Genomic DNA, 461,373 nt, shown 5'->3' with positions numbered 1-461,373 from the left:
CGATAAACAGATCCACCGCGTATTGCCCGGCCAGTTGGCAGAACATCCGGTTGGAACGCAGCGAGCCGTCGCGGCCGGTGAAGAACACGTCCGGGCGCGCAGCGATGTAGTTTTCCATGCCCAGTTCGGTGCCGAAGCAATGCACGCTTTCGACCCAGCCACTTTCGATCGCCGGGATCAATGTCGGGTGCGGATTGAGCGTCCAGTTGCGGCAAATCTTGCCTTTGAGGCCGAGGGATTCGCCGTAGGTCGGCAGGATCAATTCGATGGCGGCGGTGTTGAAACCGATGCCGTGGTTGAGCGACTGCACGTTGTGTTTTTCGTAGATGCCGCGAATCGCCATCATCGCCATCAACACGTGCACAGGCTTGATGTGGCGTGGGTCGCGGGTGAACAGCGGTTCGATGTAGAACGGTTTGTCAGCCACCACGACAAAGTCGACCCATGAGGCGGGAATATCAACGCGTGGCAATTCGCTGACGTCGTCGACCAATTGGTTGACCTGGACGATGACGATGCCGTCGCTGAACGCGGCCGGTTCGATCAGCGCCGGGGTGTCTTCGGTGCTTGGGCCGGTGTAGATGTTACCGGCGCGGTCGGCCATGAAACCGGCTGAGAGCACGACATTGGGGATCAGATCCACCACCAGTCGCGCATAGAGTTCTATGTAGGTGTGGATTGCGCCGATTTCCAGCAGGCCGTCTTCGAGCAATTGGCTGATGCGCAGGCTTTGGGTGCCGGCGAAGGAGAAATCGAGCTTGCGGGCGATACCGCGTTCGAACAGATCGAGGTGCTCGGAGCGGCCGACGCTGGGCATGATCATGTGCAGGTCGTGAAGCTTTTCCGGGTCGACCTTGGCCAGCGAGCGCGAGAGGAAATCCGCCTGCTTCTGATTGTTGCCCTCCAGCACCACACGGTCGCCGGGATGGATCAGCGCTTCGAGCGCGGCGACGATCTTGTCGGTGGGCAACACCACACCGTCGGCCAGCCCGCGCACCTTGTCGAGGCGGCGCTGCTTCTCATCGCGCCGCCGCGTCCAGCGCGAGTCGGGGGAAATTGTTGTTGTCATGCTCACTCCACGGGGTTCGCTGTCGTGGAGCTAAGGTAGGCGCGTGGGGTGGGGGCATCAATCAAGCACGGTGGTGAATCATTACGCTCAGAGTAATGGTTGAGAAACGCCCTGTAGGAGCTGTCGAGTGAAACGAGGCTGCGATCTTTTGATCTTCAACATCAAAAGATCGCAGCGTGCCGCAGCTCCTACAGGGGCAGGGATTCATAATCCAAGATTGAGCTTGCTCGCGATGAGGCCATTCGAACAACGCTTCGACACCTGTTCACACTTCAAAAGCCCCTCACCCTAGCCCTCTCCCGGAGGGAGAGGGGACTGATTGGGGGATATTTCAGAGGTGCGCCGACCTGATTCTGTTGTGTTGAATCCATAATCGATTTGGTTTTTCAGGTCGATGCATGACGCCAGACACCTCGGTCGGCCCCCTCTCCCTCCGGGAGAGGGCTGGGGTGAGGGTCAGGCCGTCAAACCAGATCAGCCTCCACCAACAACTTCTCCAACCCCAACAAATCCGGCACCTTCGCCACTTGCTCCCCGACCTGCACCGCCGCCTGCTCCAGCGCACACAACGGCACGTCGACATAGCTCAACTGGCTATCAAGCTTGTACGACCGCGGAATCCCCTGCACCAGCAGCGCAATGAACTTCAACTCCGGCAACCCGCCCAGCGCATTCAAAATCACGATCCGAGCGCGCTCGCCAATCACAATTTTCTGTCCGCACGCCGATTCAAAACTGAGCAACGGAATCCGCCGTTCACGCCACGTCACCCGCCCCAGATACCACGGCGGCGTATCCAGATCGAAGGCACTGGCCTGATAGTCGATCAGCTCAGCTACGGCGACGTTGGGCAGGATCAAATTGCGATCCGCCAACGGCAGCAGCAGCCCGGTCAGTTGGCTGCTGCGCTGATTGTGCCGGCGCTCATGCATGTTTCTTGCTCCATTGGGCAATGCTTTCGAGCAGCACCGATTCCTGGTACGGCTTGCCGAGGTAGTCGTTGACGCCGATGGCCATCGCACGATCACGGTGTTTTTGCCCGGTGCGCGAGGTAATCATGATGATCGGCAAGTGTTGCAGGCGTTCGTCGTTGCGCACCTGGGTGGCGACTTCGAAGCCGTCCATGCGCGGCATTTCGATGTCGAGCAGCATCAGGTCGGGCATGTGTTCTTCGAGCAGCAGCATCGCATCGACTCCGTCCTTGGCGGTCAGCACGTTCATGCCGTGGCGTTCGAGCAAGCGGCTGGTGACCTTGCGCACGGTGACCGAGTCGTCGACCACCATCACCAGCAGCGGCTTTTGCGGTTCGCTGTCGATCTCCGGCAGCGTCGGCGTTTGCGCAATGCGCGCCTGCATCGCCCGAATCGGTGCGAGCAGATCGAGAATCAGCACCACCCGGCCATCGCCAAGAATCGTCGCCCCGGACACGCCCTGCAGCGCCGCGAATTGCGCGCCGAGGCTCTTCACCACGATCTCGCGCGTGCCCGCCATCACGTCGACTTGCACGGCAATATGCCGGTCGTTGTAGTGCACCAGCAGCACCGGCAATGGCAGGTTCTGCCCGAGCAGTTTTGGCCGTGGCGCAGTTTTCAGCAGTTCGCCGAGGTAGCACAGTTCATAGGTCTGGCCGCCGTATTGATAGCGCGGCGGATCCTGACGGAAGTGCCCTTCGAGATCATTCGGCAACACGCGAACAATGCCTTCGATGGTGTTCAGCGGAATCGCGTATTGATCCTCACCGCATTGCACCATCAACGCGCGGTTGACCGACACGGTGAACGGCAGACGAATGCGGAAATGCACGCCCTGCCCCGGCACCGAATCGATGCTCATGGTGCCGCCGAGTTGCCGCACCTCTTCGTGCACCACGTCCATGCCGACACCACGCCCGGAAATCTGGGTGATTTTTTCCGCTGTGGAAAACCCCGGCTGAAGGATGAACTGCAACACATCGCGGTCGCTGATCTCGGCATTCGGCGCGAGCAAACCACGCTTGATCGCCTTGTTGCGCACCGCTTCCAGCGGTACACCGGCGCCGTCATCGCGGATGTCGAAAACGATGTCGCCGCCCTCGCGAGACAGGTCGAGGCTGATCTGCCCTTGCGCCGGTTTACCCGCCGCCAGCCGCACTTCGGCGGACTCCAGACCATGATCGACGGCGTTGCGCAGCATGTGTTCCAGCGGCGCGGCCATGCGTTCGAGCACGCTGCGATCCATCTCGCCTTCAGCGTTGCCGACGACAAACGCGACGTCTTTGTTCAGCTCTTCGGCGACCTGACGGACGATGCGTTTCAGGCGCGGCAACATGCGCTCGAACGGCACCATGCGCGTGCGCATCAGGCCTTCCTGCAACTCGGTGTTGATGCGGCCCTGTTGCTGCAACAGGTTCTCCGCGTCGTGGTTGCGGCGGTCGAGGGTTTCTTTCAGATCGAGCAAGTCAGAGGCGGATTCGAACAGCGCTCGCGACAGTTGCTGCAACTGCGAATGGCGATCCATTTCCAGCGGATCGAATTCTTCGTAACCGAGGCGTTCGGCATCCGCTTGCTGGCGACTGAGAATCCGCCCCTGGGTTTCGGTGTCGAGACGGCGCAACTGATCGCGCATCCGTTCGATGGTGGTTTCCATCTCGTTCAGAGCAATCTGTGCGTCGTTGACCTGCTGCTCGATACGGCCCCGGAAGATCGAGGTTTCCCCGGCCAGATTCACCAGTTCATCCAGCAGTTCGGCGGAGACCTTGACCATGTCCGCGCCAACGTCGGCCGCCGGCGGTGCGGCCTCGGTTTTAGCTGCAACCGGCAGCAGCACCGGCGGCGTTTCAATGGTCGCCGGATGACTGAAATTCTGAATCGCATTGATCAGCCGATCGGCCGGCGGGCACGGTTGCCCGGCACGCACCGCGTCGAGCATCTGCGCCAGTCGGTCATGCCCGCGCTGCACCAGCGCAAACAGTTCGGTCGAGGCTTGCAGCGAACCGGCCGACAGACTTTCGTAAAGGTATTCCAGCTCATGGGCGAGGTCGCCGATCGGGCCGATCTCGACCATCCGCGCGCCACCCTTGAGGGTGTGCAGATCGCGCAGCAGGGTTTCGATTTCCTGTCGATTACCCGGCTCGGCCTGCCAGCGCAGCAGCGCGGCGCCGGAGTTTTCGATGATGTCGAAACCTTCTTCGAGGAAGATCTCCAGCAGCTCCGGATCGTGACTGGCGCTGTCATGATCGGCGGTGGCTGGCGGCGTTTCGGCGATGCCTGGCCCCTGCCGCACTTGGCGGATCGCTTCAATCAGATCGTGCGCCGGCGTCAGTGGCTGATGGTTTTGCAACTGATCAAGCAACAGCGCCAAGCGGTCATGACTCTTGAGCAGCAAGCGCCCCAAAGTTTCGCTGTAGTTGTAGCGACGATCGACCAGGCCTTCGTAAAGGCTTTCCAGCTCCTGAGCGAGATCGCCGATGGCCTCGACTTCAGCCATGCGCGCGCCGCCCTTGAGCGTGTGCAAATCGCGCTGCAAGGATGACAACGGCGCGCTGTTGTCCGGGTCACTCAGCCAGCGCTGCAAGGCTTGGCCGGCGCTGTCGAGAATATCCACGGCCTCTTCGAGGAAGATCTCGACGATCTCGTCGTCCGCTTCAAAAGCGCTGGCCGTTTGTTGCAGTTCGGCGGTGGCGCTGCCCAGTTCGCGGATGCTCAGGGTGCGGCTGCCGTCGCTGCGAATCAGGCCCATCGACGACGGGTCGAGGCTTTCATCGAGCAGATCATGCAACGCGCGGATTCGCTCGGGCTGCGGGGTGACTTCCTGGCCGGCAGCCAGTTCGTCGAGCATGTTGATCAGCGCTTCGTGGGCATTTTGCGCTTCGTGAAAAAACCGCTCGCTGACCGCCAGACTGCTTTCTTCGACGGCGCCGTAAAGATCGAGCAAGGCCTCGCACAACACATCGACCGGCAGCAGATCGGCGAGGTGCGCGCCCTCGCCCAGCGTGGTCAATTCATCGAGCAGCGCGCTGAGTTCCTGACGCTCGCCGGGGTGCTGCTGCCAGCGCTGCAACAGGCTTTCGGCGTCGAGGAGGATGTCCATGCCTTGGGCGAGAAAGTTGTTGATCAGTTGCGGGTCGCGCTTGATCCGCAGGCCGGTGTTCGGCGCATCGAGGATCGACGCCAGCCGCTCGGCCAGCAGTTCATCGGTGCGCTTGATCAGCGACTGCGCGCCGACAATCGGCGCCAGCGGATCGTGTTTGAGCTGACGCAAACCGACGCGAAACAAGCCCTCGGCTTCAAGGAGCAATTCCACTTCATCGAGATCCAGCGGCAACTGGTGCGCCTTGAATTCGCGAGCGAGTTGATCGAGCGGCGCGGCCAGTTCGGCAATCGGCAACACGCCGGCCATCGACGCGCTGCCCTTGAGCGTGTGCAGGGCGCGCTGCAATTCGTCGCTGGCTTGCAACGGCACATGCTCGGCCGCTTGATCTAGAAAACGGTTGAAGCTGGCGAGGTGGGTTTCCGCCTCGTTGCGGAAGATCTCCAGCAACAGTGGGTCGAGCGCTGCGACATCGTCGACGTCTTCAGCGGCCATCGGCTCGTCACCCTTGGCCAAGGCGTGCGCGCGGGCGGCGAGTTGATCGACATCGCTGCGCTGACGCTGGCGGTTGATGGCGAATTCGCTGATCAGTTCCGGCAGCAACAGCACCGTGTCGGTCAGCAGTTGCTGGACGACCGAGCCGGGTTCGACACTTTGTTCGAGCACACGATTGAGCAGGTTTTCCACCGACCAGGCCAGCTCACCGAGGATCAGCGCGCGCACCATACGTCCGCTGCCCTTCAAGGTGTGGAAGGCGCGGCGCAGCTCAGTCAGCGCATCGCGATCCTGCGGATTGGCAGCCCAGCGCGGCAGGTATTCGTGGAGGACTTCGAGGACTTCATCGGTCTCTTCTAGGAACACTTCGCGCAGCTCATCGTCGACCGGTTCTTCATCGGCCGGCGGCGGCATCAGGCTGCCGGGAGTGATCAGTGCCGGCGGGTTGAGCGCTGACACCGGGCTGGCCAACACGTCGGCCAGCGACTGCACGATGTCCGGATCGTCGAGCGCCTGCATGTCCTGCATCACCAACGCTTCGCTAGGGCTGAGCACGTCGTCGAGCACGGGAACATGCGGCTCATTTGGAAAGAACCCCAGACTGGCGAGGGATTTCTGCGCGACATCCAGCAGTTGTTCGCCCGGTGCCTGCGGGTCGTCGCTCAAGCGTTCAAGGTAATACTCAAGGCTGCTGATGACATCGGCCAGATGATCCAGTTGTTCCCAACCCGGTTCGTGCGGATCGAGCAACAAATGTTCGCGGATAAAACCGTTGCACGCCTCGACCAAGCTCGCCGCGCGGTTCAGTGGAATCATCGCCAATGCACCACGCACTTGAGTCAGCAGCGCCGGCAACGGTTGCAGGTGTTGGCGATCCCAATCGGCGTCGATGTAGTCGACGATCATGTCCTTGGCCTGTTGCAGACAGATGCGCGCTTCCTTGATGACGATCTGATGGATCTGCGTCAGGTCGGTGGTCGGCAGGCGCGCGTCTTCCGGGCTTTCCGGCTCGACGGTGCCGACCATCCCGGCCAGCGTCGCCTCGACGTAGAGCAAGGCGCCGGCGACGTCCATCAGGATCGCGTCGTTCGGTTCGCGCTGGCCCTGGGCAAGGCTCAGCACCACCGCCAATTGATCGATGATGACTTTGCGCGGCTGACCGAATCCGAGCACGGCGAGGGTGTCGGCGATTTGCCTCAGCGGCGCCAGCAAACTCTCCAGATCCGAGGTGTGCTGACGGTCGCTGCGCACGAACAGGTCGAGGCGCTCCTTGACCCGCACCAGTTCTTCACACAGTGCCGCCAACACCGAGCGCATGGCATCGCGGTCGGGGCCAGCGAGGCGCGCGCGTTCTTCATCGACCATCGCGCTGTCGGGCAGCGCGTCGTCCAGGGAGTAGCGATCTTTCATGGTCAGCATCTGCCCGGTGGGATGTTCGGCTTTGGCAATATAGAACAACAGGCTTTTCAGCAGCTCCGGCGGTGGCGGCTGGTTGAGGCCGGCCATTCCTTGATCGAGCAGACGCTTGAACTCTTTGTCGGCGTCCTTGAACAGGCTGCGCAGCGCCGGGCTGTTGGCGATCACGCCTTCGCGCATGCCTTCGACCAGCGCCGAGGCGACTTGCCACAACGGACTCAGCGGTGTGTCGCCGCTTAACGCTTCGAGGCGGGTGAAGACTTTCGCCAGATAACCGAGGTGGGTCTGGTCGTCCTGTTCACGCAGCAAACCGACCAGGGCCATTTGCAGTGTCTGCCGGAGTTTGCGCAGCACGTTCGGCAACTCTGGCGGTTCCAGCAGCGCCAAGGCCTCTGCGCTCAGCGGCGGCAGCTCGGGCAGTTGCGGGCTGAACAGGCTGGTTTCTGATAACAGGCTTTCGCCACGGGCGCTGCGCAGATCGTTGATCAGCGGCAGCACCACCAGCGGTAAATCACGCCGGGCGCTTTGCACGCGGTCGAGGTAGATCGGCAATTGCCCGAGCGCTTGCAGCAACAGATGCAGCGCTTCGTCGCGATGGCTGACGCGCTCTTGCTGCAGGGCTTCGACCAGATGTTCCATCTCTTCGGCGAGCAAAGCTGCGCCGTAGAATTCGACCATCTGCAGGCTGCCGTGCACCTGATGGATGTAATCCAGGCACTCGTCCAGCCCCGGAAAAGCCTGCGGGTCATCGAGCACGGCTTCAATCGCCTGATGCGCCTGTTTCAGCGTTTCGGCAATTTCGCCTTTGACCCACTCGAGGGCCACATAGTCGTGCCGATCACCCATAACCACTCCACTCACGCTTTGTCTTTCGCCGCCGGCAAGGTGAATCCGGACACCGAGCGCCGCAGCTGGCTGGCCATTTTCGTCAGGTTGCCGATGCTCTCAGCGGTGGCGGTGGAGCCGGACGAGGTCTGCGAGGTGATCTGCTGGATCACATTCATCGTCAGGGAAATCTGCCCGGCCGACGTCGTCTGCTGCTGCGCCGCGTTGGAGATGCTTTGAATCAGCGCCGCGAGGGTTTTCGACACGCCTTCGATTTCTTCCAGGGCCACACCGGCATCCTGCGCCAGTCGCGCGCCGCGCACCACTTCGGTGGTGGTTTGTTCCATGGAAATAACGGCTTCGTTGGTATCGGTCTGAATCGCCCGCACCAGGGTTTCGATCTGCCGAGTGGCGGCGGACGAGCGCTCGGCCAACCGTTGCACTTCGTCGGCAACCACAGCAAAACCGCGCCCGGCATCACCGGCCATCGACGCCTGAATCGCGGCGTTGAGGGCGAGGATGTTGGTCTGGTCCGCGATGTCATCGATCAGGCTGACGATATCGCCGATTTCCTGCGACGACTCACCGAGACGCTTGATGCGCTTGGCGGTGTCCTGAATCTGTTCGCGAATGTTGTCCATGCCGTGGATGGTGTTGTGCACCACCTCGTTGCCTTTGTTGGCGATCTCCACGGAACGCTCGGCTACCGCCGAAGACTCGGCAGCGTTGGCCGAGACCTGATCAATGGATTCAGCCATATCGCTGATCGCCGTCGAGGCTTCGGAGATCTGCTGGGCCTGATGCTCCGAGGCTTGCGCCAGGTGCATGGCGGTGGCCTGGGTTTCCTGCACGGCGGCGGCGACCTGGCCGGCGGTGAGGTTGATGGTGGCGACCAGGTCGCGCAGTTGGTCGACGGAATAGTTGATCGAGTCGGCGATGGTGCCGGTAAAGTCTTCGGTCACCGAGGCGGTCACGGTGAGGTCGCCGTCGGCCAGGTCTTCAATCTCGTCGAGCAAACGCATGATCGCGTTCTGGTTGCGCTCGTTCTTCTCGGCGGTTTCGCGCAGTTGCCGGTTGGTTTCGCGCACCATGACCATGCCGATCAGGATGATCGAGGCCAGTGCCAGCAAACCGAGGACGTAGCCGCCGATGGTGTCGGTGTTGCGCCCGCCCGCGAGGTTTTCAAAACCGGTGGCCAGGTGCGAGGCTTCGTCGAGCAGGGTTTGCGAGAGGCTGAAGATATTGCTCGCCGATTCGCGAACCTTGAACAGTTCCGGCGAGGTTTCGAGGATTTCATCGACGGAACCGGAGACGAACTGGAACAGCTCGGAGATTTCGCTCAAACGCGCGCGGGCGTCACGGTCTTCGACCTGAGTGATTTTCAGCGTCGTATTGCCTTGCAGCATGCCGTTGAGCACTTGGCCAAAACGGGTGGCGTCGCGACCAAAGGCATCGGCGGCTTGCTGCGAGTTTTCGTCACCAGCGAGCACGGTGTTGACCGCGCCAAGGATGCGCTCGGCCAGCAGCGATTGACGCTGGGCCATCGCTACTTGTGCAGCCGGGGCACCACGCTGAAGGAGGATTTCGACGACTTTTTCGTATTCGATCTGCAACTGCGGCACGGTTTCGGCCAGGGTCGCGGCGACCTGATGCAGCGACAATACAGTCTGTTCGCTGGAGAGGATGGCGTCGGTGTTTTTCAGCAGACGTTCCCAGTCCAGCTGCACGGCGCGCATTTCCGGGCGCACGGTGGCAGGGGCTGGCGGCAGGCCGGTGACCGGGTCGCCTTTCTTCAGGTAACCCCAGCGCAGGGCGAAATCGTTGCGCGCATCGCTCAGCAACTTGAACGCCGCAGCCTTGCCGGCGGCGGCTTCGGTGGCGTTTTTGGCGATGCGCTGCGAGAGCACGCGCAGCTCACCGGCGTGGCCGATGTACTGTTTGTCGTAATTCGCCTGGGTGTTGAGGTAAGCGAAGTTGGCGAACAGCAGCATGATGAACACGATCAGTGCGATGAACAGCACGATGATCTGCGAGCGACTGCGCGATCCTTCCGCCGGCTTGCCTGTTTTTGCTTTTATCATCGGTCCTCGCCTATGAGACCTGCCACGATCCAATGTGGGAGCGGGCTTGCTCGCGAATGCGGTGGGTCAGCCAGCATCAATGTTGAATGTCTGACCGTATTCGCGAGCAAGCCCGCTCCCACATGGGTTCTCTGTTGTTTCGACTAGATTGCGACACTCATGAACACCGGGGATTTCGCCAGGGCAAACAGGCTGAACACCCGCCAGTTCTGCTCGCGCCGAAAATAGCCTTTGACGAACTCGGCCTTGGAGCCCTGGCGCTTGCTGATCGAGATCGGTTCGAAGCTGTCCTGCTCGAAATGCTGCAGACCAATAACCTCATCGACCATCAGCCCGGCAAACACGTCCCCATGCTCCACCACCAACACCCGCCGCTGTTTGCGCAACGGCGACAGTTCATGCCCGAAGAAACCACACAAATCCATGATCGGCAGCAACCGTCCGCGCAGATTAGCCACACCCTTGACCCACGGCTTGACCCCGGGCAACTGGGTGAAACGCGGTTCGTGCAGCACTTCGCTGACTTCGCCCATCGGCGCCACATACCAGTGTTCGCCGAGGCGAAAGCCGATGCCGCTCCAGCGATCCTGGCGCGCCGGTTGCGACGGCAAGTCCGCCGCCAGCAAGCGGCAGCGCTGATCGATCTGCCAGAGCAGTTCGAACGCGGTCAGCGATTCGCTCATGGTTGCGCGATCAGCCTTTGAGTACGTTGTTCAGGGTCTTGATCAGGGTGTCTTCGTCGACCGGTTTGGTCAGGTAGTCCTTGGCGCCCTGACGAGTGCCCCAGACCTTGTCGGTTTCCTGATCCTTGGTGGTGATAATGATCACCGGGATGTGCGTGGTGTCGGCATCCTTGGTCAACTGGCGGGTTGCCTGAAAACCGTTGAGGCCGGGCATGACGATGTCCATCAGTACCGCATCAGGTTTTTCCTGACGGGCCAGGGCCACGCCGTCCGCGCCGTTTTCGGCCTTCAACACTTCATGGCCGTGCTTTTCCAGCATGCCGGTGAGTTTGTACATTTCAGTCGGCGAATCATCGACGATCAGGATACGTGCCATGGTTTTCCCCATTTTTCTTGTCGACGCCCGGCCCGCTGACCGCGCGTCTCTGTACGTGTCTTACTGCGGCAAAACGGCGGCAAAGCCCGGAACATGGGCCTGAATCGCGTTGAGCAGTTCTTCCTTGCTGAAAGGCTTGGTCAAAAATTGATCAGAACCGACAATCCGCCCCTTGGCCTTGTCGAACAGCCCGTCGCGCGATGACAACATGATCACCGGTGTCGCCTTGAACGCGCTGTTGTTCTTGATTAAAGCGCAGGTCTGATAACCATCCAGACGCGGCATCATGATGTCGACAAAAATGATCCCGGGGTGGTTATCGGCGATCTTGGCCAGGGCGTCGAAACCGTCGATCGCCGTGATCACTTCGCAACCGACATTCTTCAACAATGTTTCGGCGGTGCGACGAATCGTTTTCGAGTCGTCGATCACCATGACCTTCAAGGCGCTGGACTGCTGTTCCATAAGAGGGCTCTACCGTCGCCTTTGCGAATCAAATTGTCCGTTTTGCTATGAGTAATGGCCGGAAACCCTTGATGCTTAAGGGCCAGCACGATATGCCAGCCTTTTTAGCACAGTCTCCAGATCCAATCTATCGACGGGTTTTCCCTTGACCGAAAACCCACCCGGCGCCACTCTGGCGGCACTTTTTCAATACCGATCCGGTAGCCAATTTTCGAGGAAAACCCAATGAGCGTTCGCGTCGGGATTGTCATGGACCCTATCGCCAGCATCTCCTATAAAAAGGATAGCTCGCTGGCCATGCTGCTGGCCGCGCAAAAGCGCGGCTGGGAACTGTTCTATATGGAACAGCGCGACCTGTATCAGGGCGAAGGTCAGGCACGTGCGCGCATGAAGCCGCTGAAAGTCTTCGCCAACCCGGAAAAATGGTTCGAACTGGACGCCGAGCAGGACAACCTGCTGAGCGATCTGGACGTGATCCTGATGCGCAAGGATCCGCCGTTCGACATGGAGTTCGTCTACTCCACCTACCTGCTTGAACAGGCTGAAACCGCCGGCGTACTGGTGGTGAACAAGCCGCAGAGCCTGCGCGACTGCAATGAAAAGCTGTTCGCCACGCTATTCCCGCAGTGCACGCCGCCAACCATCGTCAGCCGCCGTGCCGATGTGCTGCGCGAATTTGCCGCCAAACATGGCGACGTGATCCTCAAGCCGCTGGACGGCATGGGCGGCACTTCGATCTTCCGTCACCGCGCGGGCGACCCGAACCTGTCGGTGATTCTGGAAACCCTGACCGCCCTCGGTGGGCAGCAGATCATGGGCCAGGCCTACCTGCCAGCGATCAAGGACGGCGACAAACGCATCCTGATGATCGACGGCGAGCCGGTGGATTACTGCCTGGCGCGGATTCCGGCGCAGGGCGAAACCCGTGGCAACCTCGCCGCCGGTGGTCGTGGCGAAGCGCGTCCGCTGACCGAGAAAGATCGCTGGATCGCCGCCCAAGTCGGCCCGACCCTGCGTGAGAAAGGCTTGCTGTTCGTCGGTCTCGACGTGATCGGCGAGAGCCTGACCGAAATCAACGTGACCAGCCCGACCTGCATCCGTGAAATCGACAACGCGTTTGGCACTGATATCGGCGGCATGCTCATGGATGCCATCGATCAGAAGCTTAAAGCTCGTTGAGATAGAACAACCAAGATGCGACCAACATTGCGTTATCATGCCCGGCCTTTGAAAAACGCGATGTTGGTTTTCTTGAAATGACCCTCCCGTCCGATCTGCCCGCTGAACTCGCCCATCGTGGCGTGCGCCCGGCCGATCGCCTCGGTTTTACCCTATTCCTTGCGGCGCTGATTCATTTGGCGTTGCTGCTCGGCGTCGGCTTCACGATGGTCGAGCCCAAGCAAATCAGCAAAACCCTGGAAATTACCCTCGCCACTTTCAAGAGCGAAAAGAAGCCGGAGAAGGCGGATTTTCTCGCTCAGGAAAATCAGGAAGGCAGCGGCACGCTGGACAAAAAGGCGATTCCGAAGACCACTGAGGTCGCGCCGTTCCAGGACAATCAGGTCAAAAAAGTCACGCCGCCACCGGCCGCCAAGCCGGAAGTGCAGGAAGCCGCGCCCAAAGCAGCGGTGACCACCGTGGCACCGAAGCCGAAAAAGGCGCCGACCAAGAAAGAAGAGACCAAGACTGAAGTGAAACCGTCGGTCGACGCGCCGACGTTCGACAGCTCGCAGCTGTCCAGCGACATCGCCAGCCTTGAAGCCGAACTGGCCAAAGAACAACAGCTGTACGCCAAACGCCCGCGCATTCATCGCTTGAGCGCTGCGTCGACCATGCGCGACAAGGGCGCCTGGTATAAAGACGAATGGCGCAAGAAGGTCGAGCGCATCGGCAACCTGAATTATCCCGACGAAGCGCGGCGCAAGCAGATCTACGGCAATTTGCGCCTGATGGTCTCGATCAATCGCGACGGCTCGCTGTATGAAGTGCTGGTGCTGGAATCGTCTGGCCAGCCGCTGCTGAACCAAGCGGCGCAGCGCATCGTCCGGTTAGCGGCGCCGTTTGCACCGTTTACCGGCGACCTGTCGGACATCGACCGCCTGGAAATCATCCGCACCTGGAAATTCGCCCGCGGCGACCGCTTGTCCAGCAATTAGGGGCAAGATCAAAAGATCGCAGCCTTCGGCAGCTCCTACAGTTTGGCCTGTGCTCCCCTGTAGGAGCTGCCGAAGGCTGCGATCTTTTGGCGGCTTCAGCTTGTCAGTTTGCCCCCCGAACGCCACACTAGCGCACATGAAAAACGTCAGCCCCAGCTACCTCAAGCATCACTTCCTGATCGCCATGCCTCACATGGCCGACCCGAACTTTGCCCATACCTTGACCTACATCGTCGAGCACACGGCCAATGGCGCGATGGGGATTGTGGTCAATCGACCGCAAGAGCTGAATCTGGCCGACATTCTCGAGCAACTGCGCCCGGACATCGACCCGCCAGCACTCTGCCAGCACGTGCCGATCTTCATCGGCGGGCCGGTACAGACTGATCGCGGTTTTGTCCTGCATCCGGCGGGCAAAACCTTCCAGGCCACCGCACAGCTGGACGGCGACCTGTCGCTGTCGACCTCGCAAGACGTGTTGTTCGCCATCGCGGACGGCGTCGGCCCGGCGAAAAGCCTGATCGCTCTCGGCTATGCGGGTTGGGAAGCCGGGCAACTGGAAGCGGAAATGGCCGACAACGCCTGGCTGACCTGCCCGTACGACGCCGACATCCTCTTCAACACCAGCAGCGAACTGCGCCTCGAAGCGGCGGCCAAGCACCTGGGGATCAACCTCAGCCTGCTGACCAGCCAGGCAGGTCACGCCTGATGGCGCTGCGTCTGATTCTCGGCTTCGACTACGGCACCAAACAGATCGGCGTTGCCGTCGGTCAGGTAATCACTGGCCAGGCCCGCGAGCTGTGCACCTTGAAGGCACAGAACGGCGTTCCCGACTGGAACCAGGTCGAAGCGCTTATAAAAGAATGGAAACCCGACGCCGTGGTCGTCGGCCTGCCGCTGAACATGGACGGCACGCCGAGCGAAATGTGCCTGCGCGCGGAGAAATTCGCCCGCCGCCTCAACGGCCGCTTCAATGTGCCCTTCTATACCCACGACGAGCGCCTGACCACGTTCGAGGCCAAAGGCGAGCGACTGGCCCGTGGCGGCCAAAAAGGCAGTTACCGCGATAACCCGGTGGACGCCATCGCTGCCGCGCTGCTGTTGCAGGGCTGGCTTGATGAAAACACTGCATTGTTTGAATCCTGACAAGCGCTTCGGCGCTTTTCTTTTGAGTGAAAAACCGAGTCGTGTCCAAGGATCCGACTCGCCCCCAACAAGGAGCAACCATGAGCCTGCCAAATCCCGCCGATCTGATCAGTCAGATGGCGACCCGCCTCAAGGCGCACCTTGCCCAGCGTGACATCACTGAACCGCGCTACATCGGCATCCGCACCGGCGGCATCTGGGTCGCGCAGGCCTTGCTCAAGGAATTGGGCAGCGACGCGCCACTGGGCACGCTGGATGTTTCTTTCTACCGCGACGACTTCAGCCAGAACGGCCTGCACCCGCAAGTGCGGCCGTCCGCCCTGCCCTTCGAGATCGAAGGCCAGCATCTGGTGCTGATCGACGACGTACTGATGAGCGGCCGCACCATCCGCGCCGCTCTCAATGAATTGTTCGACTACGGCCGCCCGGCCAGCGTGACCCTGGTCTGCCTGCTGGATCTGGACGCTGGTGAGCTGCCGATCCGCCCGAACGTGGTCGGCGCGACCTTGGCGCTGGCCGCTCACGAACGGGTAAAGCTGTCCGGCCCCGAGCCGTTGACGCTCGAACTGCAAGACATGTCCCTTTAATCCGCCCTATTGAGAGTCCCCTTCGCGATGACGCCTCTAGATACCAAGCGCCCGCTGCAGCTCAATGATCAGGGCCAGCTGCGCCACTTCCTCTCGCTCGACGGCCTGCGCCGCGAGTTGCTGACGGAAATCCTCGACACTGCTGACTCGTTCCTCGAAGTCGGTGCCCGGGCGGTGAAGAAAGTCCCGTTGCTGCGCGGCAAGACCGTGTGCAACGTGTTCTTCGAAAACTCCACGCGCACCCGCACCACCTTCGAACTGGCGGCCCAGCGGCTGTCGGCGGACGTGATCACCCTGAACGTATCGACATCGTCGGCGAGCAAGGGTGAAACGCTGCTCGACACCCTGCGCAACCTCGAAGCCATGGCCGCCGACATGTTCGTCGTGCGCCACGGTGATTCCGGTGCCGCGCACTTCATCGCCGAACACGTTTGCCCGCAAGTGGCGATCATCAACGGCGGCGACGGCCGTCACGCGCACCCGACGCAGGGCATGCTCGACATGCTCACTATTCGTCGGCACAAGGGCGGTTTTGAAAACCTCTCGGTGGCCATCGTCGGCGACATCCTGCACTCGCGGGTCGCACGCTCGAACATGCTCGCCCTGAAAACCCTCGGTTGCCCGGACATCCGCGTGATCGCGCCGAAAACCCTGCTGCCGATCGGCATCGAGCAATACGGCGTGAAGGTCTACACCGACATGACCGAAGGCCTGAAAGACGTCGACGTGGTGATCATGTTGCGCCTGCAGCGTGAACGCATGACCGGCGGCCTGCTGCCGAGCGAAGGCGAGTTCTACCGTTTGTTCGGCCTGACCACAGCACGTCTGGCCGGGGCCAAACCCGATTGCATCGTCATGCACCCGGGGCCGATCAACCGCGGCGTGGAGATCGAGTCGGCAGTGGCCGACGGCCCGCACTCGGTGATCCTCAATCAGGTCACCTACGGCATCGCAATTCGTATGGCTGTGCTGTCCATGGCCATGAGCGGACAAACCGCGCAGCGTCAATTCGAGCAGGAGAACGCCCAGTGAAGCTCAGCATTCTCGGCGCACGCGTCATCGATCCAAGCAGCGGCCTGGATCAAATCACCGACATTCACGTTGAAGCCTGCAAGATCGTCGCCCTCGGCGCCGCTCCAGCGGGTTTCACGGCAGTAGAAACCATCGACGCCCAAGGTCTTGTCGCCGCTCCGGGCCTCGTCGACCTCAACGTTGCCCTGCGCGAGCCGGGTTACAGCCGCAAAGGCTCGATCATCAGCGAAACCCGCGCCGCCGCTGCCGGTGGCGTGACCAGCCTGTGCTGCCCGCCGAAAACCAAACCGGTGCTCGACACCTCCGCCGTGGCCGAACTGATCCTCGACCGCGCCCGCGAGGCCGGCAACACCAAGGTGTTCCCGATTGGCGCGCTGAGCAAAGGTCTGGACGGCGAGCAACTGGCTGAACTGGTGGCACTGCGCGACGCCGGTTGTGTGGCGTTCGGCAACGGTCTGGAGAGCTTCCGCAATACGCGCACGCTGTGCCGGGCGCTGGAATATGCGGCGACGTTTGATCTGACGGTGATCTTCAACTCGCAGGATCATGATCTGGCCGAAGGTGGTTTGGCTCACGAAGGCGCGGTGGCCAGCTTCCTCGGTCTGCCGGGGATTCCGGAAACCGCTGAAACGGTGGCATTGGCTCGAGATCTGCTGCTGGTCGAGCAATCCGGCGTGCGTGCGCACTTCAGCCAGTTGACCAGCGCGCGCGGCGTCGCCCTGATCGCTCAGGCCCAGGCCCGTGGTTTGAAGGTGACGGCGGATGTCGCGTTGTATCAGCTGATTCTGACCGACGAAGCGCTGATCGACTTCAGCAGTCTCTATCACGTGCAACCGCCGCTGCGTACCCGCGCTGACCGCGATGGTCTGCGTGAAGCGGTGAAATCCGGGGTGATCTCGGCGATTTCCAGCCATCACCAACCACACGAACGTGACGCCAAACTGGCACCGTTCGGCGCGACTGAGCCGGGCATCAGCAGTGTTGAGTTGTTGCTGCCATTGGCGATGACGTTGGTGGAGGATGGTTTGCTCGATCTGCCGACCTTGCTCGCGCGTCTGAGTGCTGGCCCGGCTGAGGCGTTGCGTTTGCCGGCGGGCAAGCTGGCGGTGGGTGGGGCGGCGGATATCGTGCTGTTCGACCCGCAGGCTTCGACGGTGGCCGGTGAGAACTGGCTGTCGAAGGGCGAGAACTGCCCGTTCCTGGGGCACAGCCTGCCGGGTGTGGTTCGCTATACGCTGGTGGATGGGCGGATTAGCCACCAGGCTTGATGCTGAGGGATATTGTGGCGAGGGGATTTATCCCCGTTCGGCTGCGAAGCAGTCGCGAAGCCATTGCACGCGGTGGATCATATCCACCGCGTTCTCGTATTCAGGGCCGCTTCGCAGCCCAACGGGGATAAATCCCCTCGCCACAGGTTACTGGAAAGCGCCGCGATTCTGCGCGTTACGCACCGAGACCTGATCATTCAGCGTCCAGAAGTCATACAGCACGCCAATAAAGAACAACCCGCCCGTGAGCAGATACACCAGCCCGCTGATCCATTTCCCCTGATACATACGGTGTACGCCGAATACCCCGAGGAACGTCAGCAGAATCCACGCGACGTTGTATTCGATCGGCCCTGCGGTAAAACGCAGATCGGCCTCACGATCCATCGCCGGGATCAGGAACAGGTCGATCAGCCAGCCGATGCCGAGCAAACCGAAGGTAAAAAACCAGATCGTCCCGGTCACAGGTTTGCCGTAATAGAAGCGGTGAGCGCCGGTGAAGCCAAGAATCCACAGCAGATAACCGATCACCTTGCTGTGCGTGTCCTGCGGTTGAGCAACCTGCTGATAGCGGTTCATGAATGACCTCATTTGCCTCGATAGATAAATATTTTCTGCATCTTTGTGACTTTTTTGTGTCGAGCCGACAAGTGGCTCTTCACTGTTACACATTGCGCAAAGCCTTGTGGGGCTTGGGTTCTGTCCGACAATTGAGTCAAATTGCCGCTTGTTGAGCGAAATTGACCACCGGATTGAATCGACCAACGGCCTCGGAAGGGACAAAAAAGCTGTTATAAAGTTGCGCGCTACCACTTAAGAGCCACGCCTAATGCGACCATTTTTCAAGACATGGCTAACCATCTGCCTATTAATGCCACTGGCCGCCCACGCCACCAATCGTGAGCAACGTCTTCCTAACGTTAACGGCTTTACCCCTAAATCCCATGCTTCGGCTCCTTCGAGCAAAAGCAGCAAAAGCAAAACCACCACGCTGAGCAGCAAGAACCACAGCAAGCTGGTGCCACCGATGGCGAGCAAGGAGAGCAGCAACGTGCTCAGCCGCGCTGTAAACGTCCTCGGTACACCTTATCGTTGGGGCGGCAGCAGCCCAAGTAAAGGCTTCGATTGCAGCGGTCTGGTGAAATACGCGTTTAACGACGCCACATTCGACCTGCCACGCACTTCCAACGCCATGGCCAGCGGTCATGGGGTGAAGGTCGAGCGCAACGATCTCAAGCCCGGCGACCTGATCTTTTTCAACATCAAGAGCCGTCGAGTCAACCACGTTGCCATCTACCTGGGCAATGATCGCTTCATCCACGCGCCGCGTCGCGGCAAGTCGGTGAGCATCGATACGCTGAACAAGCCGTATTGGGAAAAGCATTACGTCGTCGCCAAGCGCGTATTGCCTAATGAACCGGCCAGCAAGCAATTGCGCGTTGTTCAGCGCTGATCTGATTCAGCTTTAAACGCGACATACAAAAACGCCCCGATCATTGCTGATCGGGGCGTTTTTTATTGCCTGTTCGCCGGTTACGCAGCGATCGACAACTTGAGCTTGTTCATCGCGCTCTTCTCGAGCTGACGGATACGCTCAGCCGACACGTTGTACTTCTGCGCCAGGTCGTGCAGCGTGGCTTTCTCTTCTGCCAGCCAGCGCTGATAGAGGATGTCACGGCTGCGTTCGTCCAGCACTTCGAGTGCTTCGTGCAGGTTGTTGTTGGAGTTGTCGCTCCAGTCGGCATCTTCCAGTTGACGCGCCGGGTCGTACCGGTGGTCTTCCAGGTAGTTGGCCGGCGACTGGAAAGCGCTGTCGTCGTCGGCTTCAGCAGCCGGGTCGAAGGCCATGTCATGGCCGGTCAGGCGACTTTCCATCTCGCGCACTTCACGCGGTTCCACACCGAGGCTTTCCGCCACACGGTGGACTTCCTCGTTGTTCAGCCACGCCAGACGTTTCTTCTGGCTGCGCAGGTTGAAGAACAGCTTGCGCTGGGCCTTGGTGGTCGCGACTTTCACAATGCGCCAGTTGCGCAGGATGAACTCGTGAATTTCCGCCTTGATCCAGTGCACGGCGAACGACACCAGACGCACACCCATTTCCGGGTTGAAGCGCTTGACCGCCTTCATCAGGCCGACGTTACCTTCCTGGATCAGGTCAGCCTGAGCCAGACCGTAGCCGGAATAGCTACGGGCAATGTGTACGACAAAACGCAGGTGGGCGAGCACCATCTGCCGAGCCGCCCCCAAATCCTGCTCATAGTAGAGACTCTCGGCCAGTTCACGCTCCTGCTCCGGCGTCAGCAATGGAATGCTGTTGACGGTGTGCACGTAAGCTTCCAGGTTCGCACCCGGAACCAACGCATACGCAGGTTGCAAAGAATTGGTCATACGAAAAAACCTCCGACTTACATACTCGTGCTTCTCAGCACTGCGAAAAATTGACCGGGAATTCAAACGAGAGTTCCCATAAAAACCGCGAGGTCAATCACGCGCAAAAAAGATTCTACTTCGGCGCCAGCTCCCTGAGATGACGTGCGACTGCAATCCATGCACCGATATAACCCAACAGCACCGCGCCAAGCAAGAGCGACAGACCGTCGGCAACTGGCACGCCGGCCAGTGCGAAATCACTGCCGTACAACCCGGCCAGCCCAACCACCGCATCGTTCAGCCAGTTCAGGCCGAACGCCAATACACCCCAGGACAACAGCCCCGCACCGAAGCCATACAACGCGCCCATATAGAGGAAGGGACGTCGCACATAACTGTCAGTGCCGCCGACGAGTTTAATCACTTCTATCTCGGTGCGGCGGTTTTCAATATGAAGACGAATGGTATTGCCTATCACCAAAAGTAATGCAGAAACCAACAGCACCGTCAGACCGAAGACAAAACGATCGCCGAGCTTGAGGATGGCGGCCAGACGTTCGACCCAGACTAGATCAAGTTGCGCCTGTTGTACCTTGGGCAGCTCGGAAAGTTTTTGTCTTAATGCTTCCAGCGTCGGCTTGTCGACTTCGTTCGGCGTCACCAGTACCACGCCCGGCAATGGGTTCTCAGGCAGCTCGCGCAGGGCTTCGCCCAGTCCGGACTGCTGCTGGAACTCTTCCAGAGCCTGATCACGGCCGACATATTCAGCATCAGCAACGCCGGGCATGCCTTTGATCTGCTCGCGCAACGACTCGCCCTGCTCCGGGCTCGCGTCGAGTTGCAGATACAACGAGATCTGCGCCGCACGCTGCCACGAACCACCGAGACGCTCGACGTTGTTCAGCAGCAACGACAAGCCCATTGGCAGGCTCAGCGCGACCGCCATCACCATGCAGGTGAAGAAGCTGCCGATCGGCTGCTTGCCGAGGCGACGCAGGCTGTCGAGCAGGCTGGCGCGATGGCTTTCGATCCACGCGCGGAACAGCGTGGCGAAGTCCGGGCCATCGTCATCGTCGTGCTTTTTCTTTTTCTGCGGCTGCGGATCGGCGGCTTTCGGCGCCACGCGCTCGGAAACCTTGGGGCTGCGTGTCGCACTCATACCCCAGCCTCCCCGTCGCCGATCAATCGGCCACGTTGCAGGGTCAGCATGCGGTGCCGCATGCGCGCGATCAGTGCCAGGTCGTGACTGGCGATCAGCACGCTGGTGCCCAGCCGGTTGATGTCTTCGAACACGCCCATGATTTCCGCCGCCAGACGCGGGTCGAGGTTACCGGTCGGTTCGTCCGCCAGCAGCAAGGCCGGGCGGTGCACGATGGCGCGGGCAATGCCGACGCGCTGTTGCTGACCGGTCGACAGATCGCCTGGGTACAGATCGGTTTTATCCGACAGCGCCACACGCTCCAGCGCCGAATCGACACGCTTGGCGATTTCGGCCTTGGACAGCCCGAGAATCTGCAGCGGCAAGGCGACGTTGTTGAACACCGTGCGATCGAACAGCAACTGGTGATTCTGGAACACCACGCCGATCTGCCGGCGCAGAAACGGAATCTGCGCGTTGCTGATGGTGCTCAAGTCTTGCCCGGCCAGCAGCAGTTTGCCGCTGGTCGGACGTTCCATCGCCAGCAACAGGCGCAATAACGTGGATTTACCGGCACCGGAGTGGCCGGTGACAAACAAGAACTCGCCACGACGGACTCGAAAGCTCAGCTCATGCAAGCCGACGTGACCGTTCGGGTAGCGTTTACCGACCTGTTCGAAACGAATCATGAACGCTCCCGCTCGGCAAAGAGTGCCTGGACAAAGGGTTCTGCTTCAAAAGTACGCAAGTCGTCGATGCCTTCACCGACGCCGATGTAGCGGATCGGCAGGCCGAACTGCTTGGCCAGGGCGAAAATCACCCCGCCCTTGGCGGTGCCGTCGAGCTTGGTCAGCGCCAGGCCGGTCAGTTCGACGGTCTGGTTGAATTGCTTGGCCTGATTGATGGCGTTCTGGCCAGTACCGGCATCGAGCACCAGCAGCACTTCGTGCGGCGCGTCGGCGTCGAGCTTGCCGATCACCCGGCGAACCTTTTTCAGCTCTTCCATCAGGTTGTCTTTGGTGTGCAGACGACCGGCGGTGTCAGCGATCAACACGTCGATGCCACGGGCCTTGGCGGCTTGCACGGCGTCGAAGATCACCGAGGCGGAGTCGGCGCCGGTGTGCTGAGCGATGACCGGAATCTTGTTGCGCTCGCCCCAGACCTGCAATTGCTCAACGGCAGCGGCGCGGAAGGTGTCACCGGCGGCAAGCATGACTTTCTTGCCTTCCAGTTGCAGCTTCTTCGCCAGTTTGCCGATGGTGGTGGTCTTGCCGGCGCCGTTGACGCCGACCACCAAAATCACGAAAGGCTTGTTCTGCGAGGCGATTTTCAGCGGTTGTTCAACCGGTTTGAGCATCGCGGCCAGTTCGGCCTGCAGGGATTTGTACAGCGCGTCGGCGTCGGCCAGTTCTTTACGAGCGACCTTCTGGGTCAGGCGCTGGATGATCTGCGTGGTGGCTTCGACACCGACGTCAGCGGTGAGCAGACGGGTTTCGAGGTCATCGAGCAGATCGTCGTCAATGGTTTTGCGGCCGAGGAACAGGCTGGCCATGCCCTCGCCGATGCTGGCGCTGGTTTTCGACAGGCCTTGCTTGAGGCGGGCGAAGAAACCGGCTTTGGTTTCTTCGGTACGCGGGGCTTCGACGGGTGCTTCAGCGATCACTTCAACTGGCGCAACTGGCTCAGCGATAACCGGTGCAGGTGCAGGTGCAGGTGCAGGTGCAGCCTCGGGCTCTTGAATAACCGGAGCAACCGGCTCAATGAATACCGGGGCAACCGGCTCAGCAACCACCGGCACAGGCTCGACAATCGGCTCAACCACCGGTGCAGGAATCACCGGCGTAATGTGCGGCGCAGCCTCTTCAACCAACGCCACCGGCTCTTCTGCCACCGGCAAGGTCAGCCACGGCTCGGCCGCCGGGGTCAGCGGCAATTCCGCCGCTACTGGCACCTCCGGCTCGGGTTCCGGCTCAACCGGTTGCAATACCGGTTCGGCAATCGGCAGAACGATCGGTGCCGGCTCTTCTTCTATTACCGGCGCCGGCGCGGGAGCGGGTTCAGGAATCGCGGGCGGCTGTTCGACGACGGGTTCCTGCGGTTTCTTACGCAGCCATCCGAACAGGCTTTTCTTCTCGCCAGCCGCAGCTGGGGTCTTCTTGTCGTCGTTGGAACCAAACATGGAGGACGGCTATCTCACGGTAGCGACGCGCCATAAGGGCGCCCCGGCAAATAAATATTCGATGCAGAACAGACTGTGTTTCATCCAGCTTGTTCACGCGCAACATTTTGTCGAGGCGCCAGAGGCACCTCAAAGGTCGATTAATACGAAGGACTGGAACGGCATCTTCGGCGAAAACGCAGAGTTTAGCTGACAAACTCAAAGCTTCTGCCGGGAACCCATACAACCTATCTACCGATCAGTGGCTTGATAGGCGTGGCCGCCAGTAAAACGGATCAGTATCCTAGCACCCTCTCGCCCGCCGACGCTAAGACCAAGCGGGCAGCCCAACAGGTTAAAAAACGAATGAATGCTCTAGCCCGCCGCGCCGCAGGCCTGCTGCTCAGCACAGTCTGCCTGCCCCTTTCGGCCCTGGCGGCCGACCCGCAACCGACCCACGAATTCACCCTCGACAACGGCCTCAAGGTCGTCGTGCGCGAAGATCATCGCGCGCCAGTGGTGGTCTCGCAGGTCTGGTACAAGGTCGGCTCCAGCTACGAAACCCCGGGCCAGACCGGTCTGTCTCACGCGCTCGAACACATGATGTTCAAGGGCAGCGAGAAAGTCGGCCCCGGCGAAGCGTCGCTGATCCTGCGCGATCTGGGCGCCGAAGAGAACGCTTTCACCAGCGACGACTTCACCGCTTATTACCAGGTGCTCGCCCGCGACCGTCTGGGCGTAGCCTTTGAGCTGGAAGCCGACCGCATGGCCAATCTGCGCCTGCCGGCTGACGAGTTCGCCAAGGAAATCGAAGTCATCAAGGAAGAGCGCCGCTTGCGCACTGATGACAAGCCGATGTCCAAAGCCTACGAGCGCTACAAGGCCATGGCCTACCCGGCCAGCGGCTACCACACGCCGACCATCGGCTGGATGGCTGACCTCGACCGCATGAAGGTCGAAGAGCTGCGTCACTGGTACCAATCCTGGTACGTGCCGAACAACGCCACGCTGGTGGTGGTCGGCGACGTCACTCCGGACGAGGTGAAAACCCTCGCCCAACGCTACTTCGGCCCGATCGCCAAGCGCGACGTGCCTCCGGCGAAAAAACCACTGGAATTGGCCGAGCCAGGTGAACGCCAGATCACCCTGCACGTACAGACACAACTGCCTAGCCTGATGCTCGGTTTCAACGTGCCAAGCATCGCCACCGCTGAAGACAAACGCTCGGTCAACGCCTTGCGGCTGATCTCGGCTTTGCTCGACGGCGGCTACAGCGGTCGCATCCCGACACAACTGGAACGCGGCGAAGAGCTGGTCTCCGGCGGTTCATCGAACTACGACGCCTACACCCGTGGCGACAGCCTGTTCACCCTGTCGGCAACGCCGAACACGCAGAAGAAAAAGACCATGGCGCAAGCCGAGGCCGGTCTGTGGAAACTGCTGGAACAGCTGAAAACCACCGCACCGTCCGCCGAAGAGCTGGAGCGCGTGCGTGCCCAAGTGATCGCCGGTCTGGTCTTCGAACGTGATTCGATCACCAGCCAGGCCACTGCGATTGGTCAACTGGAAACCGTCGGCCTGTCGTGGAAACTGATGGACACCGAACTTGCCGATCTGGAAAGCGTGACCCCACAAGACATCCAGAACGCCGCCAAGCTGTATTTCACCCGCGAACGTCTCAGCGTCGCCCACGTCCTGCCACTGGAGACGACTCATGAGTGAGCGCAAAACCCCACGTTTGATGCTGCTGGGCCTGATCGCCGTGGCGGTGATCGGCTCTGCTGCTTTCTATCTGTCGCCAAGCGCTGACAGCAAGGCCAGCGAAGCCCTCGACAACGCCAAGACCAGCCAGAAGCTGCAATCGCTGGCCGAACTCGATGGCAAAGCCCCGGCCAGCCGCAAACTCGATGTACAGACCTGGAACACCGCCGACGGCGCCAAAGTGCTGTTCGTCGAAGCCCACGAGCTGCCGATGTTCGACATGCGCCTGATCTTCGCCGCCGGCAGCAGCCAGGACGGCAGCGCGTCGGGTCTGGCAGTGCTGACCAACGCGATGCTCAACGAAGGTGTGGCTGGCAAAGACGTCGGCGCCATCGCTCAAGGCTTTGAAGGTCTTGGTGCAGATTTCGGCAACGGTGCTTTCAAGGACATGGCGCTGGCCTCGCTGCGCAGCTTGAGTGCCGTCGACAAGCGCGAACCGGCCTTGAAGCTGTTCTCGGAAGTGGTCGGCAAACCGACCTTCCCGGCTGACTCCTTCGCGCGCATCAAAAACCAGATGCTCGCCGGTTTCGAATACCAGAAACAGAACCCCGGCAAACTCGCCAGCCTCGAGCTGATGAAGCGTCTGTACGGCGATCACCCGTACGCGCATTCGAGCGACGGCAATCCGCGAAGCGTGCCGAAGATCACCCTCGCGCAATTGCGTGAGTTCCACGCCAAGGCCTACGCGGCCGGCAACGTGGTGATTGCATTGGTCGGCGATTTGTCTCGCACTGAGGCCGAGGCAATTGCCAATCAGGTTTCCGGTGCACTGCCCAAAGGCCCGGCGCTGGCGAAGATCGCGCAGCCGCAGGAACCGAAAGCCAGCGTTAATCACATCGAGTTCCCGTCGAAGCAGACCAACCTGTTGCTCGCGCAACTGGGCATCGACCGTGACGATCCGGATTACGCGGCGCTGTCGATGGGCAACCAGATCCTCGGCGGCGGCGGTTTCGGTACACGTCTGATGAGCGAAGTGCGCGAGAAGCGTGGCCTGACTTACGGCGTGTATTCGGGTTTCAGCCCGATGCAGGTTCGCGGCCCGTTCATGATCAATTTGCAGACCCGCGCGGAAATGAGTGAAGGCACCCTGAAACTGGTGCAAGACGTGCTCGCCGACTACCTGAAAACCGGGCCGACGCAGAAAGAACTCGACGACGCCAAACGCGAACTGGCCGGCAGCTTCCCGCTGTCCACCGCGAGCAATGCCGATATCGTCGGCCAACTCGGCGCGATGGGCTTCTATAATCTGCCGTTGAGCTATCTGGACGATTTCATGCGTCAGTCGCAAAGCCTGACCGTGGAACAAGTCCGCGACGCCCTGAACAAACACCTGAGCACGGACAAAATGGTCATCGTCACCGCTGGCCCGACCGTGCCGCAAAAGCCGTTACCGGCCCCATCTGATAAACCTGCCGAGCAACCGCTCGGGGTTCCGGAGCATTAATGGCAACTCGTTCCCCTAAAAAGCCTGCGCACAACGTTCACAACGGTGTGAACCAGTTGCGCATCATTGGCGGTCAATGGCGCCGCCGCAAGCTGAGCTTCCCCGACGCGCCGGGCCTGCGTCCGACCCCGGATCGCGTGCGTGAAACCCTGTTCAACTGGCTCGCGCCGTACGTTGAAGGGGCCAAGGTACTCGACCCGTTCGCCGGCAGCGGCGCGCTGTTTCTCGAAGCGCTGTCCCGTGGCGCGGCCATGGGTCAGGCGCTGGACGCCAGCAACATCGCGGTCTCGAGCCTGAAAGAACACCTCGGCACCCTGCGCTGCACCAACGGCCAGGTGCAGACGGCGGACGCGCTGCGTTATCTGGAAACCCAGACCGCCAGTGCATACGACCTGGTGTTCCTCGACCCGCCGTTCAACCAGAACCTGCTGCCTGCCGTGTGCACCTTGCTCGAAGAACGTCAGTGGCTGGCCGCCGACTCGTGGATCTACACTGAAAGTGAAACGGCGCCATCGACGCTGGGCCTGCCGGGCAACTGGCGCCTGCACCGCGAACAGAAATCCGGCCGGGTTTACTACGCGCTGTGGCAACGTACGGCAGAGATCGCCGGTTAATCGACCGGTCTGAATAAGCGGCGGCCCTTCCCACAGGGTCGCCGCGCTGCATCGAGAACCATCGTGTCCGCCTCTTCAGAACGCTTCATCCCCGCCCTCGGCCTCGGCAATCCGCACCTGCAAACCTTGTGGGGGCCGCTGTGGCGTAAAACCGTGCATATCCAGCGTGAGCGCGAGCGCTTTTGGCTTGAGGATGGTGACTTTCTTGACCTCGACTGGCATGGCCCGCACACGGCCGATGCGCCACTGGTGCTGGTGCTGCATGGCCTGACCGGTTCTTCCAATTCGCCTTACGTCGCCGGCGTGCAAAAAGCCTTGGCCGATCAGGGCTGGGCCAGCGTTGCGCTGAACTGGCGCGGTTGTTCGGGCGAACCGAATCTGCTGCCACGCAGCTACCACTCCGGCGCCAGCGAAGACCTCGCCGAAACCATCAAACACCTGCGCGCGAAACGACCGTTGGCGCCGTTGTACGCCGTCGGCTATTCGCTGGGCGGCAACGTGCTGCTCAAACATCTGGGTGAAACCGGTAGCGCCAGCGGCGTAGTCGCTGCGGTGGCGGTATCGGTGCCATTCCGCCTCGATCAATGCGCCGACCGCATTGGTCAGGGATTTTCCAAGGTGTATCAGGCGCACTTCATGCGCGAGATGGTCGCCTACATAAAGAACAAGCAACGGCAATTTCAGCACGACGGGCGCGAGGATGGACTGGCGGCTCTGGCAGCGCTCGGTTCGCTGGAGAACATGCGCACGTTCTGGGATTTCGATGGCCGGGTGACCGCGCCGTTGCACGGTTTTACCGATGCCGAGGATTATTACCGTCGAGCGTCGAGCCGTTATTTCCTGGGCGAGATCCGCACGCCGACGTTGATCATTCAGGCAGCGGACGATCCATTTGTGTTCCCGCACAGCCTGCCTTCGGAAAGCGAGCTGTCGGCCTCGACCACTTTTGAATTGCAGGCGCGCGGCGGGCACGTTGGATTCGTCGACGGCTCAGTGCGCCAGCCCGGTTATTACCTCGAACGCCGTATCCCGCAATGGCTGGCCAGCGTGCCCGCATGAGCGATCAGGGCGAGTCGATCCGATTCTGGCAAACCGCGCCACTGGCCGGGGTCGAGTTGTTGTCGGCGCGCTATATCGAGCAACGCTTCGCCCCGCATGTACACGACGGTTTTGTGATCGGCATGATCATGGCCGGCGCTCAGCGCTACCGCTATCGCGGTGCTGAACACTTGGCGGGCAGCGGCACGTTGGTGCTGATCAACCCGGACGAACTGCACACCGGGCACAAAGGCACCGAGGACGGCTGGCTGTACCGGGCGTTTTATCCGGATACCGGCAAGATTGTTTCGCTGCTGGATGAGCTGGAGTTGCCGACCACCAGTCTGCCGGCCTTCGGCGCCACGCTGTATCGCGACCCGGATCTGGTCAACGGTTTCTGCCAGTTACACCGTTTGCTGGAAAGCCCCGCGACCGCGCTGCAACAGCAAACGGTGTGGCGCGAGATGATGTTGCTGCTGTTGCAGCGTCACGCGGCGGTGCGCGAGGTTGCCAATCCCGGCAAAGAACACCGCGCGGTGCTGTTGGCCAAGGACGTCATGCACGCTCAACTGGCGGCGCCGCCATCGCTGGAAGAACTGGCGGCGGCGGTCAATCTGTCGCCCTTCCATTTCGCCCGGGTGTTCCGCCGCGCGACCGGCATGCCGCCGCACACCTGGCTGATGCAACAACGCATCGCCCAGGCGCGGGCACTGTTGCAGAGTGGTTGCTTGCCGCTGGAAGTCGCGACGCAGTTGGGGTTTGCCGATCAGAGCCACTTGAGCCGACAGTTCAAGCAGGCTTACGGCGTCGGGCCCGCGGCGTATCGCAATGCCCGACAAATCCCCCCAGACACCGCAGTTCTCTTGTAGGAGTGAGCCTGCTCGCGATAGCGGTGTGTCAGTGAAGTTAATGGTGACTGACACTCCGCTATCGCGAGCAGGCTCAGCTCCTACAGGGGGTTTGTGGGGATTATTCGCCGGTGGCGATGCCGTGCGCTGGCTCGTTGATCCACTCACTCCACGACCCGGCATACAACGAACCCAACGGATAACCTGCCAGACACAACGCAAACAAGTTATGACACGCCGTCACCCCGGAGCCGCAATACGCGACCAGATCCGACGGCGAGCGCTCACCCAGCTTCGCGGCAAAACGCTGCTGCAACTGATCCGCCGGCAAAAAACGCCCATCGCTGCCCAGGTTATCGGTGAACGCCGCACACTGCGCCCCCGGAATATGCCCAGCCACCGGATCAATCGGCTCCACCTCACCCTTGAATCGCGGCAATGCCCGAGCATCGATCAAGGTCAACGCTGGTTGGCCGAGACGCTTTTGCAGTTTTTCAGCACTGATCAACAAGCCCATGTCCGGCTGACCACTGAAATCCCCACGAGTGACCTCCGGCGCATCCAGACTCAAAGGCAAACCCGCCGCATGCCAAGCCTTCAGCCCGCCATCAAGAATAAACACGCCATCACGCTTGCCCAGCCACGCCAGCAACCACCATGCCCGCGCCGCATAAGCACCCGGGCCGTCGTCATACAAAACCACGTCACTGTCGTTGTTGATGCCCCACGCTTGCAGCCGCTCGATCAACGCCGCCGGCTCGGGCAGCGGATGACGTCCGGTCACACCTTTCACCACTTTACCGCTGAGATCGCGCTCAAGATCGGCGAAGCGCGCGCCGGCAATGTGCCCCTCGGCGTAGCTGCGCTGCCCGTAATCCGGGTCTTCGAGGGCAAAACGACAATCGAGAATCACCAGCCCCGGCTGTTCCTTGCGGGCATCCAAGGCTTGCGGGCTGAGCAACTGCGCAATCGGCATAACGAGCTCCTGTGGAGTTTCAACGGAATGTTTACTTTACGTCTTCGAGGGCCTGGGCCAGCGGTACATAAAACTCGTCGAACAGTGCATTGACCGCATCCCGCGACTCATCAGTGACGAACCCGGCTTCCAGCACCAACACCTGATACACGCCGCGTTTAACGGCTTGCTCGCTGAGGTGGTTGGAATTCTCGCGGGTGGTGCACAGAAAGCGCACCCACGAGGTCAGGATGATCCACGCGTTGAGGGTCAGCGACTCGATCTGCACGCGATCCATCTTGAGGATCCCGGCGGCGACAAAGCCTTCGTAAATCGCCGCGCCCTGAATCACGCAGCGCTGGGAAAAGCGCCGGTAACGCGCGGCCAGTTCCGGGTCGCTGTCGAGCAAATGTTCAAGGTCGCGGTGCAGAAAGCGGTAACCCCACATCGCCGAGAGCAGCTCCTTGAGATAGAAACGCTTGTCTTCGACGGTCGCGGCACGCCCCTGCGGCGGGCGCAGAAAGCTGTCCACCAAGGCTTCGTACTCACTGAACAGCACCGAGATGATCGCCTGCTTGTTGGGGAAGTGGTAGTACAGGTTGCCCGGAGAAATCTCCATATGGGCGGCAATGTGGTTGGTGCTGATGCTGCGCTCGCCCTGCTGATTGAACAGCTCGAGGCTGTTCTGCACGATGCGCTCGCTGGTTTTTATTCGTGGGGCCATGGCTTGAGCTTTAATTCAGAGTGCGGTGAGGGGCATCTTACGACCTATCCGGAAATGGATAAAACAAAGCTGCACACGGAAGTCATTTGACTTTATAGAGCATAGACTCTAAAAAGTTCATCACTACAATAAATCCGGAGCCTACGATGACTGCCGATATTGCCTACCTGCAAACGCTGCAACAGCCCCTGGAAGAGCTCGATCGGTTATTCGAGGCGCAACGGGCCGCATACGCCGCCAACCCGATGCCGCCCGCCGCGCAGCGCCAGCAATGGCTGAAGTCGTTGCGCGACCTGCTGAGCAATGAACGTCAGGCTTTGATCGAGGCGATCAGCGCGGATTTCAGTCATCGCAGCGCCGACGAAACCCTGCTCGCCGAACTGATGCCGAGCCTGCACGGCATTCATTACGCAAGCAGCCATCTCAAGGGCTGGATGAAGGATTCGCGGCGCAAGGTCGGCGTGGCATTCCAGCCGGCTTCGGCGAAAGTCGTGTACCAGCCGTTGGGCGTAGTCGGCGTGATCGTGCCGTGGAATTACCCGTTGTATCTGGCCATCGGCCCGCTGGTCGGCGCGCTGGCAGCGGGCAACCGGGTGATGCTCAAACTCAGTGAATCGACCCCGGCCACCGGGCAGTTGATGAAGGAATTGTTCGCGCGCATTTTCCCCGAAGATCTGGTCTGCGTGGTGCTCGGCGAGGCCGACATCGGCGTGGCATTTTCCCGTCTGCGCTTCGATCATTTGCTGTTCACCGGCGCCACCAGCATCGGCAAACATGTCATGCGCGCAGCCGCGGAAAACCTGACGCCGGTCACGCTGGAACTGGGCGGCAAGTCGCCGGCCATCGTCTCCCGCGACGTGCCGCTGAAGGACGCCGCCGAGCGCATCGCCTTCGGCAAAACCCTCAATGCCGGGCAAACCTGCGTCGCTCCAGACTACGTTTTGGTGCCGGAAGACCGCGTCGGCGGCTTCGTCGAAGCCTATCGCCAGGCGGTGCAAAGCTTCTATCCAACCCTCGCCGATAACCCGGATTACACGGCGATCATCAACGAACGCCAATTGGCCCGGCTCAACAGTTACGTCAGCGATGCGACCAGCAAAGGCGCGCTGTTGATTCCTTTGTTCGAACAAGGTCAGGGCCGACGCATGCCGCACAGCGTGCTGCTGAATGTCAGCGACGACATGACCGTGATGCAGGACGAAATCTTCGGCCCGTTGCTGCCGATCGTGCCGTACCGCGATCTGGAGCAGGCATTCGCTTACATCAATCAGCACCCACGACCTCTGGCTCTTTACTACTTTGGCTACGACAAACGCGAACAAACCCGCGTGCTGCACGAAACCCATTCGGGCGGCGTATGCCTGAACGACACGCTGCTGCATGTCGCCCAGGACGATATGCCGTTTGGCGGCATCGGCCCTTCCGGCATGGGCCATTACCACGGCCATGAAGGCTTTCTGACCTTCAGCAAGGCCAAAGGCGTGTTGATTAAACAGCGCTTCAACGCCGCCAAACTGATCTACCCGCCGTACGGCAAATCGATGCAGAAACTGATCCAGAAGCTGTTCATTCGCTAATCATTCGTCACCGCCGGGTAATAAAAACAATGCACCCAAGCCTGACCGAAACACCTGCCCTGTCGCGCCGTGGCCTGCTGAAATTCAGCCTCGGTGCCACGGCCTTCCTCGCCACCGCTGGCCTTGGTGCCAGCCTCAGTGGTTGTTCCTCCAGCATCGCGGCCAACGGCTTCATCAGCTTGCGCGACGGCGATCTGCTGTTTCTGCGCGCGCTGATTCCAGTGATGCTCGATGGCGCCGTGGCTACTGAAAAGATGCCGAGCGCGGTGGATGGCACGCTGAAGACGCTGGATTACAGCCTCGATCACCTGTCGCCGGAAATGCTCAAACTCACTCGCCAGCTGTTCGACGTGCTTGGCATGGCGGTGACGCGCGGGCCGCTCACCGGGATCTGGGGCAGTTGGGAAAATGCCAGTGCCGAGGCGATGCGCAACTTCCTCGATCGCTGGGAAAACAGTTCGTTGAGTTTGTTGAAAATGGGGCATAGCTCGTTGCAGCAAATGGTCACGATGGCCTGGTACACCCGCGCGGAATCGTGGGGGCATTGCGGCTATCCCGGGCCGCCTACTGTCTGAAATTGTGTCGCGCCCATCGCGAGCAGGCTCACTCCTACAGGGGATTGCATTCCAAATGTAGGAGTGAGCCTGCTCGCGATGAGGCCAGCAAAAACAACAAAAACAAGAGAACCTGACCGATGCCTGTACCCGACCCCTTCCGCGAAGGCCTCGCCCGAGGCTGGAAAACCTACAACGGCGCGCAACTCACCGATAACCTGACCCTCGAAGCCGACGTCGCGATCATCGGCAGCGGCGCCGGCGGTGGCACCACGGCGGAAATCCTCAGCGCCGCCGGCTACAAAGTCCTGCTGATCGAAGAAGGCCCGCTGAAAACCAGTTCCGACTTCAAAATGCTCGAAGACCAGGCCTACAGCAGCCTCTATCAGGAAGGCATCGGCCGGATGAGCAAGGACGGTGCGATCACCATCCTGCAGGGCCGCGCGGTCGGCGGCACGACGTTGATCAACTGGACATCAAGCTTCCGCACCCCGGAACCCACCCTCGAACACTGGGCCACCGAGCACAACGTCAAAGGCCACAGCGTTGCCGAGATGGCGCCGTGGTTCGAGAAAATGGAACAGCGCCTCGGCGTCGCCCCCTGGCTGGTGCCACCCAACGCCAACAACGACGTGATCCGCAAAGGCTGCGAGCAACTCGGTTACAGCTGGCACGTGATTCCGCGCAACGTGCGCGGTTGCTGGAACCTCGGTTACTGCGGCATGGGCTGCCCGACCAACGCCAAACAATCGATGATGGTCACCACCATTCCGGCAACATTGGAAAAGGGCGGCGAGCTGCTCTATCTGGCCCGCGCGGAAAAGCTGTTGATCAGCGGCGACAAGGTCACCGGCCTGCAATGCGTGGCGATGGATGAGCGCTGCGTCGCGCCGACCGGGCGCACCATCACGGTCAAGGCGCGGCATTACGTGCTGGCCGGTGGCGGCATCAACAGCCCGGCGTTGCTGCTGCGCTCCGATGCGCCGGATCCGCACAAGAATGTCGGTAAGCGTACATTTCTGCATCCGGTGAACATGTCGGCCGCGCGTTTCGACGAGGTGGTCAATCCGTTTTACGGGGCGCCGCAATCGATCTACTCCGACCATTTCCAGTGGAAGGACGGCACCACCGGGCCGATGGCGTTCAAACTTGAAGTGCCGCCGCTGCACCCGGCGCTGGCGGCGACGCTGCTCGGTGGTTTCGGCCAGGAGAACGCGCAGCACATGGCCGACCTGCCGCACACCCACGCCATGCTCGCCCTGCTGCGCGATGGTTTTCACCCGGACAGCAGCGGCGGCGCTGTGGAATTACGCGGTGACGGCACGCCGGTGCTCGACTATCAGGTTTCGCCCTACGCCTGGGAAGGTTTGCGCAAAGCGTTCCACGTCATGGCCGAGATCCAGTTTGCCGGTGGCGCAAAATCGGTGATGCCGATGCATGCCGACGCGCGTTACGTGAAGACGCTGGCCGAAGCGCGTTCGATGATCGATGGCCTGAGCCTTGAGCTATACCGCACGCGACTGGGCAGCGCCCACGTCATGGGCGGTTGCGCGATGGGCGAAGAGGCGAAATCGGCGGTCACTGACAGCCTTGGCCGCCATCATCAACTGAGCAATCTGTCGATCCACGACGGCTCGTTGTTCCCCACCAGCATTGGCGCCAACCCGCAGTTGTCGGTGTATGGCCTGACTGCGCAACTGGCGACCGCCCTCGCCGATCGATTGAAAAACCCATGAAAAAACCGGTTATTCCCGTCGTCTATAGTGCTTTCTTACCCAACAGGCGACTTTCCCGACCGGGACGGCTGCGATACCATCCGACTCCCCAACGGACTCCCGCCAGGACGACGCGATGAACCGAGTGTTGTACCCAGGTACCTTCGACCCTATTACCAAGGGCCATGGCGATCTGGTCGAACGCGCCTCGCGCCTGTTCGATCACGTGATCATTGCGGTCGCCGCCAGCCCGAAGAAAAACCCGCTGTTCCCGCTGGAACAACGGGTTGAACTGGCTCGCGAGGTCACCAAACACCTGCCGAACGTGGAAGTGGTCGGTTTCTCGACGCTGCTCGCGCATTTCGCCAAAGAGCAGAACGCCAACGTGTTCCTGCGTGGTTTGCGCGCGGTGTCGGACTTCGAATACGAATTCCAGCTGGCCAACATGAACCGCCAGTTGGCGCCGGACGTGGAGAGCCTGTTTCTCACGCCGTCCGAGCGTTACTCGTTCATTTCTTCGACGCTGGTGCGGGAAATTGCTGCGCTGGGCGGCGACATCACCAAGTTCGTCCACCCTGCCGTGGCCGACGCCCTGACCCTACGCTTTAAAAAGTAGGAGCTGCCGAAGGCTGCGATCTTTTGATCTTGATCGCAGCCACGCACAGCAGTTGATCGCAGCAACGTGCACTGCGCTCGCCAATGCGGCACAATTGCGCGCATTGATTTATAGCGCCCGGGCCTGCCGCCCCGGCTGGAGTTAGCATGTCCCTGATCATCACCGACGATTGCATCAACTGCGACGTCTGCGAACCCGAGTGCCCGAACGCCGCCATCTCCCAAGGCGAAGAGATCTACGTGATCGACCCGAACCTGTGCACCCAGTGCGTCGGCCACTACGACGAACCGCAGTGCCAACAGGTCTGCCCGGTGGATTGCATCCCGCTGGACGAAGCGCACCCTGAGACTGAAGAACAGTTGATGAAGAAATATCGCATCATCACCGGCAAGGCCTAAGGCTTCAGCGCTCTTTCGGGCCTCTTCGCGAGCAAGCCCGCTCCCACAGTGTTTTGTGGTGGAACACAAATTGTGTGAACACCAAAATACCTGTGGGAGCGGGCTTGCTCGCGAAAGGGCCATCAGCCACACCGCAAATTCCTGATCAGCTCACTCGCGCTGCTCAAACCCCTCCCCCGTACACCCCAGACACCTTACAAACGCCGCCCGCGCCGGATCCACCACCAGCGCCTGCCCCGCATCGCCAATCCCGCCACCCAGCGCGGTAAACGGCAACGACACCACAAACGCACCCGCACCAATCACCGTGGCCACCACCAATAACGGTCGGGCAATCAGCAAGTCGCCGATCATGGCGTAGGCAGGCGGGTTTTGAATGGTGTAGCGCGGGTCGCCGCTGCCGCTTTCCGTGGCCTGAACCGCCAGGCTGGAACATAGCAGCAACGCGACAAAGAGGACTTGCAGGGATTTCATGGCACGATCCTTCGGGCTGAACAGTGAGTCACCTCACTATAGACCCCAGGACTTTTTCAGCTCTGGCAGCGTGGGCAAAACACACTGGCGCGCTGGCCGAGCTTCACTTCGCGCAGGCCGGTGCCGCAGACTTTGCAGTGCTCACCACCCCGGCCATAGACAAACAGTTCCTGCTGGAAATACCCCGGCTGACCGTCACCGCCAATAAAATCGCGCAGCGTCGTGCCGCCACGTTCGATGGCGGCGGCGAGGATGCGTTTGATCTCGATCGCCAGTTTCAGATAGCGCCCACGGGAAATGCCACCGGCCTCGCGGCGCGGATCGATACCGGCGGCGAACAGCGCCTCCGTCGCATAAATATTGCCGACCCCGACCACGATTGCGTTGTCCATGATGAACGGCTTGACCGCCATCGACCGCCCGCGTGACAGCTGAAACAAGCGCTCGCCATCGAACAGATCGGTCAACGGCTCCGGGCCGAGGCGAATCAGCAATTCATGGTTGAGCGGATCGGTGCTCCACAGCATCGCTCCGAACCGGCGCGGATCGGTGTAGCGCAGCGCCAGCCCCGACTCCAGTTCGATATCAACGTGCTCATGCTTGAGCGCCGGCAGCCCTGCTTCGACCAGACGCAAATTGCCCGACATGCCCAAATGGCTGATCAACGTGCCGACTTCAGCGTTGATCAACAAATATTTGGCACGCCGCTCGACCAACACGATGCGCTGCCCGGACAAGCGCACATCGAGGTCTTCGGGGATCGGCCAGCGCAACCGCCGGTCACGCACGATCACCCGGCTGACACGCTGGCCTTCCAGATGCGGGGCGATCCCGCGACGGGTGGTTTCGACTTCCGGCAGTTCAGGCATGGTGTCCTCGAATCAATGCGCGCCGAGGTCGCGAATCGTTTGTTTGAGGGTTTCGAAATCGTAGTCCGACAGACCGACGTAATCGAGAATCAGCGGGCCGATGCTGTTCCACTCGTGGTCTTCGGTCTGGTTGCCCAGCACGCGATATGACGCACAAATGTGTTCGGCCATCTTCAGCAGCGCCAACAGATTCTTCAACTGGCTGTTGCGCGACGACTCGTCGCTGAAGATCGCCAAGGCGTTGTGGTGATTGGCGATCGCGGCACTGACATGCTCCGGCAAACGCCACGACTTCGCTGTGTAATAGCCGACCACCGCATGGTTGGTGTTGAACGTACGGTTTTCGGTATCGACCACGCGACAGGTCGGGCTGGCGTTGGCGTACGCCTCTTCCAGCACCGACATGTAATTGGGGAAACGCTGCAGCATCAAAGGCACGCCGCAATCGTGGAACAGGCCCAGCGCGTAGGCTTCATCGCCGGCCTGAGTGCCGATGCGTTTGGCCAGCGTCAGGCAGGTCATCGCCACGTCTTGGGCGGTGTCCCAGAAACGGTTGAGCGTGACGATGGTGTCATCGTTCATCTCGCCCTTGATCGACTGCGCGTTGATCAGATTGATGATCGAACGACTGCCCAGCAGATTCACCGCGCGCTGAATCGAAGTGATCTTGTTGCTCAAGCCGTAATACGGCGAGTTGACGATTTTCAGCAACGAACCGGAGAGGCCAGGATCCTGGGCGATCAGCTTGGCGATCACCTCCAGATCCGGGTCGGGCATGTACTGCTCCATTTGCAGATCCACCATGATCTGCGGTTGCGCCGGCACACTGATGCCTTGCAGCGATTGTTGAATCTGTTCGGTGGTCAGCTCTTGGGACATATGTACACACTCAGGGACAGGCGGCGATTCTAACCGCTGAGACCGCAGGGCGACACACCGACGGGCATATCGGAGGAACTTTCATTCAAGCTCAGGCTTCGGATTTGGTAAGGCGCGGCGAAAATTTTCTGGCCGCTGCGCCAACAAATTCCCACTGACTCAGGAGCTTATCGATGGCCACTTCCCTCAACGGCAAGCGCGTCGCTTTTTTGGTAACCGACGGTTTCGAACAGGTCGAACTGACCGGCCCCAAGCAAGCGCTGGAACAGGCTGGCGCACAGGTCGACATCCTCTCGGCCGAGGCCGGCACGGTCAAAGGCTGGAACCACGACAAACCGGCGGATGATTTCATGGTCGACCAGACCTTCCAGGCTGCCAGCATTGAGCAATACGACGCGGTGGTGTTGCCAGGTGGCGTGCAGAACTCCGACACCATTCGCATCGATCAGGACGCCCAGCATCTGGTCAAGACCGGCGCCTCGGCCGGCAAACCGATTGCGGTGATCTGCCATGGCAGCTGGCTGCTGATTTCGGCGGGGCTGGTGAATGGCAAAACCATGACCAGCTATAAAACCGTCAAGGATGATCTGGTCAACGCCGGCGCACATTGGGTGGATAAAGAAGTGGTCAAGGACGGCAACCTGATCAGCAGCCGCCAGCCGGATGATATTCCGGCGTTCAGCAAAGAGCTGATCAGCGCCCTTTCTGCCTGATCCGGATTTCTCCTTTCCTCACCGATCCATTGTGGTGAAGGGGATTTCTCCTCCCACACCGATCCATTGTGGTGAAGGGGGTTTCTCCTCCCACACCGATCTATTGTGGTGAAGGGGGTTTCTCCTCCCACACCGATCCATTGTGGCGAGGGGATTTATCCCCGTTCGGCTGCGCAGCAGTCGCAAAACCTGACAGCGCGGTGTATCAGACATGCCGTGTCATATGGATTTGGGACGGCTGCGCCGTCCAACGGGGATAAATCCCCTCGCCACAAGTAAATCCCATCGCCGCTGGAACGCACCACATGTCCATTTGCCGGCCAATCAGCCGGCCTGACGCGCTATACTCCCGCTCTTTTTTCCGGAGCGACGTCATGTCCCTGCCTAGCCTGCGCCTCAAAGCCAACGCCGACCGTCGCCTGCGCAACGGCCACTTGTGGGTCTACAGCAACGAAATCGATGTGGCCGCCACCCCGTTGCACGGCTTCAAGGCCGGCGATCAGGCGATCCTCGAAGCCGCCGGCGGCAAGACTTTGGGCATCGTTGCGATGAGCCCGAACAACCTGATCTGCGCCCGTCTGGTGTCCCGCGACATCAAGGTGCAACTGGACAAGTCGCTGCTGGTGCACCGTCTGAACGTGGCCCTGTCGCTGCGCGATCGCCTGTTCGACAAACCATTCTACCGTCTGGTCTACGGTGACTCCGACCTGCTGCCGGGTCTGGTGGTTGACCGTTTCGGCGACATCCTCGTAGTCCAGATCGCCTCGGCGACCATGGAAGCGCACAAAGATGACGTGATCGCAGCACTGACCCAAGTGCTCAAGCCAAGCGGCATCCTCTTCAAGAACGACTCCGCCGCGCGTGACGCTGAAGGCCTCAATCGTTACGTCGAAACCGTGTTCGGCCTGGTGCCGGAGTGGGTGGCGCTGGAAGAGAACGGCGTGAAATTCGAAGCCCCGGTCATTCAGGGTCAGAAAACCGGCTGGTTCTACGACCACCGCATGAACCGCGCGCGCATGGCGCCTTACGCCAAGGGCAAACGCGTTCTCGACCTTTATAGCTACATCGGTGGCTGGGGCGTGCAGGCTGCCGCTTTCGGCGCCAGCGAAGTGTTCTGCGTCGATGCCTCGGCCTTCGCCCTCGACGGCGTTGAGCGCAACGCCGCACTGAACGGCTTTGCCGACAAGATGACCTGCATCGAAGGCGACGTCTTCGAAGCGCTGAAAGAGCTGAAAGCCAGCGAAGAGCGTTTCGACGTGATCGTTGCCGATCCGCCGGCGTTCATCAAACGCAAGAAAGACATGAAGAACGGCGAAGGCGCCTACCGTCGTCTGAACGAGCAAGCCATGCGCCTGCTCAACAAGGACGGCATCCTGATCAGCGCTTCGTGCTCGATGCACCTGCCGGAAGACGATCTGCAGAACATTCTGCTGACCAGCGCCCGTCACCTGGATCGCAACATCCAGATGCTCGAGCGCGGCGGTCAGGGCCCGGATCACCCGGTGCACCCAGCCATCGCCGAAACCCGCTACATCAAAAGCATCACCTGCCGTCTGCTGCCAAACAGCTGATTGGTCAGTAAAAACGGGGGGCCCAAGGGCTCCCCGTTTGTTTTTGGGCGGTGCAAGGCCGTCTATTTCACTTCAAATTTAGCCGACTCCTACAATTAACTTCCTACAGTCTTGCAGGAATTTTCCGCGCACCTGTTAATTAGCGAAAAACAACTGACAAGTTTGTACAAGGGGCGAGATCGCTCCGACAAAATTACTGGATTTTTCCTACTTAATCTCCACTTGCCATTAATCGATTACAAACTATTATTGAGTTGTCACCACGAGGTGGCATTCAATCTTAATGAACAAGGAGTTCATACTATGAAAGCAATTACTCTGGAAACCAACAAAATCGCAAACCTCGCTTTTCTGGTTGCACCTAAAGCCCGCTAAGTAAGTCAGGACGCTGGGGAGTGCCGGCACCCCAGCGTCCATCAGCCCTTTCCAGAGTGAAGCATTGAACATGCACATCAATCCGTACTTATTTATATTGCCGCGCACGCCCGGACAAATCGTCTGGAACTATAAAGAACACACTCAACATGAACTTGATCTTGATTACGCTTCAAGACTGGCGAAACTTATCGACAACCCGGACGCATTCGACAGTCGCAACATAATAGACATACAACTATTAAGCGTGGGAATTTTAACCATTGCAAAAATAGACAGCCCGCCCTGGGGCTGGGATGAGTTATCCAAGATATTTCATATAGGCACGCAGAACATTCCCTGCGAAGAGACACCCAAGAATATTAACGAATGGTCCAGACAATATCTGGATCATTGCAATGACGTACTGAGCAAACCACCGCCCGATAAAGAGCGCCCCACACTGGAAGGCGCGCGACTCATCGCGCTGCCGGCGCCTGCCGTGCTAAGCAACGACCGCTTGGGAAACGTCCTGCGCCAGCGCAAAACCAGTCGTTCCTTTAGCGGTGAAGCGGTCACGCTGAATGACGTTTCCACCCTGCTCTATCTTTCCCTCGGTTATCTGCACGAACGCCAGCAGGATAGTGACAGCAGTATCGCCCTCGGGCTTGATGCCCGTCGCAGCAGTCCTTCCGGCGGCGGTTTGAATGCGTGCGAAGGTTTTGCGCTGGTGCAGAACGTCAGCGGCCTGAAACCCGGCATCTACGCCTATCACCCGGTAGAGCACGCCTTGAGCCTTATAAACCCGCTGCCCGACTCGGCGCTGGGTCAACTGCTCGGCGGACAACACTTCATCAACAACCTGCCGCTGGGCCTGTTCATTACCGCGCGTTTCGACAAGCTCTGGTGGAAATATGAACACTCACGCGCCTATCGCATGGCGTTCGTGGAGGCTGGGCACTTGTCGCAATCCTTTCAGTTGGTTGCCACGGCCCTCGGTCTCGGCACCTGGCTGACCGGCGCGTTCTCTGATGATCAGGTTGAAGCCCTGCTGAAAATTACCGGCAGCGCGGAACAACCGTTGTTCTTCGTCGGTTGCGGCGCCAGCGACGGTCAAGCGATGTGTCAGGAAATGCAGGCGCTGTTGCTGGAGGTGCAAGCATGAACGCAATCACCTCCGACCAATTGGAAGCGTCAGTGTCATGGGCGCACAAGTTCACCCTCGATGACTGGAACAGCCGCGCATCGGTGCGCACGTCTCAACACACCTATCAATTGCCGGATGACCTGCAAGAACAGCTGAAAACCCGCCACTGGTTTCCCCCGGCCTTTTTGCCGTACCTCTCACACCCGGCCATTCGCGCTGCTGGCAGCGACGTCATGCAACGACTGACGGCCAATCATCTGGTGCATTTCCTCGACTACACCACGCTGCTCGAACACCGCATTGTCAACCGCGCCGTGGAAACCATCGTCCACGGCGAGCTGCCCGCTTTCGTGCCCTTGCGCATGAAAAATGCGGCGCTGCAGCTGTACACCGACGAGGGCTATCACGCGCTGTTCTCCAGTCAACTGGCCGAGCAGATCGCCAGCCAGTACGGCATTACCGAGCGCCCGGTGATGCCCATGCGCATTACCCAGTTGAACACCGCAATTACCCGAGTGCCCGAGACGGATCGCCCACTCGCGTGGTTTCTGCTCGGCTTCGTCTCGGAGACGATCATTGCCCGGGAGTTGCTCGAGGTTTGCCGTGACACGCTGGTCTCCAGCGTCAGCGACATGCTGCGCGATCACCTCGCCGACGAGGCCCGTCACAGCCGCTATTTTTCAGAAGTGTTCCATTACCTGTGGCTGACCCTGAACAGCCGTCAGCGCACCTTCAGCGCCAGAATGCTCCTGGAGTTCCTGCGAATCTTTTTCGAAGTCGATGAACGCTGGCTGAAACAGAGCCTGCGCAGTGTCGGGATTGCCGACGACGTCATTCGCAAAATCCTCGACGGATTGATCAGCCCCAGAGCCAGTCGTCAGCGCACCAGGGCCGGGGCGAAGGCAACGCTGGAGGCGATGACAAAAGCAGGATTCTTTGCCCTCATCAATAACCGCAAATTGTTCGCCAAGGCAGGCCTGGTCGATGAATAGAGGAAAAGCCGCAGTGACCGCCGGGCAACGCCGCGGCGCGGTCAGTCTGCTGATGGCGATGGTGCTGCTGGGAGTGTTTCCGCTGGATGTGCTGCTGCCATCGTTTCCGGCACTGGCCGAGCACTTTCGCACCACTCCGGCCAACATTGCGCTGTCGATCAGCCTGTTTGCGGTGGGCATCGCTTTTGCGCAACTGCTGATCGGGCCGCTGTCGGATGCCATCGGGCGCAAGGGTTTGCTGCTCGTCGGCATGAGCGTTTCGATGCTCGGCGCCCTCGGCTGCGTAAGCACCAGCGATTACACGCTGTTCCTGATATTCCGCGTGATGCAGGCCCTGGGCTGCGGCTGTTTCGTGTTGTCCCAGCCCTTGGTTCAAGATCTCTTCGAAGGCGAGCAACGGGATCGGCTGCGAATACTGATGGTGACTGCATCGGGGATTTTCATCTCGATATCACCGCTGGCCGGCACCTTTCTACAGGCCACGCTAGGCTGGCGGGGCAGCTTCTGGGTGTTTATCGGGTTGGCCGCCGTAGTGCTGATCAAGGCGTGGCTGTTTCTGGACAACGGCCGGCCGACTCACAGCGGCGCTCGTCCCGGCTTCATTCGGTCTTATCGGCGAGTGCTGGGCGACTTCGAATTCGTCAGCTACTGGCTGATATCCGCGTTCGCCTTCGCCTGCCACTTTTCCTTCATCGTGATTTCGCCGCTGATCTTCATGGATCAACTGCAAATGGCGCCTTATGACTTTTCACTGATTCTGTTGATCTACGGCGCGGCCTACATCGTCGGCGGGCTCGTCGCCACGATCCTCAGCCGCCGAATCAAACCCGGCCAACAAATGCTCGTCGGGCTTGGCCTGATCCTGCTGTCGGGGCTGGCGATGCTGTACCTGTCGTCGAACTTCGCGTTGACGCCAGCGACCGTGCTGATTCCGATGCTGATCTGCACCGCCGGCACCACCATCGCGCGCCCGGCCGCCACGTCGAAAGCCATGGGCCTGTTCCCCGAACTTGCCGGTACCTCGGCGGCGGCCGGCAGTACCCTCACTTTTATCTGCGGCGGCCTTATCAGCGCATTGATCAGCCTGAGCCCGGCCAACCTGCAAGCCACGCTGGGTTACAGCTTTGTCCTGCTCAGTGGCGTGGCGCTGGCGTTGAACAGTCGGATCAGCCGTCGCGCCAGAATCCATGAAAGCCATGCCATGACGCAGCCGGGCGGTGATTAAAGCTGCCGGTCGTCATGCCGCACACACCGTCGGCGCTGGAACAACACTTTGCGCCATTCCCTCCAGACGCCAGCGGTGTAGAATCGGCAGATTCATCGCCATTCATCCCCGGCGGGTTTATGAGCTCAGGCTGAGACCAGCGGCGATCCCGCAACGTCATCGGCAACTTCCGGACACACGGCCATTTCTGAGTGTTCCAGAGGTCAATAGAAGCTCACTCCCATTTAGTACCTGATTAGCCGCCCGGAGTGCTCCATGCCAGATTATCGCTCGAAAACATCCACCCACGGCCGCAACATGGCCGGCGCCCGCGCACTGTGGCGCGCCACGGGGATGAAAGATGACGACTTCAAAAAGCCGATCATCGCCATTGCCAACTCGTTCACCCAGTTCGTACCGGGCCACGTGCATCTGAAGGATCTGGGCCAACTGGTCGCCCGCGAAATCGAACGCGCTGGCGGTGTAGCGAAAGAATTCAACACCATCGCCGTGGATGACGGCATCGCCATGGGTCACGACGGCATGCTGTACTCGCTGCCGAGCCGCGAGATCATCGCGGACTCCGTCGAATACATGGTCAACGCCCACTGCGCCGACGCCATCGTGTGCATTTCCAACTGCGACAAGATCACCCCGGGCATGTTGATGGCTGCCTTGCGCCTGAACATTCCGGTGATCTTCGTTTCCGGCGGCCCGATGGAAGCCGGCAAGACCAAACTCGCGTCCCACGGCCTCGACCTCGTCGATGCCATGGTGATCGCCGCCGACGAAAGCGCTTCTGACGAGAAAGTCGCTGAGTACGAGCGCAGCGCCTGCCCGACGTGCGGTTCGTGCTCCGGCATGTTCACTGCCAACTCGATGAACTGCCTGACCGAAGCACTGGGTCTGGCATTGCCGGGCAACGGTTCGACCCTCGCCACCCACAGCGACCGCGAACAGTTGTTCCTGCAGGCTGGCCGCACCATCGTCGAGCTGTGCAAGCGTTACTACGGCGAGAACGACGAATCGGTACTGCCGCGCAACATTGCCAACTTCAAAGCGTTCGAGAACGCGATGACGCTCGACATCGCCATGGGCGGTTCGACCAACACCATCCTGCACTTGCTCGCTGCAGCCCAGGAAGCCGAGATCGATTTCGACCTGCGCGACATCGACCGTCTTTCGCGCAGCGTTCCGCAGCTGTGCAAAGTGGCGCCGAACATCCAGAAGTACCACATGGAAGACGTGCACCGCGCCGGCGGCATCTTCAGCATCCTCGGTTCGCTGGCCCGTGGCGGTCTGCTGCACACCGACCTGCCGACCGTGCACAGCCGCAGCATGGAAGAAGGCATCGCCAAGTGGGACATCACCCAGACTGACGATGAAGCCGTGCACCACTTCTTCAAGGCCGGCCCTGCCGGTATCCCGACACAGACGGCGTTCAGCCAGTCGACCCGTTGGGAAACCCTCGATGACGACCGTGAAAACGGCTGCATCCGCAGCGTCGAACACGCCTATTCGCAAGAAGGTGGTTTGGCCGTGCTGTACGGCAACATTGCTCTCGATGGCTGCGTGGTGAAAACCGCCGGTGTCGACGAGTCGATCCACGTCTTCGAAGGCAACGCGAAGATCTTCGAAAGCCAGGACAGCGCCGTACGCGGCATCCTCGCTGACGAAGTGAAGGCTGGCGACATCGTCATCATTCGCTACGAAGGCCCGAAAGGCGGCCCGGGCATGCAGGAAATGCTCTACCCGACTTCGTACCTGAAATCCAAAGGTCTGGGCAAAGCCTGCGCCTTGCTCACCGACGGTCGTTTCTCCGGCGGTACGTCCGGCCTGTCCATCGGTCACGCTTCGCCAGAAGCAGCGGCCGGCGGCGCGATCGGTCTGGTGCAGGACGGCGACAAAGTGCTGATCGACATCCCGAACCGCTCGATCAATCTGTTGGTCAGCGACGAAGAACTGGCGGCACGCCGCGCCGAACAGGACAAGAAAGGCTGGAAACCGGTCGAGATTCGTCCACGCAAAGTGACCACCGCCCTCAAGGCTTACGCCCTGCTGGCGACCAGCGCCGACAAAGGTGCGGTGCGTAACAAAGCGATGCTTGACGGGCTGTAAGCCTTAAACGTCGAAAAGAAAATGCCCCGCCTGAGTGCGGGGCAGATCGTTCCCACGCTCTGCGTGGGAACGATCAACCCGATCCCTGTAGGAGCTGCCGAAGGCTGCGATCTTTTGATCTTGCCCTTAAAACAAGATCAAAAGATCGCAGCCTTCGGCAGCTCCTACAGGGGGTTACTGGATTTCTTCAGGCTTGACGATCACCCAGTTCTTGTCCGCCGTCACCGGCAACCCTTCCTTCGCCTGCGCCGCCGCGTGTTTGGCCATCATGCCGTTCAACTGCGTCATGTACTTGTCCTTGCGGTTGATCCACAGGTGAATCCCGCCCTTGGCCACATCAACATCGTGGAACAGCATGTAACCGTCGCTCGTCGGCGTATCGCCACCGACCAATACCGGTTTTTTCCACTCGTCGATGTAAGTGAGGATCGCCGCATGTTTGCCGGCCATCCACGTCGCCGGGTCCACAGATATGGCGTCAGTTCGAGCCCTAGGTTGGCCTTCTCGTCATATTTGCCGGCGGTGATCTGCTTGCGCGCGGTGGTCAGTTCGTTAGTCTCGCGGTTTTTCAGCAGCGTGGTCACACCGATAACGTTTTGCGGTTTAACGTTGTAGCCGTACTTCGGATCCGCCGCGACCATGCGCACCAATTCCTCGGAAGCGGCGGTCATCACGTAAACCTCGATGCCGTTCTCCATCAGCTTGTTGTACAGCTCTTGCTGGCCGGTAAAAATTTTCGGCGGATTGACGTCGAGCTTCTTGACCACATCACCTTCGTAATAGGTCGCCGGCACCGGTTTGCCCGAGGCCATCAGCTCATCGACGTAGCCTTTGAGTTCCTGGAGCGTAAAACCGGAGAACACCTGCGCCACCCACGGGTAGCAGACCATGTCGTCGACTTCACAGAGGCGGTAGTAGTAACTGAACAGGCTTTCCTTGTGGTCGGCGGTGTCCTTGAACGGCATCAATTTCAGGGAGGGGTCGAGTTTGTCGCGGGTGATCAGGCCCTTGTTTTCCATGAAGGGCAGCAAGGATTCTTCGAGGTCGTAGCGGTAACTGGTGTTGTCCATGTCGAACACCGCGTAGTTACCTTTGTTGGCGTTGGCCGCGATCATCGCGTCCAGCGCTTTCGCCTGATCCGCCGGCCAGTGTTTCAGGTCGGTGGCGAAAGCCTGAGAAGCCAGGCCCACCCCCACAGCCAGTGCGACAGCCAGAAATTTCGGTGCGAATTTCATCGACGCTTTCTCCCTGATGTAAAAGCATCGACGCTAACAAATGTGTGTGACAGTCCTCGTCTGTCAGCGACCGCCCTCGCCGCTATTTGCGCCAGATGCATTGCCGAGAGCGACAAGCGCTTATTCCAAAAACGACGGACGCCCTAAGATTTCGGTATTAAATCATTGCAAATCAAGCTGTTAGGCTTGCCGGTTCGCAGCAGCCCCGGAAGGCTGTTGGCAAAGTCTTTCTGGAGTTCTCATGAACCTACCGTTGATTCTCAACCTGCTGGTGTTCCTCGCCCTGCTGTTCGGTCTGGCGCAAACCCGCCACACCACGTGGAGCTTGGCGAAAAAAGTCCTGCTCGCACTCGCTCTGGGCGTGGCCTTCGGCGTGGCGCTGCACACCGTTTACGGTGCCGGCAACCCGATTCTGAAAACCTCGATCGGCTGGTTCGATCTGGTCGGCAACGGCTACGTGCAGTTGCTGCAAATGATCGTTATCCCGCTGGTGTTCGCCTCGATCCTCAGCGCCGTGGCGCGTCTGCACAATGCGTCGTCGCTGGGCAAAATCAGCTTCCTGACCATCGGCACGTTGCTGTTCACCACCGCGATTGCGGCGCTGATTGGCATCGGCCTGACCAACCTGTTCGGCCTCACCGCCGAGGGTCTGGTCGCCGGCACCCAGGAAATGGCCCGTCTGCAAACCATTCAGACCGACTACGCCGGCAAGGTCGCCGACCTGAATGTGCCACAACTGCTGCTGTCGTTCATCCCGCAAAACCCGTTCGCCGATCTGGCGCGGGCCAAGCCGACCTCGATCATCAGCGTGGTGATTTTCGCCGCATTCCTCGGGGTCGCCGCGCTGCAACTGCTCAAGGATGACGTCGAGAAAGGTCAGAAAGTGATCAACGCCATCGACACCCTGCAAGCCTGGGTGATGCGTCTGGTGCGTCTGGTGATGAAGCTGACCCCGTACGGCGTGCTGGCGCTGATGACCAAAGTGGTCGCCGGTTCCAACCTGCAGGACATCATTAAGCTCGGCAGTTTTGTCGTGGTGTCGTACCTGGGTCTGGGCCTGATGTTTGTCGTGCACGGCTTGCTGGTGTCGGCGGCCGGGATCAATCCGCTGCGTTTCTTCCGCAAGATCTGGCCAGTGCTGACGTTCGCGTTCACCAGCCGTTCGAGCGCGGCGAGCATTCCGCTGAGCATTGAAGCGCAGACGCGTCGTCTGGGGATTCCGCAGTCGGTGGCGAGTTTTGCCGCATCGTTCGGTGCGACGATTGGCCAGAACGGTTGCGCGGGGCTGTACCCGGCGATGTTGGCGGTGATGGTTGCGCCGACCGTGGGCATCAACCCGCTGGATCCGCTGTGGATCGCGACGCTGGTGGCGATTGTGACGCTGAGCTCGGCCGGTGTGGCCGGTGTCGGTGGCGGCGCGACGTTCGCGGCGCTGATCGTGCTGCCGGCGATGGGTTTGCCGGTGTCACTGGTGGCGTTGCTGATTTCGGTTGAACCGCTGATTGATATGGGGCGTACGGCGTTGAACGTGAGTGGTTCGATCACGGCGGGTGCGATTACCAGTCAGGTGATGCAGCAGACTGATAAAGAGTTGCTGGATGCTGATGAGCATGCGGAGCTTGCTCAGGCTTAAGCTCTTCTTTGCCTGATCTGGCCTCTTCGCGAGCAAGCCCGCTTGTGTCTTGCATAGGAGTTAGAATCGGGATGAGAGGGATGGTTGGCAAGCTGAATGCCCGGGGTGCTTAAAGCACGTGTGGGAGCCCAAGCTGCCAATCATCTCTCGCTCTGGTTATTGAGCCCGAACAGTTGAACGAGCCGACCTCGAACAGTACAAGCGTGGTGCCCAACCAGAGTGCTCTCACCTTTGAGTGTAAGAGGATTCCGCCATGTTTTCCTGCGCCGGTATCGATGTCGCCAAAGATACTCTTGAGATTCGGATTAACCCGCAAGACGTAGGTGCGAGTTTTTCCAATAGCATCAGTGACTTCCCCAAGCTTATTGATTGGTTTAATTGCTATAAGGTCAATCGCGTGTTGCTTGAAGCCACAGGTGGTTATGAGCGAGAGGTCATGAAAGCGCTTCAGGCCGGGGGGTTCGACGTTATACGAATCAATCCTCGCCGCGCCAAGAGCTTTGCCAGTGCAATGGGCCAACGCGCTAAAACCGACCCGATTGATGCACGACTTCTTGCGCAGTTTGCAGAAGTCATAAAGTCGCCAAACAGTCGAGTCTCTAGCCCTGAGCAGGATAATTTGCGTGCGCTCGTACAGCAGCGTGAAAACTTTGTTCAGCAACAAAGTGACGATTTGCGACGCATCAAAACGGCTTCAGCAGATTTGGTGAAACCCTTGTTGCAGAGCCATATCGATTATCTAACCCAGGCAATAAAGTCGATAGAAAAGCTGATCCGTCAAAGTGCGAAAAAACTGGACAGTGATAAAGCTGCACGCTTGTGCTCGGTCAAGGGTATCGGGCTCGTGACGGCTGCCAGTTTAATGGCCTATTTACCTGAGCTGGGTGAGATTGGACGCCACGAAATAGCAGCTTTGGCAGGTATAGCCCCTTACAACGACGACAGCGGGAAACACAAAGGACTTCGACACATTGAGGGGGGAAGATTTTCCGCTCGCCGCGCGCTGTACATGGCAAGTTGGGTCGTGATTATGCGCCAGCCCGAGTTTCAGGCTCGATATCAAACCCTACGCGACAAAGGAAAATGCGCAAAAGTAGCGCTGATCGCCTGCATGCGTGTGCTGTTGATAAGACTGAACGCAATGATCCGGGATCGAACGCCATGGAAGGAACAGTTGGCTTGAAATAGAGCGGTGTTTCTGGGAAAAAATGCACGGCTATGGGCTGTGGGAGATCAGCTGCCTATCACCCTGCATTCAAAATAAAGGGTATCAAGACAGTTGCTCCCACATTTGGAATGCATTCCAATGTGGGAGCGGGCTTGCTCGCGAAGCTCTTAGGCTTTTTCCCAGACTTCGAAGTTGTACGCCGGCTTATCTTCAACCGCCGGGTTTTCAACGTTGGAAACCAGTTTCCAGTCGTTCAAATCAAACTCCGGAAACCACGCATCCCCCTCCGGGCTCAACGCCACGCGCGTCAGATACAGACGATCCGCCTGCGCCAGCCCTTGCGCGTACAACTGCGCGCCACCAATCAGCATCAGCTCATCAACGCCCTGCTCTTTCGCCCATTCTTCGGCGCGAACCACCGCTGCTTCCAGCGACGGATACACCTCGGCACCCTCCAACACCAGATCGGCCTGACGGCTGACTACGATGTTCAAGCGCCCCGGCAGCGGTCGGCCGAGCGAATCCCAGGTCTTGCGACCCATGATGATCGGCTTGCCCAAGGTGGTGGCCTTGAAGTATTTGAAGTCCTCCGGCAGGTGCCAGGGCATGCTGTTGTCGACGCCGATCACGCGGTTTTCACCGAGGGCTGCGATCAGGCTGAGGGGGAGTGATTTAGTCATGCCGGCGAGGATACCAGAGCCGCGCTTACCCCGATAAGCGCCACAGCGGTTATGCTCAGCGCTGGATTAAGCGACGGGATGCCGCGTGACTGAACTGACTCCACTGCAAAACCTCTGGCTCACCGAAACCGTGCGCCTGCGCGAAGAACACGCAGGCCCGCTGGAAGATCTGGAAGCCAATCGACTGGCGCGCGCGGCCGGCGGCGATCTGCCGAGCCGCATTCAACGCCGCGCGTTATGGCTGGCAGAACGTGACGGGCTGACGGCCGCACTCAAACACTGGCTGCAAGGCGCGCGTCTGGCGCTGGTGTTGCTGATGATCTTCGCGGCGCTGAGCGGCGCCGGTCTGGCCTTCGCCGCACTCGGCCAGACGCCGGTCAACGTGTTCTGGGCCTTGGGCAGTCTGCTCGGGCTGAACCTGATTCTGCTGCTGAGCTGGTTGCTGGGCTTGATCTTTGCCGGCGAACACGGCGCCACGCTCGGGCGATTGTGGTTATGGCTCAGCGAAAAAATGGCCCGCGACGCCAAAGCCGCGCAACTGGCGCCCGCCCTGCTGCTGATGCTGCAACGCAAGAAACTCAATCGCTGGGCGCTCGGTACGCTGGTCAACGGTTTGTGGTTGCTGGCGATGCTCAGCGCGCTGATTCTGCTGCTGACGCTGATGGCGACCCGGCGCTACGGCTTCGTCTGGGAAACCACGATTCTCAGTGCCGACACCTTTATCCATGTCACCCACGCACTGGGTCATCTACCGTCGCTGCTCGGCTTCAACGTGCCGACGGTGGAGATGATCCGCGCCAGCGGCGACGGTGCGCTCGACATCGAAAGCGCCCGTCAGGCCTGGGCGACCTGGCTGGTTGGCGTTTTGGTGGTGTACGGCGTGCTGCCGCGTCTGCTGCTGACGCTGTTGTGTTTCTGGCGCTGGAACAGCGGCAAAGCCGCGCTGCGTCTGGACTTGAACCTGCCCGGCTACGCGCAATTGCGCGAACGTCTGATGCCGACAAGCGAACGCCTCGGCGTCAATGATCCGGAGCCTGCACAACTGCATCGAGTCGAAAGCAGCGTCGGCGAACTCGCCAGCGAAGGTGCGTTGCTGGTCGCCATCGAACTCGACGAACAACGCCCATGGCCGCCCGCGCTGCCGAAAAATGTCAGCAATGCTGGCATCCTCGACAGCCGCGAATCACGCCATAAACTTCTCGAACAACTCAGTCGCTTCCCGCCGGCACGTCTGGCGATTGCCTGCGACCCACGGCGTTCACCGGATCGTGGCAGCCTCGCCTTGATCGCCGAACTGGCGCGCAACGCTGGAGAAACCCGCGTCTGGCTGCTGCAAGCGCCGCCCGGTGAAGCGCTGGATGCCGAACGCCTCGGCGACTGGCACATCGCGCTGCAACAGCTTGATCTGCAGTTTGCCGATTGCGCGCCGTTGAACTGGCTGGAGACTGGCCATGACTGATGCCTGGAAAGCGCCGCTGAAACTCGCCGTGGTCGGCCACACCAACGTCGGCAAGACCTCACTGTTGCGCACGCTGACCCGCGATGTCGGTTTCGGCGAAGTCTCCCATCGCCCGAGCACCACGCGGCATGTCGAAGGCGCGCGGTTGTCGGTGGACGGCGAACCGTTGCTCGATCTTTACGACACGCCGGGGCTGGAAGACGCCATCGCCCTGCTGGATTTTCTCGAGCGCCTGGAACGCCCCGGCGAACGCCTCGATGGCCCGGCGCGACTGGCGCGGTTTCTCGACGGCAGCGAGGCACGTCAGCGTTTCGAGCAGGAGGCGAAAGTGCTGCGACAACTGCTCGCCTCCGACGCCGGTTTGTATGTGATCGACGCCCGCGAACCGGTGCTGGCCAAGTATCGCGATGAACTGGAAGTGCTCGCCAGTTGCGGCAAACCGCTGCTGCCGGTGCTGAATTTTGTCAGCAGCGCCAACCATCGCGAGCCGGATTGGCGTGAGGCGCTGGCGCGGCTCGGGCTTCATGCGTTGGTGCGTTTCGACAGTGTGGCGCCGCCTGAAGATGGCGAGCGTCGGCTGTATGAAAGTCTTGCGCTGCTGCTGGAAAATGCTCGTCCGCAACTGGAACGCTTGATTGCTGATCAACAGGCTCAGCGCCTGGCGCGTCAGCAAAGTGCGGCGCGATTGATTGCTGAGTTATTGATCGACTGTGCGGCTTGTCGGCGCAGTGTGGTCAGTGAAGCTGCGCAGGAACAGCAGGCTATCAGCGAACTGCGCAAGGCTGTCCGTCAGCGCGAGCAGAAGTGTGTTGAGGCGCTGCTCAAGCTGTATGCGTTTCGTCCGCAGGATGCGGCGGCGAGTGATTTGCCGTTGCTCGATGGGCGTTGGGGTGATGACCTGTTCAACCCGGAAACCTTGAAGCAACTCGGGGTGCGCGTGGGTGGCGGGATTGCTGCGGGTGCGGCGGCGGGGGCTGGTGTGGATTTGCTGGTTGGCGGGATTACCCTTGGCGCAGCGGCGTTGGCGGGGGCGATTGCCGGGGGTGCGCTGCAGACGGCGCGCAGTTATGGCAGTCGGTTGCTCGGCAAGATCAAAGGGCAGCGTGAGTTGACGGTGGATGACGGGGTGTTGCGGCTATTGGCGCTGCGCCAGCGGCAGTTGGTGTTGGCGCTGGATCAGCGTGGGCATGCGGCGATGGATGCGGTTCAGGTGGCGACGCCGCAGGATAAGACCTGGCGCGAGGGCAAGTTGCCGGAGGCGCTGAACAAGGCGCGGGCGCATCCGCAGTGGTCGTCGCTCAATTCGCAGGCGAAGTTGAATCAGGCCGAGCGGCAGGAGCAGATCGAGTCTCTGGCCAAAGAGTTGTAGCGGCTGATCTGGCGCTATCGCGAGCAGGCTCACTCCTACAGTGGATCGCGTTCACCTTGTAGGAGTGAGCCTGCTCGCGAATGCAGCACCTCGGTTCAAGCGATTACGCAGCCAGCAGCCGCGCCGCTTTCTCTTTCAGCACACCCAGATCAATCACCGGCACCGCCCTCTCCTTGGCCAGCTCATCCCACTGCCGCATCCGCAAACTGACCGCACACAACGGATCCCGCTCAAACACCTCCGCCTCCGCCTCCGTCATCACCCCGCCCTGATACTCCAGCGTCCGCCGGCTCGCCTCACTCAACCGCTCGAAATACCCCGGCTCACGCAACGTCAGATACCGCTTGGCCTGCACGTGATATTCCACCAGCCGCGCCAGCCGCTCACTGAAACCGGCCTCGCGCAAATAATCCGCACCCAGCCTTTCATGGCTGACCACACCGTAACCGCCCATGTTCTCCGCGCCTTCGGCACACAAATGGCCGATGTCATGAAAGAACGCCGCGAGCACCACTTCATCATCAAAACCCTCGGCGATCGCCAGTTCGGCGGCCTGGGACATGTGCTCGATCTGCGACACCGGCTCGCCGATGTAATCGCTGGTGCCAAAACGCTCATACAGCGCGAATACCTTGGCGACGGTTTGTTCGTGACCTGTCATCAAATTTCCTCCAACAACTGTGCAACGTTGCGTTCGGCCATCGCCGGGCCGACGCTCATGCCGACGCCGGTGTGCATCAGCGCCACACTCAACCCCGGTGCCGGGCGCAGCAACGAAAATGGCCCCGGCCCCCGAGAACCATAGACGCCCTGCCAGCGCTCGACCACTTGCACCTTGCAGCCCAGTGTTTGCTCGGCCAGCTCGATCATCCAGTTGTCCACTTGCTCGGCGTTGAACGGTGAAGCGTCGCTGCCGTAATGGTGCGAGTCGCCGATGATCAGTTCGCCGTACGGCGTCGGGCTGATCAGCAGGTGGATGCCATTGTCGTGCAGATGCGGTTGTTCACGCAGGATCTGCGCCTGCACCGCCGCCGCTTCCGGCAGATCGGCGAAGGCGCCGTAATGCACGCAGCTGAGGCCGGTGAGCAAGGCGTGTTGCAGATTCAGCTCGGTCGCAGGTTTGGCGCGGAGCATTTGCAGGCGGCAGATTTGCGGGTCGAGCGCGGCGATTGGTTCGGCCAGCAGGGTTTGATAATCGTGGCCGGAGCAGACGATGATCTGCTTCGCGGTAAACGTGCCGGCAGTGCTGTGCAGGCGACCGGGTTCGACGTCGCGCACCAGCGTCGAGAAGTGGAACTCTACGCCGAGGTCGCGGCACAGGTATTCGATCAGTGCAGGAATCGCTTCGCGAGAGTAAAGCTGTTGATCGTCGATGCCATGAAGCGCGGCGCGGTGATGGCTGAACTGGCCGTTGTAGAGATCGCGCAGGGCGGCGCCGCGCAGCAGGTCGACGTTGTAGCCGTGTTCAATCGCGCGAGTGGCGCAGAAGGTTTCGAGCAGGTGTTCTTCGGCTTCGGTTCTGGCGAATAGATACGAGCCGTTGCGCTTGATTTGCAGCCCGGCGAGTTGCGCCCAATCGCCCCAGATCTCGCGGCTGGCCTTGGCCAGTTCAAGCATCGGGCCGGGGGGCTGGCCGGTGACCAGAGCCTGGCCGAAGTTGCGCACCGAGGCGCCGAGGGGCGTGGCGGTGCGTTCGAAAACAGCGACCTTGAGGCCGCGCTTGGCGGCGGCGTAGGCGTGGGACAGGCCCAGAATGCCGGCGCCGACGATGAGCAGGTCTTTGTGGTGTGTCATTTAGAAGTGTCCTGCATGAGAGACCGCTTTCGCGAGCAAGCCCGCTCCCACAGGGGATTTTTTGTGCCCACAGCATTTGTGTTCACATTAAATCCCTGTGCCAGCTCCCACAGAGAATTGTGTGCTGAACACAATCCAATGTGGGAGCGGGCTTGCTCGCGAAGGGGCCCTGTCAGTCGATAAAGATCTTACTTGGCAGCCACTTTCTCGGACTTACCGTCATAACGCTTGCGCCACTCGGTGAGGATCTCGTCGCGATTCTTCGAGGCCCAGGCAAAGTCGTTCTTGATCAAACGCTGCTCATAATCCGCCGGCAATTCGGTCTGCGGCTTGGCGATGCCCGGTTGCGCGAGGACAGCGAAGTTCTCCTTGTACAGATCCATCGCCTCGGCACTCGCCGAGAAGTCAGCCAGTTTCTTCGCGGCCTCTTCATGCGGTGTTCCTTTGATCACGGCAGTCGCTTCGATCTCCCAGCCCAGACCTTCCTTCGGCAGAATAATGTCCAGCGGCGCGCCCTGACGCTTCAGCTGTACCGCCGGGTATTCAAAGGAAATCCCGATCGGAAACTCGCCCGCCGCTGCCAGTTTGCAAGGCTTGGAACCGGAGTGAACGTACTGACCAATGTTCTGGTGCAGGCCATCCATGTACGCCCAGCCCTGCTTCTCGCCGAAGGTTTGCAGCCAGGCGCTGACGTCGAGGAAACCGGTGCCGGACGACGCCGGGTTCGGCATAACAATCTTGCCCTTGTACTCAGGCTTGGTCAGATCCTGCCAGCTCACTGGCTTGGTCAAACCCTGCTTCTCGGCTTCGACGGTGTTGAAGCAAATGGTCGCGGCCCAGACGTCCATGCCGACCCACGCTGGCGGGTTGGCAGCGTCACGGTAGTTCGCGCCGATCTTGCCGAGATCCTTCGGCGCGTAGCTTTGCAGCATGCCTTGCTGATCGAGGATCGCCAGGCTCGAAGCGGCCAGGCCCCACACCGCGTCAGCCTGCGGACGGGCCTTTTCGGCGAGCAGTTTGGCGGTGATGATCCCGGTGGAATCGCGTACCCATTTGATCTCGACGTCCGGGTTGGCTTTTTCGAACGCTTCTTTGTAGGACTTCAGTTGCTCGGCTTCGAGGGCGGTGTACACCGTCAACTCGGTTTTTGCCGCGAAAGCATTCAGGCTGAAAGTAGCGAGCACAGCAGCGGCCAGGGCCAAAGGCTTGAACATGATCGGTATCCTGTCTTTTGAGTTGAGGGTGTGAATCAGTGACCGGGCGCGGTTTGCCGCCAGGCTTGAGAACGGCGCAGCAAGCCGCGCGACGCCCACGCCAGCAGCAAGGACACGCCCGCCGAGGTGAACAGAATCAGGGTCGACATCGCCGCCGCGCCGCCGACGTTGCCGGCGTCATCCATGTTCAGCACCGCGACTGCCGCGAGGATGGTGTCGGGGCTGTAGAGGAAGATCGCCGCCGACACCGTGGTCATCGCCGAGACGAACAGGTAGCGCACGATGTCGAGCAGCGCCGGCAGGCAGATCGGCACGGTGACGCGCAGGTAGTGGCGGTACAGCGGCGCCTTCAGCGACAGCGCAGCGGCTTCGAACTCGGCGTCGAGTTGGCGCAGCGCGGTGGTCGCGGTCATTTGTGCGGTGGTCAGGTAGTGCGCAATGGTGCAGACGATCAGCAGCGTCATCGTCCCGTACAGCACGTGCAGCGGGTTACCCGTGAGGTTGAAGAAGAAGACGTAACCGAGCCCGAGCACCAACCCCGGCACCGCCATCGGCACAAAACTGAGCATACGCAACGCCAGGTTGAGGCCGCGTTGATCGCGGGTTTTCTCCATCAGATAAGCACCGGTGAAAATCAGCACGCTGCCGATCAACGCCGTGCCCAACGCCATTTTCAAACTGTTGCTGTAAGCCAACCAACCACCGCCAGCGGTTTCGTTGAACTGGTAATGGTTGAGCGACAGCGACAGGTTGTACGGCCAGAACTTAACCAGCGACGAAAACACCGCCATGCCGAACACCAGGATCAACGCCGCGCTGATCAGCAGAACAATCGCCAGATAGCAGCCATCGCGCAGTTTCGACGGTGCCGGTTTGAACACCTGTGCCCGACCGCTCATGGAGTCGCCGTGACGCCGACGCAGCCAGGCATCGACACCGAAGCTGAACAGCGCCGGCAGCAACAGCACCATGCCGATCAACGCACCGCGACCGAATTGTTGTTGGCCGACCACGGCTTTGTAGGCTTCCAGCGCCAGCACTTGATAGTCACCGCCGACCACCACTGGCACACCGAAATCGGTGATGGTCAGGGTGAACACCAGACAGAACGCGGCGAACACAGCCTGGCGAGTTGCCGGCCAGGTGATGCTGCGAAACGCTTTGGTCGGACTGGCGCCCATGCTCGATGCGGCATCGAACAGCCGCGCATCGGCCAGCGACAATGCCGAGAGCAAAATCATCAGTGCATGGGGGAAGGTGTAAATCACCTCGCCCAGCACAATCCCCCAGAACCCGTAGATGTTGTCCGAGAGCAGCCCGCGCAACATGCCTTGGTTGCCGAACAGATAGACCAGCGCAATCCCCGGCAGCATCGACGGCGCCATCAGCGGCAGCAAGGAAATCCCGCGCCAGATGCCCTTCGCCGGAATCATTGTGCGTTGCAACGCGTAGGCAAACAGGTAAGCCAGCGGTACGACGATGGCCGCAACGCTGAGGGAAACTTTCAGACTGTTGCCGAGCAGCCAGTGGAAATTCTCGCTGGTGACCATCTCCTTCGCCGCGATCCAGCCACCGCCCTGCCCGGCCTCATTGCTGAAGCCGCGCCAGAAAATCGCCAGCAGCGGCAGCAACACCGCGACGCCGAGCAACAGCAGCAAAAGGACTTTGCCGCCAACGACAAAAATGCGGTCGCCGATCTCGGCTTTCGAGGACTGTCGCACCTGCTTGTGCGGTAGCGGCAGCGCGAGGTTGCTGTTCATCAGGCAAACACCTGCAGGCTGCGCGGCGGCAAGGCGACCATGATTTGCTGGGCGCCGAGGCGTGGCATGGCTTCCGGGGCGAGTTCGGCGAGCAAGGCGTGGCCCGGCAGTTGATCGAGTTCGAAGCTCATGCGGCAGCGGTTGCCGAGAAAGGTGATCTCGCGGACTTTGGCCGGGAACAGGTTTTCTTCGTGCACCGGCGGGTTGACGTTGATCGCTTCCGGGCGGCAGAACAAACGGCCCGAAGCGCGCTGGACGCTGCCGTCGCTGAGGCGCAGGTTCATCCCGCCGACCTGCGCATGAGTGTCGCTGCTGCGCTGGAACGGCAGCCAGTTGCCCTGACCAACGAACTCGGCCACGAACGGCGTGGCCGGGCGGTTGTAGATTTCCTGCGGGGTGGCGTACTGCTCGACGCGGCCGTTGTTCATCACCGCGATGCGGTCGGCCATGAGCATGGCTTCGTCCTGATTGTGCGTGACCATCAGGGTGGTGATGCCGAGGTTGCGTTGCAGTTGGCGCAACTCGGTGCACAAATGCTCGCGGACGCGGGCGTCGAGGGCGGACATCGGTTCATCGAGCAACAGCAGCGACGGTGCCGGCGCCAAGGCCCGAGCTAGAGCAACCCGCTGTTGCTGGCCGCCAGACAATTGGCCGGGGTATTTTTTCTCGCTGCCGATGAGGCCGACCAGTTCCAGCATCTGCCCGACGCGACGGCGTACTTCGTCACGACCGCTGCCGGCGAGGCCGTAGGCAATGTTCGCTTCGACGGTCAGGTTGGGGAACAGCGCGTAGGACTGGAACAGAATCCCGTAGTCGCGGGCTTGCGGGGCGAGGTGCGAGACGTCGCGGTCGCCGAGGTACAGCTCGCCGCTGTCCTGCCTCTCCAGACCGGCGATGCAGCGCAGCAACGTGGTCTTGCCGCAGCCCGAGGGGCCGAGCAGGCACACCAGTTCACCGGCGGCGACGTCGAGGGAGACATTATCCAGTGCGGTGAACGCGCCGAAGCGTTTCTGCACGCCGCGCACTTTCATGGGTGCGCCGGGGTTGGTCAGGGCAGTTGCGATGGCAGGATTCATGGACAGACCTCATCAAGCAGATGGGGCCAATCCTAGAGTTGTAATGCGTCCGTCATGTGGCAGTGAGGCAAAAACTGCTGATAGTGGTATTCGGGGATTTTGGTTCAGATCTCGAGTTCTGTGTTGCCTGGCCCGACGCCTTCGCGAGCAAGCCCGCTCCCACAGGGGAAATGCATTCCAAATGTGGGAGCGGGCTTGCTCGCGAAGAGGCCCGCCTATTCACCACAAAAATCAGGCCGGGGACATTTCCTGCGCCAACCCAAGAAACGCCGCAGGCAACCGCGCGCCCTTGCGCTCCTTCAGGCAATAAAGGTACTCAGGAATCTGCGGCGCATTTTCGATCGTCAGCACGCGCAACTGCGGATCATGCGGCACTTCCTGCCGGGCAATGATGCTGATGCCGATATTGCGCAACACCGCCTCCCGAATCGACTCACGGCTGCCAATCTCCAGCAACGGCCCGAAGCTCACGCCGGCACTCGCCAGCAATTCTTCCGTCAACCGCCGCGTGGTCGAACCCGACTCGCGCATCAACAACGTATGCCCGGCCAACGCGCTCAACGCCACATGCTCCTGCACAGCCAACGGATGATTGCGATGTACTGCCAGCACCAGAGGATCAGTCCCGAGCACCCGACGAATCAACCGCGCGTCATCCAGCAACTGCGATGACGCAGCGATATCCACCCGATAGTCCTCCAGCGCTTCCAGTACCTGCTGCGAGTTGCCGATTTCCACCGACACCTCCACCTGCGGCAGGCGCTCGCGAAAGGTCTTTACCAGATCGAGGATGTAATACGGCGCCGTGGCGGCGATGCGCAACGTGCCCTGCACCTGACCGCTGTTACGCAGGAAAAACTCGATATCGGCTTCCTGCTGCAACAGCGTCTTGACCATCGGCAGCAACCGCGCGCCTTCATCACTGACGCTCAACCGTCGACCACCGCGATAAAACAGCTCCACCGAATACTGACTTTCCAGATTACGGATCTGCGTGGTCACGGTCGGTTGGCTGAGGCCGAGTTTTTTCGCCGCCAGCGTGATGCTGCCCAGGCGGGCGACCATGTAAAACGCTTTCAGCTCGGCACTCAGCACAACCTTTCCTCACACTATTTGCGCAGCAGGCGCAAACCGTTGAACACCACCAACAGGCTCACGCCCATGTCGGCGAACACCGCCATCCACATGGTGGCGAGTCCGGCGAAGGTTACCGCAAGAAAGATCGCTTTGATCACCAGCGCCAGCGCGATGTTCTGTTTCAGGATGCTTGCGGTGTTGCGCGACAAGCTGATGAACGCCGGGATCTTGCGCAGATCGTCATCCATCAGGGCGACATCGGCGGTTTCGATGGCGGTGTCGGTGCCAGCAGCGGCCATGGCGAAACCGATCTCGGCGCGGGCCAGTGCCGGGGCGTCGTTGATGCCGTCGCCAACCATGCCCACACGATGGCCCTGCTTGTACAGATCTTCGATGGCTTGCAGTTTGTCGGTTGGCAGCAAATCACCGCGCGCTTCATCGATGCCGACCTGCGCGGCAATCGCCTGAGCGGTGTGGACGTTGTCGCCAGTGAGCATCAGGGTTTTCACCCCGAGTTCGTGCAACTGACGGATTGCTTCGCGGCTGGTTTCCTTGACGGTATCGGCCACGGCGAACAGCGCCAGTGGGCCGGAGCTGTCGAGCAGCAGCACCACGGATTTGCCCTGCTTCTCCAGCGCGAAAAGTTTTTCTTCCAGCGCTGGCGAGCACAGGCCGAGTTCTTCGACCAAGCGATGGTTGCCCAAGTGGTAGGTCTGGCCGTTGATGTCGCCTTTGACGCCACGCCCGCCCAGCGCTTCGAAGTTATCCACAATCAGCGCGGCGAAGTTTTTATCCACAGCAGCGTTGGCGATGGCCAGCGACACCGGGTGGTCGGAACGACCGGCCAATGCAGCGGCGATTGCCGGTGCGGTGGCATCGGCGGTTGGATCGAGGGAAAGGTAATCGGTCTGCACCGGTTTGCCGTGGGTGATCGTGCCGGTTTTATCCAGCGCCAGATAATCGAGTTTGAAACCGCCCTCCAGGTACACGCCGCCCTTGACCAGAATGCCTTTGCGCGCCGCTGCGGCGAGGCCACTGACGATGGTCACCGGGGTGGAAATCACCAGTGCACACGGGCACGCGACCACCAGCAACACCAGCGCGCGGTAGATCCAGTCGAACCACACAGCGCCCATGAACAACGGCGGAATGATCGCCACGGCCAAGGCAAACACGAACACCACAGGCGTGTAGATTTTCGAGAATTGATCGACGAATCGTTGGGTCGGTGCGCGCGCCCCTTGGGCCTGTTCGACGGCGTGGATGATTCGCGCCAGCGTCGAGTTGTTCGCCGCAGCGGTGACCGCGTATTCCAGCGAACCGGCCTGGTTGATGGTGCCGGCGAAGACTTTGTCGCCGACGGTTTTCTCGACCGGCAGGCTTTCACCGGTGATCGGCGCCTGGTCGATGGTCGAGTTGCCGCTGAGCACTTCGCCGTCTAGCGCAATGCGCTCGCCGGGCTTCACTCGCACACGGGCGCCGAGTTCGACGCTTTTCACGTCCTGTTCGATCCAAGAACCGTCAGCCTGCAGCACCGTGGCTTGCTCTGGCGTCATCTGCATCAGGCCGCTGATCGCATTGCGCGCACGGTCAAGCGAACGCGCTTCGATCAGCTCGGCGACAGTGAACAGGAACATCACCATCGCCGCTTCCGGCCACTGGCCGATGAGGATGGCACCGGTCACGGCGATGCTCATCAGCGCGTTGATGTTGAGGTTGCGGTTCTTCAGGGCGATCCAGCCCTTTTTGTAGGTGGTCAGGCCACCGCTGAGGATCGACACCAGCGCGATGATCGCCACCACCCAGGTGGGCGCGGCGTTGGTGAAGTGAATGACTTCGGCGGCAAGTGCGCCGATGCCGGACAGCGCCAGCGGCCACCAGTGTTTTTTCACCGGTGCCGGGGCAGGCGCATCGACGCCCGCCTCCAGCGGCTCGGCGTGCATGCCGAGGGATTTGATCGCTTCGGTGATCGGCTCGGTGCCCGGCAGATTGTGGGTCACGCCGAGTACGCGGTTGATCAGATTGAATTCCAATTGCTGCACGCCGGCGAGTTTGCCGAGCTTGTTCTGGATCAGCGTCTGCTCGGTCGGGCAGTCCATCGCCTCGATGCGGAAACTGCTCAGCCGCGCATCGGCGGTGGTCTTTTCGCTCAGTTGCACCAACGCAGGCGCGGCGGCTGTCGACGAGCAGCAGGAGTCTTCGTGCGCATGAACCGGTGCCGGCGCTGCAACTTTCGACCCGCAGCAAGAATCGCCGCCCTGTGAATGCTTATGCACAGGCTGCAATTTATGACTGTGATCGTGGCCGTCGCCGGGCTTGTGGGTGTGCTGGGAATCGCTCATTGGTCGCGTCCATGAAGGTGCCTGTTGCCAAGTAAAGACCCTGTAGCCACTATAGGGTCAAGCACCCTTTTGGAGATTGCCGTCATGAAGATCGGAGAACTGGCCAAACTCACCGACTGCGCCGTGGAAACCATCCGCTACTACGAGCGCGAAAACCTCCTGCCGGAGCCGGCCCGCAGCGACGGCAACTACCGCGTCTACACCCAGGCCCACGCCGAACGCCTGACCTTCATCCGCAACTGCCGCACCCTCGACATGACCCTCGAAGAAATCCGCAGCCTGCTGGCCATGCGTGACAGCCCGCAGGATCAGTGTGAAAGCGTGAACACACTGATCGACGAGCACATTCAGCATGTGAAGGCGCGGATTGATGGGTTGCTGGCGTTGCAGACACAACTGCTCGACCTGCGCCAACGCTGTGGCGAAGGGCCGGGGGCGGATCAATGCGGGATTTTGCAGCGCTTGGAGGTCAGCGGCGGAGTGGTCGCCACCGAAGTCGAACACTCCCACGTAGGCCGCAGCCACGGCCACTAAAGAACACCACAAAACCCCTGTAGGAGCTGCCGAAGGCTGCGATCTTTTGATCTTATAAACAGCAAAATCAAAAGATCGCAGCCTTCGGCAGCTCCTACAGGGGTTCAGATCACCTCAAAACTCACTTCCGTGACGACGCCCGGATTCCAGTAAAAATTCGGACTCAGCCGCGCCCCCAGATAAATCACGTATCGCACGGTCACCCTGCGGCCGGCATGCGCCTGATAAACCTCAGGCGCGATGTGAAACGCCATCGTCTGCTTTGGATTAACCGCCAATCGACGCTGACGCTCGACCCAATGATCCGGCGATTGCATCCAGAGAATTTCGATGCCGTAACAGGCACGCAGGTTTTCAATCGGCTGCAGGCTTACGGTAACGCCATCCGGGAACGCGGCGGCTTCCAGCACGTCATTGGCCACGCCTTCCACCTCAAGCGCAGGCTTGCGGCCCAGCTCTGGGGCGACAAAGACTTTCTGCGCAGGTGAAGGTTTTGCACCTCCGGCTTGCGGAAGGTGAAAGAAAACCACCTCGACTTCGAGGCCTTCCAGGCGCTTGAGCTCGTTGTCCGGGATGGCAATCGGAATCCAATAATCCTTGCTGTTCACCACAACGTCTGCCGATTGAAACGACGGGGTACCGTCCAATGCCAGCCACTCCGCACGAAGCGTGTCGCCAATGCGGATCTGCGGCGAGGAAGGATCCACCAGCGCATACGTCGAAGCGATGAACGGCGATCCCGGGCCAATGATTTCCAACGGAATGACAGCGCCTTCGGGCTCGGTTTTGCCGAACTCGAAATAGCGGTTTTCCTTTGAATAGAAGTAGGCGATCAGCGGCGCCTGTAATGCCGTCGCTTGCGCTGTCAGCGGCGTCTCGGTCGAGAAACCAGAACCCGCATTGCCGCCATCGAAAAACCCGCCTGTGTCTGCCATGACTGTTACCTCGCTTTGGAGGCCGTCAGCTAATCACGGCGCGCGGGAGTCGGCTACTGTCAGAAATGACAGTGGAAATACATAAATCCTGAGACTTCCACAAAACCAAATGTGGGAGCGAGCCTGCTCGCGAAAGCGGTGTATCAGTCGACATCTCTATGACTGACACGCCCTCTTCGCGAGCAGGCTCGCTCCCACAGGGTACTGCGTATTGCTTGTCAGACCGCCATTGGCGCGGTCATTGGCGCGTGGTGTTCGTAGCCTTCCAGCGAGAAATCACTCGGTTCGACCAGTTCCAGCCATTCCGGCTGGTACACGCCAGTCTTGGCAAACTCCGGCACGCGATCGGAGATTTTCAGCTTAGGCATGGCGAACGGCTCGCGCTTGAGCTGTTCGTTGAGCATGTCCAGGTGGTTCTCGTAGACGTGCGCGTCGCCGATGAAATAGGTGAACCAGCGCGGCGTGTAGCCGGTCAGGCGGCCGATCAGGCTCAGCAGCGCGGCGCCTTCGGTAAGGTTGAACGGCGTGCCCAGGCCCAGATCGTTGGAACGGATGTAGAGGGTCAGGGAGATTTCCTTGGTCTCGACATTCGGGTGGAACTGGTACAGCAGGTGGCACGGCGGCAGGGCCATTTCATCCAGCTGAGCGACGTTCCAGCCGTGGAACAGGATGCGGCGGCTGCCCGGATCCTTGATGATCGTGTCGACGCACTGACGCACCTGGTCGATGGCTTTGTACAGCACCACGTAGGCCTGGCCGTCTTCTTCGCCTTGAGCGATCTGCTTGTAGCCGTTGCTCAGAGTTTGTTCGATGGCGGCGCTGTTGCTCAGCGGGATCTGCTTGTACGCCGGCCATTTGCGCCATTGCACGCCGTAGATTTCGCCGAGGTCGTCGTCGCCCTGACGGAACGGGTTGGCCAGCCACTGCGCGTTTTCGTTGGCGTTCTGATCCCAGACCTTGCAGCCCAGCGCGCGGAATTCAGCGGCGTTGTTCACGCCACGAAGAAATCCGCACATCTCGCCGATGGCCGATTTGAAGGCCATTTTGCGCGTGGTGATCGCCGGAAAACCTTCCTGCAGATCGAAACGCAGCATCGCACCCGGGAAACTGATGGTGTTGATGCCGGTGCGGTTGGCCTGTTTGCTGCCGTTCTTAATGACGTGCGAGACCAGTTCGAGATATTGCTTCATGAGTTACCTGTGTCCTTTGAGCCCCGACGTCGCGCGCCGGGGTTCGTAGTTTAAGCCGTCGGCGCGAGCGGTGCTGCCGGTGCGCGACGATAGGCCAGCCAGATCAGGAACAGCCCGCCGACGATCATCGGCACGCAGAGCACCTGGCCCATGGTCAGCCAGTTCCAGGCCAAGTAGCCGAGTTGCGCATCCGGCACGCGGACGAATTCGACGATGAACCGGAAGATGCCGTAGAACAGCGCGAACATGCCGGAAACGGCCATGGTCGGACGCGGCTTGCGCGAGAAAATCCACAGGATCAGGAACAGCGCTACGCCTTCGAGCGCGAACTGATACAGCTGCGACGGGTGACGCGGCAGTTGCGCCGGATCGCTGAATGGCGGGAAGACCATGGCCCACGGCACGTCGGTGGCTTTGCCCCACAACTCGGCGTTGATGAAGTTACCGATGCGCCCGGCGCCCAGACCGATCGGCACCATTGGCGCGACGAAGTCCATCAACTGGAAGAACGACTTGCCATTGCGCTTGCCGAACCACAACGCGGCCAGCATCACCCCGATGAAGCCGCCGTGGAACGACATGCCGCCCTTCCACACTTCGAAAATCAGCGTCGGGTTGGCCAGATAAGCGCTCAGATCGTAGAACAGCACATAGCCCAGACGTCCGCCGACGATCACGCCCATCGACATCCAGAAGACCATGTCGGAGAGTTTCTCCTTGGTTCAGGTCGGGTCGAAACGGTTGAGCCGGCGCGACGCCAGCAGCCACGCACCGCCGATGCCGATCAGGTACATCAGACCGTACCAGTGGATTTTCAGCGGAGCGATGGCCAGGGCCACCGGGTCGATCTGCGGGTAAGGCAGCATTGCGACTCCTCGTTAGAGTTGAAACCAAAATTCCCGGGCGACGCTGCCACCTCAGGATTAAGCCAGGATTGCGACGCGGTTAAAGCAGGAAGCTCAAACCCACGCTGAACAGCAAAGCGGCGAACAGCCGTTTCAGCAAGCGCGGCGACAATCGGTGCGCCAATCGCGCGCCGATGCGGGCGAAAACCATGCTGGTCAGGGCGATGCCCAACAACGCCGGCAAATACACAAAACCGAGACTATGCGGCGGCAACAACGGATCGTGCCAGCCCAGAATCATGAAACTTAAAGCACTGACCAAAGCGATCGGCAGACCGCATGCCGATGACGTCGCCACCGCTTGCTGCATCGGCACACTGCGCCAGGTCAGGAACGGCACGGTCAGCGATCCGCCGCCAACGCCAAAAATCGCCGAGGCCCAACCGATCACACTGCCGGCCACGGTCAGACCGAATTTGCCCGGCACGGTTCGACTGGCCTTGGGTTTGACGTCCAGCGCCAACTGCACCGAGATCACCAACGCGAACACGCCGATGATCTTTTGCAGGTGCGGCCCGGAAATCGCCTCGGCCGTCACTGCACCAAAACCGGCGCCAAGCAGGATACCCACGGCCATCCACATGAAGATCGGCCAGCGCACTGCGCCTCGACGATGATGCTCACGCACGGCGTTGACCGAGGTGAAAATAATCGTCGCCAGCGAAGTGCCGACGGCCAGATGCGTGAGGATCGACTGGTCGAAGCCCTGCAAGGTAAAACTGAACACCAGCACCGGGACAATAATGATCCCGCCGCCTACCCCGAACAGCCCGGCCAACACGCCAGCACAGGCGCCCAGCGCCAGATAGAGCAGAAATTCCATGTCCCTCTCCCAGACGCATCCCGAAAACCGGAGCGGCATGGTAACGGATGCATGGCCTTCGGCTCCACTTACGATGGATGCACGGGCGCTGGATGCGTAGAGTGAGCAAAAAACACACAAGGATCACCTTATGTGCCTGATTGTTTTCGCCTGGCGCCCGGGCCATGCCCAGCCGCTGATCGTCGCGGCCAACCGTGACGAATTCTACGCCCGACCGAGCCTGCCGCTGGCGCCATGGCCCGAAGCGCCGCACGTGCACGCGGGGCGCGATCTTGAGGCTGGGGGCACCTGGCTGGGGATTGGCGCTAATGGGCGCTTTGCGGCGCTGACCAATATTCGTGATCCGCAACAGCCGCCGGCGCGTAAATCGCGGGGGGAACTGGTGGCGCGGTTTCTGACCGGTGATCTGTCGATTGATGATTATTTGATCGATGTGGTTGGGCGTTCGACGGAATATGCCGGGTTTAACCTGCTGCTCGGCAACAGCCATGAGTTGTGGCACTTCAATGCGCGGCTGTCGGAGCCGGTGATGCTGGCGGCTGGCGTCTATGGGTTATCCAATGCCGGGCTGGATACGCCGTGGCCGAAGTTGCTCAGGACCAAGGCTGCGTTGAGTGCAGTGCTGGATGATCCGCAACCAGAGCTTTTGCTGGGGTTGTTGAGTGATCCGCAGGTTGCGCCGTCGGCTGAGCTGCCGGATACCGGTGTGGGGATGGCGACGGAGACTCTGTTGTCGAGTGTGTTTATTGCCAGCCAGAGTTATGGGACGCGGGCGAGTACGGCGTTGGTGGTGCAGGCGAATGGGACGCGGCGGATGGTCGAGCGGAGTTTTGGGCCGTATGGCGGGCATTTGGGCGAGGTGGGAATTGTTGTTTAGCGGTGTTTGAACTGACGCCTTCGCGAGCAAGCCCGCTCCCACATTTGACCGCATTCCAAGAGTAGAACGCGGTCAAATGTGGGAGCGGGCTTGCTCGCGAAGAGGCCCTCAAGGTTTTAGAGGGCCTTGACGACCGCCGGCGGATTCATCTTCGACAACCCAAGGTTCTTCAGCGCCAATTGCAGCGAGCTGTGGATAACTTGCGGGTTGTCGATGGTCATCAGCTCAGCCAAGAGATCCTTGGCCTTGCTCAGATTCACCTGACGCAACATCCACTTCACCTTCGGCAAGTTGGTGGCGTTCATCGACAAACTATCGAACCCCATCGCCATCAACAGCACCGCCGCCGCCGGATCACCGGCCATCTCGCCACAGATACTCACCGGTTTGCCTTCCGCATGCGCATCACGCACCACCGTTTGCAGGGCTTGCAACACCGCCGGATGCAGGTAGTCGTAAAGATCGGCCACACGCGGGTTGTTGCGGTCGACCGCCAGCAAATACTGGGTCAGGTCGTTGGAGCCGACGGACAGAAAATCGACCATCCGCGCCAGTTCCTTGGTCTGGTACACCGCCGCCGGAATTTCGATCATCACGCCAATCGGCGGCATCGGCACGTCGGTGCCTTCGTCGCGCACTTCGCCCCAGGCCCGATGGATCAGGTGCAGGGCTTCTTCGAGTTCATGGGTGCCGGAGATCATCGGCAGCAGAATCCGCAGGTTGTTCAGGCCTTCGCTGGCCTTGAGCATCGCGCGGGTCTGCACCAGGAAGATTTCCGGGTGGTCGAGGGTGACGCGAATGCCGCGCCAGCCGAGGAACGGGTTGTCTTCCTTGATCGGGAAGTACGACAGCGACTTGTCACCGCCGATGTCGAGGCTGCGCATGGTCACCGGTTGCGGGTGGAACGCGGCGAGTTGCTCGCGGTAGATCGCCAGTTGTTCCTTCTCGCTCGGGAAACGCTGGTTGATCATGAACGGCACTTCGGTGCGGTACAGGCCGACACCTTCGGCGCCGCGCTTCTGCGCCCGCGCCACATCGGCGAGCAAACCGGTGTTGACCCACAGCGGCATGCGGTGGCCATCGAGGGTCACGCACGGCAGGTCGCGCAGGGTGTCGAGGCCCAGCGCCAGTTGTTTCTCTTCTTCGACGACTTCGGCGAACTGCTTGCGCAGCACTTCGCTCGGGTTGGTGTAGACCTCGCCGCGTGTGCCGTCGACGATCATTTCGATGCCGTCGACCTTGGCGTACGGCAGGTCGACCAGACCCATTACCGTCGGAATGCCCATGGCGCGGGCAAGGATCGCCACGTGCGAGTTACCCGAACCGAGTACCGAAACCAGACCGACCAACGTGCCTTCAGGCACCTCGCCGAGCATTGCCGGCGTCAGTTCTTCGCTGACCAGAATGGTTTTTTCCGGGTAGACCAGGTTCTGCTGACGCTCTTCCTGCAAATACGCGAGCAGACGGCGACCGAGGTCTTTGACGTCCGAGGCGCGCTCACGCAGGTAGGCGTCGTCCATCAGTTCGAAACGGTTGACGTGTTCCGTGACCACCTGCCGCAGCGCGCCCTGGGCCCACTGACCGGTCTTGATCACGGTGGTGATTTCGCTGCCCAGCGAGGCATCGTCGAGCATCATCAGGTAGACGTCGAACAGCGCGCGCTCTTCCGGGCGTAGCTGCGTCGCGAGCTTGGCGGACAACGCGCGCATGTCGGCGCGCACGCCTTCGATGGCGGTCTTGAACAGCGCCAGCTCAGCGTCGATGTCAGTAATGTTTTTATCGGGCACCACGTCGAGATCGGCCGGCGGCAGCATGACCACCGCCGTACCGACCGCCGCACCCGGTGAACCCGGCACGCCGACGAACTTGGCTTCCTGAATGCCCTTGCCCTGACGGCCCAAACCACGGATCGAACCGGTGGCCTCGGCGTGGGCGATAACGCCGGCAAGCTGCGCGCTCATGGTCACGAGGAAGGCTTCTTCACCCTCGTCGAACTGGCGGCGCTCTTTTTGCTGAATGACCAATACGCCGACGACGCGGCGGTGGTGAATGATCGGTGCACCGAGGAACGAGGCGTACCGCTCTTCACCGGTTTCGGCGAAGTAGCGGTAGCGCGGGTGAACAGACGCGTTTTCGAGGTTCAGGGGTTCTTCACGCGTGCCGACCAGACCGACCAGACCTTCGTTGGGTGCCATGCTGACCTTGCCGATCGAGCGTTTGTTCAAGCCCTCGGTGGCCATCAGGACGAAGCGGTTGGTCTCGGGATCAAGCAGGTAGACCGAGCAGACCTGGCTGCCCATGGCCTCTTTGACGCGCAACACAATAATCCCCAACGCCGCCTTGAGATCCTTGGCGGAGTTAACTTCCTGGACGATCTTGCGCAGCGTATTGAGCATGGCTCGGGGTCGAACTCCGTCGTCAGTCGCGCGCTAAAAGGCGCGGGGCAAGCTCTTTGAGGGCGCGGCGATACACCTCGCGCTTGAATGTCACCACCTGGCCCAACGGATACCAATAGCTGACCCAGCGCCAGCCATCGAACTCCGGTTTACCGGTCAAATCCATCCGCACCCGCTGCTCGTTGGAGATCAGGCGCAGGAGAAACCATTTCTGTTTCTGGCCGATGCACAGCGGTTGGCTGTGGGTACGCACCAGACGTTGCGGCAAACGATAGCGCAACCAGCCCCGAGTACAGGCCAGTATTTCAACATCTTCACGTTCCAGGCCAACTTCTTCGTTCAGCTCGCGGTACAAGGCGTCTTCCGGCGTCTCTTCAGGGTTGATTCCCCCTTGCGGAAACTGCCAGGCATCTTGATTGATACGGCGAGCCCATAGCACCTGGCCGGCGTCATTCGTCAGAATGATCCCGACATTGGGGCGGAAACCATCGGGGTCGATCACGGGCACAACCTCGCAAACGCATGTCGCCGCATTGTTCCACAAAGGTTGATGAGGCGGCAACGAAGCTTCCTACCTTATGTGCACTCTTGTGAAAAGACCGTATTCTTGTCGCCTTTTTACAGACTTATCAGCGGGTAACTGCAATGCGCCTGGCTCTATTCGATTTGGACAACACCCTTCTGGGCGGCGACAGCGATCACGCCTGGGGCGACTATCTGTGTGAACGCGGCTTCCTCGACCCGATTGCGTACAAAGCGCGCAACGACGAGTTCTATCAGGATTACCTGGCCGGCAAACTGGATAACGCCGCGTACCTGAACTTCTGCCTGGAGATCCTCGGCCGCACCGACATGGCCGTGCTCGAGCAATGGCACAGCGATTACATGCGCGACTGCATCGAACCGATCGTGCTGCCGCAGGCGCTGGAACTGCTGAAAAAACACCGTGATGCCGGCGACAAATTGGTGATCATCACCGCGACCAACCGTTTCGTCACCGCGCCGATTGCTGTGCGTCTGGGCGTTGAAACCCTGATCGCTACCGAATGTGAAATGGTTGATGGCCGTTATAGCGGGCGTAGTACGGATATTCCGTGCTTCCGTGAAGGCAAGGTGACGCGTCTGAATCGTTGGCTGGAAGAGACCGGGTATTCGTTGGACGATAGCTATTTTTATAGCGATTCGATGAATGATTTGCCGCTGTTGGAGCAGGTGGCGAATCCGGTGGCTGTCGATCCGGATCCGAATCTGCGGGCTGAGGCCGAGAAGCGTGGTTGGCCGGTGATTTCTCTGCGCGGCTGATATCGCCATCGCGAGCAGGCTCACTCCTACAGTTGACCGAGTTTCAACGTTGGAACGCGGTCAACTGTAGGAGTGAGCCTGCTCGCGATCGGGTCAACACGGTGTGAAGCCTTAAACAGGTTTGGCACCCATCAACCCGGCAATCGCGACAAAGCACACGAAGCTGAACAACGCCAAAGCAAAGCTGAACCGCCCCACCCCACCCGGCGCCTTGCGCAACCGGTTCAACCGCACCAGCAACCACAACCACGCCAGCGCCGCCACGGTGTAGAGCACACTCGACGCCAAAATCCACGTCTGCCCCAGCGGCCAGCCCACCAGATGCACCATCCACCAGCCAGTAAACGGCATGCTCAGCAGCGCCAGGCCCATCAGCAGCCAGACAAACACCCGTGGCCGTTGCAACGTGCGGCTGCCTGCCGTCGCATCACCTTTGCGCTTGGCCAGAAACACCCAGATCGCCAGACCCAGCGCGCTCGCCAGCAAAACCACGGTGGCGACCACGTGGGCCATTTTCAGGGCCGTTAACGTTTCCATTGTCAAAATTCCTTATTGCTTGCCCATCAGCGTAGCCGCTCAGCCGAGAAACAGCTGATAGGCCGGGTTCTCGCTTTCGTCCCAGTACGGGTAACCAATCTCTTCCAGCGCCGCTGGCACCAGATGACGCTCATCGTGCGGCACCTGCAGGCCGGCGACCACACGGCCATCAGCGGCACCGTGGTTGCGGTAGTGGAACATCGAGATGTTCCAGCGCCCGCCAAGTTTATTAAGGAAGTTGAACAGTGCCCCCGGGCGCTCCGGGAATTCGAAGCGGAACACCACTTCATCAATCACGTGCGCCGCATGCCCGCCAACCATGTGGCGGATGTGCAGTTTGGCCAATTCGTTGTCGGTCAGGTCAGTGACCGGGAAACCCTGCTCGGTCAGGCTCGCCAGCAGTGCGCTGCGCGGGTCGTTTTCCGGGTGGGTCTGCACGCCAACGAAAATGTGCGCTTCGCTGCCGGTGTTGTAGCGGTAGTTGAATTCGGTGATCTGGCGCTTGCCGATGGCTTCGCAGAAGTTTTTGAAGCTGCCGGCCTTCTCGGGGATGGTTACGGCGATGATTGCTTCTCGGCCTTCACCCAGTTCAGCGCGCTCGGCGACGTGGCGCAAGCGGTCGAAGTTGACGTTGGCGCCGGAGTCGATGGCGACGAAGGTCTGGCCGCTGACACCGCGCTGCTCGACGTACTTCTTGATCCCGGCCACGCCCAACGCACCGGCAGGTTCGGTGATCGAGCGGGTATCATCGTAGATATCCTTGATTGCCGCACAGATCTCGTCAGTGCTGACGGTGATCACTTCATCGACATAGTCTTTGCAGATGTCGAAGGTGTGCTGGCCGATCTGCGCTACTGCCACGCCGTCGGCGAAGATGCCCACGGTTGGCAGAACGACGCGCTCACCGGCAGCCATCGCGGCCTGCAGGCAGTTGGAGTCGTCCGGCTCGACGCCGATGACTTTGATGTCCGGACGAAGGTATTTCACGTACGCGGCGATACCGGCGATCAGACCGCCGCCGCCAACCGGGACAAAAATCGCGTCCAGCGGCTGCGGGTGCTGGCGCAGAATTTCCATCGCCACGGTGCCCTGCCCGGCGATGGTGTGCGGATCGTCGTACGGGTGAATGTAAACGTAGCCTTTTTCGTCGACCAGTTTCAGCGAGTAGGCCAGGGCTTCCGGGAACGAATCGCCGTGCAGCACAACTTTGCCGCCGCGCGAACGCACGCCTTCGACCTTGATCTCGGGGGTGGTCTTGGGCATGACGATAGTGGCTTTTACGCCCAGCACTTTCGCCGCCAGGGCCAGACCTTGCGCATGGTTGCCCGCCGACGCGGTGACCACGCCACGGGCGCGCTCTTCCTCGGTCAGCTGGGTCAACTTGTTGTAGGCGCCGCGAATCTTGAACGAGAACACCGGCTGCAAGTCTTCGCGCTTGAGCCAAATGTCATTGCCCAGCCGCTCGGAGAGCTGGCGAGCGTTCTGCAGCGGGGTTTCTACGGCAACGTCATAAACGCGCGAGGTGAGGATCTTTTTGACGTACTGTTCGAGCATCGGAAAGCATCACTGAGCGGGTTGGGCAGGGCCAAGGAGTCTAACCCGGCTTTTGCCCGGGCGACCACACGAATCCAGAGGTTTTAGCCGCGCCTTAAAAGATCGCAGCCTTCGGCAGCTCCTACAGAATGCATGCGATTCCCGTAGGAGCTGCCGCAGGCTGCGATCTTTTGATCTGCCAATAGGACAATGACCTTCCCAGACATGGGGCCTATAATGCCGGCCTTTCCGTTCTCACCTTGCCCGCTTCCGGAGCCCGCATGACCCAGGATCAACTCAAACAGGCAGTGGCTCAGGCCGCCGTCGACTTCATCCTTCCGAAACTCGACGACAAGAGCATCGTTGGGGTCGGCACCGGCTCCACCGCCAACTGCTTCATCGACGCCCTGGCCCAGCACAAGGGTGCGTTCGACGGCGCGGTTGCCAGTTCCGAAGCCACCGCCGCGCGCCTCAAGGGCCACGGGATTCCGGTGTATGAGCTGAACACCGTCAGCGATCTGGAGTTCTACGTCGACGGCGCCGACGAAAGCGACGCGCACCTGAACCTGATCAAGGGCGGCGGCGCGGCCCTGACCCGCGAGAAGATCGTCGCGGCCGTGGCCAAGACCTTCATCTGCATCGCCGACGCCAGCAAACTGGTGCCAGTGCTGGGTGAATTCCCGCTGCCAGTCGAAGTGATCCCGATGGCCCGCAGCCACGTTGCCCGCCAACTGGTGAATCTGGGCGGCGACCCGGTGTACCGCGAAGGCGTGCTGACCGATAACGGCAACATCATTCTGGATGTGTTCAACCTGCAGATCACCAACCCGGTGGAGCTGGAAGCGCAGATCAATGCGATTGTTGGCGTGGTGACTAACGGCTTGTTCGCGGCACGTCCGGCGGATCTGTTGTTGCTGGGCACCTCTGAAGGCGTGAAAACCCTCAAGGCTGAGTAATCAGCCCGCCCACGATTTTGTGGACGGACGAATAAACCTGTAGGAGTGAGCCTGCTCGCGATAGCGATATGTCAGTTGATATAGATGTCGACTGACACGCCGCTATCGCGAGCAGGCTCACTCCTACATTGGGTTTTGTGGTGATGGTTAGGGCTGTGCAGGTTTTTTGAAGACGTAAAACAGGTTCGGCTCGCTCACCATGTACAGCGTGCCATCGTCGTCCATCGCAATGCCTTCCGCCTGCGGCACGGTTTTCTTCAAACCCTGACGCCCGCCACTGATGGACATCGTGCTCAACGGCCGCCCATCAACATCCAGCTCAAGAATCAACCGCGATTCATCCGACAGTGCCAGCAAATGGCCGCTGCGTTCGTCGTACTGCAGACTGGAAAGATCACGCACAAACATCCCGGCATCGCGCTTGGGGTTGTTGATCACGTGCACCGCGTAGGATTTTTCCGGGTTGAAGTGCGGAAAACCATGCACTTCGTAGATCAGCATCGGATCGCGCTCTTTCGCCACGAACAGGCGCTTGCCCACCGAGTCGTAAGCCAGACCTTCAAAACCCTTGTTGCCGCTCATGTGCACGCCGAGGGTCATCTGCTCGGCATCCGCCGCATCGAGGAACGTGCTGCCTTCTTCCAGATGAATCTTGATCAGCCGCTGCTCACGCTCGTCGGTGATCACGTAGGTGTCGGCGCTGATGAACTCGACAGCCTCCGCATCGCCAAAGCCGATCAGCGAGATGCGCCGCAGGATCTTGCCTTCCAGCGACAGCTCAACCAGCTCGGCATTTTTGTTGGTCACGGTGAACAGGCTTTTGCGCACCGGATCGAAGGTCAGCGCTGACACATCGTCGTCCAGACCATCGATGACCCGCGCTTCGATTTCCACACGGTATTGATCCAGACCAATGGATTCGGTGCTTTGCGGTTGCCATAAGGTGTGCAGGTTGAACCAGGCACGCTCGAACAGGCGCAGGTATTGGCCGATCGCAATCAACGCGATCAGGGCAATCACCGAGACGATGATGACCAGAGGTTTGGGACGGGCAAGTCGACGCATTCGGGCGGGCTCGGAATCAAAACAGGCGGATGAAATATCACGCCCGTCTGAACTGAAGCTTAATGGCCACTTGCCTCAAACCACAAGACAACCCTGTATTTGATCGTTCCCACGCTCTTGATCGTTCCCACGCTCCGCGTGGGAATGCAGCCGGGGATGCTCTGCGTCCGACAATCAAAAGATCGTCCGAACGCGGCCCGAACCTTCGGCAGCTCCTACAGGGATCAATGAGGCCGTTATTTCTGTTTTTCGAAGCGGTAGAACAGGTTCGGCTCGCTGACCATGTACAGCGTGCCCGCCTCGTCCATGGTCACGCCTTCGGCGCGCGGGATGGTTTTTTTGATGCCGTTGAAGCCGCCGAGCAAAGTCATGAAGCTGACTTGATCGCCCTTCTCATCCAGCTCCAGCAATAGATGCGAATCAGCGGACAGCACCAATGTGTGGCCGGTGCGCGGATCCACCGCCAGCGCCGAGAGGTTGCGGATGTCCAGCTCATCGCTGGCGAGTTTTTGCTTGTCGCCCGTCAGCGTCTGGGTGCCGTCGCTTTTCCAGGTGAACAACGCCGGTGGCCGCTCTTCGCCCAGCAGCAGTTGCTGATTGCGCGGATCCCAGGCAATCGCTTCGAAGGCTTTGTTCTGGTCTTTCGAGGGGCCGAGGTCGTATTTGGGGAAGTCGGCGATGTTCAGTTCGCGGGTGTCGGCGTCGACTTTGACGATAGAGAGTATGTGCTCGCGCTCATCGACGATGGCCATCAGGCCGTTTTCCATCACGGTCAGGCCTTCCGGATTGCTCCAGCCCTTAAGCGGCATTTTGCGCAGGACGTCACCCTGCAGGCTCAGTTCGGCGAGGAACGGATTTTTGCCCATTACCGAAAACAGGGTTTTGGTCTGCGGGTTATAGGACAGATCGGAGGCTTCGTCTTTCTCCATGCCCGGCAGCAACTTCGCGTCTATCACTGCGTGGTAGTCCGGCAACCAGACGCTTTCCTTTTGCTCGGTCGGGCTCTCGAAACGCTCCAGCACCCACAGCACGCCACGGTCATCCCAATGCATGGCGAACGCCAGGCCATAGGCGGCGGCAAGGGCCAGCGCCAGCCAGGTATACCAACGCAGGGCAAAACGTGAACGGCGGGCGGATTTGAGCTGAGTTTGAGATGACATCGAGGGACGCGTTCCGAAAATTCAGGCTATGGGTAATAGCACAAAGAGGCCGGCTCAGACGCCAGATTTTCCGGAATTATCCAGACGGGATGTGAAAAAAACGGCAAATGGCGGGATTGTCGTGTGTTGCCACGCATCATGAGAGCGCCGCAAACCAATGTGGGAGCGGGCTTGCTCGCGAAGGCGGTGTGTCAAACACAACTGAATGGCCTGACACTCCGCCTTCGCGAGCAAGCCCGCTCCCACAGGGGATTTGCGGTGCGGCGGTTAGCGCACGCTGCTGTTAAAGCTGCTCGCGCCCACCAGTTCCAGGACGATGTCGTCGCCCACATTCAGCGGGCCGACGCCCACTGGCGTACCAGTGAGGATCACGTCACCGGCCTGCAGCGAGAAGCAGCCGGCCATGTGCTGGATCATCGGCACGATCGGGTTGAGCATCGCGCTGCTGTTGCCGTCCTGACGGACTTCACCGTTGATGGTCAGGCGAATGCCGATATCAGTCAGGTCAGCAAACGTGCTGCCGACCACGAACGGAGCAATCACTGCCGCGCCGTCGAACGACTTGGCGATTTCCCACGGCAGACCCTTGGCTTTCAGCTCGGCCTGCTTGTCGCGCAGGGTCAGATCCAGCGCCGGGGCGAAACCGGAAATCGCATCCAGCACTTCTTCACGGCTCGGCTTGGTCGACAACGGCTTGCCGATCAACACGGCGATTTCCGCTTCGTAGTGCACCGAACCGCGCTCGGTCGGAATGGCGAAACCGCCTTCCAGCTCAACCACGCAACTGCCCGGTTTGATGAACAGCAACGGCTCGGTAGGCACCGGGTTGTCCAGTTCCTTGGCGTGTTCGGCGTAATTACGGCCAATGCACACGACTTTCCCGATCGGGAAGTGGATGCGCGTGCCGTCGACGTACTGGTGCTGATAGCTCATTTACCGACTCCTGCCTTCATTGATTCATCAAAGATTACAGATCAAACCGCGAAGATCTTGCCCGGGTTCATGATGCCGTTCGGGTCGAACACCGCTTTGACCGCTTTCATGTACTCGATCTCAACCGGCGAGCGGCTGTAGGTCAAGTAATCACGTTTGGTCATGCCGACGCCGTGTTCGGCGGAGATCGAACCGTTGTACTTCTCGACGGTTTCAAATACCCACTTGTTGACGGTGGCGCACTTGGCGAAGAACTCGTCCTTGCTGAGGTTATCCGGCTTGAGGATGTTCAAGTGCAGGTTGCCGTCGCCGATGTGGCCGAACCAGACGATTTCGAAATCCGGATAGTGTTCGCCGACGATCGCGTCGATTTCCTTTAGAAATGCCGGCACTTTCGACACGGTGACCGAGATGTCGTTTTTGTACGGCGTCCAGTGCGAGATGGTCTCGGAGATGTACTCGCGCAGCTTCCACAGGTTCTGCAGCTGGGTTTCGCTCTGGCTCATCACGCCGTCCAGCACCCAGCCCTGCTCGACGCAATGCTCAAAGGTTTCCAATGCGCTGTTGGCCACTTCTTCGGTGGTCGCTTCAAATTCCAGCAACGCGTAGAACGGGCAATCGGTTTCAAACGGCGCCGGTACGTCGCCACGACCCATGACTTTGGCCAGGGCTTTGTCGGAGAAGAATTCGAACGCGGTCAGGTCGAGTTTGCCCTGGAAGGCGTGCAGCACCGGCATGATCGAGTCGAAATCGGCGGTGCCGAGCACCATCGCGGTGAGGTTTTTCGGTGCGCGATCGAGGCGCATGGTCGCTTCGACGACGAAACCCAGCGTGCCTTCAGCGCCGATGAACAGCTGGCGCAGGTCGTAACCGGTGGCGTTCTTGATCAGGTCTTTGTTCAGTTCCAGCACATCGCCCTTGCCGGTGACGACTTTCATGCCGGCGACCCAGTTGCGGGTCATGCCGTAGCGAATCACTTTGATCCCGCCGGCATTGGTGCCGATGTTGCCGCCAATCTGACTGGAGCCTGCCGAGGCGAAGTCGACCGGGTAGTACAGGCCTTTTTCTTCGGCGACGTTCTGCAAATGCTCGGTGACCACGCCCGGCTGACAAACGGCGGTGCGGTCAGTGAGGTTCACGTCGAGAATCTGATTCATGTAATCGAACGAGACGACCACTTCGCCATTCGCCGCCACGGCAGCGGCGGAAAGTCCGGTACGCCCGCCCGATGGCACCAGCGCGACCTTGTGTTGATTGGCCCAACGGACAACAGCCTGCACCTGTTCAATGGTCTTGGGAAACACGATGGCGCTCGGCGCCGGGGCGAAGTGCTTGGTCCAATCCTTGCCGTACGCATTCAGGGAGTCGGCGTCGGTGAGGACTTTGCCAGGCTCAACCAGGGTCTTCAGTTCATCAATCAGGGCAGGATTGGTCATCGACAGAACTCTCGAACAATTCATGGTCATCCTGAGAACGCTTCACGTCGCAGGAATGAGTGTTTAGCGGGGAGGCTATGCTAGCATATCGACCCCGCAGGACAGTGCCTAAGGCCAGATCCGCGGAGACGACATTCTTGTCGTCCGGGTCAGCGTCTGTTGACCATTTCCTGCCATTTTTCTCCGGGATACAGGTTTACGCAGATGAGCAAGACTTCTCTCGATAAGAGCAAGATCAAGTTCCTTCTTCTCGAAGGCGTCCACCAATCGGCTGTCGACGTCCTCAAGGCGGCGGGCTACACCAGCATTGAGTACCTCACCGGTTCTCTGCCGGAAGCCCAGCTCAAGGAAAAGATTGCTGACGCGCACTTCATCGGCATTCGTTCGCGCACGCAACTGACCGAAGAGATCTTCGATCACGCGAAGAAGCTGGTAGCGGTCGGCTGTTTCTGCATCGGCACCAACCAGGTTGACCTGAGTGCTGCCCGCGAGCGCGGTATTGCCGTGTTCAACGCGCCGTACTCCAACACCCGCTCCGTTGCCGAGCTGGTGCTGGCCGAAGCGATCCTGCTGCTGCGCGGCATCCCGGAGAAAAACGCTTCCTGCCACCGTGGCGGCTGGATCAAATCCGCAGCCAACTCCTTCGAGATCCGTGGCAAGAAACTCGGCATCGTCGGCTACGGCTCGATCGGTACTCAGCTGTCGGTTCTGGCTGAAGGCCTGGGCATGCAGGTGTATTTCTACGACACCGTGACCAAGCTGCCGCTGGGCAACGCCACTCAGGTCGGTAACCTGACCGAGCTGCTGGGCATGTCCGACATCGTCACCCTGCACGTTCCGGAAACCGCTGCGACCCAGTGGATGATCGGCGAGAAGGAAATCCGCGCCATCAAGAAGGGCGGCATCCTGATCAACGCGGCGCGCGGTACCGTGGTCGAGCTGGACGCCCTGGCGGACGCGATCAAGGACAAGCACCTGATCGGCGCGGCCATCGACGTGTTCCCGGTGGAGCCACGCTCCAACGACGAAGAGTTCGAAAGCCCGCTGCGTGGCCTCGACAACGTGATCCTGACCCCGCACATCGGTGGTTCGACCGCCGAAGCGCAAGCCAACATCGGTCTGGAAGTGGCAGAGAAACTGGTCAAGTACAGCGACAACGGTACGTCGGTTTCGTCGGTCAACTTCCCGGAAGTGGCCCTGCCGGCTCACCCTGGCAAGCACCGCCTGCTGCACATCCACGAGAACATTCCGGGTGTGATGAGCGAGATCAACAAGGTCTTCGCCGAAAACGGCATCAACATCTCCGGTCAGTTCCTGCAGACCAACGAGAAGGTTGGCTACGTGGTGATCGACGTCGACGCCGAGTATTCGGATCTGGCGCAAGAGAAGCTGCAGCACATCAACGGCACTATCCGTAGCCGCGTTCTTTTCTAAGAACAGCTACAAGCCGCGAGCGACAAGCAGCAAGTGATGTTCGCTTAGCTTTTGCTTGAAGCTCGTAGCTCGCAACTCGCCGCTGATAAAAAAAGGGAGCCCCGAAAGGGCTCCCTTTTTTTATTCGACGTTGATGGTGATTTTCTTCGAGACGATTGGCGGGTCGAACGCCATGTGGTTCTTGTCACCCAACTCCAGTTGCAAGGTGTGCTTGCCCGGGGCCAGTTTGATTTCAGCGAAGGTCTGCGCCTTGCCGAAGTGCATGTGGTTGGCATCGGTCGGCACCACAGCGCCGGCCGGAACGATTTCCTTGGCGTCGATCAGCAGATGGTGGTGACCGGTGTTGGCGGTGACGTCACCGGCCGGTGCCAGTGCGACGTCCTTGGTACCGAACTTGACCTTGAACTGCTGGGAAACCGTGGCCCCGTCCTCGGGAGAAACGATGAACACTTCGGCACCTTTTGGCGCAGGGGTGGCAGCACTGGCCAGCACCGAAACACCCATCAGCACACCGGCCAATGCTGCACGTGACATAAAGCTTTTCATTTTCTTCTCCAGTTTTTCCGTAAAATCCGCACGGTCATGACAACTTCATGACCATTCGTTGTCGAAGGCACTCGACAACCATAGCAAAGCGAGCCTGAATCAGAGCATCGCGATAATGATTTCAAAGGAGTGACCATGCGTTTTCTGCTTGGCCTGATCTGCCTGCTACCCCTTCTGAGCCCATTGGCTCACGCCGAACTTATAGATGACGTCAATGATCGCGGTGAGCTGCGCATAGCCCTTGAGGCTAATACACCGCCCTTCAATTACAAGGACGATGGCGACAAACTCACGGGGTTCGAGGTCGAGCTGGGGCAAATGCTCGCCAACGAGCTGGATGTGCGCGCCGACTTCATCGTCACCGACGAAGCCGACCTGTACCAGGGCGTTGAAAGCGGCAAATACGACGTTGCGCTCAACCACATAGCACTGACCGCCGAACTCAAGGATCGTTTCGACGTCGAGTCTTATGGCAAGGTCGAGGCGCAGATGCTGGCGAAGAAGGATGAGCCGGCGCAGCCACAACCGATGGTGCTGGTGCAGGCGTTGACGGATGCCAAACCGAAGGCGAGCGCGCCGGTGGAATTGGCGATTCCGTTTCAGAAGGGTAACCCGGCGTTTCACGCCAGCCTTGAAAGCGCGATGCAGCGGATCAGGGCGGATGGGCGCTTGGCGGCGCTGACCGAGAAGTGGTTGAAGCCTTAAAAGCCCCTCACCCTAGCCCTCTCCCAGAGGGAGAGGGGACTAATCTGGGGATGCTTTAGAGGTACGCCGACCTGAAACTGCCTCGTCGAATCCAAAATCGTCTGGTCATTGCTTTGTCGACTCAATAATCGATCGGCCATGGCTGTGTCGAATCCATAGTCGATAAGGTCTTTCAGGTCGATGTAAGACGCCGAACAACTCGGTCGGCCCCCTCTCCCTCCGGGAGAGGGCTGGGGTGAGGGCAACGATTTCGGATCAGTTCAAAGCAGCCAAAGCCACCGCCGTCTCAGCCAATTCAAGTTCGCTGAAAACCTGCACGCCATGGCGCTTGAGCAGCGCGGCCGTTACGCCTTCACCGGAGACTTTCACGCCGCTAAACGTCCCGTCATAAGTCAGCAGGTTGCCACAGGATGGACTATTGGCCTTCAGCACCGCCACCCGAATGCCATGCTTTTGCACGAGAGCCAGCGCCTGCCGCGCACCGTCGAGAAACTGCGCACTGACATCCTCGCCCTCGGTGGTGATCACCGCAGCAGTTCCATCCAGCACCTCAGCGCCCTGCCCTCCGGGAATCTCCGCTGCCGCCCGTGGCGTCGGCAAACCGCCCGCCACTTCCGGACACAACGGCACCACGCGCCCTTCGGCAATCCACTGCTCGAGCAAATCAAACGGCCCGCTCGCGCCACCGTCGTAACGCACGCGATGACCCAAAAGGCAGCGGCTGACCAGAATCTTTTCCATCAGAACGGCTCGTTGCCACGACGGCGGAACCAACCGGTCAGCGACAAACGCTCGCGGTTCGCCGGCAGCACTTCGTGCGGCACTTCGCCGGAGAGAAACACCACCAGACAACCGCCGGTAGGTTGCACGTCGTGCACGCGTTCATCGTTCAGGTACATGCGCAACTGCCCACCGTCCTCCGGCAGCCAGGCGTCATTGAGGTAGACCACCACCGAAACCATGCGCTTGTCATCGTCGCGAAAACGGTCGACATGCCGACGATAGAACGCCCCCGGCGGGTACAGGGCGAAATGGCATTCAAAATCTTCGAGGCCAAGGAACAAGCCACGATTGAGCGCCTCGCGCAGGCTCTCCATCAGATTCAAGTAACGGTCACTGGACTCGGCCTGGCCGGGGTCGATCCACTGGATATGATCGCCACGAATCCCCTCGCGAATCTCTGAAAACGGCCCACGCCCCACCGCTGCCGGCGCCAGTTCACCTTCGGCCTCGCGTTTACGGCACTCGGCCGCCAACTCGCGGGTCAAACCGGCGGGCAGGAAAATGTTCTGCTGCGACCAGCCGTGATCGGCCAGGTCGTCGACAATGCGTAACAGCAGCGGGTGTTCAGAGGATATTTGCATGGCGCGCATAGTATGCCGCCGGCGAAAAATCCGACAGAGCCACGCAGCGGCTTGATACGAATTCTCGACAAGTACCGGCACCGCACGGAGAATAGTCCGCTGCTGACAGGAGTCCCTATGCGCCGTTTGCTTTTTTCACTGTTGATGTTCTGTGTTTTGCCCGCCTGGGCGGACGGCCACGATCAGCTGTACAAGGTCGCCGGCTGGCCAGAACAACGCGCGCATTTCAACGACGCCCTGACGGCCGCTCAGCAGCGCTATCAAAACAGCCTGCCGCCCGCGGTGTTTCAAGCGCTGCTGAACAACAGCAATCAGCGCTTTGCCCCGCAGGCCGTGGATCAACGCGCCGAAGCGCAACTGCGGCAGAACCTCGCCGACCCGAAACCGGCGCTGACCTTCTTTCAATCGCCACTGGGCAAAAAAATCGTCGCCGCTGAATTGCTCGCGACCCGCCGCGATCAACTGGCGAAAAACGCCAAGGGTCTGCCGAAGATGCAGGTCAGCGACAGCCGTCTGCTGATCATCGGCCACCTCGCTCAAGCCTTGCCCGCGCGTGAAGCGGGCGCCGAAGTGAGCCTGGCGATTGCCGGCGTCGCGGCAGACAGTTTGAGTTCGATGATTCCGGGATTGCTTGGCGGTGGTCAGGCGCAGAGCATGTTGAACGGTCAGCGTCAGCGCCTGATGGATCAGATTGGCGCGGACATGAACAACACGCTGCTTTACGTTTATCGCGATCTGTCGGATGAAGAGTTGGAAGAGTTTGCGACGTTTGCCGAATCGGCTGAGGGCAAGGCTTATTATCAGGCGGCGCTGGCGGCGATTCGGGCGGGGTTGGCGGTTGGGCAGTGATCTTTAGCGACTGATCTGCCGCCTTCGCGAGCAAGCCCGCTCCCACAGGGGATTCGGGGATGTTCACAAATTTTGCGTCTACTGAAAATCCAATGTGGGAGCGGGCTTGCTCGCGAAGAGGCCCTAAAATCCACTACAGATTGCGCCCCCTGATCCGCTTGCTCAGAAACTCGAAATACTCCTCTCGCATCTCCACCGTCTCATTCGCCAGATGATGCCGCGCCTCCGCCAGCAGCAGAATCTGCGGCCGATCAAACTTCCATTTCAACACCTGCAAATTGTGCTGCCAGTCCACTGTCATGTCCGCCTGCCCCTGAATGATCAGCGGCCGTCGCGGACTTTTTTTCGCGTGTTCAACGCGCACGATCCAGCGTGACAACGCCCCGACCCACGCCGTCGGCAAGCGTTTTGGCTGTAACGGATCTTTCAGCAGAAACGGCAGGAAATCCGGGTCATTCGAGTTCTCGCTGAAACGCCGCGCGATGCCTCGAACAAAAGGCCTCAACACGTAATAACTCAGCTGCGACCAACCCCACGCCCGTGGTCGCACCAGCGGCGACAACAAAATCACCTGACCCTGCGCCGGACTGCTCTCGCCATGGTTGAGCAAATGATCGACCACAATCGCGCCGCCGGTACTCTGCCCGCACAAATGCCACGGCTCTGGCAGCGCAATCGAACGCGCTTCGGCGAACAACGCTTGCAGGGTGTCCTGATATTCGGAGAAGTCGCGGATGCTCGCGCGCGGCCCGCTCGACAGGCCATGGCCCGGCAAGTCGCAGGCGATCACGGCAAAATCCTGATCCAGCGCCCACTCGATCACATGTCGATAGAGCCCGACGTGATCGTAAAAACCGTGCAGCAGAAACAGCGTCGCCTTGACCTTCTCCGGCCACCAGCAATGGCTGACCAGTTCGTAGCCATCGACTTCGAAACGGCCCATGCCGCACCACAAATCGCGCTCGGGAAAGTCAGTCTGATAGAAGCGCTGATACGCCTTGGCCTCATCCGACAACGGCTGCCACTCAGCCAACGGCTTGAGGCTGGCGCGTATTTGATCGGGGTCGAAAGTGGCAGGCATGCAGAGATTCCAAAACGGTAAACAGACTTTATCGGCCTGCGATATTCATCTGTCGGGGCAAGCATGGCAAGCTAGCCCACCTCTTTGGGATCGAAAACCATGCGTTCGCCCTACCGCACCGCACTGTTTGCCAGCCTGCTCGCGCTTATTTGTGCCGGGGTGCTGTGGGCGGCGTACGACTGGTTTCAGGGTCGTTACCTGCGCGCGTTCAGCGAACACACCGCGGTGTTTTCCGGTGATCCTCTGCGCCTGCCCGATGATCTCGCCGGGCCCGGGCCGATTCGGCTGGTGCATTTCTGGGATCCGGCCTGCCCGTGCAACGTCGGCAATCAACAGCACCTGACCGAGATGGTCGAGCAATTCAGCGCCAAGGGCGTCGAGTTCTTTGCCGTGCAAAGAGCCGGCAGCCACGGCCAGTTGCCCGCCACGCTCAGCAGCTTGAAAACCCTCACGATCTTGCCCGGCTCCGAGCAAGTGCCCGCCAGCCCGGCCGTGGCGATCTGGGATCGCAGCGGCAAACTGGCGTACTTCGGCCCGTACAGCGAAGGCCTGACCTGCAACTCCAGCAACAGTTTTATCGAACCAATCCTCAACGCGCTGACCGACGATCGCCCGGTGAATGCCACGCACACTTTGGCGGTCGGCTGTTATTGCCCGTGGCCGGTGGAAGCGCAGTAAGGCATTCCGGACTTTTCGAGGACAGCACTGCACGGCACAGATGGACTGTGCTAATTGTTTGCAGCCCGACGGGCGGCAATCCCGCAAGCACAAGGAGTCATCATGAAGCGCGTGTTCACCGTACTGGCCCTGCTCATCGTTGTTCTGCTCGCCGGCGCCGGCTGGTATGTCTACAGCAAACAACCGACGCGACAGGGTCAGGTCGAACTGCGCAACCTGCAGGGTTCGGTGACCGTGCGCTACGACGAGCGCGGCGTGCCGCACATCCGCGCCGAAAATGAAACCGACCTCTACCGCGCCCTCGGTTATGTGCATGCGCAAGATCGTCTGTTCCAGATGGAAGCCATGCGCCGCCTCGCCCGTGGCGAACTGGCCGAGGTGCTCGGGCCAAAACTGCTCGACACCGACAAACTGTTCCGCAGCCTGCGCATCCGTGAGCGCGCTGCCAGTTATGTCGCCAGCCTCGATAAACAGTCGCCGTCGTGGAAGGCCCTGCAAGCGTACCTGGATGGCATCAACCAGTATCAGGACACCCACGCCGCGCCGATCGAGTTCGACGTGCTGGGCATCCCGAAACGGCCGTTCACCGCTGAAGACAGCATCAGTGTCGCCGGTTACATGGCTTACAGCTTTGCCGCCGCGTTTCGTACCGAGCCGCTGCTGACCTATGTGCGCGATCAACTCGGCGCCGATTACCTCAACGTCTTCGATCTCGACTGGCAGCCCAAAGGCGTGCTCGCCAAAGGCCACAGCACATCGACGCCGACCCTTGCGGCTGGCGACTGGAAAGACCTCAACGCCCTCGCCCGTCTCAGCGAACAAGCGCTGATCGACAACGGCTTGCCGCAGTTCGAAGGCAGCAACGCCTGGGTGATTGCCGGCAGCCGCAGCCAGAGCGGCAAACCGCTGCTGGCCGGAGACCCGCACATTCGTTTCTCGGTGCCGTCGGTGTGGTACGAGGCGCAATTGTCGGCGCCGGGTTTTGAGCTGTACGGCCATCATCAGGCGCTGGTGCCGTTTGCGTTTCTGGGGCACAACCTCGATTTCGGCTGGAGCCTGACCATGTTCCAGAACGACGATCTGGATCTGATCGCCGAGAAGGTCAATCCGGACAATGCCAATCAGGTCTGGTATCGCGGCCAGTGGACGGACATGGTCGTCAGCGAACAGCAGATCAATGTGAAGGGCCAATCGCCGGTGACCCTCATCCTGCGCCAATCGCCCCACGGCCCGATCGTCAACGACGCACTCGGCACCGCAGCGGGCAAAACGCCGATCGCGATGTGGTGGGCGTTCCTCGAAACGCCGAACCCGATCCTCGAAGGTTTCTATCAGCTCAACCGTGCCGACACGTTGGCCAAGGCCCGCGCGGCTGCCGCAAAAGTGCAGGCGCCGGGGCTGAACCTGGTTTACGCCAACGCCAAGGGTGACATCGCCTGGTGGGCTTCGGCATTGCTGCCCAAACGCCCGGCCGGGGTAAGGCCGGAATTCATTCTCGACGGCAGCAGCAATCAGGCGGACAAGGACGGTTACTACCCGTTCAGCGCCAACCCGCAGGAAGAGAACCCGGCGCGCGGCTACATCGTCTCGGCCAACTTCCAGCCGTTGTCGCCGACCGGTATGGAGATTCCTGGTTACTACAACCTCGCCGATCGTGGTCAGCAACTCAATCGTCAGCTCAGCGACAAGAACATCAAGTGGACTAACGAGGCCAACCAGAAGCTGCAACTCGGCACCGCGACCGGTTACGGCCCGCGCGTGTTGGCGCCTTTGCTGCCGGTGCTGCGTGAAGTGGTGAGCGATCCGGCACAGTTGAAACTGGTCGAGCAACTGGCGCAGTGGCCGGGTGACTATCCGCTGGATTCGGTGAGTGCGACGGTGTTTAGCCAGTTCCTCTACGACCTCGCCGATGCGGCGATGCGTGATGAATTGGGCAATGATTTTTTCGACACGCTGTTGTCGACGCGGGTGATCGATTCGGCGCTGCCACGACTGGCGGCGAACGCTGATTCACCGTGGTGGGATAACCGCAACACGCCGGCCAAAGAGACTCGCGCCGATGTTGTGCGCACGGCGTGGGCGGCGAGCATGGCGCACCTGAAGCTGACGCTTGGCGACGATGTGGCGGCTTGGAAATGGGGCGCGGCGCATACGCTCACGCATGGCCATCCATTGGGGCAGCAGAAGCCGCTGGATCGGATTTTCAACGTCGGGCCGTTTGCGGCGCCGGGCAGTCATGAGGTGCCAAACAATCTTTCGGCGAAGATCGGGCCTGCACCGTGGCCGGTGACGTATGGGCCGTCTACGCGGCGTTTGGTGGATTTTGCGGATCCGGCGCATGGGCTGACGATTAACCCGGTTGGGCAGAGTGGTGTGCCGTTTGATAGCCACTATGACGATCAGGCTGAGGCGTATGTTGATGGGATTTATGTGCAGGCGCACTTCAGTGAGGAAGAGGTGACGGCGAATACGCACAATACGTTGAAGCTGTTGCCGATGCGGGCAGCGCAGTAGTTCTTTGTTGTCTTGAAGGGCCTCTTCGCGAGCAAGCCCGCTCCCACATTTGGAATGCGAATTCTTGTGGGAGCGGGCTTGCTCGCGAAAGGGCCATCAGCAGCACCGTAAGGCTTCAAACCATCAGCGCAAAATTCAGCCGAAACTGCTGCGGCGTCACGCCCAACCGTCGATTGAACACCCCGCGCATATGCTGCGCATCGCGAAACCCGCACTGATAAGCCACCGTCTTCAGCGGCGCCGCCGTGCTCTCCAACATCACCCGCGCCGCATCCACTCGCGCCCGCTCGACAAACTCCGCCGGCGTCACCTTCGCTTCCCGGGCAAACACCCGCGAGAAATTACGCGCGCTCATGTTCGCCGCATTGGCCAGATCGGCAATGGTCAGATCGCCGGTCAGATTGGCCAGCACGTACAACTGCACCATCGCCACCGCCGACGTCGGCTCCGCATGCGGCGTGAGGAACGGGCTGAACTGCGACTGCCCGCCCGAGCGCTGAGTGAACACCACCAGCCGCTTCGCCACACTGAGCGCCACTTCAGCACCGTGATCACGCGCCAGTAAATACAGCGACAGATCAATCCCCGCCGTCACCCCGGCCGAGGTGTAGAGCGTGCCGGTCCTCGACGTACAAACGATCGGCGTCAACCTGCGTCGATGGACACAACTGCGCCAAGGCTTCGGCATTGCTCCAGTGCGTGGTCACGGTGCGCCCTTCCAGCAACCCGGCGCGGGCGAGCATGAAAGCGCCGTTGCAGATCGAGCCGAAACGCTGTGCACGGGCGCAGGCGTCGCGCAGCCAGGTGTCGAACGTCGCACCGAAATCCATGAACGGCAACTGCGGCCCGCCGGCGACCAGCAGCAGGTCATAGGCGTCCAGCGCTTCGCTGAAATGGCGATGGGCGTTGAGGATCAAGCCGTTGGAACAGGCCATCGGTGTTTTTTCCAGGCCGATCACTTCCAGCCGATAGTGATCTTCCGGCGCGAGGAAGCGGTTGGCCTCGGCGAACACATCCATGGGGCCGGTGACGTCGAGCGACTGCACGCCTGCGAACACCACGATGGCGACGGTTTTGTTCATGTTTTTGAAGTCCCCTGTAACCCTGTGGCGAGGGGATTTATCCCCGTTGGGTTGCGAAGCAGCCCCAAGACCATACACCTCGTTGTGTCAGGCAGTCCTCATGGCTGGATTTGCGACTGCTGCGCAGCCGAACGGGGATAAATCCCCTCACCACAATGGATGGCATTCCAACCTGTGAAGGGCAGTTGGCACGATTTGCAGGTGGATTGGCAAGGATCGCAGCCATGCGCCGATTGTTCGCTTGCAGCGTCGGGAACAGACTTTCCCCATCAGCGCCACGACGGCGCTTTCAGAAAGGAAAGCACCATGAGCACGACCATCGCCGGCATCAAAATCCCCGACAGCGCCCTCGCCCGCGCCACCACCGAGTACATCCGCGACATCGAATCCGATCTGCTTTACCACCACTCGCGCCGGGTATTTCTGTTCGGCGCGCTGAGCGGTGAACGCCAGCAACTGGCCTACGATCCGGAGCTGCTCTATGTCGGTGCGATGTTCCACGACCTCGGCCTGGTCGAAGGTCATCGCAGCGCTGACGAGCGTTTTGAAGTGGACGGCGCCAACGCGGCGGCGGCGTTTCTCAAGCCGTACGGTTTGAGCGATGACGACATCGAGCAAGTCTGGTTATCGATCGCCCTGCACACCACGCCGGGCGTGCCGAAACACTTGCGCCCGACCGTGGCGCTGGTGACGGCGGGTGTCGAGATGGACGTGCTGGGGATGGATTACGCGGCGTTCAGCACCGTGCAGCGCGAAGCGGTGGTGCATGCGCATCCACGTGGGGAAGGTTTCAAGGAATGCATCATCTGCGCGTTCGCCGACGGCTTGCGCCATCGTCCGCAGACCACGTTTGGCAACGTGAAGACTGATGTGCTGAAGGATCAGGTGCCGGGGTTCAAACCGATGAACTTCGTAGAAGTCATCCGCAATTCCCCTTGGGTGAACTGAGGGCAAAATCAAAAGATCGCAGCCTGCGGCAGCTCCTACATTGGAATGTGTTCCCTGTAGGAGCTGCCGCAGGCTGCGATCTTTTGCTGTTAGGCCGCTTCCGGCGCAGGCGCGCGGCGGACGTCCGGTTGCTTCCACGAATCGGCAGCGCTTTCTTCGATGGCTTGCTGGATGGCTTTCTTGCGCGCTTCTTCGGCACGGCGGCTGAAGAACCAGACAAGGAACGTCACGATCGATACCGCCAGCAGAATCAGACTCGCCACGGCGTTGATCTCAGGCTTCACGCCCAGGCGCACCGCCGAGAACACTTCCATCGGCAGGGTCGTCGAACCCGGGCCGGAAACGAAGCTCGCCAGCACCAGATCGTCCAGCGACAGGGCGAAGGACATCATGCCGCCCGCCGCCAGCGATGGCGCGATCATCGGGATGGTGATCAGGAAGAACACCTTCCACGGACGCGCGCCAAGGTTCATCGCCGCTTCTTCGATCGACAGGTCGAGCTCACGCAGACGCGCCGACACCACCACCGCCACGTACGCCGCACAGAACGTCGTATGCGCGATCCAGATGGTGACTATGCCGCGTTCCTGCGGCCAGCCGATCATCTGCGCCATGGCCACGAACAGCAGCAACAGCGACAGACCGGTGATCACTTCGGGCATGACCAACGGCGCGGTCACCAGGCCGCCGAACAGCGTGCGGCCCTTGAAGTGGGTGATACGGGTCAGCACGAATGCCGCCAGCGTACCCAGTGCCACCGCAGCAACCGCGGTGTAGCAGGCGATTTCCAGCGAGCGCACCACGGAGCCCATCAGTTGCGTGTTGTCGAGCAGGCCGACGTACCACTTGATCGACCAGCCGCCCCACACCGTCACCAGTTTCGAGGCGTTGAACGAGTAGATCACGAGGATCAGCATCGGCAAGTAGATGAACAACAAACCCACGACCAGCATCAGGCTGGAGAAACGGATGCGCTTCATTCTTTACCCTCCATTTCCTTGGCCTGACTGCGGTTGAACAGAATGATCGGCACAATCAGGATCGCCAGCATCACCACCGCCAGCGCGGACGCCACCGGCCAGTCACGGTTGTTGAAGAACTCTTGCCAGAGCACTTTACCGATCATCAGGGTTTCCGGACCACCGAGCAGTTCCGGGATCACGAACTCGCCCACCACCGGGATGAACACCAGCATGCAGCCGGCAATAATCCCGTTCTTGGACAGCGGAATGGTGATTTTCCAGAAACTGTTGAAGGTGCTCGAACCGAGGTCGGAAGCGGCTTCCAGCAGGCTGTGATCGTGCTTCACCAGGTTGGCGTACAGCGGCAGGATCATGAACGGCAGGTACGAATAGACAACACCGATGTACACCGCAAGGTTGGTGTTGAGGATCTGCAGCGGCTCGTCGATAAAGCCCATGCTCAGCAGGAAACCATTGAGCAGGCCGTTGTTGCTGAGGATGCCCATCCACGCGTAAACGCGGATCAGGATCGCCGTCCAGGTCGGCATCATGATCAGCAGCACCAGCACCGTTTGCATCTCTTTACGGGCGGTGGCGATGGCATAGGCCATCGGGTAGCCGATCAACAGGCAGAGGACGGTGCTGATCAGCGCCATCTTCAACGAGCCGAGGTAGGCGGCGATGTACAACTCGTCGCCCGCCAGCATCGCGTAGTTGCCCAGGTTCAGCAGCAGTTGCAGCTTCTGCTCAACGAAGGTGTAGATCTCGGTGTACGGCGGAATCGCCACATCGGCTTCGGCGAAGCTGATCTTCAAAACGATGAAGAACGGCAACATGAAGAACAGGAACAGCCAGATGAACGGGACCCCGATGACCAGTTGCCGGCCACTGGGGATTATTCGGTTGATGCGGCGTTTGAATTTGCGCATGTTCATGAGCGAAGTACCACGCCGCTGTCGTCTTCCCAGTACACGTAAACCTGATCGCCCCAGGTCGGACGTGCGCCACGGCGTTCGGCGTTGGCCACGAACGATTGCACCAGTTTGCCGCTCGGCAATTCGACGTAGAACACCGAGTGCCCACCCAGATAGGCGATGTCGTGCACCTTGCCGCTCGACCAGTTGTACTCGCAGGTCGGTTGATCGGCGGTGACCAGCAGCTTCTCCGGACGAATCGCGTAAGTCACCGATTTGTCCTGCACCGAGGTGCTGATGCCGTGGCCGACGTAGATCTGCCGATCGAGGTCTTTGCAGGTGATGGTCGCGTGGCCTTCGGCGTCGTCGATCACTTCGCCTTCGAAGATGTTGACGTTACCGATGAATTCGCAGACCAGACGGCTGGTCGGGGTTTCGTAGATATCGATCGGGCTGCCGATCTGAGCGATCCAGCCCAGGTGCATGATCGCGATGCGCTCGGCCATGGTCATGGCCTCTTCCTGGTCGTGCGTCACCATCACGCAAGTCACACCGACGCGCTCGATGATCTCGACCAGTTCCAGCTGCATTTGCGAACGCAGTTTCTTGTCGAGTGCGCCCATCGGTTCGTCGAGCAACAGCAGCTTCGGCCGTTTGGCCAGCGAACGCGCCAGTGCCACACGCTGACGCTGACCGCCGGACAGTTGATGCGGCTTGCGCTTGGCGTACTGGCTCATCTGCACGAGCTTGAGCATTTCGGCCACGCGGGCGTCGACTTCAGCCGCCGGAATCTTGTCCTGCTTGAGGCCGAAGGCAATGTTCTGCGCCACGGTCATGTGCGGGAACAAGGCGTACGACTGGAACATCATGTTGATCGGACGTTCGTACGGCGGCATGTCGGTAATGTCGACGCCGTCGAGGAAAATGCGCCCCTCCGTGGGCCGTTCGAACCCTGCCAGCATCCGCAGCAGAGTGGATTTGCCCGATCCCGATCCGCCGAGCAGAGCGAAGATTTCGCCCTTTTTGATTTCCAGGGACACATCGTCCACGGCAATCGTCTCGTCGAACTTCTTCGTGACCCGGTCGATTTTGACCAACACCTGTTTCGGTGTCTGGTCGCCCTCGAGGGCTTTCTTATAGGCGCCGGAGGCAACTGCCATTTACGAAACTCCCAGATAAAAACAATGCAGTCCGCCCCGCAAGGCGAACCCAGGATAGTGTGTGCCTTACATCCCCGACTTGACCTTGGTCCAGCTGCGGGTCATCAGGCGCTGAATGTTCGGTGGCAACTCGGTCGACACGTAGGCCTTGTCGATAACGGCCTGCGGTGGGTACACCGACTCATCGGTACGGATGGACTGTTCCATCAGTTTGTCCGAACCCGGATTAGGGTTGGCGTAACCGACGTAATCACTGACCTGGGCAATCACCTCAGGTTTCAGCAAATAGTTGATGAAGGCGTGAGCCTCCTTCACGTTCGACGAATCCTTCGGAATCGCCAGCATGTCGAACCACAGCGCGCCGCCCTCTTTCGGCACCGAGTAGGCGATGTTCACACCTTTCTTGGCTTCGGCTGCGCGGTTCTTCGCCTGGAAAATATCGCCGGAGAAACCGATGGCCACGCAGATGTCGCCGTTGGCCAGGTCACCGATGTATTTCGAGGAGTGGAAGTAGGTCACGTAAGGACGCACCGCGAGCAGCTTGGCAGTGGCTTTTTCGTAGTCCTTGGGATTGGTGCTGTTGGCGTTCAGGCCCATGTAGTTGAGCACGGTCGGCATCATTTCATCCGCCGAATCGAGGAACGCTACGCCGCAACTTTGCAGCTTCTTGATGTTCTCTGGTTCGAACAAAACGCCCCAGGAATCGATCTTGTCGACACCCAGCACAGCCTTCACTTTATCGACGTTGTAACCAATGCCGTTGGTGCCCCACAGGTACGGCACGGCGTACAAGTTGCCCGGATCGTTCTGCTCCAGACGCTTGAGCAGCGCCGGGTCGAGATTCGAATAATTCGGCAGCTGCGAGCGGTCGAGCTTCTGGAACGCGCCCGCCTTGATCTGCTTGCCGAGGAAGTGGTTCGACGGCACGACCACGTCGTAACCGGTGCGCCCGGCCAGCAGTTTGCCTTCCAGGGTTTCGTTGGAATCGAACACGTCGTAAACCGGTTTGATCCCGGTGGCTTTCTGGAAGTCAGCCAGGGTCGTCTCGCCGATGTAGTCCGACCAGTTATAAATATGCACCGTACCGGCGGCCTGGGCACCGACAGCAATCGTCAGGCCGGCAGTGGCCAGCAGGGCATTGCGCAAAGAAGAAAAAATAGGCAAGTGGAGGTCACTCTAAATTAGTTGGGCCCAAGTTGCCCCGCGCTGCATGACAGCCATGGCTGCCCGGCAACAAAACCGGCGCGCAACTTACCCTCGAAAAACCGTTCCAGCAAAACTTTTGTCATTTAATTGATCCGCTGGCCGCCATCGCGAGGGCGACGGCCAGCGGTTATTGCTTCAAACCGGCTTATTTACCGGATTTGATCTTGGTCCAGCTGCGGGTCATGATCCGCTGAGTTGCGGCCGGCAAGTCGGCGATCGCGTACAACTTGGCCAGTACGTCAGCCGGTGGGTAAACGCCCGGATCGCTGGTGATGTCTTTATCAACCAGTGGCGTTGCAGCGGCGTTACCGTTCGGGAAGCGTACGGCGTTGGTGATTTCAGCCATGATTTCCGGCTTCTGCAGGAAGGTCATGAACTTGTAGGCGCCTTCGACGTTTTCAGCATCTTTAGGGATGGCGACCATGTCGTAGAAGCTGCCCGCACCTTCTTTCGGAATGTTGTAGCTGACTTTCACCTTGTCACCGGCTTCAGCCGCGCGGGACTTGGCCTGGTAGATGTCACCCGAGTAACCGACGGCGACGCAGATGTTGCCGTTGGCCAGGTCGGAGATGTACTTGGACGAGTGGAAGTAGGCGATCGAAGGACGCACCTTCATGATCAGCGCTTCAGCCTTGTCGATGTCTTCTTTCTTCTGGCTGTCGGTTGGCAGGCCCAGGTAGTGCAACGCCACCGGAATCATCTCGGTTGGCGAGTCGAGCAGGCTGATGCCGCAGGATTTCAGCTTGGCCGCGTTTTCCGGCTTGAAGATCAGATCCCACGAATCGACAGGTGCGTCGGCACCCAGTGCAGCCTTGACCTTCTCGGCGTTGAAGCCAATACCGATCGAGCCCCACATGTACGGGAAAGCGTGCTCGTTGCCCGGGTCGCTGACCGACACGGCTTTGAGCAAATCGGTGTTGAGGTTTTTCCAGTTAGGCAGCTTGGACTTGTCCAGCGTCTGGTAAACACCGGCCTTGATCTGCTTGGCGAGGAAGTTGTTCGACGGTACGACGATGTCGTAGCCGGACTTGCCTGCGAGCAGTTTGGCTTCGAGGGTTTCGTTGCTGTCGAAGACGTCGTAAACGACTTTGATGCCCGACTCGTCTTCAAACTTCTTGATGGTGTCCGGAGCGATGTAGTCCGACCAGTTGTAGACGTGCAACACCTTGTCGTCCGCCTGAGCCGCAGCCGCCATGATTCCCATCAGGGACATGGCGAGCAGAGTCTTGCCAGCGAGCTTTTTGCCTAATGCCTTCATGCGTAATGCTCCAAATTTTCTTTTTTTGAACCACTTTGTTCAGCGGCCGAACCCGGACAACTGGAACCGCGACTAGTCTGGCAAGATCCGAGGCGGTCTTTCAAGAAAAGACCAGCCTTTCTGACAGCTTTGAGCGCGAGCGCCACGGCTCCCCCGCTCAAAGCCTAGCACTTAGCCCTGCAACGCACTGAGGGTCAGATCCAGGCACTTGCGTGCCTTTGTAACCAGTTCATCGATCTCCGCTTTGCTGATCACCAGCGGCGGCGCGATGATCATGGTGTCGCCGACAGCGCGCATGATCAGGCCGTTATCAAAGCAGAACTGACGGCATATCATGCCGACGCCCTTGCCTTCGTAACGCTTGCGAGTGGCCTTGTCCTGCACCAGCTCGATGGCCCCCAACAGACCGACGCCGCGAACTTCACCCACCAACGGGTGATCGTTCAGTTCCCGCAGACGTTTCTGCAAATACGGTGCCGTTTCGTTGTGCGCGTTCTCGATAATTTTTTCGTCACGCAGAATTCGGATGTTTTCCAGGCCCACCGCTGCCGCCACCGGGTGACCGGAGTAGGTGAAGCCGTGGTTGAAATCGCCACCTTCGTTGAGCACTGCGACCACGGTGTCGCGCACGATCAGGCCACCCATCGGGATGTAACCGGAGGTCAGGCCTTTGGCGATGGTCATCATGTCAGGCTTGAGGTCGTAGAAATCGCTACCGAACCACTCACCGGTACGGCCGAAACCGCAGATCACTTCGTCCGCGACGAAGAGGATGTCGTACTTGGCGAGAATTTCCTTGATGCGCGGCCAGTAGGTGTCTGGCGGAATGATCACGCCGCCGGCGCCCTGAATCGGCTCGGCAATAAAGGCACCGACGTTGTCGACGCCGACTTCGAGAATCTTTTCTTCCAGCTGATTGGCCGCCCAGATACCGAACTCTTCCGGGGACATGTCGCCACCTTCAGCGAACCAGTACGGCTGCGCGATGTGGACGATGCCCGGGATCGGCAGGTCGCCCTGTTCGTGCATATAAGTCATGCCACCGAGGCTCGCGCCGGCCACGGTCGAACCGTGATAACCGTTCTTGCGGCTGATGATGACTTTCTTGTTTGGCTGGCCTTTGATTGCCCAGTAGTGACGAACCATACGCAGCATGGTGTCGTTGCCTTCGGAGCCGGAGCCGGTAAAGAACACATGGTTCATGCCTTCTGGCGCCACGTCGGCGATCGACTTGGCCAGTTCCAGTGCCGGCGGGTGCGCAGTCTGGAAGAACAGGTTGTAGTACGGCAGTTCACGCATCTGTTTGGCGGCGGCGTCGGCCAGTTCATCACGACCGTAACCGATGGCCACGCACCACAGACCGGCCATGCCGTCGAGGATCTTATTGCCCTCGCTGTCCCACAGGTACACGCCCTTGGCGCTGGTAATGATCCGCGAACCTTTCTCTTTCAGCTGCTTGAAGTCGCTGAACGGCGCCAGGTGGTGATCATTGCTGAGTGCTTGCCACTCGCGGGTTTGCGGGTTGTTGCTGGTCATGCCAATTCTCCTTGTTATCGGTGAAGGCGCGGCGTCTGCACGCCGCGCCCGGCGTATCAGACGGCGAAGAGCAGGTACTCGCGCTCCCACGAACTGATCACACGCTTGAAGTTTTCATGCTCGGCCCGCTTGACCGCGACGTAGCCAGTGATGAAAGTTTTGCCCAGGTACTTCTCGATGGTTGCACTGTTTTCCATACGCTCCAGTGCATCCTCGATGGTCAGCGGCAGGCGTAAGTTACGGCGTTCATAACCGCGTCCGACCACTGGCGCACTCGGGTTGAGGCCTTCGACCATGCCGATGTAACCGCAGAGCAGGCTCGCGGCAATCGCCAGGTACGGGTTGGCGTCGGCGCCCGGCAGGCGGTTTTCGACACGACGGTTCTGCGGGCCGGCATCCGGTACGCGCAGACCCACGGTGCGGTTTTCTTCGCCCCATTCCACGTTCACCGGTGCCGAGGTGTCCGGCAGGAAGCGGCGGAACGAGTTGACGTTCGGCGCGAACAACGGCAACAGCTCAGGAATCAGTTTCTGCAAACCACCGATGTGGTGCAGGAACAGCTGGCTCATGGTGCCGTCTTCATTAGAGAAGACGTTTTTGCCGGTCTCGATGTCGATGATGCTCTGGTGCAAGTGCATCGCACTGCCCGGCTCGCCCGTCATCGGTTTGGCCATAAAGGTCGCAGCCACATCGTGCTTGAGCGCGGCTTCGCGCATGGTGCGTTTGAACACCAGAATCTGGTCGGCCAGCGACAGTGCGTCGCCGTGACGGAAGTTGATTTCCATCTGCGCCGTGCCGTCTTCGTGGATCAGCGTGTCGAGATCCAGCTCTTGCAGTTCGCACCAGTCGTAGACGTCTTCGAACAGCGGGTCGAATTCGTTCGCCGCTTCAATCGAGAACGACTGACGACCGATTTCCGGACGGCCCGAGCGACCGATTGGCGGCTGCAACGGATAGTCAGGGTCGTCGCTGCGCTTGGTCAGGTAGAACTCCATCTCCGGCGCGACGATTGGCTGCCAGCCTTTGTCGGCATAGAGTTTGAGAACTTTCTTGAGGACGTTGCGCGGCGACAGCTCGATCGGGTTGCCTTGCTTGTCGTAGGTGTCGTGGATCACCTGTGCGGTCGGCTCGATGGCCCACGGCACCATGTACACGGCGTTCTGGTCGGGACGGCAGATCATGTCGATGTCGGCCGGGTCGAGCAGTTCGTAATAGATGTCGTCTTCGACGTAATCGCCGGTCACCGTCTGCAACAGAACGCTTTCTGGCAGGCGCATGCCTTTTTCGGCGATGAACTTGTTGGTCGGCGAAATCTTGCCACGGGTGATCCCGGTCAAGTCGGCGATCATGCATTCGACTTCTGTGATCTTGTGGTCTTTCAACCAATCGGTGAGCTGGTCGAGGTTGTTACTCATAAATGCCTCTGGGCTGAGTCTCCTGACGCTATGTCAGGCAAAGTTTGACGCCGGGGCGTCGCGATAAAGGGCTTGCTTGTGCGCAGTGCGGGCTTACGCCAGGCACCGCGCATAGACAATGAAAGAGGAGCTTACCTGCCCTTTACGCTGGCGTTGCATTTCCTGTGCACAGTTCAGGCGTGCAGAATCGTGAGCACGGCTTGGCAGCCGGCACAGGCTTTGAGAGTAAAAGAGATCTATATTGGAAGGGGACGCCATAAACAGAGTGCCTTGTCGTACGTCCAGAATATCGGACGCTGCCGTTTTGCCTGCTGCTGACGAGAACCTCGTCGACAGGCTGCGCGCCTTATTGGCGGAGCGTTGGACGGATTTGTCGCCACTGATGTGATAAGCATGCAGACCGGACTGTTGCGAGCAGTCGGTGATGCCGATTAACGGCAGGCGAGACATGAAGCACCCCGGTATTATTGCTGTTATGGGTTTGATCCGAGCTTAGCCTTGTTCATTTTTTTACACAACACCCCCGTAAAAAATACAACACGGCCTGCTCAAGCCCGCGGGTGGCAAGCGTCCCGGCGTCTCAAAAGTGCCCCAAAGTGCCCCATAAAAGCCCTTGCAGCGCTTTTTTAGGGCAAAAAAGGCCTCGCTTGACTTCGGCAGGCCGTTCGGGTTGACTGAAACCAGAAAAGATCAATGATTGATATTTTTAACAACAAAGGTGTTGCATCATGTCGGTACCCCCGCGTGCCGTTCAGCTTAACGAAGCGAACGCGTTCCTTAAGGAACATCCTGAGGTTCTGTACGTTGACCTTCTGATTGCGGATATGAATGGTGTGGTGCGCGGCAAGCGCATTGAACGCACCAGTCTCCACAAGGTTTACGAGAAAGGCATCAACCTGCCGGCCTCTCTATTTGCTCTGGACATCAACGGCTCCACGGTGGAAAGCACCGGCCTGGGTCTGGACATCGGCGACGCCGATCGAATCTGCTATCCAATCCCCGATACTCTGTGCAACGAGCCATGGCAGAAGCGCCCAACCGCGCAACTGTTGATGACCATGCACGAACTCGAAGGCGACCCTTTCTTCGCCGATCCGCGCGAAGTGCTCCGTCAAGTTGTTGCAAAGTTTGACGAGCTGGGCCTGACCATCTGCGCGGCCTTTGAACTCGAGTTCTACCTGATCGACCAGGAGAACGTGAACGGCCGTCCACAGCCGCCACGCTCGCCGATCTCCGGTAAACGTCCGCACTCGACTCAGGTCTACCTGATCGACGACCTCGACGAATACGTCGACTGCCTCCAGGACATTCTGGAAGGCGCGAAAGAGCAAGGCATCCCGGCCGACGCCATCGTTAAGGAAAGTGCCCCGGCGCAGTTCGAAGTGAACCTGCACCACGTCGCCGACCCGATCAAGGCCTGCGACTACGCGGTACTGCTCAAGCGTCTGATCAAGAACATCGCTTACGACCATGAAATGGACACCACCTTCATGGCCAAGCCGTACCCGGGCCAGGCCGGTAATGGTCTGCACGTCCACATTTCGATTCTGGATAAAGAAGGCAAAAACATTTTTGCCAGCGAGGATCCCGAGCAGAACGCCGCGCTGCGTCACGCGATCGGCGGTGTGCTCGAGACCCTGCCCGCGCAGATGGCTTTCCTCTGCCCGAACGTCAACTCCTACCGTCGTTTCGGCGCACAGTTCTACGTGCCGAACTCGCCGTGCTGGGGTCTGGACAACCGCACCGTGGCGATTCGCGTACCGACCGGCTCGTCCGATGCCGTGCGTATCGAACACCGCGTGGCCGGCGCCGACGCCAACCCGTACCTGCTGATGGCTTCGGTACTGGCCGGCGTGCACCACGGTCTGACCAACAAGATCGAGCCGGGCGCGCCTGTCGAAGGCAACAGCTACGAGCAGAACGAACAAAGCCTGCCGAACAACTTGCGCGATGCCCTGCGCGAGCTGGACGACAGCGAGGTGATGGCCAAGTACATCGATCCGAAGTACATCGATATCTTCGTCGCCTGCAAGGAAAGCGAGCTGGAGGAGTTCGAACACTCCATCTCCGACCTTGAGTACAACTGGTATCTGCATACCGTTTAGGCGGTTGTAGCGCCAAAAAGAACGCCGTCGGCTCTCGCAGCTCACGGCGTTTTTTATGGCGCGCAGAATTGCGAATAATGGCCGCCTTCGGCGGTTCGGGAGCAAGCCCCCTCCCACAGGGATCCGCCTGTGTACACAATATTTCATCTCACTGGAAATCCATTGTGGGAGGGGGCTTGCTCCCGAAGGCGTACTGGCAGACAACACGGAACCCGGCTCGTACAATGCCCGCTGCCCCGCAGGAGACTTTCATGACGCGTCCCGCCCCCGTTCGCAAACCCCGTGCCCGCAGTCAGGCGCGCATCGATTCGATACTCGACGCCGCGCGCACGTTGCTGGCCGCCGAGGGCGTGGCGAGTCTGTCGATCTACAGCGTCGCCGAGCGCGCGCAGATTCCGCCCTCCTCCGTGTACCACTTTTTCGCCAGCGTACCGGCCCTGCTCGAAGCGTTGACGGCGGATGTTCATGCGGCGTTTCGCGCCTGCCTGCAAGCGCCGATCGATCACGAAGCGCTGCGCGACTGGCGCGATCTGTCGCGGTTGGTCGAGCAACGGATGCTGGAGATCTACGACGAAGACGCCGCCGCACGCCAGTTGATTCTCGCTCAGCACGGCTTGACCGAAGTGACCCAGGCTGACCGGCAGCACGACATCGAACTGGGCGACCTGATGCACAAGCTGTTCAATCATCACTTCGAGTTGCCGAGGCTGCCGGAGGATGTTGACGTGTTTGCCTTGGCGATGGAGTTGGGTGACCGGGTGTATGCGCGCTCGGTGCAGCAGCATGGGCAGATCACCCCGCGCATGGCCGAGGAAGGGATGCGCGTGTTTGATGCTTATATCGGGCTGTATCTGCCACCTTATCTGCCCAAAAGATCTCTAGTGCTCTGACTGGCCTCTTCGCGAGCAGGCTCGCTCCCACATTTGGAATGCGATCCCCTGTGGGAGCGAGCCTGCTCGCGAAGGCCGCACCGCAGTTTTCAGATCAGGCACAAAAAACCCCGAAGGGCTCACGCCCTCCGGGGTTGTTTTTTACTCACTGGCTTACAACTTGGCGATCGACACCTCGGTGGATTTCACAAAGGCGATCACTTCGCTGCCCACCACCAGTTCCAGCTCCTTGACCGAACGCGTGGTGATCACCGAAGTGACGATGCCCGAAGCGGTTTGCACGTCGATTTCCGACAGCACGTCGCCGAGGACGATTTCCTTGATCGAGCCTTTGAACTGGTTGCGCACGTTGATGGCTTTAATAGTCATGGCATTGATTCCTGTCGTTGATAAAACTTGAGTTATTGCGCCCAACGCAATTGCGTAGGCAGTGGTGAAACAGGTTCCGGCGCCGGCGGTTCGCCGGGCAGGGACAAAACTCGGTTGAGCACTTCGGTTTCCAGCGCGGCCAGTCGGTGCGAACCGCGTACCCGTGGGCGCGGCAGTTCGACGTGCAGGTCAAGGCCGACTTCGCCGTCCTCGATCAGAATCACCCGGTCGGCAATCGCCACCGCTTCGCTGACGTCGTGGGTCACCAGCAGCACCGTGAAGCCGTGTTGCTGCCAGAGACGTTCGATCAGTTGCTGCATTTCAATGCGGGTCAGCGCGTCCAGTGCGCCGAGCGGTTCGTCGAGCAACAGCAGGCGCGGCTGATGGATCAGCGCCCGGGCCAGTGCGACGCGCTGCTTCTGCCCACCGGACAAAGCCGCCGGCCACTCATTGGCACGATCCGCCAGACCGACTGCTTCCAGTGCATCCAATGCCTGCGGACGCCAGTTGCCTTTAAGCCCGAGACCAACGTTGTCGATGATCTTTTTCCACGGCAGCAGACGCGCTTCCTGGAACATCAATCGGGTGTCTTCCCGCGCATCGCTGAGCGGCGCAGAACCGGCGAGCAAGTCGCCGCCAGTCGGTTGATCGAGGCCGGCGAGCAAGCGCAGCAAAGTACTTTTGCCGCAGCCACTGCGCCCGACCACAGCGACGAATTGCCCCGCCGGAATGTGCAGATCGATGTCACGCAACACCTGCCGCGAACCGAAGGTTTTCTGCAGGTTGCGCACTGCCAGCGGAATCCCGCGCAGCAGGCGTGGAGGTTGTTGAGCGGTCATGCTGCACCTCCTTTGGCAACCTGATAGGCCGGGTGCCAGCGCAACCACACACGCTCAAGTCCACGGGCGGCGAGGTCGGCGAGTTTGCCGAGCACCGCGTAAAGCAGGATCGCCAGCACCACCACGTCGGTCTGCAAAAACTCCCGGGCATTCATTGCCAGGTAGCCGATGCCGGAGCTGGCGGAAATGGTTTCGGCGACGATCAGCGTCAGCCACATAAAGCCCAGCGCGAAGCGCACACCGACCAGAATCGAAGGCAGCGCACCCGGCAGAATCACCTGCCAGAACAGGCTGAAACCGCTCAAGCCATAACTGCGCGCCATCTCCACCAGCGCCGGATCGACGTTACGGATGCCGTGATAGGTGTTGAGGTAGATCGGGAACAACGTGCCCAGCGCCACCAGAAAAATCTTCGCCGACTCGTCGATGCCGAACCACAAGATCACCAGCGGAATCAGCGCCAGGTGCGGCACGTTACGGATCATCTGTACCGAGCTGTCGAGCAGGCGTTCGCCCCATTTCGACAGGCCGGTAATGAAGCCCAAGACCAGACCGATGCTGCCGCCGATGGTGAAACCGAGGGCCGCGCGCCAGCCGCTGATCGCCAGGTGCGTCCAGATTTCGCCGCTGCGCACCAGGCTCACGCCGGCTTCGATTACGGCCACTGGTGCCGGCAGAATCCGTGTCGACAACCAACCGGCCGACACCGACAACTGCCACACCGCCAGCAACAACACCGGCAACGCCCAGGGCGCGAGGCTGTGGATGATTTTCTTCATGGCGCGCCTCAGCTCTGCGACGCGGCTTTGGGAAGAATGTCGTTGGCGACCATCTCGCCGAACGGACTGACGTAACCGGCGCTTTTCGGCAGTTCCGGACGCTCGATATCGAGGTGCGGGAACAACAGTTCAGCAACGCGATACGACTCTTCGAGGTGTGGATAACCGGAGAAGATAAAGGTGTCGATGCCCAAATCCGCGTACTCCTTCACGCGAGCGGCCACAGTCGGGCCATCGCCGACCAGCGCCGTACCGGCACCGCCGCGCACCAGACCGACGCCGGCCCACAGGTTCGGGCTGACTTCGAGGTTGTCGCGGCTGCCACCGTGCAGTGCGGCCATGCGCTGCTGGCCGACCGAATCGAACCGCGCCAGCGACGCTTGAGCGCGAGCGATGGTGTCGTCGTCCAGGTGCGAAATCAAACGATCCGCCGCTTGCCACGCTTCTGCGTTGGTTTCACGGACGATCACGTGCAGACGAATGCCGAAGCGTACGGTGCGGCCGAGTTTGGCGGCTTTGGCGCGGACTTGGGCAATCTTTTCGGCCACCGCTGCTGGCGGCTCGCCCCAGGTCAGCACCATTTCCACTTGTTCGGCGGCCAGATCCTGCGCCGCTTCCGACGAGCCACCGAAGTACAGCGGCGGACGTGGTTGCTGGATCGGCGGATAAAGCAGTTTCGCGCCTTTCACGCTGATGTGCTCGCCGTCGTAATCAACGGTTTCGCCTTCCAGCACACGGCGCCAGATGCGGGTGAATTCCACCGAGGCTTGATAGCGTTCTTCGTGGCTGAGGAACAGACCGTCGCCAGCCAATTCTTCTGGGTCACCGCCGGTTACCAGGTTGAACAGCGCACGGCCGCCGGACAGACGATCCAGCGTGGCTGCCTGCCGCGCCGCGACCGTCGGGGAAATGATCCCGGGGCGCAGCGCAACAAGAAACTTCAGGCGCTGGGTCACCGGGATCAGCGATGCCGCCACCAGCCACGAGTCTTCGCAGGAGCGGCCGGTCGGAATCAGCACGCCGCCGAAACCCAGACGATCCGCCGCTTGCGCGACCTGTTGCAGATAACCGTGGTCGACGGCGCGAGCGCCTTCGGCGGTGCCAAGGTAATGGCCGTCACCGTGGGTAGGCAGGAACCAGAAGATATTGAGGCTCATGGAGTGGTCTCCTTGGGGATTCGAATTACAGCGCTTTGGCCACAGCGGCCGGTGGTGTCCAGATCACATCCTTGATGCTCAGCGGCTTCGGAATCAGCTTGAGCTGGTAGAACGTGTCAGCGATTTTTTGCTGCGCGGCGACCACTTCCGGGGTCAGGAACAGCGCGCCGTAGCCCTGGCGTTTCACCGAGGTCAGGGTGATGTCCGCCGGCAGGCCGAGCAGTGGCGCGACTTGCTGGGTCACGTCTTCAGGGTTGGCTTTCGACCACTCGCCGACGGCGCGCACTTCCTCAACGAGGGCTTTGATCACCTCAGGATTTTTCTGTGCGTAAGGCTTGGTGGCGAGATAAAACTGGTGGTTGTCGACGATGCCTTTGCCGTCGCGCAGGGTGTGCGCTTGCAGTTGTTTTTCGGCGGCAGCCTGGTACGGATCCCAGATGACCCAGGCATCGACGCTGCCACGTTCGAACGCGGCGCGCGCATCGGCTGGCGGCAGGAATACGGTTTGAATGTCGGTGTATTTGAGGCCGGCGTCTTCCAGCGCACGCACCAGCAGGTAGTGGACGTTGGAGCCTTTGTTCAGGGCGACTTTCTTGCCTTTGAGATCGGCCACCGATTTGATCGGCGAGTCTTTCGGCACGAGGATCGCTTCGCTGTTTGGCGCTGGCGGTTCGTAGGCGACGTAGAGCAAATCGGCGCCGGCAGCCTGAGCAAAAACTGGCGGGGTTTCGCCGGTCACGCCGAAGTCGATCGAGCCGACGTTCAGGCCTTCCAGCAATTGTGGGCCACCGGGGAATTCAGTCCATTGCACGTCGACGCCTTGGGCGGCCAGACGTTTTTCCAAAGTGCCTTTGGCTTTGAGCAGCACCAGCGTGCCGTACTTCTGGTAACCGATCCGCAATGTCTCGGCTTGAGCTTGAGTGATGGCGCCGAAGGTGACAGCCGCAGCAAACAGAGCGACCAGACCACGACGCAAAAATACAGTGCGCATAGCGCTCTCCTTTTTTGCTGTTGGGTTTTGGCTGCACCTGCTTGGCCGTTAGCGGCTGAGTAAGGTGAAGTACATCAAATGCGGGTGTGGCTTAAATGCTCCAGCGAGCACTCAACAAACGTTCGTTCAACAGGCCCGGTTCCAGCGGCTTCGGCCGGCGGGCCATGGCGCCGACAAACTGATCGAGCGCTTCATGCAGACGCTGCTCCAGCGCCGGGGCCAGTTGCGCGGCGGCACTGCCTTCGCCGTAAGCGATCTGGCTGTCCTCGGCGAAAATCCCCTGAAGCATTTCCTGGGCTTTCAGCGCCGACAGCACAGGCTTGAGCGCGTAATCGACCACCAACATGTGGGCGATGCTGCCGCCGGTGGCCATCGGCAAAACAATCTTGTGATTCAGGGCACGCTCTGGGAGCAGATCCAGCAGCGTCTTCAACGCGCCAGAGAAAGACGCTTTGTAAACCGGTGTGGCGATCAACAGGCCGTCGGCGTTTTCAATCTGTTGCAGCAGGTCGAGCACCTTCGGGCTGTCGAAGCGGGCATGGAGCAAATCTTCGGCCGGGAAATCCCGAATCTGATAACTCACCACTTCCACGCCTTGCTGCTGCAACCAACGTTGCGAGCGCTCCAGCAGCACCCCGGAACGGGAGCGCAGGCTGGGACTGCCACCGAGTGAGACAACCAGCATTGAGACGATTCCTTAAGCGTTACAGGCGATTCGCGGGTTGCGATCTCGCTTCGATGGGAGTGACCTTACCAGCTGATTTATATATCCATAAATCATATTTATTCATTTGGTTATGCGTTTTGGAGATATGCGGATTGCTTTGTTTCGGGCGAAAAAAAAGGCCGTCGAAACGGCCTGAAATCCCCTGCATCTTGGTTCTGAAAGCTGAATTCCGGGTTGCCTGCGCTGACGCCTTCGCGAGCAAGCCCGCTCCCACATTTTGGAATACGTTCCCCCTGTGGGAGCGGGCTTGCTCGCGAAAGCGTCGGCGGCTACAACAAATATCTCACTGGTTCACTTGTTCGGCTGTGGCGTCAGGCGCAGATACGGCTTAACAGCCCGATAGCCCTTCGGAAAGCGCTGCTTGATCTCTTCCTCGTCCTTCAACGAAGGCACGATCACCACCTCATCACCGTCCTGCCAGTTGGCCGGCGTGGCCACTTTGTAGTTGTCGGTGAGTTGCAGCGAATCGATCACCCGCAGAATCTCGTGGAAGTTGCGCCCGGTGCTCGCCGGGTAGGTGATGGTCAGGCGAATCTTTTTGTTCGGATCGATCACGAACAGCGAACGCACGGTCAACGTGTCGTTGGCGTTCGGGTGGATCAGGTCATACAAATCCGAGACCTTGCGATCGGCATCGGCCAGGATCGGAAAGTTGACGACGGTGTTCTGGGTTTCGTTGATGTCTTCGATCCACTTGTGGTGCGAGTCCACCGGGTCGACCGACAGCGCGATGGCTTTGACGCCACGCTTGCTGAATTCATCTTTGAGTTTGGCGGTGAAACCCAGCTCGGTGGTGCACACCGGGGTGAAGTCCGCCGGGTGGGAGAACAGCACGCCCCAGCTATTGCCCAGCCACTCGTGAAAACGAATCTTGCCGGCGCTGGAATCCTGTTCGAAGTCGGGGGCGATGTCGCCGAGTCTGAGGCTCATGGTACTGCTCCTGATGAGTTGTTGGAGACCTCAACTGTAGCTCGGGATTTGCCATGATGAAAAAGAATAAATAATCAGATATCTAGATCATAAGTGAATATTAAACATCTGTTCACTGGACGCTGAACGGCATCCCGACGAACATCGGTCGCAAGGTTCGAGAAGGCCTTGAGTTGCAGTAAAGAGGGAAATTCGGGGAGGGCTTACGGGGGTGGGCCTGACTCGAAAACGCAAAAGCCCCGTCCGGCGCGATGCCGGACGGGGCTTTTTTTACATCAACGAATCGAGACGCGCTATTACAGCAGCGGGATCGAGTAGCTGACGATCAGGCGGTTTTCATCCTGGTCACGCTGACCTGGGATGTCGTTGCGCCAGGTAGCGTTTTTCCACATCAGGCCCAGATTCTTCAATGGGCCTTCCGGCACGACGTAACCGACGGTCAAGTCGCGCTCCCACTCGGAACGGCCAGTGGCGTTGACGCTGACTTGGTTGTAGCCAACTTTGCCAGTGGTGTCGATGTCATCGCCACGAAGGTAAACCAGACCAGCCGTCAGGCCTGGTACGCCAACTTTGGCAAAGTCATACGAGTAGCGAGCCTGCCACGTGCGCTCGCCAGCGCGGCCGAACTTCTGGATTTGCATGTCGGTGATGGTGTAGTTCGACGAACCGTCACCTTGGTTCAGCCACGGGAAGTCGCTGTTGCCGTTGGAAACCTGATAACCACCACCGAAGGTATGACCTGCAACGGTGTACAGGAAAAGGCCGCTGTACAGGTTGTTGTCGACCTTACCTTTGGTGATGCCAGTACCGAAGTCACCGGTGGTGTAGTAGGCAGAGTCATTGCCATTTGCGCCATCGTCACGGCTGTTGAAGTAACGGAAGTCAGACTTCAACACACCCGGACCGATTGCCCAGTTGTGCACCAGACCCAGGAAGTGCTGCTTGTAGTAATCCTGCAGGTTGCCGTAGTAGTACTGAGCAGTCAGGTCTTTGGTGATCTTGTAGTCACCACCACCGTAGATGAACTTGTTGCTGTCACGACCGGCAGCGGTGTGAGCGTTAGAGCCAGCAATCGACAACTCTTCATTGTTGCTGGAGTTACGGCCCTTGGCGTGTTCGATCTGACCACCAACCAACGTGAGGTCTTTGATGTCGTTCGAAGTGATCTGGCCACCTTGGAAAGTTTGCGGCAGCAGACGACCATCGTTGGTTACGATGACCGGCAGTTTTGGCTGCAGGGTGCCCAATTTCAACTCGGTCTGGGAGATCTTGGCTTTGGCAGTCAAACCCAGGCTGGAGAAGTTATCAACAGCTTCACCGTTGGACTTGCTTGGGAACACGGTGCCGCCGTAAGAGGTCGCCGTAGCGCCGTTGGTACCGCCGCCCGAATCCAGACGCACGCCCAACAGGCCGATGGCATCGATACCGAAACCTACAGTGCCTTGGGTATAGCCGGAGATGAAGCGCAGATCGAAGCCTTGGCCCCACTCTTCGTTCTTGCTCTGCACGCCTGCGCGCTTGTTGGCAGGAGCATTGGCGTCGCTGTCACGGTTATCAGTGTTGATGTAGAAGTTACGCAGCCCCAGTGTGGCCTTGCTGTCTTCGATGAAACCGGCGGCGCCTGCCTGCTGCGCCATAACCCCTACGGCCACAGCCAGGGCCAAGGTGGACTTGTTCATGTATAGCTCCTCTCGTTTCTAATTTTTGTGTTCCTGGCCCGGGGTCTGATGCCCTGGATCCTAAGATGCGCGATTAGCGCCAGACCGTGACTGACAAGTCAATCGTAACCTTGTGTGTCTTCGACCAAGGTCTAATCGCAGTTATTTGAGTCCGTGCACAGTACTGACTTCCTGTTAACCCCAAAAAGAATTATTTCATTCTTTTTAATACCATTCGGGAATATGGCCCAGTAATGGCCACCTGCAACGGGATACAGGATATCGGCTACTAAGCTCATTCCTAAATGGTATTTGTTAGCCTTTTTTTAGATCGATTAGCTTTGGCGTATTCAAATCACGTCAAACCCTATCCAAAAGGCGACGCCATCATGGCCAAACGGGCACTATCGAGTCAATTTGTTACAGTTTGTGTATCGGCGATATTTTCTTTTTCCGCACAGGCGGCCGACCTCACCGTCGGTTACCAAACCGGTATCGATCCGAGCAAAGTCCCGCAGGCTGACGGTGTCTACGAGAAAACCATCGGCGAGAAGATCGACTGGCGTCGTTTCAACAGCGGCCCGGAAGTTGTGACAGCCATTGCTTCGGGCGACGTGCAGATCGGCAACCTCGGTTCCAGCCCGTTGGCGGCGGCGGCCTCGCGTAATCTGCCGATCGTGGCGTTCATTGTTTCGGCGCAGATCAACGCCGCCGAAGCACTGGTGGTGCGCAATGGCAGCGGCATCAATTCCCCGCAGGATCTGGTCGGCAAGACCATCGCCACACCGTTCGTTTCCACCTCGCATTACAGCCTGCTCGGTGCCCTGAAGCATTGGGGTCTGGACGCTTCGAAAGTCAAAGTGGTGAACCTGCAACCGGCAGAAATCGCCGCGGCGTGGAAGCGTGGCGATATTGATGGCGCGTTTGTCTGGTCGCCGGCGCTGGGTGAAATCCGCAAGACCGGCAAGACCTTGACCGATGCTGCGCAAGTTGGCCAGTGGGGCGCGCCGACCTTTGAAGTGTGGGTCGCACGCAAGGACTTTGCCGAGAAGCACCCGGACGTCGTGGCCAAATTCGCCAAGGTCACGCTGGACTCGTTTGCTGATTACGCGGCGCACAAAGACAGCTGGACGGCTGACTCGGTGCCTGTGCAAAAAATCGCCAAACTGACCGGTGCCAATGCCGCCGACGTGCCTGAATTGCTCGCCGGTTCCGCATTCCCGGATGCCAAGGCACAACAAACCACGGCGCTGCTGGACGGCGGCACGGCGAAGGCGATTGGCGAGACGGCGAAGTTTTTGAAGGAACAGGGCAAAGTTGAGACGGTGCTGCCGGATTATTCGCCGTACGTGAGCGCGAAGTTCATCACCGAGTAATTGATCGTTCCCACGCCGATCGCTGATCGTTCCCACGCTCCGCGTGGGAATTCAGCCCGGGACGCTCCGCGTCCCATCGAAAGCCGAACGCGGAGCGTCCGTTGAGGCATTCCCACGCAGAGCGTGGGAACGATCGATGAACCGGGTCAGAGGGTTTTTTCAAAGATCTTCGAGTTGCGCTGGTAGTTGTACAGCGACGCCCGTGCCGCTGGCAGGCGCTCGACGCTGCTTGGCTCGAAGCCGCGTTCGCGGAACCAGTGCGCGGTGCGCGTGGTAAGTACGAACAAAGTTTTCAAGCCCTGCGCCCGCGCACGTGTCTCGATGCGCTCCAGCAACTCATCGCCGCGACGACCGTGGCGATATTCCGGGTTCACTGCCAGGCACGCCAGTTCACCGGCGTCCGATTCGGCAATCTGATACAGCGCCGCACAGGCGATGATCATGCCTTCGCGTTCGACCACGCTGAACTGCTCGATCTCGCGTTCCAGCACTTCGCGCGAACGGCGCACCAGAATCCCCTGCTCTTCCAGCGGACTGATCAAGTCGAGCAAACCGCCGACGTCTTCAATCGCCGCTTCGCGTACCAACTCGAATTGCTCTTGCGCGACCAGCGTACCGCCACCGTCACGGGTAAACAGCTCGGTCAGCAGCGCACCGTCTTCGACGTAACTGACGATATGGCTACGCGCGACACCGCCACGGCACGCTTCGGCAGCGGCATCAAGCAGTTCCGCCTGATAGTTGCTGCCCAGACGCTGCAAATGTGCCGGCACTTGTTGTGGGCGCAGTTCGCGCACCAGTTTGCCGTTTTCGTCGATCAGGCCGAGGTCAGCGCCGAACAGCAGCAGCTTATCTGCACCCAGATCAATGGCGGCGCGGGTAGCGACGTCTTCGCAGGCGAGGTTGAAGATTTCACCGGTCGGCGAGTAGCCCAGCGGCGACAGCAGCACGATCGAACGCTCATCGAGCAGGCGATTGATGCCCTTGCGGTCGACCCGGCGCACTTCGCCGGTGTGGTGATAGTCGACGCCCTCAAGCACGCCAATCGGCCGCGCGGTCACAAGGTTGCCGCTGGCCACGCGCAGACGCGAGCCCTGCATCGGCGACGAGGCCATGTCCATCGACAACCGCGCTTCAATGGCAATGCGCAACTGACCGACCGCGTCGATCACACACTCCAGCGTCGCGGCATCGGTGATGCGCATGCCGTGATGGTAATGCGGGGTCAGGCCGCGCGCGGCGAGGCGGGTTTCAATCTGCGGGCGCGAACCGTGCACCAGCACCAGTCGCACGCCAAGGCTGTGCAGCAAGACCAGGTCGTGGACGATGTTGCCGAAGTTCGGATGCTCCACGCCGTCGCCGGGCAGCATGACGACGAAAGTGCAATCGCGGTGGGCATTGATGTAAGGGGACGCGTGACGAAGCCAATTAACGTATTCGGGCATGAACCTGGGCCTGTAATAAATAGCAGCCGGAAAAAGGGCGAAACGGAAAACGCACAGCGGGCTGATGGTTATCGTCGGAACAGGCTTGGCGACACGCGCGCTCTCCTCATGAATACGGGTTCAATTCCCACAAATTTAACGACCTCCCCCTGTAGGAGCTGCCGCAGGCTGCGATCTTTTGCTCTTGAAACCAACATCAAAAGATCGCAGCCTTCGGCAGCTCCTACAAGGGAGGCGTTCAATTCTTCAGGCAGTAATGTTCAATCAGTTGCCGTAATAGATGCACGGTAGGCTGCAAACGTGACATTTCAAGGTACTCGCCGGGCTGATGCGCGCAGGCGATGTCGCCGGGGCCGAGCACGATGGTTTCGCAGCCGAGGCGCTGAAGATAAGGCGCTTCGGTGCCGAACGCTACTGCTTCGGCGCTATGACCGGTGAGCTTTTCGGCGATGCGCACCAGTTCGGCGTCTGCATCCTGCTCGAACGGCGGCACTTCCGGGAACAACGGTTTGTAATCGATCTTCACCTGATGCCGCTCGGCCACCGGGTTGAGCTTGCGCAGAATCTCCGCGCGCAGCACCTTCGGATCCATGCCCGGCAGCGGCCGCAGGTCGAACTCCAGCGAACACTGGCCGCAAATCCGGTTGGGATTATCGCCGCCATGGATGCAGCCGAAGTTCATCGTCGGCTGCGGCACGCTGAACTGCGGGTTGTTGAATTCACGCTGCCACAACAGGCGCAGACCGCGCAGTTCGCCGATCGCATCGTGCATCGCCTCAAGAGCGCTGTGGCCCAGGCGCGGATCCGACGAATGGCCGCTCTGCCCGAGAATGTCGATGCGCTCCATCATGATGCCTTTGTGCATGCGGATCGGCTTGAGCCCGGTCGGCTCGCCGATCACCGCTGCACGCCCCAGCGGACGCCCGGCCTCGGCCAGCGCGCGGGCGCCGGACATCGAGCTTTCTTCATCGCAGGTGGCGAGGATCAGCAGCGGTTGTTTGAACGGCTGATCGAGCAGCGGCAACACCGCTTCGATGATCAGCGCGAAAAAGCCCTTCATGTCGCAACTACCGAGGCCGACCCAACGGCCATCGACTTCGGTGAGTTTCAGCGGATCGGTCTGCCACAACGCATCGTCGTACGGCACCGTGTCGCTGTGCCCGGCCAGCACCAGCCCGCCGGGGCCGCTGCCGAAACTGGCGAGCAGGTTGAATTTGCCGGGGCTGACTTGCTGGATATCGCAGCTGAAACCCAGATCACCCAGCCAGCCGGCGAGCAAATCGATCACCGCGCGGTTGGACTGATCAAGGTTCGGTTGGGTACAGCTGACCGACGGCGCGGCAATCAGCGCAGCGAACTGGTCTTGCATGGACGGCAAAGGCATCGCTGACTCCAACTCCCGATTTGAAGTCCATCATAGAACCATCCGGCGTCAGGAATAAACCGCCGCAGGGCGTAGGACGAATCAGTCCTGTACACTGCACGGCCTTGGCAGCCACATATTCCCCGGCTGCGCTCCCGATCCTGGATTTTCCGGCCATGCAGAAAGAAACCGAAATCAAACTCCGCGTCAGCCGCGAAACCCTCGCCGCCCTGCGCGAGCACCCGTTACTGAAAAAACGCAACAAAAGTGGCTGGGAACGCCGTGAGTTGATGAACCAGTACTTCGACACCCCCGAGCGCGATCTGGCTCAGGCCAAAGTTGCCCTGCGCCTGCGCAAGGACGGTGACGAAGTGATTCAGACCCTCAAGACCCGTGGCCAGAGCGTCGCCGGCCTGTCCGAGCGTAATGAATACGACTGGAAGTTGCCGAAAGCCAAACTCGACGTGAAGAAACTCGACGGCGAATGCTGGCCCGAGTCGCTGGCCGAGCTGGACAAGAAAACCCTCAAGCCGATCTTCACCACCGATTTCGTCCGCGAACGCGCCGAAATTGCCTGGGGCCGTGGCAAGAGCAAAGTGGTTATCGAAGCCGCGCTGGATCTCGGTCACGTTGTAGTCGGCAAGCAGAAAGAAGAAATCTGCGAACTGGAACTGGAACTGCGCGAAGGCGAGCCTGCCGCGCTGCTGGAACTGGCCGCTGAACTGGCCGCTACCCTCGCGCTGATGCCGTGCGATATCAGCAAGGCTGAGCGCGGTTATCGTCTGTACGACGCCAACAGCTACTCGCTGAGCCTGCCGGCGCCAGAGCTGACCCCGGAAACCCAGCTCGACGACGCTTTTGCCGCGCTGAGCTGGCACTTGCTCGGCAGCAGCCAGCGTCTGGCTGAGCAATATCGTTTCAACGGCCACTGGCGCCTGCTGCTCGACTGGGTCGAGAACCTCGCGGAAATGCGCGCCCTGCTCAGCAGCCTCGGCCAGGCCGCACCGCGTCAGTCGACCCACGACTTGCGCGCTGCCCTGGATGCGTTGCTGGAAGACTGGCGTCCGCTGGTGCAAGCCGGTATCGAAGACGAAGACGTGCGCAAAGCCGCGCCGGAGCAGTTCCTCGAAGAACTCGAAGACCCGCGTTGGGGCCTGTTCTCGCTGAACACTTCGCGCTGGTTGCTGGCTCGCACCTGGACCGCCGAGCGTAACGTGCGTGGTAATCGTCAGGGCGGCGCGCAGTTGCACAGTTGGTTGCCGCGCACCTTGGGTGAAGAAGCGACCGCCCTGCAATTGCAGCGTTATCAGCAGCAGCCGGAAGATCTGGCTGAGCAACTGCCGCGTATCGAGCGTATTCAGGTCTGGCTGCACCACGCACGCAACGTGCTGGAGATCCCGGAAATGGATCGCCTATACGGCGAACTGAACAAACTGGCACAACTGGCTAACGAGCCGACGATCACTGACGAACTGCTCGATGCGCGCAAGCAGCAGGCGATTACGGTTTACCAGAATCGTGCGTGGAAAATGCTGCTGCGCATGTAATACCGTTTTCGCGAGCAGGCTCGCTCCCACAGGGGATTGCATTCCAATGTGGGAGCGAGCCTGCTCGCGAAGAGGCCAGCCGCCTTACCTCAAACCGGGAGGCTGGTGGTGGACTTGATCTCCGACAGCGCCACAATCGAATTCACTTCCTGAATCCCCGGCACCAGCGACAGTTTCTCGAAGAAGAACCGCTCATACGCCTCAATGTCCGCCGCGACGATCCGCAACAAAAAATCCACCGCGCCCATCAGCACATAACACTCCAGTACCTCCGGAAAGCCGCGAATCGCTTCGGTGAATTCGGTGAAGTTCGAACGCCCGTGCGCGTTGAGTTTGATCTCGGCGAAGATCTGCGTATTCAGGCCAATCTTCTTGCGATCAAGCAAGGTCACCTGGCCACGAATGATGCCCTCCTCCTTCATCCGCTGAATCCGCCGCCAGCACGGCGATTGCGAGAGGCCGACCTGCTCGGCGATCTGCGCGCTGGACAGTGAAGCGTCCTCTTGCAGCAGGGCGAGAATCTTGCGGTCATAGCTGTCCAGCTCACTGTGCATAGAAAAACCTCTAATCAACTGCCTTGCGAATTGATCCATTCGATCAATCGCCAATAACGCCGATCATAGCCAAGAAATACCCCGCACCGCATGTAAAAATTCCTCCAGAGAATTTGGAGACTCGTCATGCCGCACCTCGAAGCCGTCACCACCACGCCCACCCGCGCCGACGTCTGGAACGTCAGCAATGCCCATTGCCTGGCGCAATATCAAATCCTCGCCGAAGCCGAGCCGGATTTGCTGGTGCGGGTGCTGAATCTGTTCGCCCTGCAATTCCTCACGCCCGAACAGGTCAACGTGCAGCGCATGGACGATCTGATGTCGATCGACATTGTCATGGGCGGCCTCAGTTGGCATCGCGCGCAAGTGATCGCGGAAAAACTTCGTAACCTGATCAGCGTCTGCTCGGTGGATCTGCAAAACGCCGACAACGCTTGGGATGCGCCTGCACAAGCGGCCGGCTGACAAATCCGGCAACGGCTTCGTCGGGTAGTGGCCCAACGGTCTGCCCGGCCACGACTATCCTTTTGCGCACTGTCGTTTAAAAGGAAGCCCGCATGTCCGTTCAATTCGCCACTCAGGACCGCTGGCTGGAACTCAATGATGTGCTGCGTGAACTGGTCGCCCAAGGCTTTATTTGCCAGGACGCGGCGGAGCAGGCGCTGAATGCGCGCCGCCGGCACGCCGCAAATGGCCAGATGCACCCGCTGGAATTCATCGCCAGCCAGCAACTCGACGACCTCAGCCGTCCGGGCAAACACCTCGACCTGGAAAGCCTGACTTTGTGGCTGGCGCAACAGGCCGGCCAAGCGTATTTGCGCATCGATCCGCTGAAGATCAACGTCGCCGCGATCACGCCGTTGATGTCTTACGCCTTCGCGCAACGGCACAAGATTCTCGCCGTAGCGGTCGACCGTGATGCGGTGACTGTGGCCAGCGCCCAGCCTTACGTGACTGGTTGGGAAGCCGATCTGACTCACGTGCTGAAACTGCCGATCAAACGCGTGGTGGCCAACCCGGCGGACATCCAGCGCTTCAGCGTCGAGTTTTTCCGGCTGGCCAAATCTGTCAGCGGCGCCAGCAATGCCGATGCGCAGAGCGGCAACCTCGGCAACTTCGAACAACTGCTCAACCTCGGCGCCAGCGATCAGGAGCCGGACGCCAACGACGCGCACATCGTCAACATCGTCGACTGGTTGTTCCAGTACGCCTTTCAGCAGCGCGCCAGCGATATCCACATCGAACCCCGGCGCGAACAAGGCACGGTGCGGTTTCGCATCGACGGCGTGCTGCACAACGTCTATCAATTTCCGCCGCAGGTGACCATGGCGATCGTCAGTCGCCTGAAAAGCCTTGGGCGGATGAACGTCGCCGAAAAACGCAAACCGCAGGATGGCCGGGTCAAGACCAAGACCCCGGAGGGCGGCGAAGTTGAGTTACGCCTGTCGACGCTGCCCACCGCGTTCGGCGAGAAAATGGTCATGCGGATTTTCGATCCGGAAGTGCTGCTCAAGGATTTCGATCAACTGGGTTTCAGCGCCGACGATCTGCGGCGCTGGCAGGACATGACCCGTCAGCCCAACGGCATCATCCTGGTCACCGGGCCGACCGGTTCAGGCAAGACCACCACGCTGTACACCACGCTGAAAAAACTGGCGACGCCGGAAGTGAACCTCTGCACCATCGAAGACCCGATCGAAATGGTCGAGCCGGCGTTCAACCAGATGCAGGTGCAGCACAACATCGACCTGAGCTTCGCCGCCGGTGTGCGTGCGCTGATGCGGCAAGACCCGGACATCATCATGATCGGCGAGATCCGCGACCTGGAAACCGCCGAAATGGCGATTCAGGCAGCGCTGACCGGGCACTTGGTGCTGTCGACGTTGCACACCAACGACGCACCCAGCGCAATCAGTCGCCTGCTCGAACTCGGCGTGCCGCATTACCTGATCAAAGCCACCGTGCTCGGCGTTATGGCCCAGCGTCTGGTGCGCACCTTGTGCCCGCACTGCAAGGCGCCGCTGACGCTGGAGGAAGAAGACTGGCAAACCCTGACCCGCCCGTGGCAAGCGCCGCTGCCGGGCAATGCGCAACGGGCGATCGGTTGTGTGGAGTGCCGCGACACCGGTTATCACGGCCGCGCCGGGGTTTACGAAATCATGCAACTGAGCGACAGCCTGAAGGCGTTCATCACGCCGGACACCGATCTGGCGGCGATTCGACGTCAGGCGTTCAAGGAAGGCATGCGCAGTTTGCGTCTGTCCGGCGCGCAGAAAGTCGCGGCGGGGCTGACCACGATTGAGGAAGTGTTGCGGGTCACGCCGCAGAGTGAGCTCAAGTAGGCCGTCAGGGAACTGGATCGGGGGTTGGCAATCCAACGCCCTAGTTAACCCCCAGGAGTCACCTCATCATGCGTCTCAAACTTGCTGTCGCCACCTTGGCCCTGCTGTCCCTTCCCGTTGGTTCGGCCATGGCGGACAGCTTTTGGCGTAACGTCATTTCGTCCGGTGCGACCACCGGTTCGACCTACCTGACCTTCAAGGATCACAAGCTGATCATCGCCGCCCAGGACGATGCCGGCAGCTTCGTCGCCAGCGACGGCGGCATTCGCGGGCCGTACCTGGAAGCCGCGATGCAGAAAGTACGCGCCGACAACCCGGGCCTGCAGGCGACGGACATGGAACTGGCGAATGCGATTCTGGCGAAAAACGCCGTGGCTTCCGAGTAACAAAAAATGCCGCTCAATCGAGCGGCATTTTTTTGCCCAAATTTCCGCCTCAACACCATCCCTTGTAGGAGTGAGCCTGCTCGCGATAGCGGTGAATCAGCCGCCAAAAATATTGGCTGACACTACGCTATCGCGAGCAGGCTCACTCCTACAGGGGATCTGTGTGTTCTGCGAGTTCAGCGGTAATCGTCCACCGGCACGCACGCGCAATACAGGTTGCGATCGCCGTAAACATTGTCCACTCGATTCACCGCCGGCCAATACTTGTGCGCTTTGGTGTGCGCATCCGGGGTGATGCCTTGTTCGATGCTGTACGGCCGCTCCCAAATGCCGGTGACATCCGCCATGGTATGCGGCGCGCGTTTCAGCGGATTGTCTTCTGCCGGCCAGTTACCGTTTTGCACCTCGGTGATTTCCGCACGAATGCTCAGCATCGCGCCGATAAACCGATCCAGCTCAGCCTTCGACTCGCTCTCGGTCGGCTCGACCATCAACGTTCCCGGCACCGGGAATGACATGGTTGGCGCGTGGAAACCGTAATCCATTAATCGCTTGGCAACGTCCTCTTCACTGATCCCGGTCTGCGCCTTCAGCGGCCGTAAATCCAAAATACATTCATGCGCCACCCGCCCGTTACGCCCGGTGTACAACACCGGGAACGCGCCGGATAAATGCTGCGCCAGGTAATTCGCCGCGAGAATCGCCACCTCGCTGGCATCGGCCAATTGCGGGCCCATCATGGCGATGTACATCCAGCTGATCGGCAAAATACTCGCGCTGCCCCACGGCGCGGCACTGACCGCGCCGTTCTGCGCCAGCGGCCCGTCGATCGGCACCACCGGGTGATTGGCGACAAACGGCGCCAGATGCGCACGAATCCCGATCGGCCCCATGCCGGGCCCACCGCCGCCATGAGGAATGCAGAAGGTCTTGTGCAAATTCATGTGCGAGACGTCGGCACCAATGTCCGCCGGCCGCGCCAGCCCGACCTGCGCGTTGAGATTGGCGCCGTCCATGTACACCTGACCGCCATGTTGGTGGATCACTTCGCAGATTTCGCTGATGCCCTCCTCGTACACGCCATGGGTCGACGGATAAGTCGCCATCAAGCACGCCAACTTATCCCCAGCCTCAGCGGCTTTGGCTTTCAAATCTTCCAGATCCACGTTGCCCGCCGCATCGCACTCGACGATCACCACGCGCATCCCGGCCATCTGCGCCGACGCCGGGTTGGTGCCGTGGGCTGACGAAGGAATCAGACAAATATCCCGAGCGCCCTGTGGCCGGCTCTCGTGATATTTGCGAATCGCCAGCAGCCCGGCGTATTCGCCCTGCGCACCGGAGTTGGGCTGCATGCAGATCGCATCGAAACCGGTGATCGCGCAGAGCCAGCGCTCTAGCTCCTCGATCATCAGCGTGTAACCGACGGCTTGCTCGCGCGGCACGAACGGATGCAGGTTGGCGAATTGCGGCCAGGTGATCGGGATCATCTCGCTGGTGGCGTTGAGTTTCATGGTGCAGGAGCCCAGCGGGATCATCGACTGGTTGAGCGCCAGATCCTTGTTCTCCAGTTGTTTGAGGTAGCGCAGCATCTCGGTTTCGCTGTGGTGCGCGTTGAAGACCGGATGGCGCAGGTACGGCGTTGTGCGCTGAAGGTTTTCCGGGATGCCCGAGGTCAGCGCCTCGGCGTCGAGATCGTCGACGCTCAAGCCGTGATCAGCCCCGAGCAAGACATCGAACAGTTTCGCCACGGTCGTTTCATCGCAGGTCTCGTCAAGGCTCAGCCCGACGCGGCCACGGCCAAGAATCCTCAGATTGATCTGCGCAGTCTGAGCGCTTTGAATAATCGCGGTTTGTGCGCCACCAACGTCGAGCGTCAGCGTGTCGAAAAACTGCGCGTTCAGGCGTTTCAGCCCATGCCGTTCAAGGCCTGCCGCCAGAATGCAGGTCAACCGATGCACGCGCTGGGCGATGCGTTTCAGGCCTTCCGGGCCGTGATACACCGCGTAGAAACTGGCGATATTCGCCAACAGCACCTGCGCTGTGCAGATGTTCGAGTTGGCCTTCTCGCGGCGGATATGTTGCTCGCGGGTTTGCAGGGCCATGCGCAACGCGACGTTGCCCCGAGCGTCTTTCGACACACCGATGATCCGCCCCGGAATCGCTCGTTTGTACTCCTCACGACTGGCAAAAAACGCCGCGTGCGGGCCGCCGTAACCCATCGGTACGCCGAACCGTTGCGATGAACCAAACACCACATCCGCGCCCAACTCACCCGGCGGGGTCAGCAACAGCAAACTCAACAAATCCGTAGCGACGCACGCCAGCGCTTGCTGCGCGTGCAAGTGATCAATCAATGGACGCAGATCGCGCACTTCGCCGTGGGTGTCGGGGTATTGCAGCAGCGCACCGAAGACCTGGTGCTGCTTCAAGTTATCCACAGCGTCGATGATCAGCTCAAAGCCGAAGCCCTCGGCGCGGGTCTGCACCACGGAAATGGTCTGCGGATGACAGTTCTCATCGACGAAAAACAGATTGCTCTTCGACTTCGCCACACGCTTGGCCAAGGCCATGGCTTCTGCCGCCGCCGTGGCTTCATCGAGCAGCGAGGCGTTGGCCAATTCGAGGCCGGTGAGGTCGATGGTCAGTTGCTGGAAATTCAGCAGCGCTTCGAGCCGGCCTTGGGCGATCTCCGGTTGATACGGCGTGTACGCGGTGTACCAACCGGGATTTTCCAGCACGTTGCGCAAGATGACGGTCGGCGTCAGGGTGCCGTGGTAGCCCATGCCGATCAGGCTGCTCCAGACCTGATTCTGCTCGGCATAACCGCGCAGCTTGGCCAGTGCCGCTTGTTCATCCAGCGCCGGCGGCAGATCGAGTGCGCGATTGAAGCGAATGCCCGGCGGCACGGTCTGCTCGATCAGTTCGGCGCGACTGCCGAGGCCGAGGCTGTCGAGCATCGCTTGTTGCTCGGCGGCATCCGGGCCGAGGTGACGACGCAGAAAGGCATCGGGATCGCGTAACTGGCTCAAGGACGGCAACTGGGACATGACGGGCTCTCTCTTGGCTGGCGCTCGGCGTCAATGCAACACGGTCAAACCAGCATAGCAGTCCATGTCGCGCCCAATTTTCCAGGATCGACCGCATTTCCATTGTGGGAGCGGGCTTGCTCGCGAAAGCGGTGTGTCAGTCGACATGAATGTGTCTGATACACCGCTTTCGCGAGCAAGCCCGCTCCCACAGGGGGAAATCATCGCCCATGAAAAAGCCCCGACAAGTCGGGGCTTTGGGTATTGCTTAATGCTTACTCGCCGATAGCAGCCTTGTAAGCGCCGGCATCCAGCAGCTTGTCCAGCTCAGCCGCGTCGGTTGGCTTGATCTTGAAGATCCACGCGCCGTACGGGTCGGAGTTCAGCAGTTCAGGCGAACCACCCAGCTCTTCGTTGACGGCAATCACTTCACCGCCGATCGGCGCGTAGATGTCGGAAGCGGCTTTCACCGACTCAACCACACCGGCCTGATCTTGTGCAGCGAAGACTTTGCCGACTTCAGTCAGCTCGACGAACACCACATCACCCAGCGCTTCCTGCGCGTGATCGCTGATGCCCACGGTGACGGTGCCGTCGGCTTCCAGACGGGCCCATTCATGACTTTCGGCAAAACGCAGGTCGGCAGGGATATCGCTCATCTTCGGTGTCCTCGAGAAATTGTCAGCGGTCGTGCCCGCCGGAAAAGGTTAGATCAAAGTTTTGCCATGGCGGACGAAGGTCGGTTTGACCACACGTACCGGGTACCACTTGCCACGGATTTCCACTTCGGCGCGGTCGGCGGTTGCCATCGGAACACGCGCCAGGGCAATCGATTTGCTTAGCGTAGGGGAGAAACTACCACTGGTGATCTCTCCTTCGCCAACATCGGCGATACGAACCACTTGATGAGCGCGCAAAACGCCGCGTTCTTCCAGCACCAGACCGACCAGTTTGTGCGCCACGCCAGCGGCTTTTTCCGCCTCCAGGGCGGCGCGGCCGATGAACTGGCGCGAGGCCGGTTCCCAGGCGATGCTCCAGGCCATGTTCGAGGCCAGCGGCGAAACGTCCTGATCGATGTCCTGACCGTAGAGGTTCATCCCGGCTTCAACGCGCAAGGTGTCGCGAGCGCCGAGGCCGATCGGGGAAATGCCGGCGCCAACCAGATCGTTGAAGAAACCCGGAGCCTGATTGGCTGGCAGGACGATTTCCAGACCGTCTTCACCGGTGTAACCGGTGCGCGCGATGAACCAGTCGCCGTCGGTATAGCCTTCGAAGGGTTTGAGGTGCTGGATCAGCGTGGCGCGGGATTGGGTCACCAACTCGGCAATCTTGTGCCGGGCTTGCGGGCCTTGAATGGCCAGCATCGCCATCTCGGAACGCTCATGCAGTTGCACGTCGTAGCCGGAAAGTTGCGCGTTCATCCACGCCAGATCCTGATCGCGGGTGGACGCGTTGACCACCAGACGATAACCCTCGTCGAGGCGGTAGACGATCATGTCGTCGACGATGCCGCCACGCTCGTTGAGCATGGTGCTGTACAACGCACGGCCGGGGCGGTGCAGGCGTTCGACGTCATTGGCCAGCAAATGCTGAAGCCAGGCCTTGGCCTGGTTGCCGGTGACGTCGATCACGGTCATATGGGATACATCGAACACCCCGCAATCGCGGCGCACCTCGTGGTGCTCCTCGACCTGCGAGCCGTAATGCAGTGGCATGTCCCAACCGCCAAAATCGACCATCTTCGCGCCGAGGGCGAGATGCAGGTCATACAGAGGCGTACGCTGTCCCATGGGTTTCTCCTTCCGGGCGTGGCGAAGGTGCGGACAGCCGCTGCACGGGCGAAAGCCTTGAAATAGAAGGCTCTCAGCCGATTCCAGCGAACGGGTCTGTCAGACGAACCGCACCGAATGCCGCGCATTGTAGCCGCATGATTCAGGACTCACTACTAAGTGTTTCGATGCGCCGAGCGGCGAATCAGGCCGATGACCGGCAACAGTCCGACCAAAACCAGGGTCAGCGCCGGCAACGACGCCCGCGCCCATTCGCCTTCGCTGGTCATTTCAAAGATGCGCACGGCCAGCGTGTCCCAGCCAAACGGGCGCATCAGCAGGGTCGCGGGCATTTCCTTGAGCACATCGACGAACACCAGCAGCGCGGCGCTCAACGTGCCGGGCAGCAACAACGGCAGATACACTTTGAAAAACAGTCGTGGCCCACTGACACCGAGGCTACGTGCCGCTTCGGGCAAAGACGGCCGTATACGCGCCAGACTGTTTTCCAGTGGGCCGTAAGCGACCGCAATAAAGCGCACCAGATACGCCATCAACAACGCCGCGAGACTGCCGAGCAGCAACGGTTTGCCCGCGCCACCGAGCCAACCGGAGAGCGGAATCACCAATTCGCGATCCAGATAACTAAAGGCCAGCATGATCGACACTGCCAGCACCGAACCCGGCAAGGCGTAACCAAGATTGGCCAGACCCACGCCGGAGTTGATCGCCGGGGTCGGCGCCAACCGCCGGGCGAAGGCCAGCAGCAGCGCGACGCTGACGGTGATCAACGCCGCCATGCCGCCCAGATAGAGGGTGTGCAGGATCAGCCCGGCGTAGCGCTCATCGAGATCGAAACGCCCGCGCTGCCAGAACCAGACCATCAGTTGCAGCATCGGAATCACGAAGGCGCAGGCGAACACCAGTCCGCACCAGCTCATCGCCGCGAGGGCTTTGAATCCGCGCAGGTGATACAGCGCTTTCACCCGAGGCCGCTCGTTGCTCGCGCGGTTGGCGCCGCGTGCGCGACGTTCGCCGTACAGCACCAGCATCACCACCAACAGCAACAGGCTGGCCAGTTGCGCCGCGCTCGACAGGCTGAAGAAGCCGTACCAGGTTTTATAGATCGCGGTGGTGAAGGTGTCGAAGTTGAACACCGATACCGCACCGAAATCGGCGAGGGTTTCCATCAGCGCCAGTGCCACACCGGCACCAATCGCCGGCCGCGCCATCGGCAACGCTACGCGCCAGAAGGCTTGCCACGGCGATTGGCCGAGCACCCGCGCGGCTTCCATCAGACCTTTGCCCTGCGCAAGAAACGCGGTGCGCGCCAGCAGGTAGACGTACGGGTAGAAAACCAGCACCAGCACGATAATCACCCCGCCGGTGGAGCGTACGCGGGGCAGGCGCAGGCCTGTGCCGAACCATTCGCGCAGCAGGGTTTGCACCGGGCCGGCGAAGTCGAGCAGGCCGACGAAGACGAAGGCCAGTACGTACGCGGGGATGGCGAACGGCAGCATCAGCGCCCAGTCGAGCCAGCGCCGACCGGGGAATTCGCAGAGGCTGGTGAGCCAGGCCAGGCTGACGCCGAGCAGCGTCACGCCGACACCGACGCCGAGTACCAGTGTCAGCGTGTTGCCGAGTAGGCGCGGCATCTGGGTTTGCCACAGGTGCGACCAGATTTGTTGATCAATGGTTTGCCAGGAGAGCAGCAGAACGCTCAGGGGCAACAGCACCAACGCGGCAATGGCGAAGACGATGGGGTACCAGCGGCGTTGGGCGGGGTGGGCCACTTCAAAGGTCTCGCGGGGAAATCGTGGAGTGTAAGGAAGAAAGCGAAAAGATCGCAGCCTCCGGCAGCTCCTACATTGGGAAATGTGATCACCCTGTAGGAGCTGCCGAAGGCTGCGATCTTTTGATCTTTACAGCAGCAGACTCAGTTCCAACCCGCCCGATCCATCATCCGGATCGCTTCAGCCTGACGCTTGCCCGCCACTTCCACCGGCAAGGTGTCCGCAATGAACTTGCCCCACGCCGCCACTTCTTCCGAAGGCGCCACCGCCGGGTTCGCCGGGAATTCCTGGTTCACGTCAGCAAAAATCTTCTGCGCTTCCGGCGTGGTCATCCATTCAACCAGAGCCTTGGCCGCTTCCGGGTGCGGTGCATGTTTGGTCAGGCCAATGCCCGACAGGTTCACGTGCACACCGCGATCCGCCTGATTCGGCCAGAACAGTTTCACCGGCAGCTCCGGCTTCTGCTTGTGCAGGCGACCGTAGTAGTAAGTGTTGACGATGCCCACGTCGCACTGCCCGGCGTTGATCGCCTCCAGCACTGCAACGTCATCGGAGAACACGTCGGTGGACAGGTTATTCACCCAGCCCTTGAGGATTTCCTCGGTCTTCGCCGCGCCGTGAACCTCGATCATGGTCGCGGTCAGCGACTGGTTGTAAACCTTCTTCGCCGTGCGCAGGCACAGGCGCCCTTCCCAGTTCTTGTCGGCCAGCGCTTCGTAAGTGGTCAACTCGCCCGGCTTCACCCGTTCGGTGGAATAGGCGATGGTGCGCGCGCGCAGGCTCAGGCCAGTCCAGGCGTGGGTGGACGAGCGATATTGCAGGGGAATGTTGGCGTCGATGGTTTTCGAGGTGAACGGCTGGAGGATGCCCATCTGCTCGGCCTGCCAGAGGTTGCCGGCATCCACGGTGAGCAGCAGGTCGGCGGTGGCGTTTTCACCTTCGGCCTTGATGCGCTGCATCAGCGGCGCTTCCTTGTCGGTGATGAACTTGATCTTCACCCCGGTCTTGGCGGTGTAGGCATCGAAGACCGGTTTGATCAGCTCATCGATGCGCGACGAGTAAACCACCACCTCATCAGCGGCCTGGGCCGTGGTGCTACCGATCAGGGTCAGGGCCAGTGCGGTCAGAAGTCGCTTGGGTGCCAACATGGGAGTGGTCTCTCGGTCGGGAAATGTGGGCCAAATGATAAGGACTCACATTTACCACCTCAATCGAACTCTTTTTGAAGGAGTTACCAGATGTTGCATGATCGACCGCCATCCCTGTAGGAGCTGCCGCAGGCTGCGATCTTTTGATGTTGTTTTTAAGATCAAAAGATCGCAGCCTGCGGCAGCTCCTACAGGGGAATGCATTTCAACTGTGGGAGCGGGCTTGCTCGCGAAGAGGCCATCAGCCTCGATGAACATCTCAGGGTTTGGCGAGCGCCGGAAGATCGCCGGTCAACCCCAGCGCCTCCCGCACAAAAAGCGCTTTCGCCTCGGGCATCTGCTCCACCAGCTTCAACCCGGCATTTCTCAGCCAACGCACCGGCAAACGATCCGCCTGAAACAACCGCTCAAACCCTTCCATCGCCGCCATCAGTGCGAGGTTGTGCGGCATGCGACGACGCTCGTAACGGCTGAGCACTTTCACATCCGCCAGACGCTCCCCGCGCTCGGCCGCTTGCAACAGCACTTCCGCCAGCACCGCCGCATCGAGGAAACCAAGGTTTACACCCTGCCCCGCCAACGGGTGAATGGTGTGCGCCGCGTCACCGATCAGCGCCAGCCCTTCCGCCACATAACGCTTGGCATGACGCTGACGCAGCGGCACGCACAGTCGCGGATCAGCACTGATGACTTCGCCAAGACGTCCCTCAAAAGCACGCTCCAGCTCGCGGCAGAAATCCGCCTCATCCAGCGCCATCAAACGCTCGGCTTCGCTCGGCGTGGTCGACCAGACGATCGAACACCAATCCTGCTGCCCGTCACGCTCCAGCGGCAAAAACGCCAGCGGCCCGTGATCGGTAAAGCGCTGCCAAGCGGTCGACTGGTGCGGCTGGCTGCTGCGCACGCTGGTGACGATGGCATGGTGCATGTAATCCCACTCGCGCGTGGCCATCCCGGTGAGGCGGCGCACCGCCGAGTTAGCCCCATCAGCGGCAATCACCAACGGCGCGCGCAATTGACGACCATCGGCCAGCGTCAGCAGCCAGTCATCGCCCGAGCGGCGCATCTGTTCCAGCCGCGCATTGGCGAGCATGCCCAGATCGCAATCGTGCAAACGGTCGAGCAAGGCATCCTGTACCACGCGGTTTTCGACGATGTGGCCGAGTACTTCGGCGTGCACGCTGCTCGCCGAGAAATGAATCTGCCCGGTGCCGCTGCCGTCCCACACGTGCATGTCGGTGTACGGGCTGCTGCGCCGTGCGGCGATGCCGTCCCAGACGCCGAGGCGTTCGAGAATCCGCTGGCTCGCCGCTGACAGGGCGCTCACCCGCGGTTCAAACGCGGCTTCAGCATCGAACGGTTTGACGCTCAGCGGGCTGCCGTCGAGCAGCAGCACTTCCAGCCCACTGTCCTGCAGCGCCAACGCCAGGGCGCTGCCGACCATTCCGGCTCCGACAATCAGCAGATCTGCGCGCATGTCCATGCTTTAAGCCTGTCTCGCTTGCGGCTTGAGCCGCACGTAAAGGGTTTTACCGACCCGCGCGACAAGGTTGCCGGCGCCGTCATGAATATCGACCTGCAACTGCGGCAGGTATTTTTCGCCACTGGCGGTCTGCCGGCGAATCTCGCCGAGCAAGGTCTCGTCGATGCTGAACCGGGCGAACACCGAGCCTTTGCCCGGCGCGATGAAATCGATGTCGGCAGCCTTGTCCCAGACGATGTACTTCGAGCCGAGGTTTTCCATAAGCATCAGCATGAAAAACGGATCGACCATCGAATACAAACTGCCGCCAAACTGCGTACCGACGTAGTTACGGTTGTACCAGCCGAGGCCCATCGACACTTGAACGTCGCGGAAGTCATCGCTGATATGGCGAACGCGCACGCCAGCGCCGAGGTACGGCGGGTAGAAGGTCATCACCCAGCGCATCAACCGCGCTTTGCCGAATTTCTTAGTCAACCACTTAAGCATCCGGACGCGTCCCCAACCCCATGGCCTGCCGCGCAAACCAGCGCTTGGCCGGTGGCAACAAGTCGAGGCCAAGCAAACCGATGTTACGGCCCAGCGAAACCAGCGGCTGCGTGCTGCCGAACAGGCGCGTGACCTGATCGGAGAAACCGACGGTGAGATCCTGATCGAGACGCTGACGCTCGCGATACGCCTGCAACGTGGCGAAATCACCCAGCGGTTTGTCGCTGCCGAGCAAGGTAGCGGCCAGTGCATCGGCATCGCGCAGCGACAGGTTGAAACCCTGCCCGGCTATCGGGTGCAGGCTGTGCGCCGCGTTGCCGAGCACGGCCAGATGCGAGCGCACTTGTTCTTCGGCCTCGACCAGCGTCAGCGGATACAAATGCCGCGCGCCGACCTGTTTCAACGTGCCGAGGCGGTAACCGAACACGCCCTGCAATTCGCTGAGGAAATCACGCTCGCTCAAATCGGCCAGACGTTGCGCGTCCATGCCCAAACGGGTCCAGACCAAAGCGCAACGGTTTTCCGGCAGCGGCAGCAGCGCCATCGGCCCTTCATCGGTAAAGCGCTCGAAAGCCATGCCGTTGTGCGCTTCGCTCGGGGTGATGTTGGCGATCAGCGCGCTCTGGTTGTACGGACGCTGGCGCACGTTGATGCCCAACTGCTCGCGCAGCCCGGAACGACCGCCATCGGCGAGCACGGCGAGGTCGCATTCCAGCGTGGTTTCATCGTTGAGGGTCAGGCGATAGCCGTCGGCCAGCGGCTCCATGCGCGTGACTTCTGCCGGGCAGCGCCAACTGATCACCTCTTTGTCGACGTGCTGCCACAGGCAATGGCCGAGCCAGGCGTTTTCCACCACATAACCAAGTGCCGGTACGCCCTCTTCCATCGCCGACAGACGCGCGGTGGAGAAGCGGCCACGGTCAGAGACGTGAATCTGTTTGATCGGCTCGGCGCGGCGGGAGATTTCCTGCCACACGCCCAAGCGTTGATAAATCTGCCGCGAGCCGAAGGACAGCGCCGACGAGCGCGCGTCGTAGCTCGGCTGCCAACTGTCGCCGGGAGCGAACGGCTCGATCAGCACGATCTTCCAGCCGCGCGCCTTGGCCCCGGCCTGCAAGGCCAACGCCAGACTGGCGCCGACCAGACCGCCACCGATGATTGCCAGATTGACTCGACTCATGCCGCGTGTGTCCTTGCTTGCGCCATCAGCGCTTCGATGTCGGCGACGGTTTTCGGTACGCCGGTGGTGAGGATTTCACAGCCTGTTTTGGTCACGACCACGTCGTCCTCGATGCGCACGCCAATGCCGCGCCATTTCTTCGCGACGTTCTGATTGTCCGGGGCGATGTAGATGCCCGGCTCCACGGTCAGCGCCATGCCGACTTCCAGCACGCGCCATTCGCCGCCGACCTTGTACTCGCCGACGTCATGAACATCCATGCCCAGCCAGTGACCGGCGCGGTGCATGTAAAAGGCTTTATAGGCCTCGCTGGCGATCAACTCGTCGACCTCGCCTTGCAACAATCCGAGCTTCACCAGCCCAGTGGTGATCACGCGAACCGTGGCTTCGTGCGCCTGATTCCAATGCTTGTTCGGCGCGATTTCAGCGAATGCGGCTTCCTGCGAGGCCAAGACCAATTCGTAGATCGCCTTCTGTTCGGGGGAAAACTTGCCGTTAACCGGCCAGGTGCGGGTGATGTCGCTGGCGTAGCAGTCGATCTCGCAACCGGCGTCGATCAACACCAGATCGCCGTCCTTGAGCACCGCGTCATTCTGCTGGTAATGCAGGATGCAGCTGTTGCGCCCGGCGGCGACGATCGAACCGTAGGCGGGCATTTTCGCCCCGCCCTTGCGGAATTCGTAGTCGAGTTCGGCTTCGAGACTGTACTCGTGGAGCCCGGCCCGACTGGCCTGCATCGCGCGAATATGCGCTTGCGCCGAGATCCGCGCGGCTTCGCGCATCACCTTCACTTCTGCCGCCGATTTATACAGGCGCATGTCGTGCAGCAGATGATCCAGGGCAACGAATTCGTTCGGTGGCTGGGCGCCAAGGTGCGCTTTAGAGCGGATCACATTGATCCAGTCCATCAGGTGACGATCGAATTCGGGGTTGCTGCCCATCGCCGAATACACCCGGTCGCGGCCTTCGATCAGGCCCGGGAGGATGTCGTCGATGTCGGTGATCGGGAAAGCGTCGTCGGCACCGAAGTCGCGGATCGCGCCTTCCTGCCCTGCGCGCAAGCCGTCCCACAATTCGCGTTCGGCGTTGCGTTCACGGCAGAACAGCACGTACTCGCCATGCTCGCGGCCGGGCATCAAAACGATGACGGCTTGCGGCTCGGGAAAGCCGCTGAGGTACTGGAAATCGCTGTCCTGACGGTAAACGTGCTCGACGTCGCGGTTGCGAATGGCGACCGCGGCGGCGGGCAGGATCGCGATGCTGTTGGGTTCCATCTGCGCCATCAGGGCCTTGCGGCGACGGCTGTATTCCGCTTTGGGGATATGGGTCATGGGCAGATGGCTTTCCCTGGCACGCGATTAATGCAGCGACGGTTTGGCCGCTGGCGGCACGTCGGCTTTCTTGGTTTCCGAGAACAACAGCAGCGGCGCGACGCGCAGGTACTCCATGACTTCCATGTAGTCGGTCTCGCCGTCTTCGGATTCTTCCAGAGCGTCTTGCACTTGGGAGATCGCCGCCAGATCCTGCAGCACTTCAGTGGCTTCGGTGCTGAGCATGCTACTGTCGCGGCAGTTCAGGCCGAAACCGCTGAGGAAGCCTTGGCACCACTCGCCCAGTGCAGCGGCGCGCTCGGCCAGCGGCGCGTCATCGGTCGGCAGCAGCAGAACGACGGTAACGTCGTCGCCGGTGAGTTCGCCTTTGACCATCTCTTGCAGGCCGATCAAGGCGTTGCGAACGTTGTCCTGCGGCTCGCTTTCGAGCAGTTCGGCAGCGTCGATCAACCATTCTTCGGCAGTGAAACCGGCGCCGGCGCAGCTGCGTCCGAGCAGCAGGCCATGCAGTTCGGCAGGCGAGACGTTGTGGCCGCTGGAAGTCAGCAGGGTGGCGAAGGCTTGGTACGGGGAATTCTGAATGGTCATGGGCAGCTAGGCGCCAGACGGCGCTATGTCTAGAATGAAGGCCTTGTATCCTACATCGACAGACTCGCCAAGACTATTAAAGGCTGTCCGCCAGCTATCCCATCAGACAGACTCCAACTCAGTGGACACAATGGAAGACACCGACCTGCAAGCGCTGATGGCCAGACTCGAACTGTTGATTGGTCGAGTCGAGCAACTTAAGAGTCAAAACGCACTCTTACTAGCTCAGGAAAAGACCTGGCGCGAGGAACGCGCTCACCTCATTGAAAAAAACGAAATCGCCCGGCGTAAGGTCGAATCGATGATTTCGCGCCTCAAGGCCCTGGAGCAAGACTCATGAGTTCAAGCAATAGCGTCACCGTGCAGATCCTCGATAAAGAATATTCGATCATCTGCCCGCAGGAAGAACGCAGCAATCTGGTCAGCGCCGCGCGCTACCTCGACGGCAAAATGCGCGAGATCCGCAGCAGCGGCAAAGTCATCGGCGCCGATCGCATCGCCGTGATGGCCGCGCTGAACATCACCCACGACCTCTTGCACAAAGAAGAGCGTCCGGATATCCAGGCCAGCGGTTCGACCCGTGAACAGGTGCGCGACTTGCTCGATCGTGTCGATCTGGTGCTCGCCGACGATCAGACCAACACCAAGGGCTGATTCGACTGGCCGCTTGCGGTATACTCGCGGCACTCCCTGGGGTGCTTGCCAGTTGACGATGTCCCTGAGCCGATTCGCACTACCCTGGAAGTTGCACGTTGGGCTGGTGTGCATGTCCGCTAGACGGAAAGCCTTAAAGTCTACTGCATCTTCCACCTTGAACTTTCGGGTTCAAGGGCTAAGTTGACAGCGGTTCATCCGGGGAGCCTGATTCGAATCCGATGTCGGTGAAAACCGCCATCGGATTTTTTATGCGTACGTTTTCGTCCAACCTGCCGAAGCCGAACCATGACCGAACCCGCGCTGCTGCCCCGCCCGCAACTCCGCCGCCTGCTGCGCAAGGCGCGCCGCTCGCTGAGCAAAAGCGAGCAACGCCATGCCGCCAAAGGCCTGTACCGGCAACTGGCGCAAGACCCGCACTTTCGCCGGGCCAAACACATCTCTCTGTATTTACCCACCGACGGCGAAATCGATCCGCGCCTGCTGCTGCGTGAAGCACAGCGTCGAGGCAAGTCGACTTATTTGCCGGTGCTGAGTGCCTGGCCGCGAACCAAAATGGTTTTCCAGCGCATTCGTCCCGGCGAGAAACTCAAACCCAATCGCTTCCGCATTCTTGAGCCACGCGCCAATCTGGCTCGGCAACGCAAGGTCTGGGCGCTGGATCTGGTGTTGTTGCCATTGGTGGGGTTTGACGATGTCGGCGGGCGACTGGGCATGGGCGGCGGTTTTTACGATCGCAGCCTGGCGTATCTGGCGCGACGCAAAAGCTGGCGCAAGCCGACGCTGTTGGGGCTGGCCCATGAATGTCAGAAGGTCGAACGTTTGGCGCAGGCGAGCTGGGATGTACCGTTACAAGGCACGGTCAGCGACAAGGCGTGGTATTTCGCGGGATAGGACGCCGCAGATTAGCGGCGTCGGGTGTGCAGTTTCAGCGCTTGAACGCGGTCGACTGTTGCACCTGTTGCGCGACTTCGATTGGAGCGTCAGCTTTGGTTGTCCACAGACTCTGCGCGTAACCGGTGGTCACGACGCCCAGGCCAAACAAAATTACCAAAGTCCATAGTAAATCCGGTTTGCGTTTCATCGATTGCCCCCCTCAAGGCACATCAACACGATGACAGCAGCGGTTTCCGTTTGTAGGCCGTGCAGCAGCGTCAAGCTTTAAAGGCCGGCATTTTGCGGCAACGTGAACCGCTGCGCAAACGCTGACGTCAACCGACTGTCGGTTTGTCATAAAATTGCCTGACAACTTGTCCACTGATCCCGCCAGGAGAACAAAACATGGCCTATTGGCTGATGAAATCCGAGCCCGACGAGCTCTCGATCAAGGGCCTGGAAAAACTCGGCAAAGCGCGCTGGGACGGGGTTCGCAACTACCAGGCACGCAACTTCCTGCGGGCGATGGCGGTGGGCGATGAGTTCTTTTTCTACCACTCCAGCTGCCCGGAGCCGGGAATAGCCGGGATTGGCAAAATAATCGAAGCGGCGTACCCGGATCCGACGGCGCTGGAGCCGGAGAGTCATTACTACGACCCGAAGGCGACGCCGGAGAAGAATGCGTGGAGTGCGATTGACGTTGAGCACGTCGAGACGTTTGCGCGGGTGTTGAAGCTGGATTATCTGAAGCAGCAGACGGCGCTGGCGGAAATGCCGTTGGTGCAGAGGGGTTCGAGGTTGTCGGTGATGCCGGTCACACCTGAACAGTGGGCGGCGGTGATTGCCCTCAAACCCTGATTCATTTGGCGCCTGATGAATTGCTTTCGCGAGCAAGCCCGCTCCCACATTTGGAATGCATTCCACTGTGGGAGCGGGCTTGCTCGCGAAGAGGCCCGCCCGGACAACGAATGGCTTACTGAATGATCAGGTTGTTAAACAACAAATCCTCAACCACCGGCTTCCCAGTCTCATCATTCATCACCTGCTGAGTCTGCTTCAACGCTTCCTGACGCAGCTTCTCTTTACCTTCGATGCTGCCCATCGCCTCGGTCGTCTGCTGAGTAAACAGCGCCACCAGTTGATTACGGATCAGCGGCTCGTTGGCCTTGACCAGTTTGGCTGCGTCATCGCCGGTCACGCGCAGCGCCACGTCGGCCTTGTAGACCTTGAGTTTCGGCGTGCCGTCCAACCCGTAGTTACCCACGAACGGTGGGCTAAGGCTGATGTAGCTGACCTTCGGCGCTTCGCCTTCTTTGGCTTCTTCGGCCAGCGCTGCCACAGGCAGAGACAGGGCCAGCAACAACATGATCCACGCTTTCACAATTCGCTCCTTATCCGGTTTGCGGCCTAGCATAACGACCCGCCGCGCAAGCACAAGCTTATGGCTGACTATCAGGGTCGGGCATGCTCGTTGACCCGTTAACTGACACACCTACACTTATCGGCCATCACTCCCAAAGGAATAGCCCTGATGAAAGCCGTGCTGTGCAAAGCCTTCGGCCCTGCCGAATCGCTGGTGCTGGAAGACGTCGCCAGTCCTGTCGCGAAGAAGAACGAAATCCTGCTGGACGTGCACGCCGCCGGGGTCAACTTCCCCGACACGCTGATCATCGAGGGCAAGTATCAATTCAAGCCGCCCTTCCCGTTTTCGCCGGGTGGCGAAGCGGCAGGCGTGGTGCGCGAAGTTGGGGAAAAGGTCAGCCATCTCAAGGTCGGCGACCGCGTCATGGCCCTGACCGGCTGGGGCAGCTTCGCTGAACAGGTCGCGGTGCCGGGCTATAACGTTCTGCCGATTCCGCCGTCGATGGACTTCAACATCGCCGCCGCTTTCAGCATGACTTACGGCACCTCGATGCACGCGCTCAAGCAACGCGCCAACCTGCAACCCGGCGAAACCCTGCTGGTGCTCGGTGCATCCGGCGGTGTCGGCCTGGCTGCCGTGGAAATCGGCAAAGCCATGGGCGCCCGCGTCATCGCCGCCGCCAGCAGCGCCGAGAAACTCGCGGTGGCCAAGGCTGCCGGCGCTGACGAACTGATCAACTACAGCGAAGCCAGCCTCAAGGACGAAATCAAACGCCTCACCGACGGCCAGGGCGCCGACGTGATTTACGATCCGGTTGGCGGCGATCTGTTCGATCAAGCCATCCGCGCCATCGCCTGGAACGGCCGCCTGCTGGTGGTCGGCTTCGCCAGCGGGCGCATCCCCGAGCTGCCAGTCAACCTCGCCCTGCTCAAAGGCGCGGCGGTACTCGGCGTGTTCTGGGGCTCCTTCGCTCAACGCCAGCCACAGGACAACGCGGCGAACTTCCAGCAACTGTTCGGCTGGTTTGCCGAGGGCAAGTTGAAACCGCTGGTGTCGCAGGTGTATCCGCTGAGCAATGCGGCGCAGGCGATCAATGACCTTGGGCAGCGCAAGGCTGTGGGCAAGGTTGTGGTGCAGGTTCGCTGAAACCACACTGTCATTCAGGCCAGTACCGCTGATGCCGCGTTACTGGCCGTTTCATTTCTCACCTTGAAACCCCCTGCCTACCACACTCTACAAAGTTGTTTGGCGGTAACTATGTATCGCGACACTGCCCGTGGCGCTGCTTAGATTTACATCACAATAACTCTCGAATCTCCGCCGGCAAATAGGTCACGTATTTTCGTGTCGGGTTGTCTCGACAGTTTCTGACGATGGTCGGAACGCGTCTATTCATCTTCGCAATCATCGCCAGACGTTGCTCATCCGACAATTGATGCCTGGTGAGTGAGTTTGAAAGATAGGCACGTGTATATTCAAAAACAGCCGAATCGACCCAGTCGAACTCGCTCATATTTCCGAGGTTTTCGTTAACGGCCCGGCATTTGACCGTTTTTAACCACTGATTGATATCCAGCGGCTGGTCTTCGAGGCGGAAGATCATTGGCGCAATGATTTCCTGTTGCTCAGGCTTATCACCTTCAACGTTCCAAGGTTTAAAGCGCCACTGCGCGATCGCAACTCGAACGGCCTCAGCAAATTCAGGGTGAGTGCTTTCCTGAATGCTGATCTCGCTGACTGAACCATCCGCGCTGGCGATGAAGCTAACCTTCACCTTGCCCGCTACTCCTGCCCTTTGCAGCTCTCGCGGATAAATCGGCTTGGGATTGTTTTCCGGTATCAAAAACACTTCTGAAGCCAGCGCAGAACCACCGATCACCAACAAAAACACCACAAAAAACCACCGCATGATTGCACCCTTCCCTAGTGAGTTGTCCTTTCCGGCAACAGCACAAAGGATACGGAGCAATGGCTTTTAACTGAACGGCGCAGCTTCGCCAATGCGTGCAGGACGTTTCTCTAATCCCGTCGGGAAACTGGGAGAATCCGCAGAGCGAATTAGCGAAGGTAATTTTTCCGACGGATGTTTAGCTATTTTATGGGCCCACAACATCCCCCGGCATCAAATGCTCCTCCACCTTCTCGCTACGCGACTCCACCAACTGCCCCTTGTCGTCAAAACGCAAAACAATCAGCCAGTCATAAACCCCCACCGGCCATTTCGGCTGGCCGATCAGTGCCGGGCCGTTGCCGCCGAATGCGCCGATGAGTTTGTTGATGTGGCCGTGGTGCCAGGCGATGAGGATGGTTTTCGCCTGATTGCTGGCGCGTAACTGGCTGACCAGTTTGTCGACGTCGTTATTGGCAAAGGGTTGTTCGATCGGCAGTTGCAGCCGTTGCGACAGCGGAATCAGCGTTTGTCGTGGGCGGATGCTTTGTGGGCTGTCGGCGGTAGCGATCAGGCGTTGCGGGGTGAGTGTTTCGTCGGCCAGTTTCAGCGGGGTGAAATAGTCGGCGTACGCGGCGGCGCGTTGTTGGCCTTGGGCGTTGAGCTCTCGGCCCACGTCCGGTTTTTCCGCGTGGCGGACGATCAGTACGGTGGTGTTGCGCAGCCCCGATGCGCCAGAACCGTGGGCGAAACTCAGCACCAGCACCGAAACGGTGACGACGGCCACCATCAACAACCTCGGCAATAACCTGCGCACATTTGGAGCCATGGTTCATCTCTGCAGTCAGTCATTCATTGAGCGCGAGTCTAAGACACAACGCGCTGATCGCTACAAAAACGCCCTGTTCTTACAGCTGAGCGACAGGTTCGTAAAGGAACGTGCGACTTCCAACATTTTCCGCTGTTTTGCCGATGCGAACCGGTGCTATTTTCGGTAACGAAACTGTAACATTCGCATCCGCAGTCAAAACAAGAAATCTGGAGCTCTTGAATGTTTGCTTTCTTTCGCCCTGCCGCACATCAGGCTCCACTGCCTGAAGAACAAATAGACAGCACCTACCGACGCCTGCGCTGGCAGATCTTCGCTGGTATTTTCATTGGCTACGCGGGTTATTACCTGCTGCGCAAAAACTTCTCGCTGGCCATGCCGTACTTGATCGATGAAGGCTACAGCCGTGGCGATCTGGGTTTGGCGATGTCGGCAATTGCCATCGCCTATGGCTTGTCGAAATTCCTCATGGGCCTGGTGTCCGACCGCTCCAACCCACGCTTCTTCCTGCCGTTCGGCCTGTTGGTCTCGGCGGGCGTCATGTTCGTGTTCGGTTTCGCGCCTTGGGCAACGTCCAGCGTGACCATGATGTTCATTCTGCTGTTCATCAACGGCTGGGCCCAGGGCATGGGCTGGCCGCCGAGTGGACGGACGATGGTGCACTGGTGGTCGCAGAAAGAACGCGGCGGCGTGGTGTCCGTGTGGAACGTGGCGCATAACGTCGGCGGTGGCCTGATCGGCCCGCTGTTCCTGCTTGGCATGGGCCTTTTCAACGACTGGCACGCAGCGTTCTACGTACCGGCAGCGGTAGCGCTGGGCGTCGCGGTGTTTGCCTTCATCACCATGCGCGACACCCCGCAATCGGTCGGCCTGCCACCAATCGAGAAGTACAAGAACGACTACCCGGAAGGCTACGACGCCAGCCACGAAGACGAATTCAGCGCCAAGGAAATCTTCGTCAAATACGTGCTGCGCAACAAAATGCTTTGGTACATCGCCATGGCCAACGTCTTCGTCTACCTGCTGCGTTACGGCGTGCTGGACTGGGCGCCGACGTACCTGAAGGAAGCCAAAGGCTTCACCGTCGACAAAACCTCGTGGGCGTACTTCTTCTACGAGTGGGCAGGTATTCCGGGCACGCTGCTGTGCGGCTGGATGTCGGACAAGATCTTCCGTGGCAACCGTGGCCTGACCGGCATGGTGTTCATGGCATTGGTGACTGTGGCGACGCTGGTTTACTGGCTGAACCCGGCCGGCAACCCGACCGTCGACATGATCGCGCTTGTCTCGATCGGCTTCCTGATCTACGGCCCGGTGATGTTGATCGGTTTGCAGGCACTGGAACTGGCACCGAAGAAAGCCGCCGGCACTGCGGCGGGTTTCACCGGTCTGTTCGGTTATCTCGGTGGCTCGGTCGCGGCCAGTGCGGCGATGGGCTACACCGTTGACCATTTCGGCTGGGACGGTGGTTTTGTCCTGCTGATCGGCGCATGCCTGCTGGCGATGGCCTTCCTGGCCCCGACGCTATGGCACAAGCAAGTCGCCAGTCAGAGCCGCGAAGCGGTCGCTTGATCGCACTGTGACTGACAGCGCTTGAGCCGCGCCTCCAGATTTCGGTCTGGCATGGCGTGGCTGCGCAGGGCGTGTACGGTCTGCTCGACATAATCGCGAGTGGTGCCGTATCGCCCGCTGGCGCTTTCGAACACCTGACTCAGCACGTGATCCGGCAAGTTGCCGGCATAGCTGGGCAGGTGCCGCTCCAAGACAAATCCCAAAGCCTGAACCTGACTGCCATCTGCGAGACGGCAGTTGAGCCAGTGTGGCCGATAGGACGGCACCGGCATCTCGCGTTTCCACAAGGCGTACAACGCTGCATCGAGATTGTCTTCCGGCAAGCGATAAGCGAAGCCGCTGCATGAACCGCCGCGATCCAGACCAAAAACCAAACCGGGCATTTCCGGCGTACCGCGATGTTCGTGCGACCACAGGTACAAGCCGCGATGGTAGCCGTGCACGCGTCCGCGCACCCGTTCTACCGCCGAGCACTCCGGCCGCCAGATCAGCGAACCGTAGGCGAACAGCCACACCGGCCCGCCCTTGTGGCGCGCCATGGTCGATTGCATGGAAGCGAGAAGTTGTTCGTGCGTCAGCTGCGGCCCAAGATCGAGCCGCGGAGGGTAATTCAAATTCAGAAAAGCGTTTTCAATGGCGCTCATGGCGAATAGCGTTCAGCTCCCCGCGGGTAAAGAATTACTTAATAGAACGCACCGCTGTAACAATAAGGCACATATGTTTTAAGGCAATTTGAGTGCCATGGCACAGTTCTTAATTGCTTGCCTGATTGATATATAACCTAGCGGTATTTATGCAATTACATAAATACCGATCGGCTATATAGAGAGTTATAACGGCTTAGGAACGTGGCTCAAGAGCGCGGCGCGTAGGCAAACACGTCGGCACGCATTTGATGGGCGTCCATCCCGGCTTCGACCAAGGCGTCGAGGGTGCCGTAGACCATCGCCGGCGAGCCGCTGGCGTAGACGTGCAGCGGTTTCAGATCGGGGAAATCCTCACAGACCGCCTCGTGCAACATGCCGCAGCGCCCTTCCCAACCGCATTGATCGCTGACGACTTTGTGCAGGAACAGGTTGGGCAACTTCAGCCATTCGTCCCAATGTTCGATCTCATAGAAATCTTCCGGACGACGCACGCCCCAGTACAGATGCACGGGATGTTTGAAGCCGTTGGCGCGGCAGTGTTCGATCAACGCGTGAATCTGACCCATGCCAGTACCCGCAGCGACCAGTACCAGCGGCCCGTCCGGCAGCTCGGCCAGATGCGTATCACCGAATGGCAGCTCGACGCGCACCATTGCGTTGCGTTGCAGCTGTTCGATCAGGCTCAGTGCACTGGCTTCGCGCGCCAGCACATGGATTTCCAGATCACGCCCGCCATGCGGTGCCGAAGCCATGGAGAACGCCGATTTCTCGCCGTTCTCGCGTTCGATCATCAAGTACTGTCCGGCGTGATAGCGCGGTGGTTTGCCCGCCGGCGCACGCAGACGCACGCGCCAGGTGTCGCCACCGACATCGCGGCATTCGATGACCTGACACGACAGGCTGCGCACCGGCAGTTCTCCCAGCGCGAGCACGCCATCCCACAGCAGGATGCAGTCTTCCAGCGGCTCGGCTATGCAAGTGTAGAACTCGCCGTGGTCATGCACCTTGCCGGCCTGTTCGACACGCCCTTCAACCAGCAGCGCCGCACACACGTGACAATTGCCGTTGCGGCAGCTTTGCGGGCATTCGTAGCCCAAGCGCCGCGCACCATCGAGAATCCGCTCACCGGGCTGTATCTCGAGCACTGCTCCGGAGGGCTGCAGGGTTACACGCATCAATCTATTCCTAACTGATTCCAGATGGCATCGATCCGTTGGGTGACGGCGTCGTCCTTGACGATCACGCGCCCCCACTCGCGAGTGGTTTCGCCCGGCCACTTGTGGGTGGCATCGAGGCCCATTTTCGAACCCAGGCCGGAGATCGGCGAGGCGAAGTCGAGGTAGTCGATCGGCGTGTTATCGATCATCACCGTGTCGCGCTTGGGATCCATGCGCGTGGTGATGGCCCAGATCACGTCGTTCCAGTCGCGGGCGTTGATATCGTCGTCAGTGACGATAACGAACTTGGTGTACATGAACTGTCGCAAAAACGACCAGACACCGAGCATCACGCGCTTGGCATGCCCCGGATACGACTTCTTCATGGTCACAATGGCCATGCGGTACGAACAGCCTTCCGGCGGCAGATAGAAGTCGGTGATTTCCGGAAACTGCTTTTGCAGAATCGGCACGAACACTTCGTTCAGCGCCACACCGAGGATCGCCGGTTCATCTGGCGGACGGCCGGTGTAGGTGCTGTGGTAGATCGGTTTGATCCGGTGGGTGATGCGCTCGACGGTGAACACCGGGAAGCTGTCGACTTCGTTGTAGTAACCGGTGTGGTCGCCGTACGGGCCTTCATCGGCCATCTCGCCCGGATGGATCACGCCTTCGAGGATGATTTCGGCAGTGGCCGGCACTTGCAGGTCGTTGCCACGGCACTTCACCAGTTCGGTGCGATTACCGCGCAGCAGACCGGCGAAAGCGTATTCGGAGAGGCTGTCCGGTACCGGCGTCACGGCGCCGAGGATAGTTGCCGGATCGGCGCCGAGGGCCACGGACACCGGGAACGGCTGGCCCGGATGCTTCTCGCACCATTCGCGATAATCCAGTGCGCCGCCACGGTGGCTCAGCCAGCGCATGATCACCTTGTTACGGCCGATCACTTGCTGACGGTAGATACCGAGGTTCTGGCGTTCCTTGTTCGGGCCTTTGGTGACGGTCAGGCCCCAGGTGATCAGCGGGCCGACGTCGCCGGGCCAGCAGGTCTGCACCGGCAGCATCGCCAGGTCGACGTCGTCACCTTCGATGACCACTTCCTGGCACACCGCGTCTTTGACGACTTTCGGCGCCATCGAGATGATCTTGCGGAAGATCGGCAGCTTCGACCACGCGTCTTTCAAGCCCTTCGGCGGCTCGGGTTCCTTGAGGAACGCCAGCAGCTTGCCGATTTCGCGCAGCTCGCTGACCGACTCGGCGCCCATGCCCATGGCCACCCGCTCGGGCGTGCCGAACAGGTTGCCGAGCACCGGAATGTCGTAGCCGGTGGGCTTTTCGAACAGCAGCGCCGGGCCCTTGGCCCGCAGCGTGCGGTCACACACCTCAGTCATCTCCAGCACCGGCGAGACGGGAATCTGGATGCGTTTCAACTCTCCGCGCTGCTCAAGCTGCTGCACGAAATCCCGAAGATCCTTGAATTTCATTGACGATGGCACCCTCAAAATAGGCGTACATCCTACCTGCTATGCAGCCCTGTGGCAGCCTGTCGCTGCTTACTTGGCTGCATTCGTCTGGGCTTTGCCAAGGTTTTCCTGGCGTTGCAGGTTAATGAACAACGGTTCCATGATCGGTGCCACCAGACGCGCGCCGACTTCCGAAAGGTGATTGTCGTCGGTGTACAGCGAGTAGCCGTCGAGCTCGGCGTGACACAAACCCTTGTCGTCACACAGACGCGGCGCCGGGTCGACGATGCGCACCGCCGGGTCTTTGGCCAACTCAGCGAACAACTGGCTGATAAACACCTGACGCTCGTGGTGAATGGCGACTTGTTGACCAACACCTTCAACCGAACGATCGAGCATCGCCAATCGCGTCAGGCGATACGGCGGGCTGTAGGGCTGCAACGGCGCCTCTTTGACCAGCCAGACGCGATGGCCGCTGGCACGCAACTGCGCAACCCGCGCACGCAGACCGTCGGCCAGACGTTGCTCGGCATAGGCGCGATCATAACGACCGTCCGCAGTTCGCAGCACGTGGCCAAGGTCGCCATTGGCTGCACCGTAGACATACAGACTCCAGCGCGCGACCAGCACCACATCGCTGACGGTTTTCTCTTTCAACGCCTGCTCGATCCGGCGATTGAAATGCGCGCACACCGGGCCATGTTCCAGACCTTCCACCGGAATGCAGCCCGGTGAACTGGCGAGAATCACGCTGACGTCGTGGGCTTTCGCGCCGTCATCGAATATCGGAATCAGCGCCGTGGCGTGACTGTCGCCCCAGACCAGCGCCTGCGCGGGCACGTCGGCCACGCCGTAATGACAGAACAGTTTGTCGTCAGGTGTTTTGTCATCCGCCAGACACGCCATCAACTCCGGCCGCCAGTCGTGGCCCTTGGCGTATTGCAGGGCCTGATCGGACAAGCGCCACGGCAAGCCATCGGTTCAGCGCAGCGTTTGCCCGGCCAGCGCCAGCACCAGCACACCCAGCGCGCCGGCAATCAGAATCGGCCGACGACCAGCGAGCAAACGGCGCTCGCGGAACGGCGTTTCGATGAATTTCCACGACAGGTAACCCAGCACCAGGGTCAGCAGAATCAAACCGGCGCTGTCGAGCGCAGTGGTGTCTTCGACGCTGGCATAGCTGGAAAACACGAACACCGGCCAATGCCAGAGGTACCAGGAATAGGAGATCAGGCCGAAACCGACCATCACCTTACTGCTCAACAATTGACCAACCACCGTCTCGCGATGACCGTTGGCGAAAATCAGCAACACCACACCCAGCACCGGCAGCAACGCCGCTGCGCCGGGAAATGGCGTGGATTTGTCGTAACCGAACACCGCCAGCAGGATCAGGCCCATGCCGAGCAAACTCAGCAGTTGCGCAGCCATGGGCTTCAAGCGCCAGGCCTGCTTCGGCGCGACTGCCAGCATCGCACCGGCGAGCAGTTCCCAGGCGCGCATCGGCAGCAGGAAGAAGGCTTTTTCAGGGTGGTGACTGACCGCCCACACGCTCAGGCCGAAGGACACCAGCAGAATCGCGAACAGCGCCAGTCGCCAGTGTTTTAGACGACTCGACATGACGGCCAGCAGCAGCGGGAAGAGAATGTAGAACTGCTCTTCAACCGCCAGCGACCAGGTGTGCAACATCGGTTTGAGGTCGGACGCGACGTCGAAATAACCGTCCTGACGCATAAACAGAATGTTCGAGACGAACAGCACCTGATAACGCACCGAGCGCCCCAGCTCTTCGTAATCCTTGGGCGCCATCAGGAACCAGCCCACCGCCAGCACGGCGACGATCATCGCAAACAGCGCCGGCAGGATCCGCCGCGCACGGCGTGCCCAGAACTCGACGAAGCTGAAACGCCCGGCCTGACGCTGGTTCCAGATGATCGAGGTGATGAGGTAGCCGGAAATCACGAAGAACACGTCTACGCCGACAAAACCGCCGGTAAACCCCGGGACGCCAAAGTGGAAAAGGACCACGGCGATGACCGCAACGGCCCGCAAGCCGTCGATATCCCTTCGATAAGCGAGTGTGCTCATAAATCTTGAATGCCAATCAGTTGGTTATTATTTGTACAGCCTGATTCTCTTACCCGGAAACGGTCTCGTACGTTGCTGCTCATTCTGCAAGGCACAGACCTTACCAGATCGCCATCGTCCCTTCGCCCGGACAAAATACGGGCAAAAAAATGGCGCCCCCGTAGGGACGCCATTTTTATCGGCTCAATCTGCGATGTTACTTGCGCTTCATCGACAGGAAGAACTCGTCGTTGGTCTTGGTCGTTTTCAGCTTGTCGACCAGGAACTCGATCGCTGCGACTTCGTCCATCGGGTGCAGCAGCTTGCGCAGAATCCACATGCGCTGCAGCTCGTCGTCGGCGGTCAGCAACTCTTCGCGGCGGGTGCCGGAGCGGTTGATGTTGATCGCAGGGAACACGCGCTTCTCGGCGATCTTGCGATCCAGAGGCAGTTCCATGTTGCCGGTACCCTTGAACTCTTCGTAGATCACTTCGTCCATTTTCGAGCCGGTTTCAACCAGCGCGGTGGCGATAATGGTCAGCGAGCCGCCCTCTTCGATGTTACGTGCCGCACCGAAGAAACGCTTTGGCTTCTCGAGGGCGTGAGCATCGACACCACCGGTCAATACCTTGCCGGAGCTCGGGATCACGGTGTTGTAGGCACGGGCCAGACGGGTGATGGAGTCGAGCAGGATCACCACGTCTTTCTTGTGTTCGACCAGGCGCTTGGCCTTCTCGATCACCATTTCAGCTACCTGTACGTGACGGGTCGGCGGCTCGTCGAAGGTCGAGGCAACCACTTCGCCGCGCACGGTGCGCTGCATTTCGGTTACTTCTTCCGGACGCTCGTCGATCAGCAACACGATCAGGTGAACTTCAGGGTTGTTACGGGCGATGTTCGCTGCGATGTTTTGCAGCATGATCGTTTTACCGGCTTTCGGCGGTGCCACGATCAGACCACGCTGGCCTTTGCCGATCGGGGCGCACAGGTCGATCACACGACCGGTCAAGTCTTCGGTGGAACCGTTACCGGCTTCCATCTTCATGCGCACGGTCGGGAACAGCGGGGTCAGGTTCTCGAAGAGAATCTTGTTTTTCGCGTTCTCCGGACGATCGAAGTTGATCGTGTCGACCTTGAGCAGTGCGAAATACCGCTCGCCTTCCTTTGGAGGGCGAATCTTGCCAACGATGGTGTCACCGGTGCGCAAGTTGAAACGGCGGATCTGGCTCGGCGAGACGTAAATGTCGTCTGGGCCGGCGAGATAGGAAGCGTCAGCGGAGCGCAGGAAGCCGAAGCCGTCCTGGAGAATCTCCAGCACGCCATCACCGGAGATTTCCTCGCCGCTTTTAGCGTGCTTTTTCAGCAGGGAGAAAATCACGTCCTGCTTGCGCGAACGGGCCATATTTTCTATGCCCATCTGTTCGGCCAATTCGAGCAGTTCGGTAATCGGCTTTTGCTTGAGTTCAGTCAGATTCATATAGGAATGACGTAATCATTTATGGAGGGGGGGAAATTAAGCTTTTGGCTTAATGAGGCCGCGCCGCAGAGAAGGCGACAGGATCGCGTACTTATTCGAAAAGGAGTGCGTCGGCGACGGCTAGCAGGGGGCAGTGGAGAAACCACTGCGGGGCCGAATGTACCACCTGAGTTTCTGAGCGTCTAGCCCTGAATACGCAAAAAGCCCCGCAATTTGCGAGGCTTTTTTTAATGCACTTTACAGCGACGCTTAGATGTTGGCGTCGAGGAAAGCTGCCAGCTGCGACTTCGACAGTGCGCCGACTTTGGTCGCTTCAACGTTGCCGTTCTTGAACAGCATCAGCGTCGGGATACCACGCACGCCATGCTTGGCCGGAGTTTCCTGGTTTTCGTCGATGTTCAGTTTGGCAACGGTCAGCTTGCCTTTGTAAGTCTCGGCAATCTCGTCCAGAACCGGAGCGATCATTTTGCAATGACCGCACCATTCAGCCCAGTAATCGACCAGGACAGCGCCTTCGGCCTTGAGTACGTCGGCTTCGAAGCTAGCGTCGCTAACGTGTTTGATAAGATCGCTGCTCATGGAATTCTCCAGGTTGTAAGCAAAAAAACGTGGCCCATCATAGCCGCCCTTCCCCTGTTCAGGAAGCCGCAGATGATTGAGTCTTGCTATGGCACTCGATGAGTTTGGGTATAGCTCAAGTCACGCGGTAGCGGGAGCGATGAAGGCGATTCCGGTGCGCAGCGCGGCATTGCGCACGTGCTCCTGCATGGCTTTTTGCGCGGCAGCCGAGGCCCGGCGAGCGAGGGCGCGAAGGATTTTGCGGTGTTCCTGCCAGGTTTCCATGGCGCGTTCGGCACGGATGAACGGTAGTTTCTGGCTCTCGAGGAACATCTCGGCGCTGGCGGTGAGGATACTCAGCATCGCCTGATTGCCGCTGGCCAAGAGGATGCGCCGGTGGAATTCGAAGTCGAGTTTCGCTGCCGCTTCAAAGTCACCGGCCTTCAATTGCTCGCGCATCGCCGCGACATTATCCTCCAGCGCATCCAGATCAAACGTGCTCAACGTCACGGCTGCGAGGCCGGCGGCAAAGCCTTCCAGCGCATAGCGCAATTGAAAGATATCCAGCGGCGACGCCTGCGCAGCGAATGACCAGCCCGGCGCGTTTTCGCCCGACGACAACTCCACTGGCGCCTGCACGAACACACCTTTACCCGGCTGAATACTGACCACGCCCAACGCGCTCAGCGACGATAACGCCTCGCGCAACGACGCCCGGCTCACCCCCAGTTGCAACGCCAGATCGCGTTGCGACGGCAAGGCATCGCCGGCGCCGAAACCCTGTTCGGTGATCAGTTTGCGGATCGCTTGCAGCGCCACTTCGGGTACTGCACGGGAAATCGAATTCATGGTTTTTCAGACGCGTCAGGCCAATGTGCGGCTAGTTGTAAAGCTATTCGCCGAGTCCGGCAAGTCGTGCCCCAGCGGAGTTCGGTGATCGCGGCCGATGCGCCATGGCAGTGCGAAAAACAACCTGACTGTTCAGACCAGTAAGACCGAACAAAGCCACTGAAACCGCGGCCTGCCGCAGCGAAAGCCACGTATTGGCACGGCGCATGCTCTGTCCGATCGCAGAAATCACTTCCCGCCGATCCGGAGATTGTCCATGACCAAGCGTTACAGCGCCCTCCTCGCCGCCCTGTTTTCCAGCCTGCTGCTCAGCCAGATACCTGCTCACGCCGACGGTCTCGATGACGTGGTCAAACGCGGCACGCTGAAAGTTGCCGTGCCGCAAGACTTCCCGCCATTCGGCTCGGTCGGCCCGGACATGAAACCTCGTGGCCTCGACATCGACACGGCAAAACTGCTGGCCGACCAGCTCAAGGTCAAACTCGAGCTGACCCCGGTCAACAGCACCAACCGCATCCCGTTTCTCACCACCGGCAAAGTCGATCTGGTGATTTCCAGCCTCGGCAAAAACGCCGAGCGCGAGAAAGTCATCGACTTCTCCCGCGCCTACGCACCGTTCTACCTCGCGGTGTTCGGCCCGCCAGACGCTGCGATCAACAACCTCGACGACCTTAAGGGCAAGACCATCAGCGTCACCCGTGGCGCCATCGAAGACATCGAATTGACCAAGGTCGCCCCCGAAGGCGTGACCATCAAGCGCTTCGAAGACAACAACTCGACCATCGCCGCTTACCTCGCCGGGCAGGTCGACCTGATCGCCAGCGGCAACGTGGTGATGGTCGCGATCAGCGAGAAGAACCCGAAACGCGTGCCGGCGCTGAAAGTGAAGCTCAAGGATTCGCCGGTTTACGTCGGCGTGAACAAGAACGAAGCGGCGCTGCTGGCCAAGGTCAACGACATTCTGACCAGCGCCAAGGCTGACGGCGCGCTGGAAAAGAACTCGCAGACCTGGCTGAAAGAGCCGCTGCCGGCCGATCTCTGATCGACTGCGCGGGAGATCTTCATGGCTTATCAGTTCGATTTCATGCCGGTGGTGCAAAACACCGACCTGCTGCTGCGCGGCGCGCTGTTCACCCTTGAGCTGACGGCCATCGGCGCGCTGCTCGGGGTTGGCGTGGGCATTGTCGGGGCGTTGGTGCGGGCGTGGAACATCCGCCCGTTCTCGGCAATCTTTGGCGTCTACGTCGAGTTGATCCGCAACACGCCGTTTCTGGTGCAGTTGTTCTTTATCTTCTTCGGCCTGCCGTCGCTGGGCGTGCAGATTTCCGAGTGGCAAGCGGCGGTGCTGGCGATGGTGATCAACCTCGGTGCCTATTCGACCGAGATCATCCGTGCCGGCATTCAGGCGATTCCGCGCGGGCAGCTGGAAGCCGCAGCGGCACTGGCGATGACGCGTTTTGAAGCGTTCCGCCATGTGGTGCTGCTGCCGGCGCTGGGCAAGGTCTGGCCGGCGCTAAGCAGCCAGATCATCATCGTCATGCTCGGTTCGGCGGTGTGTTCGCAGATCGCCACCGAAGAGCTGAGCTTCGCCGCCAACTTCATTCAGTCGCGCAACTTCCGCGCCTTTGAAACCTATGCGCTGACCACGTTGATCTACCTGTGCATGGCGCTGCTGATTCGCCAGTTACTCAACTGGATCGGTCGCCGCTACATAAGCAGGAGCCGCGCATGAGTGACTTCACCTTCTGGGACATCCTGCGCAACCTGCTCATCGGCCTGCAATGGACGCTGGCATTGTCGCTGGTGGCGTTTATCGGCGGCGGCCTCGTCGGGCTGCTGATCCTGATCATGCGCATCTCGAAAAACCCTCTGTCGAGCAATATCGCCCGCACTTGGATCGAGCTGTTCCAAGGCACGCCGCTGTTGATGCAGCTGTTTCTGGTGTTCTTCGGCGTGGCCCTGGCCGGGATCGAAATCTCGCCGTGGATGGCCGCAGCGATTGCCCTGACCTTGTTCACCAGCGCTTATCTGGCGGAGATCTGGCGCGGTTGCGTCGAGTCGATCGCGCATGGCCAGTGGGAAGCCTCGGCGAGTCTCGCGCTCAATCCTCTGGAGCAACTGCGCTACGTGATCCTGCCGCAAGCGCTGCGCATTGCCGTGGCGCCGACTGTGGGTTTCTCGGTGCAAGTGGTCAAAGGCACCGCGGTGACCTCGATCATCGGCTTCACCGAATTGACCAAGACCGGCGGCATGCTCGCCAACGCCACGTTTGAACCGTTCATGGTCTACGGCCTCGTCGCCCTCGGCTACTTCCTGCTCTGCTACCCCTTGTCCCTCAGTGCGCGCTACCTGGAAAGGAGACTGCATGCCTCTGCTTAGAATTTCCGCCCTGCATAAATACTACGGCGATCACCACGTGCTCAAAGGCATCGACCTCAGCGTCGAAGAAGGCCAGGTGGTGGCGATCATCGGCCGCAGCGGCTCGGGCAAATCCACCCTGCTGCGCACGCTTAATGGTCTGGAATCGATCAACGACGGCGTGATCGAAGTCGACGGCGAATACCTCGACGCCGCCCGCGCCGACCTGCGCAGCCTGCGGCAGAAAGTCGGCATGGTATTTCAGCAGTTCAATCTGTTCCCGCACCTGACCGTCGGTGAAAACGTGATGCTCGCGCCGCAAGTGGTGCAGAAAGTGCCGAAAGCCAAAGCGGCGGAACTGGCGCGCGAGATGCTCGAACGCGTGGGCCTCGGGGAAAAATTTGATGCTTTCCCGGATCGACTGTCCGGCGGCCAACAGCAGCGCGTGGCGATTGCCCGGGCATTGGCGATGTCGCCGAAAGTCTTGCTCTGTGATGAGATTACCTCGGCACTCGATCCGGAACTGGTCAACGAAGTGCTCAGCGTCGTGCGGCAATTGGCCAAGGAAGGCATGACGCTGATCATGGTCACTCACGAGATGCGCTTTGCCCGCGAAGTCGGCGACAAACTGGTGTTCATGCACCACGGCAAGGTGCATGAAGTGGGCGATCCGAAGCTGTTGTTTGCCAATCCGCAGACGGCGGAACTGGCCAACTTCATCGGCACGGTGGAGCACGCGGGCTGAGCATTCAGTCGTGCAGCAACTCGAATGTGCCGGCGGCTTCGAACAGGGTTTCGTCGTGAATCTGCAGCTGGCGCGTGTCCAGCTGCGCCTGAACGTCGATCTGCGCGGTGAAGTGCCGGGCGCGCTGCGATTGAATGGTTTGCGCCGCATCGAATAGCTGTTCCGCGCGTGGCTGAGGGTCGGTATCGCGGGTTAGCATCGCCGCGCTGCCGTCTATTACCGCGTCGCTGATGCGCAGGCTGAATTGGCCGTGTTGGCCTAACCGGAAAACATTGGGGCCCGCGCTGGTGCCGTTGAAGCGCATTTTGATTGACGTTGGCGTCTGGCAGATCACCGTCAAGGTGAGTCGGTGAGTGTCCAGATTTACCCAATGTTGGCCGAGGGGTTGGTCGGGGAATGCGCCGCGATGTAATTGTCCGTAATCAACTTCGGACTGGCTCAGGCGTGATTCGCAGTCAGCGGCGAAAATCGGTGTCATCAGCAGATAGATGACTAGCGCGACGGCTGATTTAGCGCGCATGGCAAACGCCCTCCATGGCTTCATACAAGCGATCGCTATGAGTGTCGAGCGGCGGTTCCAGTTGCAGCTCGCAGCGGCGGTTGTTGGCGAGCTGAACGTGCAACGTCTGCGCGCCCTGCACATCACTCAAAAACGCTTTGCCGCCCTCAACGACTGAACCGAGTAATTGCCCCTGCTCCGTCAACACCGACGCGCCTCGGCTGATGGGCAGTCCTTGCCCATCGACAATCTGCAACAGCACCCGACGCACGCTGATCACTTCGAAATCCAGCGTATTGAATGAGCCGCGTCCGGCCTGCACTTCTTTGAAACCATTGATCAGATCGACCCGGCGCGGCAACGTCCGGGTCATCACTTGCACGCGGCTTTGGCTGTACGCCGACAGCCCGGGAATCACCGCGCGCCCGTCGCCGTCCGTCCACACCGGGCCTGACGGCGTCGTTAACTGCACCCCCGAAAGATTTCCCACGGAAGCGATGCCGAAGGTGTCTTGAATGGCATAAGGGGAAAACGTCACGCCGTCCTCGTGCACAGCGATGCCGCCCTTGAGCTGGCCCATGTAACTGTTGCTCGCCGCGTCGCGGTTCACGCCAAGCCCGACTTGGGCATAGCGCGGAAGCAGGCCGACGCTGGCGTTCAGCCGCGAACCGCGCGCCTCGCCGATGCCGTCGACGCCCAAGCGATAACTCGCCGTGTCGTTGACCTGCTCGCTCAGCGCCGAGCCCAGCGTCGTTTGCGTATCGCGGTGGCTGGCATAGGTGCGCAACTGGCGCGAGCCGCCGAGGGGAATGCCGATGCTCAGGTGCATTGCCGTGGCATTCGATTCGGCTTCGATGTTGAACGACACGCTGGCGTGCTTGAATCCCTTGCCCCACGAACCGCTCAAGCGTTGCCGGTGCTCGCCGTTGTGCAAGGCGCTGCGGCTGATTGCAGCGCTGAACCCGCCCCACCGCGGATCCGCCCAACCTAGCGTCGCGCTGAATTGATTGGCGAAGCGCTGCTGTAATTGATCGGCGCTGTAGGCCTGGTTATCGAGTACGTCGCGGTACTGCTCGCTGCGCAGTGTGGCGCTGAGGCCGAAACTGGCCCGTTCGAAAAATGCACTCGATATGGAAAGGCTTTGCTGCATGCCCTGCGAATCGGTGTCGGCCTGACGGGCTAAAACTGTGCGCCAACGCAGGTCAGCGTGCTGAAACAGACGGGTATCGATGCCCCAGCCGCTCGCCTGATAATTTGGCGTTGTCATCAGGCCGCTGCTGAGCAGCGACGTTGGCCCCAAACCCCAACTGCCGCTGAGCGTGGCGACGGTTTGATTGTCGATCTGTTCATCCGCTCGCGAACGCAGGGTTCCCACCGCCAGGTGATAGCCGGGTCGGGCCTGGGTGATTTGATGGAACGCCGAGACTGGTAACGCAAACTCCCTTGTCGCGCCGTCCTCACCAATGACCTTCACCTGTAGATCATCGCTGCCGTTGAGCAAAGCAAAACCGTTCAGGCTGAATGGCCCTGGTGGCACCCATGTGCTGTAGATCAGCGCGCCGGACTGGCGAACTTCGATGCGCGATGGGCTGTTGGCGATGCCATCGACAGCGGCGCTGGATTCGCTTGGCCGCACAGCGCTCTGGGCTGGAAAAAACTGCGCGCCCGTGATGGGCACACCGGCAAACAGTGGACTGCTGGTGTTGATCTGGCCCAATTGCAACGTTGAATCCAGCCGTTGCAGATCGCGCTGGGCATAGCTGTAGAGGTGTTCGACTCCGCCAGTCTGCTGCCCGGAATTCCACTGCTGACGACTGCGTACGATCCAGTCCGCCGTGTTGAAACCGGCCAGCGTTGAGGCCGAGATGTAGCGACTGCTGCCGGCCGAAGACGCGTTATCCAGTCCCAACAAGTCGTAGCTGAACATCCCGGCGGTGCCGCCACGGGTGAAATTTGTGGTCGTTTGCGCCACATCGGCCAGCGCATGGGTTGGCACCAGCAGCAGCACTTCTTGTTGATTCGGCCGCAAAGTCACTTGTGTCTGTGGGTAATGCGCCTGGAAAGCAAGACAACCCTGGCTGTCGGTGATGCCTTCTTCAAGGCTGCGCAATCCGGCCTTGTCCAGCAGACCCTGGGTAAAACACAGCTCACCGGCGGTATCGAACTGCGCCTCGGCCCAGCCCTGCTGACGGCCATTGACGAATAGTGTCACCACGCGCCGGCCCTCGCTAAAACGCGGAGCCAGCCGAAAATACTCGGCCATGGCCGGGTCGATGCCGCGACTGCCGAGTACATCGGTGTCGAACTCCACCGTCCGGGGTTGCGCAGCGAGTACGTGCTCACAGAGACCGAGCGCCGCCAGACACACCGCTCGGGCAACCCCGCTGGCCATGCTTCAAGGCCCTTGGACATTGAGGCGAGCGTCGTAGCTGTCGACGGTAAAGCCATAAACCGTTGCCGGGTAAAACGTGACTCCCGTGGCCGATTGCGGCTGTTTATCAAGCTCGCGCTGCAGGACTTCGCCCGGCAGCACGTAGGTTCGACCAATATCCGCGACGTGATTCTGCGGGGTCAGCACGACCTCTTGGGATAGCCGTACGACGTAGGGGCTTTCATTGCGCACTTGCAGGACATCGCCCACCAGCGACCACTCAAGCAGCGTCCACGGCGTGGGATTTTTCGCCAAGCCCCGCGGATGAATGATCAGCGGCAGGTTTTGCCGGATCGTCACGCCGACGGACGCCGTGTCTGTTGGCTTTCTCGGCGGTACGCCTTCGAAAATGATGCGTTTGAGGCGCTGGGTTTTCAGCGGTTCGGAGAACTGCCCGATCACCCGCACCAATTGTTTGTCCGAGGCTTCTACCCGGGTGATTGGCGGGGTTACCAGCGCGAGAAACTCGGGATCTTCCGGGAGGTTCTCGATCGATGAGTACAACAAGGCTGGCATCGAATCGGTATTTTTTATATTGATGGTTGTTTCACCCTCCTCTTCATTAAGAATGACTACGGTCGTTTCCGGCACCATGCCGTCGGCGCGCACCGAAGTAATTGCAACAAACAACAACATAATGAAGGCAACGGACACTGTTCTTATTGAAAACATTATTTCAGCCACACCAAACCCTCACGAGCAAATAAACTTCGCGACAAGAAACTTGCAATCAGTCAGTTAAAAAGTAACAACATGTGCGACATGTCACTCTGAGGGAGCAACATGCCAAACACATCAAAAGCAATCAGAGATAGCTGAGTTCAAAAGTGGCCAAACCATCCAGAGGCACATCATTATTGATGGTTAGTTCTGACGCTTTGTTGATGACCGCCTGTACTTCCATCACTCCACTCAGGGTGATGAAAGAGACAGGGACGATCAATCCGACGGTGCGCGACCACGACCCCAGATTGTCGTTTTGCCCGACCGCACCGGTAGCTGTTTCGATCCAGCTGGTGCCTTTGTCCAGCGAGGTAATGACTTTGACTGGCGTACCGGAGGCGTAGAAACTGCCCGGCTTGAGGTTAACGGCGTAACCACCAATATTCTCACCATCCGCTGTGGCACCCAGACCGTAGTTGTAGTTATCGGTGTAGTCGGCGCCGATGGTGGCGGCGAGAATGCCTGCAACCTGACTGAATCCTTTGCCGTCCTGCGCCTTCAGCCCAACCTTGGTGTGCGACCGGCAGTTGATGTTGAAGACGAGCTCCTTCTTCTCTAGCACGGTGTAGGAAGTCTGGTTCAAATCTTCAGCCGCGATGTTGCCATAATCGACAACGCCGCCGCCCTCCAGAAACGGCACACAACTGGCCGGCACGATCGTGCCCTTGACCCGTAGATCAATAGCCGCCTGAGCATTGATAGAAACGCTGGCAATCACTGCAGCCGCCATTAAAGCACTTATTGTTTTCATAGTTTGTCTACCTGACGCTTATTGACTTCAACACAGTTGAAGTCTTCATCCCTGTAAAAGAGTACGAGCAGGCAATGGCCAGCACTCATACCCGACTTACACAGTCTGAGGACATTGCCTACAAATAAGAAGAAGACACGGTGTCAAAGCCAGTAGGAAATTGCACTTACATGACGAAGGAAGAAGTTATTAACACTTGCCGAAAAAGTTCTGCAGCGCCGAGGTAAAAAGCTTTATATGCCGTAGGAAAACATTCCGCTTCCAACGTCACTCTTTGTATCAACTAACTCAGCGATAACTATTCCCGGATCAGCATCCGATCAGCCATCTACAGCATCAACCTTGATCTCTGTGCGTTGGCGGCAGCCGTTGATCGTGGCACGATGTCGAGGTTATCGACCGAGACCCCCTGACCATGCCGCAATCCAAAGCCAAGAATTTGTCCCTGATCGCCGCAATCGACCTGGGCTCCAACAGCTTTCACATGGTCGTGGCCAAGGCCCAGAACGGCGAAATCCGCATCCTTGAGCGCCTCGGCGAGAAGGTGCAACTGGCCGCCGGCATCGACGATGAGCGCAAGCTCAACGAAGAATCGATGCAGCGCGGCCTCGATTGCCTCAAGCGTTTTGCCCAACTGATCAACGGTATGCCGCTGGGCGCCGTGCGTATCGTCGGCACCAACGCCCTGCGTGAAGCGCGCAACCGCCTCGAATTCATCCACCGTGCTGAAGAAATCCTCGGCCATCCGGTTGAAGTCATCTCCGGCCGTGAAGAAGCGCGTCTGATTTATCTGGGCGTGTCGCACACCCTCGCTGACACCCCGGGCAAACGTCTGGTCGCCGACATCGGCGGCGGCAGTACCGAATTCATCATCGGCCAGCGCTTCGAACCGCTGCTGCGCGAAAGCCTGCAAATGGGCTGCGTCAGCTTCACCCAACGCTACTTCAAGGACGGCAAAATCACCCCGGCCCGTTACGCCCAGGCGTACACGGCGGCGCGGCTGGAGATCATGAGCATCGAGCACGCTCTGCATCGCCTGACCTGGGATGAAGCCATCGGCTCCTCAGGCACCATCCGTGCCATCGGCCTCGCGTTGAAGGCTGGCGGGCATGGCACCGGCGAGGTGAATGCCGAGGGGCTGGCGTGGCTCAAGCGTCGTCTGTTCAAACTGGGAGATGCCGACAAGATCGATTTTGAAGGCATCAAGCCTGATCGTCGGGCGATTTTCCCGGCGGGTCTGGCGATTCTAGAAGCAATCTTCGATGCGCTCGAACTGCAACGCATGGATCACTGCGAAGGCGCTCTGCGTGAAGGTGTGCTGTATGACCTGCTCGGTCGCCATCATCACGAAGACGTGCGCGAACGCACCCTCACTTCGCTGATGGAGCGCTATCACGTTGATGTCGAACAAGCGGCACGGGTTGAACGCAAAGCCCTGCACGCGTTTGATCAGGTCGCGGTGGATTGGGAGCTGGACGACGGTATCTGGCGCGAATTGCTCGGCTGGGCGGCGAAAGTGCACGAAGTCGGGCTCGACATCGCGCACTATCACTACCACAAGCACGGCGCTTATTTGATTGAGCACTCGGATCTGGCCGGTTTCTCCCGCGAAGACCAACAGATGCTCGCCCTGCTGGTGCGCGGCCATCGCCGTAACATTCCCAAAGACAAATTCGCCGATTTCGGTGACGACGGCGCCAAGCTGATTCGCCTGTGCGTGCTGCTGCGTTTCGCGATTCTGTTCCACCACATCCGTGGCACACAGGCGATGCCGCAGGTGGTGTTGCACGCCAAGGGCGATAACCTGGACGTGGAATTCCCGGAGAACTGGCTGGATGAAAATCAGCTGACTCAGGCGGATTTTGGTCTCGAAGCCGATTGGCTGACGCGAGTGGGCATCGTCCTCACCGTCCACTGACACACCGCGAATCTCCACTGTAGGAGCTGCCGCAGGCTGCGATCTTTTGATCTGGTTTTTTACGATCAACGTCAAAAGATCGCAGCCTTCGGCAGCTCCTACAGGTGGGTGAACGACAGGTATGAAAAAGGCGATCCATGGGGATCGCCTTTTTTATTGGGTTTGGTTTGAGATTGGAGCGGGCCTGCCCCTCACCCCAGCCCTCTCCCGAGGGAGAGGGGGCCGAACGCTGTTGGCTTCGAGGCCTGAGTTCGACCCGATAATTCAGGTCAGCGTATAGCGTAAGCACACCTCGGTCAGTCCCCCTCTCCCTCCGGGAGAGGGCTAGGGTGAGGGGCTTTTGACCTTCAAAACTTCAACTGCTCACCGGCAAAATCGGGCTACCCAACCGCTCCAGCAACGTCGCCTGCGCACTCTTCGGGTTCTCATTCCCGGACGGCGCACGGGTGGGCATCGTCCTCACCGTCCACTGACACACCGCAAATCTCCACTGTAGGAGCTGCCGCAGGCTGCGATCTTTTGATCTGTTTTTTTACGATCAACGTCAAAAGATCGTCCGATCGCGGCCCGAGCCTTCGGCAGCTCCTACAGGTGTATGGATGACAGGTATGAAAAAGGCGATCCGCGGGGATCGCCTTTTTTATTGGGTTTGGTTTGAGATGAGGGGCTCTTGCCTTTGGCCCTAGCTGCTCACCGGCAAAATCGGGCTACCCAACCGCTCCAGCAACGTCGCCTGCGCACTCCTCGGGTTCTGGTTCCCGGTCGGCGTGTTGCGGATGTAACGGCCATCCGACTGCAAACTCCAGCTATGGGTGTTGTCAGTCAAATACAGTTCCAGCTCTTTCTTCACCCGGGTTAGCAGCTTCTTGCCTTCCACCGGGAAGCAAGTCTCGACGCGTTTGTCGAGGTTGCGCTCCATCCAGTCGGCGCTGGAGAGGAACATCTGCTCGTCGCCGCCATTGAGGAAGTAGAACACCCGCGTGTGCTCAAGGAAGCGGCCGATGATCGAGCGCACATGAATGTTGTGCGAAACCCCGGCAATCCCCGGACGCAGGCAGCACATGCCGCGCACCACCAGATCGATGCGCACGCCGGACTGGCTGGCCTTGTACAGCGCGCGGATGATCTTCGGATCGGTCAGCGAGTTGAACTTGGCGATGATGTGCGCCGGTTTGCCTTCGACGGCGAACTGGGTCTCGCGGGCAATCATGTCGAGCATGCCCTTCTTCAGCGTGAACGGCGCATGCAGCAGCTTCTTCATGCGCAGGGTTTTACCCATGCCGATCAACTGGCTGAACAGTTTGCCAACGTCTTCGCACAAGGCGTCGTCGGAAGTCAGCAGGCTGTAGTCGGTGTACAGCTTGGCGTTGCCGGCGTGGTAGTTGCCGGTGCCGAGGTGCGCGTAACGCACAATTTCGCCGGCCTCGCGACGCAGGATCAGCATCATCTTGGCGTGGGTCTTGAAGCCGACCACGCCATAGATCACCACCGCGCCGGCCGCTTGCAGACGGCTGGCCAGTTGCAGGTTGGATTCTTCGTCGAAGCGCGCACGCAACTCGATGACCGCCGTGACTTCCTTGCCGTTACGCGCGGCATCGACCAGCGCATCGACGATCTCGGAGTTGGCGCCGGAGCGGTACAGGGTCTGACGCACCGCGAGCACGTGCGGATCTTTCGCGGCCTGGCGCAGCAGGTCGACCACCGGGGTGAACGACTCGAACGGGTGCAGCAACAGGATGTCCTGCTTGCTGACCACGCTGAAAATGTTTTCGCTGTTCTGCAGCAGTTTCGGGATCTGCGGGGTGAACGGCGTGTATTGCAGTTCCGGATGGCTGTCCAGACCGGTGATGCTGAACAGTCGAGTCAGGTTGACCGGACCGTTGACCTGATACAACTCGCTCTCACTCAGGTTGAACTGCTTGAGCAGGTAATCCGAGAGGTGTTTCGGGCAGGTGTCAGCGACTTCCAGACGCACCGCATCGCCGTAACGACGCGAGAACAACTCGCCACGCAGCGCGCGGGCCAAGTCTTCTACGTCTTCGGAATCGAGCGCCAAGTCAGCGTTTCGGGTCAGACGGAACTGGTAGCAGCCCTTCACCTTCATGCCTTGGAACAGGTCATCGGCGTGGGCGTGGATCATCGACGACAGGAACACATAGTTGTCGCCGGGGCCGCCGACTTCTTCCGGCACCTTGATGATCCGTGGCAACAGACGCGGTGCCGGGATGATCGCCAGACCGGAATCGCGACCGAAGGCGTCAATGCCTTCCAGCTCGACGATGAAGTTGAGGCTCTTGTTCACCAGCAACGGGAACGGGTGCGTCGGGTCGAGGCCGATCGGGGTGATGATCGGCGCGATCTCGTCGCGGAAGTAGCGGCGCACCCAGGTCTTGAGCTTGACCGTCCAGTTGCGGCGACGGATGAAGCGCACCTGATGCTTTTCCAGCTCCGGCAGCAGGATGTCGTTGAGGATTGCGTACTGGCGATCAACGTGACCGTGAACCAGCTCGCTGATCCGCGCCAGCGCTTGATGCGGTTGCAGGCCATCGGCGCCGGCCTGCTCACGGGCAAAGGTGATTTGCTTCTTCAGGCCGGCGACACGGATTTCAAAGAATTCGTCGAGGTTGCTGGAGAAGATCAGCAGGAACTTCAAACGCTCCAGCAGCGGATAGGACTCGTCCAGCGCCTGTTCCAGCACGCGGATATTGAACTGCAGTTGCGAGAGCTCGCGGTGGATGTACAGGCTGCTGTCATCCAGACCCGGAATGGTGATCGCCGGCACCGCCACAGCGGTTTCGGCCACCGGCGCGGGTGGCGCTGGCTCCAGTTCCGGCGGGGTCTCGGTGATTTGCTCCACCACTGGCTGAGCTTCTTTTACTGCAACTTCAGTGAGTCCTTCGGTATTCATCGAATGTTCCTGGGAGGGCTATTTCTGCTCTCGTAACAATTGAGCGGCACGGACAGCAAAGTAAGTCAGGATGCCATCTGCACCGGCACGTTTAAAGGAGGTCAGTGATTCGAGGATCACCGCTTCACTCAACCAGCCATTCTGGATCGCCGCCATGTGCATGGCGTATTCGCCACTAACCTGATAGACGAAGGTCGGCACTTTGAAGGCATCTTTTACCCGGAAAAGAATGTCCAGATACGGCATGCCCGGTTTGACCATGACCATGTCCGCGCCTTCAGACAAGTCCGCACCGACTTCGTGCAGCGCTTCGTCGCTGTTGGCCGGATCCATCTGATAAGAGGCTTTGTTGGCTTTGCCGAGGTTCGACGCCGAACCCACGGCATCGCGGAACGGGCCGTAGTAGGCGCTGGCGTACTTGGCCGAGTAGGCCATGATCCGCACATTGACGTGGCCAGCAATTTCCAGCGCTTCGCGAATCGCCTGAATGCGACCGTCCATCATGTCCGACGGCGCCACCACCTGTGCGCCAGCTTCGGCATGGGACAACGCCTGACGCACCAGTGCGTCGACGGTGATGTCGTTCTGCACGTAGCCTTCTTCGTCGAGAATGCCGTCCTGACCGTGGGTGGTGAACGGGTCGAGCGCAACGTCGGTGATCACGCCGAGTTCCGGAAAGCGCTCACGCAAGGCGCGAGTGGCGCGCTGGGCGATGCCTTCAGGGTTCCACGCTTCAGCGGCGTCGAGGGATTTCAATTCAGGAGGCGTGACCGGAAACAGCGCCAGCGCCGGAATCCCCAGTTCGACCCACTTGGCGGCTTCTTCCAGCAGCAGGTCGATGGTCAGGCGCTCTACGCCGGGCATTGAGGCCACGGCTTCGCGACGGTTCTCACCGTCGAGCACGAACACCGGCAGGATCAGATCATCCACCGTCAGCACATTTTCCCGTACCAGCCGACGCGAAAAATCATCGCGGCGGTTGCGACGCAAGCGAGTGGCGGGGAACAGACGGTTGGCAGGGGTAAAGCTCACGGCGGACTCCTGAGCCCGCGCAAACGGGCGAGCGTGACAGTTATAGACGGCCATTATGACGAACAGATTACAGTTGTGTGAGGCCTGTGGCACGGTGACGGATTCCATTCTTATTGTAGGAATTGTTCACGTCGAGACACATTTGGACACTTTCATGAATGTGTCCGAAGGGTTAGGCTGCGCGTTCATTTCGCCAGCACCCAGACAATGCTCCAACAATTTCTGCATGACTTCGGCTACTTTGCCTTGTTTCTTGGCACGTTCTTCGAAGGCGAAACCATCCTGGTGCTCGCGGGCTTCCTCGCGTTCCGTGGATACATGGACATCAACCTGGTGGTGGTCGTGGCGTTCTTCGGCAGTTATGCCGGTGATCAGCTGTGGTACTTCATGGGGCGCAAGCACGGGCGCAAATTGCTCGCGCGCAAACCGCGCTGGCAGATGATGGGTGACCGCGCGCTGGAACACATTCGCAAGCACCCGGACATCTGGGTGCTGAGCTTCCGCTTTGTTTATGGCTTGCGCACGGTGATGCCGGTGGCGATCGGCCTGTCGGGTTATCCGCCGGGACGTTACCTGCTGCTGAACGGTATTGGCGCGGCGATCTGGGCCACGGCGCTGGCCGCTGCGGCGTACCACTTCGGTGCGGTGCTGGAAGGCATGCTCGGCAGCATCAAGAAGTATGAGCTGTGGGTGCTTGGCGCCTTGCTGGTGCTCGGTGTTGGCCTGTGGCTGCGCCGCCGCTTCAAGAATGCGCGTCTGGCGAAGAAGATCTACGAGGATGAACAAGCTGCCAAGGCTGAGCAACTGCAACTCGCCGAGCCAGCCAAGTCCGCCGAACCTAAACCGCCAGTCGAGTAACGCGCTGACGGCAGCTATACAGCCCGATGCCGCTGAGCAGGCTGTACCCGAGCAAGCCAGCCCAGATCATCGGGCTGGCCGGCCACAATCCTACCAGCGGCGCCAGCCACACCAGCGGCACGTTCAACCCCAGCCGCAACAGCTCGACCTTCAACGCCCACGGGCGATTCTCCAGGCTCACGCCCAACGCAAACACCCCGAACGCCACCGCGCCCCAGCCGATTAACAACGCGGCGGTCGGCAGACTGCGCTCCAGATTCATCAGATAACTGCCCAGCGCGATGTACACGCAAAACTGCAGCGCCACGTAGCATTGCTGGCGACGCCCAAGCGTCACCTCGAATTTGCGAAACTGCGCCAGATCCGGCTTGCTCGTCGGGTATTTCGCCGCGACGTCCGCCGGGCGCCAGCCGGTGCGCATAAACCAGATGCGCAGCTTGTCCCACTTGCGCTCGGCCCGACGCGCGTCGTCCCACAATTGCGCATAAAACTGCAGGTTGGCCCACAACGGATTCCAGCTCGCCAGCGGCGTGGTCACGCCGAAAATCACCGGCTCGTTGTCGTCCTCTTCCTGAAACGTACCGAACAGACGATCCCAAAGAATGAACACTCCGCCGTAGTTGCGATCCATGTAGAGAGCGTTCTGTGCATGGTGGGCCCGATGATTGGACGGCGTAACGAAGAACCACTCGAACCAGCCGAGCTTGGGAATGTGTTGGGTGTGAACCCAGAATTGATAGAGCAGGTTCAGCGCCGCGACGCTGACGAACACCAGCAACGGCACGCCGAGCACGGCCATCGGCAAGTAGAAAATCCAGCCGAGCAGAAACCCGGTGCTGGTCTGGCGCAGCGCGGTGGAGAGGTTGTATTCCTCGCTCTGGTGATGCACCGAATGCGCGGCCCAGAGGATGTTGCGTTCGTGGCCCATGCGGTGCAGCCAGTAATAGCAAAAGTCGTAGAGGACGAAGGCCAGCATCCAGACCCAAACGCTGTTCGCCGGCAGTTTGAACAGCGCCAGATGTTCGAGGGCGAAGGCGTAGGTCAACAGCCCGACACTTTTGGTCAGCAGCCCGGTGGTGGTCGACAACACGCCGGTGCTGATGCTGTTCACCGCATCGGCGAGGCGATAGTTGCTCACCCCGCGCCAGCGGTCGGCGATCAGTTCGAGCGCAATCAACACGAGGAAAAACGGCACCGCATACAGAATCAAGTCCATGACGCGCCCTGCTCGCAATCGTATGAACAGATCCTAGGTGTAGCCGCCCGTTTACCCTATGGCAACGCGCGACAATTTAGTGGACATTTAGCGCCATGAATCTGGAGAGAAACCCATGAGCAAAAAAGTTGCAGTGATCCTGTCCGGCAGTGGCGTGTACGACGGCGCCGAGATCCATGAAAGCGTCATCACCCTGCTGCGCCTTGATCAACGCGGCGCGCAGGTACAGTGCTTCGCCCCGAACATCGCGCAATTGCACGTGATCAACCACCTGACCGGCGAAGAAATGCCCGAGACCCGCAACGTGCTGGTCGAGTCGGCACGGATTGCCCGAGGCAACATCAAGGACATCCGCGAAGCCGACGTCGATGACTTCGATGCGCTGATCGTGCCCGGTGGTTTTGGGGCGGCGAAGAACCTGTCGAACTTTGCTGTCGAAGGCGCCGGCTGCAGCGTACAGCCTGAAGTACTGGCGCTGGCCGAGGCGTTTGCCGAAGCGGGCAAACCAGTAGGTTTGATGTGCATTTCGCCGGCACTCGCGGCGAAGATCTACGGCCCGGGCGTGACCTGCACCATCGGCAACGATGCCGACACGGCCACGGCGATGAACAAGATGGGCGCGACGCATGAAGATTGCGCCGTGACCGAGATTATCGAGGACAAGGCGCGCAAACTGGTGACGACCCCGGCTTATATGCTGGCGCAGAACATCAGCGAAGCGGCTTCGGGGATCAACAAACTGGTCGACCGCGTGCTCGAACTGACCCACGAAAACGACGCCTGACACGGTCTATTGTAGGAGTGAGCCTGCTCGCGATGGCGGTGTATCAGGCAACATATCTGTTGAATGATCGACCGCTATCGCGAGCAGGCTCACTCCTACAAGGGATTTTTGTTGGGCTCAGGGCTTGCGCGATAGGCGCGTGAGAATCCGGTCCAGCGCATTGGCAAACGCCTGCTTCTCGCGATCGCCAAACGGTGCCGGGCCGCCGCTCATCTGGCCTTGTTCGCGCAGATCGGTGAACAGATTGCGCACCGCCAATCGCTCGCCCATGTTCTGCGCATCGAATTCCTTGCCGCGCGGATCCAGCGCCGCCACGCCCTTCTTCACCAGCCGATCGGCGAGCGGGATATCGCTGCAAATCACCAGCTCCCCCGGCACCGCGTGCTCGACCAGATAATCATCCGCCGCATCCGGCCCGCTTGGCACCACGATCAGTTTGACGATGGCCAGCCCCGGCTTGATCTGCGGCTGCCCGGCCACCAGCACCACTTCGTACTGGCGCTTGAGCGCAAACTTCACCACCAGATCCTTCGCCGCCCGTGGGCAAGCGTCGGCATCGATCCATACACGCATTTTGTTTACCTCATAAAGCAAAAGATCGCAGCCTGCGGCAGCTCCTACAGAGTGCGCGTCGCGCCGCAATATTGCGACATGCGCGGCCCCTGTAGGAGCTGCCGAAGGCTGCGATCTTTTAAGGGATCACCCAATCAAGCAGCCGAAATTCGCTTCTTCTCAGCCACCCAACTACGCCCATACAACACAACAATCGCCAGAATCGCCACCGCTTGCGCCGTCAACGAATACGCATCGGCATGAATCCCCAGCCAGTCAAACTCAAAGAACGCCACCGGCCGCGTGCCGAAGATCCCGGCCTCCTGCAACGCCTTCACGCCATGCCCGGCGAACACCACCGACAGCGCGCACAACAGCGCCGCGTTGATGCTGAAGAACAACGTCAGCGGCAGTTTCGCCGAACCGCGCAGGATCACCCACGCCAGACCGACCAGCAGCACCAGCGCCGTCGCACCACCGGCGAGTACCGCGTCATGCCCGGCCGGGCCTGCCTGCAACCACAGGGTTTCGTAAAACAGGATCACTTCGAACAACTCGCGATACACCGAAAAGAACGCGAGGATCGCAAAACCAAACCGCCCGCCACCGCCGACCAGACTGCTCTTGATGTAATCCTGCCAGGCTGCAGCGTGGCGACGATCGTGCATCCACACGCCCAGCCACAGCACCATGACGCTGGCGAACAGCGCCGTCGCGCCCTCGAGCAATTCACGCTGCGAACCGCTGACATCAATCACGTACGCCGCCAACGCCCAGGTGCCGAGACCGGCCAACAGCGCCAAGCCCCAACCGACGTTAACGCTGCGCACCGCCGACTGCTGGCCGGTGTTGCGCAGGAACGCCAGAATCGCCGCGAGTACCAGAATCGCTTCCAGGCCTTCACGCAGCAGAATCAGCAAACCGGAGATGTAGCTCAGCGACCAGCTCAAGCCATCGCTGCCAAGCAGCCCGGCGGACTCCTTCAGTTTGGCCTTGGCCGCGTCCAGACGCTGCTCGGCCTGTGCGACCGGCAAACCGTCCTGCAACGACTGACGGTAAGCCATCAGCGATTTTTCAGTGTCCTTGCGTACGTTGGCGTCGACGTTATCCAGCGAACTCTCAACCAGCTCGAAACCTTCCAGATACGCCGCCACTGACAGGTCGTAAGCCTGATCGTGTTCACCGGCACGGTACGCCGCCAGGCTCTTGTCCAGCGTCGCTGCGGTGTAGTCGAGCAACTGCGCCGGGCCGCGTTTAACCTGCGGCGGTTGCGCTCGCTGCGCACGGAAAGTCGCCGCCGCTTGCGGGCCTTCAGCGCCCTGCACTTCGGCCGGGGTCTGGCGCGCCAGATCGGCGATGTTGTAGGTTTTCTCGGATTGAGCGGCCGCCGCATCAGCACTGAAACCGGCGATGTAAGTGGCCAGATCCCAACGCTGGCGATCATCGAGCTGATCGGCGAACGCTGGCATGTCGGTGCCTTCGACGCCTTGGCCGAGGGTGCTGTAAATCGCGTACAGACTCAGGTGATCCATCCGCGCCGCCTCACGCAGATTGGCCGGCGCCGGCGACATGCCGACACCCGCCGGGCCATCGCCGAGGCCGGTATCGCCGTGGCACACCGAGCAGTTCTGCGCATACAACGGCGCGCCACGGCTCGGATCCGGGGTGATGATCGGCGCCTGACTGACTTCATACGCCACGGCCAGTTTCGCGCCCAGTTGCCGCGCCTGACGGGCGACTTCAGCGCCGTCCTGCTTCGCGGTGATGGCCGCACGCAACGCGGCGACGCCCTGCTCCAACGCAGCCTTTTCAGGCTTGGCCGGCATGTCGGCGATCAAGCCTTGCAGCGCTTGGGTGAATTCCAGTTGCTCGCGGTATTCGGCGTCATCGACAACTGTGCCCGCCTCGACCGTTGGCGGGTAATCCGCGCTGATGTAATCGAGCAGGTGCAGCGCTTGTGGCGCGCCTTCCACGGTATCGGCCAGCAGATTGACGCTGCTCAGGGCAAACAAAGGGAACAGCAGCCAGGCCAGAAATCGGGACGAGGCAGTCATGAAGAAGTCTCAAGGGGAAATACGGAGTTACATATTGTTCACTCCGGCGCCATTTCCCTCAAGCTTTGTCGGTGTTTGATATGTTTCAGCGCTGAATTCGATGACCACCTCGGGGCGCCAACCGCCCCTATAATGCGTCACCTCCCAGCCTTTGCCGTTCAAGGAAGAACCCGTCTCCATGCGCCATTGCCTGCCATTCTTCCTGCTACTCAGCGCCATCGTGCAACTGAGCGGGTGCGCCGCTTACCGCAATTACGATGAGGAAATGCAGCAAACCATCGACCAGATGGCCAAGGGTGATCTCAACGAAGCGCTGTACGTGCTGAAGGTCAACAATCCGTGGGAAGACAAGGATCTGCTGTATTACCTGGAGCGAGGCGCGATTCTCAGTGCTGGCACCGCCCTGCCAAAAAGTCAGGAAGCCTGGCGCACCGCTGAGCAGATGATTATCCAGCGTGAAGACGCCGTGCCCTCCGCGCCCATGAAACTGCTGACCCGTTTCGGCAATGAGATGGGCACGATGCTGGTCAATGACAAGCTTCTGCGTTACGAAGGCTACGACTACGAAAAGGTCATGCTGACCACCGAGATGGCCCTCAATCAACTGGCCGACAACGATTTCGACGGGGCCCGCGCCGACATCAAGAAAACCCACGAACGCGAAACCCTGATTGCCCGTCAGCGCGAACGGCAATACGAAGAGGCTGAAGAGCAAGCCAAGCAGCAAGGGATCAAGCTGCATTACAAAGACCTGCAAGGCTACCCGGTCGCCGTCCTCGACGCCCCACAGGTCATCGAGCTGAAGAACGGTTACCAAAGTGCGTTCAGCCATTATCTGGCCGGTTTCACCTACGAAGCCTTGGGCGAACGCACGCTCGCGGCGCCGGGTTATCGTCAGGCGATCGAGTTGCGTCCGGGCGTGCCCTTCCTCGAAAGCGCGTTGCGCAATCTCGACAAGCCCGGGCCGGACGATGATGAAAGCGAAGTTCTGATCGTGGTGCAGAGCGGTTTCGCCCCGGCGCGCAGCTCGGTACAAGTGCCGATTCCGGTGCGCCTCAACGATAACCTGACGATTGTTGCGCCGATCTCATTTCCGGTGATGCTGCCCGACACCCTCACACCGCCGCTGACGCACATCGTCGTCGACGGGAAACAGCAGAAACTGACGATGATCAACAGCGTCACCGACATGGCCATGCGTACCTTGCGCGATGACATGCCGCAGATCATTTCGCGGGCGATGTTCCGCGCCAACATGGCCGCCATCGGCCAGGCAGAAAAGAACCAGCGCGATCCTTCCAAGGCTTCGCTGGTAGTCACCGATCCCGACCCTTTCGAAGAGGCTGACACGCGCACCTGGCGCACCCTGCCGGACAAAACCCTGGTCGCCCGACTACGCCTGAAAAAAGGCCTGCACCGCGTGCGTTTTCCCTACGAAGGTGCGGAGGGTGGCCTGACCGTGCGCGTCGGCCAAAGCCACCAGCTATTGAGCCTGCGGGTCTTTTTGTATCAAGGCTTTTTCATCGGATCGTCGTGGCTGTTCCCCGAAACGCCGGCAGCGGCCGTAATGGCACCTGACTGACATGTGCAATTAAAAAGCTATCACATGGCCATCATCCCGCGCTTATAATGCCGCGCCTTCGCTATGGCGAAACGGCATTAAAGCTCCTCTGGTTATGAGGAATTGGCAGGAGGCCAGCGCCACTGTCGATCGGTCACAACAGCCCGACCAGCACACGCGGCTGCACTTATCTGCACTCAGGGAAGACGTCACCCCATGGCATTCCGCGCCCCCACTCTGATCGCGCTCAGCGCCGTCACTCTGCTGTCCGGCTGTTCGGCCTTTCGCAATTACGATTCGGAACTGGCCCAAACCAATCAGCAATTGGCCTCCGGCAACGTCGATGCGGCGCTGACCCTGCTGGAAAAGAACAACTCCAGCGCGGACAAAGACCTGCTCTATTACTTCGAGAAAGGTGAGTTGTTGCGCGCCAAGGGCGACCTGTCCGGCAGCCAGAACGCCTGGACCAGCGCCGATGTGGTGGTCGGTCAGTGGGAAGATTCGGTCAAGCTCGACACCGGCAAGTACCTGGCCCAGTTCGGCAGCTTCATCGTCAACGACAAGGTGCGTCGCTACGAAGGCTACGACTACGAAAAAGTCATGCTGACCACGCAGATGGCCCTGAACCTGTTGGCGGTCAACGATTTCGACGGCGCCCGCACCGCGATCAAAAAGACTCACGAACGTGAAGCGGTGATCGCCGACCTGCGCGACAAGGAATACCTCAAGAGCGAAGAAGAGGCCGAGAAAGAAGGCGTCAAGACGCAGTACAAAGACCTGCAGGGTTACCCGGTCGCCAGCCTCGACGCACCGGAAGTGGTCGGCCTGAAAAACAGCTACCAGAGTGCGTTCAGCCATTACCTGGCCGGTTACGTTTACGAAGCGCTGGGCGAAAAAGACCTCGCCGCACCAGGCTACCGCAAAGCCGCCGAACTGCGCCCGAACACGCCATTGCTGGAACAAGCGCTGATCGATCTCGACAAGCCGTCGAAGTCCGACGACAGCGACATTCTGATCGTGGTGCAAAGCGGTCTGGCCCCGGCGCGTGATTCGATCCGCATTCCGCTGCCATTGCCGATTGCCAACAACGTGGTGATCACCCCGCTGTCGTTCCCGATCATCAAAGCGGACACCTCCACTGCGACTTTTGCGCAGATCGGCGTCGACGGTCAGCAAGTGAATCTGACCGCACTCAACAGCACCACCGCCATGTCCCGCCGCGCCCTGCGTGATGACATGCCGGGCATCATCGTACGCACCACCGTGCGCGCGATCACCAAAGGTGTGGCGCAAAAGAAACTCAACGAAACCAGCCCGCTGGCCGGTCTCGCCGTGGGTATTTCTTCAGCTGTGCTCGAAGGTGCCGATACCCGTACGTGGCGCACCCTGCCGGACAACACCCAGGTGGTGCGTCTGCGCTTGAAGAAAGGTGAGCATCAGGTCACCCTGCCGAGCGCCGTCGGCGGCTCGGTGGTCAAAGTCACCATCGATCAGCGTTATCAAGTGATCAGCCTGCGCGCCGTCGGCAACCAGGTGTTCGCCGGCGGTATCGCCGCCCACGTGATGCCGAGCGCCAGCGCGACCAACGTCGCCAGCCTCAAACAACCTTAAGAACGGAGTCTTTGCATGCGCTTCAAACTCATCGCCGTCGCCGCCCTCGCCTTGCTGGCCAGCGGCTGCGCCACCCCGCCACCGCCTGAGCCGGGCAGCGCCGCGAGCAAAGTCGTGGCCATGGGCCCGCAGAAACACATCGTCGTCGGCGCCATGCGCGTCGCCCGCGAAAACGGATTCATGACGGTCAATGTGCAGTTGAGCAACACCCTCAACAGCAACAAGATTTTCTACTATCGCTTCGCCTGGCTCGGTGCGGAAGGTTTCCCGATCGCCGAAGAAGAAGTCTGGAAAAGCCAAATGATGTACGGCGCCCAGACCAGCTTCATTCAGGGCATCGCCCCGACCCCAAAAGCCGTGGACTTCCGTCTGGAAATCAAGACGCCGTAAGCCCGCCACCCTATTCCTGATTTAGAGAGCATTCCCATGTTTGCACGCTTTTCCTGCATCGCCGTCATCGCCCTGCTCGCCTCCGGTTGCGCCAACACTTCGCCGACCCTGGGCAGCAAGAACATTAGCTACGGCGACACCAAAGCGGTTGAAACCGTGACCAACGAATTCGGTTCGACCGACCTGCAAATGATCGCCGAATCGATGACCCGCTCGCTGGCCCAGTCCGGCATTCTGCAGGGCCGTCCGGTGGTTCAGGTCTACGACGTGAAGAACAAGACCAGCGAGTACATCGACACCCGCGAAATCACCACCAGCATCAAGACTCAGCTGATGAAGACCGGCGTAGCCCGCTTCGCCAGCGACAACAATGCGATGCAGAGCCAGGTTGACCAGCTCAAGCTGCAAAACCAGAGCGGTCTGTACAAGAAGAGCACCGTGGCCAAGACTGGCAACATGGTTGCCGCCAAGTACCGCATCGAAGGTTCGATCAGCTCGATCGTCAAGCGCAGCAGCGACTACAAGGACGTCTTCTACAAATTCAGCCTGCAATTGATCGACGTTGAAAGCGGTCTGGCCGAGTGGATGGACGAAAAAGAGATTCGCAAAACCACGGAGCGTTAATTGATGCGCGCATGGATTGGCATGATGGCCCTGGCTTGCGCGTTCAGCGTGCAAGCGGCCCCGAAAGTTGCGGTAACCGATCTGGCGTATCAGGAACGTGTGGAGCAATACATCCACATCGTTTCGGCCCAGAGCAGCCACCGCGAGGGTTACTACAGCGCGAGAGGCTCTTCGAGCTACAACGAGATCGAAGCGAGCACCAGTTACATCGAACAAGGCGAGCTGCGTAAATTCACCGGTGACATCAAGGGTGAAATTCTGCGTACCGGCATGTTCCAACTGGTGCAGGGCACGCCGTACACCGCGTCGTCCAAGGGTGACGTCTACGACGTGATCAAGCGGATCAAGGCCGGCAACTTCAAGGGCGCCGACTACGTGCTGTTCGGTACCGTATCGGACATCGACTTCACCCAGGACATCAACGAACTGGCGAACACCGACAGCTATTCGGCGGTGCTGGGCCTGACGCTGGTGGCGGATTTCAGCCTGATCAATACCAAGACCTTCGAGATCACTTCGGCCTTCACAGCGATGGGCGAAGCGCAGGACACCAAACTGGTGAACCACCGCGACATCAAGATCTCGCTGAACCGCCCACGGGTGGTGCGTGACGTGTCGAAAGCGTTGGGTGAGGACGTGGCCGGGCAACTGAGCATGCAGCTCGGTGGTGGCGGTTACGAGCAGCCGCGCGAAGCACCGCAGCGCAACAATTTGCCGCGTGATACTGCGCCGGTGATCCTACGCTGATTGATTTGGAGAAATGCTTTTCTGTGGCGAGGGGATTTATCCCCGTTGGGCTGCGCAGCGGCCCCCTCTTTTAAGATCAAGAGGGCCCGCTGCGCGAGCCAACGGGGATAAATCCCCTCGCCACAAAAGCTCACTCGCCAGACCGGGCAATAAAAAAGGCGACCTCTTGAGGTCGCCTTTTTTGTGCCCGAGCGCTTTAGGCGGCTGCTTTGCGCAGCGTCGCCATAAACGCCGCCGCGCCGATGAACAGCCCGGCAAACGTGCGGTTCATGCGTTTCTGCTGCTGCGGTGTGCGCAACAGGCGTAGCACCTTCGACGCCAGACCGGTGTAACCCGCCATCACGATCAGGTCGACACAGACCATCGTCACGCCAATCACCACGTACTGAATCAGCAGCGGCGCATGCGGATTGATGAACTGCGGCAGCACCGCGAGCATGAACACCAGGGCCTTGGGGTTGCTGATGTTCACCAGAAAGCCACGGAATACCAGCGCCAGCGGCTTGCCGATCGGCCGCACTGCCGCGTCATCGCTCATGTCCATGGGCTGCGCGCGCCATTGCTTGATGGCCAGATACACGAGGTAAGCGACACCAAACCATTTGATCGCGTGGAAGGCTGTGGCCGAAGCGGTCAGGATCGCACCCACACCGGCGCCGACAATCGCGATCTGCACGGCCAGACCGATTTGCAGGCCGAGGGCGTTCCAGTAACCACGCCAGAAACCGTATTGCAGACCGCTGGACATCGACGCAATGGCGCCAGCCCCCGGGGACAGACTGATCACCCAGCAGGCGGCAAAAAACGCCAGCCATGTTTGAAGCTCCATCGCACACCTCGACTCATGCTCGTGACAAATGCCTAAGCTAATGCGGGTTTGAATGGATGACTACCGATTTTTTGCTGAATGTTGCAGGCGTTGCTGAGGGCCCCTTCGCGAGCAAGCCCGCTCCCACAGGGGAATGCATTCCAAAATGTGGGAGCGGGCTTGCTCGCGAAGGCGTCAGAACAGACGCCACAGAATTTACTTCTCGAAACCGCTGGAGGGAAACACATCCGTCCCACGCCAACGCCGCACCGAGCGCTGGAAGAACAAACTGTTCGGCACCTGCACCATCGCGCTGCCAGTCCCCAACTCTTCCGCCTCGATCAGCGTGGTGTAGAGCAGATTGATCGCCACCACCCGGCCCTTCACCCCAGGCTTGTCCGTGGTGTCGACCAACTCAACGATATCGCCCAGCCGAAACGGCCCGACCGTGAAGATCAGAATCGCGCACAGCAGGTTCGACAGCACACTCCACATCGCGAAGAACGCCACCGCCGCTACCGCGACGAAACCCGACAGCGCCGTCCACAACACCGTGGCCGAAACACCGAGGCGCTCCAAGACGAAGATCAGCGCGCTGCCCATGATCAGCCAGCGCAATACACCACGCAGCGGCATCAGCAACTGCGGCGGGAACGGATAGCGCTCGCCCAATCGGGTCAGGCCTTTGGCAACGAAGCGCTGGGTGAGATAGCCGGCGAGCAGGATCAGCAGAATCTGCACGGTAAACCAGATCGGCTCGACCCACACCGCCGGCAGCGGCAGCTTGAACGCTTCCATCAGGACAGCGCCTCCAGCTCCGCCTGCATGCTTTCCAGCACCTCGAGGGCTTCCATCCACGCCTCTTCCAGCTCGCCTTCGCGAACTTTCAGCTTGGCCTGTTCGGCGAGCAGATCACGCAATTCGTTCTTGCGCGCCGGCTCGTAGATGTCGCTGTCGCCGAGGCTGGCATCAACCTTGGCGAGCTTCTCGTGGAGCTTGCCCAGTTCAGCTTCAAGCTTGTCGGCTTCGCGCTTGTGCGGCGCCAGTTGCTGACGCAGAGCAGCGGCAGCCTGCCGCTGAGCCTTCTTGTCGGTCTTGTCCGGGTTGACCGGAGTGTTGCTGACCGGCGCGTTGCGCTGACGGTATTCCACCAGCCAGCGTGCGTAGTCTTCGAGGTCGCCATCGAACTCTTCGACCTTGCCGTCCGCGACCAGGTAGAAATTATCGGTGGTGCTCTTGAGCAAGTGCCGATCGTGAGATACCACCAATACCGCGCCGCTGAATTCCTGCAGCGCCATGGTCAGCGCCAGGCGCATTTCCAGGTCGAGGTGGTTGGTCGGTTCGTCGAGCAGCAGCAGGTTCGGGCGTTCCCAGGCGATCAACGCCAAAGCCAGACGCGCCTTTTCGCCACCGGAGAAATTCAGCACCGGCTCATCAATGCGCGCGCCACGGAAGTCGAAACCGCCGAGGAAGTCGCGCAAGGTCTGCTCGCGTTCGCTCGGCGCCAGACGCTGCATGTGCAGCAACGGGCTGGCCTTGGAATCCAGCGAGTCGAGCTGATGCTGGGCGAAGTAGCCGACCACGGTGTTTTCACCACGGGTCAGACGCCCGGCGATCGGCGATAGCTCACCGGCGAGGTTCTTGATCAGCGTCGATTTACCCGCGCCGTTTGGCCCGAGCAGGCCGATCCGCGCACCCGGGGTCAGTTGCAGCTTGACCTTCTCGAGGATGGTTTTGTCGCCGTAACCGAGGCTGGCATCGGACAGGTCGATCAGCGGGCTGGAGATCTTCGTCGACTCGCGGAAGACGAAGTCGAACGGCGAATCGACGTGGGCCGCCGACAACTCTTCCATGCGCTCCAGGGCCTTGATCCGGCTCTGCGCCTGACGGGCCTTGGTGGCTTGCGCCTTGAAGCGGGCGATGTAGCTTTCCATGTGCGCACGCTGCGCCTGCTGCTTCTCGTAGGCCTGTTGTTGCTGGGCCAGACGCTCGGCACGGGCGCGCTCGAAGGCGCTGTAGCCACCGCGGTACAAGGTGATCTTGCGCTGATCGACATGCGCGACGTGATCGACGACTTCGTCGAGGAAATCACGGTCGTGGGAAATCAGCAGCAAGGTGCCCGGGTAGTTTTTCAGCCACTCTTCGAGCCAGATGATGGCGTCGAGATCCAAGTGGTTGGTCGGTTCGTCGAGCAGCAACAAATCCGACGGGCACATCAACGCTTGCGCCAGGTTCAGACGCATCCGCCAGCCGCCGGAGAAATCCCCGACCTGACGATCCATCTGCTCGTTGGTGAAACCGAGACCGGCGAGCAACTTGCGCGCTCGCGCATCGGCGGTGTAACCGTCGGCGCTGTCGAGTTCCGAGTGCAGACGGGCCTGAGCGGCACCGTCATGCGCGGCTTCGGCGGCGGCGAGGTCACGTTGCACCTCGCGTAGACGCAGGTCGCCATCGAGCACATAGTCGACGGCAAGGCGCTCGAGCGTCTCGATTTCCTGGCGCATGTGGGCGATGCGCCAGTCAGCCGGCAAGAAGCAATCACCCGAGTCGGGGTGCAGTTCGCCCCGAATCAAGGCGAACAGGCTCGATTTGCCGGCGCCGTTGGCACCGATGAGGCCGGCTTTGTGGCCGGCGTGCAGGGTCAGCTCGGCGTCTTCTAGCAGACGTTGCGGGCCACGCTGTAAAGTCAGGTTCTGAAGTCGGATCATAATGGCGGCGGAGTCTACCAGCTTCGCTCACAACTGGCGCGAGTAGCACGATGTCCTCTGACCTGTGGAGCTTTTCCCTTGCCACCTACGCCCGTCCGGGCGTGGAAGACGCCTGCCTGCAACTGCAAACGGCGGGCGCGAACGTGTGCCTGCTGTTGTGCGGTTTATGGCTGGAGCAACGCGGGGTGACCTGCGATGAACAACGCGTCAGCGAACTTCAGGCGCTCACCGAGCCTTGGGATATCGAAGTGGTGCAACCGCTGCGGACACTGCGTATGCAATGGAAAGCACGGGCGTTGGATGACGCGGTGTTGAAAGGCATGCGCGAGCAGATCAAATCACTTGAGCTGGAAGCTGAGCGAGCGTTGCTGTCACGGCTTGAAGGTGTGGCGCAGGAATGGACGCGAAACGATGCAGGTTCGATGACCTGGCTTGAAGGCTTGGCCGGCACGGCGGCCAACCCGAACCGCGACGCGCTGCAAGTGCTGCGCGTCGCGGCGACCGGCGTTTAGGAAGCGCTGGTTGGGTTGTTGCTGGTGCTCGACACAGCGGCTGGCGATGGCGCAGTCGATGGCGTCGAGGTCGTAGCGGCTGGAGCAGGTGCCGCTGGCGCAGCCGACGCTGCCGGTGCGGCAGGCTTGGCGGCAGGCGCGGTAGCCGGTTTGGCGGCAGCTGGTTTGGCAGCGGCTGGCTTTTTAACGGCTGGTTTTGCGGCTGGTTTCGCAGCTGGCTTGGCGGCTGGTTTTGCAGCAGCAGGCTTGGCAGCAGCAGTCGCTGGTTTGGCAGCAGCGGCTGGCTTGGCGGCGGCTTTCACGGCTGGTTTGGCAGCCGGTTTTGCAGCAGCTTTGGCTGGCGCTTTTGCCGCAGGCTTGGCTGCTGCTGGTTTAGCGGCAGTCTTGGCAGCGGGTTTTGCAGCGGCAGTTTTAGCAGCAGGTTTTGCCGCAGCTTTGGCAGCAGGTTTGGCGGCCGGTTTAGCAGCGGCGGTTTTCGCTGGAGCAGCTTTGGCAGCGGCTGGCTTCGCAGCTGGTTTAGCAGCAGCGGCACGGGTAGCCGGCTTGGCAGCGGCAGTCCGCGCAGCAGGTTTTGCCGCTGTGGTTTTAGCTGCTGGTTTTGCAGCGCTCGCCGCAGCAGGTTTCTTCACTGCAGGTTTTGCAGCTGCTTTGGCCGCTGGTTTTGCAGCGGCTTTCACTGGTGCTTTTGCAGCAGGTTTGGCAGCGGTTTTAGCAGCCGCTTTTGCAGCAGGCTTGGCGGCTGCGGTTTTCGCTGGAGCTTTGGCTGCAGCAGGTTTTGCAGCAGCTTTCTTCGCCGGTGCCGCTGCTGGTTTGGCCGAGCGAGTCGACAATACCTTGCCCACTGCTTCTTGAACGCGGCCAACACCCTGGGCCAGTTTCAGGCTTTCCTGGGCATCGCGCTTGAGTTGCAGAATGTAGCTGCGGGTGTCGGACTGACGATCCTTCAGCGCATCGAGCAGGTCTTCCAGTTCTTTCACTGCGCCTTTGGCTTTGGTCTGTGCCTTGGCTTTACCGGCAGTGGCTGCGTCCTGCAATTTGGTGCGGGATTTGTGCAGTTTTTCTTGCGCCTTGCCGCGTTGCTTTTCCAGCTTGGCGAGCAGTTTTTCAGCATCAGCCAAGGCTTGCGAGCAAGCGTTTTCCAAATGCTCGAGCAGGCTGCCCGAGAGTTGTTGGAGTAAGTGCAACGGAGTGTTTACAGGCTTCTTGGTGGCCGACATGGTTTACCTCCTGGCTGACGTGAGTGCGGCTCATACTAGACCTCTGCTGACACCGCCGCTAGGTCATGTTGACAGTATCGAAACAGTTGCGTTGCAACGAAGTGAAAATGTTCTGCACAAAGGCAAAAGCAGTTCACCGTTGCAGACGTTTGCGCTGGCATAATCCAGCGCAATTCAGGACGGAGCAGTGACCATGTCGCGCTACTTTTTTTTATCCCTCTGCGTGATCTTTTCTGCAGCCCACGCTGACGAAAAATCCACTGCGAACGATGCTCACGATCTGGCCTACAGCCTCGGTGCCAGCCTGGGCGAACGGCTGCGTCAGGAAGTCCCGCAGCTACAGATTCAGGCATTGGTCGAGGGCTTGCAGCAGGCGTATCAAGGCAAGCCGCTGGCGCTGAGTGAAGCGCGTATCGAACAGGTTCTGGCCGATCACGAAGCGCAAAATGCCGAGCACTCGACACAGCCTTCGAGCGATGCCGCGATGGAAAACGAACAGCGTTTTCTCACCGCTGAAAAAGCCAAACCAGGCGTGAAGGAACTGGCCGATGGCATCTTGCTGACCGAGCTCGCGCCAGGCACCGGTACCAAGGCCGGCCCAGATGGAAAAGTGCAGGTGTTGTATGTCGGTCGCTTGCCGGACGGCACCGTGTTCGATCAGAACACTCAGCCGCAATGGTTCAACCTCGACAGCGTGATCGCCGGCTGGCGCAGCGCTTTGCAAAACATGCCGGTGGGCGCGAAATGGCGTTTGGTGATTCCATCGGATCAGGCCTATGGCGCCGATGGTGCCGGCGACTTGATCGCACCGTTTACACCGCTGGTATTTGAAGTGGAGTTGCGCGGCGCGAGCAGTTGAGCAGGCAATAAAAAACGGTGCGCTTTGGGCGCACCGTTTTTTTGATCAGAGAAAAGAATCAGGCCTGAACCGGATCTTCTTCCTTGTGTGCTGTGTGCAGCACTTCGATCAGGCAGTCTTCGAGTTCGAAGCGCTCATGCAGCAAACCACCGAGCTCTTTGAATTTCTCGGCAACGCATTTGCCTTCATCGCAAAGGTCATTGAACGCGAGCAGCTTCTCGGTGATCACGTCGATGCGCGGGTAGATTGTCTCGGCGAGCTCCAGACCGCGTTTGTCGTTGAACGCCTTGGCTTCGCCAGTCAGCTGTTCGTAGATTTCGAAGTGCCCGGCCGACACGTAATCGACCAGCACGCCGCAGAATTCCTGCAAAGGCTTGCGGCTCTCGGACAGCGACTCAGGCTGTGCACCGAGATTGTCGTAGGCACCGATCAGATCTTCACGCTCTTGCAACCAGCGGTCGATCAGCAGATGAACTCCACCCCAACGTTCCTGAGCATTCTGACAACTTTCGAGCATGGCGATCTCTCTTCCCTTGTGGGTCATGCTGCTCTACACCCGCGCCTCTCTTCTGGTTTATCGCTTGGAGGGCGGCCGGGCAGAGCGTCATCGAGCAACATAATTCCAATGACACGTGCGGGCCAGATTATGCCCGCGCGCCTATGGCATCAAGGTACGCAGGAGATAAAGTTCATACAAGTGTTTAATCCCTGGCCAGCCCTTGGTGCGACGCTTCGCCGCTGAGCGGTCGTTGCAGAGCGTTGCAGACCAGCCGCAGCAGTTGATAAAACGCCAGAATCGACACCCCGACAAAGAACAGCAAACTCCATTCCGGGATGCTCAAATCAAACAGCGTCCAGGAAATTTCGGCGCAATCGGCGCTGCCGTTAAACATCCGCAGTGTTGCGCACAGCCACGGCAGACGGCTGAAAAGGGTCTCGGGATCGGGCGAACATTCCACCAGTTGCAACAGTGGATCACTCTGCAACAGCACCTGTCGCCAGGCCGCCGTCGTGCCCACCAGACTGGCACCCAGCGCCGCCAGCCAATAGAGCGACAGACCGACACGTTGCGGGCCATGCACCGCCGCCAAACCGCAGACGGCCGTCAGCAGCGTCAGAAACAAACGCTGCACCAGGCACAGACTGCACGGCGCCAGCCCGATCGCGTATTCGAGGTAATAGGAAGCTCCCAGGGCAACGGCCCCCGCAGTGAAAGCCATGAAAAACAAGGAGCGTGAGCAGGCCAACGACATGGCTTTTCCGTAACAGTAGAGACAGGTAGTTACGGTAGAGGAAAGCGCGTAAGCCTTTCAAGGCAAGGGGCTGCCGACACTTCGGCAAAGGTGTAGGGAAAACCCGACAGGGCAGGAAGGAAAAGAAGAAGGCGCTCGTAGGACTTTGCCTCTGGCGCCCATTGGCGGGGAATTATTCGGTCGGAAAACCTACACGAGGGAGCGAACTCCCTCGTCGATTCAGACGCGCGCCGGCACCGGTAATGGCGCCGCGAGCAGGCGTTCATCGAGCAGGCCTAGGCCTTCTTGGAACAGCTGATTACTGCGATCGGTGTCCCCGAGCTGCGCCAGCAGACGCGCCAGTTCCGCACAGGTTTCCGGGTTGCGCTGCACGCGCAGGCTGCTTTCCAGATAGTCACGCGCCTTGCCCCACAGACTGGTCTGCAGACACAGACGGCCGAGGGTCAGCAGCAAGCTCGGATCATTTGGATGTTCCTTGAGCCAGCCTTCAGCGGTCTGCAACTGACGCGCCGGATCGCTGCCGCGCACCAGGCCATAGAGACGCGCCAGATGACTGTCGTACTGGCGCTTGAGCGCGGTGCGCAGCACTTCTTCGGCCTCGACCTGAGCGCCCAGCTGACGCAGTTGTTCGGCGTAGGCCAGCACCAGCGGCGCTTCTTGACGCTGAGCCGAAGTGAGTTGCTGCCACGCCCGTTGGAGCGACTGCAAACCCACGGTGCCGTCTTCTTCGCGGTGCGCAGCCAGCGAGAGGTTTTCACCCCAGGCACGACGCTCCAGTTCAGACAGTTCGGCTGGCGGCAGCACTTTGTCTTTGCGCAGCTCTGGCAGCAGGCGAATCACCGCCGACCAATCGCCGCGCTGCTGATGCAGGCGATGCAATTGGCGCAGGGTTTGCGCGTTGTGCGGATGGCGTTCGTGCATCGCTTGCAGGGTGACCAGCGCACCGTCGGTGTCGCCACGATCGGTCTGCAACTGCGCATGACTCAGGGCAATCGCCAGCTCGGCTTGCGGCTGACGCTCCAGTGCGCGCTCCAGCAGACGATCGCATTCTTCGTAATTGCCTTGCTCGTTGGCCGCACGGGCGGCACCGAGGTAGTACAGCAGTGGCTGGCGCTCGGCCTCGGCGGCGCGAGAAAGATGCCGCTGCGCACTGGCCCAACGACCTTCGGCGAGATCCAGCTGACCGTGCTCGATCGCCACTTGCACACGACGGCTGCGATTGCGTCGCGACCAGGGATTGACCACACCGCTGGAGGCCATCACCAACTCAACCAAGGCCTTGATGCCCCAGATCAGCAGCCACAACACCGCGATCAACCCGAGCGTTGCCCACAGGCTCGCTTCATAGCGGAAGCTCTTGTAGGCGATCAGCACGTAACCGGAATGCTGCGCCACCGCAAACCCAAGCGCTGCCGTCGCCGCGATCACCAGAAACACGATCACATACAGGCGTTTCATGGCGTGGCCTCCTGCGCAGCATTCGCGGCAGGTTTGGCGAACGGTTTCACCGATTCTTCAGCGTTGACGTTACGGCGTTCGAGATAGCCTTGCACTGCACTCAGGGTGCCGGTCATGTCCGGCGTGTTGACGGTGACCGGTTCTTTGCTCAGCTCGCCGACCTGTTCCAGCATCACTTTGCTTTGCGGGTTGTCCGGATTGAAATTGCCTTTGAGCACATCACGCGCTTCGGCCATGGCCTGGGTGTAAACCGGCGCCTGACCATTGAGGGCCGCCCACTGCGCCTGTTCCAGGGCCAGGCTCAGGGCCAGGCGCACTTGACTCAGACTCTGCCCGGCCAGCAGCGGCCGCACGTTTTTGTCGGCATTGAAATCGATGCGGATATAGCGCGAGACCTGATCCCACCACTGCGCCCAACGACTGGCGCCGTCACCGTCAGCGGTCAGGCCCAGCAGCGATTCGCCGCGATCTTTGTACTCGGGCGCCAGCTCGGTGAGCCCGACCACCTGATCACGCAGTGCACCGATGCGCAGGAACAATCCGGTGCGATCCGGCTGCTCGGTGCTGCGCAGGGCGACGAGGGTTTTGGCCACTTGCTCGCGGGCCGCGAAGGCGCCCGGATCGTTCTGTTCGCGGAGGATTTCGTCGGCACCCTGCACCAGTGCCTGAGCGCTGCTGATGTCCTGCAACGCTGAAAGACGCAGGCTGGCCAGACGCAGCAGATGCTCGGCCTCGGCCAGACGCCAGTCCTTGCGACTTGCGCCGAGGACGGTTTCCAGACGTTGATTGAGGCGCTGTTGATCGCCCTGAAGCTGCGTCACCAGACGCTGGCGTTCGGCAAGTTCGTCGGCGCCCGGCAACTGCGCGAGGCGTTCGGTCAGGCGCTGCTCGTTGAGCTTCAGGGTCTGCGCCTGATCATTCAGCGCCTGCACTTCACCTGACTGCGCTTGCGTGTTGGTCTGCAGGTGACGCACCTGCCAGACACCCCAGCCACCGATCGCGACGCCGGCTGCGCCGAGCAACAGGGCGACGATGGCCAGTCCATTGCCTCGGCGCGGCTCTTTGGCCGGCGGTGGAGTTTCAACCTGAGCATCGATCACAGGCTGGACATCATCTTTAGGCAAGGCTGTTTCGCTCACGTATCCATCCTTTGCATTAGAGAACGGGCCCGGGATTTTCCCGTAACGCCGTCAGCAAAGCCGCGGCATTCGCGCCGCGGCAATCCACAACTGTTTGAGCCCCGGCGGCACGTGCCAGCTCGGCGACTCTCGGGCTTGGTACAAACAACGGCAATTGCGCAATTTCCGGCCAGGCATCGCCGGCCATTTCGCGCAGGTGCTCAAAACCCTGTCCACTGCTGACCACCAGCCCGTTCAAGCGTTCCGCTTGCAACCGCCGTGGCAGCTCTTTCGGCGCGTACGCTGGCAGGTCGCGTCGATACAATTCCAGATACTCGACACTAGCACCTAGCGCGCGCAGACGCTCGGCGAGCAGCTCGCGCCCGCCCTCGCCACGCAGGATCATCACCTGCGCGCCGGGCTGGCTGACCACTTCACGCAGACGCGGCAATTGCAGCAAGGCTTCGCTGTCATCGCCATCGTCCGGGAAGTTCACGTCGAGGCCATGCTCGCGCAGAATCTGCGCGGTCGCCGCGCCGACGCTGAACCAAGGCATCGTTAGCGCAGACGAAGTGCCGAGCAGATCCAGCGCAATGCGAGCCGCCGGTTTGCTGACCACGATCACCGCGTTACAACTCTGCAAGCGCGCCATCGCCTGACGAATATTGTCAGAGACCGGCAGCGCAACAATGTCCAGAAGCGGCAAGCAGCTACTGAAAACACCCTGCGCCGCCAACGTCTCCGCCAACGCCGCACAGTCTTCCGCAGGGCGCGTCAGCAGCAGGCGCCAAGCGGTCACTCGTGACCTGCCTCGCCATAGACCGCCTTGAGAATCTCGGCTGCGCCCTGGCTCAGCAAGTCTTCGGCGACCCGCACGCCCAACGCTTCGGCGTCGGCGCGCGGTGCGCGAGCTTCAGCGCTGAGCAGCAAGCCACCGCTCGGCTCGCCGACCAGACCGCGCAACCACAACTGCTCGCCTTCCAGCACGGCGTAGCAGGCGATCGGCACTTGGCAGCCGCCATTCAGATGCTTGTTGAGGGCACGTTCGGCGGTCACGCGCGACGAGGTGTCGGCATGATGCAGCGGTGCGAGCAAGGCGTGGATTTCAGTGTCAGCGCTGCGGCATTCGATGCCGACCGCGCCCTGGCCACCGGCCGGCAGGCTGTCATCGACACTGATCGCCGAGGTAATGCGTTCTTCGAAACCGAGGCGGATCAGACCGGCCGCAGCGAGGATGATCGCGTCGTACTCACCGGCATCGAGCTTGGCCAGACGCGTGTTGACGTTACCGCGCAGGAAGCGGATTTGCAGATCCGGGCGACGCGTGAGCAATTGCGCCTGACGACGCAGGCTCGACGTGCCGACAATGGCGCCGGCAGGCAACGCATCGAGGCTGGCATAGGTGTTGGAAACGAAGGCATCGCGCGGGTCTTCGCGCTCGCAGATGCAGAACAGACCGAGACCTTCAGGGAAGTCCATCGGCACGTCTTTCATCGAGTGGACGGCAATGTCGGCTTCATTCTCGAGCAGCGCGGTTTCCAGTTCTTTGACGAACAGACCCTTGCCGCCGATTTTCGACAGTGGCGAATCGAGCAGCTTGTCGCCGCGACTGACCATGGGCACCAGCGTCACCAGCAGGCCCGGATGGGCCGCTTCCAGACGGGCTTTAACGTATTCGGCCTGCCAGAGGGCCAGCGCACTTTTACGGGTGGCGATGCGGATTTCGCGAGAGGACATGGATCAATCCGTACTGAATAGATACGGCGGATAATAACAGCTCAGCCAAATCCACTTTGACTTGAATCAGCCTCGGCGCGGCCTCCCTGGCCCGCCATGCCCGGTGAAAAGAACAGTGAGCCGCCAGAAAAGTCCGGCTTACAGGCCCTGCATCATTTTGCGTACGCCGGCCACATGCCGACGACTGACGATCAGCGCATCACCATTGAGGCCTTTGAGGAACAGCTGGAAATGCCCCAGCGGCGTGCGTTGCAGTCGTTCGATGCGGTCGCGGGCGACCAGGGCGTTGCGGTGGATCCGCACAAAGCGTTCGCCGAATTCGTCTTCGAGAGCCTTGAGCGGCTCATCAAGCAGCACTTCGCCGGCCTCGTGGCGCAAGGTCACGTATTTGTGGTCGGCAATGAAATAGACCACCTGATCCAGCGGGATCAGTTCGATGCCTTTGCGGGTGCGTGCGCTGATATGGCTGCGCGGGCCGGTGCCACTTTCGGCAGCGGGACGGGTCAGGGCCGAGAGTTGCGCCCGGTTGGGACGTTCCGCCCGTTTCAGGGCGTCATGCAGATGTTCAGTTCGCACGGGTTTCACCACATAGCCCACGGCGCTGGCCTGCAGGGCTTCCACGGCAAATTCATCGGGGCTGGTGCAAAACACCACGGCGGGCGGCGTTTCTCGTTCGCACAGACGGGCAGCGACTTGCAGGCCATCTAGGCCTGGCATGCGGATATCGAGCAAGACGATATCCGGCTTGTGGCTGTCGATCAGTGCCAACGCCTCCTCGCCATTCGTGGCGCTGGGCTCCAGAACTGTATAACCCTCGAGCTCGCTCACCATTCGGCTGAGGCGCTCGCGAGCCAGTGGTTCGTCATCAACGATCAGGACATTCATATTGCGCTGGATTCCTGCGTGAGTCTCGCACAAGGATAGCGTAGACAGGTGAAGTGACGTCCGTCACCGCGATCCACGCTAAGACTAGCCCGAGCGCCAAAAAGTGCCGTACGTCGGCCAGCAATATTTGCCAGAGTCCGCGTCGTACCGCTCAAAGCCCGCTGTTTCTCGCGTTTTTCGCAGGGATTGCCGAAGGACAATTACACCCACCCCCTCTTCTTATAGTCGGCGACCAGACCTTTGCGCGATCCAAAGTCGCGCCGACCCTTATGTCCTACTGTAGACGCTCGTCGGGCCGATATTGCTCAATCGAAAAATATCCTTACGCAAATCCCCCGGGAGCAGTGCCGACTATGGCCGGTTCGATGAGAAAAAAACGTATCGACCAGTGTCAACGACAGGATTGGCAACCCTGTTATTATCCGCGCCAGCGTTTCACGCCTTTTTTCTTCAAGCCGATACGAGCGAATTCATGAGCACTGACAAGACCAATCAGTCCTGGGGCGGCCGCTTCAGTGAACCCGTCGACGCCTTCGTCGCCCGCTTCACCGCCTCCGTCACTTTCGACCAGCGCCTGTATCGCCACGACATCATGGGCTCGATCGCCCACGCCACCATGCTGGCCAAGGTCGGCGTGCTGACCGATGCCGAGCGCGACAGCATCATCGACGGCCTGAACACGATTCAGGGCGAAATCGAAGCCGGCCAGTTCGACTGGCGCATCGACCTCGAAGACGTGCACATGAACATCGAAGCACGCCTGACCGATCGCATCGGTGTCACCGGTAAAAAACTGCACACCGGGCGTAGCCGTAACGACCAGGTCGCCACCGACATCCGCCTGTGGCTGCGTGACGAGATCGACCTGACCCTCGCCGAAATCACCCGTCTGCAAAAAGGCCTGCTGGAGCAAGCCGAGCGCGAAGCCGCGAGCATCATGCCGGGCTTCACTCACCTGCAGACCGCGCAGCCAGTGACCTTCGGGCACCACATGCTGGCCTGGTTCGAAATGCTCAGCCGCGATTACGAGCGTCTGGTCGACTGCCGCAAGCGCACCAACCGCATGCCACTGGGCAGCGCCGCGCTGGCCGGCACCACCTACCCGATCGACCGCGAATACACCGCACAACTGCTCGGTTTCGACGCCGTCGGCGGCAACTCGCTGGACAACGTTTCCGATCGCGACTTCGCCATCGAATTCTGCTCGGCCGCGAGCATCGCGATGATGCACTTGTCGCGTTTCTCCGAAGAGCTGGTGCTGTGGACCAGCGCGCAGTTCCAGTTCATCGATCTGCCGGATCGTTTCTGCACCGGCAGCTCGATCATGCCGCAAAAGAAAAACCCTGACGTGCCAGAACTGGTGCGTGGCAAGACCGGCCGTGTGTTCGGTGCCTTGATGGGCCTGCTGACCTTGATGAAAGGCCAGCCGCTGGCCTACAACAAGGACAACCAGGAAGACAAAGAGCCGCTGTTCGACGCCGCCGACACCCTGCGCGACTCGCTGCGCGCCTTTGCCGACATGATCCCGGCGATCAAACCGAAGCACGCGATCATGCGTGAAGCGGCGTTGCGTGGTTTCTCCACCGCGACCGACCTGGCGGATTACCTGGTGCGTCGCGGTCTGCCGTTCCGTGATTGCCACGAGATCGTTGGTCATGCGGTGAAATACGGCGTGGACACTGGCAAGGATCTGGCCGAGATGAGCCTGGAAGAACTGCGTCAGTTCAGCGATCAGATCGAGCAGGATGTGTTTGCCGTGCTGACCCTGGAAGGCTCGGTGAATGCCCGTGACCATATTGGCGGGACTGCGCCGGCGCAGGTCAAGGCTGCTGTAGTTCGCGGTCAGGCGCTGATCGCCAGCCGCTAACAGCAAAAGCCAAAAGCATCGCGAGCAGGCTCACTCCTACATTGGAATGCGTTCCCCTGTAGGAGTGAGCCTGCTCGCGATAGCTGCCTTCAACTCACTACAAATCTCACTTCTTGGCAGCGATCATCGCCAAAAACGCCGGCATCGCCGCTTCTTTGTCCGCCGCAATCTTCTGCACATGCGGATTCTGCTCAAGCCGCTCCAGCAGCGCCTTCGCCTGCGGCATCTCCGCCAGCAAATCAATCCCGAACAGTTTATGCCCGACCGCACAGGCCAGCGGCACGCTGTAGAGGAAGTACAAATCGGCAATGCTCAGACTGTCGCCCGCCACGTACGGGGCGAATTTGCCATGACGACCCAGCGCCGCAAAACCCAATAGCAATTCAGACTTGGTCTTTTCCTTGATCGCGTCCGGCAAGGTCATGCCGAAGAACGCTTCGCCATAACAGGCGCGGCCCGGCAATTCGATGTACAGCTCGATTTCCTTGGCAATCGCCAGCACTTGCGCACGTTCGAACGGATCGCTCGGCAGCAGCGGTGTGCCTTTTTGGGTCTGTTCGAGGTATTCGAGGATGATCGCGGTTTCGTTGATGAAACCGGCGTCCACGCCCAGCACCGGGACTTTGCCGCGCGGGCTGATGGCCAGTGATTCCGGGGTTGGCGTCGGGTAGAACGTGACTTCTTCGAACGGCAGGCCTTTTTCCAGCAGCGCCAGTTTGACCATGTTGTAGTAGTTGCTGACTGAGAATCCGTAGAGCTTGAGCATCACATAGCCTCCAGGCCGTGCGGGGTGGGCAGTGCCTGTTTATAGATCGCTCAGGCCAATCCCGCCAGCAGCATCACGCCGCTGAATGCGGGTAAACTGGCGCCTTTCCTTGAGGAGCCTGCCATGAGCGAGCCGACAGACATCGACAATGACAACGACGAAGAAGAGTTCACCGAAGCGACGTTGATCGAAGCCATCGAAAACCAGATCGAAAGCGACAACCCGCCGGCCGCCAAAGCGACGTTCAACAAACTGACCCTGGTCGGCGTCGAGCGCGAAGAAATCCTCAATCTGATGGCCCACGTGCTGGCCTACGAGATTGACGCGATGCTCGATGAAGACCGCGCATTTGATACTGAATGGTACGAAGCGGCCCTGCGTGCACTCCCTGAGTTGCCACCAGAAAAAGCCTAAGATCAAAAGATCGCAGCCTTCGGCAGCTCCTACACAAATCCCCTGTAGGAGCTGCCGAAGGCTGCGATCTTTTTTATGGGGACTACACTGGAATCCGCCTCACGACAAAATCCCTGATCTGAGCACTGGACATGCCGCAAAAGCGGGTTCACCTTAGGGGCGCTGTCGTCTAATTCCTAGAAAGTCTGGAGTCCTTATGTCGCTTACCCCTGAGTTGGTTGCCGAACTGGAAGTCCTTGCACTCTTTCCCCTGGACAGTTCCCAGGAAGGTTTGAAAATTCATCAGACCGCTGCCCCGAAACATATTTCTGCCGCTAAACGCCTCTATGAAAAAGACCTGACGGATCAGCCCGATGGCGGTTATCTGACCAGCCTCGGTCGTGATGCTGCGCAAAATGTGCAAACCGTGCTGACCATTCTGAGAGAGCAAGAAACCGCCTGATTCCACCCGACTTCGCCCACGGGAACTCCTGCCACGGGATTTCCGCGGGCCTGTGCGGGCGAAACGATAGAAATATGGCGTCAAAAAACAAATTCAGCTTAAAAGTCCCGCTGCCCTAAGGCTAAACTGCCCGACATTCCGAGACCCTCTACGTCCGAGCCTGCGAGCCGGTTTGAGCTGACATGACGCGCACCCACGAAATCCGCCCCGACCTGGACGAGGGAATTGACCGCAAGGTTCTCAGCCAACTGCGCGCGCGGTTTCTCAAACTCAATGAAGGCCGCCTTGGCCGCGCCCTCGAAGGGTTGTCGCCGCGCCAACAAAGCGTGCTGACGCTGTTGCCGCTGTTCTTCCACGTCAATCATCCGCTGCTGCCGGGTTACGTCTCGGGCAGTGCGCCGGCCGGCCTGTCGAATTACGAGCCGGACGCCAATGTGCTCGCTGAAGCCCAACGCCTGACTCGCTCGTTTTCTTATAAGCCGCGCCACGGCAGCAACCCGCCGCGACCGATTCACGGCCTGTTCCTGATGGGCAGCCTCGGCACACTGGCGCAGGCCGATCAAAGCGACATGGACGTGTGGGTCTGCCACGCGCCGGATCTGAGCGAAAGCGAACTCAGTGAGCTGAGCAAGAAATGCCAGTTGCTCGAAGCCTGGGCCGCGAGCCAGGGCGCCGAAGCGCATTTCTTCCTGATCGACCCGGTGCGCTTCGTCAAAGGTGAACGCGACAACCAGCTCAGCTCGGAAAACTGCGGCAGCACCCAACACTATCTATTGCTGGACGAGTTCTACCGCACCGCGATCTGGCTGGCCGGGCGCACGCCGATCTGGTGGCTGGTGCCGGTTTACGAGGAAACCGCCTACGACCTGTACACCCACACCCTGCTGTCGAAGCGCTTCATTCGCGCCGACGAAACCCTGGATCTCGGCCATCTGGCGACGATTCCACCGGGAGAGTTCATCGGCGCGGGTTTGTGGCAATTGTTCAAGGGTATCGAGTCACCGTACAAATCGGTGCTCAAACTATTGCTGACCGAGGTTTACGCCAGCGAGCACCCACACGTGCAGTGCCTGAGCCTGCGCTTCAAAAAAGCCGTGTTCGCCAATCAGCTCGATCTCGATGAGCTGGATCCGTACATGGTCGTGTACCGGCGCATCGAGGAATACCTCATTGCGCGCAACGAGCCGGAACGCCTGGAACTGGTGCGCCGCGCGCTGTATCTGAAGGTCAACCGCAAGCTCACCGGCAACAGTCGCACCCAGAGCTGGCAACGTTCGTTGCTCGAACGTCTGGCCAGCGAATGGCATTGGGATCAGCGGCAATTGGCGCTGCTCGATAGCCGCAGCCAGTGGAAAGTCCGCCAGGTCAGCGCCGAACGCCGCGCACTGGTCAGCGAGCTGAATTACAGCTATCGCTTCCTGACCCAATTCGCCCGCACCGAGCAAACCGTCAGCCTGATCAACAAGCGTGACCTCAATGTGCTCGGCCGACGGTTGTACGCGGCGTTTGAACGCAAGGCCGACAAGGTCGAGTTCATCAACCCCGGCATCGCCCCGGACCTGGCCGAAGACACCCTGACGCTGGTGCAATCGCGCAACAAAAAGGAACCCGGGCAAACCCAGTGGGGCCTGTACAACGGCAGCCTTACCGCGCAGGAATGGGAGCATTTCGCGCCGATCAAACGCAGCCGCGAGTTGCTTGAGCTGCTGACCTGGAGTCATCGCAACGGCGTGATCGACAGCAGCACGCGCCTGGCGCTGCACCCCGGCACCAGTGACATGAGCGAGTTCGAACTGTTCAACCTGCTCGGCAGCCTGCAACAGTGCATCGCCCTGCCCTTGCCCACGGTCGACGAAATCCCGTTGCTGCGCGCCGCAGTGCCCAGCGAAGTGCTGATGCTGGTCAACGTCGGCATCGACCCGCTCAAGCATCACCGCGACCTCAACATCCTGATGACCACCGAACGCACCGACTCGCTGAGCTACGCCGGCGTGCGCGAAAATCTGGTGCTGACCCTGGATCAGGTCACGCTCAACAGCTGGAACGAAGTGCTGGTCAACCGTTTCGACGGCCCACACGCCTTGCTCGACTGTCTGCGCGACTACCTCAACAACCTGCCGCGCGGGCCGCAGCAGCCGAAATTAAAGGTGCGCTGCTTCTGTCATAACCGCGCACAGTTCATTGCCCGCCGCGTCGAAGAGATCGTCGACACCGCGCAGAACCTGCTGCTCAGCGGCCTGAATCATCGTTACCTGATTCAGGTGCAGCAGCACTATCACGTTTTGGAATTGGTGCCGGGCCAGGTCAACCATGTCGCCCTCGCCACGCTGCCGGCGTTGCTCGATTACCTCGGCGAAGAACAGCCGCGTTATAGCCCGCTGCATCTCGATCCGATGGCGCTGGAAGAGCACGACCTCGCCTTGATCCTGCCGATGGGCCAGCCGGAATGCATTCAGGTGTTCTACCGGATCACTGAGCAACAGGCCGAGTTGTACGTGCTGGATGAATTCAATGCGCTGTGGCTGCAGCGTTTGCCGTATCACGATGAGCAAAGTCTGCTGGTGCCATTGCAGCGCTTTCTGCAATCGATCCTGTTCCGCCGCGAAGCCGTGCTGCCGATGGACGCAGGCCCAGACGCTGCCCTCGAAACTTTGTATTACCAGTTATTGCCTTCGGGCCCCGGGCGCGCGCGCCGGGTCGAAGCACGGCCCGCGCCGCAGACGCCAGTCAACAAGCCGTTCTACGACGTGCAGGCGATCGTCGGCAAAGCCGCACCGGGCGAAGTGCAGGTCACTTTGTATTGCAATCAACGGGAATTCAGCGAGCTGGAACATGGCGACCAGCTGTTCAGCGTGGTCGCCCGGGAGATCGTCGAGCAGCGCCGCGAGACCGAGCGCTACCGCTGCTACATCACCGACCTCGACCTTTCGGGCCTGCTCGGTGACGGGCAGAGTTCAAGCAATTTGTATCTGCGCTACAAGGCTGACCTGGAGCGCGCACTGAACGAGGCGCTCGAACAGGTCTGAGGCAGGATTACTCGGGGAACGCGCCACCGTTGGCCGGTTGCGATTCGACTTCGAGCAAGGTCAGCTTGAGAGTCTTGCCACCCGGCGCCGGCCAATCGATGTGCTGACCGACTTTCAGGCCCAGCAGCGCACTGCCGACCGGCGCCAGAATGGAGATCTTGCCTTCGTCGGCGTTGGCATCCCTGGGATAGACCAGCGTCAGGTGGTAATCCTTGCCACTGCCTTCTTCGCGGCAATGCACGCGGGAATTCATGGTCACGACATCGGCGGGCACTTCATCGTGGCCGACCACGGTGTCGGCGCGATCCAGTTCGGTTTGCAGCGCAATCACGCCCGGCGCAGCCTGATCTTTCTCGTTCAGGTTGTCGATCAAGCGCTCCAGACGTTGCACGTCCAGACGGGTAAGGGTGATGGAAGGTGCGGTCATGATCCGGGCAGACTCCTTTCTTCTGCACATAAAAAGCAAAACCCCGCCAAAAAAGACGGGGTTTTCACCGTGCCTCGGTGGTTTGAGGCGTCTGCGGACACTATCACAGCTCAAAAAATATACAAGCCACCCTGCCCCAGCCCCCACTTATCCATCCGGGAACCTTTGTGGCGAGGGGATTTATCCCCGTTCGGCTGCGCAGCAGTCGTAAAGATTTTGGGGCCGCTACGCGACCCAACGGGGATAAATCCCCTCGCCACAATGGGGTATCAAACAGAATTTTGGCGGGCAGCAGCCTGGGCGCAGATGACTCGGCGGCGCTGATCGTCTGCCGAGCGCCATTCGCGAATGTCCTCGACATGGCGGAAGCAGCCCAGACAAACCTTCTGCTCGTCCAGCCGACAAACCCCGCTGCACGGCGAAGGCACGGCCGCGCTGACATTGCTGTAAAGCGGCTTCGGCGGACGAACAGGAGCGGTATCAGTCACGGAATCACAGACCTTCGAAATCGAAATCGGCGCCGGCCTGTTGCTTGACGATGCGCTCGAGCATTTCGCCCAGTTGCTCTTCGCTCTTGTCGCACATCCAGCGCTCGCTTTCTTCGTCGTAGTCAAAGTGGAAACCACCGGACACGGCCGCCAGCCATAGCTGACGCAGCGGCTCCTGACGGCTGAAGATCAGCTGCGAGCCGTTTTCGAACTTGACGGTGAGCACACCGGCAGAGTTCTCCATGTCGATATCCAGGTCACTTTCATCAAAGATGTCTTCCAGTTTTTCCTGGGTTTCATCGACCAGATCGTGGAAACGGGCTTCGGACAAACTCATTGCGGCAACCTCAAAAAATGTTCTGATCAGGCTCAAGCGCCGAAAGATACGGACGCTTCCGGCCGATTGCAAAGATTAACGACCAAGCACCTCAATGGCACTGTAGACACCGTACCGGTGGGAGCCGGCTTGCTCGCGAAGGGGCCGGCACATCCAACATATTTGCCGCCTGAACCAGCGCTTTCGCGAGCAAGCCCGCTCCCACAGGGGTTTGTGCATCTGCAGCAAGCCCCGCCGGACGGGAAGGCCATCACATAGGCAAGCTGCCGGGTGGCCGGTATACTCCGGCGCAATTAACGCATTTTCAAGGATTTCGCCATGAAGCGCCTGATCTCTTCCCTTGCTGCGCTCGTCGCGGTTGCCTGCCTTGTTTCGGCCTGCGGTCAAAAAGGCCCGCTGTACCTGCCCGATGACACTCAGGATCCGGCCGAGCAAGCCAAATCGTCGCAAAAACAACCGGCTTCCAAAGCACACAAGCACGACGTTTATTAAGGGATCGCCATGGACGCTTTTAACTACCGTGGCGGGGAGCTGTTTGCGGAGGGTGTGGCGCTGTCCGCCATCGCCGACCGCTTCGGCACCCCTACCTACGTTTACTCGCGCGCGCACATCGAAGCGCAGTATCTGGCTTACGCCGATGCGCTGGCCGGCATGCCGCACCTGGTCTGCTTTGCGGTCAAAGCCAACTCCAACCTCGGCGTTCTGAATGTCCTGGCCCGTCTCGGCGCCGGTTTTGACATCGTTTCCCGGGGCGAGCTTGAACGCGTCCTCGCCGCTGGCGGCAGCGCTGACAAGATCGTGTTCTCCGGCGTCGGCAAGACCCGTGATGACATGCGTCGCGCCCTCGAAGTCGGCGTGCACTGCTTCAACGTCGAATCCACCGACGAGCTCGAGCGCCTGCAAGTCGTGGCTGCCGAGCTGGGCGTTCGCGCACCGGTTTCGTTGCGTGTGAACCCGGACGTCGATGCCGGCACCCACCCGTACATTTCCACCGGTCTCAAAGAGAACAAGTTCGGCATCGCCATTGCCGACGCCGAAGACGTGTACGTGCGCGCCGCGCATCTGCCGAACCTCGAAGTGGTCGGTGTCGACTGCCACATCGGTTCGCAACTGACCACGCTGCCACCGTTCCTCGATGCGCTCGACCGTCTGCTGGATCTGGTTGATCGTCTCGGCGATTGCGGCATTCACCTGCGCCACATCGATCTCGGTGGTGGTTTGGGCGTGCGTTATCGCGATGAAGAGCCGCCATTGGCTGCCGACTACATCAAAGCCGTACGCGAGCGTCTTAACGGTCGTGATCTGGCGCTGGTGTTCGAGCCGGGCCGTTTCATCGTTGCCAACGCCGGCGTGCTGCTGACTCAGGTCGAGTACCTCAAGCACACTGAACACAAAGACTTCGCCATCGTCGACGCGGCGATGAACGACCTGATCCGCCCGGCGCTGTATCAGGCGTGGATGGACGTTACCGCGGTCAAACCGCGTAATACTGCTGCGCGCAAATACGACATCGTCGGCCCGATCTGCGAAACCGGCGACTTCCTCGCCAAGGATCGCGAATTGGCTCTGGCCGAAGGCGATCTGCTGGCCGTGCATTCGGCCGGTGCCTACGGTTTTGTGATGAGCTCCAACTACAACACCCGTGGCCGCGCCGCTGAAGTGTTGGTAGACGGTGATCAGGCTTTTGAAGTGCGTCGCCGCGAGACCGTGGCCGAGCTGTTTGCCGGCGAAAGCCTGCTGCCGGAGTAACCCATGCTGCTGCGTTTTACTAAAATGCACGGCTTGGGCAATGACTTCATGGTTCTCGACCTGGTCAGCCAGCACGCGCATATTCAGCCAAAGCACGCCAAGCAATGGGGCGACCGCCACACTGGCATTGGTTTCGACCAATTGCTCATCGTCGAGGCGCCGAGCAATCCGGATGTGGATTTCCGTTATCGGATCTTCAACTCCGACGGCTCGGAAGTTGAGCAGTGCGGCAACGGTGCGCGCTGCTTTGCGCGCTTCGTGCTCGACAAGCGTCTGACCGCCAAGCGGCAGATTCGCGTCGAAACCAAGGGCGGCATCATCGAACTGGACGTGCGTAACGACGGCCAGATTGGCGTGAACATGGGCGCTCCACGTCTGGTGCCGGCGGACATTCCGTTCGACGCACCGGCGCAAGCCATCAGCTATCCACTGGAAGTCGATGGCACCACGGTCGAACTGGCCGCTGTGTCGATGGGCAACCCTCACGCGGTACTGCGCGTGCAGGACATCAACAACGCGCCAGTGCATGAACTGGGGCCGAAAATCGAACATCACCCGCGCTTCCCCGCGCGCGTGAACGTCGGTTTTCTCCAGGTCATCGACCGCAACCGCGCGCAACTGCGTGTGTGGGAACGTGGCGCCGGGGAAACCCAGGCCTGCGGTACCGGTGCATGCGCGGCGGCGGTTGCGGCCATCAGTCAGGGGTGGATGGATTCGCCGCTGTTGATCGACTTGCCCGGCGGGCGCCTGTCCATTGAATGGGCAGGCCCTGGCCAACCGGTGCTGATGACCGGTCCGGCAGTGCGTGTATACGAAGGACAAGTGCGTCTTTGAGTGAGCAAAAACCATGACCGATAAGCCTCAGGTACCCGCCCGACAGTCCGACGAATCAGCGTCCGAGAGCCTGGAGGCGGCAGCGGTTGCTGCGTACCTTGAGGCGCATCCGGACTTCTTCGTCGAGCACGAAGAACTGCTGCCCGCCCTGCGCATTCCGCACCAGCGCGGCGACACCGTTTCGCTGGTCGAGCGGCAGATGACCATCCTCCGTGATCGCAACATCGAGATGCGTCACCGCCTCTCGCAGTTGATGGACGTCGCCCGCGACAACGACCGCCTGTTCGACAAAACCCGTCGCCTGATTCTTTCCTTGATGGATGCCAGCAGCCTGGAAGACGTGGTGATCAGCGTCGAAGACAGTCTGCGTCAGGATTTCCAAGTGCCTTTTGTCAGCCTGATTTTGCTCGGCGACAACCCGGCACCGGTTGGCCGTTGGGTCACCCATGCCGACGCGCAAGTCGCCATCGGCGGCTTGCTCACCGAAGGCAAAAGCGTCAGCGGCAGTCTGCGCGAACATGAGCTGGATTTCCTCTTCGGCGAAGAACAGCGCAAGCAGATCGGCTCCACCGCCGTCGTCGCGGTCAGCCATCAAGGCATCCACGGCATTCTGGCGATCGCCAGCCGTGATCCGCAGCACTACAAGAGTTCGGTCGGGACGCTGTTCCTCAGCTACATCGCCGAAGTCATGGGTCGCGTGTTGCCACGGGTCAACAGCTCCCTGCGCTCGGTACGCTGAGCATGGAACGACAACTGGACGCTTACTGCGAACACCTGCGCAGTGAGCGACAGGTGTCGCCGCACACGCTCTCGGCCTACCGCCGCGACCTCGATAAAGTCCTCGGCTGGTGCGTCAAACAGAACATCGGCAGCTGGGCAGCGCTGGATATTCAGCGCCTGCGCAGCCTGATCGCTCGTCTGCATGCGCAAGGGCAGTCCTCGCGCAGCCTCGCCCGGTTGCTTTCGGCGGTGCGTGGGCTTTATCACTATCTGAATCGCGAAGGCCTTTGCGACCATGATCCGGCCACGGGTCTGGCGCCACCGAAAGGCGAGCGCCGCTTGCCGAAAACCCTCGACACTGACCGTGCGCTGCAACTGCTGGAAGGTGCGGTCGAGGACGATTTTCTCGCGCGTCGGGATCAGGCGATTCTGGAGTTGTTCTACTCCTCCGGTCTGCGCCTCTCCGAGCTGACCGGGCTTAATCTTGATCAACTTGATCTGGCCGATGGCATGGTGCAAGTCCTCGGCAAGGGCAGCAAAACCCGTCTGCTGCCGGTAGGAAAAAAGGCCCGCGAAGCCATCGAACAATGGCTGCCATTGCGCGCGATGACCAACCCGACGGACGACGCCGTGTTCGTCAGCCAGCAAGGTCGACGCCTTGGCCCGCGAGCGATTCAGGTGCGGGTCAAACTGGCCGGCGAACGCGAGCTCGGGCAGAACCTGCACCCGCACATGCTCAGGCATTCCTTCGCCAGCCATTTGCTCGAATCCTCCCAGGATCTGCGCGCGGTGCAGGAATTGCTCGGCCACTCCGACATCAAGACCACGCAGATCTACACCCACCTGGACTTCCAGCACCTGGCGGCGGTCTACGACAGCGCCCATCCACGGGCCAAACGCATGAAAGGCGACGATTCATGAGCATCCAGTTGATCACCTTCGACCTCGACGACACGCTGTGGGACACCGCGCCAGTGATCGTCAGCGCCGAAGCGGTATTGCGCGAATGGCTGAGCGAACATGCGCCGAATCTGGGCGCGGTGCCGGTCGAGCATTTGTGGGCGATTCGTGAGCGTGTGCTGACCAATGAACCGGGGCTGAAACATCGCATCAGCGCGCTGCGTCGGCGCGTGTTGTTTCATGCGATGGAAGACGCCGGCTACGCCCATGGCGAAGCCACCGATTTGGCAGACAAGGGTTTTGAAGTGTTTCTGCATGCGCGGCATCAGATCGAAGTGTTTCCTGAGGTCGAGCCGGTGCTGGAGATTCTCGCCAATCATTACGCCCTTGGCGTGGTCACCAACGGCAACGCCGATGTGCGTCGATTGGGCCTGGCGGATTACTTCAAGTTTGCGCTCTGTGCGGAAGATATCGGCATCGCCAAACCGGATGTGCGGCTTTTTCATGAGGCTCTGCAACGCGGTGGCGCCACCGCCGAAACCGCCGTGCACATCGGCGATCATCCGGGTGATGACATTGCCGGGGCACAGCAGGCCGGGTTACGGGCGATCTGGTTTAACCCGGCGGGCAAAGCCTGGGAAGCGGATCGTCTGCCGGATGCCGAAATTCGTAGCCTGACCGACCTGCCAGCCGTACTCGCACGCTGGAATGCCGCCTCGAACTGATCCACTGCCCCTTGTGGGAGCGGGCTTGCTCGCGAAGAGGCCGTGTCAGTCAACATATGATTTGGATGACACACCGCCTTCGCGAGCAAGCCCGCTCCCACAGGGGTTGTGTGCATTCATGGCTATATTTCAGGCATGAAAAAGCCCGCAGCGACGGCGGGCTTTTTTATTTCCGAGCTATTCCGATAAATTCCTAACCCCCTAGTGAATACTGGGCCCAGAGGCTATTATACGTCCTTAGCGTTCCGACCTATTCCAGTAAAATCCCAGAAAAAGTGTGGGGCTGGATGTGGGGCCAGGTCGATCGGTGAGGAAACAGCATGGACGGATTGAACCCCAAACAGGTTGAGCACTTGAGCGCGCCAGGCCGCTATCTGGATAGCGCCGGGCTTTACCTGGTAATTAGCAACACGGGCAGCAAATCATGGCTGTTGCGCTATCAGCTTGGCGGCAGGCGTCGTGATATGGGGCTAGGCCCATACCCTACAGTGAAACTTAAAGCGGCACGCTTGGCCGCCACCGAAGCGCGGTCACTGCTTATGCAGGGCCTTGACCCACTTGATGAGCGCAAGGCGGAACAACAACGCCAGAAAGAGCAGCGCCAGGCGGACAAGGCAAAGTCCGTCACGTTCAAGGCGTTGGCGCTGGACTACCACCGGGCGCACTACCAGCATGTCACCGATGCTTGGCGCAAAGGCTGGCTTTCCAAAATGGAGCGCTATGTCTATCCGACCCTGGGCGAGCTATCGCCCTACCAGATTGAAACCGAGCACGTCTTGCGCGTTTTGCAGCCGATTTGGAGCAAGAAACCCCGGACAGCGAGCGAGGTTAGAGGCCAGATAGAAAACGTGCTGGACTCTGCCAAAGCGCTGAGCCTTCGTTCCGGCGAAAACCCTGCGCGCTGGCGCGGCCACCTGGACAACCTGTTAAGCCGGGCCGACAAAAAGCGGGCGTTGCAGGTGATCAACCATCCGTCGCTACCCTGGCGCGCTCTGCCTGCCTTCATGGAAAGGCTTAGCACAACTAATGACCGCGACTCCAAGGCTCTGCAACTGGTGATACTGACCGCCGCACGGGCGGGCATGGTTCGCTTGGCAGAATGGGATGAGTTCGACCTAGAGGCCGCTACCTGGAACCTGCCAGCAAAGCGCATGAAAGCTCGGCAGGCCTTCTCCATCCCATTGCCAAAGCAGGCAATTGAACTGCTGCAAGCATTGCCACGCGTTGTTGGCAGCTCCTATCTATTCCCTGGCACCGGCAAGTCCGGTGCAATGGGGCGCAGTGCATTCCTCAACCTGCTGAGAGCCTCGCATCTGCCGGACATTACAACGCACGGTTTCCGAGCCACTTTCCGTACCTGGGCGAGCGAGTGCACCCCCTACTCCCGCGAAGTCTGCGAACTGTCGCTTGCCCACGACGAGCGCAACCAAACCGAGGCTGCATATAGCCGTAGCGACCTAATTGGGCAGCGTCGTGAGTTGCTGCAAACTTGGGCAGACTTCGCCACCACTCCGCCCGCAGCGAATGTCATTCACGGCGCATTCGGGCGGATCGAAGCATGAGTAGCAAAGGCAAGGGCTTTAAGCCTTTGGTGTATGGATTGCTAATGAGCGAAGAGGAAATAGATCGGCTGCTCCTCGAGAGACGGGCTGAGGAAAAGTGGCGCTTATCGGCGCTGGCTGACTCGATGGAAATTCCAGAAAGCCCCTATCGTGAATCTCTAACGTTGTGGGCGCTGGCACGGAAATACGTACCAGAGCTGAAAACGAGCCGCCCCGAAGGCGCACAGCGCAAGTGGGATATCGGCGCCAAGTTTGTACTGGTTAGGCTGGTCGCCAGCCGGATGCGGCAGGAAGGATTGAACAAGGCACAGGCCTGTGCGGCATTGGCAGAGGATGACCCTTGGTTGAGCAACGTCGAAGGCAAACCGGATGGAGAGGCCCTAGCCAGACAGTGTTCATCTCAGGAGTTAAAAGCGGCATTGAAGGAGCGGGACGAGTTCGAGCAAGCAGGAAAAATAGAACAACTTGATGCCCTGAATGATGAGGGCCGGAAACTGATGATTGAACTAGCATCAGAAAAAAGTTCCGCCTGAGTTTTTTCCATCCCAATAATCGCGCCATGACGTTCTGAACAGGTCTGGACGTATTAATAGGTTTTCGCCATGACGCTAATAACGCCTTTCCCACTCCGCATCCTGCGGCGTCCTGATGTCGAACGCCGCACCGGCCTTTCCCGCTCGACCATATATATGTACATGGATGAAGGTAGTTTCCCGAAGCCGATCCATTTGGGCGGCAAGCGCATTTCCGTGGGCTGGCTGGAGCATGAAATTGTCGCTTGGATACAAGAGCAAATCGACATAAGCCGGGGTAAAACCGCCAGCGCATAAAAAAGCCGGACGTTAGGGCGTCCGGCTGTACCAATCACTAAGACAACCCGTAGAGGACGCCAGTAGTGGGCGCGTCGATTGTCGCACCCGGTCTGGCCTTAAACAAACTGTTTGGGGTAATCCTGATGAGCTTCAAAGACGATATACAGGCCCGCTGCGGCCTGATTGACGGCGATCCTGTGCTTGATGGAAAGCCACACCGCTTCCCTGCCTATGGCGATAAGCCAGGCCACGACACCGGCAATTATGCGATCAGCCAGAATGGAGATGGCTTCTGTGCTTCATGGCATGCTCACAGCGTTGTCATTTGGCACGACTCCAACGTGGTCAGCGGGAGCGGGGTTAAATGACCCACTCCGAGAACACTTCAAATGTCCTTGCCCTAACCGTCCTGCCGATTGTAAAGCCTGTGCCGCCTTGCTATGCCTGCTACCCGAAGCCAGTGCAAACCCAGGCCGGTCAAGTATTGGTTCCCGGCCTGTACTTCCATGGGATGCGTGACAACAAGAAAGTGGACATGCGCATCTGCTCTCCGCTGGAAGTGCTGGCTGTGACCAGCGACAACCACGGCGACAACTACGGTTTGCTTGTCCGTTTCCTGCCGTCCCGGGCGAAGGTCTGGCGGCAGTGGTCGGTGCCCATGGAGCTGCTGGCCGGCGACGGGGCCGAGCTGCGGGCGGCGTTGCTACGCATGGGCGTGACCATCTCGCCGAGGCATCGCGGTACGCTCATGGATTACCTGATTGAGAGCAGTCCGGAGCGCGAAGCGCTGGCCGCTACTCGCGTCGGATGGCACGGGAGAGGGCTTTTTGTGATGCCGCGCCAGGTGATCGGTGAAGGTGATGTGGTGTTTCAGTCTCTCGACTTGGGCGGCCATGAGTTCGCCGCTCATGGGTCAATGGATGCTTGGCGGGCCGAGGTCGCAGGTCGGAGCATCGGCAACCCGGTGCTGCTGCTGGCAGTCACCGCAGCGTTGGCCGGGCCGCTGCTGACATTGCTTGATGTCGATGGTGGTGGTTTCCATCTGTTCGGCGACAGCTCTAGTGGTAAGACGATTGCAATGGCCGTGGCGGCCAGCGTGTGGGGGCTTCCCCGTGATTTTCTGCGCACATGGAACGCCACCAGCACCGGCCTAGAAGGTGTCGCCACGATGCGCAATGACACTCTGCTGGCAATGGATGAGATAGGCGAGGCCAGGGCGCAGGACGTGGGCAACATCATCTATGCCCTAGCCAACGGTACTGGCCGGCAACGGGGTCAGGTTACAGGCTTGCCGCGAGCCGTGCACAGGTGGCGCCTCATGGTGCTGTCGACTGGCGAGATGACCATCGGCAAGCATATGACCAGCGGTGGCGTGCATAGCAAGGCGGGCCAAGAGCTTCGAATTCTGGACATTCCTGTCTATCGCCAGTTCGGTGCGTTTGACGATCTGCACGGCCTCGACGCCGATCACGACGCCGCCGACGCTGATGCCCGCCGAGGCGCGGGGAGGGCCTTTGCCGATGCGCTCAAGCATGCCAGCGGTAAGCATCATGGGCACGCAGGGCAAGCGTTCGTGGCGCAGCTGGTGGCACTTTCCGCAGTCGATCCTGATGCCGCTGCCGCCGATCTGGACGCCCGGTTTGCCGAAATGCGAAAAGCCTTTCCAGTCAGCACGGGGCAGGAGGCCCGGGCAGCGGCGCGCTTCGCAGCTGCCGCGCTGGCCGGCGAGCTAGCTATCGAGTTCGGGATTCTGCCGTGGGCGCCAGGCACTGCCAGCGCCGGCCTGGTGGAGATGTACGGTGCGTGGATCGGGCACCGGGGCAAGGGCCAGAGCGAGGAACAAAAGATCCTGCGCGCGGTGCTGGCGTTCATCGACCGGCACGCATGGCGTTTCTCCGACATCGGCGCCGATGCCTCTCCCGCACCAGACCGGGCGGGTTGGTGGCGCCAGGCCGGCGATGGCCGGCAATACTTGTTCACGCCTGACGCATTGGCAGAGGCAGCGCCAAGCTATGACCTACGGCGCATATCCACCTGTCTGAATGCAGCCGGAGTGATCGCTGTAGATGGAGGGGGGAGGAACCTTGCGACCAAAGTTTCGATACCTGGTGGCGAAAGGCCGCGCCTCTATCCAGTCAACTATCGCGCACTCCAGAGAGCAACAGAGAATTGATCTGGATATTCGATTGATTTTAGAAAAGAAGGTTTTTAACTCAAAACTGTAGGGCATGTAGGGCAGCAAGTGATTTAACAGCTCTGTATCAATGGTTTTGGTGATTTATCGCGTAGGGCATCTGTAGGGCAGTGTAGGGCAGGAAAGGTGTTAGCCGCCCTATATGCCCTACATATTATGTCGCCGCACCTACAAGGAACCGCTCTGAAACACCCAAATAGATAGGGGGTTCCCTGCATGCCCTACATGCCCTACATGCCCTACACGAAAACGGGCCATAGCGAATGGCGGGGCTTTGCTTCGGCTTATTAGATCAATGAATTGATCGGCATTTGATTTTGGGCGCAAGGAGTTCCCCGCTTGCGTGGTTGAGCCTGCGTTGGCTTGGTGACGTTAACCACGGCCAGGAGGCGCGGAGCGCTGGAGGGCGGTGGGTAACTTATGCCTTTGAAGTTGCCGGGCAATCACAAAGTGACAGAGCGGTTCTTTATATCAAGGCGGCTGCCGGTGCCGTGACCGCAGGGCGCGGTGCTGGCTGACGCCCAACAAGCGCAGCGCGTTAGCAACCTAGAAGCGAGTAATCAGAGCGGAAGGCTGTCCGCGTGTTGCTTGGGTGCGTGTGTAGTCGTTGGGAATGCTGGTGTCGGTGATTGGGGGAAAGCGCGCCAGTGGAGCCACGCGCTTTGGGCGCTGGATGGTCAACCATGGTGCGAGGCGTGCGATGGGCGATACCACATATGCGCGGTTCATTGACGAAATTGTGCGCCGCTTTGCTCGGGATAAGAGCGTTGGCTATCTGCGCTCCGACCATTATCCAACCCTGCGTTTGCGGTATTTGAAAAACCGTAGGCGGGGGGTGTGGGACGTATTGCATACGGACGGCTGGCACCGGGTCGGCAATTATCCAGAGCTGGAATGTTCGACCATGCTGGAGTGTTTGCCGCGTGTAGTGGAGCAGTTGAGACGGGGGTTTGCGGTTGACCCTTCGAAGCCAGCTTCGTCGGTGTCGTCGACGTGACGTGATGTTTGACCAGTGTCTGCCGGGAGCCGAAGCCAGCTTCCACGACACCGTCGACATGGCGTTTGGCGGGTCTGCCAGAGTGACGACCGGGTGATGTGGTCGATCATTATCGAGGTGTGCAATGGGTGAAACGAGATATATCGAGTTCAGCGATGCAGCGATTAGAGCCGAAGCAAAAGATAAAGTCGTTCGCGACCTTCGGGACATGCGCTACCCAGATATGCGCTTTCGTTTTCTGAAGGATCGGCGCCGGGGTGCGTGGTACACGGTGCACGCTGGCAAATGGCAGAAAGCGGGGGACTGGCCGCGTTGTGGCTGCAAGGAATTGGTCGCGCGACGGTCGGCGCCACTGCTGGCCGGTGGTGTTGATCCAGGCGCCACGCTGCGCGAGCTTTATACGGTAAGTGACGTGGTGACGTGGTATCTGGAGCGGCATTTGAATCTGTCCACGGTATCGAAGGAAAGAAAGGCCAGTTGTCGGTCACTAGCAAAGAACTGGCTGTTGCCGCGTCTGTGGGGTTTACCGGTGGATCAATTGACGACGGCCACGCTTGACCGGCTGTTGATTCAACCGATGCAGGCACTATTGGCTCCGGCAACGGTATGCAATGCCTACAGAGTATTGAACGCCGCGTTTCGCACGGCAAAGCGGCTGGGTCTGCTGACCGTCAATCCCTTGGCTGACGTCAGGTTTACTGATTTTGGCCTGGGTCGTTTAAAGCCCAAGGTGTCGCGGTTGTTTCCGCGCGATGTTGCCGGGCTGATGGATCTGCTGGCGCAGCGGCTACCGAAGTCGCCAGGGCCATGCCTGTTGGCGCTGCTGATGCTTTGTCACGGTACGCGGGTTGGCGAAACGCGCCAGGCGCGCTGGGAACACTTCGACCTAGAAGGGGCTGCGTGGGTGATTCCGGCTGAGCTGACCAAGACGCGCACACGGCATGAACTGCCGCTGACACCTGTTGTGGTGGCTGTGCTGCGTTGGTACAGAGACCAGCAGTCAAGCCATCCGAGCGTGTATCTGTTTCCCGGCGGGCATGGTCAGGCTTTGTCGGTGGCTGGGGCTTCTTTGGAGATTGCCGGTCTGAGCGGTGGTATGTGGTCAAGCCATGATCTGCGCAAGTTGGCGCGGGCTGGCTGGCAGCATCTGAGCGTCAATTATGTGATTGCAGAGCTATTGCTTAACCATGCGATGCCGGGATTGACCGAAACCTATGTGCAGGGTGATTTGTCGTTGTTAAAGCGTCGGGCGCTGGAGGATTGGCACGGTGTCGGCATGGTTTGTGTGGGTGGTGTTGAAGGGTTGGATTTGTCGCGGCGATTCGGCTTTATCGTCAATTCGCGCTAATTTTCCAGTGCCTGCAAGGGCCTGAAAGCATGAACACGTTCTGATTGTGAGGTAAGGCGTAATAGGTGCGATTTAGAGGGGCGCGCGGGATTAGCTGGTTTTTGCTTGCCAGTCTCAGGTGTGAAAACAGGTTTTCATTCGTGATGCGCTCTAGATCGGGGCTTTGCGCGAAGTGCGGGGTGCTGTCAATCATGCGATCGGAAACAGAGACACCAAAAAATATTTCACAGATAGCATTTCGCCTGACAAATCAGCGGGTTGCAAAATAATGGAGCCTTGGACTGAAGCCGCGTCCTCGACACTGCCTGGACGATGAGGTCGGCCAACTCGTTTGGCACTGCCCAGCCAACCCCCTGACGGGCTCAATTGGCCTTGGCTGCGATATTACCCAGCTCCTGTTTTTCCTGAAAAATCAAAGGCCTGCGAAGCAACCTGTTGCGTTTTTTGGCTGACTGCTCGCACGCTGCCGGTTCGGGGCCATCGGCGCCGATGTTCGGGTGTACTAAGATGACATGCGGACAGGTAGTGAGCACCAAGTTGAGTAGTCCTCTAATGTCATGTGGGAGGTTGCGCCCGATCCACATTTTTGGATGTTGGCATCGCGATGCGGTGCACGCTCACGCCACAAAACCTCGCAATTTTTGAAAAAAAATCTGCACATGCGTACTTCATACGGGCGCACTGCAGTTGAGAGCAAGTCACAACAAAACCAAACGCTTAAGTCTAAAGGTATGGTCTCCACTGAGAATTCTGCGAAACGTTGACGACTATGAACAGCTCACTCAAACGCGAATAGCTATCATTGGGACGAGTTATTTTCTTGTGAGAGTGACAACCAGAGTGTAAACTGACCTTCAAACATACCAATGCTTCATCGAGCCACACGAGGAGAAAAATGAGCGTATTGCTAAAGAATGCACCGGTTTATTACGCCTTAGCCCAGGCGAAATTCAATCCCGTTGCGGCTATGGCAAAATTCTCTACCGATATTCAGGAGATGATGCGTCGTGCTGGGTTTACGGTCTATGAAGTCGAAGACATTCAGAACGTCGACTATGGAACCTTAAATGACGGCGAGACTGCTCAACCTGTTGTTACCACTAACAAAAATTGGTTTTTTACAAAACCTGATCGGAGTTGTGGTTATGTGCTCGGGCAAGATTTTCTGAGTTTTCAATCCACTTACTACCTAGACCGGGAGCAGTTTTTTCGGGCTTTGTGTGACGGGCTGAAAATTGTGCATGAGGTAGTTCAGCTGGAGCGAGTTTTTCGGCTAGGAATTCGCTATCTGAACGCTGTGATACCTGCTGAGGGTGAATCAGTGCATGAATATCTCAACCCGAAGATTCAAGGCGTGGATTTTGGCCTTCCGATACTAGGCGGGCTTTGGGAGGCTGGATACAGGACTGAAAGCGGCGGGCTATTAATCGCGAAGGTCTATCAGGCTCCGAATTCACCTTTAGGCTTCCCGCAGGATCTAATCCCTCGGTCAGTTCAGCTGATGCCGAGATTCCAGAGGGAAAAACCGTTCACGCATGCTGTCTTTGATATGGATCTCTTTGTAGAAGAGTCCATGCCTGTTGATACAGCAGCGATTTATGAAAAGCTGCTGAGCTTTCATGGGGATTTGGCTAAGTGCTTTCACGCCATTGCCACCCCGCATGCTTTTGCTCATTGGGAATAGGAGGGAGTTATGTACGGGATTACAGGCTTTACCACTTCCAGAAGTAATGGGACAGGCGGTGTCGCGCGCGCAGCTCGCACCGCAGCAATAGTCATTGCCTTTTTCCTAGGGACTGGCAGTGTCCAAGCGGCCCCTGGGGCCGAGCGGCTTAACTCCTATTTCAAGCCGAAACAGGAGACGAAGTTTACCGTCGCAGAGACGGGGCAACTCAAGCCGGTGAGCCTTGACTTTCGAGGCCCCAATGCACACTTGGATAACATTAAGTCCGTGCTCAATCTGCCCGTATCCGAGATGGGTTCGCTATTAGGCGTAACCAGACAGTCTATATATAAATGGATGGGAAATCAGGCATCCCCTGACGAAGAGAACGTGGCTAAAATCGCTGAGTTGAGCCAGCTGGCTGACCTGTTCAAAGAGGCTCAGATTTCGCGACCGCTCGACATGGTCAAGATGAAAGCGTTCCAAGGGAAATCGGTTTTGGACTTGTTCAAGAACGGTGAGCCGTACATGCACCTGGCTTCCGTTTTGGTCAAGGAATCTAAGATCGCTGATGAATCGTACGCAAGATCTGGGCTATCCCAGCTGAAAACTACAAAAACTGACGGTTGGAAATCTGCGATTTCAGTTCCGTTTGCCGATGAAGCTTGAGTGAGATTTCAGATTGATCGACCGAAATACAACATGGCGACAAGGAAGCCTGCTCAAGCGTGACGAGTTCGCCATGTTGGGTCTCGAGGGAGATGATGACACATGCGCTGTTGTCATCTCCCACGATTGCGATATCCCCCAGGATAAAGAGTCTTACCTGGAAGTGATCGTCGGTAAAAAGGTCAAGAAGGACAAAAACTTTCTTAGTGCGAAGAATGTAAGACGGCTTCACGCCCGTTTTTATGCACAAAACGACGATGAGTTTTACGTCGATCTCTGCTTTCAAAATCGCCAAATTATCCCGCGTGGCGATTTCGCCAAGCTCTCTGGCCCGTGCCACACTGCTCGAATCACAGAAGCTGATAAACGAACCCTAAAGCAGTGGCTCAGCATTCGCTATGGCCGTCCGGCTTATCCTAATGAGTTTGAAAACAGACTGCAGCGTGAATGCCGAAAAAAGGTCAGCGTAGAGAAGGGTATCGCCGAGCTCGTTAGCAAGCGCTCCGAGCACATCACGGCTCTGTTTTTTAACCTCTCTGACGAAAGAGAAGTGGAGCTTGAGAATGGCACGCCCTACAACCTCACCATCTATGTGGTTTACGATCTCCAAAACGGTGCAGTTGAAGCTCGTAAAGAGGCTGAGGCATTGGCGGAAGATGTGCTCTCCCTCCTCCGTACAGCTTACGGCGCCCCGGAAAATGCCACTGAGATCTGTGTTGAAGCTTGCACGGCAATTGCTGATACCCATTTAAGCTTGGCTGATTTGATGAAGATCGATCAGTGGCGCGTCGAATGGGTTAGTCTGCGCGAAGAAAACCCTGATTTCGTTCCCATGGGACGGCCATAATTTGTCTGAGACGTGGACTTAGACTAAGCGGCCGGCCGGCAGTGCATCCAGTTGTCGCCGTTCGGCGGGGACATTGTTGATCCCAATAGCTGCCGTTTAATCCGCTTGCGATGTGCTCCTAGTTGGACAGCGATCCGATCAGCGACGAAAAATTCGTATCCTCAAAAATGGTCTTCATTTGCACCAACCTACCAGCGACACCCAAGCAGCCCCTGCGCCCTCTCGAAATTTGACGAGTTGGGCGGGAATTGTATCCCTTATCTATATCGTGATCGTCTTGGGCGCGCCGCTCGTCGTAAAGCTCGACGTCTGCAGTAACAGCGCGGCGCACGTTTTCTGCTGGTTTCTGCCAGAGACGGCGCTCACCGAATTCGATAAGTGGGGATCCTACTTGTCGGGGGCATTGGTGCCGTTGTCCCTTGTATGGGTCGGCCTCGCGTTTCGATTGCAGCAGCGCCAGTTACTTGACCAGGGTCGACAGCAGGCTCGCGCCTCGGAGATTGCCTTTGAATCCCAGCGGATCGCCGACCGACAGGCGCTGAGCGCGCTAGCGCCGACCTATCTGACACGGATGGATACAGCGCTTCGGGATTTTGCGGAGCTAATCAATAGCAACCTCGATCGATCGACCGAAGGAGAAGTTGGAGGGCGGTGCCCCGACGCGGAGGTAGCGACGTCGATGTCGGCTGTTGGCTCGGTTTTCACTACTTATCACAACCGTCTAATGGGTCTCGCGAGGGGCGAGCTAGGCGACGAGGAAGTCCATGATCTGAAGCAGCTGTTTATCGACAGCGACATGTCAGACTACCTTGACTTCTTCTTCGAGCCGTTCAACGAGTTTGAGCGTAGATGTCGCAATCTCGACTGCATGATCCTTATGCCGCCTAATGTCCGCTCGATGGCGGGATGGATCAAGTGGAACTTCCTGCGGTCAACTTGGCGCTGGCATCCGGATCAAACCGAGCGGCGTCGCCTCGCATACCTAGTTGGGTGGACGGACAGCGAGTTGGAGGCTCGATTCGCCGAAAATCCGGAGGATGAGGCGTGGGTTCCCTACGACGCCGAACGCGAACACGAACGTCTTGCCAGTCAGCGCCGTCGTCGCCGCGCGCAGCAAGGCGAAGATCAGGTTCCTCGTTCGGAAGGCCTTAATTGGCCACCAAAATAGCGCGCCAGCCCGTATCAATCCCATGTGGCCTTTTTTTGAACGTCAAAAACCACAAACCCCCGACTTTGTCTGCTCACGTAAACAGCCGGTGGGCAATTCACGCTTTAGGAAAAAGGAGCTTCGCGCAAGCAATAGGTGTGGGGCTACGTGTGGGGCTGGAGACATAATTTATTCTATTGGCTCGTATTTAGCGGCTTGTAGAACTAAAAAGCCCGCAGCGACGGCGGGCTTTTTCAGCAAGCAAGCGGCACGCCTCAGATAGGGCGGCTACCGTACTTGTTGTCCGGCTTCTTCGGAGGATCGGCGACCACATTGGCCTCCACTTCCTGCACTTTTCCGCCGCGCGACAGGAACTCTTCCATGGCCTTGGCCAGGGCGTCGCGTTCCTTGTTCTTGGCTTCAATGCTCGGCAACTCGTCTACCGACACCGCAGCCTTGGCTTTGCCTTTGGCAGCAGGGGCCGGCGTATCGTCACCGCCATCGTCGTCAGCAACGTCTTCCGCTGCTGCTTCCAGGCCTTCCTCGGCCTCGTCTTCGTCGCCTACTTCGAGGTCGTCGTTTTCCAGATCATCGTCGCTCATGTTCTACCTCATGACTTGCGAAAAGCAGATTAGTTATAGACCAGCTTTGGCAACTGTCGAAAGTCGCCGTTAAAAAATCAGTAACCATTGGTGACCAACGGTTTATGCCCCTTCACCGTGCAAGGTGGCGAGGACTTTACGGGCACCGCCATGATCACGGTGCTCGCCCAGATAAACACCTTGCCAGGTACCCAGTGCCAGTCGCCCTGCCGACACCGGCAGACTGATCTGACAACCAAGCACGCTGGCCTTGAAGTGCGCCGGGAGGTCGTCCAGGCCTTCGTCGTTATGCTCATAGCCGTCTGTTCCTTGTGGGATCAGACGATTGAAAAATCGTTCGAAGTCGCGACGTACCGCCGGATCGGCGTTCTCGTTGATGGTCAACGACGCCGAGGTATGCTGCAGCCACAAATGCAACAGACCGACCCGGCACTCCCTGAGTTCAGGCAGGCCAGCGAGTAACTCGTCCGTTACCAGATGAAAGCCCCGGGGCCGTGCCCGCAGGGTAATCAGAGTCTGTTGCCACATACAGTTCTCCGCACGTTCGGGGCGCATTCTAGCGCGCTCTGGGAAAAAACAAAGGCCCTAATACGCGTGCAATCACGTAAGCGTTTGGCCGGTGAAAAACCGTCGTCGTAAACACGACTAAAGGCGTACGAAAAATCCTTTCAGCCTGTCGCTTAATGACAAATCCCGGACAAAAAAATGCCCGGCGAACCGGGCAATTTTTTTCAGTGCGCGTACTTACAGGTTGTAGCCGCGTTCGTTGTGTTGTGCCAGATCGAGGCCGACCGATTCTTCTTCCTCGGTCACACGCAGACCCATGACGGCGTCCAGCACCTTGAGGATGATGAAGGTGACGATCGCGGTGTAGATCACCGTGAAGCCGACGCCTTTGACCTGAATCCAGACTTGCGCGCCGATATCGGTGACGGTGCCGAAGCCACCCAGAGCCGGCGCAGCGAAGACACCGGTAAGGATCGCGCCGAGAATACCGCCGATACCGTGTACACCGAACGCGTCCAGGGAATCGTCATAACCGAGTTTGCGTTTCAGGGTGGTGGCGCAGAAGAAGCACACCACGCCTGCGGCCAGACCGATCACCAGTGCGCCCATCGGGCCCACGGTGCCGGCAGCCGGAGTGATCGCGACCAGACCGGCAACCACACCCGAAGCAATGCCCAGTGCGCTTGGCTTGCCGTGGGTGACCCACTCGGCAAACATCCAGCCCAGCGCCGCCGCAGCGGTAGCGATTTGGGTAACCAGCATCGCCATGCCGGCAGTGCCGTTGGCCGCCGCAGCGGAACCGGCGTTGAAGCCGAACCAGCCGACCCACAGCATCGCCGCGCCCATCAGGGTGTAACCGAGGTTGTGCGGAGCCATCGGGGTGGTCGGGAAGCCTTTACGCTTACCCAACACCAGGCAGCAGATCAGACCAGCGACACCGGCGTTGATGTGCACCACGGTGCCGCCCGCGAAGTCGAGCACGCCCCAGTCCCACATCAGGCCGCCGTTGCCGAACCAGACCATGTGCGCGATCGGCGCGTAAACCAGGGTGAACCAGATGCCCATGAAGATCAGCATCGCGGAGAACTTCATCCGCTCGGCGAACGCACCGACGATCAGCGCCGGGGTGATGATCGCGAAAGTCATCTGGAAGGTGATGAACACCGCTTCAGGGAACAGCGCCGCAGGACCGGTCAGGCTCGAAGGCGTGACACCGGCGAGGAACGCCTTGCCCATGCCGCCGAAGAACGAGTTGAAGTTGACGACGCCCTGCTCCATGCCGGTGGTGTCGAACGCAATGCTGTAGCCATAAATGACCCACAGGATGCTGATCAGACCGGTAATGGCGAAGCACTGCATCATCACGGAAAGAATGTTTTTCGAGCGAACCATGCCGCCGTAGAACAGCGCCAGGCCGGGAATGGTCATGAACAGCACGAGTGCCGTCGAGGTGAGCATCCAGGCAGTGTCGCCGGAATTGAGGACTGGGGCCGCCACTTCGTCTGCCGCCATTGCAAGGCTTGGCATTACGATGGACAACAGGGCTCCTAGCCCTGCGAATTTACGCAGAGTCATATTGTTTTCTCCTGGGGCGTTGGGGTTTGTGGCGGCGGTTAAATCGCGTCGGTATCGGTTTCGCCGGTACGGATGCGAATCGCCTGTTCCAGATTGACCACGAAGATCTTGCCGTCACCGATCTTGCCGGTGTTGGCCGCCTTGGTTATCGCCTCGATAACCCGATCCAGATCCTTGTCGTCGATGGCCACGTCGATTTTCACCTTGGGCAGAAAATCGACCACATATTCCGCGCCGCGATACAGCTCGGTGTGACCCTTCTGCCGGCCGAAGCCTTTGACTTCAGTAACGGTAATGCCCTGCACGCCGATTTCGGACAGCGACTCGCGCACGTCGTCCAACTTGAACGGCTTGATGATGGCAGTGACTAGCTTCATGAAAACTCTCTCCCGAATTGGTGGACTTGCCCCAGGAAAACAAACCCGACTCAAGTCTAAGCGCAGTGCCTGGCTTTGTAACGCATCGTCGGCCGTACCTGCCCGACTGACGCCAGCTAACCGCTGCCGACGAAACTCCCCGCTCCGTCTGCCGCACTGCATTCGTCACAGCGACTGCATCAGTGCATGGGTCGAAGGTGACTAAGCAGAAAGCTTGCCATCTCGCCAAAAACCACTGATTTCAATCCCTTGGCCGCTGTCGCACGCCATCCCGTGCAAAACCCCATCCGGATACGCACAACAACGGTGCGTCGCCGTCCGTCCGCCTGCGCGAAAAGCGTGCATCCCTGACCGCGAGATTGACTATAGACACTGCGTGATACACTGCCGGCCATTGTTTCCAGGACATCCACCATGCTCGCGCCCAAAGACTTCCTCGACGCCCTGAGCGGCACCGCCTCCCGCCTCTTCAGCGGCGACACCCCGCTGCCGAAAGCCGAAATCGAAAGCCAGTTCAAGATGCTGCTGCAAAGTGCCTTCAGCAAACTCGATTTGGTGAGCCGTGAAGAGTTTGATAGTCAGATGGTCGTTCTGGCCCGCACTCGCGCTCGCCTCGAAAGCCTCGAAGCCAAAGTCGCCGAGATGGAAGCCAAGCTGACACCGCCTGCTGAATAACCCCGCAACCCCCTGTGGGAGCTGCCGAAGGCTGCGATCTTTTGATCTCCAGCCCTTCAACCATCCCGGCAACGTCCTACAACCTGAATGACCGCCGTCCGATTGCGCCGAAAAGCCCAGGTTTCTAAGCTCACCCGATGCTGAATGTTCAGCACCGGGTTTGGCGACCTGGATCGAATTTGACGCAATGCAACTAAACTCACAGAGAGGTTTTTTCTCTCAACGAGTTATGGCGGCTTTGCGTGGGAGACCTCAGGGTCTGCCGGTTTCGAATTCACCGGTTCGCCAACCCGCGCATAGCTGCCACCCTTTTCGTTTGGCGACGAACAGAAGCAGTTTTCTTCACTTGAATTCGAGAACTGAACCATGGACGAAAACTACCTGACACCTAATATCTTCACCCGCCACAAACTCCCCCTCCACGCCCTCCTCATCCAGAACCAACCCTGGTTCTGCGCCCGAGACCTGAGCCGCCTGCTGCACATCCACCTCAACGAACGCATGCTGCGAAAACTCGACCCCGACCAATACCAAACCCGAAAAACCCTGATCCACAACCAGATCGAAAACACCCTGCTGATCAGCGAATCGGGCAAACCGTTTCGCCGGCGTCCTACAACTATTAGGGCATAACCCTACGAGAATCAGCGTCTGCGCCTGATTACGTGAGTTCTTCGCTGTGATTAGGCTGGTGGTTTTCGCCTGCGCTGGTCGATCCTATTTGTCGAGTTCCAGGCGATACACATTGATCGCCAGACACTCTGGTTCTGGATCCCTCTTGTCTGATCTGCTTAAGCTCAAAGAAAACACGCTGGTTCAGCATCCAGATGGTGGTTACACCTTTGGCACGATCCCCGATATGCCAAAATTCGGCTTGCCAGGCGGGAAGATTTATCTGCGTGTAGGTATCCACCGTCGAGCGAATAGTGGTTTTGGCGTAGTGCACATTTGGGAAGCCCATAGTGCCGATTTGCTCAAGCATGGTTGCCAGACTGCCGATGGGATAGCAGCGATTGTTGCGAAAATGATTGTCCCGGGAGCACAAATCTATTGTGAGTTCAAAGAACAGCGATGTGGAAACAGGGTCGCGGTACTGAGGACATCTATGGGAACACTGATTCTTGAACCGCGACACGAGCGCGCCACAGGATTTGGTTACTTCGTGGTGACTTGGTACCCGCAAAAACGCGCACATGGCACGTTAGTGGGGCAGATACCACGAGCACCATCAAATCAGAAATAAAAAAAGGCGTCCGATGGACGCCTTTTAAGTGTTTTTTGAGGAGTAGTCGCAGCGATTCTTTAGCTCCGGGCTTTACGGCCGTGGGTTCAGAATCCGACAGGCTAGCCCGTCGTCACTACTTCAGAGAAACCAGCTTTCTCTGCTGCCAAAAATGCGGGGGAGCTTTTGCTGGTGCCCAGTCCCGACGAATGCGCAGTTGCAGTCCTCGAACAGGATGATCCGTCAATGCCGGTCGAGAGTCAACGCTCCAATTCAGGCAAGCAGTGACAGCCCATCGGGTCTTGATACGTCTTGTAAACCTCTATTTCAGCACTGAAACCCGGCTCAACTACCCTTAAAAAAACCGCAGGAAGCGGCTCCCCGATTCAGCTCAAGGAACGACCATGTCCCTCTCCATCGTCCACAGTCGCGCCCAGATTGGCGTGGAAGCCCCCGCTGTTACCGTCGAAGTCCATCTGGCCAACGGTCTGCCGTCGCTGACCATGGTCGGCCTGCCCGAGGCGGCTGTGAAGGAGAGCAAGGATCGGGTGCGCAGCGCGATCATCAATTCCGGGCTGCAGTTTCCCGCGCGGCGGATCACCTTGAATCTGGCGCCAGCGGATTTGCCAAAGGACGGTGGGCGGTTTGATCTGGCGATTGCCTTGGGGATTCTGTCGGCGAGTGTGCAGGTGCCGTGTCTGACGCTGGATGATGTGGAATGTCTTGGTGAGTTGGCGCTGTCCGGCGCCGTACGAGCGGTGCGTGGCGTGTTGCCGGCAGCATTGGCGGCGCGCAAGGCGGGTCGTGCGCTGGTGGTGCCGCGAGCGAATGCTGAGGAGGCCTGCCTTGCTTCGGGGTTGAAGGTGTTTGCGGTGGATCATCTGCTGGAGGCGGTGGCGCATTTCAATGGCCATACGCCGGTTGAACCGTATGTCTCGAACGGCCTGATGTACGCCAGCAAACCCTATCCCGATCTCAACGAAGTCCAAGGCCAATCAGCTGCCAAACGTGCGCTGCTGATTGCCGCGGCGGGCGCGCATAACCTGTTGTTCAGCGGCCCGCCGGGGACGGGCAAAACCTTGTTGGCCAGTCGCCTGCCCGGGTTGCTGCCACCACTTGCCGAAAGCGAGGCACTGGAAGTGGCGGCCATTCAATCGGTCGCCAGTTGCGTGCCTCTGACCCACTGGCCGCAGCGGCCGTTTCGCCAGCCGCATCACTCGGCATCCGGCCCGGCACTGGTCGGCGGCAGCTCGAAACCGCAACCTGGTGAAATCACCCTCGCCCACCACGGCGTGCTGTTTCTCGATGAATTGCCGGAGTTTGATCGCAAGGTTCTGGAGGTGCTGCGCGAGCCATTGGAGTCCGGACACATCGTGATTTCCCGAGCCAAGGATCGCGTGCGTTTTCCGGCGCGCTTTCAATTGGTGGCGGCGATGAATCCATGTCCCTGTGGATATCTTGGCGAGCCCAGCGGCAAATGTTCCTGCACCCCGGACATGGTGCAGCGCTATCGCAACAAGCTATCGGGGCCGCTGCTGGATCGAATTGATCTGCACCTGACGGTCGCGCGGGAGGCGACCGCGTTGAATCCGCAGGTAAAACCGGGAGAGGACAGTGCCACCGCCGCTGCCTTGGTCGCCGAGGCGCGGGAACGACAGCAGAAACGTCAGGGCTGCGCCAATGCATTTCTTGATTTGCCGGGGCTGAAGCGGCACTGCGCGTTATCCACAGCCGATGAAAAATGGCTCGAGTCGGCCTGTGAGCGATTAACGCTTTCGCTGCGCTCGGCCCATCGCCTGCTCAAGGTCGCCCGGACACTGGCAGACCTCGAACAAGTCGATGCAATCAAACGCGAACACTTGGCCGAGGCGCTGCAATATCGGCCGGCGACACCTTAATGCTCGGTCAGATCAACCAGCGGCGTCTGCCGCACTTCGGTGTCGCGCCCCGCCTGAATCTCGGTCACACGCTTCAAGGCGTTATCCACAGCACCTTTGTCTGCGAGCAGGCTGTAGCTGATCTGGAACTGTTTGTGTTCCTTCGGTGCGATGGTCGGCACCAGATTCAACGGACGCTGATAGCGGCGGTTGTAAGAAAAACTGGTGCCCGGCTCCAGCCCCGTGACATAGCCCTGCCCTTGGGTATCGGTGTTTTTCCACAGGGAAAACACCGGCAACTGCTGGGTATTGAAGCCAACAGAAACACCAAGGCTGCCCGCCTTGTTATGCAGAACAGTCAGGGTTTCACCTTTGGCGTCGGCATAGGGCACGACGTTGTAGACGGTTTCGTCGTAGTCCTTGGTCGGCGCACGATAAGTCTGCCAGTCAGCCAGATCGCCCTTGGCCTTGTCGTTGAACGGCGAGACCTGTTTTACCGGTGCAGCAAAACGGGCGCCCTGCTCGAGGAACGGCGTGCTGAAATTGCTGTGATACAGCGCCTGGTATTCCTTTGGATAGTCGCCGTTGTTGGTCAGCGTATCGTTAAGTGCAAAGCGCACGCTGCCAGGTTCGGTGACCAGTTCAGTGACGACCGAGAAGTCGACTTTCTTGAAGGCCTGCTCTTTCAGCTCGCCGCGCAGGCTGATGGCGTAGGGTGGCTTTTCGTCGATGTGCAGCGTGACGGTACTGGCCGGGATGTTGGCGGCGCGGCCATGCAAGGTCAGCAGTTCACCGTTGTCCATGCCGGGATGGCCAACCCATTCGTAACCGCAGCGGGCGACCAGCTCGTTGAAACCTTCCAGCCAGCCCAGACCACCGCGCCCGTTGAGCTCGATGAAGGCCGGGTTGACCACGTCCTTGACCGGCGAATCCCAACCCATGCGCACGTTGCCGACAGAGGCCTGCAAGACGTTCATCCCTCGGGTTGGCACCACCGAGAGTTTCATCGTGCCGTTATCGATATCGACGATGCTGACGCCTTCCTGCCGCCCCCCGTGCAAGGTACGCAGGCTGACGGAGAAGGGTTTGTCGGTTTTCACGCCGAGCTGCTCACTGGTGATGCTCCAGTTTTGCGCGGACTTGTTGGTATCGAGGAGGACGTAATCCCAGGCCATGGCGTGGGAAGCAGCAGAGAATGCGCCGAGGGCGACGGCGAGTTTGAGCGGGGTCATGGCAGCAGCCTTTATTGGAGTTGTGCCATTTTTATAGCGCTGCGGAAACGTTTCAGCAAGTGTGAAAGAGCAAGAGCTCGAGTGTTTTATCCAGGATTGGCAGTGAGGCGATCGCGAGCAGGCTCACTCCTACAGGGATCTTCAGTGATCACAAACATTGCGACCAACCAATACACCTGTAGGAGTGAGCCTGCTCGCGATAGCGATTTCAGCCACCCATCAACGAAACCGATCAACCTCGGCACGCAAGTCCGCCGCCAAGCCTTCCAGCTCTTTAGCCGTCACCGCCAGATTCGAAACAACCTCACGCTGCTCACTGTTGGCCAACGCAATGCTCTGCAAATTGCTGCTCAGCAACGTCGCGGTACTGCTCTGCTCCTGAGTCGCCGTGGTAATCGCAGCAAACTGCTGCCCCGCCGAACGGCTCTGCTCATCAATCCGCGCCAGCGCCGAGGCGACATTGGCGTTACGCGACAAGCCTTCCTGCATCAGCACATTGCCCTGCTCCATGGTGCTGATCGCGTTGCCGGTTTCCTGCTGAATGCTGTGGATCATCACCGAGATTTCATCGGTCGCCTGACGGGTACGCGAAGCCAGGCTGCGCACTTCATCCGCCACCACGGCGAAACCGCGACCTTGCTCACCGGCACGCGCCGCTTCAATTGCAGCGTTGAGCGCCAGCAAATTGGTCTGCTCGGCAATCGAGGTGATCACGCCAACGATGCCGCCAATTTCCTGCGAGCGCTGACCGAGCGTGTTGATCACTGTGGCGGTGCTGTTGAGGGCGCCAGCGATTTGCTCCAGAGAGGACGAAGCTTCTTCCATCGAGCTGCGGCCAATCTGCGTCTGCTGGGCGTTTTCCTGTGCCAGACGTTGGGTCGCGCCCATGTTGTCGGCGATGTTCAACGAGGTCGCGCTGAATTCTTCCACCGCGCCGGCCATGCTGGTGATTTCGCCGGACTGTTGCTCCATGCCTTCGTAAGCACCGCCAGACAAACCGGACAGTGCCTGCGCTCGGCTGTTGACCTCCGCGGAGGAACGGCGAATGTGCTCAACCATGGTCGACAGCGCCTGGCTCATCTGGTTGAACGCGCGCGACAACTGACCGATTTCGTCGTTACTCGCTACATCCAGACGCACGCTCAGATCACCGGCGCCCAAGGCTTCGGCCTGTCGCACCAGATCACCCAGCGGTTGCAGTTTCGAACGCAGCAGCCACATCGCCGAACCGACCGCCAGCAACATCGCCAACAGGCTGCCAATCGCCAGTTGCGTGCCGACGCTCCAGGTCACTGCACGAATCTCGGCTTTCGGCATGCTCGCCACCACCGACCACGGGCCGCCGTCGAACGGCACCGCGACACTGTAGAAATCTTCGGACGTGTCGCCCCAGAACTGGCCTTTGCCCGGCGATTTCGCCAGATCCTTGATCAGCGGGATCGCTTGATCCAGCGCCTGCACGCCCGCTGGTGGAACCAGCCATTTGCTTTGCTCATCAAGCAACGCCAGCGAGCCGGTCTGACCGATGCGGAAGCGTTTGAGGTTATCGAACTGAGCATTCTGCGCATCGGTGTAATCGAAACCGACGAACAGCACCGCAATCACTTTGCCGCTGCCATCGCGCACCGGGGTGTATTGGGTCATGTAGGAACGATCAAACAGCAAGGCGCGGCCGACATAACCCTGTCCGGCCATCAACTTCGCGTAGGCCGGATGGGCGTGGTCAAGCAAGGTGCCAATGGCGCGGCTGCCGTCCTGTTTGGTCAGCGAGGTGCTGACGCGGATGAAGTCTTCGCCACTGCGCACGAACAGCGTGGCGACGCCCGCGGTCATCTGCTTGAACTCGTCGACTTCCTTGAAGTTGTTGTTCAGCACTTCGCTGCCCAGATGCAGGCCCGGAGTCTGGGTGCCGGCAACACTCACTGGCTCGTCCGGATGAAGGCTCAACCCGCTGCTGAAGCGCTTCTCGAACAACCCGCTGAGGCGCTGGGTGCTTTCACGCAACGTGCCGTGGAAGGTGCTCAGTTGGTCGGCCAGCAGTCGCGCCTCACTGGCCAGATGTTCTTCACGGGTGGCGAGGTTGGCGGTATCCAGCGAACGCAACGCGAACACCGTACTGCCACTGATGACGACCGCCAGAATCACAGCAAGGGCAAGGCCCAGCTGCGAGGCAATCCGAGCGCGAGGTTGAGACATGAACAGCTCCTGGCCGAGCCACCGGATCCTCCTTGATCGCAGCTGATGCTCGGAATAATTCTAATAATGGGGGTGAAGCATGGAGACCGGCACGACGGTTCCACTTGCTCATAGTCGGCGGTAATTCCGAATACTTGAGCGCTGTGCGAGGGTATGGCACGGGGCCGGCATTGTGGCGGCTCGAACGTTTCAGCTCAAGCGCGCAACGGCCGGCAGTTCCATGGCGCGGACTTCGCCTTGAAGAAAATCGCTGAGGCGGCGCAAACGCTCACCTCCTGGACGGGTTTTTGGCCACACCAGGTAATAATCCAGGCCACTGGCAACGGCGGTCGGCCACGGCAGACTGAGGCGTCCTTGCGCGACATCTTCGGCGACCATCAACAAATCGCCCATTGATACCCCATAGCCACGCGCCGCCGCGATCATGCCAAGCTCCAGCGTGTCGAACACTTGCCCACCCTTGAGCGAGACCTGATCGGACAAGCCCATGTGCTCCAGCCAACTGCGCCAGTCGCGGCGATCCGGGGTCGGGTGGAGCAATTCGGTGTTTGCCAGTCGATCAAGATCCCACGGTTGATCGTTGAGCAGATTCGGCGCGCCGACCGGGATCAGTTCTTCGGGAAACAACAAACTCGCTTCCCAGTCCGGCGGAAAATGGCCGTCGCTGAGCAACACGGCGCAATCAAACGGCTCATCATTGAAGTCCACCGAATCGACATCCATCCACGCACTGGTCAGTTGCACCTCGTTGCCCGGCTGCAGGTGGCGGAAGCGACTCAGGCGCGCCAGCAACCAGCGCATGGTCAGGGTCGACGGGGCTTTCATGCGCAGGATGTCGTCCTCGGCGCGCAAGGTATTGCAGGCGCGCTCCAGCGCCGTGAAACCTTCGCGAATCCCCGGCAACAGCAGCCGCGCCGCTTCAGTCAGTTGCAGATTGCGACCGCTGCGGTGAAACAAGCGGCAGGCAAAATGCTCTTCCAGCGTACGAATATGCCGACTCACCGCGCTCTGGGTGATCGACAGTTCTTCCGCCGCGCGGGTGAACGAGCTATGTCGCGCCGCCGCTTCAAATGCGCGCAGGGCATACAACGGAGGAAGTCGACGGGCCATGCACAAAGCTCCAGTGGCGGGATGCAGCGAAATGAGCGGAATCTATTCAGGATGAGTTTTAGTCATGCCACCCATCCTTTTTATCCCTTTGTGCAATGCCTGCCAAGCGCCGAGAATCGACGGTCTCCTGTTACCTCTGAAAATTGAGTGGTGATACCCATGCAACATCCTGTGCGTACTGAACTCTGGGCCATTCTGCGGCTGGCAGGGCCGTTGATCGCTTCACAGTTGGCGCACATGTTGATGGTGCTGACCGACACTTTGATGATGGCGCGCCTCAGTCCCGAAGCGCTGGCCGGCGGCGGTCTGGGCGCGGCGACTTATTCGTTTGTGTCGATTTTTTGCATCGGTGTGATTGCCGCAGTCGGCACCTTGGTAGCGATTCGCAAAGGTGCGGGCGACATCATTGGCGCGGCCCGTCTGACCCAGGCCGGATTGTGGCTGGCGTGGCTGATGGCGCTGGGCGCCGGTTTGCTGCTGTGGAACCTGAAACCGGTGTTGCTGCTGTTCGGCCAGACCGAAACCAACGTCAACGCCGCCGGGCAATTCCTGATCGCCCTGCCCTTCGCCCTGCCCGGCTACCTGAGCTTTATGGCCCTGCGCGGTTTCACCAGTGCAATTGGTCGGGCGACACCGGTGATGGTCATCAGTCTGGCCGGCACCGTGGCCAACTTCCTGCTCAATTACGCGCTGATCACCGGCATGTTCGGTCTGCCGAAAATGGGCCTGATGGGCATCGGCCTGGTCACGGCGATTGTCGCCAACTGCATGGCGCTGGGGTTGGCCTGGCACATTCGTCGGCACCCGGCGTATGACGCTTATCCGCTGCGCGCAGGGTTATCGCGGCCGAATCGACAGTACCTGAAAGAGCTCTGGCGCCTCGGTCTGCCGATCGGTGGCACCTACGCGGTGGAAGTCGGTTTGTTCGCCTTCGCAGCACTGTGCATGGGCACCATGGGCAGCACGCAATTGGGCGCGCATCAGATCGCCCTGCAGATTGTTTCGGTGGCGTTCATGGTGCCGGCGGGGATGTCTTATGCGATCACCATGCGCATCGGCCAACATTACGGCGCCGGGCAATTGCTCGATGCACGGATGTCAGGCCGGGTCGGGATTGTCTTTGGTGCGGTGGTGATGCTCGGGTTTGCGATGGTGTTCTGGTTCTTGCCGAATCAATTGGTCGGGTTATTCCTTGATCACAACGATCCGGCGTTTGCCGAAGTGATTCGTTTGGCGGTGAGCCTGCTGGCCGTGGCGGCATGGTTCGAGCTGTTCGACGGCACGCAGACGATTGCCATGGGCTGTATTCGCGGGCTCAAGGATGCGAAGACCACGTTCCTGGTCGGGCTCGGCTGTTATTGGCTGATTGGCGCGCCAGCGGCGTGGTGGATGGCATTCCACTTGAACTGGGGGCCGACGGGCGTCTGGTGGGGATTGGCGCTGGGGTTGGCGTGCGCGGCGGTGAGTCTGACGTTGGCGTTTGAGTGGAAGATGAAGCGGATGATTCGGCTGGAGCCTGTGTCTTTACGGCAATACGCCGTCGCACAACCGGAGTGAGGATCCCCTGTGGGAGCGGGCTTGCTCGCGAAAGCGGTGGGTCAGTCGATATGTGCATTGACTGACACGGCGCCTTCGCGAGCAAGCCCGCTCCCACAGGGATTTGTGCCTGACCCGAAGACTTGGGTCAGCTCACGATTTCGAGGGCAGGCTGTTGGCTTGAGCCAAACGTCAGGTATTCAACCAGCTCTGCCAACGGCAACGGCCGGCTGATCAGATAACCCTGCACCTGATCGCAACCAAACCCGCGCAGCAATTCCAGTTGTTCCGGCGTCTCAACCCCTTCCGCCACCACTTCCAGATGCAGGTTGTGCGCAAGGTTGATCATCGCGTGCACCAGTTTGCGGTTCTCTTCGCGCTGTTCCATGCCACCGACAAAACTCTTGTCGATCTTCAGCAAAGTGATCGGCAAGCTGTTGAGGTGCACGAACGACGAGAACCCGGTGCCAAAGTCATCCAGCGAGAAACGCACACCGAGGCGGCCCAACGCATCCATGGTCTGCTTGACCAGATCACTACGGCGCATCACCGCCGTTTCCGTCAGTTCAAATTCCAGCCATTGCGCCTCTACACCCCGCTCAGCGATCAAGCGGCTCAGCGTCGGCAACAACTGACTGTCCTGAAATTGGCGGAACGACAAGTTGATCGCCATGTGCAGCGCCGGCAATCCGCGTTCGCGCAGTGCCTGCATATCGCGCAACGCCCGGGAAATCACCCAGTAACCCAGCGGCACGATCAACCCACTCTGCTCGGCCAAAGGAACAAACTCACTCGGCGGCAGTAAACCACGTTCGCCATGGCGCCAGCGCACCAAGGCTTCGAGGCCGACAATCTGGCCGTCCTCAAGATTCAGGCGTGGCTGGTAATGCAATTCCAGCTCATCACGACGCAAGGCCCGGCGCAGCTCGCTTTCGAGGTCGGCCATGCTCCGCGCGTTGCGGTTGATGCGTTCGTTGAAGATATGAAAGGTGCAGCCCTGCGTGCTCTTGGCCTGCTGCATGGCGATGTGCGCATGCCACATCAGCGGGTCAGCGCCAGCCTGCGCGCGGGCGTGGGCGATGCCGAGGCTGGAGCCTATGAGCAGGCTTTCGCCATCCACCCAATACGGTTCGGCGAGTGCTTCGGTGATGCGTTCGGCCATCCACTCGGCGCGTTGCGGCGCGCGGCGGGTGTCGATCAGCAAAGCAAATTCATCGCTGCCGAGACGTGCCAGTTGATCGCCGGCTTCCAACTGACTTTTCAGCCGCGCCACGACCTGCAGGATCAGCCGATCGCCAGCCTGATGGCCGAGGGCGTCGTTGGCGTGGCGAAAGTTATCGAGATCGAGATGCCCGAGGGCCAGGCCGCGACCATCGCCTTCAGCAAGACGCGCTGTCAGCAAAGTCTGGAAACCCTGACGGTTGGCGATGCCGGTCAAAGGATCCTGTTCGGCGAGGCGTTGCAGGGTGTTTTCGAGAACGCCGCGTTCGCGCACATGGCGCAGGCAACGGCGCAGCATGCCGGGGTCGAGGGCGTCGAACACCAGCCAGTCACTGACGCCAACCGGCGCGGTGTCCGGTTCGTGGTCGAGCAACAATACCGTCGGCAGGCTGCAGCGGCCGGGTGCCGGTTGCAACGCAGGAAGGGTCAATAACACCGCATGGCGGTTGTCTTCGAACAAACTGCTGACCGACTCCCAGCTCGGCGCGCTGATCAGCACCGCCGCGCTCCCCATCGGAGCCAGACACTCACGCAATAACGCTGTCCACGCTGGCTCTTCGGCCAGTAGCAGCAAACGCAAGGGTTCGACAGGCGTAGACAAGCTAGCTCCCTAGACTCTGCAATGATGTGGGCGGGGGCATTATGCCGTTGCGCTGACCAATGACCAAATGACAACGGATATCGAAACGTTATTTTGTGTCACGAATGAGAACATTAGCCGCAAAATCACCGCGCATCCTGCGTGAAAGTAACAAAACCGGCAAATTTGAATCGCGTGGTACGTCACAAGTCGGACAGAGCAGCACAAATCTCTGAGCCTGTTAAAATGCCGGCCCATTTCGTCAACGACTCCCGAATTTTCGTATGTCCCGACTCAATCCCCGGCAGCAAGAAGCCGTGAACTACGTCGGCGGCCCTCTATTGGTGCTCGCCGGTGCTGGCTCCGGCAAGACCAGCGTGATCACGCGCAAAATCGCGCACCTGATCCAGAACTGCGGCATCCGCGCCCAGTACATCGTCGCCATGACCTTTACCAACAAGGCCGCGCGCGAGATGAAAGAGCGGGTCGGTACCCTGTTGCGCGCCGGCGAAGGGCGCGGCCTGACGGTCTGCACCTTCCACAACCTCGGTCTGAACATCATCCGCAAGGAGCACGTGCGGCTGGGCTACAAACCCGGTTTCTCGATTTTCGACGAGACCGACGTCAAGTCCCTGATGACCGACATCATGCAGAAGGAATACGCGGGCGAAGACGGCGTCGACGAGATCAAGAACATGATCGGCGCCTGGAAAAACGACCTGATCCTGCCGCCTCAGGCGCTGGAGAACGCGCGTAATCCCAAGGAACAGACTGCCGCCATCGTCTACACCCACTATCAGCGCACGCTCAAAGCGTTCAATGCGGTGGACTTCGACGACCTGATCCTGCTGCCGGTAAAACTCTTCGAAGAACACGCCGACATCCTCGAAAAGTGGCAGAACAAGGTGCGCTACCTGCTCGTCGATGAATATCAGGACACCAACGCCAGCCAGTACCTGCTGGTAAAAATGCTCATCGGCAAACGCAACCAGTTCACCGTGGTCGGCGACGACGACCAGTCGATCTACGCCTGGCGCGGCGCGCGGCCGGAAAACCTGATGCTGCTCAAGGACGACTATCCATCGCTGAAAGTGGTGATGCTCGAGCAGAATTACCGCTCGACCAGTCGCATTCTGCGCTGCGCCAACGTGCTGATCTCGAACAACCCGCACGAATTCGAAAAGCAGCTGTGGAGTGAGATGGGCCACGGTGACGAGATCCGCGTGATCCGCTGCCGCAACGAAGACGCCGAAGCCGAGCGCGTGGCCATGGAAATCCTCAGCCTGCACTTGCGCACCGACCGCCCGTACAGCGATTTCGCGATCCTCTATCGCGGTAACTATCAGGCCAAACTGATCGAGCTGAAGTTGCAGCACCACCAGGTGCCGTATCGCCTGAGCGGCGGCAACAGCTTCTTCGGCCGCCAGGAAGTGAAAGACCTGATGGCCTACTTCCGCCTGATCGTGAACCCGGATGACGACAACGCCTTCCTGCGCGTGATCAACGTGCCGCGCCGCGAAATCGGCTCGACTACTTTGGAAAAACTCGGCAACTACGCCACCGAACGCAAGATCTCGATGTACGCCGCCACCGACGAAATCGGTCTGGGCGAGCATCTGGACAGCCGTTTCACCGATCGCCTGTCGCGCTTCAAGCGCTTCATGGACAAAGTGCGCGAGCAGTGCGCCGGCGAAGATCCGATCTCCGCGCTGCGCAGCATGGTCATGGACATCGACTACGAGAACTGGCTGCGCACCAACAGCTCCAGCGACAAGGCCGCCGATTACCGGATGAGCAACGTCTGGTTCCTGATCGAGGCGTTGAAAAACACTCTTGAGAAGGACGAAGAAGGCGAAATGACCGTCGAGGATGCGATCGGCAAACTCGTTCTGCGCGACATGCTCGAACGTCAGCAGGAAGAGGAAGACGGTGCCGAAGGCGTGCAGATGATGACCCTGCATGCGTCCAAGGGTCTGGAATTCCCTTACGTGTTCATAATGGGCATGGAAGAGGAAATTCTCCCGCACCGTTCCAGCATCGAAGCCGACACCATCGAAGAAGAACGCCGCCTGGCCTACGTGGGCATCACCCGCGCGCGTCAGACCCTGGCCTTCACCTTCGCCGCCAAGCGCAAGCAGTACGGCGAGATCATCGACTGCGCGCCGAGCCGCTTCCTCGATGAGCTGCCACCGGACGATCTGGCCTGGGAAGGCAACGACGACACACCGACCGAAGTCAAAGTCGTGCGCGGCAACAGCGCATTGGCTGATATACGCGCGATGTTAAAGCGCTAGAATTGACCACTTTTTTTACTAGACCTTCGGCGCACAAAGCGCCAAAAGAGGACAGCTTCATGGAAGCATTGCACCAGAAAATCCGCGAACAAGGCATTGTGCTTTCCGACCAGGTCCTGAAGGTCGACGCCTTCCTGAACCACCAGATCGACCCGGCCCTGATGAAACTGATCGGCGACGAATTCGCCGCGCTGTTCAAGGATTCGGGCATCACCAAGATCGTCACCATCGAAGCCTCGGGCATCGCCCCGGCGATCATGACCGGTCTGAACCTCGGCGTGCCGGTGATCTTCGCCCGCAAGCAACAGTCCCTGACCCTGACGGAAAACCTGCTGTCGGCGACCGTGTACTCGTTCACCAAAAAGACCGAAAGCACCGTGGCCATCTCCCCGCGCCACCTGACCAGCAGCGACCGCGTGCTGATCATCGACGACTTCCTGGCCAACGGTAAGGCCTCGCAAGCGCTGATCTCGATCATCAAACAGGCCGGCGCCACCGTGGCCGGCCTGGGCATCGTCATCGAGAAGTCGTTCCAGGGCGGCCGCGCCGAACTGGACTCGCAAGGCTACCGCGTCGAATCGCTGGCCCGCGTTAAATCGCTGACAGGCGGCGTTGTCACCTTCATCGAATAAAGCCACATCGCAATACCCTTGTAGGAGCCGAGCTTGCTCGCGAAGGCGTTGTGTCAGTCGATTATTTGACTGAACCACCGCTTTCGCGAGCAAGCTTTGCTCCTACAGTTGTTTTGGGACTGGCAGTTATTGCGCGGCGGCCTCTTGGCCGAATAGCGTCGATAATCAGCAACACTGCAGCACGTCGATATTTTCATCGAACAAAGCCGCACCGCAATTTCCCTGTGGTAGCGAGCCTGCTCGCGAAGGCGTCGTGTCAGTCAACCTATTCTTTGACTGATCCACCGCTTTCGCGAGCAGGCTCGCTCCCACAGGTAAGTCTCAAACCTTCGACAAATCCATTCTGTACCCCGCCCCCGGTACCCCTTCGTGCATCGCAGCTTGAATATCCGCGTACAAGGCATTCGCTTCACCGGTGGTAATCGAGCGAGAACAATCACGCAGCACCACATGCAAAAGCACATTCTCCTGACCCGGTAACATCCCGAGTCGCTCAATGGCCTGCGCCGGTAAATCCGAACGTGGCCAGCGCCCCTTGATGCGCATCTCCTCGATCCATCCAGAGCAATCCCCTGCCGCCTGCAACATCCTCTCGGTCAATACCTCTTCACTCAATCCCGGCGTTACTGCCAACGAGATATCGCGGGCAATCGACGGCAAACGGGATACCGCAGTCCACTGAACCAGATCATGCATCTGCGCCTGCACGCGCACATTCTGATCACGCAACAAACGAATATCAGGAATGCCTTTGCGCAACATCGTCAGGCGATCCAGCCCCATCCCAAGAGCGAGTCCGCCATGGCGCAGCGGATCAATCTGCAAACGCTGCAACAGCGACTTCGCGATACGCCCGCACTCAAGAACCTCGACCGGCACGCCATCATTCAACACATTCACTTCAATCCCGCCCTCGGTGTAGTGATGTGGACTGTCGCTATAAACCCAGGACTTTTCCGGGACGGCCGACTGCAAAATATCGCCGACAAGACGCAGTAAATGCTCATGGGATGCCAGCTCCGGGTCGCCCAATACCCAGATATCCATTTGGTGCGGCTCGGCGCAATGCCAACGATCTCGGCTATCACGCCTGAAGGTAATGCCTGGTGCTGCCAGCAAAATGGTTTGTCCCGGCCGACGAACCTCGGCGGCCTGCTGAAGCGCCGCAGGAATCTGGCTGGTGGTCTGCGTTCGCAAAAGCGAATGCTCATCGACCCAACGTGTGTGCTCGCTGCCAAGGGTAATTTCTGCCGGGTCGTAACCCAGCAAACCGTAGTTCTCTTCGGCGGACACGATCCTTGGCCCAACCTGCAACTGCGCTCGGGGCCAGCCTCTTGCTGCGAGTCCTTGAAGGACTTCATTGAGCAGTAGTCGGACTGCGTGGTCGGGTTGGTTCTTTTCGGTTAAGTCAGTGAGGAGTAAGGCCTGCTCGACAGACTCTTGTGGCAAGTATTTCTTCGATGCTGACACTCTGTACCCTCCGGATTTGCTGCTGGATAGACCACAGACAAACCTATCGACAGGCGAATGCCGACGACAATCCAAAAACTCAGTGATTGATGATTTTCAGAACGGGACTACGGATGACACTCCGTATTCATTCAGATTTAGGCGTAACTTGTGTAGGAGCTGTCGAGTGCAACGAGGCTGCGATCTTTTGATCTTTTAAAGATCAGGATCAAAAGATCGCAGCGTGCCGCAGCTCCTACGGGGTTTGGGTGGTGGCTTTTAGGCCGGTGAGGAGCAGGCGTTGGAAGAGGTCTTCTTTCAGGCCTTCCGGGTTTGTGAGTTGCATGCGTTCGAGGTGTTCGGGGTAGAGCGATGCCTCGGGGGCGTCGATGGCGGCTTTGCCCAGTTCGAGGATTTCGGTGAGTTTGAATTTGCTTTTTAGCCAGTTCAGCGCCCGCAGTAGATCCCGTTCGATCGGGGAGAAATCACAGCCCAGCGGGTACTCCGGAAACAGGTTTTTGTGCCGTGCGGCGATGGCTTGCAAACGCTGCGGCGTGTTCTCGGTGAAGCGCGGATCGAGGCGGAAATCCTTTGGCAGTTTGCCGACCTTTTGCGCTTGTTCGATCAGGCCCGGCTGGAAGCGTGAATCGCTGATGTTCAGCAGCGATTCGATCACTACGGCATCGGTTTTACCGCGCAGATCAGCGATGCCGTATTCGGTCACGACGATGTCGCGCAGATGCCGTGGGATCGTGCAGTGGCCGTATTCCCAGACGATGTTGGAGCTGACGTCGCCGCCGGATTCACGCCAACTGCGCAGGATCAGGATCGAGCGCGCGTCGTGCAACGCATGGCCCTGCGCGACGAAGTTGTACTGCCCGCCGACTCCGCTGAGTACTCGTCCATCCTCCAGTTGATCCGCCACGCCAGCGCCGAGCAAGGTCATGGTGAACACCGTGTTGATGAATCGCGCGTCGAGGCGCTGCAAGCGCTTGAGTTCTTCCTGCCCGTAGAGCTCGTTGATGTAGCTGATGCGGGTCATGTTGAATTCGAGGCGTTTGCTCAGCGGCAACTCGCGCAATCGCTCGTAGAAACTGCGCGGGCCGAGAAAGAAACCGCCGTGCACGGAAATGCCGTCGGTTTGCGCCGCTTCGTCGAGGGTGCCGGCGTTGGCCTGCTCCTGCGTCGGCACATCGGGGTAAACCTTGCGCCGGATGATCCCGGCATCCGCCAGCACCAGCAGGCCGTTGACGAACATTTCGCTGCAACCGTACAGGCCTTTGGCGAATGGCCCGGTGCCGCCCTCGCGGTTGATCAACTGTGCCCACTGGCTGAGGTTGATGTCGTCGAGCAACGCCTGATAACCGGCGTTATCCGCCTGACGTGCGAGCAACGCTGCGGTGAGGGCATCGCCCATCGAACCGATGCCGATCTGCAACGTACCGCCGTCGCGCACCAGCGTACTCGCGTGTAAACCAATGAAATGATCTTGAAACCCCACCGGCATGTTCGGCGTGGAAAACAGCGTGCTGCTGTCCTTTTCGTCGATCAGCAGGTCGAAGGTGTCGATGTCGACTTCGGCGTCGCCGGGCATGTACGGCAGATCGGTGTGCACTTGGCCGACCAGCAAAATGGTCTCCCCGTCTTCGCGGCGCTTGGCGATCATCGGCAACAGATCGAGGGTGATGTCGGGGTTGCAGCTCAGGCTCAGGCGATCCGGGTGTTCGCTGCTGCTGGCCAATAACTGCGCCACCAGATTCAGCCCGGCGGCGTTGATGTCGCGGGCGGCGTGGCTGTAGTTGCTGCTGACGTAATCCTGCTGGGCCGGCGCGCTGTTGAGCAGGCTGCCGGGCTGCATGAAGAACTGTTCGATGCGGATGTTGGCGGGCAGGCTGTCGCGGTGCAGGTCGGCGAGGAAATCGAATTCCGGGTAGTCACCGAAGACGCGCTCGACGAAGGGTTCGATGAAGCGCTTTTGCAAGCCGTCGCCCAACGCCGGGCGACCGAGGCACAGCGCGGTGTAGATCGTCAGCTGCCGCTGGGGCAGGCCTTTGATCCGCCGGTACAGCGCGTTGACGAAGTGATTGGGTTTGCCCAGGCCCAGTGGCATGCCCATGTGGATATGCGCCGGCAAGCGCGCCAGCACGTCGTCCACTGCTAATTCGATCGAACACAACTGCACCATCTGAAGCCTCCTGCCCGTTCCGTGAATAGGGGTAGACCGAGATTGCCTTGAGTTTGCTGCAAAGAACAGCCCCAAAGTCCTGGACAATTGTCGGCCACAGGAGGTGTTTATGGCTGGAGCTTGCTTGCCCTCACCCTAGCCCTCTCCCGGAGGGAGAGGGAACTGAATGGGGGATATTTGGGAGATACGCCGACTTGAACGTGATGTACCGAATCCATAGTCGCTAAGGTCTTTCAGGTCGATGTCGGACGCAAGAAACCGCGGTCGTCCCCTCTCCCGGAGGGAGAGGGGACTGAATGGGGGATATTTGGGAGGTACGCCGACTTGAACGTGATGTACCGAATCCATAGTCGCTAAGGTTTTTCAGGTCGATGTAGAGCGTCAGACACTGCGGTCGGCCCCCTCTCCCTCCGGGAGAGGGCTGGGGTGAGGGGCTCTTGAATCGCAGGCACAAAAAAACCGTCCGAAGACGGTTTTTTTCATCAGATGCACGCCTTATTTCAGGCCGGACATCTTCTCGATCGCACCCTTCAACTCAGCATCCGAGCAATCGGCGCAGGTGCCTTTCGGCGGCATCGAATTGATACCGGTGATGGCTTTGGCAAGGATGCCATCAAGGCCGCCCTGGTGATCAGCACGCTCTTTCCACGCGGCCGTGTCACCAATTTTCGGCGCACCCAACAACCCGGTACCGTGGCAAGCGTTGCAATGTTTGGCAATCACTTCGTCGGGGGTTTTCGCGCCGCCACCGCCGCCGGCAGTCGCAGCCACTTCCATCCCTTTGCATTCCTGACCTTGAACGCACACCTGGCCGACAGGCTCGAGGCGTTTGGCAATGTCGTCATTCGTCGCAGCTTGAGCGCTGACAGCCCAGAGGGCCAGTACGGTTGCTGGTGCAGCCAGCATTTTCATAATTAGGTTCACGCGTTCACCCTCAATGGTGGCTATTCACGCCTGCGGCCACGGTTCGCAGGCGGGCGCAAGTATAGCGGGTAGCCCGCCACACTGAAACAACCCCATGATTAAAGGGGTCTTGTTGCGCATCGGTAAAACAGCTTGGGTGCCTTTGCCGTAGTGGCCTGGCGCCTCTTGGTTTAAAAGTTTGCCGGCGTGGCTGCGCTGATTAGTCGCGCAGGCAAGTCGAACGGATTACGGAAACGATGCGGCTTGGTACTTTCAAAGTAGTAGCTGTCGCCGGCTTCGAGAATAAAAGTTTCAAGGCCCACCACCAATTCCAGACGACCTTCCACCAGAATCCCGGTTTCTTCGCCCTCATGGGTGAGCATTTCTTCGCCGGTATCGGCGCCCGGCGGGTAGATTTCGTTGAGGAACGCGATGGCGCGGCTGGGGTGCGCGCGGCCGACCAGTTTCATGGTCACGGCGCCGTCGGAAATGTCGATCAGCTCGTTGGCCTTATAGACGATCTGGGTCGGAACTTCCTGCAGGATTTCTTCGGAAAAGAACTCGACCATGGACATGGGAATGCCGCCCAGCACCTTTCTCAGCGAACTGATCGAAGGGCTGACGCTGTTCTTTTCGATCATCGAAATGGTGCTGTTGGTGACGCCCGCGCGTTTGGCGAGTTCACGCTGGGAAAGCCCTTTGAGCTTGCGGATCGATTGCAGTCGTTCACCGACGTCCAAGGCGCGAGCCTCCTGATGTTGTAAGAATATTGAGCGTTATCATGGCGACAGCGTTCAGTATTTACAACACTTGGCCCCCGCAGCGGCGTCAACCCTCGGAATAGAGCCTTGGCACTCGACGCAGGTTGCAGAAGATCTGGTACGGGATGGTGTCGGCCCACTTCGCCACTTCACTGGCGAGGATATTTTTCCCCCAGAGCTCAACGGTCGAACCGAGACCGGCTTCCGGCACATCGGTAAGATCGATGCAAAGCATGTCCATCGACACGCGACCGATAATGCGACTGCGTTTACCCGCCACCAGAACCGGGGTGCCGGTCGGCGCCTGACGCGGGTAGCCGTCGGCGTAACCCATGGCAACCACGCCGATGCGCATCGGTTTGTCGGTGATGAATTTGGCGCCATAGCCCACCGGCTCACCGGCCGGCAGTTCGCGCACGCTGATGACTTTCGATTCGAGGGTCATCACCGGTTGCAAACGATCGGCAACAGCATTGGCTTCTTCGAACGGGGTCGCGCCGTAGAGCATGATGCCCGGACGCACCCAATCACTATGAATCTGCGGCCAACCAAGTACGGCAGGCGAGTTGCGCAGACTGACTTCAGCCGCCAGCCCCTGACGCGCCGCTTCAAATACCGCGACTTGCTCGGTGCTGCTCTGCGCGTGCAGTTCATCGGCGCGGGCGAAGTGGCTCATCAAGACAATTTTCGCCACTTTGCCGCTGGCCAGCAGACGCTGATAAGCCGCGGGATAATCCTTTGGATGCAAACCGACGCGGTGCATGCCCGAATCGAGCTTCAGCCACACGGTGATCGGTTTGCTCAGCGCTGCCTGCTCGATCGCTTCGAGCTGCCAAAGCGAGTGCACCACCGTCCAGAAATCATGCTCGACGATCAGCGCCAGTTCATCAGCTTCAAAAAAGCCTTCCAGCAACAACACCGGCGCACGAATGCCAGCGGCGCGCAGCTCCAAAGCCTCTTCGATGCAAGCCACGGCAAAACCGTCGGCCTCGGCTTCCAGCGCCTGGGCGCAACGCACCGCGCCATGTCCGTACGCATCGGCCTTGATCACCGCAAGCGCCTTGGCGCCGGTGACTTCGCGGGCAATTCGGTAGTTGTGGCGCAGGGCTTGAAGGTCGATCAGGGCACGGGCAGGACGCATGGCGGCAGACTTCTAGGCGGTCATGGGAATAAAAACCGGCGCCGACTGACGACGTGAACCGCCAACAGCGCCGGGAGAGGGATCTTTACAACAGTTACGGCAGCGCGGCAACGATAGAGATCTCTACCAGAATGCTCGGCTTGGCCATTTTCGCCTCAACGGTCGCGCGGGCCGGGGCGGCGCCTTTTGGCAGCCACTGATCCCACACCGAGTTCATCCCGGCGAAGTGCTCATCGATGCCGTTCAGGTAGATCGTTGCCGACAACAGGTGTTGCTTATCGGTGCCGGCCAGATCCAGCAATCGCTCGATATTGGCCAGAACGTCGCGGGTCTGCTGTTCAATCCCGGCATTGAAGTCGTCGCCGACCTGCCCGGCCAAGTACACGGTGCCGTTGTGGCTGACGATCTGACTCATGCGCTCATTGGTGAGCTGGCGCTGGATTGACATGTTTTGCGGACTCCTGAATTTTGTTGCCGTAACGGGAAATATCGAGGCCTTCGGCGCTGATCTGTGGCTTTTTCTTCGCCATCAGGTCGGCCAGCAAACGGCCGGAACCGCACGCCATAGTCCAACCGAGGGTGCCGTGACCGGTGTTGAGGAACAGATTCTTGAACGGCGTGGCGCCAACGATCGGCGTGCCATCCGGCGTGGTCGGACGCAGACCGGTCCAGAAACTCGCTTCGGCCAGATTACCGCCCTGAGGATAAAGGTCGTTGACGATCATCTCCAGGGTTTCGCGGCGGCGCGGGTTCAGCGACAGGTCAAAACCGGCGATCTCGGCCATGCCGCCGACGCGGATGCGGTTGTCGAAGCGGGTGATCGCGACCTTGTAGGTCTCGTCGAGAATAGTCGACGTCGGCGCCATCGCCGGGTTGGTGATCGGCACGGTCAGCGAGTAACCCTTGAGCGGATACACCGGGGCTTTGATGCCCAGCGGCTTGAGCAGTTGCGGCGAGTAGCTGCCGAGCGCCAGCACGTAGCGGTCGGCGGTTTCCAGCTTGCCGTCGATCCACACACCGTTGATGCGATCACCGGCGTAATCGAGTTTCTGGATGTCCTGGCCGAAGCGGAATTCGACACCGAGCTTCACGGCCATTTCGGCGAGACGCGTGGTGAACATCTGGCAGTCGCCAGTCTGATCGTTCGGCAGGCGCAGGGCACCGGCGAGGATGTCAGTGACACCCGCCAGCGCTGGCTCGACGCGGGCAATGCCGGCGCGGTCGAGGACTTCAAACGGCACGCCGGATTCTTTCAGCACGGCGATGTCTTTGGCGGCGCCATCAAGCTGCGCCTGAGTGCGGAACAACTGAGTAGTACCGAGGCTGCGGCCTTCGTAGGCGATGCCGGTTTCGGCGCGCAATTCGTCGAGGCAGTCGCGGCTGTACTCGGACAGACGCACCATGCGCTCCTTGTTCACCGCGTAACGGTTGGCGGTGCAGTTGCGCAGCATCTGCGCCATCCACAGGTACTGGTCGATGTCGGCGGTGGCTTTGATCGCGAGAGGGGCGTGGCGTTGCAGCAGCCACTTGATCGCCTTCAGCGGTACGCCCGGCGCGGCCCACGGCGAGGCGTAGCCCGGCGAGACCTGGCCGGCGTTGGCGAAACTGGTCTCCATGGCCGCAGCCGGCTGCCGGTCGACCACCACTACTTCGAACCCGGCACGGGCCAGATAGTAAGCACTGGCGGTACCGATGACGCCGCTACCCAAGACCATTACGCGCATTTTTGTATCCCTCATCGCGGCGGGGCCGCGTACGTCTGTTGTTAGAGCAATGATGCGCGCAGTGTAAAAAAGAAATGCCAGTGCTTTTCACTATATAAGCGCCTATATTTGGCGACAATTCTCGGCAAAAACCCTTTTCACGGAGGCGCATCCCCTATGCGTACCAACACTCAGACCAAACGTGAGCTGGACAAGATCGACCGCAACATCTTGCGGATCCTGCAGGCGGACGGGCGGATTTCCTTTACCGAACTGGGCGAAAAGGTCGGGCTCTCGACCACGCCGTGCACCGAGCGCGTGCGGCGTCTGGAGCGCGAAGGGATCATCATGGGCTACAACGCCCGGCTCAATCCGCAGCACTTGAAGGGTAGCTTGCTGGTGTTCGTCGAGATCAGCCTCGACTACAAATCCGGCGACACGTTCGAGGAGTTCCGCCGCGCGGTGCTGAAGTTGCCGCACGTGCTGGAGTGCCATTTGGTGTCAGGGGATTTCGACTATCTGGTGAAGGCGCGGATTTCCGAGATGGCCTCGTACCGCAAGCTGCTGGGCGACATTCTGCTGAAGCTGCCGCATGTGCGGGAGTCGAAGAGTTATATCGTGATGGAAGAGGTTAAGGAGAGCTTGAGCCTGCCGATTCCAGACTGAGATCTTTGGTGCCTGACCCGGCCTCTTCGCGAGCAAGCCCGCTCCCACATTTGGAATGCATTCCCCTGTGGGAGCGGGCTTGCTCGCGAAGGCCACGACTGGTTTCCGAGTGAACCCGTTAGACCAGCACCTGCCGATTCGCCGCCATGTACTCGAATATCTGCTTCTCCACCCGTGGATGAATCAGTTCCACCGGCCGCCGCTCGTTCGGGCAAGGCAAAGTCTTGGTCGTGCCGAATAACCGGCAAATCAACGGCCGCTCTTCATACACCGTGCAGCCATTCGGCCCCAGGTGCACGCAGTTCAGCTCTTCCATCGCCGCATCCTGCTCGGCGCGGGTCTTGCGCGGCAGACGGGCCATTTCTTCCGGCGAGGTGGTCACCGGCCCACAGCAATCGTGGCAGCCGGGCACGCACTCGAACGAGGGAATCTGCTGGCGCAAGGTGCGGACTGTCTGGCTGTTGCAGCTCATCGAAACGGTAACCAAGATGAAATAGGCGGCAATTGTGCCGCAAAAGCCGTGATCCAGACACCGCAGGCCGACCAGTGTTGCCCCCGTTCGGGCGTGCGGCTTATGCTCCGTCAAATTTTCTCGACACCCCCGCCTCAGGATGACGCCCATGACCGCCCGCGCCCACACCTCCGCGAGCCAACCTCACGTTGCCTCTTACTACGCCGCCAGCAGCTTGCCGCAGCCGGATCATCCGCTGCTGCAAGGCGACGTGGTGGCCGACGTCTGCGTGGTCGGCGGCGGCTTTTCCGGGTTGAACACGGCGCTGGAACTGGCTGAACGCGGGCTCAGCGTGGTGTTGCTGGAAGCGCACAAGATCGGCTGGGGCGCCAGCGGTCGTAACGGCGGGCAGTTGATTCGCGGCGTCGGCCACGGTCTCGATCAGTTCGCCAACGTCGTCGGCAGCGACGGCGTGCGCGAGATGAAACTGATGGGCCTGGAAGCGGTGGAAATCGTCCGCCAGCGCGTCGAGCGTTTTCAGATCGCCTGCGACCTGACCTGGGGCTACTGCGACCTCGCCAACAAACCATCCGACCTCGAAGGTTTTGCCGAAGACGCCGAAGAGTTGCGCAGCCTCGGCTATCGCTACGAAACCCGTTTGCTGCAAGCCAACGAGATGCACACGGTGGTCGGCTCCAAGCGCTATGTCGGTGGTTTGATCGACATGGGTTCAGGGCATCTGCATCCACTCAATCTCGCTCTGGGCGAAGCAGCGGCGGCGCAGCAATTGGGTGTGAAACTGTTTGAACACTCGGCAGTAACCCGTATCGATTACGGCCCGGAAGTCAAAGTCCACACCGCCCAAGGTTCGGTGCGGGCGAAGACGCTGGTGCTCGGCTGCAACGCTTATCTGAATGATCTGAATCCGCAACTCAGCGGCAAGGTTTTGCCCGCCGGCAGCTACATCATTGCCACCGAACCGTTGAGCGAAGAGCAGGCGCACAACCTGCTGCCGCAGAACATGGCGGTCTGTGATCAGCGAGTGGCGCTGGATTACTACCGACTCTCGGCGGATCGTCGCTTGCTGTTCGGCGGTGCCTGCCATTATTCGGGGCGTGATCCGAAAGACATCGCGGCGTATATGCAGCCGAAGATGCTCGAAGTGTTCCCGCAACTGGCGGGCGTGAAAATTGATTATCAGTGGGGCGGGATGATCGGCATCGGCGCCAACCGTCTGCCGCAGATTGGCCGGCTCAATGACCAGCCGAACGTGTATTACGCCCAGGCCTATTCCGGGCACGGGGTGAATGCCACGCACCTGGCGGGCAAGTTGCTGGCTGAGGCGATCAGCGGGCAGCACGGCGGTGGCTTTGATCTGTTTGCCAAGGTGCCGCACATCACCTTCCCGGGTGGCAAGCATTTGCGCTCGCCGTTGTTGGCGTTGGGGATGTTGTGGCATCGCCTCAAAGAGTTGGTCTGAGCCCCCCCCCTCTGTTGATCGTTCCCACGCTCTGCGTGGGAATGCATCCAGTGACGCTCTGCGTCACAGCGGACGCAGAGCGTCCGGGGCGGCGTTCCCACGCAGAGCGTGGGAACGATCGGTGTCGTTCAGATCTGCCAGAACGGCTTCAACCCCTCCTCCTGCGCCTGCTCACGCGTCAACCCGATGTCCTTGAGCTGATCCGCCGTCAGGTTCAGCAACGCCCTGCGCGTGTGCAGACGATGCCACATCAGACCCCAGCGGCTCAGGCCGGACGGTGCGTTACGCATGATCTCATTGCGCGCACGATCCTTCTGCCCTGCCGCCAGTTCCTGACTGTGTAACGTCAGCCGCACATCGCTCAAGCCGTTCATTTTTGTCGCTCCTGTTTACTTGGGTAGCCAGAGATTCCATGATGCGCGGGCGAGCAAAACCATTACAGATTCAAAGCGACTGTAATAACTCCATACAGATTTACCGCTTTGCAGACTGAATTGACGATTTTTCTCGCATCTGTACTGGTCTTCCGAATCACCTGCACCGAGGCAGCGCAATGACCCTCTACGTAAACCTCGCCGAATTGCTCGGCACGCGCATCGAACGAGGCTTCTATCGCCCCGGCGACCGCTTGCCGTCGGTGCGCGCCTTGAGCGTTGAGCACGGGGTCAGCCTGAGCACGGTGCAGCAGGCCTATCGCATGCTCGAAGACAGCGGACTGGCCACGCCGAAACCCAAGTCCGGCTACTTTGTGCCGGTCGGTCGCGAGTTGCCGGAGCTGCCTGCCGTGGGCCGTCCGGCGCAGCGGCCAGTGGAAATTTCGCAGTGGGATCAAGTCCTCGAATTGATTCGCGCGGTACCGCGCAAGGACGTCGTGCAACTCGGTCGCGGCATGCCCGACATCAGCACGCCGACCATGAAACCGTTGTTGCGCGGCCTCGCCCGCATCAGCCGTCGCCAAGACATGCCCGGTCTGTATTACGACAACATCCACGGCACCCTCGAACTGCGCGAACAGATTGCCCGGTTGATGCTCGATTCCGGCTGCCAGTTGAGCGCCAGCGACCTGGTCGTGACCACCGGTTGCCACGAAGCTTTGTCCACCAGCATTCACGCGATCTGCGAGCCGGGCGACATCGTCGCGGTGGATTCGCCAAGCTTCCACGGCGCCATGCAGACCCTCAAAGGTCTGGGCATGAAAGCCTTGGAAATCCCCACCGACCCACTCACCGGCATCAGCCTCGAAGCGCTGGAACTGGCGCTCGAACAATGGCCGATCAAAGCCATCCAGCTCACCCCGAACTGCAACAACCCGCTCGGCTACATCATGCCGGAGTCGCGCAAACGCGCGCTGCTCACCCTCGCCCAACGCTTTGACGTGGCGATCATCGAAGACGACGTCTATGGCGAACTGGCCTACACCTACCCGCGTCCGCGCACGATCAAATCCTTCGACGAAGATGGCCGCGTGCTGCTCTGCAGTTCGTTTTCCAAGACTCTCGCGCCGGGGCTGCGCATTGGTTGGGTCGCGCCGGGGCGATACCTCGAGCGCGTGCTGCACATGAAATACATCAGCACCGGATCGACCGCGCCACAGCCGCAGATCGCCATCGCCGAATTTCTCAAATCCGGCCATTTCGAACCGCATTTGCGGCGCATGCGCTCGCAATACCAGCGCAATCGCGACGTGATGATTGATTGGGTGACTCGTTACTTCCCCGCCGGCACTCGCGCCAGTCGCCCGCAAGGCAGCTTCATGTTGTGGGTCGAATTACCGGAAGGTTTCGACACACTGAAACTGAATCGTGCGCTGCTCGACCAAGGCGTACAGATTGCTGTTGGCAGCATCTTTTCCGCCTCGGGCAAGTACCGCAATTGCCTGCGCATGAACTACGCTGCCAAACCGACGGCCCTGATCGAAGACGCCGTGCGCAAGGTCGGTGAGACAGCCACCCGACTTCTTGCCGAAGCCGACTGACTTTTTCTCAGACTTCAGCGTCCATATGCCGACCCTAGCCGCCAACCGGAAAAATCCTACGTGAGCTTCAGACAGCCCCTCTTCGCTTTGCTGATACTCACATTGTTTCTAGGCGGCTGTGCCAGCCTCGATGTGCCGCGCGAGCCAAGCCAGGCTTTGCCGGCCTCCAGCTCGAGCTTTGGCCGTTCAATTCAGGCACAAGCTGCGCCGTACAAAGGGCAGTCCGGTTTCCGCCTGCTCTCCAACAGCACCGAATCTTTCACTGCCCGCGCCGAGCTGATCCGCCACGCGCAGGTCAGCCTCGATTTGCAGTACTACATCGTCCACGACGGCGTCAGCACGCGAATGCTCGTCGAGGAATTGCTCAAGGCTGCCGACCGTGGCGTGCGCGTGCGAATCCTGCTCGACGACACCACCAGCGATGGCCTCGACCAGATCATCGCCACGCTGGCGGCGCATCCGCAGATCCAGATACGCCTGTTCAACCCCCTGCATCTGGGCCGCAGCACCGGCGTGACGCGCGCGGCTGGGCGCCTGTTCAACCTGTCGCTGCAGCACCGGCGCATGCATAACAAATTGTGGCTGGCGGACAACAGCGCGGCCATCGTCGGCGGGCGCAATCTGGGCGATGAGTATTTCGATGCCGAGCCGAACCTGAATTTCACCGACATCGACATGCTCAGCATGGGGCCGGTGGCCGAGCAGCTCGGGCACAGTTTCGATCAATACTGGAACAGCGCGCTGAGCAAGCCGATCGATGAATTTCTCTCGAGCAAACCGACCGCCAAAGACTTGCAGAACACCCGCACGCGCCTGGAAGAATCGCTGGAAGAAACCCGCCAACAGAATCACGCGCTGTATCAGCAGTTGATGACCTTCACCACCGAGCCGCGCATGGACATCTGGCGCAACGAACTGATCTGGGCGTGGAATCAGGCGCTGTGGGACGCGCCGAGCAAGGTACTGGCCAAGGATGAGCCGGATCCGCACTTGCTGCTGACCACGCAATTGGCGCCGGAACTGAAAAACGTCAGCAAAGAGCTGATCATGATCTCGGCGTACTTTGTGCCGGGGCAACCGGGGCTGGTCTATCTGACCGGGCGCGCCGATGCAGGTGTTTCCGTGAGCCTGCTGACCAACTCACTGGAAGCCACCGACGTGCCGGCGGTGCACGGTGGGTACGCGCCGTATCGCAAGGCGCTGCTGGAGCACGGTGTGAAGCTATATGAGTTGCGGCGCCAGCCTGGGGATAACGATGGCAGCGGCCCGCATGTGTTTTACAGCAAGTCGTTCCGCGGTTCGGATTCGAGTTTGCACAGTAAGGCGATGATTTTTGATCGACAGAAATCGTTTATCGGCTCGTTCAACTTTGATCCGCGTTCGGTGTTGTGGAATACCGAGGTCGGGGTGTTGGTGGACAGTCCAGAGCTGGCTGAGCATGTGCGTGAGTTGGCGTTGCAGGGTATGGCGCCGGCGTTGAGTTATCAGGCGAAATTGCAGGATGGTCAGATTGTCTGGGTCACTGAAGACAATGGCCAGATACATACGCTGACCAAGGAGCCGGGGAGTTGGTGGCGACGGTTTAATGCGTGGTTCAGCACCACCGTCGGCCTGGAACGCATGCTTTAAAAAGCCAAAGATCGCAGCCTTCGGCAGCTCCTACAGTTTGAAATGCATTCCCCTGTAGGAGCTGCCAAAAGCTGCGATCTTTTGATCTACGCAGGCTCGGTCACCGGGCCGAATGCCCCCTGACGCAACAGCAATATCACCAACCCAAACGCCCCGATCGCCATCAACAGCGGCAACGCATGCCCGCTGATCCACTGACTCCCCGCCCCCGCCGCCAACGGCCCGATCAGGCAACCCACGCCCCACAGTTGCGCGATATGCGCATTCGCCCGCACCAGCGCATCGTCGCGATAACGCTCGCCAATCAAGATCAGCGACAGCGTAAACAACCCGCCAGCACTGGCACCAAACAGCACCCACAGCGGCCAGATCAGCAGCGTATCGAGCAACAGCGGAATCGCCAGACTCGACAACATCAACACCACCGCGCAACCCGCGAACAGCGTGCGCCGCGACAGGTAATCGGCCAATGCGCCAATCGGCAGTTGCAGCAACGCATCACCGACCACCACGGTGCTGACCATCGCCAAAGCGATCTCGGCGGTGAAGCCTTGTTGCAGGCAATACACCGGCAGCAGCGTCAGGATCATCGCCTCAAACGCGGCAAACAATGACACCGCCCAGGCAATCGCCGGCAGATCGCGAGCAAAGCTCCACAAATCGCGGAACGTCACGCTGCTCGCTTCACTGCTTGGCGCACCGCTGCGACCCAACAACAGCAACGGCGAAACCAGCAGCAGGCCGACGCCGACCCAGAATCCGTAATCGTCTTCAGTGCCGAGCGCGCCCAGCAGTAACGGGCCAGACAACTGGCTCAACGCATAGCTGCTGCCATACAGCGCCACCAAGCGACCACGCCAGTTCTCGACCACCAGTTGATTGATCCAGCTCTCGCCGAGGATGAACACGATGGTCAGGATCACGCCGATCATCAGCCGCAGCACCAACCAGATCGGATAGCTCGGCAGCAGCGCCAGCAAGCCGATCGACAACGCGCCCGCCCACAGGCACAGGCGCATCAGGTTCGCCGTGCCGAAGCGCGCCGCCAGATGACTGGAAATCTTCGCGCCGAGCAACACGCCAATCGCCGGCATCGCCGCCATCACACCGATGGCGAAGGAACCGTAGCCCCAGCCCTCCAGACGCAATGACACCAACGGCATGCTGACCCCCAGGGCCACGCCGACACTCAAGACAGACGCCAACACGGCGAAATACGTCGCCCAACGCATGTTCCACGCTCCTGTGGATTATTTTTTTATGTGCACCACAAAACCACTGTGGGAGCAAACCTTTGTGGTGAGGGGATTTATCCCCGTTGGGTCGCGTAGCGGCCCCAAAACCTGCAAGCGCGATGTATCAGGTACACCGCGCGCACTGATTTTGCGACTGCTTCGCAGCCGAACGGGGATAAATCCCCTCGCCACAAAAGCTCGCTCCCACAGGGATATCTGTTTGGTCAGGAAGCCCGCTCACACAGGGGATCTCTGTTTGGCAGGAAGCCCGGCCTGACCGGGCTCCCTTTAACGGCTTACAGCTTGATCCACGTCGCTTTCAGCTCGGTGTATTTGTCGAACGCGTGCAGCGATTTATCGCGGCCGTTGCCCGACTGCTTGAAGCCACCAAACGGTGCGGTCATGTCGCCGCCGTCGTATTGGTTGACCCACACGCTACCGGCGCGCAGCGCTTTGGCGGTCAGGTGGGCCTTGGAGATGTCTTGCGTCCACACCGCAGCGGCCAGGCCATACGGCGTGTCGTTGGCGATCTGGATGGCTTCTTCAGCGGTATCGAAAGCGATAACCGACAGCACTGGCCCAAAGATTTCTTCCTGAGCGATCTTCATCGCGTTGCTCACGCCGTCGAAAATCGTTGGCTCAACGTAAGTGCCGCCGGTTTCCTGAAGAATGCGCTTGCCGCCGGCGACCAGTTTGGCGCCATCGGTGTGACCGGATTCGATGTACGACAGCACGGTGTTCATCTGCTGCGTGTCGACCAGCGCACCAACGTTGGTCGCCGGATCCAGCGGGTTGCCCGGTTTCCAGGCTTTCAACGCCTCGATCACCATCGGCAGGAATTTGTCCTTGATCGAACGCTCGACCAGCAGACGCGAACCGGCAGTGCAGACTTCGCCCTGGTTGAAGGCGATGGCACTGGCAGCGGATTCAGCTGCGGCTTGCAGATCCGGCGCATCGGCAAAGACGATGTTCGGGCTCTTGCCACCGGCTTCGAGCCAGACGCGTTTCATGTTCGATTCGCCGGAGTAGATCATCAGTTGCTTGGCGATCTTGGTCGAACCGGTGAACACCAGCGTGTCGACATCGTTGTGCAGGGCCAGCGCCTTGCCAACGGTGTGACCGTAGCCCGGCAGCACGTTGAGCACGCCTTTCGGAATGCCGGCTTCAACGGCCAGCGCGGCGATGCGGATGGCGGTCAGCGGGGATTTTTCCGACGGCTTGAGGATCACCGAGTTACCGGTCGACAACGCCGGGCCGAGCTTCCAGCAGGCCATCATCAGCGGGAAGTTCCACGGCACGATGGCGCCGACCACACCGACGGGCTCGCGGGTTACCAGACCGAGCTGATCGTGCGGCGTCGCTGCCACTTCGTCGTAAATCTTGTCGATCGCTTCACCGCTCCAGCTCAGCGCTTGCGCCGCGCCCGGAACGTCGATGTACAGCGAATCGCTGATCGGCTTGCCCATGTCGAGGGTTTCGAGCAGGGCCAGTTCTTCGGCGTGCTGCTTGAGCAGGCCGGCGAAACGGATCATGGTGGCTTTGCGTTTGGTCGGTGCCAGACGCGACCACACGCCGGAATTGAACGTGGCGCGAGCGTTTTCCACAGCGCGCTGCGCGTCGGCGGCGTCACAGCTGGCAATCTTGCCGAGCAGACGGCCATCGACCGGGCTGATGCACTCGAAGGTCTCGCCGGAGACGGCGTCGGTGTATTCGCCATTGAGATAGGCGCGGCCTTCGATTTTCAGGTCGCGGGCGCGTTGTTCCCAGTCGGCACGAGTCAGGGTGGTCATTTCGAGTGTCCTCCGCTTATTGAATACGAGCGCCGCGCGATCTTCGCCAGCGTCCTCAAGAATTCTGCCCGGCCAGCCGGTTATTTCGGCCAGAGGCACCCGCCACCCTAAACCAGCGGCCGGGGTTGTTTCAATATATTTGACATAAGGTGGCCATACGGCCTTGCGGTGTTGATTTTAATCAACATAGACTTTGGCCCTTTCCAGCCAATCGCGCCGTATTCACAGGGGATAACAACAATGAACATCCAGAACGTCGTCGACATCAGTCTGACCAGCAGCGGATCCGAACGCTATCGCCCGGATCCGGCGAAAGTGCTCAAGGGTGATCCGGAACAAGCTGTGTTCCATCAGTACGACAGTCCGTGTGGGCAGATGGGCGTTGGCGTGTGGGAAGGTGCGGTTGGGCAGTGGACGGTGAATTACACCGAGCACGAATACTGCGAGATTTTGCAGGGCGTTTCGGTACTGCGGGACAGCGATGGCAATGCCAAGACCTTGCGTGTTGGCGACCGGTTTGTGATTCCGGCGGGGTTTCGTGGCACTTGGGAAGTGCTGGAGGCTTGCCGCAAGATTTATGTGATTTTCGAACAGAAGGCTTGAGGATTTTTGCTGGCTGATCCGGCCCTATCGCGAGCAGGCTCACTCCTACAGGTGACCGCATTCCAATGTAGGAGTGAGCCTGCTCGCGATGAGGCACGCACAGACAACCGCAGAAACCGGAGGCAACAAAAAAGGCCCGCATCGTGAGATACGGGCCTTTTTTGTAAGTCGGGAAAAATCAATTACTTGATTTTGCCTTCCTTGTAGATCACGTGCTTGCGAACAACCGGATCATATTTCTTGATCTCGATTTTGTCCGGGGTAGTACGCTTGTTCTTGTCGGTAGTGTAGAAGTGACCAGTACCGGCGCTCGAGATCAAACGAATCAATTCACGCATGATTAGCTCCCTTAAATCTTGCCATCGCGGCGAAGTTCGGCGAGCACGACAGTGATGCCACGCTTGTCGATGATACGCATGCCTTTGGCAGATACGCGCAGACGCACAAAACGTTTCTCTTCTTCAACCCAGAAGCGGTGATGCTGCAGGTTCGGCAGGAAACGACGACGGGTTTTGTTGTTTGCGTGGGAAATGTTATTCCCAGTCACCGGACCCTTACCGGTAACTTGACATACTCTCGACATGCCTCAGCCCTCTAAAACCACATGCCCAACCCGGCATGGGTTGGCCGCTTAATCTCTCAGTCATTTGGCGCCAGGCGCCGCGTTTCTTTAGAGGTCTTACCGGCTACACCTACAGTGAAGGAACCGGGCCCCTAGAAAAGAGCGCTGCTTTATACCAGAAAGACCGGGGTGCAACAACTTTCCGTGTGCAATCAATCCACAAAAAAGCGCTTTTTCGACCTGCGAACGCTTTGGATAAAGGCCGGCACCGGTTTTTACCACTCGTCGAAGAAAATCGTCTGCACACGGCTTTCAGACTTTTTGCGCAGCGCCGTGGTCTGAAAAACCGCCATCACTGTGCCCTTAAAATGCAAAAAGGGGATAGTCATTTGTAATCCAGCCCTCTAGGGTAGGCCTTTTCCAGACTGCACTTGCAGATGGGCCTTCGATCTGTAAAAGGAAACCGACCATGCGCCTCGCTGCCCTACCCCTGTTGCTCGCCCCGCTCCTGCTGAGCCCTCTGGCCCAGGCCGCCGCGCTGAGCGTCTGCACCGAGGCCAGCCCGGAAGGGTTCGACGTGGTGCAATACAACTCGCTGACCACCACCAACGCCTCGGCCGACGTGCTGATGAACCGTCTGGTGGACTTCGACACCGCCAGCGGCAAAGTCGTGCCGAGCCTGGCCGACAGTTGGGAAGTCAGCACCGATGGCCTGACGTATGTGTTCAAACTGCATCCGCAGGTGAAATTTCACACGACCGACTACTTCAAACCCAGCCGCGAGCTGACCGCTGAAGACGTCAAATTCAGCTTCGATCGTATGCTCGACCCGGCGAACCCGTGGCACAAAGTCGCCCAGAGCGGTTTCCCGCACGCGCAGTCGATGCAGTTGCCAGCACTGATCAAGAAGATCGACGCCCTCGATCCGCTGACCGTGCGCTTCACCCTTGATCACCCGGACTCGACGTTCCTGGCGACCCTGAGCATGGGCTTCGCCTCGATCTATTCCGCTGAATACGCCGACAAACTGATGAAGGCCGGCGCGACGGACAAGCTCAACAGCCAGCCAATCGGCACCGGCCCGTTCGTGTTCAATCGTTTCCAGAAAGACGCGGCGATCCGCTACAAGGCCAACCCGGACTACTACGGTGGCAAGCCTGCGGTCGATCCGCTGATCTTCGCCATCACCCCGGACGCCAACGTGCGCCTGCAAAAGCTACGACGCAACGAGTGCCAGATCGCCCTGTCGCCGAAACCACTCGACGTACAAGCCGCGCTGAAAGAGCCGACATTAAAAGTCGAAAAGACTGACGCGTTCATGACCGCTTTCGTTGGCATCAACAGTCAGCATCCGCCGTTGGACAAGCCGGAAGTGCGTCAGGCGATCAACCTCGCCTTCGACAAGGCCAACTACATCAAGGCTGTGTTTGAAGACACCGCCGAAGCCGCCAACGGCCCTTACCCGCCGAATACCTGGAGCTACGCAAAGAGCCTGCCGGGCTATCCTCATGACATCGCCAAAGCCAAGGCGCTGATGGCCAAGGCCGGTTTGAAGGATGGGTTCCAGACCACCATTTGGACGCGTCCGTCGGGCAGCCTGCTCAACCCGAATCCAAGCCTCGGCGCACAGATGCTGCAGTCGGATCTGGCAGAGATCGGTATTCAGGCGGAAATCCGCGTGATCGAGTGGGGCGAGCTGATTCGTCGCGCCAAGGCGGGCGAGCATGATCTGTTGTTCATGGGCTGGGCCGGCGATAACGGTGATCCGGATAACTTCCTCACGCCGCAGTTTTCCTGCGCGGCGGTCAAGTCGGGGACTAACTTCGCGCGCTACTGCAATGCCGATCTGGACAAGCTGATCAGCGCCGGCAAGACCACCAGCGAACAAGGTGTACGCACCAAGCTGTACGAGCAGGCGCAGGCGCAGATTCAGCAGCAGGCGTTGTGGTTGCCGCTGGCGCACCCGACCGCGTATGCGCTGACGCGTAAGGACGTGCAGGGCTACGCCGTCAGCCCGTTTGGCCGTCAGGACTACTCCAAGGTCAACCTCAAATAACCGATCACACCGCAGATCCCAATGTGGGAGCGGGCTTGCTCGCGAAGGCGTCATATCAGTCAACAATTGTGTTGAATGATCTAGCGCATTCGCGAGCAAGCCCGCTCCCGCAGGGGGTTGCGTTTTTCTTTGAGGATTACATCCAGCCACACTCCGCCATCGACAGCGGCTCGCCGTCACCGATGATGAAGTGATCGAGCACCCGCACATCAATCAAATCCAAAGCTTTCTGCAGTCGCTTGGTCAGCAACCGATCTGACTGACTCGGATCCGTGTTCCCCGACGGATGGTTATGGCAGAGGATCACCGCCGCCGCGTTGTTAGCCAACGCACGCTTCACCACTTCCCGGGGATGCACGCTGGTGTTGTCAATCGAGCCGCGAAACAGCGCCTCGAAATTCAGCACCTGATGTTTTGAATCGAGAAACAGACAGCCGAACACTTCATGAGGCTCATGCCTCAGCATGGCTTTGAGGTAATCACGAACGACCTGTGGATTTTCCAGCGCAGGCTTCTCGCGCGAGCGTTCGGCCAGATGCCGCTTGCCCATTTCTTGCGCCGCTTGCAGCTGCGCGTACTTTGCGGGGCCCAAACCCAATTGTTTGCTGAAGGCATCCTGATCGGCCTCAAGCAACAAACGCAGGCTGCCGAACTGACTCAACAAATGCCGCGCCAGATCCACCGCACTTTTCCCCGGCACGCCGGTACGAAGGAAAATCGCCAGCAGTTCCGCATCCGAAAGGCTCGCCGCACCTTGTTCCAACAAGCGTTCCCGCGGGCGTTCAGCCGCGGGCCAATCACGAATACTCATAGCACTTCCCTGTCAGTGGGCGCCGCTGTTCCGTAGCGGTCGCTGTGATATCTTAGCCCATCTTTTTTGCGGGCGGATTCACCCTGGGGAGGGGGTTTCGCCACGTATGTCACCCACGAAATGAAAGGCAGACCTATGCAGCGGCTGTATCGGAAACGCATCGTTCTGGGCGTCGGCGGCGGCATCGCGGCCTACAAGAGCGCCGATCTGGTTCGTCGCCTGATCGATCAGGGCGCCGAAGTGCGCGTGGTCATGACCCACGGCGGCGCCGAATTCATCACCCCGCTGACCATGCAGGCGCTGTCCGGCCACCCGGTGCACCTCGACTTGCTCGACCCGGCCGCCGAAGCCGCGATGGGCCACATCGAGCTGGCCAAGTGGGCCGATCTGGTGCTGATCGCCCCGGCCACCGCCGACCTGCTCGCGCGTCTGGCGCAAGGCATTGCCAATGATTTGCTGACCACGCTGGTGCTCGCCACTGACGCTGTCGTCGCTGTCGCGCCGGCCATGAATCAGGCGATGTGGCGCGATCCGGCGACCCAGGCCAACCTGCAACTCCTGGAAAGCCGTGGCCTGAAGACCTTCGGCCCGGCCTCGGGCAGTCAAGCCTGCGGCGACGTCGGCATGGGCCGGATGATGGAAGCCACCGACCTCGCACAGTGCGCGGCAGACTGCTTCCAGCGCCAGGCACTGACCGGCAAACATGTGGTGATCACTGCCGGCCCGACTCAGGAAAACATCGATCCGGTGCGCTACATCACCAACCACAGCTCCGGCAAAATGGGCTTTGCCCTCGCCGAAGCAGCGGTTGAAGCCGGCGCCCGCGTCACGCTGATCAGCGGCCCGGTGCACTTGCCGACCCCAGATCGCGTCACGCGTATCGACGTGGTCAGCGCCCGCGACATGCTCGCGGCGTGTGAATCGGCGATCCCGTGCGACGTGTTTATTTCCTCGGCAGCGGTTGCGGACTACCGCCCGGAAGTCATCGCCCCGCAAAAACTCAAGAAAGATCCTACGAGCGGTGATGGCTTCGTCCTGCAAATGGTGCGCAATCCAGACATTCTGGCCACCATCGCGACCCGTCCCGACCGTCCGTTCAGTGTCGGCTTTGCTGCCGAGACCGAACACCTGCTCGACTACGCTGCACGCAAGCTGAAGGACAAGAATCTCGATTTGATCGTCGCCAACGACGTCGCCAACCCGAGTATCGGTTTCAACAGCGAAGAAAACGCCTGCAGCGTGATTGACCGTGAGCTGCACGCCACGGTTTTCGCCCAAACCAGCAAGAGCAAGATCGCTCGCCAACTGGTCACTTTTATCGCCGAACGTCTGAACCAGGTTTAATTTACATGCACGCTTTGCAAGCCAAGATCCTCGACCCACGCATCGGTACCGATTTCCCGCTGCCGCAATACGCCACCCCGGGCTCCGCCGGCCTCGACCTGCGCGCCATGCTGGAGCAGGACATCGTGATCAAGCCGGGTGAAACGGTGCTGATCCCCACCGGCCTGTCGGTTTACATCGGCGACCCGAACCTTGCCGCGCTGATCCTGCCGCGCTCGGGCATGGGCCATAAGCACGGCATCGTGCTGGGCAACCTCGTCGGCCTGATCGACTCCGACTACCAGGGCCCGCTGATGGTGTCCTGCTGGAACCGTGGCCAGAGCGATTTCACCATGACCGTCGGCGAACGTCTGGCGCAACTGGTGCTGGTGCCGGTGGTACAGGCGCACTTCGAAATGGTTGAAGAGTTCGTCGAAACCGAACGCGGCACCGGCGGTTTTGGCCATACCGGCACCAAATAACCGGATGAATCTCCTGTAGGAGCTGCCGCAGGCTGCGATCTTTTGATCTTGATCTTAAAAAACAAAGTCAAAAGATCGCAGCCTTCGGCAGCTCCTACAGAAGAGAAATTTGTTCAATTTGTGCGACAGGTTTTAACACCGTAAATCAAGGTTTTGCCGGCCGAAAGCCACGCCAGCCGAGGCGTCATGGCCCTTTCATACCACGAACTCTCTGTGGAAAACGCCGTCATACCCTTCAGTTTGAGCCTGCCGTCGAACGATTCGTCGGTCTGTCCCGCCACTTTCGAGATGGAGCATTTCCGTAGATGAGCACCCCAGCCAAGATCGCCCCGAAGCTGCCCGACAGCATTTTCCGCGCCTATGACATTCGCGGCACCGTGCCGGAATTCCTCAATGCCGAAACCGCTTACTGGATCGGCCGCGCCATCGGTTCGCAGAGCCTGGCTCAAGGTGAGCCGAATGTGTCCGTCGGTCGCGACGGTCGCTTGTCCGGCCCAGAGCTGGTTGCCGAGCTGATTCGCGGCATCGCCGAAAGCGGCTGCCATGTCAGCGATGTCGGCCTGGTGCCGACGCCAGCGCTGTACTACGCCGCCAACGTGCTGGCCGGCAAGTCGGGTGTGATGCTCACCGGCAGCCACAACCCGTCGAACTACAACGGTTTCAAGATCGTCATCGCCGGCGACACCCTCGCCAACGAACAGATTCAGGTGCTGCATGAGCGTATCAAGACCAACAATCTGAGCAGCGGCACCGGCAGCGTCACCCAGGTCGAGATCCTCGACCGCTACAACACCGAAATCGTCCAGGACATCAAACTGGCGCGGCGCATGAAGGTCGTGGTCGACTGCGGCAACGGCGCGGCCGGCGTGATCGCCCCGCAACTGATCGAAGCGCTGAACTGCGAAGTCATCCCGCTGTTCTGCGAAGTCGACGGCAACTTCCCGAACCATCACCCGGATCCGGGCAAGCCTGAAAACCTCGTCGACCTGATCGCCAAGGTCAAGGAAACCAACGCCGACATCGGCCTGGCTTTCGACGGCGACGGCGACCGTGTCGGCGTGGTGACCAACACCGGCAGCATCGTCTACCCGGATCGTCTGCTGATGCTGTTCGCCCGTGACGTGGTTGCGCGCAACCCGGACGCCGAGATCATTTTCGACGTCAAATGCACCCGTCGTCTGGTGCCGCTGATCAAGGAATACGGCGGTCGTCCGCTAATGTGGAAGACCGGTCATTCGTTGATCAAAAAGAAAATGAAACAATCCGGTGCGCTACTGGCCGGTGAAATGAGCGGGCACATCTTCTTCAAGGAGCGCTGGTTCGGTTTCGACGATGGCATCTACAGCGCCGCGCGGCTGCTGGAGATCCTCAGCAAGGAAAAATCTACTGCGGAAGAGCTGTTTGCGACCTTCCCGAACGATATTTCTACGCCGGAAATCAATATCCATGTGACCGAAGAGAGCAAATTCAGCATCATTGATGCACTGCACGACGCACAGTGGGGCGCAGGCGCTGACCTGACCACCATTGACGGCGTGCGAGTCGATTACGCCAAAGGCTGGGGCCTGGTGCGCGCGTCCAACACCACACCGGTGCTGGTCCTGCGCTTCGAGGCCGATGACGAGGCTGAATTGCAGCGCATCAAGGACGTGTTCCACGCCCAATTGAAACGTGTTGCACCTGATCTCCAACTACCGTTCTGATCCACCCGGAGCCCTGAATGACCCTCGAACGCGATGCCGCCGCCAACACTGCCAAGGTGCCTGTCCGAAGCGCTGCCTTATATCCGACGTTATGTCGGCAAGACCCTGGTGATCAAATACGGCGGCAACGCGATGGAAAGCGAGGAGCTGAAAACCGGCTTCGCCCGCGACATCGTGCTGATGAAAGCCGTCGGCATCAACCCGGTGGTCGTGCACGGTGGCGGCCCGCAGATCGGTGATCTGCTCAAGCGCCTGTCGATCGAAAGCCACTTCGTCGATGGCATGCGCGTCACCGACGCGGCGACCATGGACGTTGTGGAAATGGTCTTGGGCGGTCAGGTCAACAAAAGCATCGTCAACCTGATCAACCGCCACGGCGGCAGCGCCATCGGCCTGACCGGTAAAGACGCCGAGCTGATTCGTGCGAAAAAGCTCACCGTTACCCGCCAGACCCCGGAGATGACCCAGCCGGAAATCATCGACATCGGCCACGTGGGCGAAGTCATCGGGATCAACACCGACTTGCTCAACCTGTTGGTCAAAGGTGATTTCATCCCGGTGATCGCGCCAATCGGCGTCGGCGCCAACGGTGAGTCGTACAACATCAACGCCGACCTGGTGGCTGGCAAAGTCGCCGAAGCGCTGAAAGCTGAAAAGCTGATGCTGCTGACCAACATCGCCGGCCTGATGGACAAGTCGGGCACCGTGCTGACCGGCCTGAGCACGCAGCAGGTCGACGATCTGATTGCCGACGGCACCATCTACGGCGGCATGCTGCCGAAGATCCGTTGTGCGCTGGAAGCGGTTCAGGGCGGCGTCGGTAGTTCGTTGATCATCGACGGTCGTGTGCCGAACGCGATCCTCCTGGAAATCTTCACTGATACCGGTGTGGGTACGCTGATCAGTAATCGCAAGCGTCACTGATTGCTGAAAGGCTAAAGATCGCAGCCTGCGGCAGCTCCTACATAAGCGAATTTCGTTTGTATGAAATTTCTGTAGGGGCTGACGAAGACTGCGATCTTTTTTATGCGCGCAAGAAACGTCCGACATAACTCAGCGAAACGTCCGACATCACCGCAGAACAAATCTCCCTAGGATCTTCCCTTCATCCACCGGAGATTTACCCATGCAAAAAGACAGCGTTCCTTACGGCAGTGACATTTCGGCTGGCACCTACGCCTGTGTGGACTGCGGCCGAGAGTATTCAGGCCCTTCGCAAAAATCGATGCCGCCATGCCCTGACTTCACGGAAGCCTCGCACCCGCTCAAGGGCTGGAAAGTCCTCAGTGGCCAAGGCGATGCGCCTCAGGATCCATACCCGGAAACCAGCGGGAAATAACTCGGAGCGCCTGAGCCATGCAGATCTCGTTCACGATCGACGCCGCCGCTTTTGAGCTGGAACAAAAGGAACCGGTCAAGAAAACCTTGCGCATTGGTGACGCGGAAATCACCCACGCCTTGCAGCGCATCGCCAAGGCCAGCCTGACCGAATACCTGAAAATGCTGGTCGAAGGCGGCATGCCCAGCCGCGCTGACGAGGCCAAGCAGGATCGTCTGCTCTACCTGATTCAGAGCTATTTCGGGCAGACCTTGCCGACTGAATCGCAGATCTCGACGATCTTTCAGCTGACTCAAAGCCAAAGCAAAACCCTGCTGAAAAACACCGTGTCGCGCTTTCGCAATCAGCTCGACGACATCCTCCAGCACAGCATGCGTGCGGTGATCGAGACGGCTGAATACGCGCAAACCGTGTTTCTGGTGGTCATCAGCTCGGACGTGATACGCGATGAGCTGAACATGCTGATCACGCAGAACGAGCCAACCTTCAAACCCATCACCAAGCGCAAGGGCAGCGCCGGGCAGTTCGAGATCAGCGAGGACAGCCACGCCTTGCTCTGCGCAACGCTGGGCCTGAATGCCGTTCAGTGACATCGTCGCGGTCAGTGGCTTGCTGCTGACCCTGACCACCTTCCTGTTCAACCTGGCGTGGCCGGCGCTCAGTGAAGCGCTGACGCTGGATGAGCACCAGTCGGGGCCGCTGAACAGAAAGCGCAGCAGGGACAAGGTTCGCGAAGCTTTTTTCGGGCGGGCGCTGCCGTTGACGTGCGCATTTGCGGCGCTGTTCTACGTCAACTTGCCGGCTGCGGTGGGGATTATTCGCAGCAGCACGCTGGATCTGTGGGATTTTGATGTGGATCGCACGTTGTACGTGATGGTGGTGTTGGCGTTGCTGGCGTTTGTACTGATCAACGCAGGATTGACCCTGAAACTGCTGAAAAAATGGAGAAACCTGCGCTAAATCGAACCCCCTGTAGGAGCTGCCGAAGGCTGCGATCTTTTGATTCTGTTTTTAAGATCAAAAGATCGCAGCCTCCGGCAGCTCCTACAGAATGATGTCGTATCAGACGCCAAACTGGGCGCGATACGCTTCCACGGCTGGCAGATGCTGCTTGAGCTGCGGATCATCCGCGAGGAACTCCAAAACCTGATTCAGCGAAACAATGCTGATCACCGGAATGCCGAAATCACGCTCGACTTCCTGAATCGCCGACAACTCGCCATTGCCACGTTCTTGACGGTTCAGCGCGATCAGCACGCCGGCAGCCTTGGCGCCGTCCTGCGAAGCAATGATTTGCATCACTTCACGGATCGCGGTGCCTGCGGTGATCACGTCGTCGATGATCAGCACGTCGCCGGTCAGCGGCGCGCCGACCAGGCTGCCGCCTTCGCCGTGGGCCTTGGCTTCCTTGCGGTTGAAGCACCATGGCAGGTCACGGTCGTGATGCTCGGCCAGCGCGACGGCGGTGGTGGCCGCCAGCGGGATGCCTTTGTAGGCCGGGCCGAACAGAACGTCGAAGGGAATGCCGCTTTCAGCGATGGCTGCGGCGTAGAAACGCCCCAGCTGCGCCAGGGCCGAGCCCGAGTTGAACAGGCCGGCGTTGAAGAAGTAAGGACTGGTGCGCCCGGACTTCAGGGTGAACTCACCGAAGCGCAAAACGCCGCGATCGATGGCAAAACGAATGAAATCGCGCTGATACGCTTGCATGAAAAAAACCCCAAATACCACGGATTTAGCTAATTAGCTTGACGCCGTGTATCATACACGCACGCGATTTTTGGGGCCATTTATGCGGATCATCAGTGTGAACGTCAATGGTATTCAGGCGGCAGTCGAGCGCGGTTTGCTCAGTTGGCTGCAAGCTCAGAATGCCGACGTCATCTGCCTGCAGGACACCCGTGCCTCCGCCTTTGAACTGGATGACCCAGCCTTCCAACTGGATGGCTACTTCCTTTATGCCTGCGATGCTGAAGTCCCTGCCCAAGGCGGCGTGGCTTTGTATTCGCGGTTGCAACCGAAGGCTGTCATCAGCGGTCTCGGTTTCGAGACGGCCGACCGCTACGGGCGCTACCTGCAAGCAGATTTCGACAAAGTCAGTATTGCCACCTTGCTGCTCCCTTCGGGGATGAACGGCGATGAGGACTTGAACCAGAAGTTCAAGCTCATGGACGACTTCGGCAAGTACCTGGACAAACAGCGACGCAAACGCCGCGAGTACATTTATTGTGGCTCGCTGTACGTGGCGCAGCAGAAGCTCGACATCAAGAACTGGCGCGACAGCCAGCAATCCCCGGGCTTCCTGGCGCCGGAACGCGCCTGGATGGACGAGATTGTCGGCAACATGGGTTATGTCGATGCCCTGCGCGAAGTCAGCCGTGAAGGCGACCAGTACAGCTGGTGGCCGGATAACGAACAGGCCGAGATGCTCAATCTGGGCTGGCGCTTCGACTACCAGATCCTGACACCGGGCTTGCGCCGCTTTGTACGCAGCGCACGTCTGCCGCGTCAGCCACGGTTCTCGCAGCACGCACCGCTGATCGTCGACTACGACTGGACGCTGACCATCTAAGCGTCGTTTCGCAGTCCAAAAAAATGCCCGTATCGCGAGATACGGGCATTTTTTGTGCGCTAGCCTAAAGTGGGCTGAACCTCAGAGCGCGACAAACATCGGCAGGGCCAGATACAGCTTGATCACGATGACGTTAATGATGTCGATGAAGAACGCACCAACCATCGGCACCACCAGAAACGCAATCTGCGAAGGCCCGTAACGCTGCGTCACCGCCTGCATGTTGGCGATCGCCGTCGGCGTGGCACCGAGACCAAAACCGCAATGCCCTGCGGCCAGCACAGCCGCATCGTAGTTGCGGCCCATCATGCGGAACGTCACGAAAATCGCAAACAGCGCCATGACCAAGGTCTGCACCGCCAGAATGATGAAGATCGGTAACGCCAGCGCCGCCAGATCCCACAGCTTCAGCGACATCAAGGCAATCGCCAAGAACAGCGACAGGCTGACATTGCCCAGCACCGACACTTCCCGCTCGAACACCTGATACAGGCCCAGCGCCGAGAGGCCGTTGCGCAGCAACACACCGACAAACAGCACACAAACAAAGGTCGGCAACTCGAGCGCCGTGCCTTGCAACCAGCCGTTCAGTAGATTGCCGACCAGCAGGCTGACCGCGATCAGGGCCAACGTTTCGATAAACGAAAACGGCGTAATCGAACGCTCTTTGTTCGGCTGCTCAAAACCCTTGGGGAGCCGTGGCGCTTGCTGATTCTGGCAGCCGGGCACCTGAACTCGCTTGATCAACAGGCGAGCCACCGGCCCACCAATCAAACCGCCCAGCACCAGACCAAAAGTCGCCGAGGCGATTGCCAGTTCAGAGGCCGAGGCCAGACCGTATTTCTCACTGAATACCGTGCCCCACGCCGCGCCGGTGCCGTGACCGCCCGCCAGAGTGATCGAACCGGTGAGCAGACCCATCAGCGGGTCAAGTCCGAGCAGGGTGGCGAGGCCAATGCCCATCGCGTTCTGCACCACCAGCAGCCCGGCGACTGCCAGCAGAAAGATCCCCACCACGCGCCCGCCCTTTCTCAGGCTGGCGAAGTCTGCACTCAAACCGATAGTGGCAAAGAATGCCAACATCAAAGGCGTTTGCAGCGAAGTATCGAAGCGAACTTCAACATCCAGTGTTCGCATGATCAGAAGAACAAGCGCAACCAATAGGCCCCCGGCAACCGGTTCGGGAATATTGTAATTGCGCAGAAACCCAACGCGAGTAACTAAACCACGTCCCAGCAAAAGTACTAAGGAAGCGGCCACGAGTGTTCCGTAAAAATCGAGCTGAATCATTTTGATTATTCTTGGCTATATTCAGGGACGAGCTCTTTTCCTGAGCGCGCGCCGTGAATCGGCTGATTGTCTCAACACTGATTGCTGTGGAATTCAAGAACCTTCGATGGCTTGAATATATCGAAATATTTCAAGAGAAACATAACGCCGGGCAACTTTAACAATCGTCCATCGCCGATGCCAAGGACGGAGCCAGCACCAAGGCAGTGCAGTTGTGACTAAACATGTAAGAGCGATAAATATATAACTAGATGACTACCATTCATCGGCAATAGATTATTCCTACATCCCAAAGAAACTAATCCCGTTGCATTCATGTAAATGCCCGCAGGTGAAACACGGGCATTTTTATTAATCAGAGAATTGTCTGACTGGAGATGTCTCGGGGCGCGCGCGTCAGGATGTCTGGCGTGTCGCCAATCACCACCGTGTCGTCGATCCGAAAGCCACCCAGCCCCCACTGAAAAATCCCCGGCTCAGCCGAATACACTTCGCCACTCATCAGCGGTCGCGTATTGAACGCCATGTCGTGGGGAAACTCATGGCCGACCAGCCCAAGTCCATGGCCCGTACGATGGATGATCAAGTCCGCCACTCCATGCCGCTCGAAAACCCCTTGAGCCGCCGCATCAATCGCGCAAACCGGATTGCCCGTCACCGCTGCTTCGCACGCCGCCTCATTGGCTTCCCGCGCCGCCTCATACAACTGAACCTGCCGCGCCGATGGCTTGCCGCAAAACCAGGTGCGCTCGTTCTCGATGATCAGACCGTTGATGCGCGGAATAATGATGTTCACCAGACCATGACCCTTCTCGATGCGTGCGCCGCACTGCCGACCATCGCCGTGGGGTGCACAGCTCGCCGGGCCGGACAGGGTGAAAAACTCAATGCACTGCACATCCTCACCGGGGAAACGATTAGCCGCTTCTTCGACAAACAGTGCGGCCATGCTCATGTCCAGCTCCTGAACCAGCCGTCCGGGGCGGATGTTTTCCCGGTAGCGATCCTGCAACCAATCCGTCAATGCACAGGCTTCGCGCATCAGCTGGATCTCTTCGGCATGCTTGACTAGCCGCAACGTGCGGCACTCTTCGGTCGCGTTTTGCAGCACCAACGATGGCAGCAAAGTACCGACGCGAGCCAACGGCGCCGTGATCGCGTCGACGCCAATGCGCGACCGATGCAGCCCGGCATCGCGCAAAGATTGTGCGACCAGCTCACCCCACTGACTGACCAAGGGCAGGCGATTTTGCACACGCGGATGCTCGGCATAAAAACGCGTATCCTCGATCCAAAGATGCCCGGCTTCCTTGGTGAAACGCCAATGATGCGTCGATAGCTCATGAGCGATCACAAACGGCGCGCCGTTCCTCGGTACGACGCACAGAATCGGCCGTTCCCACGTCTCGACGTCAGTATTGAAGTTGGTCGCAAACTGGAAGAAGTCGGCCTGGGTGAAAAGCAAAGCATCAAAGCCTTCGCGATCCATCAGCGAGTACATGAGTTGCAGGCGATAGTCGCGCACAGCGTGTCCGAGGTGTGCCATTGGCTGGCTCCGTGTCGTTGAAGTGCGGACAGTGTTCAACGAGGGCAGAGCTGACGTCGCGCCGATCCTTGCTCAATTGCCGGTACGTTCTTGCTCAGGGGTTTTGCCGGGACAGACGAAAATCCATTGGGCTGATGCCATAGGCTTTACGAAAGACTCGGGCGAAATGGCTGGAATCGGCAAACCCGGATTCCAAGGCGATTTCCAAAACAGTCTTGGCGGAGTTTTCCAAAGCGTTGCGCGCCCGTTGAAGGCGTACGGCAAGTACGTGGGCGTGGGGCGAAGTGCCAAAGGCGCGTTTGAATTCGCGAGCGAAGTGGAATTCACTCATCGCCGCAATTGCCGCCAACCGGGCAATGCAAAGCTTTTCGCACGGGTGACGCTCGATGTAGCGCAAGGCATCCATCAGGCCTTGGCTGGCAACTCTTGGCTGGGTGCTCGAAAACTCATAACTGTTCAATAAATGAGCAATTAATATCTGAACGCTTAGATCCGCCTGCTCACGGGCGCCCCGACTGTTGTCACCGATGGACAGCGCCAATTGCCGGGCCAGCAAATGGGCAACTTTGTCATTTTGATACAACGGCTGATGCGTTCCGCGAAATCCGGCGAAGCTCAATCCTTGCTCCTGCGCCGCAGCGGTCAACGCCGGCATTGGCAAATGCACATGAAGGATGTCGAAAGCGCTACGCGTGTCCCAGCTCGCGGACTGGCTGGGCTGCAGCAATCGCACCTGACCACTGTGAATCTGCCCATCCCACACCTGCCGGCCGCCAACAGCGGCGCGCGACTGCATGGGCGCAAGCATCACGCTGAGCAAAACATGCTCGCGCGGTTCAGTGCGTTCAAAGTGATAGCTGTCTGTGGATGAACGCTGCCAGCGGAACACCGCAGCGCCGGTCGATTGCAGATCCGTCAGCACGGCGGCGGGTTTCATCCGCCATTCCTCGGTCTGCTGCTCGATAGAAGGAAAGACCGGCTGAGCCATTGCGCACTCCGCCCGTCAGGCCCGCGAGCCTACTTGATCAACCGCCAGGTAAACGGATACCGGTACGGATAGCCCTCGTTGGCCTTCACCCCGGCAATGATCGTGAGCACCAGTGCACCGATGCCCAATATCACGATCAGGACGAAGCCAATGAGCAGCAGCATCAGCAGGAAGCAGATCAACGACGCAATCGCGACAGTGATCTGAAAATTCAGCGCCTCTTTGCCCTGGGCATCGATAAACGGATCCTTTTCACGCTTCATCTGCCAGAGAATCAACGGCCCGATCAGGTTGCCGAACGGAATCCAGATCCCCAGCAAAGCGGACAAGTGACAAAACATCGCCCATTGACGAACCTCCTGGCTCGGTTTGGGCAGCAGCGCTTGCTCGTCACTCATCGCACTCTCCTTGCGGTTATGAACCTGCTCAGTCAGCCAGTGCGGCCTTCTGCAGTTCGAAAATCTCGTTCATGCCTTGCTTGGCCAGTTCCAGCATGGCGTTGAGGTCTTCCGGCTGGAACGGCGCGCCTTCAGCGGTGCCCTGCACTTCGATGAAACCACCGGTGCTGGTCATCACGACGTTGAGGTCGGTCTCGGCAGCGGAATCTTCAAGATAGTCCAGATCCAGTACCGCTTCGCCCTGATACATGCCGACCGATACCGCGCCGATCATTTGCTTGAGCGGGTCGCCGCCTTTCAGGCCGCCGCGCTTCTTGATCACTTTCAGCGCATCAACCAGAGCAACCATGGCGCCGGTGATGGACGCAGTGCGGGTGCCGCCGTCAGCCTGGATCACGTCGCAGTCGACGTACAAGGTGACATCGCCCAGCTTGGACATGTCCAGCGCAGCGCGCAGGGAACGGCCGATCAGACGCTGGATTTCCAGCGTGCGACCGCCCTGCTTGCCACGGCTCGCTTCACGCTGGTTACGCTCGCCGGTGGCGCGCGGCAGCATGCCGTACTCGGCGGTCAACCAACCCTGGCCCTGACCTTTGAGGAAACGCGGCACGCCGTTTTCGACGCTGACGGTGCAGATGACTTTGGTATCACCGAATTCGACCAGCACCGATCCTTCGGCGTGTTTGGTGTAGTTGCGGGTAATGCGGATCGAGCGGAGCTGATCGGCAGCGCGACCACTTGGACGTTTCATAGGAGATACCTGTACTGAGGACGGAAAACTGCCGAGCATTATAGAGCGGTGCACCGCGACTGGGCACGGGTTAAAAATTCGGGCCGACGACCGAGGGCCCTGAAACACGCATTACCGACGGGCTGCAGCCCTTTGTCACACCGTGTGTTTGGGCGCATTCGCCGCACTGCGCTACAATCCTGCGCCTTTGCTGCCAGTCGGCATAAATTCATTGATATCGCGCTTGCGGAACCCAGGTTTCGCGCCGATCTGCATTGCGAGGTTACCGCCATGGTGCACAGCATGACCGCCTTCGCCCGCGTCGAGAAAGCCGGCGTACAGGGCACCCTGAGCTGGGAACTGCGCTCGGTCAACAGTCGCTATCTGGAACCGCACCTGCGCTTGCCGGAAACCTTTCGCGACCTCGAAGGCGCGGTGCGTGAAGCGCTGCGTCAGGGCCTGTCGCGGGGCAAACTGGAATGCACCCTGCGTTTCACCGAAGAAAGCACCGGCAAAGCGCTGCAAATCGACCGCGAGCGCGCCGCGCAACTGGTTGCTGCCGCTGAAACCATCGCAGGCCTGATCAAAAACCCGGCAGCGCTGAACCCGCTGGAAGTCCTGGCCTGGCCCGGCGTGCTGGTCGGGGATGCAACCGATCCACAGGCGCTGAACGCCGAAGCGCTGGCCCTGTTCAATCAAGGTCTGAAAGAGTTGAAGGCTGGCCGCGAGCGCGAAGGCGCGGAGCTGGCCCGGTTGATCAACGAGCGCCTGACATCGATCGAAGCAGACGTCGTGACCCTGCGTGAACTGGTGCCGCAGATGCTCGCGACCCAACGCCAGAAAGTCCTCGACCGCTTCGCCGACATGAAGGCCGAGCTGGATCCGCAGCGTCTGGAACAGGAAATGGTCATCCTCGCGCAAAAGAGCGACGTGGCCGAAGAACTGGATCGCCTGAGCACCCACATCATCGAAGTGCGCCGGGTGCTCAAGTCCGGCGGTGCAGCCGGGCGGCGCCTGGACTTCCTGATGCAGGAGCTCAACCGCGAAGCCAACACATTGGGCTCCAAGGCCTTCGATCCGCGCAGCACCCAAGCCGCCGTCAACCTCAAGGTGTTGATCGAGCAGATGCGCGAACAAGTGCAGAATATTGAGTAAGGCAACCCCGACATGACCCACAGCACCGGCACCCTGTACATCATTTCCGCCCCTTCGGGCGCGGGCAAGAGCAGTCTGGTCAAGGCTTTGACCGACGCCAACGCGGAAATCCGCGTTTCGGTTTCGCACACCACCCGCGCCATGCGTCCGGGCGAAGTCGACGGCGTGAACTATCACTTCGTAACACGCGAAGCGTTTGTGAAGATGGGCGAACACGGCGATTTCCTTGAGCGCGCCGAAGTTTTCGGCAACCTCTACGGCACCTCGCAAAGCCATCTGCAGCAAACCCTCGACGCAGGTCACGACCTGATTCTGGAGATCGACTGGCAAGGCGCCGAGCAAGTACGCAAGCTGATGCCGCAGGCGCGCTCGATCTTCATTCTGCCGCCGTCGCTGCAAGCACTGCATTCGCGTTTGACCAACCGTGGTCAGGACAGCGACGAAATCATCGACGGCCGCATGCGTGAAGCGGTCAGTGAGATGAGTCACTACGTCGACTACGACTACCTGATCATCAACGACGATTTCGCCCACGCGCTGGACGATCTGAAGGCGATTTTCCGCGCCAATCAGCTCATTCAGAAGCGTCAGCAACAGCTTCACGGCAAATTGCTGGCCGAATTGCTCGGTTAATCAGCACTTCCCAAAAGGCCTGCAAGCGCTTTACATTGGCACTTGCAGCGCGTTGAAGAGCCTGGTTAAAAAATCAGCGCTTCCCTAATCGCTGGTGATTTTTTAAACTGTTGAGTCCGCTCGCCCAACCGGGCAGCGCGCATATTGCATTCGCTCCGAGGAATACCATGGCCCGCGTAACCGTTGAAGACTGCCTGAACCACGTGGAAAACCGTTTTGAGCTGGTCATGCTCTCTACCAAACGTGCCCGTCAACTGGCCACCGGCGGCAAAGAGCCACTGGTTCAGTGGGAAAACGACAAGCCTACCGTTGTAGCGCTGCGTGAAATCGCTGAAGGCCTGATGAGCTACGAGTTCATCGCCGAGCAAGAAATCGTCCAGGATGAGCCGCTGTTCGCAGCGTTCGAGGACGAGTCCAACGAGGCCGTCTAAGCCTATGCCTGGTCGACGTAGCACGGCGCGGGATCACAGCTTACGGCAGGAATCATCATGCCGAGCATAGACGCCCTCGCCGATCGCTTATCGACCTACCTCGGCAACGACCAGGTCAACCTGGTCGCCGAGCGTATTTCTACGCCGAACAAGCCCATGACGGTCAACGCCGTCGCAGCGGCGAGGCGTACGTCACGCATCCTCTTGCCGTGGCCAATATTCTTGCCGACATGCACATGGATCATCAGAGCCTGATGGCCGCGATGCTGCATGACGTGATCGAAGACACCGGTATCGCCAAAGAAGCGCTGCAAGCGCAGTTCGGTGAAACCGTCGCAGAACTGGTCGACGGGGTCAGCAAACTGACCCAGATGAATTTCGAGACCAAGGCCGAAGCCCAAGCCGAAAACTTCCAGAAAATGGCCATGGCCATGGCGCGCGACATTCGCGTGATCCTGGTCAAACTCGCCGACCGCCTGCACAACATGCGCACGCTGGAAGTGCTGTCCGGCGAAAAACGCCGGCGGATCGCCAAGGAAACCCTCGAAATCTACGCGCCCATCGCCAATCGGCTGGGCATGCATGCGATCCGCATCGAATTCGAAGACCTCGGCTTCAAGGCCATGCACCCGATGCGTTCCGCGCGGATCTACCAGGCGGTCAAACGCGCCCGGGGCAACCGCAAGGAAATCGTCAACAAGATCGAAGAATCCCTTGGCCATTGCCTCGCTATCGACGGCATCCAGGGCGAAGTCAGCGGTCGTCAGAAACACCTCTACGGCATCTACAAGAAAATGCGCGGCAAGCGTCGGGCCTTCAACGAGATCATGGACGTCTACGCGTTCCGGATCATCGTCGACAAGGTCGATACCTGCTACCGCGTGCTAGGCGCTGTACATAATTTGTACAAACCGTTGCCGGGGCGCTTCAAGGATTACATCGCGATCCCTAAAGCCAACGGCTATCAGTCGCTGCATACCACGCTGTTCGGCATGCACGGTGTACCGATCGAGATTCAAATCCGTACCCGCGAAATGGAAGAGATGGCCAACAACGGCATCGCCGCCCATTGGCTGTACAAATCCAGTGGTGACGAGCAGCCGAAAGGCACTCACGCCCGCGCCCGTCAGTGGGTCAAAGGCGTGCTGGAAATGCAGCAACGGGCCGGCAACTCGCTGGAATTCATCGAGAGCGTAAAGATCGACCTGTTCCCGGACGAGGTCTACGTGTTCACGCCGAAAGGCCGGATCATGGAGCTGCCGAAAGGCTCCACGGCGGTCGACTTTGCTTACGCGGTACACACCGACGTCGGCAACAGCTGCATTGCCTGCCGGATCAACCGTCGTCTCGCACCGCTGTCCGAACCGCTGCAAAGCGGCTCCACGGTCGAGATCGTCAGCGCACCCGGCGCCCGTCCAAATCCGGCGTGGCTGAATTTCGTGGTGACCGGCAAGGCCCGCACGCACATCCGCCATGCGCTGAAACTGCAGCGCCGTTCCGAGTCCATCAGCCTCGGCGAACGCCTGCTGAACAAGGTGCTCAACGGTTTCGACAGTTCGCTGGAGAAAGTCCAGGCCGAACGCGTCAAAGCGATGCTCACCGAGTACCGCCTCGAACTGATCGAAGATTTGCTTGAAGACATTGGCCTGGGCAACCGCATGGCCTACGTCGTCGCCCGCCGCCTGCTCGGCGAAGGCGAACAGTTGCCAAGTCCTGAAGGCCCGCTGGCGATTCGCGGTACCGAAGGTCTGGTGCTGAGCTACGCCAAGTGCTGCACGCCGATCCCGGGCGACCCGATTGTCGGGCACCTGTCGGCGGGCAAAGGCATGGTCGTGCACCTCGACAACTGCCGCAACATCAGCGAAATCCGGCACAACCCGGAAAAATGCATCCAGCTCTCGTGGGCCAAGGATGTCACCGGCGAATTCAACGTCGAACTGCGCGTCGAGCTGGAACACCAGCGCGGCCTGATCGCTCTGCTGGCCAGCAGCGTCAACGCAGCCGACGGCAATATCGAGAAAATCAGCATGGACGAACGCGATGGTCGCATCAGCGTTGTCCAGTTGGTGGTCAGCGTCCACGACCGAGTGCACCTGGCCCGCGTGATCAAGAAACTGCGCGCCTTGACCGGGGTGATCCGCATCACCCGCATGCGTGCATAACGCAACCCTAACAAGGAGTCCTACATGACCAAGACTGTTATCACCAGCGACAAGGCCCCGGCCGCCATCGGTACTTACTCCCAGGCGATCAAGGCAGGCAACACTGTTTACATGTCGGGTCAGATTCCTCTGGACCGAAAAACCATGGAACTGGTTGAAGGCTTCGAAGCCCAGACCGTCCAGGTGTTCGAGAACCTCAAAGCCGTGGCCGAAGCCGCCGGTGGTTCGTTCAAGGACATCGTCAAACTGAACATCTTCCTCACCGACCTGAGCCACTTCGCCAAGGTCAACGAGATCATGGGCAAATACTTCGACCAGCCGTACCCGGCCCGCGCCGCCATTGGCGTTGCTGCCCTGCCAAAGGGTTCGCAGGTTGAAATGGATGCCATTCTGGTCATCGAGTGATGCGCACGGCGCGGCCTTCAAACGCCGCGCCGACTGCTCTGCAAGAAAAGGTTTTGAAAGGATTCCACCATGCGCAAAGCGCTAGCTCTTCCGCTGCTCGCCCTCCTCCTCGGCGGCTGCGCCAGCAACCCTGCCGACCGTGACATCAGCGGCACCTGGATCAATCAGGTGGCGATCAACGCTGCAGCCAAGGGCGGCCCCCTGCGCGAAGCGCTTCAGGCTTACGGCCCGAACCTTGAGTGGGACGTCAACACCAAGGCCAGTCAGGCCCGCTACACCAATGGTTTTGAGAACGTCGAAGGACGGCTGCTCGGCGAAGAATCCGGCACCTGGAAAGTCGACTTCTACGGCAGCTCCGCCAGCGCGTTGAAACGCGACGGCAGCCAACTGCAACAGGCCGCCGGCGATAACGAACCCGAGCAACTGTTCGATCGCGCACCGATTCCGGTACCGGAAGGCGCGCCGATCGGTGCGAGTTTCGAGCGTGCGCTGTATTCCGCCTACATGGGCGGCAGCTGGAAAATCACCAGCGGTGAAGGCGAAGGCGCCACCGTGCAGTTCCAGGCCGATGGCCAGGTGTCCGGATTGCCGGGTGCCGATAGATATGCGCTGTGCCTGGCGGGCGATTGCGCGTCGATGAGCAACGGCAACGACAGCATGTGGCTGCAGCAGAACGGTCAGGGCAATAACTGGATCTTTGTGCGCAAGGGCAAAGAGCTGGAAATCCTGCAAGCAGTGAACTCGGCGCTGGCGGATGAACAGCCGCAGTTCACACCGGGTGCTCGCAAGTGGTTGCTGGAAAAACAGTAACCATTTTCTGAAACCACTGAAAATCCAAGGTGGGAACCTCTGCTGGCGAGGGGATTTATCCCCGATCGGCTGCGAAGCAGTCGCAAAACCTTTGTACGCGGTTTATCTGATCAACCGCGATTGCAGGATTTGGGGCCGCTGCGCGACCCATCGGGGATAAATCCCCTCGCCACAGGGGATCGGTTCCCACAGTGGTTTGTGGTGTTGAGCAGTCAGCATTTACCTTCTAGGATCGCGGCGTAGCCTTCGCGGTAGCTTGGGTATGTTGGCGTCCAGCCGAGGGCCTTTGCCCGGGCATTGCTGCAGCGCTTGCTGCCCGTGCGCCGCACGCTCGCCTCTGCCGCCCACTCGGTCACACCCAGATACTCGCGCAACCAGTCGACCACTTCGGCCAACGGTGCCGGTACATCGTCGACGCCGATGTAGATGCTTTCCAGAGCAGTCCCCTGCCGATCCGCCTCGAGCAAAAACTTCAGCAGACCCGCCGCGTCGTCCGCGTGAATGCGATTGCCATATAGCGGTGGTTCGACGGCAACGCGATAACCCTCGCGAACTTGCGTCAGCAGACGCTCGCGGCCAGGGCCGTAAATACCGGTCAGGCGTAGGATGCTCGCCGGAATGCCGCTCTTGAGCGCGACTTGCTCAGCCTCAAGCATCAACCGTCCGGAGAAACCGCTGGCCACTGTCGCTGAGGTCTCGTCCACCCACTCGCCATCCATCTGACCATAAACACTGCTGCTGGATACAAACAACAGCCGCTCCGGCACCTGGCCATAGTCATCCAGCCAGCTCAACACATTCTGCAAACCCTGCACATAAGCCGCGCGGTACCCGACTTCATCGTGATTGGTCGCAGCAGCGCAATACACCAGGTAATCCACCGCACCGATCGGCCAGGTGTCCGGGCAATCTTCATTAAAGAGATCCCCGGCAACACCAATGACACCCTCAGGCAGACGTGACACATCCCGGCGCAAGCCATGGACTTCCCAGCCAGCGGCCAGCAATTGCGTGGCCAGACGACTACCAATATCGCCACAACCGGCAATCAGAACAGAAGGCGCAGACATCAGAAAACTCCCATCGGAAAGCGACAGACTAGGCCCGGCGAGTGACGAGCGGCTAGCAATCAAGGAAAAAAAGATACTCTATTACTTTTGTTAACAAGAATTACTTGCAATAATGCCTGCCACTTTTGTTCTCGGCCTCACGAGGCCTGGAAGAGCATCATCGTTTTTCTATCTCAGGTCCGGCCAGCATGACACGTAATCAAAACCCCGCTTCGCCAACCCAACGACCTCGCGCCTGGAGCGCAGTGGCGGCTCTGCTGCTCAGCCTGATGCTGGCACCGACCGCCGCCTTCGCTGACGCGCAAGCGCCAGCCGCACCGGCCGCGACCGAACAGCACGCTCCCGCTGCTGACGCGCCTGCCACCGCCCCGGCTGCTGCACCGGCTGCAACCGATCCAGTGCAAGCGGTAGACGCTGCCGACGTTCCTGAAGTTCTCGAAGCCGACAACACGCTGGGCATGGCCCACGACCTGTCGCCGTGGGGCATGTACCAGAACGCTGACATCATCGTCAAAATCGTGATGATCGGTCTGGCCATCGCGTCCATCATCACCTGGACCATCTGGATCGCCAAAGGCTTTGAGCTGATGGGCGCCAAGCGTCGTCTGCGTGGCGAAATCGCTGCCCTGAAGAAAGCCACCACCCTTAAAGAAGCCAGCGCCACCGCCGGCAAGGAAGGCACCCTCGCCAACCTGCTGGTGCACGACGCGCTCGAAGAGATGCGCCTGTCGGTCAACAGCCGCGAGAAAGAAGGCATCAAGGAACGCGTCAGCTTCCGTCTTGAGCGTCTGGTTGCCGCCTGCGGTCGCAACATGAGCAGCGGCACCGGCGTCCTCGCCACCATCGGTTCCACCGCGCCGTTTGTCGGTCTGTTCGGTACCGTGTGGGGCATCATGAACTCCTTCATCGGCATCGCCAAAACCCAGACCACCAACCTCGCCGTTGTGGCGCCGGGTATTGCTGAAGCCCTGCTGGCCACCGCACTGGGTCTGGTTGCAGCGATTCCAGCGGTTGTGATCTACAACGTCTTCGCCCGCTCGATCGCCGGTTACAAGGCGCAGGTTTCCGATGCTTCGGCAGAAGTCCTGTTGCTGGTCAGCCGCGACCTCGACCACCAGCCTGAGCGCAGCTCGCAGCCGCACATGGTTAAAGTGGGGTAATCGGCCATGGGCCTGCATTTGAAAGAAGGCGCAGACGACGATCTGGCCGAGAACCACGAAATCAACGTCACGCCGTTTATCGACGTGATGCTGGTGCTGTTGATCATCTTCATGGTGGCCGCTCCGTTGGCCACCGTGGACATCAAAGTCGACCTGCCTGCCTCGACCGCCAAACCGGCGCCACGGCCAGAGAAACCGGTGTTCCTCAGCGTAAAAGCTGATCAGCGCCTGTTCCTCGGCGAAGACGAAGTGAAGCCCGAAGCACTGGGCGCCACCCTCGACGCCAGAACCAAGGGCAAGAAAGACACCACCATCTTCTTCCAGGCTGACAAAGGCGTGGATTACGGTGACCTGATGAGCGTGATGGATAACCTGCGCTCCGCCGGTTACCTGAAGGTCGGCCTGGTAGGACTTGAGACGGCAGCCAAGAAATGATCACGACGCGCCATAAGCTGACGCGTTACAGCGGTAGCCTGGCCGTGGTGCTGGGCGTTCATGCGCTGGCCATCGCGCTGGCGCTGAACTGGACTGCCCGCCCGCCCATCGAATTGCCGCCGCAGGCAATGATGGTCGAGCTGGCCCCGGTTCCGGCCCCGCCACCGCCTGCTCCGCCGAAAGTCGTCACACCGCCGCAGCCACCGGCTCCGGTTGAAGAGTTGCCGATTCCGAAACTGGCCGAAGCCCCGAAAGCTGAAATCGCGGTGCAGAAACCTAAACCGAAGCCCAAGCCTAAACCGCCGAAGCCGGTCGAGAAGAAGCTGCCCGATCCACCGAAGGAAAAACCTTCCGAGGAAAAACCGGCCGACACCCAGCCGACTCAGGCACCGACGGAGAAATCCGCCCAGCCTGCACCAGGCCCGTCGCCGGCCCAGATGGCTGCCAAAGCCAGCTGGCAAGGCACCCTGCTCGCGCATTTGGCCAAGTACAAAAAGTACCCGGCCAGTGCTCAGGCACGGGGCAAGGAAGGTTTGAACCGTCTGCGTTTCGTGGTGGATGCCGAAGGTAACGTGCTGTCGTTCGAACTGGTGGGCCGCTCTGGCAACGCTGATCTTGACCGGGCTACCCTGGAAATGATCCGCCGCGCACAACCGCTGCCAAAGCCACCGGCTGACATGCTGAACAACGGCTCGATTGAAATTGTTGCACCGTTTGTTTATTCCCTCGAGAGACGCCGCTGATCCAATGTGGGAGCGGGCTTGCTCGCGAATGCGGTGTGTCAGTCAATGTAATGCTGACTGACACGGCCTCTTCGCGAGCAAGCCCGCTCCCACAGGGGTTATGTGTTGAGCGTTAGATCGAGATAAAGGCACCGAAAGGTGTCTTTTGCATATCTGCCAGCGGCAAACCGACATTGCCCGGTGTCGCATTGCTCACTCAGTCTGATAACGTGCGTCTATCGATTGCAGCCGGTATGCTTGGCCCGCATCTTCATGGACGCTTTGCTATGACCCTCACAGAATTACGCTACATCGTTACCCTCGCCCAAGAGCAGCATTTCGGCCACGCGGCCGAGAAATGCCACGTCAGCCAGCCGACCCTGTCGGTGGGCGTGAAGAAACTTGAAGACGAACTCGGTGTGCTGATTTTCGAGCGCAGCAAGAGCGCCGTGCGCGTGACCCCGGTCGGCGAAGGCATCGTCGCCCAGGCGCAGAAAGTTCTTGAGCAAGCCCAAGGCATCCGCGAACTGGCCCAGGCCGGCAAGAATCAGCTGACCGCACCGCTGAAAGTCGGCGCGATCTACACCGTCGGCCCATACCTGTTCCCGCACCTGATTCCACAACTGCACCGGGTCGCCCCGCAGATGCCGTTGTACATCGAAGAAAACTTCACCCACGTGCTGCGCGACAAACTGCGCAACGGCGAACTTGACGCGATCATCGTCGCCCTGCCGTTCAACGAAGCTGACGTGCTGACCCTGCCGCTGTACGACGAGCCGTTCTACGTGCTCATGCCGGCCCAGCACCCGTGGACGAAAAAAGAAACCATCGACGCCGGCCTGCTCAACGACAAGAGCCTGCTGCTGCTCGGCGAAGGTCACTGCTTCCGCGATCAGGTGCTCGAAGCCTGCCCGACCCTGACCAAGGGCGGCGACGGCGCCAAGCACACCACGGTCGAATCCAGTTCGCTGGAAACCATTCGCCACATGGTCGCGTCCGGTCTGGGCATCTCGATCCTGCCGTTGTCGGCTGTTGACAGCCATCACTACGCCCCCGGCGTGATCGCAGTGCGTCCGCTGTCGCCACCGGTGCCGTTCCGCACCGTGGCCATCGCCTGGCGTGCGAGTTTCCCACGGCCGAAAGCCATCGAAATCCTCGCCGACTCCATTCGCCTGTGCTCGGTGGCCAAGCCAGCGACACCGGTTACGGCCGGTTAAGCGAGCGTCATGACTGAGCTGTCGCAAGTGTCGGTGACGGCACTCAAGGGTGTCGGTGAAGCCATGGCCGAGAAATTGGCCAAGGTCGGTCTGGAGAATCTCCAGGACGTGTTGTTTCACCTGCCGCTGCGTTATCAGGATCGCACCCGCGTGGTGCCGATCGGCCATTTGCGACCGGGTCAGGACGCCGTGGTCGAAGGCACCGTCAGCGGCGCCGACGTGGTCATGGGCCGCCGTCGCAGCCTCGTCGTGCGCATGCAGGACGGCACCGGCGGCTTGAGCCTGCGCTTCTACCATTTCAGCAACGCGCAGAAAGAAGGGCTCAAACGCGGCACGCGGATTCGCTGCTACGGCGAAGCCCGGCCCGGCGCCTCAGGTCTGGAAATCTACCACCCGGAATATCGCGCCATCACCGGCGACGAACCACCGCCAGTGGATGAAACCCTGACCCCGGTTTACCCGCTGACCGAAGGCCTGACCCAAGCGCGTCTGCGTCAACTGTGCATGCAGACGCTGACCATGCTCAAGCCGGACACCCTGCCCGACTGGCTGCCGACCGAACTGGCGCGCGACTATCAACTCGCGCCGCTGGCCGATGCGATCCGCTACCTGCACAATCCGCCCGCCGATGCCGACGTCGACGAACTCGCCCTCGGTCATCACTGGGCGCAGCATCGTCTGGCCTTCGAAGAGCTGCTGACCCATCAACTGTCGCAACAACGTCTGCGCGAAAGCATGCGCTCCTTGCGCGCGCCAGCGATGCCGAAAGCGAAAAAGCTGCCGCCGAAATATCTGGCGAATCTTGGCTTCAACCCGACCGGCGCCCAGCAGCGCGTCGGCAACGAAATCGCCTACGACCTCAGTCAGCACGAACCGATGCTGCGGCTGATTCAGGGTGACGTCGGCGCGGGTAAAACCGTGGTCGCCGCCCTAGCTGCGTTGCAAGCGCTGGAGGCCGGTTATCAAGTCGCGCTGATGGCGCCGACCGAGATTCTCGCCGAACAACACTTCATCACTTTCAAACGCTGGCTCGAACCGCTGGGCATCGAAGTGGCGTGGCTGGCCGGCAAGCTCAAGGGCAAGAACCGCGTCGCCGCGCTGGAACAGATCGCCAGTGGCACACCGATGGTGGTCGGCACCCACGCGCTGTTTCAGGACGAAGTGAAATTCAAGAATCTGGCGCTGGTGATCATCGACGAACAGCATCGCTTCGGTGTGCAGCAACGTCTGGCGCTGCGGCAGAAAGGCGTCGGTGGACGCATGTGTCCGCATCAACTGATCATGACCGCGACACCAATTCCACGGACGCTGGCGATGAGCGCCTACGCCGACCTCGACACCTCGATCCTCGACGAACTGCCGCCCGGTCGAACCCCGGTCAACACCGTGCTGGTCACCGACACCCGCCGCGTCGAAGTCATCGAGCGCGTGCGCGGTGCCTGCGCCGAGGGCCGTCAGGCCTATTGGGTGTGCACGCTGATCGAAGAGTCGGAAGAGCTGACCTGTCAGGCCGCCGAAACCACTTTTGAAGATCTCACCCTCGCCCTCGGCGAGTTGAAAGTCGGGCTGATCCACGGGCGCATGAAACCCGTCGAGAAAGCCGCCGTGATGGCCGAATTCAAGGCCGGTAACCTGCAACTGCTGGTCGCGACCACCGTGATCGAAGTCGGTGTAGACGTGCCCAACGCCAGCCTGATGATCATCGAAAACCCCGAGCGTCTCGGCCTCGCGCAATTGCACCAGTTACGCGGCCGTGTCGGTCGGGGCAGCGCCGCCAGCCATTGCGTGCTGCTTTACCATCCGCCGCTGTCGCAGATAGGTCGCCAGCGTCTGGGCATCATGCGCGAGACCAACGACGGTTTCGTCATCGCCGAAAAAGACCTCGAACTGCGCGGCCCCGGTGAAATGCTCGGCACCCGCCAGACCGGATTGCTGCAATTCAAGGTCGCGGATCTGATGCGCGACGCCGACTTATTGCCCGCCGTTCGTGACGCTGCACAAGCGCTGCTGGAACGCTGGCCGACCCACGTCAGCCCGTTGCTTGACCGCTGGTTGCGCCACGGGCAGCAATACGGCCAAGTGTGAGCACCGTCGCAGTTTCTGACAGCTCGTTCTGACCAAGCTGGTTATACTCCTGCCATTGTTTCAAAAACGGATACAGACCATGACCGAAGCCGCTCTCGCCCCCGAATCCCCGCACGCGCCGTCTGTCATTCGGCTGCTGCTGGACAAGCTCGGGATCGCCTACGAAGAAGTGCTCGACCACCACGGCCTCAATGCCTCGCGCAAGGTACAAGCCGTGTTGCTGGACGACGCTGTCGGCGCGCTGATGGTGCTGTTTCCGCAGAGCCAGTTGCTCGACCTCAATCGCCTCGCCGAACTGACGGGCCGTCGCCTGACCGCAGTGTCGACCGAGCGTCTGCAAAAGATGCTCGGCAAACACAGCCTGAGCCTGCTGCCAGGCCTGCCGGCACTGACCAGTTCGCCGTGCCTCTACGAAGAAAGTCTGCTTCGTGAGCCGAAGCTGCTGATCAATTCCGGCGAGCCGGGCGTGTTGCTGGAAATCACCAGCGAAGCCTTCAAAAGCATGCTGACCAAGGCCAGCGCCGCCAACTTCGGCGAAGCGCTGAACAGCATCCGCCCGAACCTCGACCGCCCGGACGATGACCGCGAGGAAATCACCCAGGCCGTGCAAGCGTTTACCGCACGGCGCATTCAGCAGCGCCTGGAAGCGACCATCGAGATTCCGCCGCTGGCCGAAACCGCGCAAAAAATCATCAAGCTGCGCGTCGACCCCAACGCCACCATCGACGACATCACCGGCGTCGTTGAAACCGACCCGGCGCTGGCCGCACAAGTGGTGAGCTGGGCGGCGTCGCCGTACTACGCCTCGCCGGGCAAGATTCGCTCGGTAGAAGACGCGATCGTCCGCGTGCTCGGTTTCGATCTGGTGATCAACTTGGCGCTGGGCCTGGCCCTCGGCAAGACCCTGAGCCTGCCAAAAGACCATCCGCAACACTCGACGCCGTACTGGCAGCAGTCGATCTACACCGCCGCCGTCATCGAAGGCCTGACCCGCGCCATGCCGCGCGCCCAGCGCCCGGAAGCCGGCCTGACCTACCTCGCCGGTCTGCTGCACAACTTCGGTTATCTGCTGCTGGCCCACGTGTTCCCGCCGCACTTCTCGCTGATCTGCCGCCACCTGGAGGTCAACCCGCACCTGTGCCACAGCTACATCGAGCAACACCTGCTCGGTATCAGCCGTGAACAGATCGGCTCGTGGCTGATGCGCTACTGGGACATGCCGGACGAACTGGCCACCGCGCTGCGCTTCCAGCACGATCCGAGCTACGACGGCGCCTACGCCGAATACCCGAACCTTGTCTGCCTGGCGGTGCGCCTACTGCGTGGACGCGGGATTGGCTCGGGCCCGGATGAAGACATCCCCGACGCCCTGCTCGAACGCGTCGGCCTAACCCGCGAAAAAGCCAACGACGTCGTCAGCAAAGTCCTCGAAGCCGAAGTCCTGCTGCGCGAACTGGCTTCGCAATTCAGCCAGGGCTAAAACAAAACAGGCCCGCTCCCCCAAGGATTTACACAATCCCCCTGTGGGAGCGAGCCTGCTCGCGAAAAATCCAACTCAATCTACCAGACCGCCCCTGATCGTTCCCACGCTCCGCGTGGGAATGCATCCCGTGACGCTCCGCGTCACCAAAGACTCAAGCCTTAGGCTTAGCCTTCCTCGGCACCAAATACTTCATCAACCCCTGAAACCACATCACCAGCGCCGGATTGCCCTTCAGCTGAATCGACTTGTCCTGAATCCCCTGCATAAACGCCAGCTGCTTGTTCTTCGCCTGCATCGTGGCAAAGCCATAACCGGCATCTTTAAACGCAATCGCAAACGCCGGCTCTGCCACCACGCCAGACTTGCTGGTGATGCGCTGATCCTTGACCACAAAATGCCGCGCCACTTTCCCGTCCAGCGTCTGCAGCTGAAACACCAGATCCTTGTCACCCAACTGCTGCTGGAATGCAGGATTTGTCCGGCTGGCCTTACCCATCAACAAACCCATCATCCAAAGAAGAAAACGAAATTTCATGCGCACAGCCTCAAAAGGAAAATGAACGGCCGGGGCAGTGTAAGGGATTCGGACGATAACGCCAGTATCTGACGCTGTTAGAAGATGATGCAGACCATTTCCCGCACGATGACCACCAAGTCACGATTCCCAACTCCGCCTATGATCGTTCCCATGCTCCGCGTGGGAATGCCTCCCGAGACGCTCCGCGTCTCACCCTTCACCTTTCCTACACCTGTTGAAACACAACCCTGTAGGAGCTGCCGAAGGCTGCGATCTTTTGATCTTCCCCCCTGCAACTCCTTAGGAAATTTCCCGCAAAGCGCGGCGGCATGCGTGAACCAGGCGAGTTGAAGGTTAATCGTTAAGCTGAATCCGTCACCGCAAAATCAGTGACCGGATGTGCAAGTCCGAACTCCGGAGCAACTTTTTCCAACTCCAGAGGATTTACCCCGATGACTCCTTCACCACACGAAGCCCCAGCAGCTACCACCCCATCCGACCCCGCAGATGAAGTAACCCTCGACAAAGAAGCCGCCGAACGCGCCTTCGCTCACTACTTCCCCGCACACCCCAAAAAACCGCCTAAACGCCGCGAAGGTAGCCTCTTTAACATCTGCGACGATGTCGACACCGAGGCCCTGCTGGCCAACGCGTCAGAAGACCTGCTATCCATCAGCGCCATCGCCGCAGATCTGGCCGATGACATCGACGGCTCACGCCGGTCAGTTGCCTTGGCGCTGAGCAGAATGGCGGATGGGGTGCATTTGATGGTGGAGGGAGCGCTGGATAACATTGAGGCACGGGCCGTCTCAGTCTAAGCCGCGAAGTGAGATCGATTAAAAAAGGGGACGCGAAGGTCCCTTTTCAGAATTCCCTGCTTTACCGCTGGCTACCTGTCTTCAGTGGCGAATTCGCCATGTGATCGAAACAGTGGAAAGATTTCAAACTTGTCAACGATTCAAAGGCAACTGAAAACGCATACGAATAATGCAATTAGCGAAGTCTTCACGAAACAGTTCAACAGCCATTTCGCAGTGCCCATCAGCGTATTGCTTCCAAAGCGGTTCGTCGAAGTCAGCCCCGCCCAACCGCTCCATCGATGTCGCCAGACCTTTCTCACGATCCTGACCAGCCATGGCCGAGGCGGCTTTGTAAAAACCGTCCAGCGGTAATCCGGTTTGCAGAGCAACCAACTCTCCTACTCGTGCATTGGATGTTTGCACCAGACACCCAAGCCTATCGATCGGCGCCTCAGCCCCTGGGAAAGTGCCTTGATACACCTCCTCGCAAAATCCTTCTTTGAAGCGCACCCATTTCTTCTGCACGTCTTTGAGTTGTAGCTGTTCAGCAGGCGACAAACTGACCAGTGCTTTTTTGTATTGCTCATTCAGCAAGGCATCGACCTTCTCGAAGCTTTGCTGGCCGCAAATGATCAAGTCTGGATTGGAAAAGCTATCGGGGTTGCAGGTTTCTCGTGCATGCGCCGTAAGCGCCGAGGCGGTTAGCATGATGCCGATACATAACGACCGTCTGTTCACTTCACGCCCTTCGAATTGATCAATTCCAACTCACCATCCCGATACAACACCTCACGCCCCACCCACGCCGGATCCACCTGCGGTATCACCGCCGATGGCTTGCGCAATTCGCGCAACAACGTCGAGCCATGCGACAAGCGCCCGCCCATCCGTGCAATCACCGCCCGCGCCGTTTGGTAATGCGCATGTCGCCCCGGATCGAGGGTGTCTTCGAGCAAAATATCTTCGCCAAGAACGCCCTGCACCTGCCCCGGATAAATCATGAACCCGGTAGCCTGCTCCGCACCTTCGCGACCGTCCTGCCAGAAGCTACCGTCACGGGTGCGAACGTCCGGATGCGGTGCAAACCAATGCTCGCGGTCGGCCAGCGGCATGGCGTGGTGCAGGCGGAAGAAGATGCGCATCAGGTTGTCGCGGTACCACTCGCGCACTTGCAGGTAGTAACCGCGCAGGCCCGGCAGGCCAGTCGAGTGCGCGAGGCGGATCAGCCCTGGCCATTGCGGGAATGCCTGTAACGGCAGTTCGCTCGACGCGGGTCGAGGTGTAGCCGGATCGGTTTCCCACGGCAATCGATGCGGACTGTTTTCAAGGTTGTCGTAAGCCGTCGGCGGGCGGCCCAGTGCGTCACCGCCGCTGCTGGCCAGTGCCGTGGCGATGCACAGATTGCCTTGCACCACGAACACGTAAAACCGGGTGAACCAGTCCGCCAGTTGTTGGCCATCGGCATGTTGCGCGACGAGTTCGGCCAGTTCCTGATCGAAGCGCTGCAAGCCGTGTTCAAGGTTCAGCAAATGGCCGCGAGCCCTGCGTTGCATCCGCAAAAACAACGGCAACGAACGCAGCATCTTCAGCGGTTGCCACGGCAGATGCGGCGTCGCGCCGCCGACTTCACCGGCGTAGTTAGCGGCGCTGATGCCCCAGTCGGCCAGCCGGGCAAGAAACAGATCATTGTTGATGTAGGACGCGCCGCCGAACACCGCAGTGAACGGCTCGTTGTCCTGCAACACCCGCGCATCCCAGCGCGCCATGATCGCCGGGATGCTCGCGGCGGCTCGACGCTGGGCGTACTCCACAAAAACGCTCGGTTGCGGCGGCAGGATCTCGGCGATGTTGGCGGCGGTGAGGTGCCGGCGCCAGCCGTAGTCGCTGATCGGCCGGTATTGCAGCAACCACAATTGCGCGCCATCCCAGGCCCATTCGACATCGCCGGGCACGTAGTGGAACACGCGCAGCACCTCTTGCAGAAAGCGCCAGAGCAGGTCTTCGGTCAAGCCGTGGAATGGCGTGAACGTGCCGCTGCGCCAGGCATCGCTGAGTCGTGAAAGCGTTGCCCGCGCGGGGCTGACGTGACCGTCGGCCAGCGATTCGAGATGGCCTTCAACCCACTCCAGTTCTACCGAGAGATGTCGCACAAAAGCGATCCCGGACACTACCGGGGTGATGAAGCGCTGTACCACCACTTCCTCGACACCTTCGGCCGTGAGTTCGGCGATGCGTTTCGGCACATTGGCGGACGGCTCGCGCAGATAGGTCGTGCTCAAACCGGCATTCGCCGAATCGGCCTGATCCTCGCCATAACTGGAGGAGCGCACCGCCCAGGTCACATCAGGTTGAGCAGCGAGAAATGCCGGCAGACGCAGATCGCTGCAATCGTTGAGCGTCAGTGCCGCCGGCACCGGTTGCCGCGCCAGTTCAGCCAGGCGCAAACGCCCGCCCTTGGTGTGGGCGACAAACCCGCGCTCGCCCGACTCCAACCACTGCGCGAATTCGGCGGGCGAGTCGATCCACGGGTAATGACCCCAACCAGATTTGAGGCTGATGGTCAGATCCGCGCGGGCCAGAATCGCCGACCACGCTGCCGCTTGCTCGATGCCGAGCACGGCGTCCTGATCGCCCCAAACCAGCTCGACCGGATCGGTGATCCACTCCAGCAGCGGCAACGCGGTATCGGCGCGAATCAGATCCCAGTGCGGCACAAACGCACGGCAGCGAGCATAGCCGGCGCCCATGCGCTGGTACTGCGCGGGCGTCCAGATCTGGTTGGAAAACTTGCGCGCGAACAGCGTGGGTTTGTTCGACAGCAGCCAGTGGATGGTCTTGCGGATCGGCAGCGGCGACATCAATGCCGGTAACCGCCGCTGCCACAGAAACGCACCGACGGGTGCCAGCAAAACACTGCGGGAAAAGTGCCCGGGCCGACGTCGCAACGCGTGCAGCACAAGCAATGCATTGACCCCGACCGCCATGATCGCGCTGCCCTTCTGCGTCATCGCCAGCAAGGTCTGCGCGTAGTCCGCCAGATCCTCGCAGGGTGGCAGCTGATTGGCGCCGAAGCCTGGCAACTCCAGCGGCACCACGTCGTAGCGCTGAAAGTGCGGCAGCGCGTCGTCCCACCAATCGGCAGCGCTGCCGTTGCCGGCCAGCAGGTACATCAACGGCTTGCTCATGGACAATCCTCAGGTCAGATCGCGCAGAGCCGCGTCGAGGGTTGGATAGCGGAATGTGTAGCCAGCCTCGGTCAAACGCTTCGGCACCACGCGCTGACCGTCGAAAAACAGCTGCGCCATCTCCCCCGCCAATGCACGCACTGGCGCGGCGGGAATGTGCAACCACACCGGGCGCTTGAGGACCTTGCCGGCCTGCTCGGTGAACGCGGCCTGACTTATCGTTTCGGGCGCCACCATGTTGTAGGTGCCACGCAGACTTTCATCGTGGAAGGATCGAGCGATCACCTGAAGCACATCGTCGCGATGCACCCAGCTCATGATCTGCCGACCATCGCCCATGCGCCCGCCGAAACCTAAGCGGAACGGCAGCAACAGTGGCGTCAACGCACCGCCCGGGCCGAACACTACGCCGAGGCGCAGCACCACCTGACGCACGCCAAACTCAGTGGCCGGTTGCGCGGCAGCTTCCCAGCGGGCGCAGAGTTCGGCCATGAAGCCGTCGCCCTTGCTCGCGTGTTCGTCAAGGCTTTCGCTGGCATCGCGCACGCCGTAGAAACCGATGGCTGAGGCTTGAATCCACAGCGCGGGCTTGTGCTTGGTGTTCTTCAGCCAGGTCATCAGCGCTTCGGTGGTGGCGACCCGGCTGGCGAGCAGTTGCGCCTGACGCTTGGCAGTCCAGCGTGGGCCGGCAACGGGCGCACCCGCCAGATTGATCACCACGTCGAAGGCGTCGTCGTGGCTGAGTTCGTTGAGCGAATGCACACAGCGGACGCGGCCGTTGAATAGATTGGCCGCGTTCAACGGATCGCGCGTCAGTACGCTGACCGAATGGCCCGCGTCGAGTAATTGATTGACCAAGGCTTGACCGATGAACCCGGTGCCGCCGGTGATCAGCACTCGCTTGAAAGCGCCATCGGCAAACGGGTTGGATTGGCTCGGTGCCTTTACTGAAGAAGCCTTTCGGCGGTCATGCCGATACAGCCAGAACAGTGGCGGCAACAACACCAGCAATGCAAAACCATCTAGCCACAGGTGCGACCAGACCTGTTGTTGCGCTGAGAGCCACATGTCCTGCGGCGCCCATAACAGGATGCCGGCGCTCAACCAGCCCCAGACTGCCGGGGTTTTCAAGCGATTGCCCAGGTGCACCAACGCGAGCATGTACAACGAATAACTTTGCAGCGTCGCGCCGAACAGCGCGAGCCACCAGACTTGTTGTTCGTGGCCGGCAGCAGGTACCGCATCGGCGCCCCAGAACGAAAGTTCGAGGACTTGCAGGTAGCCATCGAGTAGACCGGAATGCCCGGCCCAGGTCAGGGTGAGGCCGGCGAGTATGTGCACGATCGCAGCGGCGTATAGCCAGATCACTAGCGCTGGGCGAAGCGAGGTCGAGGGGGCTGGCATTCCGTGTCCTGAGCGCGTTCCTTGGGGGTGGGGAGTTTAAAGGAAAATCGCAGTCGTCAGATGCTCAAGTATTAAACGTTTAAGCGCTGCGGATTCTGGCTCAGCGCATATGAAAACGCGTTAGCCATGATGGCGGAACGCGTTTGATCACATCGAGGTGAAAAGGCGCCGGGCGCTGTAAACGCCCTTCTTCACTTAACCGCACTAAAAGCAGCTGCTGGCCACTATCGGTTCGGCCACTTCGGACTGAAGTCGCTTAATCGCATTGATGCCCGAGTCGTTACCTTTGTCGGCAGCAAGCTGATAACAGGCCAAGGCGCGAGGAGTATCTTTCTTTCCTAGATCGCCGCTTTTCCAATAATCGCCTAACGAAACGAATGCATGCGTTGATCCCATGGTGGTAGCACGAATCAACTCTTTTTCAACGTCCAGCGGGCGCTGGCAGGGTCACTGAACCGGCCAATTCATTGCCAAAACAATAGAAGCCAGCCAACGACTCAGCACCGCTCGGCGAATCAACGGCTGCTGCCTTGAAAAGAGCCTCAACTTTGCCGTATTCCAATTGCGGGGCCATACCCGACAGACTTAACCCGGCCGCAGCCGAACTAGATATAGGATCGCCTGAAGCGGCCGCGCACAGGTAATTTTCCAAAGTCGCCTCAAAAAGTTCTCCTGTCAGTCGGTATTGCTCAAGGCCGCCCAAGCCAGCAAATCCTTGTCCGCGCTGCCAACAGAAATTCTCCGCACGACTCATTTTCCGCGTACTGGCTACAGAAAGCTCTTTATCAGGAATCGACCAGTCCTCAACCCCATCAAGCGTCCAGCATGACTTCCGCGAAAAGTTGAAAATCTTGATATTGCTGTTGCCGGCGCGTTTATCCACAACGTTAACGTGGCGGTCATCCACCTTCTCGATCTCTATTCCTTCCACTTTCCCATCGGGCACGGCCACCATTAAGGGAAACGCCATATCGCGTCCCACCTCCGCAGTAACGTAGGTCACAATCCGCCCTATATCCGACGTCCCCTTTAATACCAGCAGCTTCACGGCCTGCGCAGTTAGTCGCTTCTGCGATTCGGCATTAGCGGAGAACGCTGGAAGAAACTGTCCAAAGTCTTGCGTAGGGCACGAGCCACGTCCAAATGTCGGGCCACTCCCGGTATCGGACGCGATATTGTCCAAAAACACTGAACGGTCACGACTCATACTGGCGATGCAATTGTTCACCGCTGCCACATGCGCCGAAGAGTCCGGTTCCGTCTCCAACGCATCGACCTGGCAATCGGTATCGCGCAGTTTGATCCAGGCGCGCTGAGCCTCCTGAACCGTTGCCTTTTGGCTCGCCGCAAGAACTGGATCGGTCTGATATCCACCTTCGAGCCGAACCATCAGTTCTTGATAACTGGTATTCAACTGCTTATCTGCAGCAACCTTGGCACTCACAGAACATCTTTCCCTCTGAGAGTTCGTAGTGATATCGACACATGCATCGTCAGCAAATGCATGTCCCCCCAACAGAGATAAACCACCAATCAGCACGGCGGGCAGCACCGGAATAAGATATTTACTCAAGGCAAATTCCAACACTATCTTGCGAAAGTGTATTTTAAAGTCGTGCTTATTCTTCAAGGGAGATAGCCATTTTCAGAGTAGATCCATTCAGATAAACGACTGCTTCGCGCCCATTAATATCGACAGGGGTAGGATTTTGGATCATTCCTTCATCACTAGCCTTCGCAATTTTTGTTAACGTCTTATCCGCAACATTGGCACGCCAAATAGTTTCATCACCATTCTTGAAATAAAACGTCGGCCGTGACTTGCTCCAAATCGGAGCATATATATTCCAACCGGCCTCGGGCCGACCAGCCTGCGCTATCGTTTCATAGCCTGAGGTGTGCGAGTAGTACGCTTGCAATTTTCCATACTCACCACCCCAACCGAATGTCAAACCACTAACAGCATTTTCATCAGTATTTGGCCACTGCTGGAACAGCAGACTGCTTTCCAATGGCGGAGATTTTGAACCGAGCTTATAAACCATCCCCCGCAGTTGATTCTTAGAGAGTTGCTGTCGATAGTAAAACGCCCCATCAAAGATTCCCGCAAACCTTTTCCCTTCGTCGTTTGAACCCAAACTCAGAGCACCATCAAAACCGATATCTTTCGCAATCGTGTGCAATACCGGCCTGTCGTTGCGATCAACGTACTCATATAGATTACCCCGGTACGCAATCATCGCCGCATCAAAATGCCCTTCAAACACGATGACATGCAACATGCCTGAAAATGTTTCAGCTGAGATCACAAATCGTTCGACAGCCCCTTTTTCATTGGGAAGCCATGCTAAATCAATGACCCTCCATGAGCGTTCAAACTGTGTGTAGGGCTTATCACCCAACATTAACTTAATATCTTTCTGAGTCGGCCTAGGCGCAATAGAAACGGGTGTGAGAAAGCTTATCTGCTGAACATAAGCTTCCTCTAAACACTCGACTGACTCACAAGAATTACGCTCTGACTCAAGCCAGTCACTTTCGATTAATTGAAAAACCCGCCGACTTTTTATCGACTTGAAGACTTCACTTAGCTTTTCATCCATTGCGGACAAGGAAGGAGAACGACAAATTTTCCTTTCTACGTCCGTTGAAGCTTTGCCACAGTCGAAACTCGCAGAAAATGCCACCGAACTGAAAAGCAAAAAGGCTAACGGTAAAAAGCTAGGGAGCGAATATATATTTTTCATTGATTCACGCTATCAGGCATTGAACTTCGCAAAGCGGGTTGCGAGATGCTTGGGGCGTTCATTTATCCGTCGCTTCATTTGTTACCCTCTTTGCCAATGCTCGACGACATCAACATCCACCCGCTTCGCCACACAAGATCCATCCGCGTATTTCTTTGCCTTTCGGTGTTTTAAACATAATCGAAAGCCAGCCAGCCTCAACTTCCTCCTGCTGAACCCTATCCCCGGAAACCAAATACATACGAGTGACATCGTCAAAAACTGGAGAGCTGTAAATTTTAGCTTTTTTATTTATTGTCAGCTGAACCGGCACACCTTCATTCCATTTAGAAAACGCTGGAGTCGCAAGTTTATTACTAACAGACAATTGATCCTTGTAAGGAAATTCATACATTAGATTCTGGTAATCGTCTGCCAATATATCACCACCCTCACCAAAATATTTGGAGACTCGCTCATCCCTTGAATAACCACTCTCGCTCTTTTTGTAAACATGCACACTGTAATATTCACCAGAATATCTAACTCCGGTGTCTGAATGTATTCCCACACTGTGTATTACAAAAAGCTCTTTCTCGGAACTACCTTTAACATCAGAAAAAAATGCCGAGCGGACTTTTCCTGTATCTGCCAAATACGGCAACTGCCCAACGAGCTTCTTAGATTTACTCAAACAATCAACATAGTTAACATCAATACCCACTTGATTGTTCGAATCTTCACTGCTCGCCTCATCCTCTATAGGAACGAGATCAAAAACAATCGCACCGTCTTTTGTCGGGATCGAATGGTACACTTTACTCTCAGGGATCTCGCAAGCTAGCGAAGCCACCGAAGACAGGCAAAATGAAACTAACAATGAAAATTTACATAAGCGCTTCATAACGAACAGCCCCCGAACACAACCTTGAATTTCTCAGCAACTTCTTTAGTAAACTTCTCTCGCTGATCAAGTTCTTTCAGCCCAGAGTTGATAATCCTAGTCACAGATTTAATCTTCGCATCTACATCAGGTGAACTTGCATCCGCAAGTGAACCAATACCTTTCGCCTTCCAAAACCATAGACCAGACTCTAATGCAACCCTCATATTGTCCTGTACCAGGTTCGGATTAGCATCGATATTCACACCTATCGCTACAGCACATTCACGATAGTTAGCATAGTGGGTCAAATGAAGAAGGCCTCGCCCCCTATAGTCGTTATGAGGGTACTGATTGCTACCAAAGCTATGTTTACCATACGCTGGATCGTTTGCAATCAGATGCTGATCTATATACTCAAGCTTCTCTTCTCTGGTTAGTGACATCCCCAGCCTTGCAAAACCATCATTAATAGCGGTCGGCGCCATTCTATATAGTTTCTCGGCTGTGTAGCTACGACGAGTGTAATTTAAACTTTCCCTAAACGCAGAAAATTGAAAAGTCTCGTGCTTACCCTGCCCCATTATATGAAATACCTGAGCACAGGTATTTACTCCATACTTAGGGAAAAGCTCGTTCGCCACCATGACAAACTCACTTACAAAAGTATCCGTTACGGAGGATGGACAAATACTCCGCATCAATGCATTTGTTAACGCTATATTACTGCCACACTTTTTGCAGACATTACTGCCGGACGATGGCATCATATTCCCAATGAGCGCGATTGGATGAAAATGCCATACAACTCCATCGCCTACCCCTTTAGATTGTATAGCTGGATCATCCCAAAATATTAAACTATCTATTCGTTCTTTTTCGTGTTTTAGAACAGATGGGTAATTTTCTAGCAACGTATCCAACCGCGCCCATTTGGCAGAGTCCGACTTAGATTTCCACTCCGTAGGGTGATATGCAATGAGCTTTGACCAATGATCCCTGAACTCCCTATTCTTAAGTGCAACCGGAAAATCTTCGGGAGTAACTTTTTGATCTTTATTACCAAATCTATCCAAGTCCTTATATAAGATCTGGAAGAACTCCGGCATATCATCAGGATCCAGAAAACCATCAGAATTTGAATTTGATTCCTTAACGATGCGAAAGCCTAGTTTTTCCCAGTCGTGCTGACCAAGAAGCTCCGCCCCTTCTTTTTTGAGCAAACCCGATTTGTTTTCTGAATTATCAATTACGGTTACTTCGTACCATTCTTCAGTGTCCTTATAGAGAACAGTTTTCCCAAGCTCCACAAAATTTTCATTCGAAATTGTCACAATTCCGGTTAGAGGAGGCTTACTTTTTAAAGTCGTATTCGGTGGCAAGTGCAAGTATTGCTTGCCTTGCTTCACAGATGCCTTATTTTTCAGAAAGTCCTCAATTCTCGGATCTGATGAAAAAATTTCCACATGAACTTGATAGTTTCTGGAAACCCCTCCATCAGGACCTGCCAATGTTTCATTTAAACCAATAAAACCGATTGTGTCACCTGCCTTAATTGCCGTGTCCATCGGCACAACCTTATCAAACTCCGTAGGAACCAACCCCTGCAATTGAACATAAGGCTTTTCAACACAGGCCCAAAAAGTTGCTGGGACAGGAGTAGAATGGCTTTTCAAACCGGTTGTAGCACCGGAAGTGCTCGGAACAAAGGAACATTCCGCCATTTTGTAAAGCTTAGAGCCAATCTTCAGGCTAAAAACTTTACCGCTATCAAATTCTATTACGCTATTTGTACAAAGCACTAAGTCTTCATTTTGTCCCAGACTATTTATTTGTCTAATTGCAGCCCCGGCTAAAGTGCCGTGACTTTGCGGCGAGGGAGCTGCCCGCAGAGTAAGTCCTGTCCCGGTAACTACAGCTCTGACTTTACCCTTCCAATAATCTGGCTTCTTCCTCTCTGGCGCAGTTATGGCGCTCCAACTCGCACTTCCATCACCTCGTGGGTAAGCAATACCGTTTTGTTTGTAGGCGAACCAAAAATCTTGCCCTGGTGTACGCCCTCCTACACTACCCTTAATAAGGTTTCCTTTTGCATGAATATGATCAGGGTGTTCTTCCAGTATTTCAATTTCAGTCCCAGCGGAGATCGAACCATATTCGACACAGCCGACTGCACCGTTAATATCGCTACGCGCCTTAAACCCGCTGGCCACCATTTTTATTTTTGGAGTGCCAGACTGCTCGGGATCATCCGCGTATCGCTGATAAGGTAACAAATGCATATACAGACTATAAAATACAAGCTCATTGCTAGCATTGGGAGTCACCTCCTTATTTGGAGGTGATTTATAGTCATGCCTTACAAGGCAAAACGAATTCGAGTACTTTAGTGCTTCTGTAGTATTTGAAGCTTCAAATGCAGTGGCTAGGTAATCCTCATTCAGACGGTATGCAACGACGACACCGTCGCCAATACAGCGAATAGGCTCATCTCGCATACACTGCGGAGCAGTTTTATGTGAGATATGAATACCACCATGCCAAAAGCCGTGATTTCCTAATAAGAAATTTCCGGAACTTTCGCTTTCCAAGGCTTTAAAAACTTCCTCCGAATCTTTGAACTGTGTGCCATCAGCCTTTCGAAACGGATATTGAAAATTCATTAAAGGCGCGGGAGCCGTTGGAGCGGCTGCAGGCGCGGGAGCCGGCGCAGGTTCTGGTGCTGGTTGCGCCCCCTAAATTGAGGTTTCGGCCGCAGCACCTTCTCTGGCAGTGGCCAATACCCGCTGTCCGGGCCATAAAGGGCTGTTTTCGGACCTGCAGATTGGGAACCAAAAAATTTCCCTGGCGTCAACGCAGTACTGAGACTTTCAATAACCCCCGTGTGCCCGTGAAAATTAATCCAAAGTGCAATATCACCCGGCTGGGCGCTCGCGACCGGAATCTCATCGAAATGCTCCCGATCAGTATTAAGCATCGATGTTGTGCGGTAAGGAATTGTATATCCGGCGTCTTTCATGATTCGGTAAACAAGACCTGAACAGTCGATTTCCTTCTTGCCGTTGTTATTTACATCCGTTTCGCCCTTATGCGGACCGTACTCGTAGCCGCTGCGATATGGATTCAGATGCTCAAGTAGCCCAGTACTCATCGGAAGCTTCCTGCTTTAATACATTGAATTGAATGATTCGTGACGACGCCTTCGGTCGCCAAGCGTTCAACAGAGGGCTTGCTGGACTCAGGGTCTTTTTTTTGAGCTTCTTGATAACACGCCATTGCTCGCGGTCGATCCGATGGGACGACGTTGCCCGTTTCGTACACTTCACCCAGTCGAAGAAGTGCTTTGGTTGAGCCACGCTGCGCAGCACTTTCCAGCGTAGCTATTGATTTTTCAGGGTTGGTACACGGACGTTCATAGTCGTATTCACCCTCATCGCAATAGAACCTTGAGAGCGCCAAACCTGCATCTGGAATGCTTGTTGATGCCTGAATAAAAAGATCCAGGATCTTGGCATTCTCCAAGCGCGGCGCTTGCCCGGAAAGACTGATCCCGGCAGCAGCAACGGCAGCCTGGGCCGAACCTTTCCGTGCACCATCTAAATAGCTATCCAATACTGCGGCATACAAATAGATGCCAGATTCGGGAGAAGCCTTATTAACGAGCCTGTCAAATATGACGCCTTTTTTGAGTTCTAACTCACCGGGAGCTAGTTTCTCAGACTGAGTGATCTCTTCCATGACCGCATCGATTGCCCAGTCCTCCAATCGATTCAGAGCCCAGCAATCACTGTGTTTGAAGACGAAAATCTTCAAAAAATGGCCCGCCTCATCACGGACGACTACTCTGTTAGGCTCTTTGATTTCAATAGTGAGATCAGATTCGGCGGCATTTTCCGGAAGCAATACCTTCAACTCATCGGCGGCAATCATGCCTAAGCTCCGCTCGACAACCTTCGGTATTTTCCCATCAGCTGTTACGTGAACATATTTCACAGGAGACGCAATAAAGGCTTTCTGTATCTCTGGCTCAGATGAAAAGGCTTTGACGAAATCACCAAAATTGCCGCTTGGGCATTGGGCGGTGCTGGACGAAGAAGCAAAGGCCCCCGAAGTCATCCCCCAGCACAACAAAACAATCGAAAACCACTTCATCTGCCTTACGTACCTGTTTGTTGTCATCACGACACTCATCACTCAGAAAACACAAAAAAAGCCTTCGGCTTAACCTTCTCAGGCGGCGCATTCAACAACGCCTGATCCATCAAACTCCCCGCCTTATCCTTATCCGCCGCCCCCGGCAGCACCGGCGGTTTAATCCCGATGCCCGTGCCGGAGCCAGCCGAGCCACCGGCATTGATCTTGATCACCGGCCCAACCACCGTCACCCCACCGCCATCCAGCTTGATAAAGCTCCCACCCCCAAGAATGGTCAGCTCCGTCCCGGCCTCAATAACGATCTTGTCCCCAGCCTTGAGGTGAATCTCTTTCCCCACGCTGGTGAGCTGCGCAGTCCCCAACTTCACATGCTGGTTCTGCCCAATCGTCAGGTGATCATCGAGCTTCGCTTCAATCTTGCGATCAGCAATCGTGGTGCGGTGTTCTTCAGCTTTGAGCTCGGTGTAGGTGTTCTTCTCAACCGTGTCATGGCGTTCATTCCCGACCCGAATCTTCTGATCATGCTCAACGTTTTCATCCCAATCGCGCTGGGCATGAATGTAGATCTGCTCCGCACCTTTCTTGTCTTCGATGCGCAGTTCGTTGTACCCACCGCCTCCCGGGGAGCTAAGGGTTTTGAATACGCTGCGGGTTTTGTTCGCCGGCAGTGCGTACGGCACCGGGTTTTCCTTGTGGTACAGGCAGCCGGTCACCAGTGGTTGATCGGGGTCGCCTTCGAGGAAGGTGACGAGGACTTCCATGCCGATGCGCGGGATGCTGATGGCGCCGTAGCGGTCGCCGGCCCAGGAGCTGGAGACGCGCAGCCAGCAGCTGGTTTTGTCGTCGGCGAGGCCTTCGCGATCCCAGTGGAATTGCACTTTGATGCGGCCGTATTGATCGCAGTGGATTTCTTCGCCTTTGGGGCCGGTGACCATGGCGGTCTGGCTGCCGAGTACGCGCGGTTTCGGGTGTTCGAGGGCCGGGCGGTAGAACACGTCCCACGGGGTGGCGAGGAAGGTGTTGCGGTAGCCCTGATGGAAGTCGTCCTTGTTATTGGTGGTGTCGCTGGTCACGCCTTCTTCGAGGACTTGCGGCTGTTTGCCTTCGTGGACGATTTCGGTGAGCAGCCACAGGTCGTTCCACTCGCTGCGCGGGTGGTCGGACATTTCCATGAAGTGGCCGCTGACCAGTTTGGTCTGGTCGCCGCGCCCTTCGGCCTGACGGTAGTCGGCACGGTGGCGTTCGAGGGCGCGCTGGCTGAGGAACTTGCCGCGCGCGCGGTCGAGGAAGCGGCCGGGGTAGTCGTAGTCTTCCAGATCCGGTTCATTGCTCTCGCCATCCGGTTTGTAGGCGGCTTCCATTTGCAGGCGCGGTTTTTCGAAGTCGTAGTCGCGGCGCATGGTGCGTGTGGTGCGGGTTTCCAGGCGCAGTTTGAAGCCTTTGATCACCGGTTCGTCGGCGACCATGCCGCTGCCTTGCACGTACGCGGTCGGCTGGCCGAGGTTCTGGAACACGGTCTGGTCATCGCCAAACACCAGCAGGTGGGCTTTTTCGCTGTGCTGAAAGTGGTAGTGAATGCCTTCCTCTTCGCACAGGCGCTGGACGAAATGCAGGTCGGTTTCGTCGTACTGCACGCAGTAGTCGCGATCCGGGCACGGCTGGCTGAGCTGGAAGCTGTAGGCGTTGCTCTTGATGCCGTGTTCGTCGAGGATCAACGCGATGATTTTCGGCGCCGACATCTGCTGGTAGATGCGTTGGTTGGTGCGGTGATGCAGGTATTGCAGCTGCGGCACGATGGAGATTTTGTAGCGCGTCAGGCGCTTGCCGGCATCGCCTTGAGCGACTCGATAAATCTGCCCGTGAATGCCGGAGCCCTGCGGATCGAACGCGAGAAAGGCCTGCTTGTGCAGGAGTTTTTCCAGATCCAGATCGGGGTTTTCGCTGACCAGTTCGAGGTCGAAACGATACGGCTGGCTGACACCCTCGGTGCCGGTGAACGACAGCACTTGCAGGTCGCCGACATAGTCTTCCACCGTCAGGCTGAAGTGGGTCTCGTTAGCTGAGTTGAACATTGTGTGCTCCCTGTTCGAATGTCATCCGTTACGCCCGAAAACGCAGGCGTTGCCGCCAGGACGAAGTGGCGCTCATGGCGTCACGCAATTGGCCGGCAGTGATGCTGCGTTCTGCCGCATTGAAGCTCAGCGCTTTGCGCAGCGCGGGCCAGCAGTGTTTCGGTAGGTTTTTCGGCGCGTGCAGCTCGCGCTCCAGGTGTTCGTCGCGGGCCAGGGTCGAGGCCACGCGGCGGAACGGCGGCTTGCCGCCCGCCAGTTCGTAAATCACGCAGGCCACGCCGTACACGTCTGCGCCGGCCGACAACGGTTGGCCTTCAAGCAGTTCGGGGGCGGCGTAGCCCGGTGTCCAGGCGTTGAAGCGTTCACGGCTCAGGTGCGGCAGGCCGGGCAGCACGCCCTCCTCCGCTTGGCCGAGGCCGAAGTCGAAGAGGCGCAGGCCGTCTTCGCTGAGCATGACGTTGCTCGGTTTCAGATCACCGTGCAGCACGCCGCGACAGTGGGCATACGCCAACGTGTCGAGCAGCGGCAGGACGATGTCGCGCAGTTCTTTCCACGGCAGGCCGAGGGGCCGCTCGCAGAGCAATTTGTCCAGGGTCAGGCCACGCATGTATTCCATGGTGATGAAGGCCCGCTGGCAGTCAGTGTCGACTTCAAAAGTGTGCGCACGCACGACGTTGTCGTGGCGCAGGCGTCGGGTCAGGGCGAACTCGCTGTAGAGCAAAGCACTGGCGTCCGGCGATTCGGCAAATTCTTCGCTGAGGATTTTCAGCGCAACGTAAGGGTCGGGATCGCCAAACTGTTCGTGCAGCAGATCCCGCGCCCGGTAAACCGCGCCCATGCCACCGGCCCCGAGCAAACGCTCGAGGCGGTAGCGACCGGCCAACACATCGGGCAGCACACCGATGCTGGCCTTTTTAGGGGCCAGCGCAGGTTCGGCATTGTGCGACTTGGCGAAGGCGAAGTAGGTCAGGTTGCTGGCCTGTTCTTCGCTGATCAACACGTCATCGATTGGCGATTCGATTTCACTCATTGGCGGATCACCACGGCAGTCAGGTTGTCCCGCGCGGAGCCCCGCAAGGCGCCGTCGAACAAACGTTCCAGCGCCACGTGCGGCGCGCTGAGACTGAGGGCGTTGCCGAGGGCATCGCTGCTCAGGCCTTGGTACAAACCATCGCTGCAAAGCAAAAACGCGTCGCCCGGATAGACCTCGAGTTCCAACACATCCAGGGTCAGTTGTTCGGCCGCGCCGACGGCTCGGGTCAAGGCATGAGCCGCCGGGTGCGCCGCCGCTTGATCGACGCTCATTTTCTGTTCGTCGATCAATTGTTGTTGCAGCGAATGGTCTTTGGACAGCTGATACAGACGCTGCCCGCGCCACAGATAACAACGGCTGTCGCCGGCCCAGATGCAGGCCGCGCGATTGCCTTCCACCAGCAGCGCCACAACGGTGCTGCCCATGACGCTGTCGTGACGGCCGGCGGTGACGGTCAACTCCTGCCCCAAACGCCGGTTCACCCAATGCAGGCACTGGCGAATGGCTTTGAGGCGTTCGTCGAAGTCGTCGTGTTGCGGCAGTTCAGCCAGGCTGGCGACGATCAACTGGCTGGCGATGTCGCCACCCTGATGACCGCCCATGCCGTCCGCGACCACCCACAGCCCCTGCTGTGGCGAGTCGAGGAAGGCATCTTCGTTGCGCGCCCGCACCTTGCCCGGGTCGGTACGCGCCGCGCTGCGCCAGGCACTGGCCACGAGCATCAGAGCTGCACCGGCATACGGAAGGTGCGCAGTACGCCCATGTCGAACGGGTTCGGCGAGCGTTGGCTGGTCAGCAGGTAGTTGGCGCGCAGGCCACCCACGTCGGCTTTCAGCACCAGCACGTCGCGACCGTTGAGGTACTCGGTCTGCATCAGATCAAACAGACGGAACAGCGACCACGGGCCGGAGTTTTTCTCGATGCCGATCGGACGCCCCGACATCTTGTCCATCACCAGACTGGTGCGACCGTCTTCAGCATCGGTTGGCCATTTGAACGACACCGGCACAATCGGGCCGTGACGGTATTCGATGGTCTTGTCGCCGAACTTGAACTCGGAACGGCTGACCGCCGGATCGAGGGTGTACGGCTCGAGTTTGAACTGCACGGTCGGCTCGGCCGGGTTGATCGAGAAGAAGCTCTTGCGAATGGTCAGTGCGGCGGCCATCTGGTCGAGGTAAACCTTGGACACCGGCAGGCTGTGGCCATCGACGCTACGCATGCGGTAGTTGCCCGGATCGCCACTGACGAACGGACGCATGTAGTTGTCGAAGAAGCGGTCAGCGATGCCTTGATCCTTGAAGAACTCGCGGAAGTCGGCGATCGCCACGTCGCTGGTGCTGGTAGCGCTGAACGGATAACGCTTGCTGATGGTTTTGCCATACACGCTGTACAGCTCGTTTTGATAACGGCCGTTCATGTATTGGTACGCATCGTTCAGCACCAGACGCCACGAGTCCTCGGCCAGCACGTTGAACCACACGCTCAGCGGACGCGGCAGACGACCGGAGGCATTACGCAGGTTGGTCAGCGCATCACGCTGGCCGCTCATGCGGGTTTTCGCCAGTTCAAACGCGGCTTGTTCCGGCGAGCTGGAACGGGCCAGGCTGGCCAGTTGCAGTTGCAGGTCGTTGAGCGCGTTGAGCGCCGGTGTCAGGTCAGCAGCCGGGCCATTGTTGTCATCGAGCAAACGATGTAGCGGCTCGAAGCGACGTTGCAGCGACTTCTTGGCAGTGTCCGGCAGGTTCTTCGCAACGGTCAGGGCCGAAGCCTTGTCTGCTGCGGCGGCCGCCAGTTTACCGACCTTGCCCAGTTTGCCTTTCTGCTCGGCCAGCGCATCAGCCGCATCGGCGGCTTGATCCACCGGGTCAGCAACAGCCTGGAAGCGGGTGTTCTCGCGCACTTCCGTGAGCAAGGCGAGCACCGGCGAGTTGGCCGACGTCAGGCCCGCCAGTTGCTCGGCGCCTTCACCGGCGTCGTTGATCGGCGGCAGTGCCACCTGGCCAACGGCTTCGCTCCAGTAGTTGGCGTAGTCACGGAAATACAACTGCTCAAGCTCGACCATCAGACGACGCAAGTCCATGTCGCTGATGCCCGCGCCTTCGCCCAGCACCCAGTTGTCACGCAGGATGTCGGTGACCAGAGTCGCGCCCTGCACCGAAAAATACTGCTGATAACCCTCTTGGGTGTAGAAGCCCGGAATCACGTAATCGGTGCCGATAAACAGCGAGCCTTGTGGCCCGAGGTGTTGGCTGAAACGGTATTCCGGCAGGTTACGCGCCTGCTCGCGGAGCATGCGATACACGACGTTGGCCAGCGATTCGCTGCGCAATACCTGCCGCGCCTGCGCGACCAACTGGTCGTTAAGCGGATAGATAAAAGGCTGCTTGAGCAGACGTTCGAGGTGAGTGTTCAGACCGTTCTGCACCGCGGTGTTGCCGGTGTAGCGCTGCGACCAGTCAGTGGCGATCCAGTCCTTGAGCCACGCCGCGTCGCGACGATCCTTCATGTTCAGCATCAGGTACGCGCGCAGGCTGTTCAGCAGCTTTTCGCGATCCTGCAGGTTGGCGCGGATCTGCCCTTCGAGCTGGGATGCAACCCGTGGCAGCAACTGCGCCTGAAGCTCACGCTCGTAGGCGTCGGCGACCGGCGGATTGACGTCTTCGCCCTGATACAGACCGCCACGTTCGTGGTACGACACGTCGCCCTTTTTCGGGAACACCTGGGTTGCCGCATAACTGGTGTCGAGGGTTTTCAGCACGCCCATCGCGTCATCTCGCGGGGTCAGTGCCGAACGTTGCTGCGTCCAGTTTTGCGCCAGCGTACGGAGGTTTTCCAGACGCTCGTAGTTGGCCGAGAAACCACCGGCCCAGAGGATGCCGAACAGTGCCAACGACGCCAGTGCGCCGATGTACAACGCACGCTGGCCCCAATGGATGCGGCTGCGTTCACGCTTATCGAGACCGGCCAGATCCGCCTCAGGGAAAATCACCCGGCTGAGCAAGTGGTGAATGAAGCGCGAACGACCGCTGCGCAGCGTCGGCAATACACCGGCGCTCATGCCCAGACTCGCGCCGATGCCGGCGGTGGTCGAATCCATTTCCTGGGTCAGGTGCGGTGCGCTGGTCAGGTAGAAACCACGCAGTTGCGTGGCTCGCTGATAACGGTTGCCAGTGAACGCCATGTCGACGAACAGGCACAGGCGCTCGCCGATCTGCCCGAGTTGATGCGGGAAGTCGAGGATGCGGCCACGGCGCTGGGTGTCGCGCTCGGAGTGCATGCGCATGATCACCTGGCTGTTGAGGCGACGCAGCAGCTCTTCGAATTCATTGCGCAGTACCGCGACGTCGGTGCCGACCTGATCCTTGCGGAAACTGGTGCCGAGCACCTGATCGCTTTCTTCACGGCTCAGTTGATCGAAGAATTCGTCGAAGCCCAGCAGCTTGTCAGCCTTGCTCAGCACCAGATACACCGGCACATCGACGTGCAGTTTCTGATGCACATCTTGCAGACGGCCACGCACCTGACGCGCGAGGGTGTCGATGTCTTGTTCGCTACCACCGAGCAGGGTTTCCACCGGAATGGTCACCAGCACACCGTTCAACGGACGGCCACGGCGACGTTTGCGCAGCAGCTCGAGCAAGGTCGTCCAGGCGCTGCTGTCGACTTCGGCGTCCGGCTGCGTCAGGTAACGGCCGGCGGTGTCGATCAGCACACCGTGGTCGGCGAAGTACCAGTCGCAATGACGAGTGCCGAGGGTGTCACGGGTCAGCTTGCGGTCGATCTTGTTGATCGGGAATTCCAGACCGGAAAAGTCCAGCAGACTGGTCTTGCCGGAACCCTGCGGGCCGATCAGCAGATACCACGGCAAGTCACTGCGCCAGCGCTCGCTGCGGCCACGATAGAGGCTGGAAGTCTTCAGGGTTTTCAGCGCGTCTTTGAAGCGCGCCTTCAACTCTTTCTGCTCTTCGTCGATCAACTCTTCACGGCGGATACGATCCTGACCGTCTTCGCTTTCTTCTTCGGCTTTCTTGCGGATACCGGCGCGCCAGCTGACGAAGACCATGACCAGGCCCCAGATCAGGAACAGCACGGCAATGGTCAGCAGGCGGGAGGTCGGGCTCTCCCAGAACTTGTAGTCATCGACCGCCAACAACGGGCCGACGAACCACACCAGCAGCGCCACGAACAGCACCAGCAGCAGAGTCCAGACCCAGGTCTGGCGCAGGAAGGCGCCGACTTTCTTGAAAAACTTTTTCATCACACGTCCCTGTTTACGGCTGCGACTGCGGTTGCACCGCGGCCGGATCAAGCGGCTGATAAGGTTGCAGAACGGTGTCGCGCTGCTCGCCCAGAACCCAGGCGAAGCCCGAATACATCACCACCAGACAGACCAGCGTGAACAACACCACCATCCACGCCGGCACGATGCGCACCAGACTGCGGCGCTGATCGTTGAGGCCTTCCCAGTGCGGCGACAACTCGCGCGGCACGTCGCCACGCAACTGACGAATCTGACGGTACAAGGCGTCGCGGATGCCTTCGAGTTCGAGCATGCCGCGTGCCTGTACGCGGTACTTGCCCTCGAAACCGAGGGACAGGCACAGGTACATCAGCTCAAGCATCGGCAGGTGTTTGACCGGGTTTTTCGACAGCCGATCAAGCAGCTGGAAAAACTTCTCACCGCCAAAGGTTTCGTTGTGGAAGCTGCTGAGCAGGCTCATCTGCGACCACTCGCTCTCGTTGCCCCACGGCGTGGTCACGACAGCTTCGTCGACCACGGTGCAGAGCACGTAACGCGCGGCCATCACCTGACTGCTTTCGGCGCCGTTGTGCAGGGCGCGCACTTCAAACAGCTTGAGCCCGGCGGTCAGGCGCTCGTTGAGCGCGTACAAGTCTTCGCGGCTTTCGCTGTGCTTGAGGCGCACCACTTCCGAAAGCAAATCGGAGGACGCCGCCACCAGCGAATTGAGGCTGATATTGAACGACTCTGCCGGGCGCAGGCGCGCGGCGTAGATCATCCGTTCTTCCAGTTGTTCGAAGCGCGGTGGCGCGGCGAAATCGGTCAGCGGACTCGACGCCGGGCCATGGCCCTGACGGTCGAGCAGGACGGTTTTGTCGTCCTGGTTGTGTTCCATGTCCTTGATCATGTCGGTCAGTTCCTGATGGCCCAGAATTTCAGTTCAAGCTCGGCGAATTCGCCGGACACGTGGAACGCGAAACCGCCGGAGCGTTCCAGTTGTGCCAGGTCTTCGGAACTGAGTTCGAGAATGAAATAGGTTTTGTTGGAGTGGAACGCGATCTGCCGCGGGGCCACCGGCAACGGTTTGACCTTGATCCCCGGCAAATGCAGGTTGACCAGTTGGCGGATGCGCTCCACCGGGCCGACCTTGAGGTGCGCCGGCAAGCGGTGGCGCAGTTCTTCGGAATCGCAGTTGGCACTCGCTGCCAGCACGAACGACGCGGTGCCGAGCAGTTTGTGGTCGTGCAACGGCGAAACGATGATCCCGTACTGACGCGCTTGCAGGATCAGTTCGATGGCGTGCTGTTCGAGCACCATCGACAGCACCTGACGAATCGCTTCCATCAGTTTGCGGAAGCTGCCGCCCTGATCGGCGTGGGAATAACGGCTGTCCAGACGCGGGCGTTTGCTCTCGCCGGAGAACGTCGCCAGATCACCGAGCATGGTCAGCAGCGTGCGGTACAACTCTTCCGGGTGCACTTGCTCCAGACCGAGGTAGTGACGCAGCAGCAGCTCGGTGCGGTTGATCAGTTGCAGCATCATGAAGTCGCCAACCTCAGCGCCGCCGACCTTGCCGTTGGAGCGAATCCGCTCGGCAATCGTGTCGCCACGGTGGTTGAGCATGCTGATGACTTCTTTCAGGCACGACAGCAGATAGCTGGACGCGTGAGCCTGAATGTAGGTCGGCACGAAATCCGGATCGAGGCTGATCACGCCGTCGGGCGTGGTGTCGAGCACGTCGCAGATTTTCAGCTTCACATACGCCTGATCGCTCTGCTGCTCGCCGAGCATCAGTTTGAAATCCGGGCGACCGCAGCTGACCTGGCTGGCGGAATCGTCGCCGGCGTTGGAGTCAGCCACTTCAGCGTCGTACGCGGTGAAGCGCGCGAGCACGTCGGACTGCTCCGGACGGCGCGCCTCGATGTGGTTACCGGTGACCAGCGGCAGCGCCAGATAAATCGGCGTGTTGCCGGTGTTCGGCGGTACGTCCAGCGCCAGCGGTTCGGTGTTGCCGCCGAGTTCGAACAGGCTGCCGTCCGGAAGAATCCCCGAGGCCTGGCTGACCACCAGTTTGCCCATGTTGAGGAACTGCAGGTCGATCTCCAGATTGAGGAAACCCCAGGTGTAACTGCCCAGCAACTGGGTGCGGGTTTTCATCTGGTGATCGTAATAGCGATCGTTGTGCTGGAAGTGCTGCGGCCGCAGCAGCATGCCTTCCTGCCAAATGACTTTATGGGTATTCATGATCAGTTATCCGCCTTGGCGAGCGTTTCTTGGCTGTTGCGGATACCCGTCTGATCGAGGGTCAGATCAGCCTCGGTGAGTTCCTGCGGGGTGACCTGCACGGTGTAGCGCCACTCGGTTTCCGGCAGATCGCGGTAAGCGGCGAGCACGCCTACGTAACGGCTGCCCTCCTCCACGCTGAGCTTCAACTCGACGGTTTCACCCGGGCGCAATTCGAGTTCTTCGGTGGCCACCAGATCCGGGTTGAGGGATTCCTTGGCGCGCTCGTAGAGGCTGAAGAAGTCAGCGTTTTCGAAGGTCACCGGGTGTTTGAGTTCGAACAGGCGCACCACGATCGGCGAAGGACGCCCGTTGAGATCGGGGTTCAACTGATCGCTGCCGGTCAGTTTCAGATTGACCTTGGTCACGTTCGAGTACGGCGATAGCGACGAGCAACCGGCGAGCAACGCCAGCAAAGTGAGCGCAGTCAGCGTCTGGAAAAAAGCGGTCGAGCGGCGAGACATGCGCATCATCCTTGGTGGTCGGTGTGGAGGGTGGAAATCAGGCGGATCTGTTCTTCGTAGGCCTGAGCGAAGTCGCGGGCCAACAGGCGCTCGCTCCAGTCATCGTCCTGACGCAGTGCCTGGTGATAACGGCCGAACGCTCTCCAGCGCCCACCCGATGTTGCGATCAGCGGCTTGTTGTCGCGCTCGAAACGCAGGGTCAATTGCTCCGGCGAGAAGTGCTCCAGCGTGCCGCGTACGGCGGCGCGGCTGGCGGTCAGCAGCGCCACTTGATGCGCCTGCAGATCACGGAACGCGCGGGAGATCGCTTGCTCGGCCGGCAGATGACCGGGTTTGCTTGGCTGCAACAGAATCTCCAGCGCTTCGCTCGGATCGACGGCGAATTTCAGCGGATTCTTGTTGGTGCCCTGGACGATGGTCTGGGCCAGACGCAGCTCGTTTTTCAGCTCCGAGCGGGTGCGCAGGCTCTGTTGTAAACCGCCGACGCTCTGACGCAGCAAACGCGCGGCATTCAGTGCCAGCGCTTCGCGTTCGTCGTGGTTGAGGCTTTTGACGTCGACACCCAGCGCGGCGCCGAAGTGCTCCCAGAAACCTTCGCTTTGCCGTTCAACAGGCTTCGGCGCCGGCGCGGGTTCAGGCTCGACGGGAGCGGCGATCAGCTCCGGCACCATCAGGCTTTCCATGTCGATGCGCGCGTAGTCGGCACGCTGACGCGAGTCCTCGGGTTTGGCGGTCGGCGCCAGCAATTCGTCGATTTCCGAGTACACGCGCTCTTGCTGTTCGATGGCATTGAGCGGGTCGAGGTCGAGAAACGCGTCGTCGGGAATGATGCTGCCCGCCGCGCGCGGACGGCCGGCTTCGCCGTCGAACGTGGCCGGGTCACGCACCAGTCGCGCACGAATCTCGAAGTCGCCGAGCACGTAGGTGCTGCCGTGCTCGATGCGCACCGGTTCGCCCTTGTGCAGACGCGCGCCGCTGCCGCCGTCCTGAATGCCGTTGCTGCTGCTGTCGGTCAGGAAAAACGAGCCTTCGCGGTAGCTGACAATCGCGTGGTGATTGGACAGGTGACGCTTGCGGTCAGGGATGATCCAGTCGCAATCCTCGCCTCGCCCGATCACGCCGCCGGCCTGCTTGAAGGTCTTCTGGCACAACTCGGTGGGCACGAATTGCTTGGTGTTCAGCATTTCGAAAACCAATTCCATGTTTGCTGCTCCTTGCAATCACTTACCGCGATTGGCCGCTTGCGGATCACCCAGCGGGCGATAGTCGTTGTCGTTGAATTTGTAGTTGCCGCTACAGCCGCCAAGGCCGCATAGAACGACGAGGGTCAGCAGGACAGCGTGCCAGTGACGAACAGACATCAGAGGGTCTCCAGGGGTAGACAAAGCACAAAGCGCCGGCCCTTGCGGGCGGCGCCGTTATTAGCGAATTTATTGGTTTGGGAGGCTCTAAACCAAGGCTCAGAGCCAATCCAAGGAGGTGCCACGATCTCCTGTGGCGAGGGGACTTGTCCCCGTTGGGGTGCGCAGCGCCCCCAAAACCTGCCAGCGCGGTCTTTCAGTGAGACCGTATCTACCGGACTGCGGCTGCTGCGCAGCCGATCGGGGATAAATCCCCTCGCCACAGGGGAATCAACAGCCTCAAGGAATTCATTGGCCGTGGGAGTGCGGGACAAGGCGATCAATTTCTGCTCAACCATCGAAGTCACCCAAATTGATATTCAGGCGGCCGAGGCGGTATAGCAGTGTGCGGCGGGGCAGGCCCAGTTCGCGGGCGGCGAGGGTCTGGTTGCCGTCGTTTTTGCGCAGGCAGTTGAGCAACAACGTGCGCTCGACCTGCTCCAGGCGTTCGCGCAGATTCAGGCTGCTGTTGTCTTCGGGCATCGGCTCCATGCGCAGGGAGAAATGCTCGGCCAGCAACTCGCCGCCCTCGCACAACAGCACCGCGCGCTCGACCAGCGCTTTCAGTTCGCGGACGTTGCCGGGGAAGGTGTAACCCGCCAGATGCTCCAGCGCCGCGTCCGACCAACGCACCGGATCTCGCTGCAAATACGCGCAGGCCTTTTCGGCAAAATGCCGCGCGAGGTCGAGGATGTCGCCTTCGCGCTGACGCAACGCTGGCAGCACAATCGGGAATTGCGCGAGGCGGTAGTACAAGTCCTCGCGGAATTTGCCTTCACTGACCAGCACCGACAGATCGCGGTGAGTCGCGGCGATGATGCGCACGTCGATCTTGTGCGTGTCGTTGGAACCCAGCGGACGAATCTCGCCTTCCTGCAACACGCGCAGTAATTTCGATTGCAGCGACAGCGGCATGTCACCGATCTCATCGAGCAACAGCGTGCCGCCGTTGGCCGCGTCGAACAGCCCGGCGCGGTCGCGATCGGCGCCGGTAAAGGCGCCCTTGCGATAGCCGAACAGCTCGCTTTCCAGCAGGTTTTCAGGGAACGCCGCGCAGTTCTGCACGATGAAAGCCTGCGAGCGACGCGGCCCGCAATCGTGAATCGCCCGCGCGACGACTTCCTTGCCGGTGCCGGTTTCGCCGCGCAACAGCACGGTGTACGGGCTGTGCAGGACTTTGCCGATCAGCGAGTAGGTCTGGCGCATCGCGGTGCTTTTGCCAATCAAGCCGTAACCGCTGATGCTCGGCACGCTGCGCGCCACCGGCGCCGACACATCGCGTGGCTGACGCAGACGCTGGAGCAAATGCAATTGGCCAAGCACGAACGAGCCGAGCTGCCCGAGCGAATCGGCGAAGCCTTGCAGGTCGGTGCGACGGCGGCTGGCGCACAGCAGCAGACCTTCGACAGCCTTGTGCTGATTGACCAGCGGCACGCACAACAGCGACTGCCACGGCGAGGCCACCGCCGGCAGAAAACTGGTTTCGTGCAGGCTGGCGCTCAAGTCGTCGAGGCACACCACGCGGTTCTGGCACAGGGCGAATTGCAGCAGTTGCTCACCGTTGTAATCCGCCGGCAGGCTCGCCGCTTCACGCGGTTGCAGGGCGCCGTCGAGGCATTCGGCGTTCATTCCCAGGCAGGTGTGGGTGGCGTCGAGCAGATACAACTGCGCCAGTTCGCAACCGCTCAACTCGGCCAAGCCGCGCACGAAGTCACCCAGCAGCGCAGCACCGTCCGCCGCGCGCGACAGACTGGCGAACTGCGCCAGCAACGCTTCGGCATACACCAGCGGCTGCGGCACTTGAGTGAACATCACGCCCACCTCAGGCGAACTCGCACGTCACACTGGCTTCGCCGTCGAGCGTGGCGTGCACGCGCTTCAGGCTTTCACCGGTGGCCATGGCGTCGAGCAGACGATCGGCCACCAGCGGCAGCACGTGTTGATCGAGCAGATGATCGATCAGGCGCGCACCGCTGTCGCTTTGCGTGCAGCGCTCGGACAAGTGATCGACAAGGTTCTGGCACCAGCTGAAATCCAGCTGACGACGGTTGAGGCGCTCGCCAAGACGGCCGAGTTTGATCTCGATCAGCTCGCGCAATACCGGGCCGCCGACCGGGTAGTACGGCACCACTTTCATCCGCGCCAGCAGCGCCGGTTTGAAGTGTTTGCTGAGCACCGGGCGAATGGTTTCTTCGAGCACTTCGGCGGTCGGCCGCGCGCCGTTTTCGCAAAGGTCGCTGATGCGATCGCTGCCGAGGTTCGAGGTCATCAGGATCAACGTGTTGCGGAAGTCGATCTCGCGACCTTCGCCGTCGTTGGCCACGCCTTTGTCGAAGATTTGGTAGAACAGGTTGAGCACGTCCGGATCAGCCTTCTCGACTTCATCGAGCAACACCACCGAGTACGGTTTCTGCCGCACGGCTTCGGTGAGCATGCCGCCCTCGCCGTAACCGACGTAGCCTGGCGGTGCACCGATCAGGCGCGAGACGGTGTGCTTCTCCTGGAACTCGGACATGTTGATGGTGGTGATGAAACGGTCGCCGCCGTACAGCAGATCAGCGAGGGCCAGCGCGGTCTCGGTTTTACCGACGCCGCTCGGGCCGACCAGCAGGAACACGCCGACTGGCGCGTCAGGTTTGTTCAGGCCGGCAGCGGTGGCGCGCATCGAGCGATCCAGTGCGTGCACGGCTTGTTCCTGACCGCGAATGCGCGTGCGCAGATCGGTGGCGAAACTGGCGACTTTGGCGTTGTGCTCGCGAGCCAGTTGCGCCAACGGCACGCCAGTCCAGGCGCTGATCACTTCGGCGACCAGACGCGGGCACACTTCGAAACTGACCAGACGCTCTTTGACCTGGGCGGCAGTCAGCGCGCTGTGGGTTTCGTTGAGCTGGGCTTCCAGCGCTTCAACGCTCTGGCCTTCTTCGACCTCGGCGGCGAGGGTTTCGATGACCGTGCCTTCGGCGTCTTCTTCAACGCTGAGCACCGGTTCAACGGCAGCGGCTTCGCGGGCCTTGGCCAGTTGCTGACGCAGATCGAGCAGGCGCTCGGCCAGGGTTTTCTGTTCAGTCCACAGGGTTTCCAGCGCGACCATTTCGTCTTCGGCGTCGTCGAGACGTGCTTCCAAAGCCTCCAGCGCTTCGTGATCGATCAGCAGACCAGCCTCGGCGTCACGGCGCAGGGCCTGACGCTGACGGCCACCTTCAGCCAGTTCGCCACGCAGGCGCTCAAGGCTTTCCGGGGCAGCGGCGAGGCTGATGCGTACGCGGGCGCAAGCGGTGTCGAGGACATCAACGGCTTTGTCCGGCAGTTGCCGACCGGCCAGGTAACGTGCGGACAATTCCGCCGCCGAAACCACCGCGTCATCACGCAGATAGATACCGTGGCTTTTCTCATAAACCTGGGCCAGACCACGGAGGATGGTCACCGCTTCGCTCACGGTCGGTTCGTGCAATTGCACCGGTTGGAAACGACGGGCCAGCGCCGGGTCTTTCTCGAAGTATTTCTTGTACTCGGCCCACGTGGTGGCGGCGATGGTACGCAGTTCGCCACGGGCCAGTGCCGGTTTCAGCAGGTTGGCCGCATCGGAACCGCCAGCATTGCCGCCCGCGCCGATCAGCGTATGCGCTTCGTCGATAAACAGAATGATCGGTTTCGGCGAAGCTTTGACTTCGTCGATCACGCCTTTGAGACGACGTTCGAATTCACCTTTGACGCTGGCGCCGGCCTGCAACAGGCCCATGTCCAGCGACAGCAGTTCAACGCCTTTGAGCACTTGCGGCACTTCACCGGCAGCGATGCGCGAGGCCAGACCTTCGACGATGGCGGTCTTGCCGACACCGGCCTCACCGACGACGATCGGGTTGTTCTTGCGGCGACGGGCGAGGATGTCGACCATCTGCCGAATCGCGCCGTCACGGCACAGTACCGGGTCGAGTTTACCGTCGCGGGCCTGTTGGGTCAGGTTGTGGGTGAAACGCTGCAACAGCGATTCGCCCTGCGCGGCGGGTTTGCCATTGGCCGCCGGCTGCTCCTGTTGCGACAGGGCAAATTCTTTCAGGCGATCGATGTTCAGCTTGGCGAGCAGCGGCTGATAACGGCTGCCGGCGTAACGCATCGGGTTGCGCAGCAGCGCGAGGATCAGCGCGGCGTCTTCAACCTGGGTCTGACCGAGTTCGAGGTTGGCCACCAGCAACGCATCTTGCAGCCACTGCACCAGTTCCGGGGCGAACACCGGGTTGCGCGAAGCGCTGTGCTCGACGCGCGATTGCAGCGCGGCGCTGAGTTCACCGGCGTCGACATCGGCGTCTTGCAACGCGCGGGCGAGCAAACCGTTCGGACGTTCCAGCAGGCCGAGCATCAAGTCTTCGACAAGAATTTTGCTACCGCCACGGGCGACGCAACGCTCGGCCGAACGCTCCAGATCACGACGGGTTTCGGCGTCCAGCGCCTGGATGAGTTGTTGCAGGTCTACGTTGATCATGGCTCACGTCCTTAATGAATTTTGCTGCCCAGGGTCACCACGCCGTCCGCTTTTTCGCGGCCCAGCCAACTGGTCCAACCGAGGCGACAGGCGTTCTGCTCACCGATGCGCAGTTCGCGGATTTCTTCCTGGCGCAGCACCAGGCGGATGTCGTAATCGAGCGGGTCACGCAGGGTGAACCGCACCAGCGCGCAGAGCGGCTGGTAGCCGAAACCGATCGGCAGGAATTCATGGAATCGCTGCCAATCGAGTTCGGTGATGTGAATGCGGAATTTGCCGCTGCGGTCGCGCACGTGTTCGCCGAGCACCAGGTCTTCGCCGAGCAGGCTGTTGGCGCGGCCCAAACGATTGCGCTGTTCTTCAAGAATCTCGACGCGGCGCTCGATGCATTGCTCGATGACCAGGTCTTCGTGCTTGAAGTAGTAACGCAGCACGGCTTCGATCAGCGCCGCCGAGTGCGCCCGCAGACTGAGCAAACCGAGGTACGGCAGCAGGCGTTTCCAGTTGAGTTCCTTGGCCTTGCGAATCTCTTCGCCACCGAGACCGATCAGCGCAAACAGCTGCGCCGAAAACGGGTCGAGCGCGCCGCTCTGGAAGCTTGCGCGGTAGCGGTATTTGCGCCAGATCGGCAGCATCAGCCGTTGCAGACGATGGTGAAACAGGTCGAGGAAGTTGCGCGTCGGGTTGCCGTCTTCGCTATCGCCCAGGGCTTGTTCGCCATAGAACGCCGGCAGCGGCGAACCGGAACCGACCAGGCCGATCAGGTTGAAACGCATGCGCGCGCGCATCTGCCCGTGCTCTTCGAAAAACTCCACGCGATCGACGTCGCTGCCGGGAAAACCCAGGCTCGGATTGGCCTGGAATTCCAGCTGATCGTACAAATCGTCTTCGCTCAGGTACGGGTGTGCCTCGCGCAGCCGATCGATCACCAGCAGCACTGCCTGAAACAGCGAGTACTCGCGTATCGCCTTGGTGAGCCCGCTTAAAGCAGGGGCTGCAGGCCCATACGTGGTGTCCATTGGTACACCTCTCCCTGTGTGCTTTTTACTCGCAGCTCGTGGAATGAATTGAGACTGGCGTAAAGCGCGAAAAACTCGTTAAGAACCGAAGCGAAAACGAACAGGTCGCCTTCGCCGATGTACCCTTCCGGGTCGATGGTCAGCTCGGTGCGCAAGCCGCGTACCGGCAAGCCACGGTGCAAGCGATCGACGTGGTGATGCTTGATGTTTTTCAGGCCGCCGAGCAGGCGTTTGCTGACCTTCTCTGCGTGCTGGTCGTAGTAACGCGGCAGGTCGTAGGTTTCGAGAATCACCTTCAACGCATTGACGTCCGCCAGCGACAGATAGTTAAGCGACATGTTGCTGATCAGCTTCCACAGGAAGTCACGGTTCAGCGGCGGCGCGAAGCTCGACGTGGCCGGGGTGATGTTGCGGAAACTGAGAAACTCCGGCGTCTCTTCGCAGGCCACACAGATGTCGCCGAGCTTGAGCTTGCGCGGCAGATTCTGGTTGGTGCAGATCAGCTCGATCGACAGGGTTTCGTGGGCTTCGGTGTGACGAATGCCGAAGCTCAAATAAGTGTCGAGGCCGTCGTGCAGCAAGGACGAGCGCTGGCGAATGCTGTAATGCGGACGGCTGTTGGGCACGTCGAAACTCGGGTCGTGCTCGAAGGATTCGAACGGCACGTATTCCTGATAACCGAGGCCGCCGGGCTTCCAGCCCGTCACGGTTTCCACCGAGAACACACCGCAGTTTTCCAGATCGTATTCCGCGGGCAGCAGCAGGTATTCGTCCTGCTTGCCGTCGAGACGAATCGGCAACGCATCGTGGGCAAACAGGTTGGCGATCGGCGTGCAAAACAGCTTCACGTTATCCAGTGTCGGACGCATGCGCAGGATGCCGCTCTTGCGAATGTCGAAGCGCAATTCCAGGCCGCGCATCTGCTTGAGGGTGTCCTGCGGCAGCGCGTTGAGGATGTCCAGACCGTTGACGTCGACGAAGAGAAACTTGTCCTGAAAGGCGAAGTATTCCTGCAGGTAGCGATAGCCACGGAAGGTGTTCAGCGGATACGGGATCAACGCTTCTTCTTCGGCAAAGCCCACCGGGGTGACCCGGTCACCGGGAATCTTGAACGCCATCGGCTTGCCGCTGACGCCATCAATTGGCTTGCCGGCGCCGTCGAGCGGGATCAGCTCGATACCTTCAAGATTGCGCAGCAAGCTCAGATAAAGCATCTGGCTGATGTAGCGTTCACCGGCAAAGTGCAGGCGCAGTTTGCTCAGTTCCAGTTCACCGAGGTGGCCGTCGGCACTCATTTCCAAACGCAGACTCAGCAGCGAGCCGTCGCCCTTCACCGAGTAATTCAGCGCCGCGAGATCCAGCGGCAACACCTCGGTCGGGTAGCAGGTGCGGAAGCGGCAACGCACGTCTTCGATCGGCTTGCTCTCCACCGGCGTATCACGCTCGACCACCAGCGCCGGGCCCGAACGCTTGAGCGGATCGAACTGCAAAATGCTGAACGCCGGCAGCGGGCGCATGTAGTTGGGCCAGAGCAATTGCATCAGCGAATGGCTGAGTTCCGGCAGTTCGTCATCGAGCTTCTGGCGCAGGCGCCCGGTGAGAAACGCAAAGCCTTCCAGCAACCGCTCCACGTCCGGATCCCGCCCGGCCTGCCCCAGATACGGGGCCAGCGCCGGACTACGCTCGGCGAAACGGCGACCGAGTTGGCGCAGTGCGGTGAGTTCGCTTTGGTAGTAGTGGTTAAAGGACACGGGTTACCTGCCTGGTAGTGGAACGCATCAAAAAAATATCCTGTAGAGCGCGACTGTCAGTCCGGACACGAAATAACCTGCGACGAGCAGGTACGGTAAAAAAGCGAGCCAAGCGAACATCATCGGTAATCCGGAAAGCTCCCCCAAAAGCAACAGAACCAGCCCGCCGATAATCCAGGGTGCCGCATAAAACGGGATGAACATCAGTGGCGCCCACAAGACCTTCTTCAGAATCTGTTGCTCAGTTACTTTGCTGAGCGCTCGCGTTGCCCATGCGGCAAAAACGAAATACGCCGGAATGCCGAACCCAAGGACGTAGATCATCAGGAACTGCTTCCAGTTGGAGACCTGCGAGTACCCCGCAAACCAATCAACGATCGTTAGAACCACGAGCAAGACCATCGGTCCGCAGAGCGCGGCCACCAGAAATCTGTGCAGGCTCGGAGTGATCACTTGCACACACCTAAGGCAGGACGTTGTCCATCGCGATAGGCAAACGCTCTTGGCCCCCGGATTTGCGAACTCATGGGAGGCCGTTACTTCGCTTTCGCTTTATCGGAACTAAGAACTTTTCGCTCTTGAAGAAAAATGGCGCCCTCACCCTCAAAAAACAGAACATTGTCAGCAGTGAATGGCTCGCTATTCTCATCTCCAAACTTCAGCCAGCCTTCATCCCATAATGACCCATCATCATTTCGGATCTGGATAAAATAATAAGGCCGTTCGGACTTTGTGATTTCTATGAACTGTCCGCCATCGGCTCCACCCCGCCAATGAGCGTTCGGGTACTCGCTCAACAGACGCGGCTTATCTTTTGAAAAATCCATAAAATATATTCCAACAAATATCGCCAACAAAGAAAGCGCACCCATGAACATTAGAAAACGCTTTACCCAAATCAATCTTTTATCTCCAGAGTGTCAGTGCTGTACACGTAATTCAGGTCCGGCTTAACCGCCTGAAAGTCTTCCATATAATCTTTAGGAATGACGGCAAAATAAGGTCTGCTCGGTGCACCGAGATTGAGACTGTCAACTAAATCGGCAACGAAGGTCATGCAGTTATGGTCTGTCAGGTCGTAGGGTTTCCTATCCAGAGCCTTGTTTTCCTTCAATTTATTGTTCAGCCAAGTTTCGGCGTCAGAATATGCAGCTCCGCGGAGCACCACCCCAGATACATTGCCGGACTGTCCAAATGCTACGGCCATTTTTCTCAAGGTTTTCTTCAGCGACTGCTCAGTAATCGCGCCTGCCTTAATCGTAACGTCAGGCACCGCGCGAACCCTGACAACGCCAGGGGGGCCCTCCTCCCCTTGATACCGTCCATATTCTCCATACATCGTCTTTCCGGTTTTACCGTTGACAATCAAAACACCGGCATGCCCTAAATTTGGAACCTCGCGACTGAGCCCCAGCATTTCGACATGAATCTTGTAATCTGGAAATACGACTGGAATTACGAAGTCGTGATCACTCACCAGATAAATTTGAACCGGCGTTTTATCCTTGGCGGGTGTCGTCGCGACAGTTGCTACTTTTACAGCTTGAGGCATCTTACTCTCCCCTGACCAGCCAATTTGGCTTAGCTGCAATTTCGATGTTCTGCACGCTCCCCTTAGTTCCTAACGCCTTGGAAAGACCCACATCATCAGTTACACCATGGATTTCCGAACCATCTTCGAGAGTGGCCGTATAGGCCATATTTTTAAGTGGCTGACCAGATACTGGATCCATTAGTTGGACGCGGACATTGAATCCAAATATCTCCAAAGGAACTGGCGGCACAAACGGCGCCGGAGAATGCGAATTCCCGATAATCACCGTCCCGGAACCGGCAGTGACTTTATTGCCATGGTGTCCCTACCGAATCAACCGTCGCGGCAGGCTTGCCGTTGATCAAAACAGTGGTCGCCAAACCTCCCGACATCGCACCACCACACGCCGAGGCATCGCCCTGGCGGGCGGCCGCGAGGCCGTCGAAGAACACGTCGCCGGAACCGGCGGCGATCGGGTTGGTGCCGTGGCCGGGGAGCGGGCAAGCGGTGGGGTCGGATACGCGTGCTGCGGGTTTGCCAGACATCGGGAATCTCCTTAGTTGACCTTCACTTGACCGCTGCCATCCAGGCGCGCGGCGAAACTGACCTGGCGCTTGAAACCATCAACTTCCAGCAGGCCTTCGATGCTGAAGGCCAGGCGCAGCTGATCGTGATCACGCGGCAGGGAAATGACACGCACGTTGCTCAGGCGCGGCTCGTAGGCTTCGATGAAGCATTCGATGGCCAGACGGGCCTGACTCAGGGAGTCGTGCAGGCTCAGACGCATGTCATTGAGATCGGGCAACCCGTAGTCGGACAGCGTTTGCACGCTGCCGGCCCGGGTGCTGAGCATTTTGGCCAGATGGGCAGCCACGGACGCCATGGCGGAAACCTCGCGGCTCCAACCACTGCGTTTTTCTGCGTCGCCGTTAAGGCGCTCGAAAAGGCTGCCGTATCCGTCCATGAGTCGCTCTTACTCTTTGTCCAGCTTGCCAACCAGCGACAGGGTGAAATCGGCACCCATGTACTTGAAGTGCGGACGCACGTTCAAGCTCACGCGGTACCAGCCCGGCTCGCCTTCAACGTCGCTGACGATGATTTGCGCAGCGCGCAGCGGACGACGGCCACGCACTTCGGCGCTCGGGTTTTCCTGGTCGGCAACGTACTGACGGATCCACTTGTTCAGTTCCAGCTCGAGGTCGGTACGTTCTTTCCACGAACCGAGTTGCTCGCGCTGCAGCACTTTCAAGTAGTGAGCCAGGCGGTTGACGATCATCATGTACGGCAGTTGAGTGCCGAGCTTGTAGTTCAGCTCTGCAGCCTTGCCTTCAGCGCTGATGCCGAAGAACTTCGGCTTCTGCACCGAGCTTGCGGAGAAGAACGCCGCGTTGTCGGAGCCTTTGCGCATGGTCAGGGAGATGAAGCCTTCCTCGGCCAGTTCGTATTCACGACGGTCGCTGACCAGAACCTCGGTAGGGATCTTGGTTTCGATTTCGCCCATGCTTTCGAAATGGTGCAGCGGCAGGTCTTCAACAGCGCCACCGCTCTGTGGGCCGATGATGTTCGGGCACCAGCGGAATTTGGCGAAGCTGTCGGTCAGCTTGGTGCCGAACGCGTAAGCAGTGTTGCCCCACAGGTAGTGCTCGTGGCTGTTGGCAACGGTTTCCTTGTACACGAACGATTTCACCGGGTTTTCTTCCGGGTCGTACGGGTTGCGCAGCAGGAAACGCGGCACGGTCAGGCCAACGTAGCGGGAGTCTTCCGAAGTCCGGAAGCTCTGCCATTTGGCGAATTGCGGGCCTTCGAAGTGGTCTTTCAGATCTTTCAGATCCGGCAGGCCGGTGAAGCTTTCCAGACCGAAGAATTTCGGGCCGGCCGCAGCGATGAACGGCGCGTGAGACATGCAGGCAACGCTGGACACGTACTGCATCAGTTTCACGTCAGGCGAGCTTGGCGACATGTAGTAGTTGGCGATGATCGCGCCCACAGGCTGACCACCGAACTGGCCGTATTCAGCGGTGTAGATGTGCTTGTACAGGCCAGACTGCATGACTTCCGGCGAATCTTCGAAATCGTCCAGCAGGTCTTCTTTGGAGACGTTGAGGATTTCAATCTTGATGTTTTCGCGGAAGTTGGTGCGGTCGACCAGCAGCTGCAGACCACGCCACGACGATTCCAGCGCCTGGAAATCCGGGTGGTGCAGGATTTCGTCCATCTGACGGCTGAGCTTGGCATCGATCTCGGCGATCATGCGGTCAACCATGGCTTTCTTGACCGGCTCACCGTTGTTCTGCGGCTTGAGCAGTTCTTCGATGAAGGCCGACACGCCGCGTTTGGCGATGTCGTAGGCTTCGTCGTCCGGGGTCAGACGGGTTTCGGCGATGATGCTGTCGAGAATGCTGTACTCGCCGCTCGCGGCGCCTTTCTCTTGTGCTGCGCTAGTGCTCATTGTGTTGGCTTCCTTGGCTGCTGGGTTCAGGCGTCCGGGGCTGCGGCGTTGAGGCCCAGCTCACCGAGTACGCGACCGCGGGATTCGTCGTCGGCGAGCACGCCTTCGATGGCTTTACGGAACGCAGGGGCGTTACCCAGCGGGCCTTTGAGGGCCACCAGCGCATCGCGCAGTTCCATCAGTTTTTTCAGCTCAGGCACTTGCTCGACCAGGCTGGCCGGGTTGAAGTCCTTCATCGAATTGACGCGCAGCTGCACGCCCAACTCTTCCGTGCTGCCTTCTTCCTGCAGACGGTTCGGCACGTTCATCGACAGGCTCAGCTCTTGCTTGGCCAACACCTCGTCGAAGGTCACCTTGTCGATGCTGATCGGCTTGCGATCTTCGATCTTGCGTTCGTCCTTGCGGTGGGTGTAGTCACCGATTGCCAGCAGCTTCAGCGGCAGTTCAATCTCTTCCTGAGCACCGCCGGTGGCGGGTTTGAAGGTGACGTTGATGCGTTCCTTGGGGGCTACCGAGCCTTCTTTGGCCATGGCTTTTCTCCTTGCGGTTGTGGCCCTGGGGCCTATTCGAGTACCACTTCGAGATCGAGGTGGCACAGCCTGCGATAAATCTCTTCCTTGCGTTCACGTACGGCATGGTTCTGCGGCAACAACTCGCAGCAGCTATGCAGTAAATGCAGCACTTCCAATGCAAGATCGGGCTCCCAGGCGTGCAGGCCTGAGTCCTGTAATGTCTGATCGAGGGTTTCCAGCTGGTTCTTGGCCAGTTCGTATTTCTTGGCCATGAAGCACAACCGTGCGAGGGCGAACTGCCAGAAGAAACGCACGCGCCCACCCTGAGCGGCTTGCAGTCCTTGCTTGAGAATCTGCACGGCGGGCTTGAGGCCTTCCTTGCGCAGAATCGGCAGCACCTCTTCAAGGGCTTTTTCCCAGGCAGGCTGGGTTTCGACGTTGTCGCTTTCGACCTTGCGCGGCGCGCTGGCGCTTTGCAGATGCGGCATGACGTTAGCGGCGATCCACGCCCGAGTAGCGGGATCGGCGAACGGTGCGCCGTCATGGAAACGCAGTTCGATAATGCCGGGCAGCCGTTGAACCAAAAGCGCGAAGTGGATTTCCACTTCGCGCATGGCCAGCTCGGCGTTGAGGTTCTGGAGACATTCCCAGACCATCCTCTGGCCATCGAACCAGAACGGCGCCTTCGCCAGGCTCGCCTCCAGTTCCACCAGCAGGTCGGCGTATTTGCCCTGATCGAAGCGATCCTGATAGAGCTTGAGCTTGTCGACCGGCAGGCCGCGCAGCATGGTGATCTGCTCGGCGTTGCGCTCGGGCACCGCGTCGATGGTCATCCACAACAGCGTGCGGTTGAGACGCAAGGCGCGCAGATCAGTGGCTTTCTGCTTGAGCCACCAGGCACACAACGGGCGAGCGCTGTCTTGCTGGGCGCGCAATGCTTTGTGCGCGTCTTTTTCGTTGTCGATCGGCGCGCCAGGGGTGAGCAACTGGGTCGCGGCCTGCTTGACCTGCGCCACCGCTGCGCCCACCACACCGGGGGCCGGCTGATTGTCGGCAGCGCGCTGGATCATGGTTTTCAGGCGGCGGGAGATCGGCAGCAGCAGCGGCGACTCATCGCCCAAGTGCTCGGCGCAAGCGGCTTCAAGACCAGTCAGGTGATCGGAGAGCTGCCGAAACATCGGCAACTGCTCTTTGATCGCAATGTTTTCGGTGATGACCTGCTCAAGACGCGGCACCAGCCAGCCGATGGCGGCGGCACGGGTGCGGGGTTTGAGCGGGTGGACGTCGGCCCAGTTGTTTTCCGACAGATGGTGCAGCAAACCGAGGCCGGCCAGCAGCCCGGGGAAGGATTCACGCTGGTACAACGACCAGGTCAGCCAGGCGCCGACACGCAAATCCTTGGATTGGGTACGCAGCAGGTTTTCGCTGTTCTCACGGATTTTCAGCCAGTCGATCTGCCCGCTTTCGTGCATCGACGAGGCTTTGCTCAGCTCGCTTTCCAATGCCTCGAATTCGCTCGAAAAACGAACGTCTTCGCCCGCGAAATTCTCTTTGGAAACAGAGACTTTTGCGAGTTCGAGGTAATGAGCGGAAAGTTTGCTTGAGTAGGACATCCATGGCCTTTATTAAGGATTACGGTCATGCGCCTATTGGAATTGCATCGGCGCGGGACAGTATCGAAGAGCGGGTACGGGACTCATCCAATTGAGTTTGTGCTCTTTCAAGTGCGCGCATCGTAATCACTATGATGGCCACTAGCAAGCATCTGATTAAACAACAAGACGAAGTGTTCTTTAAATCACGTAGGAGGTTTCCCTATATTCCGTCAGGGAATCCCCGATGCCATTTTAATAGCATCGCTCTGGTCGATCCGGCCGCAAAGCCTCGATCCAGAGCTGTCGCCAGCGCCCTTGAAAACAGGAGCCGAACGAGTCGCCGGAAGCAGAGCGGAGCATGACAAGTTTTGAAAAATCTCGATGTAGGAAAACTCTGAAAGACTTCATTGCTGTTTCAATTAAACGCCGCGTGACAACAGACAATTAAAAAAGTGCCATCACAATGATGGCTTTTATATAGAAGGGATTATCAGCCGACTGGATTGCATACAATGTGCATATTGTTGCAAGAGTATTAATGGCGATCGCCATACAACGATATTTAGAAACCATCAGGCATAAAAAATGGGCATCCGATTCCATCGGTATGCCCATTTTTCCGCAACCGTTCTCCCCATTATTCAGGGAGTTCGTTGCAATTATGGATTGACGCTGTCTTTCAACGATTTGCCTGGCTTGAATGCAACGGTGTTGCTGGCCTTGATTTTCACCGGCTCGCCGGTTTGCGGGTTTTTGCCGGTACGGGCGCCGCGGTGGCGTTGCAGGAAGGTGCCGAAGCCCACCAGCGTGACGCTGTCCTTGCGGTGCAGAGCGCCGGTGATTTCTTCGAGAACGGCGTTAAGAACGCGGTTGGCCTGTTCTTTGGTCAGATCTGCTTTTTCAGCGATTGCAGCGGCGAGTTCTGGTTTACGCATTAGTGAAGCCCCTTTGACGGTTTTTTGTTGTTATGTCCGTGCTGTCCTCGTTGGAACAGCGCCCAAGGCGCCGCAGGTGCTCTACTCTGCGGCAGACGGGAGTGAGGATGGCACGCGGTTAAAGCCTGCGCCAGTCTCACCCGGATCTTTGTGGGGGCAAAAGCGGGGTGATTCCGACAGAACGACCGGTATTTACGCCAGCAAGGCTGGAAGCTGTTTGTTCAGGGCGAGTTTTTCCATCACCGCCGCGCCCGTCAGCGCATAACCGAGCAACTGGCCGTCTGCGTTATGGCACAACGCTTTGACGTCAGCGCCCTGCCCTTCGACCGTCCAGACGCCTTCGCTACCGCGTGGCGGCGGCGAAACAACCAACGGGCACACCGGGGTTTTCACAGTGATGGGCATAGGGCCGTAGGTCACCGCTGTAGGGTTTCCCGCCAGGGTTTGTGCCAGCGCACGCGCACAGCTCATGAGGGGCATGACGTACAACAGATTCAGCCCATCGACCTCGGCGCAATCGCCCAAGGCGTAGATATTGGCGTGGGACGTCTTCAAATGGCGATCAACCACGACACCGCGATTGACCTGCACGCCGGCAGCTGCCGCCAGATCGATGCGCGGGCGCAGACCGATGGCCGAGACCACCACATCGCAGGCGATGACCTGACCGTCGGAGAGGTGCGCCTCCAGACCGTCAGCGACTTTCTGCAAACGGGTGAGTACCGGGCCGAGGTGGAATTTGGCGCCGAGGCTTTCCAGTCCAGCCTGCACGGCGGCGGCAGCGGCCGGGTGCAGCAAGGTCGGCATGACCTGCTCGCATGGCGCAACCAGTTGCACTTCATAGCCGCCCAGAATCAGGTCATTGGCGAATTCGCAGCCAATCAGACCGGCGCCGAGCAGCAGCGCGCGGCGCTTGCCGGCGGCCGCGGCACGGAATCGCGCGTAGTCTTCGAGATCATTGATCGGGAACACCAGTTCGGCGCCATCGCCTTCGACCGGCACGCGCACGGTTTCCGCGCCCCACGCGAGAATCAGATCGCGATAGCTGACAGCTTCTTCGCCGATCCACAGACGCTTGTGGCCGGCATCGATTCCGCTGATGCGCGTGTGGGTGCGCACTTCCGCTTTCAATTGCTCGGCCATGACGCCCGGCTCGGCCATGCTCAGGCCATCGGCATCTTTGTTTTTGCCGAAACCGGTGGAGAGCATCGGTTTGGAGTAAGAGCGGCCGTCATCGGCGGTAATCAACAGCAGCGGAGTTTCGCTGTCGAGCTTGCGAAATTCCCGGGCCAGGTTATAGCCCGCCAGGCCGGTGCCGATGATGACGACAGGTGCGCTCATGCCTTACTCCTTTGGATTTACTTAGTTGATTTCGATCATTTCGAAGTCCATTTTGCCGACGCCGCAGTCCGGGCACAGCCAGTCTTCCGGCACGTCCTGCCACAGAGTGCCCGGCGCGATGCCGTCATCCGGCCAGCCGTCGGCTTCGTTGTAGATCAGGCCGCAGACCACACATTGCCACTTTTTCATTCAGGTACTTCCTCAGGGGTTCAGGCTTTTGCCGGCGCGGACGGTCGATGGGTGTTGCGCTGCCGTCCGGCTCAGCGCGTTTTGTACTGATGGAGCCGCGCAGATGCAAGCCTGTTCGGCGCAACGGCGACCCGGATCGCTCAATATCGCAGCTCGCCATGTTAAGCTCGCCGCCTCATTTGCGGCCAATAATGACTCATTGTGCAACAGACAAATTCCTCCCCGGCCCCGCTCTGGCTGACTCAAAGCCGACTGACGCCCCTCCCTGATTCGTTGACGCTCGACTGGCTGTTCGATGAAGGCTCCCTGACCCGCCGACTCACCCGTTTGTCCAACGACGGCTTTAGCGTGACGCCCTTGTTCGAAGGCTGGGACACCCTGCGTGCCGACGAATGCGCGGCGCTGGATCTGGCCGCAGGCAGTGAAGGCTGGGTGCGCGAGGTGTATTTGCGCGGCCACGGCGAGGCTTGGGTGTTTGCCCGCAGCGTCGCTTCGCGCGCCGCGTTGCAGGGCGACGGTTTGCACATGGACGAACTCGGCAGCCGCTCGTTGGGCGAGTTGCTGTTTTGCGATCAGGCGTTCCAGCGCCGCGCACTCGAAGTCTGCCACTACCCTGAAGCATGGCTGCCGCCCGCCGCCAAGGCGCCCGCACTGTGGGGCCGTCGTTCGCGTTTCGACCGTGGCGCGCTGAGCGTGCTGGTCGCGGAAATCTTCCTGCCGAGCCTGTGGCGCACCGCCCGCGCCCATTCGGAGAACTGCTGATGTATCAGAGCCTGCTCAAGTCCCTGAACCGTTTGAACCCGCGCGCCTGGGATTTCATTCAGCTGACCCGGATGGACAAGCCGATCGGCATTTACCTGCTGCTGTGGCCGACGCTGTGGGCGCTGTGGATTGCCGGCAAAGGCTCGCCGTCGCTGGCCAATGTGGTGATTTTTGTCCTCGGCGTAATCCTCACCCGCGCCGGCGGCTGCGTGATCAACGACTGGGCCGATCGCAAGGTCGACGGCCACGTCAAACGCACCGCACAACGGCCATTGGCGGCCGGCAGAATCAGTTCGAAAGAAGCGCTGGTGTTCTTTGCGCTGTTGATGGGCGTGAGTTTTCTGCTGGTGCTGTGCACCAACGCGCCGACCATCTGGTTGTCGCTGGGCGGTCTGGCGCTGGCGTTCACTTACCCGTTCATGAAGCGCTACACCTATTACCCGCAAGTGGTGCTGGGCGCGGCGTTCTCGTGGGGCATGCCGATGGCGTTCACTGCGGAGACGGGAGAGCTGCCGGCGGCGGCGTGGCTGCTGTGGATCGCCAACCTGCTGTGGACGGTGGGTTACGACACCTATTACGCGATGACCGACCGCGATGACGATTTAAAGATCGGCGTGAAGTCGACGGCGATTCTGTTTGGCGAAGCGGATCGGGTGATCATCCTGAGTTTGCAGGCGCTGTCGCTGGGCTGCCTGTTGCTGGCGGGGTCGAAGTTTGAGTTGGGGACGTGGTTTAACCTTGGTTTGCTGGTCGCTGCCGGTTGCTATGCGTGGGAGTTCTGGTACACGCGGGATCGCGACCGGTTGCGCTGCTTCAAGGCGTTTTTGCACAACCATTGGGCCGGGTTGGCGATATTCGTCGGGATCGTGCTGGATTACGCACTGCGCTGAAGATCCACACCTGTGGGAGCGGGCTTGCTCGCGAAGACGGAGTGTCAGTTAACGATGAGGGTGACTGACACGACGCTTTCGCGAGCAAGCCCGCTGCCACAGGGGGATTTGCGGTTACTTGGCTTTGGCGACTTTCCAGGCGCCGTCCATTTTGCCGTCACCGGTCATGTCACCGGCCTTTTTGTCCATCACGAAGGTGTACAGCGGCATGCCTTGGTAGGCCCACTGCATTTTGCCGTCGTCACGCTTGATAACCGTCCAGTCACCCATCGACTTATCGCCCGCCGCAGCCATCAACGGCGGCCAGTTCGTCGCGCACTTGTCATTGCACATGGACTTGCCCGCAGAGTCCTTGGCGAAGGTGTACAGGGTCATGCCCTTGTGATCGGTGTACATGCCGTCCTTTTCCATCGCCGGGTCGGCGGCGAATGCCATCGATGGCAATGCGAGGGCAGCGGCAAGCATCAGCGCTTTGAAAGAAACAGTCATTTGAGTCATGGAAACCTTCTTTTGTGGTTGTCAGGATTCGGACTTAAAGCTTAGTTCAGGATCGCGCCAATCGCCGGGCGACTAAAATACTGTCACACGACTGCAATAATTCCGTTATCTAATGCGGCGCAAGACAGTTAAATGACAAGAGGATTAAGGCATGGTTGGCAGGAGCATTCTGATCGTCGACGACGAAGCGCCCATTCGCGAAATGATCGCCGTTGCGTTGGAAATGGCCGGCTATGACTGCCTCGAGGCAGAGAACTCGCAGCAGGCGCACGCCATCATTGTCGACCGCAAGCCGGATCTGATCCTGCTCGACTGGATGCTGCCCGGCACTTCCGGCATCGAGCTGGCCCGCCGCCTCAAGCGTGACGAGCTGACCGGGGACATCCCCATCATCATGCTCACCGCCAAGGGCGAAGAGGACAACAAGATCCAGGGTCTGGAAGTCGGTGCCGACGACTACATCACCAAACCGTTTTCCCCGCGTGAACTGGTCGCCCGCCTCAAAGCCGTGCTGCGCCGCGCCGGCCCGACTGATGGCGAAGCGCCGATTGAAGTCGGTGGCTTGCTGCTCGACCCGATCAGCCACCGCGTGACCATCGACGGCAAACCCGCCGAGATGGGCCCGACCGAATACCGTCTGCTGCAATTCTTCATGACCCACCAGGAACGCGCCTACACCCGTGGCCAGTTGCTGGATCAGGTCTGGGGCGGCAACGTCTATGTTGAAGAGCGCACCGTTGACGTGCACATCCGCCGCCTGCGCAAGGCCCTCGGCGACGCCTACGAAAATCTGGTACAAACCGTGCGCGGCACTGGCTACCGGTTTTCCACCAAGGCATAAAACAGCAGCTGCAAGCGTCTAGCTACAAGCGGCAAGTTGAAGCCGATCCGCTTTAGCTTGAAGCTTGTGGCTTGAAACTCGAAGCTGCGTTAAGGACGCTCCGTGAATCAAAACTGGCATGGCACCCTGATTCGCCACATGCTGTTGCTGGTCACCGCCTGCCTGGTGATCGGCCTGATCACCGGCTATTACGGCTGGAGCCTTGCTGCAGGTCTGGGTATTTATCTGGCCTGGACGCTCAAGCAGTTGCTGCGGTTGCATGAATGGCTGCGCCTGCACCAACCCGATGAAGCACCGCCCGATGGCTATGGCCTGTGGGGTGAGGTTTTTGACAGCATCTATCACCTGCAACGCCGCGACCAACGCGTACGCGGGCGTCTGCAAGCGGTGATCGACCGGGTTCAGGAATCCACCGCCGCGCTGAAAGACGCGGTGATCATGCTCGACAGCGACGGTAATCTGGAATGGTGGAACCGCGCGGCGGAAACCTTGCTCGGTCTGAAGACCCCGCAGGACAGCGGCCAACCGGTGACCAACCTGGTGCGCCATCCGCGCTTCAAGGAGTACTTCGAGCAAGACAGCTACGCCGAGCCGCTGGAAATCCCCTCGCCGACCAATGATCGCCTGCGCATTCAGCTGTACATCACCCGCTACGGCAACAATGAACACTTGATGCTGGTGCGCGACGTCACGCGCATCCATCAGCTGGAACAGATGCGCAAAGACTTCATCGCCAACGTTTCCCACGAACTGCGCACACCGCTGACGGTGATCTGCGGCTATCTGGAAACCCTGCTCGACAACGTCGAAGAGGTGAACCCACGCTGGAGCCGAGCGCTGCAGCAGATGCAACAACAGGGCGGACGCATGCAGACGCTGCTCAACGACCTGTTGCTGCTGGCGAAACTGGAAGCCACTGATTACCCGTCGGACAACCAGCCAGTGCAGATCGACACGTTGCTGCAATCGATCAAAAGCGATGCGCAGCAATTGTCCGGCGCAAAAAACCAGCACATCACCCTTGAAGCCGATGCGAGCATTCTGCTCAAGGGCAGCGAGGCGGAGTTGCGCAGCGCGTTTTCCAATCTGGTGTTCAACGCGGTGAAGTACACCCCGGCCGAGGGCAATATCCGCATTCGCTGGTCGGGCGACGATCAAGGCGCGCACCTGAGCGTGCAGGATTCCGGGATCGGCATCGACAGCAAACACCTGCCGCGCCTGACCGAACGCTTCTACCGCGTCGACTCCAGCCGCAACTCCAACACCGGCGGCACCGGGCTGGGCCTGGCCATCGTCAAACACGTGTTGCTGCGCCACCGTGCACGGATGGAGATCAGCAGCGTTCCCGGCCACGGCAGCACGTTCACCTGCCATTTCGCCCCGGCTCAGGTGGCACATGCACGGGCGATCAGCGCCAGCGAATGATGCCGCCCGGCACGCGCCACTAGGCAATCGCCCGGTCAGCCGCTACATTGGCTGACTTGTGCCTGCCTTTCAGGCGCGGCTTTTACCTTCTTTTGAATCATACGGAACCCGCAAAACTCCATCATCGACCCTTCCCCTGGCTTGTCCCTCGCAACAATATTTGCCGATTTCGGCATGATCCTATTTGCTCTGATCCTGGTTTTGCTCAACGGTTTTTTCGTTGCGGCGGAATTCGCCATGGTCAAACTGCGCTCGACCCGCGTCGAGGCCATCGCTGAACAGAACGGCTGGCGCGGGCATATCCTGCGCACCGTACACAGTCAGCTCGATGCGTACCTCTCGGCGTGTCAGCTCGGTATCACCCTCGCCTCCCTGGGCCTGGGCTGGGTCGGTGAGCCGGCGTTCGCGCACATTCTTGAGCCGCTGCTGAGCGCGGTCGGTGTGCAATCGGCCGAGGTCGTCAAAGGCGTCTCCTTCTTCACCGCGTTCTTCATCATTTCGTACCTGCACATCGTCGTCGGCGAGCTGGCCCCCAAATCGTGGGCGATCCGCAAACCGGAGCTGCTGTCGCTGTGGACGGCGGTGCCGCTGTACCTGTTCTACTGGGCGATGTACCCGGCCATTTACCTGCTCAACGCCAGCGCCAACGCGATTCTGCGCATCGCCGGCCAGGGCGAACCCGGCCCGCACCACGAACACCATTACAGCCGCGAAGAACTGAAACTGATTCTGCACTCCAGCCGTGGCCAGAACCCCAGCGACCAAGGCATGCGCGTGCTGGCTTCGGCGGTGGAAATGGGCGAACTGGAAGTGGTCGACTGGGCCAACTCCCGCGAAGACCTGATCTCGCTGGAATTCAATGCGCCGCTGAAGGAAATTCTGGCGATGTTCCGTCGCCACAAGTTCAGCCGCTATCCGGTGTATGACAGCGAGCGTCAGGAGTTCGTCGGCCTGCTGCACATCAAGGATCTGCTGCTGGAACTGGCGGCGCTGGATCACATTCCCGAGTCGTTCAACCTGGCTGAACTGACTCGTCCGCTGGAGCGCGTGTCGCGCCATATGCCGCTGTCGCAGTTGCTGGAGCAGTTCCGCAAGGGCGGCTCGCACTTCGCCGTGGTCGAGGAGGCTGACGGCAACATCATCGGCTACCTGACCATGGAAGACGTGCTGGAAGTGCTGGTCGGCGACATTCAGGACGAACACCGCAAGGCTGAACGCGGCATCCTCGCCTATCAGCCGGGCAAGCTGCTGGTGCGTGGCGACACGCCGTTGTTCAAGGTGGAGCGTCTGCTCGGCATCGACCTCGACCACATCGAAGCGGAAACCCTCGCTGGCCTGGTCTATGAAACCCTCAACCGCGTGCCGGAGGAGGAAGAAGTGCTTGAAGTCGAAGGCCTGCGGATCATCATTAAAAAGATGAAAGGCCCGAAGATTGTGCTGGCGAAGGTGTTGATGCTGGATTGATCAGGATGGCGGGCGGCTTTTGTGGCGAGGGGATTTATCCCCGTTGGGCTGCGAAGCGGCCCCAAATCCTTCATCCCTGTATTGACTGACACACCGCATTGAATGTTTTGGGACGGCTTCGCCGTCCAACGGGGATAAATCCCCTCGCCACAGTTGATCTTCACCGCATCACTGTTTGCCCAACGCAAAGTTGGGCAACGCGCCCAGTGGCTGGTTGAACTGATACGGAATCGATACCAGCCCCTGCCCCGTATTGCGCTGCACCACAAAGTGCAAATGCGGGCCGCTGCTGTTGCCGGTGTTGCCGGACAGCGCCAGAGGACTGCCGACCGTCACCTGCTGCCCTTCCCTGACGCTCACCGAACCTTGCTTCAAATGCAGATACACACCCATCGTCCCGTCATTGTGCAAAACCCGCACGAAGTTGCCGGACGGATCGGTGCCGCGACCGCTCTGTGAGTTTTCGACTTTCACCACAACGCCCGCGCGCGCCGCGATGATTGGCGTGCCGACCGGCATGGCGATGTCCATCGCGTAACGATTCTTCGGGCCGAAGTGGCTGTACTGCCCCTCAGCACCCTGACTCAAGCGAAACGGCCCGCCGCGCCACGGCAGCGGATAGCGATAGCTCTGCGCGACGCCAACGGGGTTGCCGAGGGAATATTGAAACTGCGGCGAATATTGCAACGGTTGGCCGGCAGTAATCGGCGTCAACAGCGCCATCCGGGTTTTGCTGCGCGCCGGCAGCACCCGACGGATGGCTTTTGCCGGCGCACCGCGTACGTTGCTCAGGCTGATAAACGCCAGCGCGATCTCGACCGGCGCGTACAGATCGTTGCGCACGAACACCACGTCGCCGCCCTTCTGCTTCTTGATGTCGAGGTACACCTGACGCTCCAGGTGCTCGACCATGCGATCCTGAAACACGAACTCCTTCGCGCCTTCGCTCGGGCGATCGCTGTACGAGACCACACCGTTGGCATCGGTGGATTTATAGACAGTGACGGCCACAGCCGAGGTAGAGGCCAAGAGAAAACCACAGAGAAACAGCAGGCGCGCGAACATGGGCAAGAGTCTGTCGAAGGAAGGCCTGAAAAGAGCCTAGCAGGTGAAACAGACCGGGGGAGTCGACAGATGTTTCAATTTGGCTAAAGGCAAAACAAAAGATCGCAGCCTTCGGCAGCTCCTACATTGGAATGCGATCCCTGTAGGAGCTGCCGCAGGCTGCGATCTTTTCAGGCGCGCCTCTCACGCGCCGGGGATGAAGTGCTTCTGCGCCGTGCCACGTGCGATCAGGCGGGAGATGTAGTCGAGCTTCTGTGCGTCCTGATCGACGAAGCGGAAGGTCAGTTGCAGCCATTCGCTGTCGGGCTTTTGCTCATGCGCGACCACCGCGTGCAGATAGCCATTGAGGCGGGCGATCTCGGCATTGTCGCCCTGCTCCAGATCGAGCACCGCGCTGTCGAGGATCTGCGGCAGGTTCTCGCTGCGCTTCACCACCAGCAGCGCTTCTTTGAGGCTCAACGCTTTGATCACGCATTGCTGCGTGCCGCTCGGCAGCCGCAACTGGCCATGCCCACGACCACCGCTTGGCGCTGCCGAAGCGGCAGGTGCTTTGACGGGCGGGCTGTTGAGCAAACCGCGCGCCGGTGCAGCCGCTGGCGCAGGTGCTGCAACCACGGGCGCTTTACCGCCGGTCAATGCGCTCAGGGAATCGTTGCCGAATGCCGAATTCATCTTGGTCGGGGCGCTGTTCATCAGGGCGTCGAGCTTGCCGATCTTGTTCAGGGCCTGTTTGACCTTGGTCAGCAGTTGCTCGTTGGTGAACGGTTTGCTGACGTAGCCGGAAACGCCGGCCTGAATCGCCTGCACCACGTTCTCTTTATCGCCACGGCTGGTGACCATAATGAAGGGCATGGTTTTCAGGTTGTCTTGCTCGCGGCACCAGGTCAGCAGTTCGAGGCCGGACATTTCCGGCATTTCCCAGTCGCACAGCACCAGGTCGAACGCTTCCTTGGTCAGCATGGCCTGAGCCTTTTTGCCGTTGATGGCGTCCTCGGTGCGGATCCCCGGGAAGTAATTGCGCAGGCACTTTTTCACCAGGTCACGAATGAACGACGCGTCGTCCACGACCAACACACTGATCTTGCTCATCCAACACCCCTATTAAAATCCCGGCAAGCATAACGCTGGCTGATGGCACATTGCCAAAACTCTTCAGTCACGCCGGGACTTTTCGTTCGCGGGTGCTGCTTTTTTATCGAAAGCTGTAAACGAAAACGCCCGGCCAAAGGGCCGGGCGCTTTACTCAGGCAATCTTACTTATCGTCAGCAACGTCCGGAACATTAGCGGTTTCGCCGCTTGTGCCTTGAACTTCTTCCTTCATGCGCTTGAGGCCCATGTGGCGCACGTCGGTGCCGCGCACCAGGTAAATCACCAGCTCGGAGATGTTGCGCGCATGGTCGCCGATGCGCTCCAGCGAACGCAGCACCCAGATGATGCTCAACACGCGCGAGATAGAGCGCGGATCTTCCATCATGTAAGTCGCCAGCTCACGCAGGGCGGTTTTGTATTCGCGGTCGATAATCTTGTCGTACTGCGCCACCGACAACGCCAGATCGGCGTCGAAACGGGCGAACGCGTCCAGCGCATCGCGCACCATGTTGCGCACCTGGTCGCCAATGTGGCGAACCTCGACGTAACCGCGTGGCGCTTCGCCTTCTTCGCACAGCTGAATCGCGCGACGAGCGATCTTGGTCGCCTCATCACCGATGCGCTCCAGGTCGATCACCGACTTGGAGATGCTGATAATCAGACGCAAGTCGGACGCCGCCGGCTGACGACGGGCCAGAATGCGCAGGCATTCTTCGTCGATGTTGCGTTCCATCTGGTTGATCTGGTCGTCGATCTCGCGCACTTGCTGGGCCAGACCCGAGTCGGCCTCGATCAGCGCGGTGACCGCGTCGTTGACCTGCTTCTCGACCAGCCCGCCCATGGCCAGGAGGTGGCTGCGCACTTCTTCCAGTTCGGCGTTGAACTGCGCGGAAATGTGGTGGGTAAGGCCTTCTTTACTAATCATGTTGGCGTCCTTGGAGCGTCCGGTAAGGTGCGGCGGGCCGCAGCGTCAATTCAGTGAGCGACAACCAGTGTCTGCTAGCCGTAACGACCGGTGATGTAGTCTTCGGTCTGCTTCTTGGCCGGATTGGTGAACAGGGTATCGGTGTCGCCGAATTCCACCAGTTTGCCCATGTACATGAACGCCGTGTAGTCCGACACCCGCGCCGCCTGCTGCATGTTGTGGGTCACGATGACGATGGTGAACTTGGACTTGAGCTCGTAGATCAGCTCTTCGACTTTCAGGGTCGAGATCGGGTCGAGTGCCGAGCACGGTTCGTCGAGCAGCAGCACTTCCGGCTCCACGGCGATGGTACGGGCGATTACCAGACGCTGTTGCTGACCACCGGACAGGCCGAGTGCCGAGTCATGCAGACGGTCTTTCACTTCGTCCCACAGGGCCGCGCCTTTCAACGCCCACTCGACGGCTTCGTCGAGGATGCGCTTCTTGTTGATGCCCTGGATGCGCAGGCCGTAAACCACGTTTTCGTAGATGGTCTTCGGGAACGGGTTGGGCTTCTGGAACACCATGCCGACCCGGCGACGCAGCTCGGCCACGTCCTCGCCCTTGCGGTAGATGTTGTTGCCGTAGAGGTTGATCGCGCCCTCGACGCGGCAGCCGTCCACCAGGTCGTTCATGCGGTTGAAGGTACGCAGCAGCGTGGACTTGCCACAGCCGGACGGGCCGATGAAGGCGGTCACGCGCTGTTTCGGAATGTTCATGCTGACGTCGTACAGCGCTTGTTTCTCGCCGTAGAACAGGCTCAGGCCCGGCACTTCGATGGCCACGGTTTCCTGCTCGAGGTTCAGGCTCTGCTTGTCGCGGCCCAGGGCAGACATGTTGATGCCGTGGGTATGTGTTTCGTGCTGCATGGGAGGCTCCCTGTGCTAACAAATTCGGTTCGGTTGGCTGCCGGGAATCAGACCGGCAGCCCTTCAATGCTTGTAACGGCGATCAGCTGTCCAGCGCCTTGTACTTCTCGCGCAGGTGGTTACGAATCCACACCGCCGACAGGTTGAGCACGGCAATCACCAGCACCAGCAGCAACGCGGTGGCGTACACCAGCGGTCGTGCGGCTTCGACGTTCGGGCTCTGGAAGCCGACGTCATAAATATGGAAGCCCAGGTGCATGATCTTCTGGTCCAGGTGCAGGTACGGGTAGTTGCCATCCACCGGCAGCGACGGCGCCAGTTTCACCACACCCACCAGCATCAGCGGCGCCACTTCACCGGCGGCGCGGGCCACGGCGAGGATCATGCCGGTCATCATGGCCGGGCTGGCCATCGGGATCACGATCTTCCACAGGGTTTCAGCCTTGGTCGCGCCCAGGGCCAGCGAGCCCTCACGCACGGTGCGAGGAATCCGCGCCAGGCCTTCTTCAGTGGCCACGATCACCACCGGCACCGCCAGCAGCGCCAGGGTCAAAGAAGCCCACAGCAGACCCGGCGTACCGAAGGTCGGTGCCGGCAGTGCTTCCGGGAAGAACAAGCGGTCGACCGAACCACCCAGCACGTAGACGAAGAAACCCAGGCCGAATACGCCGTAAACGATCGCCGGAACACCCGCGAGGTTGTTCACCGCGATCCGGATGATCCGGGTCAGGGCGTTCTGCTTGGCGTACTCACGCAGGTACACCGCCGCCAGCACGCCGAACGGGGTCACGATCATCGCCATGATCAGGGTCATCATCACGGTGCCGAAGATGGCCGGGAAGATCCCGCCTTCGGTGTTCGCTTCACGCGGATCGTCGGACAGGAACTCCCAGATCTTGCTGAAGTAGAAACCGACCTTGGTGAAGGTGCTCATGGCGTTCGGCTGGTAGGCGTGAACCACTTTGCCCAGACCGATTTCGATTTCCTTGCCGTTGGCATCGCGAGCGGTCAAAGCGTCACGGTTGAACTGCGCGTGCAGATCGGCCAGACGTGCTTCTACGTCTTGATAACGGGCGTTCAGCTCGGCGCGCTCGGCATCCATGTCGGCTTGCGCGGTGGCGTCGAGTTTGCCTTCCAGCTCCAGCTTGCGACCGTGCAGACGGATGCGCTCGAGACCGGCGTTGATCGCGCCAATGTCGGTTTTTTCCAGCGACTTGAGTTGCGCGGCGAGGCCGTTCACACGGTTGATCCGCGCTTGCAGCTCAGGCCAGGCCGCTTCGCCTTCGGCGATCACCTTGCCGTCCTGTTTGACGTTGACCAGGTAGCCGTAGAAGTTGCCCCACTCGCGACGCTCGATCGCCATCAGCTCTGGCGGCGTGGTCTGGTTGGTCAGCCACTCGCCGACGATCCAGGTGAAGTCGTTGCCGTTCAGGTCACGGTTGCCGACCTTGATCAGCTCGCGGGTCATGAATTCCGGGCCGGCGTCCGGCACCGGCAGACCGGCGCTCTTCAGACGTGCACGCGGCACTTCTTCTTTCTGCACCACTTCGCCGATGACCAGGTGATTGCCCTGGCCCGGGACGTCGTAGCTGGCATGCACCAGATCCGCCGGCCAGAAGTGACCCAGACCGCGCACGGCAATCACCGCCAGCAGGCCAATGGTCATGATGACCGCGATGGACACCGCGCCACCGCTGATCCAGACGCCCGGGGCGCCGCTCTTGAACCATCCATTCAGGGAGTTCTGTTTCACAGACTTCTACCTTTCTTAAAGCGACGAGTATTTCTTGCGCAGACGCTGACGAATCAGTTCCGCGAGGGTGTTCATGACGAAGGTGAACAACAGCAGCACCAGCGCCGAGAGGAACAGCACGCGGTAGTGGCTGCCGCCGACTTCCGACTCCGGCATTTCCACCGCGACGTTGGCTGCCAGGGTGCGCAGGCCTTCGAACAGGTTCATTTCCATGACCGGGGTGTTGCCGGTGGCCATCAGCACGATCATGGTTTCACCGACCGCACGGCCCATGCCGATCATCAGCGCCGAGAAAATGCCCGGGCTGGCGGTCAGGATCACCACGCGCGTCATGGTCTGCCACGGCGTGGCACCGAGGGCCAGCGAGCCCAGGGTCAGGCCGCGCGGCACGCTGAACACGGCGTCTTCGGCGATCGAGTAGATGTTAGGGATCACCGCAAAACCCATGGCCAGACCAACCACCAGTGCGTTGCGCTGGTCGTAGGTGATGCCCAGGTCGTGGGAGATCCACATGCGCATGTCACCGCCGAAGAACCAGTTCTCCATGAACGGGCTCATGTACAGCGACAGCCAGCCCACGAACAGGATCACCGGGATCAGCAGTGCACTTTCCCAGCCGTCCGGGACTTTCAGGCGGATCGACTCAGGCAGGCGGCTGAAGGTGAAACCGGCGACCAGGATGCCGATCGGCAACAGCATCAGCAGGCTGAAGATGCCCGGCAGATGCCCTTCTACATACGGTGCGAGGAACAGGCCGGCGAAGAAGCCGAGGATCACCGTCGGCATCGCTTCCATCAGCTCGATCACCGGTTTGACCTTGCGGCGCATGCCCGGGGCCATGAAGTACGCGGTGTAGATTGCAGCAGCAACCGCCAGCGGCGCGGCCAGCAGCATTGCGTAGAACGCGGCTTTCAGGGTGCCGAAGGTCAGTGGCGAGAGGCTCAGTTTCGGTTCGAAATCGGTGTTGGCCGCGGTCGATTGCCAGACGTATTTAGGCTCGTCGTAGTTCTCGTACCAGACCTTGCTCCACAGCGCGCTCCACGACACTTCCGGGTGCGGGTTGTCGAGCAGCAGCGGTTGCAGCTTGCCGCCGGCTTCGACGATCACGCGGTTGGCACGTGGCGACAGACCGAACAAGCCCTGACCTTCTACGACTTGATCGACCAACAGCGTGCGGTGCGCGGTGCTGTGGAACACGCCGAGCTTGCCGCTGGCATCCAGCGCGAGGAAGCCTTTGCGACGTTCTTCAGCGGTGATTTCAACGATCGGCGTGGTGCCCATCTGGAAGGTGCGAATCTGCTTCAGACGCTGCTCACCATCCGGGTCACGCGCCATGAACCACTGGGCCAGACCACCCTTGGAGTCGCCAATGATCAGCGAGATACCACCGACCAACTGAGTGGAAGCGGTGACTTCAGCGTCGCCGTTTTCGAGCAGTTTGTAGCGACCATTGAGGCTCTTGTCGCGCAGGCTGAACACGTCAGCCTGAGCACGCCCGTTGACCACGTAGAGCCATTGCTGGCGTGGGTCGACGAAGATGTTTTTCACCGACTCGGTCATCTGCGGCAGATCGATACGCTTCTGCTCGTTGGTGACTTCGCCGGTCATCATGTTTTCTTCGCTGGTCAGCGACAACACGTTGAGTTGCGAACCGGTCGAGCCCACCAGCATCAGCGTGGTGTCGGTGGCGTTAAGGCTGACGTGCTCCAGCGCACCGCCGCTTTCGTTGAGCGCGATCGGCGTCTCGCCGTACGGATATTCGATGGCCGGGGTGATGGTTTTCTTGCCATCGGGGTAGCTGACTTTATAGGTGTGACGGAACACCAGCGCCTGACCGTTGGACAGGCCCACGGCCACCAGCGGATGACCCGGCTGATCTTCACCCAACGAGGTCACGGTGGTGCCGGCCGGAACCGGCAGATCGACGCGCTTCAATTCAGCGCCACTGTCGATATCAAAGAACAGCGCCTGACCCTTGTCGGACACGCGCATGGCCACCTGATTCTGCTCTTCGAGCGAAATCATCAGCGGCTTGCCGGCGTCCTGCATCCAGGCGGGGGTGATCGCATCTTTCGCGGTCAGGTCGGCACCCTTGAACAGCGGCGCAACCACGTAGGCGAGAAAGAAGAAGATCAGGGTGATGGCTGCCAGCACCGCCAGGCCGCCAACGAGGACGTACCAATGGGTGAAGCGATCCTTGAGCGCACGAATACGGCGCTTGCGTTGCAGCTCAGGCGTATTGAAATCAATGCGCTTGGGAGGGGAAGTCGTAGTCATTGGGGAATTGGCCAGATCATTCATGCGCACACCCTAGCGATCCTGTATGACAGAAAGATGACAATGCAGTGACGCACCAAATCCACCGCCAGCGGGTACTGGCAGCGGATCGAAAATTTGGAGGCCGGCCGGGCCGGCATTTGTAGGAGCCGAGCTTGCTCGCGAAAGCGGTTTATCAGGGATATCGGTGCTGAATGCGCCGATGCCTTCGCGGGCAAGCCTTGCTCCTACAGGGCCGTGGTTGCCCGCCATTTCAGCACCACGGTTTCAACGTTGAACCGTGGCGCCTTTATCGCGAGCAAGCTCGGCTCCTACGGTGTTACTTCTTTGCGACTTCAGCGCCGCCTTCTTGCAGACCGAGGTCAGCCAGTGCTTTTGCAGCAACCTTGGCTGGCAGCGGGATGTAGCCGTCTTTCACTACGACTTCCTGGCCCTGTTTCGACAGCACCAGTTTCACGAACTCAGCTTCCAGCGGAGCCAGAGGCTTGTTCGGGGCTTTGTTGACGTACACGTAGAGGAAACGCGACAGCGGGTACTTGCCGTTCAGGGCGTTTTCTTCGGTGTCTTCGATGAAGTCAGTGCTGCCCTTCTTCGACAGAGCAACGGTTTTCACGCTGGCGGTTTTGTAACCGATGCCCGAGTAACCGATGCCGTTCAGCGAGGAGCTGATCGACTGCACAACCGACGCCGAACCTGGTTGTTCGTTAACGTTTGGTTTGTAGTCGCCTTTGCACAGGGCTTCTTCTTTGAAGTAGCCGTAGGTGCCGGATACCGAGTTACGACCGAACAGCTGCACTGGCTTGTTGGCCAGGTCGCCGGTCACGCCCAGGTCGCCCCAGGTTTTCACGTCGGCTTTGGCGCCGCACAGACGGGTCGACGAGAAGATCGCATCAACCTGTTCCATGGTCAGGTGCTGGATCGGGTTGTCCTTGTGCACGAACACAGCCAGGGCATCCACAGCCACCGGGATAGCGGTTGGCTTGTAGCCGTACTTCTGCTCGAAGGCCGCCAGTTCGGTGTCCTTCATCTTGCGGCTCATCGGGCCCAGGTTGGAGGTGCCTTCAGTCAGCGCAGGTGGCGCAGTGGCGGAGCCAGCGGCCTGAATCTGGATGTTTACGTTCGGGTATTCTTTTTTGTAGTTCTCAGCCCAGAGGGTCATGAGGTTGGCCAGGGTATCGGAGCCGACGCTGGACAGGTTGCCCGACACACCAGTGGTCTTGGTGTAGCTCGGGATAGCAGGGTCAACAGCGGCGAACGCGTTGGCAGTCGCAACGCCAGCAGCGACAAAAGTCATTGCCGCCATCAAACGCTTCAGTTTCATGCCTTACTCCTAGCAGATAGGGTGTGTTAAGTCGGGGCCAAGTATCAGCAGGCCGTGTGAACACTCTATGGCTGAAATATGACAATTGGATGAAAGGCCAGCATCCGAGGTTTTACCGGATAATTCGTGGTGCCCCCATTCGCGAGCAAGCCCGCTCCCACAGTTTGAAATGCATTCCAAATGTGGGAGCGGGCTTGCTCGCGAAAGGGCCGGTGCTACTGGAGGAAATTCTGGATTAGCGCCCCTTCTTCCAGAGCCACGCCCCCACCAGCATCCCCATCGCGCACAGCACCGCCACATAATAAGCAGGCCCCATCGCGCTTTCCTTCAGCAGCAAACTCACCACCATCGGCGTCAACCCGCCAAAAATCGCGTAAGCCACGTTGTACGAGAACGACAAGCCGCTGAAGCGCACCACCGGTGGAAACGCTTTCACCATCACATACGGCACCGCACCAATGGTGCCGACCAGAAAACCAGTCAGCGCATACAGCGGGAACAGCCAGTTCGGGTGATCGGCGAGGCTGTGATAGAACGTCCACGAGCTGATCAGCAGGCCCAGGCAACCGAACACAAACACGCGGCCGGCGCCAAAGCGATCCGCCAGTGCGCCGGAAATGATGCAGCCGATGCTCAGGAACACGATCGCCAGACTGTTCGACTGCAGCGACTCGGTCGGCGTGAAGTGATAAACGGTTTGCAGCACGGTCGGGGTCATCAGAATGACCACGACGATGCCTGCGGAGAGCAACCAGGTCAGCAGCATCGAGATCGCAATCGCGCCGCGATGGTCGCGCAGCACCGCACGCAGCGGCACTTCTTCAGCCAAGGCTTTACGCTGTTGCAGCTCGGCGAACACCGGGGTTTCGTGCAGCCAGCGGCGCAGGTAAACCGAGAACAGGCCAAACACACCGCCGAGCAGGAATGGAATCCGCCAGGCGTAATCGGACACTTCGGCAGGCGTATAAATGCTGTTGATGGCGGTGGCGACCAACGAGCCGAGCAGAATGCCGGCGGTCAGGCCGCTGGTGAGAGTGCCGCAGGCGTAACCCATGTGCTTTTGCGGGACGTGTTCGGAAACGAAGACCCACGCGCCCGGCACTTCCCCACCAATCGCCGCGCCCTGAATCACGCGCATCACCAGCAGCAGGATCGGTGCCCACATGCCGATCTGTGCGTAAGTTGGCAGCAGACCCATGATCAGGGTTGGCACGGCCATCATGAAAATGCTCAGGGTGAACATCTTCTTGCGCCCCAGCAGGTCGCCGAAGTGCGCCATGACGATGCCGCCCAACGGCCGCGCGAGGTAGCCGGCGGCGAATATGCCGAAGGTCTGCATCAGGCGCAGCCACTCGGGCATGTCGGCCGGGAAGAACAGCTTGCCGACCACGGTGGCGAAGAAGACGAAGATGATGAAATCGTAGAACTCCAGCGCGCCACCGAGGGCGGACAGCGACAGAGTCTTGTAGTCATTGCGGGTCAACGGTCGTGCGGGTTGCTCGGGCTGCGCGAGGCTCGAAGGCGCTGTGGTCATGGCAAGGGCTTCTCTTATAGTCGGATCTGCCGCCACAACAACGCTGGCGGTGGCTTGGGCAGGTTCGGCACCATAGCAAATTGTTCGAAAAAGCACATAGAGGCGCGTATTTGACGGTCGAAATGAGAACCGGATGGTCGTCGTGGAGTCTACCGACCGATATACTCGCAACCTGCTCCGGTTTGTAGGGGGTTGCTGTGCGAAAACGTCGTTGGCCCGGCCTTTGCTCGGGATTAGCCGGTTTCGCAGAGTTTCTCCTTAGGCGCCTGATGGAAAACGTGACGAACGTAGTATGTTCGGTGCTGAATCGTTTTTCCCGAAGACGGCTACCACCAGCAATACCAACGATGAGTCACGGGTCAGAGGCACCCTCGGCATGATAGAGCTCGAACAAGAAGATCCGATCCCGCAAGGCGACCTGGCCCTGCAAATCACCGCACTCCCGCGCGAAACCAACGGCTTTGGCGATATTTTCGGCGGCTGGCTGGTGGCGCAGATGGATTTGGCCGGCACCGCGATGGCCAGCCGTGTTGCCGGTGGCCGCGTCGCTACCGTTGCCATCGACCGCATGGCGTTTCTCGTGCCGGTCGCTGTCGGCGCACAATTGTCCTTCTATACGCAGACCCTGGAAATCGGCCGCAGCTCGATCCAGATGATGGTCGAAGTGTGGAGCGATGACCCGCTGTCCAGTGAGTGGCGTAAAGTGACCGAAGCGGTTTTCGTCTTCGTCGCCATCGACGGCAGCGGTCGCACCCGCTCGGTGCCGCCACGCGCGCGCTAAACCTCGCGGCCGTTTTACGGTCGATAGTTGTCCTTGTTACTGATTGAGAGCTGTCCGATGAACACGCCCAACGTTGAAGCCGTGAAACTGGATGAACTGAACTGCTGGCGCATCCGCCACGGTCAGGCCGAAGTGCTGGTGGCCCAGCAAGGCGCGCACATCCTCAGTTATCAGATCGATGGGCAGCCGCCGATCATCTGGCTCAACGATAAGGCAGTGTTCAAGACTGGCAAGAGCATCCGCGCCGGCGTGCCGGTGTGCTGGCCGTGGTTTGGCAAATTCGAACGCAACCCGCAGAGCGTGCAGGCCATGTACACCGGTGAGCAACCGGCACCCGCGCACGGTCTGGTGCGGGCGATGGATTGGGAGTTGGGTGGCATCGAATCAGAGGCTGATGGCGTGAAGGTGGAGTTCAAACTGCCCTACCCCGAAGGCGGCCTGCCGGACTGGCCGCATCAGGTCGATCTGACCCTGACCCTACATTTGTCCGAACAGCTGAGTTTCAGCCTGACCAGCCACAACCGTGGCAGTGACACCGTCAGTCTGAGCCAGGCGCTGCACACCTATTTCGCGGTCAGTGATGTGCGCAATGTGCACGTCGACGGCGTCGATGGCTTGAAGTACATCGAGACGCTGGATGACTGGAAAACCAACAGCCAGCAAGGTGGCCTGCAGTTTGCCGGAGAAACCGACCGCATCTACCTCGACGCTCCACCGCAGCTGAGCATCGTCGACGCGGCCTGGGAACGACGCATTGTCCTGACCGCCACCGGCTCGCGCACGGCAGTGATCTGGAACCCGTGGATCGATCGCGCGGCGGCGCTTGCTGACATGGATAACGATGGCTGGCAGCGCATGCTGTGCATCGAGACGGCGAATGTGATGGATGACATCGTCACGCTCGCGCCGGGTGCGAGCCATACCATGGGCGTCAGTGTCGCCAGCAAACCGCTTTAAGATCAAAAGATCGCAGCCTTCGGCAGCTCCTACATTGGAATGCATATCCCTGTAGGAGCTGCCGAAGGCTGCGATCTTTTGCTTTAGAGATCAGATTCCTGCACCACCCGCACTTTGTCCGCTTCCAGCGCATACGCTGCGTCAGCCAGGTCATTGCTGACCTTCTCGACTTTCAGCGTGCCGGTCACCCACAGCGGCGTGTAGATATCGTCCAGCTTCAAGCCCTTCGGATAACGCACCAGCACCAGTTGATTCGGTGGCGGTGGCGGCACGTGGATGCACGCGCCCGGATACGGCACGAGGAAGAACAACGTGCTGCGGCCCTTGGCGTCAGACTCCAGCGGCACCGGGTAACCACCGATGCGGATGTGTTTGTCGTTCATCGACGCCACTGTTTTGGTCGAATACATCACTGCCGGCAGACCTTTGGCCTGCTTCATCCCGCCCTTCTCGGTGAAGGTGCCGGTGGCTTCCGGGGAGTTGTGGTCGATTTCAGGCATGGCCTCGAGGGCCTTTTGATCCGACTTGGGCATCAGTTCGAGCCAGTCGGTTTCCGGCAGTTCGCCGGCGTGGGCCAAACCGCTGCCCAGGAAAAGGAGAGTCAACAGAAGACGGCGCATGAAGGTGCTCGGTATAGAAAGGAAGGAACGTTGAATCGCCGAGCATTCTGAGCCCTCCCTGCCGCGTTGGCAGAGAGGACTTTGTCGCTTTGGATCAGTTCTTTTTGATCAGGCCGTAGATCACCAGCAACACGACTGCACCGACCAGTGCGCCGAGGAAGCCTGCGCCCTCGCCCGCCTGATAAATGCCCAGAGCCTGGCCGCCATAAGTGGCCGCCAGCGAACCGCCGATACCGAGCAGGATGGTCATGATCCAGCCCATGCTGTCATCGCCCGGTTTCAGGAACCGAGCCAGCAGGCCGACGATCAAGCCGATAAAGATGGTTCCGATAATTCCCATGGCAATTCCCTCTCAGTAGTAGATATGCGAAGCCTAGTCAGACTTTGGCATCCTGCCATGAGAGAACGGCGGCCCCTGAATGGTTCCGCCGCAGACACATGAAACTGAATTACTCGGCGATCAGCGCTTCGACCTTGACGATCTGCGCCTGCAGCGTGGCCATGTCGGCGCAGCGCAGGTTGGCGTGACCGACCTTGCGCCCGGCCTTGAAGGCTTTGCCGTAGTGATGCAGATGGCAATCTTCGATGGCGATGACCTTCTCAACCGGCGGCACAACGCCGATGAAGTTGAGCATCGCGCTCTCGCCGACTTTGGCCGTCGAACCCAACGGCAGGCCGGCAACGGCGCGCAGATGGTTTTCGAACTGGCTGCACTCGGCCCCTTCGGTGGTCCAGTGCCCGGAGTTGTGCACGCGAGGGGCGATTTCGTTGGCTTTCAAGCCACCGTCGACTTCAAAGAACTCGAACGCCATCACGCCAACGTAGTCGAGTTGCTTGAGCACACGGCTTGAGTAGTCTTCGGCCAACGCCTGCAACGGGTGATCGGTACTGGCAACGGACAGCTTGAGGATGCCGCTGTCGTGGGTGTTGTGTACCAACGGGTAGAACTTGGTTTCGCCATCGCGAGCACGCACGGCGATCAGCGAGACTTCACCGGTGAACGGCACGAAGCCTTCCAGCAGGCAGGACACGCTGCCCAGTTCGGCGAAGGTGTCGACCACGTCTTCCGGCTTGCGCAGGACTTTCTGGCCCTTGCCGTCGTAACCCAGAGTGCGGGTCTTCAGCACGGCTGGCAGACCGATCGAAGCCACGGCGGCATCCAGATCGGCTTGCGATTGAATGTCGGCGAAGGCCGGGGTCGGGATGCCCAGATCCTTGAACATGCTCTTTTCGAACCAGCGATCGCGAGCGATGCGCAGGGCGTCGGCGCTCGGATAAACCGGAACGAATTGCGACAGGAACGCCACGGTTTCCGCTGGAACACTTTCGAACTCGAAGGTCACCAGATCGACTTCATCGGCCAGTTGGCGCAGATGATCCTGATCGCCGTAATCGGCCCGCAGGTGTTCGCCCAACGCCGCGGCGCAAGCGTCCGGCGCAGGGTCGAGGAAAGCGAAGTTCATGCCCAGCGGAGTGCCCGCCAGGGCCAACATGCGACCCAACTGGCCGCCACCGATTACACCGATCTTCATCTCAACAACCTCAGGCAATACGTGGGTCTGGATTGTCCAGGACGCTGTCTGTCTGCTCGGCACGGAAGGTTTTCAGTACCGCGTGGAACTGCGGATGCTTGGCGCCGAGGATGCTCGCCGAGAGCAGCGCGGCGTTGATCGCGCCGGCCTTGCCGATAGCCAGAGTGGCGACCGGAATGCCCGCTGGCATCTGCACGATGGACAGCAGCGAGTCGACGCCCGAGAGCATGGCCGACTGCACCGGCACACCGAGCACCGGCAGGTGGGTCTTGGCCGCACACATGCCTGGCAAGTGGGCTGCGCCGCCGGCACCGGCGATAATCACCTCGATGCCGCGGCTTTCAGCCTCTTCGGCGTACTGGAACAGCAAATCCGGGGTACGGTGGGCAGAGACCACTTTGACCTCGTACGGGATGCCGAGCTTTTCCAGCATATCGGCGGTGTGGCTAAGGGTGAGCCAATCGGACTTGGAGCCCATGATCACGCCAACCAGTGCACTCATCGTCGCGCCTCTTCTCTCTGGAGCGCCCGCAGGCGCGTCATAAAACAACAAGCCACGCAGGTTGCGTGGCTTGATTGTACGAAAAATGGCCGGTCGTGCCGGCCGAAGGCCGCGCAGTATACCGCAAAGAAAGCAATAAACAGCCCCTTCGACGACCATCTGTCTTAGCGGCTCTTTTTCTGTTTTTGCTGACTTTCAAGTCAGCGCGCCAGCCTCTGCAAACCGTTTCAGCTCGGCATTAACGGCGCAAGGCCGCCTGCGAATATTAAGCATTACAAACATCAAATAACGCCCAACATAAAAACAACTATCCATGCTGCAATACTTGATAACAGAACATTAACTGACACATATAAAGACTGCACAAACAAACACTAACACGCTAATAATCCGACCCAGCCTTACAACGAGGCACACAACTAATTCATCCAAACTTTTCCACTTCGAAAACAACTAAAATGCCAAATATATTAACAATCACATGTGCGCTGCTTGGCAGCCTGTTCATGACTACGATGACTCAAGCCACAGTCGCTATCGATGACACTCCATGGCCAGCTGAACAAAACACGACGCTAGCCAGGTCGCTTGCTGCGCCGCTTGGGGGGAAAATACCGATATTCATCCACGCCTTCATCCACGACGATGTAACCCAGCCACAGTCGGAGATATTTGCCGAACATTTCCTGCCTATGGTCAAGGAACTGGAGGGCGTTACGGGACGCCGCGTATCAGTTCAATTCATACGCAATCAGCCGACTTATACTGACTTTGCGTATATGAATGAAGACGAGCTAGTTACTATGAAAAAGTGGAGGGATCGCACGCACGACTATAAAGTCGAAAAAAATCTTCCGTCCACACGAACTACAAAATTCATTCTACTGACCAAAAGCGCTCTAAATGATCGTGTCGCTGGCCTTGCCGGAACTGGGCAACAAGCGGCCATTGCATCTCTCAAGTCAGCAGCCAATGTCGGACATGAAATTGGCCACACGCTAGACGCCCTGCATGAAAATTCTGAAGTGTTCTACCGAGGCGGCTGGTGGTGTGAAAGTTACATGATCCCGAACCCGAAATTGTTGGTCGGCAACTGCCACACCTTCACTGAAGCTAATCGGGCAAGGATCAGTAACTTTTTGAGCAATGTTCCCTGAACGCATTTTTCCGCGACACGGCGGCTGCACGGACATCACGCACCGCCAGCCGCACCGCCTTCAAGCTTGCGCCACAGCAGGCGCACGTTGGCTTTGCGCACCAAGGCGCAGCGGTAGAGGCGAATCTCCAGCGGCACATGCCATTGCGGGCCGCCGCACACGACCAGTTCGCCTCGTGCCAATTCCGCACGCACGCTGAGTTGCGGCACCCAGGCAATGCCCAACCCTTCCAGCGCCATGCTCTTCAAACTGTCCGCCATCGCGGTTTCATAAATAGTGGTAAAGCGCACCTGGCGCTGACGCAGCAAGCCATTCACCGAGCGCCCGAGAAATGCCCCGGCGCTGTAAGCAAGCAACGGCACACTCGCTTCCCCTTCCAGATCGAACAGCGGTTTGCCCTCGGCATCCGCCGCGCACACCGGCAGCATCTCGGTCTGGCCCAAATGCAGCGAGGGGAAAATTTCCGGGCCCATCTGCATCGCCGCGTCCGGGTCGTAGAACGCCAGCATCAGATCGCAGCCACCCTCACGCAGCGCATGCACCGCGTCGCCGACGTTGGTCGCGACCAGTCGCGTGGCAATGTTCAAACCTTCATTGCGCAGTTGCGCGATCCAGCGCGGAAAGAAACCCAGTGCCAGCGAGTGAGCGGCAGCGACTTGCATTACTTCGCCCTGCCCGCCCTCCAGATGATGCAGATGGCGCAGCACTTCACCGAGTTGTTCGACCACGGTGCGTGCGGTCACCAGAAACAACTGCCCCGCCGCCGTCAGTTCGATCGGCGTGCGCGAGCGATTGACCAATGTCAGCCCCAATGCAGCTTCCAGACTGCGGATCCGCCGACTGAACGCCGGCTGCGTCACGAAGCGTCGTTCGGCCGCTTGCGAGAAGCTGCGGGTGGCGGCCAGAGCACTGAAGTCCTCGAGCCATTTGCTTTCCAGATTCATCACGTCCTCCCGGACACGCACCAAAACAGGTCACACGTCTGCCGCGCACGCGGCGTCACATGGGCATTATGCCGAATGTGCATAGGGCAGTGCTTAACAGCATTGGCCCAAAATTCCCCACAAGCCTAGCATTCGCAGCGTTCCGGCACAGACCGGTGCCATATCGAGATGATTTCTATCATGTCCTCCGCTGCATCTTTCCGCACAGAAAACGACCTGCTTGGCGCCCTCGAAGTACCGGCTCAAGCGTATTACGGCATCCAGACCCTGCGAGCGGTGAATAACTTCCGTCTCTCCGGCGTTCCGATTTCGCATTACCCAAAACTCGTTGTCGGTCTGGCAATGGTCAAACAGGCCGCTGCTGACGCCAACCGCGAGTTGGGTCATCTGAGCGAAGCCAAGCACGCTGCCATCAGCGAAGCCTGTGCCCGATTGATCCGCGGTGATTTCCACGAAGAGTTCGTGGTCGACATGATTCAAGGTGGCGCCGGTACTTCCACCAACATGAACGCCAACGAAGTGATCGCCAACATTGCTCTGGAAGCAATGGGTCACCAGAAAGGCGAGTACCAGTTCCTGCACCCGAACGACGACGTCAACATGGCGCAGTCAACCAACGACGCCTACCCAACAGCGATCCGCCTGGGCCTGTTGCTCGGTCACGACACCCTGCTGGCCAGCCTCGACAGCCTGATTCAGGCGTTCGCAGCCAAGGGCAAAGAATTCGATCACGTCCTGAAAATGGGCCGTACTCAACTGCAAGACGCCGTGCCGATGACCCTCGGCCAGGAATTCCGTGCTTTCGCCACCACCATGGGCGAAGACCTGGCCCGTCTGAAGACGCTGGCCCCGGAACTGCTGACTGAAGTGAACCTAGGCGGCACCGCGATCGGTACCGGCATCAACGCCGACCCGCGTTACCAAGCGCTGGCGGTTCAGCGTCTGGCCCTGATCAGCGGTCAACCGCTGGTTCCGGCGGCCGACCTGATCGAAGCGACTTCCGACATGGGCGCCTTCGTACTGTTCTCCGGCATGCTCAAGCGCACCGCGGTCAAGCTGTCGAAAATCTGCAACGACTTGCGTCTGCTGTCCAGCGGCCCACGTACCGGCATCAACGAAATCAACCTGCCAGCGCGTCAGCCAGGCAGCTCGATCATGCCTGGCAAGGTCAACCCGGTAATCCCGGAAGCCGTTAACCAAGTCGCGTTCCAAGTGATCGGTAACGACCTGGCGCTGACCATGGCAGCCGAAGGCGGCCAACTGCAGCTGAACGTGATGGAGCCGCTGATCGCGTTCAAGATCTTCGACTCGATCCGCCTGCTGCAACGCGCCATGGACATGCTGCGCGAGCACTGCATCGTCGGCATCACCGCCAACGAAGCGCGCTGCCGTGAACTGGTCGAGCACTCGATCGGTCTGGTTACCGCATTGAACCCGTACATCGGCTACAAAAACGCCACCCGCATCGCCGGCCTCGCCCTTGAAAGCGGCCGCGGCGTGCTGGAACTGGTGCGCGAAGAAGGTCTGCTCGACGAAGCCATGCTCGCCGACATCCTGCGCCCGGAAAACATGATTGCTCCGCGTCTGGTTCCGCTCAAAGGCTGAATCGACGCGTTACTTGTAGCACCGCTCACCAGGTCGAGGGACTAGACACCTCTCACCTTTTGAGGGCTTGGGGATTTAGTCCCCAGGCCCTTTTTTTTAACTATTTGATCCTGAGACCCGTATGTCTGGGGACTGCTTAATGTCGAGGTAAGCCCTTGTGGCGAGGGGATTTATCCCCGTTGGGTCGCGAAGCGGCCCCAATACCTGCAATCGCGATGTATCAGGTACACCGCGTGCGATGGTTTTGCGACTGCTTCGCAGCCGAACGGGGATAAATCCCCTCGCCACAGGGTTTGCTTCAGCAGAGGAGCAGTTCCTGTACAAGCCCGGCGCCGGTAACGCCGGGTGTTTCAAAGCCTCGTTTCGTCGCTTGCACCACGACTGTGCAGACGGGCGCCGCACTGATCGGTATAGTGCCGCCCCTCTTCGCATGAGCGGTCGTCGGTAACGAGGCCATCACCCATGTGAAACCCGAACTAATAACAAACCCGCGATTTGGAACCGGGACGAAACCTTCGCCTCACCTGTTGTGCCGCGCGCAAACCGGTTTAACACGATGTTTCTCCGATCCAGCATTTGCTTACACAAAAAACAGCGAGGAAAAATCCATGCTCGAAGTCATCAACGACTTCCTCTCAGGCAAAGTACTGATCGTGCTCATTGTCGGGCTCGGTAGCTACTTCACGATTCGCTCGCGTTTCGTTCAACTGCGGCACTTCTTCCACATGTTCGCGGTGTTCCGCGACAGCCTCAAAGGCAGCGCCGGCCAACTCAGCTCGTTCCAGGCCCTGATGCTCAGCCTTGCCGGCCGAGTGGGTGCAGGCAACATCGCCGGTGTCGGCATTGCCGTGACCCTCGGCGGTCCGGGTGCGGTGTTCTGGATGTGGGTGACCGCACTGGTCGGCATGTCCAGCAGCTTCTTCGAATGTACTCTGGCCCAAGTCTACAAACGCGCCGATGGCGACGGTCTGTACCGAGGTGGCCCGGCCTACTACATTCAGCACGGCCTGAAGCTCAAAGGCATGGCAGTGGTGTTCTCCGTTCTGCTGCTGGTCACCTACGGCTTCGCCTTCATTGGCCTGCAGTCCTACACCGTGACCCACTCGCTGCAGAACGCCTTTGAATTCGACCCGCGCCACACCGGTATCGTCCTGGCGGTGCTGCTGGCCATCACCTTCCTCGGCGGCATCAAGCGCATCGCTTCGGTATCCGACCTGTTAGTACCGATCAAGACCCTGGCCTATATCGGCGTGACCCTGTATGTGATCGGCACCCAGATCGAACACGTGCCCGCCATGCTGGAAACCATCATCAAGAGCGCCTTCGGTCTCGACCCGGCCTTTGGTGGTCTGCTCGGCAGCGCCATCGTCATGGGCGTGAAGCGTGGCGTGTTCGCCAACGAAGCGGGTCTGGGCAGTGCGCCGAACGTCGCCGCCGTGGCTGCGGTGAAACACCCGGGCGCGCAAGGCGTGGTTCAGGCTTTCAGCGTGTTCCTCGACACCTTCGTGATCTGCACCTGCACCGCGCTGCTGATCCTGCTGTCGGGTTTCTACACCCCGGGCTTCGAAGGTGACGGCATCGTCCTGACCCAGAACTCGCTGGCCGCCGTGGTCGGTGACTGGGGCCGCATGTTCGTCAGCGTTGCGCTGTCGCTGTTCGTCTTCACCTGCATCCTCTACAACTACTACCTGGGCGAGAACAGCTTGCAGTTCCTCACCCGCAACCGCGCCGCGCTGATGATTTTCCGTGGCCTGGTGCTGGCGCTGGTGGTCTGGGGTTCGATGCAGGATCTGTCGACCGTGTTCGCCTTCGCCGACATCACTATGACCTGCCTGGCCTTCGTCAACCTGGTGGCCCTGGCCATGCTGTTCAAGGTCGGCATGCGCGTCATGCGCGACTACGACGAGCAGCGCCGCGCCGGCGTCAAACAGCCGGTGTTCGATTCCAGCAAATTTGCCGATCTGGATCTGGATCTGAAAGCCTGGCCAACCAACCCGCCGGCAACAGCGGGCAAGACCGAAGCCGAGCCGCAAGGCGTACCTGCAGCGCAACGCTGACAGGTGAATGACGGGCGCATCCCCTGCGCCCGTCAGTTATTGTGATGCAATAACTTGTAGGAGTGAGCCTGCTCGCGATAGCGGTTCATCATTCAACATTTATGTTGGCTGAAAGACCGCTATCGCGAGCAGGCTCACTCCTACAGGAACTCATCGTTTCGGAGAATCCTATGAATTCGTCGACTTATCCCGCCGCTCAACACGTCATGGTGCTCTACACCGGTGGCACCATCGGCATGCAAGCCAGCGCCAATGGCCTGGCCCCGGCGTCCGGTTTTGAAGCGCGGATGCGCGATTACCTGCACAGCCAGCCTGAACTCGTCGTGCCGCAGTGGCGCTTTCGCGAGATGTCGCCGCTGATCGACAGCGCCAACATGACCCCGACCTATTGGCAGCAACTGCGTGAAGCGGTGGTCGATGCGGTGGATGTGCAAGGCTGCGACAGCGTGCTGATCCTGCACGGCACCGACACGCTGGCGTACAGCGCGGCGGCGATGAGCTTCCAGTTGCTCGGCCTGCATGCGCGTGTGTGCTTCACCGGTTCGATGCTGCCGGCGGGCGTGACCGACAGCGATGCCTGGGAAAACCTTGGCGGCGCACTGGTCGCACTCGGCCAAGGCCTGGCGCCGGGCGTGCATTTGTACTTCCACGGCGAACTGCTGGCGCCGACCCGTTGCGCAAAAGTGCGCAGCTTTGGCCGTCATCCGTTCAAGCGTCTGGAGCGTCAGGGCGGCGGCGTGAAAGCCCCATCGATTCCGGCGTCGTTGAACTACAACCAGCCGAAGCAACTGGCCAAAGTTGCCGTGCTGCCGCTGTTCCCCGGCATTAGCGCTGGAGTCCTTGATGGTTTGCTCGACAGCGGCATTCAGGGTCTGGTGCTGGAGTGTTACGGCAGCGGCACCGGGCCGAGCGATAACCCGGAGTTTCTGGCGAGCCTTGGTCGCGCGCGGGATAACGGCGTGGTAGTCGTTGCCGTGACGCAATGCCATGAAGGTGGGGTTGAGCTGGATGTGTATGAGGCGGGCAGCCGCTTGCGCGGGGTTGGCGTGTTGTCCGGTGGCGGCATGACCCGTGAGGCGGCGTTTGGCAAGTTGCACGGGTTGCTCGGTGCTGGGCTTGAAACTCAAGAAGTGCGCCGACTGATTGAACTCGACCTCTGCGGCGAACTCCTCTGACACCACGCAAATCCCTGCGGGAGCGGGCTTGCTCGCGAAGGCGGTGGGTCAGATAAGCTGATGCCAACTGACACGACGCATTCGCGAGCAAGCCCGCTCCCACAGTTTGATCTTCGTACGGCATATAAATTGCTGCATTCCAGCCATCTCAAGGCTGGAAGATCCCATGCTCCACTCCCACCTCACCACCCTCAACGCGGTCTCGCTGATCCTCAACACCTTCAAAGCCGAAGGCCTGTCGAGCGAGGCGCTGCTCAACGGCAGCGGCATCAGTGCGGCGGATTTAAACCGTGCTGACACCCGCATCACCACCAACCAGGAAATGCAGGTCTGCGCCAACGCGGTCGCGCTCAAGCGCGATATCGGCCTGGAACTGGGCCGGCGCATGCACGTTTCCTGCTACGGCATCCTCGGTTACGCGCTGCTGACCTGTGCCACCTTCGGTGACGCTTTGCGTTTGGCGATCCGTTATCCGGCGCTGTTGGGAACACTTTTCGAACTGAGCCTGGAAGACGATGGCGAGCGCGTCTGGTTCGTTGCGGCGGACTATCGCGAAAGTCCGGCGATGGCCGTGTTCAATGCCGAGTTCTGCCTGGTCTCGCTGAAGGTGATTTGCGATGACCTGCTCGGGCATCCGCTGCCGCTGCTCGCCACACGGTTCGAACACGCCGCGCCGGATTACCGCGACAGCTATGCCGAACACTTCAACTCGCCGCTGCACTTCGCCGCCAAGGACAACGCCTTCGCCTTCGACCGACACTGGCTCGATCAACCGTTGCCGTTGGCGGATGCCATTACCCACCAAGCCATGGCCGAGCGTTGCCGCAAGCAGAATCTCGAATTCACCGGGCGTCAGGCGTGGCTGGGGCGGATCCGCCAGTTGCTCAGTGCGCAATTGAATGCCGCGCCGGGGCTGGAAGGATTGGCGCAACAGATGAAGTGCTCGCCACGCACCTTGCGCCGCCATCTGAAGGACATGGGCAGCAGCTATCAGGAACTGCTCGATGAACTGCGCTTCGAACGGGCCAAGCAGATGTTGTGTGAGGATCAGCTGCCGATCTACCGCATTGCCGAAACGCTGGGCTTCAGCGAAACCGCCAGCTTCCGCCACGCCTTTGTACGCTGGAGCGGCGTGGCCCCCAGCCAATTCAGGGCTTGAGAATCTAAAGATCGCAGCCTTCGGCAGCTCCTACAGGGATCGGTGTAGGAGCTGCCGCAGGCTGCGATCTTTTGATCTTCAGGGGGCGAATTGCGGTCAGAGGTTTTGGCCAGATCAATCCCCTTTTGGCCTTTCCTGCCGTTCTCCGATTCGCCCTTCGCCGCAACACTGGACGCAACCGAACCAGCCTTGCGGAGAACAACAAATGCTGACGATCTACTCAGACGATCACCACCTGCACCATGGCCGCTGCGAACTCATCGATGGCCAGCTCAAACCATGCTTCGAGATGCCCTCGCGCGCCGACCATGTGTTGCAACGCGTACAAAACCAGAACCTCGGCCCGGTCGAAGCACCGAAGGATTTCGGCCTCGACCCCATCGCCCGTATTCACAGCCGCGACTATCTCGATTTCTTCAAAGGCGCGTGGGATCGCTGGACTGAATTCAACACCGACGGCGACTTGCTGCCCTATACCTGGCCGGCGCGCACCCTGCGTGCGATAAAACCGACCAGCCTGCACGGCCAACTCGGTTATTACAGCTTCGACGGCGGCGCCCCGATCACCGCCGGTACCTGGCAAGCGGCCTACAGCGCGGCGCAGGTTGCCCTCACCGCACAAGCAGAAATCCAGCGTGGCGCACGCGCTGCTTTCGCTCTGTGCCGCCCACCAGGACACCACGCTGCCAGCGATTTGATGGGCGGTTATTGCTACCTCAACAACGCCGCCATCGCCGCGCAAGCCTTCCTCGATGCAGGCCACAAGAAAGTCGCGATCCTCGACGTCGACTACCACCACGGCAACGGCACGCAGTCGATTTTCTACGAGCGCAGCGACGTGCTGTTCACTTCGATCCACGGCCACCCGGAAGCGGAATTTCCGTTCTTCCTTGGCTATGACGACGAGCGCGGTGAAGGCGCCGGTGAAGGCTTCAACTTCAACTATCCATTGCCGGCCGGTTCCGGCTACGACGTTTGGAGCGCGGCGCTGGAGCAGTGCTGCGACGAGATCGACCGCTACGGCGCCGACGTCATTGTCGTGTCGCTCGGTGTCGATACGTTCAAGGACGATCCGATCTCGCAATTCAAACTCGACAGCCCGGATTACCTGGCGATGGGCAAGCGCATCGCCGCCCTCGGCAAGCCGACGCTGTTCGTCATGGAGGGCGGTTACGCGGTCGAAGAAATCGGCATCAACGCAGTGAACGTACTGGAAGGTTTCGAGCAGTAAACCGAGTCACCATGAAAACTCCATTCTGACCCGCCACTGTGCGGGTCATTTTTTTCACATGCGATATATAGATACCACCACGCCCCGCAAATGCCTCGCTACCGTCATGTGCTTTCCCGACTCAACGTCAGAAGGATCTGCACATGCCCCCCTTAGAACCCGACTCGCCAATCTTGTCTGTTCCGGCCACCGATCTGCTGACGCAACTGGTCACCGGCCCGTCGCTGCGAGAAGTCGCCACCACGGTGCTGCGCGCAGAACTGAACGCGCTGTATCCGGCACTCGAACTCAACCCCGATCTGGTCATGGTCGGCACGCCTTCCTGGATCAAACGGGATGGACAGATCGTTGCCGGCGACACTCGATTCGAATCCTTGACCGACTCGCTGTTGCGTCATGCAATCGCGCGCCAACCGGTCATGTTTATCGACGGTGAACACTTCCTGACCGGGCAGCCGAGCGCCAGCCCTTCCATCCAGTTGCCGGTCAACATCGACGCGGTCGGGCGCCTGCTCAACCTCCTCGCGTCAATGCTGTTTACTGCCTATCAGGAACAGCAACTCGACTACTGGAATCAACCGGTGACCCTTAATGCGCCTCGCTGGCAGGAGCTGTCTCTGGCCTTGCGCGTGCGCTGGAACCTCAAGCAGGCCAAACACTGGGATGCTGATCAGCTTGCCCTCGCGCATCTGGTATTCAACTACCCTGACCGTGCCACGCGCAAACCTCACGATCCCTATCAGACACGCGCCTGCCTGATCGATCTGGACAGCGGCGGCGAAACGCCCACGCACCTGAACATGCTTGATATCGCCGTAATTACTGGCGTACTGGGTGAGCGCACCTTGATACTCACGCACTCGATCATCATGGGTTTCCGCGCTCATCCTTCGTTCGAAGCACTTGGTCACTACCTTCGAACATTCACCGGGAGCTTATCCGCCGACAGCCAGCTTGAGTGGCGGCTGGTTGAACCCGAGGGCGATTTTTTCGATACCCAGGCCTGCACGCTGATTGCTCTGCAAGCGCAGGCGCTGGGCGAGCTCGACTTCAGTAACCCGACGCCTGCAACTGTCACCCAAGCCAACGCCCACCACGTTCACAAGAACGATGCGCGCTTCAATCGCATCGATCCGCTGCTGCCAGACTGGCTGACCCGCGCGCACCCCAATGACCTCAGTGCTTTCGGCCGACATCTGATGGATCTGGCCGCCGTGCGGCAGAGCAGCGCCACGTCTTTCGAAGACGCAATCCCGCCCATCGAGCGCTTTGCTCTGAACAGCCTCAGGCTGCAGATGGAAAAGAAACACCCACAGGCCAGACAGCTGAAACTGAAGAACCTGCGCATCAGCATCACCCGTCCGGTGGTCTGGGGCACTCAGGCCACGGGCACCAGCGAAACCCTCACGCTGAGCCTGGCAGAGCTGGCCCTGGAAAACCTGATTGCGGTTCCGCTGGGCGATAAAGTGCTCTGGTTCACCACCGGTGAAGCGGTGCCGGAATGGCTGACCCCGACCTACGTCGAAGGGTTGGTAACCACGGTCAATATCGGCAAAACCTACCCGGCACTGATCAAGGAGCGACTGGTTGATGACCCGATCAAATCTTTAGAGTTGTCGAGGCTGTACCGCGCGCACTTGCAGGTACAGCTGCCGTTGCTGGCCCTGCAATGCAAGATCCGCAAAGAAGGTGCTATCGATGAGCAGGGCTACCGCTACATCGTGGCCGTGATGAGTGCGGCGGGTGAAGCGCGGCGGGTCGATGATCAGGAAATCGTCATCCGTCCGTTATCGTTTGTGCTCGATCACCAGACCGACGACAGCGCCGACATCGTCACCAACATGTTCGTGATCGGCCCGCGTGATCAAAGCAAAGGGCCGTGCTTGCTTTACCGTCCGCTGCTGGAAAACCCGCTGACTCAGTACCCGACACCGTCGAGCCTGATCTACGCGATCAAACACTCGAAAAAGATCCGTGAATCAGTGCTCGCCTGGCTACCGGACAGCGTTCGCGCCAACTATTCGAACTTCATTTTCCACGGAGACTTGCCCGACCTCGCAGTACTCGCCGAATTGCTGACCAATCCCCTGCTGAACATTAACCTCAACACCCCCGTGCGGCTGGGCAGCAAAGTGCTCGAAGGTGATTACCTGCGCAGTTTGTTCGCCGCCAATACTACTGCGCTGATCGAGCTCGCCGACCGTGAATCGGTATCGAATGCCGAAAGCCATTGGGCGACGCTCAAGGAGGGCGCGTGGAAACTGTTCAACGCCGTCCTGCCGTTTCTCGACCCGACCGTAGGCACGGCGGTGTGGATATGGCAGTTGTTCGATGATCTGCAACAGACCATCGAGGCGACCCACAACGACGATCGTGAGCTGGCCGCCAGCGCGCTCACCGATTTGCTCCTGTCACTGGCCATGGTGCTGGCGCATCGCGCAGCGACTCGCGGCAAGCCGGCACGACGTGCAGATGAGTTACCCGCAAAGACCAAGACCCCACTCATCGAAACACTGTCGCGCCCCGGTAAGATCCAGTTGAAACAGCTGGCGGACATCGCGCCCGTTGACCTGCCAGGCAACCATGAGTCGGCCATCCACATTCTCGGCGCGCTCAATCGTGAAGCAACGAGCCTTGGCCAGACGCTTGAGCGATTCGCCATCGACCCACCGCCAGATCTCGGCCAGCCCATCAGCGAGGGTGCGCAACAACACCTCTACGCCCTGGGTGAAAAACGTTACGCCAAAGTGGGTACGCGCTGGTTCGAGGTGCACCTCAATGAACAGCACGATGTGCAAATCATCGACGCCCGCAAACAGCCGCCACGCTCTGGGCCATTGCTGATTCACAATCGTCAGGGACGCTGGTTCATCGACACGCGCCTGCGTTTGCGCGGGGGCGGCCTAAAGAGCCGAAAGGCCGATCTGCTACGCAAGAATGCGCAACGGATTGATGAACTGCGCCAGAACCTAAAAACGTTCAACGATAATCTCGGCCCTGCCAAAGACGCATTGATCGCGGCGCGCAAAGCGCTGACATCAGCAACCGATGAGACGTACAAAGCGCACGAATCGGTGTTTCTGGAAAAGCTTGAAGCGCAGATCCGCACCTACGACAACACCATCGGCTACATCAAGGAGTTGAACCGCATCGATGCGGTGCCACGGTACCGCGCTTCAATGGTTGAAATGCTCAGCTCCCAGCTGTTTTTCAACCAGTCGTGGATCGAGCAGGTGGAACCCACGTTCAAATCGTCGCTGGATCTGACGTTGACTCTGCTGGCCGAAGAAGAGGCCGGCAACAGACCCACCGATAACGCGCCCTACCAGGAGATGCGACGGCTGACCACGCTGATGATCGACCGCATCGAAATGGCTCAGGCGAGTTTTAACGAACTGAGCGTGCTCGGCAAAGAAGCCGCGCAAGTCGTCAGCAAATTCAAACAGAAATTGCCGGTCTTCGACGTGCAGGACATGAAAGCGCTAAGGATTACCCTAGCGCGCGAATTTTGCGTCAAAGAAGGCAGTGGCCGCGCACTCGAGGAGGCGCGCGAGCAAGTCGAGCGCCTTGTCGACGAGGCCGATCTGGCGATCCAGAACTCACTCGATCTGCAACGCGAAGACTATCAGTTCAGCGACCCGCAACGTATTGAGGCGCTCAACACTTTGGTCGAACAATTCGTCAGTATCGATTCCCGGCTGCAGGATCTGCCCCAGCAGTTTGCCGAACAGATGCTGACTGATCAGCTTGCGCAACTGCAGCTCAATATCGATGAGTTCGGCCAGCACAGTACCCGGCAACTGTCGCAGTTGCTGCGTGATCGTGGCCCTCAACATCCGCAGCCCGGGCCGTCGCGGGCACCGGCAAAAAAAGTCATCACGACCCGCTTCAAAGGCACGCAACTCGCGGTGCCGCGCAAAGAAGCACAAGGTCATGCGCAGTTTGCAGACGTCAAAGCCAGCCTCACCGGCAAGGTGCTGGCGACCTTCCACGAGAAGGAACCCGGCGTGTGGGTGCAGCGCTTGCGCAGCAAACCGGCGAAAACCCTGCCAGCCAAAAGTTTGAGCAACACCATGAGTTCAGGGCAGACGCTACTGGATGCGGTGCAAGGCTTTATCGAACAGCAAAAGGCCCACGCCCATGAGCCGAATCGCTTGCCGGTGGAAATCGAAGAAGCCCTCGCCCGTCACGCCACGCAACTGAGCGACACCGCCAAAGCCATCGACCAGTCGCTGGCGTCCGGTTCCTCCTCTCATGCGCAAGCCAGCACGGCGGCGCAGCTCAAACAGAAAATCGAAGTGGCGGTAAAACTACTGAAAAGCGAAGGTCATACGCTGCGGGTGAACATGACCAAACGCCAGTTGCCCACCGCGCCGCGTGTGGAGTGGTTGCTCGCTCAGCAAGAGGTGACGATCGAGATAATCCCTGGTCGCCGGCAGCTCAAAGGCTCGAAGAAAGACTTTCTGCAGGAATACGAAATTCGCGATCGCAAGAGCAAAGCGGTGCTGTGGTACGCGCATTTTCACTATGAGCGAGCCAATACCTCCGACGAGTTTTTCAGCGCCGCGCACCTTAAAACCAAAGAGCAACGATTGCTCGGCAGCGGTTACTCCCTGGAAAACGCGTCGAGTACCCAGGAGGTGATCGCCATCTACCGCAGCGAAATCGGCGTGCCACTGGCAAAAACGCTGTTTTTTCCGATCAAGCCACCCACGGCGTCGGTGACCTGAACGTCTAGGGTTTTTGATGCTGTGACTGTGGCAGGCGAGATTGCTCGCTCGCCACAGTTTTTTTACCGAACAATATTTATATACCGCCAACACCCGGCGGCTATTCACTACTTTCGGGGTTTACGCAGGAGGCAACACAGCTTCCTCGACTCTTGGAGTATTGAACATGAGCCCCCCGGTCACGCTGTCCTTCGAAAACTCTACACCTCTGCTCGACAAAAGCAGACTGGTGAACCTGACCAGTCACGGCCCCACGCTGGGCGATGTCGCCGCGCAAATGCTCAGTGAAGCATTGCGCTCGCTGTACCCCGATCTGGCTCTCGATCCGGATGCATGCATGATCGGCACGCCGCAATGGCACGAGGAAAACGATCTGGTTGTCGCTGGCCTCACTCGATTCGAATCACTGAGCCATACGCTGGTTCGCCTGAATCTATACAACGCCTCGGCCAATTTCATTACCGCTGAACATTTCCTCACCCTGGAACCGGATGCCCTCACTCCGCGGCATCTGGCTGTCGACATTGAGGAGATCGGCCGCCTGCTCAACGACTACTCACCGTTATTGTTCGTCGAGTATCAGGAACGCCAATTGAATTTCTGGAATAGCGAGAAACGCAGTCTGCCGCGCTGGCAAGAGCTCGCGGATACCTTGCGCAAAGCCCTGGATGTCAACGAGGTACAGGGCTGGAGCGTTCAAGAGTGTGCCTTGGCCAGACTGATCTTCACCTCTGCGGACAAGAATGCCCGGCCAATGCAACAAGGCGGGTTCAGCAGGATTCAGGCCGGCCTGATCGATATCGATACGCTGGAAAACACCAAAGAGACTCACTTGCTGCTCGGTGGTGCTTTGGTCATATGTGCGCAGCTTGAGCAACGCGAACTGGTGTTGATGTACACCATTGAGAGTGGCTACGAATCTTTCGCGTCGATGGACGAACTCGGAGCCTCGCTGCCTTCACGTATTTCGGAACAACTGGATGGGCGCCCGATGCAGTGGCGGCTATTCGAGCCTGAAGGGAATATTTTTGACCATATGGCCTGGGCGCTGATTGCCTCGCAACTCGACTCCATTGCCGCGATTGGAGACAGCTCGAGCCAGTCAGCTCCGGCCACTTTAACCGCGCCGGTGGTGCCTGCGGAGGAGCAGGTGCAGCTCGACAAACTTGAATCGTCGATCCCTGACTGGCTGCACAACGCCTCGGCCGACGATTTGGCCGCCTACAGCAAATACATCACCGAGCTGGGCAAGCTCTACCGCGACCCGGCGTTCAAGCAAAGCAAGGATTTGATTGAGCCCATCGATCGCTTTGCCCAACGGCTGATGTGCGAAGCGCTCATCCATGACAAACACGCCGAAGGTGCTGCAATCCTGCCGCTGGATGAGTTGGAAATTACCATCACCAACAGCTTTACCGCCGGCGATCTGACACTGCCTGATTTGCTTGATACCTATACGCGAACCCTGGGCGAATATGCTTTGGAAAACACGCCACCCTACAGGGCCAGCTTGCGATTCAAAACCGGTGAAATCGTCCCGGCCTGGTTGACGGTGGAGCTACTGACAAGTCTGGCCCAAAAAGTCGATATCGGTAGCGTTTATCCGCAACTGATCAAGCGCAGACTGCTTGACGATTCGCAGGAATCGAAGCGCCACGCCACGCTGTATCGTCAACAATTGCCTTTGTTGCTGCCATTGGCGGCACTCGAAAGCAAAGTCCGGTCGCAGAACGGCCTCGATGAAACCGGTTACGGCTACATTCGCCAAGTCGCGGGCGAACGCTCTGCCTCTTCGCACCAGATTTCGATCTGTCCGCTCACGCTGATCCCGCAGCATCGTCTGCTCAGCAGTACGGACACAGTCACCAATATGTTCATCATCGGAGCACGTGATCCCGATAGCGGGCCTTGCATCCTCTATCGACCGCTGTTCGAGCCTGCTTTGTTGCAGTTCCCTTCCCGGCAGAATCTGCTGTATGCCCTGCATCAACCGGGAGAGCTCAGGGATTCCGTGCTGGCATGGCTGGCGGATCGCAATTTGAGTTTCGAATATGCTCAATACGTGTTCCCGGTGGGTTTACCTTCGCCTTGGCTGGTTATTCAGCAATTGTCCGACCCGACCCTGCACATGAACGGGCTTGGCCATGTCGATTTTGGCATTGATGAGCTCAAAGGCGACCTCTTCCAGACACTGTTCGAGAGCAACGCCAAAGCCCTCGTGGAACTGGCGGATCGTCAATCCATGTCCAACGCTGAACAGCGCTGGTTACTGCTGCGGGAATGCAGCTGGACACTGTTCAATGTCACTTCGAACTTCCTCAGTGGCGCACTCGGCGCCGCCGTATGGGTGTGGCAAAGCATCGAGGAAATTCAGCAAGCACTCGACGCCCATGAGCGCGGGGATCGGCTCGGTGAGTGGAGTTCACTGGGCGATATTTTGCTGACGCTGGGGATAATCCTTACCCATCACGCTACTCGGCACCGCCAAAGGGTTACGGGGGAGTTGAAGCCTCAAAAGCACATGGCTGAATATCTGCCTAAAACCGAAATCGTTCCGGTTAGCTCGCGCTTTGAGAAGCAGCCCTTACTCGATGAACTACCGAGCCAGCATTGTTCCTCGGTCGAGATTGGCGGATCGGTACCTCGACGAAATCCGCCGGAGTTGGGACGTTATCTCGACGGGCTCAAGGTCAAGGCGCCAGACCTGAGCCATGAGGACTTGACCCGCCTCAATGAACACCCTCCCTACCTCTATCAACTGGAGGACAAGAGTTACGCGCAAGTTCGCGAACGCTGGTTCGAGGTTCGCCTGGATATCAACGGACAAGTCACGATCTGCGACCCTCACGACTCAACCCGTAGCGGCCCGCTGCTAACGGGTCTGAAAGGTCTGTGGTACATCGACACGCGCCTGCGCTTGCGTGGTGGCGGACGCAAAAGCCGGATTCAGCAGGTCAGGCATGCCAATGAACTTCGCAAACAGGAACTGGAAAGCGAATTGCGAGCGTTCAAGGAGCGCGAAAAAACCCTCAAGACCGAACTGATGGCTGCATTCGATGAGAAGTTCAAGGCCACCGAGGAAACTCTCGAAGCCACTTCTCATGCATACGCGTTAAAACTCGAAGAAGCGATTGGTGAATACCAGAAAGCTTTGGAACATATTCGCGATTGGCGTACCAAAGGAGGCTCGGTCGGTTACGTCTACGACACGGTACGCCTGACCACCGAGCTGCATAAAAATATTGATCAGTGGTACCTCATGAAGGTACACGCCTACATCAGGATCACTGAGCCGCTGCGAAACGGCCGCCCCCAGGATCCTCCGACACTGCACCGGGATTATGTTGCGACCATCACTCAGGCCATCGAACTCGGGCAGCAGTTGGGGGATAAACTGAGCCTTGCCGAGACTTCGCTGGAGCACCTGAAACCTCTAGGCAAAGCAGGCGTTACCAATGCGGCGAAACTGCGAGCCTTGCTGCCTCAGTCCACCGCTCTGGACTTCAAAGCCAACGAGATTGGCATGTCTCATGAGCCCTGCATGGTAGAAACCAACGAGCCCTCAATGAATCAGGCGCGTTACCAGGTGGGCCGCATTATTACTGACGCGGCTGATGCCGCTCAGGATCTGACAGCGCTGATCAAGACGAAAACAGCGACGCTCGAAACGGCGGACACTCTGGAACAAATAAGCCGATTCGTCGATACCTTCAACTATGCCGACCAGCGTTTGCAGGAGGTAGTCGAAAATTACCCGCAACACGTCAATCGCCCCCGAGTGATGCACCTGCGGACACTGATCGAAGAGTTTCGCCAACTGGCCCAGGCCAGGATCGATTCCCTGTTGCTGAATGATCCCACGTTGAGGCAACAGGAAGCGGCCACGTCCGAACAACCCGGCCCTTCACGCGCAATGGTGAAAGTTTACAAAACCCGCCCGCGCGAATCAGCGCCCGACAAGCCAGAGAAAAGCACTGCAGATCCGATTAACAAGATCGTGCCCGACTCACGCCCGGCATTGAGCCCGGCTCGCAGCGATATCGATATCATCAGCGACGCACTGGAACTCAATCTCGACTGCTCCAACTTCCTCAAAAATTCCCGCAAAGACTCTCAACGTCCTTCACGCATCCCCGCCGATATGCAAGAGATCCACGAACAGTACGCGCGGAAACTGGAGCAAAGCGCAACAGACGTCGAACAAGCCCTGAGCAACTTGCGTGCGGCAAAAAAAAGCTTTCCCCCTATTGCCAGTCTGAGTACCGAAATGCGTGAAGCGGCCACGCGGGTCAGGCGCGAAGGCGTGGACATCCGCGCGAGCATGTACAAACTGCGCAAACCGACTCAAACCGACTTCAAATGGATGCACGAGAATGCTCAACTCAGCCTCGCTCGCGACGAGCGTGGACGTATCCCGACGAAACAGTTCGGCGATTATTTTCAGGAGTTCCGGATTCTCGACAAGGCAAACAACGACCAACCCCTGTGGGTCGCGCACTTTCACTACAAAACCCTGAAAACCCCGGCGGATCAACCGACCACCGCCCACCTGAAAGTCGCCGACAGTTACCTTGCGACCCTTACACCGGATCAGCAAAAAACCTTGAACGCTTTCGAGCCGATCGATGGCGTGTTGCGCAAGTTGAGCGATCCAGACCTGCGCAAATTGTTTCTTGATCTGCCCATACCGGAGAAACCAGTGGCCGGTGCTTCCGGGAAAAACTGATTTCAGTCGCACCAGGCTTTCTTCAATCGCCCGAGCGCAGCGTTGATCGCTGCCTCGGGCACGGCGGCAAAACCCAGCACCAGGCCGGCGCGTTGATCCACCGGCAAGGTTGAATCCGGCAGCCAATAACTGCTTAAACCGTTGATCTCGACATCGGCGCTGGCGGCCAGACCGATCAACTGTTGCTCGCGGGCCAGTGTGTCCACGGGAATGGTCAAATGCAGACCGGCCGCCACACTCGGCAGGCTGCCGACGCCGGGAATATCGCTCGGCCAACCGGCCAACAAGGTATTGCGCCGGTTCAACGCTGCACGGCGCATCCGCCGAATGTGTCGCTGAAAATGCCCGGCCGCCATGAACTCCGCCATCACCGTTTGCGTGCTCACTTCCGAGTGGCGTACGTCCACCGCGCGGCGCTGGGAAAAGGCGTCCACCAGCGCTGGCGGCAACACCAGATAACCCAAACGCAACGCCGGAAACGCGACCTTGCCGAAGGTGCCGACGTACAACACCCGCCCCTGCCGATCGAGCGCGGCCAATGGCGCCAGCGGTGCGCCGGTGTAACGGTACTCGCCGTCGTAATCGTCCTCGACGATCCAGCCTTGCGTGCGCTCGGCCCAGGCCAATAACTCCAGACGTCGCGCCAGACTCATCACCACGCCGGTCGGGTATTGATGAGACGGCGTCACATAGGCGACGCGACAATCCGTTGCCGCTGCCAATGCCGCGCAATCAATGCCCTCCTCGTCCACCGCAATCCCACGCAATCGCGCACCCGCAACGGCGAACGCGTGACCAGCGGCGCGATACCCCGGATTTTCGATTCCGACGCCATCGCCCGGCTCCACCAGCAACTGTGCACAAAGGCTAATGCCCTGCTGCGCGCCACTGGTGATCACAATTTGCTCAGCGCTGCACTGCATGCCGCGCGAACTGCGCAGATAGGCGGCGATCATCGCGCGCAAACGCGCATCACCGGCCGGGTCGCCGTAACACAGTTGCTGCAAATCCGGCTTGCGCCAGAAAGCCGCGTTCAGCTTGGCCCAGACCTCAAAAGGGAAAAGATCGAAGGCCGGCACACCGACACGAAAAGCACGCGGTGAACCACTCGGCGGCTTGGCCAAATGGTTGTTTTCGATGCGTGAAAAAGTATCGCTGTGGATAACTTTACTGGATGGAACCACAGGTAAATCCAGCCAATTTGTGGATAAGGCTGTGGATAAGCCTGTTGGCAACCCTGTGGATACTTTTGTGGATAGTTTTTTCGCCGAGGGCGGTGGTGCCGCCAATTGCGCGACGTAAGTGCCGTCGCCGACTCGCCCTTCGATAAACCCTTCGGCATACAACTGATCGTAGGCACGCACCACGCTGTTCCGCGAAATCGCCAACGCCGCCGCCAGATCGCGGCTGGCCGGCAGGCGCGTGCCACTGGCCAAGCGCCCATCGAGTACGCGCAAACGCAGCGCCTGATAGAGCTGGCGGCTCAAGCCCTGTCGGCGATCAAGCTCGATACCGGCGGGATTGAAGGGCATGGACAGCGTTGACGAATCAGGCATGGTAATGGACCTATGAAATTGGTCATCAATGGCTCTTACAACAGACCAATAGCCTGCCTAGGATGCAGGCATTCGCCAAGGAAAATCTGTCCATGTACACGCCGCGCGCCTTTGCCATCGAAGAACTCTCTCAACTGCACGAACTGATCCTCGCCCCCCGCCTCGCCATTTTGGTGACCCACGGCGAAACCGGTCTGCAAGCCAGCCATGTGCCGGTGCTGCTGCATTGTGAACAAGGCGAGTACGGCACGCTGTACGGGCACCTGGCCCGCGCCAATCCACAATGGAAAGACCTGCGTGACGGCGCCGAAGCCATGCTGATTTTTGCCGGCCCCGACGCCTACGTCAGCCCGGGTTTTTACCCGAGCAAAGCCGAACACGGCAAAGTCGTGCCGACCTGGAATTACATCGCCGTGCACGCCTACGGCCATGCCGAAACCTTTAGCGACGGCGGGCGTCTGCTCGACATCGTCAGCACCCTCACCGACCGTCATGAAGCCGGCCGCGCCCAGCCGTGGTCAGTTGCCGATGCGCCCGCTGACTACATCGACGGCATGCTCAAGGCGATTGTCGGTTTCGCCATTCCCATCGACCGTCTCGAGGGCAAGCGCAAGCTCAGTCAGAACCGCAGCGCCGAAGACATTGCCGGCGTGCGTGAAGGCCTGGCCGCCAGCCCCGAAATCAACGATCAAACTCTCGCCCAATTGATGCGCTAAGGAAATCACCATGAATCAGATCGACATTCGCCAGGTCAGCGCCGCCGACCGCGCCGCGTGGCTGCCGTTGTGGCAGGCCTACCTGCGTTTCTACAACACCGAACTGCCGGACGCCGTCACCGACAGCACATGGCAGCGCTTTCTCGATCCGAGCGAACCGACTCATGCAGCATTGGCCTGGGCCGATGGCAAAGCGGTCGGCATGGTGCATTACATCTATCATCGCTCGAACTGGAGCATCGAAAATTCCTGCTACCTGCAGGATTTGCTGGTGACCGAGGAAACACGCGGCACCGGCGTCGGCCGCCTGCTGATCGAACACGTTTACGCCACCGCCAAGGCTGACGGTTGCTGCAAAGTGCACTGGCTGACCCACGAATCCAACGCCACCGCGATCCAGCTCTACGAGCGCATCGCCGAGCGCCCGGGCTTCATCCAGTTTCGCAAAGCCATTTAAGGAGAGGCACCCATGATCATTTCACCGGCTGACTGGAAAGGCGTCCCCGCCCCTACCGCCACATTGCTTGAAGGGCGTTTTATTCGCCTCGAACGCCTCGACCCGGCGCGCCATGGCGAACAACTGTTCGCCGCCCTCGAAGGCCCCGGCGCCGACCCGAAACTCTGGGATTATTTGCCCTACGGCCCGTTCCCGGAACGCAGCGTTTTCGACGCTTGGCTGAACAACCATGCCGCCGCCAGCGACCCGTATTTCTTCGCGGTCATCGACCGTGCGAACAACCAGGTGCAAGGCATCCTCAGCCTGATGTCGATCGTCCCGGCGCAGGGCCGCATCGAGATCGGCCACGTCACCTTCGGCGCGCCGATGCAGCGCTCGCCGAAAAGCACCGAGGCGGTATACCTGCTGGCCAAACATTCCTTTGACCTCGGCTACCGCCGCCTCGAATGGAAATGCAACAACGGCAACGCCCGCTCCAAATACGCCGCCGAACGTCTGGGCTTCAGCTTCGAAGGCGTGTTCCGCCAGCACATGGTGGTCAAAGGCCAGAACCGCGACACCGCGTGGTACTCGATTGTGGATTCGGAATGGCCGGCGATTAGCACAGGGTTCGAGCGCTGGCTGAGCGATGAAAACCAGACGCCGGATGGACAGGTGAAAGGCTTGGTTGAGTGCCGTAGCTGAGGCGCAAAGCAAAAGATCGTCCGAACGCGGCCCGAGCCTGCGGCAGCTCCTACATTGATCCGTGTAGGAGCTGCCGCAGGCTGCGATCTTTTGATCTTTAACCCACGTCCCTACGGATGCGCACCACGCCCATTTTCAAACCAAACGGACGAAACACAGCATTCAACGACTTCAATGTCTGATTGCCCTCGCCGTGCTCGATATGCACCAACGTACGAACCGAGATTTTGCACATCTTCGCAAACTGGGCTTGATGCAGACCGGTCACTTCCACGCGCAAACGGCGAACGGCTTCGCTGATTTCCATTGTCCCTTGGGCCAGTGCCTCTTGAATGCTTTCGATGAGCACCGTGCGCTCCGCAACCGTCATGCTCATTTCAAATCCCACTCTTTCAAGCGTTGCTCCAGATTTTTCAGGTGGATGCCAGGATGGTTCATCGTTCTGTCCGGTAAACCGCTGGCTGTCAAAATGTCGGGGAGCGCGGCAAGGCGTTGTGCATCTTCGCGCAAGCGTTCGAAAGGAGCCAAAGCATCCGATAACCCTGCCAAAGGGTCATTCGGATCAGCGATATCAGCCAATGCGCGGCAAACGCCCCGCCAATCGACATCTCCCGCCCTCTCCAGATCTTTCGGCCATTTGGTTGTCCGGGTCACACCCTCGTCATCCATAACCATGGGGGCCAAGTCATAGATCGGCGCCAGACGAAACGAGTTTTCCTGCCGGATGATCGCGGTGTTGCGACCATGGTTATCCGAGTTGCCAAGGATTTTGTTGATCAGATCCCGACGTAAGTAGTCCGACACAAGCGCCGGGATCTGGGTGGCCTGCCCCGCTTTGCGCCAAAGCCCGGCAAGCATGCGGATCACGTCCAGATGGTTCATCGCACTTCCCGGCGTTGTCACCTCGGCCAGCGAGTAAATCGACTCGACAGCAAAACGCCTTACCTCACCGTTCGATACTTCGCGATCAAAGCGATGCATCCACAAACTTGGCTTATTGGCTTCTTCCAATGCCAAGCCTTCTGCCGCGACCGTATCGATGCCGAGTGTCTGAAGCGCCTTGTAGTAATGGAATTCACTTCGAAGGATGTCTTGATCGGTTTGACCGCCTCTGTTTCTGGCAAATTTCACGAACCAATGCTGCTTGGCATCTTCGTCGGCCAACACTGCGTCGGGGAACAAGAGCCCTTCCCTGTTCTCGGTCAACAATAGCTTCGGTGCTTCACCACCCGCCCCGGTAGCGCCACCAATCGCCGCGCCAAGTTCGTAGGCGTACTCAAGAAAACGGCTGTCATGGTGGATGACATCCTCACGCTTGAATCCGATTGGCTGACGCTCATCGACAGCCTCGGCCGACTCTTTTATCCGCATGTTGCCGATGGGGGCAGGCGTACTCCGACCCAGCAGATATAAATCGGCACTGATGTCCGCTGGCTTGTCTTGTCCAAGACGTGCAAGCAGAAACCGCTTTGCCGCTCCTGCGGGGGCAATGTCGTGTACAAATGCAGGAGTTTTCGAACGCCGGCCTTCCCAATCCAACGGGTACAGCGCACTCACGGCTTTGGAAAATGGTGAATTTATAGCTTCAATGTTGTCGGCCAGGTACGGAGTTTCGTAGCCAAAACTACAGCGACTTTCGAAGCCTTTTTCAGGGTCATCGAAACTCAAAACCATGGCGTCCTGCCATTTTCCGGCCGTGAAAATCTGTAATGTCAGGTTGTACATGCGTTTCCACCTGCATTTAAATGCACTTCAGCAAAGATCATTTCGACAATAGATGCACTATAGTGCATTTCATGAAGATAAAGAGTGCTTAAATCTGCAACAAAATGCAGATTTTTCTCAATCAACTTAGTCAGATTGCAAAACAATGCAGATCACCCACCGACATCATTCTGTAAAAACCCTTCGCTATACAGGACGGCCCGCTTATAACAAAAAGGCCTTCCGCCCATGTCCTTCCCGCCGCAGCGTCTCTCTTTCGCCATCACCCTGCTGATCTCCGCCACGGCGGCACACGGCAAAACCATTCAGATCGACACCGCCACCACCGCCGCGCAAACCTTGGGCGGGAATGACACGTTGACCATTTCAGCGCCGGGCAGCATCACCAATAGCGGCAAGACCGTCAGCCTGAAAGACAAGACCAGCGGCACCGGTGTGGTGATCGATAACGCCGGCAAAATCATCTCCACCGGTGGCCGCGCGATTGATAGCAGCGGCGACGAAAGCAAGGCCCGCGACTACGCGATCTATAACCGCAGCGGCGGGCAGATTCTTGGTGCCAACGACGCTTTGCGCATCGACAGCAACTTCGTCAGCGGCAGTCTGTTGATCGACAACAGTGGCGTGATTCGCTCCAGCACCGGCCAAGGTCTGGATCTCGATGCGCTGCGCAGCGACGGGGTGAAAACCACCATCATCAATCGCGCGGGCGGGCTGATTCGTGGCGACGCCAGCGACGGCATGAAGACCGGCGCCAACGCCACGATCACTAACTACGGCGAGATTTCTACCGGCGATTCGCACAACGCCGACGAGAAATTCGACGGCATCGATATCGACTCGGCTGGCGGCGTCAGCGTGACCAACTACGGGGTGATTTCCGGTGGTCGTCACGGCATCACCACCGACCTCGGCGCGACACTGGTCAACTACGGCGAGATCACCGGGCGCAACGGCTCCGGGTTCGGTTCCGACGGTGACGGCACGGTGATCAACCACGGCACCATCACTGGCGCTTACTCCGGATTGCAAGCGAACGGTGACGGCGACGGCGTGGACATCGACAACATCGCCCACATCGAAAACTACGGCACCATTCAAGGCGTCGGCGCGGGCGGCGTGGACAAGGGTGGTTTCGCCAACGGCAGCGAAGGGATCGCGCTGGGCGGCGGCTATATTCTCAACGCAAAAAACGCACTGATCAGCGGCGCCGACAGCGCGATTCTGGTCGACGACGGCAGCGGCAATTCAGGGCTGGCAGCGACCACGCTGGAGAACTTCGGCACCATTCAGGGCCTTAACGGTTTCGGCGTGAAATTCGTCGGCGAGTTCGATGACAACGTGGTCAACGGCGGCACCATCAGCGGCAGCAATGGCCTGGCGCTGGATCTCGGTGGCGGCAACGACAGCCTGACCTTGCGCAACGGCAGCCGCTTTGGCGGCGTGGTCGATGGCGGCAGCGGTGATGACCAAGTGATGATGGACGACGCCGCGGGCGGCAGCTTCGGCGACAGTCGCAACTTCGAATGGCTGGATGTGAAACAAGGCGCATGGACGCTGACCGGCAACGGTGATTTCAGCGAGGGCGGCGCGGTGCGCAATGGCGCGACGTTGATCAACCAGGGCAGCATCGCTGGCGACCTGACCGTCGATGCGGGCGGTGTGTATGCCGGCGGCGGTTCGGTGGGCAGTCTCGACGTCAACGGTACCTTGCGCACCGACACCAGCCTCGGTCGCACAACCGTCATGCATGATTTGAATATGGGCAGCGGCTCGACCCTCGCCTATGGTGTCAACGCCGACGGCAGCAGCGCCCCGGTGCAAGTCGGCGGCACCGCCAACCTTAACGGCGCGACGCTGGCGGTCAATCCCGGCCCCGGCACGTATCCGTGGCAAAGCCAGTACACCGTGTTGCAGGCCGGGCAAGTCAATGGCACCTTCGGCAGCGTCACCAGCGACTACGCGTTCCTGACGCCGACCCTCGCCTACACGCCGACGCAGGTTGATCTGAGTTACAACCGCAACGACGTGGCGTTCAACGAGTTCGCTACCACTGGCAATGGCCGCAACGCCGCCAACAGCATCGCTTCGATGGGCAGCAACAACGCGTTGTACAACGCGCTGCTCAACACCTCGCAAAGCACGGCGGGCGCCGCAATCGAACAACTCGCCGGTTCAAGCAACGCCAACCTGACCAGCGCCACCCTCGCCGCCAGCAGTCAGGTCGGCAACAGCATGCTCTCGGCGATGCAACAAATCGGCGGCAGCCCGGGCCTGGCTGTCGGCCTCGATCAGCGCGATACACCGGTGCTGGCGGCGAACGGCGTGCCTTCCGAGGCGCGCAATCTGAATGACCCGAACGCCCGTGGCCGTCTGTGGCTGCAAGGCATCGGCGGCTACGGCAAGCTCGACGGCGAACATGGCAGCAGCGGTCTGGAACAACGCACCAAGGGCAGCGTGCTCGGCGCCGACTGGTCGTTGAATCCGGCGTGGCGCGTGGGTGTGCTCGGCGGTTATTCGAAAACCGATCTCGACGCCAGCGGTGTCGATGGCAACGTCGAGAGCTGGCACGCCGGCGTTTATGCGCTGCATCAGAACGGCCCGATTTCAGTGCGTCTCGGCGCGGCGTACAGCGGCCATCAGGGGGACAGCAAACGCACCGTCGCCTTCAACGGTTTCAGCGATCGCCCAAAAGGCGATTACGACGCCGACAGTCAGCAAGCCTTCGCCGAACTCGGCTACGCCATGGGCAGCGGTCGACTCAACGCCGAACCCTTCGCCAGCCTCGGCTACCAGCGCTACCACCGCGATAGTTATCAGGAAAAGGGTGGTGCCGCCGCGCTGCAAGTCGACAGCGAAACCCAGGACAACTTCAGCAGCACCTTCGGCTTGCGTCTGGCCCACCTGAATACGTTGGATAACGGTATGAGCTTGACGCCGCGCATGACGGCCGGTTGGAAACATACCTATGGCGATGTGAGCGATTCGACACGTCAGGCCTTCGTCACCGGTGGCACCGCGTTCAGTGTCGATGGCAGCTCGCTGGATCGTGACAGCCTGGTGTTGGAAGCGGGTCTGGATGTCGGCATCTCGGCGCGGCATACGCTGGGTGTCGGTTACAGCGGCGAGATCGGCAGCAACAGCCGCAATCACGGGCTGATCGGGCAATGGCAGATGAGTTTCTGAGATTGCCAGCGGGTTACATCCGTAAACATTGTAGGAAAACACGTCGCAATGGCTGGGTAAAACCGACCGTTTCCTCAGCCTCGGCGATTTTCCACAAAGGAAACTGAAGGAAGCTGCAAGCCTGTGGGAAGCAGCTGACATCGGCCCCACAGGCCTTCAACTTAGAGTTTGGTCTCCAGTCAAAAGAGGCCTTACTTGATGCCCGTTCAACACTTTTACCAACCGAAAAAACTGGCGCTGGCCATCACCCTCGCGGTGAGCTGCGCTCAATTCACACAGGCCGAAGAAGTGCCTGCCGACGTGCCAACAGCAGGCGCGCTGACGGCGCTACTCGATATTTTCATCAACGACCCCGACACTCTTAAAACGACGATCGACAAGAAGGGTTATGCCGAGCCTTTTAATGAGCGTGATGATTTGCTCATCGTCACCGGTAAAGGCAGTTTTGCAGGCCCGGTGGATGGCGCTGGCGGTGTGAATGTCCTGCAACTCGATGCGGCCAAGGGTTCGCTGGGTGAAACGCGAAACTTCGATGGACTGGAAGTCAAACAAGGTACCTGGATCCGAATTAAAGATACGCCTTCGGACTTCACCGCCGGTGTCATGGTGCGTCCGCAAGCGACGCTCACCAATGAAGGTGTGATTGCTGGACATGCCGTGGTCGAAGGCACGCTGATCAATAAAGGCGGGATCAATCAAGGGGCCTTTGTCTCCGCAGGCGGCAATCTCAACAACCGGGGAATCATCGTCGGCGCCGTCAACGTCGATGAAAAGGGTCAATTCGCCGGTGGCGGAACAACGGGCGCGTTGAATGTTCATGGATTGTTGACGGTTAATCAGGCGCTTGGCGTGCCTGTCGTCAGTGGCGATCTGAACCTGAACCCCAGTGCGACATTGGCTTACGAGGTCAAAGCGAAAGGAGTTAGCAAGACCATCGTGGTCGCCGGGACGGCCGATCTGGGTAATTCGACGTTGCAACTCACAACGGCGGGCGACTATCCAAAAAGCAGCCAGCACACGATTCTGAAAGCGGGCAAAGTTGTTGGGGAATTCGGTCGTATTGAAAACGATCTGGCGTTCATGACGCCGACGCTGAAATACGAAGAGAAACAGGTCGGGCTGACGTTTAGCCGTAATGAAGTGCCGATTGATAGCGTCGTAACTTCGGAAAATGCTGGCGAGATTGGCAAGAAAATCGATCAGGTGCTTGATGCTTCCACCACCCCGGTCACGGCGCCAGAGACGGTTCCCGTGGTGGCTGAGACGACGGTAGTGCAGGTGGAAACGCCAGTGATCGAAACGGCGATTTCAGAGGCCGTTGCAGTTCCTGAGGCGGTTGCTGTTTCGGCAGTGGCTTCTGATTTGGTTGATCCTGTTGAGGCTGTTGCTTCAGTAGAAACGAATGCTGCTGTTGAGGCTTCCACGCCAGCCGAAAACCCTGCTCCCCTCTTGGCTTCCGCACCGACCGCGACGGCATCGCCAGCTATAGCGTCTGCACCTATGACAAGCGCGGCGCCTGCCAAGGTTTCAGCACCGATCGCACCTGCTAACAAAGCCATCGTCGCCCTGCTCGGCAGTAACAGAAAAACCGCTGCTTTAGCGCTCGATCAACTCGCTGCCGGCAGCAACGCCAACCTCGCCAAAGCCACGCTGAACGCCGTTTCACCGGTCAGCGACAGCATGCTGTCGGCCATGCGTCAGCTCGACACCGATGCAACATCGGCTAAAACAGGTGACGGTAACGGCCGAGTCTGGGTTCAGGCATTAGGCAATGGCGGCAAAATTGATCGCGACACCGACAGCACCCTGAAACACTCCACCCAAGGTCTCGTTGCAGGTGCTGACTGGCGTCTCGATGAGCAATGGCATGTCGGGATCATCGGTGGTAACTCGCAGACCAAACTCGATGCGCGCCATGCCGATGGCGATCTCGACAGCTGGCATGTCGGTGCCTACGCGGTGCGTCAGGACGGCCCGCTGGCGCTGCGCCTCGGCGCCACTTATGCCAGTCATGACGGCAGCAGCAAACGTCGGGTGGCGTTCAACGGTTTTAGCGATCGCCTCAAAGGCAGCTACGACGCCGCCACCCAACAGGCCTTTGCCGAACTGGGTTACGACTTCGGCCAAGGCGATTTCACACTCGAGCCCTTCGCCAATCTCGGTTACCAGCGCTACCAGCGTGACAGTTACAGCGAAAAAGGTGGCGACGCGGCGTTGAAGGTTCACGGGCAGTCACAAAAAAACCTGAGCAGTACCTTCGGTTTGCGCATGGCAAAAACCAACAACCTCGACAACGGCATGCAACTGACGCCGCGTCTGAGTGCGGGTTGGAAACATACCTACGGCGAGCTCGACATGCACACTCGTCAGCAATTGCTTAACGGCGGGATCGGCTTCGAAATCGCTGGAGCGCAACTGGATCGCAACAGTTTGTCGCTGGATGCCGGCCTCGATCTGGCGCTGTCAGCCAGTCACACGCTGGGCATGGGCGTCACCGGCGACATCGCCTCCGACAGCCGCAATACCGGGGTGATGGGCCAATGGCGCATGGCGTTCTAACGATCTGATGGGCTGTTGTGGGAGCGGGCTTGCTCGCGAAGAGGGAGTGTCAGTCGATATTTGCTTCGAATGACACACCGCTTTCGCGAGCAAGCCCGCTCCCACAGGGTTCTGCGCCACCCGCAAATGCAACTGACAACTGAAGATCCCCTGTAGGAGTGAGCCTGCTCGCGAAAGCGGTTTTTCAGTCAAATCTTCATCAACTGATCCACCGCCATCGCGAGCAGGCTCACTCCTACAAATCACAGGCAAAAAAAGGGGAGCACATGCCCCCCCGAGGTTTAAAGCGTTGGATCGCGGCGGTTATCTCAGCCTTCGATCTCGATCAGGATTTCGCCCGGATTGACCCGATCACCCTTGGCCACATGAATCGCCGTGACCTTGCCGGCAATCGCTGCCTGGACTTCGGTTTCCATCTTCATCGCTTCGGTGATCAGCACAGCCTGGCCAGCCTTGACGGTGTCGCCTTCCTTGACCAGCACATCAACGATGTTGCCCGGCATGGTCGTGCTGACGTGGCCCGGTGCCGAAGCTTGCTTACGCTTGCTACTGCCACCGCCGACGAATTCGTTGAGCGGTTCGAACACCACTTCTTCCGGCATGCCGTCGATGGACAGGTAGAAGTGACGTTTGCCTTCCGCTTTAACACCGACACCGGTGATGTCGACGCGGTAGGTTTCGCCGTGCACGTCGATGACGAACTCGGTCGGTACACCTTCGCCACCCGCCTTGGTCACACCGCCCGCCTCAGGAATCGGCAGCAACACTTCTGGCGTGAGGGTGCCGGCGGCACGTTCTTCGAGGAACTTGCGGCCGATGTCCGGGAACATGGCGAAGGTCAGCACGTCTTCTTCCGACTTGGCCAGTGCGCCGATGTCGGCACGCAGCTTGGTCATTTCCGGCTTGAGCAGATCGGCCGGACGCACGTCGATGACTTCTTCGCTGCCGATCGCCTGACGACGCAGCTTCTCGTTGACCACGCCCGGCGCCTTGCCGTAGCCGCCTTGCAAGTAGAGCTTCACTTCGTTGGTGATGGTCTTGTAACGCTCGCCGGCCAGCACGTTGAAGAACGCCTGAGTGCCGACGATCTGCGAAGTCGGCGTCACCAGCGGCGGGAAGCCGAGGTCTTCACGCACGCGCGGGATTTCCGCGAGCACTTCGCCCATGCGGTTGAGAGCGCCCTGCTCTTTCAACTGGTTGGCGAGGTTGGAGATCATCCCGCCCGGCACCTGGTTGACTTGCACGCGGGTGTCGACGGCGGTGAATTCGCTTTCAAACTGGTGGTACTTCTTACGCACGGCGTAGAAGTACAGGCCGATCTCTTGCAGCAGTTCGAGGTTCAGACCGGTATCGAATTCGGTGCCCTTTAGCGCAGCGACCATCGACTCGGTGCCCGGGTGGCTGGTGCCTGAGGCGAAGCTGGAGATCGCGGTGTCGATGTGGTCGGCGCCGTTTTCAATTGCCTTGAGCTGGCACATGGTCGCCAGACCGGCCGTGTCGTGCGAGTGGATGAACACCGGCAGCGACTGCTCGGCTTTCAGTGCGCGAACCAGTTCGCCAGTGGCGTACGGGGTCAGCAGACCGGCCATGTCCTTGATCGCCACCGAGTCGCAACCCATGGCTTCCATTTGCTTGGCCTGGGTGACGAACGCGTCGATCGTGTGCACCGGGCTGGTGGTGTAAGCGATGGTGCCTTGGGCATGTTTGCCGGCCGCTTTCACCGCTTCGATGGCCACGCGCAGGTTACGCACGTCGTTCATCGCGTCGAAGATGCGGAACACGTCGATGCCATTGACGGCAGCTTTGGCGACGAAGGCTTTGACCACGTCGTCGCTGTAGTGACGGTAGCCCAGCAGGTTCTGCCCGCGCAGGAGCATTTGCAGACGCGTGTTAGGCAGCGCCGCGCGCAGTTGGCGCAGACGCTCCCACGGGTCTTCTTTCAGAAAGCGGACGCAGGCGTCGAACGTCGCGCCGCCCCAGCACTCCAGCGACCAATAGCCGACTTTGTCGAGCTTGTCGCAGATCGGCAGCATGTCTTCGGTGCGCATGCGGGTGGCGAGCAGCGATTGGTGAGCGTCGCGCAGGATGGTGTCGGTAACGAAGATCTTCTTAGTCATTGGTATCTCCTCATAGCGGCAAGCTTCAAGCTAAAAGCTGCAAGAAAAAGCCAATCTGCTTTTACTTGCCGCTTGCAGCTAAAAGCTCGCAGCTGTTTCATTCATAGGCCTGCGTGGGCGGCGATGGCGGCGGCGATGGCCAGGGCCAGCTCTTCGGGTTTGCGCTTGATCGAGTAGTTGGTCAGTTCAGGGTGGCTTTCAACGAAGCTGGTATTGAACTGGCCGCTACGGAATTCCGGGTTGCGCAGGATTTCCTGGTAGTACGCGGCGGTGGTCTTCACGCCTTGCAGACGCATGTCGTCCAGTGCGCGCAGGCCACGATCCATCGCCTCTTCCCAGGTCAGTGCCCAGACCACCAGTTTCAGGCACATCGAGTCGTAGAACGGCGGGATGGTGTAGCCGGTGTAGATCGCTGTATCGGTGCGCACGCCCGGGCCGCCGGGGGCGTAGTAACGGGTGATCTTGCCGAAGCTCGGCAGGAAGTTATTTTTCGGGTCTTCGGCGTTGATACGGAACTGCAACGCGAAACCACGGTGCTGAATGTCTTCCTGCTTCACCGACAGCGGCAGGCCGGAAGCGATGCGAATCTGTTCGCGGACGATGTCGATCCCGGTGATTTCTTCGGTGATGGTGTGTTCCACCTGCACCCGGGTGTTCATCTCCATGAAGTACACCTCGCCCTCGGCGAGCAGGAACTCTACGGTGCCGGCGTTCTCGTAACCCACTGCCTTGGCCGCACGCACCGACAGGTCGCCGATGTAGGCGCGCTGTTCCGGGGTCAGTTGCGGGCTCGGGGCGATTTCGATGAGCTTCTGGTTGCGACGCTGGATCGAGCAGTCACGCTCGAACAGGTGCACGACGTTGCCGAAGCTGTCGCCGAGGATCTGCGCTTCGATGTGCTTGGGATTGACGATGCATTTTTCCAGGAACACTTCGGCAGAACCGAACGCCTTGGTCGCTTCAGAAATCACCCGAGGGAAATTCTGTTCGAGTTCTTCGCGGCTGTTGCAGCGGCGGATACCACGGCCGCCACCACCGGAGGTGGCCTTGAGCATCACCGGATAACCGATGCGGTCGCCCTCGACCAAAGCTTCTTCGATGTCGGCGACGTTGCCTTCAGTGCCCGGCGTGACCGGTACGCCGGCCTTGATCATGCTGCGGCGCGCTTCGGTCTTGTCGCCCATGCGGCGAATGACTTCTGCCGACGGGCCAATGAACTTGATCCCGCGTTCGGCACAGATATCAGCCAGCTCAGCGTTTTCCGAAAGGAAACCGTAGCCGGGATGCAGGGCATCGCAACCAGTTTCCACGGCAAGGTTCACCAGCTTGCGCGGGTTCAGATAACCGGCCAGTGGCTCGGCACCGATGCTGTGGGCCTCATCCGCTCGCTTCACATGCAGCGCATGACGGTCGGCGTCGGAAAAAATCGCAACCGAGCGAATGCCCATTTCGGCGCAGGCTCGCACGATTCGTACGGCAATCTCACCACGGTTGGCGATCAGGATCTTTGTTATCACTTGGAGGTTCCCTTGAGCCGGTGGCACCACGACCTGCTAGACCCAGGTCGACGCGTGACCAAATGTTTCAATTTAGTCGCAGATCCACACTAGCGCTCATAAGGGATTAACAAAAATGAATAATAATTGGGTTAGCCATAAGTAAAGACTTATAGTTCGAACATCCACCCGCGCGCCGAGCCCGAATAAAATGCGTAAGTCCTTGATGCGTATGACATTGCGTCAGCTACAGATCTTCAACGAGGTGTGTGATTTACGCTCTTACAGCCGCGCCGCGGATGAAATGTCGCTCACCCAACCGGCGGTCAGCCTGCAAATAAAGCAGCTGGAAGAGCTGATCGGCCAGCCATTATTCGATTATGTCGGCAAAAAACTCTACATGACCGAAGCCGCTGAAGCCCTTCAGCGCGCCAGCCGGGATATTTTCGGGCGTCTGGAAAACCTCGATATGCAGCTGTCGGACATGCAGGGCTCGCTGCAGGGTCAGCTGAAACTGGCGGTGGAATCCAGCGCCAAATATTTCGTCCCGCACCTTTTTGCCGCGTTTAAACGCCAGCACCCGGAAGTGAATCTGCAACTGACCGTGGTCAACCGTGGCCAGGTCATTCGCAGGCTGTCGGACAACCGTGACGATCTGGTGATCATGTCGATGGTGCCGCAGGACATGGGCCTGGAATTTTTGCCATTCCTCAACAACCCGATTGTTGCCGTGGCGCGCCCGGATCACCCGTTGGCGCACATGGGCCCGCTGCGTTTACAGGATCTGGAACCTTACACGCTGCTGATCCGCGAGCCCGGCTCGGGTACGCGACTGGCGTGCGAAGAGTATTTCAAAGAGAAACGCGTGCACTTCACTCAGACTCAGGAAGTGGCGTCGGCCGAAGCGCAGCGTGAATGTGTGCAAGCGGGTCTGGGCCTGGCGCTGTTGACGCGCCACGCCCTGAACCTGGAGCTGGCGACTGGCGGGCTCTTCGAGCTGCCGGTCGAGGAATTGCCGCTGTTCCGTAGCTGGTGCCTGGTGCAAGCGAAAGCCAAACGCTTGTCACCGGTGGCGCACGCCTTCCTGGCGTTTATCCGCAGCGAACGCGTGCAGATCAGCGCGCTGGTTGAGCGCTTCGACGGGAAGCTGCGGGTGCCGCCTGCCAGTGAGTGATGTCGGGAAAGTCGCCGATTTCGGCTTGAAGCTGACGGAGTTCGAAGCGATCTTCGATAGCGCGGCGAAATTCCATGCGGCGCTGGTCTTCCTGCTGACGACGGGTTTTCGCGGCGCTGTTGCGTTCTTCGTAGGGCTGAGCCATTTCGAGTCTCCCAAGGCGATGACGGGAGTTTCACGATAGGCGTAGGGGATGACGGTTTGGCTTCTTGCGGATGACAGTGCGATGAATTTGCGGTGTTTTTGAGGACGCCTTCGCGAGCAGGCTCGCTCCCACATTTGATCTCGGTATGACACAGAATTTGTGTACCCCGGAGATCCCCTGTGGGAGCGAGCCTGCTCGCGATTAAGGTCGGAACGACCTTAGATGACTTCAGTCATCCAGAGCTTTGGCGGCTTTCGGAGAGAGGCGCAAACTGCGCAAACTGCGCTTCACGCTCTTGAGGTGATTAACCAGACTCGGCCCACGCGCCATTGCCACGCCCATCGCCAACACATCAATCACCACCAGGTGCGCGATACGCGAGGTCAGCGGCGTATAGATTTCAGTGTCTTCATGCACATCGATCGCCAGATTAACAGTCGATAACTCGGCCAACGGCGTCTGGCTCGGGCACAAGGTAATCAACGACGCACCGCTCTCACGCACCAGATTTGCGGTGATCAGCAAATCCTTGGAGCGCCCGGACTGGGAAATACAGATCGCCACATCGGTCGGCTTCAACGTCACCGCCGACATCGCCTGCATGTGCGGATCGGAATACGCCGCTGCGGTCAGCAACAAACGGAAGAACTTGTGCTGCGCATCCGCAGCCACCGCGCCCGAAGCGCCAAAACCATAGAACTCGACGCGCTGCGCCTGCGACATCAACGTCACCGCGCGCTGCAACTCAATCGGATCGAGCTTCTCGCGAACCTCCATCAACGTGTGCAACGTGGTGTCGAAAATCTTCAGGCTGTAATCGGCAACCGAGTCGTCTTCGTGGATCGCGAACTGGCCGAAGCTGGCACCGGCCGCAAGGCTCTGCGCTAACTTCAGTTTGAGATCCTGAAAACCGGAGCAACCGATGGCGCGACAGAAGCGCACGATGGTCGGCTCACTGATGCCGACGTTGTGGGCCAGGTCGGCCATGGAACTGTGCATCACGGCCGCAGGGTCAAGCAGCACGTGGTCGGCGACCTTGAGCTCCGACTTGCGTAACAGGTGACGTGACTGGGCGATGTGTTGCAGCAGATTCAAGGGGCTGGACTCTTCTTATGGGCAAGGATGTAGCACGCTTGTAGTTATACTACATGAATTGGCTTTTTGCCTGCTCAATGCGTAACTCCATGTCCCCATATCAGGCGCGATGGGGTGCATGTAGCCCTTAAAGCGGTTTTTCCTGATTGCGCAAAAGCCCGGCCAGACCGGCAGCCTCCACCGGACGACTGATCAGATAGCCCTGCACCTCATCGCAACGTTCGGCGCGTAAAAATTCCAGCTGATCCTGCCGTTCAACGCCCTCGGCGACCACTTTCAGCGACAGCCCGTGGGCCATGGCGATGATCGCGCGGGTAATCGCCGCATCCTCACTGCCCTCGCCCAATCCGCGTATGAACGCCTGATCGATCTTCACGTAATCCACCGGAATACGCTTGAGATAACTCAACGACGAATAGCCGGTGCCGAAGTCATCGATGGCCAGTTTCACGCCCAGATCGCGCAGCTGCTGGAAGGTCGCGATGATGTGTTCGACGCTGTCGAGCAACTGGCTTTCGGTCAGTTCCAGTTCGAGGTAGTGCGGCGCCAGACCGGTTTCCTCCAGCACCTGACGCACCAGACTGACCAGTTTGCCCTGACGCAGTTGATGCACCGAGAGGTTCACCGAAACGCGGATCGGCTCCAGACCTTGTCGCTGCCATTCGCACGCCTGCCAGCAAGCCTGACGCAGGACGAATTCTCCAATCGGCCCGATCAATCCGGTTTCCTCGGCCAGTCCGATAAAATCCCCCGGCGGCACCCGGCCCATGGTCGGGTGATCCCAGCGCACCAGCGCTTCCGCCGCGTTCAAGCGCCCCGATTCGAGGCACAGCTTCGGCTGGTAAAACACTTTGAGCTGCTTGTCCTCGATGGCTTTGCGCAGCTGGTTTTCCAGCTGCAAGCGCTCAAGGGTGCTGGCCTGCAGGCTCTCGGTGTAGAACTGGAAGTTGTTGCCGCCGAGGTGTTTGGCGTGTTGCATGGCCATGTTCGACTGGCTGACCAATGCGGAAATTTCCCGCGCGTTGTCCGGCAGCATGCTGATGCCCATCGAGGCGCTGACCACCAGTTCATGCCCTTCAACCGTCAGCGGCAAACGCAGCTTGGCCGACAATCGCGTAGCGACCCGCGCCAGACTCGACAGGTTGCCGTAAGCATCGAACAGCACCGCAAATTCATCGCCGGACAAACGCGCAATGGTGTCGGCCTCCGGCAACGCGTTGACCAGCCGCCGCGCCATCTTCTGCAACAACTGGTCAGCGACTTCATGGCCAAGACTGTCGTTGAGCAATTTGAAGCGATCCAGATTGATGTGCAGCAACGCCAGACTGCGCCGCCCCTGACGTGAACGCTGATGCGCTTCGTGCAGACGTTCGCGGAACAACGAACGGTTGGCCAACCCGGTGAGTTCGTCGTAATGGGTCAGGTAACGCATGCGCTCTTCGGATTCGCGTCGCGCGGAGAGATCGGCGAAGAAGCCGACGATATGGCTGACATTACCGCGACTGTCGCGCACCGCATTCAATTGCAGCCACTGCGGATACAGCTCGCCGTTCTTGCGCGTCTCGACCAACTCACCCTGCCAACTGCCGTGCTGCTCCAGTGCATGACGGATCGCCACATAATGACGCCGCGCATCACGGCTGCACGGCAGCTCGACGACGTTGCGCCCAAGCATGTCGTCGATGTCGTAACCGGTGACACGACTGAACGCCTGATTGATCGCGATCAGCGCGTAGTTTGGGTCGAGAATGACGATGCCTTCGCTGGCCGCTTCAAAAACCGTCGCCGCCAGGCGTTGCTGTTCTTCGAGGCTTTTGCTGACGCTGATGTCGCGGCGGGTGCCGACCATGCGGATCACGCGTCCGCTGTCACTGCGCTCCACCGCGCGGCCACGGTCTTCGATCCACACCCAATGACCGTCGCCATGACGCACGCGGTACTCAATCTGATAATCCTCTGTGCGACCCTTTAAATGCTCGGTCAGCGCGAGTTTGAGGTTGGGCACGTCTTCGGGGTGCAATCGCGGCTTGAGATCGCGCAGCAACGCCGTGACGTATTCCGGGGCGAGGCCGAACAGTTCCTGAATCTGCGTGTGATGGACTTCGTCGGTTTGCAGGTTCCAGTCCCACAACCCCAGCTCACTGGCCTTCAACGCCAGCGCCAGCCGCGCTTCGCTTTTGCTCAGGGCCTGATTGGCGGCGTCCAGTTCGCGGCTGCGCTGGGCAACACGATCCTCAAGGGCGACCTGGGCTTCACGCAACTTGCCCTCGGCACAACGCCGGTGGTCGATCTCCTTGGCCAGTTCCTGATTGAGTTGCTCGCTACGGGATTGGGTCTGTTGCAGGTGTTCAATGAGGTGCTGATTCTGAAAGCGCCGCAGCAAGCCGCGGTCGATCAGCCGATTGACCTGCCACGCCACCACACTCAGCGAGCCGAGCAAGATCAACCCGAGCCAGCCCCAACCGCGCGCCTGCTCGTCGCCGCCCCAAAACAGATAGCCGATCGCTGGCAACAGACACGGCAAAGTGAAGGACAAAAACGCGGGCAGACTCACCGCGTACGCGACACTGGCCGACAACGTCGCGGCGCCAATCAGGCCGAACACCCAGGCTTGCTGCATGAAGTTGTCGGCGGGCACCAGAGCGATGCCGGCGCCGGCGAGCGTCAGGCCGGTCATCGTTGAGCCGAGCAGGAACATTCGCCGCCAGATCGGCTGCGCCTGTCGATTGGGAATGGCGGAATCGAACGCGGCCACTTGGATCACCCGCAGGGCAACCAGCGAAAGCAACCAGACCAGCCAAATACTGACCACGAAGTAGCGCTGCGGGCTCCAGAGCAAACCGGCGCAGACCAGACCATTGATCAACATGAACAGCGTGGGCAATAAAGAACCCTGATACAGCAGGCGCGTGCGCTCGACCGCCATCTCGGTGGCGTAGTGCTTGCGGATAACCCGGGGTTCCACGGAGGGGCCCGACAGTTCGGAGCTGAGGGTCATGGGCAACGTTCTTGTTCTTATAAGGAGGGCGTGCGCCCGAAACGTGGACGGAGCATACACAAGCCGATCAACTTGCCAAACCACGCCAGATCATAATTTGCGCAAAACTTTTCCCCCTCAGGCACCGTTGAAACCCGCAGAGCCAAGCGGGCCAACGGCTGTCGCCGGTGACCGACCGGTCGTCATTGGCAGCACTTTCATCGGCTAATGCAAAGCTCGGTTTGCCCGGGCCTGCGGCGCACCCTAGAATGCCCCGATGCGCGATGATCTCTCCCTTCTGCTGAACTCCCTCAACGATGCCCAACGCCAGGCTGTAGCAGCCTCCGTTGGCCGTCAGTTGGTCCTGGCCGGTGCTGGCTCCGGTAAAACCCGAGTGCTGGTGCACCGTATCGCCTGGTTGATCCAGGTCGAAAACGCCTCGCCCCACTCCATTCTGTCGGTGACCTTCACCAACAAGGCCGCTGCCGAGATGCGTCACCGCATCGAGCAGTTGCTGGGGATCAACCCGGCCGGCATGTGGGTCGGCACCTTCCACGGCCTCGCGCACCGCTTGTTGCGGGCGCACTGGCAGGAAGCGGGCTTGAGCCAGACCTTCCAGATTCTCGACAGCGACGACCAGCAACGGCTGGTCAAGCGGGTGATCCGCGAGCTGGGTCTCGACGAGCAACGCTGGCCGGCCCGTCAGGCGCAGTGGTTCATCAACGGCCAGAAAGACGAAGGTCTGCGGCCGCAACATATTCAGGCCAGTGGCGATTTGTACCTGGCGACCATGCGCAGCATTTACGAAGCCTACGAGGCGGCGTGCCTGCGCGCCGGTGTAATCGACTTCTCCGAACTGCTGCTGCGCGCCCTCGACCTGTGGCGCGATCATCCGGGCCTGCTGGCGCATTATCAAAAGCGCTTCCGCCATATTCTGGTGGACGAGTTCCAGGACACCAACGCCGTGCAGTACGCCTGGTTGCGCCTGCTTGGCAAGGGCGGCGACAGCCTGATGGTGGTCGGCGACGACGACCAGTCGATTTACGGCTGGCGCGGCGCGAAGATCGAGAACATTCATCAGTACTCGTCCGACTTCGCCGATTCGGTGACCATTCGTCTCGAGCAGAATTACCGCTCCACCGCAGGCATCCTCAAAGCTGCCAACGCCTTGATCGCCAACAACACCGGGCGCCTCGGCAAAGAGCTGTGGACGGACGGCGGCGATGGCGAGGCGATCAATCTGTACGCAGCGTTTAATGAACACGACGAAGCACGCTACGTTGTCGAAACCATTGAAAGCGCGCTGAAAACCGGCCTTGCTCGTAGCGATATCGCGATTCTCTATCGCTCCAACGCCCAATCGCGCGTTTTGGAAGAAGCCTTGCTGCGCGAGCGTATTCCGTATCGCATCTATGGCGGTCAGCGCTTCTTCGAGCGTGCGGAAATCAAGAACGCCATGGCGTACCTGCGTTTGCTCGAAGGTCGCGGTAACGACGCGGCGCTGGAACGGGTGATCAACGTTCCGGCCCGTGGCATCGGCGAGAAAACCGTCGAAGCCATCCGCGAGCACGCACGTCACAGCGATGTGTCGATGTGGGAAGCGATGCGCCTGCTGGTCGCCAATAAAGGCCTGACCGGTCGCGCAGCAGGTGCGCTGGGTGCGTTTATCGAGCTGATCGAGAACCTCGCCGCCAAGTGCGCCGAGATGCCGCTGCACTTGATGACGCAAACCGTCATCGAGCAATCCGGCCTCATCGCTTATCACGAAGCGGAAAAAGGCGAAAAGGGCCAGGCTCGGGTAGAAAACCTTGAGGAACTGGTCAGCGCCGCGCGCAACTTCGAGAACAACGAAGAAGACGAAGAGCTGACGCCACTGGCGGCATTCCTCGGCCACGCTTCGCTGGAGGCCGGCGACACCCAGGCCGACGAGCACGAAGACAGCATTCAGTTGATGACGCTGCACAGCGCCAAAGGCCTGGAATTCCCTTACGTGTTCCTCGTGGGCATGGAAGAAGGCCTGTTCCCGCACAAGATGAGCCTGGAAGAACCGGGGCGTCTTGAGGAAGAACGCCGTCTGGCTTACGTCGGCATCACCCGGGCGATGCAGAATCTGGTGATGACCTACGCGGAAACTCGCCGCTTGTACGGGAGCGAAACCTACAACAAGGTCTCGCGTTTCGTACGCGAAGTGCCGAAGGGTCTGATTCAGGAAGTCCGTTTGTCGAACAGCGTCAGCCGACCGTTCGGCGGCAATCAGTCGATGAGTGGTAGCAACCTGTTCGCCGGCAGTGAAATTCCGGAAACCGGGTTGAGTCTGGGTCAGGCGGTACGCCATTCGATCTTTGGTGAGGGCGTGATCCTCAACTTCGAAGGCGCCGGCGCGCAGGCGCGGGTGCAGGTAAACTTCAGCGAAGGCAGCAAGTGGCTGATGCTCGGCTACGCCAAGCTGGAAGCTATCTAAAAGCAAAAAAATCGCAGCCTGCGGCAGCTCCTACAAGAGATTATGTGTATCTGTAGGAGCTGCCGAAGGCTGCGATCTTTTGATTTTCAATATTCCCGGAACAGGACAGTGCAAATGGGCTCAGGCTTCTTTTCTTCCTGGACATTCTGGGCCCTGCTCTCGGCCACGTTCGCCGCGCTGACGGCGATCTTCGCCAAAATCGGCATCGAAAACGTCAATTCCGACTTCGCCACGTTACTGCGCACCATCGTGGTACTCGTCAGTCTGGCCTTGATTTTGTACGCAACGGGCCAATATCAGTCATTGGGATCGATCTCCGCCAAGAGCTATCTATTCCTCTTACTGTCCGGTCTGGGCACCGGCGCGTCGTGGCTGTGCTATTTCCGTGCGCTGAAAGTCGGCCCGGCTTCGCTGGTAGCACCGGTGGATAAACTCAGCGTGGTGCTGGTGGCGGTGCTCGGCGTGATCCTGCTGGGCGAGAAACTCGACCTGCGCCAATGGGGCGGCATCGGCCTGATAACGGCGGGTGTGGTGATGTTGGCGTTTCGTCGCTAAGGCAATTTCGCACTGAACCTGTCGCCGATTCCTACAGCCGAAAGTACACAGCCTTATTGCCTCGACGAAGCTGAACGCAACCTGTCAGGCAAAAGCCCGAAACACTCTCTCGCTAGCCAGTAACACTTCAGCTGTGCAACATGGCGCGCGTGTCTCCACAAACGGGAAATCCCTTTATGAAACGTTTTCTTAGCATCGCCATGGCGTTGTGCATCGGCCTGACGATGAGCCTCGACGCCAACGCCAAGCGCTTTGGTGGTGGCAAAAGCGCCGGCGCTGCGCCGTCGCACCAGACCAGCCAGATGGCTCCTTCTTCTCCAGGCATGGGCGGCGCTGCGGCGACCGCTGGTGCTGCCGGTGCCGCAGGCGCTGCGGCCAAGGCCGGCGGTGCTTCGAAATGGCTCGGCCCACTGGCCGGTATCGCTGCCGGTGGTCTGCTCGCTTCCATGTTCATGGGCGGCGGCTTCCAGGGCATGCAGATCTTCGACATCCTGATCATGGCCGTGATCGCGTTCGTGATCTTCCGCTTCATCGCCGCACGTCGACGCAAGCAGCAGGAGCACCTGGCTCCGGCCGGCGCGCCAATGCAGCGTGAAGTGTTCGAGCAGAAGCCTGCGGCCATGGGTTCGATCTTCGGTGGTTCGGCTGCACCTGCTGCCGCCCGTCCGGTGATCAACGCGCCAGCCTGGTTCAACGAGCAGAGCTTCCTTGAAGCTGCACGCAGCCACTTCCAGTCGCTGCAGCAGCACTGGGACGCCAACGAAATGGACAAGATCGCCGAGTTCGTGACCCCGCAAATGCTCGAGTTCCTCAAGCGTGAGCGTGCAGATCTGGGCGACGCGTTCCAGTCGACCTACATCGACAACCTCCAGGTGCAACTGGATGGCGTCGATGACCGTGCCGACAAGACCATCGCCACCCTGACCTTCAACGGTGTGTCGAAGTCCTCGCGTTTCGATCAGGGCGAAGTGTTCAGCGAAAGCTGGAACATGGAACGTCCGCAGGGCGAGAACCAGCCGTGGCTGGTCGCCGGTATCCGCCAGAACGGCTGATCCCCTCGCGCGTTTCACTTGCTGTAATAAAAAACCCCAGCCTCGGCTGGGGTTTTCTATTTCGCGGTTGCATCTATAGCGAGCTACTGTATAAACCGGCCCATATAAACCGCGCCATTCAAGCAAGAGGATCCCGGACGTGGAAGAAATCATCGAACAACTGCGCGAAGCCAACGAACCCGTACCGGTTCCATTGGAGTTGCCTGACGAAGACCAACTGGTGGAAGTCGAAGAAGAACTCTTCATCAACATCCCGTTTGTCTTCAAAGAATTTTTGCTGACCGTCAGCGATGTGGTCTACGGCAGCCTGGAGCCAGTAACTGTCACCGACCCGCAGTCGCACACCTATTTGCCGGATGTTGCGGCCAATGCGTGGGACATCGGCGTACCGCGTGACCTCATCCCGATCTGCCAGGACGGTGAGAACTACTACTGCGTTGAGGAAGACGGCACCGTGGTGCTGTGGTCGGGCGAAGAAGAGCTGATCACCGAAGAGTCCTGGGAATCGGTATGGCACTGGGCGCGGGACGTCTGGCTGGAAAGCTGATCGGCCAGCCGCCCCGGCCGGTCAATGCCCCGACGACTCTTTGTGGTTGTCGAGGGTTTCCAGCAGCGCCACCTGCATCCGCGTGTGCACGCGGATGAACCAGCGCCAGAGCAGCGCCGCCACGGCGGCCGCGACCACGGCGATGAGCATCAGCAACTTGTTGGTCGGCAAAATACTGGCCGACAAGGCTGACAACAGCAGGAAAATCACCAGCAGCGAGAGAATCGGGATCACTTCGGCGATCACCCGGCGCACTCGCTGTGTGTGACGCCCGGCCATCTCGGGCTTCACGCCCATCTCCGCCAGTAGCATCGACAGCGCCTTGAGCTTGCGATACGCGGCGATCAAGAACGGCAACGACACCAGCAACGCCCCGCCCCAGATCAACGCCTTCTGCCAGCTCGGATCGGCGATCCAGTCCTGCAGCCAGGTCGAAAGGCGTTCAGCGAAGAATGCGCCGGTAAAGAAAATCGCGATCACCAGCGCTAGATTGACCCCGACTTGCAGCAGGATCTTGCGAATAATCGACGCCAGCATCGCGCCCTCGCCTTGCGGCTGAATGCTGCGCAGCCATTCACCATACATCCCCAGTACGCGTGCAAGACGCTTGGGCATCGCGCTCGACAGCTTGATCGACAGCGGATCCGCCGCGCGAATCAGGTACGGGGTCAGCAACGTGGTGATCACCGAAACGGCCACGGCCACTGGATAGAGGAAGTTGCTGGTGACCTGCAAGGTCATGCCCAGCGCAGCGATGATGAAGGAAAATTCGCCAATCTGTGAAAGACCCATGCCCACGCGCAGTGAGGTGCGTCCGTCATTGCCAGCGATAAAAGCGCCGAGGCCGCAGGAAAGCATCTTGCCGAGCACCACGGCGACCGTAATGACCGCGATCGGCCACGCGTATTGCAGCAGAATCATCGGATCAAGCATCAGGCCGATGGCGACGAAGAAGATTGCGCTGAACAGGTCGCGAACCGGCTCGATCAGCCGTTCGATTTTCAGCAATTGCCGCGATTCAGCCATGATCGCGCCGATCAGGAATGCGCCGAGCACCATGCTGTATTCAAGTTTGACCACCAGCAGGCAGAAGCCGAAACACAGGCCGAGCACGGTGATCAGCAGCATCTCGTTGCTTTCGAATTTGGCCACATAAGCCAGCAGGCGCGGCACCAACAGAATGCCGATGACCAGCGCGACGATCATGAACAGCGAGAGCTTGCCGACCGTGGAGAACACTTCGCCGGAGCTGACCGTGCCGCTGACGGCGATACTGGATAGCAGCGCAATGATGCCAATGCCGAGGATGTCTTCGACGATCAGCACGCCGAAGATCAGCTGCGCAAAGCGCTCGTTCTTCATCTTCAGATCGTTGAGCGCCTTGACGATGATGGTGGTCGAGGAGATCGCCAGAATCGCGCCGAGGAATAGCGAATCCATGGTGTTCCAGTCGAACCAGCGGCCGATTTCGTAGCCGATCCAGATCATCAGGACGATTTCGAGAAACGCCGCGATAAACGCCGTCGCGCCGACCTTGAACAACTTGCGCAGGCTGAACTCCAGCCCGAGGCAGAACATCAGGAAAATCACCCCAAGCTCGGCGAGGGTCTTGATGGTTTCTTCGTCGTGGATCAGGCCGAACGGCGGCGTGTGCGGGCCAATGATGAAACCGGCTACGATGTAGCCGAGCACCACCGGTTGCTTGAAGCGGTGGAACAACACGGTCACCACACCCGCGACCAACATGATCACTGCCAGATCCTGAATAAAACTGATGGCATGCATGGCGTGGGCTCCTTGAAGGACGAGGCTCGCAGTCAGACGTCAGAAAAGTCTGAGCGAGCGAAGTAAAAATCCGCTTTTCGTGTGGGAATTGCCCTTGAGAGGGGCTTTTGCAGGTTAACACCGCGACTTGCGGCTGGAAGGCGGTGCAATATATGGAAACAGATCGATCCCGGCGTGACGGCGGCCCGTCGCCCGGCGTCCCGATAACGGTGCTTTTGAAAAGCGACCAGGCACCCGCAGAGGTGCTTCCAGAATTCAGCCTTGATCCGTGAGAACGTTATGGAACCCGGAAACGCCCAGCTGTCGATGACGGTACTGATGACCCCCGACATGGCCAACTTCTCTGGCAATGTCCACGGCGGCACCCTGCTCAAATACCTCGACGAAGTGGCCTACGCCTGCGCAAGCCGTTATGCCGGCCGTTACGTAGTGACGCTGTCGGTGGATCAGGTGATTTTCCGCGAGCCGATCCATGTCGGCGAACTGGTGACCTTCCTCGCCTCGGTCAACTACACCGGCAATACCTCGATGGAAGTCGGCATCAAAGTCGTCACCGAAAACATCCGCGAACGCTCGGTGCGTCACACCAACAGCTGCTTCTTCACCATGGTCGCGGTCGATGACCAGCGCAAGCCAGCCGCCGTGCCGCCGCTGCAACCGCAGAACAGTGAAGACAAGCGTCGGTATATGCAGGCGCAGCAGCGTCGGCAGATTCGTCAGGAGCTGGAGAAGCGCTATCAGGAGATCAAGGGCGACGCTTGATCAGCCTTTGGATTGATGTTGTTGGGTCTGTAGCTTTCGCGAGCAAGCCCGCTCCCACATTGGATCGGTGGCGTACACAAAACCAATGTGGGAGCGGGCTTGCTCGCGAATGGGGGCAACGCGGTCTTACAAACTGATCGCCGTCGCCTCGAATTTCACCCGCGGATGCGCAATCCGGTCCTGCGCCCGCACCAGCTGCAGCTCGTAACTGGCACACGCCTGGGTCTCCAGCAGCACCTCATGCACCGCCGCCGCCGTGAACTCGAACGCCGCCACCAGGCTATCGCCCAACAGCACCCGCGCCAGAAACAGGCCGGACGTCAGATCGCCCACGCCCACCGGCTGACGCGGAAACGCCAGCAGCGGACGACGCAAGTGCCAGCTGCCTTCAGCCGTCACCAGCAACATCTCGAAGCCATCCGCCGGTTTGCCCGGATAATCCAGATGTTTGACCAGCACCGCTTTCGGCCCACGTGCCAGCAGCGCGCGCGCCATGGCCAGGCAATCGAACAGCGACTGCGGTTTACGCCCGGAAAAGCTGTCCAGCTCCAACTGGTTCGGGCACATGATGTCGGCCACGGCTGCCGCTTCTTCCAACAGGAAGTCGCTGACCTCGGTCGGCACGCTGCAACCCTTCTCCGGATGGCCCATCACTGGATCACACAGATACAGAGCCTTCGGGTTGACCGACTTGATGCGCTCAACGCCGCTGAGAATCGCCCGGCCCTGCGCCGCGCTGCCGAGGTAACCGGACAGCACCGCATCGCAGTTGCCCAACTCGCCAATCGCGGCAATGCCTTCGACCAGCTCGGGAATTTGCTGCGGCGCCAGCACTTCACCAGTCCACTGGCCATACTGAGTGTGGTTGGAAAACTGCACCGTGTTCAGCGGCCAGACGTTGACGCCGACCCGCTGCATCGGAAAAACCGCAGCGCTGTTGCCGGCGTGGCCGAACACCACGTGGGACTGAATGGCGAGCAGATGAGGCGTACGTTTCATTCGGGGCATTCCGTAAAACGATTGAAATTCAAGCCGCGCAGTATGCGACGAAACGCAGCCTGTACGACAGACCGGCGACGCAGTTAAGCTGACGCTATCTTTTGGAGTTTGATGTTGATGCTGACCCTCGAAAACATCTTCGTGCTGATGCTGTTCGCCGTGGCCGGCGCGTGGCTGTGGCACAACCACGGTTTGCGCGAGCGCGCGCTGGCGCGGGTCAAACAGCATTGCATCAATGTCGGCGTCGAGCTGCTGGACGGGAATGTTGCGCTGAAAAAGATCGGTTTGATCAAGGACGCCAACGGTCGCCGACGACTGGCACGGGTCTACAACTTCGAGTTCACCGTGACTGGCGAATCCCGGCATAACGGCACGATTACCCAGTTTGGTGCGCACAGTGCGCAGATCGAGCTGGCGCCCTACCCGGCACCGTTCGACGATACGCCGCCGGTGGTTGAGGTGCAGCGGCCGCGGGCGGAAGTCATCGAGCTGAGCCAGTGGCGGCAGGAACATACCAAGTGGAAACCCTAAAGATCGCAGCCTTCGGCAGCTCCTACATGAGATTTATGTACACCCTGTAGGAGCTGCCGAAGGCTGCGATCTTTTGATCTACCCCTCCCGACACCCCGACAACCCCCGCTGCAACGCCTCAACATCCAGCGCCTCACCGAAGATCAGCTCGATCCGCGAATCCCTCCGCCACTCACTGACCTGCCAATTCAACTCGGCATTATCCAAAGCATTCGCAGACACCCAGCCCTCCGCGCTGTGGATAACCAGTTTCGCCCGCTGCCAATTGAGGCTGGCCAGCCACTCAGCAATGCGCTGCTTGTTGAATATCTGCCCCGGATGCCAACGCCAGCCAATGCTCCAGCCACCCTCCTGCGCCTGACTCAGGCAAATCGGCAGCGTCGGATCGCTCCAGACGGCCGGCATCTGCCCTAATCCCTTGGGTACGACCAAGTTATCCACACCGCTAACCGCTTGTGTAGCCAGGCCCGGCAATTCGCTGAGCGATAGTTGCGCCTGTTGCGTCCAGATCAACGGGACTGGCGGCAACTGGCTGGCGATTTTTGCCCGAGCCGGTTCATCGAGATTTTCAGCCTTGTTCAACAGCAACAGGCCCGCGCTTTCCAAGGCTTCCTGTTGCGCCGCCGGCAACGCTTTCCCCGCTTGGAGCGCCTGAGCATCCAGCACCAACACACAAGGCTGCACCGTCAGCACACCCAGCCATGGCGCCTCATTTAACTGTTTGAGCAATTGCGTCGGGTGCCCCAGCCCAGACGGTTCGATAAACAATCGATCGGGCTTGGCCTTGCGCAACAAACGTCCGAGGCCGATCTGAAACGGCGCGCCATTGACGCAACACAAGCAGCCCCCGGCCACTTCGCCCAGTGCGATACCATCGGCATCGCTGGTCAACAGCGCGGAGTCGAGGCCGATCTGGCCGAATTCATTGATCAGCACTGCCCAACGCTCGCCCTCTGGCCGCTGGGCCATGAGCTGGCGAATCAGGCTGGTCTTGCCGGCGCCCAAAGGGCCAGCAATGACATGGGTAGGAATGTTCTGCAACATGGCCGGGAGTTTTCTTGGGAGATTCGAAGATGCGTTGGATGGGATGGTCGTTGCTGTTGGCGCTGCTGTCGAGCGAAGCGTGGGCTCAGGCCTGCGTGGTGCACAGTCAGGGCGAGCGGCTCGACGTCAAAGTCTGTCAGCAGAACCGCAACATTCCGCAGAAACTGTTCAACGACGGCTTCTGCCAACCGACCCTGGCCGGGCAGAAAGTCGAGGTGCAGTACGTCGATCAGTGCCCGAGTGGTGCCTTCGGTGTGTGCAGCAACGCGCAAGTCGCCAATATGCCTTATCGCCAGGACATCCACTATTACGGCGTCGCCACCGATGCCGCATATTTAAAGCCATATTGCGAAGGCCAGAGCCAAGGGTCGTGGCTCAAGCCTTAACCGAGCCAGTCTAGTGTCAGTATCAAACGACGCTCGCCAGCGGCCGGTTGCGGTGAGCGATGAATCAGACCGAAACCTTCATTGCCGTGCCATTTCTCGCCTTTCAATAGCGCAACGTCGCCGCTGTTGAGTTGCTGGATTTGCGCTAGGGGTTCCGCCTTGGCCTGCCCCAGTTGCTGGCGATCCATCGTGCCTTCCTTCAGCCATTGGCTGCCGACGCCGGCGTAGGTGGTGATCAGTCGCACCGGCACGTGATCAACATGAAATCGCGGGCACATGGCTTTATCGAGCACCCGCAGGCGCAGGCCGATGCGCTTGGCTCCCAGCAAGCAGGCGAAGGCGCTGACCAGCCATTTCAGGTCAGCGATAAAGCCTTCGTAACCTTCCAGATCACGGAAGCCTGAGGCCAACCCGGTCAGGTCAGGCTCGGCGTCCTCGTTCGGTAACTCCAGGCATAACGATTCCGCCAAGGGATCGTTGAGGGACAGCAGTAATTGAGCAAAGTCGCTGATGTGCAACGGCAATTGCCGCTGCCACACGGCGAGGTTGGTGTCGTCCTGGAGGATTTTCGTCAGCGTTTCAGGTGTCGATCCTTGATGCTGATAGCGCGTACGGTTTTGCATGAGTTTGAGGGCGAGCATCAGGCGGCCTCTTCATGCCAAGGGCCGAACGGATCCGCCAGCAATCGCCAGCCTTCTACACCGAGGGCCATTTCTTCATCGGTGAGCAGGCAGTCGTCCAATTCGTCGGAGAGCTGTAGGAAATCGATGTTCTGACCGATGAACACCAGTTCCTGACGGCAATCTCCTACGCTCGGTATCCAGTTTTCCATGATCGCGGCGGTACTTTCCTGATCCTGCGGCCACTGGTTTTTCGGCACGAAACGCCACCAGCGCCCGGCAAAACCGTGGCGCATCAAGCCGCCGGCCTGCGACCAGCTACCGGCGTCGTTGGGTTTGCTCGCCAGCCAGAAGAATCCTTTGGAGCGCAGCAATTTGCCGTTCAGCCACGGACGATCGATGAAGTTGAAGAAACGTTGCGGATGCAACGGCCGGCGCGCACGGTAGGCCGTCGAGGCGATGCCGTATTCATCGGTTTCCGGCACGTGCTCACCACGCAACTCCTGCAACCAGCCCGGTGCTTGCGCGGCTCTGTCGAAATCGAAGCGACCAGTGTTGAGGATCTTCTCCAGCGGCACTTCGCCCATGACCATCGGAATGATCTCGGCCTGGGCGTTGAGGCGTTTGAGGATGGCGATCAATTCCTCACGCTCGGGTTGGCTGATCAGGTCGATCTTGCTGATCAACAGCACGTCGGCGAACTCGATCTGTTCGATCAACAGGTCGGTGATCGAGCGCTCGTCTTCCTCGCCAAGAATTTCGCCACGGGAGGCGAGGCTTTCTGCCGCCTGGTAGTCCGGCAGGAAATTCACACCGTCGACTACAGTGACCATGGTGTCGAGACGCGCGATGTCGGAGAGGCTTTGCCCGTGTTCATCGCGGAAGGTGAAAGTTTCTGCGACCGGTAACGGCTCGGAGATACCGGTGGATTCGATCAGCAAATAGTCGAAGCGCCCTTCCCGGGCGAGTTTGCTGACTTCTTCGAGCAAGTCTTCGCGTAACGTACAGCAGATACAGCCGTTGCTCATTTCGACTATTTTTTCTTCTGCGCGGTTTAAGCTGACATCACGCTGGACTTCGCTGCCATCGATATTGATCTCGCTCATATCATTGACGATGACTGCGACGCGAAGGCCCTTTCGATTACGTAGTATGTAATTCAAAAGCGTACTTTTTCCGGCGCCCAAAAATCCTGAAAGTACGGTGACGGGCAATTCGGCTGACATTGGATAATCCTCATAGGAAAGCAGCCGATTGACGCTTTTACTAGCGCTTGGCGTTTTGAGGCTTCATACGAGGGTTTCGTTGAAGCTAAACGCTTGAAATCGGCCTGCTCAGGCTCAGTTATTATTTATGTTATAGTATAACAACATGTATAAACCAGCCCTGCTCTTGTCCTGAGCGATAAACAGCAGGAAGCTGAGCCCATCCCACACCCGGAATTGGTAATGAAAACTGCGTTGAAATGCTCGTTGTTGAGCCTTGGATTGCTGATTGCTGGCAATGCGTCGGCGCAGTTGCCGACGCTGGCCAGCTGTACGCGTAGCGCTAACTTGCTGGCGTGCATCGATGCCGAGGGCAACGCGTATAGCGTCAACACTGTCGGCAATACGCTTTACCTGCGTGGATTTGAAAAGATTGGGCAGCGTTATTGGGCGCAAACCAACAGTCGCTTTGGCCAACTGACATTCTTCACCGGTGTCGCCTCTGATGGCGAAGCGTGGGTTGGCTACACCCGCCGCGTCGGCTGGACGACCATTAATCGCTTCTCCAGCTCCGGCGGCAGCAGTGCGAAATTCACTTGCAGCCGAATCGTCGGCTGCTAGACCTGCGCTTTTTTCTGCTCCTGCTGCCAGGCGAGATAGCTGTCGATCGGTGGATTTTTCTCGAAGTAGCGCTGCAATCCCTCAAACAAACCATCCGCCACGGCCTGTTGATGCCGCGCCGTGACCAGTCGCTGACTGTCGCGCACGTTGGAAATGAAGCCGGTTTCCACCAGAATCGACGGCACATCGGGCGACTTCAACACGGCAAATCCAGCCTGTTCCACGCGTTTCTGATGCAGCGTGGTGATGCCGGCCAGAGTGCCCAGCACGGTGTTGCCCAGTTGCAGACTGGCGGCAATCGTCGCGTTCATCGACATGTCGAGAATCACCCCGGCGAGCATTGGATCTTTGTCTTTCAGATTGAGCAGACTGGTAGCGCCAAGTAGATCTGCGCCGTTCTCCCGCTGCGCCATAAAGCGCGCCGTCGCCGATGTCGCGCCACCTTCAGACAGGCAATACACCGACGCTCCAGACGCTGTCAGCCGTGGCGCCGCATCGGCATGCACCGAGATAAACATGTCGGCTTTATGCTGACGGGCAATCTCCACGCGCTTACGTAAAGGCACGAAGAAGTCGTCATTGCGCACCAGTTTTACGTCAAAACCTTTCTCCTTTTTCAGGCGTTTGCCGAGTAGCTGAGCAATGGAAAGCACCACATCTTTCTCCCGCTCACCTTTCGCGCCGACCGCACCGGGATCCTTTCCGCCGTGTCCTGGATCGACGACTACGATGATGTCGCGCTTGGGATGAGCGCCGATGTTGGGTGTTTCACGTGGAACCATTGTGGTGGTCACTGGCGACGTTTTCGCAGTGACTAAATCCAGAACCAACCGATGATTTTGGCCATCCAGCGGTGCCAAAAGGAAGCTGTTCAGCAGCACTGGATTGCTCAGATCGAGAACAATCCGCGTGTCTCCATGACCAAAAGGCCCGGATCGAATCGACCGGATTACCGTGCCATTCAACGCCAACTCGCTGAAATCCCCGCTCAGATTTGCGCCGGACACATCGATGATTAACCGTTCTGGAGCACTGAGCGTGAAGGTCTTGTAGCGCACAGGCCCGCTCAAATCGAAGACCAATCGCAACTTCTCATCAGAACGCCAAAGCCGCGCGTTACGAATTTGCGCGGCCGAAACACTGAACGGAAGGGCGAAGGCAGCGCTGGCCAAAATCAAATTGAGCAAATGGCGTCTGTGCATATGAAAACCTGTTCATGAAAAAGGCATCGTGGATTGCATTGTTATAATGTAACATCCAATTCATTCAACACGATGGTTCCGAACATGAATTCGCTGACACTTCCGGATATCGCCGCGCAGTCCGCTCGCCAAGCCTTGCCCCTCGAATGGGTGGGCATGCACGGCATCGCATTACCTGTTTTATTGGAAGGCCAACGCTTGAGTGCGAAGGCCGATGCGGGAGTGAGTCTGGATGACGGCGAGGCTCGCGGGATTCACATGTCACGCCTCTATCTGGCGCTGGAAGCGCTGGAACAGCAGAGCCTTTCCCCTGCTCTGCTGCACCAAGTGCTCAAGCGTTTTCTGGATAGTCACGAAGGTTTATCCAGCTGCGCCTACCTGAATATCCACACCGATTTACTGCTGAAACGCCCTGCGTTAATCAGTCCATTGGCCGGATGGAAATCCTATCCAGCGACCATTTCAGCCAGTCTGAAAAACAAGATGTTCCACGTGGAACTCAAAATTGAAGTGCCCTACTCCTCAACCTGCCCTTGTTCAGCGGCCCTGGCTCGGCAGTTAATCCAGCAACAATTCGTCGACGACTTCGCCAATAGAGCCCTTCAGCACGCAGACATTCTGGCTTGGCTCGGCTCGACCCAAGGCATCATCGCCACACCTCACAGCCAACGCAGCACCGCACAACTGCATGTGCGCCTCGACGAATTCATCGACGAGTTACCGCTGAGCGCGATCATCAACGACGCCGAAGCGGCCCTCGGCACCGCCGTACAAACCGCCGTAAAACGCGCCGACGAGCAAGCCTTCGCCCTCGCCAATGGACAGAACCTGATGTTCTGTGAAGACGCCGCACGCCGATTGAATCTCGCACTTCGCCGTACACCCGGGGTTAACCAATTCCATTTGCGAGTGATCCACGCCGAAAGTCTGCACGCCCACGACGCCGTCGCCGAAAGCCACTGGCAGCGGGAGCAAGCATGATCCGCTGCCAATCCCTGATCTGGGGCGCACCCGGTCAACCGCTGACCATACCCCTGAATCTAGAGCTGGAAAGCGGCACTCTCACATCCATCATCGGTGCCAACGGCTGTGGCAAAAGCAGCCTTCTGAAAGTCATCGCCGGCCTGCAAAATCCTTTGGCAGGCAAAGTCAGCCTGAGTGTTCCACGTCAAAGCGGCTTGTCGTTCCTGCCCCAACAACAGCACCTCGACCGCCAATTCCCCATCAGCCTCGAGGAACTGATCGCCGCTGGTTTCTGGGGACGCCGACTCTCAACCCAACTGCGCGCACAACGCCTGAAAGACGCACTGGAAAACTGGCACCTGAGCGGACTCGAACACCGCCCACTCATGGCCCTCTCCGGCGGCGAATTACAACGCGCCCTGCTCGCTCGTTTGAGCCTGACCGACGCCCCGGTTCTGCTCCTCGACGAACCCCACGCCGCCCTCGATGAACTCGGCCAACAATTGCTCTGGCAACACATCCATGCCTGGCATAACCAAGGTCGAACCATCGTCGTGGTCTGCCACGACCTCGCCGCCGTACGCCAACATATTCCGCAAACGTTGCTGATCAAAAACCGCGAATGCGTATTCGGCGCCAGCGTCGAACTGATCCAGCAAACCCCTCAGACGCAGGTGGCCTGATGCTCGCCGTCGCCCACTTATGGCAACCGTTCAACGAGTTCGTGTTCATGCGCCGCGCCCTGCTCGGCGGCCTGGTCTTGGCGTGCAGCACGGCACCACTCGGTGTGTTTTTGATCCTGCGAAGGATGAGCCTGATCGGTGACGCCGTAGCCCACGGCATCCTTCCCGGCGCGGCGCTGGGATTCTGGTTCGCCGGCCTGAGCCTTCCCGCACTCACACTCGGCGGCCTCGGCGCCGGTCTGAGCATGGCCGGACTCGCCGCATGGATCACCCGCCGCACCGGTCTGCGCGAAGACGCCAGCCTCGCCGCGATCTACCCGATCTCCCTCGCCAGCGGTGTGCTGATTCTCGGCATCGCCGGCAAACGCCTCGACCTGCTTCACCTGCTGTTCGGCTCAGCATTGGCCGTCGACGGCCCGACCCTGACCGGCATGTTGTGGGTCTCGGGATTCAGCCTGATCGCCATGGCGCTGATCTACAAACCGCTGCTGCTCGACACCCTCGACCCGCTGTTCCTGAGAACCGTCAGCCGCCTCGGCCCACTCGCCCACGGCGTGTTCCTGACGCTGGTGGTGCTCAATCTGGTGATCGGTTTCCAGGCCATCGGCGCGCTGATGGTCGTCGGACTGATGATGCTCCCCGCCGCTGCCTCGCGATTCTGGAGCCGCCGCTTACCGATCCTGATCGCCATCGCCGCCGTCATCGGTTGCCTCTCGGTGTGGTTCGGTTTGCTCCTGTCGTTCTACTACTCGCTGCCAAGCGGCCCGGCCATCGTGCTGGTCGCCGGCGTCGGCTATCTGCTGTCGGTGGTGTTCGGGCCGGTTCACGGTCTGCTGCGCCGCCCGCCCTTGCTCACATCCCAATGAGGTGTTTCCCGATGCGCGCTCTACTCGTGTTGTTCAGCCTGCTGCTGTCGATGTCATTGTCGGCGGCAGAAAAATTACCGGTGGTGACCAGCTTCAGCATTCTCGGCGACATCGGTCCATCAGGTCGGCGGCGAGCATATCCAGATCACCAACATGGTCGGCCCGGACGCCGACGCGCACACTTACGAGCCGACGCCGGACGACGCCAAAGCGTTGCTCGGTGCCAAACTGATCATCAAGAATGGCCTCGGTTTCGAGCCGTGGCTGGATCGACTGGTGACCAGCACCGAGACCAAAGCCACGGTCATCAGTGCCAGCCATGGCGTGATTCCACGCTCGCTGGATGAGGACGGCGAAACCGTTCCCGACCCGCACGCCTGGCACAATCTGGCGAACACCGAGTTGTACATCGCCAACATTACCAAAGCGCTGATCGCTGCCGACCCGGCGAACAAGGCCGACTACGAACGTAACAGCCGAGCCTATCTGAAGCAGATCTACGCGCTGCTCGCCGAAGCAAAAACCAAGCTCGGTTCGCTGCCGCCGGGCAATCGCAAGATCGTCACCAGCCACGATGCCTTCGGTTATCTCGGTCAGGCCTATGGCATCGACTTTATGGCGCCACAGGGTTTGTCCACCGAGCGTGAACCCTCGGCCGCCGAAGTCGCTGCGCTGATCACCCAGATTCGTCAGGCCAAGGTCAAAGCGGTATTCATGGAAAACATCAAGGACGCTCGCTTGCTCAAGCAGATCGCTGATGAAAGCGGCGCGCACATCGGCGGCACGTTGCACTCCGACGCCCTCGCCGCCAGTGGCCCGGCCAGCACCTTCGCCGGCCTGTTCGAATACAACCTCAACACCCTTTACGACGCGCTGAGCAAACCATGATCCGCAAGAATCCTTCAGGTGATTTACCGCAAATCGCCGAGTCGGCTTACGTCGATAAAACCGCGATCATCTGCGGCAAAGTGGTGATTGGCGAGAACGTCTTCGTTGGCCCCTACGCAGTAATACGCGCCGACGAAGTGGACGCCTCGGGCGAGATGGAGCCGATCACCATCGGCGCCAATTCGAACATTCAGGACGGCGTGGTGATTCACTCAAAATCCGGTGCGGCGGTGACCATCGGCGAGTTCAGTTCCATCGCCCACCGCTCGATCGTGCATGGCCCATGCGTGGTCGGCGACCGCGTGTTCATCGGTTTCAACAGCGTGCTGTTCAACTGCATCGTCGGCAACGGTTGCGTGGTACGGCACAACTCGGTGGTCGATGGTCGCGATTTGCCGGACGCGTTCTACGTGCCCTCCACCACCCGCATCGGCCCGAACACCGACCTCTCGTTATTCCCGCCGGTGAGCGTCAGCGCTTCGGAGTTTTCCGAAGACGTGGCGCGCACCAATGTCGATCTGGTGCGCGGCTACAAAGCCTTGCAGAACGAGTTCTGAACCATGAGCAGCGTGCTGATTCGCAACGCCAGACTGGTCAACGAAGGGCGCGAGTTTGACGGCGATCTGTTGGTCAGCAACGGGCGCATCGTCAAAATTGCGCGAAGCATTGAAGGTGAAAACGCCACGGTAGAAATCGATGCCAACGGCCAATGGTTACTGCCGGGGATGATCGATGATCAGGTGCATTTCCGTGAACCGGGTGCGCCGGCCAAGGGCAGCATTCACACCGAGTCGCGCGCGGCGGTCGCCGGTGGCATCACCAGCTTCATGGACATGCCCAACACCAACCCGGCCACCCTCACCCTCGAAGCACTGGCGGATAAAAAGCGTCGGGCGGCGATCAACTCGGTGGCCAATTACGGCTTTCACTTTGGCGTGAGTCGGGACAATCTCGACACGGTGGCTGCGCTCAATCCGTGTGAAGTGGCCGGGGTGAAAGTGTTCATGGGCGCGTCGACCGGCAACATGCTTGTAGATGATCCGCAGATCCTTGAGCGACTGTTCGCTGAAGTGCCAACCATCCTGTTGGCGCACTGCGAACACACACCAAGCATCGACGCTAACGCGGCCAATCTGCGCGAGCTGTTCAGCGATCGTATTCCTTCCGCCGCTCACCCGCTCATTCGCAATGCCGAGGCGTGTTATCGATCCTCATCACTGGCGGTGGAACTGGCGAAACGTCACGGCACACGCCTTCACGTTTTGCACCTGACCACCGCGCGAGAGTTGGCGTTGTTTGAGGACAAACCGTTGACGCAAAAACGCATCACCGCTGAAGTGTGTCTGCATCATTTGTTGTTCGATGAGCGCGACTATCCAAAGCTCGGCAACCTGATCAAGTGCAACCCCGCGATCAAGAGTCAAAGCGATCGTGATGCTTTGCGGGAGGCTTTGAACAGCAATCGGTTGGACGTTATCGGCAGCGATCATGCGCCGCATACCTGGGAAGAAAAGCAGCAGCCTTACGCGCAGGCACCATCGGGATTGCCACTGGTGCAGCATGCGTTGCCAGCGCTGATGGAGTTGGTGGCAGATGGAGTTTTGCCGGTCACGACGTTAGTGGCGAAGACCAGCCATCGCGTCGCGGATCTGTTTGCGATTCCGGATCGTGGCTATTTGCGTGAGGGGTATTGGGCGGATCTGGTGTTGGTTGAAGCGCAGAGGCTGGAGGTCGATCGGCAGCCGATTCTGTCGCAGTGTGGATGGACGCCGTTTGCCGGGCGCAGTTTTCGGCATCGGGTGAATGCGACGATTGTGTCGGGGCAGATTGCGTGGCGGGAGGGACGGGTGAATGAGGGATGTCGCGGGCTGGCGCTGAGGTTTATGCGCTGACTGTCAGGACGCCTTCGCGAGCAAGCCCGCTCCCACACTTGGAATGCATTCCAATGTGGGAGTGGGCTTGCTCACGAAGCTTTTAAGCTCTTGGTTTCACAGCGCCGCAATCCTGGCCGAGCCAAACCGCACGGGTTTCCAGACTGCCCTTCTGGTTGATCCCGATCGCATTGAACGTGCCGTTCGCCACCGTGGTGAATTCACGATCGCTGAGGAACGTCGCCACGCCGGTGCCCTGTGCTTTCGGGCAGCTGAAGCGGAATTTCCACTGGTTGCCGGTGCGATCGGTGATCTGCTGTTTGCAGCCCGATTGCGGGTCGGCCAACGGAATATCGTTGGTCGCCACCTGCTCTGGCGTCAGGCAGGCGCGGATGCCTTTGCCGCCGATATTGATGCCGTTTTTCTCCAGCGCCGCGCGCTGTTGCGGGGTCATCTGCCCTTGCAGTTGACCGAGGATCGATTGCACATCCATAGGCTGGTCATCGACCTTGACGTTGCTCGATGTCATTTCCCACAGACCCGGCTGCAGCATCTGCGCCTGAGCAACCACCGGCAAAGCCAAACCCAGACCCAGCGCCAAACCCAGCAGACGAACGTTCATCGAAAAACTCCTGATCAGTAGTGGCCGTTAGACGTCGGCCGATTGCTTCGGTTCATGCACCAATTAAATAGCGACAATCGCGACAGAACATGGTCTGTTAAGCATTGAATCTTCCGGAGCAAGGCTGCCCCATGGATTATTTTGGACCGCACATTTTCGGTTACCTGATCGCCCTGATACACACCCTCGGCTTGATCGCCGCCCTTCACGCGGTGCTCACCGTGCGCACGGCTCAAGGCTCGATCGCGTGGGCATTGTCGCTGATCTTTATTCCCTACCTCACGCTAATTCCGTACCTGGTGTTCGGCCGCAGCACGTTTGATGGTTACATCAAGGCGCGGCGCCAGGCCAACGAACAAATGCGTCAGGCCATTTCCGAGCTGAACTGGCGCCCTTGGGTGGAAGAAGCCCTGACTGCACGCGCCTCGAATGCCTACGCCTCACTGCGGGCGATGCCCAAGCTTGGGCGCATGCCGTGTCTGGCGAACAACGAAGTGCAGTTGCTGATCAACGGCACGGCGACATTCGAGTCGATTTTCCACGCCATCGAGCAGGCGAAGGAAGCGGTGCTGATCCAGTTTTTCATCATCCACGATGACCGCCTCGGCCAGCGCCTGCGTGATCTGCTGCTGAAGAAAGCTGCCGATGGCGTGACCATTCACCTGCTCTACGACCGCATCGGCAGCCATGCCCTGCCCCACAGTTACGTGCAGGCGCTGCGTGATGGCGGTGTCGAGGTCAAAGCTTTCGCCACGCGCAGCGGCTGGCTCAACCGCTTTCAGGTCAACTTCCGTAACCACCGCAAGATCGTCGTGGTCGATGGCGTGGTCGGTTTCGTCGGCGGGCACAACGTCGGCGATGAATACATGGGCGAAAAACCACCGCTGGCACCGTGGCGCGATACCCACGTCAAAGTGCGTGGTCCGGTTGTGGCGTGCATGCAGGAATCGTTTGCCGAAGACTGGTTCTGGGCCGCACGTACCCTGCCGCCGCTGATCCTGCCGGATGAATACCCCGAAGACGGCGTGCTCTGCCAATTGCTCGCCAGCGGCCCGGCCGATGCGTACGAAACCTGCTCGCTGTTCTTCGTCGAAGCGATCCACGCGGCGACAGAACGGGTGTGGATCACCAGCCCGTATTTCATCCCCGATGAAGCGGTTTTCGCCGCGTTAAGACTGGCGGTGTTGCGCGGTGTCGATGTGCGTTTGCTGTTGCCTTCGCGCCCCGACCACCGCATCGTCTACGCCGCTTCCAGCCTTTATGCCTTCGAAGCGGTGCGCGCCGGCGTGCGGGTGTTCCGCTACCGCCCCGGGTTTCTGCATCAGAAAGTGGTGTTGATCGACAGCGAAATCAGCGCGATCGGCAGTGCCAATCTGGACAACCGTTCGTTCCGGCTGAATTTCGAAGTGATGTTGCTGACGGTCGACAGTGCATTCGCCGCCGACGTGGAACAGATGCTCAACGACGACTTCGCGCAGTCTGATGAAGTCGCCAAAGAAGAAAGCCGGGAGATCCACCGCCTGCAACAACTCGGCATGCGGATCGCCCGGCTTATTTCACCGATTCTCTAAAGCCCCCTCTCCCTAAGGAGAGGAAAAGGTTTAGGGGTTATAGATGTCGTCCCGCGTCCATGGCAGTTCGTGGCTACCATCCGGATGCGCTTTCACCGCGAGAATCTGGTGCAGATTGATCCAGCCGCGCGCGAAGGCGTAAGCACAACCGGCCAGGTACAACCGCCAGATGCGCAGCGCCTGATCCGGCACCAGTTTGCCCGCAGCTTCAAGGTTGTCCTCGAGCCGTTCGCTCCAGTGATCCAGTGTGCGCGCGTAGTGCAGGCGCAGGCTTTCGACGTCGACAATCTCCAGCCCCGCTTCGCTGATCTCCGCCGAGATCATCGACAAGTGCGGCAGCTCGCCGTTGGGGAATACGTATTTCTCGATAAAGTCGCCGGCGCCGCGTCCCACCGGACGGCCGTCAGTGTGTTTGGCGGTGATGCCGTGGTTCATCACCAGACCGCCCTCCTTCACCGCGCCGAACAGGGTTTTGCAGTACTCGGCGAGATTGGCGTGGCCGACATGCTCGAACATGCCGACGCTGACCACCTTATCGAAACGGCCATCCTGCGGCAGGTCGCGATAGTCGAGGAGTTGCAGTTCGACCTGGTCTTCGAGGTTCCTCGGCTTTTACTCGCTCGCGCGCCAGTTCCAGTTGTTCTTTGCTCAGCGTGATGCCGAAGACTTTCGCGCCGAATTCGCGTGCGGCAAAACGTGCCAGCCCACCCCAGCCGCAGCCGACATCCAGCAAGTATTCGCCCGGCTGCAAACGTAGCTTGCGGCATAAATGGCGGAATTTGGCTTGCTGCGCCTGCTCCAGAGTTTCGCTGCCCGTTTCGAAATACGCGCAGGAATACGCCATGTCGCTGTCCAGCCAGAGCTGGTAGAACGCGTTGGACAGGTCGTAGTGGTAGGAAATGGCTTTGGCGTCGGTTTCCTTGTCGTGCAAGGCCCGCACCGGCTGATTGTCGTCATCGTCACCGAGCAACGCGTTGCTCAATTCGTCGCAGACCCGGATGACCTCGCTGATCGAGCCCTCCAGTTCGAGCTTGCCTTCAACGAATGCCGCTCCGAGCGCATCGAGGCTGGGATGGGTGAACTGGGTGACCATCTGCGGGTCCTTGACCACGATGGTGACGCTGGGCGCCGGCCCCAGATTGAACTCATGGCCATCCCAGAGTCGCAAGCGAAGCGGTAGCTGCAGATTCTGTAAGGCCGGTGGAAGTTGCGCGAGCATGGAAAATCCCCCTTGTTTCAGACCGTCAGATCTGAGGGTAGACCATCCTTGAAAAATAGCAGGCTATCGATTTAATTAGCCAAAACTATCGTTGCAGACGCTCCAGCAAGCCATCCTGAACCCACTGTTTCAACCACGTAACAGCTTGCAGCGGCGCGCCCTCACCATAGATGACTGCTAACGCCTCGCACAGTTCGGAGAAACTCCAGCCTTCGTTCAACAACCCGTTCAATGCATTCGCTTCAGCGCTATCCAGACTGCGATAGTTGCAGACCAACTCGTGACGCCAGATCACGCAGACCTGAAGTGTTTCGAGTGCCACGCTGTGCGGGAAATCCGCTTCATCCTTTACCGAGCGCCAAATCGCGACGCTGTTGAATTCACACGCCAGCCATTGCAGCGAAGGCGTCGGTTTGAACTGCAAGGTCGGCCACTCTTCCGGCGCCAGCGTCGCCATCGCATTGATCGTCAGCGGGTTGCCAGCCGGTGAATCGAACGCCAGGGTGAACGCCCATTCCAGCGCGGCCAGTTCCGCCAGCGGCGCGCTTTGCTCGGGCACCAGATGCTCGCGGATAAACGCTTCAATACCTTTGCCCAGCCAACGCAGACTGTAATGCGCCGACGGGTATTGGCGGATGTACGCAGTGGCGAGCAGATCGAATTCTTCATCGCCCAGCCAATGATGAATGGCCGGGAAATCGTGGGTCAGCACTTCCAGCAAACGCGCCGCGTAAGCGTTGTGATAAATCGCCAGGCCAGTACCGACGTCGAGCGTCGGCCCACCGATCAGGCTGTCGGCCAAGGCGCGATCGGCCGGCGCGGCATCCAGCAGAAACGCTTCAAACGCCAGTTGCCATTCCTTCAAGCGCATTGCTGTCTCCCGGCCAGAACCGTGTCACCCAACTCGCGGGCCTTGTGCAGCTCGGCGAGCAGCTCTTCGAACGGCGGGAAATGATCGTCGCGTTCCAGCAACGTCGCCACCGGGCCGATGTGTTCCAGCGTGCGTTGATACAGCGCCCAGACCGGATCGCTCACCGGATGGTCATGGGTATCGATGACGTAATCACCGTAATCGTTGTGTCCGGCCAGATGCAGTTGACGTACTTTTTCTGCCGGCAAACTTTGAATGAACGCCCATGGATCGAAGCCGTGATTGCGCGAACTGACGTAGACATTATTAACGTCGAGCAACAACTCGCAGCCGCTCTCCCGGCTCAGGGTCGCGAGAAATTCCCATTCGGTGAACTCATCCGACGCGGCGCGCACATAGCTGGAGACGTTCTCCAGCACCAGCGGCCGCTGCAAGACATCCTGAACCTGCGCCACACGGCCGGCGATGTATTCCAAGCTTTCTGCGGTATAGGGCAGCGGCAACAAGTCGTGCAACTGATGGGCGTTGCCACGGCTCCAGCACAGATGATCGGAGACCCATGCCGGTTTCACCCGGTCGGCCAGTTGCTTGAGTTGTTTCAGATAGTCCGGATCGAGGGCATGCGGCCCACCGATGGACAGGGACACGCCATGCATCACCAGCGGATAGCGCTCGGCGATGGCGTCCAGGTAGTACAGAGCCTTGCCACCCTGCACCATGAAATTTTCGGAGACCACTTCAAACCAGTCGACGTCCGGCGACTGTTCGAGGATCTGCTGATAATAAGCGCTGCGTAAACCGAGGCCGTAACCCAGGTAAGGAAGCGAAGCTGACATGTCGGACTCCTGCTAAAAGTGGCCGCAGTGGCGTGAACCACTGCGGCGGCACTTGCGGTCAGTTATTCGCCGACCTTGCCACCTGCTTTTTCGCAAGCCGCTTGAGTCATGGCCTTGAAGCCCATGCCTTTGCAGGTGCCCAGACCTTTGCAGGCGTGATCTTTGGTCTTGCAGTCGTTCTGGCCTTTGCAGGCATTGACGCCGTAGCAGTGAACGTTGGCATCAGCAGCCGTAGCGGTAGTCGAAACACCGGCAAACATCGTAGCAGCGGCAAAAGCGAGAGCAGCACCAGCAGCAGCGGTCTTGATAGTCATTTTTGTTTTCCTCGGTCATCGTCAGGGATGTCGGCTGAACGGTTTGTTCAGTCTCGACATAGCACTAGAGAGAGCCACCCGGATGGCGTTACACTCGGGTCAAAAATAATTTCAATTATCGTCCTTGAGCTTTAGCAGTGGTTCCTGAAAGCGCAGCAGTCGCCCGGCATTGCCCAACACAAGTAGCGTACTGAGGTTATGCAACAGCGCCGCGATCATCGCCCCGGCAGCGCCCAGCCAACCGAATGCGGCAAACACAACGATGGCCAGCGTCCAGCCCAGACCGATGACCACGTTGACTTGCAATGTTCGTCGACACTGTCGACTGAGGCGTACACAGGTTCCGAGCCTGCGCAGATCGCTGCCGATCAGCACGATGTCAGCCGAGGCCAACGCGATGTCCGCGCCGCCCGCGCCCATCGCCACACCGACCACGCCGGCCTTGAGTGCCAGCGAATCGTTGATGCCGTCACCCACCACCATCGGCCGGAAACCGTTGTCGATTTCCTTGAGCACACGATTGAGTTTGTCCTCAGGTAAGGCCTGGGCTTGAACCTCTTGCAAACCAACATCACGCGCCAAAGTCTGAGCGACACTCTGCCGATCACCGGTCAGCAACAGTTGCCGACCCAAGCCCAATTCGCGCAACTCGCTGAGGGCAAAACGCGCCTCCGGTTTGACGCTGTCGGCCAGCAACAACCACGCGAGAAATTCACCGTTCAAGGACAACCCGGCAATCGGGCCGTCGTGCTCGGGAACGGTCGTGGTGCTGATGCCCAGTTGCGCGAACAACTCCGGTCGCCCCAGCGCCGCCTCGCCCTGCTCCGTCATGGCAACCACACCAAGACCCTGACGCTCGTGTATCTCACTCAGGGCCACCGACTGTTCCTGACTGACCAAACCCGCCAACGCTCGACTGACCGGATGACTGCTCGCCGCTCCGAGGCTGGCAGCCAGTGCGGTAATCGCGGAGGTGTCTGTGTGAGAACAGTCGATCGACTGCAAACGCAACGTGCCGTAAGTCAGCGTGCCGGTCTTGTCGACGACCAGCGAGGTCAGGTCAGCCAGTTCTTCAAGAAATGCCGAACTGCGGATCAGAATCCCGTGCCGCGCCGCCACCGCGACACCGGCAATCGCCGTCGCCGGGGCGGACAACACCAACGCGCACGGACACGCCGCCACCAACACCGCGAGCATCGCCTGCGCATCGTTGGTGACGAACCAGGTCACCGCCGCCAGCAACAACACCAGCACCATGTAGCTGCCGGCATAACGCTCGAGCAAACGAGTGATCGGTGGTTTCGAACGCTCGGCGTTTTGCATCAGGGCGATGACTTTGCCGAGGGTCGATTCATCACCTGTGCGAGTCACTTCAATACGCAGCAGTCCATCAAGGTTGATCGCGCCGCCGAACACCGTCATGCCGACAGCCGCCTCGACCGGCACTGACTCGCCGGTAATCGAAGCGGTATCGAGACTGGCCTGACCGGACAAAACCCGACCATCCGCCGGCACCCGATCACCGGCGCGCACCTCAACAGTGTCGCCAGATTTCAGCGTGCCGTTGTCCACTTCGATGATCGAGCCATCGGCCTGAACCTTGCGCGCGTGACTGCGCGTCAGTTGGCCGAGCGCATGAATCGCTTCCTGCGAACCGATGACACTGCGCTCTTCCAGCACGTGGCCGAAGATCATGATGATCGGCAGCAGCGCCGCCGTCAGCAGATCGCCAGTCGCCCACGCACCGAGCATGGCCAAGGCAATCAGTTGATCGGTGATGCCGTGCAGGCTTGGATAACGCAGGCTGTACCACGCCGAACGCATCACCGGCACGGCGACTAATAAAGAAGCAAAACCGAGCAGCAGCTGACTGACACCGGTTTGCTCCGGCACCAGCCAACGCCAGATCAAACCGAGACCGAGCAAGCCCAGCGCAAACATGGCGAGAGTCAGTTGCCGAGCGGCGCGGCGTTGTTCGGCCGAGGACAACAGGCTCGGTGCAGCGGTCGTCGCAGTCATTTACTGGCTCCCTGAATGATCAGGCGGGAATCGTCTTTCGGATCGACCGTGGTCACCGATCCGGCCTGGCCGAGAATCTTCGGCATGCGCTCGCGGTACAGGCGCAAGAGCATTTGCGGGTCGGTGCTGCTGGCCAGACTCGACACCGTGGCGGTGTCGGCCGAGGCCTTGGCCAAGCGCTCACCCGCCTGTGCGTGAGCCACTTGCAGCGTGCGGTCGGCTTGTTCGTTGGCGGTCTGGGTGAGTTTCTCGGCGTCGGTGCGCGCGTTGGCCACGGCTTTATCGGCTTGCTGACTGGCAGTCAGCACGGCGTTGAACGCACTTACGGCAGGGTCAGGCAGACTCGATTGCACATCGACCCGCGCCACTTCGATGCCGATGCCCTGCCCGCTCGCCTTCAACTCGGCGAGGCGTTTGTTGATGCCTTGCACCAGATCACCGCGCAGCCTTTCACGGCGTTCGGCGGCTTGATTGTCAGCGCCGATCAACTCCGGACGAGCGACAAGAATTGTGTCGAGATCGCGCGCGGCCGTCAGTGCGACGGCGCTGCGGGTGACCAATCGATCCAGCGCCGGCAGCACATGATCGGCCTGCAAGACGAAGTCGTAAGGGTCGGTGACTTTGTAAAACACCCGCACATCCAGTTGCACCACGCCGGCATCACCGGTCAATAAATAACCAGACCCGGCCAGCGCATCGCTCAGCGGTGTGGCGAACGAAGCGACGCGATCAGCCTTCAGCGCCTCATCGCTGCGCAACAGGTTTTCCACCCGGCGTTCGATGACTCGATCCGCTGCGGGCAACAAAATCACCTGTTCGAAGGGCTGTGGCCAAGCCAATAACAGACCGGCGTTTTGTACGCGATCCAGTGCACCAAAGTGCAAAACCACGGCACGATTCTGCGGGTCGATCTGCCGCACGTTGGAAAATGCCCACGCCAATGCGGCCAACACGGTTACCGCGTACAGGGCGAAAAATGCCAAACGCCCGGCCTGAATCCACGGACTGTTCAGCGAATGTGTTCCACGTGGAACTTCTTCACTCATGGCTGCGATCCGGATTTGCTGTCGAGTGTCGGCGGGCCATCGACCAGCACGCGGAATGGCGCGGCGTCGGTGCGCAGAATCAGTTTGGTATCCGGCGTGACAATGCTGCCGAGGGTATCCAGCGAACGCAGCAAGTTGTACAGCTGCGGCGAACTGGCGTAGGCACGACCGTAAATCTGCGCGGCTTCGACGCGAGATTGCGCTTCGATTTCTGCGGCTTTCACGGTGGCGTCAGCTTGCACAATTCGCGCATCGCGTTCGGCAGCGGAACGGATTTGCGCCGCTTCGCGTTTGCCGATCGCCGTACGTTCGGTGGCAATGGTTTCACGCTCGGCGCGCATGCGATCGACCGTGGCGGTGAGCGTTACCGACGGCAAGGTCAAACGCTCGATGCCGACTTGCACGACACGCACGCCATAGGTCGCCAGCAATTGCTGATCAATCTGCTGACGCAACTGCGCTTCGAATTCAGCGATATGCACTTGGCTGGCATCGGTGTTGACCAGATTCGCCAGATCGAAACTACTCGCAGTGGTTTCCAGCGCGGAGCCAACAAAAGTACGAATCTGCCGCGCCGCTTCGTCGGGCTGGTTTTGCACTGCGCGCATGAAACGCTGCACGTTGCTTGGATCGCCCTGCACCTGCCACGCCACGTAGGCCTGAACGATGATGCGCAAACCATCGCGGGTGCCGACATCCTGCAAGCCGCTGGAGGTAGTGCGCAAACGTAGATCCACCGGAATCGCCGCTTCGAATGGCGCCGGCCAGCGCCAGCTCAAACCCGGTTCAAGCAATACCCGCGATGGATTACCGAAGCGAGTAATGACCGTGGCTTCACCGGAGCGCACTTGCACCAGGCTCGCCGCCGCGATAGCGAACGCCACCAGCAACACTGCCCAGCCCATGCGCCGCCACGGGAAAGGCCCCGCCTCTTCCGGCGCTCCGTGGTGATGATGCCCATGATGATGGTGATGTCCGCCGTGGCCGTGATCGTGGCCGCTGTGATCATGCGGTTCGTGCGTGTGCGACTGGCTCAATGGGCGACTCCTGGTTGAGCGGTGGTGCGCGCGGGCGTCGGGTCAGCCGGCAGCGTGAAAGTACGCAGGTCGATGGTCGGCGCATTGCTGCTGCCACCGAGGCGATGATCGAGCACCAGCAATTGGGCTTTGCTCAGGCCTTGGCTGAGCTGCGCGAGGTATTGCTCCAGCACAAAGGCCTGGCCGGCACTGGCGTAGGCTTTTTGTTCGGCGCTGAATTTCAGATCCGCCGCCTGCGCCGTGGCACTGGTTTCGCGGGCGTTGGCGCTGGCCTGATCGCGAGCGAGGCTGGCCTGCAATTGCGCCTGATTACTCGCTTCGGCCGCTGCGCCACGCTCGCGGGAGATCAACGCCTGGGCGCCGATCTGCGCCGCTTGCACCGCGTGATAAGCATTGGCGGCACCGGCCGGCGGGTGAATGGCTTCGACCACCGTGGCGAGAATCTCGACGCCACTGTTGAGTTGTTGCAGATCGCTTTGCACCGCGCGACCGATCTCTTCGCCCAGCCCTACCCGATCTTCGCCGAGCAAACCGTCGAGCGTGCGCGAGGCAAAGTCGTGCACCAGAATCCGGCTGGCGGTGCTGCGGATCAGTGTGGGCACATCAGCGCTGTTGTACGTCGCGGCCAGCGCCGCCTGATCAGTCAGACCGATGCGATAGACGAAGCGCACGTCCATGTTGACGATTTGAAAGCTCTGCTGATCGCCACGGCTGCTGGCGATCACTTGCGACTTGTCGTTGACGTGACTAGCGTCCCACAAACGGTTGGCCGTCATCGGTGCCGGGCCTTCAGCAGGATCGGCTTGTGGCGGTGCCGGGTTCTCGCCGACGCTGGTAGCGAGTTCATGCACCACGCCGTTTTCGACGATCAACACGCGACCCAACGGCCACGGCAAACCTGTGTGCAAACCGGGGCCAAACACCTGCACCGGTTTGCCGAAACGCTCATAAATGCCCCGACCCTGCAGGGGGATTTCGTGGATGCCGGTGAGCAACCAACCCACCGCTGCGACCAGCGCCAGCACCGGCAGAAACGCTCGGCGCATGTAACTGAACGCCCAGATCTGACGCAAATCGATGCCAAAACGGTTGTGCAATTCATGCTGCAACGCGAGCAACGGTTGCGGTGGCCAACGCAGCATGTCGGCGACGAAACTGCGCGCCAGTAGCGTCGGTTCGAGCTGTTCGCGGCGTGGGCTGAAGACCGAGAGTACCGCGCGCAATAGCAGCTCGATCGCGACCAATCCCGGCAAGATGCCGATGAGTACTGCCACGCGAACCGGCCAAACCGTGTTCTCGCCAGCGAACAATAAACACAGCGCGCCGAGCACCAGACTGATGATCGCCACGCGCGTCAGTTGCGCCAGTGCTCCCGCTTCTGGCCATTGCGCTGGATTCTCCTGAGCGAGTTGCCGCTCCAGCACCAGCAAACCAAACGCCAGCAGCAACGCCAACGCCGCACCGACGGAGGCGGACACTCCAACGGCAGCGGCGGGCAACGTCAGGTTCCACACCTGTTCGATGCTCAGCGCCACCAGCAACGCCCAACCGCCCAACCACAGCGTCGCTGCACCGATCTGGCCAAGCACATGCAAACCGCGCTGACTGAGGCGATCGAGCAGGCGCTCGTACCAACCTTCCGGCGCAATCGCTTCATCGTCGGCAGTCGGCGTCAGCACAACAGGATTGATCACCCGCGCGCGCCATTGCGTCACCCACCATGCCGATTGCAGCCCGGCGACCAGCACCAGCAACGCCGCGCTCTGATTGACCAGCAGCGGCAGCCACAATGACTGCGGCGCAAACAACCCGACGAAAAACGCCGACAACAAGCCCGCCCCGGCCAATCCGCCAAGGCCCAACGCCCAACGCCGCAGTCGCCTGCCCTGCGTGGCCGCCTGCTGAAAACGCGGCAGTCCGGTCACCTGCGTGCCATCCACCTCCAGATCAACTTGCATATCACCCCAAAATCATTGGCTCACGGTTCATATCGTTACGATATAACGAAAAGCGTGAAATATTCGTACACAATTACCCGTATTCAAAGATGCTCAACCTGTCGCTTGCCTGAAGCCTTGACCGAAATGTCTGGAAACGCACATATTACGTTCGTAATTTTTATCGACAGCTACTTTTAGCGATCCGCATCCATTCATCAGGAGCAAGCGCATGAGCAACTATGACGTAGTGATTCTGGGCGGCGGCCCCGGTGGTTATAACGCGGCGATCCGCGTCGGCCAGTTGGGCCTCAAGGCCGCTTGCGTCGAAGGTCAGGCGACCCTCGGCGGCACCTGCCTGAACGTCGGTTGCATGCCGTCCAAAGCCCTGTTGCACGCCTCGGAGCTGTATGACGCGGCGATGGGTGCGGAATTCGCCAACCTCGGCATCGAAGTCAAACCGACGCTGAACCTCGGGCAAATGATGAAACAGAAAGACGAAAGCGTGACCGCCCTGACCAAAGGCATCGAGTTTCTCTTTCGCAAGAACAAGGTCGACTGGATCAAGGGCTGGGGCCACATCGATGGGCCGGGCAAGGTTACGGTGACTGACGATCAGGGCAATAAGGTCGAGCTGACTGCCAAAGACATCATCATCGCCACCGGCTCCGAGCCCACTCCCCTGCCCGGTGTCGAGATCGACAACAAGCGCATCCTCGATTCAACGGGCGCGCTGTCGCTGAGCGAAGTGCCCAAGCATCTGGTGGTGATCGGGGCCGGCGTGATTGGCCTGGAATTGGGTTCGGTGTGGCGGCGACTCGGCGCGCAGGTGACCGTGGTCGAATACCTCGACCGCATCTGCCCTGGTGTTGATGGCGAGGCCGGCAAAACCCTGCAGCGCTCGCTGAGCAAACAGGGCATCGCCTTCAAGTTGAGTTCGAAAGTCACCAGCGCTACGACGTCGGAGAACGGCGTGCAGCTCAGCGTTGAGCTGGCGGCGGGCGGCACGGTGGAACTGCTCGAAGCCGATTACGTGCTGGTGGCGATTGGTCGTCGTCCGTACACCCAAGGCCTGGGCCTGGAAAACGTCGGTCTGAGCACCGACAAGCGCGGCATGCTCGCCAATAAACAGCATCGCACCGAAGCGGCTGGCGTCTGGGTGATTGGCGACGTCACGTCCGGGCCGATGCTCGCGCACAAGGCTGAGGATGAAGCGATGGCCTGCGTCGAGCAGATCCACGGCAAGGCTGGCGAGGTCAATTACGACCTGATCCCCAACGTCATTTACACCAAACCGGAGCTGGCCAGCGTCGGCAAGACCGAAGAGCAGCTCAAGGCTGAGGGTCGCGCCTACAAGGTCGGCAAGTTTCCGTTCACCGCCAACAGCCGGGCGAAGATTAACCATGAGACCGAGGGTTTTGCCAAAGTCCTCGCCGATGAACGCACGGACGAAGTGCTCGGCGTGCATCTTGTGGGGCCGAGCGTGAGTGAGATGATTGGTGAGTTTTGTGTGGCGATGGAATTCAGTGCCTCGGCGGAAGACATTGCCTTGACCTGTCATCCGCATCCGACACGCTCGGAGGCGTTGCGCCAGGCGGCGATGAATGTTGAGGGGATGGCGACGCAGATGTAGGGATCTGAAATTTTTATTGGCTGGACTGCCGCTTTCGCGAGCAAGCCCGCTCCCACAGTTGATCGCGCTCTTTCAGGAGGAATGCGGTCGAATGTGGGAGCGGGCTTGCTCGCGAAAGGCGCGCCTCGGTTTCAAGTCGGCAGATGTCCCAAAGGCAAAGCCCCCGGTGTCTTCACCGTGTGAATCGCGAAGTTGCTGCGGATGTCGCTCACCCCCGGCAACTTCAACAGGCAGCCGCTGAGAAAGCGGTCATACGCGCGCAGATCCGGCACCACCACTTGCAGCAGAAAATCCGATTCACCCGACACCAGGAACGCTGAAATCACCTCCGGCAATGCCGTCACCGCCGCATAAAACGCCTCGGCCTGTTCGTCGTTATGGCGTTCGACCTTGACCCCGACAAACACCGTCAGCCCCAACCCGACTTCGTCGCGATCAAGATTGGCCTGATAGCCGCGAATCACCCCCGCTTCTTCCAGCATCCGCACCCGGCGCAAACACGGCGATGCCGACAAGCCGATTTCATCCGCCAGCTCGACGTTGCTCAGGCGCCCGTCCCGTTGCAGGGCGGCGAGGATTTTGCGGTCGAAGGCATCCAGTTTCATGTTTGGCAGATCCCGATAGTTATCGCGCATAAAGCTAGCAGGTTATGCCAATTGCAGAAGCTTTTGAAGCCGACTACGCAAGCACCTGCCCCGCCCTTCAGCCCTAGACTGGCGCTACCGAATCGACAACGAAAGGACTGAACCGTGGCGAGTCTCTGGCTGTTTTTCCTGGCATTGGCGGTGGTTTTTCTGCTGCCCGGCCCAGACATGATCCTGCTCCTGCAAACCGGTGCGCGTCAGGGCCGCGGCGCAGCATTGGCCACGGCGATAGGGCTGGCGATTGCCCGGGGTTGTCATGTGGCGTTAGCGGCGTTGGGATTGGCGGCGTTGTTCAAAGCAGCGCCGTGGACGTTCGAAGTGGTGCGACTCGCCGGTGCGGCGTATCTGCTGTGGATCGGTATTCAATGCCTGCGCAGCACGCTGCTGCCGAACCTGACGGCAGGTGAAACTGCCGATAGCCACGGCCAATGGCGCGCAGCGATCCGCCGAGGTTTGCTGACCAACCTGCTCAACCCCAAAGCCCTGTTGTTCTGCTCGGTGCTGTTGCCGCAGTTCATCGTCGCCGACGGCACGCCGGTGCTGAGCCAGTTCGCCCTGCTCGGTGCGCTGCTGGTCGGCGTCGGTCTGCTGTTCGACAGCGCCTATGCGCTGACCGGCGCCGCGCTGGGCCGTTGGCTGCAACACAGTCCAACGGCGCAACGGGTGCAGCAATGGTTGTTCGGCAGCCTGTTGATCGGTTTCGCCGTGCGCCTGACCTTCGTCCAGCAGGCTTAGCCTCTGCGGGCCTTGCGCTGACGACGGCTGATCAACAGCAACGCGGCGGCCGTGACCAAGACAATCGCGCCAACCTGCACCGGCCACTTGTATGGTCGCAGCGTCGTGCGTACGGAGTCCGTGACCTGGGTGACGTAACGCTTGTCGGCGTTTTCGAAATCCGGGTACGGGCACTGATTGCCGAAATCCACCGCCCACAACACGTACGGGCCTTCCTTGACGTAACGTTGATACAACGCGCTCTGCTCTTCGAGGCTACTGTTCCAGCCGGCCGCGTTACACAACACGGCAGCAAACGCCTGGCTGGTGTGCGGCAGGTTATCGGCGGCGCGGCTGGCCAATTGGGTGGCGACGAAACGGTAGTGATAACGCTCATCCGGTTTCGCTTCGCTGGCCTTCTGGCGCTGCACTTCGGCTTCGCTGACCAGCGGGCCGACTTTCAGCTCGGTGGATTCCAGGCTGAAGTTGCCGCCGAACGTGGCGTAATCCGGGGCCATCTCGTAACCGAGGATGTCCATGCCCCACTCGCGCGCCGTCCACGCGGCGTTGTACAGCGCACTGGCACGCTTGGTCGGCCACCATGCGGAATCGGCTTTCAAGCGTTGCTCACCGTAGAGCCGCGCCTTGTTTTGCAGGTCGGGATTGTCGAAATACGCGACGGCTTCGGCGTAATGCCCTTCGCGCAGCAAGCGCCGACCGAGCAGGTTGCGCAGGCTGGCGGCGACCGGCAGCGGCACGTAGTTATCGCGCTCCTGCTGGGTCAGTGCAGGCGGTGCCGGGACGTTATCGTCGACGTATTTTTTCAACTCTTCAACCGTCAGCACGCGTTCGGCCACGGTCGCCGCATCGAACCAATAGGCGCTGTTACTGCGATACAACTGCACGAACGCTTGCAGGTATTCGCCGCGCTGCAAGGCGAGAATCGCGCTTTCGCCTTCGACCCGGCATTTCGGCTGCAGGCTTTCGTACGCCCAGTCCGGGGTACGGCGATAACCCCAATCTTCTTTCTGCGGGAAGGCCTGCGCGGCTTTCGAATAGGCTGCGGCGGCGGCATTTTTGTCGCCGTCACGTACCGCCAGTTTCGCGCGCAGCCACCACGCGAGTCCACCGTCGCCGGCATTTTCGAGAAAAGCTTTGGCACCGGCGTAATCGCCCTGTTGATAACTCATCGCTGCCAGACGATCTGCATTTTCCAGGCTGCCACGGGTGCTGTTTTGCAGAAGCTTCACCAGTTTCTTTTCGTTCGGCGGTTCGTCGCCAAACGACCAGCCCTGACGGCTGACCAACGAAGCCGTGACCAGTTGCTGCACCGATGTGTGCTGAAGCAATTCGGCCAGTTCGGCCTCGGGCAATTCCGCCAACTCATTCATCAATTGCTTGAGCGAGGTGTAACCCACGGCGGAACCGTGCAGGTTCTGCGCTTCATACAATTCGATGGCGGCGTTCCAGTCGCCAGCGGCGCGCACCACCCGCGCCTCTTCGCCGAGGCTGGCGACACCCAGCTCCAACGGATCGCTGAAACCGTCGATGCTCAGTTGCCGAGCCTGACGGAACGCATCACGCGATCGCTCCAGCGCGACGACCTTATCCCCGGCCTCGCTGCTCATGGCGAACAACGTGCGCCCGAGAGAATACGCAGCCCAGGTGCTGCGCAACGGACGCTGATCCGCCGGCAGCGCCAGCAGCTTGTTGAAATATTCGACGGCGAGTTGATGATCGCCCGTGGCAAACGCCACTGCGCCGGCCACGTACAAACGAATTTCCGTCGGCAGGCTGGCGCCCTGCACCTCGACCTGATGGGCATCGGTCAGGCCGCGCAGTTGCTTGACCAGCGTTTGCTGTTCGGCGCTCAAACCCAGCTGTTCAGCCTTATCGCGCGCCTCGGCGGCTGCGTTTTCTTCGCCGTACAGGTCGTTGGGATTGTGCGTCGCCGCCGTGACGTTGTTCAGCCCGGCAATGGCTTTGCCGAGGCGGCTGAGTTCGAAGTTGAAGTTGCCCTCCGGCAGATCCGCCAGGGTTTGCCCACGATTGTCGAGCAGACGCATCGGGAAGTCCGGGCCGCAGGCCAGCGCCGAGCCCAATGGCAAGCAGAGGCTCAGGCAGAGCAGATGGCGGGGCCAGTTACGGGTCAACATGCGAACCTCCTTGATCAATATGTGCGCAACGCGCCCAACCGATGGCGCGTTGTCCGCCCGCCGGCAATCGGCCGTCGTGCAGGCGGGTGAAGGTAAGCAGATCCGGGCCTTGTTGCAATGCATAACCGGCGAGCGCATCGGCACCTTCACAGCTTTGCGCCTTCAAGGTGATTTGCGCGGGCCAGGCACTGTCGAGGTTGCCGGGGTTGTCGAGTTTGATGTCGTAAAGACCATCGTTTTCGCTGAACGTCACGCCGAGCTCACTGACGAGTTGATCGCCACGGGCAACCGCGCGCAAGGTAGTCAGGCTCCAGGCGCGGCGATCATTGGCCAGCGGCAAACGAAACCAGATCAACCCTGCCAGGTGCGCCGGCGGGTCTTCGCGCAGGGTCTTGCCGAGTTGGCTCAATGACAGCGGATCGGCGAGCAGTTCCCGACGCTCGCCACCGCGCTCGAGTTGCACCTCACTTTCCACCAGCGGCGCCCCACCGTCGTCCGGCAACAGCGCGACACCGTAGGCCGGCAGCGCGAGATAAAACGGTTTATCGGTGATCCGCGCCCAGGCCTTGGCCCATTTCAACGCCTGATCGGAATCAAACAAACCTCGACGCGGATCGCTGACCGCGTGGACTTGCAGCACGCTGCTGTCGACGGTTTGCAGAAGTGTCGGCAATTGCGCGCTGTCGAGCCAGGCAGGCAGTGCGGTGATACTCAGCGCAATGTCTGTCGGCAATGCCGAGCGCAGCTGTTTGAGGAATTCAGCGTAGGCCGGTAAACGCGCATTACCGGCGTCGTGATCGATCTCGACGCCGCTCAACGTCAGGCCTTGCGCCTGCCAATCGGCGAGCACTTGGAGAATCTGTGCAGTGACCTGATCCTGATCCAGCGACTTGAGTTGCCCGTCGAGACGAATCACCGCGATCAACGCACGGCCATCGGCTTTCAACAACGGCGCATCGATTCGCGCGCGGCTCCACCCGGCATTCGGGAAGGCTTGCAGGGCTAACACGCGCAGCGTCGAGAAATCATTGTGGCTGTCGCGCAACGCCGACTCATGGGCCGGCGTCCATTGGCGTTGCCAGATGTAGAGTTGTTGGTCGAGGGGTGGCGCGGCGTGTTGCTCGCAACCCGACAGCACGATGCCCAAAAACAGCCCCACAATAAACCGCATACCTTCCAGCCCCCGAACACCACAAGGCTGCAAGGTTACACAAAACCTTGTGGGAGCGGGCTTGCTCGCGAAGGGGCCGTGTCAGCCAACATATAGGTTGGATGACACACCGCCTTCGCGAGCAAGCCCGCTCCCACAGGGGAAAGTGTTCAGGGTTTACGGGCGATGATCACCTGGCTTTTCGCGACAACGGCATCCAGCGCCTGTTTGATCTGCGCGCCGCGCGGCGAGTCGAGCACGGCTTGCCAGGTATCAGCCCAGTGATTGAGCAGCGGATGATCCGGGTTGCTGAAATCGACCTTGGCTTCCCAGAACAGCAGCATCCACATCGACCAGTAAAACCCGTATTGGCTGTGGCTGATGATCTCCAGCCCGGCCTCGCTGACCATCGCCTTGAACTGTTCTTCGCTGATGATGCGAATGTGGTTGGGCTTCTGGAAATACTCGGCGGCAGCGATGTCTTTCTGCAGGTCTTCGGAGCTTGGGTGCGGCACGCTCAGCAGGTACAAGGCGCCCGGTTTGCCGACGCGCACCAGTTCGGCGAGAAATTGCGCCGGGTCGTCGACGTGCTCAATGACTTCAGTGGAGACCACACGCGTGGCCGTGGCATCGGCAATCGGCAGTGGATTGCAGTCGGTGACGTGGCATTCGATGTCGCGCGCCGGGGTATCGCTCAGGCGCTGACGGGTCGCTTCGACCTTGGCCGCGTCGATGTCGGCAATGATGATCTTCGCCCCGCGCATGCCGCAGAAATGCACGTTGCCGCCGTCGCCACAGCCGACGTCGAGCAGCGTGTCATCGGCAGTCACCGGGAAGCCTGTGAACAGCTCGCCGGTTTCCTGATTGAACCAGCCACTGAGCATCGCATCGTGCAGGCCGAGCATGTACGGATCGGTCTTTTCCACGGTCGCCGCGACAGGCTGCGCGGGGGCCGGTGCAGGCGTGCCCGCCGTGAGTTTCTTCAAAAGGCTCAGCATGAGGTGGCTCCAGAGGATGGGACGGCGGTTCGGGACGTGCCGAGGCGTTTGACCAACGCAGCGCCACGGTTGCGCATCGGCATTTCGATAAAGCGGTAATTCAGTTCGCTAAGCAGCACGATCAGGCCGAACGCCAGCAACAGCGTGACGATCGGGTGCCCGGCCGGGCTCGGCAAACCGGCATTTTGCAAACGTAAAATCAGTTCACGCACCAGTTGATAGGCCGGAATGTGGATCAGATATATCCCGTAGGAACGACTGCCGACCCACGCCAGCAAGCGCTGCACAATTCCGGCCGGCATCAGGTAATCGCGGTTGTACGAGGCGATCCACACCAGCACAGCGCTGAGCACGGCGATCGAGCCGATGCGGTAATTGGCAAAGGTGAAACGGTCGGTGGCCATAAAGCTCAGCAGCAAACCGATGGCGATCAGCGCTGAAATGCCGGCCCACGGACGACGCAAGAACGTCGGCTGCCAACGCTGATAACTCGGCTGCACGCTCCACATCGCCAACAGCACGCCGAGGGCCAGCGCATCGGTGCGCACCACCATCAGCAACGGCGTGCGCACGGTCAGAATCTGCACCGCGACCAGCGCCAGCAAGGCCCAGACCAGATGTCGGCGAAACAGCAGAATCAGCAGCGGGAACAGCAGATAAAACTGCTCCTCCAGCGCCAGACTCCAGTAAACAAAACTGCTGCCGTATTCGTAATGAAAGAAGCTGTCGGCAAAGCGGAAGTTGGCGTACTGCAACACCCCGGCCAGCGTCGCTTGCAGGTTGGCAGCCAGCGTGCCGAACGCTCCGGAGCGATTGAGAAACACGCAGGCCAGCAACATCAGCGCCAGCCATAACCACGCCGACGGCAACAGCCGAAACGCCCGGCGCAGCCAGAAATTGCGCGTCTCCTGCCAATATTCCTGACGCGTCGTACAGCCTTGCAGCGTCGGGATCAGGCTGCGGGCGATGACAAACCCGGAGATCGCGAAAAACAGATCGACGCCCCACCACGGCTGCGCCCAGCCATGAATCTGCTCCAGCAACGGCACCGGATCGGTGAACAGGCTGCCCTGCAAGTGATGGAACAACACGCCCAGCACGGCAATCGCGCGCAGGACTTCAATGTCCATGATCCGTTTACTGGTCATGCTTCGGGCGCTTCCATCGCCACCGCGCGTTGCTCGAACAACTGCGCGAGGAACACCTGCAATCGCTGCTCGGCCACGGCCTGACTGCAGAAACCTTGCAGGCTGCTGACCGCTTGCGCCGACATCTGTGCGTAACGCGCCGGCTGGTTTTTCGCCACGTCGTAACTGGCTTTATAGGCCTCGCACAACGACGCCCAATTAGTCACGTAACGCAACGTGCGGAAGGCCCGACGCGGGTCGTGCGGCCAAGCGGTGAGTTCGTCGGTGGACTCGATCAGGAACGCGTTGTCGGCGCTCAGGTAATCGATCATCGCCGTGGTGCGCGGCGCCACTGCCGGTTTGCCGCAGGACATGAATTCCATCAGCGGCAAACACTGGCCTTCGCCGTACGAGGTGTTGACCACGTAACGCGTGGCCTGCACCAGTCGCTCGTAATCCGGATCGGCGAGGTAGCCGTAGATCAGCACGATGCGGCAGCGATAGGACTGGTTTTTGTACAGGTGATGAAGGATGTCGCCGAGCGCTTCTTCGGCATCGTGATGGGTCAGTTTGAGCACCAGCGTCGCGTCTTCGACGTCGCGAAAACTTACGCAAAACGCGCTGAGCATGTCTTCCCAGTTCTTGCGCCCGTCGCCGGGATTGAACACCGAGGTGTACACCACGCCATCGAGCAACAACTCTTGCTCAGTGACCGGCGCAGTGAAATCGATGCCTTCGCCGCTGCGCAGGTGCGCCGGGCCGAAGGCATTCAGATCAAGCTTGCGACTGTCCGCCACCAAGCCTTTGATGGTCAGGCGCAGCGGCCCTGTCGAGGTTTGCCCGTGCAGCTGCGCACCGCGTGCGGCAAAGCGATCCCACACCGGCGCCGGCACCGCGACGATCGGGTAATCCTCGGTCATCGCCTCACGCACGGCGTTGACCGTGTAATTGGAATGGGTGATTGCCGCGCCACAAGCGGCCAGCACGGTGCGCCAGTCGTTGCGCGGCTCACCGGCAAACGGCTCGTTGGGGATGGTGCTGAATTCCCACGCGAACACCGGCAGCGTCGGACACGCCAGGTGCACCGGGGTGCGATGTGGCGGCGAGAACGACAGAAATACACAAGGCTCGCCGCGGCTCAGGCATTCCCGGTAAAGCGCATCGACCTCGGCCTGCGGATCGAGCACTTCCACCACTCGCCCGAGTCGTTCGAGCACCGGGCGATATTCCTTGAGCACGAAGTAATAGCTGTACTCCGAACGCCCGAGATTCTGCGCGATGGTGTGCTGGTTGGTTTCCGAATGAATGATGATCAGCATGAGGCGTTATCCGTCACAGGCGCCACATCGACAGCCTTGGGTGTCAGCGCGAAAAAGTCCGCCATGCGTTTTTGCACCGGCGCGAACGCGCAGTAATCGTGCATGCGCGCGACGGCGGCCGCCGACATCCGCTGATAATCCTGCGGCTGGTTCTTGGCCATTCGATAGCTGTTTTCGTAGGCGGTTTTCAGCGAGCCCCAGTCCGGGCGATAGCGCAACGTGCGGTAGATGATGCGCGTGTCCTGCGGCCAGATCGTCAGCTCTTCGCTGGACTTGACCACGAACGCCACCGACTCATCGATGTAATCTTCCATCGCCGTGTGATCGGGGGCGATCACCGGTTTGCCGCCGGACATGAACTCCATCAGCGGCAGGCACAGGCCTTCGCAGCGCGAGGCGTTTACATAGAAACTCGCGGCCTGATACAGCCGGGCGTACTGCGCGTCGTCGAGGTAACCGTGCATCACCACCACTCGACAGGCGAACGGCGTGAGCTGCGCGAGCAAGGTCATTAATTCGCTGTAATAGGACGCCAGATCGTTCTGGGTAATCTTCAGCACCAGCGTGGCGTCGGACGTTTCACGGAACGCCCAGCAGAATGCGGTGATCAGTTGATGCCAGTTCTTGCGGCCATCCTTGGGGTTGAACACGCTGACATACACCACGCCATCGACTGTGGTCTCGACCACCGAGGTGGTGTCCGGCAAATCCAGTGGCACCGGTTCAATAACAGGCACCGGCAGCGCGCCACACACCGCCGGCAGTCGCTGTTCGAGCCAGCCATGCAGCGTGTCCGGAACCAGGTCGCGAATGCCTTCCCAATACCAGTTGTAGAGAAACTTCACTCGCGGCACCGGCTCGGCCTGCTCGTGGCCGAGATTCAGCGCCCACAAACGCAGGTAATGCCGGGCGATGACGAAGCGGCGTTTGAGGGTCAGCGGTGGCGGGCGCGCGGCTTCGATGGCGGCGGCCAGCGCGGCTTCTTCTTCAGGGGTGATCGGCACCGGGATCAGTGCATCGGCTGTGAGGCCAAGGGTGCGCGTGTCGAAAATACAGCCCTTGATCGCCAGCGTGGTACCCGGACTCACCGGTGTACTCAGCGTTTGCTGACGAATCGTGGCGAAGTTTTCCCACAGCGGCGTCGGCAACACCAGCACCGGAAAGTCTTCACCCATGGCGCGACGAATCGCCCGGGCGGTGTGGCTCGACAGCGTGATCACGCGGCCCTGCCGGGCGAGCATCTGCGTCCAGTCCTGGCGCGGGTCGTTGTCCCACTGCTCGTCAGGTATCGAATCGAACTCCCACGCCACCACGCACATCGTCGGGCATTCGAGGTCGACCGGGGTTTTCTGCGGCGGGGTGAACGACAGGAACAGGCTTTCTTCGCCGGCGGCGAGCAGTTGTCGATACAGCGGATCGACGTCGGCGGTGGATGCGACCACGTGCACGCGCCCAAGGCTTTCCAGCACCGGGCGATAGGCCTTGAGCACGAAGTAATAACTGTATTCGGGACGCCCGAGGCTCTGGCTGATGGAGCTGTCGTTGACGTCCGAGTAGAGAATGAAATTCATGGCATCCCACGATGAAGCTGCCATCCCGGCACCTTCATGCTATGACGGCCGAGCGTCGGATCGGGTCGGCAGGGCCGGCACTCGTCCTTCGTCATCAAACACGTCTTCGTTCTTGTTTTAGTGGTCGGTTTCACCCTGCGTCGCGGTTCCCGAATCAAACCCCGGGATTTGGCGACGAGGGGCATTCTAAACACATCCGTTGAGGATTCGTGAACCGCCCGGCGAGAATAAATCCGCTACGCTGACGAGAACTGACCAGTCACGGTATGGCCAGTTGAAATTGCTCGGCAATTGGCACAGATTGACAGCAAATAACTACAACAACGTTTTCGCCTGTCGTCTTAGCGGTTTTTTCCACCGATCTGACAGACCCTTCTCTAAAGCCTGTAGGAAGTGCTGCGAAAACCAAGACCAAGGGGTCGCTGTTTGAAAAAGCGTCTGTTCGTCACGGGTCTCAGTGGATTCGTTGGACAACATATTCAGTCACGTTTGGCCTCGTCTGATTCTGCGTGGGAACTGCTGCCTGCAGCTTCACGTTTTGATCTGGCGGATCCCGACAGCCTTGTCGACCTCTGGCCGCAAATGCCCGACGCGGTCATTCATCTGGCTGGCCAGACATTCGTCCCCGAAGCCTTCCGCGACCCGGCCCGCACCTTCGACATCAATCTGCTCGGCACCCTCAATCTGTTGCAGGCCCTCAAGGCCCGTGGTTTTCAGGGCTCCTTCCTGTACGTCAGCTCTGGCGACGTTTACGGTCAGGTCAGCGAGAACGATCTGCCGATCACCGAACAACAAGCGCCCTGCCCGCGCAACCCGTACGCGGTGAGCAAAATCTCGGCCGAGTTTCTCAGCCTGCAATGGGGTTTGAGCGAGGGCTGGCCGGTACTCGTCGCGCGGCCGTTCAACCACATCGGCACCGGGCAGAAAGACAGTTTTGTCATCGCCAGCGCGGCGCGGCAGATCATTCGCATCAAGCAAGGCCTGCAAGCACCACAACTTGAGGTTGGGGATATTGACGTCAGCCGCGATTTTCTCGATGTTGGCGACGTGGTCTCGGCGTATTTCGCGCTGCTGGAAAAGGGCCAGGCAGGACAGGTTTACAACATCTGCTCGGGGCGGGAGCAGAGCATCCGCAGTCTGATTGAACAACTGGCCGATCTGGCCGAAGTAACCATGCAACTGGTTCAGGATCCGGCGCGTATGCGACGTGCCGATCAGCGTCGCGTTTGCGGCAGCCATGCAAGGCTGACCAAAACCACAGGATGGGCGCCTGAAATCACCACACAACAATCCCTGCGGGCGATCCTGTCCGACTGGGAGAAGCGAGTAAAACAATAATGACTAAAAGTGCACTGATCACGGGGATCACCGGCCAGGACGGCGCTTATCTGGCGAAACTGTTGCTCGACAAGGGCTACAAGGTTCATGGCCTGGTTGCACGGCGCAGCAGCGATTCGCGCTGGCGCCTGCGCGAGATGGGTGTCGAAGCCGACATCGTTTATCTCGACGGCGACATGGCCGATGCCTGCTCGGTACAGCGCGCGGTCATCAAGTCAGCGCCGGACGAAGTCTATAACCTCGCCGCGCAAAGTTTTGTTGCCGCCTCCTGGGATCAACCGGTGACCACCGGCATTGTCGATGGTCTGGGTGTCACGCACTTGCTTGAAGCGATCCGTCAGTTCAGCCCGCACACGCGCTTCTATCAGGCCTCGACCAGTGAAATGTTCGGTCTGATTCAAGCCGAGCAGCAGGACGAGAACACGCCGTTCTATCCGCGCAGCCCGTACGGCGTGGCCAAGCTCTACGGCCACTGGATCACCGTCAACTATCGCGAAAGCTTCAACCTGCACGCCAGCAGCGGCATTCTCTTCAACCATGAATCACCCCTGCGCGGCATCGAGTTCGTCACCCGCAAGGTCACCGACGCCGCTGCTCGCATCAAGCAAGGCAAACAGCAGGAGCTGGCGCTGGGCAACATTGATGCGAAACGCGACTGGGGTTTTGCCGGCGACTACGTCGAAGCCATGTGGCTGATGCTGCAACAGGACAAGCCTGACGATTTCGTGGTCGCCACCGGCGTCACCACCACGGTGCGCGAGATGTGCCGCATCGCCTTCGATCACGTCGGCCTCAACTACCGTGATTACGTGAAAATCGACCCGGCGTTTTTCCGCCCGGCCGAAGTTGAAGTGCTGCTCGGCAATCCGGCCAAGGCTCAGCGCGTGCTGGGCTGGAAGCCGAAAACCGACCTGGATACCTTGATCCGCATGATGATGGATGCGGACATGAAACGCGTCGCCAAGGAGTAGGCCATGCTGATCCCCGTGATTTTGTCCGGCGGTGCCGGCACTCGTTTGTGGCCGGTGTCCCGCGAGGGCCATCCGAAACCGTTCATGAATTTGCCCGACGGCCAGTCGCTGCTCGGCAAGACCTACCAGCGCGCCGCAGCTTTGCTCGACGGCTGGGGCGACATCGTCACGGTGACCAATCGCGAGTACTACTTCCAGAGCAAGGATCACTATTGCGCCGCCCACGTCTCGCGCCATCGCGGGCACTTCCTGCTGGAGCCGACCGGGCGCAACACCGCGCCGGCGATTGCTGCCGCAGCGTTGTCGCTGCAAGCGCTGCACGGTGATGACGCGATCATGGTGGTGATGCCGGCCGACCATTTGATCGTCAATCAGGACGCGCTGAAGACCGCCGTCGAGCACGCGGTCAATCTGGCCAAGGACGGTTATCTGGTGACTTTCGGTGTGATCCCGACCGCGCCGGAAACCGGCTTCGGCTACATCGAAACCGGCGCGCCGCTGGACGCCAAAGGCGCGGCGAAAGTGCAGCGCTTCGTCGAGAAACCCGACCTGCAAACCGCCACGCATTATCTGGAGAGCGGCAACTTCCTGTGGAACTCGGGGATGTTCTGCTTCACCACGGCGGCGGTGATTGCCGAGCTGCAATTGCACGCACCGGAGCTGCTGGAACAGACCCGCGCCTGCATGGCCGCCAGCGCACCGATTGAAACCGTCGGTTGCCTGCAACAAGAGCTGTCACCGGCGCTGTTCGCGGAAATCACCGACATCTCCATCGACTACGCATTAATGGAACGCTCGGAAAAAGTCGTGGTGGTGCCGGCCGGTTTTGACTGGAGCGACATCGGCTCGTGGGGCGCCGTCGCGGCTCTGGTGCCCGCCGATGCCGACAACAACCGCGCCAGCGGCGAAGCGATCTTCATCGACAGTCATAACAACTTCGTGCAGAGCGAAGGCCGCTTGGTGGCGACGGTGGGTGTGGATAACCTGATCATCGTCGACACCGCCGACGCGGTGCTGGTGGCCCACGCCGACCGTGCGCAGGACGTGCGTCGGGTGGCCAAGCAACTCAAGGACAAATCCCACGAAGCCTATCGGTTGCATCGTACAGTCAGCCGCCCGTGGGGTACTTACACGGTTCTCGAAGAAGGGCCGCGCTTCAAGATCAAGCGCATCGTGGTCAAACCCGGTGGCAAGCTGTCCCTGCAAATGCACCATCACCGCAATGAACACTGGGTGGTCGTCGAGGGCATGGCCAAGGTCACCAACAACGGCTCCGGCACCACGCTGGTGGCCAAGAATGAATCGACCTTCATCGCCGCCGGCCACAAGCATCGCCTGGAAAACCCCGGCGTGATCGATCTGGTGATCATCGAAGTGCAAAGCGGCGAATACCTGGGAGAGGACGACATCGTCCGCTTCGAAGACCAATACGGCAGGACGGTTTAAATGCTGCTTTCCCTGTACCGCTCGTTGCATGGCTACCGAGGTTTCATCCTCGGCAGCGTGCAGCGAGAGTTTCAAGCGCGTTACCGCAATTCGTTGTTCGGCGCTCTGTGGCCGATCTTCAACCCGCTGTCGATGATCGTCGTTTACACGGTGATCTTTTCCCACATCATGCGCGCCCGTTTGCCGGGCGTGGATGACAGCATGGCCTACAGCGTTTACCTCTGCGCCGGTCTGCTGGCGTGGGGGCTGTTTTCCGAAATCACCCTGCGCAGCCAGAACATGTTTCTGGAAAACGCCAACCTGCTGAAGAAAATCAGCTTCCCGCGCATCTGCCTGCCGGTGATTGTGCTGTGCAATGCCGGGATCAACTTCGCGATCATCATCAGCCTGTTTCTCGGCTTTCTGCTGATCACCGGGCGTTGGCCGGGCATGGCGCTGCTGGCGCTGATTCCGCTGATCGCCCTGCAAATGATGTTCTGCGCCGGGCTGGGCATGGTGCTCGGCGTACTCAACGTGTTCTTCCGCGATGTCGGCCAGTTGTTCGGCATCTGCCTGCAATTCTGGTTCTGGCTGACGCCGATCGTTTACCCGATCACGATCCTCCCGGAATGGGTGCAGCGCCTGCTGCAACTCAACCCGCTGACCAATCTGTTCAGCAGTTATCAAAACCTGTTTCTCTATGGTCAGTGGCCGGTCTGGAGCTCGCTGCTGCCGATCTTCGTCACGGGCGTGGTGTTTTGTCTGATCGGTCTGCGGCTGTTTCGCCAGCGCGTCGGCGAAATGGTGGATGAACTCTGATGGGGCATATTCGCGTCACTGGCCTGAGCAAGGCCTACAAACAATACCCCAACCGCTGGAGCCGACTGGCCGAGTGGCTGATCCCGTTTTCGCCGATCCGCCACCGCCAGCACTGGGTGCTGCAAGACGTCGAATTTGAAATCGCCCCCGGTGAAGCGGTGGGCATCGTCGGTGCCAACGGTGCCGGCAAAAGCACTTTGCTGAAGATGATCACCGGCACCACCCAACCCACCAGCGGCAAGATCGAACTGCAAGGTCGCGTCGCTGCGTTGCTGGAATTGGGCATGGGCTTTCACCCGGATTTCACCGGTCGCCAGAACGCGATCATGGCCGGCCAGTTGCTGGGCATGCAGCTCGAAGAAATCGAAGCACTGCTGCCCGACATCGAGCATTTCGCCGAGATCGGCGACGCCATCGACCACCCGGTGCGCACCTATTCCAGCGGCATGCAGATGCGCCTGGCGTTCAGCGTCGCCACGGCGCGGCGCCCGGACATTCTTATCGTCGACGAAGCGCTGTCGGTGGGCGACGCCTACTTCCAGCACAAGAGCTTCGAGCGCATCCGCAGTTTCCGTAAATCCGGCACCACGTTGCTGATCGTGTCCCATGACCGTTCGGCAATTCAGTCGATCTGCGACTCGGCGATCCTGCTCAAGGACGGCCGCATGGCCATGTACGGCAAACCGGAACCGGTGCTCGATTACTACAACGCGCTGATGGCCGAACGCGAAGGCCAGATCGTCCGTCAGGAAATGCTCGCCGGTGGCGAAGTGCAAACCGTCTCCGGTACCGGCGAAGCGGCGATTCTTGGCGTGCGCCTTCTCGATGAAAACGATCGCAGCATCGACGCCGCCGAAGTAGGCCAAGCAGTGGTGCTTGAAGTCCAGGTCGAGGTGCGCAAGGACATCGAACGGCTGGTGCTGGGTTTTATCCTCAAGGATCGTCTGGGCCAGATGATGTACGGCATCAATACCCATCGCCTCGACAAGGCCTTGACCGACCTGCACGCCGGCGAACGTTTCACCTATCGCTTCGCCTTCATCATGGGCTTGGGCAAAGGTAACTATTCGGTGTCGCTGAGCCTGTCACGTCTGGACTCGCACCTCGATCGCAATTTCGAATGGCGTGACTACGGGCTGGTGTTCCATGTGATCAACAACCGTCAGGAAGACTTTGTCGGTTGCTCGTGGCTCGGCGCCAAAACCACCATCACTCGCGACACCGAGGCCCGGCACGTCGAGCGCGCACCATGACGCGCCTGTTGGTGGAATGCACCCACGTGTTCAAACACCCGACGGTCAACTCGGGGATTCAACGCGTGGTGCGCAACGTCATCAATCAACTGCCGGCCAGCGCCGACGGCGTCGAGTGCATGCCGGTGGTGGTGCTCAATGGCCAACTCTATCGGGTGCTGCAACTGGCGCCGCTGGATACGCCGTTTTACAACGCACTGGAAACTTTCGGTGAGCGCCTTGAGCGTCTGGCCCATCGCTTCTGGCAATGGCATCAAAAGCGCGAAGCACAGTGCACCTCGAAACTGGCGCGACGGATTTTGTATGTCGGTTATCGGCTGACTGTGTTCGCTGCGTTCGGCGTGCCGATCCGGCTGATTCGGCGGATCAACCGTAGCCAATTGCTTAAACGTTGTTCACCGCTGCAACACCAGCCCGGTGATCAACTGGTGCTGCTGGATTCGTCGTGGCATTCGGATTTATTCGCCCACGTCGAGCAGTTGAAGCGCGACGGCGTCGGCGTGATCGCGGTGATCTATGACCTGATTCCGCTGACTCATCCCCAGTTTTACGACACGCGTCTGGTCGAGGTTTTCAGCGAGTGGTTCGCCTGGATCACCCGCACCGCCGATGGCTACATGGCGATTTCGGCGACGGTGCGCGATCAGGTGCGTGAAGAATTGCAGCGGCGAATCGGTGGCGAGCAGACCGACAAGCGCTGGTTCGATTTCTTTCACTTGGGTTCTGAACTGGATCTGCACACCACCGAGGCAACGGTTGAGGCGCGCCTGAAGCAGCTGTTCACCACGCCCGAGCCGGTGTTTTTGATGGTAAGTACCATCGAACCGCGCAAGAACCACGCGTACCTGCTCGACGCATTTGAACGCGCCTGGGTTGCGGGCTCAACCGCGCGGCTGTGCATCGCCGGGCGAGTCGGCTGGAAGTGCGAAGCCCTGCTCGCTCGGGTGCGCAATCATCCCGAACTGAACACGCGCCTGTTCATGTTCAACGACCTCAGCGACACCAGCCTCGAACACGCCTACGCCCACGCGAGTGCGTTGGTGTTCCCGTCGTTCGTCGAGGGCTTTGGCTTGCCGCTGGTGGAAGCCATGCAGCGCGGCTTGCCAGCGATGGGCAGCGATATCGCGGTGTTCCGTGAAATTGGCGGCGAGTTCATGGCCTATTTCGATCTGCTGGATCCGCAAAGCCTTGCCGAGCTGATCATGGGTTTCCAGCGCAGCGGCCAGTTTCCCGCTGCGCGCGATGTCGCCGATTGGCAGTGGATCGGTTGGCGCGAAGCCAGTCAGCAACTGGCCGAGCGCAGTGTGCGTAATGTTCTGGAAGCGCCGACGGCGCCAGCGAGGCAGCATGCGCATTGCCCTTAACGCACGCATTCTGCAGGCGCCGCGCACCGGCATCGGCCATTACGTCGCCGAACTGGTCAACGCCTTGCGCAGCGAACCTGATGTCGAGGTTACGCTGTTCCACGGCTGGGGCTGGAGTTCGGCGCTGCCGGAAGCGGCCATGCCCGGTTACTCGCGTTTGACGCCGCTGCTGCGGCAAATCCCCGGGGCCTATCAGGCACGGCGCTGGCTGGAGCAGAAACGCTTCGATCAGGGTCGCGCGCAAGGCATCGATCTGTATCACGAGCCGAGCCTGTGGCCGCTGGCCTTCGACGGCCCGACCGTGATCACTTTGCACGACCTCACGCACCTGCATTTCCCCGACACGCAACCGGCGGCGCGGCTCAAGGAAATCGAGCGGCGACTGGCGAGCGGCGTTGCGCAGGCGCAGCTGATTCTCACCGACTCGCAAGCCATCGCCGATGAAGCGCAGGATTATTTCGGCTTGCCTGCCGAGCGTTTTGTGGTCGCTCCATTGGGCGTCGCGGCACGCTTTCATCCGCGTGAGCCATTGGCGATCGACGCGGTGCTCAAAACGCACGCGGTAACGGCGCGTGAGTATTTCCTCTGTGTCGGCACGTTGGAGCCGCGCAAAAACCTGACGCTGGCCCTGCGCGCCCACGCCTTGTTGCCAGAAGCCGTGCGCGAGCGCTTTCCGCTGCTGATCGTCGGCATGGCCGGCTGGCAGCGCGATCAATTCAGTGACGAATTGCGTCAGGCCCTGGCCAGCGGGCATGTGTGCCTGCTCGGTTACTTGCCCGATGAACACGTGGCGCAATTGCTCGCCGGTGCACGGGCACTGATTTTTCCTTCGCTGTACGAAGGTTTCGGTCTGCCGGTGCTGGAGGCAATGGCCAGTGGCACGCCGGTGGTGGTCACCGATTCTTCGGCGATGCCGGAAGTGGCGGGCCCGGCCGGCAACTATATTGAAGCTGACGATGCACAAGGCTTGCGCGATGCGATGAGCCTTCTGATCGACGATCAAGCACATTGGCAGGCATGCCGAGAAGCCGGATTGCAGCAGGCACGGCTTTTTTCCTGGAAGCGTTGTGCACAGGCCACGGCCGGTGCCTACCGCCAGGCCATGGGAGGTTGATATGCGCGTACTTCATTTTTTCAAAACGTACCTGCCTGACTCGGTCGGCGGCATCGAACAAGTGATCTTCCAGCTCTGCGAAAGCGGCGCCCAGCACGGCATCGATGGCCAGGTGCTGACACTCAGCAGCGACCCGACACCGCCCGTGGTCAAACTCGGTCACCACGAAGTGCACCGCGCCAAACTCGACATTCAGTTCGCCTCCACCGGTTTTTCCTGGAGTGTGTTCAAACAGTTTCGCGAAATGGCCGCCGAGGCCGATGTGGTCAACTATCACTTCCCGTGGCCGTTCATGGATCTGGTGCATTTCGCCAGCGCCACGCACAAACCCAGCGTCGTGACCTACCACTCGGACATCATTCGCCAGAGGCACCTGCTGAAACTTTACCGGCCGCTGATGAACCGCTTCCTCGCCAGCGCCGACCGCATCGTCGCGGCGTCGCCGAACTACCTGCACACCAGCGATGTGCTGCAGCAGTTTCAGGACAAGACTCGAGTCATCCCCTACGGTTTGAACAAGGCCGGTTATCCACAGGCTGATACCGAGCGCATGAACCGCTGGCGCCAGCAGCTTGGGGATAAGTTTTTCCTGTTTGTCGGGGTGATGCGTTATTACAAAGGCCTGCACATCCTGCTCGATGCGCTGAAAGACGTGGATTACCCGGTGGTGATCGTCGGCGCCGGCCCGCTCGAGCAAGAGTTGCATGCGCAAGCTGCAGCGTTGGGGCTGCGCAACATTCATTTCCTCGGCCGCTTGGGCGACGAAGACAAAGTCGCGTTGCTGCAATTGAGCTACGCGATCGTCTTCCCGTCGCACCTGCGTTCGGAAGCGTTCGGTATTTCGCTGCTGGAAGGCGCGATGTACGGCAAACCGATGATCTCCAGCGAGATCGGCACCGGCACCAGTTACATCAATATTCACAACGAGACCGGATTGGTCGTACCGCCGAGTCATCCGCAGGCGTTTCGCGAGGCGATGCGTACGCTCTGGGATGATCCGGTGCGTGCGGCGGCGATGGGGGTGAAAGCGGAGGCGCGGTATCGGCAGTTATTCACAGCCGATGAAATGGGGCGCAAGTGGACGGAGCTGTATCAGGAACTGCTCGAAGAAAAATCCCTGTCCTACGCCTGATTTCGGCCTGAAACACATTCCCCATTGTGGGAGCGGGCTTGCTCGCGAAAGCGTCGGGTCAGTCGACATCATCGTTGCTGACAACCCGCCTTCGCGAGCAAGCCCGCTCCCACAGGGATTTTGTGGTGGGTTCGGGATTACAGGTCGAGCACCAAAGGTTGGCTGCTCTGCGCCGGCACCGCGCAACAAATCAGCACATGCCCCGCCTCCGGCATATCCGCCGGCACCTGTGGATAATTCACCGCACCGCTGACCAGCCGCGTCTTGCAGGTTCCACATGAACCACCCCGGCAACTGAACTCCGGACGCAATCCACGGTTTTCCGCCAGTTCCAGCAAACTGCCACCATCCGGCTGCCAACGCGCTTCTTTCGCCGAACGCTCGAACACCACCGGAACCGAAGTGGTCGCTACGGGCGGTTGCTCAATCACGATTGCATCCGGATCGGCCTGACGTTTCAGCGTCGACGGGCCAAAGGTTTCCGCATAAATCTGCGCATCGCGTACATCCAGTTCGCGCAGGGTGTCGTATAGCCCTTGGGTAAAACCACCGGGGCCACACAGGACAAAATCGATCTGGTCGAAATCATCGACCTCCAGCACATTCCTCAACACCTCGCCGTCAATCCGCCCCGGCAAATCGAAGTCCGCACCTTCCTGCACATCGGCTTCCGGCTGGCTGAGCAAACGCAACACCCGTACCGCATCGCCAGACGTTTCCAGCAAGCGATCCAGCTCCTTGCGAAAGGGTTGATCGGCCAGGCTGCGTGAACTCTGCAACAACAGCGTCGGACGAATCCTCCTCGTCCGTAAGCCCTGGTACACCACCTCGCGCAGCATCGACAGCAACGGCGTAATTCCCACACCGGCCGCCAACAACACCAACGGTCGCTGCTCCAGCGGTGCGACGGTGAAATGCCCCTGCGGCGCACGCGCTTCGAGTACATCGCCAACATTAATCTGCTCATGCAGATGCGACGAAATCAGGCCCTCACGCTTGACGCTGATTCGATAGAAACCATCCGATGGCGCACTCGAAAGGCTGTAAGTACGAATGTGTACCTCGCCCTCCACGGTGAAACGCAGCGGCAAATGCTGACCGGCGAGAAACACCGGCAAACCGGCGCCATCGGCGGGCTCCAGATAGATCGAGCGAATGTGCTGACTCTCCGCTTCGATCTTCGCCACCCGCAGAGGCCGCCATTGATTGCCGAGTGCCTGCGCCTGCAAACGTGCGTCCGCCTCGGCCCAGTTACCGGTCAACAGACTGGTCGGCGACATGCCGTCGAAGCGCCAGCGCAACGCCAATGCCGCCGGGCGCCGCACCAGTTTTTCCACAGCAAATGTCCACAGGCGTTCCGCGCCTTGAAACGCCTCGATTTGCGGGCCTTCGAGAATGATCTCGGTGCGCCCGCTGAGTTGCAGTACATCGCCTGTGGAAAAGTCGATGAACAGCAGGCCGGCCTTGGGGTTTAGCAATAAATTGCCGAGGGTATTGAAATGCAGATTGCCGGCAAAGTCGGGGATGGTCAGACGATTCCCTTCCACCCGTACGAAACCTGGCTGCCCACCGCGGTGGGAAACATCCACCGCGCGCTGACCATCAACATCGACATAACTGGCGACGAAGAACGTGTCGGCGCCTTCGATCAACGCCGTGGCCGTCTCATCGAGAGCGTCCAGATGCTGAGCCGGGCGGGTTTGCGGATCCGTCAGTGGCACGCGCTGAAACTGGCGCAACTGAATGTATTGCGGGCAGTTGCCGAAAGCCTGATCCACGCTGACGTCGAATCCCTGCGCGGTCAGATTATCGACATGACCGTTGAGGCGATTGCGCCGGCGGGTGTGCAGTTCGATGCCGAGCAAACCGATCGGCTCGCCATTGCGCAGTTGCGCCGGGTCATCGGCCGAGGTTTGGCTGGCGAAATGCAGGTGCTCGGGATCCGGCGAATGAGCGAAGCCCGGCGCACCTTCAAGCACACTGGCCCACGGCCGACCCTGCGCATCGACGGCGCCGTACAACATGAAGGGCAATTGCTGATAGAACTCACGGTGCTGATCCGGCATCCACGTGCGAATCACCTTACGCCCGAACGTCTCCATGCGTTCGGCAACCCCGACTTTCGCCTGCAACTGTTGCTCGCCAGCGTGCCACGGTGAACGTTCCATCACGACCTCTCCCCTGCACCGTCGGCACAGTGTGGATTGCGGGAATCAGACTGCGGTTTGCAGGCCGGCGACGGTGCGCGGCATGCCGACAAAACCGGGCAAGGCTTCGACCCGGGCCAGCCAGGCGCGAACGTTGCCGTACTCATCCAGCGACACATTGCCTTCCGGCGCATGAGCGATGTAACTGTAGGCCGAGACGTCGGCGATGGTCGGTTCTTCGCCGGCCAGATACGGGGTTTTGCCCAGTTCGACGTCCATCACTTTCAGCAGGTTGTGCGCACGGGTGATGGCTTCATCAGCATTCAGTTGCGCGCCGAATACCGTGACCAAGCGTGCGGCAGCGGGGCCGAAAGCAATCGGCCCGGCGGCTGCCGACAACCAACGCTGCACATGGGCGGCACCGACCGGGTCCGCAGGCAGCCAACGTCCGTTGCCATACTTCTGCGCCAGATACACCAGAATAGCGTTGGAATCGGCGAGCACCACGCCGCCGTCATCAATCGCCGGGACTTGGCCGAAGCTGTTGATGGCCAGATACGCGGGCTGCTTGTGCTCACCCTTGGCCAGATCGACGAAAATCAGCTCGGTCGGCAATTGCAGCAGGGACAGCATCAACTCGACGCGATGAGCGTGGCCAGAACGCGGGAAGTTGTAGAGTTTGATCGCTTGCATGGTCGACTCCGCTGAACAGGGGCGTCGCTGCGGGGATGAGCGCGCCGAGGGGGCCATCTTCCCCTGATCGCGAAAACAACAGAATCACCAGTAACTGCAAACGATTATTTCAGCTCGTGCAATAACGCTGCATTTTTCAACGCGGGATGTTCGCGCAAAGCCTGTACCGCGAAATCGACAAAACTGCGGATCCGCGCCGGCGCCTTGCGCCCGCCCTGATAGACCACATGGATCGGCAATGCGGGCAGTTCGAATTCGGCGAGGACGATTTCCAGTTCACCGGCGGCCACCTTGCTCGCCACCTGATAAGACAAGACTCGGGTCATCCCCAAGCCCATGGTCGCCGCCGTAATCGCAGCCTGATTGGCGGTCACGATCAGACGCGGCTCAGGTCGCACGCTGAATGGTTCGCCGCCGTCGAGAAACGGCCAGGTGCGTTGCTGGCCGATTGCTGAAGTCGCCACGACGGGCACGCCCGCCAACGCGTGTGGATGAACCGGTCGACCATGCTGCGCGAAATAAGCCGGAGAGCCACAAATCACCCGACGCACCTCACCGACCCTAATCGCATGCTGGCTGCTGTCGGGCAGATCACCGATGCGCACCGCCACATCGATACCCTCTTCGACCATGTTGACGATCCGGTCGACCAGCACCGCGTTGATCGTGACTTCCGGATACTGCGCGAGATAACCCGCCATCACCGGTGTCACAAACAGATCGCCGAACAACACCGGCGCCGTCACCGTCAATTGCCCACGCGGCTGCGCATGACTGCCCGCCGCTGAATCCTCGGCTTCCTGCACCTCCGCAAGAATCCTCCGACAATCCTCCAGATAACGCTGCCCCGCCTCGCTCAAATGCACACTGCGCGTGGTACGAATCAACAACTGCGTACCAATGCGCAACTCCAGCGCCGCCACCGCCCGCGTCACGCTGGCCGCGGAAAGGCCCAAACGCCGCGCGGCCGAGGAGAAGCCCTGCTCTTGGGCGACGGTGGTGAAGATGTGCATTTCCTGGAAGCGATCCATGGGTTTGACCCTCACATCAAAATCAAAAGATCGCAGCCTGCGGCAGCTCCTACAGGTGAAATACGATTCCCGTGTAGGAGCTGCCGCAGGCTGCGATCTTTTGCGGTTAACTCAGTTGTGGATAACTTATTCCACCGTCACCGACTTCGCCAGATTACGCGGCTGATCCACATCCGTGCCCTTCAGCACCGCAACGTAGTACGACAGCAACTGCAGCGGGATCGTGTAGAGGATCGGCGAGAGGATGTCGTGGATGTGCGGCATTTGCACCACGTGGGTGCCTTCGCCGTTGGTCATCCCGGCTTTTTCGTCGGCGAACACGATCAGTTCGCCGCCACGGGCGCGGACTTCCTGCAGGTTGGACTTGAGCTTTTCCAGCAGCTCGTTGTTCGGCGCAACGGTGACCACTGGCATGTCGTTATCCACCAGCGCCAGCGGGCCGTGTTTCAGTTCGCCGGCCGGGTAGGCTTCGGCGTGGATGTAAGAGATTTCCTTGAGCTTCAAGGCACCTTCCATCGCTACCGGGAATTGCGCGCCACGGCCGAGGAACAGGGTGTGGTTTTTCTCGGCGAACAGTTCGGCGATTTTTTCCACGGTGCTGTCCATCGCCAGCGCTTCGCCGAGGCGGGTTGGCAGGCGGCGCAATTCTTCGACCAAAGTGGCTTCAACGCCTTTGGCCAACGTGCCGCGAACCTGACCCAGCGACAGGGTCAACAACAACAGGCCGACCAGTTGCGTGGTGAAGGCTTTGGTCGAAGCGACGCCGATTTCGCGACCGGCCTGGGTTAGCAGGGTCAGGTCGGATTCACGCACCAGCGAGCTGATGCCGACGTTGCAGATCGCCAGGCTGGCGAGGAAACCCAGTTCTTTAGCATTGCGCAGCGCGGCCAGGGTGTCGGCGGTTTCGCCGGATTGGGAGATGGTCACGAACAAGGTGTCCGGCTGCACCACGACTTTGCGGTAGCGGAATTCGCTGGCGACTTCGACCTGGCAGGGGATGCCGGCAAGTTCTTCCAGCCAATAACGCGCGACCATACCGGCGTGATAGCTGGTGCCGCAGGCGACGATCTGCACGTTGCGCACTTTGGCGAACAGCTCGGCGGCTTGCGGACCGAAAGCTTGCACCAGCACTTGATCATTGCTCAGTCGACCTTCGAGGGTGCGCTGGACAACGGCCGGTTGCTCGTGGATTTCCTTGAGCATGTAGTGGCGGAATTCGCCTTTGTCGGCAGCTTCGGCACCGTCGGTATATTGCACGGTCTGGCGCTCGACAGCGTTGCCGCTCACGTCCCAGATCTGCACGTTATCGCGGCGAATTTCGGCGATATCGCCTTCTTCCAGGTACATGAAGCGGTCAGTCACCTGACGCAGCGCCAGTTGGTCGGAAGCGAGGAAGTTCTCGCCCAGTCCCAGACCAATCACCAACGGGCTGCCACTGCGCGCGGCCACCAGACGATCCGGCTGCTTGGCGTTGATCACCGCCAAACCATAAGCGCCGTGCAGTTCTTTGACGGTGGCTTTGAGTGCCACGGTCAGATCAGGCTGATCTTTGAGTTTGTGGTTGAGCAGGTGGGCGATAACTTCGGTGTCGGTGTCTGAGGTGAACACGTAACCCAGTGCTTTCAGTTGTTCACGTAAAGCTTCGTGGTTTTCGATGATGCCGTTATGCACCACCGCGATGTCGCCGGAGAAATGCGGGTGAGCGTTACGCTCGCACGGCGCGCCGTGGGTGGCCCAACGGGTGTGGGCGATACCCAGACGACCCACCAGCGGGTGCTCGGCCAGTGCGGTTTCGAGTTCGCTGACTTTGCCCGGGCGACGCATGCGCTCGAGGGTTTCGTCATTGGTGTACACCGCCACACCGGCGCTGTCGTAACCACGGTATTCGAGGCGTTTGAGGCCTTCGAGCAGGATGGCGGTGATGTTACGTTCAGCGACTGCGCCGACAATTCCACACATGCTTATTTCTCCTGACTGACAGCCGCGCAAATCACGTTGATACCGCGGGCCTGGATCTGATCGCGTGCATCGATGGGCAGGCGATCATCGGTAATTAGGGTATGGACGCTGCTCCATGGCAGCTCCAGATTGGGAATCTTGCGGCCGATCTTGTCGGCCTCGACCATGACGATGACTTCCCGCGCCACGTCAGCCATGACCCGGCTCAAACCGAGCAGTTCATTGAAGGTCGTGGTGCCGCGTACCAGGTCGATACCGTCGGCGCCGATGAACAACTGGTCGAAGTCGTAAGAGCGTAGTACCTGCTCGGCAACCTGGCCCTGGAAGGATTCCGAATGCGGATCCCAGGTGCCACCGGTCATCAACAACACCGGTTCGTGTTCGAGTTCGCTCAAGGCATTGGCGACGTGCAGGGAATTGGTCATCACCACCAGACCTGGCTGCTGGCCAAGTTCGGGGATCATCGCGGCGGTGGTGCTGCCGCTGTCGATGATGATGCGCGCGTGCTCGCGGATGCGTTTCACCGCCGCGCGGGCAATCGCCTGTTTGTATTTGGAAACGCTCTGCGCGGTTTCCGCGACCAGCTCCTGCGGCATGGTGATCGCCCCGCCGTAACGGCGCAGCAACAAGCCATGGCTTTCCAGTGCGGCGAGATCCTTGCGAATCGTAACTTCAGAGGTTTCGAAGCGCTTGGCTAGCTCATCCACACTGACTTCGCCCTGCTCATTGAGCAAGGCGAGAATGTTGTGGCGGCGTTGGGGCGTGTTGCGTTTCGACATGGCGGTTTAAGTTTCGATTCGAAAGATAACGGAAGCAATCAAAACCTATTGGCCATAAATCGTCAAGCGCGATGCAGAGTTTTTTCAGAACAACACAAACAAAAATGTGGGAGCGGGCTTGCTCGCGAAGGCGTCGTGTCAGGCACTGAATGTGTGACTGATAGACCGCTTTCGCGAGCAAGCCCGCTCCCACATTGGATATGCGTGGTTAAGTCAGACTGTGGATAACTCAGTCCTTTTTGATTTTCACCGGACGCTTCCAGCCATCAATGTTCTTCTGCCGCGCGCGACCAACTGCCAACTGCGCGTTATCCACATTCTGCGTAATCGTCGAACCGGCCGCCGTGGTCGCACCGTCAGAGATATCCACAGGCGCGACCAACGAGTTATTGGAGCCGATGAACACATCTGCACCCAACACGGTTTTCCACTTGTTGGCGCCGTCATAGTTGCAGGTGATGGTGCCCGCACCCACGTTGGTGCGCGCACCGATTTCGGCATCGCCCAAATAGGTCAAGTGACCGGCCTTCGCGCCCTCGCCCATGTGCGCATTCTTCAGTTCAACAAAGTTACCCACATGCGCGCGCGCTTCAAGCACGGTGCCCGGACGCAGACGCGCGAACGAACCGGCATCGCTGCCCTCGCCCATTACGGCACCTTCGATATGACTGTTGGCCTTGATCACCACGCCTTTGCGCAGGGTGCTGTCCTTGATCACACAGTTCGGGCCGATCACCACGTCGTCTTCGATAACAACGTTGCCTTCGAGGATCACGTTGATGTCGATCAGCACATCGCGACCCACGGTCACTTCGCCGCGCACATCAAAACGCGCCGGGTCACGCAGGGTCACGCCTTGCGCCATCAAACGGCGGCCGGCGCGCAACTGGTAATGACGCTCCAGCTCGGCCAGTTGTTTGCGATCGTTGGCGCCCTGCACTTCCATTGGGTCGTGCGGTTGTTCGGTGGCCACTACCAGACCATCGTTGACCGCCATTTCGATCACGTCGGTCAGGTAGTACTCGCCCTGAGCGTTATTGTTCGACAGGCGGCTCATCCAGTCGGCCAGACGATCGGCCGGGACGGCGAGAATGCCGGTGTTGCCTTCGGTGATTGCGCGCTGCGCTTCGCTGGCGTCTTTGTGCTCAACGATGGCCGCGACCTTACCGTCAGAGTCGCGCACGATACGGCCGTAACCGGTTGGATCATCGAGTTCGACGGTGAGCAAACCCATCTGCCCCGGCACTACGTGCTTGAGCAAACGTTGCAGGGTTTCGACTTCGATCAGCGGCACGTCACCGTAAAGGATCAGCACGGTGTCCGCGGAAATGAACGGTACGGCCTGAGCGGTGGCGTGGCCGGTGCCCAGTTGCTTGTCCTGCAGGACGAAATTCAGATCATCAGCCGCCAGACGTTCACGCACCACATCGGCGCCATGGCCAATTACTACATGGATGCGTTGTGGATCGAGTTGGCGGGCGCTGTGGATAACATGGCCCAGCATGGAATTGCCGGCAATCGGGTGCAAAACCTTCGGCAGGGCCGAACGCATACGAGTGCCTTGACCGGCCGCGAGGATAACGATTTCAAGAGACATGACTGGCTACCAATCCTGGGTGGTCAGCAACTGCGACCGGGTTTGAATTCGGAAAAAGAAAAAGGGTAGCCGAGGCTACCCTTTTTTATCAATCGCACAACAAGCGGCTGACGGATTAACCGCCAAACTTCTTGCGGATCTGCTGGACGGTGCGCAGCTGAGCTGCAGCCTCGGCCAGACGAGCTGACGCAGCGCTGTAGTCGAAATCAGCGCCCTTTTCATGCAGAGCATGCTCGGCAGCCTTGAGAGCTGCTTGAGCCTGAGCTTCATCCAGGTCGGCAGCACGTTGCACGGTATCGGCAAGCACTTTGACCATGTTCGGCTGAACCTCGAGGAAACCACCGGAGATGTAGAACACCTCGGCTTCCCCGCCTTGCTTGATCAGGCGGATCGGACCTGGCTTCAGATTAGTGATCAGCGGCGCGTGACCCAGAGCGATACCAAGATCACCCAGTGCACCGTGCGCAATCACCATCTCGACCAGGCCGGAAAAGATTTCCCCTTCCGCGCTGACGATATCGCAATGGACTGTCATAGCCATCTGATTGCCTCAACCTAAATTAGCGCCCGTTGCCGGGCGCCGGGATTACAGTTTCTTGGCTTTCTCGATCGCTTCTTCGATGCCGCCAACCATGTAGAACGCTTGTTCTGGCAGGTGGTCGTAGTCACCGTTGAGGATGCCTTTGAAGCCAGCAATGGTGTCTTTCAGGGAAACGTATTTACCCGAAGCACCGGTGAAGACTTCAGCCACGAAGAACGGCTGCGACAAGAAGCGCTGGATCTTACGAGCACGGTTTACCAACTGCTTGTCGGCTTCCGACAGCTCGTCCATACCCAGGATCGCGATGATGTCCTTCAGCTCTTTGTAACGTTGCAGAACGTACTGAACGCCGCGAGCGGTGTCGTAGTGGTCCTGGCCGATTACGTTCGGATCCAGCTGGCGCGAAGTCGAATCCAGTGGATCTACCGCTGGGTAGATACCCAGGGAAGCGATGTCACGGGACAGAACGACGGTGGCGTCCAAGTGGGCGAAGGTGGTCGCTGGCGACGGGTCGGTCAAGTCATCCGCAGGTACGTATACCGCTTGGATCGAAGTGATCGAACCTTCCTTGGTCGAAGTGATACGTTCTTGCAGAACGCCCATCTCTTCAGCCAGGGTCGGCTGGTAACCTACTGCCGAAGGCATACGGCCCAGCAGTGCGGATACTTCAGTACCGGCCAGGGTGTAACGATAGATGTTGTCGACGAACAGCAGAACGTCGTTACCTTCGTCACGGAACTTCTCGGCCATGGTCAGGCCGGTCAGTGCTACGCGCAGACGGTTACCCGGCGGCTCGTTCATCTGACCGTAAACCAGTGCCACTTTGTCCAGAACGTTGGAGTCCTTCATCTCGTGGTAGAAGTCGTTACCCTCACGAGTACGCTCACCCACACCGGCGAACACGGAATAACCGCTGTGCTCGATGGCGATGTTACGGATCAGTTCCATCATGTTTACGGTTTTGCCTACACCGGCACCACCGAACAGACCGACTTTACCGCCTTTGGCAAACGGGCAAACCAGGTCGATAACCTTGATGCCGGTTTCCAGCAGGTCGTTGCCGCCTGCCTGTTCAGCGAACGAAGGCGCTGGACGGTGAATGCCCCAACGCTCTTCGGTGTCGATCGGGCCAGCTTCGTCGATCGGGTTACCGAGGACGTCCATGATCCGGCCCAGGGTCGCTTTACCGACCGGTACGGAGATGGCTGCGCCAGAATCGGTAACTTCCAGACCGCGCTTCAAGCCCTCGGTGGAACCCATCGCAATGGTACGAACCACGCCGTCGCCCAGCTGCTGCTGAACTTCCAGAGTGGTGCCGGCATCGCTTTTGACTTTCAAAGCGTTGTAGATGCTCGGTACGCTGTCGCGTGGAAATTCCACGTCGATAACGGCGCCGATGATTTGAACGATACGTCCGCTACTCATAGCTGGATCCTCTGAATATTTGAACCGTTAAACCGCGGCAGCGCCGCCGACGATTTCCGAGATCTCTTGGGTGATCGCAGCCTGACGCGCCTTGTTGTAGATCAGCTGCAAATCGCTGATCAAATCACCGGCGTTGTCGGTAGCGTTCTTCATCGCGATCATCCGCGCAGCTTGTTCAGCCGCGTTGTTCTCGACCACCGCCTGGTAGACCTGCGACTCAACGTAGCGGACCATCAAGCCGTCAAGCAGCTCTTTGGCATCCGGTTCGTAGAGATAGTCCCAGTGGTGCTTGAGATCCTGATCCGGGGTGGCCACCAGTGGAATCAACTGCTCCACGGTAGGCTGTTGCGTCATGGTGTTGATGAACTTGTTGGACACCACGGACAGGCGGTCAATACGGCCGTCCAGGTAGGCATCCAGCATCACCTTGACGCTGCCGATCAAGTCATTGATCGACGGCTCTTCACCCAGGTGGCTGATAGCTGCAACGACGTTACCGCCGAAGTTACGGAAAAAGGCCGCACCCTTGCTACCAACGACACACAGATCAATCTCGACGCCGTTTTCGCGGTTTACCGCCATGTCCTTGACCAGGGCCTTGAACAGGTTGGTATTCAAGCCGCCGCACAGACCACGGTCACTGCTCACCACAACATAACCAACGCGCTTGATTTCGCGGTCGATCATGAACGGGTGGCGGTATTCCGGGTTGGCGTTGGCCAGATGCCCAATAACCTGGCGGATACGCTCCGCATAAGGACGGCTAGCAGCCATGCGCATTTGTGCCTTGCGCATTTTGCTGACCGCCACTTTTTCCATGGCGCTGGTAATCTTTTGCGTGCTTTTGATGCTCGCAATCTTACTGCGAATCTCTTTTGCGCCTGCCATGTAACACCTATCAGGTTAGCAAGCGGGAGCCTCGCGGCTCCCGCTGCGGCTTACCAGGTTTGGGTGGCCTTGAACTTCTCGATACCGGCTTTCATGCCAGCGTCGATTTCGTCATTGAAGTCACCTTTAACGTTGATCTTGGCCATCAAATCGGCGTGATCGCGGTTGAAGAAAGCGATCAGCGCTTGTTCGAAGCTGCCGATCTTGGCGATTTCAATGTCAGTCAGGAACCCACGCTCAGCGGCATACAGCGACAGCGCCATGTCAGCGATCGACATTGGTGCGTATTGCTTCTGCTTCATCAGCTCGGTAACGCGCTGACCATGCTCAAGTTGCTTACGGGTCGCTTCGTCCAGGTCAGAAGCGAACTGGGCGAATGCCGCCAGTTCACGGTACTGAGCCAGAGCGGTACGGATACCACCGGAAAGCTTCTTGATGATCTTGGTCTGAGCGGCACCACCCACACGGGATACCGAAACACCGGCGTTCACTGCAGGGCGGATGCCCGAGTTGAACATGGCCGATTCCAGGAAGATCTGACCGTCGGTGATGGAAATCACGTTGGTCGGAACGAACGCGGAAACGTCGCCAGCCTGGGTTTCGATGATCGGCAGTGCGGTCAGGGAACCGGTTTTGCCGGTCACTGCGCCGTTGGTGAACTTCTCTACGTATTCTTCCGAAACGCGGGATGCGCGCTCCAGCAGACGGGAGTGGAGATAGAACACGTCGCCTGGGTAAGCTTCACGGCCTGGTGGACGGCGCAGCAGCAGGGAAATCTGGCGGTAAGCCACTGCTTGCTTGGACAGATCGTCATAAACGATCAGCGCGTCTTCACCGCGGTCGCGGAAGAATTCACCCATGGTGCAACCGGAGTACGGTGCCAGGAATTGCAGCGCAGGAGATTCCGAAGCACTGGCAGCCACGATGATCGTGTTGGCCAGGGCACCGTTTTCTTCCAGCTTGCGAACCACGTTGGCGATGGTCGATTGCTTCTGACCAATAGCTACGTAGACGCAGAAAATGCCGCTGTCTTTCTGGTTGATGATCGCGTCGATCGCCAGAGCGGTTTTACCGATCTGACGGTCACCGATGATCAGCTCACGCTGGCCACGGCCGACAGGAATCATGGCATCGACAGCCTTGTAGCCAGTCTGTACAGGCTGGTCTACCGACTTACGCCAGATCACGCCCGGTGCAACTTTCTCGACCGCGTCGGTCAAGGTGTTGCCCAGTGAACCTTTGCCGTCAACAGGGTTACCCAGTGCGTCGACTACGCGACCCAGCAGTTCCTTACCAACAGGAACTTCGAGGATGCGGCCGGTGCACTTGGCGCTCATGCCTTCAGCCAGAGACTGGTAAGCGCCCAATACAACGGCACCTACGGAGTCTTGCTCCAGGTTGAGGGCCATACCGTAGACGCCGCCCGGAAACTCGATCATCTCGCCGTACATTACGTCGGCCAGACCGTGAATCCGCACGATGCCGTCAGATACGCTGACGACAGTGCCTTCGTTACGGGCTTGGGAGGTCACATCGAGCTTGTCGATGCGGCCCTTGATAATTTCACTTATTTCGGAAGGATTGAGTTGCTGCATTGCTCTGCTGCCCCTTCAAACTCAAGATTTCAATGCTTCGGCAAGTTTCGCGATTTTGCCGCGAATCGAGCCATCGATAACCAGGTCGCCGGCGCGGATGACAACACCCCCAATAAGGGCTTTATCTTCCTCGACTTGCAGGCGCACTTCCCGGTTGAGTCGTGCACTGAGAACCTTGGCGAGTTTGTCTTGCTGTTCTTGGTTCAATGCGAAAGCACTGGTCACTTCAACGTCTACCGACTTCTCTTGTTCGGCCTTGTACAGGTCGAAAAGAGCGGCAATCTCCGGCAGAAGCGGGAGACGGTCGTTTTCGGCAACGACGTTGATGAAGTTCTGTGCCTTGGCATCAAACTTGTCGCCGCACACGTCAATAAACGTGGCGGCCTTTTCTGCGCTCGTCAGTCGCGGGGCCTTGAGCACGCGCTGCATGGTGTCATCTTGTGACACCGCTGCAGCCAGGCCGAGCATGGCTGACCAATTGGCCAGTTGCTGGTGGGCCTGAGCGTGCTCGAAGGCCGCCTTAGCGTAAGGTCGGGCCAACGTGGTCAGTTCTGCCATGATCGCCCTCGCTTAGATTTCAGCAGCCAGTTGGTTAACCAGCTCTGCGTGCGCGTTTTGATCGATTGTGGCACCCAGGATCTTCTCGGCGCCGCCGACAGCCAGCAAACCCACTTGGGCGCGCAGCTTGTCTTTGACACTGTTCAGTTCCTGTTCGATCTCGGCTTGAGCCTGAACCTTCACACGGTCAGCGTCGACACGGGCCTTTTCAACGGCCTCTTCGACAATCTGGTTACCGCGTTTCTTGGCTTGCTCGATGATTTCAGCTGCCTGAGCTTTCGCTTCGCGCAGTTGCTGACCCGCTTTTTCTTGGGCCAACTCCAGGTCGCGAGCTGCACGGCTGGCAGCGTCCAGACCATCAGCGATCTTCTTTTGACGTTCGTGCAGAGCAGCGATGACCGGCGGCCATACATACTTCATGCAGAACAGTACAAAAATCAGGAACGCAACGGACTGGCCAATCAGGGTCGCATTAATGTTCACGCCAACACCTCGCAGTTACGTTGTCCATCACACCAAATTACCCGGAATATCCGAGTAATTAGCCAGCGATCTGACCAACGAACGGGTTCGCGAAGGTGAAGAACAGCGCGATACCAACACCGATCATGGTTACGGCGTCGAGCAGACCGGCAACGATGAACATTTTAACTTGCAGCATTGGAACCATTTCTGGCTGACGCGCTGCGCCTTCCAGGAACTTGCCGCCCAGCAGGCCGAAACCAATTGCGGTACCCAGTGCGCCCAGGCCGATCAACAGTGCAACAGCGATAGCGGTTAGACCAACTACAGTTTCCATCTTTCCTCCCGACTTTTACGTCGTATGGTTTAGGTTTTTTAGATTAAAGCGGTAAAACAAATCGTTTCAGGTGCCCTGTGAAGAGCCCCTTCCCGTTTGACCGGGAAGGACATCAGACTAGTCGAGACTGGCCTTAATGGTTTTCTTCGTGCGCCATCGACAGGTAGACGATGGTCAGCATCATGAAGATGAACGCCTGCAGGGTGATGATCAGGATGTGGAACACAGCCCAAGCCCACTGCAGAACAACGCCCAGGCCGCTCAGCCAGAGCAGACCGCTGCCGAACATCACAGCGATCAGAATGAACACCAGCTCACCGGCATACATGTTGCCGAACAGACGCAGAGCCAGAGAGATCGGTTTAGCGATCAGGGTCACGAATTCCAGCAGGAAGTTCACCGGGATCAGCAGGGCTTGAACGAAGATGTTCTTGCTGCCGAACGGGTGCAGGGTCAGTTCGCCGATGAAGCCGCCGATGCCCTTGACCTTGATGCTGTAGAAAATGATCAGTGCGAAAACCGACAACGCCATGCCCAGAGTTGCGTTCGGGTCGGTAGTCGACACGGCGCGGAACGGGATGTGGTGGTCACCGGAGATCAGGATGGCCAGCTGAGGAATCCAGTCGACCGGGATCAGGTCGACGGCGTTCATCAGGAACACCCAGACGAAGATGGTCAGTGCCAGCGGTGCAATCACCGGGCTACGGCCATGGAAGCTGTCTTTCACGCTGCCATCGACGAATTCGACCAATACTTCAACGAAGTTCTGCAAAGCACCCGGCTGACCCGAAGTCGCTTTCTTTGCCGCCATGCGGAAAAGAAAAACGAAGATCAGACCCAACGCGACCGACCAGCCGAGAGTATCGACGTGGAAAGCCCAGAAGCCCATTTCTTTGGCTTCTGCTGCGGTGTGGGCAAAGCCCCAGCCGCCGTTAGGTAGCTGACCGAAGGTCAGGTTCTGCAAGTGGTGCTGGATATAGCCCGAAGCGGTTGTTTCTGCCATGGTTGCCTCAAACGCCCTAAGGTCTCGAAAGTCTTGTTCTCATCAGCAGGGGAGCGAACCAGCTGACCGACTGAGTCAGCACGAACACGCCGAATACAGCTATCGGCGCCAGCGGCTTCACACCTGCAAACACCAGCGCAAAAAGCACTGCTGTCAAAATCAGTTTGCCTGCCTCGCCGGCATAAAAAGACCGGACGATGGACTGGGCTGCTCGGGCGCCGGAAAACCGAAATGCCTTATGAGCGAAATAAACATTGGGCAGCAAGGCTATCAGGCCTCCGCAAAGTCCCGAGTATCCGGCAACGACTCCGTGCCATTGCCAGAGCGCCAAAGCGGCAATGAGCAAAATGACAAATTGAGCCATTAACACCGGAAATACCGCCAGGCGATGGAACGGCAGGCGGTTTGGCTTGCGGGTTTCCATCACTATTGCTCTCCAATGGTCGGCTGCCAGAATTCAATAACTTGGCATAATTTGTGCCGACAAAATGCGCGCAGAGTATAGGGGCGGTTCTGCCCCTATTCAACTGTCAGGTAGTGATTTCCGACTGCGCGCTACATGAGGAAATGTTTCAGCGGATGTGTGCGAGCACACCTTGAAGCTCATCGAGCGAGTTATAACCGATCACCAACTGACCCTTTCCCTTCTTCCCGTGGCGAATCTGCACCGCAGAGCCTAGGCGCTCGGCCAGACGCTGTTCGAGGCGGGCGATGTCCGGGTCGGGTTTGGTGGCTTCCACAGGCTCCGGTTTGCCACTCAACCACTGGCGAACCAGTGCTTCAGTTTGGCGCACGGTCAGGCCGCGTGCGACAACATGTCGCGCCCCTTCAACCTGCTGATTGTCCGGCAGACCGAGCAAAGCACGGGCATGACCCATTTCCAGGTCGCCGTGGGACAGCATGGTCTTGATGACTTCCGGCAGCGCAATAAGTCGCAACAGGTTAGCCACAGTGACGCGGGATTTACCCACAGCCTCGGCAACCTGCTGTTGAGTCAGCTGGAATTCCTGCTGCAAACGCTGCAAGGCCACCGCTTCTTCGATCGGATTGAGGTCTTCGCGCTGGATGTTCTCGATCAGCGCAATGGCGATCGCGGTTTCATCGGGTACGTCGCGCACCATCGCCGGAATGGTTTCCTGCCCGGCTTGCTGGCTCGCGCGCCAGCGACGTTCACCGGCGATGATTTCAAAACGGCCACCGCCGATCGGGCGCACCACGATTGGCTGCATCACGCCTTGTGCCTTGATCGACAGTGCCAGCTCTTCCAGCGCTTGCGGATCCATGTCCCGACGCGGCTGGTATTTGCCGCGCTGGAGCAGATCCAGCGGCAGGTGCTGCAGCTCACGGGTGTCAGCTTGCGCGGCTTGTTCTTCCAGCGCGCTGACAGTCGGACCACTCAGCAGTGCATCCAGTCCACGTCCGAGACCTCGTTTCTTGACGGCCATGGGGATTCCTTAAGTTGCCTGAGCGGCGGCGATGCGTGAATTTTTGCGCTGACGGCGAACCATCTCGCCGGCCAGGGCCAGATAAGCCAGGGCGCCACGCGATTGCTTGTCGTAGGCCAGCGCCGGCATGCCGTAGCTTGGCGCTTCGGCCAGACGGATGTTGCGCGGGATCACCGTGTCGTACAGCTGCTCGCCAAAGTGTTCCTTGAGCTGCGCCGAAACATCGTTCATCAGACTCAGGCGCGGGTCGTACATCGTCCGCAGCAGGCCTTCGACTTTCAGGTTCGGATTGAGCAATTCGGCGATGCGCTTGATGTTATCCACAAGGTCACTGAGACCTTCGAGCGCAAAATACTCGCACTGCATGGGGATAATCACCCCGTCAGCAGCGACCAATGCGTTCAGAGTCAGCATCGACAGCGACGGCGGACAGTCGATCAAAATGTAATCGTAATTTTCACGGATCGGCGCCAGCGCGCTGCGCAGACGGCTTTCCTTCATCTGCATTTCCAGCAGCACCACTTCAGCCGCGGTCAAATCGCGGTTGGCCGGCAGCAGTTGATAACCACCGTGCTCGGAATAGTGCATGGCCTGCGCCAGATCGCACTCGCCGATCAGCAGGTCATAAACCGAGTTTTCCAAGCCGTGTTTATCCACACCGCTACCCATGGTGGCGTTGCCCTGTGGATCGAGATCGATCAACAGCACCCGGCGCTTGGTCGCGACCAGGGATGCTGCGAGGTTGATGCAGGTGGTGGTCTTGCCCACACCACCCTTCTGGTTCGCTATCGCGAATACCTTAGCCATTCTTGCTTGTGTTCCCAATCATGCCGTGCGGCGCAGTATCAGCAGATGGCGTTGGCCTTGGCAACCGGGTACGGCCAGGGCGTGTTCGCTATCGAGTTTGAAGTCTGCCGGCAATGCTACCAGCTCATCGGCCGGATGAACGCCCTTCATTGCCAGCCAGCGTGTATCGGCATCGCCGAGATGGCGAGTCCAGTTGGTGAAGTTTTCCATGCTGCTGAACGCCCGGGAAATGATCCCGTTAAACGGCTCTGCAGGCTGGAAAGCTTCGACACGACTGTGGATAACTTGCAGGTTATCCAGTTTGAGTTCGAGTTTAACCTGAGTCAGGAAGCGGGTTTTCTTGCCGTTGCTGTCCAGACAGGTCACTTGCGAGTCCGGGTACAGGATCGCCAACGGGATCCCCGGCATGCCGCCGCCGCTGCCGACGTCGAGCCAGCGACCGTTTTCGATGAACGACATCACGCTCAGACTATCGAGCAAGTGGCGCGAAACCATTTCATCCGGATCGCGCACAGCGGTCAGGTTGTAGGCCTGGTTCCATTTGATCAACAGGGCCAGATAACCCAGCAGCAATTCGTGCTGGGTTTCAGTGAGATTGACACCGAGCTCGCGGGCTCCTGTGGATAACTCTTCGGCGTGTTGCGAAGTGACCTTTGAACTCAAGCGCTTTGCTCCAACTGACGGCCCGCGCCGCGTTTTTTCAAATGAATCATCAACAGCGAAATCGCTGCCGGGGTCACGCCCGGGATCCGCGAAGCCTGGCCTAGCGTCTCTGGTCGAGTCGCGCCGAGCTTGCTCTGGATCTCCTTGGAGAGACCGGAAATGTTGGTGTAATCGATATCCACAGGCAATTTCGTGTCTTCGCTGGCGCGCAGACGGGCGATTTCGTCCTGCTGACGGTCGATGTAACCGGCGTATTTGGTCTTGATTTCAACCTGCTCGGCGACCTGTGGATCTTCGGCGCCGTTGCCGGTCACTTCGACCAGACCAGCGTAGTCGATTTCCGGACGACTCAAGAGGTTGAGCAAGTTGTATTCGTGGGTCAGCGGCGTGCCGAATTTCTCGGCAATCGCATCACCCTGCTGCGTATTCGGGCGAACCCAGGTGCTTTTCAGGCGCTGCTCTTCGAGTTCGATGCTTTCGCGTTTCTTGCAGAAGGCCGCCCAACGCGCGTCATCGACCAGACCGAGCTCGCGACCTTTTTCGGTCAGACGCAGGTCGGCGTTGTCCTCGCGCAGGATCAGGCGGTACTCGGCACGGGAAGTGAACATACGGTACGGCTCTTGGGTACCGAGGGTGATCAGGTCGTCGACCAATACACCGATGTACGCTTCATCGCGACGCGGGCACCAGGCTTCTTTGCCCTTGGCGCGCAGTGCGGCGTTGGCGCCAGCGAGCAAACCTTGGGCGCCGGCTTCTTCGTAACCGGTGGTGCCGTTGATTTGCCCGGCGAAGAACAGACCGCCGATGACTTTGGTTTCCAGGCTGTACTTCAGATCTCGCGGATCGAAGTAGTCGTACTCGATCGCATAACCCGGACGCACGATGTGTGCGTTTTCCATGCCGCGAATCGATTGCACGATCTGCAATTGCACGTCGAACGGCAAGCTTGTGGATATCCCGTTCGGATAGAGCTCATGGGTGGTCAAACCTTCCGGTTCGATAAACACCTGATGGCTTTCCTTGTCGGCAAAGCGGTGGATCTTGTCTTCGATCGACGGGCAATAGCGCGGGCCGATGCCTTCGATTTCACCGGCAGCAGAATACATCGGCGAACGATCGAGGTTCGCGGCAATGATTTCGTGGGTGCGGGCGTTGGTGTGAGTAATCCAGCAACTGACCTGGCGTGGATGCTGTTCTTTGTTGCCCATGAACGACATCACCGGGATCGGCGTATCACCGGGTTGCTCGGTCATCACCGAGAAATCCACAGATTTGCCATCAATACGCGGCGGTGTGCCGGTTTTCAGGCGACCGACACGCAATGGCATTTCACGCAGACGGTGTGCCAGGGCGATCGACGGCGGATCACCGGCACGGCCGCCGGAAAAATTCTGCAAACCGATGTGGATAAGTCCACCGAGGAACGTACCGGTGGTCAACACCACGGAATCGGCGAAGAACCGCAGACCCATTTGCGTGACAACACCACGGACTTGTTCCTGCTCGACGATCAGGTCATCAGCGGCTTGTTGAAATATCCACAGGTTCGGCTGGTTTTCCAGAATTTCGCGGACAGCGGCCTTGTACAGAATCCGGTCAGCTTGCGCACGGGTCGCCCGTACGGCTGGGCCTTTGCGGCTGTTCAACACGCGAAACTGGATGCCGCCCTTATCGGTAGCCATGGCCATCGCGCCGCCGAGGGCGTCGATTTCCTTGACCAGATGGCTTTTGCCAATGCCACCGATGGCCGGGTTGCAACTCATGGCACCGAGGGTTTCCACGTTATGCGTCAGCAACAGGGTTTTTGCCCCCATACGTGCTGAGGCCAGTGCTGCCTCGGTACCGGCATGACCGCCGCCGATGACGATCACTTCAAAACGGGAAGGGAAATCCACCACGCACCTCGTGCCTGCTTAATTAGGTAATTCAGGAATAGTTTGAGATCAGGTTTTTGAACCTGGTCGACAAGTATAGGGACTTCGCCCTTCCTAAAGAACCCTTTGCACAAAATTTAACCAGCTGTGGAGAACTCAAGGTTAAAAGAATAAAAAAGAGAGAAATTTATAAAACCTTTGTTTTTATGTTTATTTCTACTGAGCATCATTTCTGTGGATAGATCTCTACAGGCCTTTATATTCAATATGTACAGAGATTCAAAACCCTGTGTTCATGTGCCAATGAGGGCCTTGGATAACCGCTTTAAGCCTGTGGATGAAAGGGGTGGTTATCCACAGAGGGGTTTATATCCAGTTTTGGAGCCCTGTTATCAACTGCCCTTAGTGGCAGTTATTCACAGGGCTTAATCCACAGAAAATCGAGAAAACGGCGTTTTCGAGGCGCAAGAAAAATCGCCAACGAGGGTTCGCTGGCGACAGAGAAGCCGATGGAGGGAAGTGCGAGGGCTATTGTGAGAGGACGTAACAGAGGCTAATAATAGGCATTATCATTAACTCGCCTATTTTTCCTATGTCCCTAACCGCCCACACTGCTGCGATCGAGCAAATCTACGAGCAACACCATTCGTGGCTATACGGGTGGCTCAAGGGAAAATTGCATGACGCCTGCGATGCCGCCGATGTCGCGCATGACACGTTCGTGCGGATTCTAGCGGCGCGCAATGCCGCACAGATTCGCGAGCCACGGGATTATCTGGCGACCATTGCACGCGGTCTGGTCATTGATCGTTATAGAAGACAGGCCATCGAAGCCGCGTATTTGCAGACCCTCGCGGCTCGACCGGAAGCCACCGCCATCAGCGAGGAAGACAAGGCGCTGATCATCGAAACTCTGGTCGCTGTGGATAAAGCCTTGGCCGGGCTCGGCGCCAGAAGCCAAAAAATCTTTATGCTCTCGCAGATCGATGGCCTGACTTATCAACAGATCGCTCTGCAATTGAAGGTTTCGCTGACCACGGTGAAGAAGCACATGATCCGCGCGCTGACGGAATGTGCCCTGATCATGGCGCAACGTTGATGGCCATCGCCCCCAATCGCCAGATCTTCGAAGCGGCCGCCAGTTGGTATGTGCAGTTTCAGGCTGATCCGCCAACGCTCGCCGAACAAAAGGCCTGGCAGTTGTGGATAGATAGCGACCCGGCGCATCTGGCGGCGTGGAACCAGATGGAACAATTGCAGCGCCACCTCGGCACGCTGCCACAGGATCTGAAACGTCGCGCATTAAATACCGGCCAGCAACGCCGCCAAGTGCTGAAACTGTTGCTGATCGCGGCGGGCACGGGGTTCGTTGGCTGGAATGTTCAGCAACACACTTCCTTGGGAAATGTCTGGGCCGACTATAAAACCGGCGTTGGCCAGCGTCGCAATATCACCTTGGCGGATGGCAGCCAGATTCAACTCAACACCGACACTGCCATTGATGTGTCTTTCGACCCGACACAGCGGCTGATTCGCCTGCGCTCCGGCGAGATCCTTATTCAAACCGGAAAGCTGGGTGATCAACGGCCATTTTTCGTCGAAACCCGGGATGGCCGGATTCAAGCACTCGGCACTCGTTTCTCCGTTCACCAGCTATCGAGTTCTACCCGAGTTGGAGTGCTGGAAGACCGGGTCAGTGTTCAGCCCGGTGATACTTCAACGGCCGCAACAATCTTGCAGGCAGGCGAAGGCGCTGATTTTGATCGTCAGCACATAGGCCTCATTCATCCGTTCAAACCTTCGGAAGTGGCGTGGATCAACGGCCAATTGATCGTCCTCGATGCACGCTTGGGCGATGTGATTGAAGAATTGGGCCGTTATCGCAGCGGCGTTTTGCATTGCGACGCGCGTGCCCGGGAGCTGCGGGTTTCCGGGACATTCCGCCTCAATTCAACTGACGCAGTCTTGGCCAATCTACAGGCGTCGCTGCCGATCAACGTGCGCTATTTCACTCGTTACTGGGTCTCGATCAGCCACAACGTTTGAACGAAATTTCGCCTGGGCAAAATAAATCGCAAACAGGGTTATCTTTTTTGGCCCTGACCCGGCCCTACAGGTAATCGCGATAAACGCGGCTCTTTGCCACCTTCAGGGCTTATCCACCCATGCGTCTTCCCACGTGTCGTCAGCGTTTTTCCTACCACTGCATTGCTTACAGCCTACTGATGACCAGCGCCGCGTCCTGTCTGGTGATTAGCCATAACGCCGTCGCTGCATCGGCCACTCAGCGTTATGCGATTGCAGCGGGCCCTCTGGACAATGCACTGAGCCAGTTCGCCTCGGCCGCCAACGTAATTCTGTCGTTCTCGCCGCAACAGACCAGCCGATTGCGCAGTGTCGGGTTGAACGGCAACTTCACCGTCGACCAAGGTTTTGCCCAACTGCTGCAAGGCTCAGGTTTGCAAGCCGTACCGCAGGCGCCGGGCAGTTACATTCTGCAGGCGCTGCCAAACGGTGATTCGCTAGAGCTGGCCCCCACCAACATCAATGGTCAGTTGGCCAACCCGATGAATCTGGATTACGCGGCAGACGTCGGATACAAGGCGCAGAACAGTCGAATCGGTACGAAAACCAGTACGCCGTTGTCGGAAACGCCGCGCTCGGTGTCAGTCGTTACCGCACAACGCATGAAAGATCAGAAATCTCAGACACTCACCGAGGTGCTCGGCTACGTGCCGGGGATCTTTGCCCCACCGTTTGCCGCTGGCGACAGTCTGGCTGGAGACCTGTTCTATATTCGCGGTTTCAACGCCACCGATTATGGCTACGGTCTGTTGCGCGATGGACTACGCGTCCAGGGCAATCGGTATGACACCAGCACCGAGCCCTACGGACTGGAGCGCGTCGAGATTTTCCGTGGCCCGTCTTCTCTGCTGTATGGGGAGAACGCTCCGGGCGGTCTGGTCAATTTGGTCAGCAAACGCCCAACCGCTGCACCGCAAGGTGAAGTGCAATTGGGTTATGGCTCGAACAATCGCCGGCAGATCGGCGTGGATGTCTCCGGCCCGCTCAATGACAGCGGCAACGTACTCGGACGCGTGGTGATGCTTGGCCGCAAGTCCGACACCCAGACCGATCACGTTCCGGATGACCGCATTTACATCGCGCCATCGCTGACCCTGAATTTCGATGATTACAACACGCTGACCCTGCTGGCCAACTACCAGAAGGATCACACCAACATGGAACTTGGCCTACCGGCCGCCGGGACTTTGCTGACCAACCCCAACGGCAAGTTATCCAAAGGCACCATGCTCGGCGACCCAGACTGGAACACTTTCGAACGGGAAACCTGGAGCACCGGCTACGAGTTCAGCCACTCGTTCAACGACGACTGGCAGTTCCGCCAGAACTCGCGCTACATGCAGTCGCGCATCACCCGTCACGAAACCTGGCCGGGCAACCTCAATAACGCCGGGTTCGGTACGCGTCTGAACATGACTGCCTATGATCGCTTCAACAAATTGATGGTGTACTCGCTGGATAACCAATTGGAAGGCAAATTCCAGGTCGGCGGTCTGGAGAACACCGTGTTGTTCGGCGCCAGCTACGATCGCACCTCGTTTAATCAGGACTGGAACGCCGGCATCGTCGGGCCGATCGATGTGTATAACCCGGTGTACCTGCGCGATCCGACCACACCGATTGCGGTGCAAAACACCTTGCTGGAACAGCAGATGAAAGGGGTTTATGCACAGATTCAGAGCAAGTACGACCACTGGCTGTTCCTGCTCGGTGGCCGTCAGGATTGGGTCGACAGTGATTTTCGCGACAAGGTCGCTCAGTCGAGCGACATCAGCTCCGAGGACAAGAAGTTCACCTATCAGGGCGGCGTGATGTACCAGTTCGACAATGGCATGACGCCGTATGTCAGCTACTCGACCTCGTTCGTGCCGGTGCAGCAGATTTCCAATGCCGGCGCGCCGCTCGATCCGATCACCAGCAGCCAATACGAAGTGGGCCTGAAGTACGAACCGATCGGCTGGGACACGGCTTTCACTGCATCGGTGTATGACCTGCGTAAAAAAGACGACACCTACTTCGACGCCACTACATCGAGCTACCGCCAGGTGGGCGAAAGCCGTTCCAAGGGTGTGGAACTGGAACTCAACAGCAACCTGACCCAGAACCTCAACGTGACTGCGGCTTATACCTACACCGACGCGCGAATCACCAAGGATGCCGCGACGTCATTGGTCAAAGGCCATCAAATGACCGGCGTGCCACGTAATCAGGCTTCGGTCTGGGCGAAATACCGTTTCCTCGATGGCGACTTGAAAGGTTTGTATGTGGGTGGCGGTGTGCGTTACTTCGACAGTGCCTTCGCTTACACCTCGCCTTCTCTCTACGGAAAGCTGGATGCCGGCGACGTTACCTTGGTGGATGCGGCCATCGGTTATGAGATCGATACGCACTGGAGCGTCGACCTGAATGCGAAGAACCTGTTCGACAAGGAATATGTGTCGGGTTGCAACGACGCGGGTCGTTGCTATTGGGGTGAGGATCGCACTCTGCTCGGTACAGTTTCCTACAACTGGTAAAACGAAAAAGGGGCTGTGGATAAATTGTCCACAGCCCCTTTTGTCATTTGCCGATACAGAAACTGGAAAAGATTCGTCCCAACAGATCATCAGAGCTGAAAGCCCCGGTGATTTCGCCGAGAGAATGCTGGGCCTGGCGCAAATCCTCCGCCAGTAACTCTCCGGCGCCAGCCAAGGTCAGCTGGGCGCGGCCGTGTTCCAGTGCCGCACTGGCGTGGCGCAAGGCCTCCAGATGCCGGCGACGTGCACTGAAACTGCTTTCCGACGTCTGCTCGTAACCCATGCAGGCTTTGAGATGATCGCGCAACAGATCCAGGCCTTCACCGGCGGATTTGGCGCTGAGACTGATGGTCACGTGCCCGTCTTCGCTGGTTTCCAGAACAATGGCTTCGCCGGTCAGATCGGCTTTGTTACGGATCAAGGTGACTTTCGCCGGATCCGGCCGGGTTTCGAGGAACTCCGGCCACAGGGCAAACGGATCCAGTGCTTCCGGCGCAGTGGCGTCGACTACCAGCAACACCCGATCAGCTTCGCCAATGGCTTTCAATGCCCGTTCCACCCCGATCTTTTCCACATGATCATCGGTATCACGCAGGCCAGCGGTATCGACAACGTGCAGTGGCATGCCGTCGATGTGGATATGTTCACGGAGGATGTCGCGAGTGGTGCCGGCGATCTCGGTAACGATTGCCGCTTCGCGACCGGCCAACGCATTCAACAGGCTGGATTTGCCGGCATTCGGACGGCCGGCGATCACTACGGTCATGCCATCGCGCAGCAATGCGCCCTGCCCGGCTTCGCGCAGCACTGTGGATAGTTCATCGCGCACTTTGTCGAGCATGCTCAGCACATGGCCATCGGCGAGGAAGTCGATTTCTTCTTCCGGGAAGTCGATGGCGGCTTCGACGTAGATGCGCAGGCCGATCAACTGTTCGGTCAAGTTATGCACACGCTGGGAAAACGCACCCTGCAATGAACGCAGGGCATTACGTGCAGCCTGTGCAGAACTGGCTTCGATCAAATCGGCAATCGCCTCGGCTTGCGCCAGGTCGAGTTTGTCATTGAGGAAGGCGCGTTCGCTGAATTCTCCCGGACGCGCCAGACGGCAGCCCAGTTCCAGGCAGCGTTTGAGCAACATATCCAGAACGATCGGGCCGCCGTGGCCCTGCAATTCCAGAACGTCTTCACCGGTGAACGAATTAGGCCCCGGGAAATACAGCGCCAGACCTTCGTCCAGCACCTGTTTGTCGTCAGTGAAAAACGGGCCGTAATGGGCGTAACGCGGTTTCAGTTCGCGGCCGCTGATGGCTTTCGCCGCAACACTGGCCAACGGCCCGGAAATACGGACGATGCCCACACCCCCACGGCCTTGAGCGGTGGCGACAGCGGCGATGGTTTCACGAGGTACGCTCATAAACCGGAATCCAGACAAAAATGACAGATAGCAAAACGCCCCACTAGGGGGCGTTTTGAGTGGTTATCCACAGTGTAAATCAAGCGGCTGCTTTGGTAGCCCGTTCGATCTTACGTGTGATGTACCACTGTTGGGTGATGGACAGGCAGTTGTTCACAACCCAGTACAGCACCAGACCCGCCGGGAACCACAGGAAGAAGAAGGTGAAGATGATTGGCATCATTTTCATGACCTTCGCCTGCATCGGATCCGGAGGAGTCGGGTTCAACTGCTGCTGGATAAACATGGTTGCGCCCATGATGATCGGCAGAATGAAGAACGGATCCTTGATCGACAGGTCAGTGATCCACAGCATGAACGGCGCTTGGCGCATTTCCACGCTTTCCAGCAGAACCCAGTACAGCGAAAGGAAAACCGGCATCTGCACGAGGATTGGCAAGCAACCACCCAGCGGATTGATCTTCTCTTTCTTGTACAGCTCCATCATGGCTTGCGACATTTTCTGCCGGTCATCGCCATGTTGTTCTTTCAGTGCAGCCAGTTTCGGTGCAACGGCACGCATACGCGCCATCGATTTGTAGCTGGCAGCCGACAGAGGGAAGAAAAGACCCTTGATCAGCATGGTCAGGAAGATGATCGACCAGCCCCAGTTACCAACGATCGCGTGGATGTGTTGCAGCAACCAGAAGATCGGTTGAGCAATGAACCACAGAATGCCGTAGTCGACGGTCAGTTCCAGACCTGGGGACAACTGCTTCAGCACAGCCTGGCTTTTCGAACCGGCGTACAGCACAGCGCTGGTTTCAACTTTGGCACCTGGTGCAGCGGTCAGTGTTGGACCGGTGTAACCGATGATGTAGTTGCCTTTGCTGTCTTTACGGGTCTGAACGACGTTGTTTTCGCCCTTCGCCGGAATCCACGCAGTCACGAAGTAGTGTTGCAGCCAAGCTACCCAACCACCGGTGACGGTTTCTTTCAGTTGGGCCTTGTCCATGTCCTTCATGGACACTTTCTTGTACGGCTCCGAACTTGTCCACAGGGCAGCGCCCAGGTAAGTCGCGGTGCCAGTAGCAGTGGTGGACGAAGGGTCAGCGCTGTTATCACGCTTCAACTGAGCAAACATTGCGCCGTTCCAGGGCTGAGCGCTCTGGTTATCCACAATGTAGGAAACGGCTACGTCGTACAGGCCGCGTTTCAGGGTGAAACGCTTGATGTAATTGACGCCGTCCTTGCTGAACTTCAGGTCTACGACCAATTGGTCCTGACCGTCAGCCAGTTGATAAGTCTTCTTCTCCGAGGAGTAGACCGGACGACCGGCCGGGTTTGCGTCCGGGCCGTTGGTGCCGATCAGACCGCTTTGGGCCAGATAAACACGTTCGCCGCCGTTATCGAACAGCTGGAACGGAACATCAGGACGATCCTGACGACGTGGATACAGAGGCAAGGTCAGTTGAGCAACATCACCACCTTGTGGATCGATCGCGAGATCGAGCACGTCGGTTTTGATCTGGATCAGATCCTTGCTGGCGGCTACCGGTGTTTCGGCAGGTGCGCTGGTATCGCTAGCGGCGCGTGGAATATCGTCACTGGCGGCAGCATTATTGCCAGTGGCGGTGTCCGGCAAACCGGATGTAGTCGTACTGGAAGCAACATTCTGAGTCGGCAAAGCAGCCTGACCATAGTCCTGGTTCCATTTAAGAACCATAACGTAGGCCACGATTGCCAGGGCGACGATCAGGATCGTGCGTTTGATATCCATGATTACTCGGCCATCGAAGAAGAACGGGAGGTAGGGATAGGTGGAACCGGGTCATAACCACCGGGATTCCACGGATGACAGCGACCTAAACGACGAAAGGTCAGCCAGCCACCGCGCAGAAGGCCATGATTTTCAATGGCTTCATACGCGTAGCAGGAACAACTGGGGTAGAAACGACAGTGGCTGGCCATCAAAGGACTAATGGCATAGCGATAAAACTGGATCGGAACGAGGGCCAGTTTACGCATCAGGACTGTCTACCCCTACAGTTTCGGTTTTGACTTCTGGAACTGGCTTGCTGCGTGCCAGACGCTTCCAGAGCTTGCCGAAATGCTGAATCAATTCGGGGTTTTCTACATCGCCAAGACCTTTGCGCGCGACGATAACGATGTCCCAGCCGACCAGTGAATCCTGGTGCAGACGAAACGATTCGCGCATCAAACGTTTGAGGCGATTGCGCTCAACGGAGAGCTTTACGCTCTTTTTCCCGATAACCAGCCCGAGACGGGGGTGATCAAGATCGTTGTTGCGTGCAAGGAGCAGGAGATTTTTCCCCGGAACCTTGCCGGTAGGGGAGTCAAAGACTGCCTTGAAATGCCGGGGGGTAAGCAGACGCTTTTCCCGACTGAAGTCCTGACTCACCTCCAGTACCGGATTATCAAACTGCCAGACGCGCACGACCTTTGGCGCGGCGACGCGACAGGACAGCACGGCCGTTCTTGGTAGCCATGCGAGCACGGAAGCCGTGAGTACGGGCGCGTTTGATAGTGCTTGGTTGGAAAGTACGTTTCATTGTCGTGTTACCTGGTTCGTCCACAACGGGCCGGAATGGCCCCCGTTTTAAGAGACCGGGGATTCTAGAGAAAGCAAGCCCTCAGGTCAATTTCCAACCAGCGTTTCCTTATAAATAGATCTGGGGGGCCTCTGTGGCTGAAAGCCTGTCTGCCAAACATAAAAATAAAGAAGGGACTTATTTAAAGCTTTTTTGTAGAGCTTATAAAAGCTAGGGCCGTCATCTTCTGTGGATAAGTGCCATGAGCCCATATTTCACGTGATGTACAGAGAATGACAACTACAGTGGAAAACCGTGTTCAGCCTGTGCTGCACTGTCGGATAACCTGTGCGTGGAATGGCCTGTTATCCACAGGCAGGTTATCCACCGAGTTCAACCCCCAGTTGTCCAGTGCCCTCAGGGGCGGTTATCCACAGAGCTTATTCACACACCGTTGGTCGCCTTTTTTTGGTTTAACGCATTGATAAATCATGTTCACCGGGCAACCTGCATGTGGATAAGTGGGCGGCTCGCCGCTACAATGGCCGCTTGTTTTTGCCTCACCGGCTTTCAACTTAGGGGATATCCGTGTCAGTGGAACTTTGGCAGCAGTGCGTGGAGCTTTTGCGCGAGGAGCTGCCTGCCCAACAATTCAACACCTGGATCCGTCCACTACAGGTCGAAGCCGAAGGCGACGAGTTGCGCGTCTACGCACCGAACCGTTTTGTTCTGGACTGGGTCAACGAAAAGTACCTGGGGCGCGTCCTTGAACTGCTGGATGAGCACGGCAACGGCATGGCGCCTGCGCTTTCCTTATTAATAGGCAGCAAACGCAGCTCGGCACCGCGTGCCGCACCGAATGCGCCACTGGCGGCAGCGCAAGCTTCCCAGGCGCAAGCGAATGCTGCCCCGGTGAACACGCCAGCGCCGACTCAGACGCCAGCACCGAGCGCCAAGCGCTCGACGCAGAAAAGCCCGGAAGTCAGCGATGAACCGTCTCGCGACAGCTTCGATCCGATGTCCGGCGCCGCTTCGCAGCAGGCCCCGGTTCGTGCCGAACAGCGGACTGTGCAGGTCGAAGGTGCGCTCAAGCACACCAGCTACCTGAACCGTACGTTCACCTTCGAGAATTTCGTCGAAGGTAAATCCAACCAGCTCGCCCGCGCGGCGGCCTGGCAAGTGGCGGATAACCCGAAGCACGGCTACAACCCACTCTTCCTTTATGGTGGTGTTGGCCTGGGTAAAACTCACTTGATGCACGCGGTGGGTAACCATCTATTAAAGAAGAACCCGAATGCCAAGGTCGTGTACCTGCATTCCGAGCGTTTCGTGGCCGACATGGTCAAGGCGCTGCAGCTGAACGCGATCAACGAGTTCAAGCGTTTCTACCGTTCGGTGGATGCGCTGCTCATCGATGACATTCAGTTCTTCGCCCGTAAAGAGCGTTCGCAGGAAGAGTTTTTCCACACCTTCAACGCGCTGCTTGAAGGTGGCCAGCAGGTCATTCTCACCAGTGACCGCTATCCGAAAGAAATCGAAGGCCTTGAAGAGCGCCTTAAATCCCGCTTCGGCTGGGGCCTGACGGTTGCCGTCGAGCCGCCGGAACTGGAAACCCGCGTGGCGATCTTGATGAAAAAGGCCGATCAGGCCAAAGTCGACTTGCCGCACGACGCCGCGTTCTTCATCGCCCAGCGTATTCGTTCCAACGTCCGTGAGCTGGAAGGCGCGCTGAAACGCGTGATCGCCCACTCGCACTTCATGGGCCGCGACATCACCATCGAGCTGATTCGCGAATCCCTGAAAGACCTGTTGGCGTTGCAGGACAAACTGGTCTCTGTGGATAACATTCAGCGCACCGTCGCCGAGTACTACAAGATCAAGATCTCCGACTTGCTGTCCAAGCGCCGTTCGCGCTCGGTCGCACGTCCGCGTCAGGTGGCGATGGCGTTGTCCAAGGAACTGACCAACCACAGCTTGCCGGAAATCGGCGATGTGTTTGGCGGCCGCGACCACACCACCGTGTTGCACGCCTGCCGCAAGATCAACGAACTTAAGGAATCCGACGCGGACATCCGCGAGGACTACAAGAACCTGCTGCGTACACTGACCACTTGATGAACACCAGCGCAGCTTATTAAGGGCAAGGGACTCGACCATGCATTTCACCATTCAACGCGAAGCCCTGTTGAAACCCCTGCAACTGGTCGCAGGCGTCGTCGAGCGTCGACAGACCTTGCCGGTACTGTCCAACGTGCTGTTGGTAGTCGAAGGCCAGCAACTGTCGCTGACCGGTACCGACCTTGAGGTCGAGCTGGTCGGTCGTGTGCAACTTGAAGAGCCTGCGGAAACAGGTTCCATCACCGTGCCTGCGCGCAAGCTGATGGACATCTGCAAAAGCCTGCCCAACGATGCGCTGATCGACATCAAAGTCGACGAGCAGAAGCTGGTGGTCAAGGCCGGCCGTAGCCGTTTCGCCCTGTCGACTCTACCTGCCAACGACTTCCCGACCGTTGAAGAAGGCCCGGGTTCGCTGACCTGCAGCCTCGAGCAAAGCAAACTGCGTCGTTTGATCGAACGCACCAGTTTCGCCATGGCCCAGCAGGACGTGCGTTATTACCTCAACGGCATGCTGCTGGAAGTGTCCGAAGGCATTATCCGTGCCGTGGCCACCGACGGTCACCGTCTGGCCATGTGCTCGATGAAAGCCGATATCGGTCAGCCGGATCGCCATCAGGTAATCGTGCCGCGCAAAGGTATTCTCGAACTGGCACGTCTGCTCACCGAGCCGGACGGCAATGTCAGCATCGTCCTGGGTCAGCATCACATCCGCGCGACCACCGGCGAATTCACCTTCACCTCGAAACTGGTCGACGGTAAATTCCCGGACTACGAGCGTGTTCTGCCGAAGGGCGGTGACAAGCTGGTATTGGGCGATCGCCAAGCGTTGCGTGAAGCGTTCAGCCGTACCGCGATTCTGTCCAACGAGAAATACCGTGGTATCCGTCTGCAACTGGCCAACGGTCAGTTGAAGATCCAGGCCGACAACCCGGAGCAGGAAGAAGCGGAAGAAGAAGTGGGCGTTGAATACAACGGCGGCTCCCTGGAAATCGGCTTTAACGTGAGCTATCTGCTCGACGTGCTGGGCGTGATGACCACCGAGCAGGTTCGCCTGATTTTGTCCGACTCCAACAGCAGTGCCCTGGTGCAAGAGTCCGACAACGACGATTCGGCTTACGTTGTCATGCCGATGCGTCTGTAATCAGCTGACCCTGGATGTCCTTAAGTCGTGCTTTCGGTCACCGCGGTGCGCAATCTGCCACCCGGTAACCTCTCCCCCTCCCCGCATCAACATTCTTTACGGCGCTAACGGCAGCGGCAAAACCAGTGTTCTGGAAGCCATTCATCTGCTGGGGCTTGCCCGTTCGTTTCGTAGCACGCGTCTGTTGCCGGTCATCCAGTACGAACAACTCGCCTGTACCGTGTTCGGTCAGGTCGAATTGGCCGAGGGTGGCCATAGCGCTTTGGGCATCTCGCGCGATCGTCAGGGCGAGTTCCAGATCCGTATTGACGGGCAGAACGCCCGCAGCGCTGCGCAACTGGCGGAGATCCTGCCGCTGCAGTTGATCAACCCCGACAGCTTCCGCCTGCTTGAAGGCGCGCCGGAAGATTCGCCGGCAGTTTCTCGACTGGGGCGTGTTCCACGTTGAGCCGCGTTTTATGGCTACCTGGCAGCGTTTGCAGAAGGCCTTGCGCCAGAGAAACTCCTGGCTGCGGCATGGTACACTTGACGCCGTTTCGCAAGCGGTTTGGGACAGGGAACTGTGCCAGGCCAGCGCTGAAATCGATGAATACCGCCGCGCTTACATCAAAGCCTTGAAACCAGTCTTTGAACAAACCTTGAGCGAACTGGTTGAGCTCGAAGGTTTGACGCTCAGCTATTACCGAGGCTGGGACAAAGACCGGAAAATGAGCGCCGTACTGGCTGGATCCCTGCAACGGGATCAGCAAATCGGGTCATACCCAGGCCGGACCGCAACGCGCTGATTTGCGTCTTACGATTGGGCGCCCACAACGCCGCGGACATTTTGTCCCGGGGTCAGCAGAAGTTGGTGGTCTGTGCACTGCGGATTGCCCAAGGGCACTTGGTCAGCCAGGCCCGACGCGGTCAGTGTATTTATCTGGTGGATGACCTGCCGTCCGAACTGGACGAGAACCACCGCCGCGCGCTGTGCCGTTTGCTGGAAGACTTACGCTGCCAGGTGTTTATCACCTGTGTAGATCACGAATTATTGAGGGAAGGCTGGCAGACGGAAACGCCAGTCGCTTTGTTCCACGTGGAACAGGGCCGTATCACCCAGACCCACGACCATCGGGAGTGAAGGCATTGAGCGAAGAAAATACGTACGACTCAACGAGCATTAAAGTGCTGAAAGGCCTGGATGCCGTACGCAAACGTCCCGGTATGTACATTGGTGACACCGACGATGGCAGCGGTCTGCACCACATGGTGTTCGAGGTGGTCGACAACTCGATCGACGAAGCCCTCGCCGGCCACTGCGACGACATCAGCATCATCATCCACCCGGATGAGTCCATCACCGTTAAAGACAACGGCCGTGGCATCCCGGTAGACGTGCACAAAGAGGAAGGCGTTTCCGCCGCCGAGGTCATCATGACCGTCCTCCACGCTGGCGGTAAGTTCGACGACAACTCCTACAAAGTATCCGGCGGTCTGCACGGTGTAGGTGTTTCGGTAGTGAACGCGCTGTCCGAAGAACTGGTGCTGACCGTTCGCCGCAGCGGCAAGATCTGGGAACAGACCTACGTCCACGGCGTGCCTCAGGCACCGATGGCCATCGTTGGCGACAGCGAAACCACCGGCACCCAGATTCACTTCAAGCCGTCGGCTGACACCTTCAAGAATATCCACTTCAGCTGGGACATCCTGGCCAAGCGTATTCGTGAGCTATCCTTCCTCAACTCCGGTGTCGGCATCGTCCTCAAGGACGAGCGCAGCGGCAAGGAAGAGCTGTTCAAATACGAAGGCGGCCTGCGTGCGTTCGTTGAGTACCTGAACACCAACAAGACTGCGGTCAACCAGGTGTTCCACTTCAACATCCAGCGTGAAGACGGCATCGGCGTGGAAATCGCCCTGCAGTGGAACGACAGCTTCAACGAGAACCTGTTGTGCTTCACCAACAACATTCCGCAGCGCGACGGCGGCACCCACCTGGTGGGCTTCCGTTCGGCACTGACGCGTAACCTGAACACCTACATCGAAGCCGAAGGCCTGGCGAAGAAGCACAAAGTCGCCACCACCGGTGACGATGCTCGTGAAGGCCTGACTGCGATCATCTCGGTGAAGGTGCCGGATCCGAAGTTCAGCTCGCAGACCAAAGACAAGCTGGTCTCTTCCGAAGTGAAGACCGCGGTCGAACAGGAAATGGGCAAGTACTTCTCCGACTTCCTCCTGGAAAACCCGAACGAAGCCAAGCTGGTCGTCGGCAAGATGATCGACGCTGCCCGTGCCCGTGAAGCCGCGCGTAAAGCCCGTGAGATGACCCGCCGCAAAGGCGCGCTGGACATCGCCGGTCTGCCGGGCAAGCTCGCTGACTGCCAGGAAAAAGACCCCGGCGCTCTCCGAACTGTACCTCGTGGAAGGTGACTCCGCGGGCGGCTCTGCCAAGCAGGGGCGTAACCGCAAGACCCAGGCGATCCTGCCGTTGAAGGGCAAGATCCTCAACGTCGAGAAAGCCCGTTTCGACAAGATGATCTCTTCCCAGGAAGTGGGCACCTTGATCACCGCACTGGGCTGCGGTATCGGTCGCGATGAGTACAACATCGACAAGCTGCGCTATCACAACATCATCATCATGACCGATGCTGACGTCGACGGTTCGCACATCCGTACCCTGCTGCTGACCTTCTTCTTCCGTCAGTTGCCGGAGCTGATCGAGCGTGGCTACATCTACATCGCTCAGCCGCCGTTGTACAAGGTCAAGAAAGGCAAGCAAGAGCAATACATCAAAGACGACGACGCCATGGAAGAGTACATGACGCAGTCGGCCCTGGAAGATGCGAGCCTGCACCTGAACGAAGAAGCCCCGGGCATTTCCGGTGAAGCGCTCGAGCGTCTGGTGAATGACTTCCGCATGGTGATGAAGACCCTCAAGCGCTTGTCGCGCCTGTACCCGCAGGAACTGACCGAGCACTTCATCTACCTGCCGGCCGTGAGCCTGGAAAAGCTCGGCGACCACGCAGCGATGCAAGAGTGGCTGGCCCAGTACGAAGCGCGTCTGCGCACCGTCGAGAAGTCCGGTCTGGTCTACAAGGCCAGTCTGCGTGAAGACCGCGAACGTGGCGTGTGGCTGCCAGAGGTCGAACTGATCTCCCACGGCCTGTCGAACTACGTCACCTTCAACCGCGACTTCTTCGGCAGCAATGACTACAAAACCGTCGTCACCCTCGGCGCTCAACTGAGCACCCTGCTTGACGAAGGCGCGTACATCCAGCGCGGCGAGCGCAAGAAAGCAGTCACCGAGTTCAAGGAAGCACTGGACTGGTTGATGGCTGAAAGCACCAAGCGCCACACCATTCAGCGATACAAAGGTCTGGGCGAAATGAACCCGGATCAGCTGTGGGAAACCACCATGGACCCAAGCGTGCGCCGCATGCTGAAAGTCACCATCGAAGACGCCATCGGCGCAGACCAGATCTTCAACACCCTGATGGGTGATGCGGTCGAACCTCGCCGTGACTTCATCGAGAGCAATGCGTTGGCGGTTTCGAACCTGGATTTCTGATCCTCGTTTGCGTCAAACAAAAAGGCCAACGCATTGCGTTGGCCTTTTTTATTGGCAGATCAAAAGATCGCAGCCTTCGGCAGCTCCTACAGGAGATCAATGTAGGAGCTGCCGAAGGCTGCGATCTTTTGATCTTACTCGGGCGCTGCCGCCACACTCTCCAACCGATACCCATACCCATAAATCGTCAACAACTGCCACCCTCGATCCGCCGTCAGTCCGAGCTTGTTACCGCAGCCGATAGATATGCGTATCCAGCGGCCGCGACGATGCCATCTCCTCATGCGGCCAAAACCGTTCATACAGATAATCCCGCGATAACGGCCTCCCCAGGTTGCTGAACAGACACCGCGCCAGTCGATACTCGCGCTCGGTCATGACAATCGGCTTTCCCTCGCGGGTGACGGTCAGTTCAGCGTCATCAAACGTCAGATCATTAAAGCTCAGCACTTCTGTCGCCGCCGCACGTTGCTGGCTGTGCCGCCGCAATACTGCAGCCACCCGCGCCTTCAATTCATTCGGCCGAAACGGCTTGCTCACATAATCATCCGCCCCCGCATTCAACGCCTGAACGATATCGCTCTCGCCATCACGGCTGGTGAGCATGATCGCTGCCGGTGGCGCTTCCATGTGTTCGCGCGGTACAGCGCAGCAGTGCCAGGCCGGTGAGGTCGGGCAGTTGCCAGTCGAGGATCAGCAGGTCGAAGGTTTCCCGGCGCAGTTGGCGCAGCAGGTCTTCGCCACGCTCGAAGCTGTGCAGTGACCACGGCTGTTCGCCGGCATCGGCCATTTGCTGCAGGGTTTGCTCGACCCGGCGCAGTTCGGCGGGTTCGTCGTCCAGAATCGCAACGCGCATTCGCGGTTATTCCTTGTTGCTTGGGCAGTTGGCGGACAACCATAGTCGCTCGGCCCTCGCAGTGAAAGTAAGCGGCCCGCCGTTGGTCGACGTCCGCTATGATTCTTCGGTCTACGTCTCAGACCTGTGGCCCATGAAACCATTCACCCCGCCCTGCCGTTTTTCCAAATGAACACTAATCGCCGGCGCGAAAGCCGTGAGCCCAGCCAGGTGCAGCGCCTGTTTCGACAGCTGGTGCGCGAGTGGTTGTGGATAAGTCTAGTGCTGTTGCCGCTGACTGCGCTGTTGTCGTATCGCGCGCAGATCAACCTGCGCGATATCACCCCCGTCATGGGGGCGATGCTTTCGGTTGGGCTGGTGGCGTGCGTACTTGGTTTGCTGTTATGGCGTCCGCGCTGGGCGTTGTGGATAACGTTGGTTGGCATGGCCGGCGTGCTGCTGACCAGCGCCGGGCTGGCGGAGATACGTCGCTGGTGGTCGCCAACGCCGGCGGTGTTGGGCATGTTGTTCGGCTATCTGATCTGGAACTGGCGGCGCCTGAGTGTGGTGCTGACTTATTTCGGCTGGGAGCTGACGCGGCTGGATGGAGAGCCGAAGGTTTTCCCTGAGCGCCGTCGCACGCAATTCACCGGCGCCGATCGTTTGCAGGGGCAGATCATGGCCCTCGAGCAAGCCATGAGCCGCACCCGCGATACTCGACGCTTCATCGCAGACGGTTTGGAATACTTGCCGGTCGCCACACTGATCAGCGATCCCAAGGGGCAGATCCTGCTGGGCAATCGCAAGGCCCGCGCGTTGTTCGATACCTCATTGGTGGGCGACGACGTCCTCGATCAACTCGGCCGCCTCGGCTATCCGGAATTATCCACAGAGCCACGTCCAGCGTTATCCGCCCTTCCGCTGCTGGAATTCCGTGACCACAAGGAACGCAGCCTGCGCCTGGAACGTGCCGCCCTGCTGCCGGTGGACGGTGACACGCCGATTGGCTGGCTGTTGAGCCTCACCGACCTCAGCGCGGAACGCGCGGCGGAAGAACAACGCAGCGTGTTGCTGCGCTTTCTGTCCCACGACCTGCGCGCGCCACATTCGGCGATCCTCGCTTTGCTGGATGTGCATCGCCATCAGGCCGGGGCTGATGCGCCGTTGTTCGAACAGATCGAACGTCAGGTGCGCCGCGCGCTGGATCTGACCGACGGTTTTGTTCTGCTGGCGCGAGCCGAGTCTGAGACTTACCAATTTCAACCGACGTTGTTCGCGATGCTGGTGCTCGACGTGCTGGATCAAGCGTTGCCCATTGCCCAGCAGAA

General features: G+C 59.4%; 397 protein-coding genes, 1 other RNA gene and 17 pseudogenes (2 of these 415 cut by a window edge). 175 read left to right on the top strand and 240 right to left on the bottom strand.

The genetic code is table 11. The annotated features are described in order from the left end of the window. The 7 genes and pseudogenes from mdcA to pilG form a co-directional block, all read right to left on the bottom strand. A pseudogene (gene mdcA, locus ACZZ0D_RS26260) lies at positions 1-1,069 on the bottom strand (malonate decarboxylase subunit alpha) (it extends 603 nt beyond the left edge of the window). A gap of 464 nt (positions 1,070-1,533) precedes the next feature. Beyond that, complete coding sequence (locus ACZZ0D_RS26255) at positions 1,534-2,001, bottom strand: chemotaxis protein CheW (protein ID WP_159811879.1); 468 nt, start codon at positions 1,999-2,001, stop codon at positions 1,534-1,536. Next, positions 1,994-7,894: a hybrid sensor histidine kinase/response regulator gene (locus tag ACZZ0D_RS26250; protein ID WP_463554638.1), complete on the bottom strand. Its 5,901-nt coding sequence runs from the start codon at positions 7,892-7,894 to the stop codon at positions 1,994-1,996. The genes ACZZ0D_RS26255 and ACZZ0D_RS26250 overlap by 8 nt, the downstream gene beginning before the upstream one ends. An 11-nt stretch (positions 7,895-7,905) precedes the next feature. Next, positions 7,906-9,954, bottom strand: a complete 2,049-nt coding sequence (locus ACZZ0D_RS26245; protein WP_463554637.1) for a methyl-accepting chemotaxis protein — start codon at positions 9,952-9,954, stop codon at positions 7,906-7,908. A gap of 143 nt (positions 9,955-10,097) precedes the next feature. Continuing rightward, positions 10,098-10,637, bottom strand: a complete 540-nt coding sequence (locus ACZZ0D_RS26240) for a chemotaxis protein CheW (RefSeq protein WP_007913675.1) — start codon at positions 10,635-10,637, stop codon at positions 10,098-10,100. A 10-nt stretch (positions 10,638-10,647) separates the two neighbouring features. Then, positions 10,648-11,013: a twitching motility response regulator PilH gene (gene pilH, locus ACZZ0D_RS26235; protein WP_053124759.1), complete on the bottom strand. Its 366-nt coding sequence runs from the start codon at positions 11,011-11,013 to the stop codon at positions 10,648-10,650. Between the two features lie 60 nt (positions 11,014-11,073). Beyond that, positions 11,074-11,478 carry a twitching motility response regulator PilG gene (pilG, locus tag ACZZ0D_RS26230; protein WP_007913673.1) on the bottom strand — a complete coding sequence of 135 codons (405 nt, stop codon included), beginning with the start codon at positions 11,476-11,478 and terminating at the stop codon, positions 11,074-11,076. 225 nt (positions 11,479-11,703) lie between these two features. Between pilG and gshB the strand changes: the two genes are divergently transcribed. From gshB to ACZZ0D_RS26195, 7 genes are all read left to right on the top strand, one after another. Further along, positions 11,704-12,657: a glutathione synthase gene (gene gshB / locus ACZZ0D_RS26225; RefSeq protein WP_053124703.1), complete on the top strand. Its 954-nt coding sequence runs from the start codon at positions 11,704-11,706 to the stop codon at positions 12,655-12,657. 77 nt (positions 12,658-12,734) lie between these two features. Further along, a complete protein-coding gene (locus tag ACZZ0D_RS26220) occupies positions 12,735-13,634 on the top strand; it encodes an energy transducer TonB (RefSeq protein WP_463554636.1) in 900 nt (299 codons plus the stop codon). A gap of 136 nt (positions 13,635-13,770) precedes the next feature. Next, the gene (locus ACZZ0D_RS26215; RefSeq protein WP_053124707.1) at positions 13,771-14,343 is read left to right on the top strand and encodes a YqgE/AlgH family protein; all 573 of its coding nucleotides are present in this window, start codon (positions 13,771-13,773) and stop codon (positions 14,341-14,343) included. Then, positions 14,343-14,780: a Holliday junction resolvase RuvX gene (gene ruvX / locus ACZZ0D_RS26210; RefSeq protein WP_158833532.1), complete on the top strand. Its 438-nt coding sequence runs from the start codon at positions 14,343-14,345 to the stop codon at positions 14,778-14,780. The genes ACZZ0D_RS26215 and ruvX overlap by 1 nt, the downstream gene beginning before the upstream one ends. A gap of 80 nt (positions 14,781-14,860) precedes the next feature. Then, a complete protein-coding gene (pyrR, locus tag ACZZ0D_RS26205; protein ID WP_053124709.1) occupies positions 14,861-15,367 on the top strand; it encodes a bifunctional pyr operon transcriptional regulator/uracil phosphoribosyltransferase PyrR in 507 nt (168 codons plus the stop codon). A 27-nt stretch (positions 15,368-15,394) separates the two neighbouring features. Continuing rightward, a complete protein-coding gene (locus tag ACZZ0D_RS26200) occupies positions 15,395-16,399 on the top strand; it encodes an aspartate carbamoyltransferase catalytic subunit (protein WP_007913665.1) in 1,005 nt (334 codons plus the stop codon). After that, positions 16,396-17,667, top strand: a complete 1,272-nt coding sequence (locus tag ACZZ0D_RS26195) for a dihydroorotase (protein WP_159811883.1) — start codon at positions 16,396-16,398, stop codon at positions 17,665-17,667. The genes ACZZ0D_RS26200 and ACZZ0D_RS26195 overlap by 4 nt, the downstream gene beginning before the upstream one ends. Before the next feature lie 147 nt (positions 17,668-17,814). Here ACZZ0D_RS26195 and ACZZ0D_RS26190 read toward each other — a convergent pair whose 3' ends face one another. Further along, complete coding sequence (locus ACZZ0D_RS26190) at positions 17,815-18,246, bottom strand: NINE protein (protein WP_053124713.1); 432 nt, start codon at positions 18,244-18,246, stop codon at positions 17,815-17,817. A gap of 250 nt (positions 18,247-18,496) precedes the next feature. On the opposite strand from ACZZ0D_RS26190, the gene ACZZ0D_RS26185 reads away from it, so the two are divergent. After that, the gene (locus tag ACZZ0D_RS26185) at positions 18,497-19,120 is read left to right on the top strand and encodes a C40 family peptidase (protein WP_053124715.1); all 624 of its coding nucleotides are present in this window, start codon (positions 18,497-18,499) and stop codon (positions 19,118-19,120) included. 80 nt (positions 19,121-19,200) lie between these two features. Here the strand turns inward: ACZZ0D_RS26185 and rpoH are convergent, their stop codons facing one another. From rpoH to ftsY, 4 genes are all read right to left on the bottom strand, one after another. After that, positions 19,201-20,055 carry an RNA polymerase sigma factor RpoH gene (rpoH, locus tag ACZZ0D_RS26180; RefSeq protein ID WP_042561557.1) on the bottom strand — a complete coding sequence of 285 codons (855 nt, stop codon included), beginning with the start codon at positions 20,053-20,055 and terminating at the stop codon, positions 19,201-19,203. A 115-nt stretch (positions 20,056-20,170) separates the two neighbouring features. Then, positions 20,171-21,196: a permease-like cell division protein FtsX gene (ftsX, locus tag ACZZ0D_RS26175; protein ID WP_053124717.1), complete on the bottom strand. Its 1,026-nt coding sequence runs from the start codon at positions 21,194-21,196 to the stop codon at positions 20,171-20,173. Beyond that, a complete protein-coding gene (gene ftsE, locus ACZZ0D_RS26170) occupies positions 21,193-21,864 on the bottom strand; it encodes a cell division ATP-binding protein FtsE (RefSeq protein ID WP_003229148.1) in 672 nt (223 codons plus the stop codon). The genes ftsX and ftsE overlap by 4 nt, the downstream gene beginning before the upstream one ends. Continuing rightward, positions 21,861-23,354 carry a signal recognition particle-docking protein FtsY gene (gene ftsY, locus ACZZ0D_RS26165; protein WP_463554635.1) on the bottom strand — a complete coding sequence of 498 codons (1,494 nt, stop codon included), beginning with the start codon at positions 23,352-23,354 and terminating at the stop codon, positions 21,861-21,863. Before ftsY ends, ftsE begins: the two co-directional genes overlap by 4 nt. Between ftsY and ACZZ0D_RS26160 the strand changes: the two genes are divergently transcribed. The 6 genes from ACZZ0D_RS26160 (at position 23,353) to ACZZ0D_RS26135 (ending at position 29,059) form a co-directional block, all read left to right on the top strand. Then, the gene (locus ACZZ0D_RS26160; protein ID WP_053124721.1) at positions 23,353-23,547 is read left to right on the top strand and encodes a hypothetical protein; all 195 of its coding nucleotides are present in this window, start codon (positions 23,353-23,355) and stop codon (positions 23,545-23,547) included. The genes ftsY and ACZZ0D_RS26160 overlap by 2 nt on opposite strands. 152 nt (positions 23,548-23,699) lie before the next feature. Further along, positions 23,700-25,055 (top strand): M16 family metallopeptidase, encoded by a 1,356-nt coding sequence (locus ACZZ0D_RS26155; protein ID WP_008077830.1) that lies wholly within the window; start codon positions 23,700-23,702, stop codon positions 25,053-25,055. Further along, positions 25,048-26,538 carry a M16 family metallopeptidase gene (locus ACZZ0D_RS26150; protein ID WP_463554634.1) on the top strand — a complete coding sequence of 497 codons (1,491 nt, stop codon included), beginning with the start codon at positions 25,048-25,050 and terminating at the stop codon, positions 26,536-26,538. Before ACZZ0D_RS26155 ends, ACZZ0D_RS26150 begins: the two co-directional genes overlap by 8 nt. Then, positions 26,538-27,152, top strand: a complete 615-nt coding sequence (gene rsmD / locus ACZZ0D_RS26145; protein WP_463554633.1) for a 16S rRNA (guanine(966)-N(2))-methyltransferase RsmD — start codon at positions 26,538-26,540, stop codon at positions 27,150-27,152. Before ACZZ0D_RS26150 ends, rsmD begins: the two co-directional genes overlap by 1 nt. 63 nt (positions 27,153-27,215) lie before the next feature. After that, positions 27,216-28,211, top strand: coding sequence for a hydrolase (locus ACZZ0D_RS26140; protein ID WP_463554632.1), 996 nt, complete (start codon positions 27,216-27,218; stop codon positions 28,209-28,211). Next, the gene (locus ACZZ0D_RS26135) at positions 28,208-29,059 is read left to right on the top strand and encodes a helix-turn-helix domain-containing protein (protein ID WP_463554840.1); all 852 of its coding nucleotides are present in this window, start codon (positions 28,208-28,210) and stop codon (positions 29,057-29,059) included. The genes ACZZ0D_RS26140 and ACZZ0D_RS26135 overlap by 4 nt, the downstream gene beginning before the upstream one ends. 100 nt (positions 29,060-29,159) lie before the next feature. On the opposite strand, the gene ACZZ0D_RS26130 is transcribed toward ACZZ0D_RS26135, so the two are convergent. Together ACZZ0D_RS26130 and ACZZ0D_RS26125 are read right to left on the bottom strand one after the other, a co-directional pair. After that, complete coding sequence (locus tag ACZZ0D_RS26130; protein WP_463554631.1) at positions 29,160-30,014, bottom strand: sulfurtransferase; 855 nt, start codon at positions 30,012-30,014, stop codon at positions 29,160-29,162. A 31-nt stretch (positions 30,015-30,045) separates the two neighbouring features. Next, positions 30,046-30,717, bottom strand: a complete 672-nt coding sequence (locus ACZZ0D_RS26125) for a TetR/AcrR family transcriptional regulator (RefSeq protein WP_053124733.1) — start codon at positions 30,715-30,717, stop codon at positions 30,046-30,048. Between the two features lie 128 nt (positions 30,718-30,845). Here ACZZ0D_RS26125 and ACZZ0D_RS26120 point away from each other — a divergent pair, with 128 nt between their 5' ends. The 5 genes from ACZZ0D_RS26120 to ACZZ0D_RS26100 all read left to right on the top strand — a co-directional run bounded on the left by ACZZ0D_RS26120 (position 30,846) and on the right by ACZZ0D_RS26100 (position 35,577). Continuing rightward, positions 30,846-32,294, top strand: a complete 1,449-nt coding sequence (locus ACZZ0D_RS26120) for a coniferyl aldehyde dehydrogenase (RefSeq protein WP_463554839.1) — start codon at positions 30,846-30,848, stop codon at positions 32,292-32,294. Positions 32,295-32,323: 29 nt separating this feature from the next. Then, positions 32,324-32,869: a twin-arginine translocation pathway signal protein gene (locus ACZZ0D_RS26115; RefSeq protein WP_463554630.1), complete on the top strand. Its 546-nt coding sequence runs from the start codon at positions 32,324-32,326 to the stop codon at positions 32,867-32,869. Positions 32,870-32,988: 119 nt separating this feature from the next. Next, entirely contained in the window at positions 32,989-34,584 is a 1,596-nt protein-coding gene (locus ACZZ0D_RS26110) for a GMC family oxidoreductase (protein ID WP_463554629.1), read from the top strand. 115 nt (positions 34,585-34,699) lie between these two features. Then, positions 34,700-35,179, top strand: a complete 480-nt coding sequence (coaD, locus tag ACZZ0D_RS26105) for a pantetheine-phosphate adenylyltransferase (RefSeq protein WP_003176711.1) — start codon at positions 34,700-34,702, stop codon at positions 35,177-35,179. A gap of 146 nt (positions 35,180-35,325) precedes the next feature. Next, a complete protein-coding gene (locus tag ACZZ0D_RS26100) occupies positions 35,326-35,577 on the top strand; it encodes a YfhL family 4Fe-4S dicluster ferredoxin (RefSeq protein ID WP_463554628.1) in 252 nt (83 codons plus the stop codon). 150 nt (positions 35,578-35,727) lie between these two features. On the opposite strand, the gene ACZZ0D_RS26095 is transcribed toward ACZZ0D_RS26100, so the two are convergent. Genes ACZZ0D_RS26095 through ACZZ0D_RS26085 form a run of 3 tightly spaced genes read right to left on the bottom strand, consistent with a single transcriptional unit; the run spans position 35,728 to position 37,745 of the window. Then, a complete protein-coding gene (locus ACZZ0D_RS26095) occupies positions 35,728-36,051 on the bottom strand; it encodes a multidrug transporter (protein WP_212545088.1) in 324 nt (107 codons plus the stop codon). Between the two features lie 56 nt (positions 36,052-36,107). Beyond that, positions 36,108-36,920: a bifunctional DNA-formamidopyrimidine glycosylase/DNA-(apurinic or apyrimidinic site) lyase gene (gene mutM, locus ACZZ0D_RS26090; RefSeq protein WP_053124742.1), complete on the bottom strand. Its 813-nt coding sequence runs from the start codon at positions 36,918-36,920 to the stop codon at positions 36,108-36,110. 12 nt (positions 36,921-36,932) lie between these two features. Then, the gene (locus ACZZ0D_RS26085) at positions 36,933-37,745 is read right to left on the bottom strand and encodes an HDOD domain-containing protein (RefSeq protein ID WP_172680168.1); all 813 of its coding nucleotides are present in this window, start codon (positions 37,743-37,745) and stop codon (positions 36,933-36,935) included. A gap of 227 nt (positions 37,746-37,972) precedes the next feature. Between ACZZ0D_RS26085 and ACZZ0D_RS26080 the strand changes: the two genes are divergently transcribed. The 6 genes from ACZZ0D_RS26080 (at position 37,973) to ilvD (ending at position 45,898) form a co-directional block, all read left to right on the top strand. Continuing rightward, the gene (locus tag ACZZ0D_RS26080) at positions 37,973-38,512 is read left to right on the top strand and encodes a type 1 glutamine amidotransferase domain-containing protein (RefSeq protein ID WP_463554627.1); all 540 of its coding nucleotides are present in this window, start codon (positions 37,973-37,975) and stop codon (positions 38,510-38,512) included. 374 nt (positions 38,513-38,886) lie between these two features. After that, the gene (locus ACZZ0D_RS26075; protein WP_212545090.1) at positions 38,887-40,083 is read left to right on the top strand and encodes a class I SAM-dependent rRNA methyltransferase; all 1,197 of its coding nucleotides are present in this window, start codon (positions 38,887-38,889) and stop codon (positions 40,081-40,083) included. 445 nt (positions 40,084-40,528) lie between these two features. Continuing rightward, positions 40,529-41,602: a SagB family peptide dehydrogenase gene (locus ACZZ0D_RS26070; protein ID WP_463554626.1), complete on the top strand. Its 1,074-nt coding sequence runs from the start codon at positions 40,529-40,531 to the stop codon at positions 41,600-41,602. Then, positions 41,599-42,576, top strand: coding sequence for a diiron oxygenase (locus tag ACZZ0D_RS26065; RefSeq protein ID WP_463554625.1), 978 nt, complete (start codon positions 41,599-41,601; stop codon positions 42,574-42,576). The genes ACZZ0D_RS26070 and ACZZ0D_RS26065 overlap by 4 nt, the downstream gene beginning before the upstream one ends. Next, positions 42,569-43,801 carry an MFS transporter gene (locus ACZZ0D_RS26060; RefSeq protein WP_463554624.1) on the top strand — a complete coding sequence of 411 codons (1,233 nt, stop codon included), beginning with the start codon at positions 42,569-42,571 and terminating at the stop codon, positions 43,799-43,801. The genes ACZZ0D_RS26065 and ACZZ0D_RS26060 overlap by 8 nt, the downstream gene beginning before the upstream one ends. Positions 43,802-44,056: 255 nt before the next feature. Continuing rightward, positions 44,057-45,898: a dihydroxy-acid dehydratase gene (gene ilvD / locus ACZZ0D_RS26055; protein ID WP_212545094.1), complete on the top strand. Its 1,842-nt coding sequence runs from the start codon at positions 44,057-44,059 to the stop codon at positions 45,896-45,898. A 174-nt stretch (positions 45,899-46,072) separates the two neighbouring features. Here ilvD and ACZZ0D_RS26050 read toward each other — a convergent pair. Further along, positions 46,073-47,133: pseudogene (locus tag ACZZ0D_RS26050) on the bottom strand (HAD family hydrolase). Positions 47,134-47,374: 241 nt separating this feature from the next. Here ACZZ0D_RS26050 and ACZZ0D_RS26045 point away from each other — a divergent pair. Together ACZZ0D_RS26045 and ACZZ0D_RS26040 are read left to right on the top strand one after the other, a co-directional pair. Then, positions 47,375-48,766: an L-cystine transporter gene (locus ACZZ0D_RS26045; protein WP_053124765.1), complete on the top strand. Its 1,392-nt coding sequence runs from the start codon at positions 47,375-47,377 to the stop codon at positions 48,764-48,766. Positions 48,767-49,019: 253 nt separating this feature from the next. Beyond that, entirely contained in the window at positions 49,020-49,949 is a 930-nt protein-coding gene (locus ACZZ0D_RS26040; RefSeq protein ID WP_463552436.1) for an IS110 family transposase, read from the top strand. Positions 49,950-50,101: 152 nt separating this feature from the next. On the opposite strand, the gene ACZZ0D_RS26035 is transcribed toward ACZZ0D_RS26040, so the two are convergent. Continuing rightward, entirely contained in the window at positions 50,102-50,614 is a 513-nt protein-coding gene (locus ACZZ0D_RS26035) for a dihydrofolate reductase (protein ID WP_463554623.1), read from the bottom strand. A gap of 85 nt (positions 50,615-50,699) precedes the next feature. Between ACZZ0D_RS26035 and ACZZ0D_RS26030 the strand changes: the two genes are divergently transcribed. After that, positions 50,700-52,073 carry a DUF2868 domain-containing protein gene (locus tag ACZZ0D_RS26030; RefSeq protein ID WP_463554622.1) on the top strand — a complete coding sequence of 458 codons (1,374 nt, stop codon included), beginning with the start codon at positions 50,700-50,702 and terminating at the stop codon, positions 52,071-52,073. Further along, positions 52,066-53,442: a GTPase/DUF3482 domain-containing protein gene (locus ACZZ0D_RS26025; RefSeq protein WP_463554621.1), complete on the top strand. Its 1,377-nt coding sequence runs from the start codon at positions 52,066-52,068 to the stop codon at positions 53,440-53,442. Before ACZZ0D_RS26030 ends, ACZZ0D_RS26025 begins: the two co-directional genes overlap by 8 nt. A gap of 103 nt (positions 53,443-53,545) precedes the next feature. Here ACZZ0D_RS26025 and ACZZ0D_RS26020 read toward each other — a convergent pair whose 3' ends face one another. From ACZZ0D_RS26020 to ACZZ0D_RS25990, 7 genes are all read right to left on the bottom strand, one after another. Next, positions 53,546-54,103, bottom strand: a complete 558-nt coding sequence (locus ACZZ0D_RS26020; protein ID WP_463554620.1) for a phosphonate degradation HD-domain oxygenase — start codon at positions 54,101-54,103, stop codon at positions 53,546-53,548. Beyond that, positions 54,103-55,236, bottom strand: coding sequence for a TIGR03364 family FAD-dependent oxidoreductase (locus ACZZ0D_RS26015; protein WP_463554619.1), 1,134 nt, complete (start codon positions 55,234-55,236; stop codon positions 54,103-54,105). Before ACZZ0D_RS26015 ends, ACZZ0D_RS26020 begins: the two co-directional genes overlap by 1 nt. Before the next feature lie 188 nt (positions 55,237-55,424). Continuing rightward, positions 55,425-56,450, bottom strand: coding sequence for a putative 2-aminoethylphosphonate ABC transporter substrate-binding protein (locus ACZZ0D_RS26010; protein ID WP_053124777.1), 1,026 nt, complete (start codon positions 56,448-56,450; stop codon positions 55,425-55,427). 35 nt (positions 56,451-56,485) lie between these two features. Then, positions 56,486-58,210 carry a putative 2-aminoethylphosphonate ABC transporter permease subunit gene (locus ACZZ0D_RS26005; RefSeq protein ID WP_463554618.1) on the bottom strand — a complete coding sequence of 575 codons (1,725 nt, stop codon included), beginning with the start codon at positions 58,208-58,210 and terminating at the stop codon, positions 56,486-56,488. Continuing rightward, positions 58,210-59,286, bottom strand: coding sequence for a putative 2-aminoethylphosphonate ABC transporter ATP-binding protein (locus ACZZ0D_RS26000; RefSeq protein ID WP_463554617.1), 1,077 nt, complete (start codon positions 59,284-59,286; stop codon positions 58,210-58,212). Before ACZZ0D_RS26000 ends, ACZZ0D_RS26005 begins: the two co-directional genes overlap by 1 nt. A 231-nt stretch (positions 59,287-59,517) precedes the next feature. Next, positions 59,518-60,381, bottom strand: a complete 864-nt coding sequence (locus ACZZ0D_RS25995) for a LysR family transcriptional regulator (protein ID WP_053124875.1) — start codon at positions 60,379-60,381, stop codon at positions 59,518-59,520. Between the two features lie 14 nt (positions 60,382-60,395). Next, a complete protein-coding gene (locus ACZZ0D_RS25990) occupies positions 60,396-62,705 on the bottom strand; it encodes a heavy metal translocating P-type ATPase (RefSeq protein ID WP_463554616.1) in 2,310 nt (769 codons plus the stop codon). A gap of 84 nt (positions 62,706-62,789) precedes the next feature. Between ACZZ0D_RS25990 and cadR the strand changes: the two genes are divergently transcribed. After that, positions 62,790-63,239 (top strand): Cd(II)/Pb(II)-responsive transcriptional regulator, encoded by a 450-nt coding sequence (cadR, locus tag ACZZ0D_RS25985; protein ID WP_008088440.1) that lies wholly within the window; start codon positions 62,790-62,792, stop codon positions 63,237-63,239. 104 nt (positions 63,240-63,343) lie between these two features. Here cadR and ACZZ0D_RS25980 read toward each other — a convergent pair whose 3' ends face one another. The 4 genes and pseudogenes from ACZZ0D_RS25980 to ACZZ0D_RS25965 form a co-directional block, all read right to left on the bottom strand. After that, positions 63,344-64,174: a hypothetical protein gene (locus ACZZ0D_RS25980; protein ID WP_463554615.1), complete on the bottom strand. Its 831-nt coding sequence runs from the start codon at positions 64,172-64,174 to the stop codon at positions 63,344-63,346. Positions 64,175-64,392: 218 nt separating this feature from the next. Continuing rightward, entirely contained in the window at positions 64,393-65,364 is a 972-nt protein-coding gene (locus tag ACZZ0D_RS25975; RefSeq protein ID WP_159811908.1) for a thymidylate synthase, read from the bottom strand. A gap of 50 nt (positions 65,365-65,414) precedes the next feature. Next, positions 65,415-66,230: pseudogene (gene lgt / locus ACZZ0D_RS25970) on the bottom strand (prolipoprotein diacylglyceryl transferase). Between the two features lie 79 nt (positions 66,231-66,309). Then, positions 66,310-67,092, bottom strand: coding sequence for a sulfite exporter TauE/SafE family protein (locus ACZZ0D_RS25965; protein WP_159811909.1), 783 nt, complete (start codon positions 67,090-67,092; stop codon positions 66,310-66,312). Between the two features lie 130 nt (positions 67,093-67,222). Between ACZZ0D_RS25965 and ACZZ0D_RS25960 the strand changes: the two genes are divergently transcribed. Then, positions 67,223-67,969, top strand: coding sequence for an NRDE family protein (locus ACZZ0D_RS25960; RefSeq protein ID WP_463554614.1), 747 nt, complete (start codon positions 67,223-67,225; stop codon positions 67,967-67,969). Positions 67,970-68,085: 116 nt separating this feature from the next. Here the strand turns inward: ACZZ0D_RS25960 and ptsP are convergent, their stop codons facing one another. Beyond that, positions 68,086-70,365 carry a phosphoenolpyruvate--protein phosphotransferase gene (ptsP, locus tag ACZZ0D_RS25955; RefSeq protein ID WP_159811911.1) on the bottom strand — a complete coding sequence of 760 codons (2,280 nt, stop codon included), beginning with the start codon at positions 70,363-70,365 and terminating at the stop codon, positions 68,086-68,088. Positions 70,366-70,387: 22 nt separating this feature from the next. Then, positions 70,388-70,867, bottom strand: coding sequence for an RNA pyrophosphohydrolase (locus tag ACZZ0D_RS25950; protein WP_003229203.1), 480 nt, complete (start codon positions 70,865-70,867; stop codon positions 70,388-70,390). 143 nt (positions 70,868-71,010) lie between these two features. Between ACZZ0D_RS25950 and ACZZ0D_RS25945 the strand changes: the two genes are divergently transcribed. Further along, on the top strand, positions 71,011-71,667 hold the full coding sequence (locus tag ACZZ0D_RS25945; RefSeq protein ID WP_053124792.1) for a histidinol-phosphatase: 657 nt from the start codon (positions 71,011-71,013) through the stop codon (positions 71,665-71,667). Positions 71,668-71,778: 111 nt separating this feature from the next. Here the strand turns inward: ACZZ0D_RS25945 and ACZZ0D_RS25940 are convergent, their stop codons facing one another. Together ACZZ0D_RS25940 and ilvA are read right to left on the bottom strand one after the other, a co-directional pair. Beyond that, positions 71,779-72,204: a DUF2269 domain-containing protein gene (locus ACZZ0D_RS25940; protein ID WP_053124794.1), complete on the bottom strand. Its 426-nt coding sequence runs from the start codon at positions 72,202-72,204 to the stop codon at positions 71,779-71,781. A 39-nt stretch (positions 72,205-72,243) separates the two neighbouring features. Beyond that, positions 72,244-73,758 (bottom strand): threonine ammonia-lyase, biosynthetic, encoded by a 1,515-nt coding sequence (gene ilvA / locus ACZZ0D_RS25935; protein WP_212545109.1) that lies wholly within the window; start codon positions 73,756-73,758, stop codon positions 72,244-72,246. A gap of 260 nt (positions 73,759-74,018) precedes the next feature. Between ilvA and rpiA the strand changes: the two genes are divergently transcribed. Next, the gene (rpiA, locus tag ACZZ0D_RS25930) at positions 74,019-74,693 is read left to right on the top strand and encodes a ribose-5-phosphate isomerase RpiA (RefSeq protein ID WP_463554613.1); all 675 of its coding nucleotides are present in this window, start codon (positions 74,019-74,021) and stop codon (positions 74,691-74,693) included. A 147-nt stretch (positions 74,694-74,840) separates the two neighbouring features. Here the strand turns inward: rpiA and ACZZ0D_RS25925 are convergent, their stop codons facing one another. From ACZZ0D_RS25925 to ACZZ0D_RS25910, 4 genes are all read right to left on the bottom strand, one after another. Continuing rightward, entirely contained in the window at positions 74,841-75,758 is a 918-nt protein-coding gene (locus tag ACZZ0D_RS25925) for an SdiA-regulated domain-containing protein (protein ID WP_463554612.1), read from the bottom strand. A 236-nt stretch (positions 75,759-75,994) separates the two neighbouring features. Continuing rightward, the gene (locus tag ACZZ0D_RS25920; RefSeq protein ID WP_212550171.1) at positions 75,995-76,918 is read right to left on the bottom strand and encodes an SdiA-regulated domain-containing protein; all 924 of its coding nucleotides are present in this window, start codon (positions 76,916-76,918) and stop codon (positions 75,995-75,997) included. Between the two features lie 267 nt (positions 76,919-77,185). After that, positions 77,186-77,851, bottom strand: coding sequence for a fumarylacetoacetate hydrolase family protein (locus ACZZ0D_RS25915; RefSeq protein ID WP_053124802.1), 666 nt, complete (start codon positions 77,849-77,851; stop codon positions 77,186-77,188). Between the two features lie 41 nt (positions 77,852-77,892). Continuing rightward, entirely contained in the window at positions 77,893-79,287 is a 1,395-nt protein-coding gene (locus ACZZ0D_RS25910) for an FAD-binding oxidoreductase (protein ID WP_053124803.1), read from the bottom strand. Positions 79,288-79,491: 204 nt separating this feature from the next. Between ACZZ0D_RS25910 and serA the strand changes: the two genes are divergently transcribed. Further along, positions 79,492-80,721, top strand: a complete 1,230-nt coding sequence (gene serA / locus ACZZ0D_RS25905) for a phosphoglycerate dehydrogenase (RefSeq protein ID WP_053124806.1) — start codon at positions 79,492-79,494, stop codon at positions 80,719-80,721. 120 nt (positions 80,722-80,841) lie between these two features. Here serA and ACZZ0D_RS25900 read toward each other — a convergent pair whose 3' ends face one another. Further along, the gene (locus tag ACZZ0D_RS25900; protein ID WP_053124809.1) at positions 80,842-81,267 is read right to left on the bottom strand and encodes a DUF4399 domain-containing protein; all 426 of its coding nucleotides are present in this window, start codon (positions 81,265-81,267) and stop codon (positions 80,842-80,844) included. A 135-nt stretch (positions 81,268-81,402) separates the two neighbouring features. Between ACZZ0D_RS25900 and ACZZ0D_RS25895 the strand changes: the two genes are divergently transcribed. Beyond that, entirely contained in the window at positions 81,403-81,972 is a 570-nt protein-coding gene (locus ACZZ0D_RS25895) for a transporter substrate-binding domain-containing protein (protein ID WP_463554611.1), read from the top strand. A 255-nt stretch (positions 81,973-82,227) separates the two neighbouring features. Here ACZZ0D_RS25895 and ACZZ0D_RS25890 read toward each other — a convergent pair whose 3' ends face one another. Both ACZZ0D_RS25890 and ACZZ0D_RS25885 read right to left on the bottom strand, forming a co-directional pair. Further along, complete coding sequence (locus tag ACZZ0D_RS25890; RefSeq protein WP_159811917.1) at positions 82,228-82,713, bottom strand: 2-thiouracil desulfurase family protein; 486 nt, start codon at positions 82,711-82,713, stop codon at positions 82,228-82,230. Beyond that, positions 82,713-83,345 (bottom strand): 2OG-Fe(II) oxygenase, encoded by a 633-nt coding sequence (locus ACZZ0D_RS25885; protein ID WP_159811918.1) that lies wholly within the window; start codon positions 83,343-83,345, stop codon positions 82,713-82,715. Before ACZZ0D_RS25885 ends, ACZZ0D_RS25890 begins: the two co-directional genes overlap by 1 nt. A gap of 108 nt (positions 83,346-83,453) precedes the next feature. On the opposite strand from ACZZ0D_RS25885, the gene ACZZ0D_RS25880 reads away from it, so the two are divergent. Next, a complete protein-coding gene (locus ACZZ0D_RS25880) occupies positions 83,454-84,185 on the top strand; it encodes a DUF2059 domain-containing protein (RefSeq protein ID WP_053124817.1) in 732 nt (243 codons plus the stop codon). Between the two features lie 133 nt (positions 84,186-84,318). On the opposite strand, the gene bipL is transcribed toward ACZZ0D_RS25880, so the two are convergent. Further along, on the bottom strand, positions 84,319-85,266 hold the full coding sequence (gene bipL / locus ACZZ0D_RS25875) for a phospholipase BipL (RefSeq protein ID WP_053124818.1): 948 nt from the start codon (positions 85,264-85,266) through the stop codon (positions 84,319-84,321). Between the two features lie 99 nt (positions 85,267-85,365). On the opposite strand from bipL, the gene ACZZ0D_RS25870 reads away from it, so the two are divergent. Together ACZZ0D_RS25870 and ACZZ0D_RS25865 are read left to right on the top strand one after the other, a co-directional pair. Then, positions 85,366-85,944, top strand: coding sequence for a DUF6436 domain-containing protein (locus ACZZ0D_RS25870; RefSeq protein ID WP_053124820.1), 579 nt, complete (start codon positions 85,366-85,368; stop codon positions 85,942-85,944). 102 nt (positions 85,945-86,046) lie between these two features. Further along, on the top strand, positions 86,047-88,458 hold the full coding sequence (locus ACZZ0D_RS25865; protein ID WP_463554610.1) for a penicillin acylase family protein: 2,412 nt from the start codon (positions 86,047-86,049) through the stop codon (positions 88,456-88,458). 115 nt (positions 88,459-88,573) lie between these two features. Here ACZZ0D_RS25865 and ACZZ0D_RS25860 read toward each other — a convergent pair. After that, positions 88,574-89,540, bottom strand: a pseudogene (locus ACZZ0D_RS25860) (GlxA family transcriptional regulator). 306 nt (positions 89,541-89,846) lie between these two features. Between ACZZ0D_RS25860 and ACZZ0D_RS25855 the strand changes: the two are divergent. Further along, positions 89,847-90,488 (top strand): HD domain-containing protein, encoded by a 642-nt coding sequence (locus ACZZ0D_RS25855; RefSeq protein WP_053124826.1) that lies wholly within the window; start codon positions 89,847-89,849, stop codon positions 90,486-90,488. An 89-nt stretch (positions 90,489-90,577) separates the two neighbouring features. On the opposite strand, the gene ACZZ0D_RS25850 is transcribed toward ACZZ0D_RS25855, so the two are convergent. The 8 genes from ACZZ0D_RS25850 to ACZZ0D_RS25815 form a co-directional block, all read right to left on the bottom strand. Next, positions 90,578-91,468 carry an ABC transporter permease subunit gene (locus ACZZ0D_RS25850; RefSeq protein WP_463554609.1) on the bottom strand — a complete coding sequence of 297 codons (891 nt, stop codon included), beginning with the start codon at positions 91,466-91,468 and terminating at the stop codon, positions 90,578-90,580. Continuing rightward, positions 91,465-92,346, bottom strand: coding sequence for an ABC transporter permease subunit (locus tag ACZZ0D_RS25845; RefSeq protein ID WP_463554838.1), 882 nt, complete (start codon positions 92,344-92,346; stop codon positions 91,465-91,467). Before ACZZ0D_RS25845 ends, ACZZ0D_RS25850 begins: the two co-directional genes overlap by 4 nt. A gap of 35 nt (positions 92,347-92,381) precedes the next feature. Next, positions 92,382-93,524, bottom strand: coding sequence for an ABC transporter ATP-binding protein (locus tag ACZZ0D_RS25840; RefSeq protein WP_008085321.1), 1,143 nt, complete (start codon positions 93,522-93,524; stop codon positions 92,382-92,384). Positions 93,525-93,590: 66 nt separating this feature from the next. Next, positions 93,591-94,688, bottom strand: a complete 1,098-nt coding sequence (locus ACZZ0D_RS25835; RefSeq protein WP_053124832.1) for a polyamine ABC transporter substrate-binding protein — start codon at positions 94,686-94,688, stop codon at positions 93,591-93,593. Between the two features lie 187 nt (positions 94,689-94,875). Further along, entirely contained in the window at positions 94,876-95,988 is a 1,113-nt protein-coding gene (locus ACZZ0D_RS25830; RefSeq protein ID WP_053124834.1) for a polyamine ABC transporter substrate-binding protein, read from the bottom strand. Between the two features lie 171 nt (positions 95,989-96,159). Continuing rightward, positions 96,160-97,524, bottom strand: coding sequence for an aspartate aminotransferase family protein (locus tag ACZZ0D_RS25825; protein ID WP_463554608.1), 1,365 nt, complete (start codon positions 97,522-97,524; stop codon positions 96,160-96,162). A gap of 56 nt (positions 97,525-97,580) precedes the next feature. Next, positions 97,581-98,939, bottom strand: coding sequence for a glutamine synthetase family protein (locus ACZZ0D_RS25820; protein ID WP_007913846.1), 1,359 nt, complete (start codon positions 98,937-98,939; stop codon positions 97,581-97,583). Positions 98,940-99,032: 93 nt separating this feature from the next. Continuing rightward, a complete protein-coding gene (locus tag ACZZ0D_RS25815; RefSeq protein WP_156316191.1) occupies positions 99,033-99,389 on the bottom strand; it encodes a glutamine amidotransferase in 357 nt (118 codons plus the stop codon). 278 nt (positions 99,390-99,667) lie between these two features. On the opposite strand from ACZZ0D_RS25815, the gene ACZZ0D_RS25810 reads away from it, so the two are divergent. Further along, positions 99,668-101,044, top strand: coding sequence for a glutamine synthetase family protein (locus ACZZ0D_RS25810; protein WP_007913842.1), 1,377 nt, complete (start codon positions 99,668-99,670; stop codon positions 101,042-101,044). 251 nt (positions 101,045-101,295) lie between these two features. Next, positions 101,296-101,934, top strand: coding sequence for a TetR/AcrR family transcriptional regulator (locus tag ACZZ0D_RS25805; protein WP_463554607.1), 639 nt, complete (start codon positions 101,296-101,298; stop codon positions 101,932-101,934). Positions 101,935-102,087: 153 nt separating this feature from the next. On the opposite strand, the gene ACZZ0D_RS25800 is transcribed toward ACZZ0D_RS25805, so the two are convergent. The 8 genes from ACZZ0D_RS25800 to ACZZ0D_RS25765 form a co-directional block, all read right to left on the bottom strand. Continuing rightward, positions 102,088-102,303, bottom strand: coding sequence for a TOBE domain-containing protein (locus tag ACZZ0D_RS25800; protein ID WP_003229256.1), 216 nt, complete (start codon positions 102,301-102,303; stop codon positions 102,088-102,090). Between the two features lie 32 nt (positions 102,304-102,335). Next, positions 102,336-103,142, bottom strand: coding sequence for an aliphatic sulfonates ABC transporter ATP-binding protein (ssuB, locus tag ACZZ0D_RS25795; RefSeq protein WP_212545121.1), 807 nt, complete (start codon positions 103,140-103,142; stop codon positions 102,336-102,338). Continuing rightward, on the bottom strand, positions 103,139-103,921 hold the full coding sequence (ssuC, locus tag ACZZ0D_RS25790) for an aliphatic sulfonate ABC transporter permease SsuC (protein ID WP_003229260.1): 783 nt from the start codon (positions 103,919-103,921) through the stop codon (positions 103,139-103,141). Before ssuC ends, ssuB begins: the two co-directional genes overlap by 4 nt. 8 nt (positions 103,922-103,929) lie before the next feature. Further along, a complete protein-coding gene (gene ssuD / locus ACZZ0D_RS25785) occupies positions 103,930-105,078 on the bottom strand; it encodes an FMNH2-dependent alkanesulfonate monooxygenase (RefSeq protein ID WP_008085337.1) in 1,149 nt (382 codons plus the stop codon). Positions 105,079-105,103: 25 nt separating this feature from the next. After that, positions 105,104-106,069, bottom strand: coding sequence for a sulfonate ABC transporter substrate-binding protein (locus ACZZ0D_RS25780; protein WP_463554606.1), 966 nt, complete (start codon positions 106,067-106,069; stop codon positions 105,104-105,106). 91 nt (positions 106,070-106,160) lie between these two features. Next, the gene (gene ssuE / locus ACZZ0D_RS25775; RefSeq protein WP_008085340.1) at positions 106,161-106,754 is read right to left on the bottom strand and encodes an NADPH-dependent FMN reductase; all 594 of its coding nucleotides are present in this window, start codon (positions 106,752-106,754) and stop codon (positions 106,161-106,163) included. A gap of 333 nt (positions 106,755-107,087) precedes the next feature. Then, complete coding sequence (locus ACZZ0D_RS25770) at positions 107,088-107,726, bottom strand: peroxiredoxin (protein WP_053124849.1); 639 nt, start codon at positions 107,724-107,726, stop codon at positions 107,088-107,090. Positions 107,727-108,022: 296 nt separating this feature from the next. Further along, positions 108,023-109,405 (bottom strand): OprD family porin, encoded by a 1,383-nt coding sequence (locus tag ACZZ0D_RS25765; protein ID WP_463554605.1) that lies wholly within the window; start codon positions 109,403-109,405, stop codon positions 108,023-108,025. 368 nt (positions 109,406-109,773) lie between these two features. Here ACZZ0D_RS25765 and tauA point away from each other — a divergent pair, with 368 nt between their 5' ends. After that, entirely contained in the window at positions 109,774-110,760 is a 987-nt protein-coding gene (gene tauA / locus ACZZ0D_RS25760) for a taurine ABC transporter substrate-binding protein (protein ID WP_463554604.1), read from the top strand. Positions 110,761-110,906: 146 nt separating this feature from the next. Here the strand turns inward: tauA and argA are convergent, their stop codons facing one another. Both argA and argE read right to left on the bottom strand, forming a co-directional pair. Further along, entirely contained in the window at positions 110,907-112,205 is a 1,299-nt protein-coding gene (argA, locus tag ACZZ0D_RS25755; protein ID WP_053124855.1) for an amino-acid N-acetyltransferase, read from the bottom strand. Positions 112,206-112,443: 238 nt separating this feature from the next. Next, on the bottom strand, positions 112,444-113,589 hold the full coding sequence (gene argE, locus ACZZ0D_RS25750) for an acetylornithine deacetylase (protein WP_282356564.1): 1,146 nt from the start codon (positions 113,587-113,589) through the stop codon (positions 112,444-112,446). Between the two features lie 155 nt (positions 113,590-113,744). Here argE and ACZZ0D_RS25745 point away from each other — a divergent pair, with 155 nt between their 5' ends. Further along, entirely contained in the window at positions 113,745-115,115 is a 1,371-nt protein-coding gene (locus tag ACZZ0D_RS25745; RefSeq protein WP_463554603.1) for a CYTH domain-containing protein, read from the top strand. A gap of 89 nt (positions 115,116-115,204) precedes the next feature. Here the strand turns inward: ACZZ0D_RS25745 and ACZZ0D_RS25740 are convergent, their stop codons facing one another. Next, positions 115,205-115,669, bottom strand: coding sequence for an Lrp/AsnC family transcriptional regulator (locus ACZZ0D_RS25740; RefSeq protein WP_016983809.1), 465 nt, complete (start codon positions 115,667-115,669; stop codon positions 115,205-115,207). Positions 115,670-115,795: 126 nt separating this feature from the next. Here ACZZ0D_RS25740 and ACZZ0D_RS25735 point away from each other — a divergent pair, with 126 nt between their 5' ends. The 3 genes from ACZZ0D_RS25735 to ACZZ0D_RS25725 all read left to right on the top strand — a co-directional run bounded on the left by ACZZ0D_RS25735 (position 115,796) and on the right by ACZZ0D_RS25725 (position 118,397). Then, complete coding sequence (locus ACZZ0D_RS25735) at positions 115,796-116,134, top strand: hypothetical protein (RefSeq protein ID WP_212550180.1); 339 nt, start codon at positions 115,796-115,798, stop codon at positions 116,132-116,134. 92 nt (positions 116,135-116,226) lie between these two features. After that, positions 116,227-118,011: a type IV pilus assembly ATPase TfpB gene (tfpB, locus tag ACZZ0D_RS25730; protein ID WP_463554602.1), complete on the top strand. Its 1,785-nt coding sequence runs from the start codon at positions 116,227-116,229 to the stop codon at positions 118,009-118,011. A gap of 65 nt (positions 118,012-118,076) precedes the next feature. Next, on the top strand, positions 118,077-118,397 hold the full coding sequence (locus ACZZ0D_RS25725; RefSeq protein WP_171057234.1) for a DUF2388 domain-containing protein: 321 nt from the start codon (positions 118,077-118,079) through the stop codon (positions 118,395-118,397). A gap of 176 nt (positions 118,398-118,573) precedes the next feature. Here the strand turns inward: ACZZ0D_RS25725 and gcvP are convergent, their stop codons facing one another. The 10 genes from gcvP to ACZZ0D_RS25675 form a co-directional block, all read right to left on the bottom strand. Further along, complete coding sequence (gene gcvP / locus ACZZ0D_RS25720) at positions 118,574-121,447, bottom strand: aminomethyl-transferring glycine dehydrogenase (protein WP_463554601.1); 2,874 nt, start codon at positions 121,445-121,447, stop codon at positions 118,574-118,576. 254 nt (positions 121,448-121,701) lie between these two features. Continuing rightward, a complete protein-coding gene (gcvH, locus tag ACZZ0D_RS25715) occupies positions 121,702-122,085 on the bottom strand; it encodes a glycine cleavage system protein GcvH (RefSeq protein ID WP_053124868.1) in 384 nt (127 codons plus the stop codon). Positions 122,086-122,133: 48 nt separating this feature from the next. Further along, on the bottom strand, positions 122,134-123,216 hold the full coding sequence (gene gcvT, locus ACZZ0D_RS25710; protein WP_053124871.1) for a glycine cleavage system aminomethyltransferase GcvT: 1,083 nt from the start codon (positions 123,214-123,216) through the stop codon (positions 122,134-122,136). Positions 123,217-123,371: 155 nt separating this feature from the next. Next, positions 123,372-124,988, bottom strand: a complete 1,617-nt coding sequence (locus ACZZ0D_RS25705; RefSeq protein WP_426618880.1) for an ABC transporter permease — start codon at positions 124,986-124,988, stop codon at positions 123,372-123,374. Between the two features lie 143 nt (positions 124,989-125,131). Next, a complete protein-coding gene (locus tag ACZZ0D_RS25700; RefSeq protein ID WP_008081441.1) occupies positions 125,132-126,136 on the bottom strand; it encodes an extracellular solute-binding protein in 1,005 nt (334 codons plus the stop codon). A 259-nt stretch (positions 126,137-126,395) separates the two neighbouring features. Next, complete coding sequence (locus tag ACZZ0D_RS25695; RefSeq protein WP_400754282.1) at positions 126,396-127,613, bottom strand: 2-octaprenyl-3-methyl-6-methoxy-1,4-benzoquinol hydroxylase; 1,218 nt, start codon at positions 127,611-127,613, stop codon at positions 126,396-126,398. 9 nt (positions 127,614-127,622) lie between these two features. Beyond that, a complete protein-coding gene (locus ACZZ0D_RS25690) occupies positions 127,623-128,108 on the bottom strand; it encodes a DUF4442 domain-containing protein (RefSeq protein ID WP_463554600.1) in 486 nt (161 codons plus the stop codon). Next, the gene (gene ubiH, locus ACZZ0D_RS25685) at positions 128,101-129,288 is read right to left on the bottom strand and encodes a 2-octaprenyl-6-methoxyphenyl hydroxylase (protein WP_463554599.1); all 1,188 of its coding nucleotides are present in this window, start codon (positions 129,286-129,288) and stop codon (positions 128,101-128,103) included. The genes ACZZ0D_RS25690 and ubiH overlap by 8 nt, the downstream gene beginning before the upstream one ends. Further along, positions 129,285-130,619, bottom strand: coding sequence for a Xaa-Pro aminopeptidase (pepP, locus tag ACZZ0D_RS25680; RefSeq protein WP_463554598.1), 1,335 nt, complete (start codon positions 130,617-130,619; stop codon positions 129,285-129,287). Before pepP ends, ubiH begins: the two co-directional genes overlap by 4 nt. 27 nt (positions 130,620-130,646) lie before the next feature. Further along, positions 130,647-131,207, bottom strand: coding sequence for a YecA/YgfB family protein (locus ACZZ0D_RS25675; protein ID WP_053124884.1), 561 nt, complete (start codon positions 131,205-131,207; stop codon positions 130,647-130,649). Positions 131,208-131,337: 130 nt separating this feature from the next. Between ACZZ0D_RS25675 and ACZZ0D_RS25670 the strand changes: the two genes are divergently transcribed. From ACZZ0D_RS25670 to ACZZ0D_RS25655, 4 genes are all read left to right on the top strand, one after another. Beyond that, positions 131,338-131,547: a TIGR02449 family protein gene (locus ACZZ0D_RS25670; protein WP_007911197.1), complete on the top strand. Its 210-nt coding sequence runs from the start codon at positions 131,338-131,340 to the stop codon at positions 131,545-131,547. Beyond that, positions 131,544-131,861 carry a cell division protein ZapA gene (locus tag ACZZ0D_RS25665; RefSeq protein ID WP_008081434.1) on the top strand — a complete coding sequence of 106 codons (318 nt, stop codon included), beginning with the start codon at positions 131,544-131,546 and terminating at the stop codon, positions 131,859-131,861. The genes ACZZ0D_RS25670 and ACZZ0D_RS25665 overlap by 4 nt, the downstream gene beginning before the upstream one ends. Before the next feature lie 30 nt (positions 131,862-131,891). After that, a non-coding RNA gene (ssrS, locus tag ACZZ0D_RS25660) (6S RNA) lies at positions 131,892-132,070 on the top strand. 79 nt (positions 132,071-132,149) lie between these two features. Further along, the gene (locus ACZZ0D_RS25655; RefSeq protein WP_463554597.1) at positions 132,150-132,755 is read left to right on the top strand and encodes a 5-formyltetrahydrofolate cyclo-ligase; all 606 of its coding nucleotides are present in this window, start codon (positions 132,150-132,152) and stop codon (positions 132,753-132,755) included. A 34-nt stretch (positions 132,756-132,789) separates the two neighbouring features. Here the strand turns inward: ACZZ0D_RS25655 and ACZZ0D_RS25650 are convergent, their stop codons facing one another. Beyond that, positions 132,790-132,945 carry a hypothetical protein gene (locus ACZZ0D_RS25650; RefSeq protein ID WP_008081430.1) on the bottom strand — a complete coding sequence of 52 codons (156 nt, stop codon included), beginning with the start codon at positions 132,943-132,945 and terminating at the stop codon, positions 132,790-132,792. 197 nt (positions 132,946-133,142) lie between these two features. Here ACZZ0D_RS25650 and ACZZ0D_RS25645 point away from each other — a divergent pair, with 197 nt between their 5' ends. Beyond that, positions 133,143-133,595, top strand: coding sequence for an EVE domain-containing protein (locus ACZZ0D_RS25645; protein ID WP_463554596.1), 453 nt, complete (start codon positions 133,143-133,145; stop codon positions 133,593-133,595). Between the two features lie 115 nt (positions 133,596-133,710). Here ACZZ0D_RS25645 and ACZZ0D_RS25640 read toward each other — a convergent pair whose 3' ends face one another. After that, complete coding sequence (locus tag ACZZ0D_RS25640; RefSeq protein WP_053124890.1) at positions 133,711-134,118, bottom strand: flagellar basal body-associated protein FliL; 408 nt, start codon at positions 134,116-134,118, stop codon at positions 133,711-133,713. Positions 134,119-134,268: 150 nt separating this feature from the next. Here ACZZ0D_RS25640 and ACZZ0D_RS25635 point away from each other — a divergent pair, with 150 nt between their 5' ends. Further along, a complete protein-coding gene (locus ACZZ0D_RS25635) occupies positions 134,269-135,246 on the top strand; it encodes an NADPH:quinone oxidoreductase family protein (RefSeq protein WP_053124892.1) in 978 nt (325 codons plus the stop codon). A 151-nt stretch (positions 135,247-135,397) separates the two neighbouring features. On the opposite strand, the gene ACZZ0D_RS25630 is transcribed toward ACZZ0D_RS25635, so the two are convergent. Further along, entirely contained in the window at positions 135,398-136,009 is a 612-nt protein-coding gene (locus ACZZ0D_RS25630; RefSeq protein ID WP_463554595.1) for an energy transducer TonB, read from the bottom strand. Positions 136,010-136,196: 187 nt separating this feature from the next. Continuing rightward, positions 136,197-136,817: a flagellar basal body-associated protein FliL gene (locus ACZZ0D_RS25625; protein ID WP_463554594.1), complete on the bottom strand. Its 621-nt coding sequence runs from the start codon at positions 136,815-136,817 to the stop codon at positions 136,197-136,199. A 222-nt stretch (positions 136,818-137,039) separates the two neighbouring features. Between ACZZ0D_RS25625 and glpT the strand changes: the two genes are divergently transcribed. Further along, a complete protein-coding gene (glpT, locus tag ACZZ0D_RS25620) occupies positions 137,040-138,389 on the top strand; it encodes a glycerol-3-phosphate transporter (protein WP_053124897.1) in 1,350 nt (449 codons plus the stop codon). On the opposite strand, the gene ACZZ0D_RS25615 is transcribed toward glpT, so the two are convergent. The 7 genes and pseudogenes from ACZZ0D_RS25615 to ACZZ0D_RS25585 all read right to left on the bottom strand — a co-directional run bounded on the left by ACZZ0D_RS25615 (position 138,365) and on the right by ACZZ0D_RS25585 (position 146,607). Then, positions 138,365-139,033 carry a gamma-glutamylcyclotransferase gene (locus ACZZ0D_RS25615; RefSeq protein WP_053124899.1) on the bottom strand — a complete coding sequence of 223 codons (669 nt, stop codon included), beginning with the start codon at positions 139,031-139,033 and terminating at the stop codon, positions 138,365-138,367. The two genes, glpT and ACZZ0D_RS25615, sit on opposite strands and share 25 nt — an antisense overlap. A 209-nt stretch (positions 139,034-139,242) precedes the next feature. Beyond that, on the bottom strand, positions 139,243-140,211 hold the full coding sequence (locus ACZZ0D_RS25610; protein WP_053124901.1) for a CDP-6-deoxy-delta-3,4-glucoseen reductase: 969 nt from the start codon (positions 140,209-140,211) through the stop codon (positions 139,243-139,245). Continuing rightward, positions 140,211-141,677, bottom strand: a complete 1,467-nt coding sequence (gene ubiD / locus ACZZ0D_RS25605) for a 4-hydroxy-3-polyprenylbenzoate decarboxylase (protein ID WP_034151998.1) — start codon at positions 141,675-141,677, stop codon at positions 140,211-140,213. Before ubiD ends, ACZZ0D_RS25610 begins: the two co-directional genes overlap by 1 nt. 69 nt (positions 141,678-141,746) lie before the next feature. Beyond that, positions 141,747-143,744: pseudogene (locus tag ACZZ0D_RS25600) on the bottom strand (acyltransferase family protein). A 196-nt stretch (positions 143,745-143,940) separates the two neighbouring features. Next, positions 143,941-145,200 (bottom strand): transcription termination factor Rho, encoded by a 1,260-nt coding sequence (rho, locus tag ACZZ0D_RS25595; RefSeq protein WP_003229334.1) that lies wholly within the window; start codon positions 145,198-145,200, stop codon positions 143,941-143,943. Between the two features lie 249 nt (positions 145,201-145,449). After that, complete coding sequence (gene trxA, locus ACZZ0D_RS25590) at positions 145,450-145,779, bottom strand: thioredoxin TrxA (RefSeq protein WP_463554593.1); 330 nt, start codon at positions 145,777-145,779, stop codon at positions 145,450-145,452. A gap of 120 nt (positions 145,780-145,899) precedes the next feature. After that, positions 145,900-146,607 (bottom strand): FadR/GntR family transcriptional regulator, encoded by a 708-nt coding sequence (locus ACZZ0D_RS25585; RefSeq protein WP_159814345.1) that lies wholly within the window; start codon positions 146,605-146,607, stop codon positions 145,900-145,902. A gap of 256 nt (positions 146,608-146,863) precedes the next feature. Between ACZZ0D_RS25585 and ACZZ0D_RS25580 the strand changes: the two genes are divergently transcribed. Genes ACZZ0D_RS25580 through ACZZ0D_RS25565 form a run of 4 tightly spaced genes read left to right on the top strand, consistent with a single transcriptional unit; the run spans position 146,864 to position 149,710 of the window. Next, complete coding sequence (locus ACZZ0D_RS25580) at positions 146,864-147,649, top strand: transporter substrate-binding domain-containing protein (RefSeq protein ID WP_053124906.1); 786 nt, start codon at positions 146,864-146,866, stop codon at positions 147,647-147,649. A 21-nt stretch (positions 147,650-147,670) separates the two neighbouring features. Next, positions 147,671-148,339, top strand: coding sequence for an amino acid ABC transporter permease (locus ACZZ0D_RS25575; protein ID WP_150793753.1), 669 nt, complete (start codon positions 147,671-147,673; stop codon positions 148,337-148,339). Continuing rightward, positions 148,336-148,986 carry an amino acid ABC transporter permease gene (locus ACZZ0D_RS25570; RefSeq protein WP_159814351.1) on the top strand — a complete coding sequence of 217 codons (651 nt, stop codon included), beginning with the start codon at positions 148,336-148,338 and terminating at the stop codon, positions 148,984-148,986. The genes ACZZ0D_RS25575 and ACZZ0D_RS25570 overlap by 4 nt, the downstream gene beginning before the upstream one ends. Next, positions 148,973-149,710: an amino acid ABC transporter ATP-binding protein gene (locus ACZZ0D_RS25565; protein ID WP_159814353.1), complete on the top strand. Its 738-nt coding sequence runs from the start codon at positions 148,973-148,975 to the stop codon at positions 149,708-149,710. The genes ACZZ0D_RS25570 and ACZZ0D_RS25565 overlap by 14 nt, the downstream gene beginning before the upstream one ends. 4 nt (positions 149,711-149,714) lie before the next feature. Here the strand turns inward: ACZZ0D_RS25565 and ACZZ0D_RS25560 are convergent, their stop codons facing one another. The 4 genes from ACZZ0D_RS25560 to ACZZ0D_RS25545 form a co-directional block, all read right to left on the bottom strand. After that, positions 149,715-150,230 carry a DUF1120 domain-containing protein gene (locus ACZZ0D_RS25560; protein WP_463554592.1) on the bottom strand — a complete coding sequence of 172 codons (516 nt, stop codon included), beginning with the start codon at positions 150,228-150,230 and terminating at the stop codon, positions 149,715-149,717. Beyond that, entirely contained in the window at positions 150,220-152,601 is a 2,382-nt protein-coding gene (locus tag ACZZ0D_RS25555) for a fimbria/pilus outer membrane usher protein (RefSeq protein WP_463554591.1), read from the bottom strand. The genes ACZZ0D_RS25560 and ACZZ0D_RS25555 overlap by 11 nt, the downstream gene beginning before the upstream one ends. Before the next feature lie 3 nt (positions 152,602-152,604). Next, on the bottom strand, positions 152,605-153,324 hold the full coding sequence (locus ACZZ0D_RS25550) for a fimbria/pilus chaperone family protein (protein ID WP_463554590.1): 720 nt from the start codon (positions 153,322-153,324) through the stop codon (positions 152,605-152,607). Between the two features lie 121 nt (positions 153,325-153,445). Continuing rightward, a complete protein-coding gene (locus ACZZ0D_RS25545) occupies positions 153,446-154,114 on the bottom strand; it encodes a DUF1120 domain-containing protein (RefSeq protein ID WP_426618868.1) in 669 nt (222 codons plus the stop codon). 415 nt (positions 154,115-154,529) lie between these two features. On the opposite strand from ACZZ0D_RS25545, the gene ppx reads away from it, so the two are divergent. Further along, positions 154,530-156,032, top strand: coding sequence for an exopolyphosphatase (gene ppx / locus ACZZ0D_RS25540; protein ID WP_463554589.1), 1,503 nt, complete (start codon positions 154,530-154,532; stop codon positions 156,030-156,032). 682 nt (positions 156,033-156,714) lie between these two features. On the opposite strand, the gene ppk1 is transcribed toward ppx, so the two are convergent. Then, positions 156,715-158,940, bottom strand: a complete 2,226-nt coding sequence (gene ppk1 / locus ACZZ0D_RS25535) for a polyphosphate kinase 1 (RefSeq protein WP_053124923.1) — start codon at positions 158,938-158,940, stop codon at positions 156,715-156,717. A gap of 18 nt (positions 158,941-158,958) precedes the next feature. Then, complete coding sequence (hemB, locus tag ACZZ0D_RS25530; RefSeq protein WP_212545139.1) at positions 158,959-159,972, bottom strand: porphobilinogen synthase; 1,014 nt, start codon at positions 159,970-159,972, stop codon at positions 158,959-158,961. A 207-nt stretch (positions 159,973-160,179) separates the two neighbouring features. Between hemB and ACZZ0D_RS25525 the strand changes: the two genes are divergently transcribed. Then, positions 160,180-160,830, top strand: a complete 651-nt coding sequence (locus ACZZ0D_RS25525; RefSeq protein ID WP_463554588.1) for a DedA family protein — start codon at positions 160,180-160,182, stop codon at positions 160,828-160,830. On the opposite strand, the gene ACZZ0D_RS25520 is transcribed toward ACZZ0D_RS25525, so the two are convergent. Beyond that, positions 160,811-162,046, bottom strand: a complete 1,236-nt coding sequence (locus ACZZ0D_RS25520) for a sterol desaturase family protein (protein ID WP_463554587.1) — start codon at positions 162,044-162,046, stop codon at positions 160,811-160,813. The two genes, ACZZ0D_RS25525 and ACZZ0D_RS25520, sit on opposite strands and share 20 nt — an antisense overlap. Positions 162,047-162,161: 115 nt before the next feature. Here ACZZ0D_RS25520 and elbB point away from each other — a divergent pair, with 115 nt between their 5' ends. Beyond that, positions 162,162-162,830 (top strand): isoprenoid biosynthesis glyoxalase ElbB, encoded by a 669-nt coding sequence (gene elbB, locus ACZZ0D_RS25515; protein ID WP_008084520.1) that lies wholly within the window; start codon positions 162,162-162,164, stop codon positions 162,828-162,830. A gap of 117 nt (positions 162,831-162,947) precedes the next feature. On the opposite strand, the gene ACZZ0D_RS25510 is transcribed toward elbB, so the two are convergent. Then, complete coding sequence (locus ACZZ0D_RS25510; RefSeq protein WP_282358969.1) at positions 162,948-163,403, bottom strand: YaiI/YqxD family protein; 456 nt, start codon at positions 163,401-163,403, stop codon at positions 162,948-162,950. A gap of 134 nt (positions 163,404-163,537) precedes the next feature. Continuing rightward, positions 163,538-165,436: an FTR1 family protein gene (locus ACZZ0D_RS25505; protein ID WP_463554586.1), complete on the bottom strand. Its 1,899-nt coding sequence runs from the start codon at positions 165,434-165,436 to the stop codon at positions 163,538-163,540. A gap of 178 nt (positions 165,437-165,614) precedes the next feature. Here ACZZ0D_RS25505 and ACZZ0D_RS25500 point away from each other — a divergent pair, with 178 nt between their 5' ends. The 5 genes from ACZZ0D_RS25500 to ACZZ0D_RS25480 all read left to right on the top strand — a co-directional run bounded on the left by ACZZ0D_RS25500 (position 165,615) and on the right by ACZZ0D_RS25480 (position 170,369). Further along, positions 165,615-167,018: a COG3014 family protein gene (locus tag ACZZ0D_RS25500; protein ID WP_463554585.1), complete on the top strand. Its 1,404-nt coding sequence runs from the start codon at positions 165,615-165,617 to the stop codon at positions 167,016-167,018. A 195-nt stretch (positions 167,019-167,213) separates the two neighbouring features. After that, positions 167,214-168,608 (top strand): COG3014 family protein, encoded by a 1,395-nt coding sequence (locus ACZZ0D_RS25495; protein WP_159814374.1) that lies wholly within the window; start codon positions 167,214-167,216, stop codon positions 168,606-168,608. Positions 168,609-168,623: 15 nt separating this feature from the next. Further along, complete coding sequence (locus ACZZ0D_RS25490; protein WP_007911131.1) at positions 168,624-168,998, top strand: YcfL family putative periplasmic lipoprotein; 375 nt, start codon at positions 168,624-168,626, stop codon at positions 168,996-168,998. Positions 168,999-169,034: 36 nt separating this feature from the next. Beyond that, on the top strand, positions 169,035-169,622 hold the full coding sequence (gene lpoB / locus ACZZ0D_RS25485) for a penicillin-binding protein activator LpoB (RefSeq protein WP_016772610.1): 588 nt from the start codon (positions 169,035-169,037) through the stop codon (positions 169,620-169,622). 3 nt (positions 169,623-169,625) lie between these two features. Further along, entirely contained in the window at positions 169,626-170,369 is a 744-nt protein-coding gene (locus ACZZ0D_RS25480) for a penicillin-binding protein activator LpoB (RefSeq protein WP_463554584.1), read from the top strand. Between the two features lie 196 nt (positions 170,370-170,565). On the opposite strand, the gene rhtB is transcribed toward ACZZ0D_RS25480, so the two are convergent. From rhtB to ACZZ0D_RS25465, 3 genes are all read right to left on the bottom strand, one after another. Beyond that, entirely contained in the window at positions 170,566-171,198 is a 633-nt protein-coding gene (rhtB, locus tag ACZZ0D_RS25475) for a homoserine/homoserine lactone efflux protein (protein WP_053124937.1), read from the bottom strand. 195 nt (positions 171,199-171,393) lie between these two features. Then, on the bottom strand, positions 171,394-171,975 hold the full coding sequence (locus ACZZ0D_RS25470; RefSeq protein ID WP_016985893.1) for a mechanosensitive ion channel family protein: 582 nt from the start codon (positions 171,973-171,975) through the stop codon (positions 171,394-171,396). Further along, positions 171,975-173,885 (bottom strand): ATP-binding cassette domain-containing protein, encoded by a 1,911-nt coding sequence (locus tag ACZZ0D_RS25465; protein ID WP_053124941.1) that lies wholly within the window; start codon positions 173,883-173,885, stop codon positions 171,975-171,977. The genes ACZZ0D_RS25470 and ACZZ0D_RS25465 overlap by 1 nt, the downstream gene beginning before the upstream one ends. 50 nt (positions 173,886-173,935) lie before the next feature. Between ACZZ0D_RS25465 and ACZZ0D_RS25460 the strand changes: the two genes are divergently transcribed. Next, positions 173,936-174,397: a TIGR02444 family protein gene (locus ACZZ0D_RS25460; protein WP_212546196.1), complete on the top strand. Its 462-nt coding sequence runs from the start codon at positions 173,936-173,938 to the stop codon at positions 174,395-174,397. On the opposite strand, the gene ACZZ0D_RS25455 is transcribed toward ACZZ0D_RS25460, so the two are convergent. Continuing rightward, complete coding sequence (locus ACZZ0D_RS25455) at positions 174,394-175,614, bottom strand: AlgP family protein (RefSeq protein ID WP_463554583.1); 1,221 nt, start codon at positions 175,612-175,614, stop codon at positions 174,394-174,396. The genes ACZZ0D_RS25460 and ACZZ0D_RS25455 overlap by 4 nt on opposite strands. A gap of 193 nt (positions 175,615-175,807) precedes the next feature. On the opposite strand from ACZZ0D_RS25455, the gene ACZZ0D_RS25450 reads away from it, so the two are divergent. Further along, positions 175,808-176,473 carry an FKBP-type peptidyl-prolyl cis-trans isomerase gene (locus tag ACZZ0D_RS25450; RefSeq protein WP_159814381.1) on the top strand — a complete coding sequence of 222 codons (666 nt, stop codon included), beginning with the start codon at positions 175,808-175,810 and terminating at the stop codon, positions 176,471-176,473. Between the two features lie 58 nt (positions 176,474-176,531). Here ACZZ0D_RS25450 and ACZZ0D_RS25445 read toward each other — a convergent pair whose 3' ends face one another. From ACZZ0D_RS25445 to ACZZ0D_RS25410, 8 genes and pseudogenes are all read right to left on the bottom strand, one after another. Beyond that, a complete protein-coding gene (locus ACZZ0D_RS25445; protein WP_053124949.1) occupies positions 176,532-176,990 on the bottom strand; it encodes an Rsd/AlgQ family anti-sigma factor in 459 nt (152 codons plus the stop codon). Between the two features lie 184 nt (positions 176,991-177,174). Then, the gene (locus ACZZ0D_RS25440) at positions 177,175-177,726 is read right to left on the bottom strand and encodes a disulfide bond formation protein B (RefSeq protein WP_463554582.1); all 552 of its coding nucleotides are present in this window, start codon (positions 177,724-177,726) and stop codon (positions 177,175-177,177) included. Positions 177,727-177,945: 219 nt separating this feature from the next. Then, on the bottom strand, positions 177,946-179,184 hold the full coding sequence (locus ACZZ0D_RS25435; protein WP_053124954.1) for a heme biosynthesis protein HemY: 1,239 nt from the start codon (positions 179,182-179,184) through the stop codon (positions 177,946-177,948). Beyond that, positions 179,181-180,323 (bottom strand): uroporphyrinogen-III C-methyltransferase, encoded by a 1,143-nt coding sequence (locus ACZZ0D_RS25430; RefSeq protein ID WP_212546200.1) that lies wholly within the window; start codon positions 180,321-180,323, stop codon positions 179,181-179,183. The genes ACZZ0D_RS25435 and ACZZ0D_RS25430 overlap by 4 nt, the downstream gene beginning before the upstream one ends. 16 nt (positions 180,324-180,339) lie before the next feature. Then, positions 180,340-181,101 (bottom strand): uroporphyrinogen-III synthase, encoded by a 762-nt coding sequence (locus ACZZ0D_RS25425; RefSeq protein ID WP_463554581.1) that lies wholly within the window; start codon positions 181,099-181,101, stop codon positions 180,340-180,342. Beyond that, entirely contained in the window at positions 181,098-182,039 is a 942-nt protein-coding gene (gene hemC, locus ACZZ0D_RS25420) for a hydroxymethylbilane synthase (RefSeq protein WP_159814389.1), read from the bottom strand. The genes ACZZ0D_RS25425 and hemC overlap by 4 nt, the downstream gene beginning before the upstream one ends. A gap of 138 nt (positions 182,040-182,177) precedes the next feature. Then, positions 182,178-182,924, bottom strand: a complete 747-nt coding sequence (locus ACZZ0D_RS25415) for a LytR/AlgR family response regulator transcription factor (RefSeq protein WP_007911111.1) — start codon at positions 182,922-182,924, stop codon at positions 182,178-182,180. Continuing rightward, positions 182,921-183,124: pseudogene (locus ACZZ0D_RS25410) on the bottom strand (sensor histidine kinase); the annotation flags it as partial. The pseudogene ACZZ0D_RS25410 and the gene ACZZ0D_RS25415, both read right to left, overlap by 4 nt. A gap of 272 nt (positions 183,125-183,396) precedes the next feature. Here ACZZ0D_RS25410 and argH point away from each other — a divergent pair. Then, positions 183,397-184,791 (top strand): argininosuccinate lyase, encoded by a 1,395-nt coding sequence (gene argH / locus ACZZ0D_RS25405; RefSeq protein ID WP_463554580.1) that lies wholly within the window; start codon positions 183,397-183,399, stop codon positions 184,789-184,791. Positions 184,792-184,897: 106 nt separating this feature from the next. On the opposite strand, the gene ACZZ0D_RS25400 is transcribed toward argH, so the two are convergent. Beyond that, positions 184,898-185,557 carry a glutathione S-transferase family protein gene (locus ACZZ0D_RS25400; RefSeq protein ID WP_159814391.1) on the bottom strand — a complete coding sequence of 220 codons (660 nt, stop codon included), beginning with the start codon at positions 185,555-185,557 and terminating at the stop codon, positions 184,898-184,900. A 123-nt stretch (positions 185,558-185,680) separates the two neighbouring features. On the opposite strand from ACZZ0D_RS25400, the gene ACZZ0D_RS25395 reads away from it, so the two are divergent. From ACZZ0D_RS25395 to ACZZ0D_RS25385, 3 genes are all read left to right on the top strand, one after another. Further along, positions 185,681-185,971: a hypothetical protein gene (locus ACZZ0D_RS25395; protein ID WP_053124965.1), complete on the top strand. Its 291-nt coding sequence runs from the start codon at positions 185,681-185,683 to the stop codon at positions 185,969-185,971. 196 nt (positions 185,972-186,167) lie between these two features. Then, on the top strand, positions 186,168-186,413 hold the full coding sequence (locus tag ACZZ0D_RS25390) for a TIGR02647 family protein (protein WP_463554579.1): 246 nt from the start codon (positions 186,168-186,170) through the stop codon (positions 186,411-186,413). Between the two features lie 182 nt (positions 186,414-186,595). Continuing rightward, complete coding sequence (locus ACZZ0D_RS25385; RefSeq protein ID WP_463554578.1) at positions 186,596-189,439, top strand: class I adenylate cyclase; 2,844 nt, start codon at positions 186,596-186,598, stop codon at positions 189,437-189,439. Positions 189,440-189,446: 7 nt separating this feature from the next. On the opposite strand, the gene rnk is transcribed toward ACZZ0D_RS25385, so the two are convergent. The 3 genes from rnk to cyaY form a co-directional block, all read right to left on the bottom strand. Next, positions 189,447-189,866, bottom strand: coding sequence for a nucleoside diphosphate kinase regulator (gene rnk, locus ACZZ0D_RS25380; protein ID WP_463554577.1), 420 nt, complete (start codon positions 189,864-189,866; stop codon positions 189,447-189,449). Between the two features lie 269 nt (positions 189,867-190,135). After that, entirely contained in the window at positions 190,136-190,354 is a 219-nt protein-coding gene (locus ACZZ0D_RS25375; protein WP_400753930.1) for a DUF1289 domain-containing protein, read from the bottom strand. Between the two features lie 4 nt (positions 190,355-190,358). Beyond that, the gene (gene cyaY, locus ACZZ0D_RS25370; protein WP_008084571.1) at positions 190,359-190,691 is read right to left on the bottom strand and encodes an iron donor protein CyaY; all 333 of its coding nucleotides are present in this window, start codon (positions 190,689-190,691) and stop codon (positions 190,359-190,361) included. Between the two features lie 318 nt (positions 190,692-191,009). Between cyaY and lptM the strand changes: the two genes are divergently transcribed. The 16 genes from lptM to ACZZ0D_RS25290 all read left to right on the top strand — a co-directional run bounded on the left by lptM (position 191,010) and on the right by ACZZ0D_RS25290 (position 206,879). Beyond that, on the top strand, positions 191,010-191,183 hold the full coding sequence (gene lptM / locus ACZZ0D_RS25365) for an LPS translocon maturation chaperone LptM (RefSeq protein WP_082341500.1): 174 nt from the start codon (positions 191,010-191,012) through the stop codon (positions 191,181-191,183). Between the two features lie 9 nt (positions 191,184-191,192). Further along, positions 191,193-192,440, top strand: coding sequence for a diaminopimelate decarboxylase (gene lysA / locus ACZZ0D_RS25360; RefSeq protein WP_426618853.1), 1,248 nt, complete (start codon positions 191,193-191,195; stop codon positions 192,438-192,440). 3 nt (positions 192,441-192,443) lie between these two features. Then, on the top strand, positions 192,444-193,274 hold the full coding sequence (dapF, locus tag ACZZ0D_RS25355) for a diaminopimelate epimerase (RefSeq protein ID WP_463554576.1): 831 nt from the start codon (positions 192,444-192,446) through the stop codon (positions 193,272-193,274). Between the two features lie 13 nt (positions 193,275-193,287). Then, complete coding sequence (locus tag ACZZ0D_RS25350) at positions 193,288-194,013, top strand: DUF484 family protein (protein WP_053124974.1); 726 nt, start codon at positions 193,288-193,290, stop codon at positions 194,011-194,013. A gap of 2 nt (positions 194,014-194,015) precedes the next feature. After that, positions 194,016-194,915, top strand: a complete 900-nt coding sequence (gene xerC / locus ACZZ0D_RS25345) for a tyrosine recombinase XerC (RefSeq protein ID WP_463554575.1) — start codon at positions 194,016-194,018, stop codon at positions 194,913-194,915. Next, on the top strand, positions 194,912-195,619 hold the full coding sequence (locus ACZZ0D_RS25340; protein ID WP_463554574.1) for an HAD family hydrolase: 708 nt from the start codon (positions 194,912-194,914) through the stop codon (positions 195,617-195,619). Before xerC ends, ACZZ0D_RS25340 begins: the two co-directional genes overlap by 4 nt. 320 nt (positions 195,620-195,939) lie before the next feature. Further along, a complete protein-coding gene (locus ACZZ0D_RS25335) occupies positions 195,940-197,181 on the top strand; it encodes a tyrosine-type recombinase/integrase (RefSeq protein WP_463554573.1) in 1,242 nt (413 codons plus the stop codon). Then, positions 197,178-197,714 carry a hypothetical protein gene (locus ACZZ0D_RS25330; protein ID WP_463554572.1) on the top strand — a complete coding sequence of 179 codons (537 nt, stop codon included), beginning with the start codon at positions 197,178-197,180 and terminating at the stop codon, positions 197,712-197,714. Before ACZZ0D_RS25335 ends, ACZZ0D_RS25330 begins: the two co-directional genes overlap by 4 nt. Before the next feature lie 69 nt (positions 197,715-197,783). Next, positions 197,784-198,011: a helix-turn-helix transcriptional regulator gene (locus tag ACZZ0D_RS25325; protein ID WP_463554571.1), complete on the top strand. Its 228-nt coding sequence runs from the start codon at positions 197,784-197,786 to the stop codon at positions 198,009-198,011. 65 nt (positions 198,012-198,076) lie between these two features. Beyond that, on the top strand, positions 198,077-198,361 hold the full coding sequence (locus ACZZ0D_RS25320; protein WP_463554570.1) for a hypothetical protein: 285 nt from the start codon (positions 198,077-198,079) through the stop codon (positions 198,359-198,361). Further along, entirely contained in the window at positions 198,358-200,166 is a 1,809-nt protein-coding gene (locus ACZZ0D_RS25315; RefSeq protein ID WP_463554569.1) for a DUF927 domain-containing protein, read from the top strand. Before ACZZ0D_RS25320 ends, ACZZ0D_RS25315 begins: the two co-directional genes overlap by 4 nt. Before the next feature lie 1,142 nt (positions 200,167-201,308). After that, positions 201,309-202,532, top strand: coding sequence for a tyrosine-type recombinase/integrase (locus tag ACZZ0D_RS25310; RefSeq protein WP_463554568.1), 1,224 nt, complete (start codon positions 201,309-201,311; stop codon positions 202,530-202,532). Between the two features lie 895 nt (positions 202,533-203,427). Further along, a complete protein-coding gene (locus ACZZ0D_RS25305; RefSeq protein ID WP_463554567.1) occupies positions 203,428-204,216 on the top strand; it encodes a TIGR04255 family protein in 789 nt (262 codons plus the stop codon). Positions 204,217-204,225: 9 nt separating this feature from the next. Beyond that, positions 204,226-204,864, top strand: a complete 639-nt coding sequence (locus ACZZ0D_RS25300; RefSeq protein WP_169857518.1) for a helix-turn-helix domain-containing protein — start codon at positions 204,226-204,228, stop codon at positions 204,862-204,864. A 13-nt stretch (positions 204,865-204,877) separates the two neighbouring features. Next, a complete protein-coding gene (locus tag ACZZ0D_RS25295; RefSeq protein ID WP_463554566.1) occupies positions 204,878-205,711 on the top strand; it encodes a hypothetical protein in 834 nt (277 codons plus the stop codon). Between the two features lie 277 nt (positions 205,712-205,988). Further along, complete coding sequence (locus ACZZ0D_RS25290) at positions 205,989-206,879, top strand: hypothetical protein (RefSeq protein ID WP_463554565.1); 891 nt, start codon at positions 205,989-205,991, stop codon at positions 206,877-206,879. 254 nt (positions 206,880-207,133) lie between these two features. On the opposite strand, the gene sutA is transcribed toward ACZZ0D_RS25290, so the two are convergent. The 4 genes from sutA to glnK form a co-directional block, all read right to left on the bottom strand. Next, complete coding sequence (gene sutA, locus ACZZ0D_RS25285; protein ID WP_007920420.1) at positions 207,134-207,460, bottom strand: transcriptional regulator SutA; 327 nt, start codon at positions 207,458-207,460, stop codon at positions 207,134-207,136. Between the two features lie 102 nt (positions 207,461-207,562). Next, the gene (locus tag ACZZ0D_RS25280) at positions 207,563-207,988 is read right to left on the bottom strand and encodes a secondary thiamine-phosphate synthase enzyme YjbQ (RefSeq protein ID WP_007920418.1); all 426 of its coding nucleotides are present in this window, start codon (positions 207,986-207,988) and stop codon (positions 207,563-207,565) included. 216 nt (positions 207,989-208,204) lie between these two features. Continuing rightward, the gene (locus ACZZ0D_RS25275) at positions 208,205-209,542 is read right to left on the bottom strand and encodes an ammonium transporter (RefSeq protein ID WP_463554564.1); all 1,338 of its coding nucleotides are present in this window, start codon (positions 209,540-209,542) and stop codon (positions 208,205-208,207) included. 38 nt (positions 209,543-209,580) lie between these two features. Continuing rightward, positions 209,581-209,919, bottom strand: a complete 339-nt coding sequence (gene glnK / locus ACZZ0D_RS25270) for a P-II family nitrogen regulator (protein ID WP_002555808.1) — start codon at positions 209,917-209,919, stop codon at positions 209,581-209,583. Positions 209,920-210,333: 414 nt separating this feature from the next. Here glnK and ACZZ0D_RS25265 point away from each other — a divergent pair, with 414 nt between their 5' ends. The 4 genes and pseudogenes from ACZZ0D_RS25265 to ACZZ0D_RS25250 all read left to right on the top strand — a co-directional run bounded on the left by ACZZ0D_RS25265 (position 210,334) and on the right by ACZZ0D_RS25250 (position 213,714). After that, a complete protein-coding gene (locus tag ACZZ0D_RS25265) occupies positions 210,334-210,594 on the top strand; it encodes an accessory factor UbiK family protein (protein WP_007920416.1) in 261 nt (86 codons plus the stop codon). A 366-nt stretch (positions 210,595-210,960) separates the two neighbouring features. Then, a pseudogene (locus ACZZ0D_RS25260) lies at positions 210,961-211,188 on the top strand (BRO-N domain-containing protein); the annotation flags it as partial. 184 nt (positions 211,189-211,372) lie between these two features. Next, a complete protein-coding gene (locus tag ACZZ0D_RS25255; protein ID WP_463554563.1) occupies positions 211,373-211,837 on the top strand; it encodes a hypothetical protein in 465 nt (154 codons plus the stop codon). Positions 211,838-212,220: 383 nt separating this feature from the next. Further along, the gene (locus tag ACZZ0D_RS25250; RefSeq protein WP_053124981.1) at positions 212,221-213,714 is read left to right on the top strand and encodes a YifB family Mg chelatase-like AAA ATPase; all 1,494 of its coding nucleotides are present in this window, start codon (positions 212,221-212,223) and stop codon (positions 213,712-213,714) included. Here ACZZ0D_RS25250 and ACZZ0D_RS25245 read toward each other — a convergent pair. From ACZZ0D_RS25245 to ACZZ0D_RS25235, 3 genes are all read right to left on the bottom strand, one after another. Next, entirely contained in the window at positions 213,711-214,925 is a 1,215-nt protein-coding gene (locus ACZZ0D_RS25245) for an aldose 1-epimerase family protein (protein ID WP_463554562.1), read from the bottom strand. The genes ACZZ0D_RS25250 and ACZZ0D_RS25245 overlap by 4 nt on opposite strands. A gap of 219 nt (positions 214,926-215,144) precedes the next feature. Continuing rightward, positions 215,145-217,121: a methyl-accepting chemotaxis protein gene (locus ACZZ0D_RS25240; RefSeq protein ID WP_463554561.1), complete on the bottom strand. Its 1,977-nt coding sequence runs from the start codon at positions 217,119-217,121 to the stop codon at positions 215,145-215,147. Between the two features lie 189 nt (positions 217,122-217,310). Continuing rightward, the gene (locus tag ACZZ0D_RS25235; protein ID WP_212550372.1) at positions 217,311-218,231 is read right to left on the bottom strand and encodes a LysR substrate-binding domain-containing protein; all 921 of its coding nucleotides are present in this window, start codon (positions 218,229-218,231) and stop codon (positions 217,311-217,313) included. A 159-nt stretch (positions 218,232-218,390) separates the two neighbouring features. On the opposite strand from ACZZ0D_RS25235, the gene ACZZ0D_RS25230 reads away from it, so the two are divergent. Then, positions 218,391-219,788 carry a NorM family multidrug efflux MATE transporter gene (locus ACZZ0D_RS25230; RefSeq protein ID WP_463554560.1) on the top strand — a complete coding sequence of 466 codons (1,398 nt, stop codon included), beginning with the start codon at positions 218,391-218,393 and terminating at the stop codon, positions 219,786-219,788. 127 nt (positions 219,789-219,915) lie between these two features. On the opposite strand, the gene ACZZ0D_RS25225 is transcribed toward ACZZ0D_RS25230, so the two are convergent. Beyond that, on the bottom strand, positions 219,916-221,589 hold the full coding sequence (locus ACZZ0D_RS25225; protein WP_463554559.1) for a putative bifunctional diguanylate cyclase/phosphodiesterase: 1,674 nt from the start codon (positions 221,587-221,589) through the stop codon (positions 219,916-219,918). A gap of 263 nt (positions 221,590-221,852) precedes the next feature. Here ACZZ0D_RS25225 and rep point away from each other — a divergent pair, with 263 nt between their 5' ends. Then, entirely contained in the window at positions 221,853-223,862 is a 2,010-nt protein-coding gene (rep, locus tag ACZZ0D_RS25220) for a DNA helicase Rep (RefSeq protein ID WP_053124992.1), read from the top strand. Positions 223,863-223,921: 59 nt separating this feature from the next. Next, positions 223,922-224,494 (top strand): xanthine phosphoribosyltransferase, encoded by a 573-nt coding sequence (locus ACZZ0D_RS25215; protein ID WP_016985833.1) that lies wholly within the window; start codon positions 223,922-223,924, stop codon positions 224,492-224,494. 321 nt (positions 224,495-224,815) lie between these two features. On the opposite strand, the gene srmL is transcribed toward ACZZ0D_RS25215, so the two are convergent. From srmL to dadA, 7 genes are all read right to left on the bottom strand, one after another. Beyond that, entirely contained in the window at positions 224,816-225,964 is a 1,149-nt protein-coding gene (gene srmL / locus ACZZ0D_RS25210) for a PheS-related mystery ligase SrmL (protein ID WP_463554558.1), read from the bottom strand. A 235-nt stretch (positions 225,965-226,199) separates the two neighbouring features. After that, positions 226,200-228,128, bottom strand: coding sequence for an acetyl-CoA hydrolase/transferase C-terminal domain-containing protein (locus ACZZ0D_RS25205; protein WP_463554557.1), 1,929 nt, complete (start codon positions 228,126-228,128; stop codon positions 226,200-226,202). 495 nt (positions 228,129-228,623) lie between these two features. After that, complete coding sequence (locus ACZZ0D_RS25200; protein ID WP_430948063.1) at positions 228,624-229,040, bottom strand: c-type cytochrome; 417 nt, start codon at positions 229,038-229,040, stop codon at positions 228,624-228,626. A 182-nt stretch (positions 229,041-229,222) separates the two neighbouring features. After that, a complete protein-coding gene (locus ACZZ0D_RS25195; RefSeq protein WP_008086779.1) occupies positions 229,223-229,771 on the bottom strand; it encodes a cupin domain-containing protein in 549 nt (182 codons plus the stop codon). 88 nt (positions 229,772-229,859) lie between these two features. After that, positions 229,860-230,933 carry an alanine racemase gene (gene alr / locus ACZZ0D_RS25190; RefSeq protein ID WP_282353598.1) on the bottom strand — a complete coding sequence of 358 codons (1,074 nt, stop codon included), beginning with the start codon at positions 230,931-230,933 and terminating at the stop codon, positions 229,860-229,862. A 94-nt stretch (positions 230,934-231,027) separates the two neighbouring features. Then, positions 231,028-231,381 (bottom strand): RidA family protein, encoded by a 354-nt coding sequence (locus tag ACZZ0D_RS25185; protein WP_053125004.1) that lies wholly within the window; start codon positions 231,379-231,381, stop codon positions 231,028-231,030. Then, positions 231,353-232,657, bottom strand: coding sequence for a D-amino acid dehydrogenase (gene dadA, locus ACZZ0D_RS25180; protein ID WP_064389549.1), 1,305 nt, complete (start codon positions 232,655-232,657; stop codon positions 231,353-231,355). The genes ACZZ0D_RS25185 and dadA overlap by 29 nt, the downstream gene beginning before the upstream one ends. A gap of 156 nt (positions 232,658-232,813) precedes the next feature. On the opposite strand from dadA, the gene ACZZ0D_RS25175 reads away from it, so the two are divergent. Beyond that, positions 232,814-233,302 (top strand): Lrp/AsnC ligand binding domain-containing protein, encoded by a 489-nt coding sequence (locus ACZZ0D_RS25175; protein ID WP_003177284.1) that lies wholly within the window; start codon positions 232,814-232,816, stop codon positions 233,300-233,302. A 118-nt stretch (positions 233,303-233,420) separates the two neighbouring features. On the opposite strand, the gene ACZZ0D_RS25170 is transcribed toward ACZZ0D_RS25175, so the two are convergent. Next, positions 233,421-233,774: a YkgJ family cysteine cluster protein gene (locus ACZZ0D_RS25170; protein WP_038359217.1), complete on the bottom strand. Its 354-nt coding sequence runs from the start codon at positions 233,772-233,774 to the stop codon at positions 233,421-233,423. A 148-nt stretch (positions 233,775-233,922) separates the two neighbouring features. Here ACZZ0D_RS25170 and ACZZ0D_RS25165 point away from each other — a divergent pair, with 148 nt between their 5' ends. Further along, positions 233,923-235,233, top strand: coding sequence for an NAD(P)/FAD-dependent oxidoreductase (locus ACZZ0D_RS25165; protein ID WP_159814935.1), 1,311 nt, complete (start codon positions 233,923-233,925; stop codon positions 235,231-235,233). A 128-nt stretch (positions 235,234-235,361) separates the two neighbouring features. Here ACZZ0D_RS25165 and ACZZ0D_RS25160 read toward each other — a convergent pair whose 3' ends face one another. After that, a complete protein-coding gene (locus ACZZ0D_RS25160) occupies positions 235,362-235,607 on the bottom strand; it encodes a DUF1127 domain-containing protein (RefSeq protein WP_282353584.1) in 246 nt (81 codons plus the stop codon). A gap of 179 nt (positions 235,608-235,786) precedes the next feature. Here ACZZ0D_RS25160 and ACZZ0D_RS25155 point away from each other — a divergent pair, with 179 nt between their 5' ends. Then, entirely contained in the window at positions 235,787-237,208 is a 1,422-nt protein-coding gene (locus tag ACZZ0D_RS25155) for an aminotransferase-like domain-containing protein (RefSeq protein WP_463554556.1), read from the top strand. A gap of 60 nt (positions 237,209-237,268) precedes the next feature. Then, complete coding sequence (locus tag ACZZ0D_RS25150) at positions 237,269-238,837, top strand: phospholipase D family protein (RefSeq protein ID WP_463554555.1); 1,569 nt, start codon at positions 237,269-237,271, stop codon at positions 238,835-238,837. Between the two features lie 86 nt (positions 238,838-238,923). Here ACZZ0D_RS25150 and ACZZ0D_RS25145 read toward each other — a convergent pair whose 3' ends face one another. Together ACZZ0D_RS25145 and ACZZ0D_RS25140 are read right to left on the bottom strand one after the other, a co-directional pair. Beyond that, the gene (locus tag ACZZ0D_RS25145; protein ID WP_463554554.1) at positions 238,924-240,069 is read right to left on the bottom strand and encodes an MFS transporter; all 1,146 of its coding nucleotides are present in this window, start codon (positions 240,067-240,069) and stop codon (positions 238,924-238,926) included. 299 nt (positions 240,070-240,368) lie between these two features. Then, entirely contained in the window at positions 240,369-241,862 is a 1,494-nt protein-coding gene (locus tag ACZZ0D_RS25140; protein WP_008086799.1) for an aldehyde dehydrogenase, read from the bottom strand. Positions 241,863-242,102: 240 nt separating this feature from the next. Between ACZZ0D_RS25140 and ACZZ0D_RS25135 the strand changes: the two genes are divergently transcribed. Continuing rightward, positions 242,103-242,465, top strand: a complete 363-nt coding sequence (locus tag ACZZ0D_RS25135) for a cupin domain-containing protein (protein ID WP_463554553.1) — start codon at positions 242,103-242,105, stop codon at positions 242,463-242,465. A gap of 182 nt (positions 242,466-242,647) precedes the next feature. Here ACZZ0D_RS25135 and rpmG read toward each other — a convergent pair whose 3' ends face one another. Both rpmG and rpmB read right to left on the bottom strand, forming a co-directional pair. Beyond that, the gene (rpmG, locus tag ACZZ0D_RS25130; RefSeq protein ID WP_003177274.1) at positions 242,648-242,803 is read right to left on the bottom strand and encodes a 50S ribosomal protein L33; all 156 of its coding nucleotides are present in this window, start codon (positions 242,801-242,803) and stop codon (positions 242,648-242,650) included. Positions 242,804-242,814: 11 nt separating this feature from the next. Then, positions 242,815-243,048: a 50S ribosomal protein L28 gene (gene rpmB, locus ACZZ0D_RS25125; RefSeq protein ID WP_007920377.1), complete on the bottom strand. Its 234-nt coding sequence runs from the start codon at positions 243,046-243,048 to the stop codon at positions 242,815-242,817. 448 nt (positions 243,049-243,496) lie between these two features. On the opposite strand from rpmB, the gene ACZZ0D_RS25120 reads away from it, so the two are divergent. Then, on the top strand, positions 243,497-245,083 hold the full coding sequence (locus ACZZ0D_RS25120; RefSeq protein ID WP_463554552.1) for an ABC transporter substrate-binding protein: 1,587 nt from the start codon (positions 243,497-243,499) through the stop codon (positions 245,081-245,083). A 136-nt stretch (positions 245,084-245,219) separates the two neighbouring features. Here ACZZ0D_RS25120 and radC read toward each other — a convergent pair whose 3' ends face one another. Beyond that, on the bottom strand, positions 245,220-245,894 hold the full coding sequence (gene radC, locus ACZZ0D_RS25115) for a RadC family protein (RefSeq protein ID WP_053125027.1): 675 nt from the start codon (positions 245,892-245,894) through the stop codon (positions 245,220-245,222). Between the two features lie 135 nt (positions 245,895-246,029). Here radC and coaBC point away from each other — a divergent pair, with 135 nt between their 5' ends. The 7 genes and pseudogenes from coaBC to ACZZ0D_RS25080 all read left to right on the top strand — a co-directional run bounded on the left by coaBC (position 246,030) and on the right by ACZZ0D_RS25080 (position 251,701). Next, positions 246,030-247,238 carry a bifunctional phosphopantothenoylcysteine decarboxylase/phosphopantothenate--cysteine ligase CoaBC gene (gene coaBC / locus ACZZ0D_RS25110; protein ID WP_053125030.1) on the top strand — a complete coding sequence of 403 codons (1,209 nt, stop codon included), beginning with the start codon at positions 246,030-246,032 and terminating at the stop codon, positions 247,236-247,238. A gap of 5 nt (positions 247,239-247,243) precedes the next feature. Next, positions 247,244-247,699: a dUTP diphosphatase gene (gene dut / locus ACZZ0D_RS25105; RefSeq protein WP_008086463.1), complete on the top strand. Its 456-nt coding sequence runs from the start codon at positions 247,244-247,246 to the stop codon at positions 247,697-247,699. A gap of 326 nt (positions 247,700-248,025) precedes the next feature. Beyond that, positions 248,026-249,402 (top strand): annotated as a pseudogene (locus ACZZ0D_RS25100) (phosphomannomutase/phosphoglucomutase); the annotation flags it as partial. A 17-nt stretch (positions 249,403-249,419) separates the two neighbouring features. Continuing rightward, a pseudogene (gene argB, locus ACZZ0D_RS25095) lies at positions 249,420-250,326 on the top strand (acetylglutamate kinase). 202 nt (positions 250,327-250,528) lie between these two features. Then, on the top strand, positions 250,529-250,741 hold the full coding sequence (locus ACZZ0D_RS25090; RefSeq protein WP_282353532.1) for a hypothetical protein: 213 nt from the start codon (positions 250,529-250,531) through the stop codon (positions 250,739-250,741). Positions 250,742-250,758: 17 nt separating this feature from the next. Next, positions 250,759-251,331 (top strand): hypothetical protein, encoded by a 573-nt coding sequence (locus ACZZ0D_RS25085; protein WP_053125037.1) that lies wholly within the window; start codon positions 250,759-250,761, stop codon positions 251,329-251,331. Further along, positions 251,318-251,701: a hypothetical protein gene (locus tag ACZZ0D_RS25080; RefSeq protein WP_463554551.1), complete on the top strand. Its 384-nt coding sequence runs from the start codon at positions 251,318-251,320 to the stop codon at positions 251,699-251,701. The genes ACZZ0D_RS25085 and ACZZ0D_RS25080 overlap by 14 nt, the downstream gene beginning before the upstream one ends. A 102-nt stretch (positions 251,702-251,803) precedes the next feature. On the opposite strand, the gene pyrE is transcribed toward ACZZ0D_RS25080, so the two are convergent. Next, positions 251,804-252,448, bottom strand: a complete 645-nt coding sequence (gene pyrE / locus ACZZ0D_RS25075; RefSeq protein ID WP_008078597.1) for an orotate phosphoribosyltransferase — start codon at positions 252,446-252,448, stop codon at positions 251,804-251,806. 82 nt (positions 252,449-252,530) lie between these two features. Between pyrE and ACZZ0D_RS25070 the strand changes: the two genes are divergently transcribed. Further along, positions 252,531-253,310: an exodeoxyribonuclease III gene (locus ACZZ0D_RS25070; RefSeq protein WP_007920349.1), complete on the top strand. Its 780-nt coding sequence runs from the start codon at positions 252,531-252,533 to the stop codon at positions 253,308-253,310. An 81-nt stretch (positions 253,311-253,391) separates the two neighbouring features. Here the strand turns inward: ACZZ0D_RS25070 and gltS are convergent, their stop codons facing one another. The 5 genes from gltS to rph form a co-directional block, all read right to left on the bottom strand. Continuing rightward, entirely contained in the window at positions 253,392-254,600 is a 1,209-nt protein-coding gene (gene gltS, locus ACZZ0D_RS25065; RefSeq protein ID WP_463554550.1) for a sodium/glutamate symporter, read from the bottom strand. Positions 254,601-254,955: 355 nt separating this feature from the next. Further along, positions 254,956-256,146 carry a M24 family metallopeptidase gene (locus ACZZ0D_RS25060; RefSeq protein ID WP_463554549.1) on the bottom strand — a complete coding sequence of 397 codons (1,191 nt, stop codon included), beginning with the start codon at positions 256,144-256,146 and terminating at the stop codon, positions 254,956-254,958. A 94-nt stretch (positions 256,147-256,240) separates the two neighbouring features. Then, positions 256,241-257,134, bottom strand: a complete 894-nt coding sequence (locus tag ACZZ0D_RS25055; protein WP_463554548.1) for a helix-turn-helix domain-containing protein — start codon at positions 257,132-257,134, stop codon at positions 256,241-256,243. A 29-nt stretch (positions 257,135-257,163) separates the two neighbouring features. Continuing rightward, positions 257,164-257,532 carry a DUF4870 domain-containing protein gene (locus ACZZ0D_RS25050; protein WP_053125048.1) on the bottom strand — a complete coding sequence of 123 codons (369 nt, stop codon included), beginning with the start codon at positions 257,530-257,532 and terminating at the stop codon, positions 257,164-257,166. A 28-nt stretch (positions 257,533-257,560) separates the two neighbouring features. Continuing rightward, entirely contained in the window at positions 257,561-258,283 is a 723-nt protein-coding gene (gene rph, locus ACZZ0D_RS25045; protein ID WP_016985814.1) for a ribonuclease PH, read from the bottom strand. 270 nt (positions 258,284-258,553) lie between these two features. On the opposite strand from rph, the gene ACZZ0D_RS25040 reads away from it, so the two are divergent. The 6 genes and pseudogenes from ACZZ0D_RS25040 to ACZZ0D_RS25015 all read left to right on the top strand — a co-directional run bounded on the left by ACZZ0D_RS25040 (position 258,554) and on the right by ACZZ0D_RS25015 (position 263,858). Further along, a complete protein-coding gene (locus ACZZ0D_RS25040; RefSeq protein ID WP_053125050.1) occupies positions 258,554-259,417 on the top strand; it encodes a YicC/YloC family endoribonuclease in 864 nt (287 codons plus the stop codon). A 12-nt stretch (positions 259,418-259,429) separates the two neighbouring features. Further along, entirely contained in the window at positions 259,430-260,050 is a 621-nt protein-coding gene (gene gmk / locus ACZZ0D_RS25035) for a guanylate kinase (protein ID WP_053125052.1), read from the top strand. A 167-nt stretch (positions 260,051-260,217) separates the two neighbouring features. Beyond that, positions 260,218-260,481 (top strand): DNA-directed RNA polymerase subunit omega, encoded by a 264-nt coding sequence (gene rpoZ / locus ACZZ0D_RS25030; RefSeq protein ID WP_016985812.1) that lies wholly within the window; start codon positions 260,218-260,220, stop codon positions 260,479-260,481. Between the two features lie 57 nt (positions 260,482-260,538). Next, positions 260,539-262,643 (top strand): annotated as a pseudogene (gene spoT / locus ACZZ0D_RS25025) (bifunctional GTP diphosphokinase/guanosine-3',5'-bis pyrophosphate 3'-pyrophosphohydrolase). Positions 262,644-262,667: 24 nt separating this feature from the next. Further along, positions 262,668-263,048, top strand: coding sequence for a RidA family protein (locus ACZZ0D_RS25020; RefSeq protein WP_463554547.1), 381 nt, complete (start codon positions 262,668-262,670; stop codon positions 263,046-263,048). Positions 263,049-263,117: 69 nt separating this feature from the next. After that, positions 263,118-263,858, top strand: coding sequence for a hypothetical protein (locus ACZZ0D_RS25015; protein WP_159814951.1), 741 nt, complete (start codon positions 263,118-263,120; stop codon positions 263,856-263,858). Between the two features lie 212 nt (positions 263,859-264,070). Here the strand turns inward: ACZZ0D_RS25015 and ACZZ0D_RS25010 are convergent, their stop codons facing one another. Next, entirely contained in the window at positions 264,071-264,928 is an 858-nt protein-coding gene (locus ACZZ0D_RS25010) for an SDR family oxidoreductase (RefSeq protein ID WP_463554546.1), read from the bottom strand. 188 nt (positions 264,929-265,116) lie between these two features. Here ACZZ0D_RS25010 and exbB point away from each other — a divergent pair, with 188 nt between their 5' ends. From exbB to ACZZ0D_RS24980, 6 genes are all read left to right on the top strand, one after another. Continuing rightward, positions 265,117-266,088 (top strand): tonB-system energizer ExbB, encoded by a 972-nt coding sequence (gene exbB / locus ACZZ0D_RS25005; protein ID WP_212550351.1) that lies wholly within the window; start codon positions 265,117-265,119, stop codon positions 266,086-266,088. A 6-nt stretch (positions 266,089-266,094) separates the two neighbouring features. Beyond that, entirely contained in the window at positions 266,095-266,523 is a 429-nt protein-coding gene (gene exbD, locus ACZZ0D_RS25000; RefSeq protein ID WP_053125060.1) for a TonB system transport protein ExbD, read from the top strand. Further along, a complete protein-coding gene (locus ACZZ0D_RS24995; RefSeq protein ID WP_038359287.1) occupies positions 266,520-267,266 on the top strand; it encodes a TonB family protein in 747 nt (248 codons plus the stop codon). Before exbD ends, ACZZ0D_RS24995 begins: the two co-directional genes overlap by 4 nt. 266 nt (positions 267,267-267,532) lie before the next feature. Continuing rightward, a complete protein-coding gene (locus tag ACZZ0D_RS24990; RefSeq protein WP_463554545.1) occupies positions 267,533-268,462 on the top strand; it encodes a LysR substrate-binding domain-containing protein in 930 nt (309 codons plus the stop codon). Positions 268,463-268,471: 9 nt separating this feature from the next. Beyond that, positions 268,472-270,547, top strand: coding sequence for an ATP-dependent DNA helicase RecG (gene recG, locus ACZZ0D_RS24985; protein WP_053125064.1), 2,076 nt, complete (start codon positions 268,472-268,474; stop codon positions 270,545-270,547). 79 nt (positions 270,548-270,626) lie between these two features. After that, positions 270,627-272,027 carry an aminoacyl-tRNA deacylase and HDOD domain-containing protein gene (locus tag ACZZ0D_RS24980; protein WP_053125066.1) on the top strand — a complete coding sequence of 467 codons (1,401 nt, stop codon included), beginning with the start codon at positions 270,627-270,629 and terminating at the stop codon, positions 272,025-272,027. 154 nt (positions 272,028-272,181) lie between these two features. On the opposite strand, the gene ACZZ0D_RS24975 is transcribed toward ACZZ0D_RS24980, so the two are convergent. After that, the gene (locus ACZZ0D_RS24975) at positions 272,182-272,565 is read right to left on the bottom strand and encodes a helicase (protein WP_016985803.1); all 384 of its coding nucleotides are present in this window, start codon (positions 272,563-272,565) and stop codon (positions 272,182-272,184) included. A 434-nt stretch (positions 272,566-272,999) separates the two neighbouring features. Here ACZZ0D_RS24975 and ACZZ0D_RS24970 point away from each other — a divergent pair, with 434 nt between their 5' ends. Beyond that, positions 273,000-273,365, top strand: coding sequence for a DUF6124 family protein (locus ACZZ0D_RS24970; protein WP_463554544.1), 366 nt, complete (start codon positions 273,000-273,002; stop codon positions 273,363-273,365). Between the two features lie 132 nt (positions 273,366-273,497). On the opposite strand, the gene ACZZ0D_RS24965 is transcribed toward ACZZ0D_RS24970, so the two are convergent. The 33 genes and pseudogenes from ACZZ0D_RS24965 to ACZZ0D_RS24805 all read right to left on the bottom strand — a co-directional run bounded on the left by ACZZ0D_RS24965 (position 273,498) and on the right by ACZZ0D_RS24805 (position 313,000). After that, positions 273,498-274,055 (bottom strand): lysozyme inhibitor LprI family protein, encoded by a 558-nt coding sequence (locus tag ACZZ0D_RS24965; RefSeq protein ID WP_463554543.1) that lies wholly within the window; start codon positions 274,053-274,055, stop codon positions 273,498-273,500. A gap of 26 nt (positions 274,056-274,081) precedes the next feature. Next, the gene (locus tag ACZZ0D_RS24960; RefSeq protein WP_463554542.1) at positions 274,082-276,532 is read right to left on the bottom strand and encodes an alpha/beta hydrolase; all 2,451 of its coding nucleotides are present in this window, start codon (positions 276,530-276,532) and stop codon (positions 274,082-274,084) included. Between the two features lie 9 nt (positions 276,533-276,541). After that, the gene (locus ACZZ0D_RS24955) at positions 276,542-277,936 is read right to left on the bottom strand and encodes a TIGR01777 family oxidoreductase (RefSeq protein ID WP_463554541.1); all 1,395 of its coding nucleotides are present in this window, start codon (positions 277,934-277,936) and stop codon (positions 276,542-276,544) included. Positions 277,937-278,140: 204 nt separating this feature from the next. Then, positions 278,141-279,509, bottom strand: a pseudogene (locus ACZZ0D_RS24950) (lysozyme inhibitor LprI family protein). A gap of 46 nt (positions 279,510-279,555) precedes the next feature. Next, positions 279,556-280,683, bottom strand: a complete 1,128-nt coding sequence (locus tag ACZZ0D_RS24945) for a lysozyme inhibitor LprI family protein (protein ID WP_463554540.1) — start codon at positions 280,681-280,683, stop codon at positions 279,556-279,558. 109 nt (positions 280,684-280,792) lie between these two features. After that, positions 280,793-281,566 carry a hypothetical protein gene (locus ACZZ0D_RS24940; protein WP_463554539.1) on the bottom strand — a complete coding sequence of 258 codons (774 nt, stop codon included), beginning with the start codon at positions 281,564-281,566 and terminating at the stop codon, positions 280,793-280,795. Next, positions 281,563-284,208 carry a glycoside hydrolase family 19 protein gene (locus ACZZ0D_RS24935; RefSeq protein ID WP_463554538.1) on the bottom strand — a complete coding sequence of 882 codons (2,646 nt, stop codon included), beginning with the start codon at positions 284,206-284,208 and terminating at the stop codon, positions 281,563-281,565. The genes ACZZ0D_RS24940 and ACZZ0D_RS24935 overlap by 4 nt, the downstream gene beginning before the upstream one ends. Continuing rightward, complete coding sequence (locus ACZZ0D_RS24930) at positions 284,208-284,696, bottom strand: NlpC/P60 family protein (RefSeq protein ID WP_463554537.1); 489 nt, start codon at positions 284,694-284,696, stop codon at positions 284,208-284,210. The genes ACZZ0D_RS24935 and ACZZ0D_RS24930 overlap by 1 nt, the downstream gene beginning before the upstream one ends. Beyond that, positions 284,693-285,697 carry an SEL1-like repeat protein gene (locus ACZZ0D_RS24925; protein ID WP_463554536.1) on the bottom strand — a complete coding sequence of 335 codons (1,005 nt, stop codon included), beginning with the start codon at positions 285,695-285,697 and terminating at the stop codon, positions 284,693-284,695. The genes ACZZ0D_RS24930 and ACZZ0D_RS24925 overlap by 4 nt, the downstream gene beginning before the upstream one ends. A gap of 38 nt (positions 285,698-285,735) precedes the next feature. After that, the gene (locus ACZZ0D_RS24920; protein WP_463554535.1) at positions 285,736-287,772 is read right to left on the bottom strand and encodes a type VI secretion system Vgr family protein; all 2,037 of its coding nucleotides are present in this window, start codon (positions 287,770-287,772) and stop codon (positions 285,736-285,738) included. Positions 287,773-287,800: 28 nt separating this feature from the next. Then, positions 287,801-288,802: a serine/threonine-protein kinase gene (locus tag ACZZ0D_RS24915; RefSeq protein WP_053125077.1), complete on the bottom strand. Its 1,002-nt coding sequence runs from the start codon at positions 288,800-288,802 to the stop codon at positions 287,801-287,803. Then, complete coding sequence (locus tag ACZZ0D_RS24910) at positions 288,799-289,527, bottom strand: PP2C family protein-serine/threonine phosphatase (protein WP_053125079.1); 729 nt, start codon at positions 289,525-289,527, stop codon at positions 288,799-288,801. The genes ACZZ0D_RS24915 and ACZZ0D_RS24910 overlap by 4 nt, the downstream gene beginning before the upstream one ends. Then, positions 289,527-293,066, bottom strand: a complete 3,540-nt coding sequence (gene tssM / locus ACZZ0D_RS24905; protein WP_212550338.1) for a type VI secretion system membrane subunit TssM — start codon at positions 293,064-293,066, stop codon at positions 289,527-289,529. Before tssM ends, ACZZ0D_RS24910 begins: the two co-directional genes overlap by 1 nt. A 13-nt stretch (positions 293,067-293,079) precedes the next feature. Further along, the gene (icmH, locus tag ACZZ0D_RS24900) at positions 293,080-293,955 is read right to left on the bottom strand and encodes a type IVB secretion system protein IcmH/DotU (RefSeq protein ID WP_053125083.1); all 876 of its coding nucleotides are present in this window, start codon (positions 293,953-293,955) and stop codon (positions 293,080-293,082) included. A gap of 5 nt (positions 293,956-293,960) precedes the next feature. Further along, positions 293,961-295,292, bottom strand: a complete 1,332-nt coding sequence (gene tssK / locus ACZZ0D_RS24895; protein WP_212545360.1) for a type VI secretion system baseplate subunit TssK — start codon at positions 295,290-295,292, stop codon at positions 293,961-293,963. Between the two features lie 2 nt (positions 295,293-295,294). After that, positions 295,295-295,795 (bottom strand): type VI secretion system lipoprotein TssJ, encoded by a 501-nt coding sequence (gene tssJ / locus ACZZ0D_RS24890; RefSeq protein WP_053125087.1) that lies wholly within the window; start codon positions 295,793-295,795, stop codon positions 295,295-295,297. Between the two features lie 5 nt (positions 295,796-295,800). Further along, positions 295,801-296,997: a type VI secretion system-associated FHA domain protein TagH gene (gene tagH / locus ACZZ0D_RS24885; protein WP_212545361.1), complete on the bottom strand. Its 1,197-nt coding sequence runs from the start codon at positions 296,995-296,997 to the stop codon at positions 295,801-295,803. 18 nt (positions 296,998-297,015) lie between these two features. Further along, positions 297,016-297,156: a hypothetical protein gene (locus tag ACZZ0D_RS24880; RefSeq protein WP_053125091.1), complete on the bottom strand. Its 141-nt coding sequence runs from the start codon at positions 297,154-297,156 to the stop codon at positions 297,016-297,018. Between the two features lie 330 nt (positions 297,157-297,486). Then, on the bottom strand, positions 297,487-299,007 hold the full coding sequence (locus tag ACZZ0D_RS24875; RefSeq protein ID WP_463554534.1) for a sigma-54 interaction domain-containing protein: 1,521 nt from the start codon (positions 299,005-299,007) through the stop codon (positions 297,487-297,489). Positions 299,008-299,017: 10 nt separating this feature from the next. Continuing rightward, positions 299,018-301,675, bottom strand: a complete 2,658-nt coding sequence (gene tssH, locus ACZZ0D_RS24870; protein WP_463554533.1) for a type VI secretion system ATPase TssH — start codon at positions 301,673-301,675, stop codon at positions 299,018-299,020. A gap of 11 nt (positions 301,676-301,686) precedes the next feature. After that, complete coding sequence (tssG, locus tag ACZZ0D_RS24865; RefSeq protein ID WP_053125097.1) at positions 301,687-302,694, bottom strand: type VI secretion system baseplate subunit TssG; 1,008 nt, start codon at positions 302,692-302,694, stop codon at positions 301,687-301,689. Beyond that, positions 302,658-304,445: a type VI secretion system baseplate subunit TssF gene (tssF, locus tag ACZZ0D_RS24860; RefSeq protein ID WP_053125099.1), complete on the bottom strand. Its 1,788-nt coding sequence runs from the start codon at positions 304,443-304,445 to the stop codon at positions 302,658-302,660. Before tssF ends, tssG begins: the two co-directional genes overlap by 37 nt. A 27-nt stretch (positions 304,446-304,472) precedes the next feature. Continuing rightward, a complete protein-coding gene (locus ACZZ0D_RS24855; protein WP_463554532.1) occupies positions 304,473-304,898 on the bottom strand; it encodes a hypothetical protein in 426 nt (141 codons plus the stop codon). An 83-nt stretch (positions 304,899-304,981) separates the two neighbouring features. After that, positions 304,982-305,323, bottom strand: a complete 342-nt coding sequence (locus ACZZ0D_RS24850) for a hypothetical protein (RefSeq protein ID WP_463554531.1) — start codon at positions 305,321-305,323, stop codon at positions 304,982-304,984. Positions 305,324-305,343: 20 nt separating this feature from the next. Next, positions 305,344-305,997 (bottom strand): hypothetical protein, encoded by a 654-nt coding sequence (locus ACZZ0D_RS24845; protein WP_463554530.1) that lies wholly within the window; start codon positions 305,995-305,997, stop codon positions 305,344-305,346. A 1-nt stretch (position 305,998) separates the two neighbouring features. Further along, positions 305,999-306,524, bottom strand: a pseudogene (locus tag ACZZ0D_RS24840) (PAAR domain-containing protein). A gap of 11 nt (positions 306,525-306,535) precedes the next feature. Next, entirely contained in the window at positions 306,536-306,943 is a 408-nt protein-coding gene (tssE, locus tag ACZZ0D_RS24835; protein ID WP_053125113.1) for a type VI secretion system baseplate subunit TssE, read from the bottom strand. A gap of 9 nt (positions 306,944-306,952) precedes the next feature. Further along, positions 306,953-308,428 (bottom strand): type VI secretion system contractile sheath large subunit, encoded by a 1,476-nt coding sequence (tssC, locus tag ACZZ0D_RS24830; RefSeq protein WP_042561804.1) that lies wholly within the window; start codon positions 308,426-308,428, stop codon positions 306,953-306,955. A gap of 26 nt (positions 308,429-308,454) precedes the next feature. Beyond that, a complete protein-coding gene (gene tssB / locus ACZZ0D_RS24825; RefSeq protein WP_053125115.1) occupies positions 308,455-308,958 on the bottom strand; it encodes a type VI secretion system contractile sheath small subunit in 504 nt (167 codons plus the stop codon). Between the two features lie 32 nt (positions 308,959-308,990). Beyond that, positions 308,991-310,553, bottom strand: a complete 1,563-nt coding sequence (gene tssA / locus ACZZ0D_RS24820; protein WP_212545369.1) for a type VI secretion system protein TssA — start codon at positions 310,551-310,553, stop codon at positions 308,991-308,993. A 641-nt stretch (positions 310,554-311,194) separates the two neighbouring features. After that, positions 311,195-311,470 (bottom strand): HU family DNA-binding protein, encoded by a 276-nt coding sequence (locus ACZZ0D_RS24815; RefSeq protein ID WP_003213368.1) that lies wholly within the window; start codon positions 311,468-311,470, stop codon positions 311,195-311,197. Positions 311,471-311,662: 192 nt separating this feature from the next. Further along, the gene (locus ACZZ0D_RS24810) at positions 311,663-312,811 is read right to left on the bottom strand and encodes an FAD-dependent oxidoreductase (RefSeq protein WP_463554529.1); all 1,149 of its coding nucleotides are present in this window, start codon (positions 312,809-312,811) and stop codon (positions 311,663-311,665) included. 21 nt (positions 312,812-312,832) lie between these two features. Next, positions 312,833-313,000, bottom strand: a complete 168-nt coding sequence (locus ACZZ0D_RS24805; protein ID WP_007954349.1) for a rubredoxin — start codon at positions 312,998-313,000, stop codon at positions 312,833-312,835. A gap of 201 nt (positions 313,001-313,201) precedes the next feature. Here ACZZ0D_RS24805 and ACZZ0D_RS24800 point away from each other — a divergent pair, with 201 nt between their 5' ends. Both ACZZ0D_RS24800 and ubiA read left to right on the top strand, forming a co-directional pair. Continuing rightward, positions 313,202-313,762: a chorismate--pyruvate lyase family protein gene (locus ACZZ0D_RS24800; RefSeq protein WP_463554528.1), complete on the top strand. Its 561-nt coding sequence runs from the start codon at positions 313,202-313,204 to the stop codon at positions 313,760-313,762. After that, a complete protein-coding gene (ubiA, locus tag ACZZ0D_RS24795) occupies positions 313,762-314,652 on the top strand; it encodes a 4-hydroxybenzoate octaprenyltransferase (protein ID WP_463554527.1) in 891 nt (296 codons plus the stop codon). The genes ACZZ0D_RS24800 and ubiA overlap by 1 nt, the downstream gene beginning before the upstream one ends. A 114-nt stretch (positions 314,653-314,766) precedes the next feature. Here ubiA and ACZZ0D_RS24790 read toward each other — a convergent pair whose 3' ends face one another. After that, positions 314,767-315,150: a COG4315 family predicted lipoprotein gene (locus tag ACZZ0D_RS24790; RefSeq protein ID WP_053125125.1), complete on the bottom strand. Its 384-nt coding sequence runs from the start codon at positions 315,148-315,150 to the stop codon at positions 314,767-314,769. Between the two features lie 151 nt (positions 315,151-315,301). Between ACZZ0D_RS24790 and phoB the strand changes: the two genes are divergently transcribed. From phoB to ACZZ0D_RS24775, 3 genes are all read left to right on the top strand, one after another. Then, the gene (gene phoB, locus ACZZ0D_RS24785; protein WP_007896474.1) at positions 315,302-315,991 is read left to right on the top strand and encodes a phosphate regulon transcriptional regulator PhoB; all 690 of its coding nucleotides are present in this window, start codon (positions 315,302-315,304) and stop codon (positions 315,989-315,991) included. Between the two features lie 138 nt (positions 315,992-316,129). Beyond that, complete coding sequence (gene phoR, locus ACZZ0D_RS24780; RefSeq protein ID WP_218959328.1) at positions 316,130-317,416, top strand: phosphate regulon sensor histidine kinase PhoR; 1,287 nt, start codon at positions 316,130-316,132, stop codon at positions 317,414-317,416. A 123-nt stretch (positions 317,417-317,539) separates the two neighbouring features. After that, complete coding sequence (locus ACZZ0D_RS24775) at positions 317,540-318,880, top strand: hemolysin family protein (protein ID WP_053125129.1); 1,341 nt, start codon at positions 317,540-317,542, stop codon at positions 318,878-318,880. A 168-nt stretch (positions 318,881-319,048) separates the two neighbouring features. On the opposite strand, the gene ACZZ0D_RS24770 is transcribed toward ACZZ0D_RS24775, so the two are convergent. The 8 genes from ACZZ0D_RS24770 to ACZZ0D_RS24735 all read right to left on the bottom strand — a co-directional run bounded on the left by ACZZ0D_RS24770 (position 319,049) and on the right by ACZZ0D_RS24735 (position 329,753). Continuing rightward, a complete protein-coding gene (locus ACZZ0D_RS24770; RefSeq protein ID WP_463554526.1) occupies positions 319,049-319,945 on the bottom strand; it encodes a peptidoglycan DD-metalloendopeptidase family protein in 897 nt (298 codons plus the stop codon). Between the two features lie 183 nt (positions 319,946-320,128). Further along, positions 320,129-321,034, bottom strand: coding sequence for a response regulator (locus ACZZ0D_RS24765; protein WP_212545374.1), 906 nt, complete (start codon positions 321,032-321,034; stop codon positions 320,129-320,131). 164 nt (positions 321,035-321,198) lie between these two features. After that, entirely contained in the window at positions 321,199-321,960 is a 762-nt protein-coding gene (phoU, locus tag ACZZ0D_RS24760; protein ID WP_053125136.1) for a phosphate signaling complex protein PhoU, read from the bottom strand. A gap of 74 nt (positions 321,961-322,034) precedes the next feature. Continuing rightward, complete coding sequence (pstB, locus tag ACZZ0D_RS24755) at positions 322,035-322,868, bottom strand: phosphate ABC transporter ATP-binding protein PstB (protein ID WP_065258233.1); 834 nt, start codon at positions 322,866-322,868, stop codon at positions 322,035-322,037. 82 nt (positions 322,869-322,950) lie between these two features. Then, on the bottom strand, positions 322,951-324,621 hold the full coding sequence (gene pstA, locus ACZZ0D_RS24750; RefSeq protein WP_463554525.1) for a phosphate ABC transporter permease PstA: 1,671 nt from the start codon (positions 324,619-324,621) through the stop codon (positions 322,951-322,953). Positions 324,622-324,636: 15 nt separating this feature from the next. Further along, positions 324,637-326,922, bottom strand: coding sequence for an ABC transporter permease subunit (locus ACZZ0D_RS24745; protein WP_463554524.1), 2,286 nt, complete (start codon positions 326,920-326,922; stop codon positions 324,637-324,639). A 295-nt stretch (positions 326,923-327,217) separates the two neighbouring features. Beyond that, entirely contained in the window at positions 327,218-328,219 is a 1,002-nt protein-coding gene (locus ACZZ0D_RS24740; protein WP_034152107.1) for a phosphate ABC transporter substrate-binding protein PstS, read from the bottom strand. Positions 328,220-328,454: 235 nt separating this feature from the next. Further along, positions 328,455-329,753, bottom strand: coding sequence for an MFS transporter (locus ACZZ0D_RS24735; RefSeq protein WP_053125141.1), 1,299 nt, complete (start codon positions 329,751-329,753; stop codon positions 328,455-328,457). 376 nt (positions 329,754-330,129) lie between these two features. Here ACZZ0D_RS24735 and ACZZ0D_RS24730 point away from each other — a divergent pair, with 376 nt between their 5' ends. Together ACZZ0D_RS24730 and ACZZ0D_RS24725 are read left to right on the top strand one after the other, a co-directional pair. Next, the gene (locus ACZZ0D_RS24730) at positions 330,130-330,534 is read left to right on the top strand and encodes an acyl-CoA thioesterase (RefSeq protein ID WP_003229628.1); all 405 of its coding nucleotides are present in this window, start codon (positions 330,130-330,132) and stop codon (positions 330,532-330,534) included. A 57-nt stretch (positions 330,535-330,591) separates the two neighbouring features. After that, positions 330,592-331,491: a D-hexose-6-phosphate mutarotase gene (locus ACZZ0D_RS24725; protein ID WP_463554523.1), complete on the top strand. Its 900-nt coding sequence runs from the start codon at positions 330,592-330,594 to the stop codon at positions 331,489-331,491. Between the two features lie 83 nt (positions 331,492-331,574). Here the strand turns inward: ACZZ0D_RS24725 and ACZZ0D_RS24720 are convergent, their stop codons facing one another. The 4 genes from ACZZ0D_RS24720 to purE form a co-directional block, all read right to left on the bottom strand. Continuing rightward, positions 331,575-332,111, bottom strand: coding sequence for a DUF3299 domain-containing protein (locus ACZZ0D_RS24720; protein ID WP_007920225.1), 537 nt, complete (start codon positions 332,109-332,111; stop codon positions 331,575-331,577). Between the two features lie 94 nt (positions 332,112-332,205). After that, entirely contained in the window at positions 332,206-332,451 is a 246-nt protein-coding gene (locus ACZZ0D_RS24715; protein ID WP_016772475.1) for a GlsB/YeaQ/YmgE family stress response membrane protein, read from the bottom strand. A 109-nt stretch (positions 332,452-332,560) separates the two neighbouring features. Next, entirely contained in the window at positions 332,561-333,643 is a 1,083-nt protein-coding gene (locus ACZZ0D_RS24710; RefSeq protein ID WP_212545377.1) for a 5-(carboxyamino)imidazole ribonucleotide synthase, read from the bottom strand. Positions 333,644-333,653: 10 nt separating this feature from the next. Beyond that, positions 333,654-334,145 carry a 5-(carboxyamino)imidazole ribonucleotide mutase gene (gene purE / locus ACZZ0D_RS24705; protein WP_463554522.1) on the bottom strand — a complete coding sequence of 164 codons (492 nt, stop codon included), beginning with the start codon at positions 334,143-334,145 and terminating at the stop codon, positions 333,654-333,656. A 506-nt stretch (positions 334,146-334,651) separates the two neighbouring features. Between purE and ACZZ0D_RS24700 the strand changes: the two genes are divergently transcribed. Continuing rightward, complete coding sequence (locus tag ACZZ0D_RS24700; RefSeq protein ID WP_212545378.1) at positions 334,652-335,302, top strand: hypothetical protein; 651 nt, start codon at positions 334,652-334,654, stop codon at positions 335,300-335,302. A 35-nt stretch (positions 335,303-335,337) separates the two neighbouring features. Here the strand turns inward: ACZZ0D_RS24700 and ACZZ0D_RS24695 are convergent, their stop codons facing one another. Beyond that, on the bottom strand, positions 335,338-336,246 hold the full coding sequence (locus tag ACZZ0D_RS24695) for a LysR substrate-binding domain-containing protein (protein ID WP_463554521.1): 909 nt from the start codon (positions 336,244-336,246) through the stop codon (positions 335,338-335,340). Between the two features lie 180 nt (positions 336,247-336,426). Here ACZZ0D_RS24695 and ACZZ0D_RS24690 point away from each other — a divergent pair, with 180 nt between their 5' ends. The 7 genes from ACZZ0D_RS24690 (at position 336,427) to ACZZ0D_RS24660 (ending at position 352,929) form a co-directional block, all read left to right on the top strand. Next, positions 336,427-337,851 carry an aspartate ammonia-lyase gene (locus tag ACZZ0D_RS24690; RefSeq protein WP_159814480.1) on the top strand — a complete coding sequence of 475 codons (1,425 nt, stop codon included), beginning with the start codon at positions 336,427-336,429 and terminating at the stop codon, positions 337,849-337,851. 608 nt (positions 337,852-338,459) lie between these two features. Next, positions 338,460-339,908 (top strand): alanine/glycine:cation symporter family protein, encoded by a 1,449-nt coding sequence (locus ACZZ0D_RS24685; protein WP_282358220.1) that lies wholly within the window; start codon positions 338,460-338,462, stop codon positions 339,906-339,908. Between the two features lie 170 nt (positions 339,909-340,078). Next, complete coding sequence (locus ACZZ0D_RS24680) at positions 340,079-341,083, top strand: asparaginase (protein WP_463554520.1); 1,005 nt, start codon at positions 340,079-340,081, stop codon at positions 341,081-341,083. A gap of 166 nt (positions 341,084-341,249) precedes the next feature. Then, positions 341,250-342,242 carry an AraC family transcriptional regulator gene (locus ACZZ0D_RS24675; protein ID WP_463554519.1) on the top strand — a complete coding sequence of 331 codons (993 nt, stop codon included), beginning with the start codon at positions 341,250-341,252 and terminating at the stop codon, positions 342,240-342,242. 205 nt (positions 342,243-342,447) lie between these two features. Next, positions 342,448-343,473, top strand: a complete 1,026-nt coding sequence (locus ACZZ0D_RS24670; RefSeq protein ID WP_463554518.1) for a histone deacetylase family protein — start codon at positions 342,448-342,450, stop codon at positions 343,471-343,473. 143 nt (positions 343,474-343,616) lie between these two features. After that, positions 343,617-348,203, top strand: a complete 4,587-nt coding sequence (locus tag ACZZ0D_RS24665; RefSeq protein ID WP_463554517.1) for a hypothetical protein — start codon at positions 343,617-343,619, stop codon at positions 348,201-348,203. Between the two features lie 229 nt (positions 348,204-348,432). Beyond that, the gene (locus ACZZ0D_RS24660; protein ID WP_463554516.1) at positions 348,433-352,929 is read left to right on the top strand and encodes a dermonecrotic toxin domain-containing protein; all 4,497 of its coding nucleotides are present in this window, start codon (positions 348,433-348,435) and stop codon (positions 352,927-352,929) included. A 2-nt stretch (positions 352,930-352,931) separates the two neighbouring features. Here ACZZ0D_RS24660 and pdxR read toward each other — a convergent pair whose 3' ends face one another. Continuing rightward, on the bottom strand, positions 352,932-354,485 hold the full coding sequence (gene pdxR / locus ACZZ0D_RS24655) for a MocR-like pyridoxine biosynthesis transcription factor PdxR (protein ID WP_463554515.1): 1,554 nt from the start codon (positions 354,483-354,485) through the stop codon (positions 352,932-352,934). Between the two features lie 92 nt (positions 354,486-354,577). Here pdxR and ACZZ0D_RS24650 point away from each other — a divergent pair, with 92 nt between their 5' ends. From ACZZ0D_RS24650 to ACZZ0D_RS24640, 3 genes are read left to right on the top strand one after another with little or no spacing between them, the layout of a single operon-like run. Next, positions 354,578-355,201, top strand: coding sequence for an FMN-binding negative transcriptional regulator (locus tag ACZZ0D_RS24650; protein WP_463554514.1), 624 nt, complete (start codon positions 354,578-354,580; stop codon positions 355,199-355,201). 10 nt (positions 355,202-355,211) lie between these two features. Next, complete coding sequence (locus tag ACZZ0D_RS24645; protein WP_463554513.1) at positions 355,212-355,658, top strand: N-acetyltransferase family protein; 447 nt, start codon at positions 355,212-355,214, stop codon at positions 355,656-355,658. Between the two features lie 12 nt (positions 355,659-355,670). Continuing rightward, positions 355,671-356,342, top strand: coding sequence for a GNAT family N-acetyltransferase (locus ACZZ0D_RS24640; RefSeq protein ID WP_463554512.1), 672 nt, complete (start codon positions 355,671-355,673; stop codon positions 356,340-356,342). Between the two features lie 97 nt (positions 356,343-356,439). On the opposite strand, the gene ACZZ0D_RS24635 is transcribed toward ACZZ0D_RS24640, so the two are convergent. Beyond that, positions 356,440-356,718: a helix-turn-helix domain-containing protein gene (locus ACZZ0D_RS24635; RefSeq protein ID WP_463554511.1), complete on the bottom strand. Its 279-nt coding sequence runs from the start codon at positions 356,716-356,718 to the stop codon at positions 356,440-356,442. After that, entirely contained in the window at positions 356,715-358,067 is a 1,353-nt protein-coding gene (locus ACZZ0D_RS24630; RefSeq protein ID WP_463554510.1) for a type II toxin-antitoxin system HipA family toxin, read from the bottom strand. The genes ACZZ0D_RS24635 and ACZZ0D_RS24630 overlap by 4 nt, the downstream gene beginning before the upstream one ends. Before the next feature lie 228 nt (positions 358,068-358,295). Between ACZZ0D_RS24630 and ACZZ0D_RS24625 the strand changes: the two genes are divergently transcribed. After that, the gene (locus ACZZ0D_RS24625; protein ID WP_463554509.1) at positions 358,296-361,253 is read left to right on the top strand and encodes an autotransporter outer membrane beta-barrel domain-containing protein; all 2,958 of its coding nucleotides are present in this window, start codon (positions 358,296-358,298) and stop codon (positions 361,251-361,253) included. A gap of 198 nt (positions 361,254-361,451) precedes the next feature. After that, the gene (locus ACZZ0D_RS24620; protein WP_463554508.1) at positions 361,452-363,812 is read left to right on the top strand and encodes an autotransporter family protein; all 2,361 of its coding nucleotides are present in this window, start codon (positions 361,452-361,454) and stop codon (positions 363,810-363,812) included. A 308-nt stretch (positions 363,813-364,120) separates the two neighbouring features. Here ACZZ0D_RS24620 and oadA read toward each other — a convergent pair whose 3' ends face one another. Continuing rightward, positions 364,121-365,929, bottom strand: coding sequence for a sodium-extruding oxaloacetate decarboxylase subunit alpha (gene oadA, locus ACZZ0D_RS24615; RefSeq protein ID WP_159813191.1), 1,809 nt, complete (start codon positions 365,927-365,929; stop codon positions 364,121-364,123). Positions 365,930-366,030: 101 nt separating this feature from the next. After that, positions 366,031-367,446: an acetyl-CoA carboxylase biotin carboxylase subunit gene (locus ACZZ0D_RS24610; RefSeq protein ID WP_053125176.1), complete on the bottom strand. Its 1,416-nt coding sequence runs from the start codon at positions 367,444-367,446 to the stop codon at positions 366,031-366,033. A 190-nt stretch (positions 367,447-367,636) separates the two neighbouring features. Here ACZZ0D_RS24610 and ACZZ0D_RS24605 point away from each other — a divergent pair, with 190 nt between their 5' ends. Further along, a complete protein-coding gene (locus ACZZ0D_RS24605) occupies positions 367,637-368,599 on the top strand; it encodes a LysR family transcriptional regulator (RefSeq protein WP_463554507.1) in 963 nt (320 codons plus the stop codon). Here the strand turns inward: ACZZ0D_RS24605 and ACZZ0D_RS24600 are convergent. The 3 genes from ACZZ0D_RS24600 to ACZZ0D_RS24590 form a co-directional block, all read right to left on the bottom strand. Then, positions 368,541-368,744, bottom strand: coding sequence for a PA3496 family putative envelope integrity protein (locus ACZZ0D_RS24600; RefSeq protein ID WP_077575111.1), 204 nt, complete (start codon positions 368,742-368,744; stop codon positions 368,541-368,543). The two genes, ACZZ0D_RS24605 and ACZZ0D_RS24600, sit on opposite strands and share 59 nt — an antisense overlap. Positions 368,745-368,972: 228 nt before the next feature. After that, positions 368,973-369,839, bottom strand: a complete 867-nt coding sequence (hexR, locus tag ACZZ0D_RS24595) for a transcriptional regulator HexR (protein ID WP_053125183.1) — start codon at positions 369,837-369,839, stop codon at positions 368,973-368,975. A gap of 127 nt (positions 369,840-369,966) precedes the next feature. Beyond that, a complete protein-coding gene (locus tag ACZZ0D_RS24590; RefSeq protein WP_159813195.1) occupies positions 369,967-372,837 on the bottom strand; it encodes a putative bifunctional diguanylate cyclase/phosphodiesterase in 2,871 nt (956 codons plus the stop codon). A gap of 256 nt (positions 372,838-373,093) precedes the next feature. Here ACZZ0D_RS24590 and uvrD point away from each other — a divergent pair, with 256 nt between their 5' ends. The 4 genes from uvrD to ACZZ0D_RS24570 all read left to right on the top strand — a co-directional run bounded on the left by uvrD (position 373,094) and on the right by ACZZ0D_RS24570 (position 377,431). After that, a complete protein-coding gene (uvrD, locus tag ACZZ0D_RS24585; RefSeq protein ID WP_053125187.1) occupies positions 373,094-375,277 on the top strand; it encodes a DNA helicase II in 2,184 nt (727 codons plus the stop codon). A gap of 114 nt (positions 375,278-375,391) precedes the next feature. Further along, positions 375,392-375,832, top strand: a complete 441-nt coding sequence (locus ACZZ0D_RS24580; RefSeq protein WP_249483189.1) for an EamA family transporter — start codon at positions 375,392-375,394, stop codon at positions 375,830-375,832. 176 nt (positions 375,833-376,008) lie between these two features. Then, the gene (locus ACZZ0D_RS24575; protein ID WP_463554506.1) at positions 376,009-376,884 is read left to right on the top strand and encodes a Tim44 domain-containing protein; all 876 of its coding nucleotides are present in this window, start codon (positions 376,009-376,011) and stop codon (positions 376,882-376,884) included. A 139-nt stretch (positions 376,885-377,023) separates the two neighbouring features. Next, entirely contained in the window at positions 377,024-377,431 is a 408-nt protein-coding gene (locus tag ACZZ0D_RS24570; protein ID WP_008078852.1) for an SMI1/KNR4 family protein, read from the top strand. Positions 377,432-377,452: 21 nt separating this feature from the next. Here the strand turns inward: ACZZ0D_RS24570 and ACZZ0D_RS24565 are convergent, their stop codons facing one another. Continuing rightward, on the bottom strand, positions 377,453-379,216 hold the full coding sequence (locus ACZZ0D_RS24565) for a cation:proton antiporter (RefSeq protein ID WP_463554505.1): 1,764 nt from the start codon (positions 379,214-379,216) through the stop codon (positions 377,453-377,455). A gap of 279 nt (positions 379,217-379,495) precedes the next feature. Between ACZZ0D_RS24565 and ACZZ0D_RS24560 the strand changes: the two genes are divergently transcribed. Continuing rightward, positions 379,496-379,978, top strand: coding sequence for an acyl-CoA thioesterase (locus ACZZ0D_RS24560; protein ID WP_003229693.1), 483 nt, complete (start codon positions 379,496-379,498; stop codon positions 379,976-379,978). Positions 379,979-380,104: 126 nt separating this feature from the next. On the opposite strand, the gene pdxY is transcribed toward ACZZ0D_RS24560, so the two are convergent. Next, the gene (gene pdxY / locus ACZZ0D_RS24555; RefSeq protein WP_053125194.1) at positions 380,105-380,977 is read right to left on the bottom strand and encodes a pyridoxal kinase PdxY; all 873 of its coding nucleotides are present in this window, start codon (positions 380,975-380,977) and stop codon (positions 380,105-380,107) included. Between the two features lie 117 nt (positions 380,978-381,094). Here pdxY and ACZZ0D_RS24550 point away from each other — a divergent pair, with 117 nt between their 5' ends. Continuing rightward, entirely contained in the window at positions 381,095-381,508 is a 414-nt protein-coding gene (locus tag ACZZ0D_RS24550) for a DUF3301 domain-containing protein (protein ID WP_159813311.1), read from the top strand. Positions 381,509-381,586: 78 nt separating this feature from the next. On the opposite strand, the gene ACZZ0D_RS24545 is transcribed toward ACZZ0D_RS24550, so the two are convergent. Further along, entirely contained in the window at positions 381,587-382,552 is a 966-nt protein-coding gene (locus ACZZ0D_RS24545) for a CobW family GTP-binding protein (protein ID WP_463554504.1), read from the bottom strand. Positions 382,553-382,581: 29 nt separating this feature from the next. On the opposite strand from ACZZ0D_RS24545, the gene ACZZ0D_RS24540 reads away from it, so the two are divergent. Beyond that, positions 382,582-382,938 (top strand): NADH:ubiquinone oxidoreductase, encoded by a 357-nt coding sequence (locus ACZZ0D_RS24540; protein ID WP_159813203.1) that lies wholly within the window; start codon positions 382,582-382,584, stop codon positions 382,936-382,938. Here ACZZ0D_RS24540 and ACZZ0D_RS24535 read toward each other — a convergent pair. Then, a complete protein-coding gene (locus ACZZ0D_RS24535) occupies positions 382,935-383,579 on the bottom strand; it encodes a DUF1826 domain-containing protein (RefSeq protein WP_463554503.1) in 645 nt (214 codons plus the stop codon). The two genes, ACZZ0D_RS24540 and ACZZ0D_RS24535, sit on opposite strands and share 4 nt — an antisense overlap. Then, entirely contained in the window at positions 383,579-384,784 is a 1,206-nt protein-coding gene (zigA, locus tag ACZZ0D_RS24530; RefSeq protein WP_463554502.1) for a zinc metallochaperone GTPase ZigA, read from the bottom strand. The genes ACZZ0D_RS24535 and zigA overlap by 1 nt, the downstream gene beginning before the upstream one ends. Positions 384,785-385,006: 222 nt before the next feature. On the opposite strand from zigA, the gene ACZZ0D_RS24525 reads away from it, so the two are divergent. After that, the gene (locus tag ACZZ0D_RS24525) at positions 385,007-385,384 is read left to right on the top strand and encodes a glutamine synthetase (RefSeq protein WP_159813209.1); all 378 of its coding nucleotides are present in this window, start codon (positions 385,007-385,009) and stop codon (positions 385,382-385,384) included. Here the strand turns inward: ACZZ0D_RS24525 and ACZZ0D_RS24520 are convergent. Beyond that, positions 385,381-386,586: an N-acetylmuramoyl-L-alanine amidase gene (locus tag ACZZ0D_RS24520; RefSeq protein WP_463554501.1), complete on the bottom strand. Its 1,206-nt coding sequence runs from the start codon at positions 386,584-386,586 to the stop codon at positions 385,381-385,383. The genes ACZZ0D_RS24525 and ACZZ0D_RS24520 overlap by 4 nt on opposite strands. Positions 386,587-386,670: 84 nt before the next feature. Here ACZZ0D_RS24520 and folE2 point away from each other — a divergent pair, with 84 nt between their 5' ends. From folE2 to ACZZ0D_RS24490, 6 genes and pseudogenes are all read left to right on the top strand, one after another. Beyond that, entirely contained in the window at positions 386,671-387,567 is an 897-nt protein-coding gene (gene folE2 / locus ACZZ0D_RS24515) for a GTP cyclohydrolase FolE2 (protein ID WP_463554500.1), read from the top strand. Beyond that, complete coding sequence (locus ACZZ0D_RS24510; RefSeq protein WP_463554499.1) at positions 387,564-388,232, top strand: metal ABC transporter ATP-binding protein; 669 nt, start codon at positions 387,564-387,566, stop codon at positions 388,230-388,232. The genes folE2 and ACZZ0D_RS24510 overlap by 4 nt, the downstream gene beginning before the upstream one ends. Further along, positions 388,232-389,098, top strand: a complete 867-nt coding sequence (locus ACZZ0D_RS24505) for a metal ABC transporter permease (RefSeq protein WP_159813217.1) — start codon at positions 388,232-388,234, stop codon at positions 389,096-389,098. Before ACZZ0D_RS24510 ends, ACZZ0D_RS24505 begins: the two co-directional genes overlap by 1 nt. An 11-nt stretch (positions 389,099-389,109) precedes the next feature. Further along, positions 389,110-389,986 (top strand): annotated as a pseudogene (locus tag ACZZ0D_RS24500) (metal ABC transporter substrate-binding protein). Next, positions 389,983-390,543 (top strand): gamma carbonic anhydrase family protein, encoded by a 561-nt coding sequence (locus ACZZ0D_RS24495; protein ID WP_053125220.1) that lies wholly within the window; start codon positions 389,983-389,985, stop codon positions 390,541-390,543. Before ACZZ0D_RS24500 ends, ACZZ0D_RS24495 begins: the two are co-directional and overlap by 4 nt. 3 nt (positions 390,544-390,546) lie before the next feature. Beyond that, positions 390,547-391,878 (top strand): dihydroorotase, encoded by a 1,332-nt coding sequence (locus ACZZ0D_RS24490; RefSeq protein ID WP_463554498.1) that lies wholly within the window; start codon positions 390,547-390,549, stop codon positions 391,876-391,878. An 82-nt stretch (positions 391,879-391,960) separates the two neighbouring features. On the opposite strand, the gene ACZZ0D_RS24485 is transcribed toward ACZZ0D_RS24490, so the two are convergent. Continuing rightward, on the bottom strand, positions 391,961-392,479 hold the full coding sequence (locus ACZZ0D_RS24485) for a DUF3617 domain-containing protein (protein ID WP_034152149.1): 519 nt from the start codon (positions 392,477-392,479) through the stop codon (positions 391,961-391,963). Positions 392,480-392,610: 131 nt separating this feature from the next. Between ACZZ0D_RS24485 and cls the strand changes: the two genes are divergently transcribed. Continuing rightward, positions 392,611-394,050 (top strand): cardiolipin synthase, encoded by a 1,440-nt coding sequence (gene cls / locus ACZZ0D_RS24480; protein WP_053125224.1) that lies wholly within the window; start codon positions 392,611-392,613, stop codon positions 394,048-394,050. A 30-nt stretch (positions 394,051-394,080) separates the two neighbouring features. On the opposite strand, the pseudogene cfaB reads toward cls, so the two are convergent. From cfaB to hflK (ACZZ0D_RS24440), 8 genes and pseudogenes are all read right to left on the bottom strand, one after another. Continuing rightward, positions 394,081-395,269: pseudogene (cfaB, locus tag ACZZ0D_RS24475) on the bottom strand (C17 cyclopropane fatty acid synthase CfaB). Between the two features lie 85 nt (positions 395,270-395,354). Further along, entirely contained in the window at positions 395,355-396,140 is a 786-nt protein-coding gene (locus tag ACZZ0D_RS24470) for an HvfC/BufC family peptide modification chaperone (protein WP_463554497.1), read from the bottom strand. Then, positions 396,131-396,976 (bottom strand): MNIO family bufferin maturase, encoded by an 846-nt coding sequence (bufB, locus tag ACZZ0D_RS24465; RefSeq protein WP_463554496.1) that lies wholly within the window; start codon positions 396,974-396,976, stop codon positions 396,131-396,133. Before bufB ends, ACZZ0D_RS24470 begins: the two co-directional genes overlap by 10 nt. Positions 396,977-397,038: 62 nt before the next feature. Next, positions 397,039-397,290 (bottom strand): BufA2 family periplasmic bufferin-type metallophore, encoded by a 252-nt coding sequence (bufA2, locus tag ACZZ0D_RS24460; RefSeq protein ID WP_053125233.1) that lies wholly within the window; start codon positions 397,288-397,290, stop codon positions 397,039-397,041. Positions 397,291-397,401: 111 nt separating this feature from the next. Continuing rightward, the gene (locus ACZZ0D_RS24455; protein WP_463554495.1) at positions 397,402-399,309 is read right to left on the bottom strand and encodes a heavy metal translocating P-type ATPase; all 1,908 of its coding nucleotides are present in this window, start codon (positions 399,307-399,309) and stop codon (positions 397,402-397,404) included. After that, positions 399,306-400,355 (bottom strand): protease modulator HflK, encoded by a 1,050-nt coding sequence (gene hflK, locus ACZZ0D_RS24450; protein WP_401241769.1) that lies wholly within the window; start codon positions 400,353-400,355, stop codon positions 399,306-399,308. The genes ACZZ0D_RS24455 and hflK (ACZZ0D_RS24450) overlap by 4 nt, the downstream gene beginning before the upstream one ends. Next, positions 400,352-401,392 (bottom strand): protease modulator HflC, encoded by a 1,041-nt coding sequence (gene hflC, locus ACZZ0D_RS24445; RefSeq protein ID WP_463554494.1) that lies wholly within the window; start codon positions 401,390-401,392, stop codon positions 400,352-400,354. The genes hflK (ACZZ0D_RS24450) and hflC overlap by 4 nt, the downstream gene beginning before the upstream one ends. Next, the gene (gene hflK, locus ACZZ0D_RS24440; RefSeq protein ID WP_463554493.1) at positions 401,389-403,350 is read right to left on the bottom strand and encodes a protease modulator HflK; all 1,962 of its coding nucleotides are present in this window, start codon (positions 403,348-403,350) and stop codon (positions 401,389-401,391) included. Before hflK (ACZZ0D_RS24440) ends, hflC begins: the two co-directional genes overlap by 4 nt. Before the next feature lie 211 nt (positions 403,351-403,561). Between hflK (ACZZ0D_RS24440) and lpdA the strand changes: the two genes are divergently transcribed. Beyond that, positions 403,562-404,962 (top strand): dihydrolipoyl dehydrogenase, encoded by a 1,401-nt coding sequence (lpdA, locus tag ACZZ0D_RS24435; protein ID WP_463554492.1) that lies wholly within the window; start codon positions 403,562-403,564, stop codon positions 404,960-404,962. A gap of 131 nt (positions 404,963-405,093) precedes the next feature. On the opposite strand, the gene ACZZ0D_RS24430 is transcribed toward lpdA, so the two are convergent. Next, the gene (locus ACZZ0D_RS24430) at positions 405,094-405,567 is read right to left on the bottom strand and encodes an Lrp/AsnC family transcriptional regulator (RefSeq protein WP_159813241.1); all 474 of its coding nucleotides are present in this window, start codon (positions 405,565-405,567) and stop codon (positions 405,094-405,096) included. A 144-nt stretch (positions 405,568-405,711) separates the two neighbouring features. On the opposite strand from ACZZ0D_RS24430, the gene ACZZ0D_RS24425 reads away from it, so the two are divergent. Continuing rightward, positions 405,712-406,341 carry a LysE family translocator gene (locus tag ACZZ0D_RS24425; RefSeq protein ID WP_463554491.1) on the top strand — a complete coding sequence of 210 codons (630 nt, stop codon included), beginning with the start codon at positions 405,712-405,714 and terminating at the stop codon, positions 406,339-406,341. Here the strand turns inward: ACZZ0D_RS24425 and ACZZ0D_RS24420 are convergent. From ACZZ0D_RS24420 to ACZZ0D_RS24395, 6 genes are all read right to left on the bottom strand, one after another. Continuing rightward, entirely contained in the window at positions 406,338-408,476 is a 2,139-nt protein-coding gene (locus tag ACZZ0D_RS24420; protein WP_463554490.1) for a hypothetical protein, read from the bottom strand. The genes ACZZ0D_RS24425 and ACZZ0D_RS24420 overlap by 4 nt on opposite strands. Next, on the bottom strand, positions 408,463-409,647 hold the full coding sequence (locus tag ACZZ0D_RS24415) for a DUF3142 domain-containing protein (protein WP_463554489.1): 1,185 nt from the start codon (positions 409,645-409,647) through the stop codon (positions 408,463-408,465). Before ACZZ0D_RS24415 ends, ACZZ0D_RS24420 begins: the two co-directional genes overlap by 14 nt. A gap of 149 nt (positions 409,648-409,796) precedes the next feature. After that, the gene (locus ACZZ0D_RS24410) at positions 409,797-410,624 is read right to left on the bottom strand and encodes a class I SAM-dependent methyltransferase (protein WP_463554488.1); all 828 of its coding nucleotides are present in this window, start codon (positions 410,622-410,624) and stop codon (positions 409,797-409,799) included. Further along, a complete protein-coding gene (locus tag ACZZ0D_RS24405) occupies positions 410,618-411,772 on the bottom strand; it encodes an acyltransferase family protein (protein WP_463554487.1) in 1,155 nt (384 codons plus the stop codon). Before ACZZ0D_RS24405 ends, ACZZ0D_RS24410 begins: the two co-directional genes overlap by 7 nt. Further along, the gene (locus tag ACZZ0D_RS24400) at positions 411,769-413,070 is read right to left on the bottom strand and encodes a glycosyltransferase (RefSeq protein ID WP_463554486.1); all 1,302 of its coding nucleotides are present in this window, start codon (positions 413,068-413,070) and stop codon (positions 411,769-411,771) included. The genes ACZZ0D_RS24405 and ACZZ0D_RS24400 overlap by 4 nt, the downstream gene beginning before the upstream one ends. Continuing rightward, positions 413,064-414,665, bottom strand: coding sequence for a glycosyltransferase (locus ACZZ0D_RS24395; protein ID WP_463554485.1), 1,602 nt, complete (start codon positions 414,663-414,665; stop codon positions 413,064-413,066). Before ACZZ0D_RS24395 ends, ACZZ0D_RS24400 begins: the two co-directional genes overlap by 7 nt. A 402-nt stretch (positions 414,666-415,067) precedes the next feature. Here ACZZ0D_RS24395 and ACZZ0D_RS24390 point away from each other — a divergent pair, with 402 nt between their 5' ends. The 8 genes from ACZZ0D_RS24390 to ACZZ0D_RS24355 are packed head-to-tail and all read left to right on the top strand — an operon-like array spanning position 415,068 to position 424,057. Next, on the top strand, positions 415,068-415,979 hold the full coding sequence (locus ACZZ0D_RS24390; protein ID WP_463554484.1) for a GDP-mannose 4,6-dehydratase: 912 nt from the start codon (positions 415,068-415,070) through the stop codon (positions 415,977-415,979). Further along, positions 415,979-416,950: a GDP-mannose 4,6-dehydratase gene (gmd, locus tag ACZZ0D_RS24385; RefSeq protein WP_011336673.1), complete on the top strand. Its 972-nt coding sequence runs from the start codon at positions 415,979-415,981 to the stop codon at positions 416,948-416,950. The genes ACZZ0D_RS24390 and gmd overlap by 1 nt, the downstream gene beginning before the upstream one ends. Positions 416,951-416,953: 3 nt before the next feature. Beyond that, complete coding sequence (locus tag ACZZ0D_RS24380) at positions 416,954-418,396, top strand: mannose-1-phosphate guanylyltransferase/mannose-6-phosphate isomerase (protein ID WP_463554483.1); 1,443 nt, start codon at positions 416,954-416,956, stop codon at positions 418,394-418,396. Next, a complete protein-coding gene (locus ACZZ0D_RS24375; protein ID WP_400753006.1) occupies positions 418,397-419,194 on the top strand; it encodes an ABC transporter permease in 798 nt (265 codons plus the stop codon). Beyond that, positions 419,194-420,447, top strand: coding sequence for an ABC transporter ATP-binding protein (locus ACZZ0D_RS24370; RefSeq protein ID WP_463554482.1), 1,254 nt, complete (start codon positions 419,194-419,196; stop codon positions 420,445-420,447). Before ACZZ0D_RS24375 ends, ACZZ0D_RS24370 begins: the two co-directional genes overlap by 1 nt. Beyond that, a complete protein-coding gene (locus ACZZ0D_RS24365; RefSeq protein WP_463554481.1) occupies positions 420,444-421,811 on the top strand; it encodes a glycosyltransferase family 4 protein in 1,368 nt (455 codons plus the stop codon). Before ACZZ0D_RS24370 ends, ACZZ0D_RS24365 begins: the two co-directional genes overlap by 4 nt. Then, positions 421,795-422,925, top strand: coding sequence for a glycosyltransferase family 4 protein (locus ACZZ0D_RS24360; protein WP_463554480.1), 1,131 nt, complete (start codon positions 421,795-421,797; stop codon positions 422,923-422,925). Before ACZZ0D_RS24365 ends, ACZZ0D_RS24360 begins: the two co-directional genes overlap by 17 nt. Position 422,926: 1 nt before the next feature. Beyond that, positions 422,927-424,057 (top strand): glycosyltransferase family 4 protein, encoded by a 1,131-nt coding sequence (locus tag ACZZ0D_RS24355; RefSeq protein WP_463554479.1) that lies wholly within the window; start codon positions 422,927-422,929, stop codon positions 424,055-424,057. A gap of 137 nt (positions 424,058-424,194) precedes the next feature. Here the strand turns inward: ACZZ0D_RS24355 and ACZZ0D_RS24350 are convergent, their stop codons facing one another. The 19 genes from ACZZ0D_RS24350 to mnmG all read right to left on the bottom strand — a co-directional run bounded on the left by ACZZ0D_RS24350 (position 424,195) and on the right by mnmG (position 443,882). Then, a complete protein-coding gene (locus ACZZ0D_RS24350; protein WP_463554478.1) occupies positions 424,195-426,225 on the bottom strand; it encodes a pyridoxamine 5'-phosphate oxidase family protein in 2,031 nt (676 codons plus the stop codon). A 45-nt stretch (positions 426,226-426,270) separates the two neighbouring features. After that, on the bottom strand, positions 426,271-426,897 hold the full coding sequence (locus ACZZ0D_RS24345) for a glutathione S-transferase family protein (protein ID WP_212550286.1): 627 nt from the start codon (positions 426,895-426,897) through the stop codon (positions 426,271-426,273). A 104-nt stretch (positions 426,898-427,001) separates the two neighbouring features. After that, the gene (locus ACZZ0D_RS24340) at positions 427,002-427,928 is read right to left on the bottom strand and encodes a LysR family transcriptional regulator (protein ID WP_463554477.1); all 927 of its coding nucleotides are present in this window, start codon (positions 427,926-427,928) and stop codon (positions 427,002-427,004) included. A 126-nt stretch (positions 427,929-428,054) separates the two neighbouring features. Continuing rightward, positions 428,055-429,887 (bottom strand): glutamine--fructose-6-phosphate transaminase (isomerizing), encoded by a 1,833-nt coding sequence (gene glmS, locus ACZZ0D_RS24335; protein ID WP_463554476.1) that lies wholly within the window; start codon positions 429,885-429,887, stop codon positions 428,055-428,057. Between the two features lie 2 nt (positions 429,888-429,889). Beyond that, positions 429,890-430,666, bottom strand: a complete 777-nt coding sequence (locus ACZZ0D_RS24330) for a DeoR/GlpR family DNA-binding transcription regulator (protein ID WP_053125280.1) — start codon at positions 430,664-430,666, stop codon at positions 429,890-429,892. Between the two features lie 229 nt (positions 430,667-430,895). Beyond that, entirely contained in the window at positions 430,896-432,263 is a 1,368-nt protein-coding gene (gene glmU / locus ACZZ0D_RS24325; protein ID WP_463554475.1) for a bifunctional UDP-N-acetylglucosamine diphosphorylase/glucosamine-1-phosphate N-acetyltransferase GlmU, read from the bottom strand. 115 nt (positions 432,264-432,378) lie between these two features. Continuing rightward, positions 432,379-432,804, bottom strand: a complete 426-nt coding sequence (locus tag ACZZ0D_RS24320) for a F0F1 ATP synthase subunit epsilon (RefSeq protein WP_053125284.1) — start codon at positions 432,802-432,804, stop codon at positions 432,379-432,381. A 45-nt stretch (positions 432,805-432,849) separates the two neighbouring features. After that, positions 432,850-434,229: a F0F1 ATP synthase subunit beta gene (gene atpD / locus ACZZ0D_RS24315; RefSeq protein ID WP_016984062.1), complete on the bottom strand. Its 1,380-nt coding sequence runs from the start codon at positions 434,227-434,229 to the stop codon at positions 432,850-432,852. Between the two features lie 27 nt (positions 434,230-434,256). Next, the gene (gene atpG / locus ACZZ0D_RS24310; RefSeq protein WP_007911960.1) at positions 434,257-435,117 is read right to left on the bottom strand and encodes a F0F1 ATP synthase subunit gamma; all 861 of its coding nucleotides are present in this window, start codon (positions 435,115-435,117) and stop codon (positions 434,257-434,259) included. Positions 435,118-435,167: 50 nt separating this feature from the next. Continuing rightward, entirely contained in the window at positions 435,168-436,712 is a 1,545-nt protein-coding gene (atpA, locus tag ACZZ0D_RS24305) for a F0F1 ATP synthase subunit alpha (RefSeq protein WP_463554474.1), read from the bottom strand. 21 nt (positions 436,713-436,733) lie between these two features. Continuing rightward, the gene (locus ACZZ0D_RS24300; protein WP_053125286.1) at positions 436,734-437,270 is read right to left on the bottom strand and encodes a F0F1 ATP synthase subunit delta; all 537 of its coding nucleotides are present in this window, start codon (positions 437,268-437,270) and stop codon (positions 436,734-436,736) included. A gap of 12 nt (positions 437,271-437,282) precedes the next feature. Then, positions 437,283-437,753: a F0F1 ATP synthase subunit B gene (locus ACZZ0D_RS24295; protein ID WP_003229781.1), complete on the bottom strand. Its 471-nt coding sequence runs from the start codon at positions 437,751-437,753 to the stop codon at positions 437,283-437,285. Positions 437,754-437,811: 58 nt separating this feature from the next. After that, the gene (gene atpE / locus ACZZ0D_RS24290; RefSeq protein WP_003097235.1) at positions 437,812-438,069 is read right to left on the bottom strand and encodes a F0F1 ATP synthase subunit C; all 258 of its coding nucleotides are present in this window, start codon (positions 438,067-438,069) and stop codon (positions 437,812-437,814) included. A 133-nt stretch (positions 438,070-438,202) separates the two neighbouring features. Beyond that, on the bottom strand, positions 438,203-439,072 hold the full coding sequence (atpB, locus tag ACZZ0D_RS24285; protein ID WP_053125288.1) for a F0F1 ATP synthase subunit A: 870 nt from the start codon (positions 439,070-439,072) through the stop codon (positions 438,203-438,205). Positions 439,073-439,088: 16 nt separating this feature from the next. Then, positions 439,089-439,496, bottom strand: coding sequence for a F0F1 ATP synthase subunit I (locus tag ACZZ0D_RS24280; protein WP_008084411.1), 408 nt, complete (start codon positions 439,494-439,496; stop codon positions 439,089-439,091). Between the two features lie 148 nt (positions 439,497-439,644). Next, a complete protein-coding gene (locus ACZZ0D_RS24275) occupies positions 439,645-440,517 on the bottom strand; it encodes a ParB/RepB/Spo0J family partition protein (protein WP_064116543.1) in 873 nt (290 codons plus the stop codon). A gap of 9 nt (positions 440,518-440,526) precedes the next feature. Then, entirely contained in the window at positions 440,527-441,324 is a 798-nt protein-coding gene (locus tag ACZZ0D_RS24270; protein ID WP_007911909.1) for a ParA family protein, read from the bottom strand. Positions 441,325-441,342: 18 nt separating this feature from the next. Beyond that, positions 441,343-441,987 (bottom strand): 16S rRNA (guanine(527)-N(7))-methyltransferase RsmG, encoded by a 645-nt coding sequence (gene rsmG / locus ACZZ0D_RS24265; protein ID WP_158830523.1) that lies wholly within the window; start codon positions 441,985-441,987, stop codon positions 441,343-441,345. Next, complete coding sequence (gene mnmG / locus ACZZ0D_RS24260; RefSeq protein ID WP_053125290.1) at positions 441,984-443,882, bottom strand: tRNA uridine-5-carboxymethylaminomethyl(34) synthesis enzyme MnmG; 1,899 nt, start codon at positions 443,880-443,882, stop codon at positions 441,984-441,986. Before mnmG ends, rsmG begins: the two co-directional genes overlap by 4 nt. A gap of 571 nt (positions 443,883-444,453) precedes the next feature. On the opposite strand from mnmG, the gene ACZZ0D_RS24255 reads away from it, so the two are divergent. From ACZZ0D_RS24255 to ACZZ0D_RS24245, 3 genes are all read left to right on the top strand, one after another. Then, positions 444,454-444,960: a sigma-70 family RNA polymerase sigma factor gene (locus tag ACZZ0D_RS24255; protein ID WP_463554473.1), complete on the top strand. Its 507-nt coding sequence runs from the start codon at positions 444,454-444,456 to the stop codon at positions 444,958-444,960. Continuing rightward, on the top strand, positions 444,960-445,907 hold the full coding sequence (locus tag ACZZ0D_RS24250; protein ID WP_463554472.1) for a FecR domain-containing protein: 948 nt from the start codon (positions 444,960-444,962) through the stop codon (positions 445,905-445,907). The genes ACZZ0D_RS24255 and ACZZ0D_RS24250 overlap by 1 nt, the downstream gene beginning before the upstream one ends. Before the next feature lie 119 nt (positions 445,908-446,026). Next, entirely contained in the window at positions 446,027-448,462 is a 2,436-nt protein-coding gene (locus ACZZ0D_RS24245; protein ID WP_463554471.1) for a TonB-dependent siderophore receptor, read from the top strand. Positions 448,463-448,505: 43 nt separating this feature from the next. On the opposite strand, the gene mnmE is transcribed toward ACZZ0D_RS24245, so the two are convergent. From mnmE to rpmH, 5 genes are all read right to left on the bottom strand, one after another. Next, positions 448,506-449,876, bottom strand: coding sequence for a tRNA uridine-5-carboxymethylaminomethyl(34) synthesis GTPase MnmE (gene mnmE, locus ACZZ0D_RS24240; RefSeq protein WP_008084392.1), 1,371 nt, complete (start codon positions 449,874-449,876; stop codon positions 448,506-448,508). A 79-nt stretch (positions 449,877-449,955) separates the two neighbouring features. Continuing rightward, positions 449,956-451,635, bottom strand: a complete 1,680-nt coding sequence (gene yidC / locus ACZZ0D_RS24235) for a membrane protein insertase YidC (RefSeq protein ID WP_463554470.1) — start codon at positions 451,633-451,635, stop codon at positions 449,956-449,958. Positions 451,636-451,637: 2 nt separating this feature from the next. Continuing rightward, a complete protein-coding gene (gene yidD, locus ACZZ0D_RS24230; protein WP_010465488.1) occupies positions 451,638-451,883 on the bottom strand; it encodes a membrane protein insertion efficiency factor YidD in 246 nt (81 codons plus the stop codon). Beyond that, on the bottom strand, positions 451,876-452,277 hold the full coding sequence (rnpA, locus tag ACZZ0D_RS24225) for a ribonuclease P protein component (RefSeq protein ID WP_042704971.1): 402 nt from the start codon (positions 452,275-452,277) through the stop codon (positions 451,876-451,878). The genes yidD and rnpA overlap by 8 nt, the downstream gene beginning before the upstream one ends. A 16-nt stretch (positions 452,278-452,293) precedes the next feature. Further along, positions 452,294-452,428: a 50S ribosomal protein L34 gene (rpmH, locus tag ACZZ0D_RS24220; RefSeq protein WP_003213577.1), complete on the bottom strand. Its 135-nt coding sequence runs from the start codon at positions 452,426-452,428 to the stop codon at positions 452,294-452,296. Between the two features lie 567 nt (positions 452,429-452,995). On the opposite strand from rpmH, the gene dnaA reads away from it, so the two are divergent. From dnaA to gyrB, 4 genes and pseudogenes are all read left to right on the top strand, one after another. Continuing rightward, positions 452,996-454,522 (top strand): chromosomal replication initiator protein DnaA, encoded by a 1,527-nt coding sequence (dnaA, locus tag ACZZ0D_RS24215; RefSeq protein ID WP_159813307.1) that lies wholly within the window; start codon positions 452,996-452,998, stop codon positions 454,520-454,522. A gap of 40 nt (positions 454,523-454,562) precedes the next feature. After that, positions 454,563-455,666, top strand: a complete 1,104-nt coding sequence (dnaN, locus tag ACZZ0D_RS24210) for a DNA polymerase III subunit beta (protein WP_463554469.1) — start codon at positions 454,563-454,565, stop codon at positions 455,664-455,666. Between the two features lie 14 nt (positions 455,667-455,680). Beyond that, a pseudogene (gene recF / locus ACZZ0D_RS24205) lies at positions 455,681-456,786 on the top strand (DNA replication/repair protein RecF). A 5-nt stretch (positions 456,787-456,791) separates the two neighbouring features. Then, positions 456,792-459,210 (top strand): annotated as a pseudogene (gene gyrB / locus ACZZ0D_RS24200) (DNA topoisomerase (ATP-hydrolyzing) subunit B). 134 nt (positions 459,211-459,344) lie between these two features. Here gyrB and ACZZ0D_RS24195 read toward each other — a convergent pair. Beyond that, positions 459,345-460,066 (bottom strand): annotated as a pseudogene (locus tag ACZZ0D_RS24195) (response regulator transcription factor). A gap of 168 nt (positions 460,067-460,234) precedes the next feature. Between ACZZ0D_RS24195 and ACZZ0D_RS24190 the strand changes: the two are divergent. Next, positions 460,235-461,373 carry the 5' portion of a sensor histidine kinase gene (locus ACZZ0D_RS24190; RefSeq protein ID WP_463554468.1) on the top strand. The gene runs 394 nt beyond the window's last position, so only the first 1,139 of its 1,533 coding nucleotides appear in the window; its start codon is at positions 460,235-460,237; its stop codon lies off the right edge, out of view.

The organism is Pseudomonas sp. AC193 (assembly GCF_979258075.1).
Note: the sequence above shows the minus strand (reverse complement) of the source record. Positions and strands in the feature narration are given on the sequence as shown.

What these genes read in the sequence shown, in the direction of transcription:
- ACZZ0D_RS26255 (WP_159811879.1), bottom strand. Translation starts at nt 2,001, where the DNA reads ATGCATGAGCGCCGGCACAATCAGCGCAGCAGCCAACTGACCGGGCTG.
- ACZZ0D_RS26250 (WP_463554638.1), bottom strand. Translation starts at nt 7,894, where the DNA reads ATGGGTGATCGGCACGACTATGTGGCCCTCGAGTGGGTCAAAGGCGAA.
- ACZZ0D_RS26245 (WP_463554637.1), bottom strand. Translation starts at nt 9,954, where the DNA reads ATGATAAAAGCAAAAACAGGCAAGCCGGCGGAAGGATCGCGCAGTCGC.
- ACZZ0D_RS26240 (WP_007913675.1), bottom strand. Translation starts at nt 10,637, where the DNA reads ATGAGCGAATCGCTGACCGCGTTCGAACTGCTCTGGCAGATCGATCAG.
- pilH (WP_053124759.1), bottom strand. Translation starts at nt 11,013, where the DNA reads ATGGCACGTATCCTGATCGTCGATGATTCGCCGACTGAAATGTACAAA.
- pilG (WP_007913673.1), bottom strand. Translation starts at nt 11,478, where the DNA reads ATGGAACAGCAGTCCAGCGCCTTGAAGGTCATGGTGATCGACGACTCG.
- gshB (WP_053124703.1), top strand. Translation starts at nt 11,704, where the DNA reads ATGAGCGTTCGCGTCGGGATTGTCATGGACCCTATCGCCAGCATCTCC.
- ACZZ0D_RS26220 (WP_463554636.1), top strand. Translation starts at nt 12,735, where the DNA reads ATGACCCTCCCGTCCGATCTGCCCGCTGAACTCGCCCATCGTGGCGTG.
- ACZZ0D_RS26215 (WP_053124707.1), top strand. Translation starts at nt 13,771, where the DNA reads ATGAAAAACGTCAGCCCCAGCTACCTCAAGCATCACTTCCTGATCGCC.
- ruvX (WP_158833532.1), top strand. Translation starts at nt 14,343, where the DNA reads ATGGCGCTGCGTCTGATTCTCGGCTTCGACTACGGCACCAAACAGATC.
- pyrR (WP_053124709.1), top strand. Translation starts at nt 14,861, where the DNA reads ATGAGCCTGCCAAATCCCGCCGATCTGATCAGTCAGATGGCGACCCGC.
- ACZZ0D_RS26200 (WP_007913665.1), top strand. Translation starts at nt 15,395, where the DNA reads ATGACGCCTCTAGATACCAAGCGCCCGCTGCAGCTCAATGATCAGGGC.
- ACZZ0D_RS26190 (WP_053124713.1), bottom strand. Translation starts at nt 18,246, where the DNA reads ATGAACCGCTATCAGCAGGTTGCTCAACCGCAGGACACGCACAGCAAG.
- ACZZ0D_RS26185 (WP_053124715.1), top strand. Translation starts at nt 18,497, where the DNA reads ATGCGACCATTTTTCAAGACATGGCTAACCATCTGCCTATTAATGCCA.
- rpoH (WP_042561557.1), bottom strand. Translation starts at nt 20,055, where the DNA reads ATGACCAATTCTTTGCAACCTGCGTATGCGTTGGTTCCGGGTGCGAAC.
- ftsX (WP_053124717.1), bottom strand. Translation starts at nt 21,196, where the DNA reads ATGAGTGCGACACGCAGCCCCAAGGTTTCCGAGCGCGTGGCGCCGAAA.
- ftsE (WP_003229148.1), bottom strand. Translation starts at nt 21,864, where the DNA reads ATGATTCGTTTCGAACAGGTCGGTAAACGCTACCCGAACGGTCACGTC.
- ACZZ0D_RS26160 (WP_053124721.1), top strand. Translation starts at nt 23,353, where the DNA reads ATGGAGGACGGCTATCTCACGGTAGCGACGCGCCATAAGGGCGCCCCG.
- ftsY (WP_463554635.1), bottom strand. Translation starts at nt 23,354, where the DNA reads ATGTTTGGTTCCAACGACGACAAGAAGACCCCAGCTGCGGCTGGCGAG.
- ACZZ0D_RS26155 (WP_008077830.1), top strand. Translation starts at nt 23,700, where the DNA reads ATGAATGCTCTAGCCCGCCGCGCCGCAGGCCTGCTGCTCAGCACAGTC.
- ACZZ0D_RS26150 (WP_463554634.1), top strand. Translation starts at nt 25,048, where the DNA reads ATGAGTGAGCGCAAAACCCCACGTTTGATGCTGCTGGGCCTGATCGCC.
- rsmD (WP_463554633.1), top strand. Translation starts at nt 26,538, where the DNA reads ATGGCAACTCGTTCCCCTAAAAAGCCTGCGCACAACGTTCACAACGGT.
- ACZZ0D_RS26135 (WP_463554840.1), top strand. Translation starts at nt 28,208, where the DNA reads ATGAGCGATCAGGGCGAGTCGATCCGATTCTGGCAAACCGCGCCACTG.
- ACZZ0D_RS26130 (WP_463554631.1), bottom strand. Translation starts at nt 30,014, where the DNA reads ATGCCGATTGCGCAGTTGCTCAGCCCGCAAGCCTTGGATGCCCGCAAG.
- ACZZ0D_RS26125 (WP_053124733.1), bottom strand. Translation starts at nt 30,717, where the DNA reads ATGGCCCCACGAATAAAAACCAGCGAGCGCATCGTGCAGAACAGCCTC.
- ACZZ0D_RS26115 (WP_463554630.1), top strand. Translation starts at nt 32,324, where the DNA reads ATGCACCCAAGCCTGACCGAAACACCTGCCCTGTCGCGCCGTGGCCTG.
- ACZZ0D_RS26110 (WP_463554629.1), top strand. Translation starts at nt 32,989, where the DNA reads ATGCCTGTACCCGACCCCTTCCGCGAAGGCCTCGCCCGAGGCTGGAAA.
- coaD (WP_003176711.1), top strand. Translation starts at nt 34,700, where the DNA reads ATGAACCGAGTGTTGTACCCAGGTACCTTCGACCCTATTACCAAGGGC.
- ACZZ0D_RS26100 (WP_463554628.1), top strand. Translation starts at nt 35,326, where the DNA reads ATGTCCCTGATCATCACCGACGATTGCATCAACTGCGACGTCTGCGAA.
- ACZZ0D_RS26095 (WP_212545088.1), bottom strand. Translation starts at nt 36,051, where the DNA reads ATGAAATCCCTGCAAGTCCTCTTTGTCGCGTTGCTGCTATGTTCCAGC.
- mutM (WP_053124742.1), bottom strand. Translation starts at nt 36,920, where the DNA reads ATGCCTGAACTGCCGGAAGTCGAAACCACCCGTCGCGGGATCGCCCCG.
- ACZZ0D_RS26080 (WP_463554627.1), top strand. Translation starts at nt 37,973, where the DNA reads ATGGCCACTTCCCTCAACGGCAAGCGCGTCGCTTTTTTGGTAACCGAC.
- ACZZ0D_RS26075 (WP_212545090.1), top strand. Translation starts at nt 38,887, where the DNA reads ATGTCCCTGCCTAGCCTGCGCCTCAAAGCCAACGCCGACCGTCGCCTG.
- ACZZ0D_RS26070 (WP_463554626.1), top strand. Translation starts at nt 40,529, where the DNA reads ATGCACATCAATCCGTACTTATTTATATTGCCGCGCACGCCCGGACAA.
- ACZZ0D_RS26065 (WP_463554625.1), top strand. Translation starts at nt 41,599, where the DNA reads ATGAACGCAATCACCTCCGACCAATTGGAAGCGTCAGTGTCATGGGCG.
- ACZZ0D_RS26060 (WP_463554624.1), top strand. Translation starts at nt 42,569, where the DNA reads ATGAATAGAGGAAAAGCCGCAGTGACCGCCGGGCAACGCCGCGGCGCG.
- ilvD (WP_212545094.1), top strand. Translation starts at nt 44,057, where the DNA reads ATGCCAGATTATCGCTCGAAAACATCCACCCACGGCCGCAACATGGCC.
- ACZZ0D_RS26045 (WP_053124765.1), top strand. Translation starts at nt 47,375, where the DNA reads ATGAACCTACCGTTGATTCTCAACCTGCTGGTGTTCCTCGCCCTGCTG.
- ACZZ0D_RS26040 (WP_463552436.1), top strand. Translation starts at nt 49,020, where the DNA reads ATGTTTTCCTGCGCCGGTATCGATGTCGCCAAAGATACTCTTGAGATT.
- ACZZ0D_RS26035 (WP_463554623.1), bottom strand. Translation starts at nt 50,614, where the DNA reads ATGACTAAATCACTCCCCCTCAGCCTGATCGCAGCCCTCGGTGAAAAC.
- ACZZ0D_RS26025 (WP_463554621.1), top strand. Translation starts at nt 52,066, where the DNA reads ATGACTGATGCCTGGAAAGCGCCGCTGAAACTCGCCGTGGTCGGCCAC.
- ACZZ0D_RS26020 (WP_463554620.1), bottom strand. Translation starts at nt 54,103, where the DNA reads ATGACAGGTCACGAACAAACCGTCGCCAAGGTATTCGCGCTGTATGAG.
- ACZZ0D_RS26015 (WP_463554619.1), bottom strand. Translation starts at nt 55,236, where the DNA reads ATGACACACCACAAAGACCTGCTCATCGTCGGCGCCGGCATTCTGGGC.
- ACZZ0D_RS26010 (WP_053124777.1), bottom strand. Translation starts at nt 56,450, where the DNA reads ATGTTCAAGCCTTTGGCCCTGGCCGCTGCTGTGCTCGCTACTTTCAGC.
- ACZZ0D_RS26005 (WP_463554618.1), bottom strand. Translation starts at nt 58,210, where the DNA reads ATGAACAGCAACCTCGCGCTGCCGCTACCGCACAAGCAGGTGCGACAG.
- ACZZ0D_RS26000 (WP_463554617.1), bottom strand. Translation starts at nt 59,286, where the DNA reads ATGAATCCTGCCATCGCAACTGCCCTGACCAACCCCGGCGCACCCATG.
- ACZZ0D_RS25990 (WP_463554616.1), bottom strand. Translation starts at nt 62,705, where the DNA reads ATGAGCGATTCCCAGCACACCCACAAGCCCGGCGACGGCCACGATCAC.
- cadR (WP_008088440.1), top strand. Translation starts at nt 62,790, where the DNA reads ATGAAGATCGGAGAACTGGCCAAACTCACCGACTGCGCCGTGGAAACC.
- ACZZ0D_RS25980 (WP_463554615.1), bottom strand. Translation starts at nt 64,174, where the DNA reads ATGGCAGACACAGGCGGGTTTTTCGATGGCGGCAATGCGGGTTCTGGT.
- ACZZ0D_RS25975 (WP_159811908.1), bottom strand. Translation starts at nt 65,364, where the DNA reads ATGAAGCAATATCTCGAACTGGTCTCGCACGTCATTAAGAACGGCAGC.
- ACZZ0D_RS25965 (WP_159811909.1), bottom strand. Translation starts at nt 67,092, where the DNA reads ATGGAATTTCTGCTCTATCTGGCGCTGGGCGCCTGTGCTGGCGTGTTG.
- ACZZ0D_RS25960 (WP_463554614.1), top strand. Translation starts at nt 67,223, where the DNA reads ATGTGCCTGATTGTTTTCGCCTGGCGCCCGGGCCATGCCCAGCCGCTG.
- ptsP (WP_159811911.1), bottom strand. Translation starts at nt 70,365, where the DNA reads ATGCTCAATACGCTGCGCAAGATCGTCCAGGAAGTTAACTCCGCCAAG.
- ACZZ0D_RS25945 (WP_053124792.1), top strand. Translation starts at nt 71,011, where the DNA reads ATGCGCCTGGCTCTATTCGATTTGGACAACACCCTTCTGGGCGGCGAC.
- ACZZ0D_RS25940 (WP_053124794.1), bottom strand. Translation starts at nt 72,204, where the DNA reads ATGGAAACGTTAACGGCCCTGAAAATGGCCCACGTGGTCGCCACCGTG.
- ilvA (WP_212545109.1), bottom strand. Translation starts at nt 73,758, where the DNA reads ATGCTCGAACAGTACGTCAAAAAGATCCTCACCTCGCGCGTTTATGAC.
- rpiA (WP_463554613.1), top strand. Translation starts at nt 74,019, where the DNA reads ATGACCCAGGATCAACTCAAACAGGCAGTGGCTCAGGCCGCCGTCGAC.
- ACZZ0D_RS25925 (WP_463554612.1), bottom strand. Translation starts at nt 75,758, where the DNA reads ATGCGTCGACTTGCCCGTCCCAAACCTCTGGTCATCATCGTCTCGGTG.
- ACZZ0D_RS25920 (WP_212550171.1), bottom strand. Translation starts at nt 76,918, where the DNA reads ATGTCATCTCAAACTCAGCTCAAATCCGCCCGCCGTTCACGTTTTGCC.
- ACZZ0D_RS25915 (WP_053124802.1), bottom strand. Translation starts at nt 77,851, where the DNA reads ATGAGCTATCAGCACCAGTACGTCGACGGCACGCGCATCCACTTCCCG.
- ACZZ0D_RS25910 (WP_053124803.1), bottom strand. Translation starts at nt 79,287, where the DNA reads ATGACCAATCCTGCCCTGATTGATGAACTGAAGACCCTGGTTGAGCCT.
- serA (WP_053124806.1), top strand. Translation starts at nt 79,492, where the DNA reads ATGAGCAAGACTTCTCTCGATAAGAGCAAGATCAAGTTCCTTCTTCTC.
- ACZZ0D_RS25900 (WP_053124809.1), bottom strand. Translation starts at nt 81,267, where the DNA reads ATGAAAAGCTTTATGTCACGTGCAGCATTGGCCGGTGTGCTGATGGGT.
- ACZZ0D_RS25895 (WP_463554611.1), top strand. Translation starts at nt 81,403, where the DNA reads ATGCGTTTTCTGCTTGGCCTGATCTGCCTGCTACCCCTTCTGAGCCCA.
- ACZZ0D_RS25890 (WP_159811917.1), bottom strand. Translation starts at nt 82,713, where the DNA reads ATGGAAAAGATTCTGGTCAGCCGCTGCCTTTTGGGTCATCGCGTGCGT.
- ACZZ0D_RS25885 (WP_159811918.1), bottom strand. Translation starts at nt 83,345, where the DNA reads ATGCGCGCCATGCAAATATCCTCTGAACACCCGCTGCTGTTACGCATT.
- ACZZ0D_RS25880 (WP_053124817.1), top strand. Translation starts at nt 83,454, where the DNA reads ATGCGCCGTTTGCTTTTTTCACTGTTGATGTTCTGTGTTTTGCCCGCC.
- bipL (WP_053124818.1), bottom strand. Translation starts at nt 85,266, where the DNA reads ATGCCTGCCACTTTCGACCCCGATCAAATACGCGCCAGCCTCAAGCCG.
- ACZZ0D_RS25870 (WP_053124820.1), top strand. Translation starts at nt 85,366, where the DNA reads ATGCGTTCGCCCTACCGCACCGCACTGTTTGCCAGCCTGCTCGCGCTT.
- ACZZ0D_RS25865 (WP_463554610.1), top strand. Translation starts at nt 86,047, where the DNA reads ATGAAGCGCGTGTTCACCGTACTGGCCCTGCTCATCGTTGTTCTGCTC.
- ACZZ0D_RS25855 (WP_053124826.1), top strand. Translation starts at nt 89,847, where the DNA reads ATGAGCACGACCATCGCCGGCATCAAAATCCCCGACAGCGCCCTCGCC.
- ACZZ0D_RS25850 (WP_463554609.1), bottom strand. Translation starts at nt 91,468, where the DNA reads ATGAAGCGCATCCGTTTCTCCAGCCTGATGCTGGTCGTGGGTTTGTTG.
- ACZZ0D_RS25840 (WP_008085321.1), bottom strand. Translation starts at nt 93,524, where the DNA reads ATGGCAGTTGCCTCCGGCGCCTATAAGAAAGCCCTCGAGGGCGACCAG.
- ACZZ0D_RS25830 (WP_053124834.1), bottom strand. Translation starts at nt 95,988, where the DNA reads ATGAAGGCATTAGGCAAAAAGCTCGCTGGCAAGACTCTGCTCGCCATG.
- ACZZ0D_RS25825 (WP_463554608.1), bottom strand. Translation starts at nt 97,524, where the DNA reads ATGACCAGCAACAACCCGCAAACCCGCGAGTGGCAAGCACTCAGCAAT.
- ACZZ0D_RS25820 (WP_007913846.1), bottom strand. Translation starts at nt 98,939, where the DNA reads ATGAGTAACAACCTCGACCAGCTCACCGATTGGTTGAAAGACCACAAG.
- ACZZ0D_RS25815 (WP_156316191.1), bottom strand. Translation starts at nt 99,389, where the DNA reads ATGTCTCGCCTGCCGTTAATCGGCATCACCGACTGCTCGCAACAGTCC.
- ACZZ0D_RS25810 (WP_007913842.1), top strand. Translation starts at nt 99,668, where the DNA reads ATGTCGGTACCCCCGCGTGCCGTTCAGCTTAACGAAGCGAACGCGTTC.
- ACZZ0D_RS25805 (WP_463554607.1), top strand. Translation starts at nt 101,296, where the DNA reads ATGACGCGTCCCGCCCCCGTTCGCAAACCCCGTGCCCGCAGTCAGGCG.
- ACZZ0D_RS25800 (WP_003229256.1), bottom strand. Translation starts at nt 102,303, where the DNA reads ATGACTATTAAAGCCATCAACGTGCGCAACCAGTTCAAAGGCTCGATC.
- ssuB (WP_212545121.1), bottom strand. Translation starts at nt 103,142, where the DNA reads ATGACCGCTCAACAACCTCCACGCCTGCTGCGCGGGATTCCGCTGGCA.
- ssuC (WP_003229260.1), bottom strand. Translation starts at nt 103,921, where the DNA reads ATGAAGAAAATCATCCACAGCCTCGCGCCCTGGGCGTTGCCGGTGTTG.
- ssuD (WP_008085337.1), bottom strand. Translation starts at nt 105,078, where the DNA reads ATGAGCCTCAATATCTTCTGGTTCCTGCCTACCCACGGTGACGGCCAT.
- ACZZ0D_RS25780 (WP_463554606.1), bottom strand. Translation starts at nt 106,069, where the DNA reads ATGCGCACTGTATTTTTGCGTCGTGGTCTGGTCGCTCTGTTTGCTGCG.
- ssuE (WP_008085340.1), bottom strand. Translation starts at nt 106,754, where the DNA reads ATGCTGGTTGTCTCACTCGGTGGCAGTCCCAGCCTGCGCTCCCGTTCC.
- ACZZ0D_RS25770 (WP_053124849.1), bottom strand. Translation starts at nt 107,726, where the DNA reads ATGAGCCTCAGACTCGGCGACATCGCCCCCGACTTCGAACAGGATTCC.
- ACZZ0D_RS25765 (WP_463554605.1), bottom strand. Translation starts at nt 109,405, where the DNA reads ATGAACAAGTCCACCTTGGCCCTGGCTGTGGCCGTAGGGGTTATGGCG.
- tauA (WP_463554604.1), top strand. Translation starts at nt 109,774, where the DNA reads ATGGCCAAACGGGCACTATCGAGTCAATTTGTTACAGTTTGTGTATCG.
- argA (WP_053124855.1), bottom strand. Translation starts at nt 112,205, where the DNA reads ATGCCCGAATACGTTAATTGGCTTCGTCACGCGTCCCCTTACATCAAT.
- argE (WP_282356564.1), bottom strand. Translation starts at nt 113,589, where the DNA reads ATGCCTTTGCCGTCCATGCAAGACCAGTTCGCTGCGCTGATTGCCGCG.
- ACZZ0D_RS25745 (WP_463554603.1), top strand. Translation starts at nt 113,745, where the DNA reads ATGCAGAAAGAAACCGAAATCAAACTCCGCGTCAGCCGCGAAACCCTC.
- ACZZ0D_RS25740 (WP_016983809.1), bottom strand. Translation starts at nt 115,669, where the DNA reads ATGCACAGTGAGCTGGACAGCTATGACCGCAAGATTCTCGCCCTGCTG.
- ACZZ0D_RS25735 (WP_212550180.1), top strand. Translation starts at nt 115,796, where the DNA reads ATGCCGCACCTCGAAGCCGTCACCACCACGCCCACCCGCGCCGACGTC.
- tfpB (WP_463554602.1), top strand. Translation starts at nt 116,227, where the DNA reads ATGTCCGTTCAATTCGCCACTCAGGACCGCTGGCTGGAACTCAATGAT.
- gcvP (WP_463554601.1), bottom strand. Translation starts at nt 121,447, where the DNA reads ATGTCCCAGTTGCCGTCCTTGAGCCAGTTACGCGATCCCGATGCCTTT.
- gcvH (WP_053124868.1), bottom strand. Translation starts at nt 122,085, where the DNA reads ATGAGCGATATCCCTGCCGACCTGCGTTTTGCCGAAAGTCATGAATGG.
- gcvT (WP_053124871.1), bottom strand. Translation starts at nt 123,216, where the DNA reads ATGGGACAGCGTACGCCTCTGTATGACCTGCATCTCGCCCTCGGCGCG.
- ACZZ0D_RS25700 (WP_008081441.1), bottom strand. Translation starts at nt 126,136, where the DNA reads ATGTTGGCACCCAAGCGACTTCTGACCGCACTGGCCCTGACCCTGATC.
- ACZZ0D_RS25695 (WP_400754282.1), bottom strand. Translation starts at nt 127,613, where the DNA reads ATGCGCGCAGATCTGCTGATTGTCGGAGCCGGAATGGTCGGCAGCGCC.
- ACZZ0D_RS25690 (WP_463554600.1), bottom strand. Translation starts at nt 128,108, where the DNA reads ATGCTTAAGTGGTTGACTAAGAAATTCGGCAAAGCGCGGTTGATGCGC.
- ubiH (WP_463554599.1), bottom strand. Translation starts at nt 129,288, where the DNA reads ATGAGTCGAGTCAATCTGGCAATCATCGGTGGCGGTCTGGTCGGCGCC.
- pepP (WP_463554598.1), bottom strand. Translation starts at nt 130,619, where the DNA reads ATGACCCATATCCCCAAAGCGGAATACAGCCGTCGCCGCAAGGCCCTG.
- ACZZ0D_RS25675 (WP_053124884.1), bottom strand. Translation starts at nt 131,207, where the DNA reads ATGACCATTCAGAATTCCCCGTACCAAGCCTTCGCCACCCTGCTGACT.
- ACZZ0D_RS25670 (WP_007911197.1), top strand. Translation starts at nt 131,338, where the DNA reads ATGGAAGACACCGACCTGCAAGCGCTGATGGCCAGACTCGAACTGTTG.
- ACZZ0D_RS25665 (WP_008081434.1), top strand. Translation starts at nt 131,544, where the DNA reads ATGAGTTCAAGCAATAGCGTCACCGTGCAGATCCTCGATAAAGAATAT.
- ACZZ0D_RS25655 (WP_463554597.1), top strand. Translation starts at nt 132,150, where the DNA reads ATGACCGAACCCGCGCTGCTGCCCCGCCCGCAACTCCGCCGCCTGCTG.
- ACZZ0D_RS25650 (WP_008081430.1), bottom strand. Translation starts at nt 132,945, where the DNA reads ATGAAACGCAAACCGGATTTACTATGGACTTTGGTAATTTTGTTTGGC.
- ACZZ0D_RS25645 (WP_463554596.1), top strand. Translation starts at nt 133,143, where the DNA reads ATGGCCTATTGGCTGATGAAATCCGAGCCCGACGAGCTCTCGATCAAG.
- ACZZ0D_RS25635 (WP_053124892.1), top strand. Translation starts at nt 134,269, where the DNA reads ATGAAAGCCGTGCTGTGCAAAGCCTTCGGCCCTGCCGAATCGCTGGTG.
- ACZZ0D_RS25630 (WP_463554595.1), bottom strand. Translation starts at nt 136,009, where the DNA reads ATGCGGTGGTTTTTTGTGGTGTTTTTGTTGGTGATCGGTGGTTCTGCG.
- ACZZ0D_RS25625 (WP_463554594.1), bottom strand. Translation starts at nt 136,817, where the DNA reads ATGGCTCCAAATGTGCGCAGGTTATTGCCGAGGTTGTTGATGGTGGCC.
- glpT (WP_053124897.1), top strand. Translation starts at nt 137,040, where the DNA reads ATGTTTGCTTTCTTTCGCCCTGCCGCACATCAGGCTCCACTGCCTGAA.
- ACZZ0D_RS25615 (WP_053124899.1), bottom strand. Translation starts at nt 139,033, where the DNA reads ATGAGCGCCATTGAAAACGCTTTTCTGAATTTGAATTACCCTCCGCGG.
- ACZZ0D_RS25610 (WP_053124901.1), bottom strand. Translation starts at nt 140,211, where the DNA reads ATGCGTGTAACCCTGCAGCCCTCCGGAGCAGTGCTCGAGATACAGCCC.
- ubiD (WP_034151998.1), bottom strand. Translation starts at nt 141,677, where the DNA reads ATGAAATTCAAGGATCTTCGGGATTTCGTGCAGCAGCTTGAGCAGCGC.
- rho (WP_003229334.1), bottom strand. Translation starts at nt 145,200, where the DNA reads ATGAATCTGACTGAACTCAAGCAAAAGCCGATTACCGAACTGCTCGAA.
- trxA (WP_463554593.1), bottom strand. Translation starts at nt 145,779, where the DNA reads ATGAGCAGCGATCTTATCAAACACGTTAGCGACGCTAGCTTCGAAGCC.
- ACZZ0D_RS25585 (WP_159814345.1), bottom strand. Translation starts at nt 146,607, where the DNA reads ATGAATTCGATTTCCCGTGCAGTACCCGAAGTGGCGCTGCAAGCGATC.
- ACZZ0D_RS25580 (WP_053124906.1), top strand. Translation starts at nt 146,864, where the DNA reads ATGACCAAGCGTTACAGCGCCCTCCTCGCCGCCCTGTTTTCCAGCCTG.
- ACZZ0D_RS25575 (WP_150793753.1), top strand. Translation starts at nt 147,671, where the DNA reads ATGGCTTATCAGTTCGATTTCATGCCGGTGGTGCAAAACACCGACCTG.
- ACZZ0D_RS25570 (WP_159814351.1), top strand. Translation starts at nt 148,336, where the DNA reads ATGAGTGACTTCACCTTCTGGGACATCCTGCGCAACCTGCTCATCGGC.
- ACZZ0D_RS25565 (WP_159814353.1), top strand. Translation starts at nt 148,973, where the DNA reads ATGCCTCTGCTTAGAATTTCCGCCCTGCATAAATACTACGGCGATCAC.
- ACZZ0D_RS25560 (WP_463554592.1), bottom strand. Translation starts at nt 150,230, where the DNA reads ATGCGCGCTAAATCAGCCGTCGCGCTAGTCATCTATCTGCTGATGACA.
- ACZZ0D_RS25555 (WP_463554591.1), bottom strand. Translation starts at nt 152,601, where the DNA reads ATGGCCAGCGGGGTTGCCCGAGCGGTGTGTCTGGCGGCGCTCGGTCTC.
- ACZZ0D_RS25545 (WP_426618868.1), bottom strand. Translation starts at nt 154,114, where the DNA reads ATGAAAACAATAAGTGCTTTAATGGCGGCTGCAGTGATTGCCAGCGTT.
- ppx (WP_463554589.1), top strand. Translation starts at nt 154,530, where the DNA reads ATGCCGCAATCCAAAGCCAAGAATTTGTCCCTGATCGCCGCAATCGAC.
- ppk1 (WP_053124923.1), bottom strand. Translation starts at nt 158,940, where the DNA reads ATGAATACCGAAGGACTCACTGAAGTTGCAGTAAAAGAAGCTCAGCCA.
- ACZZ0D_RS25525 (WP_463554588.1), top strand. Translation starts at nt 160,180, where the DNA reads ATGCTCCAACAATTTCTGCATGACTTCGGCTACTTTGCCTTGTTTCTT.
- ACZZ0D_RS25520 (WP_463554587.1), bottom strand. Translation starts at nt 162,046, where the DNA reads ATGGACTTGATTCTGTATGCGGTGCCGTTTTTCCTCGTGTTGATTGCG.
- elbB (WP_008084520.1), top strand. Translation starts at nt 162,162, where the DNA reads ATGAGCAAAAAAGTTGCAGTGATCCTGTCCGGCAGTGGCGTGTACGAC.
- ACZZ0D_RS25510 (WP_282358969.1), bottom strand. Translation starts at nt 163,403, where the DNA reads ATGCGTGTATGGATCGATGCCGACGCTTGCCCACGGGCGGCGAAGGAT.
- ACZZ0D_RS25505 (WP_463554586.1), bottom strand. Translation starts at nt 165,436, where the DNA reads ATGACTGCCTCGTCCCGATTTCTGGCCTGGCTGCTGTTCCCTTTGTTT.
- ACZZ0D_RS25500 (WP_463554585.1), top strand. Translation starts at nt 165,615, where the DNA reads ATGCGCCATTGCCTGCCATTCTTCCTGCTACTCAGCGCCATCGTGCAA.
- ACZZ0D_RS25495 (WP_159814374.1), top strand. Translation starts at nt 167,214, where the DNA reads ATGGCATTCCGCGCCCCCACTCTGATCGCGCTCAGCGCCGTCACTCTG.
- ACZZ0D_RS25490 (WP_007911131.1), top strand. Translation starts at nt 168,624, where the DNA reads ATGCGCTTCAAACTCATCGCCGTCGCCGCCCTCGCCTTGCTGGCCAGC.
- lpoB (WP_016772610.1), top strand. Translation starts at nt 169,035, where the DNA reads ATGTTTGCACGCTTTTCCTGCATCGCCGTCATCGCCCTGCTCGCCTCC.
- ACZZ0D_RS25480 (WP_463554584.1), top strand. Translation starts at nt 169,626, where the DNA reads ATGCGCGCATGGATTGGCATGATGGCCCTGGCTTGCGCGTTCAGCGTG.
- rhtB (WP_053124937.1), bottom strand. Translation starts at nt 171,198, where the DNA reads ATGGAGCTTCAAACATGGCTGGCGTTTTTTGCCGCCTGCTGGGTGATC.
- ACZZ0D_RS25470 (WP_016985893.1), bottom strand. Translation starts at nt 171,975, where the DNA reads ATGGAAGCGTTCAAGCTGCCGCTGCCGGCGGTGTGGGTCGAGCCGATC.
- ACZZ0D_RS25465 (WP_053124941.1), bottom strand. Translation starts at nt 173,885, where the DNA reads ATGATCCGACTTCAGAACCTGACTTTACAGCGTGGCCCGCAACGTCTG.
- ACZZ0D_RS25460 (WP_212546196.1), top strand. Translation starts at nt 173,936, where the DNA reads ATGTCCTCTGACCTGTGGAGCTTTTCCCTTGCCACCTACGCCCGTCCG.
- ACZZ0D_RS25455 (WP_463554583.1), bottom strand. Translation starts at nt 175,614, where the DNA reads ATGTCGGCCACCAAGAAGCCTGTAAACACTCCGTTGCACTTACTCCAA.
- ACZZ0D_RS25450 (WP_159814381.1), top strand. Translation starts at nt 175,808, where the DNA reads ATGTCGCGCTACTTTTTTTTATCCCTCTGCGTGATCTTTTCTGCAGCC.
- ACZZ0D_RS25445 (WP_053124949.1), bottom strand. Translation starts at nt 176,990, where the DNA reads ATGCTCGAAAGTTGTCAGAATGCTCAGGAACGTTGGGGTGGAGTTCAT.
- ACZZ0D_RS25440 (WP_463554582.1), bottom strand. Translation starts at nt 177,726, where the DNA reads ATGTCGTTGGCCTGCTCACGCTCCTTGTTTTTCATGGCTTTCACTGCG.
- ACZZ0D_RS25435 (WP_053124954.1), bottom strand. Translation starts at nt 179,184, where the DNA reads ATGAAACGCCTGTATGTGATCGTGTTTCTGGTGATCGCGGCGACGGCA.
- hemC (WP_159814389.1), bottom strand. Translation starts at nt 182,039, where the DNA reads ATGTCCTCTCGCGAAATCCGCATCGCCACCCGTAAAAGTGCGCTGGCC.
- ACZZ0D_RS25415 (WP_007911111.1), bottom strand. Translation starts at nt 182,924, where the DNA reads ATGAATGTCCTGATCGTTGATGACGAACCACTGGCTCGCGAGCGCCTC.
- argH (WP_463554580.1), top strand. Translation starts at nt 183,397, where the DNA reads ATGAGCACTGACAAGACCAATCAGTCCTGGGGCGGCCGCTTCAGTGAA.
- ACZZ0D_RS25400 (WP_159814391.1), bottom strand. Translation starts at nt 185,557, where the DNA reads ATGCTCAAGCTCTACGGATTCTCAGTCAGCAACTACTACAACATGGTC.
- ACZZ0D_RS25395 (WP_053124965.1), top strand. Translation starts at nt 185,681, where the DNA reads ATGAGCGAGCCGACAGACATCGACAATGACAACGACGAAGAAGAGTTC.
- ACZZ0D_RS25390 (WP_463554579.1), top strand. Translation starts at nt 186,168, where the DNA reads ATGTCGCTTACCCCTGAGTTGGTTGCCGAACTGGAAGTCCTTGCACTC.
- ACZZ0D_RS25385 (WP_463554578.1), top strand. Translation starts at nt 186,596, where the DNA reads ATGACGCGCACCCACGAAATCCGCCCCGACCTGGACGAGGGAATTGAC.
- rnk (WP_463554577.1), bottom strand. Translation starts at nt 189,866, where the DNA reads ATGACCGCACCTTCCATCACCCTTACCCGTCTGGACGTGCAACGTCTG.
- cyaY (WP_008084571.1), bottom strand. Translation starts at nt 190,691, where the DNA reads ATGAGTTTGTCCGAAGCCCGTTTCCACGATCTGGTCGATGAAACCCAG.
- lptM (WP_082341500.1), top strand. Translation starts at nt 191,010, where the DNA reads ATGAAGCGCCTGATCTCTTCCCTTGCTGCGCTCGTCGCGGTTGCCTGC.
- lysA (WP_426618853.1), top strand. Translation starts at nt 191,193, where the DNA reads ATGGACGCTTTTAACTACCGTGGCGGGGAGCTGTTTGCGGAGGGTGTG.
- dapF (WP_463554576.1), top strand. Translation starts at nt 192,444, where the DNA reads ATGCTGCTGCGTTTTACTAAAATGCACGGCTTGGGCAATGACTTCATG.
- ACZZ0D_RS25350 (WP_053124974.1), top strand. Translation starts at nt 193,288, where the DNA reads ATGACCGATAAGCCTCAGGTACCCGCCCGACAGTCCGACGAATCAGCG.
- xerC (WP_463554575.1), top strand. Translation starts at nt 194,016, where the DNA reads ATGGAACGACAACTGGACGCTTACTGCGAACACCTGCGCAGTGAGCGA.
- ACZZ0D_RS25340 (WP_463554574.1), top strand. Translation starts at nt 194,912, where the DNA reads ATGAGCATCCAGTTGATCACCTTCGACCTCGACGACACGCTGTGGGAC.
- ACZZ0D_RS25335 (WP_463554573.1), top strand. Translation starts at nt 195,940, where the DNA reads ATGGACGGATTGAACCCCAAACAGGTTGAGCACTTGAGCGCGCCAGGC.
- ACZZ0D_RS25330 (WP_463554572.1), top strand. Translation starts at nt 197,178, where the DNA reads ATGAGTAGCAAAGGCAAGGGCTTTAAGCCTTTGGTGTATGGATTGCTA.
- ACZZ0D_RS25325 (WP_463554571.1), top strand. Translation starts at nt 197,784, where the DNA reads ATGACGCTAATAACGCCTTTCCCACTCCGCATCCTGCGGCGTCCTGAT.
- ACZZ0D_RS25315 (WP_463554569.1), top strand. Translation starts at nt 198,358, where the DNA reads ATGACCCACTCCGAGAACACTTCAAATGTCCTTGCCCTAACCGTCCTG.
- ACZZ0D_RS25310 (WP_463554568.1), top strand. Translation starts at nt 201,309, where the DNA reads ATGGGTGAAACGAGATATATCGAGTTCAGCGATGCAGCGATTAGAGCC.
- ACZZ0D_RS25305 (WP_463554567.1), top strand. Translation starts at nt 203,428, where the DNA reads ATGAGCGTATTGCTAAAGAATGCACCGGTTTATTACGCCTTAGCCCAG.
- ACZZ0D_RS25300 (WP_169857518.1), top strand. Translation starts at nt 204,226, where the DNA reads ATGTACGGGATTACAGGCTTTACCACTTCCAGAAGTAATGGGACAGGC.
- sutA (WP_007920420.1), bottom strand. Translation starts at nt 207,460, where the DNA reads ATGAGCGACGATGATCTGGAAAACGACGACCTCGAAGTAGGCGACGAA.
- ACZZ0D_RS25280 (WP_007920418.1), bottom strand. Translation starts at nt 207,988, where the DNA reads ATGTGGCAACAGACTCTGATTACCCTGCGGGCACGGCCCCGGGGCTTT.
- ACZZ0D_RS25275 (WP_463554564.1), bottom strand. Translation starts at nt 209,542, where the DNA reads ATGACTCTGCGTAAATTCGCAGGGCTAGGAGCCCTGTTGTCCATCGTA.
- glnK (WP_002555808.1), bottom strand. Translation starts at nt 209,919, where the DNA reads ATGAAGCTAGTCACTGCCATCATCAAGCCGTTCAAGTTGGACGACGTG.
- ACZZ0D_RS25265 (WP_007920416.1), top strand. Translation starts at nt 210,334, where the DNA reads ATGCTCGCGCCCAAAGACTTCCTCGACGCCCTGAGCGGCACCGCCTCC.
- ACZZ0D_RS25250 (WP_053124981.1), top strand. Translation starts at nt 212,221, where the DNA reads ATGTCCCTCTCCATCGTCCACAGTCGCGCCCAGATTGGCGTGGAAGCC.
- ACZZ0D_RS25245 (WP_463554562.1), bottom strand. Translation starts at nt 214,925, where the DNA reads ATGACCCCGCTCAAACTCGCCGTCGCCCTCGGCGCATTCTCTGCTGCT.
- ACZZ0D_RS25240 (WP_463554561.1), bottom strand. Translation starts at nt 217,121, where the DNA reads ATGTCTCAACCTCGCGCTCGGATTGCCTCGCAGCTGGGCCTTGCCCTT.
- ACZZ0D_RS25235 (WP_212550372.1), bottom strand. Translation starts at nt 218,231, where the DNA reads ATGGCCCGTCGACTTCCTCCGTTGTATGCCCTGCGCGCATTTGAAGCG.
- ACZZ0D_RS25230 (WP_463554560.1), top strand. Translation starts at nt 218,391, where the DNA reads ATGCAACATCCTGTGCGTACTGAACTCTGGGCCATTCTGCGGCTGGCA.
- rep (WP_053124992.1), top strand. Translation starts at nt 221,853, where the DNA reads ATGTCCCGACTCAATCCCCGGCAGCAAGAAGCCGTGAACTACGTCGGC.
- ACZZ0D_RS25215 (WP_016985833.1), top strand. Translation starts at nt 223,922, where the DNA reads ATGGAAGCATTGCACCAGAAAATCCGCGAACAAGGCATTGTGCTTTCC.
- ACZZ0D_RS25205 (WP_463554557.1), bottom strand. Translation starts at nt 228,128, where the DNA reads ATGGTGCAGTTGTGTTCGATCGAATTAGCAGTGGACGACGTGCTGGCG.
- ACZZ0D_RS25200 (WP_430948063.1), bottom strand. Translation starts at nt 229,040, where the DNA reads ATGAAAATGCTGGCTGCACCAGCAACCGTACTGGCCCTCTGGGCTGTC.
- alr (WP_282353598.1), bottom strand. Translation starts at nt 230,933, where the DNA reads ATGCGTCCTGCCCGTGCCCTGATCGACCTTCAAGCCCTGCGCCACAAC.
- ACZZ0D_RS25185 (WP_053125004.1), bottom strand. Translation starts at nt 231,381, where the DNA reads ATGTCAATCCAGCGCCAGCTCACCAATGAGCGCATGAGTCAGATCGTC.
- dadA (WP_064389549.1), bottom strand. Translation starts at nt 232,657, where the DNA reads ATGCGCGTAATGGTCTTGGGTAGCGGCGTCATCGGTACCGCCAGTGCT.
- ACZZ0D_RS25175 (WP_003177284.1), top strand. Translation starts at nt 232,814, where the DNA reads ATGCGTACCAACACTCAGACCAAACGTGAGCTGGACAAGATCGACCGC.
- ACZZ0D_RS25170 (WP_038359217.1), bottom strand. Translation starts at nt 233,774, where the DNA reads ATGAGCTGCAACAGCCAGACAGTCCGCACCTTGCGCCAGCAGATTCCC.
- ACZZ0D_RS25165 (WP_159814935.1), top strand. Translation starts at nt 233,923, where the DNA reads ATGACCGCCCGCGCCCACACCTCCGCGAGCCAACCTCACGTTGCCTCT.
- ACZZ0D_RS25160 (WP_282353584.1), bottom strand. Translation starts at nt 235,607, where the DNA reads ATGAACGGCTTGAGCGATGTGCGGCTGACGTTACACAGTCAGGAACTG.
- ACZZ0D_RS25155 (WP_463554556.1), top strand. Translation starts at nt 235,787, where the DNA reads ATGACCCTCTACGTAAACCTCGCCGAATTGCTCGGCACGCGCATCGAA.
- ACZZ0D_RS25145 (WP_463554554.1), bottom strand. Translation starts at nt 240,069, where the DNA reads ATGCGTTGGGCGACGTATTTCGCCGTGTTGGCGTCTGTCTTGAGTGTC.
- ACZZ0D_RS25140 (WP_008086799.1), bottom strand. Translation starts at nt 241,862, where the DNA reads ATGACCACCCTGACTCGTGCCGACTGGGAACAACGCGCCCGCGACCTG.
- ACZZ0D_RS25135 (WP_463554553.1), top strand. Translation starts at nt 242,103, where the DNA reads ATGAACATCCAGAACGTCGTCGACATCAGTCTGACCAGCAGCGGATCC.
- rpmG (WP_003177274.1), bottom strand. Translation starts at nt 242,803, where the DNA reads ATGCGTGAATTGATTCGTTTGATCTCGAGCGCCGGTACTGGTCACTTC.
- rpmB (WP_007920377.1), bottom strand. Translation starts at nt 243,048, where the DNA reads ATGTCGAGAGTATGTCAAGTTACCGGTAAGGGTCCGGTGACTGGGAAT.
- ACZZ0D_RS25120 (WP_463554552.1), top strand. Translation starts at nt 243,497, where the DNA reads ATGCGCCTCGCTGCCCTACCCCTGTTGCTCGCCCCGCTCCTGCTGAGC.
- radC (WP_053125027.1), bottom strand. Translation starts at nt 245,894, where the DNA reads ATGAGTATTCGTGATTGGCCCGCGGCTGAACGCCCGCGGGAACGCTTG.
- coaBC (WP_053125030.1), top strand. Translation starts at nt 246,030, where the DNA reads ATGCAGCGGCTGTATCGGAAACGCATCGTTCTGGGCGTCGGCGGCGGC.
- dut (WP_008086463.1), top strand. Translation starts at nt 247,244, where the DNA reads ATGCACGCTTTGCAAGCCAAGATCCTCGACCCACGCATCGGTACCGAT.
- ACZZ0D_RS25090 (WP_282353532.1), top strand. Translation starts at nt 250,529, where the DNA reads ATGCAAAAAGACAGCGTTCCTTACGGCAGTGACATTTCGGCTGGCACC.
- ACZZ0D_RS25085 (WP_053125037.1), top strand. Translation starts at nt 250,759, where the DNA reads ATGCAGATCTCGTTCACGATCGACGCCGCCGCTTTTGAGCTGGAACAA.
- ACZZ0D_RS25080 (WP_463554551.1), top strand. Translation starts at nt 251,318, where the DNA reads ATGCCGTTCAGTGACATCGTCGCGGTCAGTGGCTTGCTGCTGACCCTG.
- pyrE (WP_008078597.1), bottom strand. Translation starts at nt 252,448, where the DNA reads ATGCAAGCGTATCAGCGCGATTTCATTCGTTTTGCCATCGATCGCGGC.
- ACZZ0D_RS25070 (WP_007920349.1), top strand. Translation starts at nt 252,531, where the DNA reads ATGCGGATCATCAGTGTGAACGTCAATGGTATTCAGGCGGCAGTCGAG.
- gltS (WP_463554550.1), bottom strand. Translation starts at nt 254,600, where the DNA reads ATGATTCAGCTCGATTTTTACGGAACACTCGTGGCCGCTTCCTTAGTA.
- ACZZ0D_RS25060 (WP_463554549.1), bottom strand. Translation starts at nt 256,146, where the DNA reads ATGGCACACCTCGGACACGCTGTGCGCGACTATCGCCTGCAACTCATG.
- ACZZ0D_RS25055 (WP_463554548.1), bottom strand. Translation starts at nt 257,134, where the DNA reads ATGGCTCAGCCGGTCTTTCCTTCTATCGAGCAGCAGACCGAGGAATGG.
- ACZZ0D_RS25050 (WP_053125048.1), bottom strand. Translation starts at nt 257,532, where the DNA reads ATGAGTGACGAGCAAGCGCTGCTGCCCAAACCGAGCCAGGAGGTTCGT.
- rph (WP_016985814.1), bottom strand. Translation starts at nt 258,283, where the DNA reads ATGAAACGTCCAAGTGGTCGCGCTGCCGATCAGCTCCGCTCGATCCGC.
- ACZZ0D_RS25040 (WP_053125050.1), top strand. Translation starts at nt 258,554, where the DNA reads ATGGTGCACAGCATGACCGCCTTCGCCCGCGTCGAGAAAGCCGGCGTA.
- gmk (WP_053125052.1), top strand. Translation starts at nt 259,430, where the DNA reads ATGACCCACAGCACCGGCACCCTGTACATCATTTCCGCCCCTTCGGGC.
- rpoZ (WP_016985812.1), top strand. Translation starts at nt 260,218, where the DNA reads ATGGCCCGCGTAACCGTTGAAGACTGCCTGAACCACGTGGAAAACCGT.
- ACZZ0D_RS25020 (WP_463554547.1), top strand. Translation starts at nt 262,668, where the DNA reads ATGACCAAGACTGTTATCACCAGCGACAAGGCCCCGGCCGCCATCGGT.
- ACZZ0D_RS25015 (WP_159814951.1), top strand. Translation starts at nt 263,118, where the DNA reads ATGCGCAAAGCGCTAGCTCTTCCGCTGCTCGCCCTCCTCCTCGGCGGC.
- ACZZ0D_RS25010 (WP_463554546.1), bottom strand. Translation starts at nt 264,928, where the DNA reads ATGTCTGCGCCTTCTGTTCTGATTGCCGGTTGTGGCGATATTGGTAGT.
- exbB (WP_212550351.1), top strand. Translation starts at nt 265,117, where the DNA reads ATGACACGTAATCAAAACCCCGCTTCGCCAACCCAACGACCTCGCGCC.
- exbD (WP_053125060.1), top strand. Translation starts at nt 266,095, where the DNA reads ATGGGCCTGCATTTGAAAGAAGGCGCAGACGACGATCTGGCCGAGAAC.
- ACZZ0D_RS24995 (WP_038359287.1), top strand. Translation starts at nt 266,520, where the DNA reads ATGATCACGACGCGCCATAAGCTGACGCGTTACAGCGGTAGCCTGGCC.
- ACZZ0D_RS24990 (WP_463554545.1), top strand. Translation starts at nt 267,533, where the DNA reads ATGACCCTCACAGAATTACGCTACATCGTTACCCTCGCCCAAGAGCAG.
- recG (WP_053125064.1), top strand. Translation starts at nt 268,472, where the DNA reads ATGACTGAGCTGTCGCAAGTGTCGGTGACGGCACTCAAGGGTGTCGGT.
- ACZZ0D_RS24980 (WP_053125066.1), top strand. Translation starts at nt 270,627, where the DNA reads ATGACCGAAGCCGCTCTCGCCCCCGAATCCCCGCACGCGCCGTCTGTC.
- ACZZ0D_RS24975 (WP_016985803.1), bottom strand. Translation starts at nt 272,565, where the DNA reads ATGAAATTTCGTTTTCTTCTTTGGATGATGGGTTTGTTGATGGGTAAG.
- ACZZ0D_RS24970 (WP_463554544.1), top strand. Translation starts at nt 273,000, where the DNA reads ATGACTCCTTCACCACACGAAGCCCCAGCAGCTACCACCCCATCCGAC.
- ACZZ0D_RS24965 (WP_463554543.1), bottom strand. Translation starts at nt 274,055, where the DNA reads ATGCTAACCGCCTCGGCGCTTACGGCGCATGCACGAGAAACCTGCAAC.
- ACZZ0D_RS24960 (WP_463554542.1), bottom strand. Translation starts at nt 276,532, where the DNA reads ATGAGCAAGCCGTTGATGTACCTGCTGGCCGGCAACGGCAGCGCTGCC.
- ACZZ0D_RS24955 (WP_463554541.1), bottom strand. Translation starts at nt 277,936, where the DNA reads ATGCCAGCCCCCTCGACCTCGCTTCGCCCAGCGCTAGTGATCTGGCTA.
- ACZZ0D_RS24945 (WP_463554540.1), bottom strand. Translation starts at nt 280,683, where the DNA reads ATGAAAAATATATATTCGCTCCCTAGCTTTTTACCGTTAGCCTTTTTG.
- ACZZ0D_RS24940 (WP_463554539.1), bottom strand. Translation starts at nt 281,566, where the DNA reads ATGAAGCGCTTATGTAAATTTTCATTGTTAGTTTCATTTTGCCTGTCT.
- ACZZ0D_RS24935 (WP_463554538.1), bottom strand. Translation starts at nt 284,208, where the DNA reads ATGAATTTTCAATATCCGTTTCGAAAGGCTGATGGCACACAGTTCAAA.
- ACZZ0D_RS24930 (WP_463554537.1), bottom strand. Translation starts at nt 284,696, where the DNA reads ATGAGTACTGGGCTACTTGAGCATCTGAATCCATATCGCAGCGGCTAC.
- ACZZ0D_RS24925 (WP_463554536.1), bottom strand. Translation starts at nt 285,697, where the DNA reads ATGAAGTGGTTTTCGATTGTTTTGTTGTGCTGGGGGATGACTTCGGGG.
- ACZZ0D_RS24920 (WP_463554535.1), bottom strand. Translation starts at nt 287,772, where the DNA reads ATGTTCAACTCAGCTAACGAGACCCACTTCAGCCTGACGGTGGAAGAC.
- ACZZ0D_RS24915 (WP_053125077.1), bottom strand. Translation starts at nt 288,802, where the DNA reads ATGAGTGAAATCGAATCGCCAATCGATGACGTGTTGATCAGCGAAGAA.
- ACZZ0D_RS24910 (WP_053125079.1), bottom strand. Translation starts at nt 289,527, where the DNA reads ATGCTCGTGGCCAGTGCCTGGCGCAGCGCGGCGCGTACCGACCCGGGC.
- tssM (WP_212550338.1), bottom strand. Translation starts at nt 293,066, where the DNA reads ATGAAAAAGTTTTTCAAGAAAGTCGGCGCCTTCCTGCGCCAGACCTGG.
- icmH (WP_053125083.1), bottom strand. Translation starts at nt 293,955, where the DNA reads ATGATCAAGGACATGGAACACAACCAGGACGACAAAACCGTCCTGCTC.
- tssK (WP_212545360.1), bottom strand. Translation starts at nt 295,292, where the DNA reads ATGAATACCCATAAAGTCATTTGGCAGGAAGGCATGCTGCTGCGGCCG.
- tssJ (WP_053125087.1), bottom strand. Translation starts at nt 295,795, where the DNA reads ATGTCTCGCCGCTCGACCGCTTTTTTCCAGACGCTGACTGCGCTCACT.
- tagH (WP_212545361.1), bottom strand. Translation starts at nt 296,997, where the DNA reads ATGGAATTGGTTTTCGAAATGCTGAACACCAAGCAATTCGTGCCCACC.
- ACZZ0D_RS24880 (WP_053125091.1), bottom strand. Translation starts at nt 297,156, where the DNA reads ATGTCTGTTCGTCACTGGCACGCTGTCCTGCTGACCCTCGTCGTTCTA.
- ACZZ0D_RS24875 (WP_463554534.1), bottom strand. Translation starts at nt 299,007, where the DNA reads ATGTTCACTCAAGTGCCGCAGCCGCTGGTGTATGCCGAAGCGTTGCTG.
- tssH (WP_463554533.1), bottom strand. Translation starts at nt 301,675, where the DNA reads ATGATCAACGTAGACCTGCAACAACTCATCCAGGCGCTGGACGCCGAA.
- tssG (WP_053125097.1), bottom strand. Translation starts at nt 302,694, where the DNA reads ATGGACACCACGTATGGGCCTGCAGCCCCTGCTTTAAGCGGGCTCACC.
- ACZZ0D_RS24850 (WP_463554531.1), bottom strand. Translation starts at nt 305,323, where the DNA reads ATGTTCATGGGTGCGCTTTCTTTGTTGGCGATATTTGTTGGAATATAT.
- ACZZ0D_RS24845 (WP_463554530.1), bottom strand. Translation starts at nt 305,997, where the DNA reads ATGCCTCAAGCTGTAAAAGTAGCAACTGTCGCGACGACACCCGCCAAG.
- tssE (WP_053125113.1), bottom strand. Translation starts at nt 306,943, where the DNA reads ATGGACGGATACGGCAGCCTTTTCGAGCGCCTTAACGGCGACGCAGAA.
- tssC (WP_042561804.1), bottom strand. Translation starts at nt 308,428, where the DNA reads ATGAGCACTAGCGCAGCACAAGAGAAAGGCGCCGCGAGCGGCGAGTAC.
- tssB (WP_053125115.1), bottom strand. Translation starts at nt 308,958, where the DNA reads ATGGCCAAAGAAGGCTCGGTAGCCCCCAAGGAACGCATCAACGTCACC.
- tssA (WP_212545369.1), bottom strand. Translation starts at nt 310,553, where the DNA reads ATGTCCTACTCAAGCAAACTTTCCGCTCATTACCTCGAACTCGCAAAA.
- ACZZ0D_RS24815 (WP_003213368.1), bottom strand. Translation starts at nt 311,470, where the DNA reads ATGCGTAAACCAGAACTCGCCGCTGCAATCGCTGAAAAAGCAGATCTG.
- ACZZ0D_RS24810 (WP_463554529.1), bottom strand. Translation starts at nt 312,811, where the DNA reads ATGAGCGCACCTGTCGTCATCATCGGCACCGGCCTGGCGGGCTATAAC.
- ACZZ0D_RS24805 (WP_007954349.1), bottom strand. Translation starts at nt 313,000, where the DNA reads ATGAAAAAGTGGCAATGTGTGGTCTGCGGCCTGATCTACAACGAAGCC.
- ubiA (WP_463554527.1), top strand. Translation starts at nt 313,762, where the DNA reads ATGTATCAGAGCCTGCTCAAGTCCCTGAACCGTTTGAACCCGCGCGCC.
- ACZZ0D_RS24790 (WP_053125125.1), bottom strand. Translation starts at nt 315,150, where the DNA reads ATGACTCAAATGACTGTTTCTTTCAAAGCGCTGATGCTTGCCGCTGCC.
- phoB (WP_007896474.1), top strand. Translation starts at nt 315,302, where the DNA reads ATGGTTGGCAGGAGCATTCTGATCGTCGACGACGAAGCGCCCATTCGC.
- phoR (WP_218959328.1), top strand. Translation starts at nt 316,130, where the DNA reads ATGCTGTTGCTGGTCACCGCCTGCCTGGTGATCGGCCTGATCACCGGC.
- ACZZ0D_RS24770 (WP_463554526.1), bottom strand. Translation starts at nt 319,945, where the DNA reads ATGTTCGCGCGCCTGCTGTTTCTCTGTGGTTTTCTCTTGGCCTCTACC.
- ACZZ0D_RS24765 (WP_212545374.1), bottom strand. Translation starts at nt 321,034, where the DNA reads ATGAGCAAGATCAGTGTGTTGGTCGTGGACGACGCGTCGTTCATTCGT.
- phoU (WP_053125136.1), bottom strand. Translation starts at nt 321,960, where the DNA reads ATGATTAGTAAAGAAGGCCTTACCCACCACATTTCCGCGCAGTTCAAC.
- pstB (WP_065258233.1), bottom strand. Translation starts at nt 322,868, where the DNA reads ATGCAGCACGAAACACATACCCACGGCATCAACATGTCTGCCCTGGGC.
- ACZZ0D_RS24745 (WP_463554524.1), bottom strand. Translation starts at nt 326,922, where the DNA reads ATGAATGATCTGGCCAATTCCCCAATGACTACGACTTCCCCTCCCAAG.
- ACZZ0D_RS24740 (WP_034152107.1), bottom strand. Translation starts at nt 328,219, where the DNA reads ATGAAACTGAAGCGTTTGATGGCGGCAATGACTTTTGTCGCTGCTGGC.
- ACZZ0D_RS24735 (WP_053125141.1), bottom strand. Translation starts at nt 329,753, where the DNA reads ATGACCACAGCGCCTTCGAGCCTCGCGCAGCCCGAGCAACCCGCACGA.
- ACZZ0D_RS24730 (WP_003229628.1), top strand. Translation starts at nt 330,130, where the DNA reads ATGATAGAGCTCGAACAAGAAGATCCGATCCCGCAAGGCGACCTGGCC.
- ACZZ0D_RS24725 (WP_463554523.1), top strand. Translation starts at nt 330,592, where the DNA reads ATGAACACGCCCAACGTTGAAGCCGTGAAACTGGATGAACTGAACTGC.
- ACZZ0D_RS24720 (WP_007920225.1), bottom strand. Translation starts at nt 332,111, where the DNA reads ATGCGCCGTCTTCTGTTGACTCTCCTTTTCCTGGGCAGCGGTTTGGCC.
- ACZZ0D_RS24715 (WP_016772475.1), bottom strand. Translation starts at nt 332,451, where the DNA reads ATGGGAATTATCGGAACCATCTTTATCGGCTTGATCGTCGGCCTGCTG.
- ACZZ0D_RS24710 (WP_212545377.1), bottom strand. Translation starts at nt 333,643, where the DNA reads ATGAAGATCGGTGTAATCGGTGGCGGCCAGTTGGGTCGCATGTTGGCC.
- purE (WP_463554522.1), bottom strand. Translation starts at nt 334,145, where the DNA reads ATGAGTGCACTGGTTGGCGTGATCATGGGCTCCAAGTCCGATTGGCTC.
- ACZZ0D_RS24700 (WP_212545378.1), top strand. Translation starts at nt 334,652, where the DNA reads ATGACTACGATGACTCAAGCCACAGTCGCTATCGATGACACTCCATGG.
- ACZZ0D_RS24695 (WP_463554521.1), bottom strand. Translation starts at nt 336,246, where the DNA reads ATGAATCTGGAAAGCAAATGGCTCGAGGACTTCAGTGCTCTGGCCGCC.
- ACZZ0D_RS24690 (WP_159814480.1), top strand. Translation starts at nt 336,427, where the DNA reads ATGTCCTCCGCTGCATCTTTCCGCACAGAAAACGACCTGCTTGGCGCC.
- ACZZ0D_RS24685 (WP_282358220.1), top strand. Translation starts at nt 338,460, where the DNA reads ATGCTCGAAGTCATCAACGACTTCCTCTCAGGCAAAGTACTGATCGTG.
- ACZZ0D_RS24680 (WP_463554520.1), top strand. Translation starts at nt 340,079, where the DNA reads ATGAATTCGTCGACTTATCCCGCCGCTCAACACGTCATGGTGCTCTAC.
- ACZZ0D_RS24675 (WP_463554519.1), top strand. Translation starts at nt 341,250, where the DNA reads ATGCTCCACTCCCACCTCACCACCCTCAACGCGGTCTCGCTGATCCTC.
- ACZZ0D_RS24670 (WP_463554518.1), top strand. Translation starts at nt 342,448, where the DNA reads ATGCTGACGATCTACTCAGACGATCACCACCTGCACCATGGCCGCTGC.
- ACZZ0D_RS24665 (WP_463554517.1), top strand. Translation starts at nt 343,617, where the DNA reads ATGCCCCCCTTAGAACCCGACTCGCCAATCTTGTCTGTTCCGGCCACC.
- pdxR (WP_463554515.1), bottom strand. Translation starts at nt 354,485, where the DNA reads ATGCCTGATTCGTCAACGCTGTCCATGCCCTTCAATCCCGCCGGTATC.
- ACZZ0D_RS24650 (WP_463554514.1), top strand. Translation starts at nt 354,578, where the DNA reads ATGTACACGCCGCGCGCCTTTGCCATCGAAGAACTCTCTCAACTGCAC.
- ACZZ0D_RS24645 (WP_463554513.1), top strand. Translation starts at nt 355,212, where the DNA reads ATGAATCAGATCGACATTCGCCAGGTCAGCGCCGCCGACCGCGCCGCG.
- ACZZ0D_RS24640 (WP_463554512.1), top strand. Translation starts at nt 355,671, where the DNA reads ATGATCATTTCACCGGCTGACTGGAAAGGCGTCCCCGCCCCTACCGCC.
- ACZZ0D_RS24635 (WP_463554511.1), bottom strand. Translation starts at nt 356,718, where the DNA reads ATGAGCATGACGGTTGCGGAGCGCACGGTGCTCATCGAAAGCATTCAA.
- ACZZ0D_RS24630 (WP_463554510.1), bottom strand. Translation starts at nt 358,067, where the DNA reads ATGTACAACCTGACATTACAGATTTTCACGGCCGGAAAATGGCAGGAC.
- ACZZ0D_RS24625 (WP_463554509.1), top strand. Translation starts at nt 358,296, where the DNA reads ATGTCCTTCCCGCCGCAGCGTCTCTCTTTCGCCATCACCCTGCTGATC.
- ACZZ0D_RS24620 (WP_463554508.1), top strand. Translation starts at nt 361,452, where the DNA reads ATGCCCGTTCAACACTTTTACCAACCGAAAAAACTGGCGCTGGCCATC.
- oadA (WP_159813191.1), bottom strand. Translation starts at nt 365,929, where the DNA reads ATGACTAAGAAGATCTTCGTTACCGACACCATCCTGCGCGACGCTCAC.
- ACZZ0D_RS24605 (WP_463554507.1), top strand. Translation starts at nt 367,637, where the DNA reads ATGCGTAAGTCCTTGATGCGTATGACATTGCGTCAGCTACAGATCTTC.
- ACZZ0D_RS24600 (WP_077575111.1), bottom strand. Translation starts at nt 368,744, where the DNA reads ATGGCTCAGCCCTACGAAGAACGCAACAGCGCCGCGAAAACCCGTCGT.
- ACZZ0D_RS24590 (WP_159813195.1), bottom strand. Translation starts at nt 372,837, where the DNA reads ATGACCCTCAGCTCCGAACTGTCGGGCCCCTCCGTGGAACCCCGGGTT.
- uvrD (WP_053125187.1), top strand. Translation starts at nt 373,094, where the DNA reads ATGCGCGATGATCTCTCCCTTCTGCTGAACTCCCTCAACGATGCCCAA.
- ACZZ0D_RS24580 (WP_249483189.1), top strand. Translation starts at nt 375,392, where the DNA reads ATGGGCTCAGGCTTCTTTTCTTCCTGGACATTCTGGGCCCTGCTCTCG.
- ACZZ0D_RS24575 (WP_463554506.1), top strand. Translation starts at nt 376,009, where the DNA reads ATGAAACGTTTTCTTAGCATCGCCATGGCGTTGTGCATCGGCCTGACG.
- ACZZ0D_RS24565 (WP_463554505.1), bottom strand. Translation starts at nt 379,216, where the DNA reads ATGCATGCCATCAGTTTTATTCAGGATCTGGCAGTGATCATGTTGGTC.
- ACZZ0D_RS24560 (WP_003229693.1), top strand. Translation starts at nt 379,496, where the DNA reads ATGGAACCCGGAAACGCCCAGCTGTCGATGACGGTACTGATGACCCCC.
- pdxY (WP_053125194.1), bottom strand. Translation starts at nt 380,977, where the DNA reads ATGAAACGTACGCCTCATCTGCTCGCCATTCAGTCCCACGTGGTGTTC.
- ACZZ0D_RS24550 (WP_159813311.1), top strand. Translation starts at nt 381,095, where the DNA reads ATGCTGACCCTCGAAAACATCTTCGTGCTGATGCTGTTCGCCGTGGCC.
- ACZZ0D_RS24545 (WP_463554504.1), bottom strand. Translation starts at nt 382,552, where the DNA reads ATGTTGCAGAACATTCCTACCCATGTCATTGCTGGCCCTTTGGGCGCC.
- ACZZ0D_RS24540 (WP_159813203.1), top strand. Translation starts at nt 382,582, where the DNA reads ATGCGTTGGATGGGATGGTCGTTGCTGTTGGCGCTGCTGTCGAGCGAA.
- ACZZ0D_RS24535 (WP_463554503.1), bottom strand. Translation starts at nt 383,579, where the DNA reads ATGCTCGCCCTCAAACTCATGCAAAACCGTACGCGCTATCAGCATCAA.
- zigA (WP_463554502.1), bottom strand. Translation starts at nt 384,784, where the DNA reads ATGTCAGCCGAATTGCCCGTCACCGTACTTTCAGGATTTTTGGGCGCC.
- ACZZ0D_RS24525 (WP_159813209.1), top strand. Translation starts at nt 385,007, where the DNA reads ATGAAAACTGCGTTGAAATGCTCGTTGTTGAGCCTTGGATTGCTGATT.
- ACZZ0D_RS24520 (WP_463554501.1), bottom strand. Translation starts at nt 386,586, where the DNA reads ATGCACAGACGCCATTTGCTCAATTTGATTTTGGCCAGCGCTGCCTTC.
- folE2 (WP_463554500.1), top strand. Translation starts at nt 386,671, where the DNA reads ATGAATTCGCTGACACTTCCGGATATCGCCGCGCAGTCCGCTCGCCAA.
- ACZZ0D_RS24510 (WP_463554499.1), top strand. Translation starts at nt 387,564, where the DNA reads ATGATCCGCTGCCAATCCCTGATCTGGGGCGCACCCGGTCAACCGCTG.
- ACZZ0D_RS24505 (WP_159813217.1), top strand. Translation starts at nt 388,232, where the DNA reads ATGCTCGCCGTCGCCCACTTATGGCAACCGTTCAACGAGTTCGTGTTC.
- ACZZ0D_RS24495 (WP_053125220.1), top strand. Translation starts at nt 389,983, where the DNA reads ATGATCCGCAAGAATCCTTCAGGTGATTTACCGCAAATCGCCGAGTCG.
- ACZZ0D_RS24490 (WP_463554498.1), top strand. Translation starts at nt 390,547, where the DNA reads ATGAGCAGCGTGCTGATTCGCAACGCCAGACTGGTCAACGAAGGGCGC.
- ACZZ0D_RS24485 (WP_034152149.1), bottom strand. Translation starts at nt 392,479, where the DNA reads ATGAACGTTCGTCTGCTGGGTTTGGCGCTGGGTCTGGGTTTGGCTTTG.
- cls (WP_053125224.1), top strand. Translation starts at nt 392,611, where the DNA reads ATGGATTATTTTGGACCGCACATTTTCGGTTACCTGATCGCCCTGATA.
- ACZZ0D_RS24470 (WP_463554497.1), bottom strand. Translation starts at nt 396,140, where the DNA reads ATGCGCTTGAAGGAATGGCAACTGGCGTTTGAAGCGTTTCTGCTGGAT.
- bufB (WP_463554496.1), bottom strand. Translation starts at nt 396,976, where the DNA reads ATGTCAGCTTCGCTTCCTTACCTGGGTTACGGCCTCGGTTTACGCAGC.
- bufA2 (WP_053125233.1), bottom strand. Translation starts at nt 397,290, where the DNA reads ATGACTATCAAGACCGCTGCTGCTGGTGCTGCTCTCGCTTTTGCCGCT.
- ACZZ0D_RS24455 (WP_463554495.1), bottom strand. Translation starts at nt 399,309, where the DNA reads ATGACTGCGACGACCGCTGCACCGAGCCTGTTGTCCTCGGCCGAACAA.
- hflK (WP_401241769.1), bottom strand. Translation starts at nt 400,355, where the DNA reads ATGAGTGAAGAAGTTCCACGTGGAACACATTCGCTGAACAGTCCGTGG.
- hflK (WP_463554493.1), bottom strand. Translation starts at nt 403,350, where the DNA reads ATGCAAGTTGATCTGGAGGTGGATGGCACGCAGGTGACCGGACTGCCG.
- lpdA (WP_463554492.1), top strand. Translation starts at nt 403,562, where the DNA reads ATGAGCAACTATGACGTAGTGATTCTGGGCGGCGGCCCCGGTGGTTAT.
- ACZZ0D_RS24430 (WP_159813241.1), bottom strand. Translation starts at nt 405,567, where the DNA reads ATGAAACTGGATGCCTTCGACCGCAAAATCCTCGCCGCCCTGCAACGG.
- ACZZ0D_RS24420 (WP_463554490.1), bottom strand. Translation starts at nt 408,476, where the DNA reads ATGTTGACCCGTAACTGGCCCCGCCATCTGCTCTGCCTGAGCCTCTGC.
- ACZZ0D_RS24415 (WP_463554489.1), bottom strand. Translation starts at nt 409,647, where the DNA reads ATGCGGTTTATTGTGGGGCTGTTTTTGGGCATCGTGCTGTCGGGTTGC.
- ACZZ0D_RS24410 (WP_463554488.1), bottom strand. Translation starts at nt 410,624, where the DNA reads ATGCTGAGCCTTTTGAAGAAACTCACGGCGGGCACGCCTGCACCGGCC.
- ACZZ0D_RS24405 (WP_463554487.1), bottom strand. Translation starts at nt 411,772, where the DNA reads ATGACCAGTAAACGGATCATGGACATTGAAGTCCTGCGCGCGATTGCC.
- ACZZ0D_RS24400 (WP_463554486.1), bottom strand. Translation starts at nt 413,070, where the DNA reads ATGCTGATCATCATTCATTCGGAAACCAACCAGCACACCATCGCGCAG.
- ACZZ0D_RS24395 (WP_463554485.1), bottom strand. Translation starts at nt 414,665, where the DNA reads ATGGCAGCTTCATCGTGGGATGCCATGAATTTCATTCTCTACTCGGAC.
- gmd (WP_011336673.1), top strand. Translation starts at nt 415,979, where the DNA reads ATGACTAAAAGTGCACTGATCACGGGGATCACCGGCCAGGACGGCGCT.
- ACZZ0D_RS24380 (WP_463554483.1), top strand. Translation starts at nt 416,954, where the DNA reads ATGCTGATCCCCGTGATTTTGTCCGGCGGTGCCGGCACTCGTTTGTGG.
- ACZZ0D_RS24375 (WP_400753006.1), top strand. Translation starts at nt 418,397, where the DNA reads ATGCTGCTTTCCCTGTACCGCTCGTTGCATGGCTACCGAGGTTTCATC.
- ACZZ0D_RS24370 (WP_463554482.1), top strand. Translation starts at nt 419,194, where the DNA reads ATGGGGCATATTCGCGTCACTGGCCTGAGCAAGGCCTACAAACAATAC.
- ACZZ0D_RS24365 (WP_463554481.1), top strand. Translation starts at nt 420,444, where the DNA reads ATGACGCGCCTGTTGGTGGAATGCACCCACGTGTTCAAACACCCGACG.
- ACZZ0D_RS24360 (WP_463554480.1), top strand. Translation starts at nt 421,795, where the DNA reads ATGCGCATTGCCCTTAACGCACGCATTCTGCAGGCGCCGCGCACCGGC.
- ACZZ0D_RS24355 (WP_463554479.1), top strand. Translation starts at nt 422,927, where the DNA reads ATGCGCGTACTTCATTTTTTCAAAACGTACCTGCCTGACTCGGTCGGC.
- ACZZ0D_RS24350 (WP_463554478.1), bottom strand. Translation starts at nt 426,225, where the DNA reads ATGGAACGTTCACCGTGGCACGCTGGCGAGCAACAGTTGCAGGCGAAA.
- ACZZ0D_RS24345 (WP_212550286.1), bottom strand. Translation starts at nt 426,897, where the DNA reads ATGCAAGCGATCAAACTCTACAACTTCCCGCGTTCTGGCCACGCTCAT.
- ACZZ0D_RS24340 (WP_463554477.1), bottom strand. Translation starts at nt 427,928, where the DNA reads ATGGATCGCTTCCAGGAAATGCACATCTTCACCACCGTCGCCCAAGAG.
- glmS (WP_463554476.1), bottom strand. Translation starts at nt 429,887, where the DNA reads ATGTGTGGAATTGTCGGCGCAGTCGCTGAACGTAACATCACCGCCATC.
- ACZZ0D_RS24330 (WP_053125280.1), bottom strand. Translation starts at nt 430,666, where the DNA reads ATGTCGAAACGCAACACGCCCCAACGCCGCCACAACATTCTCGCCTTG.
- glmU (WP_463554475.1), bottom strand. Translation starts at nt 432,263, where the DNA reads ATGTCTCTTGAAATCGTTATCCTCGCGGCCGGTCAAGGCACTCGTATG.
- ACZZ0D_RS24320 (WP_053125284.1), bottom strand. Translation starts at nt 432,804, where the DNA reads ATGGCTATGACAGTCCATTGCGATATCGTCAGCGCGGAAGGGGAAATC.
- atpD (WP_016984062.1), bottom strand. Translation starts at nt 434,229, where the DNA reads ATGAGTAGCGGACGTATCGTTCAAATCATCGGCGCCGTTATCGACGTG.
- atpG (WP_007911960.1), bottom strand. Translation starts at nt 435,117, where the DNA reads ATGGCAGGCGCAAAAGAGATTCGCAGTAAGATTGCGAGCATCAAAAGC.
- atpA (WP_463554474.1), bottom strand. Translation starts at nt 436,712, where the DNA reads ATGCAGCAACTCAATCCTTCCGAAATAAGTGAAATTATCAAGGGCCGC.
- ACZZ0D_RS24300 (WP_053125286.1), bottom strand. Translation starts at nt 437,270, where the DNA reads ATGGCAGAACTGACCACGTTGGCCCGACCTTACGCTAAGGCGGCCTTC.
- atpE (WP_003097235.1), bottom strand. Translation starts at nt 438,069, where the DNA reads ATGGAAACTGTAGTTGGTCTAACCGCTATCGCTGTTGCACTGTTGATC.
- atpB (WP_053125288.1), bottom strand. Translation starts at nt 439,072, where the DNA reads ATGGCAGAAACAACCGCTTCGGGCTATATCCAGCACCACTTGCAGAAC.
- ACZZ0D_RS24280 (WP_008084411.1), bottom strand. Translation starts at nt 439,496, where the DNA reads ATGGAAACCCGCAAGCCAAACCGCCTGCCGTTCCATCGCCTGGCGGTA.
- ACZZ0D_RS24275 (WP_064116543.1), bottom strand. Translation starts at nt 440,517, where the DNA reads ATGGCCGTCAAGAAACGAGGTCTCGGACGTGGACTGGATGCACTGCTG.
- ACZZ0D_RS24270 (WP_007911909.1), bottom strand. Translation starts at nt 441,324, where the DNA reads ATGGCTAAGGTATTCGCGATAGCGAACCAGAAGGGTGGTGTGGGCAAG.
- ACZZ0D_RS24255 (WP_463554473.1), top strand. Translation starts at nt 444,454, where the DNA reads ATGTCCCTAACCGCCCACACTGCTGCGATCGAGCAAATCTACGAGCAA.
- ACZZ0D_RS24250 (WP_463554472.1), top strand. Translation starts at nt 444,960, where the DNA reads ATGGCCATCGCCCCCAATCGCCAGATCTTCGAAGCGGCCGCCAGTTGG.
- ACZZ0D_RS24245 (WP_463554471.1), top strand. Translation starts at nt 446,027, where the DNA reads ATGCGTCTTCCCACGTGTCGTCAGCGTTTTTCCTACCACTGCATTGCT.
- mnmE (WP_008084392.1), bottom strand. Translation starts at nt 449,876, where the DNA reads ATGAGCGTACCTCGTGAAACCATCGCCGCTGTCGCCACCGCTCAAGGC.
- yidC (WP_463554470.1), bottom strand. Translation starts at nt 451,635, where the DNA reads ATGGATATCAAACGCACGATCCTGATCGTCGCCCTGGCAATCGTGGCC.
- yidD (WP_010465488.1), bottom strand. Translation starts at nt 451,883, where the DNA reads ATGCGTAAACTGGCCCTCGTTCCGATCCAGTTTTATCGCTATGCCATT.
- rpmH (WP_003213577.1), bottom strand. Translation starts at nt 452,428, where the DNA reads ATGAAACGTACTTTCCAACCAAGCACTATCAAACGCGCCCGTACTCAC.
- dnaN (WP_463554469.1), top strand. Translation starts at nt 454,563, where the DNA reads ATGCATTTCACCATTCAACGCGAAGCCCTGTTGAAACCCCTGCAACTG.